This window comes from Vibrio sp. F13, from assembly GCF_020806305.2.
GTDB lineage: Bacteria > Pseudomonadota > Gammaproteobacteria > Enterobacterales > Vibrionaceae > Vibrio > Vibrio crassostreae_C.
In genome coordinates, this window is sequence record NZ_CP170175.1 from 344,535 (window position 1) to 805,907 (window position 461,373).

A 461,373-nucleotide genomic window follows, 5' to 3' on the forward strand; every position below is an offset into this window, starting at 1 on the left:
ACCTTGTGTTGAACTGCTCTGGTTATAGAGACGCTGTCGGTTACCTAAAAACTGCAGTTACCTAGCAACAAATATAAGCTAGCAACAAATATAAGCTAAAAACAACTGTACGATTGAGGAACGCGTTTTTCTTCATCCCAGCCTAATAGCTCAATATTGATCAATGACTTGCGCTTCTCATTACACAGTGAAGCGATATTGATGATAGGCAGTTGGCTACGAAACTGCGCTGTAAGGATGACCTTTTTACTTTCGTTAAGGCTGCTTCTGCATTGCGACAAAATCGCTTCAGTATCTAGTTGGTGTGCGTTCTCGATAATTTGGATATCAGCATTCTCTTGATAGCAATCTATCAACCAAGATACAGCAGGCTCTTCTATGCTGGTGAGCACGATGACATCTTTTGTTGTGACCAATTCTTTGAGTTCAGATAGTTTGAGTTCAGTTTCCATAGTTACCCTCATTCAGCAGCAAATACATTAAAGTCGATTGCCCAGTTTAGCCTGTGCTAAGTGGTAGCCTCTGTCGATCATCTCTTGTGAGCGATCAAACTCTAGGGTGCCACAAGCATTGCGTGGGATCTCAAGCGTGATATCGGCGGGGTAAGCGGCCAACTTTTGGCGAGCAATGGTCGATTGCATCGCATCAAATGCTTGGTTGGCAATATCGTAAAAAGCAAAGTTGAAGCTCATTTTGCTTTTTACACTGCTACCGAGGTTATCGATAAAATGCACAACCTTCTCATGCAGGTTGCTCTCTTTTGTTGGCAGGGAAACCGGTATCACTTCCTGTTTAACCATTTCAGGTTCACCACCTAAATTCACAGCCAGTGTAAAGTCTGTATTATCACCAAAGGTAGGCGCAATCGGTACGGGATTAAGAACGCCGCCATCAATCAGCACTTCTCCATTGATAACGTGAGGGGTCAAGAACAGTGGCAAAGAGATAGAGGCGCGAATGGCATCAAACAGAGAACCTGATTGCAGCCAAACCTCTTTTTCATCGGCGACGTTAGCGGCAACTGCGGTATAAGGGATGGGCAGATCTTCAATTGAAATCTCGCCGATCAGTCCACGCAGAGTGTCGATGATCTTGTCCCCTTTGAACATACCACTCGACTGCCATGAAAAGTCCAACAACATCGCCATATCACCTTGATCGATACTGGTGACCCACTCTTCAAATTCATCCAACTTGCCCGCAGCGTAGACACCACCGATAAGTGCGCCAATTGAACAGCCAGAAATGGATTTTATCTGATAGCCATGCTCAATTAACCAGCGGATGACTCCAACGTGAACCAAGCCTCTTGCGCCACCACTGCCAAGTACCAATGAGATCGTTTTTGCCATCATATTAATCCTTTAGTTTTAAATTCTAGGTGGGCTAACTCGCCGATTTACCAATTCGCCGATCTCAACTCACTGAATCACTCTCAGTTCATTCGGGTAATGAAGGTTTGCTCGTCATCCACAAAAGCCACATAGTCGCCGTGATAGATAAACACCCGACCACGCCCTTCCACTATACACGCAAGCTGTGGGTTCAAGTCTTCTTCAAGATTTTCACTTTGATACGTGCCGGTGTCGGTAATCACACCGCGGAGTTTAGGCAAAAACCCATAGCTGCGCTTGGCTTGATCAATCAGGCTCAACTCACTGGTGGTAGAGAAGTAAGCTGGGATAGGACCAGCATCTTCGATAAACATCGGTTTCAGTTCTTCAAAAGCTGTAATCACCAGCCAGTCGATGCCGTTTACGTGATGGATAAACATTGTTTATAAATACCTAGTTTCTCGATAGTTCTGATGCGGAGATTCTAACACTATCAGGGGCTAAACGTAGGAGAAATTGAGCTACTAGAGGCAATCCCTACCCCTGCTTATTACCCAATATATCCAACATAAAACTGGACCAGATGTCACTATCAAATCACACCACAACGCAACCAAGCATGCAGCCAAACGTAAGTCGTTGGACTTTTTTCTGGGTCTTTAGAGTCGAACCATTTGTTGTTGAAAGTGGCTTTGTTATTCCTGAAATTAAGAGCCTACCAATAAACAGACACATACTATCTACAGGGTCTAATACTAGTCGTCCGACTCTACGACTAATGTCTAACCGACTGAGTCTATTTGTTTTTTTGGGTTTGGTATAAGGTACTAACAACTAAATGTTAATGAATGTTTAATTATAAGTTGACGCATTGTTTACACTTCATGCCGTGAGTCAACAACGTTTGTTGGAATAACACACCTCAGAGTGTGAACGAAAGGAATCAAAATGAGCACTACTTTAGAGTCCGCACATATACAAACAGAGAAGCCTCAAGCCAATGAGGATGAACTCACCTATGAACAACAACATAAACCAAGATCGGAATTTGATTCCCGAGAACAGTATCTAGAACACGAATTGCAAATCATGTCGCCTAAGCGCTGGCGTCCAAATTTGCCGTTTAAAGATTATCGATTTGAGATAGAAGACACCATCCCAGCGATGGCGGCGACCATTGGTAAAGTGGTTATGGTGGGCGCTATTGCAGCCACCTTTGCTGGGGCTCTCGGATTAAATGAAGACTTCATTCTAGAAAACGTTCGTTATGAACTCCTCATCGCCTCAGTTTTCATCATCCTTTTCTCTGGCTTCTTACTACCAACGGCTAACCTCGCAGGGACCCACGGCCCACTTATCCCTTTGATTCCGATTGTGGTTGCAGCAGGTGGACACCCGATGGCGTTTGGCCTGTTGATTGGCGCTTTTGGCCTCATCTTAGCCATCAGTAAAGGTGGCAGCATGTTGGCCAACCTCACCAGTAAAGGCGTGTGTGGCGGCTTATTGCTCTACCTCGGCTTTGTTGGAACCGCCTCTCAAGTGAAAAAGCTTTTCGCTTGGGCTGAAGGAATCGGTATGAGCCACATCGCGTTTGTGGTGATCTTTTGCACCATTATCTTGTACGCGCTACTGGAACACTTCCGCAAACGTTGGTTAGCAGTACCTCTTAGCTGCTTGTTGGGTGGTACGATTGCATTTGCCATGGGCGCCCCATTTGCTTTCCACACTGAGCCAGGCTTGCCCAACATGAACCCTATGTATTGGTGGGGAGAAAATACAGGTTGGATGCTAGGCCTACCGACGATTGAACACTTCATGGTGGTATTGCCGTTTGCGATTCTAGCCGTAGCGATGTGGTCACCGGATTTCTTAGGGCATCAAGTATTCCAAAAGATCAGCTACCCAGAACGTACCGAAAAAGTACACATGAACATCGACGACACCATGACCACGGCCTCAATTCGTCAAACGTTCGGTTCTCTGCTTGGCGGTACTAACTTTACGTCTTCATGGGGGACTTATATCGTACCGGCTGCGATTGCTAAACGCCCTATTCCTGCCGGCGCGCTGCTCACAGCTCTGTTCTGTATCATCGCCGCAGTTTGGGGTTACCCGATGGATTTAGCTATCTGGCAACCTGTACTGTGTGTGGCGCTGATTGTTGGGGTATTTGTTCCATTGCTAGAAGCTGGAATGGAAATGACGCGTGAAGGAAAAACCACACAGTCGGCAGCGATTGTTGTATTTTCTTCAGCGCTCGTTAACCCAGCATTTGGTTGGGCTCTCACCATGCTGTTGGATAACTTAGGCTTAGTCGGTTGTAAAGAACGTAGTAGTGAACTGAGTAAAATGAGCCGCTGGGTGTTGCCTGGCACTATGTTTATTGTGCTAAGTGGCGTAATGGCGTTGGTTGGCCTTCTACCGGGGATTCCAGCGATTATCCCGAGCTTTCGCTAGGCTCGATTAATATTGAGTTTCAGTCGGACCACAAAAAGGCCTCGCAATCGCGAGGCCTTGTTTTATCTATCAAACCAGTGAGATAAATGAGTGTCGCTATTGTTTCTGTAGCTTATCGAATCCATTAATTCGCAGATGAAGCTGCGTTCCCATAGTCAACGAAACCAACAGACTAATCAAAGCAATCACTGCTCCAGAAACAAACACCCATTGATAACCAGACATCCAGATGATTCCCAACAGAAATGGTAGGAACACCGCTGCAATATGGTTGATGGTGAATGACAAACTCGCCGTTGAAGCCACTTCATCTTCCCGAATTGTCTTTTTAAAGTAGGTGTTCAAAGCGATCGCAAAACTAAAAATGATACTGTCGACAACATACAACCCCGCTGCCGCATAATGATCATCCACAAATGCGTAAGATAGGAACACCAACACTAACGCGGCATACTCAATGATCAAAGCTAGCCTCTCTCCGACTCGGTCGATAAATCTCCCAACATAAGGTAGAGCAAGAGTTGCTGCTAAGCTGGATACCATAAATAAAGCGGCCATCATCGCAATCGTATAGTGGAACTTGGTCACCATCAGTAAGCCAGCAAATGCCACAAAGATCTGTCTTCTTGCTCCACTCAAAAAGGTAAGAATGTAATAGGTCGTGTATTCACGTCGGACAATGAGTTTAGTGTGTTGTTTAACCTCTGTATGAGTATTTTTAAACGTGACCAAGTACACCGCTAGCCAGAAACATATTGCTCCACAAGTAAAGAAAATAGCCTTATCTGAAACGTCAAAAAGATAGCTCGCGACCATAATGCATAGAAAAGTCACCATCGAGAAGAAAGAGGCAGCAGATCGAATTTTCCCCATTGATTCACTGAAGTTCTTAGTCGCTAACAACTGTGTTGAGAGTGATTTGTTCACCGCTTCTAAATAATGGAAACCAATAGACATGATCGTCGTGCTGAAATAGAAGCCATAAATCGAAGGCAAATACCCCGTCACGGCAACGCCTAGCCCTAATATTGCAACCGACAGTACAGCGACTCTTTGTTCTGAAGCGATGAACAACAGAAACAAAACGGTAAATGAGAGCAAGCCTGGGATTTCCCTGACACTCTGCAATACACCCACATCAGCCCCGGTCATACCAACAGTGTCGACAGCGAAGTTATTCATCACGACTCGCCATCCAGTATTCGCTATCACTGACGCGATAGCGATGATAACCAACATCGCGAATGAGCTCCGCGATGTTAAAAGCCTAAGCCAGAGAGTCATTTAAACCGCCGATTCTAAAAGAAAATCATGAATATGATCGCGCATGAATAAAGCCATCGAAGAGAGGTCTTCCCATGTTTCTTTATTCGTGTGGGTAATGCACTCAACAAAAACTTTGCTTAAGTGTGGCTCAGCATGTAACCAACGACTGACATATTTCCCGGTGTAACACACATGCTGCATTTCATCTTCTAAGATTTTTTGAATCGTTGGACGCATTTGTTTCATGTAATCATCGTCAGACTCATCGATGATCGCCAAATGCAGTAACAGTAAACGCCATGAACGTATTTCAATAGAGTGAACCCTAAACAGGAATGTCTTAAGCTCATCGTCAAAGTTCATGACTTTATCTAACTCATATTGAACTTCATGTTCATGCGTTTCTGTCTCGTACCCAGTAAAAGGGATAAGGCTGGCAAACAACGTAGAATGATTCATCTCATCGTTATAATGACGCAACATAAGCGGCCTTAATTCATCATCTGCATACCGCTCTGCGATCATTCGTAACCTTGCCGCACCTTTAGCCTCATCGATTGCATTGTGTAAAAGGTAGTAAGCCATCATCTTTTTATTTTGAAAAATAGTTCGAGCCAAACCATTCATCATCTCAGAAGTGAAAGACAAATCAGATACTAAATATTTCTCAATGCAATCCTTGTATTCTTTTGAAAGACTCACACCTTGGGTGTCAAATAAACTATAGAGACTGTTTTGTATATTATTCATAAACCATTCCTTTCCTCAGCACACATCTTCAATAAGACACTCTCTCGAGTGCCTTATTAAGAGGGAGCAAGCTAATTAGCGAGACTCTTTTTTGTGGTGTTCTGACGGGGCTGGATTCGGTTCAAAAGCAGCATTTGAGCGTACCAGTCTTGGAGGTTGGCTAGAGATATCTTGCTTCTTAAGTTTTAACGATAAAGCCGCTATTAGTTTTCCGTTCATATTCAGATCCTCAAAAATAATGGTATGTTCTGAGCTTGGTAACGATATGCAACTAAGACAAAGAACACAGAGACAATACAACTCGTTAACAAATTGTTACACGATCATTTTTATAATGTTATTTTTTGGGATTGATAAGTATTCAGGGAGCTTTTACTTCTTTGATAAATTCATTGGAGATTATTATTTGTCGCTGACGATGATGTACAAATCAGGTCTGTGCCAGTTGGATTGAATAATAAGTAAAACAAAGTCACAGACTTGTCGCAGTTAATGAAATTCCGTGGAACGGTTCAATTAAACCCAAACCTCCCCCCTCTAGCTCCCCCTCAAATGGAGTTCACCGATCTCATTAGATATACGTCCGAGGGGGAGAACATTCTTTGGCGCTGCACATGTAGCGATCTGTATTCAGTTCCTCCCCTTTCCCGCTACCAACAAGAAATTGGAGATGTAAACCAAGGGGAGGTTAGGAGGGGATTATAGGTCAAGTCTCATATGCATCTGATTCACAAGCAATAACGCAACTTGTTACAATACCCATAATTAAAAGATGGTCTTATTTCGCTATACTCCGCGCCTAATTCCAGAAACAGACCTAATACCAATGAATATCTTTAAAGCCTTAGCTCTTTCTATAACGCTATTTTTAGTTGGCTGTGCATCTGGTTCAGCAATATTAGTCGGTGAAGCCAGAGACCCAATTACACCTCAAGAGGTTACGCTTTATCTTGAAGCGCCTGAGAACTATGAAAAAATAGCTTTGGTTGATGCATCTAGTGATGCAGGTGTAACGAAACAAGGCTCTATCGACTATGCAATCGAAGAGTTAAAAAATCAGGCGGCTAAATTAGGAGCTAATGGGGTCTTACTTCAAGCGACAGGAAGCAACAACTCTGTAGTTTTGGGAGGTGTTGGCACAGACTACCAGTACTTAATCCCTGTTTCAGAACAGACGGTGAATGGAATAGCGATCTACACAGAGTAGTTAATATTGTCCAAGTCAGTTGCTTCGACAGTTCAAACAAAAAGGCCTCGCACACGCAAGGCCTTGTTTTATCTGCGTTCCAACGAACGATCACCGAAGCAATTTACGATGGTAAAACCACATCAACTCGAGAGCCATTCATCCAATACTTTGATGAATTTAGGATTAATGAGATAACCGATAGAAGCATGGGGATTGCTTTTTCCGTTGCGAATATTGAGGTTATAAACTGGGTGAATATCTTTCATTCCACCGGGTATCAGATCCAGCTTGAGCATATCTTTAAAGTCATTTCTAATTTTGCTGTCATGAGAGATAAAATCATCTTCTGCCGAAATGTTTATCCATTGCTGAATGTTTAACGGGTACTTCTTCTCATCTTTCAAGCGGCTCCCTTTTAGCCTATCTTTTACGTTTTCATCGCCTAACGGGGACCCGAGCGTCAGCAATAAGTTGACCTTCTTGTCTGCACCATAGTCGTGTCTATACTCTCCGTAATGAGACAACTTCCACAGCACGTCATAACTGATCATCGACCCAAGGCTGTGCGCTACAATCATCACATCATCCTGATTATCAAGCGCTTCCTTCAGTTCAACCATTAGCCTATGCCTAACATCACTGCCAAAATAGGTATCTTCATTCCAATAGTGCGCCATGTCCGGCGCGACCTTAGTTATGAATGTCTCGGCCACACCCAGCTTTCCAAATAGCGATGAAAAAGTATCTGCTAACGCCTCTTTCAGAAAACCAATTTTAGATACCTTGTTATACGTTGTTTTATTGAACTGGCTTGTCTTGTACTTTTTGAGTTCAGACAACGCTTGCTGACGACTTGCAGGGTCTTCCGTTGGTTTGTCTAACAATGTATTTGATAGCTCACCGTAATAGACAAACCGTTTATCGACATCTTTAAAAGCTTGTAACGAACTTGAGTCTCCACAACCTCGCTGCAAGCCATGTTCTATAGCCTCGTACCAAAGTGCTTGAAGGTGAGCTTTATCGGGCTTTTGAGCGCGACCATGAATGAATATTATTTTCTTAGCCATAGCAGGACGTCCTAAACACATAGTTAAAGTGATTATCAGTAGAAAGCACCACTAGATTCGGTCAGCCCTTGCTAATAACAGTGCTGCTAATTACGTATCTAGGAGTGGTTGATAGAGCATTTATATAACTATGAGGCCGTCTTTTAAGGACCATAAACGAGTGAAAGACGCGGGTATGACTCGCAAATTGAAATGAATGTAGCTAGCAAAAGCTCCAACTAACAAAAAGGCCTCGCACACGCCAGGCCTTGGTTTTTTCTCTGAACGATTAACCACTATCCTTTAACAACGACAGCGCCCTACTTCACTGACTTAACCACTTTCATCAACGTTGTGTGAATGGTTCTAGTAGACCAAAGCCTCCCCCTCTAGCTCCCCCTCAAATGAAGTTCACCGATCTCTTTAGATTAACGTTCGAGTGAGAGAGCATTCTTTGCCATTGAACATATGGCTATAGTTGTAACGATCGATATTCAGTTACTCCCCCTCTCCCATTAGCTTTTACCTATACTAGCTAGAGATTAGAGATGTAAATGACCAATCTGACACTTACAAAAAATGTAAGTTGTCATCAAATCTTAAACATTAGAGCAAAAACTCAGCTTAGATAGTTCAAGTTTAAATGTTAGCGTAATGTTACATATGCAAACCAACAGTACGAGATATGCAGCACGTAAAACTCTTAAACCGCAACACCTTCGCTGGGCTCGCAGCAACATTAGTTGGGAACGGGATTGGTCGCTTTGCCTACATAGCATTAATGCCTGTGCTCATTCAAAGTGGGTGGTTCTCAAGCGAAGATGCCTCCATACTCGGCGCAGCAACACTGATTGGCTATATATTCGGAGCTCCTGCATCGAGCTTTTTACAAAGATATTATTCAACAGGCACACTCATACGTGCCTCTTTGTTGTTAAGTAGCTTTAGCTATCTTGGTTGTGCCTTAAAATCTGCGCCCTTTGAATGGTTTTTAACGCTTAGAACCATTGCGGGTATATCAGGTGCCGTACTCATGGTACTCGCACCACCCGTGATCACCAGCCTTCACCCTCAAGAGATGAAAGCAAGAATCAGTGGCGTCGTATTTTCAGGCATTGGCCTCGGCGCCATGATTTCAGGAACAATCATACCTTTGCTTATCTACCAAAGTGTTGAAAGTGCATGGTTAGGTATGGGAGCGATCGCTTTTCTCGCAACTGTCCTGACGTGGAAAACATGGGCTCTTGAAGCTAAACCAAACCATTGTGATAAAAGCCCATCGACGTTTGATGCCTTATCTAAGAATAAGCGCATTAGTATTAGCTGCGTACTTTTAGCCTACACCTTTAGCGCCATTGGTTATTTACCTCATACTCTTTTTTGGGTCGACTATATTGTTCGAGAGCTAAAAATGAGTTTTGCGAGCGGTGGTTTTTATTGGGCTGTGTTTGGAATAGGAGCAGCGATTGGGCCAATAGTAACTGGTATATTAGGGGATAAATTTGGACTTAAAAAAGCACTATTAGCGGCGTTTATTTGTAAAGCTGCTGGGGTTGCTCTTCCACTATTAAGCACCAGTGAAACAGCACTTTTTGCTTCATCTTTGTTGGTCGGTATGTTTACGCCTGGCACCGTAACACTGGTATCAACCTACACCTTAGAAATCGTCGGGACTCAGCTCCATACGAAATCTTGGGGAGCAATGACAATGGCTTTTGCTATATCGCAAGGAATAGTCGGCTTCGTTATGGCTCACTACGCCCCTCAACTCACCAGTTATAACCTCTTATTTATGATCAGCGCGAGTGCACTGATTCTGTCGATACTCTGCATCGCATTTACATCAACCAAACAGCAGACATTAAACACTGCTCAAATAAGTTCTTAGCAAAGGAATCGCTCATGAAACTGTATTTAAACGACACATCTCCATTCTCCAGAGCAGTGCTGGCAACGGCCTATTTGTGTGATGCTCCAATGGTTCTTGAATGGGTCGACCCGTGGCAAACACCCAGCACATTGGTCGCAGTTAATCCATTTAGTACCATTCCGGTTCTAGAAACCAGTGATGGGGTTGCACTGACCGAGAGTTTAACGATCTGTGAGTTCCTCATGCAAGCATACCCAACAGAAAAACTAACAGTGACCAAGGCTAGCGACACTCAACGTATGTCGTTATTGGGAGTGAGTAAAACGTTGATGGAAGTGGCCTTTCGGTGTGCTGCACTGAGCCGCTTCGAAGCTGAGCAAAACGAGCTAACGATTAGGGGAAAGGAAGGTATTAAAAGAAGCGTTAAAGCACTTATCGGGCAGTTGAATAACAATGACGATTTGCTTGAACCTGACTTCTCAACATTGTACCTGCACGTCGCATTAGATTACGTCTTATTCAGGCATGCTAATTTGCTTTCAGCAGAAGAGCGCGACATCCTCACTACTGCCTTACATAATTCGCCGTTTAAAGACACATTGGCAAAACTTAGCCTAGAGTCGCTTTCAAAAAAGCTTAACTATTGCGAATACAAAAATTCTTAATCACTTTGAACAGTGTTGTGTTGAACGAGTCTAACAAGGCCTCGCACACGAGAGGCCTTGTTTTATCTGCGTTCCAACGAACGAGTAGCTATAAATTTACGATGGTAAAACCAAATCAACTCGAGAGCCATTCATCCAATACTTTGATGAATTTAGGATTAATGAGATAACCGATAGAAGCATGGGGATTGCTTTTTCCATTGCGAATATTGAGGTTATAGACTGGGTGGATGTCTTTCATTCCGCCGGGTATCAGATCCAGTTTGAGCATATCTTTAAAGTCATTTCTAATTTTGCTGTCATGAGAGATAAAATCATCTTCTGCCGATATGTTTATCCATTGCTGAATGTTTAAAGGGTACTTCTTCTCATCTTTCAAGCGACTCCCTTTTAGCCTATCTTTTACGTTTTCATCTCCTAACGGTGACCCAAGCGTCAGCAATAAGTTGACCTTCTTGTCCGCGCCATAGTCGTGTCTATACTCTCCGTAATGAGACAACTTCCATAACACGTCATAACTGATCATCGACCCAAGACTGTGCGATACAATCATCACATCATCCTGATTATCAAGCGCTTCCTTCAGTACAACCATTAGCCTATGCCTGACATCGCTACCAAAATAGGTATCTTCATACCAATAATGCGCCATGTCCGGCGCGACCTTCGTTATGAGAGTCTCGGCCACACCCAGCTTTCCAAATAGCGATGAAAAAGTATCTGCTAACGCCTCTTTTAGAAAACCAATTTTGGATACCTTGTTATACGTTGTTTTATTGAACTGGCTTGTCTTGTACTTTTTGAGTTCAGACAGCGCTTGCTGTCGACTTGCAGGGTCTTCTGTTGGTTTCTCTAACAATGTGTTTGATAGTTCACCGTAATAGACAAACCGTTTATCGACATCTTTAAAAGCTTGTAATGAGCTTGAGTCTCCACAATCTCGCTGCAAACCATGTTCTATAGCCTCGTACCAGAGTGCTTGAAGGGGAGCTTCATCGGGCTTTTGAGCGCGACCATGAATGAATATGATTTTCTTAGCCATAGCAGGACGTCCTAAACACATAGTTAAAATTATTATCAATAAAAAGCACCACTAGATTCGGTCAGCCCTTGCCAAGAACAGCGGTGCTAATTACGTATCTAGAGGTGGTTGATAGAGCATTTATATAACTATGAGGTACTCGTTTAAGGACCATAAACGAGTGAGCGATGCGGGTATGACTCGCAAATTGAAATGAATGTAGCTAACAAAATCTCCAACGAACGAAAAGCCCCGCAATCGCGAAGCCTTAGTTTTTTCTCTGAACGATTAACCACTATCCTTTAACAACTACAGCGCCCTTCTCAATCAATATAGCCACTATAAAGTGTGAAGTTGTAGACAGGTCAAGGGTGATTTTGAAGAGAAGTAGGGTTGATATTGAAAAAAATAAACTAAACAGGTGTATTGAAGTAATACTAAACAAATCACATAAAAAATAGAGCGACTATGAATATAGAAGCTCTATTTATAAATAACAATTTATTACTCAGAAGGAAGTATAACGCTTACCATGTCTCTGACCAGCGATTGATAACACCTTATGCAGATTTCTAGCTAATGGTTGCTCTTCGATATTAGATAGTGGAAGAAGATAGTCATTCACAAAACTTTTACTACATGTATTCCCCAATAAGTTATCTCCAAATCTATTCATATGATTGTCTTTACTTAACCTTGACATCAGATAAGAAATTGAATCTTCTGAAAAATCATCGGTAGATAATCCATCGAATTTATTCAATATTAAATCAGACAATAACCCTCTATATTTCGAATCTCGCGAATTAAACTCTTCAACAAATAACTTTATTTTATCTTGGGTCAAGCAATTTCCTAACAAATCAGAGAAAAGATACGCGTACCAATATGTATCAGAATCTTGATTATAATCGCGAAACATTTCGAGCCATATACCTAGCTCTTCAATTGGAAGCTCCCCTAAACTATCATTTCTTGTCTGATCAAGGACAGTCATTGAAAGTTCTCTGTTCCCACGGGCTAAAACTTGTAACAGTTCACTTTCATAACCTTTCCAATCAACATCTATACCCTTTAATAAGTATAGAGATTCGTTAGACAACTCTTCACTTGTTTTTTTGCTCAGTTCTTTAATTTTTTCAATTATTTGCCGAGAGTCATTGGAGACTACTGATTCGAGCGCTATCTTAATCAGCGGATTCTCGAATTTCTCGATTTTTTCCCTGACCAAAACCTTAAATTCACTATTATATTTACATATTACCTTAATGGTATTAATTGACCAGGAATCCGGTACAAGTGCATGATTGATTAGCTGATCAAGATGTTCACCTTTAATGACATCCAAATTTATTTTATCTTTATCAGCGCGAGAACAAATAAAGTATATAGGTACTACAGCCTTAGGAGTATACTTTAGTAACTCTAAAGCAAAATCTAGATTTTCATTACTACTTTTTTCATATAACAGCCTTGACAAAATCAAGCCATTTAACTTGGGGAGTTTATCTTTCTTAGAAGTAAACAAAGCTTCCTTTACTTCCGATAAATTAATTGAACTTAATAAATTAGCAATACCCGTCAAAAAACCTTCTAAATCATTCTCGATAATTTCGCTGCCTTCATAGACTCCAACTCTACCAATTAATTCTTCTATTCTATCAAGATCTTTATTGGTTATATATTCCTTTAATACAACCGACACTCCATTTGCTATAAAGTTATAATCATTTCGGTCAGTAAAAATCAATTCAAAATAATAGTCTTTAAATTGCTCACCCTTTATTGTGTCTAACAACATAATTGCATCAGCTCCAAGAGAATTTTTGAAGCTAACGATTTTTTCTAATAATTCATAATGTGATTCATCGACAACTAAGCTATTTCTAATAGCAAATCCAATTCTAAAATCGTCAATTTCAATTCCATTATTTTGATATAGGATGGCAACTTTTTCCAAAAGCTTACTTACTATTTCCGTTCTGCCTATTTCGATATATTTTGACGCAGTAATTGCAAGCTGGAGGTCAACATCCATAACATGGTTCAGGAAATTTTCAGATTCCTCAACAGATAATAAAGGAAGAGTGAAAAACAAAGCTTGATCCCAACGAGTATGACTCAAAACATTTCTCAGTACTTCAGGGTTGTTTTTATATTTACATGACAATTCTGTAGCTGCTAAATACTCCGTTATAGATTGATGAAAGAATGCAACTTTATTATTTACGTAAGGGATAATTAAGTCTCTTGAAACCAACCAGTTGGCAACTTCTGACTCATTAACTACCTTTATTCCTTGATTATTTAATTGGCTTTTAATAATCTGAAGCACTATCTGAAGTGGTTGTGCCTCCGTTCCATTATTCAGAGCCTCATACGCAATTTTTGAAAGGCACAATCGTAAATCTAAACGGATACCGTAACTTTCAGTGAAGGCGATCTCAATATTTTTAAAGTAGGAATCGTATAAATCTATTGGGTTGAATTTATCAGGCAAATTAACTTTACCACTGATAAACAAGTTGAAGAAAAATGGTTTCCGAAGCATTGAGATAATTTCATTTTCAAATCGAATATCAAAAGATAAACCCATTTTATCAACTTCATTAGCAACGTAAGAGTAGTCAATATGTTCCAAATGATAAGTTGGTAAATTTAATTTTGCTAGCCCATCATTTGTTCTAGAGCCAATAATCACATCACTATTTTGAAGGCTATCTATAAATTTATATATATCTTTTTCATATTCTCCATTTTCGATAAAATTACGAGGTATTTCATTAAATGAATCTAAGAATATCCTAACTCTGAATTTAGTATCCAACTCATAGACATCTAAAGATGATGCCAATGATTTTGATATTAGATTTATAATATCGCCATCATAAAGCTTTAAATCTACATATATTGGAACTACTACATTTTCCGGACAAAAATCTTCAGATAAACATAAATCGTTTAGTTTAAAAGCCATAGCCGAAGCTGATTTCTTCATTGAGTAGGATTTTCCTGCGCCAGGTAGACCGGTAACGATTGCCTTTTTGGGCCCATTCTCTCCTAAAATCTTTTCAATGGAATGTTCTTTATACTCTACATACCTATTTCGTATATTTGGCCTGCCACTTTCAACTCCAGAACATGTAAGCTTGGCTTTTATTTTTAACTCAGGTGAAACTTGTGTGAAAGCTAACAGCCGCCCTGCATGTCTAGCTAACGAAAGAACGTTTTGTGGGGTAACCACCTGAATTTCATTCGATTCTGGTAAATTAGCTCCTGAGCATTCTTGCAATTGACCTAACAGCGTTAGTAGATTGTCATGTTTCTTATATCCATTCTCATCTTCATATGTGTCATAGTTGACTAGATGAATCCCGTAATTATTTCTCCAGTAACTAACTTCATTGGCCGTCACATCTGCCATTATTGCATAGTGATCTCTTACACCACCTTTATAGGTGTTTGCCAATAAATCTCTTAAATAAAGAAAATCAGGGTCTCTCAATCCAAAACCAATGTACACTAATGGACGACTAGCAAGTAATAGTTTAACTGTTTCTAATGCTGCATGTCTTTCTCCTCCTGGGAGAAGCATTCTATATTGTTCCCTTGTTAGAATTATACTTTCTGTATCCCCTGCATCACCATGAGGTTTGAATATGAAGTCATGAGATCGAGCATGCGCAATGCTCGCAGTCTCGGTAAGGTGTCGGTTAGTAACCGGTGGGCGAAAAAACTTGTCAGGTAACCATTTTCTAACGCTTTCTTCAATCAGGTTATCGTAATTTGTAGTTACGAAGCTTGTAGGCCCTAAAGAAACAATTTTCTCGTGAATACTCGATGGTTTAGCAACGCCATACTTACAGCTTGTTCTAATGAAGTCGCCAATTTGTAAGTTAGTTAGTTGATCAAAACCATAACTTGCAGCCTGTAAAAGGTCCCCATTTTCAGCCTCCGACCGTATTAAATTCGCGCACGCACCGTTTTTTTCAACAAAATCGCACAGCTGAGAAATCATATTTCCCCAAGAGGGCAAACCCGACCACATTGATACTCCAGAACCTATAAACAGAACGGTATCATCTTGTTTTAGGATATCCTTCAATACATCCATAAATTTTTACTCAATACTAGAAGTTCGAAATTTAATCTTTAATTTTTCAAAACAATAACAGGGAGTTATATGAAAGTACATGATGTGACTGCATGGATAGGCTTTAAGTCACGATACCCGGTTTCACGAATTAATATACAATCGTTATTCATCACAAAACAAAAAGGCCTCGCAATGCGAGGCCTTTATTTTTTTCTATCTATCAGAAGAGATTAGTCGCGAAGTGCTGCGCCGAATTTCTCTGAGATTGAAGCTACGATAGCATCTACTGAACCAGCGATGTCTGCATCTTCAAGTGTGCGCTCTACAGACTGTAGGCTAAGTGCGATTGCTAGGCTCTTCTTACCTTCTTCAACGCCTTGACCAACGTATACGTCGAACAGTTTAGCGCCTGTTAGGAATTCGCCACCAGCAGCGATACACGCTTCTACGATGTCGCCAGAAGCTACTGCTTCGTCAACAACTACTGCGATATCACGACGGTTTGCAGGGAACTTAGATACGGCTACTGCTTCTGGAAGCACGCGAGTGTTGATAGCTGCCCATTCGATTTCGAATACGATAGTACGGCCGTTTAGACCAAACTTACGCTCTAGTTCTGGGTGAACCGTACCAATGATACCCACTTCTTTGCCGTCTACTACGATAGCCGCAGTTTGACCTGGGTGAAGTGCTGGGTGCTTCGCTGCTTTGAAGCTGTATGCGATTTCGTTTGCAGAAAGCTCAAGAACGGCTTCTAGGTCACCTTTAAGATCGAAGAAATCTACAGTGTTAGTTGCAATGTCCCAGTGCTCTTCGCCACGAGTACCAGAGATAACGCCCGCAAGCATCATTTCTTGGCGCATGCCGTTTTCAGCCGTTGCTTCAGGGATGAAACGTAGGCCTGATTCGAATAGACGAACGCGAGACTGTTGACGCTTCTGGTTGTGAACAACTGTGTTTAGTAGACCTTGGATTAGGCCAAGACGCATTGCTGACATATCCGCAGAGATTGGGAATGGCAGGATTAGCGGCTCAACACCAGGTACAACAAGCTTTTGCTGCTCTGGTTCTACGAAGCTGTATGTGATTGCTTCGTGGTAGCCACGGTCTACAAGAAGGTCACGAACGCGCTTAAGCGGTTGGTTAGCTTCTTTGTGGTCATTCATTTTAAGTGCCGCTTTAGGCGCTTGGTTTGGAATGTTATCGTAACCGTAGATACGACCTACTTCTTCAATTAGGTCTTGCTCGATTGCGATATCAAAACGCCAAGATGGAGACGTTGCCGTCCAGCCAGCGTCTGTCGTTTCAACGTTACAACCTAGGCGAGTAAGAATTTCCACTACGTCTGTAGATGGGATTTCGTGACCTAGTAGGCTATCTAGCTTAGCGCGACGTAGAGCAACTACGTTTGCTTTAGGAAGATCAGCTTCAGATTCGCTGCCGTTTACTGGCGCAACTTCACCACCACAGATTTCAACTAGAAGCTGTGTTGCACGCTCCATTGCTGCTGCTTGAAGTGTTGAATCAACACCACGTTCGAAACGTAGAGAAGAATCAGTGTGAAGGCCGTAAGCACGTGCGCGACCACGGATGTGATCCGGTGCGAAGAATGCAGCTTCAAGAAGTACGTCTGTTGTTTCAGTAGTAACACCTGAATCTTGACCGCCAAAGATACCAGCGATTGCTAGTGCTTTGTTTTGGTCAGCGATAACAAGTGTGTTGCTGTTTAGTTCAGCTTCGTTGCCATCTAGAAGTGTTAGCTTTTCGCCCTGCTCTGCTAGACGAACCACGATACCGCCTTCGATCTTAGCGAGATCAAATGCGTGCATTGGTTGGCCTTGCTCTAGCATCACGTAGTTTGTGATGTCTACAACTGGGTCGATTGAACGGATACCACAACGACGCAGTTTTTCTTGCATCCAGATTGGAGATTCCGCTTTCACGTTTACGTTCTTAACCACACGGCCAAGGTAACGTGGACAAGCATCAGTTGCTTTGATTTCAACAGATACTGTGTCTTCAATGCTTGTTGCAACAGCTTCAACTGTTGGCTCTGTAACGTCTGCGCGGTTTAGCACGCCAACTTCACGAGCAAGGCCACGGATGCTGAAGCAGTCTGCGCGGTTTGCTGTTAGGTCTACGTCGATAGTTACGTCGTTAAGCTCAAGAAGCTCACGTACGTCCAACCCTAGCGTTGTGCCTTCTGGCAGCTCAAGGATGCCGTCAGACTCTACGTCGATACCTAGCTCAGAGAAAGAACAAAGCATGCCGTGCGATGGAACGCCACGTAGTTTTGCTTTCTTGATTTTGAAGTCACCAGGAAGTACTGCGCCAACTGTTGCTACTGCTACAGTTAGGCCAAGACGACAGTTAGATGCACCACAAACGATGTCTAAAAGTTCTTCTTCGCCGATATCAATTTTTGTAACTTGTAGTTTGTCTGCGTCTGGGTGCTGACCGCACTCAACCACTTTACCTACTTTAACGCCGGTGAAAACACCAGCAACAGGTTCTACATCGTCAACTTCCAAACCAGCCATAGTGATTTGGTGAGCTAGCTCTTCGCTGTTAATTGCAGGTTTAACCCACTCGCGTAGCCAAGATTCACTGAATTTCATAGTTTCGACTGCCCCGGATTACTTGAATTGTTTAAGGAAACGAAGGTCGTTCTCGAAGAACGCACGAAGGTCATTTACGCCGTAACGAAGCATCGTTAGACGCTCTACACCCATACCGAATGCAAAACCAGAGTATTTCTCAGGGTCGATGCCAACAGAGCGAAGTACGTTAGGGTGAACCATGCCACAGCCTAAAACTTCTAGCCATTTGCCATCTTTACGTTTCACGTCAACTTCAGCTGAAGGCTCTGTGAACGGGAAGAATGAAGGACGGAAACGCACTTCAACTTCTTCTTCAAAGAAGTTACAAAGGAAATCGTTAAGAATGCCTTTAAGTTGTGCGAAGTTTACGTTCTCATCAACTAACATACCTTCCACTTGGTGGAACATTGGCGTGTGAGTTTGATCGTAGTCGTTACGGTAAACACGACCCGGAGCAATGAAGCGGAATGGCGGTTTGCCGTTTTCCATCGTACGGATTTGAACACCAGAAGTGTGCGTACGTAGCATTAGATCAGGGTTGAAGAAGAAAGTATCGTGATCAGTACGAGCTGGGTGATCGTCTGCGATGTTTAGTGCATCAAAGTTGTGGAATGCATCTTCGATCTCAGGGCCAGACTCAGTGCTAAAGCCAAGCTCACCAAAGAACTGTTCGATACGCTCAACAGTGCGAGTAACTGGGTGAAGACCACCGTTCTCAATGCGACGACCTGGTAGGCTCACATCGATAGTTTCTTCAGCTAGTTTCGCTTCAAGCTCTGCACGTTGTAGTGCGTCTTTGCGAGCTGCGATCGCTTGTTGAACAGCACCTTTCGCTTTGTTGATCTCTTGACCAGCAGTGCGACGCTCTTCAGGTGGAAGTTTACCTAGGCTTTGTAGTTGAAGAGTGAGTTCACCCTTCTTACCTAAATACTGAACTCGCACTTCATCAAGTGCGACTAACGAATCTGCTGTATCAATAGCAGTCGTTGCATTAGCAATGATCTCTTCTAGATGTTGCATCATTTCCTCATCTACCAGTTGGTAGTGTCCGTATCGGATGATTAGTTTTTTTAGATAGCTACACATAGTAATCAAACACGCAACCAATGCCAAATTGAATCGCTAAAAGAACAAGTTATTGCTTAAAAACACGGCAAATTTAACAGGATATTAATGAGGAGTAGGAAGAAGTGGAACAATTACAGGTTCCACTTCTTAATTTGGAAATGACCTGAAGGCTAGATCTGAATAGAACAAACGCTGTTCTTCCCTGCGTTTTTTGCTAAATAGACGGACTCATCCGCCGCTTTAATCAATTCGTTCATGGTTTCGAATTCTTGGGTCATTTCAGCGACACCGACACTAATACTGCCAATCCAAACTTGATGACTGGTTTCAACCTCTAATTCAGACACTTTCTGTCGAGCGGTTTCCGCGATGTACATCCCACCTTTAAGGTCGGTGTTTGGGCAAATAACCAAGAACTCATCGCCACCTAACCGGCAAACAATATCATCATTACGGAACGTGTTTTTCAGTTCACGCGAGAGGGTTTGTAGCACCAAGTCGCCTGCATCATGGCCGCTGGTGTCATTAATGCGCTTGAAGTGGTCGGCATCAATCATAATACACACTAAAGGCATGCCCAGTTCTTTGGAGTCTTGCCAATGCAGCGCTAACTGTTTAAAAGCACTACGACGGTTATGCAAATTAGTAAGAGAGTCGGTTAATGACAGTTCTTCAAGTCTCTTATTCGCTCGTTTTAATTCTGCCGTACGTTCCTCAACTTTATCTTCGAGTAACTGGTTGAAGCGTAACAACTGTTTGTTTCGTTCAGAGACTTGTTCAAACAGGCCGTTAAGCGCAGCCAACAGCGGGACAGTCGCAGAATCTTGCTGCTTTTCTTCCGCTTCAAAGGCTTGCAGAGGTGTCGCGCCCTCTTCTATCGCGGTCATTTGTCGCGCCATGTTTTGGTCGATGCCGAGGATGTGGTAAGCAAGCCAATGGATGAGGAAGTCCAATAACTGCCGTGCTGACACCTGATCTTCTTCTAAGATGAAAGCTTGCATACCGTAGATATCTTGCTTAAATACACGATGCACTTTGATGTGTTCTTCAATGTGTAACTCATGTACACCGCAATCTCTCATCAAAGATTCTTCTTCTTTAAAGTGAAATTCTGCATAGCGCGCGAGTTCGAGTAAAGCGATGTTAATGTCGTCTATAGAGATAGTATTCTCTGACAACAGATTTCCGTAGTGATTGATAAAACCAACAAGGTATTGATGTTGTTCATCTACAACACCAATGCCTGTTTCAAAGTTTTTATCCCAATTAAATAAATTCATAAATCCCTTAGGGCCGATACCACCAGCACGATTTACATGCATATTCGGAGGTTATAGATACTCGAAAAATACAACCATTTTACCTTTGGGACTATTCGATTATTTGCTCTATTTTATAAAAAGATGACATTAAACATTCTAAATATGGCTCATCTTAAATTTGAGACGTCCCCCCCAACAGGAACGCCCCACGAAGCTAACATTAGAAATAATATTCCAACGCCATCTCAACAAAGTCATCCTTGCGTGCGAAGAACAACAAGTCCTCTGGGGTTTCGTTCTCAAACAACCAAGCATTCAGTCGCCACTTGAGATTGTTGTTAATACGGCTCGATGCCTCTAGCTTGGCACTGTAGACATCACTGTTATCTAAGTCTTGAGTGATACCAGTAAGCACTTCGGTGCCGTCTTCATCGTTCAAAGCGAAACGGGCGCCAAGGAACACATCATTTTGGCCGATGGTTTGGGCATTGTTGCCTCGACTGTCATACAGGTATTCAGCGATGAAGCCGATGTCCCAGTACGATTCAAGCGCCCCTACCCAAGTGTATTCAAAGCCTGTCGCCACGCCGGTATGGTTGTCGTAGCTGTCGCGATAAATGCTTTCCAGCTTCCATAACCAGTCACCGATAATGCCTTGAACATCCAATCCGAAGTGTTGCATTTGGGCGTAGTATGGCTTGAGTTGATTGCCTTCCACACGGTAATAAGGGTCGCGGTTTGTGCCGCCTAAGTAGCTTAAACCGACATCCCAATCACCGTACATTTGGCTGTAACGCAATGCCACATCAACGTGTTTTTCTTCTCGTGAAGATTCGTAAAGCGCATCGTCCGACACTGGCACGGTTGGCCTTAATCGACCGTCTTCGCCTGCGAAGGTACGCTCACGAAAATACGGCAGTAACATGGCGTCTATGGTGCCCCACTCTTTTATCGAGGTGAAGTGCACCATAGGCTGACCTAACTTGGATTCGCCATCGACCGATTCAATGGCATCGGTCTGGTTTACCACATCCACTAAATGCGCCGATTCGGTTACGCCCCAAAATACCTTTCCAACACCCGCTCGCAGTTCGTAATCATCCCAATAGGTTAAATACAAGGCTTCGCGAATATCACCATGAGTTCGTTCATCGTCTTCACTGTCTAGGCGATAAAACGGGGTGAAGGTAATGCTGCCGTTGCCCTCTTGTTGCTCCCAGTAAAACTCTGGCTGCAACACCAGTGAGCTTTGTCCTTTGTCTTGCCCTTGTAAGCCGTCGCTAAAGAACTGCCTATGTTCAAGGTTAACCTGCCCTGCGATATCAGGACTAAAGCCTGCCGCCACACAAGGCAACGACACCTGCATAAGCCCGACGGTCGCCGCCAAGGTTAAGGATAATTGGGTTCCTGTTGCCACAATCCTTTTCATATTCCTGCCTTATTTCGCACGTTTTAGTGTGTTCTTTTGGAAATCCTTGTCTTTAAGACCGGTCTGGAACACTAAATCTGTCGTGGTTAATACGGTGCTTTTGCCTGTTTGATGGTTTTGCATCGCCATGGTGTGTGCGCGCCAGTATTGGTTTAGGTACTGTTTGTAATCTTGGAACGATAGAGTTTTAAGCAGTGCGCCTTTGCGGTCGTAAAACTCGACTTTCATTGGGCGGTAGTGCTGTTGGTCTAGCCATACCTTTTGCATGGTGTAGCCTGAGTTTTTATCGGTCGGTACTTGCTCTAAAACAAAGGTGTCTACGCCTTCCAGTTTCGCGTCTTCAATGTAGTTGAAGGTGTATTTTTCCAGCTCAAACGAGCTTAAGTCCTCATACGCAAATTCACTGCCCATAAACGGGCCAGATTTGTTGCGTGAAGAGATGCGTTTTACACGCTTGAGTGCAGGAAGATACAACCACTGGTCATCGGATTTGGTGATGTGCGAATGGTTTAGGAAAGCCGTGCCTTTTACGTCGCGTGGTTCATCAAAAATGGTTAAGCCTTTGTCGCCATCGTTATCGACTTCTAATGATTTCAATCGCATCAGACGTGTACTGCTTTCGCCCTGTTTGTTGCGAAGTAGCATCTCCATGGTCGCGACAGAATCGCCCCACCCCATATCGACGGCTTTGCGTTGTTCGGCAATTTCTAAGCCTTTCGCTGGGTCTGCTAATGCTGGGAAAGCGGCGAATGTGCTCAGTGCCAACGAGCTAACAGTAAGTAATGTAGTAGCGAATGTTTGTTTAACGCTTTTCATAAATATCTCCTTGAGTCAGCCCACCGCAGCAGGCCGACGTTTCCTTATTTGGTCGAAGTAGTCAGTTCGGCTGTCGATCTAGGCTGCGACTTGGTATCTGGCTTTGATTCGTGCTGAGTTTTAGCTGAATAGTGGGTCTGTTTGTCGAAGATCATCAGTAAGCTTGGTAGCAAGATGAAATCGACCACCAGCGCAATGAAAATCACAATCGCGCTGAGTAAGCCCATGTCGGAGTTGAGTCTGAAGCTCGACATCGCCAGTACAGAGAAACCGGCCACTAGCACAACAGTGGTGATCCACAAAGCGCGACCTACGGTGTGGAAAGCGTATCGAACCGCTTCTTCTGCTGATTTCCCTTCGATTCTTGCGCGCTGGTATTTACTCAAGAAGTGCACCGCATCATCAACCACGATACCCAACGTGAGCGTGACCACGACTGACAAACCGAGGTTGATTTCACCTGAGATAAGCGCCCATAAACCAAAGCCAATGATCGCAGGCGCAATGTTGGGCACTAGGCTGATGATGCCTAAGCGAACCGAGCGCAATGCAAAGATCATCAAGCCAGAGATAAGCACTAGGGTGATAGGCAAAGTTGATAGCATGCTCGCCATGTTGGTTTCGCCAATATGAGCAAACATCAGTGACGGGCTCGAAGCCACCACTTCATATTGCGGTGCATTGGCTGCAAACCATGAGTAAATGCGCTCTTCGAGTTCGACTAGCTCAACGCTGCCAAGGTTATCGACGGTGAGTACCATTTTGATCGATGATTTATCGACGTTGATCTGGTTGTTCAAGTCCAAGCCGTACGGCAGAGACATTTCGTAAAGCAGCAGATATTGCGCGGCAAGTTCACGGTTCAGCGGTAGCTTGTAGTAGCTGTCGTCGTCGGCATGCATATTCTTGTTCAAACGCATATAAACATCAGAAAGCGTTGCCACATGGTCAGTTTCTGGTTGAACGCGTAGCCACTTAGTAAAGTCACCAATTGCTTGCAAGAACACTGGATCAGCAATCGCTTGAGACTCGTTAGTTTTCACTGCGATACTGAGGGTTGTCATGCCGCTTACGGTCTCTTCCATGAAGTCAGCCGCTTGTCTGAATTCACTTGAGGTATCGAAATACTTCACCGATTCATCGTTGACTTTGTTGAGCGGAATTAACGCGGCAGCGCCAACAATCACTAGCGTAGAAATCGGCAGCAGTGCTTTACGGTTAGTTACGACAAAATCGCCCAGCTTATCCATGAAGGTGACTTTGTCTGCCGCCTTAGGGTTGGCAGGTAGACGTTTGACTGGCAGCAGTTTTAGCAACGCTGGCAACATAGTCACAGACAAGAAGCACGCAATAAGTACACCCAGTGCCGATAAGTTACCGAAATCACGCAGCACTGGTGAGTCCGACATGTTCATCATCAGGAAACCAATCGCAGTGGTCACCGAGGTGATCAGAATCGGCATCGCATTGAGCTTGATGCTGTATTGAATGGCTTGTGCTTTCTCCATACCGCGCTGCATCGCTTGTCTCATGGTCACAATCACGTGAACACAATCAGCCACCGCCAAAGTTAAAACCAAGGTTGGCACATTCACGGTTGCGGTACTCAAGAACATCCCTGCCCAACCAGACAATCCCATGGTGGCAACAATCGAAGAGATGATCACAATGAGCGTCGCCACCACACTAAAGAACGAGCGCAGCATAAAGGTCAGGAACACCAGTACCACCAACAGCATTAAGGGAACGAGCGTTGAGCTGTCTTCTTGAGCCGAAGTCATAAACGCGTTGTTCATGGCTATGATGCCCGCTTTATGGAATTCGACATTAGGATACTGAGCTTGGTACTTGCCGAACATGGTATTGATTGCCGCAATCACCTCTTGCACTTCTGCGGTTTTGTCCACTTCTGGCAGTTGCACGGTGACGTTCACAATCGTCACATCGCCAGAGGCCGACACCAAGGCATTCTTAAGCAACGGCTCGTTAAGGGCGATCTGTTTTACTTTGGCGATGCGTTCTGGTGTGTGTTCGTACTCTTCATACAGCAAGTCTTCTACCAAAAGATCATCTTCAATGGCTTCGGTGTGCTGATAATTAGCAAGGGAATCGACACGGCTTGAATACGGGATCTGCCACGCATCAACCGTGAGATTTTGAATCAGGGTGAGAGTTTCAGGGGTGAAGACATTGCCATCTTCAGGTGCGACAACAATCGCAAGGTTGTCGGTTTTTGCAAAGGTGGTTTGGATTTCATCGAACGCCATCAACTGCTTGTTGGTGCCTTCGAAGAAGATGTTGTAGTCCCCTCTAAAGTAGAGGTTCTTAGCCCCTAATGCAGAGAGAATGATGATTGAAAACACCACCAGCAGAACGATAAACGAACGCTTGGTAGGTATTGAGTGCCAACTGTTTAGATCTGTGTTTGCGCTATCAGCATTAGGGTTATCTCGGTTTTGCTGATCGAACGTGGGCTTCTGGCTGTCATGTTTCATCACAGTCTCCATTTGTGACGATTCGTCATATTTGTGTCATAAAAAGCCAGCCGAAGCTGACAAAAGACACAATGCTTAGTCAAACACTCAAGAAAACAGCAACCACAGTCGGTCAGTCTCAAGTTTGTGACGAATCGTCAAAAATGGTTATTAATAAACCCACATTGTGGGCTTAACGGAAGCTATCGACCTACAGACTCTAAGTAAGCGATCTCTTCACTGAACAGTTCTTGTTCTACACGACGCCAAGTTTTGCGGTAATCCCAGTCACTAGAAAGGGGCTGCCAATTTAGGCCGTCTAGAATCATGTTCGCGTTGTGTAATACTGAATACGGGTCTTGTAACCGCTTAATACAATGACTGTTTGATGCGTTCTGTGACAAGGCATTTGAACCAAATGCGATTGACCAGTTAGCAAAAACGATGGCATCTGAGCCAACGCCAGAAGAGAACTTTAGGTCACCCGCTTCTACCGCTTGGTTAACCATAGAGTCGCATTGTTCAATCACCAACTCTTCCAGTTCATTCATCTCGGCGACGCGTGCACTAGACGCTTTCTCTAGTACCCACGGGCTTTTAGCCATGATCGCACAGGTTGATAGTACCGGTTCCATGCGAGCATAGATTCGGTAAGCAACGTGCAATGCGACGATCTTTTCACGTGTGTTGCCTTCAAACTCTCCAGAGCGAGCAAACATCATTGCTTCTGTCTTGAGAGAGTGAATACATAACGCTAAAACGACGTCTTCTTTGCTGCAAAAGTGATTGTATATCGTACCTTTAGAATAAGAGCTCGCTGCCGTTAGCTTGTCCATCGTGAGGTTTCCGAACCCTTGTTCTCGAACCAGATCTTTTGCTAACAACATCAACTCTACTTCTCGGTCTGCAATAGACTGCTGCTTTTTAGACAACACGCCTTTACAACCAAAGATACCTTGTTTATCGCCTTTACAACCAAAGCCAAACATAATTTTTTAGTCCGTATATGAGCTTAGCCGTTATCTAAGCTTCGCCAGTATTTAAAACACTCCTATCCAATATATTAACACGAATAGTAAATTCATGTAGTTAACCATTTTGTGACGCTTCGTCATTTCTGACTTATCGTTATAATAGCGCAAGTATTGATCATATCAAGGGGTTTTATAAATTAAATACATTTTGTGAATGGAAAGAGAATAAATGGGATATAGCTAAGAAAATCATCAATAGTTGACCTAAAGAGAAGACTTTAAAAGAAGACCTGTATTGTGACCAACAGAATGTGGATGCGAATTGGGCATTCTTAACCTAACAAAGAATGTAGGCACTTTAAGCTGCTATGCGTATTCATGCCCAATGATTCCTAGCTTAAACCACAAGAATGAATGACTGTAGGCTTACTTTATGGGGCAGACGTCTCCTTATGGTCAATATTTGGCTTACTAATGCCGTTTTCTGTTAAGTTGCTATAAATTCGGTAAGGGGTGACTTACAATAGTGACAACGACTTACCTTTTTTGAGAACACGATATTGAGCGCCAAATATTCTTATTTAGCTTGGCAAGTGAATACTTCTAGCCCTGCAGAAAAGCTGGTTTTATTGATGCTTGCAGACGGTGCTGACGAATTCGGCTACACCAATGTGTGCCTACAAACAGCAGGTCAACTTTGTGCTCTCTCTACGTTTGGTTTAGCCGACTGTCTTAAGTGTTTAGTCGACCAAGGTTTTCTCGATAAGGTAAAAGTAGATTATCGGGATAAAAAAGAGATTCACGTTTTCAAAATGCTCATTGAGCAAGAGCAAACTGCGGCGCACGTTGAGGTTCAACCGACCAATAGTATTCCGGTCTACTCTACGGCACCTGCACCTGCACCTGCACCTGCACCTGCACCTGCACCTAAGTTTCAGCCTGCTCCGGCACCAATGCAACACATGCAGCAGGCCCCTCGCCCACAAGGTCGAGGCTCAATGAACAGCAACACCGTCTCTACTCATGATCTCAACGAAGAAGAGATACCATCATGGGCAGAACGTGCGTTTAAATTCTCCGGTTTGACCGGTGACCATAGTTTAGTATGGAAGAAATTTGTCCTCTGGTATAAAGCCAAAGCCAATGAATTAATGCCATTATCTCGGATTGAATCCAAGCTGCAGTACTGGCTAGTTAACGAGAAGCAAAATGAAAGACAACAACAGCAGAAGACCTCTCAATATTCAGGAAATGCAGGACAAGCTCAAGGAAATGGGTATAGACAAAAGCTTAGCCCATCTGAACGCTTCAGGCAGCAGCTCATTCAAAAAGGCAAAAAGCCAACCTTCTGAGCCAGCTCAACCTGTTGTACCTGACGCTACAGGTCCATTAGTACCTGAAGTGATTGAAGCGCAAAGTACCGAAGTGAAAGTAGCGGCTGCACAAGCTGCGGATTCTGGTGCGTCTCAAAAAGTGCCTGTTGTCGATCAAGATCCGGCAGAGTTAGAGCTGACTGATTGGTGTATCCATGTATTTGGTTCTTTCTTAAGCGTGTACGAAACACAATGGGAATACCAATACGGGAGCGAGCCGAGCGGTAAGTTTATTGAATTTGCTAACTCAGTCGATTCAGACGGCCTTAACCGCGTGCTAATGCACTGTCATGAACGTATTCAACTTGGCAACAGTTGGCCGCCGCAAATGGGTGAGCTTTGGATCCTGAAAGATTCTTTGACTGAAGAGGAGTTGTTGGATAGCCGTATTCGAGTGTTGTCACGCTCTGCAGATAATAAGATTGAAAAATGGCTGATTCAGAACAAACTGTATGACTTGAAGCGTACGGCTGAAAACAAGCTGGATGGTCTGTTTAAGAAGTACTACTTGGAAGCAAAACGTTTAGATGAGAAAGGCATGCTGGAAACGGAGTTGCCGCAATTCCTGCTTGCCGCTAACTCAGTGAAAAACCTAAACGATTTAAAACGTGAAGAGTACGAAAGCCAGCACGGCAAAGCGATTAACCCAAGAATTCAGCGTATTCTGAACAGTAAAAAATAACCATCCGCTTGCTATCTGTTATAAGAAAACAGAGTAGCGATTACACGGTTAACAGATACAAAAATGCCAGCTATCAAGCTGGCATTTTTTACGAATTCTTACGAACTCTACAAATATCCGTGACCAACGGTACGTCTGTCACTGACTGCAAGTAATTACAGTAGGTGGATAGTTGCGTTTAGCGTGAATACGCCAGAGTCGTCATCTTTCATTTTGAAGTTTTGGTAGCTAGCGCCTACAGATAGTGGACCAAAGATGAAGTATTCAGCGCCTACACCGTACATGATATCAACATCGTCTTGCTTGAAGCCATCAGCTTTAAGCTCGTAAGAGTGAAGACCACCCTTCGCGTATACGTGAAGAGGACCAAAATCGATGCTTGGTTTAATCGCTAGGTAAGCAGTGCTTGCGTCTAAATTCTTAAGATCGCGGTTGCCGTAATTAACGCTGCCGAAAGAACCTAGATCCCAGTAACCCGCTTCAACACCGATTAGTGGAAGGATACCTGTACCTACGTGGATGCCCACCGCGTTTTCATCTTCACCAGCGAATGAGTTTTGACCACCCATTACACCGCCGTACAACCAAGAATCAGCCATTGCTGTTGAAGATGCACCTAGTAGTGCTAGTGCCAATAACGTTTTTTTCATATTCGACCTTTTTCGTCCTAGTGGCAGGCCTTGAGTGGTAATAAATTGCCACCAAGTCGCCCTGTATGTAATAACTACTCAATTAGTAATGCAATAAGCAAGATTTATACCCAAACCTTGCCATTGCGTCTAGCTTTATTCCTTTAGCAAGCATCAATCGCGTTTTTAACACGCTTATCTGATACTGGGTAAGGCGTACCGAGCTGCTGTGCGAAGAAGCTTACACGAAGCTCTTCTATCATCCAACGCACCTCTTTTACATTTTCTGGAACCGCGATCCCTTTTGGAATTTTATTCAGCAGTTCTTTGTAATCATTCATTACTGACTCAACTTTGATCATGTGAAGACGATCTTTGTTCGGGTCAATTGGCAGTTTTTCCATGCGGCGTTCAATCGCTCTCATATAGCGTAGAATATCCGGCAAGCGTTTCCACCCACATTCTGTGGCAAAACCCTTAAAAATCAAACCTTCTACTTGAGCTTTTATGTCAGAAAGTGCGAATGCCATAGAAAGATCCACGCGTCCTTTCAGCTTTTTACTGATGCTGAATGCCGTGGTTAGGATGGTTTCAACCTGTTGAGCAATCTCTACTACGGCATCACCCAACTCTGCACGTACGTGTTCTTTCAGAGCTTCAAACTGCTCTGGTTCCCAAACCAAACCGCCCTTCTCTTCAATCAGCTTATCAATACCACAAGCGATACAGTCATCGATAAGATCGAGTACCTGTCCGTATGGGTTGAAGTACAAGCCAAGTTTCGATTTGTTCGGCAGGTTCGAGTGCAAGTATTTGATCGGTGATGGCACGTTCAACAAGATTAAACGACGCTGACCCGATTTCATTGCCGAGATTTGCTCTTGCTCGGTTTCGAACAGTTTGATCTCTACGCTGTCTTTGGTATCCACCAGCGCAGGGAAGGCTTTAACATCGTAGCCACCACGTTTCTGTTGGTAGACTTTTGGTAATTCACCAAAGCTCCACGTGTGCAGGTTCTGCTGCTCGATATCGTCGTCTGCCACTTTAGAAAGCGTTTCTTGAACCTTGTCTTTCAGGCTCTCTTTCAACTCATGCAGATCTTTCTGTTCTTTCAGCTTACGCTTGCGATGATCTACAGCGCGGAATGTTACCTTTAAGTGCTCTGGAATCTGGTCTAACTTCCAGTCATCACGTACCACTTCCACACCCGTCATGCGGCGTAGCTCTTTCTCAAGAGAATCCAGTAACGGTGCTTCAAGCGGTGTCACACGTGCCAAGAATGCATCTGCGTAGTTTGGCGCAGGTACAAAGTTACGGCGTAGCGTTTTAGGTAGTGACTTAATTAGGCTAATCACCAGTTCCTGACGCAGGCCTGGGATCTGCCAATCAAAACCGTTTTGGTCAATTTGGTTCAAGATAGGCAGCGGAATGTGTACCGTTACACCATCGTTGTCGTCACCTGGTTCAAATTGGTAGCTCAGTTTCAACTTAATACCGTTTTGGTGCCAGAAGTTCGGATAATCCAAATCAGTAACGTGGCTAGCATCGCCTCGGAACAGCATCGACTTTTCAAAGTTAAGCAGCTCAGGAGTTTTCTGACTGGTCTTCTTCCACCACGTATCAAAGTGACGGCCAGAAACCGCCTCTTCACCAACACGCTGGTCATAGAAATCGAACAGTTCATCATCGTCGATCAAGATGTCACGACGACGCGATTTATGCTCTAGCTCTTCGACTTCTTGTAGAAGCTTACGGTTCTGCTTGAAGAAAGCGTGTTTGGTTTCCCACTCACCTTCTACTAATGCACTACGTACAAACAACTCACGGCTGACGGTGGCATCAATCGCGCCGTAGTTCACAAGGCGCTTAGGTACGATTGGGATTCCGTAAAGCATCACTTTTTCGTGTGCCATTACCGCTGCTTGTTTCTTCGACCAATGTGGTTCGCTGTAACTGCGTTTAATCAGGTGTTTCGCTAGCGGTTCAATCCATTCAGGTTGAATCTTCGCGATAACACGGCCCCAAAGTTTTGAGGTTTCTACCAGCTCCGCAGACATGATCCACTTAGGCTGTTTCTTAAATAGGCCAGACGCAGGGAAGATGTGGAAGCGTGCATTACGTGCACCTTGATACTCATTCTTCTCTTGGTCTTTCATACCAATGTGCGAAAGCAAACCTGATAGCAGTGACATGTGAATGCCATCGTAGCTGCCCGGTTCTGTATTCAACTTAGTATCTAGCTCACGCATTGCTTGGTGAATTTGGAAGTACACATCTTGCCATTCACGGATACGTAAATAGTTGAGGTAATCTTGCTTACACTGTTTGCGGAACTGGTTACTCGACAATGCTTTTTGCTGCTGCTTGATGTAATCCCATAAGTTCACAAACGTGATGAAGTCAGACTCTTTATCGAAGAAACGCTTGTGCTTGTCATCAGACGATTGTTGCTTATCTGATGGACGCTCACGCGGATCTTGAATCGACAACGCAGACGCGATCACCATCACTTCGTGTAGGCATCGGTTACGTGGCGCTTCAATTACCATACGCGCTAAACGTGGATCGATAGGCAGTTTTGCCAGCTTACGACCAATCGCGGTTAGCTTCTTCTTGTCGTCGCCGTGGTTCTTGTTTTTGTTCGCTGACGGTTCAACGGTGGCGATCGCACCAAGCTCTTCAAGCAGCCTTACACCGTCTTGAATGTTGCGCTTATCGGGCGCTTCAACAAATGGGAACGCTTGAATATCGCCTAGACCTAGCGCTGTCATCTGAAGGATAACCGATGCTAGGTTAGTACGAAGAATCTCTGGGTCAGTAAACTCTGGGCGTGACTCGAAATCTTCCTCAGAGTACAAACGAATACAGATACCTTCTGCAACACGACCACAACGACCTTTACGCTGGTTTGCACTCGCTTGAGACACTGGCTCAATCGGTAGACGTTGTACTTTAGTACGATAGCTGTAGCGGCTAATACGCGCCGTACCCGGGTCGATAACATACTTGATGCCCGGAACGGTTAACGAGGTTTCTGCCACGTTGGTTGCCAGAACGATGCGTCGACCAGTATGAGACTGGAAGATACGGTTCTGCTCACCCGCCGATAGACGCGCGTAAAGCGGGACAATTTCGGTATCACGAAGGTTGCGTTTACTTAATGCATCTGCGGTATCACGAATTTCTCGCTCACCGTTCATGAAGATCAAGATATCGCCAAGGCCTTCATCACACAGCTCATCAACGGCTTCAAAGATGCCTTCGATTTGGTCGCGGTCTGAATCACTTTCATCACCACCTAATGGGCGGTAACGCGTATCAACTGGGTAAGTACGACCAGACACTTCAATGATCGGTGCATTGTTAAAGTGCTTAGAGAAACGCTCTGGATCGATGGTTGCCGACGTGATGATCACTTTCAGATCAGGACGCTTTGGCAGTAACTCTTTCAGGTAACCCATGATGAAATCGATGTTCAGGCTACGTTCGTGCGCTTCATCGATGATGATGGTGTCGTACTGATTTAAGAAACGGTCGTGTTGAATCTCCGCCAGTAGAATACCGTCGGTCATCAGTTTGATTTGGGTATTGTCAGAAATCTGGTCGTTGAATCGAACCTTATAACCAACGAACTCACCCAGCTGTGTTTCCATCTCTTCAGCAATACGGTTCGCAACCGAACGCGCCGCAAGACGACGAGGCTGAGTGTGACCAATTAAGCCAAAGCGGCCGCGGCCAAGCTCAGAACAGATTTTTGGTAGCTGAGTGGTTTTACCCGAACCCGTTTCACCCGCCACGATAACCACTTGGTTTTCAGCGATGGCTTTCGCGATGTCTTCGCGCTTTTGGCTAACCGGGAGAATTTCTGGGTATTCAATCGTTGGTTTCTGTGCCGCACGCTGAGTTGCCGTCATCATCGACTTAGCAATGTCTAACGCAATCTCATCAAAGACAGCGTGCTTAGCTTGTTCGTTCTTAATTTTGCTCGCACCAGCAATTCGCTTACTCAAACGGAAGCGATCGCGTATCATACATTCGTTGAGCGCTTTACGAAGAGAGGCTGGGCTATTCTGAGATGATTTGTTGTTTTTCGCTGATTGTTCAGCAGATTTTTTCGATGCAGCTTGGTTTGGTTTCGCTTTGCTCTGTGAAGAACTTGGCTGTGCTGCATTCTTGTTGTTATCTGCTTTTTCCGGAGACGAAGTCAAAGCGTGTCCTATTCTTGTACTTATTAAACTCGCGCGATTATATCACAAGTCTCAAACAAAAAAGCCTGACAGCAAAGGGAAAACCTTTAGCTATCAGGCTGATTAATCTCGCTAACACTCGCAGGAGCTATGAAAGCGCGGTCAAATGTAATTCGTACTTAGTCAACTCTGGTTTAAAGCTAACGTTAAAAACTGCGCTTAAAACTCATATTGGAAGTAAACCGTGTTGTAGTTACTGCCGCCTTTGATACGACCATACTGAGAGGATTTTTCAAAGATTGCAGAACGGTGATGCAATGAATAACCGAACCATAAGTTGTTCAAGTCATTCTTACCAATCAAGTCGCCAACGTTGACATCGAATGAGAAGTCTAAGTAGTTCAATAGATGGCTTGCGGTGTAACCTTTACGGTCCATCTCAGAGCCTTCGATGTAGGTAATCGAATCGATGTAAGACATACCTTCTGCCACACCAACACGCCACTGAGTTGGCCAATCAAAGGTGTAATACGCTTTGATTGCGATGATGTATTCGGTGCTGCTCGATTGAACGTCTGAACTCCAGTGGTGCGCAATACCTGGGGTTAAATAGATATCCAGTGGCAAACCGAAGATCTCATCAGTTAATGGGTGTCCATAGAAGAACGAGGTCAACTGGTTGTTGTATTCGTCTTTTTCTCTATTGAACTTCATGATGTCGCCAATATTGGATGGCGTTCCCCAGCCGTGTGCGACACGTAAGTACGGCGCATTGCTCAGTTTAGGTTTTGGCGCTTTCTCTTTGTCGTTAAAGAAACCAAAGCCAAGGTACAATTCCCCCTGATAACGGTCTTCAACAATCGAAGAATCGTAAGCGTTATCGTCCAATCGAGTCACACTGGTTGAACCCAATAAGTACAAGTTAGAAACCACATGGTAACGCGTTTCAACACCAACATTTAAGTCAACACCAGCACCAATGGTTTCATTAGATGCGGAGTAATACTCACTGTTGAAATCAGCACTTTTATAACGCAGCGTCGCGCTCGGGTAAAACTCCCAATCTCCAGTTTCATACTTGGCTTTAGCTCGTAAGTTACCGTGGAAGTTGTATTCACTGTCGCTCATTAACTCCGTCTCGACAGACCAAGAATCATCAAGTTGGTAGGTCAGTTGAGCACCAAAGTCCGCCGTATCGCCTTCAATCGCGTTCTGCTCAGATGCAGGAATATCAATAAAGCGCATGCGAGAGATAGCATTGAAAGACCACTTCTCATCGTCAGTTTGATAGAGGTATGCCCCCATCTCAGTACCGTCAATAAACACATAATCGTTCTTGAAAAACAGCATCGGTACGAATGAGCTAACCGATTGGTCGCCACCAGACGTGTCATAAGGGATGCTTGCTGTACGGAACATTGCAGCGATGCCCCACTCTTGCTCTTCAGCGGCCCACGCATTAGCACTTACGAAAATGCCACTTAGGAAAGCGCTACCTAGTAAAACCAATCCAGATGAAGGAAGAGTCGGTAAATATTTGAGCTTCATTCTTGTGTAATTACTCTTTGAAAAAAATATTGTTTTACTGATTAGACATTTATTAACCATGACGGCTAACTATTTTTAGGTTTGCTCGGCATTGACCGTTACAATGTAGAATATTCTCGGTTAAATGAAAGTATTGTGAAAGTCTCCGAATTACAAAACATTATAGATCACTTACCCAAAGATTCCGATCCAGATATTGTTATGGGTGAGGCGTGGTTGCCTGAGCGTTTGGTGGATACCAACCTAGACGGTGACATGCTATTTCTTGAATTCGATAATGCCCCTGAAGACAATCAAGGGGATGAAGAAGGCCGTGGCTTTGTTGAGCACGAGATTGCTATGATTCGAGAAAAGCTCGAACTGTTATTAGACGAGCCTTCCGATACCAAGACCAAAGCCGATGCCCTATTGGCAATATTTCTAATGGGCCATGAACTTTCTAGCTCAGAAGTTATCGAAGTTCTTGAATCAACAGAATCTGAAACGACAGAGCCTGAGATTGCAGAGCATAATCAACAGAATCTGACTCAGTAGAATTTGAAGCATCAACGCTTGGAACCACAAAGCCAGACACGAACAAGCTCGAAACAAAAGAACACCACGACGACTAGCCACCAACGATTTTAGGTACCGTATTGAAACCCTCTACGACATCATCTCTTCCCCTGTTACTCGCCGGACCCATTTTAAGAAAAACCACCGCGACTGAAGTAGTACTTTGGTTAGCCACCAGCTCGCCTCTTACAGGCAGAGCCGAGCTTCATACTCAAGAAATAGACGATTCTGAAGCAGCACAAGACCAGCCGTTTTATACCTCATCGCTTGAAGAACATGATTCGATTCAAATCGGTACACATGCGTGGATAACGCTAATTCGCTTACAAGGTGAGTTTCCGACTAATACGCGGCTTGAATATGATATTCACACTGAGTCAGGTTCACTAAAAGAGCTCGCCCCTCACCTTGTTTACAACGGTAAATCTCGCGTTGAGTTTAAGATATCGACCTCAGCTGATTACATTCTTCATGGCTCTTGCCGCAACCCGCATCATCCAAGCAAAGACAGCCTAGTTGCAGCCGATAACAAGATGGCCGATCAAACCGTCGCTGAAAGACCCGACATGCTGATGATGAGCGGCGATCAGATCTACGCCGACCATGTGGCAGGCCCAACACTTGATGCTATTCAACAAGTGATTCACCTGCTTGGCCTTGTAGGCGAAAGCTTACCGACTGACTCGCAAATTAAACAAATCAACAACAGTGACGCTCTGTATAACAGTGAATACCACTTATACCAGCGTCATCACTATTTGCCGCACCACACAGCTTCAGAATCCATGCTCGATAAGTTATTCCCGAACCGTGGCGTGCCGATTTTTAGCTCTACCGATTGTGAAAACCACTTGGTCACGCTGTCTGAGTTTATCGCGATGTACTTATTGGTTTGGTCTCCGACACTGTGGCAATGCGTCAATCGAGAGCGTTTAATTGAGAATAACTTCACTCAAGGTGGACGCCAATTAACACCGACTGAGCAGCAACAATGGCGTGATGAAAGCGTCATCATGGATGATTTCATTGCTGGCTTACCGCAAGTGCAACGTCTGTTCGCGCATATTCCAACGTACATGATCTTCGATGATCACGATGTGACGGATGATTGGAACCTTACCGTGGGTTGGGAGCATGCCGTCGACCAAAACCAGTTCGCGACCCAAGTCATTGGTAACGGCCTTGCGGCTTACTGGATGTGTCAAGGTTGGGGTAACAAACCGGAGAGCTTCGATGAAACGTTTATCGAGCAAGCAAAACAGCTTTTTGTCGCTCAACCGCTCATTACTAAACAACCGCGCATTAGTAAACAAACTCATAATGAAGCCGGCAATGCAGCGACTACTCACTCTATTGGCAACATCGAGCCAGACAAGCATCAAGCCTTTATTGAGATGCTGAGTCGCTTTGAAGAGTGGCATTACACAATAGATACCTCACCCAAAGTCATTGTGTTGGATACTCGTACGCGTCGTTGGCGTTCAGAGTCACGCATGAACAAGCCTTCAGGTTTAATGGACTGGGAAGCCTTGATTGAGTTTCAACATCAGTTAATGAATCAAGATAAAGTGGTGATCGTTTCTGCTGCACCGATGTTTGGCGTGAAGTTTATTGAAACACTGCAAAAGATGGCGACCACAATCGGCAAGCCATTAGTGATTGACGCTGAAAACTGGATGGCACATCCGGGCAGTGCTAATACGCTGATTAGCATCTTTACCCATACCAAAACACCGACCAACTTCGTGGTACTTTCTGGCGATGTTCACTACTCCTTCGCTTATGACATCAAGCTTAGGTATCGTCGCAACAGCCCGAACATCTATCAAATCACCTGCAGTGGTATTAAAAATCAGTTCCCTGCTCCGCTGCTTAAATTCTGCGATGTATGGGACCGCCTGTTATACAGCCCTCGCTCAGTTTTGAACTACTTCACTAAGCGTAAACGCTTGAAGATCGAAAAGCGAAGCCCTGACAATCAGACCTTCTATCGCCTTTCAAACCGCAGTGCGATTGGAGAATTGAGGCTAGACACTGATGGGAAACCGCAATCGATCACGACACTCAGTGGCGACGGTAAAATTACCCGTTTCCCAGAGCCCGATTGATAAAATGCTCCTTATCGCTCGCGTATCCGTAATGTCAGTTTTTAGTAAAGACGCTTGCGATCACACTCTGTAGACCCAATAGTTATGCTTATGGTTATAGTTGATAGCTATCAGCGTTACGGAACTCGATACAAATTTTAACTGGAGCTCGTTATGTTCAATTCTCTCACATCAATGTTTAAACAATTGATTGAAGGCCAGGACCTAAGCAAAAACCAAGGCACATCACCTAATATCGCCATCGCGAGTTTGTTGTGTGAAGTCGCGGGTGCCGACCATCAGATCAATGAATCAGAAAGAGTCGCTAAGCTACAGCTTCTGCAGCGTTTGCTGGATTTAGATGAAGAACAAGCAAAGGTACTGCTCGCGCAAGCAGAGCCGAAAGTAGAGCAATCAGTATCGCTGTATGACTTTACATCGCAACTCAGAGACCTATCTCAGCCAGTGCGAATCGACTTAATCAAAGCGATGTGGGAAGTAGCGCATGCCGACGGGGAAATTGACCCTATCGAAGATTCTGTGATCCGTAAAACAGCAGAACTGCTCTACGTCGACCACTGTGACTTCATCAAGAGTAAGTTAAGTGTTTTAGGCGAAAATTAGTGCCTGAAATAATGAATTGGAAACTGAAATAAATAAAAGCGACGGGTTAAGAAACCGGTCGCTTTTTTGAATCGGTAAACTGAAAGCTGACTAAACAGGGCTGAGAGGAGCTAAAAATTTAGCTACAACATAGTTAATGTGAGTTTCGCAAGATTGTAAGCATCGACATAACCCGAGTGCTGACGACCTTCCCACTCAATATTTTTGGCTTCTTGAGCAGCGCGGTGACCAATGCGTTTGTCTTTCAAGCGATTCTGAACTCGATAAAGCGTGGCGATATTCAAGAACTCGCTGAACGGAGGTTCAATGCCTTTCTCAATACACTCTTTGTGTAAGATAAGATCGTCGCGTCCCCACGCTGCGTAGATTTTCTTTGGGCCACCGAAGTTCTTAATCATCGACTTGATAACAGACTCTAATGGGCGACCCTGCTTTTCGATTTTACGAGGGGTAATGCCCGTTAACTCGGCGCAAAATAGAGAGACTTCGTCTTTTTCGGGCTTAACGTAATATTGCGCGCGCTTCACGATGGTTCCAGATACAAGATCGATCTCAGCAAGACCAATTTCAATGATCTCCCCTGTTGTTCCTACACCGTCTTCGCTCCAACAGCACATTTCCAAATCGAAACACACCACTCGATTGTGATTCATACGTCGCCTAATTCTCTCGTCAAAAATTTCGTGAAATTGTACATGAGCCTAATAAAGAACTCGACCCCAGTTGCATCAAGTGCTCATTTAGCCTGCAATTGTGACTCGATTTCGGCCATTTGACTTACTTAGGTATAACATGCTGTCAGTTTTTTGAAGGAGCGCTTCAATGTCTTCATTAGTGCGGATGGTAGCCCCGATGCTTAGAGTGCAACTCAATAGCTGGCCAGAATGCTCGCAATGAGACTCACTCACCGTATCTAAAATACATTCTAAATAGCGAGACAATGAGTCATGTTCAGTGATGCTCGAAATGATACCGAACTCATCCCCTCCCATCCGGAATAGGTTATCTCCAGACTTCAAGCTCACTGAGATAACCTTAATCACATGGATAAGTAACGCATCACCGGCTGGGTGCCCAAACTTATCATTGATCTCTTTAAACTTATCAACATCAAACACTATTAAGCTAAACGGCTTATCGCTTTGTATCGATTGACCAAGCATCTTATTAAAAGCTCGGCGATTATAAATTTCCGTTAAACTGTCATGATTGGCAAGAAAGCGAAGTTCTTCTGTTCTTTCATCAATCATTCGATATAAGCGCTCTTTCTCTCGAATTTGCAGGTTCACAATATAAGCAAGCAGTAATGAGATAGTGGTACCAACTATGCCGATTCCCGCCAACACTAAGTAACCATTAAATGAAATACATGCATCTATCTTGAAGTCGATAATCCATTCACGGTTAGTTAATGTAATCGTCTTTGTAATGTGCTGCCCAGTTACCGCTTCATAACCATTGGTTTCGAACATTATCGGGGCATCTTCAGCTTCAAAACCGCTATCGGTAACACGCACATAAACGTCCATATCGCCGACAGTAGATGCCAGAAGTTTCTCAAAATAGTATGTGGTACGAACAACACCAATCACAACCCCTAACAAATTGTCCGTTTGACCATCAAACACAGGGTGGTAGACCAACATTCCGCTCTTAGGTGTGTTGCTGTCTAAACCATCTTGCAATAGACGAACTTTGTCTGAAATATTCGCTTCACGTGTTTTTTTAATGTTCTCAATGACCAGATTAAACCGCTCACGAGAAGAGTAAAAACCCAAAACACCGTTGTTCACTGGATCATTCGGATAAATATCTGTCGCGATAAATACGGGCTCGCCATCCAAGACATAACCATAAGTTTTTGGCCCATGTTTAGGGATAGTAAACATTCTATAGGATGGGTATTGAGCTTTCATTTTGGCGGTGTGCTCGGCGATATCTTCTACCGCTACTTTTTGCATCCACTGCAATCCGATCAGGCTTTTCGAGCCGTTAATCGTTTGCTGAGCAAAACGATCAAATCGGTCCCGACTATCGACATCATTAGAATAGAAAAAATTCGCACCGGAACCGATATAAGCGACATCGTTATCAATAAACGCTTTTAAACTGAGCGTTTGATGCTGAGCAAAGCTATCCAGATTCTCATTCAAAGACCTATTTTGATTCGCCGCAACCAAAACAAAACACAACACCGTCATCAAAAATGTGGCAAAAAAGACAACTAACGGCAAAGTTCGTTTCTTCAACCCTGTTATAGGGTCGGTAGTGTGGGGCATACAGCTTCCCATATGATGTTATTTTGAGTCGAAAGTATACACTGCCGGAATGCTAGGCTCTATTTATCTTTGACTCTCACAATGGGATAAAACTAACACTATTTACAACCCATGGACATTTACGGCTAATAAACCAACAAATCTCGATTAACTTTTAAGCTAACTCACCAAAAAGCCAGTTTATTGAAAACATTAAATAAAGCCCTTAAGCCTTGAATATGCTAGTATCCACCCATATTTATAGCTTGAAAGTGACCATTTCGGCCTTATGCCACTGAGTTTCTTTCCAACCTGTATATTCCTTTAAACCGACGAATATACCGTTAAATCAATTTTAAAGAGAAATCACTATGATCGTTGATTTGAACCTAATCCCACAAACGTTTGATATGCTTCACGCAGGCCTAACTGCATCAAGCGTTTTACTACTGTTAATTGCCGTTTCTCGTAAAACCAAAGTGGTTGAGAAAGTCGTAGAAAAACCAGTAGAAAAGGTCGTTGAAGTTGAAAAGCCAGTTGAGAAAATTGTCGAAGTAGAGAAAGTAGTAGAAGTTGAACGTGTGATCGAAAAAGTAGTAGAAGTTGAATCTAAGCTTGCTACAGCACCAACAGACTCTGCAATGCAGCTACTGTCTATCATGCAGCAAGAAGCGCGCCTTATCGACTTCTTAAAAGAAGACCTAACGTCATTCTCTGATGAAGAAGTTGGCGCAGCAGCTCGTGTTATTCACACTGGCGGTCAAAAAGTATTGGCTGATTACGTAACGCTATCTCACATCCGCACTGAAGATGAAGAAACACGTATCACTATCGCTGAAGGTTTCAACCCTCAAGAAATTCGCCTAACTGGCAACGTAACGGGCAATGCACCATTCAACGGCACACTAGTTCACAAAGGTTGGAAAGCAACTGACATGAACCTGCCTAAGCTTGCTGAAAACTACGATGCATCTGTAATTGCACCGGCAGAGGTGGAGCTATAATGGAACACCAAAGTCATTCAGCTCAAGAGCCATCTTCTCAAGAGCAAAACCAGGTACCCAAGTTCAGTGTTGGTATCGATTTAGGTACTACACATTGCGTTTTGTCTTACATAGACACAAGCAATGAAGACGCTCGCGTTGAGGTGATGCAAATCCCTCAACTGACGGCGCCAGGTACAGTAGAAACTCGCAGCCAACTTGGCTCGTTCCTATACCAACCGCACGAACATGAAATGAATGCGGGCTCTCGCGTTCTTCCTTGGTCTTCAGAGCCAAAAGCGCTAGTGGGTGCAATTGCTCGTAACCTTGGTTCTAAAACCCCTATCCGTTTGGTAGCAAGTGCAAAATCTTGGTTATGCCACGGTGGTGTTAACCGTCGCGATGCTTTCCTTCCTGCAGGCAGCCCTGAAGAAGTTGAAAAAGTATCTCCGCTTAAGACAACTGAATTGTACCTTGAGCATCTTAAAGACGCATGGAACCACGCAAACCCAGAACACAAACTGGCAGACCAAGATGTAACGATCACGGTTCCAGCTTCGTTTGATCCTGCGGCTCGTGACCTAACAGCAGAAGCTGCACGTAATGTTGGTTTCGCTCACCTAACGCTTCTTGAAGAGCCACAAGCGGCTCTGTACAGCTGGATTGATAACAGCAACGACACATGGCGTGATGAAGTAAACGTTGGTGACATCGTTCTTGTTGTCGATATCGGTGGTGGTACAACCGACCTTTCGTTAGTTGAAGTAACACAAGATGACGGCAACCTAAGCCTGAACCGTATCGCAGTAGGTGAACACATCCTACTGGGCGGCGACAACATGGACTTAGCTCTGGCTTACCGTCTGAAGATGAAACTGGCTCAAGAAGGTAAAGAACTGGCTCCTTGGCAGGTTCAAGCAATGACTCACGCGTGTCGTGATGCGAAAGAAGCACTGCTTAACGATGCTGAGCTTCAATCTGTGCCAATCGTTGTTCCAAGCCGTGGTTCTAAACTACTGGGCGCAACACTGAAAACAGATCTAACTCAGCAAGAAGTACAACAAACATTGGTTGATGGCTTCTTCCCGAAAGTAGCGGTGACTGAGCACCCAGTACAAAAGACGCGTGGCGCACTGACTCAAATGGGTCTGCCTTACGCTCAAGACGCAGGTATTACTCGTCACATTGCTGCATTCCTTTCTAAGCAAGCGAACGCGCTTTCTGGAAATAGTGAAACCGCTCAGCAAGATTTCAACCCGTTTGCAAACATGCCCGGTATGCCCGGTACAGAAGCGCAAGGGTCAGAAGCGCCAGCGGCAGACTTCATCAAACCAACAGCGGTACTGTTCAATGGTGGTGTTCTAAAATCTAACCTACTTGCTGATCGTCTTTCAGACACGATCAATGAATGGCTAATTAATGCAGATGCTGAATTTGCTAAACAACTTTCAGGTTTAGACTTAGACCTAGCGGTTGCAAGTGGCGCTTCTTACTACGGCGCAGTTCGTCGTGGCCAAGGCGTTCGTATCCGTGGTGGTATCGCATCTTCTTACTACGTAGGAATTGAAAGCGCGATGCCAGCTATCCCAGGTATGGCTCCTCCGATGGAAGCTTTGTGTGTTGCACCATTTGGTATGGAAGAAGGTTCAAGCGTACAAGTACCTAGCCAAGAATTCGGTCTAGTGATTGGTCAGCCAGTACACTTCCAGTTCTTCGGTTCAACCATTCGTCGTGAAGATGAAGCGGGTACGCACCTTGATCACTGGGCGCCTGAAGAGCTTGATGAGCTTCCTGAAATCCAAGTGACATTGCCGGTTTCTGAAGGCCGTCGCGAAGGTGAAGTGGTTCCAGTGACTTTGGCTTCTCGCGTTACTGAGCTAGGCACCTTACACCTAGAAGCGATTGCTACTGACAACGGTCAGAAGTGGCACGTTGAGTTCGATGTTCGTGAAGACTCGAATAACGACTCAAACGAACAAGCATAATGAATCAACGGCACCTTAGCGGGTGCCGTTACTTTATCAATGCATTTCTCAATCTAGTCCTGCCTGTTTCTCAGGAATGACGTTTACGAATAACAACAATAAGACCAAAGCTATCAAAAAACTGGTCATCACTCTGGAAGAATAAGGTTTTGTATGGCAACTCCTCGTTTTTTAGTCGGCATTGACTTAGGTACAACCAATACGGTTGTCGCTTACTGTGAAATCAACGACGACCTACAACATGCTCCCGTTTCTCTTTTCGATATTGACCAACTCATCGGCCTCGGTGAAGTGGTTCGCAAGCCCTTACTCCCATCCTTTCGTTACCACCCAGCACAAGGTCAAATATCCCCTTCTGACCTGACAATGCCGTGGGAACCAAGCCCCGTTGAAGGCGATATTAAGAACGTTATCGTCGGTGAATGGGCACGTGAATTAGGCGCTAAGGTTGAAGGCCGCCAAGTATCGAGTGCTAAGAGTTGGCTGTCACACCAAGCGGTGGATCGTAACTCCGACATTCTGCCTTGGGCTGGCGCAGCTGATGTCGATAAAGTCTCGCCAGTTGTGGCGAGTGCAAGCTACCTCAACCACATTCGCCAAGCATGGAACTACCGTAACCCGAGCAACAAGCTGGAAGACCAAGATGTTGTGGTTACCGTTCCTGCTTCCTTCGATGAGACAGCACGTAAGCTAACACTCGAAGCCGCAGAACTGGCGGGCTTAGGTAAGATTCTATTACTCGAAGAGCCGCAAGCCGTTTGTTATGACTGGTATGCCCGTCACCAACAAACCGCAGCAGATGAACTTCAACAAATCCCACTGATTCTAGTGTGTGATGTTGGAGGTGGTACCACCGATTTAAGCTTAATTGAAGCCAAATTCGATGCGAACAGCGACGGTAATAACGAGCTCGCACTCGACCGTATTGGTGTTGGTGAACACTTGATGCTCGGTGGTGACAACCTCGATTTAGCGCTTGCTCACCTCGCTGAGCAACGCTTCAATCAAAACAAAAAGCTCAATGCCTCTAGCCTAACCAAACTGATTCAACAGACTCGCGCCGCAAAAGAGAGCCTGCTTTCTGCCAATGCGCCCGATGATGTAAAGATCACCATGCTGGGCAGCGGTTCAAAACTGCTTGGCGGTACTAAGAGTATTGGTTTAACTAAACAAGAAGTCCATCAAATCGCATTGGAAGGTTTCTTCCCGCTTTCTGAGTTTACTGAAACACCCGACAAACGCCGCAGTGCTGTGGTTGAGTTTGGTCTGCCTTACGTGGCTGACCCTGCGGTGAGTAAGCACGTTGCAGAATTCCTAGCAACGCACCAACAAGTGTCTAAAGCCGCATTGGAAAACTCAGACTCTATTGAGTTCGATGACACCAAACCTGCAATTCCAGTTGGCGTGCTGCTCAATGGTGGTGTGTTTAACAGTGAACTGGTAACAGAGCGAATTACTCAGCTACTGGGCAACTGGAACGGTTCTCCTATCACAGTGCTTGATAACCCTCATCCAGATTGGTCTGTTGCCCTTGGCGCGGTTGCCTTTGGTAAAGCACGCCGCGGTGCACAGCTGAAAATCGGTGGCGGTGCTGCCCGTTCTTACTTCTTGCATCTGCAAGAGAAAAACAAGATGGGTAAAGCGCTTTGTCTGCTTGCCAAAGGAACCGAAGAAGGCCAAGAGATACGCTTGAACAGCCGTCGTTTCTCGCTGACTTTAGGTGAGCCAGTACGATTTAATCTTCTGACTTCAACACACGATCAAATTGCTCATGACACCGCCATTCAAAACGGTGTGATGGTCAATGTGGATGCCGACTTGTTCTCCCCTCTCCCACCGTATATTTCTACGCTGGAAGGCTCAGGTACTGCAGAACTTCAAGCCAACCAAAAAGAGCGTGTTGAAGTACTGCTCGCGTGTCAATTAACCGAAGTCGGCACATTGAAAATGGAGTGTGTGAGTATAGAAGATGACTCTAAGCGTTGGTTGCTCGAGTTTGAAGTAAGAAACAAGCAAGGCGATGAATCTGATACCTCCGCGCTTCACCCAAGATTAGAAGAGTGTAAGGAGTTGATTTCTCGTCTGTACAGCGGCAACAAGAAGAGTGCTGAATCGAAAGAGATCAAAACACTATCGAAAGATCTTGAGAAGCGACTAGGTAAACGCGATGAATGGGACTTCACGACCCTTCGTCATCTATTTGATACCTTCTCATTAGGTCGTAAACGTCGTCGCCGCTCAGAAGCACACGAGAAGAACTGGCTACGTTTGGCGGGATACTCGCTACGTCCTGGCTTTGGCGATCCGACTGACTCATGGCGTATCGAACAGATTTGGGGCCTTTACCAACAGAACATTCAGTTCAAGAACCACCAAGGCTGGACAGACTGGTGGGTATTCTGGCGTCGTGTCGCTGGTGGGCTAAACCAAGAGCAGCAAGAGAGTATCTTGGCGGACATCGCTAAATACCTTCACCCAGGTGCAATGAAGAACCCTAAGACAGCCAAAGATGCGCAAGATAATGGTTATGAAGCCATGGTCCGTTTAGCGGCGTCACTTGAGCAACTTGAGGTTGAAGACAAAGTGCTGCTGGCAAGTTGGTTCTTAAGCAAAGCGATCAACCATAACCAATTTGAACAAGCGCACTGGTGGGCTCTGGGTCGATTGGCTTCAAGAACACCTTTGTATGGTAGCCAACACAGCGTGATTCCTAGAGAACAAGCTGAACAATGGTTACCGAAACTGCTTGAGCAGAACTGGCAGAAAGAGCAGATGATAGCCTTTGCAGCGGTGATGATTTGTCGAAAAACTGGTGACCGTCAGTTTGATATCTCTGATGACTATCGCAATCAAGTGATTGAGAAGCTTAAGCAAAGCAAGGTACCTGATTCATGGTTAACACTAGTGAGTGAAGTGACTGAGCTTTCTGAGAGCGAATCTAAGCGTGTGTTTGGTGACGCATTACCAAGCGGATTAAGCCTGATTAATAATTAGGTTTAAAAACGATTAGCTTTCGTTACTAATGGTAAAGAAGCTAGCAAGAAAAGAAAAAGCCACTTTCGATTCGTTGAAAGTGGCTTTTTTATTGGTGGCTTAAGGCTGGTATGTGTAATCGACTTATAGCTTTTTGGTTAAGAGCCTTAGCCGTGTTGCAGTTCATCATTGTTAATGTTTGGTTCCAGTTGGGTTGATAGGAAAATCCGTATTTTCATAAATGTCAGATAGTTTTTTCGGTTTATTCTCTTTTGCTCCTTTGTTCGATTGATTATGAGTTTCGCTTAAAAGCCATTCCTCATGCATTTTTGCTGAATCCAAAAACTCTGGATCCTCCATTGCTTCCTTGCGAAGTTTATTTACACGTTCGAGAGTATCCCAAATCATAATACTTCACCTCCACTAAGGCAGTAATATAAAGATAGCTCAACCCCATAAAACTTCAACTAACCCAATGAGATAGCGATCTCAATTTCGTAATTTACCCACTTTGAACGAGTGAAAATGGTCACCTTTGTCAGCACTCAAATAGTGGGCACTTCTCCATGATCTTCGAAGATCATTAGGCACAAAAAAAGCGAGCTCAATGCTCGCTTTTTGTTTATCTATCTGTTGCTCGGATTACCAGCACTAGCTCGATTAAATCACACCGAGGTTAAGCACGGTTACCAATTTTCACCTTGCCATTGGTAGCAAACCAAAGGGCTTCTGAACGACGACGACCGATTAGAATCGGGCCATCATCGTAGAACAAGAAGTTCTTCCAATGCTTCTTGAAAATCGCCCATTTGGTTTCAAGAACATTGTACTTTTCGTAACAAAAATAAACAGTTACGTCATCTTGCCAATCAATAAAGTTAAGAATCTCTTCTGGCATTTCAGGCTCATCCGCTTCCCAATGCGCCATCCAACTGATCTCTTCATTCCAGTTCGATGCTTTGCTTGGCCAGTCTTGCGAGCTCAGTCGTTCTGCGTCTGGGCTTTGAGGGCTCACGTTCTCTTTCCAGAACTGAGATGCTCTCGCCTGTGTCATTGGCTTAATCTTTTCCAAGTCCTCTGCCGGAAGCGGCATTGACTGGTGTGTGAAAATCCATTTTCTTTGGTATTCGTCCAAAGTTGTGTATGACATCAAAATTCCTCAAATATCTGCTCAGGCTGATGGATTTACCATGCCTATCTGTTCTTTTTGATGCAGCGGCGATTAGCAAAGCTTGATATACGCTGCGTCTAAATTTTGTTTACGTTTAAAAGCTATTTGCCTTTAACTAGTACTACGTCTTAGCAATATTGCCGCTAAATAACGCGTCTATCTTCCCAATTTGGGTTAACTAATGCTGTCAGTATATGGTCTTCCCATTTACCGTTAATCTGTAGGTAGTCTTTAGCAAAACCTTCTCGGACAAAACCAAGATGTTCTAATACGCCAGCACTGCGTTCGTTGTGAGGCATGTAGCCCGCCATTAAGCGGTGCATGTTCTGCACATCAAACATGTAGTCTTTGGCCATGTTCAAACCTCTGCGCATGTAACCGTGGCCCTGTGCACTTTGCGCCAATGAGTAACCGACATTACAAGCGTAGAACGGGAAACGAGACAAATTACTGAACGATATGGTGCCTAACATTTCATTAGAGTCAGCGTTAATCAGTAAACAGTAATAGCCTAGCCCCATTTTATGAAGCTCGTTTAACTTGATCAGTCGCTGCGCCCAACTCGCTCTATCAAAGAACGCGTCTTCGCGAATCGGTTCCCAAGGTTTCAGATACTCTCTGTTAACCTGAAAGTACTCGCTGATCATGCCAGCATCATCGATTTCAGCCGTGCGTAGAATCAGATTACCATCATGCTTATAAATGCGCTCTGGTGTACTCAAATCTTCCATAATCTTGTTCTTATTCGATCAGTTCTTTCTGATACCGTAATCACGAAGCTTATTCGCAATTGAGGTATGAGAAACATTCAAACGTTTTGCTAGCTTACGGCTTGATGGGAAAGACTGATAAAGCTTCTCTAGAATCTGAGATTCATAGTCTTTCATGATCTCATCGAGCGAGCCGTCTAAGCTCAGGTTCGCCATTCCTGCCGTCAATGTTTCAAGCTGTGGCAAGTGGAATTGCTCAACCGTTAGCGTGTCTGAATCCAACTCTGTTAGTGCGCGTAGAACCATGTTGTCTAACTGACGAATGTTGCCCGGCCATTGGTAATTACCAAGCTGGTCGACTAACTCTTGAGTCAGTTTTGGTTTTAACATACCTAACTGCTGCGCGTACTTTGCAACGAACAGTTCCAACAGTGGCGCTACGTCGTTTGAGCGTTCACGCAATGCTGGAATAGACAGAGTCAGTACATTCAAGCGGTAGAACAAATCTTCACGGAACGAACCCGAGTCGGCTAATTCAGAAAGACGGTGGCGCGTTGATGCAATAATACGAACATCCGCGTGCATCTCTTCTTCTTCACCAACACGACGGAATGAACCATCTTGTAGGAAACGCAGCAGCTTGATTTGAAGATGCGGGCTCATCTCGCCAATTTCATCTAAAAATACGGTACCGCCATTCGCTTGTTCGAAAATACCTTTATGACCTTGCTCATGGTTGAATGAACCCGGCGCATGACCAAACAATTCCGTTTCCGCTACGTCATCAGGCATCGATGCACAGCTTAGAATCAAGAATGGGAAAGACGATCGATTTGAACGGTTATGACACGCTTTTGCCAACATCTCTTTGCCTGTCCCTGTATCGCCTTCAATTAATAGAGGCTGATCCAGCATAGCCAATTTCTTAGCTTGGCTGATCAAGGCTTTATGGCGATTAGAGACACCAACAAAGTGTTCGAAACCTAGGTTGTTCTGTTCTGGGATTGAATCTGGCGAGTTCATCTCTTGATTACAAGAGCGAATCGTCATTACTGCGCTTGCCAGTACCGCTTCGTTGACATCACCACCAAGGTAAATCGGCAGGATCTCAATAGAGAAATCTAAACCATCTAACACGACAACTTCACGATGACGCGTTACATCGCCTTCGATCCAGCGAGCAAAGTTAAAGCTAGGAACAAACGTCGCTAGCGGTTCACCGATGACTGCGTCTTCTTGCTTATTAAAAAGGTTCAATGCAGCGTGGTTAGCCATATCGACTGAGCCTTTAAGGTCAATCGCAATAACAGGATCAGGTAGGTTTGCCAGCAGAGCAATCAGCTCTGTGTTATGCCTTTCGCTTGGCATAAATTGGATTTTACGTACATCCTTCACACCTGAAATTCGGCGAATTTCAGCCATAAGTTCACTAAAAGCATCAAAATCAATATCAGGGCAGTTTAGATAAATAATACCTTTAACATCAATTTCGATTCCTCTTAAATCAATGCTTTTTGAGGCCAAGATATCGAGCAACTCACGCGTTAAGCCGAGTCTGTCTTCACACAATACTTCGAGACGCACAAATAGTCCTATTATAGGTGTCAGGATAAGTTGACAGTAGTGTGGATTAAGCTCTGAGTTCAGTCAAGAAGAAGAGTAAACATATGTTTACTCTTCTTCTCAAACTATTGAGCTTCAAATGCTTTATTTAAGAGTGATACGCTTTATTTCAGAAAGGACGGCTTTGCGGAGGTCTGCCAGTTTTACTTTTCGTTCGTTATGCCAAGGCATAGGACGCAGCAATGTCATGGCTTTTAAGCCCAGTCTTGCAGTAAGGATACCGACACCTAGCCCCTGCCCTGCTCGAGCTGAGACTTTGCCTGCAAGATCCATCGAGACGAGATCCATACTTGCATCAATCGCGAGCTCACTTGCTCCTGCAGCGGCCATGTTGATTAACACCAGTTTAAATAGCTTAATGCGAGACCAGTAGCCAAGCTCAATGCCATACACATCAGCAAGCTTGTCTATCATGGTGAAATTTCGCCAAGCCACCAACAACATATCAGCCGCCGCCAATGGACTCACCGCGACCAAAGCCGCCGATTCGGTCGAAAACTTAGTGACGATTTGAGTCGCTACTTTGTCTTGTTGACTCACGACTAACGCATCGTACATATCCAACACTTCTGCATCACTGTGTGCAGGGTTAATGCTGTTTCGCCACTTATCGTACGAAGGAGACTCAGCGATAATGCCGCCTTGCTTGGCGATGTTTTCACAGAACGCTTTGCCCTTGCCGACACTTTGACTTTGGAGTAGCTCTTCACTCTGCTCTTGCACACTAAAGTGATCTTTAAGTGAACGCAGTTTCCACAGCTCTTTGCCTATTGCGCCTAAACCCAATGAAGCAATGGCAGCAATAAAGCCTGCCCAACCTAACGCAAGCCAATCAGCAGTTTGAATTGCGGTAATGACCGATTCAATTGCTTGCCATCCAACTAGGCCAGAAAAAGCGACCAATAAAACCGTTCCAAACCACTTCGTCTTTTTGCTCGGTCGAATCACTTGTTCCAATTGCTGCTCAGCTTCACCATCAAGTTCGGCTTCCACTTGCGGTGCGACAGGGACAAATTTCTCTTGCTCTGTGAACAGTTGTTGAGCACCTAAATCCGGGCCAACGTCGGTCTTGTCTTGCTCATCAAAAGAGGTCTTCAACGGTTCATTAAAGACCTGCTTTGTTTTTAATTCACTCATTTTGATTGCCTCAATTACTTCAACTTGTCGCCAATGAGATACTCTAAAACCTTGTCGACTCTTAGATGTTGGCAAGGCTCATCGGAATGTTGCTCCATCGGTCTAAAGCTCGTGAAATCAAACTGGTTGGTTTCCCAATACTGTTTGTTGGGCAACTTACGCGGCACCTCTCCCGGATACATGGTTTGAGGGACATTATCCAAAGTCACACCTTGCAACGCCGGAACATTGTCTGAGCCAGACGAGATATAACCCGCGCTGGTCGCTTGAATAGACGCGATACTCATACAACTCATGTCGATGTGTTCAAACGCCGCCTGCTGCCAAGCCGGATGTACCATCTGTTGTAACAGTGACACCAAGTTCGGATGTTGATCCGGTGTCACGTGGTCAGCCTTGGTGGCTGCAAACAAGATCTTGTCGATCTTCGGCGCGAATAAACGTCTTAAGATATTGCTTCGACCGTACTTAAAGCTCTTAAGTAACTGTTCTAACGCGCCACGCATGTCCATGAAAGAGTCATAGCCCGCATTAAGTGGCTGTAAGCAATCCACTAGCACGATTTGTCTGTCGAACGTCGCGAAGTGATTCTTGTAGAACGCTTTGACGACCTTCTGTTGATACTCTTCATAACGCGCTTTCAGTACCGCATAGTTACTTGTTTTTGAGAACTTACCCTCAGGTGCGATGCACGGGAAGAATTGCAACACAGGCGCGCCTTCAAGCTCACCGGGTAATACGAATCGACCCGGTTGTACCCAATGCAGCCCGTTACTTTTACAAGTATGAAGGTACTGAGTGTAGCTATCGGCAATCGCGACCAGTTTCTTTTCGTCCGCTTCTGCTAGCAAATCGATATCACCACGCATGGCGTTCCACTGTTGCGAGTAAGTTTCTCTGTCGCCTTTCAATGCGGCAAACTGAGATTGGCTCCAGGTATCGAAGTCCATATCCAGTAACGGCAAATCAAGCAGCCATTCACCTGGATAATCGACAATATCGAGATAAAGGGTGCTGTTTTTACTCAGTAGCTTTTTCGCGCCCTTCGCAGGCTTATATTTGATTGCTAGACGAATCTCACTGACATCACGCGTTGGCACTGGCCATTCTGGTGGCTGTGCATTCAACGACTCCATCGCTTCATCATAAGAGAAGCGTGGAATCATCATGTTGTGTTGCGGGATACGCTTTGCGCCAATAATTCTTCCATCTCTCGCCGATGCAAGCAGTGGCAAGTTTTTGTGGGTAGACGTATGAAGAAGCTGATTAACCAGCGAAGTAATGAATGCTGTCTTACCCGCACGAGAGAGCCCCGTGACCGCTACTCGAATATGAGAATCCGTTCCTCTGCTTATAAAGTCACTCATTTCTTGAGTTAGGTGTTTCATTAGAACGACTCCGTGATAGTTAGGCTAGCTGGTTATGATAATAGAAAGGCAAGCCTATGTTCTTTCCCCGTTGGGATAGTTTGTATGCTTTTGCTTATGTTGATGAGTATGCAATACACATTCTTAATGCTAGATGAATAAAAGCCCCTGACTACATTCATAATCAGGGGCTTTAGAATTTTTGCACGATATCCGACGTCTAATCGTCTTCAATCAACTTGTAGATAACAAACAGTGCAATCTCTGCAATTAGCCAAAGCGCACATGTAATCGTCACGTATTTATTATCAAAGATACTGATCCCTTTCAAGATCAGGTCGTAGCCAACAAAAGCACCAATCACCACTGCCAAGATAATCTGTAGGATCTGAATAAAACGAGGCATTCCTCTCTCCTATGTTCTTATATCAAACTATGTGTTTATCACTATATCATTGATAATAAGACAAAAGTGCAGATAATGCTGCACTTTTGTCTTTAACTTTCTGTCAAAAATTGCAATTCAAACGCTGAAGTTAGCGACAATTACGATTTTTTGGCGTCGATTAATTACGCTTTCTCAGCTTCAGCAATCTTCACTTTCCACGTGTCAGGGCCGATCTGGTGTGCGTTCACGCCGTTAGAGTCAACCGCTACCGTTACAGGCATATCTTCAACTTCAAACTCGTAAATCGCTTCCATACCGAGATCTTCAAACGCAACAACGCGTGCTTTTTTAATTGCTTTTGCGACTAAATAAGCTGCACCACCAACCGCCATTAGGTAAACCGCTTTGTGCTCTTTGATTGATTCAACCGTTGCAGGGCCACGTTCCGCTTTACCGATCATGCCCATAATGCCAGTTTCGTTCAGCATCATGTCAGTGAACTTATCCATACGTGTTGAAGTTGTTGGGCCCGCAGGACCTACCGCTTCATCACCTACAGCATCAACAGGACCCACGTAGTAAATGAACTTACCTTTGAAATCAACGCCAGCTGGTAAGCCTTCGCCGCTTTCTAGCATGCCTTGAATACGTTTATGAGCAGCATCACGACCGGTTAAGATCTTACCTGACAGAAGAACCGTTTCGCCGGTCTTCCACTCTTGTACGTCTTCTTTAGTCACTTCATCAAGGTTAACACGACGTGTATTTGCGCCCGCTTCCCAAGTGATGTCTGGCCACTCTTCTAACTTAGGTGGCGTTAGCTCTGCTGGGCCGCTGCCATCTAGTGTGAAGTGAACGTGACGCGTTGCTGCACAGTTCGGGATCAAACATACAGGCTTAGAAGCAGCATGAGTTGGTGCTGTTTTGATTTTTACATCAACCACAGTAGTGAGACCGCCAAGACCTTGTGCACCAATGCCAAGCTTGTTTACACGGTTGAAGATGTCTAAACGAAGCTCTTCTTCTGCGTTCTCAGGACCTTTCTCGATAAGCTCTTGGATATCGATGTGTTCCATCAAAGATTCTTTCGCTAGCACAGCTGCTTTCTCAGCCGTACCGCCGATGCCTATACCTAGCATACCCGGTGGACACCAGCCTGCACCCATTGTTGGCAGCGTCTTCTCTACCCATTCTGCAATATCATCAGAAGGGTTCAGCATAACCATCTTGGTTTTGTTCTCAGAACCGCCGCCCTTAGCCGCGATTTGAATTTCAACTTTGTTGCCTGGAACCATATTAATGTGGACAACCGCTGGTGTGTTGTCTTTGGTATTAATACGCTTACCTGCAGGGTCCATTAGGACAGATGCACGCAATGGGTTATCTGGGTTGTTGTAAGCTTGACGAACGCCTTCATCAACCATCTGTTGTACTGTTTGATCCGTTTCCCACCTAACATCCATACCGATGTTCACGAAACAAGTAACAATACCCGTATCCTGACAAATTGGACGATGGCCTTCCGCAGACATGCGCGAGTTGATAAGAATCTGAGCGATCGCATCTTTAGCTGCTTGGCTCTCTTCTTTCTCGTACGCTTTTTCTAGGGCTTGGACAAAGTCTAAAGGGTGATAATAAGAAATGTACTGAAGTGCGTCAGCGACACTGCTGATCACATCTTGCTTACGAATAACCGTCATTGCATGCCTCTTTATTGTTCTGGTTCCATGTGGGTTCACAGTTTGACTATATGTGCCAAATCGAATTAGGTGGTTTAGCTTTTTATTGTGTTGAGCTGTATTTAGTTGCTTTAGCAATCGCTTGCATAGCTTTAAACTAAACCACTTGGATTACTCCGTTCTAATCAAGAACCCATTTTATTTTCAATTTATGATACTCTTGCTTCCTCTCACACGCCATGCAGTGATCGAACTCTTTGTCACAAATTAAACAAATGAATAACAACGAATTTCGCTCTATCCAAATCAAGCCGCTTGAATATCAATCAACTTTAGCTAAACAGCTGTTTTCCCATATTGAAAACCTGCCGTGGGCAATGCTATTACGCTCCGCTTCAGAAAGCCACGTTGATAGTCGATACGATATTTTAGTTGCTCAACCCATCGCCACCTTCGAGACAATCGGTGCAGAAACGACCGTTAATGTTAATGAGACGTGCGAGGTTTCAGACTCTGATCCTTTCGAACTACTCGACCAATATCAGCAACAATTATTGCCTGCGACTAAAGAGCACACTCAGTTGCCATTCGTTGGCGGCGCTTTAGGCTATTTTAGCTATGATTTAGGGCGCAGAGTCGAGACACTTCCATCACTCGCAAAGCGTGATATTGAAGCACCTGACATGGCAGTTGGCTTGTATGAATGGGCTGTTATCGTTGACCACCAATTGAAAACGGCGTGTATTGTCGGTAGCAATATCGATGAACATCATGATTGGCTAATGCAGCAGATGGCTCAATCACACCTATCACATGCGCCCTTTGGGTTAACCACACCGTGGCAATCCAATATGAGCGAAGAGAGCTACGCCACTAAGTTCGATAGTGTTCAAGAGTACCTGTTATCCGGGGACTGCTATCAGATTAACTTAGCTCAGCGCTTCAATGCCCAATACCAAGGTAGTGAATGGCTGGCTTATGACAAGTTAGAACAGTACAACTCAGCGCCCTTTTCGGGTTTTATCCGTTTGGCCGACTGCGCAATCATCAGTGTTTCGCCAGAGCGTTTCTTAGAACTCAAAGACAACGTCATTGAAACCAAGCCAATCAAAGGCACACGACCTCGTTCTGAGGACCCGATGATTGATAATGCCAACGCGCAAGACCTAGCAAGCGCCGATAAAGATGAGGCGGAAAACTTGATGATCGTCGACCTACTTCGTAATGACATTGGCCGAGTAGCAAAACCGGGCACAGTGCATGTACCAAAGCTCTTCGATATTGAAAGCTTCCCTGCCGTGCACCACTTAGTGAGCACGATACGAGCGGACCTTGATGACCAATACTCTGCAACTGACCTTCTGAGAGCCTGTTTCCCTGGAGGATCGATTACTGGCGCACCAAAAGTTCGCGCGATGCAGATCATTGAAGAGTTAGAACCGCATCGACGTTCAGCGTACTGCGGCAGTATTGGCTACATCAGCCGAAATGGCAGAATGGATACCAGTATTACCATTCGTACATTAGTCGCCGAGAACAACACGCTTTATGCTTGGGCTGGCGGTGGTGTGGTATTTGATAGTGATTGTGCTTCTGAATACCAAGAAACACTGGATAAGCTGAGTCGAATTCTACCGGTACTTGAAGATTGCTAAACCTAGTGTCATTAACTGCGAGTTCCGCGACTTAATGACGAGTTCCGTAGCTTAACGGCTAGCAAAAGTTCGATATAAAAAGAAACCGAAGGATCGTAAGATCACTTCGGTTTTTTAGTCTGTAAGTTAGAGTACATAACTCACAACGCTTTATTCGCGTGTTTAAGCGACCTTCACCGCAGAGACACCCCACTTCTTAAGCATCTCTTTCAGATCGTTGGCGGTGTAAGGTTTACTCAAAATGTCATCCATCCCACACTGAATACAACGTTCGCGTTCTTCAAGTGTCGTTCCGGCGGTCAGAGCCACAATAGATTTAACGTAACCCTTCTCTCTTAGCTTCTCTGTTGCTTCAAACCCGTCCATAACAGGCATTCTGCAATCCATGAATACAATATCGTATTCATTGTCTGACGCGAGTTCAAACCCTTCGACACCATTGCTTGCGATAGCAGGTTCAATCTCATGTTTACGAAGCATTTGCTGGATGATGATCTGGTTCATCTTGATATCATCAACCACCAGCACTTTAAGTAGTGACAATTCCGCTTCAGACTCAAAGCCCTTGGCGACACTATCACTCTCTGCCGGAACATCGACAACTTGAAGAGGAATCGAGATGGTAAAGGTCGTGCCTGAGCCAACAACACTGGTCACCCCAATATCGCCATTCATCAAAGCCACCAGTTTGCGACAAATCGCTAAGCCAAGCCCGGTGCCCTCATAGTTTCGGCTACTTGAGCTATCTGCCTGTGTAAAAGGTTCAAATAGCGTCTTATGTGCTGATTCAGCAATTCCGACTCCGGTATCTTCTACAGAGAAAACAAATTGGTTTTTGTCCCACTCAATATCAACATTCACATGCCCTTCTTCTGTAAATTTAATCGCATTACCTATTAAGTTCACAAACAGTTGTGTGATGCGCTCTAAATCGCCTTGGAAATGGGAGGGAACGTTTGACGTAACACTGATATTGAATTCGAGCTGCTTCTCAATTGCTCGATTGACGAAGATGCTTTCAATCGTGTTTCTCAAATCACGTAGGGCAAATTTCTTTGGAATAAGCTCCAACATCCCTGCATTGATTTTGCTGTAATCCAATAGATCATTAATGATGGTTCGGAGAAACTCTCCAGATTGGCTCAGGTTGTTCACTATCTCACGCTGAGAGCTATTCAGTTCGGTATCACTGATCAACTCGGCACTGCCTAGTAAGCCATTAAGTGGAGTTCTTAACTCATGATTAATCATGGCCACAAAGTCACGCGTTGCCCTTTCGGACTCTTCCGCTCGTTTACGTGATTCAATATTTCGGTTGATTGCTAGTTGATGGGTTAAGGCACTGCAGATAAGGTCCGTGACCAACAACAGTTGGCTTTGGATAAACTCGTAGTCTTGGTCTAACAACCTGACTCTGACGATTAACGCACCAACTATGACTTTTTCAACCTCTAAGGGCACGGTCAGTAGGTTGTCTTGCCAATGAGGTTCTTGAATGTCTTGCTCTAACACCTCGACAGTCTCATCGCCATAATCATAGGTCTGTAACTGAGGGATGAGCTTGGGAGGTAGAATCAAACGACTGGCTTCGATTAAGTAACTGTTAGTCACGTTGGTCGTTAGTTCAGATAGCATGACATCATCGAGATCATTTCTTAGAAACGCGCGCCCAAAATCAATCAACAGGTTGTCGATTTGTTCTTGGAATTCAATGCGGCGTATATTCGCGTTGGAGCGCTTTTCTAACTGACGCAAAGCAAGCTCAAGCTGTTGGTTAGCCTCGAACAGTTCGAGGCTCTTCTGTTCCAACAATCCTTCAGCCGCTTTCCTTGCCGCGATTTGACGCTTAAGCTTCTTCTCTAGGGCAGATGCCAGATCCATATTACTTTTCTACTTTGAGATTAAACCTAACCACGCTTTGGTCATCATTTTGTGGCGTCATCTCCACCGCGATAGATTCACCGTGGTATTCAGCACATCCTTCAATAAGCCCTAAGCAAACATGAGACATACACCTTGCGCTTTTGTAGTCAAAAACAAGTTGTGCTTCGGTCGTGGTGATAAAACTGAATTCAGGTGGCTCAGCATCCGGATAGAGCTTCTTCACTTCAACATGAATGTAACGCTCTACGTGCTGAATAAATTGAAAGGTGGTATTGCTGTGAGCAAGGCTCGCTTTATTCGGTAATGAGGCCAGTAAGTTCTTAAATACAGACTGCCCAAACACGCGTTGCAAGCTTGCCGCATCAATATCGGTTTTCTTACTCAAGTTGATAATCAACCTGACAAGGTCTTTGTGGTCGTAACTGCCGACCGACGTATAGATCCCTTCATCTTCTGACATTTCTAGAACTTCTTCCAAAAGCTCTAGCCCAAACTTGTCTTCAACAAGCTCTAAAAATTCGGTGAATATGATTCCTTTCATCTCATACCTTTTCTTCTATTTCTTTTTAGAATGGTCCACTAAGTTATTGTTATCAAATTCTTAAACAAAAAATCTACGTTTCGTCACCCAATTTTATGACATCGATAACGCTTACTCGCCTGTATGCACATATTGAATATAGCAAAAATCGTCATTTTGAGGAGATTCATCGGTAAACAGCCCCTCATGACGCCCAATTAATAACTAAAAGAGGGAAAGTGAATGAAGAAAAACTCAATATTGGTAATCAACCCACGGTTATGTCTATAATTAAAATCATAATAATCAATATATTGGCTTGATATGAATAAAGAAAACTTCCTTCAGCAATTCCAACTTAACCCTACCGTTGGCTATCACCCAGAGTCAGTAGAGCGTGTTTCGCACATCAGTGGCGAGCAATTACGTAAAGCGGCAGTGGTGGTAGGTTTAGTTGAAAGAGAAGATGGTTTACATGTCATTTTTACTAAAAGAGCGGCTCATTTAAAGCATCACCCCGGCCAAGTCAGCTTTCCTGGTGGTAAACACGAACTTTCTGACCCTTCTATGCAATTCACTGCACTCAGAGAGCTCCATGAGGAGGTGGGAATTCGATCGGATCAAGTTAAAATTGTTGGGCAATTACCTGCATTGAGTACTATTAGTAAATTTTCTGTGACGCCGATTGTTGCCATGGTCGATCCTGACTATAAAGCCATCATCGATGAGAACGAAGTTGCCTCAATTTTTGAGGTGCCCGCTACCTATGTTTTAGACCAAGCCAAGTTACACAGCCACACTGTTAACTTTAAACAAATCAAGCATCGAGTTTTTGCTATGCCCTTCCAAGAGCACCTAATTTGGGGCGTTACGGCGCAAATCATCCATTCACTGCAGCAACATGTAGTGCAACAAATTACATAGCAACTACGTTTTGTTTAATCTCTGTTAACAAAATCCAGACTTTCTATGGAACAGATTTATTAATGCAATTTTACGCAAACGTTTCCCTGGTATAAATCTATACAACCCCGCCTTTCGCATAAATAAAAGTAATACCAAGCATAAACATAAATCACCTGTGGCACGCTATTTTCGTGATCAAAAATCCGTTTTTCGCATATCATGTGACACGCCGTTTCATTACATGATTTAGATCTATTTTTTGCAGAAGAAAATTCTGCAGAATTAGCCCCGACTTATTTCCTGTTCCCAAAAAATGAGTAATTTAACATGAACACAACAACTTCTTCGGCAAATGCCGTTAAAGATTCAAGCAAGTTTAACTATAAAGATTTTACCTGGTGTTTATCACTATTCGGTACAGCAGTTGGTGCTGGCGTACTATTCCTTCCAATCAAAGCTGGTGCGGGTGGTTTTTGGCCATTAGTTATCCTAGCTCTAATCGCGGCACCAATGACTTGGTTCGCACACAAATCTCTAGCTCGTTTCGTACTGTCTGCTAAAAACCCTGAAGCTGATATTACAGACACAGTTGAAGAGCACTTCGGTAAGACTGGCGCAAACATTATTACTTTTGCTTACTTCTTCGCTATCTACCCGATCGTTCTTATCTACGGTGTTGGTATCACAAACACAGTTGATTCTTTCCTAGTAAACCAAATGGGTATGGAATCTATTCCACGTCCTCTTCTTTCTGGTGCACTTATCCTTGCTATGACAGCAGGTGTTGTATTCGGTAAAGAGCTGATGCTTAAAGCAACTTCAGCAATGGTTTACCCACTAGTATTCATCCTACTAGCGCTATCTTTTTACCTAGTTCCTGATTGGAACACTTCAATGATGGACGTAAGCCCAGAATGGTCAACAATGCCTTCTATTATCTGGCTTGCTATTCCAATCATCGTGTTCTCTTTCAACCACAGCCCAATCATTTCACAGTTCTCTAAAGAGCAACGTCGTGTATACGGTGAAGACGCAGTTAAGAAAACTGACGCGATCACTGGCGGCGCAGCAATGATGCTGATGGGTTTTGTAATGTTCTTCGTATTCTCTGTAGTGCTTTCTCTATCTCCAGAGCAACTAGCAACAGCACAAGCACAAAACATCTCTGTTCTTTCTTACCTAGCTAATGTTCACGAGTCTCCACTTATCTCTTACATGGGTCCTCTTGTAGCGTTTGCAGCGATTACTTCTAGCTACTTCGGTCACTTCCTAGGTGCTCACGAAGGTCTTGTTGGTCTAATCAAGTCTCGCTCTGGTTCTTCAGTAAGCACTATCGAAAAAGCATCTCTAGCGTTCATCGTTGTTACTACTTGGATTGTTGCGGTAGTTAACCCAAGTATCCTAGGTATGATTGAAACAATGGGTGCTCCAATGATTGCAGCTATCCTGTTCCTAATGCCTGTATTCGCGATGCAAAAAGTACCAGCAATGGCTAAGTACAAAACTTCAGCACCTGTACAAATCTTTACAGCTTTATGTGGTCTAGCGGCTATTAGTTCTGTAATCTACGGCGCTCTTTAATCTCAAGCCCTTTTTATAAGATGGCATCCATCTTATATCACGAGATTAGACAAAAAATATAATGATAATAAATGAGCCTCCCTACTCCCCTTGGGAGGCTCTCTTTTTGAGGTAATCGCTATGATTAGTGTATTTGATATCTATAAAATCGGTGTTGGTCCATCGAGCTCACACACAGTTGGACCAATGAAAGCGGGTAAAGAATTTATTGATGACCTACGTTCAATGGGAAAATTGCGCGACATCACTAAAATCACCGTGGACGTATATGGATCACTATCACTGACAGGGAAAGGTCACCACACAGATATCGCAATCATCATGGGTCTTGCTGGCAATACTCCTGAGCGTGTTGATATCGATTCTATTGCTGGCTTCATTGCTCGCGTAGAAGAAACTGAGCGCCTTCCTGTTGGCATGCACTGTCATACAGTATCGTTCCCACGCGATGGCGGTATGAACTTCCACACTAGCAACCTTTCTCTACACGAGAACGGCATGAGCATTCATGCATGGGTTGGTGATGAAGTTGCATACTCAAAAACGTACTACTCAATTGGTGGCGGTTTCATCGTTGACGAAGAGAACTTCGGCAAAGAAGAAGAAAACCCAATCAAAGCACCTTACGAATTCACAACAGCTGAAGAGCTGGTTAATCAGTGCAAAGAAAGCGGTCTTTCTATCAGTACACTGGTTATGAAAAACCAAGCAGCGTTCCACTCAGACGAAGAGTCTCGCACTTACTTCGCTAACATCTGGAAAACTATGCGTGAGTGTATGGATCGCGGTATGAATACTGAAGGTATCCTGCCTGGTCCACTACGTGTTCCTCGCCGTGCAGCAGCACTTCGCCAACAGCTAATGACTTCAGAAAAAACAACCAATGATCCAATGTCGGTTGTTGACTGGGTAAACATGTTTGCTTTCGCAGTAAACGAAGAAAATGCAGCTGGCGGCCGTGTAGTAACGGCACCAACAAACGGCGCATGTGGCATCATCCCTGCTGTATTGGCTTACTACGATAAGTTCATCCAAACAGTGACAGAGAAAGATTACATCCGTTACTTCGCAGCTTCTGGCGCGATCGGTGGTCTTTACAAGCGTAACGCTTCAATCTCTGGTGCTGAAGTTGGCTGTCAGGGTGAAGTTGGTGTGGCATGCTCTATGGCTGCTGCTGGTCTTGCTGAGCTTATGGGTGGTAGCCCTGAGCAAGTATGTATGGCTGCAGAAATCGGCATGGAGCACAACCTAGGTCTAACATGTGACCCAGTTGCTGGCCAAGTACAAGTACCATGTATCGAGCGTAACGGTATTGCTGCAGTTAAAGCAATCAACTCGACTCGTATGGCGCTTCGTCGCTCTTCTGCTCCTACTGTTTCTCTAGATAAAGTTATCGAAACAATGCTAGAAACAGGTAAAGACATGAACGCTAAATACCGTGAGACATCTCAAGGTGGTTTGGCTGTTAAGGTTGTTTGTTAATCATTCTGAATTAATAAACCGATAATAAAAAAGGAACGCCGCGGCGTTCCTTTTTTTGTATCTGAAGCTTTTGGAGCTAAAGCTTGGTGACTGATTGATTCAACCGACCAAATTTTTTTGTTAAATCACTTGCGAGATAAGCAGGAAACAACCAAACAGCAGTGAGAACAACATCATTGCGCTGCCACCTTCTGCTCGGTATCGGTCATCAGCAACTTTCATGAAGCGCTGCTTGTGAACCATAACCAGAGGAACAAACACCGCTAGGAACACCAAGATGATGCCTGCGTAATTCAGCACTTGTAGGAACTTGTCTGCAGCAAGCAATGAACCCGCCAACGGCAAGATAAAGCTAATGCAGTACGTTACCGCTGTATTTTGGTTGAACATGTCTTTGTTCTGGTTGAACAACGCCATTGCTACGCCAAAGAAAGAAGTCAACAACGCCAAGCCAGTGAAGGTAGACAAGACGTTACCCACCCAAGGAGACTGAGCCTCAAACGCCGCCATCAAATCTGATACGTTCTCAAAGCTTCTGAATTGCTCTTCACTCAAGTTGCCCACTACCGCAAACAACCAACACAAGTAACACACTAATGGGATCAGAGAACCGATGATCACCATGTTACGCAGCTGTTTGTCTGTCGCTTCGTGGTTGTAAGAAACCAAGGTTGGAATCACCACCATAAAGCCAAAGCTCGTAAACAGGATGGCACTGGTTTTGATTAGGTCAACGTGGTCATGGCTGGTTACCTGCATCAAGTTTTCTTGAGTCATGCTCGGCGCTAAGAAGGCCATGGTTGCAAACAAACTAGCAAGCATCACGAAGAACAATGCTCGATTGAGCTTATCAATCACACCAGTACCACTTGCGACTACTGCGCCAGCAAGCAAGGTAAACACGGTTTGGCTGGTAGTCGCGGTAATTTCGACGCCAAAGTTAGACAGTAACTTACTCAGCAAGTCACCTGCGCCCAGAATGTAAGCCATTAATAGGCAAATCAACAACGCGTATAGCAAGCCGTTGGTAAGCAACTGACCTTGTTTACCCAAGGTTTTTCGGGCAATAGAGTTTAATCCTAGACCGCCACCCGCTTTGATGGTCGCTTCTAGAAGTAGTAATGCTGCGTAAGTCGTACCGAAGCAGATCAGTACCATAAGCAGTGTGCCGTAAAGCAATCCGAATTGAGCTAATACCATTGGGATCGCAAGCATACCAGCACCGAGAGCGGTACCAGCGATAATTAGGGAGCTACCCATCATTTTAATATTCATTGTTTTTAACTTATTTGTTTAGTTTTTATAGATGTGAGTCTTCGTTCATCGAGCGGATGACAAAGGAGTTCAGATAGAAATAAAGTTATAAAACGAATAACAATAGGAGCGATAAGCGGTAAAGAAGCGTGCAGAGACGTTGTCGAACAGGGCGTTCAAAGGGGAGCTTGTCTTAAAAGAGGTAAAACGAGAAGCGTGAGTAAGCATTAACTGATGTGGTGAACCTTCCGTAGGTTCAATAATCGGTGATGTAATCTTGAATTTCATGTATGTGTCCAATAAGTCACATTCCATAGTATTTGAAGCAGCGTATCCGTTGCTGCCCTACCTCTATCATAGAGGTCTTTTCATCTTATCGAATGAGCCTCGAAACACAACGCTATAACCACAATTTTTGCTATTAAATTGAACAAAACAACCATTTAGATATAAATTGACCACTAAGTCGTCTAAAACAATAGTCTTTATTGATAAAAGACAAGCGGACAAATACATCGAGCTAATTAACAACCTAGGCTTTTCTAATTATCAGCACAATCAAAACTCGATGCTGCACTTCAATTTTCCCAAAACAACAGTCTGTTTTAAGAACAGCGAGGAGCTTGAAGCGCGTTCCATTTCAACATCAGACACGACACAAACTCGCTACATCACAGAAACATAACCACAACCGGAGTGTGGTCACACAATTCGTTATACCCCATAGGTGGTAGGAATTCTTACTAGTACAGTATTTGCGTCATTATAATTAATAAAAACAAACACCTTATGCGCTCAACAATCACCTTTAAAATCCTAGTGGCCCTCGCCATCGTGTTCACCTTTTTGCTGGCAATATCGACCTATTTCCAATATTCGCAACAAAAGCAACTTGTAAACTCAGTGTTAAGTGAGCAGCTTCACGACAAAGCAAGTAACTACTTCGATAGCCTCAATATGATGATGCTCACCGGCACCATGGCACAAAAAGAGACCCTTCGTCAGAAAGCACTGGCTCAAGAAGGCATTGAAGACGTTCGTGTTTTACGCGCCGACGCTGTCAGCAAGTTATATGGCCCAGGTAATGACAACCAAACACCGGTTGACGATATTGATAAACGAGCGCTAGCGGGCGAAACCGTTATCGAACCTTTTTCTGCTGATTGGGGCAAAGGCTTGGTTATTGCTCTGCCAATGAAGTCGAGTGAAGATTACCGAGGAACCAATTGTGTCGCCTGTCATATGGCACCAGAAGGTGAAGTCTTGGGTGCGATTCGTCTCGAATATAACCTTAACCATGTTAACTCGCTGATTAACACTCAAACCATGGCTGCTATTGGCATTATGGCAGTGATCTCGTTTGCCGGATTTGTCCTTACGATGGGATTAATTCGTAAGATTATCGTGCGCCCGCTGCAACAGACTTCTCGCTTTATGACCCAAGTCAGCAACGATAAAAACCTATCCACTCGCCTGCCGGAACAAAGCAAGGATGAGATTGGCACGCTGGCTAACTCCATCAACTCGTTCATGGGAACCGTATCTGACAGCTTAGAAAAGGTACAAAGCACCTCGCACAAGTTAAATGCGTCTGCCAACCAACTGACTAGTGTCGCGCAAATTACCGAGCAAGCCGCCAGCGACCAGCAAAGCGAAACCGCAGAAGTGCAACACAATGTCGAAGGAATACAGGCACAGCAAGTCAATGTAGAACAAGCGACTTTAACAGCTTCAGAGCTTATCAATCACACCGCTGATGTGGCGTGTAAGAGTGCCAACCAAGCACACGAAGCAAGCAGTGAGATAAAAAACCTCGTTAGCAGCATAGAAGAAGTGAAACACAAAATACTGACACTCAATGAGCAAACCGGAGAGGTCTCTTCAATATTGAGTGTGATTCGTGGCATTGCTGACCAAACCAATCTTCTGGCCTTGAATGCAGCAATTGAAGCGGCACGTGCGGGAGAACAAGGTCGTGGGTTTGCGGTGGTGGCTGATGAAGTTCGCCATCTTGCATCACGAACCGCTGAAGCAACAGGCAGTATTGAGTCAATCATTCATCAGTTCCGGCAAGGCAGCGAAGAGTCGCTGACTTCTGCCGATCGCGTTTGCGAACAAGCCCATCAAAGCTCAACCGATATCGACGCACTTTCAATTGAAATGAATGGTGTGGTCGAAGAGATGAAACAGGTGCTGGCTCACGCACAGAATATTCAGCAGCAAACGCAATCCACCACACAAGCGACTCAAGATGTTCAACAAAAGGTTGAAACCATCACCTCTCACGCCAACAACACATCGCAATCCGCGGCTGAAACTCGCAACATCAGCAATGACTTAGAAGAGCTATCTGATCATCTTGAATCGCTGATTAATCAGTTTACTTTGTCGAGTACAAAGAAGAAGTCATAGATCGCCAACAAAAAAGCGCTCAACAATGAGCGCTTTATCTTCATAGCAACGTCTAATTCAGGCTTTAAAAGAACCGTAAACCAAGATTAGTGCGTAATGGAAACCGCGGTTAAGTCTTTATGCTTGTGATACATCGCGTGTTTGACTATCAGGTTCGCACTCACGCTATCCATTCCTGACACTTCAACGTAAGCCCCTTTTTTACGGAACTTGAACACAACCTTATCAAGCGCCTCGACCGAGGTATTATCTAAGAATGACGCATCCGATATATCGATGGTCACTAAAGAGGTCGCGTTGTCATAATCAAATAAGTCGACAAACGCATCTGACGAAGCAAAGAAGACATGGCCTTTTACTCGGTGAATGGTGTGCATTTCGTTTGTCACGACTTCATCGGATATAAACACCATGGATTTGCTGGCATGTGCATAAAACAGAGCCGACAGCACCACGCCAACCGCAACACCTATTGCTAAATTATGAGTAAACACCACCACCGCCACGGTTGCTAGCATGGTTACATTGGTTGGCAGTGTGTGATCTTTAAGCTCAACAATGGAACGCCATGAGAATGTGCCGATAGAAACCATGATCATCACAGACACTAAAGCGGCCATCGGTATCAGCTTCAACCAATCAGAAACAAACACCACCATTAGCAACAAAACCACCCCAGCGATCATGCTGGACAATCGGGTTAAGCCACCTGATTTGATGTTAATGATCGACTGACCGATCATTGCGCAGCCCGCCATTCCACCAAAAAGGGAAGCCACGATGTTCGCAACGCCCTGCCCTTTACACTCATTGTTTTTATTGCTTTCAGTATCAGTCAGGTCATCGACTATGGTCGCTGTCATCAAGGATTCCAACAAGCCAACCAGAGACAGAGCAATCGAATATGGCAGGATGGTTGCAAGCGTCTCAAACGTGAATGGAATATTAGGAATCAAGAACACAGGCAGTGAATCGGGAAGCTTGCCCATATCGCCAATCGTTCTCACATCTAAGCCGAAGAGCAAACTAATGATTGTCAGAGCAACAATCGCGACCAGTGGGGAAGGTATTGCACGACCAAACTTGGGAAAATAAGGAAGCAGATAAATGATCGCCAAACCCAAAGCGACTAACACGTAAACGCTTGACGGGAAGTTGATTAATTCAGGAAGTTGAGCCATGAAAATTAGAATGGCGAGCGCGTTAACAAATCCAGTAATCACCGATTTGGAAACGAAATTCATCAGGTTACCAAGCTTGAGATACCCAGCTGCGATCTGAATGACGCCAGCTAGAAATGAAGCGGCGAGTAGATATTCTAGTCCGTGCTCTCTCACTAAAGTGACCATTAGTAGCGCCATAGCGCCTGTTGCACCGGAAATCATTCCCGGACGACTGCCAACCAAAGCAGTGACGACACAAATACAGAACGAGGCATAGAGCCCTACTTTAGGGTCAACGCCTGCAATAATTGAAAATGCGATGGCTTCAGGGATCAATGCGAGTGCAACCACAATCCCAGATAATGAATCTCCTTTAACGTTTGATAACCAATGTTTTTTTAAATAATTAAGCATGTAATTCTCTTTTACTTGTACAGCCAGTCCTGCCTTGTTGAGACATAATTTGATCGACTGTTTTTCTTGAATGAGCGAGCGCTCGAAAAGTGCGGGTGTAGAGAGAATGCAGGGGTTAAGGCGGCGTAATTAACACGTAGATATTAAACTCCTCTTGTACTTTAGTGGGAAATTAAGAAGGTGATCAAGTCCAAAATGACTGAATCCGCGCCAATATAGAGTGAGTCTCAACACAATCACACTCCCATTATTGAAAACAAAGGTTTCGATTACGCCATGCTCGTTCAGCAGCTCACATAGGGTGAAAGGTAAGGCTGACGCTAAGATCGAACAAAAAACACACCCTCAAACCTATTTATCGTCAGTAGACACAATATTTCTTTCACCAAGCAAGAATAAAGGTTGAAGCTGTCGGTATGACAGGTAATATGTTCAATCGATTTAAAAAGTTTATACAACTTAATGTTTCGGCTAATTATTGTGCAAATGTATATTTATTTGCAGCAATGCCAGAGACTTTGAGTTGAATTTGTCCCTCAATGGAGAATGAAATCAACATGACTTACGCGCCTGTAACAGACGTACTTGGCGGCAAGCTAGCGGTAGACAGTGAAGTAACTGTTCGCGGCTGGATCCGTTCACGTCGTGATTCCAAAGCTGGAATCTCTTTCCTTGCCATTTATGACGGCTCTTGTTTCGACCCGATTCAGGCCGTGGTTCCTAATAATCTTAATAATTACGAAAACGAAGTATTAAAGCTAACAACTGGCTGCTCTGTTGAAGTAACGGGTAAGATTGTTGAGTCTCCTGCGAAAGGTCAAGACTTCGAACTAGCAGCAACTGACGTTAAAGTTGTAGGCTGGGTTGAAGACGCTGACACTTACCCAATGGCTAAGACGCGTCACTCTATCGAGTACCTTCGTGAAGTTGCTCACCTACGTCCACGTACAAACGTGATTGGCGCAGTAGCACGTGTACGTAACTGTCTATCTCAAGCGATTCACCGTTTCTACCACGAGCAAGGTTTCTTCTGGACTTCTGCTCCGCTTATTACTGCATCTGATGCAGAAGGCGCTGGTGAAATGTTCCGTGTTTCTACGCTAGACATGGAAAACCTACCACGCACTGAAAAAGGCGACGTAGACTTCAACGAAGATTTTTTCGGTAAAGAGACGTTCCTAACAGTATCTGGCCAACTTAATGCTGAAGCTTATGCTTGTGCACTAAGCAAGGTTTACACGTTCGGTCCTACGTTCCGTGCTGAAAACTCAAACACAAGCCGCCACCTAGCTGAGTTCTGGATGGTTGAGCCTGAAGTTGCGTTTGCAGACCTTAACGATGTAGCGAAACTGGCTGAAGACATGCTTAAGTACGTTTTCGCTGCTGTTCTTGAAGAGCGCCGCGACGACCTTGAATTCTTCGCTTCTCGCATCGACAAGCAAGCAATTACTCGTCTAGAGCAATTCGTTGACGCTGACTTCGCACAAGTTGACTACACTGACGCAATCCAAATCCTACTAGACTCTGGTAAGAAATTTGAGTTTGACGTTGAGTGGGGCATCGACATGTCTTCTGAGCATGAGCGTTACCTAGCTGAAGAGCACTTCAAAGCACCTGTTATCGTTAAGAACTACCCGAAAGACATCAAAGCTTTCTACATGCGCTTAAACGACGACGGCAAAACAGTTGCAGCAATGGACGTACTTGCACCAGGCATCGGTGAAATCATCGGTGGTGCACAACGTGAAGAGCGTCTAGACATTCTAGACGAGCGTATGATTGCTATGGGTATCGACCCTGAGCACATGAGCTGGTACCGCGACCTACGTAAATACGGTACAGTGCCACACGCTGGTTTCGGTCTTGGTTTCGAGCGTCTAGTATCTTACGTAACAGGTATGGGTAACGTTCGTGACGTGATTCCATTCCCACGTACACCACGCTCTGCAAACTTCTAATTCGAAACCTATTCGATATTAAAAGTTAAGAACAAACAAAAACCTCCGCACTTGCGGAGGTTTTTTTATGTTCGGAATAAAACGAGTCCAGATGCTTCTGCGTGCCACTATCTGAGACTCATTATTTCAAAAGCTAATCCACATCTTGGTCGATAGCGTATTTTATTGCAAGACCGCAAATTGCCATCATAACGAATGGGATCGCGGCAGTGGTGTATTCCGCCCACGCCATATCAGCGAATGCTTTTGCCAGCAGTACGTGGCCGAGAATAAGCAGAAGCGCACACACAATAGCGACAATAATCAGCTTAACTTCATTTCCCATAGTCATTTTCAACATAACGGTATCTCCAATATTTGGTCTACCGTTATTGAATCACAACTCTTTGGTCAATTAGGCGTACAGTTACCCCACAAACAACCCGTACAGTTGGAATGATTGTCTTTTTTATGAGGGACTTAAGGTTTTACGAGTGCGTAAGTTGATGTGCCAGTTTGCCAAGCCAGATGAGCGCCTGTTCTTTCTCTTCTGTCAGTTCATAAGAGAAGTTCAATCGTATCGCGTTATCCACTCTGCCATGCTCACTAAACAGATCGCCAGATGCAACGCTAATACCTTGTTCGATAGCCAGTTGATGAAACTGTTGGCTGTCGAATTTTTCAGAAAAGCGAATCCATATCAAGTAACCACCAGCCGGCTCTTCAATCTCTATTGAATGCGGAAAGTACTGCTTAATGACATCGATAAATCGCTCTTTCCTGACGACAAGGTTTTTACGCAGTTTACGAAGGTGATTGTCGTAGCTTTCATGCGTTAAGAAATGAGCGACACCAAGTTGAACAGGAGCGCTACTCGATAACGTAGAAAGAAGCTGTAACTTTTGAATCGCGTCGTTAAAACGCGTGTTCACAACCCACCCTACTCGATAACCAGGACACAAACTTTTTGAATACGACCCACAAAGCAAGACGGAATCGGTCTTATCGAAGGCCTTTAGTGGCTTCGGCTTATGCCCTTCGTAATAAAGATCGCCATACACGTCATCTTCAATAATGTAGGTTCCATGCTGTTCTGCAATCTCTACCACACGGCGCTTTGCCTGTTCCGACAAACTGGTTCCCGTTGGGTTTTGAAAAGTCGTCATCAGCCAACACGCTTTAACATCTTGGTTTTGTAGCGCGTTTTCAAACTGCTCTATATTCAACCCATTGATTGGGCAAACGTCCACTTCGATAGGGTTAAGCCCGAGCCTCTCGACAGCCTGCAGAGCACCATAGAAGGCGGGAGACTCAATCACGACGTTATCACCCGACTTGGTGACCGTTTGCAGGCTCAAGTTGAGCGCTTCCATAGCACCCGACGTAATCACGATGTCTTGATGATTAACCGTAATCCCTTGCTGCAGATAACGCTGTGCGATTTGCCTTCTCAAGGACTCACTGCCCGGTGGTAAATTATTTATCACACTCGCGCCAGTCATCTTCCTACCCGCGCTGGCAAGGTTTCGAGTCAAGGTAGGTAACGGGAAAAGGTCGGGATCTGGGAATGCAGAGCCGAAAGGAATCACACCTTCGGCTGAACTCGACTTCAAGAAATCAAATAAGCGGTCATTAATGGCTTTCTTTTCACTAACGAGTGGCTGTGCGTAGTCAACGCCGTCCAGCCTTGGCGCTACAAAGTAGCCCGACTGAGGTTTAGCGATGATCCACCCTTCGCTTTCTAGCAACTGGTAGGCTTGTAAGACAGTACTATTGCTGACGTTGTAATTTCGACAACTCATGCGTACCGAAGGGATCTTCTCTCCGGATCGCCACGTATTGTTGGCTATCTGAGTTCGAATATCCTTTGCAAGCTCTTCATAACGCGCCATCTAATTGTACTACCTAGAGAAATTCTGTGAGCCGGTGATTTTATCACTTACGCCAACAACTATTGCTGCTATCCATATGATCGCACCTAATTTCCACAATAGTGTGAATTGGTTCACAGATAACTTTGTAAGCTTTGCTAAGTTTGTACCCAAGGTAGGAGCTAAGTTGGCTTTCTACCTCAATAATTTGATGTAACCCAAAAACATGCGAGATAACAATGAAAAAAATAGAAGCAGACCAATTAAGTTATAAAGGAGAGTCAAACGGTGTTCACAGTTGGACAACACCGAGCGGTCAGCCATATTACTGGCACCCAGATTGGCTCCATATTGCTGAAGATGCGACAGGCTCACATCCAAAGCAAAAGATCGATGTCGAACAAGACCAAGCACCAACGGAAAAACACGCGGTGTCTGCTATTCTGAAACACATCAACCAATGGGCTGCAGACAAACTAGCGTCTCACCCTGAGATTGAAACCGGCTCAATCGAAGCTGAAATCAATCTCAAAAAGTAACGGGGTAAAGTAGATAGCAAACTCAATCACTCGCGATTCTAACCAGTACACAGACTGAATAGCCTCGAACCTCGACCGAGGCTATTCAAGTATCTTCATAAAAATGCTGCAATAACCCCCACCTAGCTAACAAATCTCTAACACAAACCAGTTTCTTGTATCAATCCACGAAAGCTATCGATAGAATTTCCGGTCTTATTCACGTCAGTTATGCTAATTATTCGCAATTCTAAAGTCGTGAATCAATGAATGCGTAAATCTAATAAGAATGAGAACAAAGGCTTACCGATGGATACTTCAAATTACAATCAATCGCTAACGACTAAGTTATACGTCATTGCTGGCGTGCTGTTTGGCACCTATGGCAGTCGGGTGTGCCCTATGCTCGATAGCTTAACGACGTTAGAGATTTTCACACAAGTCAGTATTGTGTTTATCTTATTATGGCTCGCACGTCGTTACCCATTGGCGCAACATACCTTGGTCAAGCAAGGCCGATTCGCGCAACTCGATACCCTGCTATTTTTTGCTGCAAGTGTGCCTTTCGCGCTCTACTACAACTTAAGCTATGAATTCACCATAGATAGTAATTTGAAGGTGCTGTTTGGCATGAGTCTATTCGGCTTCTTTACCGGAACCATTCTTCAATTGAATGCCAAGCTCAGCCAAATGGATAAAATGGAGACGATTGGACAATTCGACTTCCAACTGGTTGGTGAAAGAAGTTCACTGGTCAAGCAGATGATAGGCTTGGTTATCGTGCTTCTGGTAACACTGACGACTATGTTGACGATGATTGCTGTCAAAGACATCTTCTGGCTAGAACACAACCCTGACCGCTTATTGGATGGCACCGGCAAGATCAGCGTGATCAAAGAGTTTATTTATTTGGCTGTGGTACTGGGTGGCTACGCGATAACCATCATGACGCTTTGGAGCAAGCTAATTAAGCGTATTCTCCTAAGCCAAGAGCACGCATTAAACAAAGTCACCAATGGCGAGCAAGGCGTTCGCTTACCTATTTTCGGCTACAACGAGCTTGGATCAATGGCATCTATGACCAATACCATGCTTGATAGCCTTGAAACCGCGCAAAACGAAGTGAAAACCACACGTGACGTGGCCATTGTGAGCTTATCGGCATTGGCTGAATCTCGAGACAATGAAACGGGCGCACATATCCTAAGAACTCAAGAGTACGTCAAGGTGCTCGCACAAGAGCTCAGCAAATCAGAAACCCACTCAAGCTTGTTAACTCCAAACTACATCGAGTTGCTCTACAAATCTGCGCCTTTGCACGACGTGGGCAAAGTAGGTGTTCCTGATAGTGTGTTATTGAAGCCGGGCAAATTGACGGACGAAGAGTTTGAGATAATGAAAGGTCACCCCGCGATTGGGGCTGAAGCGTTATCTATTGCAGAAAAGCAGTTGGGAAGTAGCTCTTTCTTAAGAGTCGCAAAGGAGATATCTCTCACTCACCACGAGAAATGGAATGGCAGTGGTTATCCTAATCAGTTGTCTGGTGAAGATATCCCGTTATCTGGCCGTTTGATGGCGTTGGCCGATGTTTATGATGCGCTAATATCGAAACGCGTTTACAAGCCAGCCTTTACTCATGAACAAGCCAAACAGATCATCTTAGAGGGCAATGGGACGCATTTTGATCCGCAAGTTATCCAAGCTTTTCTAGCAGTTGAACAAGCGTTTGTTTCAATTGCCGCGACCTACAAAGATGGCAAAAATGTAGCCAGTGAACTCGAGCGCGAAAGCTTTATTGCTCAACCAGCGTAATCTATTCAAAAACCACTAACTTCTTGCACTCTATAGGTTAATCCGTAGGGTGTTTTGTTATCAAATACCCTCTTTAGTCAATAAATCTGATTGAAATGGATTTTTTTTAGCCTTTCTGTTCACTTCGTATTGTCTTAAAAATTCCATACAGGTATAACTACCCATAGATACTATCCCCTCTCAATTGACATGGATGAAGATTATGTTTGAAAAAGTGTTAGCTGCTCCCGCCGATCCTATCCTCGGCCTTACTGAAGAGTTTAAAAAAGACTCTCGTGCAGAGAAAATCAACCTTGGTGTTGGCATCTACAAAAATGAAGATGGTCAAACGCCTGTACTTAAAACAGTAAAGAAAGCAGAAGCTGCACTTCTTGAAAACGAAAAAACCAAATCTTACCTAACGATTGAAGGTACGGCTGAATACGGTCTAGCGGTTCAGAAACTTCTTTTCGGTTCAGACGCAGAGATCGTTGCATCTCAACGCGCTAAAACAGCACAAGCTCCAGGTGGTACAGGTGCACTTCGCGTAGCGGGTGAATTCATCAAGCGCCAACTGGGCGATGTAAAAATCTGGATCAGTAACCCAACTTGGGCAAACCACAACGGCGTTTTCGCTGCTGCGGGTATCGAGACAGCTCAATACAGCTACTACAACGCTGAAACAAAAGACAAAGACTTCGCAGGCATGGTTGCTGACCTAGAGAAAGCTTCTGAAGGCGATATCGTTCTTCTTCACGGCTGCTGTCACAACCCAACAGGTATCGACCCAACAACTGAAGAGTGGGAAGTTCTTGCTAAGCTGGTTGCTGAGAAAAAACTGCTGCCTCTATTCGATTTTGCTTACCAAGGTTTTGCAAAAGGCGTTGAAGAAGATGCTGCTGGCCTACGTATTTTTGCTCAATACAACAAAGAGATCCTTGTTGCTAGCTCGTTCTCTAAGAACTTCGGCTTGTACAACGAGCGTGTTGGTGCATTCACTCTGGTTGCAGAATCTGCAGACGTAGCAACAACAGCGTTCTCTCAAGTTAAGAGCATTATTCGCTCTATCTACTCTAACCCACCAGCGCACGGCAGTGCTGTCGTTACTCACATCCTTGGTGATGCTGATCTACGTGCTGAATGGGAAGCAGAAGTAGCAGAAATGCGTGACCGTATCCAAGAGATGCGTGAGCTATTCGTAACAACACTGAAATCTGAAGGTGTTGATGCAGACTTCACATTCATCGAACGTCAAAACGGCATGTTCTCTTTCTCAGGTCTAAGCAAAGAGCAAGTAACTCGCCTAAAAGACGAATTCGCAATCTACATTGTTGGCTCTGGCCGTATCAGTGTTGCTGGTATGACTAAGTCGAACATGGGTCCTCTATGTAAAGGTATCGCTGCGGTTCTTTAATCGTAAAGTGAAACCTGTATTTACAGACCAGAAACCTGCTCTTGCAGACCGATAGATATGCAAAAGCCAGCAATTAAGCTGGCTTTTTTGTGTCTCGACTTTCAGGTTTAGATACTTTGTAAGTTAATACTCTAAGAAAAACTCTACACCCAACTCATTGGTTCGTTCGCTACGAATTTTACCTTCACCATCTCGATGTTGGTATGACCCACCAATCGCAAACTTGTTGGTCACTAGATAACGTAAACCTAAGTGATAGATCTCTTCATCAAACAGGTCACTTCGGTTCACTTGCACACTGCCATTGGCAATCCAACGTTTCGCAAAGCCATAGTTAAGCTCAGCTTTTACCCCTTGGATGAACTCAGTGTCTGAAGATTCAGTTTGGTTGGTGTCATTATTTTCAACCTTACCCTTAGTGATACCAAGCAGGTAGTAAGCCACTATATCTAAATCTTTCTTAATGCTGTAACGGTAACCAACACCTGGCATCAGCGTATCAATTCGAGTTGTGGTGTCATCAGGGTGAATAAAGCGTGCGCTGTAGTCTCCCAGCAACAACCAATCATCCGTCATCGCGTAACTGACGCCTAATCCATACGACGAGGCATTGTTATTACTGCCTGCATCTTCATTTAAACTGCCCGAATGCGCCGTGGCATAAATATGGTCGTAATCCAAAATATCCACCGCGTTAGTGTCCGCCCACAAACTTGGAGAAAACATAAAAACCGCAGATACAAAACTAAGCTTCCACTTCGACATTCCTATCATCCTTAAACTGTCACTCCATTAATTGAAAGGTTAGTCTATCCATAAGACTTTAAAAAGGTTTTAGCTCACAGATTGATTTGTGACGGCAAAATATTATCAAATGTTGTACCATGAAATCATACAAACCAATGGATGATCATTATGGATGCTGAGTTATTAGAGATTCAAAACTTTCTGGCACAATACCCCCCTTTCACAGAACTCCCTGAGGAGATGTTGGCGAAAGTGACCAGTAGCGTGGAAATTTCTTATTACCGCCAAGATACCCCTATCATTCACTTTGGTGATCAAATTCATGACTTATACATCGTTCGAAGTGGCGAAGTCGAAGTCTACCGTCGTAAAGGCGAACTCTATAACCGCCTGGATGAAGGTCACCTGTTCGGTCAAATGGGCCTACTGACCAACAACAAGGTGCGTTTCCCAGTTAAAGCGACTGAAGACACCCTACTCTACTGTATTCCTGAGCCTATCTTCCAAGAGCTCTACGACAACTACGACTCTTTTGCCGATTTCGTAGAAGTAGAAGATAACGCACGACTGCGCCAAGCCAACTCAGACAGCAACGACGCTAACGACCTAACAACATCCAAGGTTAAAACGCTACTGACCAGCGAAGCGCCAATGATCGAAAAAACGCGCACGATTCAGCAAGCTGCGACCATGATGGCACAAGATAATGTTTCCTCTTTGCTGATCATCGACCCAGATATCGTTGAAGATGATGAAGATGACTCAACACCCGTGATTGGCATCATCACCGACCGAGATTTGTGTACGCGAGTCCTCGCCGAAGGTCTCGATCCATCGGATGAAGTATCCAGCGTAATGACACCAGAGGTTATCTCACTCGACCATAATGCTTACGTATACGAAGCTATGATGACCATGCTTCGCTATAACGTGCATCATTTACCAGTACTCAAAGATAAGAAGCCGATTGGTATTATCGAAGCGACCGATATTGTTCGTTACGAATCTCAAAACTCGCTGTTATTGGTAAGCAGCATCTTCCAACAACAAAGCATTGAAGATCTAAAGGTGCTTTCCGAGCAAGTGAAAGACAGCTTTGTGCGCTTAGTTAACGAAGATGCCAACGCCCACATGGTGGGTACTGCAATGTCGGTAATTGGTCGTAGCTTTAAGCAGCGAATTATCGAACTGGGTGAAGAGAAATTGGGCAAGGCGCCTATTCCTTACTGTTTCCTCGCACTCGGCTCTATGGGGCGTGATGAGCAGTTGCTGGTTACAGACCAAGATAACGCAATCATTCTTGATGATACCTACGACGAGAAAAAGCACGGTAAGTACTTTGAAGAGCTATCGACCTTCATTTGTGATGGCTTAGACCAATGTGGCTATGTGTACTGTACTGGTGACATCATGGCAACTAACCCAACGTGGCGTATGACTCGTCGCCAATGGGAAGAGTGCTTTGCCGATTGGATTGATGATCCAAACCCGAAAGCCCTGTTGAATGCTTCAATCTTCTTTGACTTAGATGGCGTTTATGGTCGTCTAAAATGGGCCGAGCAATTGAACAGCTTTATTGTTCGACGCGCACGTAAGAACAATCGCTTCTTGGCGTGTCTTGCACGTAACGCACTCAACCGTACACCGCCGCTCGGTTTCTTCAAAGATTTCGTGATGGAGAAAGATGGCCGTCACAACAACTCTATCAACCTTAAGCGTCGTGGTACTGCGCCACTGGCCGATTTGATTCGTGTTCACTCGCTCGCGGTAGCGTCTCGCTCTAAGAACTCGTTCGAACGCTTAGATGACATTATCGACGCTGGTATTCTGCCAAAAGGCCGAGCTCAAGATTTGAAAGATGCGATGGAGTTTATCTCTCTGGTTCGTATTCGTCACCAAGCACACGATGTCGACAACAACATCGAGCCTGATAACAACATCGAGCCAGAGAACCTGTCTGACTTCGAACGACGTAACCTAAAGGATGCATTCCAAATATTAAGTAATGCGCAAAACTTCCTTAAGTTCCGTTATCAAGCCAGCAACAAGTTTAAGTAGGGCCTATGAACAAACTATTCAGATCACCTGCGGTCGATTGGCCATTTAAGTTTGCTCAGAAGCTTGAACGAGCGAGAGACGAGCGCTTAAAGCACTTTTATAGCCAGCCTATTCCTGCGCCTGATACGCCACTTTCAGAAGTGATGTTTTTGGCTGTCGACTTTGAGACAACGGGGTTAAACCCAAACAAAGACGGCATCATTACCATTGGTTTAGTGCCATTTACGCTCAATCGCATCTACTTGCGACAAGCCAAACACTGGACTCTAAGACCAAAACAGAAACTTGAAGAAGAGTCTGTCGTGATTCATGGCATCACTCACAATGACATCATTGATGCGCCAGACCTTAGCGAAGTGTTGGGCGAGATCTTAGAATCAATGGCGGGACATATCCCTGTGGTTCACTATCGTCGTATCGAACGTGACTTTTTGGACAATGCATTGAAAGTGCGACTCGGTGAAGGCATTGAGTTCCCAGTCCTCGACACGCTGGAGATTGAATCTCAGATCCAAAATAAACTGGCTGGCGGCTTGTGGAACAAGCTGAAAGGTAAGAAGCCAGCTTCAGTGAGACTGGGTCAGAGTCGTCGTCGATACCATCTGCCCGACTACACGCCGCATCATGCATTAACTGACGCTATTGCGACCGCTGAGCTACTCCAAGCGCAAATTGCTCATCACTTTGACTCTGAGATGCCTCTGAAGAGTTTCTGGCTCTAGCTGAGTTACGTAAGCTAAATACAAACACAAAGCCCATCAACTTCCATTGGTGGGCTTTTTCATTTTTATCGTCTGTGTTTAAGCAACGGTTGGCCCGACTAAGCGCATTTCCCATAAGCGTTTAAACATATTATAACGTCACACCGCAGCAGTTCCGCTCTAATGGGCGTCGAAAATCGTGATCGCTATTTGTCAGCGTGATTGGCATTATTACTTCCCAACCACAGACAACGTTTGGTAATAAAGACGCTTTTGCTGATACATATTCTCATCAGCGACTGAGAACAATTGCTCAACGTCTGTTGAATCACTAGAGGCTGCACCAATCGAGAATCTGACAGGAATAGAGATACCCGCTTTAGTCTCGATTGCCTGTTGCTCCTGAGCAATGTACAACTGCTCAGTCATCTTTGCGACATTGAGCGAACTCGACTCACCAGACGTTAAGGTAAGCACCGCAAATTCATCTCCACCCAAACGGTATAGATTACTGGCAGGTGTCAATTCGTGGCTGATTACGTCTACGCAGCGCTGTATCAGCTCATCCCCGATCTCATGCCCATGAACATCATTGGTCGTTTTCAAGCCATTGATATCAATAATGATCAAAGAAATCTGATTTTGATTGTCGTTAATGCTGCGTTTACTGAATTCGAGATCTTCATTAAAAGCTTTACGATTCAAACAGCCAGTCGGCATGTTAATCCGTGTAATATTTTCGAGCTCTAGCCAACCAGCTAACTGTTTTTGGTACATGTCAAAAATCAGAAGATCTTCTTCACTGAGGACATCAAATGAACTTGAACAAAAATACCCGATCGCCGTCCCCTGTGAGTCACAGAGTATCAGGTCAGCCTCGCCAGTCCGGTTAAAATGAAACTGAATCGAATGTTGAACAAGTAATGTCTTTAACTCTTGATCGACCATTTGAGGAATCAACCGATATTCAGCCGCGTGTCTTGATGATGCAAACTGAACGATCTTCAAAATACGATGCTTCTGGGATTCTTCACGCGCGAGCGAATTAGTTAACTTGCTGGTTTTCTCTTCGACTAAGTCCTCTAGCTGAACATTAAATCTTTCGAGTTTATCGTTACTTTCGGTAAGCTCACGGACTTGATATTGTATGCGACCCCACAAGGTTTCCAATAAACGACTCAGCGTGACGAACTCTGTAAAACGATGTTCATCCACACTATGAGTCGGTGACTGGTTATGCGAATACGACGTAACAGATTCAGCCAACAAGTTTAACTGCCCTGAGAACCAGCGGCTTAGGAACAGAGCAAACACAATCGAGATGGCAAGCGTCGCCACCAATATTCTGACAAAGACCACCTGAGCTTGTTGCATCTCTAATAAACGCTCACTGTCGGAAATATGATGTTTGACGTTCAGTACCAATTTGTCGGTAAAGAATGTGCTGTCGATAGAGATAATGTTCGCACTTTGTTCAGAAGATTGAGCATCCGTTGAATCAATATAGTTAAACTCAACCGACTCATTTTGATAAAGGAAAGGCGTCACTTTAGTCTTAAGTCTGTCATACCCCATAAGAACCACAAGATAACCCTGCGGCGTGTATGTAGAACCTTCTATCAAACGATAAGGTAAAATCGGCGCGACAAAAGCGATACCTGCAGCGGCATTATCCGCCACTTCAGTTTCGGTAAACTCGGTGTGGAACAATTTCCCTTGCCCATAAACCGATTGAGGACGCTTCAAGCTTTCTAATAACTGGCTCTGCTCAAAATGGTACAAGCTGCCTTTGCTGTCATAAATGGGCTTCCAGTTTTGGTCCAGAATATAAGTCGCGGACACACTCTCCGCTAGCGCATTGAAGCTATCCATCTTGTCCCAAACAACACTCGAGAAAAAGATATTACCACCCGCTTTAATCAATGATCGGTCATGCGAATACCATTGAGTTAGGCTCGCCGTCAGCTTAATTTGCTCTTGTACGGTTTGACGAATACCGGTCGTAGAGTTGTCCAGCTTGGTTTCTTTTTGCTCTAAAGAACTTTGGTTTTGTTTATTGAGAATCAACTGTCCCGCTAGGTAAACAGGAAGCATTGAGCAAGCCAGCAACACCAAGCCCATGGTGTATTTTAATGATAGCTTCAATCTCTTACCCTCATATTCGCCGAGTAATATTGAACAAAATCATTGTAAAACTTATGCAGTTCACTCTTTGGCATCCCTGACTTGTAACGCTGATACGCCCGAGCCGATGCCTCCCAAACGATCGCCATCTTGTAGTCACTCGACATCATTTGCGATGCTTGAAACTCATCGTACATATTTGAAAGTGTCTGGTTACCTTCCTCAACACGGCGTTGATTAACCTCATAAAACGGCGAAACCATGGCACTCGAGTGAGCTAAATAGGTGAAACTGTTTGATTGCAGGTATTGAACGACTTCTTTCAAAGCCAATTTCTTATCTGGGTTTTGCATGCCTTTTTCCGTGACAGCAAAAACCTTTGCGCCACTAAATGAAGACATACTTTCACCACGATAGGTCGGCAACGAATTGATGTACAAATCTCGACCAAAGGCGGCATCGAGTTCGCTGAACGCCCAATCACCGTCAATCAAAAACTCGACTTCCCCATTGATGAACCTCTGCCTCGCGCAAATATCGCTGCACGATGATTCGATGACTTTTTTCTGCTGCAACATGTCGATGAAATCAAAGATAGCAACTAACCCTTCACCATTAACATTCTTAGACGATAATAAGTCTTCAGAAAAAAGCTGATAGAAAGCTAGATAGAAGTACATGTTTGGATTGGGAAAAAGCACGCTCACTTGATCGGACTGAGCAGAGCGTTCAATTAGGCTCTCCCATGTCACGACTTGCGCTTGAGGCTTGCTCGAATACAGAACGACTTGGTTTCCAATACCAACCGGTAACGCCTTAAGCTCACCGTTGATGACCACTGCATCGAGCGCTTTTTTCTCATAGCGTTGGGTATCGACCCAAGCATCAGGAAGCGTCGCTAAATCGATATATTCAGTTAGACCTAAGAAGTCAGAAGGAACCCAGATGGCGTCGGGAAAGGTATTGTCTCTAGGATCAGCAACAAGCAGTTCAGAACGAATACTGTTGACGTCAAACGAACGAATTTCTACACGATGATCAGTCATCGCTTCGATATGTTCTTTTACATAATCGGCCGTTTCATAATTAATACCAGCCCATATTTCAAGTGTGGACGAACAAGCAACGGCCGGAAATAGCATCGCAAATAGACTCAATAACCTCACACTTGGTTCCTTGTGGTAAAAATTAGACGTTGGATTTTAATCGCCCATCAATAAACCGGGCGATGCGGCTTATCGCTCACTGCTCATGATTAGAGACCTAGCTTTGGGCGACACGTTATATAGTAAAAAGTGCCTAAATAACAGTTGATACTCTCGCTTTAAGAGAAAGGTCTGCTCATTCTGATACATCCGTCATATCTCTGGATGACTGTTCTTACAATAAATCAACATACCATACCCTTTATTATTAACGACAAAAAAAATGCCGCAAAAGCGGCATCTATCTCATTCGGTGCATTCGACACAATAAAAATCAAATAAGCAATTTATCAGTCAAAGCCCTATCATCGATTAAGCGTATTTCTCTTCGAAATCTTTCATGAAGCTAACCAGCGCTTGAACGCCTTCCAGAGACATTGCGTTGTAAAGTGAAGCTCTCATTCCACCTACTGCTCTATGCCCTTTCAGTGATTTCAGACCTGCAGCATCAGCCAATTCTAGGAACTTGCCATCTAACTCAGGTTTCGCCAGTTGGAACGGCACGTTCATTCTAGAACGGTTTGCAGTGTGAACATCGTTTTTGTAGAAAGCTGAGCTATCGATTGCATCGTAAAGCAGCGCTGCTTTCTCTTTGTTCACCAACTCCATCGCTTCAACGCCACCTTGAGCTTTCAGCCACTTGAACACAAGGCCTGATAGGTACCAAGCGTACGTTGGTGGTGTGTTGAACATTGAGTCTTTTTCAGCAAGTACTTTGTAGTTCAGAATACTCGGCAACACGTCGTTTGCGAGTTCGAGTAGATCATCACGTACGATTGCAATGCAGATACCCGCAGGGCCGATATTCTTTTGCGCGCCCGCGTAGATAACACCGTACTGAGACACATCAATCTTACGAGACAGAATGTTAGATGACATATCCGCTACGATTGGCTTATCCGTTTGAGGAAGCTCGCTGATTTCAATACCATCGATGGTTTCATTCGGACAGAAATGTACATACGCAGCTTCCGGGTCAATTTTCCAATCTTTAGCTGGAACAACCGCTGCTTTACCATCAATTGACGTCTTCGCGTTGAATACATCGATTTCGCAATATTTGCTCGCTTCAGTCACTGCACTTTCTGCCCAGTAACCCGCATCAATGTAAGTCGCTTTCGTCGCATCACCTAAAAGGTTTAGAGGAACAGCAGCGAATTGAGCACGAGCGCCCCCCTGACAGAAAAGAACTTTGTAGTTGTCTGGGATGTTCAGAAGATCACGTAGGTCCTGTTCGGACTCGTCAGCAACTTGAATAAATTCCTTGCTGCGATGGCTGATTTCCATCACGGAAGTCCCTAAACCATTCCAATCAATAAAGTCCGCTTGCGCTTGTTTCATTACCGGTTTAGGCAGTGCAGCTGGGCCAGCACTGAAGTTGAATACGTTATCTAATGTAAGTTCCATGGGGATGATTGCTCCTGCTAAATAATAACTATGCAAGTAATACCATGTTTTACCCAACATAAAAACAACAAAAGAGGTCTTAAGACCTCTTTTGTTTTGTACCGTATAAAATGTTTAAGCTTAACCTGCTAAATCACCCTATCAGTATTCACGCCTGCTCTGTTTATTGAACAAAAACCGGCATAAGTAGAGCGATTAATGGAATTTCTTGTCCATTTTCGAACACTAGGTTTCCATTTTCTAAGTCAGCGCTGATTTCATAACCACTGTCTGTTTCCTTGATCATTTCCATCACAAGCAATTCATCGATACCTTCACGGATGAATGGATACTCTTCAACAAGTTCATTTGAGAAGCTAGAGTGAACGTTGCCCGTTAATGCAGGCATGATCATCGAAGGGTTGCTGCTGATGTTTTCGGTCCCTTCCGGCACGCTCACCAACCACTTAGATTCGAACTGTCCCTTACCTAACTCTAACGACATGTTGTTCATTGAAAGGTCGAAACCTTTAGCAAACAGGATATCGATAAATGGAATGATCTCTGCAACATCATCTTGAGTCAGAACCGGATTTGATTGGTAGATTTCAAAGATCTTCTCAAACGATTCACTGTCCAGTTTCGCCATTTCGAAATCGACGTTTAAGTTATTCACTTGACCTTCGTTGGTCTCGATATTGGCGATATCCAACTTGAGATTACTGCGCAGACGTTTAGTCGCTTCATCAAGGTGAGATTCAAAATCGTACTTTGAATTTTCGATAGTCATGAATGGCTGCATAGCCGAATCCGAAACTAGGAAGCTATCGATAGTAAAATTCTGTGAGCCTAACCAATAGCCTTTTGCTTGCTGGCCAGAACCAACACCCGTCAGGTTCGACAGTGTCACTTCTTCACCGGTTTCAAAATCAATTTGCACAGAAGGAACCGTAAGCTTGTAATCGACTTGCCCTAATACAGTGGCATGGCCAGACAGGTTCGATTTCGTGATAGAGACTGAGGTACCATTATCATCAGAACCTTGATAATTAAACTGACTCAACTCGAAATTAAAATCAGTGTTGCCGTTTAACTCGGTACTGGTAGTAAGAGTCAGAGGAAGAATATCTGCATTTTCAAATGTCGACAGCGCACCTAGGCTGACTAGACCATGGCTAACCGCGCTGTTGATAACAAACTCACTCGGAATCCCATCAAGCGCGAGTTGCTCTTTGAGATTTTCATCCGTCACCGTTAAACGTGTTTTAACATTAGAAGATAAATAACCTCTATCGTATTCCACGATCTCAGCTTGAATGCTTGAATTGTTAAGCTTTGCAACGCCATCAGTAATCGCGTTTTGTCCAATTTGCCCAACCGCTAGTGGCCAACAAAGTGCCAATGAGATTGCTCCGCCGATTGCGCCAATTTTTCTTAACTGTTCCATGAGTTCTCTTTCTACACGTGTCTGTTTTTTTTAGTCTAACCCATCAGTAGCAAACAAGAAACATTGAGTTAAATCAGTCTATTGCTCGATACTTCGATTGCCTCAATAAATTAACGGTTAGCTCTCATCCTTATTCGTCGGTTCTTGCTAGGCTAGAAGCGTCGCTACTATTAAGGTTGAGCTGTGAATCAATACGCTGTTATCTGTTTGGACAATAATCCGGTTAGCATTGAAAGAATACATTTGGAGCTGGCTCCGTTGGCTTCTGTATTCGATATTTATACTGCCGAGAACATAGAAGACGCACATCACGCATTAGAAGATATTCATGATCACAACCAAACCGTTGCCTTGGTGATCACTCATCATCATTCTGAATTTAATGGCGTGCAATTCCTGATTGAACTTCAACAGCTGCCCCATAGTAATACCGCAAGAACGATATTAGTCAGCGCTTCGTCAGACATTCAATCCATTTTAACCGCTGTGAATGAAGGTAGGCTCAACCACTGTTTAACCAAACCGGTTCAAGATCAGGTTCTGTTCAAATCAGCGCAAAAAGAGCTGACCTCTTTTGTTATCCAATACGACTCAGAAAACCTGCTCTCTTACAGCGATGCATTGGATCAACAACGCTTACTCAGAGCGCACATTGAGCAAAAGATTCACTCTTTCCAATCGGGTTTCATTCACGACTACCACCAGCTTTCTGATAATGCCCTTGCAGAACGTGTCGTCAGTGCCTTACAAGATGTGTTTTCAAAAGATGACAAAACTAAGGCCATTCGTGACTATTCCCCCGAGCATCTACTCACTGTGGAAGGCGAAGACAATCGCTTTTTATGGCTGATCATTGAGGGTGAAGCAGCTCTTTATAAGAAAGATGAACTTGGGCAACAGCGGGAAGTGGTACGTCACTCCAAAGGGAACATTGTTGGCGGGATGTCATTTGTAACAGGCGAGCCTTCGTTTTCTACGGCGATCACCCTAACGCAGACTCGCGTTATCAAACTGGATAAAGATAGCTTTGCTCAGGTGATGCATTCAAACAATACCCTGCTGCCTTTATTTACCAATCTACTGCTCCGTCATTTTAATCGACGTTTGCAACGCAGCATCACCAATAAGATCAAACTGCAGCAGACACTAGAATCATTAGAGTCTGCACATCAACAACTGATCGAGAAAGAGAAAATGGCGATGCTCGGGCAGCTAGTCGCGGGAGTCGCACATGAGCTGAATAACCCGATTGCTGCCATATTAAGAAGCATCGAAACTCTGTCAGACCATCTCGACCAAATATTGGCAAACCTATCCGTTCCAGAGTCCAATAAAGGGACTGACGTACTGGCACATTCAAAGTTAGCTAAGCCACTATCAACAGCCCAAGAAAGACAGCTCGTAAAGCATCTTACGTCGACGATTAATGACCGTGCTTTAGCAAAAAAAGCCGTGAGACTAAACCTAAGCCAAGACTCTACGGTTCTAAACACATTAAAGGCGTCCCCTGTCGCAGGCAAAGAGCTGCTCAATGACTTAGAGCATTACCATTATGTTGGAAACTCTATCCGCTCAATTCAAGTGTGCAGCAAGCGTATTGCCGATATGGTCAAAAGCTTAAAAAGCTATGCTAGAGAAGATGAAGAAGTTCGCCACTACACAGATATCCACGAAGGGCTTGAAGATACCTTAGTGATCTTCGAAAACAGGCTTAAACACCACCAACTCGAAAAGCATTACGATACCGACTTACCGCCTTTATTGTGCCAGTCGCTCTCGCTGCAACAAGTGTGGACCAACCTTATCTCCAATGCGCTCGATGCCCTATCTGAACGAGGAAAAGTGACCATCACCACTTCTCAACAGACAAAAGGCGACGACGCGTTTCTTGTGGTGCAAATCTCCGATACTGGCCACGGCATTGCCAAAGAAGACATCAACACCATTTTCAACCCAAATTTCACGACTAAAAAAGAAGGCAACTTTGGTTTAGGGATTGGGTTATCCATTTCTCAACAAATCGTTTCGGCTCATCAAGGGTTTATTTTGGTGGAGTCAGAGGTAGGCAGCCATACAAACATGCAAGTGTGGCTTCCATTCAAACAAGAAGGAGCACCTCATGAATAAGTACCTAATTTTATGTGTCGATGATGAACCTGAAGTTCTCAATAGTGTCCTTCAGGACTTGGCGATATTTGAAGAGAACTTTCTGGTTGAAGGTGCAGAGTCGGTCGATGAAGCCAAGCAAGTAATCAAAGAAACGGGACAAGATGGTATTAAGCTCGCGTTAATCTTATGCGACCACATCATGCCAGAAGAAACCGGCATTGATTTTCTGATCGAACTCAACCAACACGACGCTACTAAACCAACGCGTAAGCTGTTGCTCACCGGGCAAGCTGGGCTAGAAGATACCGTCACAGCCATTAACAACGCAGCACTTGATTTCTATATTTCAAAACCTTGGCAAGGCGACCAACTGAGAGACACGATTACTCAACAATTGACTGACTATGTCATTGCCAACGACAAGCAATTGCTAAACTGGACTTCCATCTTAGATACCGAGCGCATACTGACTTCAATGGCGGATAAACGCACCAGTTTTGGTGAATAGCACTGATTGGTTAATGGATACTGAGAAAAGCGGCATCCGATATAAGAACCGTCCGAATGCATACAAATTTTGGATAATTCGCTCGTCTATTTTTCTCATTCGCCCTAAACATGAGATCTCCGTTACATACTGATCCTTAATTTGCTTGTTTTTTAACTAAATGAGTAAGGTTTTACATTTTAAAGGATTACTTTTCCGTGAGTTAGATTAAACTGTCTCAATGTTTATGGTTTGCCGATTTGTCTCAAACCAAAGGAATTAACACTAATATAGGTTTACGGTCGTTATGCGCAAAATTCTACTTACTACCGCTATGCTATTGGCTTCTGGTCAAGCACTAGCTGTTGATGAACAACCACAGGTAATGAGCAACTTTAACTATGATTACTTTGAAGCACGTATCGGTGCTAGCCCAGTAACATTTGGTGGTGCGTTCAGTAAGTCCATTCACCCGAACGCTCACGCTATAGCACGTATCGATTCAGAATTTGAAAGCGATTACGACTCAGCTGTAGGTCTTGGTTTCCACGCTCCATTAAACAACTGGGCAGACCTAACAGGTGAAATGCTAGCTCGTATCGTTCAACCTGAGAACTCAAGCTCTACTGATATCGGTATGGAAATCAACATTGGTGTTCGCCAATGGCTTGGTCCACAACTAGAAGTTGGTGGTAAAGGTGGTTACGTTTCTATCGATGACAACGATGATTGGACAGGTTCTGTTTACGCGCGTTTCCACTCTACAGAGCTTTTCTCTTTAGGTGCTGAAGCTCGTATTAACGACTTCTACGGTGACCAACTTATGTTCACGGCTCGCTTCAAGTACTAATACTTAAAGCTCAAGCCCTAGCAAATAAGCTCTCTATGAGCACTTAGCCTTTTGATACTTAGTCTTTTGATACTTAGTCTTTTAAGAAATCCGGCTAAGACAGAAACAAAAAAACCGAGGACATTCCTCGGTTTTTATTTATTAACAGTAATCTTAAGCATATAAGGTAAACTTCTTTAGTGGCAGCTCTTTAGTAATTGCTGCTTGCGTGGCTCTTGTAATAGTTTCCAGTGAATACCATCAATTGCACCCGCAAATTTCCAAAGTAGTTTTAGGTCAACATCGTTTCCGTACGCTTCGCGAACCTTATTAAACACTTCAGGTGCGCCCAACTGCATAAACATTGAAACATCATCCACACCCGCCTTTTTAACCATGCGCTCTAACGTAAGCTGCATGTTTGGTAGATCTCTTAATCTACGGCTAGCTGATGACTTCTTGAAGCTACGCTGCTGAATTGAATTATCGATTGAAGTACGAATAATACTATCCAATTCAGGATGTTCACAGGTAAACAGATCCGTAATGTCGTAATAGTTTACGGTTGCTGTTGTCTGCTTCTTTACATGACGATACTTTTCACAATCAAGATCGGTCAGTTTTTTATCTAATGATTTTCCACCTCTAATGAATAAACAACCTTCACTCAATAAAGCGAACATAGCGTCATTTTGAAAGAGGCCAATACCTCCGAACATAGAACGTTTTTGATGCTCACCAAATTGATTCACGTAATTAATAAATGCTGTCTCGGTCATATCCGTTGATCCTTAATCAAATTACCCCGATTAGGTTGATCACCAGACAAGCAGCTTGTTATGCGAAAAATTTTAAATCTATTTTTTTATTCTATAGGTGAATATTATGGTTTCGTTTTCCACCTTTAAATAAATGATACTTCGAAAAGAAAAATAAGTCTGGACTTAGTTCACATCAATCAATTGAGTATTCCGGTTTTTCATGATTGACTTCACAGTAAACTATCAAACCATGCTTGAATTTGGACACCTAGTGATACACCGGTTCAAATTATTAAAGGTTATGTAGACGGGTGAGTATTGCCTCGCAGCATCGTGGCTTGTAAAATGGCAGGACAGACCTGTTTTTACTTTTTATATGAATCATTTATCGTTTTTCTGGCTACCTCAAAATAAGACTCTTCTCTTAAAGGGTCTAGAATCAGAGTTTGCCCAACTTGTTGGACATTCTATCTCAGCGGGAAAAATAACACTTCCTCCTATCCCTAACGTTGTACTGAAGATTCAATCGCTTTGTACCCTTGAATCAACTGGGATTGCTGACGTTGCCGAGTGCTTACTCGAAGACCCAGGCCTCGCTGCTATTGTCATTCGTGTGGCTAACTCTGTCGTCTTTAACCGACGTAATATTACTTGTGTTGATATTATGACGGCGGTGTCGCGCCTTGGCATATTAAGAGTACGTGACATCGTGACGGCTCAGGCTATTGAGCAACTCAAACACTCAGTCAACCTCAGTAAAGAATGTAATAAGGTATTGGTTCAGAGCGCTTCTGTATCAAAAGAGCTGGGCGCTACTATGGTGCTTGTTACCAACAGCTTCAAAGAGCTCTCCCCTACTGAATACCGTTACCTTGAGCATGAAAAATCGCTGCTTGTTGGATTACTGGCTGATATTGGTTTGTTCTGTTTGGTTAGCGAATACCACCTCTACCTCGAAAATGGCAATTACCTAGATCACGACATCGCTCTACAAATCTTCCAAGGCCAATGTTCTGCTACCAGTAAATTGGTGCTTAACCGTTGGGGCTTCGACAGCGACTTTATTGATGTGTGCAGCAATACCATCAATAACCACGAACAGCGTGAAGTCTCTTACTTAGATATCGCTCGAATCGCTAACCACCTGCTGATGTTCAGAAACAAGGATGAGAACATCGATGATCACGAAGTTGAACTTAACGTGACAGGTGCAGAGGTGCTTTATAAATTAAGCAACTTGAGCAAGCATGATTTTAATGCAAAGCTAAGCGACGTGATCAATACTAGCGGCTTCTAAGTCACTGTTAAATTACAAGTAAGTGTAATATGAAGTAAATGCAATGGGGAAAGCATGTTTACAGGGATGATCTTTATATTTGCGCCACTCGTCGTGGGGTATCTTTTTGCAATTTCGAACGCTCAGACATTAGAATTTATCAACCGCTCAACATCGCGGTTGATCTACGTGATTCTGGCGTTAATGGGACTAAGCTTAGCCGCCCTCGATAACCTAGGCAGTAACCTGCAGACAATCCTTCTATATACCGTCACTTTCTTTGTCTGCTTAAGCGTATGTAACCTAATGGCACTGCCCGCTATTGATAAGTTATTGCCACTCAAAACCGACAGTAGCAAGAAGAAGCTTCCCCTCTCTTCTATGGCGATGGAATCTGCAAAACTCATCTTAGTGGTAGGTTCAGGGCTAATCGCTGGCTTAGCGCTGCCTATTGGCCTTGATTGGGTTGATACCGCAAGCGAATGGATTCTGTTTGTTCTTCTATTCTTTATCGGCATTCAGCTGCGTAATAGCGGACTCACACTTCGTCAGATCTTACTCAACAAGCACGGTATGGTTATCGCAATCACCATTATCATCACCTCAATGTTAGGTGGTGTAATCGCGGCTTACATCCTAGATATCCCTCTGTTCAAAGCCTTGGCAATGTCTTCTGGATTTGGTTGGTACTCTCTGGCTGGTATCTTAATGGGTGACGCCTTTGGTCCTGTCTATGGTGGCGCTTCTTTCATGCTTGAGCTGTTAAGAGAGTTAGTTGCCTTGGTACTGATTCCAGTGCTAATTCGCAGCTACCCATGCACTTCCATTGGTTATGCTGGTGCGACTGCGATGGACTTCACCTTACCGGTCATTCAAACAACAGGCGGCGTTAGATGTGTGCCTATCGCTATCGTCAGTGGCTTTATCCTCAGCTTGCTTGTTCCGATATTGATGTTGTTCTTTGTATCTCTTGCTAACTAGATCGCAGGAATAGCGTTTGTTTTAGATTAGAATGCAACTCGAATACCAATGCCCAAGACACCGATACAGTTACCGAAATAAAAAGACACTAAGTGTCATTGCTCAACAAATAACGATCACGGTAACCTGTAACGACAAAGTTATAAAAAGAATAAACTTACAAAAGGAACCACTATGAAACGCCTTTGCGTCGCATTACTGCTAGCTTCAACTTCTACTTTCTCTTTTGCAGCAGATTCAATGTCTGAGACAAACCAGTGCCAAGCAAAAAAATATGATGCGTACATCGACGCTTCTTTGAATTGGTATGCCGACCTTGCTGCATTAACCTCTGAGCAATATCCAGAGCTAACAGAAGTGAGTGAGTGGTTCCTAGAAGGTCGTAAGCACCACTTTGAGCTTAACCGTGCTGCGGTTCACTACTACTTAGTAAACGACTCAAGCAAAGTGGCAACAGAGCAACCTGTAGAAGGTTGGTTGCAACTTGAGCAACACGACATTAAAACGCTATCAACACGTGATGATGAGCTTGGTAAAATCGCGAAAACAACATTCGATGACCGCCAATCAACGCCTCACGCTCAAAACTACGAACTACGTTCTGCCTTTGCAGAGCTGCTTAGTCACCCTAAGCAAATCGACTCAGCGCTGCAGCGTTACAACCAGTCGATCAGTAAACTTGAAGCGATTAAGTGTAAATAACCCCGCATTTAATATGCTTTTTTGAGAAGTTGGATTTCATAATTAAGACGGGACATTGTTCCCGTTTTCGTTTAGATTGTCCCGCTCGCGTCAATATTAGAAAAATAACTCGCTTGCTATGGTTACGGAACAAAAAACAGCAGATGTTAGCTTCGACAGTCTTCTACGTATCTTCACGGTACCTGAAGGCCCAGATTCAACACTCACTCAAATTGAAGACAAACTTTCACGAAACCTGAATCAATTCTTACGTGAACATATTGTGGCTGAAGAAAAGCCGCTGCGTGAAATTGAGAAAGATTTTTCAAATGCTCATATCCCAGAGCAGCCTGAGTTTGTTTCTGAACATACTGAGCATCTCCTCGATTCTCTTGTGTCTCATTCGGTTCACACGTCTTCGCCAAGTTTTATTGGCCACATGACCTCTGCGTTGCCGTACTTCCTGATGCCGCTTTCAAAAATCATGATTGCGTTGAATCAGAATCTAGTAAAAATCGAGACCTCAAAAGCGTTCACTCCCCTAGAACGTCAAGTTCTGGGCATGTTACATCGCCTGATTTATCAAGATAGTGACCAGTTTTATTCTCGTTGGATGCACAGCGCAAACCACTCTTTAGGTGCGTTTTGTTCTGGCGGTACCATCGCGAACATTACAGCGCTCTGGGTTGCACGTAACAACGCACTAAAAGCGCAAGGTTCGTTCAAAGGTGTAGAAAAAGAAGGCCTGTTTAAAGCCATGAAGCACTACGACTACGAAGGCCTTGCCATCTTAGTCTCTGAACGTGGCCACTACTCTCTGAAAAAAGCCGCGGATGTCCTTGGTATTGGTCAAGAAGGTCTAGTGTCTGTTAAAACAGATAACGACAACCGTATTTGTACTGATGATCTAAGACTCAAGATTGAGCAACTCAAGCAGAACAAGATCAAACCTTTCGCCGTCATTGGTGTGGCTGGTACAACCGAAACCGGTAATATCGACCCGCTAAGAGACATTGCTGAGGTGTGTGCCGAATCCGATTGTCATTTCCACGTTGATGCTGCTTGGGGCGGTGCGACTCTAATGTCTAACAATCATCGTCATCTGCTTGATGGTATTGAACTCGCGGATTCAGTCACGATTGATGCGCATAAACAGCTTTATATCCCTATGGGTGCGGGCATGGTTCTGTTTAAGAAGCCAGATGCGATGACTGCGATTGAACATCATGCTCAATACATTCTTCGTAAGGGCTCAAAAGATTTAGGCAGCCATACGTTAGAAGGTTCTCGTTCAGGCATGGCAATGCTGGTTTACGCCGCAATGCACATCATTAGCCGCCCAGGTTATGAACTGCTGATAGACCAAAGCATTAACAAAGCACGCTACTTTGCCGACCTAATTAAAGATCAGAGCGACTTCGAACTGGTTTCAGAACCTGAGCTTTGCCTACTGACTTATCGCTACGTACCTGAATCAGTCAAAGCTGCACTGCTTAAAGCTGAGCCTGAACATCGTATCGAACTGAATGAGTTGCTCAATGAGCTGACTAAGTTTATCCAGAAGAAGCAGCGTGAAACAGGTAAGTCTTTCGTGTCACGTACACGCTTAAACCCTGAAGCATGGGTACATCAGCCAATCATCGTTTTCCGCGTGGTATTAGCAAACCCACTAACAGGCAATGATATTCTTTCGTCAGTGCTTGAAGAACAGCGTGAGATCTCTAAACTAGCACCAAACTTGATGGGCAAAATCAACAAACTGGTTACGCAAATCAACGCATAGTCATTCAATTTTAGTTGCATCAAATTGAAAATTTCTTTCTTTTTGATGTAACTAAGCTGTCAGTTCATACTCATTTTGCATTCTTTTTGCTCAAACTCTCTTCCAATTCTGTAGTTTTCTAAAATTTTGTTGAGGTTTGTCATATTCTTAAGCATTCATGCCCTGTTTTTGTATTAGTAAATAGTATGTTGGGTTTATACTGACTCTATGGTGCTAGTTAGCTTGATATCTATTTGACGCAGCAGTATTTACGAAACCGAATATACATCGGCTTTGTGTTTACTGATATTTGCTTCAGCCATACCCCCTGGTAAAAGATATTAACTAGCAAGTTGTTCTCTATACCCTTGTGAACACTATGAATACATTAGAAAAAATACAAAAAAACCTGGAAAATTTCAGCAAGTCTGAGCGCAAGGTAGCCGAAGTAATTATGGCTTCCCCTCAAACTGCAATTCATTCTAGCATTGCTACCTTAGCTAAAATGGCTGACGTGAGTGAGCCTACAGTTAACCGCTTCTGTCGTCGATTAGACACAAAGGGCTTCCCTGACTTCAAACTTCACCTAGCTCAAAGCTTGGCAAACGGTACACCTTACGTGAACCGTAATGTTGAAGAAGATGATGGTCCAGATGCTTATACGCATAAGATTTTCGAATCAACTATGGCTTGTCTAGACGTTGCTAAAAACAGTCTAGACGCGATGCAAGTAAACCGTGCTGTTGACTTGCTGACTCAAGCAAAACGCATTTCGTTCTTCGGACTGGGTGCCTCTTCTGCTGTCGCCAAAGATGCTCAAAACAAGTTTATTCGTTTTAATATCCCAATCACATGTTTCGAAGACATCGTGATGCAACGAATGAGCTGCATTAACTGCAGTGATAACGACGTTATTGTTCTTATCTCTCATACTGGCCGCACTAAAAGCCAAGTTGAGATTGCAAACTTAGCGCGTGAAAACGGTGCGACAGTTATTGCTATCACAGCAAAAGATTCTCCACTGGATAAAGCGAGCTCGTTGTCTATTTCTCTGGATGTTCCAGAAGACACTGACGTTTACATGCCAATGGCAAGTCGCGTTGTTCAGATGACGGTTATCGATGTGCTAGCGACAGGCTTTACGCTACGTCGTGGTTCTGGTTTCAGAGAGAACCTAAAGCGCGTCAAAGAGTCACTTCGTGATTCACGTTACGAGAAGTACTCTCAGTTCTAATCTGCTTAGTCATGAACTGAAAACAGATGACCAGAGAACAAGTTGAATTAAAAAAACGGAGCCTAGAGCTCCGTTTTTATTTGTCTGTATAAAATGACTTATACAACGAACAAGTTTAAGACCGTTAGATAGTCCAACTATTGCCCTTCTCAACCACGCTGTTTTCGGACGCATAAGAATTGATAATGGTAAAGCTCGACTCGACAGCTGGCTCTTGCCCAATTTGATTCATTGAAGCTCCCTCATGATGCCCTTCTCTACAACTGCACTTCTCGCATACTTGCTTCAAAATATGCACGAGCCTCTCTTGGTTAAGCGGCAAAGGGTTTCCTTTAATCGCCACTGATTTGAGCGCGTCGGCAGACACCTCATCAAACTGGGCTTCACAGACACCAAATTCCAACAAGTTGGGTAACTTAAGCGTATCAAGCACTTCCGATAACCAAGAAATTGCCTCCTCTTCTATTGCTTCTACGTTACCTGTTACTATCTGAGCGATTCGCTGATAACGCGCTAGGATGTCGCTTCTTTGCTGCTCTTTTGCAACGGCTATGTTCTCCAACATCACAAACGGCGCTAAACGCGCGGTAATCACACTATGAGGCGCAGAAATCTTACCTCCTAGTGCGGAGGCTAAACCATGGGCTGCGCCAAGCTTGGCATTAGTTATCGCCATACCACCGAGCATAGAAGCGAAAGCAAGATCAGAACGCGCTTGAGGCTCATCATAAACACACGCTTTAACCACAGAACCACTCAACTTACGCAGCCCTTCTTCACAAATCATATCGGTTAACGGATTCGGTTCACCACACACGTAGGCTTCCATTAGATGAGTAAAGGCATCCATCGCACCTCGCCCAGATAGATATAGATTGGTTCCATGAGTTAGGGTTGGGTCGACAATCGCAACGTCGGCCAGCATGTCTGGGCTTCTCAGGCTGATTTTTACTTGGTCTTGGCCTGATTTCAGCACCGCGTTTTTAGTGACCTCGGCGCCGGTACTCGCTGTGGTTGGAATTGCGATAAACGGAAGTGGTTTGGTTTTAAGAGGAACATTACGCCCGACCACTTCAACATAGTCATATAAATTGCCTTGATTAGGTAAAACCGCAGCCAACGCTTTGCCCATATCGATGGCGCTACCGCCCCCCATGGCGACAACCATATCTGGCTTAAATCGACGAGCAGAAATAGCCGCCTCTTCAACCATTTTGATATTAGGTTCACCGGAAACGGCAATGTGCTGATAACGCATACTCTGCGCATCAAGATAGTCAGTAACAATTGAAGTGCGCTCTAATGTATTGCCTGTAACCAATAGCACGCTGTAGCCATATTGATTAAAGAGAGACAATGAAGCGGAAAGTGCTCCATCACCAAAGATGATCTTTGTAGATGTCATAAATTGAAACATGGTGCCTCCTGCGCCTATGACCGAACAAAACTGCGAACTCTTGGTTATTGGAATTTAGCCTTTATATAGTGCATCAGTATTAAGATGCCTCGTTCTGTATGCGCTTTTTTTGACGAGGTGCAACTTGTCGCATTAAAGATGGATTAATGTCGTATTCTTAGGGGTAATTCACACTCTTAAATTAAGGGTAATCAATCTGAATACCCATCAGAAATCAGCATGGATCCTTTTTGTGACCATTATTTGCTCTGATAGACAAAACCTATTGTATTAAGAGGTAATTCCATCTTTATTTCCCCATGGCATTGAGGCATAGTTGGTTTTATGAAATTTTGAGTGGCATTCACTAAAGAATAGTTAACATAATCGAGTTAACGAGCCTCATCCCGTATTTAGGAGAAATTAAATGTTTGTAGTTATTTTTGGTCGCCCTGCTTGCCCATTCTGTGTTCGTGCAAAAGAGCATGCTGAAACTCTTAAAGCTAAACGCGATGACTTCAACTACCGTTACGTTGACATCCACGCTGAAGGTATCAGCAAAGCTGATCTAGAGAAGACTGTTGGTAAACCTGTCGATACAGTTCCACAAATCTTCATCGACCAAGACCACATCGGCGGCTGCACAGAATTTGAAGCATACGCAAAAGAAAACCTAGGTCTTTTCGACTAAGCTAGGATTTCTCAAACGAGAATCAAGACTAAAGCCTTAAACAGGTGACCCATTTAGGCGTTAGACTGTACGATTTATAGAAAGCCCGCTCACTGTAGCGGGCTTTTTTATGACCAGTTTTCATACGGAATAAGAATAAGGTCAAAATCAAGTAAATTAACAAAATATTGCTTATAATTTATTTATATTTAGATACAATTCACCTCTCAAACTTACCCTGTGTTCCACGCCAATTATTGAGCGACCACCGTGAATATCGACGTTGTTTTTCTGTTAGAACAAAACCCCATTCTCCTCATCTTTGTTGTTTTATCGATTGGATTAGCCATTGGTAAAATTCGTTTCGGTAGCCTCCAACTTGGTAATTCAATCGGTGTTTTGATTACTTCCCTTATCATGGGACATCTTGGCTTTTCTTTTAACGCAGATGCGCTCACCATTGGTTTCATGCTGTTCATCTACTGTGTTGGCATTGAAGCTGGACCAAACTTCTTCGGTATCTTCTTCAGAGACGGTAAGCACTACCTCATTCTGAGCCTTGTGGTACTTTCTACCGCAATTGCCCTAACCTATTTCAGTAGTCATTACCTTGGCCTAGGCTTTGGTTTATCTGCAGGCATGATGGCAGGTGCCTTAACAGCAACGCCGATATTGGTAGGTGCTCAAGATGCTCTGAATTCTGGGCTTGCAGAATTACCAAGAAACATGGACTTGAGCCTGATTATCGAAAACCTTTCAGTCGGTTACGCGATGGCTTACTTGGTTGGCTTAATCAGTATGATTATGTTTGCTCGCTTGATTCCAAAACTTCAAAAAGTGAACCTACACGACTCGGCAGAGCAAATCGCCCAAGAACGTGGGTTAGGCGCTTCAGGTCAGCGTAAGGTTTATCTACCCATTATTCGTGCTTATCGAGTGGGACCAGAGCTCATCTCTTGGACTGACGGTAAGAATCTGCGTGAACTGGGCATCTATCGCCAAACAGGCTGTTACATCGAGCGTATTCGACGTAATGGTATTCTTGCCCATCCAGATGGTGATGCAATTCTGCAAGAAGGCGATGAGATCGCATTGGTTGGTTTCCCAGATAGCCACGCTCGTCTAGACCCAAGCTTCCGTAACGGTAAAGAAGTTTTCGACCGTAACCTTCTCGATCTGCGTATCGTGGAAGAAGAGATCGTCGTTAAGAGTGACAGTATCGCAGGTAAGCGCCTATCAGACTTAAACCTGTCTGAATACGGCTGTTTCCTTAACCGCGTTGTACGTGCTCAGATTGAAATGCCGATGGACTTAAACATCGTCCTTTCTAAAGGTGACGTCCTACAGGTGAGTGGTGAAAAGAGTCGAGTGCACGGCCTAGCTGAGAAAATTGGTTTCATCTCAATCCACAGCCAAATGGCGGATTTGATGGCCTTCTGTAGCTTCTTCATTTTGGGTATTTTGTTTGGTTTGATCACCATGACATTCGGTCAGGTATCGTTTGGGCTAGGTAACGCGGTTGGCCTGCTTCTATCGGGCATCATGCTTGGTTTCCTACGAGCGAACCACCCTACTTTCGGTTATGTGCCTCAAGGTGCTCTGAACATGGTCAAAGACCTCGGTTTGATGTTCTTTATGGTCGGTATCGGCTTGAGCGCCGGTGGTAAGATATTTGAGCACTTAACCCAAGTTGGCCCACAGGTAATAGGTATTGCCCTAGTAGTGAGTGTGCTGCCAGTATTCTTCGCTTACTTGGTTGGCGCTTACGTATTGAAGATGAACCGAGCTTTGTTGTTCGGTGCAATCATTGGCGCGCGAACTTGCGCTCCAGCGATGGACATCGTAAATGACCACGCTCGCTCAACGATTCCGGCTCTGGGTTATGCGGGTACTTATGCGATAGCCAATATATTGATGACCTTAGCAGGTACTTTCATCATCATAATTAGCTAGCATCTGCTGCATTAAAAGCAGCCAAGCTTAGATATTTCGAATGCACTAATTCACTTTGGGTTAGTGCATTTTTTATAACCTGTTTTAAGCGGTTCAAGCCTTCTTCCTCACTCCTGCTCTTAACTCTCTTCATCCCTTATTTCTACTCTTGTCCCCCTTCGAATCGCGGTAGCCGTATCCGCTCTTAAATCTCTTCGCATCCCTCCACTCGAATCCCATATCTGCTCTTAATCTCTTGAACCAAATAGCAGACAAAAAAATAGGCGCTCAATGAGCGCCTATTTCGTTTAGATTCGATAACTTGAATTAGATGTCAGCTACATCAAATTCAACAGCTGGGTTAACGTCAGCTTCGTAATCAACACCTTCAACACCGAAACCAAATAGCTTCAAGAACTCTTCTTTGTACTCTACGTAGTCAGTCAGTTCTTTTAGGTTCTCAGTTGTGATTTGAGGCCATAGGTTACGACAGTGATCTTGAATGTCTTCGCGAAGCTCAAGGTCATCTAGACGTAGACGGTTCACTTCATCCACTTCTGGCGCGCTGCCGTCTTCTTTGTATAGACGTTGGCTGAACATACGGAAGATCTGTTCCATACAACCTTCGTGAATACCTTCTTCACGCATCTTCTTGAACACCATAGCGATGTAAAGAGGCATTACAGGGATTGCAGAACTTGCTTGAGTCACTACAGACTTAAGAACAGCAACGTTTGCAGTACCGCCAGTTTGGCCTAGCTTCTCGTTCAGCGCTGTCGCTGCACGGTCTAGATCCATCTTAGCTTTACCTAGTGCGCCATCCCAGTAGATTGGCCACGTTAGTTCAGTACCGATGTAGCTGTAAGCAACCGTCTTACAACCGTCCGCTAGAACACCAGCTTCAGAAAGAGCATTGATCCAAAGTTCCCAATCTTCACCGCCCATTACAGTAACAGTGTCTTTGATCTCTTCTTCAGTTGCAGGCTCTACGCTTGCTTCGATGATTGTGTCTTTGTTCGTATCAACCGCAGTTGACGTGTACGTTTCGCCGATAGGCTTTAGAGATGAACGAATTACTTCGCCAGTCTCTGGAATTTTACGCACTGGAGACGCCAGTGAGTATACAACCATATCGATTTGGCCTAGATCTTCTTTGATCAGGTCAATTGTTTTCTGTTTCGCCTCGTTAGAGAAAGCATCGCCGTTCAGGCTTTTTGAATATAGGCCTTCTTCTTTAGCAAACTTGTCGAACGCTGCTGAGTTATAGAAACCAGCTGTGCCAGGCTTTTTCTCAGTACCGGCTTTCTCAAAGAAAACACCGATAGTTGAAGCGCCGCCACCAAATGCAGCCGCAATACGTGAAGACAAGCCGTAGCCACTTGAAGAGCCAACAACTAGTACACGTTTAGGTGCGTTTGCGATTGGGCCTTGAGCTTTTGTGTAAGCAATTTGTTCTTTTACATTAGCTTCACAACCGACTGGATGTGTTGTAGTACAGATGAATCCGCGAATTCGAGGTTTGATGATCATATTCAACTTCCTTAAAAAATCAGGTTAAGGATAAAAGTTTCGTACGCAAATGGCATCTAATTTCTGTAAAAATGTGGCGAAAATGCAAGTGGTTGGAGCACTCAGTGAATATTTGCTGACTAAGTCACCATTTGTTAACGCCTCTATTGCAACTTCTACGACAAAAACAAAAAAAGGCACCTAATAAGGTGCCTTTTGTCATTTCTTTATCTAAGCAACGCTATTTAGCTTAGGTTTTAACTCTTTTCGCGTCAAAGTTTCACTGTAATCATGACTGAAGTGGTCAACTTGAATCGCTGCGTAGCGAAGTTTGTCTGCTGCAATGATTTGGTCAACTTCGTCTTGAGTAAGAACATCTGCCGCCAGTGCTTGAGCAAGTTTATCTTGCAATAGACCTTTACGAGCCACTTTGCCCTCTTTCACTGCTTTGAAGATCTTACGTTCGAGAGGCTTGATGCTGTACATCGCATTGAACGCATTCTCCATTAGGCCAACACTATCCTCTTCTTCTTTGCCTATGTAGCAAAGGTGAGTTAGACGTTCACGGTGTGCACCCGGAGTCATCAAGCTTTCTGCCAGTTGTACCGTTAGATTATCACTTGGTTTTTCAAAGTGGTTACCGACAGGGAAAACTAGACCTTTAAGTACTTTACCTACCATCTTGTTCGGGAAGTTTCTGTACGCTTCTTGTAGCGATTTAGCCGCGTTATGGAAACAGTGTTGAACCGCGTAGTGTACGTAGTCTAGGTCAGCTTGTTGACGACCTTCATCTTCATACTTCTTAAGCGCTGCAGACGCCATGTATAGGTAACTTAGACCATCACCTAGACGTGCAGAGATAAGCTCTTTACGTTTCAGTTCGCCACCTAGTGTAAGCATTGCGAAATCCGCACTCACTGCAAGCGCACGGCTCAAGCGAGTTAAGTCTTGGTAGTAAGGCTTCGTTGGACCGCTCATATCCGCTTTAATGAACTTAGAGCCTGTCAATGCCGCACCGAACGCACCAAACGTGTTCTTAGTTGCGTGAGAGATATGCTTGAACAACAAGTTATCGAAATCCTTCGCACCTTGCTTCTCATCTGGGTTTGCTGCCGCTTCCATTTCGCTTAGCACGTATGGGTGACAACGTGTCGCACCTTGACCGAAGATCATCAGGTTGCGAGTTAAGATGTTCGCACCTTCTACTGTGATAGCAACTGGAATACCTAGGTAAGGCGCAGCTAAGTAGTTCATTGGACCATCTTGAATTGCACGACCAGAGTGGATATCCATTGAATCATTCAGGATAGTACGCGCCATTTCTGTCATGTGATATTTCGCGATAGCCGTAACGATACCCGGCTTCTCTTTCATATCGAGTGAAGTAGTTGTTAGTGTACGAGTCGCTTCTAGTAGATACGTTAAGCCACCAATACGACCTAAACTCTCTGCAACTCCTTCAAACTTACCAATCGACATACCGAACTGCTTACGAACATAAGCGTATGCGCCGGTCGTTTTCGCCGTTAGGTGGCCCATCGCCGTGCCAAGTGCGGGTAATGAGATACCACGACCTGCAGACAGACATTCCACCAGCATACGCCAGCCTTTACCTGCGTAATCGGCACCACCGATTAACCATTCCATAGGAATAAATACATCGTGACCGCGTGTTGGACCATTCATAAACGCAAGACCAAGTGGGTCATGACGCTCACCAATCACAACACCTTCGTGGTCAGCCGGGATTAGCGCACAAGTGATGCCAATGTCTTCTTTGTCACCCAGTAGCTTTTCTGGATCGTGAAGTTTGAAAGCCAGACCAAGTACCGTCGCCACTGGTGCTAGTGTAATGTAGCGTTTGTTCCAGTTAAGCTTGATACCTAGCGTCTCTTTACCTTCGTGCATGCCCATGCACACAGTACCGACATCAGGGATACCACCCGCATCAGAACCCGCTTCTGGGCCTGTTAGTGCGAAACATGGGATATCTGTACCGTCAGCAAGACGAGGTAGCCAGTAGTCTTTTTGGTCTTGAGTGCCGTAGTGAGACAGCAGCTCACCAGGACCAAGAGAGTTTGGAACCATTACTGAAACCGCAGTACTGATACTGCGAGTCGCAATCTTAGTTACGATAGTTGAGTTAGCGTGTGCTGAGAATTCACGACCGCCATACTCTTTCGCAATAATTAGCGAAAAGAAACGCTCTTTGCGTAAGAAGTTCCACACCTCTTCAGGAAGGTCTCGATCTTCTTTTACAATTTGGTGGTCATCAAGCATAGCGAGCAAGGTTTCAAGCTCATTATCCATGAACGATTGCTCTTCTGCTGTCAGCTGAGGTTTTGGGTATTGATGCAGCTTAGTGAAATCTGGTTTACCAGAAAACAGCTCTCCGTCCCACCACACGCTACCCGCTTCCATCGCTTCTTTCTCGGTGCTAGATAGTGGTGGTAGTACTTTTTTAAAGAGTTTAAAAGCTGGGTCACTTACCCATTTTTGTCTTAGAGAGCTCATAGTTCAGATCCTTTTGTTCACTATATTGGTTGTGAATGTTTCGCTTTTTATTGTTTTATTCTTCTGCTGACATGCCTGCGGCTAAATATGGAATAAGAATATCGACCACTGCCTTAGCATCTATCTTTCTGTCATAGTCATTCTCTGCAATTTCTACCAGAGCCTGACTTGATGCCATGGTGAATACACAAGTCCCTAGGGTGAAGTGTAATCGCCAAAATAACTGTTCTTGAGTGAGGTTCGGATTCGCCTTCATTACAGATGTCGTAAACAAAGAAAGTACTTCGCTGTAGCGAGTAGTAATGAACCAACGCAAGTGTCCTTGCACATCCGTATAGCCTCTGCCGATAAGTAACATGAATCGGCTTGTACCATTTGGCCTAACATCATTAAGTGCTCTTAGTGGCTGTCTCAACGACTCAAACACGTCACTCATAGAATACGTTTCGTTCAAGTTTAAGTTCACTAATGCATCTTGCAGTGCTGGCATAAATGCTTCTAAGTAACGATTGAGTACCGCACGAACCAGAGTCTTCTTATCGCCAAAGTGATAGTTCACTGAAGCTAAGTTGACATTCGCTTTACTCGTAATCGTACGTAAAGAGGTGTCATTAAAACCGTGCTCAGCAAATAAGCCTTCAGCCACATCTAAGATTTTGTCTTTGGTTGTACTTCTAGGTGCCATTTCAATCACTCGTATTAAACAACTGTTTGAAATATACGCTCAGTACATTTATTTAACAAGCAAGCAACATCACATTTTCACAAATTGGTCGTACCAGTTAATAAAACTCAGCACTAAACGATTGAATCGCTGTGTGTTTATAAAAAAAGAAAAAAATAATGAATTTTCTTGGAACTGAAATGGAAATGGAGAGTCCTAAATTAGGTAGAAAACAGCGTATTTAGAAGTTTAACAGGCCGTCAAACTTGTTCTTCTCACTGCTTTCTTAATTACTGCATTTTCCTTATTAACTCCTATACTTGTATCCGCCCAAACCACGTTGGTTTGGGCTTTTTTTTGTTTGTTGTTTAGGGTGAAACCTTACTTACCCTTCTTCACAGCTACAACTACAAACTAAACAGCGCGATCGATTCTTTTTATATTGTCATTTTTTACTAAAAATCGAACTACCACGCTTGGCACATTGCTATCACTGAGATACGTATTTCAAACAACCTCCTAACCAACGTTTACCAATCTCTGCCCAAGCCGAATTCTAGCCTTGCATTTATTTTCAACACATCTACTCGAAGCTTGCCACCTGTCACAACTGGTAAATTAATCAATAGCGATAGAGACTTACATTCGAAATAAAGCCAACAAACTTAGCAATTTCTAGCAGATGTCCTAAGCTTCGTTTAATACCCTTCTCAATTAAGTAGTTAAACGCTAGTTGGGAGGAGGCGGGAGCTTTTAAAAGTAGAAGGAGACCTACTTTGAGACTGTTTAAATTACCCATCATCTGTTGCTTAGCTATTGCAACCCCACTCTCTGCTCAGACTTTAGAACAGGCTGTTGCCATTACCTTGGCTACCAATCCTGAGATAAAAAGTATTTTTAATGAGTTTGTGAGTGTACAAAAACGAAACGATGCCGCAGGTGGTGCTTATAGGCCGAGTATCGATCTTGATGCTGGTATTGGCTATGAAGGCATAAACCCTGCGCCAAACAACGGTCCTGATACCGATCTCACACGAAAGGAAGCCACCATATCCCTCACTCAGTTGTTGTGGGATGGTTCGTCGACTCTCAATGATATTGATCGTACTGCCGCAGAAGCAGAATCGGTTCGTTTGCAATTGCTCGCGGATGCCGAAGACAAAGCGCTAGAGGTCACACAGATCTACTTAGACGCAGTCAAAGCAACTGAAGTTTTAGCCCTTTCGGAAAGTAACCTCGCTATCCACAAGAAAATCTATAAAGACATCAAAAAGCGTGCAGTCTCAGGCATAGGCTCAACCGCAGATGTATCTCAGGTAGAAGCAAGGATTGCAAAAGCTCACGGCAACTTATTAGCCGCACAGAACAACCTAATTGATACCCACACCCAATTTAGAAGAATAGTGGGTCAAGAACCGCTTGGCTTAGTCTACCCAAGAGCCGATATTTCTATGATTCCTCTGTCATTATCAGACGCGCTTGTTGATGCTCTGGACCAACACCCAGTCATCAAAGTCGCGACTGCAGATGTCGATTCAGCGCACTTCCAGTACAAACAATCAAAAGGGGTTAACTACCCGACGTTCTCTATCGAGGCATCTCAATCATGGCGAGATGATGCTGGAGGCGATGAAGGTTCGAGCCAAGAGACTTTGGCAATGTTGAGAATGCGATACAACCTCTACAACGGTGGTACCGATAGTGCTAATTCAGAAGCTGCAGCTTACCAACTCAATAAAGCAAAAGATCTAAGAGATCGTGCTTATCGACAAGTTGAAGAAGGCCTTCGCCTCTCTTGGAGTGCATTGGATCTGACGTTACAACAAAAGAACTTCTTGTCTGATCACGTGGATTCGGCATCAGAAACCGTTATCGCTTATGAGAAACAATATCGAATCGGTAAGCGTACGCTCCTTGATCTGCTTAACACTGAAAACGAATTGTTTGAAGCCCGTAAAGATTACTTAGATGCGCATTACTCTGAACAGTACGCTAAATACCGTGTAATGAACGCGACAGGCTCTCTATTGAACGCTCTACTGGTCGATATTCCAGACGAGTGGACAACGGCCGTGGAGTATTAATGATGAAGAGACCTTATTTATTACTTTCTGCATTAACGATAACGCTATGTGCATGCTCTAGCCAAAATGAAGAGCCCTACATAGAAACGCCAGAAGCGGAGCAAATTTCTGACCTGCAGGATGATGATAACGATGGTGTGGTCAATGCACGAGACACCTGCCCTGGCACACCAGAGTCGTCTCTGGTAGACAACGAAGGCTGTGGAGAGACGGTTAGCTCGCAAGAAGTCAGACAGCTGAACATCCTTTTTGCCAATGACTCCTATGAAGTTAACCCTATCTTCTCAGATCAAATCACTACCATGGCTGAGTTCTTAGAAACCTACCAAAGTGCATCGATAGAGATTCAAGGTTACGCCAGTAAAGTCGGCGCGAGTGAATACAACTTAGAGCTATCAAAGAAACGTGCTCACCACGTTGAAGATGAACTGTTGTCGAATGGTATCGACCCGAGCCGAGTAAGAGTTGTTGGTTACGGTGAAAACCGCTTAGAGAGCGATGGCAACGATGCTACGTCTCATGCACTGAACCGCCGAGTAACAGCCACAGTTGTCGGACTAAGCGAGCAGATCGTCGAGGAGTGGACCATATTCACCACGCTTGAAAAGTAGCGTGACATTGTCACTGTAGATGTAGAGCAAGAGCGAGTGTTCGAACAGCAGCTTAGCGATAAGATCAAGAAAGCCGTGATAGGGTTGCCCATCACGGCTTTTTGTTCTTTGTCGTCACATGAGCCGAGGGATGACTCATTGACTCTTCTTGCTACTCAGAAATTGACTTGTTAATCAGTGAATAGGCTCGCCGTTAAACGAGCCTACCGCTGATTATAGTTTTACTTCTTGTTGCTTTGCTGTTTTCGGTAAAGAAACGCTTAGCAGGAAGTAACCTAGAATTGCAGCTGTTGTAGATCCCATCAGGATGCCTAGTCGAGCTAGTGTGTCAAACTCTACATTCGTTGGGCCAAATGCTAGTGATGAAATAAAGATAGACATTGTAAAACCAATACCACACAGGACAGATACTGCGAAGATGTTCATAAAGTTCACACCTTCAGGGAGCTTAGCAACACCCAATTTCACCGCACCCCAGCTGAATGCAAAGATACCAAGAGGCTTACCAATCAATAGACCCATAGCGATACCAAGCGGTAGCATACCTGTTAGGCTTGAGATTGAGATACCTTCCAATGAAATACCTGCGTTTGCAAAAGCAAAGACTGGCAAGATTGCAAAAGCGACGTATGGGTGCAGAGCATGTTCTAGATGCTTCAGCGGAGAATGTTCACCTTTATTGCCTTTCAGTGGGATAGCAAAACCAATCACTACACCAGCCAGCGTTGCATGAACACCAGACTTCAATACTGCAAACCACAGAATTGCACCAACAATGAGATACACACTCAGCTTAGTTACATGCTTGTTGTTTAGCATGAACAGCACACCAGTTGCGATGAAACCAACCGTTAACGCAAGCGTTGATAGGTCGCCTGAGTAGAACAGTGCAATGATAACAACAACGCCAAGGTCATCGATAATTGCTAAAGCCAATAGGAACACCTTCAAGCTAACCGGTACACGGTTACCAAGAAGCGCCATGATACCTAATGCGAATGCAATATCAGTTGCCGCTGGGATAGCCCAACCTTGAAGCGCTTCTGGGTTACTTGAGTTAAATAGCACGTAAATAAGTGCCGGAGCTAGCATACCGCCAACGGCTGCGATAGCTGGGAAGATTGCTGTCTCTTTAGACTTTAATGCGCCTTCTAAAAGTTCGCGCTTAACTTCTAAGCCGATTAGAAGGAAGAAGACAGCCATTAAGCCATCGTTAATCCAGTGAGACACAGACATACCAAGAACGTAACTATGCAATACGCTTTGGTACATTTCGTTCAGTGGTGAGTTTGCTACAAACATTGCGATCGCCGCAGCGATGACTAGTATGATGCCGCCAGCAGATTCCATTTTAAAGAAGTCACGGATGACGTCGGTCATGATTTCGCCCTTATATTTATTATTTAAATAAACGAATAACAAAGAATAACCATGAGTTTATATCCAAGCGTAATCGATAGATAATCACTTCTTCGGATGTTTAACTTCGGTTTTTCCTACAAATACTAAACAATACGTCGTATATTCCATAATGTTGTTATGCACCATGAATTAAGTATAGATGAGATCATCGAACCTGTATGCACAATTCATTGGGGGACGCTAAAAGGCGCAGGCATAAAAAAAGGCTATCAAATTATAGCCTTAGGTGTTTTTTAGTAGCCAGTTAACTGCATAAAGCCTGTCGCTTCATGGCTCCCGCTCGCCTTAATCGGCCCTTCCCAATATGGTATGACAAATGGAAGCCACATATCCCTGCGTATAATACGCGTTGTGAGGTTGATATCATGCTTAGGGACGTTAATGATCCACTGCAAAGGCATCCGTCTTCCATTCATCAACGTTGTATTTTGCAATGGTTGAATGGAAATGTCGGATTCCGTTAATTGGTAAACTTTGCCTGAGCGCGTTGCTAATGTCCCGAATATGTAAGGCAACTGTTGGTTATGACGATAGCGGTTAATGCTCAGCGCTGTGCCGTCATCGAGGTTAAATACAAACCAATCCCAACCTTGTTGGCCCACTCCAAGTAAGCCACTGCCCCACTCTTTATGTACCCACGCAGTTCCTTCCACTTCCTTGGTAACGCCGTCTAGGTTCAACACACCGCTCAACGATAAAAATGGAGCGCTGAAGTTATAAGACGCGACAGGTAATAAGTCGTGCTTTTTCTGATAACCGTTATCGCCGTTGAGCACATAGGGCCCTTTTGCAATGGTGTCGAGTTCTAGTCCAAACGTATCAGTTTGCACTTGAAGGCGCCCGGGGAATGGGGTGTTGCCGAGTGCACGCCAGTTCCAGTTATCAATCCAAAGTCTGAATGGACGATTAGTCATTCCCGCTTGGCCAATACCGCCACGAGCCATGCGCTGTTCTTTCCATACTTTGGACTTAGAAGAGACCACCACATTTGAGATATAGACTTGAGGGCTTTGCCACCCCGGTGTTTCACGTTCGTCCGTTGCGATACGAAAAAAACTCCACTGAACCGAATAGTCTTTACCATCATCACCTTTCAAAGACGCGAAGTAATGCCACCACTCGTGCTGAAATTCTGGGTGGAACTTAAAATCTTGTGGTAGCGAAACATTACGGTCTGGCAAAACAGGTTCGAACACATTGAAGTGTTCATTAACCAATATTGAGTTAACTTCATTCACGCCCTTTTCACCAGGATCGATGAAATAGGAGTAATAACCCCAAACACTTAAAAAGATGCCGAAGAAACTGATTAATAGCAGAGAAGACAGGATTCGTTGTCTTAACTTATTTGAGGTATTCCGTAAAAACATACTAAAGCGCATCCCTCAGTGATTTCATCGGAGTGTTCCGAATCATTCTCATCACTGGTAAAGCACCAGCTAGCATCAATGCTGCCATGGCCCATGCAAATGTCTGCAAATAGTCCCAAGGAATCACTTGTAACTCAAGTGACCACCCAAAAGACTGCTTTATCACGATATCAACAATTAGGCTCGCTAGCGCTAATCCGAGCGGAATCGCAATTAAGGAGGAAATAAGCCCAAACACAAACAACTGCAAACTACCTGTCAGGATCAGTTCTTTCGCCGAGACACCCAAACAGCGCTGCAAGGAAATATGCCTTTGGCGAGACACTTCTCCCGCAACCGTCGCAAAGAAAATACCGAAGACGGCGATAACCAAGGTGATGTTACCTAATGTATCTGCAATCGCGAACGTCCTATCGAACACCCGCATCGCTTGACTGTGGATGTTGTTGTTATCGAAAACGCGCTCGGAACCAAGCCTGAATACGCTTTCTAATCGGCTGCGAAGCCCTAATGAATTCACATCGTCTTTGAGTATTACCCCAAGGCCGACATTACCCCGCCCTGCAAAGCCATACAGCCAGTTTCGATGCGACATCATGACTTGATGGTAAGGATTACCGTAATCGTAATAAACACCGACAACCTGCCAACCAGAGCCGAGACTATCATAGAGGTCAATGTAGTCGCCAGGGCGAATCCCCAGCTTGAGAGACATCGATTCACTGATCAACACACCTTTAGAGTGATGTAAGTGAAACCAGTAATTCGGAATACCTAATTTGATCGTCAGCGCTTCTAGCTCACCTTCAGAAGGCCCCGTACTGACCACCTGAATACTACCGACTGGAGACGCCACATCTTTCTCCCAACGCCACCAAACCGAATCCACTTCAGGTTGGTCAGATAACCAATTACTCATACGAGCAGCGGCATTGTTGGTTGGGTAGATATACAGATCGGCAGCCAAACGCTGTGTTAGCCATTTATCAGTGGTATCTCTAAAGCTACCGACCATGGTTTCTACACCAATATTGGCTGTTAAGGCTAACATAAACGCCATCGTCGCCACGCCACGGTAGCTCATACTGGAAGCTGCATCAGCAAAGAACCAGCGAGCACGAACCCAGCGCAACGAATAAGAGAGGCTGTTAAATAACTTCCACATCAAAAACGGGGTAAATAGCGCCACACTGATCAGCATTAGCGCGATAATCGCAAAACCCGTTTCTTGAGTCTGAGGGGCTTGATACACAGCAACAGCAGCAACCAAGAAGCCACAGCCAATCAACGCTTGCCAAGTGAACTCGGTACCCGCAAAACGCATCAAAGACAAACGAGAAGACAGACGAATCGGTTGAGACTTAAGTAAACGAACCAGTGGCCACGCACACGCTAAGAAAGCACCAATCAATGCCATCAGTAAGCTGTAACCACTCCAACGCCAATTCCAGTCGATCGTTAAGCCGACGTTAGCGTCGTATAAATCGCCCAAGCTTGAAGATACGGCAGGTAACAATTGGTTTGCTAGCATCACGCCAAATACATTGCCGCAGATCCAGCTCAGTAAAACCAATAGCAGTAACTCTAAACAGAGCGCTTTAGTCAGTTGCCAACCAGACACACCCGTTTGTCTTAAAATCCCGACTAACGGTTGACGCTGAATAAAAGAAAGCGACATCGCCTGATAGAAAATAAATAAACCAACCACAAACGACAGCATACCCATCGCTTTTAGGTTTAAGTGGAACGCACTGGTCAGCGACTCAAGCTCTGCCTTAGAGCTACGAGAGATCGTCAAACCATTGGGTAACATGTTTTTAAGACGTTCAAACTTCTCGGTGGGCATGTCTGAACAAGCAATCACTGAAAGCCCAGCACTGCGTTTAAGCATTCGGAGCAAGGAGATATCCGCAATCAACCTTGTACCATTAATCATATTATTTTGATCAACAACCACAGGACCAAGTTCAGAACCATCCATCAAAGGGATGTAATCACCGTTGTGCCATTCCATGTGTTCAGCAAGATCATCACTGACAAGGATTGGATATGGTGGCTTCATGAGGTTCAAAGCGGTGAGGTCTTTTAACGCTATATCAGGTTGTAGCTGAAGCATAGAAACAGGATCTATACCGACAACCATGAAGTTTGCGCCATTTTCATCAGTGATACGATGGTGATCAAGAGGAGAACACTGTTGAAAGCCTTCACGGCGAAGCTGGATATAAAAGCCTTGCGGGATTTTATTGGCGTTGTGTTTTGGTCGAATACGGTAAGGAAGAGGATTCGAAAAGAGTTTTTCACCATGCGCATAGCTTTGCTTGGCGTGTTGGTTGATAGCAGTAACACCAACCAAAAGTGATACGCCGAGGGTTAAACCAAGCCATACCAAAATAATTTGCAGTGGATAACGTCGATAGTGACCGAGTAGTGCCTTAACTACGGGCCATAACATGCAGTTGCCCTCCTTGTAGACGGATCCTACCATCCATGTGCAGAGCTACTTTTTCACTGTGTGTTACCAACAGCAACGTACATTCTAATTGACGAGCCAAAGAGGTCAGCAAACGCATTACCGCTTCTGCATTACGCTCATCTAAACTACCGGTCGGCTCATCGGCCAGCAATATTTTTGGTTCCATATACAGCGCACGCGCAATGGCCGCACGTTGTTGTTGGCCACCAGACGCTTCTTCAGGGTAACGGCCCAGTAAAGGCATAAGGTCTAAAGCAGAAAGAATTTGTCTCCAGAGTCCTTTATCTTCTGGTAAACCCTTTAATTGACGGCAAAAGCGAATGTTATCGGCAATATTAAGCGTTGGCAGTAAGTTGAATTGCTGGAAGATATGGCCAATATTATTTCGGCGATAAGCAGTACGATCACGTTCAGTGGAGGCGTGCATGTTGAAATGAGGAAAAGCAATTTCACCTGAGTCTGCTAGGTCTAAACCCGCGATAAGATTCAATAATGTACTTTTCCCTGAACCGCTTTCTCCCATTAATGCGAGTTGATCGCCTTGGTTTAATGTTAACTCAGCACCTTGCAAAACAGGGTGGAACTCCCCCCCGTCGACATAGCCTTTACATAGGTCTGACAGCTTTAACATTAAACAGCTCGCATTAGTTAGAATTTGGAAGGAGAATCTACACTAATTCCCTGTTAGGAGGAAGTATTTTGAAAGATAGATCACACGCCAACGATAAAGTGATGCGATTGGTGCGCCCTACTTCAACTTCCTATCAAGTTTTTAATCCATTTTCTTGTTTTCATGCGATAGAGCGACCCGCCCCACTTGAGGACTTCTTCCGTTAGGAAAAGCAGATATACCCACTCAGGTGGAAACTTAAAATAGATAGCCGCGATGGCTGCCAATGGGATACCGATCACCCACTGAGCAATCAAATCTTGATAGAGGCAGAACTTCACATCACCACCCGCTCTCAACACCCCAACGATCACAGTCAATGGCACCGAGCGAATGACAATACCCACACAGAGGATCAGAATGAACTTCTCTGAGAGGGCTCTGGTTTCTTCCGTCAGTGCGCTAAAGGCATTAAGTATTGGCGTTTGAACGAAATAGAGAAAAACGGCTACAACAATACTAGTTAAGAAACACAAAATTGTTAAGCCAAGCGCTTGATAGTAAACCGCTTCATTGTTTTTCGCACCAAGTTGATTACCCACCAAAACAGCTGCCGCATTCGAAAGGCCAATCAATAAACTCAATGAGATAGATTCAACCGGCGTCATGACCGATAGCGCAGCCAGACCTTGAACGCCCGATTGCCCCATGATCGCGTGGCAAACAAACAAACCACCCGCCCATGCTAAGAAGTTAAACGTGGTCGGCAGAGACAGCTTCAAGAAGCGAACCACCTTATCAATCGAAGCTGCCGCTTTAATATCGCAAAACTTAAATGCTAATAAATGCTTAGAGAAATAGAGATAACCAAACAAAGTCGCGACTTCAATCGCGCCACTCAGTACCGTCGCAATCGCCGCACCTTTGATTCCAAGCGCAGGAAAGCCTAAGTTACCGAAGATCAGCACCCAGTTTAAGAACACGTTAGACAGGATGCCGATACCGCTGAAAAATGTACTTAGCCCGGGTTTGTGCATCGCTCTCAAACCCACAGCCATACTGCTGACACACGATACCGCTAGCATGCTAAATGACGTAATTACGATGTATTCAACGCCTAAGTTGATGACCTCTTGAGAGTCGGTCGTCACGCCCATGATTTGTGCAGGAAATGAAACGAAAAACGCGATAGTCAGTAAAGCAAACAGTGTCGACACCAGCCACGTCAGCGCAGTGCTTTCTCTCACACCTTGTCTGTTACCCGCGCCCCAATATTGAGCAGTAAGAAGAGCACCGCCCGTGGTAACACCCACCAGCATAATGGTCGTCACGAACATCGCTCGGCTCGCCACCCCCACAGCTGCGATGTCTGCTTCGCCAAGTTGGCCCAACATCAATACATCCACCAAGCCTCGGCTTGAAAACATAATGCTCTGCAAGGTGATGGGCAGTGCAATCGCAATAAGCCTGCGAACAAAATCACCTCGTGTGTGATGAATAATTGAAGAGAGCAACATAGAGAGATACCTAAACGGAACGTATTGATGAATAAAGATAAATATCGCGCTATTATATCAATGTTCGGTTTTTAACCACAGATATAAATGGAGTAACAATGAAGAAAGTACTGGTTTTAGGCGCTTCTGGATATGTTGGTTCGCAACTCCTCCCTCTCCTGCTTGAGCAAGGCTATCAAGTCACGGCAGCAGCAAGGCATATCGACTATTTAAAGGCACGGACCGAGCCTCACGAAAGCTTATCGCTTGAGTATCTTGATCTGGCCGATCAAGCTGCGACACAAGCCTTAGTCCCCGACTTTGATCTTATCTTCTTTCTCGTCCATGGCATGGCGGAAGGCCACGACTTTATCGATTATGAGCTGAACTTAGCCCGTAACTTTGTTTCTGCTCTTGGGCCAAAGAATCAACACGTCATCTACCTGAGTTCTTTACAGCCTCAGACTGGTGATTCAGAGCACCTTCAAGCGAGAAAGAAAACCGGCGAATTGCTTCGTAAAGGGCCTGTACCCGTTACCGAACTTCAAGCTGGCGTGATCATTGGCCCAGGATCTGCGGCATTCGAGATCATGCGAGATTTCGTGTACAACTTGCCGATTATGATTGCGCCAAAATGGGTTGACTCTAAAGCCAACCCGATTGCTTTGCAGAACCTGAACCACTATTTACTAAAACTCGCACAAGACACGCCTAGCGAAAGCCAAACCTTTGAGGTTGGCGGGCCGGATATTGTCTCTTACCGAAACCAATTTGCTCATATTGCTAAAACCGCCGATCGTCCACTCAAACTATGGGCGACATCGCTACTGACACCAAAGATTGCTTCATATTGGTTAGGTGTGGTGACTTCTGTACCGTCTAACATAGGTAGAGCACTACTTGCAGGCTTAAAGCACGACTTCATCGCCAGTTCGACCATCATTAGAGAAAAGTACCCTCAGAAGCTTATCTCGTTCGAAAATATGGTTGAACAAGCCATTCACGCTGAAGGAAACTTTGTCAAAAGCAATGTATGGGGCTTTGATAAAACCGCATTCAAACGCTGGCAAGCTGGGTATGGCTATTACCCGAAGAAAACAGGCGCAAGTATCACCTCAAGCGCTTCATTGGAATCGCTTTGGCATGTTGCTAAGCAAATCGGAAGCCCGAAGCAAGGTTACTTCTTTGCTAACACTTTATGGCGCACACGCGAATGGTTGGATGTTCTTTTCGGTGGCGGTGTACCGGTTCGACAAATGCCAGAAGGGCCCAACCTAAAAGTCGGTGACAAAATCGATTCATGGAAGGTCATTCGCTGTGAAGAGAATCAGTTTTTATCTCTGCTTTTCGGTATGAAAGGCCCCGGTTTAGGGCGACTCGAGATTACTGTCTCTGACCACGGTGACTCTCGCGAGCTGAATATCTCGGCTTGGTGGCATCCAAAGGGGTTTCTAGGGTTACTGTATTGGTTTGCTATGATGCCAGCCCACCTGTTTATTTTTAAAGGCATGGTGAAGGCAATTGAGAAGCAGGCTAAAGAACAGGATTAAAAGCAGATGCGAGATTCGGGTAACGGGATGCGAAAAGACTTAACAGCAAATTAGCGACACGCGCTATGAGAGACAAAAAAGAGCGGATAATTCCGCTCTTCGTATCTCTCATCTCGAATCCGCTATTAGCCGATAACGCTAATTGGGATCTCAGCCAGTTGGTTGCCTTGGTTAGCAGGGTAAACGATGTATTCACCGTGATACTTCACCGCAGACTTATAGTCCGTTACTTTGTGAAGCATGAAGCCCGCTTCCATCGCCGCTTGGATGAACTCAGCATGGTTGCCACGAACAAACCAGTTCATTGGCTTAACCATCAACTCCCCGTCGAAAGAGTCGTCACACTGTTTACCGCATAAAGCAAAAGAGTGCTCGCCATCGGTGAAGAATTGAATCTTGCCGCCAGTCGTTAGCTCGTCTTCACTCGATACGCTCCAACCCATCTCGTACATTTTATCCATGAACGCTTCAACATCACTGTCTTTTAGCGTTTTAGGCTCTTCGCCTTCAGGGAAAAAACGTCCGTAAAACGCAGAAATACGTTTAAAGGTAAAAGTTAAATCAGAGTTGTTGCCTTTTGAGCGACCCTGTTTCTGCCAGCGAACTAAGTCAGGCACAATCACGCGATCATAAGCTTGAGATTTAATCGCTTTTGTTACCCAACGAACAAGATAAAGGTTGTTCGCGATAGGTGCGTCGATCGCTTTACCAGACTTATGCAGAGCATACAGCTCGCCCAGCGCATCGTTCACTAACTTCTGAATTTCAATATAGTATTTTGACATTATGCCTTCTTTCCTAATGTCCAATATAGTAATGCTGACAGTATTGCACATGCTGCCATCATCATAGCCATTGGCCCTGCAGTGTCACTTGGTAGCATAGCAACAATTGCCCCCACTACAGAACCAGTACCAAATCTTAATGTGCCTGCAAGCGAAGAAGCTGTGCCGGCCATATTCGGGTATCCGCTTAAAAGCAGTGCCATTGAGTTACTACCAATGGTAGACAGTGTGCCGATAAACAGCATCACGAATGGCACAATACCCCACAAACCGATATCTAACATCCAACCGACTAACAGACCTAAGCCCGCAAACAGTTGAATGGTTAAACCGACTCTGAGCATAGCGTGAGAGCCCACTTTCTTAACGATTCGACCGTTGATGCTCGTCATCAAGATCATAGCAACAATATTCAAGCCGAACAGGTAGCCAAACAGATCAGGGCGAACGCCATAGATATCGATGTAAACGAATGAACCTGCCGTTAAGAACGCAAACATCCCTGAAAATGAGAATGCACCAGAGAAAATCAGGCCCATCGCCGTTGGGTTCTTACACAGTCGAGCATAGTTACGAATCGTTGTTTTAAAGCGCAATGGTTGTCGGTTTTCTGCAGGAAGCGTTTCTGGGATCTTCATCGATACCGCCAGAATCACGATCACCGCAAAAATAGCCAGAACCCAGAAAATTGAACGCCAACCGAACCACAACGCTAAGTAACCGCCAATCATCGGAGCAACCAATGGCGCAACTGTCATCACCAAAGTAACGAAAGACATGGTTCTTGCGAAATCTTCACGATCGAACATATCTCTTACCACCGCTTGGATGATAACGGCCGCCGCAGCACCAGCAAAACCTTGAGCGGTACGGATGTAAGTCAGCGCTTCAATGCCATGAGTTGTCGCACTCACCATAGAAGCGATAGCAAACAAGAACACACCAATAAGCAGTACAGGCTTGCGACCATAGCTATCCGCCAACGGGCCATGCAGCAACTGCCCCAGCGCGAAACCTGCGGTATAGGCTGTTAGCGTGATTTGTACCTCACCCGCCGTCACACCAAGATCTTTAGCAATGGTCGGCATCGCTGGCAGATACATATCAATGGCTAGCGGAGTAAGTGCACCAATCGCACCTAGAATCAAAAACAGCACTAAGCCTAATTGAGGTGTTTCTAGTTGGGAGCTTTGGCTCTGTGAGGTCGATGTTTGCATGGTTCTCCGAATGTTCAACTGATAGAGCTAGGGACTAGCGTGAGTACGCGAGTCAAAGATTGGCTGAGACTTTCCTAGTACCAGTCAACATCATCAGCCGACGCTATCCATGGTCGGCTTTACAACGAAAGGGCTATTTCCAGCAAAAGTGGTCTCTTGTTAAGAACAATTTCTTGTTAAGAGCAACTTCTAGCTAAGGACTACTTCCAGATTGAATCGACTTCTTCTTGCGTTAGGTAACGGTATTCACCTAACTCTAAAGATTCGTCCATCTCAATTTCGCCAATACGTTCACGGTGTAGTGCTTCTACCTTGTTACCAAGAGCAGCAAACATACGTTTAACTTGGTGGTATTTGCCTTCGTGAATCGTTAGCAGCACTTCACGCTCTGCACGAACTTCTAGGTGTGCAGGAAGTGTTAGGCCATCTTCGCTCTTAAGCTGGATGCCCTCTTTGAATTTTTCAACGTAATCGTCTTCAACAGGTTCAACCAACCACACACGGTACGTCTTCTCGCACTTGTGCTTTGGCGAAGTGATACGGTGAGACCACTTACCATCGTCGGTAATCAATACAAGACCTGTTGTATCAATATCTAGACGACCAGCAAAGTGCAGCTTGTCCATTTTGATTTCATCAAGTAATTCAAACGCGATACGATTTGCGCCATCTTCATGCGAACAAACAAAGCCTTCTGGCTTATAAAGCATGATGTAACGTGGGCCGTGAACATTCAGTTCATTGCCTTGCCATTCCACAACGCACTCTTCAGTTACCTTGAGTGAGCCGCTTTTTTGAATGACATCATTTACTGTCACTGCCTTGGATTTTAATAAGTGTGTTGCTTCTCTTCGAGTGACGCCTAATGCATCGCACAGAAATTTATCTAAACGCATGAATACCTCAACTAATCTAAGTCGGGTATTATAGTCACCTTTGCTCAATTAGTTGAGCTATTTCACACTATTTGTTTTCCTTCTTACAAGACGCGATATGTATACACTCCGCCCGTACCAAGCTGATTCTGTAAAATCAGTGATTCATTACTTCAGAAAACACCAAACTCCGGCAGTGCTCGTGCTTCCGACAGGTGCAGGAAAAAGCCTTGTGATTGCAGAGTTAGCAAGGCTTGCGAAAGGTCGAGTGTTGGTGCTTGCTCACGTAAAAGAGTTGGTTGAACAGAACCATGAAAAGTATGAAGGTTACGGGCTGAAAGGCTCGATTTTCTCTGCGGGTTTAGGACGCAAAGAGACCGACCAACAAGTCGTGTTTGCTTCGGTGCAATCTGTGGTGCGAAATCTCGATTCATTCTCTAACCAATTTTCGCTGTTGGTTATCGACGAATGCCACCGTGTTCCCGATGAAAAGACCAGTAGTTATCAGAAAGTCATCACTCACTTACGCGAGAATAATTCGGGCATCAAGGTGCTTGGATTAACAGCGACCCCATATCGTCTTGGGATGGGTTGGATTTATCAATACCACACTCGCGGTCAAGTGCGTTCAGATGAGCCACGTTTCTTCCGCGACTGTATCTTTGAGCTGCCGATTCGTTACCTGCTCGATGAAGGTTTCTTAACTCCTGCACGCATGATTGATGCACCCGTGTTGAGCTATGACTTTTCGCAGTTAAAGCCCGCGAGCACTGGTCGCTACAAAGAAGCAGAACTCGACATGGTGATCGAGCAATCGAAACGAGCGACCCCACAGATTGTCGATCAGATTATTCACCTAGCCCAAGATAAACTAGGCATCATGGTATTCGCTGCGACCGTTCGACACGCGCAAGAGATCCTCGGCTTATTACCAGAAGGTGAAGCTTCAATTGTGATTGGCGATACGCCGACGCTCGAGCGTGACCAAATTATCAGCGACTTCAAAGAACGTAAAATCAAGTTTTTGGTTAACGTATCGGTATTAACCACAGGTTTTGATGCGCCACACGTCGATTTAATCGCGATTTTGCGCCCGACAGAATCCATCAGTTTGTATCAACAAATCGTTGGCCGTGGCTTACGCCTATCTCCGGGTAAAAAAGAGTGTTTGGTGCTCGACTATGCGGGCAACAGTTACGACCTCTACCAACCTGAGGTTGGCGACCCTAAACCCGATTCAGACAGTGAAATCATCACCATCCCTTGCCCTGCGTGCGGCTTCAATAATAACTTTTGGGGCAAGCTAGACAGCAATGGCTTCTTGCTTGAGCACTTTGGGCGCAAATGCCAAGGCTACTTTACCGATGAAGACACGGGCGAGCGCGAGCACTGTAATTATCGCTTCCGAGCGAAATATTGCGGTGAATGTGGTGCTGATAATGACATTGCTGCGCGCATTTGTCATGAGTGCGATGCAACCTTAGTCGACCCAGACAAAAAGCTAAAAGAAGCACTGAACCTAAAAGATGCCTTGGTATTTGAATGCTTGGAAATGGACCTCAACGTGCTTAAAGACGAGAAAGGTAAATCACAACTTAAGGTCACCTATCGCGGAGAAAACCAAGCGCAAGTGCATGAGTTTTGGTCATTAACCAGCAAAAAGCAGAAGCAGAACTTCAAAGACCAGTTTGTTCGCCCTCACCTTGCAGACAGACATCGCCCTTTCGAAGAAGCCTCACCGACGAAAGTGGTTGCTCACCAACATAGATTCCGCCCACCTCAATTCGTGATTGCCCGTAAAGTCGGACGCTTTTGGAAAATGAGAGACAAGATATTCGAAGACGAACTACAGCAGCGTTAAGGTTAAGAATAAAAGTAAGTCTTACGTTCTTAACACTCGGCAATTAATCTTATGTATTAAAGCCTGCGCCATTTAAGCGTTAAGTTTTTCGGTATCAAATTCTCATTATTAATCAGGTTCACTTTCTGTTCAGAATTACTTTTTTATACTGAACGCTATCAACCTTCTCTAGGATTCGCTATGTTTAGTAAAGCTATGATTTCTTTGTTTTCTATAAGCTTAGGCTTATTTGTTTCTGCTGGCGCATGGGCTGACTCACATCATAATGGTCATGAATTAGTGCAGGACGTTCATAAAGCAGGAACCAGCATCGAATTTGAAGAAGATCAAGACGAAGTCTATGAAGCCGTACGAGAAGGCTACATTCGCCCTTTCTCAGAAATGTATGCGGCGGTTGAAAACGATCTTCATGGCAGAATCATTAAAGTAGAACTAGAAGAAGATGACGACATTTGGGTGTATGAACTAAAAATCAATTACCAAAACAACATCATCAAAGTCGAATACAACGCTGAGACGTTAGAAATGCTTATGATCAAAGGCCGCAACTTTAAAGACGCAATTAAACACGGCGACTAGTTACGTACGACGAAGAGCTAAGCACGACGAACAGTCATTAGAAGAAATTAGAAGAACAATTATGAAAATTTTAGTCGTTGAAGATGAGCCTCGTTTGGGCCAACAAATTATTGAAACACTTGAGGGGGCCGACTGGGTTCCAGAGCTCTCTCAAGATGGTATCGACGCACTCTACCGTGCAACGTCAGAAGAATGGGACGCGATTGTCCTCGATTTAGGTTTACCTAAGCTTGACGGCCTAACGGTATTAAAAGGCATTCGAGACGAAAACATCAACACGCCAGTGATTATCTTAAGTGCTCGTGACACGCTAACTCAACGTGTTGAGGGCTTGAACGCCGGTGCTGATGACTACCTAACTAAGCCATTTGAGATGGTCGAGCTGATTGCCCGTATCCGAGCTCAACTGCGCCGAGCATCAGGCAGTGCTGCTCCGATACTTCAAATCGGTGATCTAAGCCTAGACACACGCAGTTCTAAAGTGTTGTGGCAAGGTCAAGCAATTAGCCTCACGGCGCTGGAATATAAAGTTGTCGCGTACTTCATGCATAACCAAAACAAGGTTATCTCGCGCACTGAGTTGGTTGAGCATATCTACAAGCAAGACTTCGACCGAGACTCAAACACGGTTGAAGTGTTCATCGGTCGTATTCGTAAGAAAATCGCACCAAAGATCATCAAAACCGTTCGTGGCCTTGGCTACCAACTGAATGCTGAATAGCTCAGTCGTCAATCACGCCAAGAGCAACCATTAATTAAGTGGACAGCCTGTTCTGATCATCGCAATACGATAAGTTACGATGAGCAAAGGCAGGTTGGAAATGCATGAATCTAAAGAAACGAACACTTAAAAACATCAGTTTAAAAAGCCGCTTGCTCCTTGCTGCGGCTTTTTGGCTAGGTGCGATGATATTAGCGGCTGGTGTCGGGATTCCGAAACTGGTTAACGACTACCTCGTCGATGACATGAAGCAGCAGCTTGGCTTAACCATGGATGAGTTAACCGCCAATATCGAAACCAATGACAGTGGTAACCTGATCATGGCAGAGCGTCTGTCTGATCCTAGGTTCAACCAGCCCTACAGTGGTATTTATTGGCGCGCCGCTACCCAAGAGCAGATCATTCGATCTCGCTCGCTATGGGATAAAGACCTCACCATCAAGCGTTCACCGATTCACACATCAGTCAAAGGGCCAGAGAAAGAAAAGCTGATTTACATCGAGCAAGATATCTACCTGCCTGAACTGAGCGACCCTGTCACGATCACCATTGGTATTGATGAAGATCCATTAGAATCCACACTGACAGAGCTTACTGGTCAAGTCTGGTTGATCCTAATGTTGCTGTTTGTTGGCGTGCTGATGTTGATCGGTATTCAAGTCAGTTGGTCGTTATTACCGCTCAGCAAGATGCAACGCGAACTGGTAATGCTAAGAAACGGCGAGCAACAAGGGTTAAGCGATAACTACCCGAAAGAGGTTTCTCCATTAGTCTCTGACCTCAATGCCCTGCTCTTTCACTATCAAGAGTTATTAGAACGAGCTCGTAACCACGCGGGTAACTTATCTCATGCGTTGAAAACACCGCTTTCAGTTCTAAAAAATGAGATAGAGCGACTTCCAGAGGATGACAAGGCACTGCTGCAACAGCCCATTCATCAGATTCAAAGCCAAATTGATTATCACCTTGGCCGCGCTCGTATGGCAGGTGCAATGAACATTCTTTCGGTGAAGTCTTCACCTTGTGAGCGTGTCGAAGCTATCTCAATGGCGTTTGATAAAGTCTACGCTGCCAATGAAGTCACCATGATTAACGAGCTAGACTCTGAGATTGAAGTGGCAGTAGAAAAAACCGACCTTGATGAAATGGTCGGCAACCTACTCGAGAACAGTTACAAGTGGGCGGGCAGCATTATTCGCGTCCATGCAAATGAACTCGACGATGGCAACATAGAGTTGGTGATTGAAGATGATGGCCAAGGCATTCCTGAAGAGAAGCTTGAGCAAGTGACCAAACGTGGCGTCCGACTTGATGAAACCACACCAGGAACAGGCTTAGGGCTTAATATCGTAAATGAAATGGCACACAGTTACCGAGGCAGCCTAACGCTCAGCAAGAGCTCAATGGGCGGCTTAAAAGCTTCTCTGGTGCTTAAAGTAAGTAAAGGCTGAACAAGCTAAGTAAAAGTGAAACCAATAAGCCCTAGCGTAATGTTAGGGCTTAGTTTTATCTCGGTTCAACGAAACACTGCTCACTTCAACATAATTAGCCCATCGAATGTAGCCCAATCATATTGCCTTCTGTATCGCTAACTACACTAATAAAACCATGCTCACCAATGTCCATTTTTGGCACTTGTAACGTGCCGCCATTGGCCGCAGCCAAACTTGCTTCTGTCGCACAGTCTTCACAAGAGAAATAAACCATGGTGCTGTTGCCTCCCGCTTTTACATCGGACATCTTACATAAAGCACCTGTGGCACCGTAACTCTCCATTTCGCAAGGGAATACCCACATCTCAACATCGATTCCCGTTTCATTGTTCAACTTTTCCAGCGTCACTTTAAATACTGACTCGTAGAAAGTTTTTGCTCTCGACATATCATCAACATAAATTTCAAACCAACCAATCGGATTCATTTGCATAACGTTGTCCTTAGTTTTCGCCGCTTACTCGCCCTTAATGAGCATAGTCAAAGTAGAACAAGTTATAGCCGAGGCATTGCTTGAGAGAAGGTGATGTTTGGATAAACATGGCAAGCAGATAGTGCAAAGCCTTGTTTGATTGAGGGTTCAAACAAGGCTCGAGTTTGTTGATATCTAAGAAAAACCAGAGCACTACGAAGAAAGACTTCGTTGAGTCGACCTTATATATCATTCTGAATATCGTTCACCGCGACATTTAAAGTTTGTGAACTATTACTCAGGTTCGTTGCTCCAATCATTAATACCCGACCATCCGTGTAATAGTCATGCTCCTCATTGATCACTTCCACCGTTGCCAATGGGTACTTGTCTAGCTCGATGTCTGGTAGTGACGCTCGTATCTGATTAGCGAGCCTATCTCGCTCTTCATCAACATTAGGGTCAATGTTATGAAGTACGGTCACAATGCCAGAATAAGGGGTGACTTTAAGGCCATCATCATAGCTAATTGCGCCTAACCACTGAGGCTGGTTAGTTTTAATATCAACACCTGCGCGCCACCAGCGAATATGGCTGCGCTTCATCAAATTACCCGGCAATTGAAACGCCATATCTTGCGGCTTGTCTCGCCAATACAAATCAGATACAGGTGGCGTTTTGTCTCTAAGCAATGCGAGATAGCCAGCCCATTCAATCTCATTTCGAGAGAAGGTTTGATTCTCTATCCAGCCTAATTGTTTCATTAAGTCTCTTGGGGTTACTCCAACATAAATGACGTTGATCGCTTGCGCCGAGTAGAATGACGATTTCCCTGGGAATGCTTTATAGGTAACCGAGTTCCAGTCTACTTTGTTTATTTGATCCGTCTCTTGTTGATTCTGAAAATCATCCGCTTTCCAAAAAAAGTGGGCGTAGTTCGCAAACAATACCCACGCTAACATCAGCGCACTCGACTTAAGAACCAAGCGTCGCCACTTCATTCGGTAACCGATAATGGTGAAGACCAATACCGCGAATACCCCGACGATCAAACTATTGTGCTCAGAGATAAATATCTTAAGGCTATTAAGCCACGGAAAGTTTTCAACGCCGTGCGCCAACAACATGCCCCAAGCAATGAACTGCCCTCCACCAAGGGCCAAGCCGATAAACGCCAACACACTGAAATTGCGCCACGGTACACGATGCGAACCCGCTATAAATGGCACTACCCAAGCGATAGGCCCTAATAAGCGAGCAAAAAGAATGATGTATATACCTTTACGAGCAACCAGATAGCGGCAGCGCGCGATTAACCTTTTGGTTTTGGGACGAAACTTAATAAGCCTTCGTTGCGCCTTAGCACCATATTTATAACCAATGAAATAACTGATTTGGTCACCAAGCAAACCACCTAGCATTACCAAAACCAACGCCATCCATGCACCTGAATACAGTTGAAAGCCCGCTGCGATAAAGAACGGCTCTCCCGGTACAAATAGGTTTGGGCCAATGAGAGCATCACCCAATGCTCCCAGAAACAACCCTAGTCCATCAAACATAACAACCTCAACGCTTACTGTTCTTTGTAGTGACCAAACTTGTAGTTCATCTCGTTATTACGCATTTCTCCTTTAAAGAAGCGTCTTACATTGGCTTTAAGATAAGTAGAGCCTGTCTTCACAACGCCATCTTGGTCTAAGCGACGTGGGTCAAAACCAAAAGTCATATTTAGGAATCTAAATCGCCATGTTTTGCTCGCACGTTTTACGTAGTCACAATCTTCACACAGGACGATCTCTTCATCAAAACCGCCGATCTCATCATGCGCCCGTTTAGTCGAGAAAATACATGCGCCAATCGCCGTCGGGAAAAAGAACTGAGTAGTAAACAAGCCTGCGTTAAATAGCCCGTAACCAAACTTGTGTACAAGCGGCAAACCTTTCGAGCTCATGTACACACCCGCCACTTCAAGCTTCTTCTCTTCTAGTTCATAAAGCGCTTTCGCAAGGAAGTTTCGAGGCAAGCTCACGTCAGCATCTAAGAAAAGGATTCGGTTGTATTGCGCCAATGAAGCACCCGTGTTTCGGCCAAAGCTCACACCACGGTTTTCCATGTGATGCACCGTTAATTTTGGCAACGCGTTTTCATAAGCTTGCGCCACTTCTCTGGTGTTATCTTCACTGTTCGAGTCGACAACAATCACTTCAAACTCTTGGTGGGTTTGCACGCTCAACTCTTCCATTAAGCGGCTAATGCGTTTCTCTTCGTTTAGCGTAATTACGACAATGCTTACCGGTTTCATATTTTCACCTATTCATTCTGCTGTTTAATTAACACTAAGATTAACGAACTAAGACTTAACCAAGTCTTAGGCAAACATTCATTTTCCGTTCATTAACTTGATGATTTAGCAGTGATATAAATAGATAAGGATTGCGATGTAAAAGGGAGTAAAATGCGCTAAACAAGCGTTAGCGAACGTTTTATCTCCAAACGAACCCATTATCGAAGGAAATTCACTTTGAGATGGGCTTCTGACTTGCTCATATTGGAATGTGATGTTAGTATCCGCGCTCGCTTAAGCATGAACTTTTATGTTTAAGCATTACCACACACTCAAGGTCGCATTGAGGTGTGAAGTTAATTTTTACTAATTTGAGAGTAAAACTATGAAATTTGAAGCAGTAGTACGTACTGAACTAGGTAAAGGTGCGAGCCGCCGCCTACGTCACGCTGGTAAATTCCCAGCTGTAATCTACGGTGGCGAAGCTGAAGCTGTAGCTATCGAACTTGTTCACGCTGACGTGATCAACCAAATGGACAAGCCTGAATTCTACGAAGCAATCACTCTACTGATTGACGGCGCAGAAGTTAAGGTTAAGCCACAAGACGTTCAACGTCACGCGTTCAAGCCAAAAGTTGAGCACATGGACTTCATCCGCATCTAATTCCCTACCAAGGAATAAGATTGGATTAATCCAGCCTTCTGCATAGAAAAGATAATCGATCTTACCAGTCGAGAAATCTAGAAATTCGAAACCCCGATGCTACCAACATCGGGGTTTCACCGTTTTTGAGCCCTCAAAAAACGTCCAAAACATCTTATCGAATCCAAACTAAAGATACCTACCCACGCGCTCTACTTCTTTCAAAGCAATACCATCGGCTGCTATACCAACAGGAGCTGAACCTAGTGAATACCACTTAACATCATCAGTCTCTTGAGCGGTGATATCTCCTTTCCAGTCACTCACGATAAAATAATGAATCAACTGAAATTCCTTCGTAGGATGGTAAAGCGAACACAAGTATTGGTAATCAATCGGAACAACATTAAGCTCTTCATCAAGTTCACGAAACAGCGCCTGAACCTGGTTTTCACCGTGTTCAATATGGCCGCCAGGTATAGTGATTAAACCGGGATCGGTCTCCCTAGACTCACTACGCTTTTCTAGTAATACCTGCGATTCCTTCAGCATGATAAAAGAAACACACTCGTGGACATCCATCTAATTTTCCTAAAGCCGTTACAAAGGTAGTTAAGTTTGTTGTTCTAGCTTGTGTTAATGCTTAATTTACAACAAGCTTTTTACTCAGCCTTTCATACAATTCAAAAGCTTCTGTTTTAGATATCAAATTTCCGAGAGCGTATTGATGAGCTAGCTCAATATCGTCGCTTTGATTGGAGTAATAGCGCTTGGCGACTGCAGCGCACTGGCTCAGATTGGTGTACCAACTGCCGTCTTGCTCAGCCACAAAATAATACGCCGCTCGCACTAACTTTTTACCAATTACCTTAACGATATCCGCATCAGTCATTGTTTTGAAACTCGAGGGCATTTGCTCAAGAAAAGTAGACAAGTCACCATTGAGAGCTTGAGCGATTTCAATGCTTGGTTTGTATAGTGGGAACTCATTAGATAAATCATTCCCCCAAACACAACAGCAGCAATGCTTGAGCCAAAACTGCCAATGGAATTCTTCGTTGGGCTGCAGAACCTCTGAGAGATACCCTGGATCAATATCAAGCTTAGTCACTTGAGGATAGGTTTGGGGCATGGTGTCGGAAAGTAGGTTAAAGACTTCCTTTTCTCTCTGACCAACAGGCGTAGCGAGTACGATAGAAACATCCAAATCAGAGCGACCAACAATGGCCGTTCCTCTAGGCACGCTTCCATACAAGTAGATACCATCAACTTGACCTGGAAGCTCTCTTAGCAGCGAATCAACGACTGCTGACACCACGTCTTGAAATTCAGGCGCAATGTTCTTTGGCGAATAAAGATTTTGAATGAACCCTTCTCTATCGAGCCCTCTATCTAGCTTCTGCATACCACTTTCCATCACTAAGCCTTTCCCCAATCAGATCGAACAACCGCCAATACAACTGTATCCCACCATTGACCTTTGAAGAGTCGATGTTCTTTAAAACACGCTTCTTGTTTCATTCCCAGTGACTTACATAATTTAATGGCAGCCAAGTTCTTGCTGATGGTTTCAGCGTAGATCCGGTGTATGCCTAACTCTGAGAAACCAAAATCAGCGAGGGCTTCAGAAGCTTCTATAGAAAGCCCTTTTCCCTGAATTTCCCTTGAGAAAGCACAGCCCATCGAAGCTTGTTTATCGCCCTCAAGGCGCAAACAAACGGTTCCAATAAACTTCCCCGAGTCTTTGCTTTCAACCGCTAGCTGAAAAGACTGGCGTGGCACTTCCAAAGCCTGCGCAACAAACAACTGAGTTAGCTCTCGATATTTGTTAGGTTCGCAATCACTTTCATCATAGAAACGCTGATACTTAGCGTCTTGAGACATCGCAACAAAGGCACACTCGTCTTCAAGACTCATATCTCGAAGAATCAACCTGTCAGTTTCCAGCTTAAACATCAAAATTCCTTTTTATTTTATAGCCATGAAGGGAAAAGCCTCGGAGGTGTTTACTCGTATACTTTCCCGTTATGCTTCAACCAACCATGAGTGTGATGATTACGAGGGGCTTTGTGCGTCCAGTGCATTACGCCACCTTTCTTGTTCCATTCATATTCACCATAAAATTCAACTCGATCGCCCTTTGCCAGTCCCTGAACACGAGGCGCTAAATCAATATTATGTGCGACTAACAAGGTTTGTCCGCTATCGAGTTGCAAAATGAATTTCTGATGTCGAGAGCCTTTATTATCATCAGGAAGTACTCGATACACCGTACCCGATCCGCGCACCTGAACGTCGCTTTGGTGATTTTCGTAAGCTTGCTTAAGTCGCGTATCATTCGCTTGAACATGACTGATGCCGAAGCTAAGCAGCACCAAAAGTAGAGCGCAAAATTGTTTCATTCCTTTCATTTCCCATATCTGTGTGTTGATTTGGGATACTGGCTGGGCATCCCCTCTTTTAACGATGCTTGTACTGAGTCGGACAATAACCTCTCGAAACGTCCGAACTGCGCAGTTTTACATGCTTGGTCGAGCGCCCAGAAACACGTGAGCGCCACAGCTTAAAACTGCCAAGCTTGAGATGGCTACGCATAAAACGAATCACTTGCGATTCATTCAAACCAAATTGCTGTTCTATTGCTTCAAACGGCGTTCTGTCTTCCCACGCCATTTCAATAATTCTTGATTCATTCTCTTTGGATAACATCATACATACTCTTCCTTAATAAACTGGGAGAAATACGCTCGTTCCAAATTTAAAGATCACAGGACAAACACTTTGAATTGAACGCGTTATAACGTTCGATAAAACAACAGGCTACCAACTAGGCAATCATGGGATTAAATAAGCTTGTGCGAACTCTCTAAGCACTCTCGCATTATTGTGGTATTTGCTATCCCCGCACTTTGTGCCATCTACTCTGATGTCCGGGCTGGAATATGCAGGTATAACATCTCGCTCATAAGACATCACTGTGCCTCTGTCAGCACAAATTGTACCGAAGGAATATTGAGGAGCTCTTGGATACGTTCCAGAAATGTAACTTTCTATACTATCAAAATCTTTCAATAACGTTTTATAGTCATGATTAGCACCACTTAAATGGCCAATTTCATGCTCCATTAAGTAATCAGGGCAGTTTATCGCTAAAGAAAAAAAGTAGGATACCGAAGAAGACATACCACAATAATCAGACTCAAAGCTAAAATTATAATTAGAAAATACTATCCCAGTAAAAATGGGGACGCCGTCTTCTGTTGTTTCTGGAATCGGTTCTTCCATCGAGAGTTTTAATAACCTCTCTGCTGCGCCCAAATCTTGAAACCAAAGGCTGTCAATTTCAGACGTATAAGTCACCTTAGTGACTTTTCTCGTCATAGGGACGCAGGAGTTTTTTAACACCAGATTCGAATAGCTTTCCCATGTCGCTATTTTAGAGGCTATAAATGCTTTGGAATATTCATCTAACACCGATTCATCAACATAAAGGTGGATTTCTGTATTCAAAACCTCGCTCTGTACACAAGTAGGAAACTCGATGCTTTGAGCATTGGAGAGTCGACTATTGCTCAACACTATAATCAAAACACAACCAACTAACTGGATGAGCCTTTTAAAAGAACTCTCACTGACTCGTGTATTCATTTCCACCCTCTCCCTATATTCAAAACCACAAAGAGCATCAAAAACGCCGTGACTTAAGATTCATATCAACCCCCATTACACATATAAGCATTGGCCTCTCAAAGTAACCTGCACTACCTGTGTTTTTCAGAAAATAAAAAGCTCGCCATACAATGACGAGCCTTGTTGATTATGGGAGCTTAACGCTTATAAGACCTTAACCTTAACCGATCTAGCCACTAAGACAGCTGATCGCGTAAAGCCAATTCAACGTTTTTCAATACTTTGAACTCTTCTCGAGTACAACCGCGCGCCACGGAAACCCAATGGTCGCCAGTTTCATCGGCCCCTTTAAACTCTGCACGCAACTCATATCGTCGCCATGTAACAAACGCCAAAATAAAGGTCAGTGCAAGCATTGGTAAACCGAACTGAGGAACAAATGCCCAAGTCGCCGCCGAGAGGACTAAAGCCAACGAAACGATATTGATTGCGTTTTCTTTAAGACCCAATTGACGAATTTCTAACTGTTTGATTTTACGTAAGCTATACACATCTTTTTTAACTCGGAGTTCATCAGAACCCACCAGAAAGTCTGATGCTTTGTATGACCTACGAAGTCGCACTAAATTCGCTAACCTGTTGCGTGTTTGGTTCTTATTCATCGCCTTTCTCCATGTTATTTAAAGGTTAGTAAAAACTAATATAATCATGAAGTTAATGAACGAATGCTTGTTTTATAAATCAAACCAATATTAAAATCAAGCCTATGCAATTAATAACAATTATAACAACACCACTTAGCATATAAAATTCAAATAAAAAGAAGGCTTATTGAGGAGTCTACTCATCGTAAATCGATGTACTTTAGTTAAGTGAGATATAGGCCGATAATATTTCCAATAACCGACCAAACATACCAAACGGCGGGCATAATTCCTCCTGCTTTGTAACCACTTATTTCAACGCGATTTTTGCGACAAACTTCGTGTTCAAGGAATGCTGAACAGTGGTCACATAACGCTCCACTTGTCATAGGTCGCATAACTCCCTTGCCCACTATCCATCCGGCTTTTAAATACCTGAATCACTCAATTGAACATATCAATATAGCTTATCGATTAAGCAATTGATCTCATAATGTAGAGTCTGTACGCTTACACTATGCACACGGTTACCTAATGAAGATCACGATGAACGAACTACTGACATGCGGTATGGAACAGAAACAACGAACAACGGTGACGAGTTTATTCGCAAGAAATGGATTTAAGATCGCAACGACTGACTTTGATGATGTGACTTTCGAACGTGAAAATGTGTTGGTCAACGTTCGATTTGATTCCTCTTCTAACGTTGAATCGATTTCAACTCTAAACAACTAACGAGCTCACAAGCAGGTCGCTAAAATAATTGAATGGCCAACATTCGAGTCATTTTAGCGTATCTTGCAACCTGCCCTTTTCTACTTCATCCCCATCCTCTTCTCTTCCAAAAGCCACCGAGTGACAATTAAATCAATGACTCGCAATTCCATGAACTTGGCTTATATTTATTAATACCCTTTGTACAAAAATTCGAAATGATGCCTGTGTTCCTAACTCGGTTAATTTATGTCAGTACGCTCTGTGAAAGTTGCGATTCTCAGGCTTTGAACGACATTCTTCAGATTTCACACGACCGCAATAAGCAAAGCCATTTAACAGGCCTTCTAAGCCACAATGATAAGTATTTCCTGCAATGTATTGAAGGTTCGAGAACCGCAGTGAACCATACTTACAATCATATCTTGAATGACACGCGACACAAAAACGTCATGATTTTATATTTCAAAGAGATCGATTGTAGGCAGTTTGGTGATTGGTCTATGGGTGATATTCCACAATCTAGCCTAACTGAACTGGTTAATTTACAGTTTTCAACATCTGATCAATTTAACCCGTACGAAATGTCTGGCGAAAGTGCTTACCGAATGCTTTTAGAGTTAAAGAAAAATTTGCCATCTGAATAGATATTCGACCCGACTTAATCCCTAGAGCGAGCAACAAAAAGCCCCAACGTAGGGGCTTTTTGCGTTTTATAGAGGCATCTATTTGTTATTCTTCAGTAATTTCTACTCACTCTCGCTGCTCGACGCCTCTTGTTCACTGCCAGAAAGAGCTTGCTGTTCGGCGGTAATATCAGACTCTTTGAACACAATGAACGCGCGGCGGTTTAATGCATCGGCTTTTTCAGAGCGTTCATTAATCGCAGGCTGCAACTTACCAAATGACTTCACTTCCCAGTTGAACAGCTTAGGGTCAAGTTTGGTTTTGAGGTATTCAACCACCGTTTCTGCGCGGCGCTCTGCCAACTTTTCATTGTAAGAAAGTGAACCCGCTTGGTCGGTGTGCCCTGCCACCATTATGCTACCTTGCAGGCCGCTCAACTTCGTTGTGAAGTCATCTAACTGAGTTAGGTCTTCTTGCTTGAGTACTGACTTATCGAAATCGAAGTGCGGCGTCATTGCCATATAAACTTTACGTTCTGGTTTTGGCGGCTCACAGAAAGGCATCTCTTCGTACTTCTGAGCTTCTTCAAACACGATAAATGCACGGCGGTTCTCCGCTCGGTCTTTATCTGTCTTACCAAACAGAAGAGGTTGAGTCTCACCAAGATGTTTCACTTCCCAGTCATATTGCGTTGGGTCTAGTTGCCCTTTCAAATAATCTGCGACCGATTTAGCACGGCGCTGTGAAAGGCGCTCATTATATTCGAGAGAACCCTTGAAATCAGTATGGCCGACAATCGTGATGCGCCCTTTTAAGCCTCTGATCTCTTTAACAAAGGTATCTAAGTTGATCTTGTCGAGGTCGCGTAATTGATATCTATCAAACGCAAAATGCTCTGCGATGGCGATATGCACCTCACGCTCTGGCGCCAAACACTCGCTGATTAAAAACTTAGACACATCGATACCAGCAAACTTGTCTCGGTTCTCCTGGCTCACATAGGTGTCGGTTGCACAGCCGGACAGCAGCAAAGTACTCATCACTGCGCTTATTAGGAAAATAATTGTTTTCATCTTACTCTTAACTGTCACTTTGAATTCTCAACTCTTAACTTTCGACCCACTTGGGCAGGCTTAGATCTTACCGACTAAGTTAATGAACACACCAGATGCGTCGTAGTCGTCATCATTGGTTAAGTCACTATCAAACGCAGAGAAGTTATAACCAATCCCCATTTTAAAGTTCTCGCCAATGTGCTTGTTCACCGAAACTAGCGCACCGTGTTCTAGCTCATCGTTGAGTGTGTCTGTTTTCCAGTGGTATTCACCCGTCACATCCCACTCTTTCATCACGCGATAAGAAGCGCTAAGTCCATATAGGTCGATGTCACTTTTAACCATCTCATTCGCACCAGATGCTCGTTCAAAAGCTTGCTGTTTGTCTTTATGGGCGTACTTAGTACCGACGTCCCAATGTTGGTCAATCGAATAGATCGCTTCAACTTCAATGATCTGACTGGTTTCGTCTTGATAATCCACATCGCGATCCAGTTGATCGAAATCTGCAATATACGTGTAGCGGCTCAGTAAATTGAGTCGATCGTTGTAGATCGGACGATACGCGAGGCCGCCAGTGGCTTCGGTAAATTGCGCCATGGTTTCGCCCGTTGTTTCACTTTCGGTGATGGAGTAGTTGTACTTGCCGAACAATGTGTACTCTTCCGTTAAGTGATGCGTGTAACGGTTGGTCGTCACGATTTGTTGCAGCTCTCGCTGAGCGATGTCAGGGTCGTCTTCACTCTTATCCACTCGATATTCAAATTTGTGGCTTAGGGTGATGTCATCTAGGTCAATTGAAGCATTGAAGCTGATGGACTCACGCTCTGTGGTGATGCTCTGGTCATCTTTAATTTCCCCAAGCTGATAACCGATCCCCATCTCGACATCTTCCGTCACATCGTAGCCAAAGCCGTACGAGTCGATACGGCCATGACCATCGTTTTCATCAACAAACTGGTTCTCTTGGTAAAAATCGACACTGCTGGTGAGGTCTGCACGCTGACCAACAATCACGTTGTTTTGACCTTCGTAGTTATCATCTACATAAGTTACGTAGGTTGAGTGGTCATCGGTTACATCGTAAGTCACAGTCGCTTCTGCTACTTGGCCTCGGTCGCCATCGGTGTATTCGCCGCCAAGAGACAAGTCTTCCAACACTTGGAATTCAGCGCCAATCGACGCGCTGTCGTTTTCATCATAGTCATCCGACTGATCGACGGTCTTTTGCCCTTTAACGTAAACGCTGTTCTCGCTGTCCCACATGTATTCCAAACGCACGCCCGCTAAGGTCGCATCGCTGTGCTCGTCGTTTTGGTTAAGCTCTTCAGTTTGTTGCCCTGCCGCCGAAACTTTGATGTGCTCGGTGATTTTGACTTGAGTCTCGATCTCAATCGTTTCAGTATCTGTTTCTAGATTACCATCGACATCGCGCTCTTCATTGGTCGAGAAGCGAGAGAGAACCGCCAAGCGATCAGTAGCTTGTAAACGAACTTCAGCACCGTATGCCTCTTGCTCTAGATCATCGCTGCTGCTCGCGTAGCTGTATCCCGCGTCTTTGTCTCGATACCAAAGTTTCAGGTCATTACCAACAGCACCAAAAATGGTTGGAGCAAGATCATAAAGGCTGGTGACAGCTGTGATTTGGACACTGTCGCCCTCGCGGTCTTCCAATGTGTCGCCAATTGGCGTAAAGGTTAAGCCGCCATCAACAGAGACAAAATTCGACTCAGTTTGAGTACCTTCACTGTGTGCAAACTCAGCCTTAATGTAGGTACCTTCTGTTGCACGCAACGTTAAGTCCGTACCGTAAGACTCGTAGTCTTGGTTGTCCTTTTCTTGAGTTGCATACGTCACGCCAACACCAACGTAATCGTTGATCCAACCTTTAGCACGACCACCGTAAGACATCGCGTCTAATGAATCTGAACCTTGTGGAACATACTCATAATCGACAACCAGAAAGTTTTCGTAATCATCGCCGTTTTCAATCACGCTACCAAAGCTATCGGATAGGATGTTGTCGAGTGGCTTGGTCAAAATAATTCGACCTTGGTACGGGTCAAAGTCATAGTCGACGCCCGGCTCAAGTGGAATTTCATTCTGCACTAGGCCAGATTCATCTTTTACTTTTACGTAAACTTTGTCACTTCCCGGTACCGCTTCACCATGACGAAGGAAGTACAGAGAGCCGCCTGTACCCAAGAACTCATCGTGTGCATACAAGGAATCAGCTTCTGCGGTAAAACCGACCACGTTCAAACGATCTTCACCGTATTGTGTAGTATCGCGAGTACGATAATCAGCTTTGAAACCATAGAGGCTGCGGTTGTAATCGTTGTTTTCGGTGCCTGTTAAACCCGTGTTGTAGTTACCCCACAAGTATTGAGACTTATCGTATTCAACATTGAGGTAAACCTTGCCCTTGGTGTTGACCACTTTTTCGATATTTGAGCTATCGCCATAGTTGCCGTAATAAAGCTCATCGTCGTCTTCGAGGATATCGAACACATCCGAATCGTCGGAGGCGAACGGATGTTTGAACATGTCTTTGATTTCACTTTCTCGCGTATCAAAGTGAGTCGTTACACGAAGTTTGTCGCCAAATTTACCCTGACCAAAGTACGCTAAGCGACCTTGGTTGTAGATGTCATCTTGGTACTGGTCATCGACACTTAATGCATCGCTATTACCAGACACATTATTCTTACCAACATAAAGATCAGCCAAGCCAGTTTGTGCGTAGTACGTATCTGGAATACGAACGTAAAGCTTGTAACGACGTTCATCACCGTTATCAAACACAACCTTGGTTGGGAAAATGTAGGAATCTGTTGGTAAGTACTGCTCTGCGTATAAGTTGCCATCTTCGACATCAAATTCATCTTCACCGATGATGACTTTATCAACGCCTTTCAAACCGGTGCCAATGAACTTGGCTAAGCCCGCATTGGTCGGGATGTTGTGACGCATCAGCTTTGCCTGTCCGTAACTTTTACCTTTGCTCTCTTCATCGTCGTTATCGTTTCGGTCGATATCGACTTCAGAGTCCGGCTTAACTAAGTCAGTCACACCAACGGTGGTCACATCCATGTTGCCATCTTTGTCCCACGCTTTTAGGCGGAACATCAGCTGCTCACCGACCTCAAACTGATAATCAACATCAGTTTGACCATCCCAATTGATGTCAGAGTCGTTCGCCAGTTTATCGCCACCAAGTACAGCGATGGGTTCAGACAAACCAAAGTCACCCACACGGTACACTTCCAATTGGTACTTTTTGATGTAGTAACCGTAGTTGGTGGTAATGGTGAAACCGACGCTGTCACGCAGTGTGCCTTGTTCGACTTCTAATTCATCGCTGACACTGACATCTAATACTGGGTCAAAGCGAGTGATGTCACGGCTTGCCCAAATAGCGCCTTGCTCTAGGTAAATACGCGAACTGTCTTGGTCTTGGTTCGGCTTAGTGATTTCAATGTCAGTCGTCTCAGAACCGAGTTTTTCAAGCTTACCTGTGTCTTTCGCTACCGCCATTACGGGGATGGCAGTCAACACACACGTCACTAAACGAGACTTACTAAATACTTTCATACAATTTCCAGATACGGTTCCAATGGCTTACTTCTGTTCACTTTGTTGGTTTTTGCGATGAACGCTAAAGTTGAACTTGGTGAGCTTGTTCGGGGTAATTCGCAACACTTTCGGGTTTTCGCTTACCACTTCCATGGAGGTGGAGAGCGAATCAGTGTCCAACTTCACTAGGAAGTTCTTACCTTTCTTATTGAGTACCCATTGGTCGGGCACGTGGTAACGACCGTACTGGTCTGTGTAAATAACGATTCCCTCAACCGTCATCAACTTAACGCCCGGAATACCATCTTCGTAAATACCTTTGTTCTCGATAACGATTTCCCACAGGTAATCCTCACCATCGCGATATAGGTTTCTGGTTACGTTGAGATTTTCTGCGCTCAGTCCCTTTTTCTTGTCCGATTCATGCTTAAACTGAATCTGACCTTGTGCGTCGAACTCGATGCGAGAGCCCGCATCGGTTGTGACGTAGAAATCAAAGCTTTGCTGTGTGCGAGTTTTAAATTGAATCACCACTTTGCTGGTTTCTGGCAGTGTTCGGTTCACTGAATGTCCCCAAAGGTCACCAAGCTCCAAACCTTGTTCAAGTGCAGTGGTTATCGCACCATCTTGAATAGCAACATCTTGACCATCACGAATGATGTGCGTCGAATCAGCGATGTAGCCTTGTGTTGCTAAGTTCGCAGTTAGCTCAACATCAAACGCGGTTGCATCAGCTTGGAATCCATCTTTGTTATGATCTTCAAAAACTTTACCGATGATCGATGAGGTATCGAACACCTTGTCCGGCTCAATGGTCACTTTGGCGGTGTCTTCATTAGAAACAGCCGAGCCATCAACCTTCGCTACTGCGGTGTTGATGTAATCACCAAAAGTGGCACCTACCGAGACACGCAATAAGTAACGAATACGCAGCTTCTCGCCCGGATCAAAGTTCAACGATGTGAACATTAACTTGCCCGTATCTGATGGATCTTGAGAGATAACCTGATCGTCTTCCGTACCGAACTCACCATCAATGCCGCTTAGCACAACTTCTGATGTATCCACGATGTATTTCAGACCACCTGGGTAACGGTCTTCCACAGTCACGTTCTTAAAGTAAGATTCATTGTTGTTCTCAACGATGATCTCGTACTCAACCGCATCACCCACTTGCGCGGTATCTTGCAACGCAGACTTGGTCAGCTCCAACTCTCCAGAATTATCAGGAATCTTCTTGATATGAGTAGTTACACTGTCGCTGGTTTCGGTACCGTCAGATTCGGTCGCCGTAAAGGTATTGGTAATGTCGTCATCCAAGCCCTTACCTAGCGTACCCACGACCTCAAACGCGTAAGCATTTCGTTTGTTGGATTTCAGGTTAACGGTAGTGTCTAAGTCTTTATTCGACGGGAAAGAATGACGCTGAATAACCGCGCCCGAGTCGTCGACTTCCACACCTTCAATTGTCCAATCGATAAAGACTTTATTACCTGTGCTGTTTTGTAGTCCACTGATCTCATCGGTTAGACGAACATTAGCCGCGTTACCTTGACCGTTGTTGGTCACGGCTAAGTAATAAGTGACACTGTCGTCATCTTCGGTGTATTCAGGCTTATCAGAACGTTTTTCAACAACCAGATCAGCACCCACTGGCGGCAAATCCAAAGCAGATACTTGATCTGCCACTGCCTGCATCGAGGTTTCAGAGGCCAACATGCCTTTAGAACGAGCGCGCATCGCTGGGCTACCAGTTAAGTCGAGGTAGTATCCAAGCACATCGATATTAGTCAGCATGTCTTCGTTGACCGTCAATGTGAACGTGTAATCAATCTTGCCGCCCGGCGATATGTCGACCAAGGTGAACAGGTCTTTGTCGTCATCAAAGGTGCCAGGTTGAGTTTCAGCCCCTTCTGATGTTGCCGTTAGTGTCCATTCATCAAACGCATTACTAAAATTACCATCAATATGATCACCCATGGATTCAGAGAACTGGGTGTAAAGCGCGACATCTTTGGCTATACCTCGGCCTATGTTTTGCACCACTAAGTGATACTCAACCTGCTCTCCCGGCACGTAATACGGGGCATCGGTAAACAGCTCAGCTTGAACCACAGCCGCAACTGTTTGAACTGGAGGACTGATAACATCGCCGCCATCTACTTGCGCAGTATTAATGATGTGTCCGGTCGCGGTATCGACTACGGTGCCTTTTGAGCGGAACACAACTGTGCCGTGCGGTGCAATATCCACACTGTACTCAATCGGGCTAATTTGCTCCGTCGTCGTTCCTACCGTGGTTGACTCAACAACCAAAGAAGTGGTTCCAGCAACAAAAGCAGGCCCAGTGGTACCATCGTAATAGCCCACCTCTATCGTGCTCATGTCATCGACAACACTTAAATCGCTGATGTAGTTGTTAGAGGTGTTTTCAATGGTAATCAAGAATTCCAGCTCACCACCCGGCTCATACTCGGTTTGTACGTTAGTTTTCGTCGCAACAAACTCAGAGTCTTTCGGTGTCATGACTACCGTTGAGTCTTGTGGTGTTCCGTTATAAGTGATGGTTGCCGTGTTACTGATATCGCCAATCGCCGTCGTACGAATCAACGCCTTAACATGGAATGTCACGGTACTTTGTGGCGCCACATCCATACTCACATCGATATCTTCACTCAAGTCGAACGTCTTGGGAGTGACAACAGAGCGATCATCCGAGGCGTCAAAGCTCACTTCCCATAGTAGGAATGCCGACTCTTGTTTATCCGCGGTCGTGTCGACTTGAATGTCACTGATGATGTCTTGAAGTTGAACACCAGATGCAAACGCATCAGAGCTGTTGGTTACGGTGATGTCGTAGTTAATCAGCTTGGTTACTTCATACGATGGCGTATCAACCGTCTTCTTGACCGAAACCGTCGCCAACACTGGTGTACTGGTAGCACTGTCATCAAATGTTGTGCCGTCAAAGGTCGCTGATGCGATGTTAGTAATATCGCCTGTCGCCAACGGATTAGTCGCAACTTGAATAGTGAAAACAATACTGTCTTGAGGCGCAATATCGAGCGTCTCATGAAGGTCTTCACCACGGGTTGCATCCGGTACTGGGGTTTCACCGGTTGTCGATACCGCAGATATTTGAATTGAAGCAGGGTCAAAAGCTTGCTCAGTCGTACCACCTGCAATCGTGGTTTCAACCGACTTCAGCGCATCTTCAATAGCAACATCTTCAGCCCAACCTAAGCCGTTATTCTTAACAGTCACGGTGTACTGAAGTGTTTCTCCCGGAAGGTACTCTGCTTTATCGACATCTTTAGTGATCTCAACTTGCGCATCTTCTGGAATGTAGGTCGCGTCTGCAGAGTGCTCACCGTCGGCGCTATCAACTTTAACGACGTTAGTGATCTCGCCTTTGGCCTTATCATTAACAGTGTTGGTCACGACAAATGAATAACTGTCACCCGGGTGAATGCTGTAAGTCGCACTATAACCCTGCGTGTTATTAACCACATCTTTGCGAGCGTTCAGTGCTGGATCGCCACTGCCATCAAGCTGTTCGTCACTAATGACCCAATTACCTGTCAACGCTTGTTCTTGATCTGGGCTGTTAGCCACCTCTGTCATGATAGTGTCGATACGATCGGTTAGAACTTGATCGACAAGGTAACCTTCACCCGTGTTAGCCACAGTGACCTTGTATGAGATTGGTTGACCCGGTTGGTATTTGGCATCAGGTTCTGCAATTGGCGTCGTTTCTTTGGTTAGAACCAATTGACCCGACTTCGGAGTGATAAAGCCTTCTCGTAAGCGAGCAATCTTTGAATCGTCCAAACCATGTCGTAGATAAGCCGTATTAGTAAAGCGCCCAATCGCGTCATCTCGTACCTTGCCTTGGACGTGAATACGGACAACTGTGTACTTATCACCGCCACCCGTACCGGCATCGTCACGCCCTGCCATCTTGATCGATTCAACAGGTAAATCGATGTCAGGACTGTTTTGACCAACTAGCTTATCTAACTCTGAGAAATCATTAGCGTCAGGGTCTGACGGCGCCGAGTTATAAAGCACATCGTAATCAACCGTCCATTCTGTCAATGCCGTTTTCATTGAGCCGTCGACGGTTTCGACTTCAAAGCCGCTGATGATGTCACGAATCGAAAACAGGCCAGAATCCACATCGTCATTGGTGATGTCGATGTAGTAATTCACTGTTCCACCCGGCACGTACTCAGGCGTATCCGTCCATTTATCAATCAGGATATTCGAGCGGCCCGGATCAAGTACGATGTCGTTGGTGTTATCACCGTTCACTTGCGCCGTGTTGGTAATAGTGCCTGTCGCTGAAGTCGACACGGTGCCTTTCACGTCAAACACAATACGCTCACCAGGACGAAGATCGACAGTTGCATTCAATGGTACGCTACCGTTGTAGTTACCTTGCACGTCATAAGTGCCAACAGGTTCAACCGCAATAGCCGTTGTCCAGCTAGAGAACGCATCATCGCCATCTTCGGTTTTAATGGTGTGAATCGCATCAATAACGCTCACGTCATTTGCGATGCTATCGCCTGTGTTATCTAACGTAACTTGATACTCAACATCACCACGTGGTGCGTAAGTACAACCGCTGCCATCGTTTGAAGGAACAGAACACCCTGCCGATTCACCATCGGTATACACCAAGGTTTTGAAGTAATCGAGTTCAGCATCTTTAGGTGGTATCACTTGCGACGTTGCAGAGTCACTTCCTGCGGTCACTTGGTTCGCATCAATCGTGCCCAAAGCGTCGTCACGAACGACACCGGTTAAGTTAAAGGTCAGCACTTCTCCCGCTGCAATATCGGTTTCAATATCAAGGTTGCCACTGGTGTTGTAGCTTGGTACATAGGTATCAATATTGGCATCAATACCATTGCTGACTTCATGGGTCATATCGCCAGAAACAAAAGCGGATTCCGTTTTACCGCCAATCACTTCGACTTGAATGTCTGTGATTGTGTCTTTGACCTGAATATCATTCGCCCAACCGTTTTCAGGGTTTGTGACTACAAATTCATACTCAACTTCGTCACCCGGAAGATAGGTATCACCATCACTGAACGGGTTGCCGTTGATCGACACCACACGTTTTTCAACACTGGTATTATTTTCAAGCGGCATTAAATTCGCTGTTCGAGCACTACCGTCGTACGTCGCTTTATTTTGAATGTCACCCAATGCATCTTCACGAATTTGAGCATGAATAGTGAACGTTAGGCTTTCTTGAGGCGCGATAACAATGTCGTTATCAATATCGATGTTATTGCCCGGTACAAAGTCAATCGCGTCGGTAATAGAGCCTGTCGCAACCGTTTTATCTAGGCTAACTTCCCAGCCAGCCAGGAACGGTTGTCCAACAGGATCACCACCTGTTGTGGTGCTGTCTTCTGCAATACGAGTTTGAATTTCCGAAATCGCATCTTCTAGGCGAGAACCATATTCAATACCATCACCCGCATTCTTAATCTCAACGCGGTAATAAACCTCACTCTCACCAGAAGCTTGAGAATATTCAGTTTTTTGCGAAGAGAAGCCTGCATCATAAAACGCTTTTTTAGAGAACGTGACTTCAGGATCTGCCATCGTTGATGGTGGCGATACCGCGATCAACTCATTGCCATTGTCTTCGTCGATGAAAGCTTTGTTGGTAAAAGAACCAACCGCTTTCGGACTGATCTTGGCTTTTATGACATAGCGGACAAACGCTGACGATGCAGCTCGGCCAAAGTTGTCTGCCGAGATATCGAAGTGAGTATCAATCGGCTTATTGTCTTGGATTGAGTTATCAACATCTGGGTTGGAAATACCTGAGCTATCAGTGAATGTTTCAATCGTCCAGCTATCAAATGCAGGGCCACGCGTTCCATCAAAGTATTGAGTGTTAATTTGGTCGATGTCATCACGCAAGCTCATATCATCAACGTGGGCGCTCGCAATGTTCTCAATTAAAATTTCATATTCAACATAACCACCTGGCATGTAGTTAGTTGCGCCAACCAGTTCGTTTTCATCCGTGTCGTAATACGCCAGAATGTTCTTTTCAAAATCAACTTTACGAGCTTCTTGCTGAATATCATGAGAAATGGTGTCGCCATCAACGGTTAGAACGTTAACAACATCGCCATTGGCTTTGTCATTGATGGTCGCGACAACTTGGTACTCAAGCTTAGCGCCCATCGGAATATCGGCTTCAACATTTAAGTTACTGTTGGTTGATGTGTAAACATTGCCAGCACCTGCGCCCGCATCCACATACTCAGAATCAGTTCCAGTTGCGATCGATGTGATGGTCCAATCTGAATACGCTGGTCCTGTATTACCATCCACTAAGCTGACCGTAATATCTTCGAGGTTATCGACGATTGGAATATCGTGAGCGTTACCTTTGCCGTCATTCTCAATCACTAAGTGATAGGTCACGGTTTGAGCGGGCTCGTACACCGCTTCATCAGTCGTTTTATCAAAATCTAAATGGTAGTCATCGGGAATCACGACGGTATCTCGATAATGAATATCACCGACCGCATCCGGTCTTACGGTACCTGTTACTGTGTAAGTCACGTCTTCGCCAGCATCGATATCAATCGAGGTTACGATGTCAGTGTCGTTCGCAACATCACCGTCTTTGGTACCATCTGTTGTACCCGCGTTCGCAGGATCGCTCTTAGCAACCGCCACCGTAAACTTGTTTGAACCTACCGAATCATCGAAAAATGGATTACCTGAATTGCCATCTTGTAGCTCCACTGATATGTCATTAATCAGTTCGTTAACGTCTACGTTGTTTCGATAACCATGTCCATCTTGAGAGTTGTACCTAATGGTATAAGTCAACTCATCTCCCGGAGAGTAGCGGTTAATGTTAGTAGTGCGAACAACGCCGCCGTTATTATGTACCTGATGGTTTTCAGCCACGGCACGTTTGGCATACTCACAATCGTCAGTACAACCGGCATTATCATCATGAATCAGCACGGCTTCGTTGCGGATTATGCCGCCGTCTCTGTCCGCTACACCGTTAGATACCGCATTGTCTTTGACATGCGCCTTAATACGCACCGTGACAAAGTCTTTGGCCGGAATTGAAACTGGGAACTCCACATCTTCAGTCGTTTGAGGGCCGAAACCAGAGCCAGTATCAACAGACCAATAGTCAAACGGGTTTTGATTAAGAACATCTTCTACTTCACCATCTTTATCATTCGCTAGCGTAGTAGTGATCTCACTCAGGCGATCCATGAAGATAAGATCGGTCTCATCAGTGTCGCTGTTATTGCCAATAACGATGGTGTAGGTGAGATCTTCACCCGGCGTGTAGCGGACAACATCGGTCGTTTTGGCTAATGAAACATTGATGTCATAGGTACTGTGTGAGTTATCTATTTGAGCGGAAGAGCTGTGGTCACGGTCTGTAATAGGATCGTAAACATCAACACGGTTCGATACTTGTTCTTCTTCATAGTCAGACTTAACAATGCCGCTCACCTCATAGTGAACCCACCCTCCGGGAGTGATATCAACGTCGGTATCGATGTCAGTGTCGTTAGCAATGTCACCGTAACGAGAACCCGGTTTATCTGTGTTGGTCGAACCTACAATTGTCCAACTATTAAAGAAGTTAAGCGCTGAAATACTATCTTGTACCGTTGCGTCATTTGCATAGCCAACACCGCGGTTATAGATATAAATATCGAACGTAGCGCGCTCACCTACAACAAAGTCGGTATTTTGAGCGGTCTTAGCGACTACAAGATTCGGCTCGCTAGGATAGGTACGTACCGTATCCGATAGATTAGTATCTGGTCCCGTCACTGTTGCGGTATTGGTGAATGCTCCCCAAAGAATCTCACTGTCGACACTGCGATCGAGTGTCCCAACAATGGTATAAGTAATCGTCGCACCTGGCGGGAGCTGAGCGGTGGCATCCAGATCATTGTTATCCGAGAACGATCCAGGGTCAGTCACGGCTTTCACCCACGGGGAGTCTGCCTCTCTTTCTGCACTGATCGTCCACGAAGAGAACACGGGCTTGGTTTCACCCGGCTCGTGAAGTAACTCTGCTTCTATGGTACTGATTTCATCTTTAACATTGATGTTAGAGGCGAAACCGTTCCCTGCTGGGTTGGTAATGCTGATCGTATAAGTGACAGTATTGGTGGTGTCGGTATACGCGTTTTGTTCGTTATGGCCATCAACACGCTTATCCAATACTAAGTAGTAATCTCGTGGGTATGAGCCTCTGTCGGAATAAAGCACGCTGTCGACTGTCACTTCATTACGGATTTCATCATCGGCAATGGGGTTTACGATCGCCGCAATGCTATAAACGATCTTATCGTGTGGGGCCAACTTAGCCTTCTCGTCCAAGATAAGTTTATTGCTTTGATTACCTTCAATTTGACCAGTAAAGCCGGGATCACTGTTTGTCGAAATTGAGCCGTCAGAGGCATAGGATTTCGCAGTAATAACCCAGCTCAAATATGCTTTAGTCGGTGTATCGTTAATAGACTGAGTCATGACAGAGACTAAATCATCATAAACCGGTACATCAATCGCGTAGCCGTCACCGTTATTCTCTACCGTGATGTCGTAGTTCAGGGTACCGCCAGCTGAGTAGTAACGAGAATCCACTTCCTTTTGGACTTTTAATTTCGAGTTTGGCATTTGGACGCCAGAACCCGACTCGCCTAAGTTATCCCCTAAGCACAAGCCGGCATCGGTACCATCATCAACAATCTGCCCCACACTGGTATCTGCCACTTTTGCGGTCAGCTTATAATGAACGAAGCCCTCAGGTGCGAGGTCGACTTTCAAATTGATGTCGTTTGTTGTCCAAGTATTGTAATTAAATGAACCATAATTCGATCCTTCACCACTTCTATCAGCGACTTCAAGCTTCCACTCGGAAAATGCTGAAGCATTAGAGCCATCCGCTTGCTCTGTCACGATACAAGCAAATTTATCGACAACTTCGATATCGTTGGCGAAGAACTCTGTGTCCTTGTTAGAAATAACAATGTCATAGACCACTTCGTTATCACCGACTATCCCCGGAACATAAGTCGTATCTGTGGTGTTCTTATTACGTGTAATTTGACTTGATGACGTCGTCAGAACGTCTTTCGAATCGAGAATATTGGCCAAAGCATCGCCAGAATCTGCGTGGCCATCAGCATCAACCACTCGGGCTGCAACTTGGGGAATTTGACCAATAGACACAGGGCTAACGTCCACCACAACGGAATAAACAATCTGCTCACCGGGATAGATAGACACTTTGTCTTCTAGTGACTTGTTGGACTCCTTTCCAGATGCATTGAGTTCAGAAAGGCTATTAGAACCGATCGAGGTCACTTCATTGGTCCAAAAATCGTAAGGGTTACCAACCGTGTCAGTTGCGTTCTTTTCGTTGCTGACATCGTTACCTAGATCGGTTTCAAGATCCGCAAGAAACTGCTGAACCGAATAATAGTACGCGATACCAGTGTTTGCTTGATTAGCAACCGTGACCGTATAGGAAAACTCATCGTCGACTAGGTAGTTATCCGATTGGTTCAAGGTATGTGTCAGGGTGATACTAGGCTCAGTGGGTGGAGTGATAACCTCATCAACTGTAACCAAGTCATCGCGTGTTTCAGCAGTTATGTCGTCATTAACAATGTCGCCGACTAAATTGTCGGCAACAGTTGCTTGAATTTCGTAAGTCACAGACCCGCCAATATCAATCGACGCACCACTTACTGATAAGTCCCCTGATTCGGCGAAGGTGCCTGGTTCGCTCTTGCTACCTTCAACCTTGCTGACTGAGTTAACGTTGTCAGTAAAGGCTTGTTGTAAAGCCCCTTCAATATTGAGTGCCTTTATGTCTGAAAGGACATCTTGAACGTCGAGCGTCTGAATAAAGGTATCGCCAGTATTCGAAACCTTAATCTTATAGGTGAGTTTGTTATTGAGTTGATAGTTCGTCTTATCGACCGAAACAACAACATCATGTTGGTACACACCGCGCTGAATGGATTCTGTATTTGATTCAATAGCATCCAACAGTCCAGTGCTCGCACTTGCGACGTTATCAATCGTACCAGCTGCGTCAGCAGAAACGGTGGCGACCATGGTGTAGGTTACCGATCCACCAGCCGCAATACGTACACCTGATGCATCTAAATTCCCGAAGCGACTGTAATCACCCGGAGATGAAAGGAAGGAGGATTGCGCTTGAGTTGAGACTTGCGAGAACGCGTTGACATTATTCCCTTGATCATCTGTCGTTAAGATATTTAACAGCTCATCTTTAACGTCCAACTCAGCGATAGCTTTATCCGACTCATTCGTTAAAACAAGCGTATAAGCCACCTCTTGGTCGTTGTCGTAAGACGCGCTGTCAACAGACAGATCCATAACAAGACCCGTTGTGTCCGCATAGGAGGCAAATGGAAACAATAGAATGGATAAGAAAAAGGCAAGATTGTATCTGAACATTAACGCGCACTTCACAGTAGATTGACAAGTGTCTAGGCAAAAAGCCATAGATTTGACGTCACTAATTTGGCACTTAGCCTGTTAGGGACATGCGCAACATACAGTTCAAATAATCCGAACAATTAACATCCGTAAAAAACAAATTACTGAAGATGTTAAATAGAGAATCCGATGTCTAAACTAGAATCAAGACATTGAGTTAATTATCAGAAGGTTAATGTTTTAATGAGTGAGTTTTCACAGTTGTTACGTAACTTCAGAAAGGAACTTCAATTTACACAAACAGAGTTTGCAACCTACTTAAATCAGCTGGACGATGAGTTTAATGCGGTTGACGTCGTAACGATAAATCGTTGGGAAAACAGTAAGGTAAAGCCTAGTACATACAAAGCACTCAAGATCTTACAGCACCTTGGCGGAGATTTGTTTGAGACAATAAAGAGCTTTAAGTCCGAACAAAAAGACACACTAATCGAACTGTTTTTAAACGAATCCTATGGCTCATTTCAAAGTAGAATTTCAGCTCTATCAGGCCTGAATCAACAACAAGGCGAACGCAACTTTAAGTCACTGCCTTTAATGTCAGAGCCATGTGACACTGGCGTTATCGACAGAATCAAACTACTTTCTAAATTCACAAAAGTAGATATATCGCCACTGGACCAAATTGATTTATATCTCTATTACTGTGAGAAAAAAGCACATGGTCACAAACTGATCAATGTAGATGGCGACATTGTGAGTCACAACGTAGGCTTTTTCTTTGAAGACCATCAATTTGAGACATTAAAAACTCAAGAGCTAGATCTAAGAATGGCCTGCTCTTTAAATTCAAGCAAAAGCATAAATTATTTTAATATAAGCTCACACTCAGAGACAAAAGAATCATGTTATTGAGCATATAGTTTCAGATATACAGTTACTTTCTCAGAACAAAAACATTAAAAAATATTCTGTTTTAGTAAAAGACCCCAACATGATGAAACTCTTGAAGGGCGTGGGGTTTGAAGTATTTAAATTTTCAGAACCTTCTGCTAAAAAATGTAATATTACATTCAAAAATAAATATTATAGCTACTGTATATTAACGATTGATAAAATAGACTATCTGACGAATCGGAACGTAATGTCACTAATCAAAGATGAATATTCTACCATGATGAAATTTCCGCAATTACTGCGCGAAGCGCGCAAGAAATTGAAGTTAACGCAAAAGGATTTTGCGGTATACATTAATCACTTAGATGATGAATTCAGCTCTGTAGATGTCGTAACGATAAATCGATGGGAAAATAGCAAAGTAAAGCCAAGTAATTACAAAGCCCTAAAGCTACTGGACTGCCTTGGTCTGGACTTGTATACAACGTTGAAATCCTTTGATTCAGAAGATAACGAAGACAGTGCATTACTTGAAGACTTCCTTCGTGAGAGGTTCTTTTCGTTTCAAAGCCGAATATCGTCTATCACTAAAGGGGAAATAGAAGAAGGCTGCGACTGTCAGATCATGCCACTAATGACAGATCAGAATGACAAATCAGTAATAGATAGAATAAAGCTGATTTCACAATATACAAAGGTGGATCCTTCAGCTCTTGATACTATCGACCTGTTTCTCTATTGCAGTGAAAAAAAGGCGCATGGCAGAAAAATGGTCGATGTTAATGGCGATATTGTTAGTCATAGCCTAGGTTTTTTCTTCAACGAAGAGGTATTCGAGCAATACCAAAATAAACATCTACATATTAAGCAAGCCTGCTCTTTAGATTCTAATCATAACTTAAATTACATTGTGGTTAGCGGTCACTCTGAGAAGCGTGAACAATCTATTGCGAACCTGATTTCCGATATGAAGCTTCTTGCAAGAAATACTAAGATTAAAAAGTATTCCATGATCATAAAGAACCCAAGTGCATTGGAACTTATGAAGAACATCGGATTTGAAATATGGAAGTTTTCAGAACCAACAGAACAAAAGTCGAACATCACCTTCAAAAACAAAAACTACCGCTATTGCGTACTGACTATCGACAAGATCGAATTACTGAGTAATAAACATGTTATTTCTTTTATTAGTAAATATGGTTAAGCACCGGATTTTACCAACGATAGAAAGCTTATACTAAATTCTGCTTAAGCTTTTCTTCCAACGCTTGGATACACAGCTTGATGGCGATAGGCGTATTTGAAGCAAATGGGTTTAGCGCATAAACCGTGTTGGTGGGTAATTCAAAGCTTGGCAGCACGTCGACAACATCACCAAATAACTGAGGAATGCAGAAATCTGGAATCACACCGATACCAACACCTGATTTAATCAGTGCAAGGCAACTATGGAATGAATTAGTGGTACAACTGGCTTGTTGTTGGTAGACGAAGTCTTGCTCACCTTGAGAGCTAAAATGATGAGTCACCTGTTTTCCCTGCCATGAGTTAGCAATATAAGGAATTGATTCAAGTTCACGCTCTCGCATGCTTTCTACGCCGCACAACACGTCTTTAAACTCGCCTAACCGTTTCTGCTTAAGATTACTGTCGCGCGAGCTACCCACTCGTACCGCGAGATCAATATCGTGATCCATGAAATCCAAGTGTTGATCATCACTGATCAGCTCAGGCTTTAGTTTCGGGTATTGCTTCATTAAATCCGCAATAACAGGCGCTACCAATAAATCCATCAAGGCATTCGGAGCTGTGATACGAATCCGGCCTTGTGGCTCTTCTAGCTCGGCTTTTGCCATATCCCAAGCCGATTCAGCGATCACATTGATGTCTTTGCAACTCAAATAAAAGCGCTCACCCATGCTTGTCAAAGTTTGTCTTCGTGTTGTGCGTTTAAGGAGAGAGGCGCCTAACTCTTGTTCTAGAATTTTGAGATGTTGACTGACGACAGATTTAGACAACTCTAACTTTTCAGCCGCAGCCGAGACTGAACCCTGATCTACGATATGAGCGAAAATCGACATCTGCTTTAGCTTACTCATCTTATTGTTCTCTTTTTACAAACAGTATTTTCCATTATCTCTGTTTTTAAAATCAATTTCCAAGACTAAACTCAATTCAACTTATCGAAATACCAAATAAAAAAGACAGTGCTCGAAACAAGACTGTTATGGAGAAAGACAATGTTAGACAACCAAATTTTAGAAGCATGTAAGCAAGGCATTAACGCGTGGCAAAAGGCTTTCAACAACCAAGATGCGAAAGGTTGTGCCAATCAATATACTAAAAGCTGTGTAATGGAAGCGCGTCCATTTGGTACTTTTGAAGGTCATGAAGCGATTCAAGCATTTTGGCAAAACATCATCGACCAAGGTTTCAAAGACGTTGATTACACCGATGTAAAATGGGAAGAGCACCCAGACGGCGGTTACATTCTTACCGCGAGTTGGACAATGAACAAAGCGTTTGGCGTTGTACATCATGAACACTGGGCACTTGAAGCCGATGGCTGCGCTCGCTTAGTCAGCGACAACTTCGAAGTTCAAGGCGAACGCTAGAGCTGTAATTAACAGCTAGAAGCTCAAAAATAGAAACAGAAAACAAAAAGCCAGCAATCCAAATGGACTGCTGGCTTTATAATGTTCACTCTTGTCGCCCTTTCACTTGGTTTGAAGGTGATTGAGTGACTCTACACAATCACTCAACACGCTCATCATTTCAAATCAAAGTGTCTGGTAAGACAGAACAAATACAAGTCAAAGTTACAGTGCTGCTTTCTTCGCTTCTGTAATCCAACCATCGAACGTGCTTTGGTTCGCTTTGATCCAACCGTTTACGTGCGCTTCGATATCCGCAGAGCTGTTCTTACCTTTACTCATCATCATGTTCTGAGCGCTTACATCATTGATGTTAAGTTTGATGATTTCAAAAAGCTTCGCTGCTGATGGGTTGTTCTTAGCAAACTCTTTATTCGCAATAATGCGCATTGAGTTCATTTCGAAGCCGTAGTTTTTGCCGTTAGATAGCGTCGTATCCACGTTCGAACGCTCGCCAGGAAGTGCTGAGAAAGGAACTTCTAACCAAACTACATCTTCGTTAGGCACCAATACGCCACTTACCCAGTAAGGTGTCCACGTGTAGTAAAGGATTGATTCACCCTTTTGGTAACGAGAAATTGTATCTGCAATGATTGCAGCGTAGTTACCTTGGTTGTGAGTTACCGTATCGTCCAGTTTGAACGCTGAAAGTTGGTGTTCAATCACCATCTCACAACCCCAACCTGGGTTACAGCCTGTTAGGTCTGCTTTGCCATCACCGTCCGCATCAAACAGCTTCGCGATTTTTGGATCAGTTAATTGACCAATGTTGGTGATGTTGTACTTTTCAGCCGTTTTCTTATCAATTAGGTAACCTTGAGCAGCGCCGCTTACATATTGGCCTTCACGGTAGAATTTCTCATCACCACCTGCCATTGTGTATTTATCAGCATGAAGCGGGAACCAACCTACCGTTAGGAACGTTGCGTCACCCTTTGCAATCGAGGTGTAGCCTACGTTGTAGTCCACTTCTTGAGTTGATTTCACGTCATAACCCAGTTCTTCTAGAGCACGGTTAACGATCAATGTTTGGAATGTCTCTTCCGCTACAGACGATTGAACAGGCTGAACTGATACGCCATCACCCGGTAGGCTTGCTGCCCACACGTTAGTCGATACCGCTAATGTAGAAACGATGCTTACTGCGAGTTTACTCTTCCATGAATTATTCATTGTTGTTTTTCCTTAATTGAAGTTCTGATTTGTTACCGCGATTAAGTACATTCAGTACAAGGGAAACAGGTCCCATGCGATACCAGCGTAATTTTGTATTACCAGCATTGACACCCAGTACTTGGGTGATTCTGTCTAATAAGATGGCTAAGATAACGATGCCTAAACCACCAACAGCGGCCAGTCCCATATCTAAACGGCCAATACCTCTCAGTACCATTTGACCTAAACCACCTACCGCAATCATTGATGCGATAACCACCATCGATAACGACAACATCAGTGTTTGGTTCACGCCCGCCATGATAGTTGGTAATGCAAGTGGCAGTTGAATTCGGTAAAGCATCTGCTTTTTGCTTGCACCGAATGAGTGACCCGCTTCGATCAATTCTTCCGGAACTTGCTGAATACCCAAGATGGTCAAACGAACAACAGGAGGAAGTGCGAATATGATGGTCACCACGACACCCGGAACGTTACCGATACCAAACAACATGACGATCGGTACTAAATAAACGAAGGCTGGTGTGGTTTGCATAGCATCCAAAATTGGGCGCACGAATTTAGCCGCCGTGTTACTTCGAGCGAGCCATATCCCCATGGGTAAGCCAATCAATAGGCAGAAGAATACGGATGTCATGACCAGTGACAATGTGGTCATTGCTTCAGACCAAGCGCCAATCAAGCCAATGAAAGTCAAAGATACGGCCGTTGCAACGCCAAGCTTCAAGTTTGAAAACTGCCATGCCACTAGAAACAAGATGATCAACATGAATGGTGCTGGCGTAGACACCAACGCCGTTTCAAATGAACTTAGGATAAAATCGATAGGCACACGGATTGCCTGGAATAATGGGCGTCCGTGCTCAACTAACCAATTCAGTCCAGACTCAACCCAAGTGTCAACAGGCAGCACAGCCTCTGCAAAAGGGTTAAGTGGATCAAAAGGTGTCGTTTCAACGGTTTCGCTGCTTAACCAATCCGCTGACGGTGAGGTATCAGCGGATTGACCCCAAGGATCACTTGCAGGTTGAGCTGCAGGAGCCGATTGAGACCATGGGTCATTATTTGTTTGTTCAGACGACATGATCTACCCCTTATCCAATGTTTGTAACAGTCGTGACTTAGTCACCACGCCAAAGTAATTACCTTGCTCATCCACAACAGGCACTGAGTAAGGCACACCACCAACTAGGCCAAGCACATCATTGATTGGTAAATCAGGGTTCAGCGTTAATCCATCATCGAGCTGCGCGCTGACGAGTGATTTGTTCTCTTTGTGAGCTTTACGAAGCGAGTCAATAGAGACAATGCCGGAGTAACGGCTGCTCTTCTCAACTACGATGCCGTATTCGCGGTCGTTATCCATTAAAATTTGCAGAGCGGACGCCGGGCCATCGTGTTCTGATTTTTTAAATACCGCGGCTGGCTTCTTACGCGCAATGTCTTTCACAGTAAGCACGCTTGCCACGTTCACACCGCGGAAGAAAGCTTCGACATAATCGTTGGCTGGGTTATTAAGAATATCGTCTGGAGTACCTACTTGAACCACTTCGCCATTTTGCATAATCGCAATTCGGTCACCGATACGCATCGCTTCATCCAAATCATGTGAGATAAAAACAATGGTTCGTTTATCGTCATTTTGAAGGCGAATAAGCTCATCTTGCATTTCTGTACGAATCAAAGGATCGAGTGCCGAGAACGCTTCATCCATTAACAAGATATCTGGGTCACATGCTAGTGCACGAGCCAAACCCACACGCTGCTTCATACCACCAGATAGTTCATCTGGGTAAGACTCTGAATATGCGCCAAGGCCAACACGTTCAAGCGCTTCAAGTGCTGACTGCTTTCGTTGTTCAACTTCAACACCCGCAAGCTCTAGACCAAATGCGGCATTCTCGATGACCGTCATATGCGGCATCAAAGCGAAATTTTGAAAAACCATCGAGATGTTGTTGCGGCGAACTTCGCGGAGTTCATCTTCTGAGATGTGGGCAATGTCTTTGCCTCGAAGAAGCACATTGCCTTTGGTAGGTTCGATCAAGCGGTTAAGAAGGCGTACTAGGGTTGATTTGCCAGATCCTGACAGTCCCATTATGACGAAAATCTCGCCTTCTTGAATACTAAGAGAAACATCGTTAACGCCGATCGTTAGCCCTGTTTCTTCGAAAACTTTATCTTTATTTGCGCCTTCATTAATCATTGTAAAAGCACGGTCGGTGTCTTCACCAAACACCTTGTACAGTCCCTTAACTTCCAGTATGGGATCCATGTAATCTAATCCTTTCTCAGTTATTTAAACTTAAAAATGGTTATTTAAACCCGAAAAACAATTAGCACTCTAAGTAATTAGCACATGTAAATCAAGGAGCTTCGTTCGGTAAAACAAGGTAACAGACCGAAACCAGACCAGTGAAAGCAAGACCAAAAAACAAGCAAAAATATAACAAACCACTGATAATTAAAGGGATAAATTAGACGGATGCACTACCAATATTATGTATTACTTAGTCGTAGATTATTGAATATTAATTTTACATTAGAGTAATTAATAGGCTGAATGAACCAACAAAAGCCACAATTAGTTCGTGCACAAATAATTCGAATACGAACTATTTATTAAGCTTTCATGATGTTTCCGAGTCGAAAGTTAGCTCGGTAGGAAAGATAAGATCAACTCTCAATCTCTACCTAAAAACCAAAGGTCAACCGGCTAAAGTCAGCGAGTTGAAATCAACCTTTTCAACCAAGAATTTTAATACGTCACACCAACTGTGATACTTGCTGCAAACTGCCAATTGGTGATTATCTAAGCTGAACTTCAACTTGTAGAGTGCTCATTGCTGAGCCATTCTTTATAAAAGAAATAAGCATTTTCCCGTGACGAAATAGAGAAAAAGACAAGGAATTCGAATGATAAAAATGTTGGTGTGTGACTTTGACGGTACGCTTGATGGAGGCTCATCTCACGGTGTTAACCAGCTATTTGATTACCTCACAGAACAACCTGATATTCGCTTTATCATCGCGACAGGAAGAACATTACCTTCGATTCGAATGGGTTTAGAATCGGATAACTACCCGAAGCCACACAGTATTATTAGCGATGTGGGCACCAAAATTCATCATGTTCATTCCCAAAAACCAGACCATGTTTGGCATAACCAACTGGAAGCTTCTTGGAACAAATCAAGGGTAGAGACGGCTCTCGCCCCCTTTGATTTTATGGGTGATCGCATAGAAAACCATCAAGGCGATTACAAGATCACCTTTGAAGGAAAGCTTTCAGAGCCTCAACACGAACTGATTGAATCTAGCTTGGAGATGCACGGATTAGATGTTCACCTGACTTACTCTCATGATTGGTACTTAGATATCACACCAAAAGGCGTTAACAAGGCGACTGCGATTCACCACCTACTCGAACAACACGATTTGAGCGTTGCAGAAGTGTGCGTCGCAGGTGACTCAGCTAACGACACCTCAATGCTCACCATTGAAGGCGTAAACTCGATACTGGTTGCTAACCATTACCCAGAGGTTGCTCACCTATCGGATAGAGACAACGTATACACGAGTAGAGCAACACATGCTGAGGGTGTCTTAGAAGGCCTTAAATACTGGCAAGGACGTGCGTCGAGTATCCGATAAACGCCAGTTCGCCATTAACAACAGATTAGAATCAAACAGGCTTCTAGCCCTACTTCCAGCCTGGGAGCCAATTTTGATTATCAGTAAGCTCTCGCCAATTGATGTTTTCTTCTCGTTTAGTCATTACTGCCTCTATCATGCAGCGCACTACTTCCCCTTCATCAAATTCAACTTCTGTGACCATAAAGTGCTTTTCTTTCTTCAAAGGGCTAACGGCCGTCCATTTACTGCGAAGTAGTTTCTTTGGATTGATTCGATTCATTGGTTCTGTCCTGTCTTAGTTTTTTATACTTTATCTATAATCCTCAAAGAGTTAAAAAGATCACTTCAAGTTTAAAAAGCCCACGATTCAAACCCAGGTAAGTCATAACTAAAATCAATAAAACAAATCGTAAACTCGATACAATAGTTGTCACCAGAACAGAAACCTACTTCCCATGAGCCAAACAGAATTCCAGCAAAAAATAGCGAGTTTCACCGCCATCGAACAAGCGCTTGATTACTTCGAAATTGGCTTTGATAGCAAGTTTATCGACCAAAATAGAATAGAGCTTGTGAAGCGCTTTAATGGTTATCTGATCCTATCGAAACCCGATGATTGGTTTTCGGGAAGAAGAGCACTGAAAAGCGCGTACTGTAAGGTTCAACGCAGTAAACTGGATCGCTACACACGATCAGCCTGTCGTGGGTGTACAACTTGTCAGCGTCGATAGATAGGAAGTACTGCTCAAAGTAGAGAACTAAAAAGTAGATAGTTGAAATAACATCTCATTACGATTTAGTTAGTGGTTTGCTCGAAAAAAAGTGTGCTAGTCTTACGGCAACTCAACTACGAGATAAAAACTACAATGAAAATTTTCAGCAATTTCGAAAGCGGCAACATTCACGTCGTTTCTGCAGATTCACCACAAAACATTCAACTGACGATCCCAGCAGACAACCAGACTGAAATCTCTCAGTGGTTTCATTTCCGTTTAGAAAGTGAAGCTCAACAAGCTCACCACTTTGAAATCGGCCAATTGGCAACATCTGCTTACCCTGATGGGTGGAAAGATTATGATGTTGTAGCATCTTATGACCGTGAAGAGTGGTTTCGTATTCCATCTCAGTTCGATGGCGATACATTAAGCTTTGATATCATCCCTGAACACGATTCAATGTACTTCGCCTACTTTGCGCCGTACTCATACGATCGTCACCAAGATCTTCTGCACAGTGCTCAAACGCACCCGGCTTGTAAGCTTGAAACTCTAGGTCGCACGCTAGACAACAACGACATCACCTTGCTAACCATTGGTGAGCCAAGTGAAGAGAAGAAAAACATCTGGGTTATTGGTCGCCAACACCCTGGCGAGACGATGGCTGAATGGCTGATCGAAGGCCTGCTACAACGCCTACTTGATGAAACAGATACGGTTGGTCGCTCTCTTCTAGACAGCGTTGTGTTCAGAGTTGTACCAAACATGAACCCAGATGGCAGCATCCGCGGTCACCTGCGTACTAACGCGATTGGCGTAAACCTGAACCGCGAATGGCAATCACCTTCTATGGAACGCAGCCCAGAGGTATTCCTTGTTCGCGAGCGTATGCTGGAAACGGGCGTTGACCTGTGTCTAGATATTCACGGCGACGAAGCGATTCCATATAACTTTGTAGCAGGTAGCGAAGGCACACCTTCTTACAACGAGCGCATCGCGAAGCTAGAGAGCCACTTCAAGCAAGCACTGCTCACTATCACGCCAGAGTTCCAAGATGAATTTGGTTACGATAAAGACGAACCAGGCAAAGCAAACATGACAGTTGGCACAAACTGGATTGGTGAGCAATTCAAGTGTTTGGCTTACACCGTCGAGATGCCATTTAAAGATCACATCAGTCACGCTGACGAACTTTACGGCTGGTCTCCAGAACGAAGTGTCGCGTTTGGTCACGATATGCTAGCCGCAGTTTGGGCTACAGTAGACGAGCTATAAGGCGAACTAAGCTCATTAGCTTTACCTGTATCGCCTTTGGTTTATAAGAATCTGGGCTATAGATAGAACAAAGCCCAGCACTTGTGAAAGTGCTGGGCTTTTTAATATCGGCTTGGATGAGTGAATCTAACTTTAAAAGCTTTCTATGCCACTCTGAGGCTAGCAAAAAACACTGGGTATCTTTGCCTAATGTGGCGTTGTTCAGACACCATATCTTTGAAGCTCGGACCTTGTGATAACTGAACGATCACTTCGTCACCTTCTTGTCGCAATACAGCACCGCTAATATCGATACTGTTGTTGTCATGCAACCTCAAGATGCCGGCCATTGAAAAGCCACGATAAACCGGAATGATGTTACGCATCATCAGGCGTACACCCTTTTCAGAAACTTCGCTGACATGAAAAAGCTCATCCTTAATTCGCATCACCGGACGAGCCTTTTGAGGGTACTTTAAGCGGTAATATTTGCGTTTCTGGGTGAATGAATCTTCACGCATTGGTGACTCCCTGTCTCTGTTATTTCGGTCAAGCAATAGGCTGTAGCTTCAATTGGTCTCAAATAAACACATTCACCAAATTGATAGCTAATAATTATATCGACTTCCCGAGCTAATGCTTTAGAGATTTATACAGAGAAACACTGATTGCTTAGCATTCAGTAAAAAATGAGAACTGAATCGGAAATGAAAACTAAGATGGAAACGAGAACTAAGCCGGAAATGAACTGAACCAATAGCTAAAAACCCAATTCTTCGCATCGCACCCTAAAGCTGAAACAATGCCAACTGAATGCTGAAGCCCACGAATAGAATCCCACACACAATGTTCATCATTTGCGAGGTGCGCTTTTGAACTAACAAGCGCTTAAAGGTATCCGCCATTAAGATCACAACTAAGAACCACATCGACACCACTGACGCTTGAATTGCACCAAGTATCAAACTGTCTGTCACAATCGCATCTGTTGAAACAAATTGAGGGAATATAGAAAGATAAAACAGGACAATTTTAGGATTCAGTAGATTAGTGAGAAGCCCTTTGAAAAATTGCTTATAAAGCTTACTTCCCGATGCACTGACCACAGAGAGCACGCCCTCTTGAGCGCGCAGCGCCGCACGAAAATGGTTATACCCAAGCCAGACAAGATACAAAACCCCAGCCCACTTTAGCCCTTCAAAGGCCATGGGAGTGTTCGACAGTAATAAGCTTATGCCGTTAGCCGAGATAAAGGCATGAAAAAAGAAACCACATGACACGCCCAACACGTTCACAAATGCGAACAGCTTCCTTTGAGTTAAGGCTGTGCTTAATACCAACAGCGCATTTGGGCCCGGGATAATGGCAATAAAAAACACGATAACGATAAACAGCCAGATACTGTCCCAACTCATTTCGATCTCATTTCATGAACATTTTTAGGGCGGACATTGTACGTCCATTCAGTGCCATTACAATATGATAAACGCTTAATTATCGCGTATAGCTAACAGACATAATTCGCGCGTATAATGAATGTGTTTATCGTCTAACATACAAAACTGATTCTCTAACATTTGTAGCCCTGATAGACTCCACCTCCTTTTTGATACTTGGTTCATTTATGTCATTTGATAGCCTAACCCTTAACGCAAAAACCGTCTCCGCGCTCTCATCTCAATTCAATAAGCCGACAGAGATACAGCAAGCGGTAATTCCTACCATTATTGCGGGGAAAGACGTACTCGCATTGGCTCAAACGGGCAGCGGTAAAACATTGGCGTTCGGCTTACCTTTACTGAATAACATCAACCAAGATGTGAATGAACTGCAAGCACTGATCATTGTTCCAACCCGTGAACTTGCATCTCAAGTGACCAAATCTTTAGAACCGATCGCGACAACGCTCAATATCAAATTGGTAACGCTAACGGGCGGCGTAAATACTGATGATCAACAGCAACAATTATCGACTAAACCACAATTAGCCATCGCCACACCGGGCCGCTTACTTGCTTTAATCAAAAGTGATGAACTGGATGTCGCTCAGTGTTCATCATTGGTTCTTGATGAAGCCGACCGCCTGATAGACATGGGCTTTTGGCCAGATGTTCAAGCGATTACTTCAGCACTACCGAGCAAACGTCAGTCACTGTTGTTCTCTGCGACACTTCCGCCCGAATTAGTAGGTCAGGCTGAAGAGCTTCTTTCAAATCCAGTTAAGGTCACGACACATCAAGAAAACAGCGTGGTCGCGGCTATTGAAGAAACCCTGTATTTAGTGAACAAAGGCAGTAAAGCTCAAGCGCTCATCGCACTACTCAATCAACACACATGGCCGCAAGTATTGGTATTTATTGGCGCAAAAGACAATGCCGATGCATTAACCAAACGATTGAATAAAGCCAAAATCAGTGTGAGTGCGTTACATGGAAATAAGAGCCAAGAAGAACGAGAGCAAGCATTAGAAAGTTTCAAAAATGGCGAGACTCGTGTGCTTATCGCGACAGACGTGATGGCTAGAGGCATTCATATTGATCAGTTACCTGTCGTAATTAACTTCGAATTACCTTCTCACTCAGCAACTTACGTACACCGCGTTGGTCGTACAGCAAGAGCAGGAAGTACTGGCTGCGCGGTCTCTCTGGTTAGCCACAGCGAAACTGACTACCTCAATGCGATTCGCACCTTGACCAATAAGCCGTTAGTGCTGCAACCATTAGAGGGTTTCCCGGTTACCGACAAACCTGCATCTGAAACGACCGCTCGCAAGCGTCCACCTAAAGATAAAATGGCCAATCGAAGAACAGCTAAAAAGAAAAGCATTAAGCAATTTAAAAGCAAACCAAATAGCTCTAAGTAACCAGAAATAACTCTAAGTAACCAGAAATAGAATGGTCAGCTCAGTTTGTACTGGGCTTTTTATATGCAATCAAATGTAAAATCACAACCTATCGACTCAGACAAAATGCCAATTTAAATGACACTTTTGTGAATTATGATGCCAAGGTATTGATTCTTGGTTGCTCAAAAAAAATACTTTCTGATCACGTTGACGCCCCTATATCTGGCAACTAGATTTTTCTATTAGTGTCTAAAAACCGGGAGGTCATTGAAATGAAACGTGCAAGCTCTACATATCGATTACAACTGATTAAGGAAGTGGCTACTCGCCGAGATCGTCAGAGTTCCAATGACCCAATGGCAAACTACATACAAAACCTAATCGACAACAAAGACGACTGTGATACCTCGGTGGAACGCAACCAGAGGTTCAGTGGTAGTCATTTTGATGAGCATATTGGTGGTTGGGTTAGCGACCACTGGGGTAGCAAGTAGTCCGATATCTCCAGTCACTCGTGTCATAAATAAAGCAGCGTAACCGCTGTAGAATTTATCTCCGCATTAACCTATCATCTGCAACAAATCCCTATCATTGAGTAAGCAGAAAGTGTCTGAGTTAAAAAGAGAAAAAGAAGTGATGGTTGCCTTCCAAGTGATCCCTCGCGTTAAAGAAGGCAACAACTTCGAAGTAGTTGATAAAGCCATTGAAGTTGTGAAAGCAGCCGATGTCCCTTTCCAAGTTGGTGCGATGGAAACCACAATGAAAGGTGAACTCAATCAATTACTCGATATCGTTAAAAAAGCAGAACAAGCTTGCTACGATGCAGGGGCGGTAGAAGTGATCACAAACATTAAGATTCACAGTAAAACCACCGAGGCCGATGATACATTTTGCACGTACCATCGTGGTGTAACGAAAGCGAATCACATGTTTGTTTAATCACATTTTTGTTTCTGAAAACTGAGCTTTAAGAAAGGCTCTGAAGAACCAGTGGTGTTATTGGAAAGGCATGTCTGAGAGGTGAGAAAGGATTTCCATTCGTTCTTCTTCTGACATCGAATGCCAATCACGCGGAGTCTCTTCAGGGTCATCTTTTGCCCCGATCGGTTTTCGGTCAAGTGCTTTGACTGGCTCTTTTTTGATTTTTACGTTCTTTTTATTCATACCGACACCACTCCTTCTGGTACAAAGGTACCTACTTTAATATTACACCCCAACCATTATGTAAAGTAATAGTTACTTCGGAGTTAAATAAAATCTAAATACTTCCTCTTTAGCCAAAAAGATCTCTTTGGGGACTGGTATTTCCCTCTTCATCGACCTGCTTACCAATCAAGTTTTTTTGATTCATTATTTTTCTTCTATAGCGCTGACGACACAGCTTTATCACGTGCAATTGTTCTGACGGTGTCATCGACATCCAATTAAAGCGCTCTTCTCTCTTGCGCATACAACCGTTGCAATAGCCTTTGTCATCGCTTGAACAAACCCCAACGCAAGGGCTTGGAACTTGGAAAAACTCTAACTGCTCCACCATGCCTCCTTACACATTCAAAATTACACTTACTCTCTCAAAAATAAGCGATTAATTTGTCGCCTGGCTCATGAAATCCATACTAAACTATGACCTTATACTGACACATATAGTGTTTTGTAAACTATACTTTGAACCCATCAAGTTACACTTATCCGGTAACTTCGTTCTTTCCTTTGGAGCCTTATAATATGAAGTTTAGTTCAAAAAAATTACTAGCAGTAGCCGCTTTACCTATGATGCTAGCAGCATGCACAACAACAGGTGACAACGCGATGCAAGTAACACCAACCGATCTACAGCACCATAATTGGGAACTTGCGCAAATTGATGGCAAGGACATTGTGAAAAGCGAAGACCAAGCAGCTCCTCGTCTAGAGATCGGCGAAAAGATGACTGCAAACGGCATGGCTGGTTGTAACAACTTCTTCGGTCAAGGCGAGCTGAAAGACGGTCAATTCCGTATCAAGCAAATGGGCATGACAATGAAAATGTGTCACGGCTCTGCGATGGAAATCGAACAATCGGTTTCTGCTACTCTAAGCGAGTGGAGCGACGTAACGCTAACAAACGATACGCTAGTACTGAAAAACGATGTACACACGCTAACGTACACAATTCGTGACTGGGTAAACTAATCCGTCATCGAAACCAAATACTGATTAAAGGAGCCTGATGGCTCCTTTTTTATTGTCAGCTTGCCCTCACTACTTCTTCAAAATTGACACTCATCGCCGACTTTTCGTACCAGCCTCCAATAAACCTCAAAAATCTCTCATTTAGATGCAATAAATTCAACGGTTCAGCGGTCTGTTGCTAGGATGGCAAAAGCCTAGAGTCTGTCGAGTTTTCGAGGTGATTACAGATCGAACAAAACTCAACCGAGAACTCCCTGCTTGTTCTCAAGTAATTGATTGAATTTACTGTTGAATTAGAATTTATTTCAGAAACAGATAGAATAACTATTAGGGCATGTTGATCTTTCGTTAACCACGAAGGGTCAACACGCCCTAGGGAGTTTGAAAATACAATGCTCTTGCCCGTTCACTACCAAATGGAAAAGTTTATGAACAATATAGTAAGTACGTTAGGAATCATGGCAACCGTTGCATACAGCGCAACCATTTATGCTGATGAAGCAACATCCATCGACAGCTGGAACCAAATAGAACAGCAGGCAGAGGGAGAAACTGTCTACTTTCACGCTTGGGGCGGAAGCCAAGAGATCAATCGTTACCTACAGTGGGCAGGCAAGAAATTACAAAGTGACTACGGTGTCACGTTAAAGCATGTGAAAGTGACCGATATTGCGGAAACCACCACTCGACTGCTTGCTGAAAAAGCGGCAGGAAAGAACAGTGAAGGCAGCGTCGATATCGTCTGGATTAATGGCGAGAACTTCCGTTCGATGAAAGACAACGCGCTATTGTTTGGGCCATTTACGGAATCACTTCCAAATTGGCAGTATGTCGATAAGTCTCTGCCAATTGATGTCGATTTCTCAGAGCCGACAGAAGGCTTAGAAGCACCGTGGGGCGTGGGACAACTGGTGTTCATTCATGACCAAGAAACACTTCACAACCCGCCACAATCATTCTCTGAGATGTTAAGCTACGCTCAGGCTTTCCCGAACCGCTTAAGCTACCCTCGCCCACCAGAGTTTCATGGCACGAGCTTCATTAAGTCACTACTGATTGAACTAACAAACAATAACCCTGCGCTGGCTCAGCCGGTTTCAGAAGACAACTTCCAAGAAGTAACGGCACCACTGTGGGCTTACTTAGATAAATTCCATAAAGTGGCGTGGCGCGGTGGAAAGCAGTTCCCAGCAGGCACATCGGAAAGCATCCAACTTCTGGATGACGGACAGATCGATCTCGCGATTACGTTTAATCCAAACTCTGTTTATTCAGCACAAGCCAGTGGTCGCTTAGCCGAAACCACTAAGGCTTATGCTCTAGAAAGCGGCGCTCTATCTAACATTCACTTCCTTGCGATTCCTTGGAACGCCAATGCAACCGCGGGTGCTCAAGTGACCATTAACTTCTTACTGAGCCCTGAAGCACAGTCTCGCAAGGGGGACCTCAATGTTTGGGGCGATCCTTCGGTTCTGAGCAGCAAGTACCTCACTGGCAGCGCTAAAAACACCCAGCAATTTAAATCGGTTGATGAACCACACCCTAGCTGGCAAAACGCGCTCGAGAAAGAGTGGCTTAAGCGATACGGTAACTAGTCTTCATGCTACGCGCTCTATATTTTGTTGTTATAGCTGTATGCATTATCCCGACCATTCCTGGTGTAGCGGGAGTCGTGGCTTCGTCACTGAGTTTCATCCCGCCCCTTGGTTTAGAGGAGCCGACACTCAACGGTTTTAGCCAAGTCTTTCAATGGGAAGGGGCTTGGCACTCTATTGGCTTAAGCCTAGGTTCAGCAATTGCAAGCAGCTATATAGCCTGCTTCCTGACCTTTTGTATTCTTCAAGCCTCTTGGGGAAACAAGTTTTGGAGAAAGATTGAGTTTACGCTATCGCCAATGCTTGCCATTCCACATGTAGCTTTCGCTATCGGCTTTGCTTTTCTGTTTAGTCCAACGGGGCTTGGCGCAAGAGCGGTACATCACTTGCTCGGCGAATCGGCTACCAGCTCTGAATTGGCGTTATTGGTGAAAGACCCATACGCGTTCGGCTTAATTATTATGCTCGCACTCAAAGAAGTCCCCTTCTTATTGCTGATGAGCATTTCGATACTTCAGCAAATTGATGTAGAGCGTATCACCAAGGTCAGTGCATCGCTCGGTTACAGCCGCGCTCAGATCTGGTGGAAATGTATTTTCCCACAATGGTTTACTAAGCTTCGTTTCCCAATACTGGCGGTACTCGCTTACAGTGTCTCGGTTGTCGATATTGCTTTGATCATAGGCCCAACCAACCCGCCGACCTTTGCCGTTTTGGTATGGCAATGGTTCAACGATCCGGATCTTAACCTACTTCCGCGAGCTGCTGCTGGTGCCATCGTTTTGTTTGGTTTAGCTTCGTTGATCATCGCCTTGGCGCGTTTAGTTGAATGGGCGGTTCTTAAGTACTTTCGAACTTGGCAGTATTCCGGAAGAACAGGGGCAAACCTTCCGGGGAAAACGGTATTCACTGTCCTTGCTAGCCTTTCACTGCTGATCATTCCTTTAATGGTAATTTGGAGCGTTGCTCAGCGTTGGCGCTTCCCTGATTTACTGCCGAGCCGCTACAGCACGCGCTTCTGGGAGTTCGAGTGGGAAGGCATCATGAGCACCGTTGGTCAAAGCTTATGGATTGGTCTGATTGCTGCTTCAATCGCTTTGTTGCTTGCGCTGGTTGCTCACGAATACAGAATCAAATACAAGTGGCAAGTTCCGGGCTTCATTATCGCGATTCCAATGCTAATACCACAGCTTTCAGTGTTGTTTGGTATGCAAGTCACGACCCTCTACATCGGCAGTAGTGCCTATGAGTTCTGGGTGATTTGGGCGCATGTTTTCTTTGCTTTCCCGTTTGTGTACCTGTCTTTGGATGGCCCGTGGAAAAGCTTCAATGATGGGTTGATTAAAGCCTCGCTGAGCCTAGGTAAATCGCCATTTCAGAGTTGGTATTCGATCAAACTACCAATCTTGCTTCCTGCGATTGCCTTTGCTTGGGCGGTCGGGATCAGCGTGAGTTTGGCCCAATACCTTCCAACATTAATGCTCGGCGCGGGCCGTATTAGCACGATCACCACAGAAGCCGTTGCACTTACCAGTGGTTTCGACCGCAGGGTGACAGCAATCTATGCCATTTGGCAGGCCCTATTGCCTCTGTTCTTTTTCTCTTTAGCGATATTAGTCAGCCGACTTCAACTCAGATATCGCCGTCTTACTTTTAAAGGTTTCCTAAGTAATGAGTCTGTACCTCAACGACCTCGCCATCCGTAAAACCGATGGAGATTCGCTGTTCTCAGCGCTAAACGTCACATTAGAATCTGGCCAAATACTGGCTTTGATGGGGCCGAGTGGCTGCGGAAAGTCGACCTTACTGGATGCGATTGCTGGTCACTTAAGTGAAGAGTTTTCGTACTCTGGCACCGTTGTGTTGAACAATATTCAGCTCGACGAGCTTCCATCACATCAGCGTGAAGTCGGTATTTTGTTTCAAGATGACTTGTTGTTTCCGCACCTCAAAGTATGGGAAAACTTGGCCTTTTCGTTACCGAACTCTGTTAAAGGTTCCGCTCGCCAAAAACAAGCAATGGCTGCACTAAAAGACATAGAGCTAACTCACTTAGCTGAATCTTTCCCGGATCAAATATCCGGCGGTCAACGCGCAAGAATAAGCTTGACTCGTATGTTGTTAGCCAAGCCTAAACTCGCCCTGCTTGACGAACCGTTCAGTAAGTTAGACCAAGAGCTCAGAGCACAATTTCGCGATTGGGTCTTCGAACAGCTGACCAAAGCGAATATCCCTACATTAATGGTCACGCACGACGAAGCCGATGTACCTCAAGGGGCAGAAGTACTGTCTTGGCCATGGAGAAGTAACCATGCTGGATAAGTACTCCATTAAGGTCATTAAGTGGCCATTAAATCAGTCTGCTAAATTACTAAACCAATTGGGTATCACGGCCAATCAAACCACGTTATTCGGATTTCTGATTGGGTGTTTAGCGTTTCCAGCGTTGGCATTTCAACAATATGAGTGGGCGTTAGGCTTCATTGTGTTTAATAGAGTATGTGATGGGCTTGATGGAGCCTTGGCTCGAATCCAAGGCATTAGTGATGCGGGCGGTTTCCTCGATATCAGCCTAGATTTCCTATTCTACTCGCTGATCCCTTTTGGATTTGTCATTGCCAACCCAGAACACAACGCCATTGCCGGTGCGTTTTTGATCTTCTCTTTTATCGGCACAGGCAGCAGCTTTTTAGCGTTTGCGGTTATGGCAGGCAAGCGAGGCATCGAAAACCCAGTCTATAAGCATAAGTCTCTGTACTACATGTCAGGGCTAACCGAAGGCACTGAAACCATCGCTTGTTTCATCGCGTTCTGTATTTGGCCTCAACATTTTGCGGTTATCGCTTACACCTTTGGTGCGGCATGTTGGCTAACCACGTTCATGCGTATTTATTTTGGGTTCCAGACTCTCAAAATAAATTAGGACACCAAAAAAGGATACAATCGATAATTGTATCCTTTATTTTGTTGAATCTAATTTACCATCACATCGACACGTCGGTTATTCGCTCTTCCCTGACTTGTGGAGTTAGTGTCTACAGGTGCTAATTCGCCACTCGATAAAATGCTAATTCCTTCAACCCCTTTTGATTGAAGATAAAACGCTACTGAATTCGCACGCTGTTCTCCAAGTGCTAGATTGTAATCAGAACTTCCTACGCTGTCAGTATGACCTTCGAGCAAAAACTTACTACTAGACAACGATGCTAACTTTACAATTTTATCCAGAATATAGAGAGAAGAGTCTGTTAACTGAGACCGGTCGAAAGAAAAGTAAACTTTTGCCAAAGGATCGTCTTGCCTTCCATTTTCTAACTGACCGTTAAGGATTAGAAACTCGCTACAACCTTCGCTGACGCCGACCTCACCAATCAAAAACTGACGCAAATCTTTATTAAGTTCGTGTTTACTCGTCGTTTCAAGCATGCTGAAAGGTCCAGCATTTGGGATAATAGAGATAGGTTCTCCCACTCTAACAGAGCGCTCAATGTCCATCCCTTCTTTTGCACAATACTCGTTAAACATGACTTCTTTCTCTTTGGCTATACTCCCCGCGCTATACACGAAGAAGAAAAGAGCGATAAATAAATACTTTAGTGGATTCATGAACTTTCCTACTACTTAATATGTCCAATTTCTTCTGAAATTAGGTTTAGAATAATTTCCAACAGTTCTTCTGGGTTGGAGGCATCGTAAACATTACTTTCACCAACACAGTCAGCTAAAGCTCTATTGTCATTAACATCATAAGTGAAGCCAATTAAAGCGAGCTGTGCCGTCACTGGCCGCCCAGAAACAGTTCTATCAGAGCTCAGCCCGTCGATAATTTCAGTACACATCCCTTCCTCCACCAAAGCGCTAGCCATATCCGAATCACTGTCGTCTCCATCAGAAAGTATAACGATCAACCGCCGTGGGTTTGGTTTATTTGTCGCTTTTAAGATTTGCGCTGCTCGCATAATACCTTGATAAGAAGCTGTACCTCCATCAGGTGAAAAACTTTTAATATCATCGTCAATACTGTCTAAATCAGACGTCAGTGGGGTGGTATAATAATCATAATTAGCAACATAATCACAACGCTCATCGGATTCTTTTACTTGCCATAAATCTTCAACTGTATTTTTCGCACTCTGTTTATCGCTCCACCCGAACACGATTTGGTTTGAATAATATATTTTTCTTTTACTCCTACTACCATTACACCGACGACCAACCCCATCGACCGAATATGCGGCAAAAGGAACTAAGGCAACCTTATTAAGCTCATCGGGTGAGGCGCTTTCTTGGTTAAATTTATCCAACTCAACGAGCACGTTCGAAATAATATCTTGTACCTCTTGATATTTTCTCTTTGTACCCCACCAATAATCCATTGAACCTGAAAAGTCTGTCACGAATGCAATATCAATGGAGTCACCTTGATATTTTCTCGCTGTACCAGCATGACTTACAGAATACTTTTCATCTAAGCCGACAAAGTTTTCGTTACCGGGAAACCAAGATTCATGCGTGGTAGTTATAGAAATATCATACTGACTATACCTCGCACCGCCTTCGCATTGAGTTTGATCCGTCAACTGACACTCCGTCCTAACGATATTCATAGGCACATTTGTTTCTTTATCTCGTATATAGGCATCTACATATAAACGAGCTAGTGCAGTATTATGCTGTGAACTTGTGCTATTTTGCGCAGAAAGTGCGAGTGCAGCTACTTCAGCAGCATCTCCCAGACGAGCACGATTTTGTATAGCTCTGGCACCATCGATTCCTAATGCAAACAAACCGTAAAAGCCGGGGATGAGTAAAGCAAATAGTATCGCAGCATGTCCTTTCTGTTTGTTTAACGACTGACGCATACTACCTACCCATCATGACAGAAGAAGATTGAACCGTTGTGAAGTCGGTCTCGAATAACTCACCAGCCCAATTATCTGTTTTATAACAGAGAGTTACTCGATACAACGTAGCTCTTCTTCCCCATGACGTCATCATAGATAATGCTTGAAGACCCTGAATGGTTTCTGTCAAGGTACAGCCTCCACCGCGCTTGACCGTCGTAGTATTTGAGTTGCCATTTAAGTCAAAACTTAGCATTTCGAATGTACCTGACAAATTAGCTTGGCTGTAATTTCCGGTAGTACGTTCCAAAGAGTTTCTCGCTACCTTATATAGTGCTTTGGCATCATCCGTTGTTAAAGTGTTATCATTCTTACCATACAATTGAGTTCTTTCTTTTAGCACATTCACAAGAGAATAAGACAAACGGTCCAACTTCCCTTGTATTGATAGCTTTATAATGACGTCTCCCGTCAATATTAAGAGTGTTGCAAAAACAACACCTAGTAATGCAAATTCAACAGAGAACGTTCCTGTCTGTCTATATCTTAAATTGATCACGCTCGTACTCCTGAATCACGATAACTTCACGTGAGAATAAAGTCTCTGTGTCAATTAAAAACGACAACATAGGTTTAAAGTCATAATCAATTCGATATACAGCCATGACACTATTCACAGGCTCCCCACATTCCAACTCATATAAACTGTCATCTTCAATTTCACACTCTCCTTTATATGATGACAAAGCCTGAATATCATCCAAATATTGAATGGAAAGCCTGAATTTATTAGGGTCAATCATCTCTCCCCAAAGAGATCCCTGTGCTTGAATCGAATTTTTAAATGACTGCATAAAATCAGTAGTAGAGCCTGATTCACCTCTAGTGCTAGAATCTTGAATAACAACTTTTGCATCTCTTACTGACTCGGAGATTGCATAGTCACTTACCGAGGACACATAAGACATGTAGCCCATCTCAGCCCAAGTAATACACATCAACCAAAACGCCATAAATGACAAAGCAAACTCGATAGATGCAATGCCCAAGTGCTTTTTTCTATTGTTCGTTTTTCGCATAAAACCACCTATATTATGGGCGAATTTACAGACTGGCTACTTTTGATATCATTTATGATCTGAAATGACTCTTTTTCTGAATAACGACTAGCTAGGATTTTTTTCGCTGAATCTATTTGATTAATTTTCACTAAAGAGAAGACAAGATTAGTCTCGATTTTCTCATTACTTGCCCCTTTAATATAGATAGGCAGAAGCAGAGAAGCTGCATGTTCAAAATCCCCCTCAAGCATAGAAACCATCGCTAAGTTATTCTTGATTTTCACATCATCAACAAAGTGCTCTCTAGATTGTTCAAAATAGTACTTCGACTTTTTTATATAACCTAAATACGCATAGGTTATGCCTAATTGATTCTCAATTTCAGGGTTGTTTTTATCTAATTCATTTGCCCTCAGAAGGCACAATTCAGCCTTTCTAATATTACCGATCTCAAACAATGCGTTGCACTCAACAACGATTGCTTTTACATTCGACTCTTTTTCTCTGACACGAGTTATCACAAATAAGCTAGATTCATAATCACCATTATTCGCGTATGCTTCTGCTAGCTTTATCCTAGTTGAATCACTTTCTTTAATTTTCAATTTACCTTTATAATAAGCTATTAATTTGGGATAGTTATTCGTTTCGATTAATATTGATTCTTTGGATTCGGACAATTTACTATCCAAACTACTGTTAGCACACCCAAAAACAAAATAAGATAAAATTATCACTATTACTATTTTATACATTGGCCATAACTCTCATTATCCCCGGAGCCGTAATCAGAATAACGATCGGCATCATAATAAATAGGATTAGTGGAATAGACATTTTTGCTGCTAGTTTACCGATTTTCTCTTCGACTCCTAACATGTTAACTTCTCTTATATCTGAAGCGAGAGTCGTAAGCACATCAAAGATTGAAGACCCATACTTTAGGCTTTGTTTTAGAGTCATAATAAAGCTTCTTACCTCAGGAGTGGGTATCCGATTATAAAACTCATCTAGCGCTATATCCAAAGTTACTATTTTAGTACGTTCATTGATTTTATTTAGTTGATAGGATAAATCCTTGTCAAACCCTTCCATCTCATGCGACAAATAACTCATAGCTGACTCCAAAGTCATTCCTGTTTGGATACAAATAGCCATCAGATCCAGAAGATATGGTAATTGATTCGATATTTTTCGTCTTAATGCTTTTTGCCTTACCGCTAAGTAACTGTCAGGTGCAATGACACACAAAACAAACCAAATGGCCAGCATTGCAATAATTTGGTTAAGTATAAATTCAAACCTAGATAGCAATATGTAAATAATAACGCATCCTAAAAAGGCCACAACATACTTGGTTAGCATGTAATACTGCGAGATATTAGAATTATAAATCCCCGCGTCATCTAACTTTTTATCAATATCATCTTTTGACGATGTTAAAGTCGATGACAGGTTATCAAACAGATTATCTAAACCTTCTCCTTTCCTCACCTCGGCTTTAGGTTCATCGAAAAGTGAAAATTTATTAAGCATTCTTCGCCGACCTATCTCGGTGTATACCTTAAAAAATAGATAGGATAAACACGCGAATAGCAGAACAAGAAAGACAAAAATTAACGTTTGCGTTTGCATTACTTTTCTACACTTTTCATTAGGGACCAAACAATGAGCAAACCAATAAACTCACTAGCCAGAACATAATAAAGAATCGGCTTGCCCGCAGGGTCATTCATTACAAAGTCAAAATTTTGCGGGCTGATAAATTGCATGAAAAACATAAAGCCTATAGGTATAGCCGAAACAATTTTCGCAGACATTCGAGCTTCTGAAGTCATCGCCATCTTTTTCTTTTCAATAAATCTAGAATCAAACATTAAGCGATTCAACCTATTAATAACTTGTTTTAACTGTCCACCCCTCTGCATATTTGCTCTAAGAGTAATAACAAAAAAGTAAAAAGCAGGATAAGGGAAGCGTTGAATCGACTTTCTAAATACAGAGTCTACCGATTCTCCTACCTGTAAGCGCTCCCCCATTTTCTTAAATTCTTTCCCCACTTCACCTTCTAGGGTTTTACCTACGTAAATAATCGCATGAGTAATACTCTCTCCGGAGCTTACTGCACTTGCCAGCATACTCAAAGCATCGGGGAATGCTTCTTCAAAACGTCTTTGTTCGCGATTCTGCAACCATTGATAACCTATGAATAGACCAATAATAACCAATGAAAGTGTTACTATTTGACCATCCACTTTAATCATTTTCTGATTAAGTACACTGCTAAAAACAATAAGAAAACCTAAGTACCCTAATAGTTTTATCATGGCGTATTGACCAAGCTGACGAACTACATTATCAAACTTACTTTTGCATTTTTGAACCAAAGTTTGACTTGATAGAGCATTCAAATTTACAGCTTGCTGAGATTCGTCAATAGATTCTATATAGAGCGTTTTATTAGCTTCCAGTAAATACTGGTGACGTTCTTTTTTTGTGGATGGCCAAAACGCTATAAGCATTACAGCTCCGCCAAATATCAAAGCTAACCAATAAATCACGCTGGCTCTCCAACCCTAAATGCACTATTAAGCTGCTCTTCTAAACCAAAAAATTTTGCCTTCTCGACCAGAACGGAACGTTGCATCATACCGGCGGTAACATACCGACCAGAGACCTTGCCTGATTCACTTTGAATCATCGGCTGAAATTTAAATATTTCCTCTAGCACTACATTCGAACCTTCAATACCAACCACTTCCGTAATGCTAATCACTTTCCGGCTACCGTCGTGGAGGCGGCTAATCTGTATGACAAGATCGACTGCGCTTACAATAGTTCTGCGTATTGCTTCCAATGGAAGGCTACTTGTAGCCATCATGATCATAGCCTCTACTCTAGCAATCGCGTCTCTAGGTGTATTCGCGTGTAAAGTAGACATGGAACCATCGTGGCCGGTATTCATAGCTTGAAGCATTTCAAATGCTTCTCCACCACGACACTCACCCATGATTATTCGGTCCGGCCTCATACGAAGTGAGTTAATAACGAGATCTCGTTGTGTAATTGCACCGGTACCTTCAATACCTGCTGTTCGAGTTTCCAATCGAACGACATGGGGTTGAAGAAGCCTCAGTTCAGCTGCATCTTCTATGGTAACAATCCGCTCCTTCTCAGAAATATATTGAGACAACGCGTTTAGCATCGTCGTCTTACCCGAGCCTGTACCGCCTGAAATTAATATATTCAACCTACAACGAGAAGCAATCATAAGCACTTTGGCCATCTCAGGACTTATCGCCCCAAAATCCACTAACTGCCCTAGGTCTATACTCTGTTTTTTGAACTTACGGATAGAGACGGATGTACCATCAATCGCGATGGGAGGTGTAACAATATTAACACGGCTACCATCTGGTAAGCGTGCATCGCAAGTCGGTGATGAATCATCGACACGGCGACCAATTCGACTAGCAATGCGCTTTGCTATTTGTAGAAGCTGAGCCTCGTCAATAAAACTTACAGGTGCTTTTTCAACAATGCCGTTTCTTTCGATAAACACATTGTTGTAGCCATTAATCATGATGTCACTAATAGAGTCATCATCCATCAGCTTTTGCAGTGGGCCTAGACCGTGTAATTCATCAACCAGACTTCGAACATATTCATTCTTGACAACAGTCGCAACAGAGAAGCTGTGAGTCTCAATTAGCATTTCAACCGCGTTAGTCAACTGCTTGCTGAGAGCCTCCCTCGACAACGAGTGGACTGCTTCAGCGTCTAGAGCTTCAAATATTTGGTTACGGATAGCTATGTAGTTAGATTTAGCTTGATCCATTATTTAAACCTCTTAAAGAGCTTTTTCAGCAGCGAGGTATCAGTATTACTAGCGTTCTCGCCTAGAAGCATTGACGTTAATCGATTTAAGCTTTGACTAATAGGAAGACCCAGCTGATAGATATGTTTACCTTCTAAAACCATCTTGCCAACTTGAATCTCGTTGGGACAAACCACATCAACATTTCGACCTAAGAACTGTTTGATTTCATCTAAGGAAATTGTTGCCGATTTTTCCACCATCGTATAATTAACAACAACGATACATCGAGCTCTTGAGTTTAGGTATTCCAATGAAGCTAATACACGCTTTGTTTCGCGGACACTTGATATAGTCGGTTCTAAAACCAATGTAATAATGTCATTATTTTCAGCGATATACTTTAGGTCAGTTTTAGTATTAGAAGAACGCGATAAATCCTCTAAAATAAAGTTATATTGCCCAGCCAATTGTTTGGACATAGCACGAGCATATTCTTTGAGCTCAAGTTCATTTAAGTCTTCTGACTCAACAGCTAAAATAGCTAGCATGCTATTAACTTTTTTAAGCATGCTACTAGCATAACTCACGTCTAAATCAGTAGTGAGCGCGCCTGGAGCGACAGACTTTTTCTGAAACTGCTTTTCACCAAGGAAAATATCAAGGTTTCCACCTCGGAAGTCATGATCCACAATAAGGCAGGTACTTTTCTTTTTCGCACTGAGTTCATAAGCTATTTCAGCCGTTAACATTGTGGCTCCTACACCACCCTTTGTTCCCCAAACCGCAACTTTTTTTGCAGTCCTGTCCTTACCTAAACCGCTATTCTTCTTTCTATTATTATCAACATTTCGAACAAAATCGATTAATTCAGTCTTAGAGATAGGCCAAAATACGTAATAAAATCCCATCTCTTTTAGGTTACGTATAGTCGAAATGGCATCTTCACTACCAACGACAATAACTGACGCACTATTCGGTAATAAATGACTGATTCGCTTCATATCTTCAGTGACGCTTTCAGTCACATTCAACTCTACGATAGCAATTTCGACATTAACTTCACGTACGTGTTGTTTGATGTTTTCATCTGAATTATTAAGCATTGACGGAGGAACAATTCCTTCAAAACGAAAAGCTTCTTCAACAAGATCAATACATTCTTGTGTTTGGTGGAACAATACAGACGTTATCTGTTCTTGCACCACGACTTTTTCTTCTACTTTTGTTTTTAAAATATCTACAAGATCAAACATGTCATCACCGTCTATCGCACACTATTTAGCATTTTTTCAGGGTTAACCATGGACTGCCATCTTGCATTATCAGCATAGCACCCGGTTTCTCCATACCCAAAGCGACCTATCGATTCATAGGTACAAACCTTCGTTACAGTTTTGTATTGGGTGTAGCGTAATGTTAAATCAAATAGGCGTTCGTTAGGCGTATCAGTTCCTTCTAAGGAAATCAGCTTACTGTTGACTCCTTTACTTCTCATATACTCAGCCGCAAGGTCTGCTAGTTGCTTTCCTTGCTGTGTGCGCCAGACTAATTGGCTACCTTTCTCAATCAGTACATCAAGATTTTCATCAATAATTTCAAATACTTCTACTTTTGTTTGACCTGTTTTCTTTATGATAAACGAGTATGTATGTTCAACGGGTATGACTTCAATCGACTGACCGCGCCTTTCTTGGACCTTTTCCGCACATCCACTCGAAACGACAACAAGTACACCGACAAATAGAGCCTTTAAATGCATTTTAATAATCATTTTTGGAATCCTCCTGAAGCCAACACTTCCTGAGTCCAAATCGAGCTCACTTGCTCATATTGATTTTCGATAACGAAAAAACGCTCCAAAGTTGTTGTCTTTCTCATCGTAGGCAGTTGTATTTGGTTAGGTTCGATTGGCTTCACTAAATTCACAGTTGCGACGATTACCAATTCTGTTTTACTTCGCTCAGTTCCCGTATTTCTAAATAAGGCTCCCAACACAGGGATTTCGCTTACGAATGGGACCTTGCTCAATGACTCTTTGTCTTCGGTACTCAGTAGGCCACCTAAAACGAAGCTTTTCCCATCACCAAGTTGTACTGTTGTTCTAGCTCGACGTGTTTTTAGTGCTGGCAGGTCGTACGTTTCATTACTGTATTGAGTGTCCAATGAACTGACTTCCGGCATTAGGGCCAACGTGATTTTATCGTCATCGTGAACTTTGGCTGCCAACTCTAAACGAATACCAAATTCTTTGTATTCAACATTGGTTGTGCCATCGACAACAGTAACAACGGGAAGCTCACCACCAACTAAAAAGCTCGCAGTTTCACCAGAAATAACCGAAAGGTTTGGTTCAGCTAGGATTTGACCTACCGTATCGTTACCAATCGCAGTGATTACAGAGACAATGTCAGAAGCACTAAAGCTCGTCAGCTTGTCGACAAAAACACCAGCCCCGGCACCTTCACTTCCATAACTCACACCAAATTCTTCAAGAAATGAATGTGATACCTCTGCAATTGACAGCTTCACATTTACTTGTTTTACCGTCGAAACTTCGATGTTGTTTACAACCCCTTCGAAATAGTTGCGTTTCATAAATAGTATTTCTTGAGTTTCGTCATCACCGAGGTCCCACTCTAGCTTGTACTCTTCTTTTGATTTTTCCAAAAGAGTACCAACTAACTCATTAATTTTGTCGCGCTCGTTTTCGGTTGCAACAACTCCGGATAAAACAACTTGTTCCCCAATATTTGCTGCGATGACTTGCGCATTTGGGTGCAATATTTGTATTTGTTGTTGAATATGGTCGAGACTCGGGTTAACCCAGATCTTCCGAGAAGCCAATGTTTTACCCTCTTCACCATAAATAGCTAACGATGCTCGCCCAAGTTTTTTTCCGAAGACAACCACTTTACGTTCATCTATTACTTGATAATCCGCAATTTCAGGGTCAGAAATAAAAACTGATTGGATATCAGCTAGAACCGTAATAGTTTGCATCCCACCTTTAGATAAATTTGTGATGGATTGAGCAAATCCTGAGCATGATAGAGTGCTGGCAAACATACAAAGTAGCCATTTAAAATATGTTAAACGCATAGTAACCTAAGCTTTAATTTACAACGATTTGATTTGCTCTAAACTCAACAATCGATTTAAAGCCCGGTAAAACATCCCCTGCATCTGCCTGCAAGTCTGATTTTTGGTATTCACCAATCGATTTATGAACTTCCAATGACGAAATATGTTTGGCAATTGTTAATTTGGCGACTTGGTTGCGAGTCAGTTCAACAATCAATCGGATGTCAGTCGATTCAGGTAAGGTTCTGCTTGCTTCAATAAGCTGCTTATTGACTTGAAGGACTTTAACTCCCATAACTATAGGAGTCACAGACACCGAGTTCTTACGGTTACTTGATGTTTCCACTAATAAAGTATCTGGCGTCGAAATAGAGAGTATATCGACCAAAGTGCCTTGCATTATGATTCCACCAACTACTGATTCGACTTCCGTTTTAATTGCATATGGAACGCGATTTGGTGCAATAACCAATTCTACGTAACCATCTTGCTCAGGATTAATTATTAGTTCAGGGAATACCACTGAATTTTCGATAATATTTTGTCGATAAACAGAGCCCGGAACAAAATCTAAATCAATGTCGCTTACGACACCTTTTGTGTTTGCTTCGTTTTCAGGAATACGTTGTAGCTTTAGTTGGCTACGCTCAACATGTTGACCTTTTGTTACATTTTCTAAAAGTGTCCATACCTGGACAGTCACTTCTTCTTTTTCTTTGATTGTTGTCGACTCATGATCTTGTTTCGATAAGCTACCAGCCAAACCATATAAGCCAAATAATATAGCGATGACTGCCATACCAAGAATGATGTTTTTTTTCACTTTGTTGACCTTATAACGAGGCTAGCACACCTAAATAACTGCCAATACAAATAGGAACGCCATAAGGAACTCCTCTTTGCTTTGTTTCTTCTATATTGGTTAATCGCCCATATACGTAATACACCACTGATAATAAGCCACCGATACATACTATTAAGAACAATATCGGCCATAAATAATCAGGTCTGATGGCGAATGAGTAAACTGCTAATAACTTTGTATCACCAGCACCAAGGATAGACAATTGGTTGAGAACCACACCAATAACAACAATGCTTAAAGCGTAAAGTAATGAGATGGATTCCCCATACAACAAAAAAAAAGGGAAGACCACTATCAATACAAGAATACATTCCAGGTTTGAAATCGTTCTATTTTTAACGTCTTTATACATTATAATTAGAGAAATGGTGGCTAAGATAATTAACCACCAGGATTCAATTCCTCGCAAATCGATTAAGGAGTTGGAGTTGGAGTTGCAGTTGCAGTTGTTAATGTCGTTGTAATAGATTCAAAAACAAGTTTTAGCTGTGCACCAAGTGGCGTGACAGCAGCACCAACAACGATTGCAATAGCCGCAGCAATTAGACCATATTCAATAGCTGTCACACCTTGTTCGTTATTTTTGTAGTTTTCTAGCACGATTTTGGTGTTAACGAATAGTTTTGTAAGCATAGTTAATTTTCCATGTAGTTTGATTGTTTTCATACGGAATTTCACCCCGTAAAGAAAGTTAGCAAGATATTACTCATTTATATGATTACAGACAAATTATTAACCGTTTATAATTGCCGAAAAATAAGTATTTAAAATGAACCAATATCAAATAAAACCCTTAAATTAATAACACTTGAATCAATAGGGGTTAATTTATAATCAGGGAAAGTTTAAAATGCGCACAATAAGTTACCAAGCACACATAAACCTGGTGTATATGACTAAGGTTTGACCAAGTTTTAATTGTTACTGATATGAGACATCCCTCACAAAAAAACAACACGTGAGCTCTAAAATAAAATTAAGTAGGGTGATAACTCTAAACTTTTGCTTCGAAGAAAAATAAGCCCCACCCTAAATTTAGGGTGGGGCTTATTTTTCACTATCGAATCAAGATATATCAATTAAGTTTTTGAAATCTCAGAACCTTTAGGCTTGAATCAAGGTCGACATCGACAAACTCAGGCGGGTTGTCCAGACGCTCAATGAACTCAACGCTTGGTGCTTCTTCTGCCATCGTCTCAATCAGGAAGTTTGGTGAGACTGCTGGTGAGTTCACACACGCAATCACTTCACCGCCTTCAGTTAGAAGTTCAGGCAAACGACGTAAGATTTTTTTGTAATCTTTGGTTAGAGCAAAGCTGCCTTTTTGGAACGAAGGTGGATCGATGATCACTAGCTCGTAAGGGCCGCCCTTCTTGATTTTTCCCCACGACTTAAAAATATCGTAGCCAAGGAAGTTAACCGAGCGCATATCGTGATCATTCAGACGGTGGTTATCGCGGCCTTTGTTTAGCGAGCCACGTGACATGTCCACGTTCATGCATTGACGAGCGCCACCAGCGATAGCCGCGACAGAGAAACCACAAGTGTATGCGAACAGGTTAAGAACATTCTTATCCTTAGCATTATCTTGTACCCACTGGCGACCATTACGCATGTCTAGGAACAAACCAAAGTTCTGATTACGGCCAATGTCTAATTGGTACTTCAGACCATGCTCAACCACAACCGGAGAGTCATTCAACTCACCCCATAGAACCTCTGAAGGCGCACCATCGGCATAACGGTGTTGCAGAACAATGCTTGTGCCCTGCTTTGATTGCCAGATATCTCTGTTAGTGAGTTCAACCAATCCAGCTTTGAGAGATGACAAGAATTCGTCGTCTACTTCTTTGAACACGTTAACCAGTAGCTGTCCATCAACCCAATCACATGTCAGTTGCTCTAGACCAGGCCAAAACTTACCGCGCCCGTGGAAAATACGGCGTAGTTCGTTTGGTACTTCATTAAGTTGCTGTTCAATATGACTAAAAAACAGAGGTAAAGCTGATGCTTCCATTATTTCACTCACTTAGTGTTTAGCTTTGGCCAAGTTAATGACCAAGGTTCAAGCCAACTGTCCAAACCGTTCGACACGGTTTCTTGATGCCACTTCTCACCCAAGGAGTTTAGGCTTCTTGGATCGCAGACATATTCGTAGGCTTGTGATTGATAGGCAAATCGAATCGCGAAGGCATGCAGATAACCTCTGTCAGCCTCACTCGATGGATTATAAATAGGGTCACCAACAATGGCTGAGCCGATCGACTTCATCGCGACACGGATCTGGTGAGTTCGCCCCGTATAGGGTTTGCATAACAGCAGACGCTCACCGGGTTCAGCCGTTGCTGATAAAAACTGAGTAATCGCAGGGTTCTCTTTGGATGTCAGAAGTTTCCAACTTGAGCGTCGTGAGCGCTCCATGTCTCCTGAGATCAAACCTTGCTTTTTCTTTGGCTTCTTAGAACCGATCGCAAGGTAGTATTTCTCTACTTCACGCTTTGCAAATAGCTGTGAAAGCTCGCTCGCCGCCGACGCATTTTTTGCCAGCAGCAGAATGCCCGAAGTCATTTTATCTAGTCGATGAACGAGATACAGCTTAGGCTCATTAATTGCCTTAGCAACTTCTTGAAGCAACATGGTATCGCCATCGTCTTTGTGGACGCTGACTCCAGGGTGCTTATTGATAAGTAAAAAATCAGAGTGGTTCAGAAGAATATCGAACATTAAAGGCTAGCTCCATTGTAGAACGTGGAGTATACCGCGTCTGAACCCAGATTCCAGCTACGAAAAAGCCCAACTCACTCAATAAATATTGAATCGTTGGGCTTCTTTTCAGCAACTAGCGATCAGTGCGTGGTCTTTACTCGATTACCAATAGGTAAATAGAACCAAGCTACCGCTTTACGCCAGTTTAAACTTACCAACTAATGCTTCTAGCTCAGCAACCTTAGCGTTCAAGCCTGATGTATTTTCGGAGCTACGAGTTGCTAGCTGCAGAGATTGCTCAGAGATATCGCTAATCGCGGTAATGTCCGCTGCAATTTCTTTGGTCACAGCCGTCTGTTCTTCTGCCGCAGTCGCAATAGAGTTAACCATGCTTTGTACATTGCCCGCACCGCTCACAATCGCTTCTAGAGCCGAAACAGCACCTGAGCTTTGCTCAACACCAATCTCAACTAAACGACAGTTATCTTGAGTGTAAGTCACCGCTTCTTGAGTGCCCGATTGAATCGATTGAATGATGCCCGAGACTTCTCGTGTCGCTTTGGTTGTTCTTTCTGCTAGCGCTCGCACTTCATCGGCTACCACAGCAAAACCACGACCAAACTCGCCTGCACGTGCCGCTTCAATTGCAGCGTTAAGAGCTAACAGGTTAGTTTGCTCAGCAATGTCTTCGATTACCTTGATAACGCTACCAATCTGCTCACCGTGAGAACCTAGAGTATTCATTTGCAACGACATATCGCTCATTTGAGTCGACACTTGTTGAATACTCGCCACCATCTCAACAATCACGTTGCGGCCATCTTCTGCAGAGGTTTCTGAGCGACGTGCTTCTTCATAAGTTGAAGTACCTTGCTGCGCCACTTCAGAAATGGTCAAGCTTAGCTCTTCAGCAGCCGTTGCAATCAAGTTAGCTTTGTCTGCTTGAGCTGATGCACCAGTAACGATGTCTTGGCTAATAGAAGAGAGCTCCCCTGTCACCGATTGGACTTGGTGAGTCACAGACGAGATTGAACCTAATAGGTCTACTAGTGATTTCTGCATCTGGTTAATCGACTTAGCCAGTTCAGCCAATTCATCACTAGAATCATCAATAATGTCGCCTGCCGTTAGGTCACCATTTGCTACACGTCGTGCTACTTGTTCTACACGAGTAAGACGATTGGTAATAGAGCTAGACAATAGATACGCAATCACACAACCAAAGACAATCGCAATAGCAGACAACACCATGATAGTGCGCTCGATGGTAGTAAACGTGTCGGTTAGTGTCAGTAGTGACTGTTCTGTATCTGCACGCTCACTTGCTGACGCTTGATCCAGTAAGTTCTCAATAGGGATAAGATTGCTCTCATACAAAGATCGTAGCTGTTGAATATTGGCTAGTAGCGCAGCTTCATCATTGATCTTCGGCACAAGCTTTGATTCAAACTCTTGAGTGAAACGCCCCATCAGGTCTTCAATTCGCTGAATACGGCGGTGGTCTTCCGAACCTCTACTCTCCAAACGCTTAGCCTGCTCGATAGCTTGAGCAAATTCGTTCTTGCTGGTTCGATAATCATTGAGTGCGTTATCAACCAGTGTAATTGCACCAAGCGCATCTCGGTATACATCACCCGCTTCATCAATCAGTACCAGGTAGGTAACAGTACCCGGAACATCGTCCATTCTAATTTCATCTGCGCTCTGGTGCGCGCCGATAACTTCTATCCATACAATACTGACTAACGTAACAAGCACCGCCAATATAGAGCCAAAACCGGCATACAGTTTCTTTCTCACTGACAATTTCACACAACACCTACCTAAATTAAATACCGATCAAAAATTCTTGATATTCAATATATCGGCTAGGTGACGGATAACTTTAGTGAATGTAATGTTTTATTTTTTGATAAGAATTAAGTATTTGAATAAAAAAACGGGAGCCATTGGCTCCCGTTTCTTAACTTACTTTAGCTCGCGATTGTAGCTTCTTAAAACTATAGCTTCTTAGAGATAAGCGTAGAGCCAGCAATAATACCAATACCTAGTAGCATGATTGCACCTTTACCGCTGTCGAAGCCAGAAGAGATACCCATGAATGCAACGATTGCGATAGCTACTGGGATGATGTACTTAACTAGCGTGTACCATAGACCGAATAGTGGGAAAGATACTTCACCATCGTTAGTGATTTCTTTCTCTAGGTCAGCACGGTTTAGTCTCCAACCAGCGAAGATACATACCAACATACCGCCAACCGCTAGGAAAATCTTATCCGTTAGTAGGTCGAAAATGTCGAACGCGCCAGTATCAAACAGTGTTGGACCGAAGCCGCCAAGTGATAGAGAAGCGAAGATACATAGAATCGCCATTACAACACTTGCAGACAGTACCGCTGTTACACGCTTCATGCCTTTCTCATCGATTAGGTAAGAAACCACAACTTCAAGTAGAGATACTGAAGATGTTAGTGCCGCAACACTCAAACCAACGAAGAACATAAGAGCAAATAGAAGACCAACTACGCCGCCCATTTCAGCGAATAGCTGAGGAACAACAACGAATACTAAACCAGGGCCCGCTGCAGGTTCCATACCGAACGCGAACATTGCAGGGAACATTGCAACACCAGCTAGAATAGCAACACCAGTATCCATTGCGGTTACCATTGCTGTTGTCTGAACTAGGTTCTCTTTCTTCTTAAGGTAAGAACCGTATGTCATCATACAACCCATACCAAGACTTAGAGAGAAGAATGCTTGACCTAGAGCGGCTAGGATTACATTGCTGTCTACTTTAGAGAAGTCAGGACTGAATAGGAACTCAAGACCAGCCATCGCGCCCGGAAGCATAATGCCTTTGATTGATACTACAATAAGGATAATGAAAAGAAGCGGCATCAGGATCTTACCTGCTTTCTCAATACCACCAGAGATACCTTTCATAACGATAACAACGTTAAGTAGTAGGTATAAGCCCATCCACATTAGTGGTTGAACTGGGTTTGAGATAAAGCCACCAAAGCTATCACCAATTGCTTCTGGTGCGTCTAGAAGACCACCTGCAATTTTACCGATGTATGCGATTGACCAACCGCCTACTACTGGGTAGAAACCCATGATAAGTAGACCACTGAATACGCCGATAACGCCAGCGAACGTCCAACGACGGTCAGTTGTTTTAAATGCACCTACTGCTGATTTTTGCGTATGACGGCCAATCGCAAATTCAGTCAGCATGACACTGAAACCAATAAAAATTACAAAAAACAGGTAAATGGCAACGAATGCACCACCGCCACTTTCGCCTGCTGTGTATGGGAATTTCCAAATGTTACCTAAGCCAACAGCAGAACCTGCTGCAGCCATTACGAATCCTAACTTCGAACCCCAGGTATCGCGGGGTGTTGTGGTTGTATTACTAGTAGCCACGTGTACTCCAAACTTTTGTGTTATGTGATGTTGTGTTTTGCTTTGGGTGGCGTCTTTAAAAGGAAGGTGTATAAATAAATTTACACACCTAAAAGATTTGATTGACGCTCGTTGTCTAGCAAGTAAACCAGTTTAAGAATAAAATTGGAAGAGCATACCGTACAAATTTCGTTAAAGATGTAAATTTTTATGGTTAAATGCCGACTTTTCATACAAAACAATCGTTTTCTTCTTAAGTTGACCAAAACTTAACAACTTTAACCTATTTACATCTTTTGCTCTATTTTGTAAATAGTTGAATCCTTAAATTCCCATATCCGTTAAATAGCATTACTATCTAAGTGTCTCTTTTTTCGAGTATTCAATGTGGATAAGCTTTATCATTTTTTAACTTTGGCCTCTGTTGTTTTGTACTGGGTTCTCGTAGCCGGTGTGACGTTTCGTGTTGTACTAAAACGACGCTCTGTCAGCGTTTCTCTTGCTTGGCTAATGGTTATCTACATTATCCCGATTGTTGGTGTAGCTTGTTACTTCCTTTTTGGTGAGCTAAACCTAGGCAGAAAAAGGGCTGAACGCGCTCATCGTATGTTTACCCCTTTCGGCGACTGGTTCCGTCAATTGAATGATTGCCAACTTCACCAACCAGGTAAAGTCGGCTCCCCTATCCATAAGATTGACGAGCTTTGTAACAATCGAATGGGCATCCCTGCACTCAGTGGAAACACTCTATCGCTGCAATCTTCACCAAACGAGATCCTACACGCAATTATCGAAGATATAGAAAATGCACAAACCAGTATCAAGATGGTTTTCTATATTTGGCATCCAGGTGGCCTGACCGATTCGGTTGCCTCTGCGCTGATTCGCGCTGCAAAACGTGGCGTAGATGTTAAAGTTTTGCTCGATTCAGCCGGTAGCCCTCGCTTTTTCAAAAGCCACTGGCAGTCAATGATGAAGGACGCAGGCGTTCAAGTCGTACAAGCACTAGAAGTGAGCCCATGGCGTATTTTCTTACGTCGCCTAGATTTAAGACAACACCGCAAAATCATTGTGATTGACGAGACTATCGCCTATACGGGTTCAATGAACATGGTCGATCCTGTTCACTTCAAACAAAGTTCCGGCGTTGGTCAGTGGATTGATGTAATGGTCAGAGTGACTGGGCCAACCGTTAATGTGTTATCCGCTATTCATGGCTGGGATTGGGAAGTTGAGACTGGTGAACGCATTCTCCCTGATATACCTGAATGCCCAGTTGAAGAAATCATGACACATCATCCGGTTCAAGTAGTGCCGTCTGGCCCTGGCATGCCGGAATATTTGATCTTACAAGTACTGACCATCGCCATCAATCAAGCGAATCATTCTGTACGTATTACTACACCTTATTTTGTGCCAAGTGCTGACTTACTCGAAACACTTAAGATGACAGCTCAACGCGGCGTAACTGTAGAACTGATCATTCCACACAATAACGATTCACTAATGGTTAAATGGGCTTCTCGTGCGTTTTATACCGAGTTGCTTGAAGCTGGCGTGAAGATCTATGAATTTTACGGTGGCCTTCTTCATACCAAATCGGTAGTGATCGATGAAGAGTTTTGCTTGATCGGAACCGTCAATATCGACATGCGCAGTTTGTGGCTCAACTTTGAAGTGACTCTGGCTGTGGATGATGTGCATTTCACGCAAAAACTGTCTGAGCTGCAGAAATCTTATATCGCTTCATCCCACTCTGTAGAGTTAGAACAGTGGGAGCAAAGAAACCTTAGTAATCGCTTCTTTGAGAGGCTGTTCTACTTGTTCAACCCACTCCTATAATTCCAGCAATGGTTCGATTATGGCTCGTTGTTTCCCCATCGATCATTTTTAACCTTTCACTGTTAACTGAGTGAAAGGTTAAAAATCGTAAGAAAAGCGCAAAAATCCCCGCTCCGCTCTTGCTTTGAACACTCTTGGCATGTTTTAAATAGGACATAACCGATTGATAAGGAATTCACAGCATGTCCGAGAACAAAACCACTAAACTTATCACTGCCGGTCGTGATAAGAAGTGGACCAATGGTGTTGTTAACCCACCAGTACAACGCGCTTCAACTGTCGTATTTAACTCAGTAGAAGAGAAGCGTAAAGCTACGATTAACCGCGCTAACAAGACCCTTTTTTACGGACGTCGTGGAACCAACACTCATTTTGCCTTCCAAGATGCGATGGTTGAAGTAGAAGGCGGCGCGGGTTGTGCACTGTACCCGTGTGGTACAGCAGCAATTTCGAATGCCATTCTCTCTTTTGTAGAAACAGGTGATCATATTTTAATGGTTGACACCTGCTACGAACCTACTCGTGATTTCTGTGACACCATCATGAAAAAGATGGGGGTAGAGACAACTTACTACGAGCCAACGATTGGTGAAGGTATCCAAGACCTTATCAAGCCAAACACTAAGGTGCTGTTTACTGAGTCTCCAGGCTCTGTCACCATGGAAGTGCAGGATATTCCAACACTAGCGCGTATCGCTCATGAACATGACATCATCGTTATGCTAGACAATACTTGGGCGGCTGGCGTGAACTTCTCACCGTTTGATTTTGGTGTTGATATCTCGATTCAAGCAGCGACCAAATACATCGTGGGTCACTCTGATGTGATGCTAGGTACGGCAGTCGCCAATGAGAAATGCTGGGATCAACTAAGAGAGCAAAGTTACTTGATGGGGCAATGTGTCTCACCTGATGATGCTTATTTAGGGCTTCGCGGCATTCGTACTCTTGATGTGCGTCTACGCCAACACGCAGAAAGCAGCTTGAAGGTCGCAAAATGGTTAGAGACTCGTCCTGAAGTTAACCACGTTCGTCACCCTGCTCTTGAGTCTTGCCCAGGCCATGAATTCTTCAAACGAGATTTTACTGGCGGTAATGGCTTGTTCTCTTTTGTACTAAACAACTCTAATATCAAAGCGACGACAGCGTTACTTGATGGAATGACACATTTTAGTATGGGTTACTCTTGGGGTGGATTTGAAAGTTTGATTCTAGCTAACGAACCAAGCAGTTTTGACAGCTTGAGAACTGTTGCCAATCCTAATTTCGAAGGTACCTTGATACGTGTTCATATTGGGTTAGAAGATGTTGATGACCTGATTGCTGATCTAGAGGCGGGATTAGAACGTTATAGCGCTCTGATTTAATCTGAGACGATAGGTCTAATATGCAAAAAAGGCAGGATATTCCTGCCTTTTTCTGTTTAAAGCATAACTCAAAATACTCATATTCAGATACTTCAGCTCATAATACAAACCGCTCATAGTCCAGAAGCTTTCAAAGCCAATATTGAACCTTAAAGCACATCCACTTAAAGATCTCAGAGCGATGAAAAAATGGCTATGAATTTTTCAATTTCTAAGTGATTGTTCCGCTGAAATAAATAACACTTTATTTGTGTGGGCAACCGACTAAATGATCATTGACCATACCTGTTGCTTGCATAAACGCGTAACAGATTGTCTCACCAACAAATTTAAACCCTCTCTTCTTTAAAAACTTACTCATCGCTTTAGATTGCTCTGTAGAGGCGGGAACTTGAGACATCTCGGTCCATTGATTTTCAATCACCTTATTATCGACAAACTGCCATAAAGCATTGGATAGGGATCCAAACTCTTTCTGAAGCTCAAGGGTTGCTCGTGCATTGTTGTATACCGAAGCAATCTTGCCCTTATGCTTAACCACATCGAAGTGTTCGATAATATTCGGCACGTTGTCTTCATTCAGCTCAGCTAGCTTGTTTAGATCGTAATTATCGAACGCGGCACGATAGCCTTCACGCTTTTTAAGGATCGTAATCCAACTCAGACCTGCTTGAGCACCTTCTAAAGTAATGAACTCAAACAGAACTTGGTCATCATAAACAGGCACGCCCCACTCTGCATCGTGGTACTCCCTTTCAAGCTCATGTTTAAGCGCCCATGCACACGTTCTATCCACTGTATTAGCTTCCATTTCGATGGTCTCTTTTAGTAATCATACATAAAAATAATGCCCCAATTAGGGGCATTATTTCAAAGGTCAGTTGACGTTAAGCCACTTCAATTTTATGGAACAAACGATACAGCACAGGCACTACGATTAGCGTGAGTACAGTCGCAAAGCCTAAACCAAACATGATGGTTACTGCCATTGGTTTGAAGAAGATATCCGGTAGTAGAGGGATCATACCTAGAATGGTGGTAATCGCCGCCATACATACCGGGCGAACACGACTCAGAGCCGCATCAACAACCGCTACATACGGATCTTTACCAGATTTCATCTCAATCTCAATTTGATCAAGTAGTACGATACCGTTCTTCAGAAGCATCCCAGATAGACTCAAGAAGCCCAACAGCGCCATAAAGCCGAATGGTGTATTCAAGGCTAGCAAGCCTGTCGTCACCCCTATCAACGCCAATGGAACCGTTAACCAAACGATCAGAGGCTCTTTCACCGAGTTAAACAAGAACACAGTGATTAAGAACATGAACAAGTAACCCAGAGGCATGGTTGTGAACAGTGACGCCTGTGCATCTGCTGACGACTCATATTCACCCCCCCATTCCAATGAGTAACCCGGAGGCATCTCAATCGCTTCAATCTGTGGTTGTAAGCGTTTCTGTAGAGTTGAGGCCGTCTCTTCACCCAATAGATCAGGATCCGCCATTACCGTTAGCATACGCTTACGGTTCTTACGGATGATCAGTGGATCTTCCCATTCTAGCTCGTAACCTAACGTTACTTGTTGAAGTGGGATGTACTCACTTAATGCTGGGCTCCAGATCTTCATGCCTTCGATGTTACGAATATCGACACGCTCGTCTTCAGGCAAACGAGCCACAATCGGCATTAACGTTGTACCATCACGATACACACCAATCGACTTACCAGAGAAAGACATTGCTAGGAAATCATCAACGTCAGATTTAGTAATACCATAACGACGCGCTTGGCTTTCATTGAACTGAGGCTCTAATACCTTAGTTCTTTCACGCCAATCGTGACGAACGTTAAATGCGCCTTCATCAGCACGCATGATGTCCATCACTTGTGCAGCGATTGAACGTAAAACCGTTGGATCAGAACCCACAATTCGCGCTTCAATTTTCGCACCGCCACCAGGACCTAATTCGATCTGTTTAAGCTTGTAGTCAATCTCTGGGAACTGACCATTTACATGTTCACGGAAGCGTTTCATTAGCCCTTCAAGTACTTCATAACTTTTCACACGAACCGTTATCTCGCCGTAAGCGCTATAACTTTTCTCTGGCGCATAAGTCAGCATGAAACGTTGCAGGCCTTTACCCGCGGTTGTCGTGATATGTTCAACTTCGTCCTGCTCAGCTAGCCAACTCTCAAGCACTTTAAGCTTGGTATTGGTCGCTCGAATATCGGTACCTTCTGGCATCCACACATCCACTTGGAACATAGGTGTGGTTGAAGACGGGAAGAAGGCTTGCTTAACGAAACCAAAACCGTACACACTCGCGCCTAAACCAATAATCAGAACAAACATGGTTAACCAAGCACGCTTCATACAGAACTCAAGGAAGTTTTTGTAGATAACAAAAACCATCCCGTTGTATGGGTCCTTACCTTCGTTATCTGGATCGACCTTCTGACCTTTAAAGAACATGTCGGCAAAGAACGGCGTGAGCGAGATGGCAGTAAACCAACTCAGCATCAAGGAGATCAGTAGCACCGTGAACAAGGTGCCACAGTATTCGCCTGTTGAGTCTTCAGATAAACCAATTGGAGCAAACGCAGTCACCGCAATAACCGTCGCACCAAGCAGCGGCCATTTGGTTTGGGTTACGATATCGGTGGCGGCCTGCATCCGGGTTCGCCCCTTCTGCGTGCCGATCAATATCCCTTCCACCACCACAATGGCATTATCCACCAGCATCCCCAAGGCGATAACCAACGCGCCCAGTGAAATACGTTGTAGGTCGATCTTGAAGTACTGCATGAAAATGAATGTACCGAATACGGTCAATAGCAGTATCAAACCAATCAATAGGCCCGATCTTAGTCCCATGAAGAACAGTAACACCACGATTACGATCGCAACCGCCTGCCCTAAACTCACCACAAATCCGCTTACCGACTTGTTCACCTCTTTAGGTTGGTTATAAACCTCGGAGATGTCGATACCGACGGGTTGTTGATATTTAAGCTCGGCGAGTCTTCGATCAAAGTCTTCACCCACTGCGACCACGTTCACGCCTTGCGCAAAAGAGACACCCAGGTTAAGCGCGAGTTCGCCGTTATAACCAATGATGTTACTCGGTACCTCAACGTAACCACGGGTTACATTCGCCACATCTTTTAGATAGATAAGCCCTTGAGCGCCACCTTCTGTCAGAATTAAATCGCCAAGCTGCTCAACATTCTGGAACTCACCCGTTGGATGGATTCGAATATATTCATCACCAATCCTTACCGCTCCTGCACTTGATACAATATTTTGAGTCGATAAAAGGTTAAATACCGTGCTTGGAGACAGACCCAGAGAGCTTATCCGTTTCATCGATATCTCAATGAACACTTGCTCTTGTTGTTGGCCGGAAACGGAGACTTTACTGACCCCATCAACCAACTCTAGCTCTCGCCTTAGGTAATCAATGTAATCCAGCAGCTCTTTGTAGCTATAGCCATCCCCCGTCACCGCCAGCAAAATACCGTAAACGTCACCGAAATCATCGATGACTTGAGGATCATTGACGCCGGGTGGCAGTTCAACCTTGAGATCATTCACTTTTCGGCGAAGTTCATCCCATATTTGCGGAAGATCATCTGGGCCGTAGTTGTTCTTCATCGTCACCGTTACCTGTGATAGGCCGCGGCTAGAGATAGAGTTCACTTCGTCCACATAGGTAAGTTGTTGAATCGCTTTTTCTAGTGGGTAAGTAACTTCTTCTTCAACTTGTTGAGGTGTGGCCCCTGGGTAAGAGGTCACAACCATCGCATCTTTGATGGTAAAGGCAGGATCTTCTAAACGACCCAAGCCGAAAAAGGCAGAGACACCACCAATAAGAAAGATCAGAGATAGCATCCAGCTAATGACTTTGTTACGTATAAAGTAAGAAGCAACACCTGTGATCTGATCATCACCCTGTTGATCGTCATTTTGGGGCTTGTTATTTACTTCACTCATTGTTCGTCTCCTGAGACAATACTTCCACTGTCATCCCATCTCGCAATCGCGATACGCCTGCAACAACGACATGCTGCCCCATTTCTAATCCTTTCATGATCTGCAATGTTTTCTGATTGGCTTTTCCTATTACGACTTGCTGTTTTGAGACGGTACTGTCGTCATTAAGCACCCATACAGAAGAGTTCTGGCGCGTTAAATCATCGCCATCCGCATTAAACACAGCTTCGATTGGGATAAGTACCCCAGCTTTTAACTCCAAGCCGATATCTCGCCCATTTGACGTCACCTCAACGGCCATACCATCCAGAATCAAATCATCTTCCGGCATAGGTAGAGCAAGCGTCACCGTGAACGTGCCCGTGCTTGGGTCAGGTTCAGTGGTAAACTCCTTAATAGCCGCCGTGTATTCATTGCCACTGGGGACTCTTACCACAGCCTCAACATTCGATAACAGCTGTTCGCTAGGCTGATTCACGTAAATCTGGTCAGGCAGTTGGATAACAACCTCAACATCCTCGACACTGTGAATGTTCACGACCTGCTGGCCTACCTGAATATTTTCATATTGATCGACACTGACACGAGAAATGATCCCATCAACAGGAGCACGAAGCTTAGTGAACGACAAGCGCAGTTTTGCGAGTTCCAGCTCGGCATAAGCGATCTGGCGTTGAGCAGCAATTTCATCAAACTGTGACTTCGCCAATAAGCCTTTCTTCACTAGCGGACTTGAACGTCTGTATTGGCTGTTAATTACCGTGTAACGCGCCTGAGCATTGTCGACATCCAGTTGATAATCGGTAGGGTCAAGCTCTGCAATGATGTCTCCTTGTGAAACACGCTCACCTTCTTTCACATCAAGCTTATTGATTTCACCAGCGACTCGAAAGCTGAGATGAGCCTTCTCGGCAGCGTTTGCAACCGCTGGGAAATAGAGTTTGTCGCTAAAGTCGATGACTGAAATCTCGATAGCTTTAACCAAGGGCGTGTTATTCACTTCTACAACTTGTTTATCTTCACAAGCCGTAAGTAAAGCCAAACACGACAGTCCAGCGGCCACTTTAAGTGTTTTCATGTTATAGCCCCCTTTCCTTGATCCACTCTCGAACTTTAACGCCCGGTTCAAGACCATTAACACCAGAAGTTACGATGCGATCACCATCGTTCAACCCTGAAACAATATGGCGCTTTTCATCGATGATGATTGCGACATTTTCAACAATACCGTCGCTATTCACGCGCCACACAGAGACATCATCGCCATCAGTCATCATTGCTGATGTGGGAATTTTTGTGGCGGCTGCTAACGCTGAAACTAAATGAACTGTGCCTGACATACCCGGCAAAATACCAACATCGGTGGGTCTTTCCATTACCATGGTGACTTTGTACGACCCGGTTTTGGGATCCGCTTCAGTATCAACTTCTTGGAATGCTAAAGCGTAGGAGCTACCAGGGAAAGCATCAAAAACCATGGTTGCATCCGTCTCAAACCCTGAAGAAAAGCGCGTGATAAGTTGGTCGGGTAATAAGAATACGACTTTGAGGATTTGATTGGTTTGAATATTCATCACGCCTTGTTTAGCCGCAATGTATTCATGGTTTTCAGCAGGAATGATGGAGATAGTACCATCGTAAGGCGCAACCAAAGTGGTATAACGTAGGTTGGCTTTTGCTTGGTTAAGCACCGCTTTAGCAGAATTATGATTAGCTTTCGCTTGGTCGAAGTCTTGCTCAGATACGACGCGATCTTTGCGCAACTTAATGGAACGTTGGTATTGAACATCGGCAAGCTTAAAGTTGGCTCTCGCTTGCTTCTCTAACAACTGATATTCGTCAGGATTAAGCGTTGCAAGCCCATCACCTTTGGTAACCTGTTGACCAGATGTGACATCGATAGTCTGAAGTAGCCCTGGAACACGAAATGCCAGTACTGCTTTGTCACCAGCTTCTGTGGTGGCTGGAAAGCTACGTTCAAAAGCATTACTACCGACGGAGACAGTGAAGAGTTTGGCGGGTCTAGAATCAGGTTCAGGTACGGGAGGAAGCTCCTTACCACACCCAGACAACCCAGCTAAGGCTGTCAATAGGACAACGGAGGCTCTATACATTAGTGATCATCCATAACTATAAATATTTTTATAACATAGATTAATTACATGTAACTTACCAGTTATCGTAAGATTTATTTAGACAAAATTATTAAAAAAAATAACGGCTTGGAATAAATTTTCCTAAACCGTTATCTAATGTTTTTCAGGTTTACCACTACATGTTCTTAAATGCGCGGTCGACTTTGAAAGTATCCGAAGTCACATAAGCTTCCATATTGCGGACACTGGTCTCTAATTTCTGGAAATCACCCTCTAAAGTGCCCAGTAACGACTCTGCGGTTTGCCCTTTTTCCCAAGGTTTTTGCTTGAGCGTGTGCTCTTGTTTGGCCTTCATCTGATCGACATACTGAGGTGGTTGTTTTTCAAGCATAAATGTCAAAGCTACATACGCTAATAACACCAAAAAGCTACCACCAAGCAGTGCCGCCGAGATAACCAAGATGCGAACCAACCACACTTCAAGGCCAAAGTAGTTCGCTAACCCTGCACACACTCCAGACAACTTACCGTTAATAGGATCGCGATACAGTTCTCTACTCATAGTTTCGTCTCCAGTTAGGTGACTCCGCATCCAGTATTTTTTCTAGCGTTTTCACTCGATCTTGCATCGATTCAGCTTGAGCAGAAAGCTTGTGCAAACGCTGAAGATCCGTTTCTGAAAGACCATTACTGGATTTCTTCTTGCTGCGGTAATGTAAGAACAACCATAGCGGTGCCACGAAGATTAAAAAGACAATCAGTGGGCCTGCAATTAGAAATGTTGACATAGACAACTCCTAAAATTATTTATCGCGGTTTTCAACTTGTTGCTTCAGTTTCGCCAGCTCTTTTTCAATTTCATCTTGAGCTTGTAGATCTGCAAATTCTTGGTCTAACGATTTTGCGTTACCTGTTTTGGCGTAAACATCTGCTTCAGCTTCTAATTCATCCACTTTACGCGAGAATTGCTCAAACTTCGCCATTGCTTCGTGGGTTTTGCTTGAATGCAGATGCTTTTGAACATCACGACGATTGCTTGCCGCATTATTACGAATCATTAATGCTTGCTGCTTCGCACGTGTTTCTGCGATTTTGGTTTCAAGCTTGCCAATCTCACTGGTCAGCTTTTCGATGGTTTCGTGAACCAAGGTTTGCTCTGTGTGAAGGCTTTTGATTATATCTTCAAGTTTTTGCTTTTCTATTAGCGCCGCTCTAGCTAAGTCTTCACGTTGTTTAGTTAGTGCTAGTGTCGCTTTATTTTGCCAATCTAGAATCTGAGTTTCGATAGCTTCAACTTTACGCGCTAACTCTTTTTTATCTGCGATAGCTTTAGCGGAGTTAGTGCGAACCTCAACCAGCGTATCTTCCATTTCTTGGATAATCAGGCGAATCATCTTTTCAGGATCTTCAGCCTTGTCTAAAAGTGCACTGATGTTCGAATTTACAATGTCTGCAAAGCGAGAAAAAATACCCATGAGGAACTCCTTAATTACAATGATGGCAAATGTGCTTTAAAGCGTTATTCGATTTCTCAATCCACTTGCTCAAAAATTTACGTTTGTTGTTAAACCTACCATAAGTAATCCAAGTAACGTGCCAACTTTTAAGCCATTTATTATCAGATACTTACAATAAAATGGTGATTAACCCGAACCATGCTATGATGAATTTAGCCAAGTATTGGTATTTTTCACCACTACGACTCTTATACTTAAGCTATTTACATGATGTGATTTAAATAAAGCCCTCTAAATCACATCCATCGGCGCTCAAATCACACAAGGACCCGCTATGCAGCAGAACCTCATTGGTGAATCACCCAGTTTTCTCTCCGTTTTAGATAAAGTGTCCCAACTCGCACCAATCGAAAGACCGATTCTGATCATTGGAGAGCGTGGTACGGGTAAAGAGTTGATCGCACAAAGACTGCATTACCTTTCAAGACGTTGGGATCAACCTTTGATCTCATTGAACTGCTCAACCCTCAGTGAAGGTTTGATTGATTCTGAGTTGTTTGGTCATGAATCGGGGTCCTTTACGGGTTCGAAAGGTCGTCATCAGGGTCGATTTGAAAGAGCGGAAGGTGGAACACTGTTTCTTGATGAGCTCGCGACCACGCCCCTAGCCGTTCAAGAGAAGCTATTGCGCGTTATTGAATACGGGCAGTATGAACGTGTCGGCGGACAAAAAGCTTTAAGTGCCAACGTCAGACTGGTGTGTGCGACCAACGCTGACTTGCCAGACATGGCATTAAGGGGCGAATTCAGAGCCGACTTATTGGACAGGCTCGCGTTTGACGTGATTACTATACCCCCTCTTCGAGAGCGAAAAGAAGACATCACGCTGCTGGCAGAATACTACGCCATTAAGATGTGCCGTGAATTAGAATTGGAGTTGTTTGTTGGCTTTGCTCCGTCTGCCGTTGAGGCGCTGCTGGATTATTCATGGCCGGGGAATGTGCGAGAACTCAAGAACGTTATTGAGCGCGCAGTCTACCAGCACGGTAAAGACCCATATCCTATTGAATCTTTGGTGTTTAACCCATTCAAACCCGCATGGAAAATAGATCAAGATTCCACGCATGAAATTGGCAATGCGCCGTCCAACAGCCATACTTCATCAGAGAGCTTGTTTTCTTTGCCGCTTGATTACAAAGCATGGCAAGAACAACAAGACATCAAGCTGCTCAATCAAGCCCTAAAGCAGAGCAAGTACAACCAGAAACAAGCAGCAGAATTACTTGGATTAACCTACAACCAATTACGTGGAATGGTGAGGAAGTACGCGATTGTCGGACAAGCTAACGATAAATAGCTGTCCACGCTTGATTATTATTTGGAGCCGAATAAATAAAATGTTAAATTGTCCGGATCTTGAGGCTCCTCTAACGCCTCGTTTCGAAAAGTATTTCTTTTTATGAAAGCACTAATAAGACTATCACTGAGCATCTGTACGCTGAGCTTTCTCGCTGGATGTGGTGAGAGTGTGAATCACGAGCAAATCCGTGAAAAAGGCTTCATTTATTGCGGCCAAGGTAATCCTAGTACCTTCAACCCACAGCTGGTTGATAGTGGCATTACCGCAGAATCGCTGAGTCCTCAAATTTTCGATACACTGCTCACTCTTGATCCGATGACGTACCGACCAAAACAGAACTTGGCGACAAGTTGGTCTGTTGATAAATCAGGTACAGAGTACACGTTCAAACTGCGCCCAAATGTTGCGTTCCAAACCACAGACTGGTTCACCCCAACTCGTAGCATGAATGCACAAGATGTGGTGTTTAGCTTTGAACGTGTCATTGATAGTTCAAACCCATTTCATTATGTGGGTGGCGGCCTATACCCATGGTTTGCCGGAATCGACTTCAAAAACCTGATCGTCGATATCACCGCAGTTGATGACCTAACGGTGAAATTCCAATTAAGTCGCCCAGACAATTCGTTTCTCAACAATATCGCCACCAGCTATGCAGTCATTCACTCTAAGGAGTATGCCAATCAGCTCATTGCAGCGGATGAGAAAAATCGAATCGATTCCAATCCAGTCGGCACTGGCCCTTTCTACTTAGATGAATACCAAGTCAACGACCTAGTGCGCTTGAAAAAGAACAAGCACTACTGGAAAGGTGAAGTACAAATGGACCAAGTTGTGTTCGATACTTCGCAACGTGGAACAGGCACACTTGCCAAGCTTCTGCGTAGTGAGTGTGACGTGCTCAACTCACCAATTTCTAGCCAAATCCCTATTATTCAGGCTCATGAAGAGTTGAAGATTTCTGCTACTCCGGCGGTTAATGTCTCTTTCATCGCGCTGAATACTGAGCACCCTGCACTGCGTGACTCTCGAGTTCGTAAAGCGCTCAACTTAGCCATCAATCGTCAGAACATTCTTGATTCTGTGTATTACGGTACAGGAACCAAAGCCTACACCTTGCTTCCTCCGACTTCTTGGGCTCACCAAAAAGACAGCGTTCAAGTTCGCTACGACCGAAACTATGCGGTTGCGCTTCTCAAAGAAGCTGGCGTTGAACCTGGGTTAGAGCTTTCAATGTGGGTACCACTAGAGCCACGCGCATACAATCCAAGTCCAAGAAAAACGGCAGAACTTATCCAAGCAAACTTAGCCGATATTGGTATTGAATTGAAACTCTATACCGACGACCGATTTGACCGCACACAGTTGTCCTCTATTTCCTCAACAGACTTGTTGCTTACAGGCTGGATAGGCAATACCGGTGACCCGGACAACTTCTTACGTCCGCTGCTCTCATGCAGCTCTGAGCGTGCAGGGTTAAACGTCTCGATGTGGTGTAATTCAGACTTTGATTTCCTTCTCGACTTAGCATTAGAGATCAATCAACAAAGGCACCGTGTGAACTTGTACCGACAAGCCCAAAACATTCTCAATGAAGAAGTTCCTGTGATTCCTTTAGCTCATGGCGTGCAATTTCGCGTGCACGATCGTTCGCTAACAGGCTTTAAAGCAAGTCCTTTCAATGCCCAACCTTTTGATCAAGTCAGAAGAGAGGTGCAGTAATGTTTTGGTATACATTAAGACGTGTAAACTTATTCGTTATTACGCTAGGAATTCTGACCTTGGTAGGTTTTTCCCTGCTTCGATTAGACCAAACCTCACCTTGGGCAATTCAAGATTTTTGGCCCGGTTGGATTAGCTATATCACTGAATTATCGACGCTAAACTTTGGCCTAAGCAAACACGGTGTGCCTATCATCGATGAGTTGGTCCTGGTGTTCCCTGCAACGCTAGAGCTGTGCTTCTTTGCCTTTGTGTTGGCACTCATCATCGGTATCCCTTTCGGCACCATTGCTGGTATGAGACAAGGTAAATTTGTTGATACCACCATATCGTTCACCTCAATGGCCGGTTACTCTGCGCCTATATTTTGGGTCGCGTTGCTGATGATCATGGTGTTTTCACTGCACTTTGAAATGTTCCCAGTTGGTGGCCGATACGACCTACTTTACGAGATTGAACACGTGACTGGATTCGCGATGATTGACGCCTTTTTTGCCGAGGGTCGCTACCGTGCGCACGCACTACAAAGTGTTATCGAGCACATGGCGTTGCCTTGTCTTGTTTTAGCACTGGCGCCAACGACTCAGGTCATCCGATTGATGAGAGCGTCAGTGGCTGAAGTAATGACGCAAAACTACATCCGCGCTGCGCGAATTAAAGGTCTTTCCACTAGAGAGATCATCACGCAGCACGTGCTAAGAAACGCGATACCTCCGATTATTCCTAAGGTCGGTGTTCAGCTATCGAGTATGTTAACGCTTGCTATTGTTACCGAGTCTATCTTTAACTGGCCGGGCATTGGCCGCTGGTTATTGGATGCCTTATCGAATCAAGATTACGTTTCAATTCAAGCTGGTGTAATTGTGGTGGCTACCTTAGTTTTGACCGCTAATATTCTGTCCGATCTACTGGGCGCGATGATCAATCCACTGGTAAGGAAGGAATGGTATGCTAACAAATAACGTCTACCAAGAAGAACAGATTCCAACCCAGTTCGAACGTTTCTGGCGCAGCTTCCGCAGCAATAATCTAGCTATGTTTGGCTTGTGGTGTTTGGTGCTTATCATTCTGGTCACCGTCACTTCACCGTGGCTAGCCCCGCATGATGCACAAGAACAAACCGGTCACCTATTAACGCCGCCCTCTTGGGATCCTGCGGGAACGGTAGAATACTTTTTGGGTACGGATGACTTAGGCAGAGATATTCTCTCTCGCCTAATAATTGGCTCTCAGTTAACCTTCGGCGCCGCGGTGGTGATTACCTTTATCGCAGCCGTCATTGGTTGTCTGATTGGCGTACTTGCTGGTATGACGCGCGGTTTACTATCAAGCACGCTAAACCACCTGCTTGATACTGTTATGTCGATTCCATCTCTTCTGCTGGCGATTATCTTCGTGGCATTCCTTGGCTTTGGGGAGTTTAATATCTTGCTCGCCTTGTGCTTGGCACTGATCCCGCGCTTTATACGCTCGGTGTACATTGCCGTGCATGCTGAAGTAGAAAAAGACTATATTCTGGCTTCTCGCCTTGATGGTGCGAACGATTTTTACCTGCTATGGAACTCAATCCTTCCGAACATCCTTACCGTGATCGCTCTTGAAGTTACGCTGGCACTGTCAGTCGCAATTCTTGATATCACGGCTTTAGGTTTCCTAGGGCTTGGCGCTCAAGCACCGAGTACCGAATGGGGCTCCATCTTGGGTGATTCGGTCGAGTTGATTTACCTTGCGCCATGGACAGTTACCCTACCTGGCTTAGCTATTATGTTTACAGTTATCGTGATTAACCTCGTCGGTGAAGGTGTTCGCCAAGCGCTAAATGCAGGAATCGAATAATGCCGTTACTTGATATTCGACATCTAACCATCGAGATTGAGACCCCTCAAGGGATGGTTAAAGCCGTAGATCGAATGAGTATTACCCTCAATGAAGGGGAAATTCGTGGCTTAGTAGGTGAATCAGGCTCAGGTAAGAGTTTGGTTGCAAAAGCGATCGTTGGGGTTTGTAAAGAAAACTGGAAAGTATCTGCCGACCGAATGCGCCTTGGCAATATCGACCTCCTGCAACTGACACCCAAAGAACGACGCCGAGTTATTGCTCGTGATATCGCGATGATCTTTCAAGAGCCATCCTCTTGTCTTGATCCATCTGAAAAAGTGGGCCATCAACTTATTGAAGCGATTCCTTCCTATTCGTTTGAAGGTCGGTGGTGGCAGAGATTCAAATGGCGTAAGAAGCAGGCCATCGCTCTACTGCACAAAGTCGGTATTAAAGATCACTCTCGTCTTATGGACAGTTACTCTTATGAGCTGACAGATGGTGAGTGTCAAAAAGTCATGATCGCAATGGCGATCGCTGCCAAGCCAAAAGTCTTGATTGCTGACGAGCCAACCAACGATTTAGACCCAATTACACAGTCTCAAATATTGCGTCTTTTGAGTCGTATGAACCAGATCAATAACACCACCATCGTGTTGATCGGCCATGACTTAACCACCATTACCCAATGGGCGACTCGCATTACCGTGATGTACTGTGGTCAATCGGTAGAATCCGCTGATACACCGAAGCTGTTGGATGCACCAAAGCACCCGTACACCGTTGCTTTGTTAAAAGCGATGCCAGACTTTAACGACTGGATTCCCCACAAGGAGAAGCTCCAGTCTTTGCCGGGGTCAATTCCACCGCTGCAACATCTTCCTATTGGTTGTCGATTAGGGCCTCGCTGCCCATACGCACAAAGGCAGTGTGTCGAGATCCCACATACGAAACGTATCAAGAACCATAAGTTCAACTGTCACTTCCCTCTGAATATGGAGAAGAAAAAGAAATCATGAGTGCATTATTAGAAGTCAGTGATTTGTCTAAAGACTTTACGACTCGCTCTGGTCTTTTCCGTAAAAAGATTCATCAGGCGGTGAAGCCAGTTAGCTTTTCTCTTGAAGCAGGCCAGACAATTGGTTTTATCGGCCAGAATGGTTCTGGCAAATCAACATTAGCCAGAATGCTCGCAGGCATGGTGGAGCCAACCGCAGGCGAGATCCGCGTGAATGGCGAAAAGCTAGAGCACAAAGACTACTCGACTCGTTGTAAGCTGATTCGAATGATCTTCCAAGATCCGAATACGTCACTTAACCCGCGCATTCAGATCGGTCGAATTCTTGAAGGTCCATTAAAGCGAAACACCAACATGCCTCCAGAAGCTCGTATGCGTCGTGTGAAAGACACACTACTGCGCGTAGGCCTTCTACCGGAACATGCGTATTTCTACCCTCAGATGCTTGCTGCAGGCCAGAAACAAAGGGTTTGTTTGGCTCGTGCCTTAATACTTCAGCCATCCATCATTGTTGCTGATGAAGCTTTAAATGGTTTGGACATGGCAATGCGCTCGCAAATCATCAATCTGTTCTTAGAGTTACAAGAAGAGATGGGCGTATCGTTCGTTTATGTATCTCAACACCTCGGTATTGTTAAGCACATTACCGACAAGATTATTGTCATGCATGAAGGCAATGTGGTTGAGAGTGGGGAAACAGATCAAGTGCTAACCAATCCAACTCACCAAATCACCCAAAGATTGGTTGAGAGCCATTTCTCCAAAGCGCCGAACCACTAACCTGGAATCACGCTACATTTAGCAGAGGGGAAAAGTATGTATCGAACAGCTTCAATGCTTCCCCTCTTGTTGGTGCTGTTGTCCTTTAACGCGACAAGCACACCGCTCACATGGCTAGATAGAAGCTTCGTCGAAACTGCCTTTTATAACGTCGCGCTTCAACACGAATACTCCCAAGGCAACAAACCGCTCGCCAAGTGGAAACAACCGATCAAGATTTGGATCGATCATCGAGTGGGCGATGAGGAACTGCATCAAGAGATCACAGAGCTTCATATCAAACACTTATCTGAAGTCACCCAACATCCAATAACAATCGTCAGTAAAGAGTCCGAAGCGAACGTTAAATGGATATACACAAGGCAGAGCCAGTGGGTATCTGAGGCGAAATCGGTGCTCAAGCTCAAATCAACTCAACATTTAAATAGCGCCATCTGCACGGCGGGCTATAGAACCAATTCTAAAGGCGAGATTGTATACGCTGGGATTGTAATCCCGGTTGATCAGGCAAGATCGCGAGGTAAGCTGGTCGCCTGTATCGTGGAAGAGATCACACAAGTTCTAGGCCTGCCGAATGATTCAGATAAAGCCTACCCTTCTATTTTCAACGACCACACGCCAGAAGACTTATTATCGCCGTTAGACGTAGTGCTACTGCAATTGCTGTATGAACCAGAATTGAAAGCTGGAATGACAAAATCTGAAGTAAAACCTATCGTTCGAAAGATACTCAAGAGATACAGCAAAACAGGTGTGCTTCAGCAAGCTTCTAAAGCCGCACAGCAAGCGCCTTTGTATCAGTTGATTGGGTATTGACGAATATACGTTGGAAGTAACTTAGATGGGATAATTGAATGATAGCGCTGCCTAAGAAAGGCAACGCTGACTTACGATGTTACTGTATTACGAAAGAACTAGCGCTTAGCTGCCTGCTTTTTCAATTCGAAGTCGAACTCATCCGGGAACAAGATAACGCCTTCTTCTTGCTCGTTCGGGAATACTACAACAGCAAGTTCGTCGTCTTCTAGACCGTTCGTCCAGCGACTGTGCCATTTGTTCAACGAAATAGACTCAGCTTTACACTCAGACCAATCACCCGTTGCCCATGATTCTGCGAACTCTTGGTTTGGCCATACTGGAACACAATCTTCATCTTCTGTGTTCAGCATTACACAACCGTGTTCATCGGTTAAGATCCATACTTCACGGTTTGCTACGATTTCTTTCACACAGTATTTCAGGCGTTGCTCGCCCGTATACTTGTTGATTTCAGCGATTTTTTTATCGTCTAGCTGTGTAGTCATCTTAATTTCCTACTTTAGTCAGTAACTTTGCTCTTAAAGCTATTTTATGCCGAGTGTTGTTAACTTCAAACATTATCGATGAAGAAGAAAGTCTACTTCAAAGAAAAACGCCTGCTAAATAAGCAGGCGTTTAATATTAAGCGACTTGATTAAACAAGCTCACCTTGTAGCCAAGGCCAGCCTTGCTTCTTACGGCTTAGTGTATTTTCCATCATTAATACGCCGCCTTTCTCGTGCTTAACCAATTTCTCAGCCCACTCACCTTTGTATAGAAGACGAGTTTGAGCAGTAGTGATATCTGTTAGCATTACCGCAGCGAACGCTAGACCGTCTTTCTCACAACGCTCTTCAAGATCAGCTTCTAGCGCTTCGATCATGCCGTCTACTTGCTCAAGAGTCGCAAGTTCAACTTGACCAACAACAACATCACGACCGTTGAATGGGTAGCCTTTAAGGTCTTTTTCTACTAGCTGTGCAGCAGATAGGCCTTCGATGTTTGTTTTTGCGATTAGAAGCGCTTTGATGAATGCATCAACGTCAGTTACGCCAGCAATTTTAGCAAGCTCAGCAACCGCGTCTTTGTCTTTTTGAGTACATGTTGGAGAAGCGAAACCAACTGTGTCTGAAAGAATTGCAGACATCATTAGTTTAGCGATTTGTTGAGAGATTGCGTGACCTTCAATCTTGAACATGTTGAAAAGTACAGTGTTTGTACAACCAACAGGCCAGATCCAAGCTTCCATTGGGTTTACTGTCATCACGTCGCCTAGACGGTGGTGATCAACAATACCTACGATCTCTGCATCAGCAACATCATCTGGTGCTTGTGCTAGATCTGAGTAGTCTACTAGCCAGATTTTCTCACCAGCAACAGAAGTACGAAGCTCTGGCTTTTCAGCACCAGCGACTTCTAGAATGTGTTGAGTTTCGCGGTTGATCTCGCCTTGGCGAATTGGTGTCGCTTCCTCGCCACGAGCCTTAAGAAGCTCAGTTGCAACTAACGCACTACAAATACTGTCACTATCAGGGTTTTTGTGACCAACAACTAAAATCATGTTTCTTCCTATTACACTAACAATTATGACTCTACCTTTAGAGCCTCTCTTTATTAGCCATACTTTACCTCATTTTTTTAGATTGGTCATGTTTCGTGGGTTTAGCCAATAGTAACAATAGATAAAAAAACAACGAATGCAATTGATAATTATTATCATTCGTATATATTTATCTTAAGCCACTAAATTTTGAGTAACACCTATGGATCGACTAATCTCTTTTTTGCCAAGCAGTAGTGCTGCGAAAACAACTCAGTTTTCACTGTCCTTTAAGCGCCTGCTTTTACCTATCTCACTTGCAGCTTTAGTTATGGCGCCTGCCACGCGAGAATTGACGGTCACTACCTTGTCAGACGCCTTTTGGGCAGTGTCTTGTTATGTTGCTTTGACCTTAGCGATTTACCACGGGTTAAGCCTGTATATCAACAAAGATAACGTCTTCAACAAGCTCGTCCATCAATCCCGTTCAAACCAAGTTGTATTCGCTGCACTTATGGGGGCGCTACCCGGCTGTGGCGGTGCGATCGTGGTTACCACACAATTTATCTCGGGCAAACTCGGATTCGGCGCAGTTGTTGCTGTGCTCGTCTCAACCATGGGTGATGCGGCCTTCCTGCTCATTGCAAGCGAGCCCAAGACTGGTTTAGCCATGATAGCGATGGGCGTGATTGTCGGAACTGCGTCAGGTCGAATCATTAACTTGTTTCACGCAGACGACTTCTTACGCCCAAAAAAAGCAGAGAAAAATGAAGCGGTGAGCAGCTGTGCTTCTCAATCTCAAGACAAAGAAGCAGTATCGAAAAAAGCGATCAACCTACAAGGCTATCTATGGTCTGTACTCATTATTCCAGGTGCTGCGGTTGCCCTACTTGGCTCTTTTCAAGTGGATGTGAATGAGTTACTCGCGTTGCCTGAAATGTCGATGGAATGGGCGGGAACAATTTTATTGATTAGCTCGATGTTTCTATGGGGCCTCACTCGGGAAATTGAAGATTACAAATCAGCAGTAAGTGAAGATGAAAAATGTTTAGGCTCACATCCACTGCAAAAAACCGCTCAAGACACCAACTTTGTGACAGCGTGGGTTGTGGTTGCCTTTCTTTTCTTCGAATTTGGTTCTGTGCTAGCAAATGTGGATTTTGCGACGCTATTCTCAAGTTGGGGGATCATGCTCCCCCTGGCTGGCGTGTTGATGGGTTTGCTACCGGGCTGTGGACCGCAATTATTGGTCACTAGCTTATACCTTTCAGGCGCCCTGCCACTTTCGGCTCAGGTAGGTAACGCAATTTCAAATGATGGTGACGCGCTATTCCCTGCGATTGCGATGGCTCCCAAAGCGGCACTGGTCGCGACCTTATACTCTAGTGTGCCCGCACTAATCTGTGCTTATAGCTACTGGTTTATATTTGAGATCTAACTTGAGTAGAGTTAACTCCATAGGCTTCTGTAAGGTCGGTACTTTGTATCGGCCTTTTTGTTTCCGCCTGCTTAAGTCTTTCCACAGGTTCTTTTTACATTCCCTTCCTGCTTCACTGCTTATACCACCTCTCTCAAACAGCGCGTTACAGCCTGTCTCAAAAACGCCCTCAATTAGCCCTGTATAATGCTTATTTAGAAACACCAACACTGATATCAAAAATACAAAAAGCCCCTGTAAGAGTGCTTACAGGGGCTTTAATTCAAGCTTTAATCTTGGTTCTTAAGACAAGACTTAAGAAACTTCGATTGGACCACCGAATGAAGTTACTGGAGGCAGTTTGCCTTGGAACTTCTCGAAATCAACCAAACATGTGTTTGCTGACGTTGCTTGAGCAAGTTCAGACGTACCGATATCTTGAGTCAGTGTGTTTGGATCGCCGTATGTATCTAGCGCGCCCACTTTCTCGTTGATCGGACCGTACCAAGCACCTTCTTCGATACGAACAACACCAGGAGCGTAGCTATCCATTAGAACAGCACCTGCTAGTAGTTGACCACGGTCGTTAAACACACGTACTACATCGCCATCTTTGATGCCTTTCTTCTTAGCATCTACTGGGTTGATGTAGATTGGCTCACGGCCTTGTACCGCGTAAGTCGCACGCCACTCTTCAGATTCACACATCTGAGAGTGAAGACGCTTGTCTGGGTGACAAGATTGTAGCCAGTACGGGTGCTTGTCAGAGCCTGGACCACCGTGTGAACGTTCAGATTTCTCGAACCACATTGGGTGTTCTTGACAGTGCTCGTAACCCATGTTGCCAACAGTACGGCTTGTGATTTCGATGAAACCAGAAGGCGTGCCTAGTGCGTTGATCTCTGGATCTTCACGGAATGAAGCGTGACGAGTCCATGGCTTACCTTTGCCGAAGTCTAGGAAACCTTTCTCCCAGAACTCAGCAAACTCAGGCATTTCGAAGCTACCTTCGTTTGATGCGCGACATTCGTCGTACAGAGATTTAACCCACTGCATTTCGTCCATACCACGCGTGTAATCGTCGTAACGACCCCAACGCTTAGTTAGGCTAGACATGATCTCGAAGTCAGTCTTAGACTGGAACAGAGGATCCACTAGCTTGTGCATTGCGATCAAACCACGGCCAGAGTACGCGCCGTAACCATCGATATCGTTACGTTCCCACTGAGTACAAGCTGGAAGAACAATATCAGAGTGACGACAAGTTGCAGTCCAAGCGAAATCAACAGCCACTACAGTTTGTAGGCTCTTGAATGCTTTACGCATCTTGTTGCGATCTTGGTGGTGGTGCCACGGGTTGTTACCACTGAATACCATCATCTTGATGTCAGGCAGTGTCACTGTTGCGCCGTTTGCTTTGATCTTCTTACCTGGCTCTAACAGGCTATCTACCCAACGAGCAACAGGGATTACGCGGCTGTAACCGTTGTAATCAGTGTTAGTGTGCTTAGGCGATTGACCTTTGTCGATGTTCAGCGGGAATGAACCCGGAGCAGCGAAGCCAGTTGAAGATACACCGATACCAGAGTAGTGGTGACCGTAAGAGATACCACCGCCCGGAAGACCAATTTGGCCAACCATTGCTGCGATAACTGCACACATCCAGTAAGGCTGTTCACCGTGCTCTTGACGTTGGATACTCCAACCAACAAGAATCTGTGTACGACCGTTAACCAGCATCTTAGCGAAGTCACGAATAGAGTCCGCGCTTGCGCCACAGATAGCAGAAGCCCATTCTGGCGTCTTCTCAACTCTGTCTTTCGTTTCACCTTGAACGTACTTGATGAAATCTTCAAAACCTAGACAGTAAGTTTCGATGAACTTCTTGTCGTATAGGCCTTCGTTGTAAAGAACGTGAGCAACACCAAGCATGAACGCCACATCAGTTTGTGGGTTGATGTACATTTGCTCGTTTTCTAGGTAACGACCTGTTTTGTTTTTAACAGGGTCAACAGAAACAACGTTGATCTCTTTCTTAGCAACTTTTTCTTTCAGCTGTTCTAGGTATGCGAACGACTCGTGAGTCTCACATGTCCAACCTACTTGAAGGTTTTTAACTGGATCGTTACCCCAAAGAACAATGTTGTCACTGTTTTCTAGGATAAGTTCCCAAGATGTACCTTGTGCGTAAACTTCAGTAGAACCTAACACGTAAGGCATGATCGTTTGACCAGCACCTGTTGAGTAGTCACCGATTTTCTTCACAGAGTAACCGTGAAGTGCCATTGCACGTTGCATGTGGTTAGTACAGCTGTGGAACTGACCCGTTTGTCTCCAACCAGTTTGACCTGTGTGAAGCGCCCATGGACCGTAATCTTTCTGTACGCGCTCTAGCTCGCGGTAAACAAGGTCTAGTGCCTCATCCCAAGTCACACGAATAAAACGGTTGTTACCACGCGTGTCTGCGCTGTATTTATGCTTCTTCAACCAATCTAGGCGAACCATTGGGTAACGCACACGTGATGGGCTGTAGATAATACCTTTAATACCTTTCAACATCTCAGTTGGGTGTTGATCGATTTCTAGAGGTTTAATTTCTTGTACTTTACCCGCATAAACACGAGCTCGGAATGCACCCCAGTGAGAACCAGAGACTTTCCACGCACCGTCTGTTTCTGCTGCAGACGCTGATGCCGACGCCAATAAGCTTGGACCGATAACCGATGCCGCACTTGTAGTAGCGACACCTTTCAGAAAACTTCTTCTTGTAATTGCCATTGTGTTACTCCAATTGACGTCTTATTAGTGATGGCCTTCAGAAAAATCTGATGAGTGCTTCTGTAGATACTTAAGAACCAGTGCTTCTGTATCTGTATCGAAGTTAACGAATGCAATCATACCATCTAGCATGCCTACCCAACCGTTAGCGCTGAAGTGAGCTTCATCTGGCTGTGAGTGACACGTTGAACAGTTAGATTGGTACGCTTGACCCGCTGCGTTCCAGATTGGATCGAAGTTATCAACCATAGACTCTTTCTTCATCCAAAGTGCTAGGTTAACTTCTTCCCAAGGAAGGCCAGTAAGCTCATCTTCTTTCTTCTCACCAACAGTGATAACGTCACTTTGAGATACTTCTTTCGTCAAGATTGCAGTTGAGATGTTCATACCGAAGTCTTCTTGGATTACACGTCCGAAGCCTTTCGCTTTACGCCAACCGTCGATTTGAATCTTGATCATGTCGCCTTTTTCGTCGATAACCGCAACTTTACTTGCAGGGCTTAATAGACCCGCTTCAACTTCAGCTGTTTCATCTGTGTACATTGGTAGGTGACGAATAGAGATCACGTCTGAACCATTTGCGTAAGATGTGCTGCTTGCTACGTTTTCTAGCTCGCCAACAATACCGCTCGCTGATGCCATATCTAATGGAAGGTTGTGAGCAATACCTTTGTGACAGTCAACACAGCTTTGATCACGCTCTGCCGCGTTCTTCATCTGGATACGCGCTGTTGGGCGCATGTTTTCGAAATCCATTGAATCGTAGTTGTGGCAGTTTTTACACTCTAGAGATTTGTTCGAAGAGAAGCGATCCCATTCGTGTTTAGCCAGTTCGATACGACGAGCTTCGAATTTCTCAGGCGTATCTAGGTCACCAAATACTTGAGCGAATACTTCTTTAGAAGCTTGCATCTTACGAGCGATTTTTGCTGTCCATTCATGTGGAACGTGACAGTCAGGACAAGTAGCACGTACACCAGAAGTGTTTTTCCAGTGAACCGTTTCTTGTAGTTCTACGTATACGTTGTCACGCATGGTGTGACAGCTTACACAGAATTCTTCTGTATTTGTGTGCTCTAGAGCTGTGTTAAAACCGCCCCAGAAAATAACACCGGCGATAAAGCCACCCATAGTTAGTACACCAAGACTGATGTGTACTGCTGGGCGAGTCATTGTGCGCCATAATTTAACTAAAAATGATTTCATGTTTAGCTCTCTTAAATATTGATTTTAAAAAATGTTGTTACTTAGAGGGCATTACATGCCGCCGTGAGCACCTGGAGGTCCGAATACAAACACTTGCAGTGCCCAAACTAGGAAGCCGTAACCGCCTACAAAAGCCACACTTAATATTGGGAAGAGAACCACCGCGATGAAGAGGAAAGACTTCCACTCCAGCGAATGTTTTTCGCTAGTTTCAATTTTATTAACATCACTCATACATTTTGCCTATTTTGTATTTAGTAATTTCGAGTAACCCATTCTATGGGGCTAAAGTTCTTAAGTATCTAACGACAAATTTTAGACCATACTTAAAGTAGGGTTCAATCAAATCTCCCGTTATAACCCTTGCTAATCAATACTTTTTTGAGCTCATCCAAAGTTGTTTTTAGTTAAACAAAGTTATTAAAAAGTATTAACAAATGTGAAGAATTAAGTATATTTCACAAATGTTAAATTCCAACACCTGCGCAACCGTATTGTAACCAATTTTAACGTTTTACCTACTAAGTAGTAGCCAAAAATGCCTCAAAAAACCAATATTTTGTGGTTTGATTGTTAAATTATTGATCGTTTTTCGAATCGATGACTTTGCAGTTGAAATGCATCATTTGGCACTTTCATATATGATAGAAGCCTTATTAAAAGGAAGCATTATGCAAGACGTTATTGATATATCTTGGTGGCAATTATTGTTTTTCAGTTCACTTCTCTTGCTGCCAATTGTAATCAACTACAAGCTAAAACTTGGCCTTGGCAAAGAGGCTTCTATCAGCATCATTCGCATGACTGTTCAGCTATTTCTGGTTGGCCTCTACCTAGAATACCTGTTCACTTTGAATAGCTTGTGGGTCAATTTACTGTGGTTATTTACGATGATTATCGTTGGGGCAAGCTCGATTGTTGAAAAGTCCAAGTTACCCCGAAACCTCTTGTTAGTCCCAGTCGCTGTGAGCCTAGCGGTAACCTGTGTACCCATTGTCTTGTTTATCTGCTTATTCATCATTAAACCAACACCGGTTTTTAACGCACAGTACTTAATCCCTATTGCAGGGATGCTGTTAGGTAATAGCTTAAGCAGTAACATCGTGGCATTGCAGAACTTGTTCGGTGCTTTTGAAACGCAGAAATCAGAGTACGAAGCGGCTATCGCTTTAGGTGCCTCTCCTTCCTATGCTGCAGCGCCTTTTGTGCGTAATGCTATACAGAAAGCGATGTCTCCTATTATGGCCTCAATGGCAACCACAGGCTTGGTAACGCTACCAGGAATGATGACAGGACAAATCTTAGGGGGTGCTTCACCAATGATCGCGATTAAGTATCAACTGATGATCATGTTGGCTATTTTCGTGATGATGAGCTGCTCCTTAGCGCTTGCACTTCACCTATCGTTAAAGACTTCTCTGACCAAAGAAGGGCGAGTTCTCGCTCAAATACAGCCTTCAAAATAACCTCCCGACTCATCTTAGATCTGGTTACTCACTGAATTTGATACAGGTTATCCACAGAAATTGTGGATAACCAAATCAATATAGATCCTTTTTTGTCCATTTCGGCTCGCGCAAAGATCATTGCCATTGATCCTTGGGTGATTTCAAAGACATATACACACGTGCAGAACTGCGTTGTTAAGCGTTCAAATGATAATTTAAGAATTCAACGAGTAAGTTTTCCACAAATAAAAAACGGCCTGCAATGCAGGCCGTCTTGTAAATGTCATAAGTCAGTTCAATGTTTCCACTCTGAGCTTTAACTAATCTTGTCACTGAGCTAGTCACACAAGCTTTGTTGATCCGCCATCTTTATTAATCGCGTAAATAAATCAACCAATACCACATGCCAACAAAGATACCGCCGCCGATGATGTTACCGATAGTAACGGGCAGCAAGTTGTTCATCAGAAAGTCCATCATGTTTAGGTCAACATAGTCTGCTGGATTAGCCCCTGTCATTGTCCAGAATTCAGTTGGAGCAAATGTTTTGATACCGATAGCTAAAGGCACTTGGAACATATTCGCAATACAGTGCTCAAAGCCCGATGATACAAACATCGCGACAGGTAAAATCAGTACTGCAATTTTGTCAGTCAGTGTTCGTCCACTAAACGTCATCCATACCGCGATACAAACCAATACGTTACACATGATGCCAAGCGCGATAGCTTGGATAAAACCATGGTGCATTTTGTGCTGAGAGATGGCCATGGCATTCAAACCCACTTGCCCATGGTCGAACATGTACTGTTTAGTCAGAAGCATGCATGCCACTAGCAATAAAGCACCAATAAGGTTACCGATATAAACGGTCGCCCAGTTCTTTACTAGGGTTCCCCAGCTAATCTTGCCACTTGCACGAGCAACAAGAGTGAGCACCGAACTGGTAAATAGTTCACCGCCAGTAACAACAACGAGGATTAGGCCCAAGCTAAATGCAAGGCCACCTAGGACGCGAGTAATACCCCAAGGTAAATCACCAGCGCCAGTGGTTACAATTGTGTAGAACACAAACGCAATACCGATATGTATGCCAGCTGAAATCGCTAGGAGAAAAGATTTGGTTGGATCTTTGGTTGCTTTACCTACGCCAATATCTGCAGCGCGCTCAGCCATTTGTGGCGGTAATAATGAGTCAAATTGGTTTAGATTCATGATGATTTACATTTTGAAACATGTTGTCGGGAGCGCGATAATCCTCTCTTTCATTTCTGAATTCAAGAGCTATTTGGGACTCAAAATACCTCCCACAACCTTGTGGAAAGGAAATAGCCCAAGTTATTCAAAATTCATACGACTTTAGTAGTAAAAAGAAAACTATGCTGAATGATTAGTTATCAGCATAGAAAATAACACATCTATAAATATCAACAAGTTACGTTAAAAATAAAAGAATAACGTACACTAAAATGGCTCACAGAGCGCTTTTATTTCTAGATTTTGACATAGATCAACAGAACGTAAAAAAGCGCCCTAAGGCGCTTTTAACTCAATCACAAATAAAGAAATTAGTGATGCTAAACCGAAGGTTCAATCACTTCTTCTGATGATTGTTCTAGGGTTGAATCCTCTAGAGTAGATTCAACAGCTGAGGACATCACATCAGAGTCACTTTCGTTGGCCACTTTGCCACCTAAGCTTTTCAAACTATCCACTAACTCTTCTAAGCTTTTAATGTGAGCATCACTCTTGGTAATCTGCTCACCGAGCAACTCACTGTGCTTGGTCGCTTCAACCAATTTCTGTGTTTGTTTCTGATTCTCACTTTCTAACTTAGCGAGTCGTTCAGTCAAAGTTTTAATCTCTGACTTTAATGACGCCGTCATGTCTGAGCCTTTCAGCGCTTTAACACTCGCTACAATTTTTTGAGACTGAAGGCGCAATACAACATCACGGTGATCTTCATCATTAACCACTCGTGAAATGCTCAATAACTGGTTCTCTGCATTCAAAACCGACTGTTCGAACTGGTCGCCTTTTACGCTCGCCAGCACTTTGACTTCATGAGCAACACTGCGTACGTGGTTTAATTCGAACTCCGCAGCGTGAACTGCGTCTTCAATGATAGACTTTTCACGGGGACTGGCTTTCACTTGGCTTTCTGCCAAAGCAATTTGAGATGCCGCTTTAGCAAACGTCAGTGGAACAACGTCATCGAAATCTTCATCTTCCAAGAACTCTAATTCGTTCTTCAAAGGTTCGATGTATTTCTTATGCGCCACTTTAACTTCTAGTAAGCGAGCATTGTTAAGAAATTCCACCTGCGCTTCTTGAGCGTCTTCAAGCTCATCGACCAGCACATACTCGAACAACTCGCTGTATTCTGAATACAAACGTTTGTAGCTCGAGGTAAACATGGTATCTGCGCCAAGAAACTTCAGGTAATCCATTTGGACAATCGAATCCGCGAGTACTCGATCAGCCTTCTTCTTTAACACTAAGATCGAGTCATAGTTTGATTTGATCAAAGCGATTTTTTCATCGAAGGCTTCAGCGTAAGTTAGGCTCGAAAAAATGGAGTAACTCTTGGTTATCCGAGTTTCGTCTTTAAGTAAGTCCGCATAAATGCTTTCAGCATCATCCCATGCGTCTAATAGTTCATTGTAATTCTCTGGTGCATAGAGAGACAATTGAGCATGGTCTTCAAGCTTAACTTCCCATTCGGAGTAAACGCTTTGGACAGACTGAAATGAACGGACCTCTATTGTCGATTCATTATTGTTGTTTGTGGTTTGGTTCGCGTCTGTCTGCTCTGAGGGTGTACTTTGACAACCTGAGATAGCAAATAGCATACTGATCGTTAATGCTACTTTGTTCGCTCTCACTTATGCATATCCTTTTTATACAATATTCGCTCAATGCAAATTATTTCTAGTCACAATATATTACAACCACTTAGCAATAAACATCACTGATGATTTAAGTGGGTGCAAATCACCCAATATAACCAAAATAAACTCATCACTCGATGATTAATCAATCAATTTGGTATCACTTATCAATTCTCTTTATTTGCTATTGCCTGAGCCGAGAATGCGCACTAAGGTGAAGGTAGAGAACGTTATGAATATATAGGTCAATTATGAAGTACAACGCTGAACATATTGCTGATTTAAACCTCCTTCTTCAATTTGATGTAAGTAGTGCAGCTACTGGAATTAAAGTCCATCAAGAGGCAGCTCAAGAAACTCAAGACGCTGTTAAGCGCCTATTCGAAAAAAACCTTTGTACTCAGCCAGACGGCGGTTACCTAACAGATGAAGGTATCGAGATGGCAGAGCGCGCAGACAAGCTTCTTCGCGTACTAAACTAAAGCTCCATTGTTCTAGTAAAAACTCCACTTGCTTCGGCCGTGGAGTTTTTTCATTTTTGGGCAAAGCTTTGTTAGGCTTATTGTAAATTCGTCATTTGCAGTTGTGAGGAACACATGGCTTCTATATTTATTGTCGGTGCAGGATGGGTAGGTGCACCTTTATCTGAACATTTAGAAAAACATGGTAACCGAGTAGTGGTCACGAAAACGACCCAAGCGGGAGCAGATGCCATTGGTAGCGAACAAATTCCATGTGAAGTGTTTAGCTTTGATTCATCCGATCCACAACAGACTATCGGGCGACTCTATTCATTGTTACTCGAAAACAACACTGAAATTGTGATTGGCAGCTTCCCTCCTGGCTTTAGAAAAGGAGCAGGACAAGAGTATGCCGACTACTGGCAGCAACTCACCAATGCATGCCAAAAGGCCAACATTAAAAAGCTCATTATGGTTAGTTCAACTACGGTATACCCAACTAAGCCGGGTGTGCTGAACGAGCTGGATGCATCACTCCCTCTTTCGACCTCAGATAACGAGCACGCGTCTTTATTTTCCGATAACGCACGAATCATGCTGCAAGCTGAACAGTCAGTGATTGATTCCGGTATCGACTACACCATTCTTCGCTTTAGTGGCTTAATCGGCCCAAGCCGTCACCCATCACGCTTCGCAAGCAAGTTAAAACAAGTCAGCACTCAAGCTCCAGCCAACATGCTGCACCTTGATGATGCAATTGGTGCTGTCGATTTCGCTATCAGTCAACTGCACAATGAAATAGTTAACGTGACCACACCAAATACAGTCAGTAAGGCGGAGTTTTATGCCGCGGCACTGAAAAGCGCCAACAGCAGTGAGCCTCTGCCCGCTGTTGTTGATACCCCAGACAAGTTAATCTCTTCGAAGAAGATTCTCGACTTAGGTTATTCATTTAAATTCGAATCCACACTGGACGCACTTCATGACTGAACAATCTATTGCTAACAAAAATCCCAACATAAAACTGCATCGCTCAGTCGACACCCTTTGGAACTTTATGTCGATGGGTCACAAGGTTACGCCTTCCGACTGTATCTTTGTATTGTGTAGCAACGATACTCGCGTAGCTGAATATGCAGCCGAGCTTTATCACCAACAGATCGCGCCTTACATCGTTTTTTCTGGCGGTGTGGGACGCTTTACCGAAAGAAGCTTTGAACGCTCAGAAGCAGAAACATTCGCTTCTATCGCACGAGATTGTGGCGTGCCTGACTCTGACATTATCATAGAGAAACACGCAACAAATACTGGGGAAAATGTACGATTCACTCATGAGTTGCTGACAGAAAAAGGGTTATCGCCGAAGAGGCTAACCTTAGTTCAGAAGCCCTTCATGGAGAAACGTACCTACGCAACCTTCAGTAAACAATGGCCTGACGAAACTTCCGAGATTACCGTGACGTCGCGATGGCAAACTTGGGATGATTACTTTAACGAAGAGTTGCCGTTAGATATGGTGTTAGGCGCATTAATTGCTGATTACGAGCGAATCAAATCCTACCCAGAGAAAGGCTTTCAGATTGAGATGCCGATCCCCGACGACGTTGACCACGCCTATCAAGCATTGAAGAAGCTCGGTTTCGAATAAGCAAAAGTTAGACTTTGAACAAAGTAAAAGCTCGGCAGGAAATAAAACAAAAGCTCGGCTTGGAAGAAAGCAAAACACAGGCCCAATAAACAAAAACGGTGACACTTGGTCACCGTTTTTCGTTCTTTCGCGTTAGCAAATAGAGCTGCTTATTTACCTAACGCTTCTTTGTAGTGCAGACGGCAAACAGAAACGTATTTGTCGTTACCGCCAATAGCCACTTGGTCGCCCTCAGCAATCGCCACACCGTGCTCGTCGGTACGAATTACCATGTTCGCTTTACGGCCACAGTGACAAATTGTTTTAAGCTCAACAAGTTTATCTGCCCAAGACAGTAAGTAACGGCTACCTTCAAACAGTTCACCCAGGAAATCGGTACGTAGGCCGTAACAAAGTACAGGGATGTGCAGCTTATCAACCACTTCTGTTAATTGGTACACCTGCTCCTTCGATAAAAATTGGCACTCATCGATCAAAACACAATGACGCTTTTCTTCCTCATTGAGCTTTTTGATCGCATCAAACATGTTGGTGTCATTTTTAAACAGCTGAGCTTCAGATTGCAGACCAATTCGTGAGCTCACTTTACCGATACCATAGCGATCGTCCAAAGCTGCCGTAAAGATCACTGGCGTCATGCCACGTTCTTGGTAGTTGAATGAAGATTGAAGAAGCGTTGTTGATTTACCCGCATTCATTGCCGAGTAATAAAAATACATCTGAGCCACAGAAATATTCCTGTTAATTAAAAGTTGAAGATAGAAAAGGTGAAAATAGAGAATTCGTGCTAGAAAAAAGGGCTGAAAATCAGCCCTTTTTATAAGATTTACTTACGACGCCAAGTCGTACCTTCTGGGCCATCTTCCAGAACAATACCCAACTCGTTTAGCTTATCACGTGCAAGGTCGGCATTTGCCCAATCCTTTGAAGCACGAGAGTCGTTACGCAGTTTGATCAACGCTTCGATTTCAGCCACTTCGTCGTCGTTACCTGCCGCATCACCTTGTAGGAAGGCTTCTGGCTCTTGGTGAAGAATACCGATGATGTCTGCTAGTTCACGCATCAATGCACCCAGTCCGCTTGCTTTTTCAATGCTTTCAGGCTTGATACGGTTGATTTCACGAGCCATTTCAAACAGTACTGAATAAGCTTCAGGTGTGTTGAAATCATCGTTCATCGCTGTAGAGAATCGAGTCACGTACTCTTCGCCACCGGCAGGAGCGGCTGTAAGGTCTAGGCCACGAAGTGACGTGTATAGACGCTCTAGTGATGCGCGAGCTTGGTTTAGGTTATCTTCGCTGTAGTTTAGCTGGCTACGGTAGTGACCAGACATTAGGAAGTAACGTACCGTTTCAGCATCGTAATGTGCTAGCACGTCACGGATAGTGAAGAAGTTACCCAGTGATTTAGACATCTTCTCTTTGTCTACCATCACCATACCACTGTGCATCCAAGTATTTACATACTGAGTGCCGTGCGCGCAGCAAGACTGTGCGATTTCGTTTTCGTGGTGAGGGAACTGCAGATCTGAACCACCACCGTGGATATCGAAGTGGTTACCAAGAATAGACGAGTTCATTGCTGAACATTCGATGTGCCAACCTGGACGACCCGGGCCCCATGGCGATTCCCATGTAGGTTCACCTGGCTTAGACATCTTCCAAAGAACGAAGTCTAGTGGGCTGCGTTTTGCAGATTCAACATCAACGCGAGCACCCGCTTGAAGCTGATCAAGGTCTTGCTTTGAAAGCTTACCGTATTCGTCGAATTTCTTTACTTCAAACATCACGTCGCCGTTGCTTGCAACGTATGCGAAACCACGTTCAATCAGCTTTTCAACAAGCTCGATGATTTCAGTGATGTATTCTGTCGCACGAGGCTCAACATCTGGGCGTTTCATGTTCAATGCATCGAAGTCCGCGTGCATTTCACCGATCAGACGCTCAGTCAGAGAGTCACAAGACTCGCCGTTTTCATTAGCGCGCTTGATGATTTTGTCATCGATATCAGTGATATTACGAACGAAATTCAAATCGTAACCAAGGTAACGCAGGTAACGAGTTACCACGTCAAATGAAACGAACGTACGGCCATGACCAATATGACAGAGATCGTATATGGTTACCCCACAGACATACATACCGACTTTGCCAGCTGTAATTGGTTTGAATTCCTCTTTCTGTCTTGTGAGCGTGTTATATATCTTCAGCATGATCTCTATCTATTTTATGGATTAATCAAAATAAGCTCGCAGTATAACAAGTCATACCTTAATAGGTAATCCCTAAAAGCAGGAATTATACCAATCACGGTAAGTAGATGGTCATAAATAGCGCAGAAAAAATGCTTGAGAACAAGGAAGCTCTTTTCGACAAAAAGTTTCGATAAGTAGTTATTCTACATTCAAAATTTCTAACGACGTTATCAAGTGTTTTAACAAGCTAGGATGGCCAGTTATTTACTACGATTGGTATTACCTCAAACATCCGAGTTAAGTTAATGATTTGGTGATTTGAAAGTCTGCCAACATGCGCTAGAATTCGAACTTCATATTAAAAAGACAGTAAGGTAACAATCATGATCATCCTTCACACAAATTTTGGTGATATCAAAGTTCAACTTAACGAAGAAAAAGCACCAGAAACAAGCGCAAACTTTCTACAGTATTGCCGTGACGGTTTCTACGACAACACACTATTCCACCGTGTTATCGATGGTTTCATGATTCAAGGCGGCGGCATGACTTCTGGCCTTAAAGAAAAGGCAACTCGTGCAACGATCAAGAACGAAGCAAACAACGGTCTAGCGAACAAAGTTGGTACGCTAGCAATGGCTCGTACTATGGAACCGCATTCAGCCAGCTCTCAGTTCTTCATCAACGTTAACGACAACTCTTTCCTAAACTTCCGTAGCGAAAGCCTAGACGGTTGGGGCTACTGTGTATTCGCAGAAGTTGTTGAAGGCATGGAAATCGTAAACAAGATTAAAGGTGTTAGCACTGGTTCTATGGGTATGCACCAAGATGTACCTCTAGAAGAAGTGATCATCACTGGTACTACAATCGAAGCTTAATTCATCGCTTTCGGTTAGTATTGATGAGCCGATAAAATCAGGATATAGGGAGCGAATCGCTCCCTTTTTTTAGACCTATGAAAACATATTTTATATCAGATCTGCACCTTTCTCCGTCACGAGAAGACATCACAGACTGCTTCTTAACCTTTATGAAGAAAGAAGCCGTAGAAGCGGATGCACTTTACGTATTAGGTGACCTTTTCGAATTCTGGATTGGTGACGATGATAAGAGTGAATTCGCGACTTCTATCCGCCAAGCGTTTATCGACTTAGTGAAAACAGGCGTGCCTTGTTACTTTACTCAAGGGAACCGCGACTTCTTAGTCGGCAAAAAATTTGCTAAGCAAACGGGCGTACAACTTCTCGACGAAGTTTCTACGATCGATATCTACGGGCAAAAAGCGGTAGTATTGCATGGAGACACTCTATGTACTGAAGATGTAAAGTACCTCGCCTTTCGCGAAAAAGTGCATCAGCCATGGTTACAATGGGTCTTCAACCGAATTCCATTTTTCATCAAGAAGAAAATTGTTTCAAAGGTTCAATCAGATATCAAAGATGACAAGCAGACCAAGTCTCTCGACATCATGGATGTGACACAGCAAGAAGTCGAAGATGTGATGGAACGAAACAATGTCGATCTGATGATCCACGGCCATACTCACCGCCCAGACATCCATACATTTAATGCTAACAATTGCACTAAAACCCGTATCGTACTTGGCGATTGGTATACGCAAGGCTCAGTGCTGGTGTTCACGCCGCAAAGTTTTGAACTACAGAATCGAGCGTTTAGCAATAGCTTTTAACATCACGCTTAAACTTTCACTTTGATTATTATTGTCGGTCAGACTTTCTTAGAAAGTGTATGGTAATTTCTAGTGAATTAGCTATTATCTCTCTACCAGAAATAAACCGAACACAGTACCAAGTTGAAATATTCATACGTAGCGCGTCAACCAATACTCGACACAGGCAAGAAAACCATAGGTTACGAGTTGCTATTCAGGGATGGTCCTAAGAACACTTTCCCTGAAGTAGAGCCGGAGCTCGCTACTAGCCGTTTGCTTTCCGATCACTTCTTATCGACCCACTATAATACGTTGGGTGATAAGCTTGGGTTCGTGAACTTCCCATATGCAAGCCTAATCAACTTAGTCCCTACTCTGTTCCCCAAAGAAAGCCTCGTTGTTGAGGTTCTTGAAGACTGCGAACCAACAGACGAATTACTTGAAGCAATCAAAACCATCTTTGACGCGGGTTATACCATTGCGCTAGACGACTTTGTGCCAAGTAAAGCTTGGAAGCGCTTCTTACCCTACGTTTCAATTATCAAGTTCGATATCCGTTTGACGCCAATTGCCAAAGCAGCGATGTTTATGAACTCTCTCAAAGGGCTAGATATCAAGTTCCTTGCTGAGAAAGTAGAAACGTACGAAGAATACCAAGAAGCGAAAAAAGCAGGCTTCACCTACTTTCAAGGTTATTTCTTTAGCAAGCCAGAGATGATCCAAACGCGTGCGCTCAACCCGGCATTCCTGACGACCGTTCAGCTGTTAAAAGAGATTGCGCACGACCCTATCGACTTTGGTGAAGTAGAGCGTTTGATTACGCTCGATGTGACCATGTCGTATAAGCTACTTACCTACGTAAACTCCGCTGGCGGTTCACCAACAACGATTCGTTCATTCCGCCAAGCGCTTATTTACCTTGGTGAACAGAAACTGCGTAAGTTCGTTTCACTGGTGGCTATCGCATCCGCGAAAGAAGATAAGCCGGACTCACTTTATGGCTTAGCGGTAATACGCGCACGTCAGTGTGAACTCTTGGTTGAGAAGATGAATGTTAAGGTTGAGCCTGGACAAGCCTTTTTGACCGGTATGTTCTCTCTGTTGGACTCACTCTTTGACCAACCATTGAAACAAGTACTCGATTCAGTGCCGATCGACATCGAGATCAAACAAGCCTTGATTCAACGTAAAGGTGTGTTAGGTGCTGTATTGGCGATGGTGGTTGCGTATGAGCAAGCTCGTTGGGAAGAAGCGACTCGTATTCGCCAGCTTCTCAAACTGAGTGAAGCTCAACTTGGTCAAGCTTATGACGAAGCGACGACTTGGGCTCAAGAGCTATTGTCTCCAGCCTTGAAATAGTAAACTTCGCGCTAACACTTTGATAATTTCAATAACTTCAACAGAAACTAAACTTTGGTGAGCGATCGTTTCTTGGTAAACTCCCACGCATTCACTTATGGCCTCTTAATAGAGGCCATTTTTACAGGATCTGACTATGTCTTTATGCCCATGCGGTAGCAAAAATACTTACCAACAGTGCTGTGAATCAGCGCACCTTCACCACAGTGCTGTTGAAACGCCTGAACAGTTGATGCGCTCTCGTTATTCAGCGCACGTGTTGGGTTTAGTTGACTATGTTGTTGCGACTTACCACCCTAGCTGCAACGCAGAAGCGCAAAGAGAAGGTATTGCCGAATCTATCAACAGTGATTGGGCAGGACTAGAAGTCATCGATACTGCGGTAGGCTCGCACCAAGACGAAGGCTTTGTTGAGTTTAAAGCTTACTTCAATGAAGAAGGCGCACAATACTGCATGCAAGAACGCTCTCGCTTTATACGTGAAGACGGTCTTTGGTACTACATTGATGGTACCTTCCCAGAGCAGGAACAAACTACACAACCAGAAATTGACCCACGCTTAAATCAAACCGTTGAGAGCTTTAAAATCGGCCGTAATGATCCGTGTATTTGTGGCAGTGGTAAGAAATACAAGAAGTGCTGCGGGTAACTCGTTCGACTAAGAAGTCAGATTAAGAGAAGAGATTCCTGATGTCGCTTAGGCTCCTCGGAATGACGCAAAGTCAGAGGTTAGAAAAGTGACGTAGGGCTTAGAAATCTTGAAATCTTGAAATCTTGAAATCTTGAAATCTTGAAATCTTGAAAATTAAAAAACTAAAAAGCCCCGTAAACATGTTTGTTTGCGGGGCTTTTGTCTGTCTTTTACGCGGTTCTATTAATCTAAAGAGAGCTTACTTATGACGCTCTTTCAGCTTGTTTACCACATCATCCATCGATAAGCCTTGGTCTTGAAGAAGAACCATTAGGTGGTAAATCAAATCTGCTGATTCACACACTAACTCCGCCTTATCGCCCGACGTCGCCGCAAGCGCGACTTCAACGCCTTCTTCGCCCACTTTTTGCGAAATACGCTTGGTGCCACGGGCATATAGACTGGCAGTATAAGAAGATTCAGGATCGGCGTCCTTGCGGGCAGCCAATAGCTGCTCAAGCTGATGAAGCCACACCATCTGAGACTCTTCTTGCTTGTCTCCATCCCAACACGTTGTTGTACCTGTGTGGCACGTTGGACCAATGGGATTAACTTTAACCAGTAAGGTGTCGCTGTCACAGTCCAAGGCGATGTTTTGCAGTTGCAATACATTGCCCGACGTTTCACCTTTCGTCCAAAGACGCTCTTTTGTGCGAGAGAAAAACGTCACATTGCCAGTTTCACCCGTTTTCTCAAGTGCGGCTGGGTTCATGTATCCCATCATTAGCACTTGGCTTGACTGGTAATCTTGAACAATCGCTGGCACTAAGCCATCTACTTTTTCCCAGTTAATACGCTCTGACAATGCGCCTACTTCTGTTTTTGATAAGCTTACGGGTTCAAAACTCATAGTCGCACCTCTACATCTTGTTGTTTTAAATACTGTTTAAGTTCACCAATATTGATGACTTGTTTGTGGAATACCGAAGCCGCAAGTGCTCCATCCACGTTGGTCTTTTTATAAGCTTCAGCAAAGTGCTCCATTGCACCAGCGCCACCAGAGGCAATCAATGGCACATTACACACTTCACGCACCATGTTTAACTGATCGATATCATAGCCGTTACGAACGCCATCTTGGTTCATCATGTTTAACACAATCTCACCTGCGCCACGCTTCTGTACTTCCTGCACCCAATCTTTGGTTTCCCATTTGGTTGCTTTAGTACGCGCTTCATCGCCTGTAAATTGGTAAACCTGATATTTACCGGTTTCTTTGTCGAAGTATGAATCGATACCGACAACGATACACTGAACGCCAAACTTATCAGCAAGGTCAGTAATCAGCTGTGGATTAGCCAATGCCGGTGAGTTGATTGACACTTTATCCGCACCAAACTCAAGGATGCGCGCTGCATCTTCTGCTGATTTAATACCACCAGCGACACAGAAAGGGATATCGATCACTTCAGCTACGCGTTTCACCCAGCTTTTATCGACCACACGGCCATCACTTGATGCGGTGATGTCATAAAATACCAATTCATCGGCGCCCTCTTCTGCATAGCGTTGTGCTAGCGGAACGATGTCACCAATAATTTCGTGGTTACGGAACTGAACGCCCTTAACCACTTGTCCGTCACGGACATCCAAACAAGGGATTATGCGCTTTGCCAACATGCAAATGCCTCCTCTGCGGTAAACTTGCCATCAAGTAGTGCACGACCCACAATCACACCCGCAACACCGCTGCCTTTTAGCGCTTCGATATCAGCTAGGCTGCCAATGCCGCCCGATGATTGGAATTGCACTTGTGGGTACTGCTTACAAAGATCAACATAGAGCTCTACGTTTGATCCTTCTAGCGTGCCATCGCGTGAAATATCGGTACACAGCACGTGTTTAAGGCCAACCGTGAGGTAGTCTTCAATCAGCGCTTCAATGGTCACACCTGAATCTTCTTGCCAACCTGAAATCGCCACTTTACGTATGCCGCTTTCGTCAATATTGATGTCCAGAGCCAGCACGATTTTTTCCGCGCCGTACTTCTCCATCCAACCTTTCACCAACTCAGGTTGCTTAACGGCTGTAGAACCAACCACAACGCGCTGTGCGCCAGCTTCTAGCAGATCAACGACATCTTGTTCGTTACGCACGCCACCACCAATCTGGATGTTCGCAGGCGTGCTAGCAAGGAGCTTAGCAATCAAGTCTAACTGACGAGCCGTTGTGTCTTTTGCGCCCGTTAAGTCAACAAGGTGCAGCCAGCCAGCGCCAGCTTGGTGGTACAGATTAAACTGCTCTGCTGGGTCTACTTTGTATTCTGTTACTTGCCCGTAGTCTCCTTGGAATAAGCGAACTACTTGGCCTTCAATTAAATCTAACGCGGGAATAATCATTTACATTCCTTATATGGCAACGTTAGCCGCTGCCTAATCCTTATTACAATTCCAAGAAGTTCTGAATCAGCTTAGAGCCAGCTTTCGAAGATCGCTCTGGGTGGAACTGAACACCATAATAATTGCCACTTTGAACCGCCGCAGTGAACGGATTACCGTAATCACATTGTGCGATTGTGTAGTCGCCCACTGGCATTGCGAAGCTATGAACAAAGTAGAAGTATTCGCCTTCTTCAATGTCTTTAAATAGAGGATGATTAGGTGTTGCCGTTACGGTGTTCCAACCCATGTGTGGTAATGGCAAGTCGCCCGTTTCAAGTAAACGAACTTCACCATCACACAAACCTAGGCATTCAACTAACTCATCAGCCTTTTGACCTTTCTCTTGAGACAGTTTGCCTAACAGCTGCATACCTAGACAGATACCCAGCAGAGGCTTCTCAACTTGCTTGACAAGGGTAACAAGGTCACGCTCTTGCAGGTTCTTCATTGCCTCACTTGCTGTACCTACACCGGGTAGGAATAGCTTGTCGGCAGCAAGAACCACTTCTGGTTCTTTTGAAATTTCAACTGCGTAGCCCAAACGTTCAATCGCAAACTTCACCGATGAAACGTTGGCACAACCAGTATCAATAATAACGACTTTTTGCTCTTTCATACCGAACCCTTACAGAACGCCTTTGCTGCTTGGTAACTCGTTACCTTCAACTTTGATTGCTTGGCGAAGAGTACGGCCAAACGCTTTGAACAGGCTCTCAATGATGTGGTGATCATTATTGCCATCAGAAGAAAGGTGTAGCGTACAAGCCAATGTATCAGTTAGAGAACGGAAGAAGTGAACCACCATCTCGGTTGAAAGATCACCCACTTGCTCACGGCTGAATTTAGCATCGAACTTCAGGTATGGGCGACCAGAAAGGTCTAACGCACACTGAGCCAAACACTCATCCATTGGTAGGCTGAAACCAAAACGGCCAATACCACGTTTGTCGCCTAGTGCATCTTTCAATGCTTGGCCTAAAGCCAGAGCGGTATCTTCGACTGTGTGGTGATCATCAATGTGCAGGTCGCCCTTCACAGTCAGGTTCATTTGGAAACCACCGTGTGTCGCGATTTGATCAAGCATGTGGTCGAAGAAACCCATGCCGGTATCGATCTTGTTGCCACCGGTTTCATCAAGGTTTACTGCAACCTTGATATCGGTTTCTTTAGTAGTACGAACTACTTCAGCAATACGCGCATTAACCGTCAGATCTTTAACGATTTGTGGCCAGTTAAGCGTGCCTTCAGTTTCCGCATCCGGGCCATATTGAATACCGCGGATAGCCATGTTCTCTGCCAGTTGAAGATCCGTCATTCGGTCGCCAATCACAACAGAGTGTTGGAAATCGACTTTACCGCCTTGTAGGTACTCTTTAACCATACCCAGTTTAGGCTTACGGCAAGAGCAGTTGTCTTCGTCAAAGTGAGGGCAAATAAGCACGTCGTCAAACTTAACGCCTTGAGATTCGAAGAACTCCATCATCATATTGTGTGGTGCATCGAAATCTTCTTGTGGGTAGCTATCGGTACCTAAACCATCTTGGTTAGTGACCATTACTAAGCGGTAACCAGCATCTTGCAAAGCAAGCAGGCTAGGAATTACTCGCGGTTCGAATTTTAGCTTGTCTAAACGGTCTACTTGAAAGTCAACTGGCGGCTCAACAATTAAGGTGCCGTCACGGTCTATAAAAAGTATTTTCTGTTGTTTACTCACTTGAACTTCCTTTTAATTTTAAATCTGGTGGCCTAGCTAAAATCAAACGCTAACCCAAAATATTGGTTTCACTTGCCAGCCCAATTAATCAACTCAAACTGGCAAATGTTATTACTGGTAAGCCTTTCATTACTGATAAAAGTTACGAATGAATCCAAGTGTCTTTTCGCACTCTTCGCGGTTACCAATACTAATACGAACACAGTCTTCAATAGGTGAATTACGCAAAATAATGCCCGTATCCCAAGCCGCTTTAAATAACTCATCGCCGTTCGGGAATTTCACCAGTAAGTAGTTACCCCAGCCATCAAAAACCATCACTTGAGGCATACCTAATAGACCCGCCTGCAAATACGCTCGGTTAGCACTTAAATCTAGAACTTGGAACTTAGCTCGCGCTAGTCCTTGCTCTGAGAGAGCTTGAACGGCAATGTCAGCAACAGGGATTGGCACAGGATAAGGAGCGATCACTTTCAACAGTACATCGATAAGCTCTTTATTCGCTAGCGTAAAGCCACAACGTAAGCCCGCCAAAGCAAAGGCCTTCGACAAGGTGCGCAGAATCGCTAGGTTTGGATATTGCTCAAGCAAATCAACGGTTGACGCTTCTGGACAAAAATCGATATACGCTTCATCCATCACCACAATCGCTTTGTCTTGTGTCATTTCAAGCAGCTTGATGATGTCTTTACGATCAACTAAATTACCGGTTGGGTTATTTGGGCTACAAACAAACACCACTTTTACGTTGTCGAGCTGAGCTTCGATAGCTGGAAGATCCAATTGCCATTCAGAAGTAAGAGGCACAACTTTACGCTCAACACCAATCGTCTCTGCACTGATTGCGTACATACCGTAAGTAGGTGGGCAGTAAAGAATAGCGTCTTCGTTCGGCTCACAGAAAGCACGAATCAATAACTCAATGCCTTCGTCAGCACCACGAGTCGTCAGTGTTTGCTCTGATTTCACGCCTGCGTATTGAGCGTAAGCATCAATCAGCTCTTTTGGCTGACATTCGCTGTAACGGTTAAGACGAGACAAGTTCAGGTTGTACTCGTTATCAAACGGAGATTCGTTGGCGTTTAGCCATACATCACCAGTACCGCCTATGCGTCTTGCAGACAAGTAAGGTGTTAGAGCCTGAACTTGTTTTCTTGCTAACTTTTCCATGCCCTACCCTTATTTCGCTTTATTTAACTTTTCAACTCGGATAGTCACAGCGCGTTTGTGTGCATCCAAACCTTCGGCTTCCGCCATTGTTACTACTGTTGGCGCTAGGCCTTTCAACCCATCGGCTGTTAGCTCCTGCACCGTCATTCGCTTAGAGAAATCAGCCAAACCTAGGCTTGAATACGTCTTGGTATAACCGTAAGTCGGAAGAACGTGGTTTGTGCCGGATGCGTAGTCACCTGCAGATTCTGGAGACCAGTCACCAAGGAAAATTGAGCCTGCATTATCTAGCAATGGCAGCAATTCACGTGGGTTCTTGGTTTGAACGATCAAGTGCTCAGGACCGTAGAAATTCGAAATCGCAATCGCTTGAGTGATCGATTCAGCAATGATGATTAAGCTTGAAGCCAATGCTTGCTGAGCGATGTTCGCACGAGACAGTTCTTTCAGTTGCTTTTGAACCGCTTCTGTTACTTGGTCTGCAACCACTGGAGATGGAGTTACCAATACTACTTGAGAGTCAGGCCCGTGTTCCGCTTGGCTCAACAAATCCGCTGCAATGAAGTCTGCATCAGCCGTTTCATCAGCAATCACTAACACTTCAGATGGGCCAGCTGGCATATCAATAGCTGCTCCGCGGAAGTCATTACTCACTTGGCGCTTTGCTTCCGTAACGTAGGCATTACCTGGGCCGAAGATCTTATCGACTTTAGCCACACTCTCGGTACCGTAAGCCATTGCTGCAACCGCTTGACCACCACCAACGTTGTAAACTTCGTCGATCTTACAAAGCTTAGCGACATACAAGATTTCATCAGCGATTGGCGGAGGTGAACAAAGCACAACCTTACGACAACCTGCGATTTGAGCAGGAACACCTAACATAAGAACCGTTGACGGTAGTGGCGCACTGCCACCGGGAATATAAAGGCCAACAGTATTAATCGCGCGCGTCACTTGCTCACACACAACACCAGGCTGTGTCTCAACCTTAATTGGCTGCGGCTTTTGAGCTTCGTGAAACTTAGCAATGTTGCTATAAGCTTGCTCTAACGCTTGCTTCATCTCTGGTGTTAGACGAGCACACGCCTCTTCAATCTCACCCGAACTGACTCGGATAGATTCTGGAGTTACACCATCAAACTTTGCAGTCAGCTTTTTAAGCGCGGCATCGCCTTCATTTCGTACTTTTGCAATAACATCAGAAACAGTCGCTGTGATGTTTGCACCTTCAGTAATAGCTGGACGCTCTAATACCGAGTCTTGCTGTGATTCACTTAAAGATTGCCAAACAACGGTTCTCATCGTCACTACCCCATCATTTTTTCGATTGGTAATACTAGAATCGAGCTTGCACCCAACTCTTTCAGCTGTTCCATTGTTTCCCAGAACAAGTTCTCTGTACTTACTAGGTGCACGGCAACTTTGTCTTTGTCTGTAGATAGAGGAAGAACCGTTGGATCTTCAGCACCAGGCAGTAGTGCTTTGATTTGCTCTAGTTGAGAGGTTGGCGCGTGAAGCATGATGTACTTCGACTCTTTCGCTTGTTGAACACCCTGCATACGAGTCAGTAGTTTTTCAATCAGTGCGGTCTTGTCTGCGTCGAAGTCGCCAACACGTTGAATCAGTGTTGCTTTCGATTGGAAGATAGCTTCTGCTTCTTTTAGGCCGTTCGCTTCAAGCGTTGCACCTGTAGAAACTAAATCAGCGATAGCGTCTGCAAGGCCAGCGCGAGGCGCGACTTCAACCGAACCTGTTAGCATACAAGTGCTGAACTCAACACCCTGCTCGTCCATGTAGGCTTTAAGTAGTTGTGGGTAGGTTGTCGCAATACGTTTGCCCGCTAAGTCTTGTGGGCCGTTGTATTCTTCGTCTTTATTAATAGCGATTGAAAGGCGGCAACCACCGAAGTCTAAACGACGTAGTGTGCGGAACTCTGAAGGCTCTTTAAGAGCAACACGATCTAGACGAACTTCTTCTAGTTCATTTTCACCGATGAAACCAAGGTCAACTACACCATCCATGATAAGACCTGGGATGTCGTCATCACGAACGAGTAACAAGTCGATTGGCATATTTAGTGAGTGAACCACTAGGCGCTCACCCATGATATTAAATTTAACACCACATTTTTTAAGTAGGTCTTGGCACTCTTTACTTAAGCGACCTTTCTTTTGAATTGCGATTCTTAGGCGTTGTGTCTGCATTGCTGTATCCCTGTGCAAATATTTGAATTTATTGATTATTTAAAAGCGCTAAAACTAAAAAACCCTCGGGGACTTTGTCATCCCGAGGGTTTAAATCTAAATTCTTTTGACTTAACCTCCGGGAGTAATCTTGCTCCCGGGTATACGTAAATCTCCCCGAAAGACTAGATAGGGTGATGATGGTGATGAATGTTCATTACTAATTTACGCATACTTATCAGCTCTTAGGTTGTTTGCTGTCTTGTCTCCACACTAACTAAGCTGACATCCTTTTTCAACCATTTATTCGAACTTTTTTCACGAAACTTAAAATTAAATTAACAGGCACAAAAAAGGGAGGCAAACGCCTCCCTGATAGTTTACTGATTAACTTTCAATTTTAGCTTTTGCACGTCGCCATTTTGCAGCGAGAGAAGTAAGCCAATGCAAAACATACAGCAACAAACGTTAGAGACGCTGCGCCAAATGCGATGCCAATTGAAGATGTCATACCTAGAGTGATGAAACCAATGCACGATACGAACGCTACAGACAACGCGTATGGAAGCTGAGTCGAGACGTGGTCGATGTGGTTACAACGAGCACCAGTAGAAGACAGAATCGTCGTATCTGAGATTGGAGAACAGTGGTCACCAAATACTGCACCCGCTAGAACCGCACTTAGCATTGGAAGAATCAGTGCGATATCCGATGCTGCAGCCATGTCACCTGCGATAGGTAGCATGATACCGAACGTACCCCATGAAGTACCTGTAGAGAACGCCATAACGCCCGCTAGAAGGAACAAGATAACTGGTAGCCAGTGGTAATCGATGCTGCCCGTTACTAGAGATGATAGGTACGAACCTGTTTTCATGTCGCCGATTACAGAACCGATAGTCCATGCGAATACAAGGATTAGGATTGCGCCAAACATAGAGCTTGCACCAATCCACATTGTTCTTGCGATATCGGCCATAGATAGCTTTTGCTTGAATACTGTCGCTAGTGCTACTAGTAAGCCGATAACACCACCGTAAACAAGAGATTTACCAACATCTGTATTTTCGAATGCACCAAGTAGGTTAAACGCTTGACCATCAGCAGCTAACGCTTGACCGCCTGTGTAAAGCATCGCAGCTACAGTCGCTACGATCAATGAAACGATCGGCATGATTAGGTCAGAAACAGAACCGTTCTCGCTCTCTTCGATGTCTAGCTCTTCGTTTAGATCGTGAGCTTGCTGGCTATCGTTGTCGCCTTCAAAGCCACGACCTTGAGACGCTTCGATCTCGTGATCGCGCATCTTACCAACATCTAGACCGAACCACGCCACTGCGAACACCATCAATAGTGCAAATACCGCGTAGAAGTTCATTGGAATAAGACGAACATAAGCACCTAGAGCAGAATACTCTGTCACACCATGTGTTACTAAGATGCCACCAATAATAGTAATGATGTAAGCACCCCAACTAGAAGCTGGCATGATCACACACATAGGAGCCGCAGTAGAATCAAGAATATAAGCTAGCTTAGCGCGAGATACGTAGAAACGGTCTGTAACAGGACGAGAGATTGCACCCACTGCCAAGCTGTTGAAGTAATCATCAACAAAGATGAATACACCTAAAAATGCAGCAAGCAGTTTTGAACCACGCTTGCTCTTAACTCGAGACTGAGCCCACTCAGCGAATGCACGAGTACCACCAGAAAGCGTTAATAGCGCTGTTGTCATTCCAAGAATAATTAGGAAAGCAATGATGCTCATGTTCCAAGTATTGATACCACCATCTTCGATGAAAACACCAGATGCTTTAGTAAATACGTAGCTAGCGGCATTACCTACTGAATAGTCAGCCAGTAAGATGGCACCCATAACGATACCGACACCCAAAGAAACCAATACACGGCGGGTAACAATAGCAAGGCTCAAAGCCACAAGGGGCGGAAGCAAAGATAAAGGTGATGTTGCAAAATCTATTAAATTCATGATCTTCAAAAACCAGTTTTTTATTTGGCTAGAGATCTACTGCAGACAAACTTGATACGGCTGACCAAGCTCATGTTGAACTAAGCGAAAGGGAAGTGAACACTTCACCCAACCCTACAGTAGCGCTCCATAGTTTAAAATTAAGACTATGGCAGTGTTGTACCTATTGAGCACAACCCCAGCAAATTGCTTAGATATACAATTTACTTCGGCAATTACACCTTTCATTCCCGTTCATTGGCATCACCCCAACGGAAGTTACTTTTTATAATTGCACCTCTACGTGCGATAACATTATTAACCGTGTAAACCAGAGTTTAACAACAAATTAACCAACACCTCGCATCAGGTAGCCGCAATTGTACTCATCAAGAGCAACAATGCAACATATCATTCCGAGAAAAATAGCTTTTTGTTAATGAACTAATCAATAGAAGAATAGTCTACATAAGTTGACTACTCCACCTGTCACATATCATTTTTTAAGATATTCTTAATAATTATTATAAATTCAATAGAAATACTGCTCTGAATTTTCAACTATTCATCTCACTTTTATATTTAAATATGTAATAGAAGAAATACTATTTGTTTTATTCCTAGGCTCTGTTTATTATTAGGAAGATTATTTAGTTTACCTTGATGGAAAATATCATGTCTGAATTAACAAAAACTCTATTAAATATCCGCAGCCTTCGTGCGTTCTCACGTGAATTAACTCTTGAGCAACTTGAAGAAGCGCTAGACAAGCTGACTATTGTTGTACAAGAGCGTCAAGAGTCTGAAGCTGAAGAGCGTGCTGCTAAAGCAGAGCAAGAAGCTAAGCTTTCTGCTATTGCTGAACAAATTGCAAAAGACGGAATTGATGTTGCCAATCTTATTGCTGCACTTTCTGGTGAAGCAAAATCTAAAACAACAAAAGCTAAACGCGCTCCTCGCCCAGCGAAATACAAATACGTAGACGCAAACGGCGACGAGAAGACTTGGACAGGTCAAGGCCGTACGCCTTCAGCTATCCAAGAACAGCTAGATGCTGGTAAATCTCTAGAAGAGTTTGCTATCTAAACATTTAGTTTACTTAGTGAGTAATCAATTACACGCTAAGCGATAGAATTAATATTTAAGTCGACCCAAGTATTATTTACGACTTCAATATATTCAGAAACAAAAAAGGCTCCTTTCGGAGCCTTTTTTATATTTGTACTATCAGTATTAGAAACCAACTGATACTGATAGTACTACTGATTAAAGAAAGTAACTTATCTTTCCCAGTACGCTTCTTCTAGGCTATCTTCTCTTTCAGGAAGGCCACGAGATAAACGTGGAGAGTGTTGAACCAACACTTCATAGCTAGCACGGTTAGAATATTTACAAACTTGTGAGAACGAAGAGTACGTCAAGAATGAATGTTGGTGTTTACTTGAGTTTGGCACGTTTTCTTTGTGGTACTTATTAGCAGCCATATCATGTAATAAAGCTGATAACGCAGCATCACCTGCACCATTGGTATTTTTGATCTTTTCTGGTCCACCCATGTATGGCGCAATGTGCGAATACACTTTAGTTGGGTTTTCACATAAATCTTTATGCGCAGGACGGCTAAATTCAAAACGGTTGAATTCCGCAATTGAACCTGGAAGTAAAGGCAGTGACGTTTCACGCTTAGCTGCATCTTCTGTATAACCAGCCATAAATAGGCCAACAGGTCCCGCAGTACATAGAACAAGGTCTACCCAGTCTAGCGCTTTATCTGATGCAGCCAGTGGATCGCTTTCACCCGTTAACGCTTCAGCTTCGTCTTCATTCATTGCAACAACCGTTACGTGTTGCTCAAGGAAATCTTTCCAGAATTCTGGATCATCTTGAATAACGAACTTAGTACCTAGTGTAAGAACGACTGGCACATCGTATTTCTTCGCGTATTCGATCGCTTTCATTGTTGCTTCAGGCATCGGGTCGCCTGGCTTACAGCGAACTAAATAAGCCGTTAAAACTAAAGCAGAAGCACTTTTGAAGATTTTTTCAGGAATGCTTTCTGGTTTTAATTGGTTCATTTGTCCTTCGCTAATTGCGAAAGTACGTTCACCGTCTTCTGTAATTAATGCAAAGCAGCGACCAATTGCGCCATCTACCCCTTGTAAATGGTTCAGATCCATTCTGCTTGATGTATTACATAAATAGCGATAACCGTAACTACCAATCTTAATATCTTGGCTCATTACACCTAACAGTGTAGAACGGTCATCCGCTAGCACTGAATAGTTGTGTAATGTGTTACCAATTGTGCCACCAGCGTATTCATTGGTAATCAGGCACTGCTCTTTTAATTCTTGATACAAAGATTCAGCGGCTGCGTCGCCAATAACCAGTGAATGTCCCTTGCTCAAACCATACTTCTCAATAAGTTCAGAACTCACCTTTGCTTCAATATCCACCAATGTTTGGTCAATACCGATAATATGAGTGCGTGACATTCTTTTACTGCTTTGAGCTTGGCTCACTAGAGGATCACGAGCGTGAACCGGAAAGTAGTGCTTTGATTTACGTTGTCCAGGGAATTTCATAGGGCTAGTCTAAGTCAAGGGGAAATAGGTGGCGGATTCTACCGCGCTATATTTAACGCGGCAATCTTTCAAACTATAGCAAACGTTTGCTGAAGGTTTTTTTTATTCGCCTTCCATAAAGCTTAAATCAGGCAGCATGCCCAAATGCTCTGCGTAACGTTTTTGATTAAACTCCGCGCCGTTTTTCATAACGTCAAATACTTCAATTGCCAGTGCACATGCCATAGCCGCAATTGCTTCTTCACGTGGAGTGCCTGTCATCATTAAACGCATCAACGTCTCTTTCACTTTCACTGGTTCGCCATCTTCAAGCTGGTTCTCGATGATCTCAATCAGCTCTTCTTCTTGCATAAATTCATTTTGTTCAGACATTTTTTTATCTCAGGTCTTGGATTTCGAGCGACTATGCCACATATACTTCTGACATCCTAGCGACTCACCTCGCTCTCATGCGATTCTCTAACAAAGTCAGCGCACTATTTGTGCAAATGAAACTGTGATTCCGGTCTCGGATCTGTCACGGCGTTTCTCTTTCTGTTAGAATCTGCGACCAAGTAATAGTAACGGTGTTTAGACATGTCAGATATCAGCTCTGGAAACAGCGAAAAGAAAGTAATTGTCGGTATGTCCGGCGGTGTAGATTCGTCAGTATCGGCGTATCTTCTTCAGCAACAAGGCTATCAGGTAGAAGGCCTTTTCATGAAAAACTGGGAAGAAGACGATAACGAAGAATACTGCACGGCAGCTGAAGATCTTGCTGATGCTCAAGCGGTATGTGACAAACTAGGTATCCACCTTCACACTATCAACTTTGCTGCAGAATACTGGGACAACGTATTCGAATACTTCCTTGAAGAGTACAAAGCAGGTCGTACACCTAACCCAGATATTCTTTGTAACAAAGAAATCAAATTTAAAGCATTCTTAGAGTTTGCGGATGAAGTGCTAGACGCAGACTACATTGCGATGGGTCACTACGTTCGTCGTACTTTCCCAACTCAAGAAGAGCTTGATGCTGGCGTAAAACCAGAAATGCTACGCGGTCTAGACAGCAACAAAGACCAAAGTTATTTCCTATACACGCTAAGCTCAGATCAAGTGGCACGCAGCCTATTCCCTGTCGGTGAATTAGAGAAGCCAGAAGTGCGACGTATTGCTGAAGAGCAAGACTTGATCACAGCTAAGAAGAAAGATTCAACAGGCATCTGCTTTATCGGTGAGCGCAAGTTCACTGAGTTCCTAGGCAAATACCTACCAGCACAACCGGGTAACATCGAAACACCTGAAGGCCAAGTGATTGGTCAACACCAAGGTTTGATGTACCACACGCTAGGTCAGCGTAAAGGCCTTCATATTGGCGGCACTAAAGGTGGTGGCGGTAACGAAGAACCATGGTTTGTTGGTGAAAAAGACCTTAAGCGTAATGTACTTATCGCAGTACAAGGTAAAGACCACCCTCTTCTGAAATCAGAAGGCTTGATCGCATCTCAACTTCATTGGGTAAATCGCACACCAATTACTGAAGTTATGACATGCACGGTAAAAACACGTTACCGTCAAACAGATATTCCTTGTACAATCATCCCAATTGATGATGAGAACATTAAGGTTATTTTTGATGAGCCACAAATCGCAGTGACCCCAGGTCAATCTGCAGTGTTCTACCAAGGCGAAGTATGTCTTGGTGGTGGTATCATCGAAAAGCGCATCTAATCAATCAAACGACAAACGATAGAAGACAACTAGGAGTTACTACGTGGCTAATACACTTTATGACCGTACTATTGCTTTCGCCGGAATTTGCCAAGCTGTGGCTTTGGTTCAACAAGTAGCGAAAGACGGCCATTGTGATAAAGATGCCTTTGAAGCTTCACTCAGTGCCATTTTAAATACCAACCCATCGAATACCGTGGGCGTATTTGGACGTGAAGCGAACCTAAAGCTTGGCCTTGAGTGCTTAGTAAAAGGTATCGATAGTACTCCAGCAGGTAGCGATATCACGCGTTACATCATCAGCTTGATGGCGCTTGAGCGTAAGCTGTCTTCTCGCAACGACTCTATGTCTCAGCTTGGTGACCGCATTCAAACTGCAGAGCGCCAAACTGAACACTTTGATCTGTTTGACGAGCAAATGATCAGCAACCTTGCAAGTATCTACCTTGATGTCGTCAGCCCTATCGGCCCTCGCATTCAGGTTTCTGGTACTCCGTCTGTACTTCAGCAGACATCGAGCCAACATAAGGTTCGCGCACTGCTTCTATCAGGGATTCGAAGCGCTGTGTTATGGCGTCAAGTTGGCGGTAAACGTCGCCACCTTATCTTCGGTCGTAAGAAGATGATCGAGCAGGCTCAAATCCTACTAGCTCGAATGTAGTTTATTAGCTCGCGCCTCGTCGCGAGCTTGTTTTTTGTATCAACACAACTCTCACGCAAACGATTGCGCAATGTGCGTGACAATTGAGATTGTTACTGGTATAAACCTCTCAAAATTTAGAAAACTCAATTCAGGAGAACACCATGGAACTGTCAGCATTGACTGCTGTTTCACCAGTAGACGGCCGTTACGGAAGTAAGACTATTGCATTACGCAGCATCTTTAGTGAGTTTGGACTACTAAAGTACCGCTCTATCGTTGAAATTCGTTGGTTACAAAAGCTTGCAGCAACTGATGCAATCAAAGAAGTACCAGCGTTCAGTGCAGAAGCTAACCAGTTTCTTGATGAACTAGCCGCTAACTTCAGCGAAGAAGATGCTCTACGTATCAAAGAGATCGAGCGCACGACTAACCACGACGTTAAAGCGGTTGAGTACTTCTTGAAAGAGAAAGTTGCTGGCGTTCCTGAACTTCACGCTGTAAACGAATTTATTCACTTTGCATGTACTTCTGAAGACATCAACAACACCTCTCACGCGCTTATGCTTAAAGAAGCTCGTGACACAGTGATTCTTCCAGAAATCCGTAACGTAATTGATGCTATCAAAGCACTTGCGAACGAGTACCGTGATATTCCATTACTGTCTCGTACACACGGTCAGCCAGCTTCTCCTTCTACTATGGGTAAAGAGATGGCTAACGTTGCGTACCGTATGGAACGTCAATACAAGCAAATCGAAAACGTTGAGATCCTAGCGAAAATCAACGGTGCTGTAGGTAACTACAACGCACACCTTTCTGCATACCCAGAAGTTGAATGGCACCAGTTTAGCGAAGAGTTCATCACTGAATCTCTTGGCGTAACTTGGAACCCGTACACAACTCAAATCGAACCTCACGATTACATCGCTGAGCTATTCGATGCAATTGCTCGTTTCAACACTATCCTTCTAGACTTCGACCGTGACGTTTGGGGCTACATCGCTCTTGGTCACTTCAAGCAGAAGACTATTGCTGGCGAAATCGGTTCTTCGACAATGCCGCATAAAGTTAACCCAATTGACTTCGAAAACTCTGAAGGCAACCTTGGTCTAGCGAACGCAGTATTCAGCCACCTTGCACAAAAACTTCCAGTTTCTCGCTGGCAGCGTGACCTTACTGACTCTACGGTTCTTCGTAACCTAGGTGTGGGTGTTGGCTACGCAATCATTGCATACACTTCGACTCTGAAAGGTATTAGCAAGCTTGAAGTTAACCGCGCTGCGCTACTTGCTGAACTAGACAAGAACTGGGAAGTATTGGCTGAACCAGTACAAACAGTAATGCGTCGTTACGGCATCGAAAAACCATACGAGAAGCTAAAAGAGCTAACTCGTGGTAAACGTGTAGATGGCGAAGGCATGCGTGCATTCATCGATGGTCTAGAGATTCCTGCAGACGAGAAAGTTCGTCTGAAAGAGATGACTCCAGCGAACTACATCGGCCAAGCAATCGAGCTAACTGACAAACTGTAAGGTTCGAATTTCGAATCACAGAATAGACTAAGGCTTCCCATGTGGAAGCCTTTTTGTTGAGCGGAACAAAGTGTATTGAGCACAAGAGACGTCAGCAAAATAATACAAAGCAACCCAGTATCATTACCCTACTCATCTCAATCCGTGCGATATCAACCAATCAATATCGTAATGCTTCATCACCAGTAACCCTCTATCGCCAGACACCTATTCCTCGAATACTTACTGTCTTAGATGCCAAGATCAAAAAAGACCTCCCGAAGGAAGCCTTTCAAATGTATCTTGTCGATTAGCGACTGAAGAATACGTAGCGATTACATGTTACGTAGAGAAGCAATACGCTTGTCTAGCGGCGGGTGGCTCATTAGAAGCTCTGTTAGAGACTTCTTACCGTTGATACCAAATGCCATCATAGAACCTTCTAGTTGTGGCTCATGGCTCACCTTTAGGCGCTCTAGCGCTGCAATCATCTTCTCTTTACCTACTAGGTTCGCTGCACCTGCATCGGCATGGAATTCACGATGACGGCTGTACCACATCGTAATGAAGCTTGCTAAGAAACCAAATACCAATTCCAACACCATAGACACACCGAAGTACACCATCATGTTGCTGCCACCCTCTTCTTCGTTGTCATTCGACGCAACAATGTTGGCGATGAAACGAGATAGGAAGATAACGAACGTGTTCACTACACCTTGCATTAACGTCATGGTCACCATATCACCGTTCGCGATGTGGCTCACTTCATGCGCTAATACTGCTTCAGCTTCATCACGCGTCATGTTGTGCAGCAGGCCTGTTGATACTGCTACCAATGAATCGTCACGCTTAGCACCTGTCGCGAATGCGTTGATGTCTGGCGAGTCGTAGATCGCCACTGTTGGCATACCAATACCAACTTGTTGAGATTGACGGCTTACCGTCTCCATCAACCAATGTTCTGTTTCGTTACGTGGGCTTTCAATGACCATGCCGCCTACCGAGCGTAGCGCCATTTTCTTCGACATCATTAATGAAATGAATGAGCCGCCAAAACCAAATACCGCAGCCATCACCAATAAACCTGAGAGGCTACCGGGTTGCATACCTGTAACTGCGTATACAACATTAAGAACAACACTTAGTACCAATACAACCGCTAGGTTAGTTGCAAGGAACAACATTACTCGCTTCATTACTTATCTCCGCATGAAAGCTGTTTTTATAAAACTTATTGTTATAGACAAGGCATACAGCAATAGATTCCAACCTTGAAGACTTATACTTACTTATACATATAGTCTTAGATTAAGAAAACAAGGTTAAGCATTAAATTGCAACATTTGATTACGAGACCGTATCCGAATTAAATCCACTCTATTAGACCTAAGTCGTATGGTGTCGATATAACAATCCGTTTACAGTGACTTCAGATGATTTATTGGCTAGTCCATGTACAAAAAGGAAAGGATCATGGTTGAAGGTACTAACACTCAAATGGCTATCGATTTACTGTGCTGTCACCTAGGGATTACTGAAGAAGAAGCGAAAAAGCAGGTTGGAATCCTAACACCGCAAACGGCACAGACAAAAATCACAGAAACTCAGCAAGCTTTAATGGGACTGACTAAAGAACATTAGTTCTAAGCTTGTTTATTAAAAGACCGGTTGTTTATCAACTCAAGGTCTAAAGGCTTAAAATAGCAAAAGGGCTGCAATCGCAGCCCTTTTCTTATTTAGTACATAACGTGGTAATTAAAGCGCAAGCAAAGGCTGCACATCAATGTACTTACCAATGTTTTTAGACTTCGCTTTTGGGACGTAAGGGATTTCACCTAACTTAGGTGCACCTAACTTATCTTCAAGCATCGCAATAATATCTGCGTAGTGCTCAGTACCTGGATTGATACGGTTTGCGACCCAACCTACTAGGTTTAGGCCATCAGCACGAATCGCTTCTGCCGTTAATAGAGCGTGGCTCAAACAACCAAGTTTAATACCCACAGTCAGTACCACTGGCAGTTGCTCTTTTTTAACCCAGCTAGAAAGATATTCATCGTCTGAAACCGGGACTCGCCAACCACCAGCACCTTCAACTAACACGATGTCAGAGTTTTTCTTATGCTCTTCTAGCTTCGCTGATAATACCGCCTCATCAATTACAACACCATCATGCTTAGCAGCGATGTGAGGCGATGATGGTAGCAACAACGCGTATGGATTGACGTCTTCGTAAGCAATATCTTGCGTCGCCGCTTCTTGAAGATGCAGTGCATCACTATTACGTAGTCCTTCAGGGGATTTTTCACTCCCTGCAGCAACTGGCTTGTAACCAATTGTTGATAAATCTTGTGCGGCCAAAGCTTGAAGAATCGCTTTTGAAACCACAGTTTTTCCCACTTCGGTATCCGTACCTGCAATGAATAATACATCAATCATAATTGAATAACCCCTAAACAAACTTGATATGTTGCTGGTAAGAAACCTTGATGGTTCTTAAACTCTCGATATTCCCGATCAACAAGCTGCAACATGCGACGACTTGTTAAACCTTGTGAGCGACCACTTACGTGATTAGCGCCGATACCTTTAAGGTCGCGCATCAGTTCAAACGCAGTGTCGTACCAAACGGTGATGGTGGGCAAGTCTAGTTGATGAACGGTACAGCTAGATTGCGCTAACGCAATTTTTACCTTATTGATTGTAATAAAATGGTTAACGTGTTGATGTGCGTCAATTTTGGACCACGACTTTTTCAGTTCAAACAGCGACCCATCAAGCAAAGTTGAGAAAATAACACGCCCACCAGCCGCTGTAACACGCTTCATCTCTCTCAAAGGCGACGACAAATCGTCACACCATTGCAACGCAAGGCTAGAGAAAACGATGTCAAAGCACCCATCTTCAAACGGCAATTGTTCGGCATCGGCTTGTTGATATAAAGATACAGATGCACCACACCGCTTCTCTGCTGTTGCTAGCATTCCAACAGAAAGATCAGCGCAAACCACTTCGGCGCCTCGTTTTACAAGTTGCTCGGAGAAATAGCCAGTACCACAACCTAGATCCAGCACCTTAAAGCCTGACAGATCGCTGGGTAATTTATCCAGTAATCGGTGGCCAACATCGCGTTGAAATTCAGCGTGTTTGTCATAGGTTGTTGCCGCTTTACCAAAGGCTTCGGCAATCGCACTCTTATCTTGGCCAACGTAATTATGCACTACTGCTTCTTGTGACATTTACTGAGCCTCTTTATTTGATTCAAAGCTTGGATGGATACCCGGTTCAGTGCTTAAGTCGATGTTTCGTTCAATGGCTTGATGCAACGACCTGGTTAACTGGAGAATCTGTTTTGGGCTATGGTTAGCTGTTAACGTGATTCGTAATCGAGCAGTTCCAGCAGGTATGGCTGGCGGCCTTATTGCGGTCACCCAAACTTGGTTTTGCTTTAACTCTTCAGCTATTGATAATGCCGCTTGTGCTTCACCTATCACAAATGGCTTAATCGGAGTCTGAGTATCCACAAAGCCTTTCAAGCCGCTCACCTGCTCTGCATAGAGAGACCCTAACTCAGTCAGCTTTTCTCGGCGCCACTCTTGAGTTTGAGTCATCTTACAGGCATGAGATAAAGCCACCGCTTGTGAAGGTGGCATCGCCGTCGAGTACACATGATGACGAGCAAACTGAGTTAAGTAATCACCCACTTCTGACGAACAAAGAATCGCAGCACCAGAAACGCCAAATGCTTTGCCAAAGGTCACCACCAAAATATCGGGGGAGATTTGTGCTGCACTGCAACTCCCAGCTCCTTTATCACCTAATACGCCGATACCGTGGGCATCATCAACCGCCAACCAACTGTCGTATTGATGAGTCAGGTTAGATATCTGGCTGAGAGGCGCTTGATCGCCGTCCATGCTGAATACGCCCTCAGTGACGACCAAGGATTGTAGAGATCGGCTTAATAGAGACTCTAGATGCTGCGTGTCGTTGTGTTTAAAGCGTTTCATGGTTGCATGAGAAAGCATCCCCGCTTCCATCAAAGAGGCGTGATTAAGCTTGTCTTGCAGCAGAGAGTCGTCTTTTTCGAGCAGAGAAAACAACAAGGCTTGGTTCGCACTGAAACCAGAACTAAAGAGAATCGCACGTTCAAAGCCCAACCATTCACACAGCTGAGCTTCTAAATTTCTATGAGCAGGACTAAAACCCGTGACCAATGGCGATGCCGCACTGCCAGCACCATAAAGGGAAAGCCCAGCTTGCCACGCCTCCACCAATTCAGGGTCGTTCGCCAAGCCTAGGTAATCATTACTCGAAAAATTAATAAAGCGAGAACCTTCGCAATTAAGCAAAGGACCATTACTGTTTTCGAGCACTTTAAGTTGACGAGTTAGCCCCTGCTCACGGCGTTGAACAAGGGCATCTTTGATACGGGATTTAAACAGTGGCATCGTAGAACATGTCATCTTTCGTTGGACGAGCAGCAACGCGCTCCACTACTTGATCTAACAGTTCGTTTTCTTGAATTTCATCAGGCTTCTGAGCCACTTGTTGGCTGTTGATGCCTAACTTCTTAAACAGCTGCATGTCCGTGTCTTCATCTGGGTTTGGCGTAGTCAGTAGCTTACAACCGTAGAAGATAGAGTTCGCGCCAGCCATGAAGCACATCGCCTGCATCTGTTCATTCATATTCTCGCGACCTGCAGATAGACGAACCGCTGACATTGGCATCATGATACGAGCAATCGCAATCAACTTAATGAAGTCAAAAGATTCAACATCATCGACGTTTTCCATCGGTGTGCCTTTCACTTTCACGAGCATGTTGATTGGCACACTCTCAGGGTGTACCGGAAGGTTCGCTAGCTCTACCAGCAGGCCTGCACGGTCATTGGTACTTTCGCCCATACCAATAATGCCACCAGAACAGATCTTCATACCGGCATCACGTACGTGAGATAGCGTATCTAAACGATCTTGGTAAGTACGAGTGGTGATGATGCTGCCGTAAAACTCGGGAGACGTATCAAGGTTATGGTTGTAGTAATCCAAGCCTGCATCCGCTAACTCGCCAGCTTGATCAGGGGTTAACATGCCTAGTGTCATACAGGTTTCTAGACCCATACCTTTCACACCTTTGATCATATCAGTCAAGTGAGGCATATCGCGTTCTTTCGGGTTTTTCCACGCCGCGCCCATACAGAAACGAGTCGAGCCCGCGTTCTTGGCTTTTTGCGCCGCATCCAAAACACGCTCTACTTCCATTAGGCGTTCTTTGTCGACATCCGTTCGGTAGTGAGCACTTTGAGGACAATACTTACAGTCTTCAGGACAAGCACCAGTCTTAATCGATAGAAGCGTACTCACCTGCACGTGGTTGTGCTCTTGGTACTGTCTATGAACCACTTGAGCTTCAAACATTAAATCCATAAACGGTTTTTCAAGCAGTGCTGTTACTTCAGCAACTGTCCAGTCATGACGAACTTCCACGTGTCGATCCTTTTTTATTATTTGATGTTTCATCTCTATCAATAGAGATTGCATTTATGCTTGGCTAGTCTACCGACAAGCTTTAGACTGTCAACACATTGATAATATCAAAAGTTTACATCTGGTTATTTTTTAATCACACCAAGAATGGAAGTTACTATGGATCTCGCCTTTGATCGCCAGCATATCTGGCATCCCTACACATCAACGTTAACACCTCTGACCTGCTACCCAGTCACCAACGCAGACGGTGTTTACCTAGAATTAGAAGGCGGAAAACGAATTATTGATGGTATGTCATCTTGGTGGTCAACCATCCACGGCTACAATCATCCAGAGCTAAACGCTGCAGCTCATAGTCAAATCGATAAGGTTTCACACGTTATGTTTGGTGGCATCACCCACCAGCCCGCTATCGATCTATGTAAGAAGCTTTTGAATCTCGCGCCAAGTAATCTTGAGCATGTATTTTTGGCCGATTCAGGTTCAGTTGCCGTAGAGGTTAGCCTCAAGATGGCATTGCAATATTGGCACGCTAAAGGACAACCTCGTTCAAAGTTCCTCACACTAAGAGGTGGCTACCACGGTGATACCTTTGCGGCGATGTCAGTGACCGACCCTGACAATTCGATGCACAGCCTCTACAAAGGCTTTTTGCCGGAACATATTTTCGCTGATTCGCCAAAAACAGGCTTTTGGGATGAGTGGAACTCAAGTGACATCGATAGTTTTCGAGAAAAGCTGGCAGCACACCATCAAGAAGTCGCAGCGGTGATCTTAGAGCCTATCGTTCAAGGGGCTGGCGGCATGCGCATCTACCACCCTGAGTTCCTAAAACAAGTTCGCTTGCTGTGTGATGAATTCAACGTATTGCTGATCTTGGATGAGATTGCGACCGGATTTGGCCGCACAGGGGAACTGTTCGCTTGTGAGCATGCCGATGTTCAACCGGACATATTATGCGTAGGCAAAGCTTTAACTGGTGGCTATATGACATTGTCAGCGACGCTTGCGAGTAAGGAAGTTGCTGACACGGTATGTGGCGGTGAAGCAGGCTGCTTTATGCATGGGCCAACCTTTATGGGCAACCCATTGGCTTGCGCAGTCGGTGCGGCAAGTTTATCCATCATCGAGCAAGGCCATTGGAAAAATCAGACTCAACAGATTGAACAGCTCTTTTCTGAGTTGTTACCACCGTTGCGAGAACATGAACTGGTTAAAGACGTGCGTTGGTTAGGCGCTATTGGCGTCGTTGAAACTCACACACCCGTCGATATGGAAGCCATTCAAGCTCACTTTGTAGAGCAAGGCGTTTGGATCCGTCCGTTTGGTAAGCTAATTTATATGATGCCTCCGTTTATTATCAAACCACAACATATTGAGCAATTGGTCGCTGCTATCGACACTGCATTACAAAATACTCATTGCTTTAAATAAGGCGTTTATTGCTCTAAACAAGAGCGACGATTATTTCTATATATCTTCATTAATAAATCATTTAATTAAACTAAAAGGCCTTACATAAAAGTAAGGCCTTAACTGCTTGAAGGTAACCGTCAGTTTAACGTAATTGGCTATCTTTACTTGCTCGACGGTTAAACAATGAATGTCGATGTGCGTCATGCTCTAATATTGACTGACATTCTATACACAAACGAACGCCTTTGATCGCGCGTCGTCTTTGTTCCGGAATCTCATCACCACACTCATCACAATAACGCAAACCCTCACCACCTCGAAGGTTTCCTCTTACACGAGAGATCTCATCATCAATGGTATTTTGTATTTGCTGGCTGACACTATCGTCACCAGCCCATCCTACGGCCATAAGCCCTCCTCAGTATTTGAACGAGAAAATCTATACCTACCGCGGTAAGAGCATATTATAGCCACATTTAAGGATTGTAATAATTATCAAAATCAATAAAACACTATTACACATAGGTAACAAAAATTATTTATTTCTCGCCACTGCACTATTCTATAGGCAATAAAAAACCCAGCCTGTTGGCTGGGTTTTATAAGTAACCTAATGCTTAATCAATCTAATTAACCGATGTGCGTTACGCCGCCCATGTATGGTTGAAGTACTTCTGGGATAGCAATACGGCCATCTGCTTCTTGGTTGTTCTCAAGGATAGCAACCATAGTACGACCAACAGCAAGACCAGAACCGTTTAGTGTGTGTACAAGTTCAGGTTTTTTCTCGCCTTTACGACGGAAACGAGCTTGCATACGACGCGCTTGGAAATCCCACATGTTTGAACAAGAAGAAATCTCACGGTAAGTCTCTTGTGCTGGAACCCATACTTCTAAGTCGTAAGTTTTCGCAGAACCGAAGCCCATGTCACCTGTACATAGAATCACTTTACGGTAAGGAAGCTCTAGAAGTTGAAGTACTTTCTCAGCGTGGCCAGTTAGCTCTTCAAGCGCTGCCATTGAGTCTTCTGGCTTAGTGATTTGTACTAATTCAACTTTATCGAATTGGTGCATACGGATAAGACCACGAGTGTCACGACCGTAAGAACCCGCTTCAGAACGGAAACACGGCGTGTGAGCTGTCATCTTAAGTGGCAGTTCAGCTTCATCAGTGATCGTGTCACGAACCATGTTCGTTACCGGTACTTCCGCAGTAGGGATAAGCGATAGAGTCTTAAGAGGTACGTCACTTACTTGCTCAGTTAGCGGGCTTGTGTGGAACAAGTCTTCGCCGAACTTAGGAAGTTGACCAGTACCGTAAAGGCTATCGTGGTTCACTAGATAGGGTACGTACATTTCTGTGTAGCCGTGCTCATCAGTGTGAAGGTCCAGCATGAACTGAGCAATAGCACGGTGTAGACGTGCAAATTTGCCTTTCATCACGATGAAACGAGAACCCGAGATTTTAACTGCGCTAGCAAAATCAAGACCGCCAGACATTTCGCCAAGATCGACGTGATCTTTCACTTCAAAGTCGTAAGTCTTAGGTTGACCCCAACGAGAAACTTCTACGTTATCGTCTTCATCTTTACCATCTGGCACTTCTGCATCAGGTAGGTTAGGAATAGACATTGTGATCGTTTCTAGCTCAGATTGAAGATCAGCCAATGCTACTTTAGCTTGGTCTAGTTCTGCGCCTAAGTTGCCTACTTCTGCAAGGATACGCTCAGCTTCTTCATGGTCGCCTTTTGCTTTCGCTTGACCAATGGACTTCGATCGAGAGTTACGTAACGCTTGTAGCTCTTCAGTTTTCATCTGAAGGGACTTACGTTTTTCTTCAAGTTCACGAATTGTCTCTACATCAAGGGTGAAGCCTCGACGTGCTAATTTTGCCGCTGTTTCATCCAGCTCAGCTCGAAGTAATTTAGAATCCAGCATTGCTAATCCTATGCTTTAGTTATTTGAATATTCAGTAGCTTGCTACTGAATCACTGCTAAACCCCTAAAACTGGTGTTATTTCGACCAATTTATAACGATTTAATTGAAATTTTATGACTAGGTAACGATATCCAAAAAAGACTACTTTTCATAGCGTTTTTGTGGGCTTTTTGCGTCCAAATCCGCCAGATAATCTAGCTTCTCGCCAATTTTGGTCTCTAAGCCTCGTTTTGTTGGGAAATAGTATTGCTTCTCTCCCATTTCAGGAGGCAGATACTTTTCACCAGCGGCGTAGGCTCCTGGTTCGTCATGAGCATAACGGTATTCTTGCCCGTAGCCCATGTCCTTCATCAAAGTTGTCGGTGCATTTCGCAAATGATGCGGCACTTCATATTCAGGAAGATTGTGAGCATCTGTTAACGCTTGCTTCCACGCGGTGTAAACGGCGTTACTCTTTGGTGCACATGCGAGATAAACAACCGCCTGCGCAATCGCACGCTCCCCTTCAGCAGGGCCAATGCGCGTGAAGCAATCCCAAGCCGACATCGCTACCTGCATGGCGCGAGGATCAGCGTTACCGATATCTTCAGAAGCAATCGCCAGCAAGCGTCTAACGATATACAAAGGATCACAACCCGCAGCAATCATTCGTGCTGACCAGTACAAGGCCGCATCAGGGTTTGAGCCACGAATTGACTTATGAACCGCGGAGATTAGGTCGTACCAAATATCACCCTTGTTATCGAAACGAGCGACTTTCTCACCAGCCACTTCAGCCAACAACTGCAAGGTTATCGCTTTCTCGCCTTTATCGTTGTCTTCTGCCATGTCATACAGCAGTTCAAGGTAGTTAAGCGACATACGCGCGTCGCCGTTAACCAGTTCTGCAAGGCGATCTAAAACATTATCAGCAAAATCAACAGGCACATCACCTAACCCACGTTGCTTATCTTCAATCGCTTGGCGAATGACAAGAGAAATATCATCTGTGTTCAGGGACGTCAGTTTGTAGACACGCGCACGTGACAACAAAGCGTTGTTCAGTTCAAAAGATGGGTTTTCTGTCGTCGCACCAATAAAGGTCACGGTGCCATCTTCGATATGAGGCAGAAAAGCATCTTGCTGACTTTTGTTAAAGCGATGGACTTCGTCCACAAACAGGATGGTTCTGCGCCCTGCTTGCTTGTTCTCGCGCGCTTTTTCAATTGCAATACGAATGTCTTTTACGCCCGAGGTTACCGCCGATACGCGTTCCACTTCAGCATTCGCATAGTTTGCTGCAACTTCGGCTAACGTCGTTTTACCGGTGCCCGGAGGCCCCCACAAAATCATCGAGTGGATATGGCCCGCTTCCAACGCTCTGCGAAGTGGTTTACCTGGGCCTAATATATGCTGCTGACCGATGTACTGTTCGACAGTTTCCGGTCTCATACGAGCAGCAAGGGGACGAAAATCTTCGTCCCCCGCAAAATCTAAGCTGTAATTACTCAATTGCAATCTCTTGATTCGTTGATGGCATTAATGCCTATCGACGTACTACCAAACGATCTGCTTGTTTAGATCAGTTTCTTTGGTCGTCGACCTCGACACCTTCCGGTGCCACAAAAGTAAAGCGGTCTGCTGCAGGTTTACCCAAATCAACATTGCTAAAGGTAAACTCACCTTTTTGACCGTCTTGTTCAATCACATTAAAGCCCTGAACAATGCCCTTTTCGGTGATATTAATCTGGAAGTCGCCCTGATTAGAATCGACAGCAGTTGGCGTTAGCGTGAATTGGTTACCCGTTTGCGCCACATTATAGTTATCCCAATCACTTTCTTGGTTACGTGTAAGCAGGACAAAAGGTGTCTGTGATGTCGCTTGCTCTTGCCAATAAATGCTCACTTGCTCAATGAACGGGCTGTAGTACCACAAGCTTTGGCCATCAGATACCAACAAGTTTTCATCAGGGAACGTGGTCTCCCAGCGGAACAGGCTTGGGCGTGCAATCTCTACCGTGCCCTCACCTTCCATAACAACATCACCATCAGGGCTGGTCACGACTTGTTTAAAGTCAGCGCTGAAGCCTGCGTTTAATGCCAAGCGGCTACTCAACACTTCTTTCGGAGAAGCAAACACTGAGAAGCTCATAAATAAAAGTGCGAATACTTTTTTCATCAATAATCCTGTTAGAACATAAGTCGGTCATATTTTCGATTTGACCGACTGAATAGTTATGAGTTCCTACCGGAACTAATCTTTTGGTGGCGCTGGTGCTAAGACTTCTCGGTTACCGTTATGACCTGGAGCACTTACGATACCTTGAGCTTCAAGTTGCTCGACAATACGTGCAGCACGGTTGTAGCCAATCTTGAATCGACGCTGTACACCTGAAACTGAGCCACGACGTGAATGAACAACGTGTTCTACCACCTGATCAAACAGAGGATCGACCTCTTCATCACCTTCCATCTTCTCACCCGGAAGCAAGGTTTCTGGAGTTTGTTCGCCGTTGGTGATTTCATCAATATAGTTTGGCTTACCACGCGCTTTCCAGTTATTCACGACTGCGTGTACATCGTCATCAGATGCAAAGGCACCGTGAACACGAGTTGTATGGCTAGAACCAGGAGGCAAGTAAAGCATATCACCCATGCCCAATAGTGATTCCGCACCACCTTGGTCAAGGATAGTTCGTGAATCCGTTTTAGTTGATACCGTAAAGGCCACACGGGTTGGAATGTTCGCTTTAATAAGACCAGTAATAACATCCACTGATGGACGTTGCGTCGCTAGGATCAAGTGAACACCTGCCGCACGTGCTTTTTGTGCCAAACGTGCAATCAGTTCTTCAACCTTCTTACCAACCACCATGATTAGGTCGGCAAATTCATCAACGATAACCACAATGTAAGGCAGTTTCTCAAGCAATGGCGCTTCTGGGTCCATGCTGTCGCCCGGCTTCCACAGTGGATCGTGAATTGGGTGACCCGCTTCCGCTGCCATCTTAAGCTTATCGTTGTAACCTTTAATGTTACGAACGCCTAATGCTGACATCAACTTATAACGTCGTTCCATCTCGCCAACACACCAACGAAGGGCGTTCGACGCATCTTTCATGTCGGTTACCACTTCAGACAATAGATGAGGAATACCCTCATAAACCGATAGCTCAAGCATTTTCGGGTCGATCATGATGAAGCGAACATCTTCCGGTGATGCTTTGTAAAGCATACTCAGAATCATTACGTTCACACCTACCGACTTACCAGAACCGGTTGTACCTGCAACCAGAACGTGAGGCATTTTCGATAGATCAGCAATAACGGCTTCACCAGCGATGTCTTGTCCTAGAACCACTGTCGTTGGCGATTTCGCTTCTTGGAACTGAGGGCTAGCAACCACGTCTGAGAAGAATACCGTTTGGCGACTCATATTCGGCAGTTCTAAGCCAACATAAGGTTTACCCGGAATCACTTCTACGACACGTACTGCCAATGCAGAGAGCGAACGCGCTAAGTCCATAGAAAGGCCAGAAATACGGCTTACTTTCACACCTGGAGCCAGATCAAGTTCGAATCGAGTGATTACTGGACCTGGGAAAATGTCGACAACGTCTGCTTTGATCTTGTAGTCCGCTAGCTTAGATTCAACAAGACGAGCAATTGCCTCTAGCGCATCACGGTCAATAAAGGTTTCACGCTTTTCAGGGTGGAATAACAATTCAAGCGTGGGTAATGGCTCAGCAGGCTTAGGTAAATTAACATCTTGTTGAACCAAGAACGGATTCTGCGCCGCTGCCATATTCGCTTGGGCTTCAGAAACAATGCTTTGGAATGCGGCGACATCTTGATCTTGATGCGCAGGTTCTTCTTCCGTTACTTCTTCCCAAGGAAGATCAACAGTTGGCTCTAGGTTTTGTGCTGTTGGCTGTTCAGGTTCTGAATGTTCTTCTTGGTAAGAGAAAGATTCAAACTGTTCTTCGGTTAATGCTGCGCCAGCTAACTCAGCTTCAGCCTGCTCAGGTTCAAGACCTGAACCCTGTTGGTAGCTTTGCTCTTCCGTCACATCAAACGGTGAAGGTTGTGCAGAGAAATCGTCTTCCACTGTTGCTTCTGGCTCGCCCATAGGTGAAGCGTATAAAGATTCAGGTTGGACATCTTCAGCACCAAATTCGCCATTTACTTGTGGTGAGCTATCTAATTCTGATTCAGCACTTTCAAGGTCAGCATGAGCAGGGCCAACTTCTGGTTGTTCGTTCTGCATGTATTGTTGGTAAGCAACCTGAGAATCATGCGCGTCGACCTGATCTTGTTCTGCTAGGTCATCTTCATACATGGCCGCATTTTCTAGCTGCTCTATCGTTGCATTCAACTGTTTAGAGCGCTCAATACCTTCTTCTAGCGGTTCTTCTGGCGCTTGGTAAACAGCTGCTGCAGGGATCGGTTGCTCTGACTCAATTACCGCTTGAGGCTGAACCTGAGGTTCTTCATGAACAGGAGCTTCTTGTTTCGCAGGAGCATCGACAGGCATATGAATATTGTAATGACGCTTCGGCGATGCAGCATTGTCTCGCGCATTTGTCGCCACGTCTGACGAATCATTGGCCGCAGAAAAACTCATCGCAGGATCTAGCGGATCATGCTCTGTTGATTCTTTGTTGCTTTCTATAGCAGGAACATCGCGGTAAGTTGGCGCTTGATGCTGCTGATGACGTTCTTCGATTAAATCGCGGTCTGCTGATTCTCTTAATTGAGGCTCAAGCAGCTCTTGGTCTTGTCCACGAGCCTTATTAACAGCAGACGTGAAGAATTTGATGGCACATTCACCCAACCATTCCACAATACTTAACCAAGAAATACCGGTTAATAGAGTAAAGCCAGCCCCCCATAAGAAAAGAAGAACCAGCGTACTACCAAGAACATTCAACGTTGGAAGAGCAAGGCTTGTTAAGACGTCGCCCACTACGCCACCGGATGAAAAGTACCAGATGTCGTCAAAGTTGATATCCGCTAAACCACAACTCGTAAGAATTAGGATAGTCAGGCCAAGCAAGCGAGTGCCCCACAGCATGAAGTCGATCTGCTCGTCTTCATTACGTTTGCGGAATAATACCCACGCAGCAACCGTCACTAAGATAGGCAAAGGGTAAGCCAAAGAACCAAATACGAAGAAAAGCGTATCCGCCAACCAAGCACCTAGGTAGCCACCCGCATTTTGAATGTCACCACCCCACGCCGTTTGCGACCATGATGGGTCTGCAGGACTAAAAGTTAATAACGCAACGGCAAGTAGAATAGAGAAGAGAACACCGAGAATCAGACTGCACTCTTTGAGACGTTGAGAACCACTCAAACGAGGAGACTGAGGCTCTTCACTCGTTTTAATGATTGTTTCTACTTTATTACTGCTCTGCTTGAACATAAACCAACTTAATAATTAAACGGGATAAAAACATCTCGAGCGGCCAAAGCCGCTCGTTTCAATGAAACTACTGTTGATTTAACCATATCAAACAGAAAAACCCAATTCCAGAAAGCAAGAAAGCGGAACAAATGTCCGCTTTCTTTCATTTCACCAATTGTGACTAACGAGTTTTAATCACAAGTTGATTGGTTTGTTTCACTTCTTCCATTACTACGTAAGTTCGAGTGTCGTTTACGCCCGGTAGACGAAGTAACGTATCACCCAGTAGCTTACGGTAAGCACCCATATCAGATACACGTGTTTTTAGAAGATAGTCAAAATCACCCGACACTAAATGACACTCTTGGATGTCATCCAGTTTCTGCACAGCGGTGTTGAATTGTTCGAACACATCTGGCGCACCACGGTTCAACGTAATTTCAACAAACACTAAAAGTGAAGCATCAAGGTACTGTGGGTTCAGCAACGCTGTGTACCCAGTAATGTAACCTTGACGTTCTAAACGACGAACACGTTCAAGACATGGAGTTGGAGAAAGTCCTACTCGTTTTGAGAGTTCAACGTTTGAGATACGACCGTCTTTTTGCAACTCATTAAGAATGTTGCGGTCAATACGATCTAGTTCCTTGGACGGCTTCTTATAATTGTCTGCCATTTTTTATTCCACCTTATTACTTCCTTGCAAAAAAATATACTACAACTTTTTAATATTCAGTATCAAATTTTATCTAAACCTATCTATACTAGATATTAATTCGACAGAATTACCCTACACATAGATAAAACAACCAAAATAAAATGAGGAGTCAGGATGATCATTGGCGTACCTAAGGAAATCAAGAACCACGAATACCGCGTTGGTATGACCCCAGCTAGCGTGAGAGAACTAATCTCACACGGCCACCAAGTTTTTGTAGAAACCAATGCCGGTACTGGTATCGGTTTTTCAGACGATGATTACATCGCTGTAGGCGCATCCATTCTTCCTACTGCTGCTGACGTTTTCGCGAAAGCAGAGATGATTGTAAAGGTTAAAGAACCTCAAGCTGTCGAGCGAGCTATGCTTCGCGAAGGGCAAATATTATTTACCTATTTACACCTTGCACCAGATTTTCCACAAACTGAAGAGCTTATCAAGAGCAAAGCTGTCTGCGTAGCCTATGAGACTGTAACAGATAATATGGGTCGCTTGCCACTATTAGCACCAATGTCTGAAGTAGCTGGTCGTATGTCTATTCAAGCAGGTGCACAAACATTAGAAAAATCTAACGGTGGTTGTGGTCTTCTTCTTGGTGGCGTTCCAGGTGTTGAACCAGCAAAAGTTGTTGTTGTTGGTGGCGGTGTTGTAGGTGCTAACGCAGCACGTATGGCTGTAGGCCTTCGCGCTGATGTTACAATTCTTGACCGTAACGTAGATACACTGCGTCGACTTGATGAAGAATTCCAAGGTCGCGCAAAAGTGGTTTATTCTACTGAAGACGCCATTGAGAAGCATGTTCTAGAAGCAGACCTAGTAATTGGTGCAGTACTAATTCCTGGCGCAGCAGCTCCAAAATTGGTTACAAAAGAGCACATCGCTAAGATGAAGTCAGGTTCAGCAGTTGTTGATGTTGCAATCGACCAAGGCGGTTGTTTCGAGACTTCTCACGCAACCACTCACGCAGACCCAACTTACATTGTTGATGACGTAGTTCACTACTGTGTTGCAAACATGCCTGGCGCTGTTGCTCGTACTTCAACTTACGCACTAAACAATGCAACACTTCCTTACATTGTTAAGCTAGCGAACAAAGGCTACCGCGAAGCACTTCTATCTGATGAAGGCTTCCTAGAAGGTCTAAACGTTATTCACGGTAAAGTAACTTGTAAAGAAGTTGCAGAAAGCTTTGACCTTGAATACGTAGACCCAGCAGAAGCAATCGCAATGTTTAACTAATGATGTAATGACTAACTGAACGCAATAATCTTCTCGTTGAAGCGTTCAGTTAACTCATACACATTAAACAAAAAGCCAGTACGACATTATGTCGCGCTGGCTTTTTTGCATTAATGGATTTAGTTCGTAAAAACACGTAACAGTACGGTTTACCACTAGCGCTCGATTTTAACCCCATGAATCAATAGATTTCTTGGCGTAATACTGCGTTCACAGAACTCTTCAATCGTAGCTTCATAACCTTGCTCTTGCAGATAGATAGCGCGATCTAAAGCCAGCCATATCTCTAATGGTCGTCTAAAGACTTGTTGAACCAAACTCAGCTTTTCCATTTCCCAGAAAAGCGCTTCGCCTTGAATCAAATAAGAGTCAAAATCAATATCTGAGCCCAGCGATAGCTCTTTCACTTCAGATGCCCAACGGCAGAAAGATTCAAAACCCTCAGCTAACTCTGATTTTTTGATGCTCGGTACAGGAATGTATTCGTCAATGTTAAGTTCAGCCTTAAGCAACTGGCTGAAGCCTAGACGATAGCTCATCTCTAGTTGACGATGTCTTTTTACTCTTTCACCACCAGTAACGGTTTCTTGAAGCGGGATTCTCAAGTCGCTCTTACTTAACGTTAATGCTGAGCTTTTCGCGATAGAAGACATCGCTTGATAGTTTTCGTCTCGAATAAGATGATAACAACAAGGAGAAATAGTGACCGCTGGTAGCCCATGTGACACTGACTTTTTAACTAGCTCAACATGAAGATCACCACAAGCATGAAGGGCCACGGCATGTTGGTACGAATTAAACACGTCATCGGCCTTGTCTGAAAACGCATCTCCTTGAACAAAATCCATCGCTAACTTCTGGTCATCCGCAATCTTTTGTCCGCTTTCGCATAACGATTGCTGCCATTCAAAGCTAGTGACTTTTTGATCCGATTTCTGAGATAGGATTCGACCAAGAAAGCCTTTACCAGAACACCACTCGAGCCACTCTTTGCCATGGTGATGGCATAATGCAGCCTCGCCCATTGCGACAATTTGATGTAGCTTTCGGCCAGGAATACCATCAGCAGTACCACGTGGGAGGTCTAAACCAACCAAAGCTGTGTTTTTGAACTGGATGTTTTGGGTAGCAGTATCTAATTCAGGTAGGAAACGAGTCAGTTCTTCGACCAAAAGCTGAGGCTGCTCTTTTAAGGTTTGAATACTCTCATTATCTAAGCTTTCTAACCAATCAACGAGTGGACGATTGACCTCTTTCCACGGCTGCTGTTGAGTTTGACATAGGTGAAAAGGCTCTGAACGCCAGTAAATCTGGTGCTCTAGCAAAAATGAATCGAGTATTTTAAATCGTGAATGCATGCTTCCCCCTATTATGCGTGGATTGTAGGGGTAAGAGGTCGAAATGGAAAGGCCCGATAAAGAAAACGAAAACTAAAAGCCCAAAAGAAAAACGGCCTGCAAATACAGGCCGAATAAGAATCAAAATTTACACGATGAGATTAACGAACTGGCAGTTCGATATCTTTAAACATCTCTTCGATCTCTTCGTTCGATTTCAAAGAAATAGCTTGCTCAACCACAGGGCGAGTTAAGTGCGGTGCAAAACGCTCCATGAAATCAAACATGTAAGAACGCAAGAAGGTGCCTTTTCTAAAACCAATGCTGGTTGTGCTCGCACCAAATAGATGGCTCGCATCAATCGCAACCAAATCAGTATCTTGCTCGTGGTCAATAGCCATACTTGCAATTACACCAACACCAATGCCCATACGAACGTAGGTTTTGATTACGTCTGCATCGGTCGCAGTAAACACAACACGCGGTGTTAAACCTACTTTGTTAAACGCGGTATCAAGCTCAGAACGGCCAGTGAAACCAAATACATAAGTCACGAGAGAGTAAGCCGCAAGATCTTCGATCGTGATATTACGCTTCTGTGCCAGGGGATGATCTTTGGTCACGACGATCGAACGGTTCCAGTGGTAACAAGGCAGCATAATCGCATCTTGGTAAAGGTGTAGCGCTTCCGTTGCAATCGCAAAATTCGCTGTACCTTTAGCGACGGCTTCTGACATTTGGCTTGGCGTACCTTGGTGCATGTGAAGCGATACTTTTGGATAGCGCGCCGTGAAACCTTTAATCACATCAGGCAGTGCATAACGAGCTTGAGTATGAGTCGTTGAAATATTCAATGTACCCATCTCTGGATGTGTGTGTTCACCCGCTACCGCTTTAATGCTTTCAACGCGCGCCAAAATCTCTTGAGAGATACGAATGATATCCTCACCCGCTTGGGTAACCTGCGTTAGATGCTTGCCGCTACGCTCAAAAATCTGAATGCCTAGTTCGTCTTCAAGTAATCTAACTTGCTTACTAATGCCAGGCTGAGATGTGTACAAACTCTCTGCTGTAGCTGAAACATTTAGGTTATGGTTTACAACCTCAACAATGTACTTCAGTTGCTGTAACTTCATATCTAACCTCGTAATCCTTTACTCATTTCTGTGCTAACTTATTTGCAAAGAGAGCGTTATAGTCGCGTGTAATATAATTAATAGTTATAACGCTTCGAACACAAAAATGACAGGAAAATTGAGTTTTTCTAGCTTAACAAACAAAAACATCACTAACGCTTTGCAACCCAACCCTCATTCTCATACATTAGTTGGTAAGTTTTGATTGCCGATTTCGCTCAACAAGAGATAATCAGAAATTGCAATTTACGAGTGCCGATACACAATGGAATCGTGTATCCTCTCCAGTTAGCTATAGAAAATAATAAGCAGACTCAAATATATGAATATTGGTTTAATAATCGTCTTAGTAGCCGTTCTTTTGGTGTTAGTTTTAGGCTACAACATCATGCTTCAATATAAAGTTAAGGTAGAAACAGCGAAGAAACAGGAAGCTTCTCGTTATCTAACCATTATTGACGGTACAGAAGAACTGATTGGCAACGCTCATCACATGCCGTTTAGCCAAGATCTTCTTGTATGCTTAAACAATCGAATTCTTGATGCATTAGAAAACATGTATCAACTCGATCCAAAAAATAAGCAGCTTACCCAACGCATTGAAAGCGTAAAACAACAAATCACTCAGCTAAAAGAGAACTACAAAGGTGGCGAGAGTACCGCTTTCCGCGTACCAAGTAGTGACAAGCAAGCGATCATGATGCTTAAGTTAGTTAAACGCCTGCGTGATACGGTGCGCAACGAGCACAATAAAGGCCGTTTCGAGACTCAAGCTTATGTGGTTGAAAATGCTCGCCTAGAAACAATTCAAATCCGTATTAACATTGAAAATGTTATCAAACGTGCAAACGATTCGATTTCTCGCGGACAACCGGGAACAGCGATTCAGCTATTACGCAAAGGTATTGATGCTTTGGCGACTAAGAACGACTCGTACTCTAATCAAGCCAAAGAAAAGCTTCAACAGATGCTTAACGAGCTTGACCAGAAACGCCAAGACAAAAACGCTCAAGATTTGCAGCAGATGGAATCTAAAGAACGAGAAGACGATATGGATGCCCTCTTCGGTCAGAAGAAGAAATGGTAACAGTCTAACTCAACACTTAAAGGCCGCCTTATTTACATTAAATAGGCGGCCTTTTTTGTAGCTGTTGAATTTCCTTTCTCTGTATAGGGAGATCTCTTGAGCTGTGATAAAATCCCCGCATTATCAACAAACTTTCCCTGACCATGTATCAAGAATTACTCGCTCCAATCCACTCTTTTCTTAAAGCCGAAACGCCAGATTCATGGATAGATGAAGCCAAAAAGCCAGAAAATCTTCACATCATTCTACGCGATCACATGCTGTGTGAACTTAAGGCGGCACAGAGTGCTTTATTCCTTATTCGCAAGTACGCCGTCGATAAAGAAAGCGCGAAGCAACTGAATGAATGGATTTTGCCATACGAGCAATTTGCTTACCGTCGTATCGGAGACTTAGAGTCTCTGCGTGGTAAAAGCAACGTATCCAAGCAAATCACAGCGAAAGAAGGCTGTAATTACGGTGCTGACCTAATCGATAAGATGGTTTTACTGATCAAAGAAGAGCTGCATCATTTCTACCAAGTCATGGAGTTGATGGAGAAGAAAGGCGTGACTTACCAGCCAATCGAGGCGGGTCGTTACGCTAAGGGCTTGATCAAACAAGTTAAGACTTACGAGCCTGATGCTCTGGTTGATAAGCTTATCATCGGTGCGTTTATTGAAGCTCGCTCTTGTGAGCGCTTCGCTAAATTGGCTCCTTTCTTGGAAGAAGACATGGAGAAGTTTTACGTGTCTCTACTTCGTTCAGAAGCTCGCCACTACCAAGATTACCTTGAGCTAGCAGAACAGATCGCAGGGAAAGATATTTCAGAGCGTATTTCGCATTTTGCTCAAGTAGAAGCTGATCTTATCACTTCAGAAGACAGCGACTTCAAATTCCATAGTGGTGCTCCGGTTTAGGCTCCACACAGAACATTCAGTCCAGTTTAGACTAATCCAGACTAAAAAATTAAGGCCAGCAATTTGCTGGCCTTCTTTATTTATATCTCAATCCAAATATAGACTTAAGCAAGCGTACCGTTGATCTCTGCAAGTACAGCAGCAGGGTCTATCGCTTGCGTAATCGGACGACCAATAACAAGGTAGTCTGAACCTGATTCAATCGCTTTAGAAGGCGTCATGATGCGCTTCTGGTCACCAACATCTGCGCCGACAGGACGAATACCTGGAGTAACTAGCTTGAACTCTTGACCAAGTGCACCTTTAAGCAAAGAAGCCTCTTGTGCAGAACATACAACACCGTCTAAGCCAGAGTTTTTCGTTAGAGAAGCCAAGCGCATCACGTGTTGTTGTGGTTCAAGATCCAGACCGATACCCGCTAAGTCAGATTGCTCCATACTGGTGAGTACCGTTACACCGATTAACAGTGGACGATCTTTGCCATAAGGTTCTAAGATTTCGCGAGAAGCCGTCATCATACGCTCACCGCCACTTGCGTGTACGTTCACCATCCAAACACCCAGTTCAGCGGCAGCACGGACTGCTTTTGAACATGTGTTCGGGATGTCGTGGAATTTAAGGTCTAAAAATACTGAGAAACCACGCTTATGTAATTCACGAACAAATTCAGGGCCAAACAGGGTAAACATCTCTTTGCCCACTTTTAGGCGGCAAGATGCTGAGTCAATTCGATCGACAAAGGCTAACGCATCCGCTTGATTATCATAATCCAAGGCTACAATGATTTTTTGGTCGTTCATTTCATCTCCTAACGCAGTTAACTTTCTAAAAATTTCTAATCACCTAAGCAGGTGATAAATAACAGTCATAAAAATGCAGCCCGAAAGCTGCAATTAATAATTTGGTCTTAAAGTGACCACAAATCTATTCACCATCAAGCCCACGAATAGGCTTGATCGTCCCCCACCCTTTACATGAAGGGCAGTGCCAATACAAAGAGTGTGTCGAGAAACCACACTGACGACAACGGTAATGAGGCTTAACCTTAAGCTGTTCACCAACCATAGATTGAAGTGTGGTTAAGCTGTCTTTTGCTCGGCCTTCTTCTGCTTCCGCTAGGTGGTAATCGATTAATCGATAAAAACCTTTCATGGTTGGATTTTTAACAAGCTGCTTTGTCAGTAACTCTTGAGCAGAGCCTACATCTTCATGGTGAGCAACCAATTGCGCCAGCATCAGTTCGGCAGATACACCGGCTTTCTTCTGAATACACGCTTTGAGGAACTCGACCAATTGAGCTTCTTGTCCAAGCTTGTGGTAACACTCAGCAAGGGTTGGCAACACCTCACTGATAAAATCGATATCTTGTTCAAGTACCGATTCAAGACAATCAATTGTCTTTTGGTAATCTTCGTTCGCTAAGTGGAACTTCCCTAGTGCGATACTTGCGCGAACACATTTAGGGTCTTCAGAAAGCGCCTTCTTAAAATGCTGAAGCGCTTTAGAACGATTACCATCGGCTTGTTCTTGCATTGCAAGCTCACACCAGAAATGCGCGACTGTGGCACGCATCTTCATTTTTTTCTTACCGAGCTTAACTAAGATATTTCCGTAATGGATAGCCTTGTTCCACTCACGGGTCTGCTGATAAATAGCCACCAACTGCTGTAAAGCGCCCTCTTTATGGTCAGGTTCTTCTACAAGTTGTTCAAAGATTTTTTCAGCGCGATCAAGGAAGCCAGAGACCATGTAGTCTTTAGCTAATTGTTGCAGTGCGAGATTTTTCTGATCGAGGGTAAGCCCCGAACGAGAGATGAGATTTTGGTGAATACGAATAGCGCGGTCGACTTCGCCTCTTGAGCGGAACAAGTTGCCCAAAGCCAAGTGAGTATCGATGGTTTCATTGTCTACTTGAAGCAGTTCAATAAAGTGATCAACCGCTTTGTCAGATTGATCTGACAGTAATAGGTTCAAACCCGTCACGTATTGACGGGAGATCTGGTGTGATTGCTTTTGTTTTTCTTGCTGAGCGTTACGATTACCCATATACCAGCCATAAGCGGCTGCGATGGGCAAAAGTAAGAACAGTAACTCTAACATCAAATATAGCCTTTAAGCTTTAGTATCAGCAGGGACCTGCTTTGATTGCTTATTGAGTTGCTTCTTCAAGCGATGAATTTTTAGCTGAGACCGCATGTGCATATTACCAAAGACTAACCAAGCAAGGGCGAAGCCTGAAACGAATACAACACCTAATAAACTTGATAGGTGGAAGTCACCTTGCGCTAGCAGATAGTTGAAATTCACAGTTGTTTGGTTTTGAGAGCCTAAAGCCAGTGCAATTAGGAAAAGTGCGATAACGGCGACTATTTTTATAATTTTCATAGTTCATCACTCATTGGTTGGTTAGCTGTACGATTATGCAGGAAAATTACTAATCAGACCACCATATTATGGTCATAAAAAAGCGGCATACATTATAGTATGCCGCTTTTCTTAATTCCGATAAGTAGGCTACATTCCTGAGTTTACTCGTTCACGCAGCTCTTTACCTGGTTTGAAGTGAGGAACGTATTTACCTTCTAACTCAACCTTGTCACCAGTCTTTGGGTTACGTCCAACACGAGGCTCACGATAATGCAGAGAAAAGCTGCCAAAACCGCGAATTTCGATTCGATCACCACTTTCTAGTGTTGAAGCCATATGCTCTAAAATGTCTTTTACAGCGTCTTCAATTTCTTTTGCAGAAAGATGCGTTTGCTCAGCGCACAGTCTCTCAATCAATTCAGACTTAGTCATAGTTACCCTCGTTGGTTTTCTTTTTAGAAATTATAGACCTATCGGAAAAATAAGCAAAAAAAAAGGAGCCTTACGGCTCCTTTCTTGGCTAGATAGCTATAATTCTCTTAATGAGAAGCTATTATTCGCCTTTAGCAGCTTTGAATGCGTCTGCCATTGCGTTACCGAACGCGCCTTCTTCAGACTTGTTCAGTGAAGCCATTGCTTCTTGCTCATCAGCTTCATCTTTAGCTTTGATAGATAGGTTGATTACGCGGTTCTTACGGTCTACACCAGTGAACTTCGCTTCAACGCTGTCGCCAACGCTTAGGATTAGAGATGCATCTTCGATACGGTCGCGAGAAACTTCAGAAGCGCGGATGTAACCTTCAACGCCTTCGATTAGCTCGATAGTAGCGCCTTTCGCGTCAACTGCAGTAACAGTACCGTTTACAAGAACACCTTTCTTGTTGTCAGCAACGTATGCGTTGAACGGGTCGTTTTCCATTTGCTTAACGCCAAGAGAAATACGCTCACGCTCTGCATCTACTGCTAGAACAACAGCAGAGATTTCGTCGCCTTTCTTGTATTCACGTACAGCTTCTTCGCCGGCAGCGTTCCAAGAAATGTCAGATAGGTGTACAAGACCGTCGATACCGCCTTCTAGACCGATGAAGATACCAAAGTCAGTGATAGACTTGATCTTACCAGTAACTTTGTCGCCCTTAGCTTGCATTTCTGCAAATGACTGCCATGGGTTAGCTTTACACTGTTTCAGACCTAGAGAGATACGACGACGTTCTTCGTCGATATCAAGAACCATAACCTCAACTTCGTCGCCAACATTAACAACTTTAGAAGGGTGGATGTTCTTGTTAGTCCAATCCATTTCAGAAACGTGTACTAGACCTTCAACGCCTTCTTCGATTTCAACGAAGCAGCCGTAGTCAGTTAGGTTTGTAACACGACCAGAAAGCTTGTGACCTTCTGGGTAACGCTTAGCGATTGCTACCCATGGATCTTCGCCTAGTTGCTTAAGACCTAGTGAAACACGAGTGCGCTCACGATCGAACTTAAGAACTTTAACTAGGATTTCGTCACCAACGTTAACGATCTCTGATGGGTGCTTAACGCGCTTCCAAGCCATATCTGTGATATGTAGAAGACCGTCAACACCGCCAAGGTCAACGAATGCACCGTAGTCAGTAAGGTTCTTAACGATACCTTTAACTTCAGTACCTTCTTGTAGAGTTTCAAGAAGTTCGTCACGCTCAACACTGTTTTCAGATTCGATAACAGCACGACGAGAAACAACAACGTTGTTACGCTTCTGGTCTAGCTTGATTACTTTGAACTCTAGCTCTTTGTTTTCTAGGTGAGCAGTGTCACGGATAGGACGTACGTCTACTAGAGAACCTGGAAGGAAAGCACGGATACCGTTAAGTTCAACAGTGAAACCGCCTTTAACTTTACCGTTGATGATACCAACAACAGTTTCAGCTTCTTCGCAAGCTTTCTCAAGTACGATCCAAGCTTCGTGACGCTTAGCTTTCTCACGAGAAAGTTGAGTTTCACCGAAACCATCTTCAACAGCGTCTAGAGCTACGTCTACTTCAGCACCAACTTCAACTTCAAGTTCGCCAGCAGCGTTCTTGAATTGTTCAGCAGGGATAGCAGATTCAGACTTAAGACCAGCATCTACAAGAACGAAACCGTTCTCGATAGCTACTACAGTACCTTTAACGATGCTGCCTTGTTGGAATTCAGTTTCAGATAGAAACTCTTCAAAGAGTTGAGCAAAAGATTCAGTCATTATTTAATCTTCAATAATTAAACGTCCATGGGTATCCTACCGCATGGGGTTGATAAATTCGCCGGTCATCATCCTTGCGACCAACGTTCTTACTAGCTCGGCGAAATTACCCAGCCAGTTTCGATTCAATATAGTGTAGTGCTTTTTCTACTACCTGCTCAATATTCATTGAGGTGGAATCAAGCACTAGAGCATCCTCTGCAGGGCGAAGTGGCGCCACTGGGCGATTACGATCTCGGTCGTCTCGCTCTTGGATCTCGCTCAAAAGGTCGTCAAATTTAACATCTAACCCCTTCTGTTGCAACTGTTTAAGGCGGCGACTCGCACGCTCTTCAGCACTTGCATCTAAAAATATTTTCGCTTCAGCTTCAGGGAACACAACCGTTCCCATGTCACGGCCATCAGCTACCAAACCAGGTGCCGCGCTGAATGCGCGTTGACGACGAAGCAGAGCTTCACGAACGCGAGGTAAAGCGGCCACTTTTGAAGCTGCCATGCCGGTTTCTTCTTTGCGAAGTTCACCAGACACATCTTCACCTTCTAGGATAACCTTAACTAAGTCGCCTTCAGCAATAAACTGCACGTCTAAGTGTGTCGCAAGCGGTACTAAAGCATCTTCTGATTCAGTATCCACACCATGGTGAATTGCCGCTAAAGCCAATACGCGATAGATCGCGCCTGAGTCTAGAAGATGAAAGCCTAGCTTATCTGCTAGCAACATACACAGGGTACCTTTACCTGCACCACTTGGTCCATCAACCGTAATCACTGGGCTTTGAGAAGGCATCTTTTACTCCACGTTTTGTCGTAAGTTTTATTCTGTACTAGCGATTCGCCACTACTTTATAGGCGGCATATTATAGAGAAAAATTGGAAGTCGAGCGAGGTAAATCTCAGATAATTCCGAGTTGATGATGCATAAACCAATGCAACTATCCCAATATCCGTTTGCTTAGGTCAATAAGACACACACGCGCTTTTCGATAGCGCACTTTTCGATAGATAGAAAAAAGCCTCGCAATAGGCAAGGCTCATGATTTTTCATTTTGTAGAGCAAACAAGAATTCGCTCAAAGAAGCTTAACCAATAATAGCTCGAACCGCTTCTAGGTCTTCAGGCGTATCAACACCAGCCGCAGGTGCTTCCGCCGCAACGTCTACGTGGATTTTTTCACCGTACCAAAGTACTCGTAATTGCTCTAGGCACTCAATACGTTCAAGAGTGCTTGGTTCCCAGTTAATGTAGGTATTGATAAAACCCGCTCGGTAAGCATAGATACCAATATGACGAAGCAAAGGAGATTCCGCTGCAGTACCGTTGTTCGCGTAAGCATCGCGATCCCAAGGGATGGTTGCTCGGCTAAAATACAAGGCGTAACCGTCTTTATCGGTTACAACTTTAACGGCATTAGGGTTAAACACTTCATCAGCATGAGTGATTTCCACACCTAACGTTGCCATCGGAGCTGTACTGTTAGCAAGATTGTTGGCAACCTGATTAATGATCGAAGGTGGGATAAGTGGCTCATCACCTTGAACATTCACGATAATATGATCATCAGGAATATTCATAACTTCAATCACTTCAGCTAGGCGTTCAGTGCCCGATTCGTGATTCGGTGATGTCATACAAACGGTCGCGCCAAATGCTTTAGCCGCTTTTTCAACTCGAGCGTCGTCGGTAGCGATAATAACGTTATCGGCACCCGCTTTCATTGACTGTTCGTATACCCATTGAATCATCGGCTTTCCACCAATGTCAGCAAGTGGCTTCCCTGGTAAACGGCTCGATTGGTATCTTGCAGGTATAACAACCGTATAAGACATTACTTACCCTCATCCATAGAAACGGTGCGAGCTTCAGGTTCTAAAAGAACAGGAATACCCTCTTTAATTGGGTAAGCAAGGCGATCAATTTTACAAACAAGCTCTTGCTTATCCTTGTCAAAAGTTAGTTTACCTTTACATACAGGGCAAGCAACGATCTCAAGTAGACGGTGATCCATAGTATTCCATAACCTCTTTTATTCTTTTTAAAATTTGCTGTTGCGAATCTTCATCGAACTGCGCAGAAACTGGAAGATACCACCAGTTATCTTGAGCATATTCTTCGCATTTTACAGCGTCTTTTTCTGTCATAATCAGATTCATACCTTTCTTAGCTAAGGCATGAAGTTCATCTTTATCAAAATCTTGATGATCGGCGAAACCCTGTGTGAATACCACATCACCATCAAGATCTTCCAATGTTTTAAAAAAGCGCGGTGGGTGGCCAATACCGGCAAAAGCAACCAGCTTCTGTAATTCAGCCACAGACCTTTTCTGACCAGTCTTTAGGTTAACCGCTTGGCTTGGAAGCAAAGACATCGAGAACTCTCGCCCATGCGCTTTACCGCCATTGTTAACCAAAAAGTCGACTTCATCTAAACGAGATACAGGCTCTCTTAACGGGCCTAAAGGAATTAGGCATTCGCTACCAAAGCGTCTTGCGCCGTCGATAACTGCAAATTCAATGTCGCGTTCAAGCGCGTAATGCTGAAGGCCATCGTCAGTGATAATCACATCAACACCTTTGCTCAGCAATGCTTTCACTGCGTTAGCTCGCACAGGGTCGACTGCGACTGGCGCACCAGTTCGCTTACGAATCAAGCGAGGTTCATCACCCGAATGCTCTGCTGGCGTATTTTCATTCAACACTAACGGATAGCTTGGTGCTTTTGCACCGTAACCACGAGACACGACTCCGGGTTTAAAGCCGTGAACCTGAAGCATTTCTACTAACCAAATCACAACCGGGGTTTTACCATTTCCACCAGCGGTAATATTGCCCACAACAATAACAGGTAAAGGCGGGCGGTAGGTCTCTTTCTTCCCAGAGAGGTAAGCATCACGACGTTGACCACTAATCAATTTGAACAGCAGACTCAGTGGCCACAATAGCGGCCACAATAGCGGCCAGAGAAGATATTTCAACGGGTGATTGTTAAACCAAATCTTTTCGATCACAACAAAACCTAATTTATCCGCTGAACTGAATTCGGTGTAATTGTGCATAAGCACCATCATGCGCGATTAGCTCAGCATGTGCGCCCCTTTCTACAATATGACCATCATCAACCACTAGAATCTCATCAGCTTGCTCGATGGTAGAGAGTCTGTGTGCGATAACTAATACTGTTTTGTCTTTCTGCAGTTCTTCTAGTGCAGATTGAATCGCTCTCTCTGACTCAGTATCCAGTGCAGACGTCGCCTCATCAAGAATCAGCACAGGCGCATCTCTTAATAAAGCACGTGCAATCGCAATACGTTGTCTTTGACCACCAGAAAGGCTTGCGCCATTTTCACCAACAACGGTATCGATGCCATTTTCCATGCCTTCGATAAACTCACTTGCATGAGCAAGCTTAGCCGCGTATTCGATCTGTTCACGTGAATACTGTTCTTCTGCTGCGTAAGCGATGTTGTTAGCCACCGTATCGTTAAACAGATGTACATTTTGAGAAACGAGCGCAAAGTGCTCACGCAGATTTCTCAATTCGTAATCACGAATGTCGTGGCCATCAAGCTCAATTGAACCAGAGTCTACGTCATAAAAACGAGTGAATAGGTTAGCAATGGTACTCTTACCCGAGCCAGATCGCCCAACAAGCGCAACCGTTTTACCTTTCGGTATATTGAAGCTGATCTTATCAAGTGCTGGTTTCTCTGCACCGTCATAAGTAAACGTGACATCTTTAACAGCCACTTCACCCATTACAGTTTCAGGTTTCAACGTCCCTTTGTTTTGCTCGGTATCTAGATCCATCAAGCCAAATAGAGTCGTACTCGCAGCCATACCACGTTGGAATTCAGACGTTACGTTAGTTAACGCCTTTAGCGGACGTAATAGACCAAACATTGCAGAGAACACAACGGTAAACGTACCAGCAGTAAGCTCGGCTTTAATAGAATCGACACTAGCAAGGAATAGAACAACAACAATCGCAACTGATGCGATCATTTGAATAATCGGGTTAGCGGCCGCTTGAGCAGTGATTAACTTCATGCTTTGTTGGCGCATTTGGTTACTAACTTTATCAAAGCGGTGTTTTTCTAGATCTTGACCACCGTAAGTTAGAACCACTTTATGCCCTTTCAGCATTTGTTCAGCTGAAGAAGCAACGTGACCCATGCTAGTTTGCATGTTCTTAGAGATCTTTCTGAATCGCTTCGATACGATACTGATCGCCCACGCAACCAAAGGCGCTACAGCGAATAACACCAAAGACAACTGCCAACTGTTCCAGAACATCAGCGTCAGTAAGCCAATAATACTTGCACCTTCACGGACAATACTGACTAACGCTTTACTGGTTGCTGCAGACACTTGCTCTGAATCGTAAGTAATTCGGGATAGCAGAGCACCAGTCTGTTCTTTATCGAAGAAAGACACAGGCATGTGCATGAAATGGCTGAATATTTTACGACGAATTTCCATAACCACATTGCCAGAGACCCAACTCAAGCAATAGGTTGAAACAAAGCCACTGACGCCACGAACGAACATCATGGCAAAGATAATAAGTGGAAGTGTACGTAAAAAGTCAGATTCAGCATTACCAAAGCCTTCATCAAGTAACGGCTTTAGTAAGGAAATCATATAGGTATCAGAAACGGCATTTATAATAAGCGCAATTACCGCAACACCTAGGCCGGCCTTATATAATCGAATATAAGTCCAAAGTCTTTTAAATGTGACCCAGGTAGTTTCATCTGTTTGTGTTGACATAGAATCGCTTAATTTTCTCACAATAATCTATCTATTCTACTCCCTTACGGAGCATCTGCCTATACCACTGCCCGCCTTGTTGTTCTCTAATCGCATGATATTGCCAACCTTCTTTGCTAAGAGTGATGGTTATTTGTCCGCTTTCTCCAGTATCTAGCCAAGTACTCCCCGCTTCCTGATAACGTTCAATAACAAACTCACTCGGCATTCCCCACTGGTTGCCTTTGGCAAGAGAAGCTATCGCCAGCTGAGGAGACACCGCCTCAATAAACGACTTAATCGATGACGAATCGCTGCCATGATGCGGAACCAACATAACATCACTCCTTAGCTGTTCTCCTTCACGAGCAAGTAACCACTCACTTACCAGTTCAATATCACCAGTGAGCAACATTGAGAAATCAGCACTATGATCTGAGATCTTGACCACACACGAATGTGGGTTATACGCCCTCTTTACTTGCTTAGGCGGCCACAACACCTCAAAAACAACATCTTGCCAGTTCCAAACCTCTCCAATAGTACATGTTTGAATATTAGACGGGGCTTGAGTGATAGATTGGCGTTCTTGAATAATGTTCTGACTGGTTCTTATCCACTTTGGCGTATAGTTCTCAAGTAATGCCGGATAACCACCAGCATGGTCAGAATCGAAATGACTCACAATCACGCCTTCTAATTCATAAATCCCCCGCTGATTCAAAGTAGGAATCAACAAAGACTCAACAACCGAGCCTCCTGGCCACGCATTGCCAAGATCATAAACAACAATCTGATTGTTCTTTTCCAAGACCAAAGACAACCCATGCCCAACATCCAAGATATCAATAGTTAGTTTGTCTTGCTGGGGTTTGCTGAACTCCCACCACAGCACAAACACTGCAGTTACCAATATCGATAATGTTCGCTTGAAATACCGACTAACAAAGCTCAAAAACAAGATAAGGAATACTGATAATGCAATCGTCTGATTATCGACTTGGATCCAAAATCGCTCAGAGAAAGGAAGACTAAATACGAGAGGCTCAAGCGATAAGTCGACTAACTTCCACAGCTGACTGACCAAATCATTGTCTAGCGCTGTTATACCAACCACGCCAGACACTGACTCCGATATTAAGCTTAGAAACATTGCCAGAAACAACAGCGGGATCGTCACCATCGATACCCAAGGCAAAAGGAACAAGTTGTAGAAAACAGAGACTAAACTGACTCCTTTGAAAAACAACATCGAGGAAGGCGCGATAAGGAATGTCAGCATCAGTTGAAGCTTAATAAGTTGGAGTGCGTAGTCGATAAATGTAAAGCTTGAAGCTGAGCGCTGAGTATTACAGGCGATATAGAAAACAGCGCCCAATGCACCAAAGGACAACCAAAAACTGCTCGACAAAGCTGAAAACGGCCAAATCAGCAGAACCACGCACACACTTAAAGTAACATACCGAAGCAAACTGATATTTTGCCCACGCCACAAGAAATAACTCGCGATAACGCACATCACCAAAGCTCTCAAAGTTGGCAGCGTGAATCCAGCAAACCAACTATAGAAATACGCCAAGCCGAGCCCGAATATTGTAGGTAACCAAAGAAATGAAGGGGAAAGTAACCTTAATATCTTGCCAATCTGATAGCCGATACCAAAGGCAATCCCAATATGCAGCCCCGAAATAGCCATCAAGTGAATCAGGCCACTGCTTTTAAGCATATCCCACCGCTGAGGCGGAATAAGGTCTCGATATCCAAAACTCAAAGCGATAATGAGATCTTGATTTGCCAGCAGACTTAACCTTTCAAGGCTGGCTTCAAACCATTGGGCGCGTAAGTTGGTGCTAGAATGAATTCGGTACTTGGTATCTGCTCTGTAAGTTGCATTGGCAACCACGCCAGCACTAAACAAGTACTTTTCTCGGTCAAAGCCGGCTTCGTTGAGTTTGCCCCATATCGGCTTTATTGAGGCCGATAAATAGACATCATCTCCAAGCGTTAGCTTGAAAGGAGTAAACAAACGCAATTTTATCAATTGAGGAAAGATTAATTTTTCGCCGCCAATTGATCTGACTACTATTACGCTTTCAAAACCGTGGCTATTTTCACTAAAAAGACTAACAACCGACGCATTTATGGTAGTATTCTGCCCTGATTGGAATAAGCGACTCGTTTGTATTTCAATCGCATTCCCTAGGCAGATAACTAGTATCAATGCTGTTACTGGACCTCTTGCACTCCGGAAAACGCTATACTTTGTTGGTGCTAGCAGTAACAACAGCATCAATGGTGCCCAAACCCAATGTGGCATCACAGGCCAGAAGCTGGCAGACACAACTGTCGCAGCAAATGAAATCAAGAACCAAGTGTTAAACAAGAGAGTAGCTTCCTCCTATGCCAAGAAAGTTTATCAAACGATTTATGCCTGACCATGATCTAATCAAGCGTCAGAAAGCATTGAAAGTTTTTGGCAATGTTTTGTACAACCCCAACTTATGGTGCCTTAATCGTCGCTCTGCGGCTGGCGCGTTTGCTGTTGGGTTATTCATGGCGTTTGTCCCTCTACCAAGTCAAATGATTATGTCTGCAGGCCTTGCTGTCGCATGTGGCGTTAACCTGCCTTTAGCTGTCGCACTTGTTTGGATCAGTAACCCGGTTACCATGCCTGTTCTCTTCTACTTTGCTTATAAAGTCGGGGCGTTTGTTATGCATGTGCCACCGCAAGCCTTCCATTTCGAATTGTCTTGGGACTTCATCTTGGCGCAAATGAGCACTATAGGGCCTCCGTTCTTATTGGGTTGTCTGATTTGTGGCGTGGTTTCAGCAATGATTGGCTACTTTGGTATTCGCGGTTTATGGCGCTACTCAGTAGTAAGAAGTTGGAAGAAGCGACAAGCAAGGCACTGAACGCCATTTCTTGTTATTCAATCTAACCTTGTATGCGCTTCACTTAAAACGTACACAAGTTAAAATCGGATGAGCTACTTACCTCTGCAAGATTGGCATGTAACGAAAGTCGTAAAGAACACGAATTGAATTCAATAAAAAAGGATCCCACTGGGATCCTTTTTTGTATCGACTGAAAACTGACGGCCTGCTATTTAGGCGAATGCTATTTAGAACTCAGCACTGAGGCTGGATTCAACTTCGCCGCGCGTGATGCTGGGTACCATGTCGCCAGTAAACTCAGCACAATCGCAGTGCCGGAAACCACAACAACATCCGTCATATCAAGTTGTGATGGCAAGAAGTCGACAAAATAGATATCACCGGACAAGAACTGGTGATCGACCAACTTTTCAAGTCCTTTGATTAGTGTCGTGAGATTAAGAGCGACTAGCACACCTATTGCACTGCCCACTAAACTGCCTAACACGCCTGAGAATACGCCCTGCCAAACAAAGATGCGCTTCACAAGGCCGTCTGATGCACCCATGGTTCTTAAAATCGCGATCTCTGATGCTCTGTCTTTTACTGCCATCATTAGCGTCGAGACAATATTGAAACAAGCCACACCAATAACCAGTACCATCACCAGATACATGATGGTACGAACGAGTTGGATATCTCGATACAAGAAACCAAACTTCTGCTGCCAGCTTCGTAGATACACATACACATCAAGCTGATTGCCCACTTCACGCACAATAGAGTTCGCGTTCAGCACATCGGTCACTTTCAAAGAAACCCCAGTTACCGCCTCACCTAAGTTTGCGTAGACCTGAGCATCACCAATCGGGATTAGCGCCAAACTGTGATCTATCTGACCATTAAGCGTCAGCAAGCCAACCACTTTCACTCGAACACGTTTTGGTGCCTGAACCTTCACAGAACCGTTTACCGTCGGAATCATCAAAGTCAGATAATCACCGACTTTCGCACCCAGCACATTCGCTACACCAGAACCCAAAATGATCTGTTGTTGCCCTGCCTTAAACTCGCTCCAAGCTTGCTTATCGATAAAACTCGATAGGCTTGATACCTGTTGTTCTAGCTGCGGATCAACGCCGCGAACTTCAATTGCTTTGAGTTCTTTGCCCTTTTCAGCAAGCGCAGTAATTTTCACATAAGGCGCAGCAGCAACGACTTTATCGTGCTTAACCGACTCCTCAATCACGTGCTCCCAACGAGTCACAGGCTCATTCACGCCTTCAAATTCACCATGAGGAATGACAGAAAGTACTCGTGATTGAAGCTCTCGCTCAAAGCCATTCATCGCAGATAAGCCGATAATGATCACCGCGACACCAACCGCAATACCAATCGTCGAAGACAATGAGATGAACGACACCATCTTGTCTCGTTGTTTCGCACGGCTAAATCGGCCGCCTATCAATAGAGATAAAGAGGAAAACACTTAGCTCTCCTCTTTTTCTACGTTGACCAGTAAACCATCTTGCATGTGAAGTTGGCGATCCATCTTACCGGCAAGTTCACCATCGTGAGTCACGACCAAAAAGGCAGTATCGTATTCACGGTTCAGTTCACGCATTAAGTCGTAAATAGACAGTGCGGTGTTATGGTCAAGGTTACCGGTTGGTTCATCCGCCAACACTAGCGCAGGCTTATTCACCAATGCACGAGCAATCGCCACACGTTGCCTCTCGCCACCAGAAAGCTCTGAAGGTCGGTGGTCCACGCGGTGACTCAATCCAACTTTGTCCAACAAACGTTGTGCTTCTTGCTTTGCTTTAGCGGGCTTTTCGCCGCCAATCAATAACGGCATCGCCACGTTTTCTAAAGCTGAAAAGTCAGATAGAAGATGATGGAACTGATACACAAAGCCAAGATGCTGGTTGCGAAGCTTCGCCTGCTTATTCGAACTCAAAGATGCTAAATCTTGACCAAGAAAACTCACACTGCCCGCAGAAGCATCGTCTAATGCGCCTAAGATATGCAGTAAGGTACTTTTGCCCGAGCCAGAGGTACCGATGATTGCTACTAGCTCACCCTTTTCGATGTCAAAGCTGACTCCCTTGAGCACCTCAGTATCTAACGAGCCTTCACGGTACGTTTTACGGATATCATTACATTGAAGAAAATTACTCATAACGAAGGGCCTCAGCAGGTTTCACAGACGATGCACGATAAGAAGGGAATACAGTGGCAATCAGGCTAAGTGCAATAGCCAGAACCACAACAACAGCGATTTGAATTGGGTTAATCAAAATTGGTAACTGACCACCAAACGAGAATAGAGCAACACCCATCGCTTCTAAAATCGGGTTAAGGTTCATTGCCAGAACAACACCTAGTGCGCCGCCGGATAGTGCGCCAATCACGCCACTACTCGCGCCCTGAACCATAAAGATGCCCATCACTTGGCCGTCAGTCATGCCCTGAGTTTTAAGTATCGCGACCTCAGATTGTTTCTCCATCACCACCATAATCAGCGCAGAGATAATATTAAATGCAGCAACCCCGATGATCAGACCAAGCATTAGGCCCATCATGTTTTTCTCCATACGAACCGCTTGGAACAGCTCGCCACGTTGGTCACGCCAATCGCTCCACAACCATCCATCAGGTAAGGGTTGGTTCGATAGTTCCGCGACTTCAAATGGGTCTTCAAAAAACAGTCGCCAACCTGAAATGGTGTCTGACTTATAACGCATCAAACGCCCAGCATCTTGGATATCCGTCACCATAAGTTGGGCATCAATATCCGAGCCCGTATTAAAGATACCAGCTACGGTGAAATTACGTTGGCTAGGAATACGCCCCAATGGTGTGTATTGACTCGCGCTGGTCACCATTAGACGAACTTTGTCGCCCATCGATACTTTTAGGTTTCTCGCCAGAGTATGACCAAGAAACAGCTGATATTGCCCAGCTTGAAGTGAAGACAAGCGACCCGCGATTAAGTGGTCTTGAAGTGGATCATCAGAATTGGGTTGGATGCCAATCAAAAGGCCAGCAGAAAGCTGAGCAGGGCTCTGAATCACTGCCTCACTGCGAACAATCGGTTCAACATGACCATTAAGCGACATTTGCTCCGCAAAGCTAGGCGCTTGAGCAGAAAGTGACGTTGTGCCTCCTTGCTCGTATACAACGGCTTGAGGAAGTACACCAAGAATTCGGTCTTTTAACTGCGCTTCGAATCCATTCATTACCGATAAAACAGTAATCAAAGACAGCACACCAATGGTGATACCTGCCGTCGACATGTAAGAAACAAAACGGCTAAAGCGATCACCTGAACGGCCTTTCAAATAACGCAGGCCAACAAACATTGAAATAGGATGAAACATACTTTGAACCATCAAAAAGGGATGCGGGTTAATGTAACGGGTATTGCTGTTACTGTGTAGGGGGTAATTGAAAATATAGAGTGAATTAACTCAATTAGTTAGGCCTGAAAAACAGAACCCTGTCAAAACACCAAATTTCAAACAACTATTTGATAGTTTCAATTAACTGACCTTGATTACTGCGGCCACATAGCGATAATCAATAGATCACTTCAAGGAACTAACGCATGACAGAACAAGAGTTTTTCACCGTTCACCATAGCCTTACCGCTAATATTGAACCAATGGACAGCGGCTTCACTTTACCTTCTCAAATTCAATTCGAATCTGAGATCCCAGCACCATTTGTGGTGGCAAGTGAATTTAGCCAATTGGATCTGTTAGCTGACAGCGCTCGAGCGGAACTGAAAAACAGCGACTTGAAGAATGTCACCAGTTTATTGGATGCACAAAACTCAAAATTAAACCTCTTGTTGAGCTTTATGTTATCGCAGCAAGATGATGAGAAATTTCGCACTCACACCTATTCATTTGGTGCGAGTCAGTTTTCCTGCTTTTCAAAAGCAGACATCGAACCGGGTCGCTTAGTAAAAGCCAAACTTTTTCTAGAGCACCCAGCTGCAGCCATTTATTGCTACGCAGAAGTATTTGCTAGCGAGGCGAAAGACTCAGGTTTCGAAATCAAATTTAAATACGCTCATCTTCGCGATACCGACCAAGACCTGCTAATTAAAGCGGCACTTTATCAACAACAGAAACTCTTGCGTCAACGCTCTCTAGACCGAGATAACAAGTAAATTAACATGACCAAAAAATCCATATTTACACTACCTAAACTTAAAGGTGCCGGTGACAAAAAGCACATCGGTAACCTAGTCGGTTCGTCTCTCGCTCTTGCCATTGCCAAACTCGCAGAGCAACACAACAGCCATACCGTCTTGGCTGTACCCGACCCACAAGTGGCGCTTAAGCTTCAATCTGAAATTGAACAGTTTACGGCACATGAAGTCGCATTATTCCCTGACTGGGAAACGCTGCCATACGATAGCTTCTCGCCGCACCAAGAGATCATCTCAGATCGTATCGCACGCCTTTACGCACTGCCAACATTAAAAGATGGCATCACGATCGTTCCGATCAGCACGTTATTGCAACGCCAGTCACCGCGAGACTTTTTGCTACAACACACGTTAATGGTGAAAACGGGCGATCTCTACTCTTTAGAGAAACTGCGTCTACAGCTTGAAAAGTCAGGCTATCGTTACGTTGACCAAGTGTTTGGCCCCGGTGAATACGCAAGCCGTGGCTCTATTCTCGATCTGTTCCCAATGGGCAGTAAAGACCCGTATCGTATCGATTTCTTCGATGATGAGATCGATACCATTCGTACCTTCGATCCTGAAAACCAACGTTCTATTGAAGACATCTCTGAGATCCGCCTGCTGCCTGCTCACGAATTCCCAACCTCGGAAACGGCAATTGAAGATTTCCGTATTCGTTGGCGCCAACAGTTTGATGCCCGCCGCGAACCAGAATCGGTTTATATGCAGGTATCTAAAGGCACATGGCCTGCTGGTATTGAGTATTGGCAACCACTGTTCTTCGATCACACAGAAACCTTGTTTGATTACGTTGCCGATGAAGCGCAACTGCTGATTCTAGGTGATGTCGAGACTGCAGTAGACTCATTCCTAACGGACGTTGCTCATCGATACGAACAGCGCGGTGTTGACCCATTACGGCCACTTCTCACGCCTGAACAACTGTGGCTGAAGAAAGACGAGCTGTTCGCACACTTCAAACAGAAGCCACAAGTCAATCTGAGCTTAGATTCAATTGAAGAGAAAGCTGGACGTACCAACCTTCCGGTTGTGTCTCTTCCTGATCTCAGTGTTCAGCATCAGAATAAAGAGCCACTCGCAAACCTAAGAAAGTTCACTGAAGCCTTCGAAGGAAAAGTGGTCTTTTCAGTTGAGTCTGAAGGTCGTCGTGAAGCTCTGAGTGAATTACTGCGAGGCATTAAAGTTCGTCCAAGCGAAGTTGAAAACCTCGATGCGGCGATTAAAGGTATAGATAAGTTCAGCCTGATCTTAGGGTCAGCGGAACATGGCTTTATCCACGAAGAGCAAAACATCGCCCTTATCTGTGAAAGCGACCTGTTGGGTGATCGCGTTGTTCAGCGCCGTAAGAAAGACAAAAAAAGTGTTAACAGCGACACTGTCATTCGTCACTTAGCCGAACTTAAACCAGGTCAGCCTGTTGTACACATTGACCATGGTATAGGTCGCTACATCGGCCTACAGACTCTCGAAGCCGGTGGTATGAAAACCGAATACGTAACCCTTGAGTATCAAAACGATGCCAAGCTCTACGTACCTGTTGCTTCTCTGAACTTAATCGGACGTTACTCGGGTGGCGCTGAAGATTCAGCACCACTACATAAACTCGGTGGCGAAGCGTGGCAAAAAGCTCGTAAACGCGCCGCGGAGAAAGTCCGTGACGTTGCAGCAGAGCTACTTGATGTTTACGCCAAGCGAGAGCTAAAACCTGGCTACAAATTTGTGCTCGACCGTGGCCAATACGCGACTTTCAAATCTGGCTTCCCGTTTGAAGAAACCGATGACCAAGCGATGGCCATCAATGCTGTTATGTCTGATATGTGCCAAGCCAAAGCCATGGACCGTTTGGTGTGTGGTGATGTTGGCTTTGGTAAAACCGAAGTCGCGATGCGTGCAGCATTCGTTTGTACCGACAACAGCAAACAAGTAGCGGTTTTAGTTCCTACTACTCTACTTGCTCAGCAACACTTCGAAAACTTCCGTGACCGTTTCGCCAACTTGCCGATTCGTGTTGAGGTTCTATCCCGATTCAAATCAGCTAAAGAGCAAAAACTAATCATGCAAGATGTCGCCGACGGTAAAGTGGATATCCTAGTCGGGACTCACAAGCTGCTTTCGAGCGATATTAAGTTTAAAGACCTAGGCCTGCTGGTTGTCGATGAAGAACACAGATTTGGTGTACGTCAGAAAGAGAAAGTGAAAGCGATGCGTGCGGATGTCGATATTCTAACGCTTACTGCGACACCGATCCCGCGAACGCTGAACATGGCAATGAGTGGCATGCGTGACCTTTCGATCATCGCTACACCACCCGCACGACGCTTGGCAATTAAAACCTTCGTTCGCGAGAGTGATGATGCCATCGTCAGAGAAGCGGTGCTGCGTGAAATCATGCGTGGTGGCCAGGTTTACTTCCTACACAACCAAGTCGACACGATTGAGAAAACAGCAGAGTCATTGCAAAAGCTGATTCCAGAGGCGCGCGTGACTGTAGCTCATGGCCAGATGCGAGAGCGCGAACTGGAACGCATCATGAATGACTTCTACCACCAGCGCTTCAACTTACTGGTGTGTACAACCATCATTGAAACCGGTATCGACGTACCAACGGCAAATACCATCTTGATGGACAGAGCCGATAACCTTGGTTTAGCACAGCTGCACCAATTACGTGGTCGTGTAGGTCGTTCGCACCACCAAGCTTATGCTTACTTGTTAACGCCACACCCTAAAGCAATGACCAAAGATGCGATCAAGCGATTGGATGCGATTGCTTCGCTCGAAGACTTGGGCGCAGGCTTTACCTTAGCAACTCACGATTTAGAGATTCGTGGTGCGGGTGAGCTGTTAGGTGATGAACAGAGTGGTCAAATCCAGTCAGTTGGTTTCACCTTGTACATGGAGATGCTTGAACAAGCGGTTGAAGCATTGAAGGAAGGTCGAGAGCCATCGCTTGATGACCTACTGCGTGAACAAACTGAAATTGAGATGCGTTTGCCAGCACTATTACCAGATGACTACATCCCAGACATCAATACACGTTTGTCTACCTATAAGCGTATTGCGAGTGTGAGTGACTCCGACGAATTGGCAGAGTTGAAAGTCGAGCTGATTGATCGCTTCGGCCTTCTGCCTGATGCAACCAAGAACTTGTTATCAGTTTCTGAGCTAAAATTAGCCGCAGCGTCTATCAAAGCGAAGAAAATTGAAGCCCACGATAAGGGTGGATTCTTAGAATTCTACCCGGATGCTGACATAAACCCGACCTACCTTGTTAAACTGTTGCAATCTCAACCGCAAAAGTTTTCAATGGAAGGACCAACAAAGTTCAAGTTTACGATACCATTGGTCGACAGACGGAAACGAATTCAATTTGTTAGTGATTTATTGGGCGAATTCAGACAAAACTTGCTGCCTTCAGCATAAGACCCAATCCACTTGCACATATAAATTATCCAGCCGGTAGTTCGGCTGGAAGACGGAGTAAAAATGAAAAGACTGATCCCACTGCTACTATTGTTCGTCTCACTGCCAAGTTTGGCGCAGAGACAATTTGATATAGAAGTGATCATTTTTAAGCGCGCTGTTGATGCAGAGAAGGTGAACGAATCTTGGCCAAATACACAGCCTAAGATTTCACTTGAGCGCGTTGGTTCATTTCAAGATACCCAATACCGAGCAAAGAAAGGCGTTCAAATGCTACCTTACTCGGAATACAAGTTAACGCCTCAGAAAGACAAGCTACGTAAACACGCTGGCTTTGAAGTTCTGATGCATACCGCTTGGCGTCAAGGCGACCAAGGTAAGAGCTCGGCACCTGTTTTCCATATTCAAGCAGGTAAAGATTTCTCTAAACAGTTTAATGCTGATGGCTCTGAAAAAGGCGCAATCACTGCAGGCAGCGCTGATGGGTTCCAAGAAGAGACAATTGATAAGCCACTCTACGAATTAGACGGCAAGCTGCAAATCTACGTTCAGCACTACCTATACGCTGAAACGACATTAGATTTAAAAGCGCCAAGCGTTCGTGAAGTGACTCTACAAGAGCAACAAATCGAGCTAGATTCACCAGTAAGTGGCGCAGAAAGCAACGTCCAAGTGGGCAACCTAACTGAGATTTCTCCGACGGTTGAAGTCCAAGAGTTCCTTAAGAGCTACCGCATGGACCAAAAACGTCGTATGCGCAGTACAGAAACTCACTACCTTGACCACCCACTTCTTGGAATGGTGATTCAAGTTAGACGTGTAGCGCAGTAAATTACTTGCCGATTCGGCTATAATTATATAAATAATTCAATCCGCCCTCCTAGTGAGGGCGTTTTATTAAGTGCTATCTATCTTTATTCTGTACTGACTTTCTTTGCTCAGTACTTACACGTTACTTGGTACGCTCTATGAGCCCTGAATTTCAGATCAACACACAAAATCTTAGCCTTAAAATCATTGAGGCCTCAGATGCTCAAGAATTTTCTCAGCTGGTTAAGTCCTCCCCTAGCTTGCTGCCATGGGTCGACTGGTGTCATAAAGAGTTTTCTATCGTCGAGGCCGAGAAATTTATTCTGGCAACTCGCCTGAACTGGGTGAAAGCCGATGCGTTTGGCTTTGGCATCTTTGAACGAAAAAGCGATAAGTTAGTCGGTATGGTTGCCATTAATGAGCTTTACCACACCTTTAATATGGCGAGTTTAGGTTATTGGGTCGGTGATGACTTTCAAAGGAGAGGGATCGCCAAAGAAGCGATGTTCGCCCTATTTGAATTTTGTTTCGCGCAACTCAAGTTAACGCGTTTGGAGATTGTCTGCGATACCGAGAACCTACCCAGCCAAAAGTTGATCGAGAAGTGTGGCGCTGAGCGAGAAACCATTGCCCAGAATCGATTTCTGTTTAACGGTAAGCCGAAAGATGGCGTGGTTTATTCTGTGCTACCTCCAACGTCTTATACCAATTAAAGTAAAAATGTGATCTAATTAAGATTGATGAATTATTGTGAAATTTAGCCATGGATAGCCTTAATAACACTGACTTCAAAAAGCTTGCGAGCCAGCAAAAAACCATTCAGATGAAGATGCGTTTACTTGCGCTAGCACACTTTAAAGACGGCCTCTCTCGTACACAAATTGCAAAATCTCTCAAAGTCAGTCGAACCAGTGTCAATAAATGGGTTCGGATTTTTTTTGAAGAAGGCCTAGAAGGACTTCAAGAAAAACCTCGGACTGGTAGGCCTGCATACCTCACCGATGAGCAGCGGGCTCAACTCAGTGCCTTCATAAAAAAAGAAGCTGAATCACCTTCTGGTGGCCGCCTTGTTGGAAGCGATATACATGACTACATCGTTAAACACTTTGACAAGCACTACCACCCTAATTCCATCTATTATCTCCTCGACCACATGGGTTTTTCTTGGATAACTTCTCGTTCCAAACACCCTAAACAATCACAGCAAATACAGGACGATTTTAAAAAAATTCCAAATCGAAACGATCCTTAAGATCCCCGGCCATATTGGGCTAGAGAGTGTTGATGTCTGGTTTCAAGACGAAGCTAGGTTTGGTCAGCAGAACACAACAACACGTCTTTGGGCTACTCGTGGAACGAGACCTCGCGTAGTAAAACAGCAGCAATTTGAATACGCTTATTTGTTTGGCTCAGTGTGCCCATCGAGAGGGATTGGTGAGGCAATGGTCGTCCCTTGGGTTAACAAAGACATCATGATAAACCATCTAGAGCAGATATCTAAAGTCACAGAAAAAGACCGTCATTCAGTGGTAATAATGGATGGCGCAGGATGGCATACCGATGATATTGCTAACCCATTTGATAATGTCAGTATTATCAAATTGCCGCCATACTCACCAGAGCTTAACCCTATAGAGCAAGTGTGGAGTTGGTTAAGGCAACACTATCTAGCAAACCAAAACTTCATTGATTATAACGATATTGTTTCGAAGGTCTGTAGCGCTTGGAATGGATTTCTTGAGTGCAAAGATCGCGTCACAAAAATGTGTACAAGAGATTGGATTGACCTGATCAGTTAGTTTTCCGGATTGGTATTAACAGCAGAAATCAGTTCAACACCTGCGATAATCCATAATCGACACGATCAAAAAAGAGCTCCGAAGAGCTCTTTTTTATTATCAGCGTAATGCTCTGAGAAGGCTTACCTGATTAGTGAAGCTTTAGGTTTGGACGAAGTACACGGTTAATACGACCAACCAGCATCATCAGTGATGTTTTGATTAAGCCGTGAAGCGCCATCTGGTGCATGCGGTACAAAGAGATGTAAACCACACGAGCAATACGACCTTCGACCATCATCGAGCCTTTCGTCAGGTTACCCATCAAGCTACCTACCGTAGAGAAACGGCTAAGTGAAACTAGCGAGCCTTTGTCTTTGTAGATGTAGTCTTTCAGGTCACGACCGTTCAACTTAGCAATGATGTTGCTGAATGCACAGCTTGCCATTTGGTGAGCCGCTTGTGCACGTGGCGGAACGAATGAACCGTCTGCTTGTGTACATTGCGCCAAGTCACCGATTGCAAAGATGTTGTCATCCAGTGTTGTTTGCAGCGTGTTCTTCACAACCAACTGGTTGATACGGTTGGTTTCAAGACCACCGATATCTTTCATGAAATCTGGTGCTTTGATACCTGCTGCCCATACCATGATTTGAGCTGGGATCTTGTCACCATCTTTGGTTGTTAGGCCGTCAGAATCCGCCTGAGTCACCATCGTATTCGTACGAACGTTCACACCAAGCTTGGTTAGCTCAGAGTGTGCTGCACTTGAAATACGAGGAGGTAGAGCTGGAAGAATACGCTCACCCGCTTCAACTAGGTTTACGTTCAGCTTGCTTGAATCTAGGTCGCCGAAGCCGTAAGTACGAAGTTCTTTAACGGCGTTGTGTAGCTCTGCAGAAAGCTCTACACCAGTTGCACCAGCACCAACAATCGCGATGTCTACCGTGCCTTGACCGTTCTTAGCGTGAAGCTTTAAGAACTGATTGTTCATTTCTGTACGGAAACGGTGTGCTTGCTCTGGGCTATCAAGGAAAATACAGTTGTCACGAACGCCTGGAGTGTTGAAGTCGTTTGACGTTGAGCCTAGCGCCATCACTAGAATATCGTATTCAAGTTCACGGCTTGGCATCAGCAGTTCACCGTGCTCGTCTGTAAGCTCGCTTAGTGCAATCACTTTACGCTCACGATCGATGTCGTTCAGGCTGCCCATTTGGAAATCGAAGTAATGGTTTTTTGCGTGCGCACGGTAGCTTAATGCATCAACACCTTCATCCAGTGAGCCCGTTGCTACTTCATGAAGTAATGGTTTCCATAGGTGGCTTGCTTTACGGTCTACCAGAGTAATCTGGGCACGTTTCTTACGACCTAAAGTGCGGCCTAGCTTAGTGGCTAGTTCTAAACCACCAGCACCGCCGCCTACTACGATAATTTTTGTCACAATGACAATCCTCTACAAAATGAATAAATGGGGTTCGGCTCGATTACTCCAACCGATAAATTCTATGTATCTACTCGGCCTTGAATGCGAAGGCTGTTACAAATTGGGTTACCGCGAAAAAGAATAACGACAGCTCACCGAGTAGTTAGAGGGGTTACAAACAACAAATAATGGTTTGTTGCTTTGCTCACGTGGATATAAAAGGTTACTACCTGAGAGGCAGAACACAAATTATGGGCAAGTTTTTTCACTCGCTCTCAATTTTTTTTGATATTTGTCAAAATATTTTGCTTGGGAACATTATATATAGCAAAAAGATGACCGCAACAAAAAAATCCTTACCCTCAATGAGGATTCGCGACTAATTAGTTAACGTTTGCGCAAACTGATCTATAAATGCACAAACCGACCGATAAAACATATACAACTACTTTATCAATACCAGTCTCTAAGATTCAGATGTGAAAAAGCAGCACTCATTGAGCACTGCTTTTATAAAACATCTGGATTGATTAAGCGTTTTTGAACGCTTTCATTGCTTGAAGATGTTGAGAGATCTTTTTGAATTTATGACTCTCTTTCTCATCCCAGATTACATCATAGTAATCTTCTAGCGCGGCAGCTGTTTTGGTATTGTCGTGAATTTCATCTTCACGAGAAAGCACCACTAAACAGCGTCCTTTGTTTTTCATACGGTACTGAGCAACACATTTAGTTGCGATGTCTTCGTACTCTTCTGGACGGTCAATTCGACCTACCATGTTGTTCTCAGGGTGCAGATTAGGGTTGAACACCACCTGCTTAATCCCACATAAGAAACCAATACGCTCAGACCAAAAACCACCTAAACCTACACCACAAATAATGGGATGCGGATCATCGGATTGCTCTATCACCTTATGCACTTCTTTTAGCAGATGCTGCATATCGTGTTTTGGATGCAAAGTACTGTAGTTGATGAAACGAACGTCATCATCAATGAATTGCAACTGCAGTATTTTTTCGTGATTGCCCGGGCTTGTTGAGTCGAAGCCATGTAGATAGATAATCATTGTACCTCCCCCGTTGAATATTGGTACGTTTTGATCAATCTAACACGAAAAACAAGGTTTTAAAGGTAACAGCTGAGAAATTATATTTTTCACTTCCTAAACGTGATCCTAGCTACATAAAGTGTGACTCAGAGCCTCCGCTTCACGCAGATAACTTTCATCGCCCCAAAGCTGATGAGCAAGTAAATACCATAGCATCGCCATCATCTGGCTTCTTGGTAACCATGCTTCTACACCATCAAGCCAAGGCTGAACATCATGGATTCCTCGCAGCTGACAGTACTTCTCAACCGCTTCTGTGACTGGCGCGCCAGCAACCGCAATGGTTAATGTCAAATCGAGCCTAGGGTCTGCGAGCGCAGCGTATTCCCAATCAATAATCTTAATGCAGTCACTGTTTCTCACTAGGTTATAACCACCTAAGTCAAAATGGCACAAAGACAGGTCAACATTGGTAATACTCGGAGCCACGCGCCACTCTTGATAAATCTTAGTGCAGGCTTCGGTCTTATGAATCGCATCAAGCTGCAGCCAGTAATGGTCGACTCGCGCCGTGAAACTGAATGGTTGCAGTGATAATCGCGCAGTATTAACCAGATGAACAGAGATCAGCGTTTTCAACAGGTCATCGAGTTCTAGATCTTCGTAAAGTGTCTCACCCGCAATCCACTCAACCAGTAACCCCTGCTCATTCACTACCATTGGGCTTGGCCCGATACCGAGTCGCTCAATGGCAGACAGCACTTGGTACTCTTCATGGCGAGAAATGAAGAACGCTTTGGTGATAGGTGTGGTTGGCCGCCAAACATACGCAGTACCATCGGCATCGACCAACTTCCAACATCGATTGGTCAAACCGCCTGTTAATGTCTGTGCTCTAACTGGAGGCTCAGAAAAGTAACCGTCAAGCGAACTCAAACTGGTATCAAGAAGCTTAGCCTCAGACCAAGAAAAAATTGCCATATTTACTCCCTATAAACGTCTTAACTGCCCTATAAACGTCTTCATTCCCTACAAAAAAGACACTGACCAAAAGCCAGTGTCTCTTCATAAACAGCACATCATGCACTGCATTGGCGTGTGACCAAGCTATACGCTGTCAAGATTAAGCGCTGCCAATACTAGACATTGTCAAATCCGGCTGCGCATAGTTGGCAAGTAAGCGAAATTAAAGGCCTAGTAGGCTCTTAGATTGTTGCTTACGGATTTCAGTCTCGTCAGCCCATTCAATCAAGCCAGACTCAAGATCCATTAGACGCATCGTCATTTTGTAGTATACGTCTTCATCGCTACCCGCTTTCTTAACGATGCTTGATAGGTTGCCGTACAGCATGTACTGAGCACCAACCATTTTACCGAATTGAATCGCTGAACTTTGGTTTACAAGCTCATCGTTGTTTTGGAAGTTCAATTGGTCACGAACAGACTCTACACGGTCCATATCAACGAAACGGAACTTACCAGAGTTCAGCATCTTAGTACTGATAGTGTCAGTGATTGACTCAGTATCGATGTGCTCACTTGTTTTGTTCTTGATTCGCTCTACAAACACGATTGGACGCTGTTCACGAGTAATGTAAGACACAGAACCAGACGCCATCATGCTATCGACCATTTCACCCGCAATCGTTTGAAGGTCAGTTGAACCGAAATCGATTGTCGTGGTTTCTACTGCTTGTGCATCACCGTAGCTTACCTTGTTTGAACAACCGCCTAAAATAACCGCTAAACCTAGTAGCGCAATGACACTCTTTTTCATTTTGTTTCCTCAACTTATCACTGAGCGGGGTTACCCACACTCTTAAATTCTTGTATTTACGAATCATGAGACCCGTTTAATCTAACTTACTGCTCTCGGAACTGGACTCTGAACTGAGTCGCTTTCGGGTTTACCGACACTTCCGACAACGAAATACTTTCAAAACCACGAACAATCGCTTGCTTCCAAGGACCTTGTTTAAGGTTGACCTCAAGCCCGGCATCGTCGTACCAGTAAAAACGATAAAGAATATGTTGATCGCCTTTATAGTTACTGTTTAAACGAACGATTCCTCGCGTATGACCGTCGACCAGATCGGTGCGAATATCTTCAACCTGTAAACGGCTGCCCAATACCTTGTCACCAAAGAAAACGTTCTGAGTCAGACTATCGACCCTTACGCCAGCTGTATTATCAGCACAACCAGCCAGAGCCATAACCGCTGCTAAGCTCACTAACCACTTTTTCATTACAGCCTCCCTAGCTGTTTATGCCACATTGTTGCATTGTTTCCTTGTCGAGAAATCCACACCAAGGTGGTCTGCCCTTCTCGAATATCAAAGTCGTACGTTTTAGCGCCCGCTTCCAACGTATATTGACCGCTATTTGCTACAAACGTACTGCTCTTAATCTCTGCAGGTAATGATTGCCAACTGCGAGTGTCTGGTTGCTCTGTCAGTGTGTTCCACACGTTGAACAGAATATTACCGACATCATCGCCTTTGGTTGCTTCTTTTCGAATGCGATCTTTCGCGACTACACGTAGCGCTTGGCGAATAACAATGCTTGTCATACGTTCCGATAGATCGTTCTGCGCCATCGCGTTTACATCAGTGATCAAATGTTCTTGTAGCGGCTGTCCGCTGATTCGCAAGGCAGAAAAACGCTCTACGTTTTGACTTGGGTAATATGGCAGCGCAAGAGAGTATATTGCCCCCTGATCGCGACTGTCATAAACAGGCAAATCCAGTCGCCAACTGTCCATAGCTTGCACAGCGCTCTGCTCTTGAAGAACAATCACTCGCCCTTCACCTGCACTAAGTTTAGAAGATTGCTTATAGCGTTTTTCTAATGTTGCTAAATCTTGTCGCATCCCTAAACGAGCGGCTGTTGCCATGGTTCTATCGATGATTTCTTGGTTATCTGGCATCACAGCCAAAGCACGACGATAGTCAACGTAGGCGCTGTTTAAATCATTTGACGCTTCATAAAGCAGACCAGACAAGAACATCAGATACGCATTCTGTACTGACTGCAGTTTCTTACCCGCATCAGGGTAATTGGCAAGGATGCTACCCACATTGGCAGACAAGCCTTGCTTCTTCGCATCGCTGGCTGCTTTGTCTAACTCAGCCTCGCGTTGCTTCTTCGCTTGTTCTTGAACTTGGTTGGCGCGACGCATTTCAATCACCGCACCTTCTAAATCGTTTTTCTTGAGGTAATTTAAACCGAGATACAGATGAAGAAAGCCCAACTCATAATCGGCTGGCACATACTCGGTAATATTGTCATTCACAGCCAACGCACCCACACTGGTTGCACTGTCTGAGATTGAGATCACGGCTTTGCGTTGCTGCTCAGTAACCGCCTGATCAGCCACTTCAAACGAAGCCTTACTCTCAGGGTATTTTTGATCCAGCAGATTAATTCTGCCTCTTTCAAAGTTATCAAGGATGTCGCCTGCCGCGTAATCTGGTAGCTCTTGCTGAGCCTCTGAATAATCTCCAGATTTAACGGCTTGGTAGATCGCTTTGTTCTGTGCGCTGTAATGGCTGAACAGGCTTCCTGCAGACATACTCGCACAACCTACGGTCAACGCCGATAACAGGGCAATGGAAGCGAATCTAAACTGTTGCTTCACTTATCGTCTCCGTGCATGTTTAAAATGCCTACTTTATTAGGGTCTGCTGACCTTTAATGGTCTCATTATCAAAACGAAACGTGTTGTAAAAAGGATCTCAAGCCAGTTGAAATCCTACTGATATAGCCTCTGCCTAAGCGATGCCGACATTCAGACAACAGATAGAACTTAAAGTTGGCATACAAACTACAAATTTTCCAACTAACTACTTGTGTTAACCCACTAATGAGCGCGTTTAAACTAGCTCATTAGCTTTCATTAACTCGTTAGCTTTTCATTAGCTCATTAATAGGGGGCCAAGTGGACGACCACCAACCAAGTGCATGTGAATATGATAAACCTCTTGGCCACCGTGAGAGTTACAGTTCACGATAAGACGATAGCCATCTTCTGCGATGCCTTCTTCTTTTGCTAACTTACGAGCAACAGTAAACATGCGCCCCATCATCGCTTCATCTTGGACTTCAACATCGTTGGTTGTCGGAATCAGCTTGTTTGGGATGATTAGGATATGGCTTGGCGCACGAGGGTTAATATCGCGGAATGCGGTTACTAAATCGTCTTGGTATAGTAGATCTGCTGGGATTTCTTTGTTGATGATCTTAGTAAAAATGGTTTCTTCAGCCATGTTTCTCTCCGATAAAACATTTATTTTTTAATGCTTTGAGTATGCGCTATGCCGCATCAAACCACAATAAATCTGCTTTAAAGCATAATAAAAAACACCGTTCAAATCAAAGAAAACGAGCCTTAGCTCTCAAGAATGGCATGTTGGTTATAACTGAGCGTTATTTTTGACGTATGCGTCATAAAACGCGTAAGCCGAGCTCAATAGAATGCTGACAATTTTGTTAGTTTTACTTTGACCTGACATTAGGTCTGCATTTTTATTTAGGGAGAAAGCCATGAAGGGATCTGTGATCAAGCGTATGTACGCTGGTTTCGCACTGATCATCATCATGTTCGCAGTCACGATAACCATCATGATGAACAGCATGAATCAGATACACAGCAATTTTGAGAGTGTCTCAGAAACCTCATTGCCACTTGTTGCGCTTTCAAATCAAACAAGTGTTCAATTGCTTTCTGCTGATAAGTCATTCAAAGATTTCTTAACCACACAAAACGCTGAACGCATGTCTGCAATGCGTACAGAATTTGCTGCATCACAAAACTCGTTTTCAGAAGTTCTCGGTAGTTTAGAAGCGGCAAGCCAAAACAATGCTTCACTTATTGAACGTATCGCGCAATTAAGAGCAATGGAAGAACGCTACTTCGCCGAAGCTGACGAAGCGATGAACAACTACGTTGCGATGTTCGAAGCGCAAGAACAAGTGCAAAAAGCCTCTCGTGACTTCCAACGTTTACATTCAGAATTAACCGTTGGCATGAAAGAGTACGTCGCCGACCAAAAAAGCATCTCTGTAAAAGTGATGGCAAAGAGCTACTTCATTAAACTGCAAGATGCAGAAGTCATCACCTCTGATGCACTTGCGAGCTCTGATGTTGCCTTCGTTCAGAAAGCCGTTAACCAAAACAAAAAGGCCGTTACTCATCTTAACTACGCTTATCGCGGCCTATCAACACAACTACCAGCACTTAAGAATGTCTTCGATGAGTCAGTTCAGAAGTTCACCAAAGACGTTGGTCAGAAAGGTGGCGTACTAGACAAACACAACAACTACCTACAAGCCAAGCAAGCGCTGTACGTGAACATCGCCAACCTAGCCGTAGAAGTTGACCAAGCAATGGCTGTTTTGGACTCGTTCAACGTGACTGCTGAAGAGCAACTCAACTCATCACTAGCAGACGCAAGCAGCATCTACGACAAAGGCCTATTCAACGCGATTGCCATTGGCATTGTTGTGACCGTGTTCGCAGCTGCAATTGGTTACCACATTGCACATAGCGTAAGAGAGCCATTAACTCGCATCCTAGGTACATTAGAAGGTCTAACCGAAGGTGATATGACTCAGCGTATCGATATTCGCTACGACAACGAGTTCAGCCGTGTGAGCCGTCACATCAATACCTTGGCGGACAACCTACACAACATCCTTGTGAAGCTGAATGACGCTTCAGATGACCTAACCAAGACAGCAAGCGTCAACCAAAAAACCTCTACAGAAACACAGGCTCAACTGAACAGCCAACGTGAGCAAACCGCTACCGTTGCGACCGCAATGACAGAGATGTCTCATTCTGTACAAGAAGTAGCGAACAGCGCGCAAAGCTCACTAAGCATGGTTCAACAAGTAGAATCGGCTTCTGAATCTGGTCGTCAGATCATGAACACCAACATCAGCACCATTAATCAGCTTGAGGTTCGCCTTACTGAATCAGTGGGCGCTGTAGGCGAACTGCAACAGATGAGTAGCCAGATTGGTTCAATCCTTGACGTTATTCGTGGTATTGCAGAACAAACCAACCTACTTGCACTTAACGCGGCAATCGAAGCAGCGCGTGCTGGTGAACAAGGCCGTGGGTTTGCAGTCGTTGCCGATGAAGTACGAGTGCTAGCACAGAAGACCACTCAATCAACCTCTGAAATCGAGACCATGATCAGTAACCTGCAATCAAGCTCGAAAACAGCAAGCAACGTTATTGAAAGCTGTATGAGCGATATGGACATGTCGGTTCAACAAGCTTCAAGTGCAAACAGTGCGATGGAAGAGATCCAAGCCTTGATTCTAGAGATCAGCCACATGAGTACACACATCTCTCAAGCAGCCGCTGAGCAGAGTGAAACGTCTGGTGATATTGCACGCAACATCGAAGACATCAACCATATCGCAGATAAGAGTTACCAAGCGATGTCTTCAATTGCAGAAGCCAGCCAAAACCTAACAATTTTGGCGAATCAGCAAGGTGATTTAGTACATCAATTCAAACTATAGATAAATGAAGAATCGATAGATATTTAGTGAGATTGTTGAGACTTCTTACCCAATAGTGGTAACTAATTGAGCTAGGGCAACTTTTATCAAGGGTTGCCCTTGTTTTTTATGAGCTTTGTCATTATATGATTATTAAGGCTTGCTGCTTCCCGTTTTTTCTTTCACCTTTATGAGCGAGCCGCTATTAAGGAATTTATATGGCTGTTCATGTTGGCATTATCGATCAAGACCCCATTCGCTTGCTCACCCCATTACTTGATAACCGAACGGTCAGCACCCACATCGTGTTTATCGGCGACAAGAATCAAGTCAGTATGTACAAACGTTTAGACAGCGTTTTGCATAAGCGCGACATTACGAGTGAGTTTTTCGAAATTCCGACCATCGTAAATACGTCCGTCATTAAAGAATCTATCCAAACCCTTGCCGAAGACCTCAAAGCACGCGGTCAAGAAGTGAAGCTCAACGCAAGTTGTGGCCTTCGTCACCGCCTACTTTCTGTGTACGAAGTATTCCGTACTTACCACTGGCCAATCTTCGTAGTTGAACCAAACAGTGACAAGCTGTGTTGGTTGTACCCAAATGGTAAAGAAGATGCACAAGTTCAAGACCGCATCACCATCGACGACTACCTGACTGTGTTCGGTGCTCGCGGTGAATTCAGCGATGTTCAGCTGTCTCCGCAACTGGATCAGAAACTTTATGAACTGGGTGAACGTTGGGCTAGTAACGCACTCGAACTAGGCCCTGGCCTTGCGACATTGAACTACCTAGCAACGACCTGCCGTAAAGAACAAAAACTTGATGTAGGGCTATCTGAGAAGCAACAAGGCTATCGAGAGCTCAACATGCTGCTGAGCGATTTGGTTGAAGCTAAAATTGCGACTTACGACAATGGTATTTTGACCTTTGCCAACGAAGACGCGCGCCGCTTCTCAAACGGTGAATGGCTTGAAACATTGGTTCACAGCACAGTTAAGCAGATCCAAGATGACATGCCGACCATTCAAGACCGTTCTTTGAATGTTCAGGTATACCGTCAACTGGGTGAACGTGAGGTTCGTAACGAGCTTGATGTTGCCTCTGTGGTGAACAATAAGCTGCACATCATCGAATGTAAGACCAAAGGCATGCGTGATGATGGTGATGACACCTTGTACAAACTGGAATCGCTTAGAGACCTGCTAGGTGGCCTACAAGCACGTGCAATGTTAGTGAGCTTCCGCCCTCTTCGCCATAACGACATCACACGAGCTGAAGATCTTGGCCTTGCATTGATTGGCCCTGACGAATTGAAAGATCTTAAAACACACCTAACGGCATGGTTTACAGCTGCGGGTGGCAGTGAAGATCTAGAGTACTAAAAACCAATAAGCTCATGAGAGCTCAATGCTCTTAAGCAGATTGTTAAAAAGGCGAATGACGATTAAGTCACTCGCCTTTTTTGTTGTCTGTTTTCTCTATTGATTACTTTCAGACGGCACAAAAAAATGGCCGCATCATACGATGCGGCCATTTTCAAAATTTAATGTCACTTGAAGACTTAATGCTCTCTAAAACTCAGAGCACTTTAAGACTTAAAGCATTTTACGAGCGGCTTCTACAACCACTTTGATTGAACGTGCTTCTGTTACTTTTAGAGTGTCGTGATCAGGCGTCTCTTTTTGAGTACGGTTGATGATTACACCAGCAACACAACCTGCTTTCAGACCAGAACTTGCACACATAGTTAGCAGTGTTGCAGATTCCATCTCGAAGTTTAGAACGCCCATGTCTTGCCATTCTTGCATAGAGCCTTGGAAGCGCTTAACAACGCGACCAGAGAACGTGTCGTAACGCTCTTGACCTGGGTAGAACGTATCGCTTGATGCCGTTACGCCCATGTGAACTGTTGCACCTGATTCATCAACTGCCGCTTTCATTGCTGTTGCAACTTCAAAGTCAGCCACTGCTGGGAACTCCATAGGAGCAAAGTGTAGGCTAGCGCCGTCTAGACGAACAGAACCTGTAGAAACAATCATGTCACCCACGTTTACGTGAGGTTGGATAGCACCAGTCGTACCAACACGTAGGAAAGTGCGAACACCAAGTTGAGCAAGCTCTTCAACTGCGATAGAAGTCGATGGACCACCAATACCTGTTGAACATACAACAACTGGTTTGCCGTCTAGCTCTGCGCGGTAAAGCGTGTATTCACGGTGACTAGCAAGGAATACTGGGTTCTCCATCTCTTCTGCAATTTTTTGCACACGAGCAGGATCACCAGGGATGATCGCAAGAGTAGCACCGTTAAGATCTGCTTCAGTAACACCTAAGTGGAAAACAGCTTGAGACATAGTTCGCTCCTTTTGGCTTATTGGGCTTTTTACCCTTATTTAAGCTCATAGTAAATTCGTGGGGTACGAACACACTCTAACCAAGCTCATTACAAAATGAAGTGACACATGTCACATGAATGATCGCAACAATAATTCAAGTTTCACAAAAAACCGATTGGCATCACAAAAATAAGCAATCCGCACGCCTATGTTGCATACTAATGAGACAAAAAGCGCCTTTAACGTATTACCGCTAAAGGCGCTTTTATATTAAGAATGCTCTATGTCGGTGAGCTCGATTTAGTCCGCTTTAGATTTAAATCGAAGCAGACGCAATGCGTTCAATGTCACCAATGCAGTTGCACCACTATCCGCTAAAACTGCCACCCACAAACCGGTAATACCTAACAAGCTTGTCACCAAGAATACGACCTTCAAACCAAGCGCAAGGGCTACGTTTTGACGGATGTTGTTCATGGTCGCTTGCGACAGTTCAATCATCGCTGGCAGCTCAGTTAAACGGTTATGAGTCAGTGCTGAATCCGCCGTTTCCAAAGCGACATCCGTACCACCACCCATTGCGATGCCGACATTCGCCGTTTTCATTGCTGGTGCATCATTAATGCCATCACCGACCATCGCCACGTGCGACTGTTGAGATAACTCCTCAACGTAAGATACCTTGTCGCTTGGCAATAGGCTTGCCTTGTACTGCATACCAATCTTGCTACTGATCGCTGCTGCACTGCGCGGATTATCGCCGGTCAACATGATAGATTGAATACCTAATTCATTAAGTCGTTCAATCGCAAGCTTAGCGTCACTGCGTAACGTATCTTGCCAAGCAATCAGACCAATCACCGTCGTAGCTTGCTCTGTTGATTCTTCTTGATCTTTAACCTCAAGAGCAACCACAACCGTCTTGCCCTCACCTTCTAATGCTTCTACCTGAGAAACCACATCGGCACCAAGTTCGAACGTGACTTTAGACGGTGACAGAACCTGATACTTAACACCATCAACATCCCCTTCAACACCACTACCAATCAACGCTTTCTTGTTGTGTGATTCAGGAATCTCAATATTCAGGTCTTTTACTTTAGCGACAAGTGACTGCGCCAACGGGTGAGTAGAGCCAACTTCAATCGCCCCAACCACACGCAGCATCGCGTCTTGTTGCCACCCCGATAGAGGTTGAATATCCGTAACCTGAGGCTTACCTTCGGTCAGTGTGCCTGTCTTATCGAAGGCGATGGTTTGGATTTTACCAAGCTGCTCTAGCGCTGCGCCGCCTTTAATGAGCGCGCCACGTTTCGCTGCTGCTGCTAAGCCAGAGGTAATCGCTGCAGGAGTCGAGATAACCAAGGCACACGGACAAGCAATCAACAATAGCGCTAGGCCACGGTAAACCCATGTTTCCCATGGCTGCGCAAACAACAATGGTGGTGTGATGATGACCAACAGAGCCACTACCATCATTAACGGTGTGTACCAACGGCTGAACTTATCGAGGAATCGCTCTAGTGGTGCTTTACGAGACTCTGCTTCTTCAATCAGATGAAGAATGCGATCGATCGCGTTCTCACCCTGTTTTGAAGTGATGGTGATACGAACCACTTTATCGACCACCACAGCGCCAGCCATGATGCTATTGCCTTCGATGTGTTCAACAGGAACAGATTCACCGGTTAACGCACTTTCATCAAAGCTTGCCGCGTCTGTAATCAATTGGCCGTCAGCAGGTAAACGAGAGCCCGCGGCCACTTCAATCACATCACCTGGAACCAGTTCACTGACTGCTACTTCTACACGCTCGCCGTTGATGATCTTAGTCGCGTTTTCTGGTACCAATGCCATTAGCGCTTGAACGCCACTTCTTGCTCTTGATGAAGCAAACGCTTCTAAGCGCTCACCAATCAAGAACAACAATAGAACCATCGCTGCTTCCGCAGTTTCGCCAAGGTACAAAGCACCCAGCGCGGCAACACTCATTAAGGTTTCAATAGCAAACGGTGTACCTGAACGCGCCAGCTGAACCGCTTTCTTCGCTACCGGATATAAACCAAGCAGACAAGTTACCGTAAACAAGCCTTCACTTAATTGAGGTGAGGTGATTTTTACAAGCGCCGCAAACAGCATTGCCGCTGCAATCGCGATAATCTGTAAATTAGGTTGGATATAAGCTTGCCAAAAAGTCTCAGGTTGTTGTTTTTCTTTCTTTGAACCGACTTCCGTAAGAGGGAAACCCGTTTTGATAGAGACCTGTTCAATGGTGTCAGCAAGGCTTTCATTATCGAATTTCACAACCAGCTTTTCGGTAGCAAAGAGAACCTTCGCTTGAATAACACCGTCAATATTGCTGATCGCGTTTTCTATTTTTCTTGCACAAGCTGGGCAGTCCATTCCGGCAACCAGCCAACTTTTCGAAAATTTGGCATCGAGAGATAAAGTTGAGGACTGACTGTCTTCTTCTCCACTATCCGACGAACTACAACAATCATCTCCAGACGATGACGAAGCAGCAGAAGAGCTACAACAACCAGATGAAGTACCTGCTGCTGTGATGCTTGAAATTTTAGGGCTAGAGCAACTTGCTCCTGCCGCTTGAGGTTGAACGTCCACTTTTGCTGAGCGGCACGCTGCATGTTTTGCGCACATAATGTATCTCCTTAATACTCAAAAGCCTTGAGGTTGTTGCTAACTTACGAGCAACAGAACGTTAAGTTCATCAAAAGTATAAACCTTGGAGGCTACTCCAAGGTCAAGAAGAAGTTTTCAAGAAAACAAAAATATTATGCCAGCGCCGATGGCTTACTGAGATTTAAGCTCCGCACACTCTTCACGGTTAGCGGATACATCATCAATAAGAACCGCATCGTGTGAACAGAATGGCTGAGTGTTCAAGCTGACAATCGACACATCATCTTCCACTGGATCAACTTGAGATCCTTGCATCAGTTCAGCGATATGATGTCGAAGCACCAAGATACCTAAAATTCCGAACAAAACATTACCCAAAGCTTGACCATAGAGAACACCCAAAGCGCCATACCATTGCGAACCTAGATATACGAACGGCAGAGTACCTAACGTCGCTTTACCCAAATTCAATGCTGTCGAGTAAAGCGGTTTACCTAGGTTGTTGAAAGACGTGTTGGCAACAAATAGTGCACCGTTAAAGGTGAAGGTTAACGCCACATAGGTACAGAAAGCCGCCACAATGATTGCTGCATCACCTTGTAAGCTAAAGCCTTGAATGACATAACCTTGAACGAAGTACAACAGAATACAAACAGCGATGGTGTATGCCGTAGTAACCAGCAATGAGTTATTGAGTGTTTCTTTTACTCGGTCCATGCGTTCAGCACCAAAGTTCTGACCAATGATTGGCCCCACAGCGCCAGACAAGGCAAAGATAACCGCAAAACAAACTGGCGTCAGACGACCTATCACGGCAAAGCCCGCGACAAAATCCTCACCATATTGTGCGATACCCGTTGTTACAATCGCATTACCGATAGGCGTTGCGGTATTGGTGATAATCGCAGGCAGCGCAATCGCCAATATTGGTCGAATATTAATGCGCCATTGCACAAAAGAAGGCGGAGCTACCAGCTGATGGCTGCGAATAAGAGGATAAAGCGAAAAGAATAGCACCGAGAAACGAGCGACAACCGAAGCGATAGCCGCCCCTTCGATGTTCCAACCAAAACCAAAAATAAACAGAGGATCGAGAATCGCATTAACAATGCCGCCAGACAAAGTTGCCCACATCGAACGCTTAGCATCACCTGCCGCTCTTAAGCCCGCACCCGCTGCCATCGCTAACGCCAAAAATGGACCACTAGGTAGCAAAATCTGTAGGTAAGCTTGAGCGCGTTCGGCTGCAATGCCTTTGGCGCCTATCGCGGCTAGCAGCTCTGGAATATAAGCGAACATGATTGCAGTTATGGTTGAACTGATAACAAACGCAGTCAGCATGATACTGGTGCTTAGGTTTCGAGCGTGCTCTTGATTCTTGGAGCCGATGGCTTTGGACACTAATGCGCCCATGGCAATGGAAGTACCGATAGAAACGGAGGTAGAAAAGAAAGTCAGCGTACCTGCAAAGCCTACCGCAGCAGCCAGTTCAACCTGTCCGAGCATACTGATAAACAGTATGTCGAGCAGATCGACCACAAATAACGCCATCAAACCGACAGAGCCAGCCCCCGACATCACCAATATGTGGCGCATCGTTGAACCTTCAACAAACTTTGCCGTTTGATTTGACATGAAACCTCCAAAAGTTGGAATACCCAAGAGCTAAAGCCTAATCAGCTGTTCAACTGTTCAACTGGCTAGGGATCCAAAAAGAAAGGATCGACCAAGAAAAGCGCTATACAGAAAAAAGGCGCTAGTGCGCCTTTTTTCAATTGAGAGTATTGAGAAAAATAATCGTTCTTAACACGCTACTATACCTGATGTTTGAAGCATTCTTCCAAGTTCTTGCCAATTGCTCTCAAAACATCAGTTCTGGTGATAATACCCACCAGTTTTCGATTATCGATCACAGGGTATGCTTTAGGTTTTCCAACCTGCATCATGTCCGCCAATTCAATAATGGATAAGTCAGGTGACACCGACAGCACTTCTTGGTACATACAGTCCCCCACAAGGTGTGTGTCTTGGCAGAAGTAACTGACCTTCACAAGTTTCTCGAGTAAATCCTGCTCTGAAAGGAAGCCAATCACTTGTTCGTTATCATCGATTACGGGCCCACCCATATGGTGGCTACGCATCACTTTGTCTAACGCTAGACTTAACGGCATATCAGGAGTAAATGTCACAACCTGCTGCGTCATGTAATCTTTCACTTTAATAGAATGCATTGCGTTCTCCCTAAATACTTTGCGTCATATATTTTCTATCTTGTTAAGTTAATTGTTGTCTAAAATCTTGATTTTACTAAATGGATTTCAACAATTTTATTGATAGGCAAAACCTAACAAGACAAAAAAGTGAGACAAACAAAGGGTTGAGCACGTTTTCGAACGCCAGAAAAAAGAAAAAAAAGAGCCCTTACAAAGCCTTACTTTCCCTTGCTTAACCTTACTTAGCCGAGCTAGCCTGCGTAAATAAACCCTGTAATCTTCACCTCACTAATAATTAGAAATCCCGTTTTAGGAAGTTCATGCAACACGACAACAACATGTACGCGTATATTTACGCAGGTAACGACGGCACAGAAAACACACTCATCGCCACTATCGATAATCAAGAAAAACCGCTGATATCAAGCTGCGTTGATGAGATAAAACGCATGTCATGCTTAGCCATTGATTTAGCAGCAAAACACGACCTAAAAGTGAAGCTGGTGAAATATCAAAGAGAACAAGAGATCGACTTCGGCCTATTCGTTAAATAGTGAATCCGACACTGATTTGGTTAATCTCTAACTGGCAGCCATAGTAGCATTAGCAAGCGCAATAGCCGTGAATGGCTGCCGAATTCGACCTGACAAGCCTAACGGGTAAAGGCTATAATGATCAGACGGCGCCCTTGCCGATTTTCATTGTCCAAATACGGTTTACTATGTCTTCCCAAACCCCACCTAAAACGTATCTAACGAATTCCTTATCTAAGTTAAAAAGCTACTTTAGTGAGTTATTGGATTTCCAATCACGCATTTGGGTGGTTCATATCTTTGAAGACTCTATTACCGATCAGTCGTTTGTGATTAATGAAGATGGCTTTAAAGAACCGCTAGAGTGGATGAAAAAACGTGATTACCAAGCGAGAATGCTTGATCGTGTTGATAAGATGAAAATCTCACAGGTGATTGAGATTCAGTTCGAAGACAAAATGCATCGCTTGATGCGAGTGAAGTAGCTCTATTGTTTGGGCATTCACGAAAGGCCCTTGCTAGAAATTAAGCATAAAAAAGGCCAGCGCTCGCTGACCTTCTCTCATTGGTTAAACCATCATCTAACGCGCACAATACTCATGCCACAGACGCACCGCTTTCTGGTATGCCTCAGTTTTATCGTGCGTTTCTGCGAATAAAATCGCAGTCATACTGTCCACAACACTGTTCGCCATCAGCTCCATCTCATCTTCCGGTGTACCCAGTACACATTCAGAAGGCATAGGCAGTTCAACATTCATCGTGCCTTCCCAGTAGAAAGATTCCACCTTCTCAGGAGAACTCATCCAGACCGTTTGACTCACTTTAGGGTTGTATTCTGATTCGCCATTCATGCCTTTAAATGAAATCACCGAGTGGGATTTATTACCAATGACATGCTCAACTTCCGCATGAAGTTGTGGAAAGCCAGGATGGAAACTGCCACGCAGACCTAAACGGCCACCACCAGGATTCAATGCTCGAACTACCGTGTTAATTGGTGTTCTCAAACCGTAGCGGTGTTTCCAACCAATCATGGTTTGTGCTTCGGGCGCAAAGTTAGCTAGCGGTAAATAAGCAATGCCGTCTTGTTCAAGAATCGACTTAGCATGTTCAGGGCTCTCAGCACTTTGCACACCGACATCTTGCAAATGGCTTTCAACGTGCGTCCTACCGCTCGGCTTATCCATATAGCCATGCATTAACACTTTATAGCCATTGTCAGCTAAGATTTTTGCCGCCAACAAGTTCCAAGGCTTGCCACTGGCGTTATCGTTACGCTTACCTGCATAACACGGCCAATCAATATCAGCGCCTAAATCTGGCACTCGAGATTGAAACGCTTTTACAAAGCCAGCGATCTCTTCATTGGTTTCATTCTGCACACGAATCAACATCAGTAGCATAGCCATTTGGTCGTCACCGACTTCTCCGCTTAAATACTCATCCATGATGCGGTAGGCTTGTTCGAACGATAAAGGCTTACGCCCTCTTTCTCCTCGTCCAACTGTACGAATACACTCTAAAATACTACTCATTGATTGTTTATTCTCTTCCGTTGATATCAATAAAATTCGAATACACTTTCGATTCTATGATACCCACCGTGCATTGCAAAGCGATTCAGTTGCTCTCGACCGAATTACCAATACGCGGATTGGTGTTCTAAAAGTAAACTTACTGGTGTAAAATTAGCGTATGTAATGCTAACCGCGACATATTGAGTAGTATCCCGATGACTGTAAAAAAAACGCTGAGCCAAAGAAAACGTGAATCGATCGTTGCCGCTGCTATCGCAGAGTTTACTGAGCATGGCTACAAGGCCACCAGCATGGATAAAATATCGAGTCGCGCAGAAGTATCAAAGCGCACCGTATACAATCACTTTGCCAGCAAAGAACTGCTTTTAGATGAGATTCTAGACAGCATTTGGAGCAAAACTCTGGCCGCAACGCATTTCCCATATCAAGCAGAACTGCCACTTGAAGAACAGCTTTCCTCGATAGCCAATCAAGAGCTTGAGTTACTTGAGTCTGAAGGCTTCATCGACCTGTCACGCGTTTTGTTCTCAGAGTATTTCCATAACGCAGAACTGGCGCATCAAGCGATGGAAAAATATTCCCAAGCAGAAAGTGGACTTACAACCTGGATTAAAGCCGCGTTGGCAGACGGTCGTTTAGTAGAACTAGACCCACAATTCGCCTCCACGCAGTTCATTGGTCTGCTTAAGTCTTTTGCGTTTTGGCCGCAAATCATTGGTCATGTGCCGTCACCGGATGCTGCACACAAGCAAGTGCTCATTACTTCAAGTGTCGAGATGTTCCTTAAACAATATCAGGCGTGATTTTGGTGGTTGACGAGAATTCAACCACAATAAAACCATCACTGGTATCCGCTGTTATTTTCCCTATACTGCAACCCACTTTCGTCATTACGACTCAGTAAAACTTCAACTTTAGGTAGCCCTATGATTACTTTCACCACCAACTTTGGCGATATCGAGATTGAACTGAACCTTGAAAAAGCGCCAGTAACGTCGAAAAACTTCCTTAAATACTGCCAAGACGGTTTCTACGAAGGCACGACATTTCACCGTGTTATTGAAGGTTTCATGATTCAAGGTGGTGGTAACACTATCGACATGACAGAAAAACCAACTCGCGCCCCAATCGTCAACGAAGCAAACCGTGGTTTGAAGAATGTGATTGGTTCTGTGGCAATGGCTCGGACTGATGCACCACATTCTGCAACGGCGCAGTTCTTCATCAACCTTGATGACAACGATTTCCTAGATCACACCTCAACAACCAATGCTGGCTGGGGTTACGCGGTATTCGGTAAGGTTTCAGCAGGTATGGATGTGGTAAACAAAATTGCGAAAGCACCAACAACCATTCGCTGGGGACACGAAGATGTGCCTTGCGAAGATATTGTGATTACAAAAGTCACTATTCGCGACTAATTCATTCACGTCCTTTCCCGCCCCTAGTGCATTCGAATTGATGGCATAAAGAAAAGAAGGCTGTGCGATAGGACTATGGTGGTAAGGGTTCGACTTTACCACCTGTATTTAAAGCTCGTTGTTAGAATAGTTACCAGCGAGAACGATAAGTACGGTGACACCCTTTGCACGTCTTATTCGCAGAATTTAACCCTTGCTCTGCACTCGACAAGTCTTGTTCAACACTCGCCTGATAAGGCTCAGAAAAGCACTTGAAGAACAACTCGTTCCTATCCCCGTTCGTTTAAACAAAGAGTTGATGAACGAGTTAGATGCTGAAGAGCAACAACAAATGCTCAAGCTACTTCAGAAAGTAGTCGCGGCAATCTGATCTTACCGCGTTCACTGCTTAGCAAGCTTAGTGCTTAGAAATTATTACACTCTGAACGTGTATTGAAAAACAACCCACACTCGGCCTTGCGCCGAGTGTTTTATTTTCGTCTCGACCATTTGATATAGCAAAATAGTGAAGCAATGATCACCGCCCCACCGAGCAGCTTCTGCATCTCTACACTTTCGCCAAGCACACTCACACTTAACAGCAGCGTCCACACAGGCTCAAGAATCATGATCAATGCCGCCACTTCCATGTTCACGGAGTGCTGACCGACCGTTTGTAGCAAGTAACGAATAGACGTTGCGATCACCGCAGAGACAATAAACCAGAAGACTAAGGTTTTGGTGATTTCGAACTCCGGCTGAGCTGTCATAGAAGCAAAGGCTAAACCACTCACACCCACCACAAACAGTTGCACACAGATTGATGCGATAGGCTTGATATTGGTAATCACACGCTTGTTCATCACAAAGTGAACAGACAACAACATCGATGCTAGTAAGAAATAAATCTGACTCTGCTCAACATGCCAGCCGTTACCCAAAGTCAGCAACAGCATGCCAATAATCGCGATCGGGAAAGACATCCAAAACGCGCGATTAGGCTTAACTCGAAACAAAATCCAAGACACAAACGGTGCAATGATCATGGCTAAGCTCATGATGAATGCCCCTTCCGACAAGCTTTCAGTCACCGAAACTGCAAACACCCATACCTGCAATGAGGCAGACAACAACAAACCCACGCAGCAAAGAGACAGAATCTGCTTAAACGAAAGCTTACGAATATGGTGAATACAAAATGGCAGAAGAATAAGACTCGCGACGAGGAATCGCACACCAATGAACACTGGCCCAGGCATTTCTAATACCACCAGCTTAGATGCAATCCATCCCACCCCAGCTAGCAGGGTGGCAAATAGAAGGTAAAGCTCTCCGCGCATCGCTTTCACGTTCATCATTTTACTTAGTCCAATAACAAAAAAAGCAACCCGACTCTGCAAGGTTGCTTTTTATAAACATTCAACAGGATCGAGATACTATCTCAATACTCTGCTTCAGGCAGCTGTTTTTAGCCTGCGTATTCTGGGTAATCCGTTAAACCTTTTTCAGCACCACCGAACAATGTGTTTGGATCGTGCGCTGCAAGTGGGTAACCATTTTGAATACGAGCTGGTAAATCTGGGTTCGCAACGAATGGACGACCAAAACCAACCATGTCAGTTACGCCTTCAGCAACGGCTTTTTCGCCACGCTCGCTATCGTATTTACCCGCATAAATAAGGACACCCTCGTAGGCTTCACGAACTGCTGCTTTAAATGCTTTTGGCGTTTCAGGTGCATCGTCCCAATCAACTTCTGCAATGTGTAGGTAAACAATTTTGTATAGGTTAAGTAGTGCTGCCGCCGCTGTGTAAGTCTCTACTGGTGTAGCGTCAACCGTACCATTCAACGATGTGAACGGAGCAAGGCGTACACCAACACGGTCAGCACCAATCGCTTCAACCATAGCTTCAACCACTTCGCCTAGGAAACGTAAACGGTTTTCAATTGAACCACCGTATTCGTCAGTGCGGTTGTTTGCTTCAGAATCGATGAATTGGTTGATTAAGTAACCATTCGCTGCGTGAAGTTCGATACCATCAAAGCCTGCTTCAACCGCATTCAAAGCCGCTTGGCGATACTGTTCAACCACCTCTTTGATGTCTTGTTTCGTCATTTCACGAGGTTCAACCACATCAACAAAGCCCGGTTCATCAGTACCGTTATCGATGAATACCTTTACGTTTTGTGCTTTAAGTGCAGAAGACGAGATTGGCTGTTCACCACCAATGTTGTCTGGGTGTGTTACACGGCCTACATGCCAAAGTTGAGCGAAGATAACGCCCTCTTTTTCATGTACGGCATCAGTCACTTTTTTCCAACCAGCGATCTGCTCATCAGAATAGATACCCGGAGTCCAAGCATAGCCTTGACCCATAGGTGAAATTTGTGTGCCTTCAGCAATAATCAAACCTGCAGAAGCACGCTGAGCGTAGTAAGCCGCCATCATATCGTTTGCTGAATTACCAGGTTGCGTTGCGCGAGAACGCGTCATCGGTGGCATAACAATACGGTTTTTAAGCTCGATATTACCAAGTTGAATTGGTTGAAATAGTGCGTTTGTCATTGTTATATCCTCGATTAACCTAGTTGAATCAGTTCGATTTGGTAGCCGTCTGGGTCAGTAATAAAAGCGATATGAGTTGAGCCGCCTTTCACTGGACCCGCTTCGCGAGTGACGTTGCCACCTAGCGATTTGATTTTGTCACATGCTGCGTAAATATCTTCTACACCCAATGCCAGATGACCAAACGCGCTGCCCATCTCGTACTCATTCGTATCCCAGTTGTACGTTAGCTCGATAGTCGTGCCGCCTTGCTCATAGCCAACAAAAACCAATGTGTAGCGGTACTCTTTGTTTTCGTGGCGTTCAAGTTCCTTCATTCCCAATACCTTGGTGTAGAACTCGATAGACTTGTCTAAATCAGTAACTCGGATCATTGTGTGTAGGAATTTCATATTTCGCCCTTTTTAGCCCAGCAACCTGAGCCGATATAATCGTGAGTGGAGGTTACCCACTCCTTTGTTAGGGTTAATATACGAGCTGACAGCAAATAAATGAAATTATCATAAATTCTCATTGTGATAATTTTCTATTATAACTCACTTAATACAAGTGATTTGTTAAGAAGATATTTGGCAAACAAAAGATAGGGCGACGATCAGAAAGCGGAGCGCCAACTGTTTAGTGATTTAGACATGTCATTAGTCGTATTGATGATCTGCTCTCTGAACCACTTATGTGCCGGATCGGTGTTCTGTTTTTTCAACCAAATGAGGTAATGAGAGATAGGCTGATAATCGAAAGGCGGTTTGAACAACTGTAACCCAAGACGTTCCTGATACTGGATCGCCATAGAAAGCGGCACAACAGTGATGTAATCAGTCTGGCTACACAGCATTAGGTTACTGGCCATAGAGCTGCCGTGAATTACAATTTTACGCGAGGATAAGTCTAACGAAGTGTAGTGAGTCAAACTTCTTACTTGGCGACGTGTTCTGGCTAAAACTGCATGTTGCTCACTGAGATATTGCGCCTCGGTGATCTCACCTTTGATCCTAGGGTGCCCATTTCGGCAAACAATCACAAACTCACTGTCGTAGAGCTTTTCGCTCATCATGCTTGAATGCTCAGGCAACACAATGTCGATCATCAAATCAAACTTCTGAGTTAATAGATCCTCATGGACTTGATCATCACTATCTGGTTGGTCATACACCTCAAGAGATAAGCCTTGGTTAGATAACTGAGAAAATCGATCGAGCAACATCCACTTTAAATGTTCGGGAACCGAAGCCACAAACCTGCGCTCTGTACTCGCTTCATCAAACCCAGCCATACCTTGAAACACGCCGTTGAGCTCGTGTATTGGCGCTTTGATTTGCTCATACAAGCTTTGCGAGTAAGCAGTAGGCACAACCCCTCGCCCACTGCGCACAAACAACTCTTGGCCAATTTCATTTTTCAGTCGGCCGAGCGCAGTGCTGATCGTCGATTGATTGGTATTCAAATGATCGGCAGCCTTACTCAAACTGCCCTGCTCCATCACCGCTGAAAACACAGCCAATAAGTTAAAATTCGGAATGTCATTACTCATGATTCAGTGCTCATTTGGCGATAGATTTAATTATCTTATCGTAAAAGCGATAGAATGAAACAACGGATGCTCATTGAGAAAACAAAACTGAGAAGGAAGCATCATATGGTAAAGAGCAAAAATGTCAGAACAACTCACTCTTTCGAATAGCTGCCACATTCGCCAGATTGGAATCTAAATCTCTTCGCTGTGCCAGTAACGCTTAATCCACCCAAACTCACCCTAGACTGGTCGGAGTATTCAATATTTCCGTCCTGCCTTATTGATACTTTTATAGCCACTTCTATGATCCAGGCTAATTAAATAGACATATTTTATAAGCCGAGTTTGAGCCTGTTCAAATAAACCCACCTCACGTTTAAGCAACCACTCAATTCATCGTAATTACGATAATTCAATATCGCAATAATGCGTAGATAGCACCAGTTACACTTCCTATTATTTCGCCAACAAATCAATTCTTAACCTAAACAGAAAACCTAAAAATGTGTAGATGATGGTGTTGCACACATCACGGAAGACGGCCTTAAAACCCAATGCAGCAAACGAACCTATCAATGGTAGACGTTACTTAAGAATGATTTCGCCAGGTGTTTTTAACACTCTATTCGCGAGAATGCGTTGTCTACGTGGTCAAAGCGATTTTTAATTGTCATCTAGTACTTTTGACTCAGTAGGTCTATACGGTTACGTGAGTTCAACACCTCTTTCAGATGTCTTCTAAAAGTCTTGTACCAAGGCTGCACTTTCTCTCTCCTTATTTAGGTTGAGATATGAACTTTATAAAAATCGTTTTCCAGAAAATCTGGGCCGTTGTGATGGTCTTGATTAAATTCTGCCTGTTTATGGCAGTGATGTTTGCGGGAGCTTGGGCTCTAGCACCATTAGGCACAATCCATTCTAAAGACATCGACATGTCTCAATTCAACAATCATCCCAATGAAATGATGATGAACTTCTTCCAGATGGAGTCCTTCTCTGGTTACTTGTTCTCAGTGACCATTGCTGTGGTATTAGCCGGTGTTTACGGCATGTGGCAGTTGCATGAACTGGGTGTGCATAAAGCAAAAGAGCACAAAAGCGCTCACGTTCAGATCGTGTTTGCACTGTCACTTTGCGGACTCTTCATCAGTAAAACATTCTGGGTTATCGCCTTGGTTATCGCATTGGCGAACTGGAAACATATTGGTCAATCACTGAGTGATGTGATTCGCCGTGGTGTTCAGCCTAAACAAGATGCGACTAATGCAGCGACAGCCGCTGTCCACGTATCACCTGAACAATCGGTAACAGAGCCGTCTCAAACAAATCAGGTTCCAACAAAACCATCCCCTACAGAAAAAGAGGTCGCATAATGAAAGAGATGATGATTCCATACATCCTAATTGTATGGTCACTGTTTGCGACAGGTGCACTGAAGAAGAACTTCAAAAACTACACGTGGGCTGCCATTGGCGGCGTAACAATCCTTGCCGTATTAGCGGTTATCTCTCGCTTATGGGCACCGGTTGATTTAACCAACTCAACCACAGTGAAAGCACCACACGCGGTAATGTCACCTATCTTTGGTCAGCAGATCGACAAAGTGCTTGTTGAGCACAACCAAATGGTTAAAGAAGGCGACGTAATTTACACACTCGTCGACATCGATTCTGCCGCAGACAAAGCAAAGATCGAATCTTCAATTGCTCAGAAAGAAGAAGAAATCAAGCAAATGACTCGCGACTTAGAGCGCGCTGAAACGTCACCTGAAATCTTCAATATGCGTGACGTAGAAAAGTACGACTCAGACCTTCGAGTGCTGCACGCTCAACTTGTGTCGTTAAAAGCCGATCTACAAAAAGTAAATTGGGCGCAAGAGAAGAAAACCATTAGAGCTGAATTTGATGGTCAGGTATCGATAGTGAATATTGCTGAAGGTTCTGTCATGGGTAACATGCACCTCTACAACACCAGCAAAAAGTTTCTTGAGATGCGTATTTCAGACCAAACTTACGGCTATGTTCAAGTAGGAGACTTCGCAGAGTTCTTCGTTGATGCCTACCCAGGGCATGTGTTCCGAGCAAAAGTACACAGCTTTAATGCAGGTACAGGGGAGTCAAGTATTTCTCCACTTCAGCGGCCACAAAGCGTCGGTCAACACGTGGTAAGAAACGGTAACGGTTTAGGTCGTACCATCGTACTTGAGATCATCGAACCAGAAGGTTTCAATATCCCAATTGGTTCAGCTGGCGCAGCTTGGATTTCTGCTGAGAAGCCACATCCATTCTGGGGCTTTATTGATGTAATCGGTGCGGCAACGGTTCGCCTACAATCTTACAAGTCTTACTTAGGTGCTTGGTAAGTACTGAGGTTCTCGGTAAACACTTATATAACAGCCATTAATTCCAAATTAAATGCCCTGAATGTCAGGGCATTTTTGTATCTGTCACAAGCTCATCTGGCTAATTGATTTAGATCAAATAAAAATCGTTAATACAATCATTAATAAAATAAAACATCGTAATAACGATAGGTTGAAATCCTATTAGCGCGTAGATAGCGCCCCCTCTCCTGTCTATTATTTGGCTCAAGAAATCCAATTCCTGTATCCAAATATAAGGTCACTATCATGACTAACACATTCAAAAAAATGGCACTTCCAGTTGCAATCGCAAGTGCACTATTTGCTTCTGGTTTTGCATCTGCAACGCCAACTGTAGAAGCGACATCGAAAGTCGGCCAAGAACTTCAGACGGCAAATGCTGCGCAATACCAAAACATTGATCTTGATGCTCGCTACAAGAGCGAGGTTCTATTCGAACACAAATCAAACATGTTCTGGGGAAAAGGCGAACGTATTCAAGTTGTTTCTAAAACAGGCGATTCTCTAGCTTACACTGCTGAGTCTGACCATGTTCACCCAATCCTCACCAAGCATGGTCGTAAAATGGACGAAGCAATCATCAAAGTAGATGACAACGTATATCTTGGTTACGGTTTCGGTCTAGATACACCCGTCATGATTGAAGGTACGGACGGCATCATCATTGTTGATCCAGGCGAGTCGGTAGAAATGGCTCAATCGGTTAAAGAGCAATTCCGTCAAATCACCGACAAGCCGGTTAAAGCAATCATTTATTCTCACAACCACATCGACCACATCTCTGGTGTGCGTGCGTGGGTGACTGACGAAGAAGTGGCATCAGGTGAAGTAAAAATCATCGCTGAAGAAGGCCTAACCGCTGCAGTGGCTAACTGGTCTTCAAACCTAGGTACTCTATTTGGTCACCGTACTTCTTACACAGGTGCTAAGCACGTAGAAGAAGGCGAGCACGGCACAGTAAACGACGGCCTTGGTCCACGCTTCATGCAAGGTGCTATCTCGTTCATCGAACCAAACCTGCTTGTACCAAGCCAAAGCCACATCGAAATCGAAATTTCTGGCGTGAAAATGCACATCGAGAACGTGCCATCTGAAACTAAAGATGAGTTAGTGGTTTACTTCCCAGACCAGAAAATCCTGCACGCGGCTGAAGTACTTCAAGGTGAGAACTTCCCTAACCTTCACACCATCCGTGGTACTAAATTCCGTGACCCATCAATGTGGTTCAAGGGCATCGACGTAATGCGTAAGTTCGACACTGAGATCATGATTAACTCTCACGGTCGTCCTGTTGAAGGTAAAGAAGCAGTAGCTGACGTACTAACGGCTTACCGTGATGCGATTCAATACACTCATGATCAAACTATCCGTTACATGAACAAAGGTATGACGCCAGACGAGCTAGTTGAAGTAGTTAAACTTCCTAAGCACCTTGCAGAACACCCTTGGTTAGGTGAACACTACGGTACTGTTGCACACGCCGTGCGTCAGATTTACGTAGGTTACAACGGTTTCTTCGAAGCGGATCCATGGCAGCTAGAGCCAATGGCTTACGAGCAACGCGCTAAAGCATTCGTAGAGATCATGGGCGGTCGTGACAACATCCTTACGACTGCACAAGCAGCAATTAAGGCTGAGAACTACACATTTGCAGCAGAAATTCTTTCTTACCCAATCACGGTAAACAAGCAAGATATGGAAGCTCGTGAGATGAAAGCACAAGCTTACAAAGCATGGGCTGCAGACCAAGTGAACATCAACTGGCGTAACTGGGCGCTCAACGCGGCGGCTGAACTAGAGAACAAACGTGACTTCTCTAACATGATCAGCTTCGCTTCTGTTGACGTTCTTACTGCACTACCAAGCAAGCAGATCTTCGACATGATGACTTCAACGCTTATCGCAGAAAACTCGTTAGACGTGAACATGATGCTAACGTACAACTTCTCTGATACGAACGAAGCATTCACTATCGAAATCCGTAACGGTATTGCTCAGTTACACGAAGAAGCAGTGAAAGGCGCACACGTTCAAATCGACACCACTCGTGCAGTATTGAACCAAATCTTGATTGCAGGTCCAAACGCTCAACAAGTGATTGGTACCAACCTACAGTCTGGTGCATTCACGTTCTCGAATGGCGACATCAAAGGCTTCGGTCAATTCATGAGCTACTTCGATAAGGCAATGACTCCAGAAGAGATCATGCTCATCGTTCGCTAATAGCGAGCTCGAACGGTCGCTCTTTGGCGATAGATCTTCGACGATGGCTCTTTGACGAAAGCTACTTAGCAAACAATCTCGCTAAATAGCTATCAATCGATTCGCTGACCGTTACATGGACGACAAACAAATACAGGGACCCTTTGTGGTCCCTTTTTTATCGTCAGGTTCGGCTGCTGCCGTCAGATTCTTAATCCTTTTACAGGTCTCGATAACCATTATGTTAAAACGATTTGCTCTGATTCTTTCGCTTACCTCTTCACTCACGTTTGCCTGTGGTCTTCACCAAGATACCGGATTTAGTTTGGTGACAGAGCCCGGTTCACTCGAGGTATTTGGTAACGTCATTACAGCCAGACAAGACGATGAATTCAACAACCTCAATAAGCCAGATCACTTTCGACTCTTTGCCATCAAGGCTGCGCTTGCGAAACCCCACCCAAGCAAAATTGAGTTCAACTTGTTCGAAGCAATCAAAGGTCATTACAGCCAAGTGAAACTTGAGAAGGGTGTCGATGTGTCAGGTAGAGACACTTTGCCTACTGAAGAAGATCTACTGTTAATTACTGAATTAGATGTGTTCGATGCGCTAGCAACTGGCACTATATCTTGGGATCACGCGACACTAAACGGCTTAGTGATCATCAATGGCCCACAAGATAAACGAGAGCAGCTTGAAGATTGGCTTAGTGATATTTTTGAAGGGTAATAGCTTAAAGCGGGACAGATAAAAAGTCGTCAAACCCTCGGACTTCAGAACATTGAGGGTTCAACGACAAACTTAAATCAAAAAAGCGTAGGCAACGGAATCAACTCCAGCCCCAGTACACCACTGATGCTCATCACCACCAGCAGAGAGACCTTGAAGACCGTCTTTGACCACTGGATGTAGTTAAGGCAATCGACTTTGCGGAATGTCACTTTGGTCCACATAAAACAGACTGCTGCCGACACCGCGAGGTATTCATAACCGGCTTCCCCGAGTAGGAACAGCGCCAATGATACTGCGCCAAACGCCACCACATAGGCTTTCATGTGCTGATGTGCTTTGTCGACGCCCTCTTTCACCGGTAACACGGGAATGCCTGCATCTCGATAATCTTGTATCCGGAACATCGCGATCGCGTACGAGTGTGGCATTTGCCATAAACAGAACATCACAAACAACAATACCGCTTCAAGGCTGATGTAATTAGTCACCGCCAAGTAACCCACCAATGGCGGAACTGCGCCCGAAATACTGCCGACTAAAGTGCCGTACACCGATGTACGCTTGTACCACATGGTGTAGAAAAAGACGTAAAACACATAGCCAAGCAACACCATGACCGCAGAGATCGGATTAGCGAACTGAAACAGAAGCGCTGTGCCTGAGAGCAGTAAAACCAAGGCATAAACGAACGCGACGTCCGTATTGATGTTGCCCTGAACCAATTCTCGATTTTGTGTGCGCTTCATCTTTTGGTCGATGTCTCGATCAAATATGTTATTCACCACACAACCTGATGCAATCACAAGTCCCACACCCGCTAATGTTGTCAGTAACAACATCGCATTGGCTGGTTCTGTTTTTGCGGCGAGGAAGAACCCCGCCGCAACAGAAATCAGGTTGCCGAAAATGATGCCCGGTTTGGTGATAGACAGATATCTTTTCAGCATACCTAGCCTACAACTTCATGTTGACGTTCATGTTGTAGATGATCCATACCGAGCCAGCGATAAGAATCAATACAACAATGGCGGTAAACATCAATGACACCAAGTTCCAACGCCCATCGGGAGATTTCGCTTCCATGTGCAAGAAGTACTTAAAGTGGACAAAGATTTGCACCAGCGCACAGCCGAACAAGATCACGTAAGTTTCCGTACTTGGTAGCGCATGTGCCCACACAATGTAGAACGGAATAATGGTGAGAATTAGTGAAGCAATAAAGCCTTTCACGTAATCCGTTGCACCGCTGTCTAGATGCTGTTCCATTACATCACCCCCATTAAGTACACGATGGTAAATACACAAATCCAAACGATATCAAGGAAATGCCAGAACAAACTTAAGCACTGGAAACGCATCGACATGTTGTCGTTCAAGCCTTTGGTTGAAAGTTGGTGATACGCCACCGCCATCCAGATAAGACCGAACGTTACGTGCAAACCGTGTGTACCAACCAAGGTAAAGAACGCAGAAAGGAACGCACTCTCTTGAGGACCATAGCCTTCTGCAATCAAGTGGTGGAACTCATACACTTCCATACAGATAAAGGCTAAGCCCAATACGAAAGTCACTTTGATCCATCGCTTGAGTCCTAGAACGTCTTTGCGCTTCATCGCAATCATGCCAAAGCCGAAGGTGATACTACTGAACAGCAGCATCATGGTTTCGACAAACACGAACGGCAGTTCAAAGATGTCTTTACCTGTCGGCCCAGCGATTGAGCCACTCTCAAGCACGGCATACGTCGCGAAAAGCGTGGCAAACAGGACACAGTCACTCATCAAGTAAACCCAGAAACCAAACAACTTGTTGCCCGCGGCTTCGTGGTGATGATCATGCGAGTGTGCAAGATCATAAGTGTGTGACGGAGTATTAGCTTGCATACGTCGTCTCCAAGTCATCTTTTTTGTCGTTGTTATCAGTGTCAGCGCTGTTACCACGACCAGAATGGTCGCCTTTCACTGACTGTTTCTTCGCTTCTGCAAGCTGTGCACGTCGAGCCGCTTCAATCGCTTTGATCTCTTCAACTTCCACGTAGTAGTCCACATCGTCGTTGTAGCTGTGTTGAATACACGTCACCACGATGCCTACTAAGCTTGCAGCCGCTAGCCACCAGATGTACCAGATCATTGCGAAGCCAAATGCCAACGCCCATGCAGACACATAAATGCCTGTCGGTGTGTTCTTCGGCATGTGAATACGTTCGTATTCTTCTTCCTGAGTTGGATCAAACTCACCACTTTGCTTTTGATACCAGAACGAATCGATCTCATCGCCCTTAGGCAATTTTGCAAAGTTATAGAACGGTGGTGGTGACGATGTCGCCCATTCGAATGTACGTCCGCCCCAAGGGTCACCGGTTAGATCTCGGTTTTGGTCGCGGTCACGAACACTTACGTAAATCTGAACGAACTGACACACCACACCCATCGCAATTACGCCTGTACCTGCAGCTGCAACCGCCAGTAAAGGGAAGAACTCAGGGTTGATGTCTTGGCTCAAACGACGTGTCATGCCCATAAAGCCCAGAGCGTAAAGCGGCAAGAACGCCATCAAGAAACCGATGATCCAGCAGTAGAATGCGCGTTTGCCCCAAAGCTCGTTCAGAGTGAAACCGGTCGCTTTCGGGAACCAGTAACCAATCGCAGCAAAACAACCGAAGACAACACCACCGATGATTACGTTGTGGAAGTGAGCAATCAGGAATACCGAGTTATGCAGAATGAAATCTGCCCCCGGAACTGCCATCAATACGCCCGTCATACCACCCACGGTAAAGGTGATTAGGAAGCCCACTGTCCACATCATTGGTGTGGTGAAGCGGATACGACCTTTGTACATGGTAAATAGCCAGTTGAAGATCTTAACCCCGGTTGGGATAGAGATAATCATGGTCGCGATGCCAAAGAAGGCATTCACATTGGCGCCAGAACCCATGGTGAAGAAGTGATGCAGCCAAACCACAAACGCTAAAATAGTGATCGCCACTGTTGCCCATACCAGTGAGGTATAACCAAACAGTTTTTTGCGAGAGAAGGTTGCAGTCACTTCAGAGAACACACCGAAGATAGGCAAAATTAGGATGTACACCTCAGGGTGTCCCCATGCCCAAATCAGGTTCACATACATCATCACGTTGCCACCAAGGTCATTGGTGAAAAAGTGCGTGCCGATGTATCTATCCAAAGTCAGTAACGCGATGGTTACCGTTAGGATTGGGAAAGAGATGATGATCAGGATGTTGGCACACAGAGACGCCCACGTGAATACTGGCATCTTCATCATTGGCATAGACGGAGTACGCATGCGCAAAATGGTCGCAAAGAAGTTCACACCCGTTAGCGTAGTACCCACTCCGGATATTTGCAGCGCCCATATCCAATAATCGACCCCGACTCCCGGGCTCGCCTCAATACCAGACAGCGGCGGATACGCCAACCAACCCGTACGGCCAAACTCACCTAAGCCAAGCGACATGTTGGTTAGGATAATACCCACCACAAATAGCCAGAAGCTCAAGTTATTCAGATAAGGGAATGCAACATCACGAGCACCGATTTGCAACGGCACGATGATGTTCATCAAACCGATAACCAAAGGCATCGCTACGAAGAAAATCATGATCACGCCGTGAGCCGTGAAGATCTGGTCGTAGTGATGTGGCGGCAAATAGCCCGTTTCACCGGCTGCAGAAAGCAATTGCTGGCTACGCATCATGACCGCATCAGCAAAGCCACGAACTAACATCACCATCGCAACAGCAATGTACATGAAGCCCAATTTTTTGTGGTCTACAGACGTAAACCATTCATTCCAAAGGTATTGCCACTTACCGGCTTTGGTTACCGCGTACACCACTAAGCTGCCCACTAAAGCGATCATGGTTAACGTGACCAAAATAATGGGTTCGTGGTAGGGAATTGAGTCTAGAGTTAATCTTCCAAACATGACGATTATCCTTGGGTTTCCGGCAAACAGTTCATTGAACCAGGGTGCTGGGTCACGACATCGGTGAATAAAAATGGTGGGATACTGGAGAACAGAGTGACGGGTTCAGCCACACTTGGCGCAGCCAATGAACGGAACTGCTCCCAATCTTCAATGCGATCAGGGCTTGCTTTCACTTTTTCCACCCAGTTTAGAAATGCCACTTGATCAGGCATGGCTGATGCAGTGAATTTCATCTGTGAGAAACCTTTGCCACTGTAGTTCGATGCAAAGCCTTTGAAGTCACCTTCGTGGTTTGCAATCAAATTCAGCTTGGTCACCATTCCCGGCATCGCGTAGATCTGCGAACCAAGACGCGGGATAAAGAACGCGTTCATGATGTTGTCTGAAGTTAGCTTAAACGTCACCGGTACATCTTTCGGGAACGCAACATAGTTAACCGTCGCAATGTTTTGCTCCGGATAGATGAACAGCCACTTCCAGTCCAGAGAGACCACTTCGATCACCATAGGTTGCACATCACTTTCCAGAGGCTTTGATGGCTCTAATTCGTGTGTTGTTCGCCAAGTGATGGTGGCTAGAATCGCGATGATGATGATTGGAATCGTCCATACCACCACTTCAATCTTGGTTGAGTGTGCCCAGTCAGGTGCATACTCTTCCGTGGTATTGCTCTCGCGGTATCGGTAAGCAAAGTAGATGGTCATCAGAATCACTGGGATGACGACAATCAACATCAGCAACAGAGCCGTGATAATCAGCTCTTTTTCCTGAACGCCAACGCTACCTTTTGGGTCGAGCAATGCGGAGTTACATCCTTCGAGCATCAGAACGGTTCCCAGCAAACCAATCTTCGACAAATTTGTCCTCGATAAAATGCGTTTATATCTTGAAGCTTCCATTAACTTTCTCGATGGTTATCCAGCCTCAGAACGAACGTCTGAGTACTGGTTGTCATGATCATTAGAATATTTATGTGTTGAGCATGTGAAACGCCGCATCTCAAAAAGCAATGCAATAAGGTTCGTTACTGCCGGGTTAAAACCACACAGAAAACATGACTTAATTGTTACACTTTGAAATACATTGTTACATTCGGCGCATTATGAAGAGTTGAAATTGAAAGCTCACCAAACAAACTTGGAAACTAACCTTCCATTTATGAAGACGAAAACTAAGAAGCAGTAAGCGATTAAGACACACATCAATAGCGTGCTACACAGATGGAGCCAGTACTGACAAGGGATTTAGAAAAAGTAGATAAACACTCGCTCACCACCAAAGCTCGGGGCAAGTTCAAGGTACATTAGAAAGAGCGAATAAATAGAAGTGTGACGCCCGTCAAAATTGTGAATTCACATACCATTTACAAGGTATTCACTGGTTAGATTATTCAAAACACCCACTCATTCACCAACAAGATAATCAAGCATTCATCTATGCACTAATGTGACGAATTGAAAGAATATAATGACTAACAGAAAGGATAATTTGACTAATTGAGGGCGTAATAGCGGTGAAAAGCACAACAAAAAGGTAGGAATTGGGATGAATTTATCGAGAATAACCACACCATAATCGAGCCAGATACGGCTCGATTATGGGCAATTAAAGAGTAGCCAAATTGAAGAGACGTTAAATTGAAAAACAGTTATGCCGCTTGAGTAGTCATGGATTTTCGCTGATTTCGAGTCATCAAATGATAAACCACAGGTACAAAGTAGAACGAGATAAGCGTGGTTAATACCGTTCCGCCAACAATCGCGACCGCGAACGGAGGCCAGAAACCACCGCCAGCGATGATCAATGGCATAAAGCCGCCAACAGTCGTTATCGTGGTTGAGCTGATATGGCGAGTACACGACATCACAGCTTCAACGACTGCATCTACATTCCCGGAGGAAGCCTCTTTATCGAGTTTCAATTCGGTCAAAATCACAATGGCCGCGTTAATCGCTAAGCCCGCAATCCCAAGCATCGCGATAATCACCGTAAAGCCGAACGGATAACCGAAGATCCATACCGACAACAGCCCTAGTCCACCAGCCAACCCTGCTACCATGAAGATGATGCTGCTCATTCGGAACGAGTTGAATGACATCACCACCACCAGCACCATCAATACCACCACGACTGCGACATTCGAGATGAGGCTGTTGACTGAATTGTCTCGCTCCGCTGATTCGCCACCAAAACCAATGGTGTAACCCGATGGCATCTCATAGCTTGCTAAGCGTTTTTGGAATTCATTAAGTACGGTTTGAGGTAAGACACCCGCTTCAATGTAACCCTCGATGGTATTCACACGCTGCCCGTTACGACGAGTAATCGCACCGCGACTGGTCGTCAATTCCAGTTCTGCCAGCGTCGAAACATTGATCCCTGTTGAGTAGACATCAGAACTGATTGGCAGACGAATATTGCTTAAGTGAACCAAGTTTTCACGCGCCTCATCTGCCACACGAACACGGATTGGTACCGACTCACTGCCTTCAATCACAGAGCCACTTTCACGACCTGTCAGAGTAGTTTGCAGCATACCTGCGAACTGGTTCAATGAAATACCATTCAGCTTTGCGGTGTCTTCATCAACCTTCAACCACACCTTCGGAGTACCTGGTTGCAGGGTTTCCCTTGTGTGCGTCACATGAGGAACACCCGCCAAAATCAATCGCACATCCTCACCAATCGCTTTCAACGTATCGAGGTTTTCACCATACACTCGCAGTTCAACGGGCGCGGTAAATGGAGGCCCTTGGTTAAGCTTACGTACCAAGATTTGTGCTTCCGGCACATCTTCATCCAACACCTTTTGCAACTGTGGAATTAGCGTATTGGCTTGGTCAAAGTTCTCTGTTTTCACCATGGCTTGCGAGAAGTATGGCGCATTATTTTGCCTTGCTTGCAGGTTGTAATAGAAGGATGGGAAGTTTGCACCCACGAGCCAATCGATACGCTCCACTTCAGGGTAACGATGAATGATATCGTCGATTTTTTCAGAGGTGTTTTTAGTGGCATAAATGCTCGCTTGCGGCGGCATGTACACCTGGATCTCAAACATGTCTCGGTCTGATGGCGGGAAGAATTGCTCAGTCAGCTGAGACATACTCCAGTAACCGGTAAACGGAACCAACAACACCAAAGCAATCGTGATAATTGGATGCGTGACACCAAAGCGGACAGAAGACGAGAACCAGCGCGTCAAAGCCGGGATTCTTAAGCCGGTCATGTACCAATGGTGCTGTCCTTTCTTGTCGACATCACTGAGTTGTTTCGGCAGTAGCTTAGTCGCTAAGCCTGCGATTAAGGTGTGCGAGATGATGTAAGAGCCGATCAATGAGAAAGAAACGGTAATCGCAATACCACCGACGAACTCACCCGATGCACCCGGCATCAAGATAATCGGGGCAAACGCCAACACGGTAGTTAAAGTTGAGCCTAATAACGGCACCCATAAATGCTTCAATGCATTCATGGTCGCTTCTGCTCGTTGTTGCCCTTTCAAACGATAAGCTTGAATGGTATCGACCATCACCACCGCGTTATCAACCATGATCCCGAGCGCCACAATTAGGCCTGTCACCGACATTTGGTTAATCGGCACACCGGTCATTTTCATGATCGACAAGGTCAATAATGAGGTTAACGGCAGAGAAATGGCGACTAAGATCGCGGCACGCACGCCTAAAGTGACAAACAGCACAATCAAAATCAGACCGAAACCGATCATCAAGCTTTTGCCTAAATCGTCTAAGCGAGTCTCGGTATAACCTTGCTGATTAAAGAGCACGGTCACCTTAACGTTACTTGGTAACTCTTGCTCAAATTTACCAATCAGAGCATTAGCTCGCGACGTCCAGTTATCAACTCGCAGATCAGGGTGCATTCTTGCCGCGACAATCACACCCGGCTCACCATCAACAATAGCAATCTGGTCTTGTGGGGTTTTCTCACCACGTTTCACCGAAGCAATGTCTTCCATACGGATGATGTGACCTTTGCTATCAGTGGCTATTGGCACTTGCTTAATGCGTTCAATGGAATCAAGTTCAGATTTAATTTCTAAGCCAAAGCGAGAATAAGCACTGACCAGTTCACCCGCCGAGTTCTTGGCGTCTGCCCCTTCGAGCGATTCAGCGATATTGGCGCTTGAACGCCCTAGAGCAGCGGCATCGGCCGTACGTAAACTGATTTGAATCTCTTCTTGCGGCATCCCGTATTCATCAACGAATTCAGTACCCGACAAAGTTCTTAGTCGCTTGGCGAGCTCTTTGGCATAACGGCCCAGCGTTAACCTATCAGGCTCGCCTGCACCAGACCAAGTTAGAGATGCGATGGTCGTGAAAGCATAGGTATGGTCGCTATCGAGATCAGGCGATTGAGCACCCGCAGGCAAAATGGATTCGATATCAGATAACTTGTCGCGAGCTTGGGACCAAACTGGCTCAGGCTCGGTGATGGTGTCATTCAATTCTAAGGTGACAATAGACACGCCCGGTCTTGAGGTTGAGCTCACGAGTTTAACTTCACTCAGCTCGCGCAGCTTGTTCTCGATAACTTCTGTTACCAAGGTTTCAACACGCTCGGCACTGGCTCCGGGGAAACTGGTAGTAATGTTCGCGTAACGGTTGATGATTACTGGGTCTTCTGCACGTGGCAACGTCATGAACGCAGAAATACCACTCACCATCAGCAGTGCGGTCATCAAGATAAGCAGTCGAGTGTTGGAAATAGTCTCTATTATTTTCATACTATTACCTACTCAGCCGCACTGACTGGTTTCACGATTTGGCCCGGAACTAAGCGATGTAAACCACTGGCGATGACCTGTTCACCGTCTTCAATCGCCCCACTCACATACGCTTGTTGATTGTTGGCAAACAACACCTGAACACTTCTACGTTCAACCTTATTGTCTTCACCAATCACAAAGATGTTCCACACACCGCGCAATCCATCAATCAAACCCGTTAATGGCACCCAGTAACCTGAGTCATCAATCTGCTCATCAAATTTAAGGTAGGCAAGTTGCCCTTCCAATACCGATGATTGTTCAGGGAATAGGTAACGCAAACCAACACTGCGAGATTGGGTGTCGACCATTGCGCCGGGATTCAATAGCTCCACGGCATAATCTGTTCTCCCAACTCGGATGTTAGGCGAAGAAAGTGAGGTGACTTTTTGCATTTGGTGAGCAGGAATACCGATGAAGGCCTCTTTGCCCTCAGAAGCGAGCAGTGTAAGAGTTGGATTACCCACATTCACCACATCTCCGAGCGAAACAAAGCGCGTCGCGATGGTTCCAGAATAAGGCGCAAGCACTGTCGACTTCACCAATTTCAGTTCATTGCCTTTTACCGATGCATCGATGCGCAACAAGTTCGCCTGCAATACGCGTTGCTCACTGGTGAGAGAATCAATCTCCGCTTCGGCACTGAAGCCTTTTGCTTTCAATGAGCGCTGACGCTTTAAGTTCGCGGCCACAAGACTCAGTTGAGCTTTCACTTCTTCGGCTTGTGCTTTCAATTGGCTAGATTCAGTCTGCAGCAATTGAGTATCTAACCGGATTAACGGTTGACCTTCGGTTACTGTGTCACCGACATCCACTAAAATCGCATTTACTTTTCCGGCCAACTCGAAACCTAAATTGGCCTGCTGACCCGCCTTAACCACACCCACATATTCACGCTGCACTGCATAAGAGGAAGACAGCGCCAAGGCCATCGTTTCTACAGTTAAAATGGTTTGGACGCTCGAAGCCGTTTCAGCGGTTGAATCAACCGACTCTTGGGCTTGTTCCTTTTCGCCACATCCAACAAAAAAAGCCGACAACGCCACTGCCACTGCGCTTCCCTTCATCAATTTATACATACGTACTGTTCCTATGCGGTACTCAATTATGTTCTTTTTTTAGACTAACCAAATCAAACTAGACTGTCTAGTTTGATTATGTTAAAAATAAGTTTCATGGTTAGTGTTTGATAAAACCATCACAAAAAGCATAATGCTTAGCGCCAAATGAGACACCTATAGCGGAGTATCAATAGGCACTAAGCAAAGAGACAAGCTAGGTAACGACCCAACACCAAGTAACGAGAAGCAAGCACGTGACAAAAATCATCAAGAGTGAACAGAAGAGATCGCAGATCTTAACCGCAGCCAGCCAACTTTTCTCTGAACATGGCTTCAAGATCAATATGGATCAAATAGCCAAAGCAGCGAACGTTTCCAAGCAAACGGTCTACTCTCACTTTAAAAACAAAGACGAGCTTTTCGAAACCTGCATGCAAACCAAGTGTGCCGAGCGCGAACTCAGCCCTTCTGCTTTTGATATGAATGCCACTTTGGAAGACGAATTGGTGAAGTTTGGTGTGAAGTTTCAAGATTTGTTACTTGATGAGCAGTCCAGACAGACCTTTCAAAATGCTGTGAGCCAATCCAACACGCACCCAGAGATCGCCTCTATCTATTTAGAAACTGGGCCTCAGAAAACCACCAAATTACTTGCTGATTATTTGCGGTCGAAAATAGACTCTGGTGATCTCACACTGTCGACATCAAGCTCACCAGTCATTGCAGCACGCCAACTGTTGCTGATGTTTCACGGCAAATCGGCGTATTGGTCATTCTTCGGTCACGATAGCGGAGAATCCGAAGAAGAAAGGCTTCACTACACTCGCGAATGTGTCGCGCTATTCTTGAACGGCAACCAGCCTCGTTAATCTTAGAATATTTAACCGTTAGCTCGCATTAGAAACTGACTCAAGAAGTAACTCATAGAAACGTTTAGCAGCAGGGCCTGTCTTGGCTCCTTTTGGTAAAGTCAGGTGCAGCGGAACGTGATACCCACTGCCATTTTCGACATTCAACACAGTGAGCTTGTCACTTCCTCGACTTTCAACAATGTGCTTTGGTAGTCGACAATACCCGACTCCCTGCTCTACCGCGCCAAACGCATGGTCGAAATTATCCACCGTAATACGCTGACTCGACTTCAACCAACCCACATCCTGTTTGTTCCCTTGCTTTTTGCTGCCTTGACTAGTTTGAGCACCTAAATCTCGCACCACAATTTGCGGCAAAGACGACAGTTGATTCAACGACACTGAAACGGCACTTGCTAACGGATGTGAGCTAGCAACTACTGGCTCCATCATCGTAAAACCAAAGGCTTCGGCTGAGTAATTAGTAATAGGCAAGTTGATGATAGCCACATCAGCCAGTTCTTGAGTCACCATTTCCGTTGTTTTAGACAGTGACGTTTCTATCACTTGTATCGATGTGGTGTTGTTCTCCGCCAAAAATGCAGCCATCGGTTGATAAAGCCGTTCAAGGCAGCACAAGTGATCAACAGCAACCACAATTTCAGACTCAACACCTTTCGCTAGCTGTTCACTGATCAACTCTAGCTCGCGAGCTTGTTCCAACATACTGCTTGCACGGCGCAACAGTGATTTCCCATCCTCCGACAATACCGCCCTACGACCTTCAACCTGCACTAAAGTCACGCCTAATTGGTCCTCCAATTTTCTCAGCGCATAAATCAGCGTGGTGTGGCTCTTGTTCAATTGCACTGCCGCCGCCTGAATGCTGCCTGCGCGGTCAATCTCGTAAAGGGTTTGCCATTGGTCGAGGGTGGTTTTCAATCTCATCGGTCTAAAATCCTGACAGTTAATAACTATATTATGAACTTTTCTGTCTGTTTTTTACAGGTAATATCTATTCCAACAGGCAATCAAGCCCCCTACGTTTTGCGAAATGACCATGAGTCTCAGCGCAATACCAAGTAACTGTTTGGAGAAATAACCATGAAATTATTACAAGTCGATTTTGAATTTAGCGGCCCATTTGGTGAAGAGATGTCAAACGCACTCGTTGACCTAGCAAAGTCTATTAACAACGAACCGGGCATGATCTGGAAAATCTGGACAGAGAACGAAGCTGAAACACTGGGCGGTGGTGTCTACCTTTTTGAAGACCAACTCAGTGCAGAGACTTACCTAGCGATGCATAGCGCTCGCTTAAAAGAGATGGGTGTCGACGAAGTACGTGGGGTGATTTTTGACGTCAATCAGCCATTAACTACCATTAATAAAGGCCCAATCAACGCTTAATGCATCGCTCACTCAAGTATTGAGCAAAGAGAGAGATTAGCGATATCACCAAGTTGAAAAAGAGATCGACACAATGAACAACAAAACATTCTTGAGCCTACACGGCATCATTTACGCAGGGTTTGCCTTGGCGCTGTTTTTCCTACCCACCGTTATGTGGCCAATGTACGGCGTAGAGATCAATGATAAGTACGCGTACTTTCTCTCTCAACACACCAGTATATTTTTGGGTGGTATCGCAGCGATAAGCTGGTTGCTAAGAGACATTGAACCCGGCGTATCCGCCAAAAAGCTCATCCAAGGTTTGGTGGTTACGAATATGCTCGGCGCCATCATCACATTGTATGCGGCGTTTACAGGAATATTTGTTGGCTTTGGCTGGAGTGATCCTGCGTTCTTCCTGTTTCTATCAATACTGAGCGTGTTGCAGGTTCGCAAGCAAGCTTAACCAATGAGTTCAGATAGCACAAACAAAAAAACACTCGGTATATGCCGAGTGTTTTCGTATTAAATCGTTAACTTTAACGTCAGGCTATGAGCGACCAAGCATACGACTTAGCGTGCCATCTTTATCGACAAACTGATGCTTCAATGCGCCTAATACATGCAGAGCAAGTGCCACCATAATCAGGTTCACTGAATTGACATGAACAAAAGAAGCCGCAGACTGTAACCATTCGGTTTTTTCACCAGCAGCGATAAGCTCGAAACCGAACACGTCTAATGCACGCCCACCAGCAACACTCATCACAGCACCAGAAATTGGCATCGCCAACGTCACCAACAATAAGAAGTGGTGAACACTTTTCGCTGCGATTTCTTGTGCTCTCGTCAATACGGCAACACTCTCAATTGCGCCCTCTTTAAAACGCAATACCAAGCGTGAAAGTGCGACAACTAAAACAATCAAACCCAACGATTTGTGTAGCCCCATCAACTCACCTTTTTCGGGGCCTCGCGGCATACCTTCAAATTGAAGTCCAATCACAAACACGACAAGGAACAAAATACCGGTAAGCCAATGGAAAACAACAGTCTTTTTCGATAACGAATTACTCATAATGACCACTTTATGTCTCTAAACTTGATGCTATTTTCGCCTAATATCATTACGTTTTATAGGGTAAATACGTAAAGTTAGGTAAAGACAAATAGAAGCCAGAAATCGTTATTTTGTGTGCTCTACAAAAATCAACTTGTCAGTGTTGAAGCCACGCTCTTTAGACATGCTTTTGAACTTCTCCATCACCTCTGGCGCAACTTCTGGTGTTCTTGAAAGCAGCCATAAGTAATCGGTGTCAGGGCCAGAAACAAACGCGTACTGGTATCCCTCTTTGTCCAATTCAAACACCACATAAGCACCGTAGAAAGGGCCAAAGAAAGACACTTTCAAATAGCCTTGTTCAGAGCCTTCAACGAAGTACGCTTTTCCTTCCGCTTCGTTCCACTCACCCTCTTCGGCAGAGTATCCACGGTTAATCACCTTCACGCCGCCATCATCACGAAGGCTGTATTCAGCGCTGATGTTGTCTAAGCCACGCTCAAACGAGTGATCCAAACGAGCCACTTCGTACCATTTCCCTAGGTATCGTTCCAACTCAAACTGTTGAACAGGCTTTACCGTTTCGGGCATGCCAACACAACCACCCAATAAGATCACGCTAAGCAGCAATAATATTTTTTTCATCCTAACCTCGACTTGTTTTTATTAGTAATGCGAGTAAGTCTCTTGAAAACATAAACTTACATCCTTGGTAATACGTTAAATCCATTTTTATAGCTCACTTAACTGTAATTTATTCAGAACCTTATGTGAATTGTTTAGTCTGCGAATGGATTCGCAATCCTTTATTGACGAGCTGTATTCCCACAACCACCTCAAAAGGCACTGGAATTACATTCAAACAAGAGAGCAACCAAGGACACTTTATTATTAAAAATTCACGATATGATTCTCGCCACTCGCTTTCTATACTTACTAAACCGTGGAACATGGAAGACATAATAATGAATAACAAGCTCACTCTGCCACGTACTGCATGGATAGCATTACTCACAAGCTTATCGGCCGTAGCGCCGGTGCTTGCACAAGCCAACACTATTGTTCAAACACAAACACCAGTTCAAGCGCAAACATCTGTTCATAACCAAAGTGCTGACCAGATCTTTATCAATGCTGATATATACGGGCATCGTGAGTCGGACTCGATCGTTACCCACAAAGGCAAGATCATCTTCATTGGTAACCAATCACAGGCGCAAACTTTTCAAGGGCAAAGCACTGATGTCATTGATTTAGACAATGCCTTTGTCCTTCCGGGATTTATTGATAACCATAACCATGTGTTTGAAGCCGCCTCAGAGCTGGGTGGCAATTGTGAACTCGACTCTGAAGCAACGGTAGAAGAGCAAATCCCCTACTTAGAAGCGTGTAAGATCAATGCTGATACCGATGGCAGAGGTTGGCTAATGGGTTATGGTTTTTCTTTAGAAGCAACGCTCGATAGCGACTCTGACTACACGCCACTAGAGATCATCGACAGTGTCTTCCCTAATCGCCCCGTGGTGCTTATGGAGCAGACTTCACACTCGATGTGGGTCAACTCAAAAGCACTAAAAATCGCTCGAATCAGCCAACAATCTCCAGACCCACAAGGCGGTGTTTATTTAAAAGACCAAGACAGCAGCAAGCTCAATGGCATCTTGCTAGACAATGCTGGCGATCAAGTGATGGAGATGGCTTGGAATAGCCAAAGTGAACTGTTTGAGCAAAGCTACCAAGGCTTAATGTTCGGACTTGAGGAAGCGGCAGCCCACGGCATCACCACCATTGGTGACGGTCGCATGTATTGGAAACGAGGTTGGTATGACGTTTGGCTAGAGGCCGAGCAAAATCAAGACTTAACGGCGCGTGTATCGCTGCGCCCTTGGGTGTATCCATCGATGGCAATGCCTTCTCAATTAGAAGTCTTTGAGAAGATGTATTCCGACGATAAAAGCCGTCTGTTACTTGTCGATCAGGTGAAAATGTACAGCGATGGCATCTTCATCAACGGCACCGCCAAAACACTCGCGCCCTACTTAGATACTTATCTGCCCCAGTCTCCTAATGGCTTGAACTATATTCCACCAGAACAAATGAAGGAGTGGCTAACTGCGCTCGAGAAAATCGGCTTTAGCGCCCACATTCATGCCATTGGTGATGGAGCGGTTCGTGAATCTCTTGATGCGATAGAAAGTATTCGCAAACAAGGTTCAACCAAACCCTACACCCTAACCCATGTCGAATTAATCAATGATGAAGATGTGCCACGCTTTCGCCAATTAGACGTGACCGCAGATTTCCAAGTCGGCTCTGATTACGTTGCAAGGCATCAACACCAATGGGCCGAAGCTTTTCTTGGTGCTCGCCGTGCCAAAGCCATGATGAACCTCGACGCGATACTCAAGACCGACGCGAATATCACCTTAAGCAGTGATTGGAATGTACACGACATCAACCCTTTGGTCGGCATCGCGAACAGCTTAATCATGGGCAAAACCGGCCTAACTGATATTTATACCGCGATTGATGCTTACACACTCAATGCCGCCAAAAGTCTTGGAATTGAAGACGTAACAGGTTCTATTGAGGTGGGGAAATCCGCTGACTTCGCCATTCTCGAACGCGACATCACCACAGTGTCAGCAAGACAAATCGCTAAGACTCAGGTGTTGATGACGGTGTTACGCGGGGATGTGGTTTACGAAAAATAAAGCCAATTAGCGTATCGAATTGGTTATCGCAACTCAAACGAAAACGAGCCAGCTTATTCAGCTGGCTCGTCTGTTATTCACATAGGTATTTTATGTTGTGTTACGCGTTGGTCTCTTTAAGCGCTTTCACATTTGAATCTTGTTTGTCATCCAGAGCAAAGTAGATCTTCGATACAATCACTTCAGCAACCAGAATCGTAAATACCACCGCGAAGAACGCGACAACACCGCCCCAAGGGCCTGTAAAACTCACCTTATCTCCGAACAGAAGGTTAATCGCTTCTAGCATCACGAATTTTGAGCCCACCAAGATGATATAAGTGGTGATTGCTCGGTAAACCTTAGGCGCGGTGCCCGGCTTGCTTTTGAAGTGCTCGGCAATCTTGTGCTCTAAACCAATAGAGAGCTTCAACAACAACGCCGCAATCAAAGAGATAGTGAAAGACTCAATGTTGACGAAGTCCCAGTACTCATCGAAGAAGTTAAGTACGACCAAGTCCACCAGCACGGCTAACGTGTAACCTACGAATAGACGTTGTGGTGTGTTGAACCCGTAAACTTTGTCTGATTTAATCATTCTGTCTCTCTCTAATTTGATAAGTAGCCTTGATTTGAAATACATCTTAGCGTTCGAATCGAAGCAAAACTTACCATTTCATGACACTACTCAAAATCATTCACAACACAAATGAATCGTCATAGTGTCTTCGCCCCTCCACCTTCAATAATCCTGATCGCCCACGTATCACTGTAAAGTAAAATGGCACTCTCGAGTGATCTGCTACTACCAAGTAACCTGCCACTACCAACTAAAGAAAGAATAGCGACGCTAAATGGATGACCTTTATTTAAGCAATGAGTGTGTTAATTGAAATCTTGCGTCCAATAAGACATCTTCGATGCATCTGACTTACTGGCTTTGTATCCAATCCCCATCTTTGTGTGTCGGCTATTCATCACGTTTTGGCAGTGACCTTCGTGACCAGCCCAACTATTAAGACCGGCATTGTTAATTTGCCCATCACTTCGTGGACTGGTGTAACCGAAAATAGGAATCACAACCGAATTGGATGAGAGGACAAACGCATTCTGACCAGAACTGTTCACAACAAAGTGACCTTGAGCATCTCTTCGGTACTGCTCATCTGAGTTCAACTGGGCATTACTCGCCGTATTATTGTCCCAAGCGATAGGAGCTGCTGGTGGGTAGTTACCACTCGAAAACGATGAACCAAAGGCATCACAATAACGTTGTGTCGACCTCGCACAATTTGTCGAGATAACAGATTGGTACTTGATACTGTTCTGACTTAGATCTTCTGGAATATTCACAATTCGGCACCATTTTTCATCGGCAACGCCTTGACCGGGCATCCCCCAAATCGCACCATTCAATAATTGATTTGTATCTAGTGAAGCGAAATCGATGAGAGTGTCGCTATTAAGCTGACCTAGATCCAAATCGATCTTTCCAGATGAAGTGTTCAACTCAAAGATCGAGGCCCCAACCTCCTTAGCTGCTGCGTTAATTTTGTCGCGCTGTAATAATTCCCACGAATCACCAAACCGCTCTTTTGACTGCTCTCCATAAGCTTGAGCGATAAAATCGTAAGTAGGTAAATTAGACTCTGTGCCGCTCCCATCTTTGGAAACTACGCTGCCAACGGTTTTAAATTCCAACGAACTGTCGAACACCGCATCGTTAAACACATACGATCCCAAGAGCTCACTAGAACAAGAGTTACTTTGCATATCGTATCGATATTCAGAAATTGTACCGTCCACAAGTAACTGATGATCCTTCCTTTGCGCGCTTAATCCTGTGGTTTCGTAACAGTGCCAATCGTTAACAAAGTTGCTGCCATTATCGATAACGATTGTTGGTACAGCGATAGTCACATCAACCTCCTGAGTATCTCCACTCTTGAACGCAGGCAGCTCATTTTTGACGGTAATAGATGAGAAATTTCTGATTGGATCCGTTTCTTCGATAAAACCTTCGATCGCAAAAATCATATTGTTGCTAAGAGCTTTAATGTCAGGCTGCTGAGAGGTAGATGATGAGCCGGTATTACTTGGATTACTTGGATTACTTGGAACATTAGCGTTATTAGACGTTGTGCTGTCACCTCCTGATGAACTCTCTCCACCACAACCCGTAATAATCAGTGCTAGAAGGGCGACTGCCGAGATATTTTGTTTTTTCATGAGTTAATCCTTAAGCATATATTTTTCTTGATGTAAGGATGTTGCCTCATAGAACGAACTTAAATTTCAGACCAATGTCAGAGCCCCTAAATACTGACACCGATTTAACATTTTATAAGATATTGTCAATTTAACGTTCGACCTATAAGTGGATGAACTCATTCAGTATTTTCATTAAGCCTTCCGTTTTAGATCCAGTTACAGTTCGGTAAATTGACTCTCAACACAAGGTGACGACGATTTGAAATACACCTTAACGTTCGAGTAGGAAAAACTTAGAAATATTGAAAAGCACCAAAAGATAAGTCTCGTCATTGCTTGTCACCAAATGGCCATTCTTCAAATGCTGCGCCCCATATGATGACCCCATCAGCGACACACACTCATTTCCAAAAGGTGCAGACTATGAAAAAGCTAATCACTAACGCGAACGTATTTAACGGTGTTGATAACAACCTAATCGAGAACGTATCACTTCTTATTGAAGACAACTTGATTACTCAAATTGGCGAGGTTGATGCAACGTTAGCGGATGAAATCATTGATGCTCAAGGTGGCACAGTCATGCCAGGCCTGATTGATGCGCACGTTCATATCACGCTCTCTGCCTCTTTTAATGTCATTGATACGATGACTCGTGAAGAAGTGGCGATTCGCTCAGCAAAGATTTCAGAAGAGATGTTAATGCGCGGCTTTACTACCATTCGCGACGTGGCGGGCAATACGCTTGGCCTTAAAAACAGTATCGACAAGGGCTATGCGACTGGCCCACGCATTCTTCCTTCAATGGCGGCTATCTCACAAACCTGTGGTCACTCCGATTACCGTCAAAACCAAGCACAAGAGCGTTTAGCAAACGGCCATGAAGACTCACCAATGATGAAGCAAGGCTCAATGAAAGTGGCCGATGGGCGTTCAGAAGTATTGAAAGCGGTGCGTGAACAGCTATTCATGGGCGCATCACAAATCAAGATCATGGCTGGCGGTGGCGCATCTTCAACCTTCGACCCGCTAGACACATTGCAATTTACATCAGACGAGATGAAAGCCGCAGTTGAGGCCGCTTCAGATTACGGCACTTATGTCGCTGCGCACATCCACACCTCTGATGCGATGCGCCGAGCAGCTGAAGCGGGCGTGATGTCTTTCGAACACGCGACCATCATGGACGACGACATTGCCGAAATCATTAAAGAGAAAGGCATTTGGGTGATTCCTTCTTACTTTACCTCTTCATTGATTGCAGAGCGTAAGATCCCGCTGCCAAATGAAGAGACATACCGCAAGACAGAACGCGTAGGCAAAGCGATGTTCAAGTCAGCAGAACTGATTAAGAAATACGACATCCAGAACATCGCTTTTGGCACTGACTGTGTAGGTGAAACCAACGTTCACGCGACACAATTGAATGAACTTGGTGCGATTGAGCAAGTATTCGATACCATCACCGCGCTTCGCATGGCGACATCAAACTGTGGTCGCTTGTTCGAAATGTCGACCTACCAACACCCATACCAAGAAGGCAAGTTAGGTCAGATCGTTGAAGGCGCGTATGCCGACCTATTGATCATCGATGGCAACCCACTGGAAAGTGTTGCATGTGTGGCGAACACAGAGACACAAAAACTGATCATGAAAGACGGCAAGGTGTACAAAAACACGCTTTAACCTCGAAAAGCGCTCGTCCATTCACCATAAAAGCAACAAATCTAAAGCAAATAACCGAGATGACTAACTTGGTTGTTTGCTTTTCTTTGAATCGCCTAAAACTGATCTCGCTTTCGACCAACAAACTCTGACAACAACTCGATTCTATTTTAGATCAGCATAAATTGTGGTTGGAAAACCAAGGCGGCGAACGAGCACAATTAGGTAATACCGATCTAAGTAATCTAGCGCTTCAAGATGTTGACCTTCGTTGCGCCAACCTGATACGTACTGATTTTAGTGGCGCCGATTTATCGGGTGCGAACATGAATGAGGCTGACATCACCTATGCCAATTTCAGCCACGCGAACCTCAACAATACGAGCTTCCGCGATGCTGACCTACGTAACGCCAACATGAGTTACGCCCAAATGCTCAACGTCGATTTACTGCGTGCCGACTTGTTTCGCACTGACTTCAGCAATGCTCAAGTTAATGACTCTGCTTTCAAACGAAAAGACACAGGCAATACCATTATTGAGCTGCGAGATCCTACCCGACAGTGTCTCTCTGCCAAGTAGGTTCAAGCAGCGATGATCTCCAATGCGCTGATATTGTTGCATATTCATTCGATTATTCGATAAATACCGAATTGGACTGGGCACTCACCTACTGAGCTCAGGTCGTAATAGCAGATCTCGCCCCCATATCACTAAGCATCGAACGACATTGTTCTTACTTGGTTTTTGTTCTTACATATTTTCGATTCTCATGTATTATGTGCGCCCATAATTGTATGACAAATATGTAGTGCTGTTTCTGTATGACCAAAGCCACCAACCACGCGATTTTGCTCTTAGTATTCGCCAACCTGCTCGCCTCCTTTTCAGACGTTTCACTAAAAGTACTGAATGGCGAAGTGCCCACGTTCCAATATGTGTTTATCCGCCAGCTATTGAGCGTGATGTTGCTGCTTCCTTTTTGGCTAAAGCTACCCAGAGAGACGCGCATGCAAGGTGGCTGTCGCATCAACTTCTTACGGGCTCAATTCATCCTAGTAGGTAGTGGCTGCGCAATGATTGCCATCACACACCTCACCTTGGCGACCGCAAATGCGATGTTCTATGTTGGGCCCATTCTTATGCTCCCGCTTTCTATTGTTTTACTGAAAGAGAAGCCGACATCATCAAAAGTGGTCGCGACACTGATTGGCTTCGTGGGTGTGTTAATCGTGTTGCGTCCAGAGCAATTTCACTGGGCCGCTATTGCGGGCTTAGGCAGTGCGCTCGCGATGGGTGTCGGCAATATTTTGATTAAACGTCTTCACGCAGAACAACACATTATCTCGACACTATTTTGGACCAGTGTGATGACTCTACCGCTGGCGTTGGCTCTTGCTCTGCCTGCATGGGCGGCGATTGAATGGCGTCATGTTGGGTGGATTATGGCAATCAACCTATTCGTTCTGGGGTACCATGCCCTTGTGGTGGTCGCTTATAAAAAAGCGCCAGCAAACCAAATTGCTCTCGCAGAATATTCGGGGTTGGTGTTTGTGACCCTATTTGGCGTGATGTGGTTTGACGAGATTCCAGACATGTTGACCCTTGTCGGTATTAGCCTGATCGTCATTCCTATGATGCCAATAAAATGGAAGAAGTATTTCAGTAGGCCAAACCAGACGGCCCTTGATATAGAAGCTAATCAGCCTAAGCCTTAATCGTCGGCAGCATCATTACTGCGCATCGAGCTAACCCACTTTCGACCTATTCAAATGAGAAAAGGGACCGGTATTTCTACCCGTCCCTTTTTATTTTCGTTTGTGTAAGGTATTACTTAAGCTTGAACACCAACACTTTGTTGTATGCCGTTACCATCAGTAAATCTTGCTGTTTCCCGCCAATTTCTAGATTGCTGATATGGCCCGCATCGATAGCAATGAAGTCTATTTGCTTACCGTCTTTATCGAACACACCCACGCCACCATGCGCTGCAACAAAGAGGTTGTCATCGGCATCAACAGCAACGCCATCAACCATAGGTTCAGAGCCAGACTCCGCCTTCACCTGGGCAAACTGCGTCTTATTGCTGAGTGACTGTCCATCAACATCAAATCGGTATACCCAGCCATCAGATGTGTCGGCAACGTATAACGAAGATTCATCAGAAGAAAATGCGATGCCGTTTGGTAGCTTGAACTCTCCAGTGATCAACTTTAGATCACCATCTAGGTAACGATAAACGCCGTTAACCGGTTGCTCTGGTTCTGCCTTTGCTGGGCCGTAACCTTGAATACCAAACGGAGGATCGGTAAACCACACACTGCCATCACTATTAACAGTTAAATCGTTAGGGCTATTAAGCAGCTTGCCGTTATACGTTGCAGCGACAATCACTTTCTCTCCGTTGCCTTCACGGTACGACAACTTTCTATCATGGCGGGCAGCCCACAGGTTGCCTTTGGCATCAATATCGAGGCCATTAGCATAGCCAGAATTGTCATCAAACACGCTCAACTTGCCGTTAAGGTCGTAAGAATAGGTTGTGTTATTTGGAATGTCGCTAAACAAGAAACGTTGATGTTTCACATCCCATGTTGGGCCTTCAACAAAGCCGAATGAGTCTCCAACCAATGTTGGGTTGCTTTCTACAACAGAGGCAGCTGAAACATTCATAGAAGCAGCCATTGCAGCGGTAATAAGTAGTAACTTGTTCATTGTTCTTCTCCTTTCTGTTTACGTTTTGAATCTTAGTTTCTTGAATGAGTGAGAGAAACAGTACAAAATGACTTCACTGTTTACTAAATGGTGTTAATGATGAATTTGATTTATATGCAGACCTTCTTGACTGTCGCCGAAGAGCAAAGCTTCACCAAGGCCGCTGAAGTATTGGATGTGTCAAAAGGTTTGGTGTCTCGGCATGTACAACGGCTCGAAGAAACATTGAATTCTAAACTGTTTCACAGAACGACTCGTTCTATCAGCCTCACGGAAGTGGGCGAAGAGTTGTATTCGAAAGCGAAGCAAATTCAACTATTAGCAACCGAAGCGGAAATGCGTGTCTTAGACATGACGCAGGAAGTGGCAGGCGATTTGAAAATTACCGCGCCGATAGAGTTTGGGCGTGCGCTTTGTCGTCATATCATCCCTACTTTCAAGCAAGAGTACCCAAAAGTGGATTTGATTCTCGACTTTGGGCCGATGAAAAAGAAGATAGAGTCTGGCGACTTTGACATTGCTTTCCGAGCTTACGATGAACTGCCTAATGATGTGATTGCCAACGATCTTGGGCATATCCGCAATGTTCTCGTTTGCAGTGCGGATTACGCATCAACTTACCCACTCGCCACCACCAAAGACATCCATAAATGCAGCTTCATTCTTAACAGTCAAAATGAACGTTGGAATCAGCTGGAGTTGATCAATGGCGAACAAACCTACCATGTTGAAGTAACCGGAAGTGTTAGCTCTAATACCTACAGTTCAATTTTGGAGTTAGCAATGCAAGGGATAGGTGTCGCCAGCTTGCCGTTCTATCAAGTTGAAGAGCTGCTCAAACAAGATGAGCTTATTCACGTGTTCCCAGAATGGTCGATAAAAGCCCAAAAGCTAAGCCTTATCTACGCTCAAAGAAGGGTCACACCGCAGAAGTTGGTCACTTTTAACCGAGCGGTAAAAGCGTGGTTGGAATCGAATAACGCTTATACGTTGTGAGTTTTAGAACGCTGAATCTTTCAATTGGAATGCATGTGCGTTCCATTCATATCAGGCGCAATCACAATACTTTTCAATAGATGATAGGCTGCCGTGTGTTCGTCGATTTTGAAACACCCTCCCCCTCTAACTCCCCCTCAAGTTGAGTTCATCACCCCCTCTAGATTGACGACCGAGGGGGAGAACCTTCTTTATCGCTGAACGTGTAAATGCACATGCCGCCATCGGTATTCAGATCCTCCCCTTTCCACCATCTGGTCTTTCTTTGTATTTTCTTGACCAACTTAAACAACCACTAATCATTATTGCTAACCATATGGTTTTAATGAACTTACTTAATGATGATATCCTAGGTATAGTGGATAAATTACGGTATGGGTGCTCTAACAATCATGAAACAAGCATTAACAGATGTGATATCAGAAAGGTTGAAAAATGCATTTCTAGCAAACTTTATACTTTCTTGGTGTATTGTTAACCATTTAGTCATTTTTCATCTCTTACTCAGTGAAGATAGTCCAAACAAAAAACTGGAGTACATTCAAGATCTAACATTCTCCTTTACAACCGATTTACTCTATCCACTAATTCTTGTTTTTATATACACCTATTTACTTCCACTCATTAATCTAGGTTTATTGAAAGCAAAATTAAGGTTTATAGAGCCTCTTTTAACTAATTACAAAAATGACGAACAAAGCTTTCATTACTCCTCGAAAATCCAAATTGAGGACAAAAGATTAGATTTGTCTTTTCGTGAAAAAGAGCGTGAATTGGAGCTAGAAGAAAGACGCACAGAAAAACAATTATTAAGGACTAAAGCAGCCGAAAGCGAAGCTCGTTCTTATGAAGAAAAGTTGAGGTTCGAAGAAAAGGCTTTGGCTTTTGAACGCGATAAACGTTCAGAGTTAGAAAAAGTAGTTACTCTTGAAAACATCGCTGAAAAAGAGTCTTTGTTAAAAAAACGCGAAGCGTTGCTTGAACACGAAAAGAATCGTTTGGAAAATATACAACTAAAATATACTTTGTTAAAAAATCACGCAGTTTGGGTACCCTCTAACAAAGAGATATCGCCCCAGGACCGAGTAGTTATTAGTTTTGTTGGTTCAATCAACGGTCTTGAGTTCGAAGGTGGAAAAGCTGATCACTTCATTTTGGAAATGGGTGAAGGGCACATGACTCCAGGATTTGAAGAGGCTTTAATTGGAAGACATGCTGGTGAGAATTTGAGAATCCCGATTGAATTTCCTGACGACTATCATACGCATGATCTAAGAGGAAAGTCAGCCAAGTTCTCCATCACCATTAATAAAGTGGAATCTAAAATGATTCCCTATGAAAACCTTTAATATTGGCTTCTTGGGGATACTAAAAAGCCGAACTTAATAAGTCACGCATATTTCTCCTTGATATGTTCAAAAAGAATGATGAGGCATCTACACAAGACGTGTCTTCACTCTAACCAAAGTCACCTTATCAATAAAAATCACTTCATGTGAATCGAGGTAACTAAACTTTGAGTTGGCTAGCTCATTTATATCCAAATCCAATTCAGTACACCCAAAAACAAAAAGGGATTGGTATCTCTACCAATCCCTCTCATTCCCTGCCAATAAAGTAACGGCTCTTACTCTCTACAAGCTCTCAATTGCCTTTTGAACTGCAGGGCCAATCTGACACTTGCGAGAAGTGACGCCTTCTAGGGTCAGCATGTCGCTTGTTGGTTCAGCGTTGAAAGCTGATTTGATAACTTGGTAGTCGCTTTCATCCACCCAAAGTAAGTTTGCTTCTTTGTTCTTAGTGTCTGTGATGGAGAAGAACAGATGGTCTAGCCCGTTCTCTTCTTTGTAAGTCTTCATTGCTGTTAGAAGGTCGTCATAGAGCGAGAATAGGGTCAGATAGAGTTTGAAAGTAGGTAGTGGTTAGGGGGGGAGTTGGTGATCTTAATTACACATCCCTGTGTAACGTATTCTGAATGTCAGCTGGCTTTAAAGCGCTTCATAAATTGACTAAAGCGTGGAATCAGGTTTTGCACAGTCGGCGCATCTGGAATCTCATTTACAAAAATCATAAAGCGCTGTGCTTTACTTTTATCACCTTGAGCAGTCCCTGCTAGTATTGCTTGAGCCAAAATTACATGCTCAGCGGTAACGTCCTTATTCGAAAATTCGTGAATCAACATAGAAAATCCTAATAAGTATAAATACGGATATAATAATACAATACATTGATGTTTATATCGATAGCTTATGGCATTCATCAATGTCATATTTGTGTAAAAACAATACTGGACAGTGAGCTTAGTGACTTTCCATACTTATGCTAATTCGTGATTTGCTAATACTTGGTTCTTCGAAACTCATTTATGTCCAGAAGCTTCGTAGGATGAATTTTTACCTTTGATACTTCCTATCTCGAAAGTGCCCCAAACGTTTCATTAGGTATGGCACGAGTAATACAACTAGCTAATGTGAAAAACAGGCACATTGTTCACCAAACATCTATAAACAAAAATTCGTTTCCAAATTTTGAAATAGACCCAGTAAAGCGCAGTGTTATTTTTTGTTATAGGGGATCTACATGCCCAGAACAAGTATAGGACTGACCATCAACACCACGAATAGCGATCTGGTAGTTCAGCGCCAATCCATTACCAACGATGTCTGACAGGCCCTCAGTTTCTGGATTGTTCATGCGATCGTGGTACATCTGACAAACGTGTTCTTCACCATGCCATTTTGATTGCACCTCTTCGATTCCATCAGCCTCGATGTCTACGCGAGCAACTCCATTTGTGCGCTTTGCTGCTTTGGTCGTGATGATCGTCGTCGTCATTGATGTATAACGGATACCATCGATTTTCGAACTGGCTTCGGTAAGTTGGTCGTGGTCTGCGTGTGTGATAATTGGGTCAGACACGAAGGCGTTCGCAGCCTTTACCTTTAAGCTGGTACAGCCAGTAATTGTCATAAGTGCAAGTGCGATAGCTGTTAAACCAATGGTTTTGATTGAGGTCATTTCATTGTCCTGTTAGTCATTCTGTCTGGGGTTTACTATAAACAATAAAACACTGTATTATTAGTTCAAACTATGAATACTAACTTACCGATAATAGAAAGCCGCGACTAGGATTGGTTACTTGTTTAAGGCTGCTCTAAGTCTAACTCTTCACGTGGTTGGTCGTGAATGTCCTTTGGGATTCGTATCATAAGGGCTATGTTAGATCCGGGTTATCCATAAGCTTTGTTAAATTAGAAAAAGCGCAACTCAATTTTATCCAAATCCAATTCAACACACCCAAAACAAAAAGGGATTGGTATCTCTACCAATCCCTTCACTACTTGTTTATAAAGTAACGGTTCTTATTCTCTACAAGCTCTCTATTGCCTTTTGTACCGCAGGGCCAATCTGACGCTTACGCGAAGTGACGCCTTCTAATGTCAGCATGTCGCTTGTTGGTTCAGCGTTGAAAGCCGATTTGATGACTTGATAGTCGCTTTCATCTACCCAAAGTAAGTTTGCTTCTTTGTTCTTAGTGTCTGTGATAGAGAAGAACAGATGGTCCAAGCCGTTCTCTTCTTTGTAGGCTTTCATAGCCGCCAAAAGCTCATCTTTACGGTCAATCAGTTGTTGAGCCGTTAGCGTTTCAGCGACACCGATACCCACCTGTTTGCCACCGTATTTAAAGTTTTTGTAATCCAGCGTCAGAATGGTTTCAGAAGAAAGGTGACTGAGATCCGACTTAGCAATCAGCATCTGTTGACCGAAATCTTCGATATCTGAAATACCTGCAACTTTTGCCAGCTTTTCAGCATACTCACGATCATGCTCAGTAGTGGTTGATGATTGGAATACCACAGTGTCAGAAAGGATTGCGCCTAAGCCTACACAAGCAAGGTGCTTAGGTAGTGACACATCCAGCTTTTCAGCGTTGTCAGCCAGAATAGTTGCAGCCGATCCCCAACCTCGAATATCCATTTCGACAATTTGTGGTGTATTAATCGGTGAGCCACCAATTGCGTGATGATCAACCACAGCAACAATCGATGCTTGGTCGATAGTTGGTGCTAGTTGAGTGACTTGATTGAAATCCACCAGCCCCACTCGATATGAAGAGTAATCTGTCTCTACGCGGGGAGATTCAGCATTACAGTAGTTCAAGATGAAGGTGGATTCTGGATTGATAGGCTCTGGTACTGTCGCTGTACCGCCATAGATATGAGCCGCGAGCATCGCAGACATTACCGTGTCGCTGTCTGGGCTTAGGTGCCCTGTCCATACGAGATCTTCACTGTTTTCATTGGCAGATTGTTGAAGACTGAAAGCATAGCTTGCTGAGCTAAAAGACATAATTAGGGCTGCAACGACAGGGGTTAGCTTCACGGGTATTTCCTTATTTGAATGCGATATAGAAGCCCATAAGCTAAACACCAAAAATTTCAGAACCGTGTCACTAATATTTCAGATTTACTTCAGTGAGTAAGGAAATGTAATTTTCCTCTCTTTGAGAGTCTTCTTCTCCCATCAATTGTACCTCCCCCTTTCTATTACACGCCCGCCACAACCAATTTTGGATTAGTTCAGCTTTTCATTATTTCACAATGAATTTCAATGAACCCTAATAATAAGAAAACTAAGACACTGATTTATTGACCACATAACATCATCAACCCACATATTAGAAATAAGATAATCTTATTAAAAATGGATTATCGAAAGGCACAAAAAAGGCTACAAAGCAGCCTTATTGAGTCAGCATAAATAAGCTATTGATTCACCGATATCGAGGTTCTGTTCCTCCCCTTTCCCACTACTGGTAAGGGGTCGTAGATGTAAACCAAGGGGAGGTTAGGAGGGGATTCTAGTGTTTGTATCGAAAGGTATTACTATCATCAACAATCTCGATTTTAACAGGCACTGTGCCTTGTTTAACGTTGCCGATTTTTGCAAATGCCTTGTGCGACAGATCGATCACTCGGCCTTTTACATAAGGGCCTCGATCATTAATTTTCACATCAACAGACTTGTTATTGTTTGTATTGGTCACTCTCACGATAGTCCCGAATGGCAAGGTTTTATGAGCCGCAGTAGTCGCATTCATATTATACGTCTCACCACTTGCTGTGAGCCTTCCATGGAATTTATCGCCATACCAAGAAGCTTTACCAGCAAGAGCATGTGACTTGGCATATTCCTTTGTTTTAGAACTGCCGACAGCCGACGTTGAGGTGCATCCGGCTAATATCATAAGGATAAGAGCGGTAAAGATAATATGTAATTTTTTCATGTGGTTTGTGTGCGCTAATCTCTGCATGTTTCTCTATTTTCGTTGTTGTTGGTTAGCAATATAATGCTGAGTATAGTCACTGCTCAGCCAAGGCTACCATTCGGTATGATGACGGAATGTTTTCATGAACGACACTTTCTTCCGTCATATTCATGAAAGGTTTTATCGTCAAAACGTCAACTTTAACAACGTCTTAAATCTGTATATTTCTTAATCGCTTCATGTAGATAAGTCACTCAGCCAAACATCCAAATACAAAAGCGGATTGGTATCTCTACCAATCCTCTTTAGGGGTAATTCGTTTTTCTGCCTTAAGCGCAATTGTCCGTAATCAGTCACCTACGCTTCTTCTCGGCTGTATAAGTTACGCTTTACTGGTTTGTACCGAATTCGTCATCGATTTGGCTTTAGTTTCAGGCACCAAAGACATCAACCCGGTAATCACAAGCGCGGCAATACCAGACATGGTTACAGGTGAGCCAAATATGCTTTGCACTAGCTTGGGCGCTTCTTTCAATAAATCCGGCACTAGCATCACCCCAAGCCCTAAGCCTAGTGAGATGGCAATCGTCATAATTCTGCGGCGATCCAGTTTTTCATTGGCGATGATTTTGATGCCCGCCGCAGCAACCGTACCGAACATCACTAATGTCGCCCCGCCCAATACTGGCTTTGGAATCGTCATTAAAACCGCACCTAAGATGGGAAATAACCCTAACAGAAAAAGAATCGCGGCAATGAAGTAGCCGATGTAGCGACTCGCGATCCCCGTAAAATGGATCACACCGTTGTTCTGGCTGAAAGTCGTGTTCGGAAAAGTATTGAATACCGCTGCGATGAGCGAGTTCACACCGTCACCTAGCACGCCCGCCTTGAGTCGATTGATGTATTTTGGACCCTTAACTGGTTGGCCTGAGAACATGCTATTGGCGGTAAGGTCACCCGTCGTTTCAATAACAGTAATCAAGTAGATAAAAGCGATAGGCAGGAAGGCTTGCCAATCAAAAGCGAAGCCATATTTAAATGGGACTGGGATACTCAATAGCGGTTGAGATGCAAAAGAAACCATTGGCGCTTTGCCCATCAGAATAGCAACGCCCCACCCTACAACCAATCCGACTAAAATCGACGACAGCCTTACCATGGTGTTGTTGCTTAGGTTAAGTGCCACTATGGTTCCGAGCACAATCGCACCCAACATCAAATTGCTTCCAGAACCAAAATCTTCTGCGCCAACACCACCAGCGATATCAGTGACGCCGACTTTAATCAAAGAGACACCAATCGTCGTGATAACGATGCCAGTAACAACGGGCGTGATCACTACTTTGAGTTTTTCGATAAAGCGCGATAGGACGATTTCGACAAATGCACCAAAGAAGCAGACACCAAAAATGGTGGCGAGCATTTCATCCGGCCCACCTCCATTTGATTTAACAAGAAAACCCGCACCTAACACAGAACCTAAGAACGCAAAGCTGGTCCCTTGGACACAGATCATCCCTGCGCCAACTGGCCCTATTTTCCTAGCTTGTATAAAAGTGCCGACCCCAGACACCATCAGTGCCATGCTGATCAAATAAGGGATGTGTTCACCCAACCCTAAAACACCGCCAATAATGAGCGTTGGTGTGATAATGCCAACAAAGCTGGCTAATACATGCTGCAGCGCCGCGTAACTGGCTGCTTTAACTGATGGTCGATCGTCTAATCCGTAGATCAATTCACTGTTCTGTTCCATGTGACTTCCTTTATGTATTTTTTATTGTATACAATCTACATAAAGGTAATAAGGCAACATGTATGCCAATTATTTACATCTTAATTATCAACTATTTAAATTTAATCTTCCTAACGTGTTGCACTACGGAACAACATCATCGGCTTGTATTGGTGCAATAAATGAACAAAAAATGGTCACCTTATCTGGTTTACTCTATGAGTCCAAATACAAAAAAGGATTGGTATCTCTACCAATCCTCTTTAGGGGGTGTTTCGTTTTTCTGCCTTATAACAGGCAGGTAACGCGATTACTCGTAATCAGTCGCGTACGTGTCTTCGTATGTGTGCGAGTAGAATTCGAATAGGTTGCCAAACGGGTCTTCTAGGTAAACCATTTGCGCTTGTTTTAGTTCGTCTTCTGGGTGGTAACGCATGATGTCCATACGAACCTTACCGCCAAACTCTTCAACGCGCTTAATCGCTGAATGAAACTGCTCTTTTGGAAGCTGTAGACAGAAGTGGAAAATGCCTACGCGAGAGAAGTCTACTTCGTGACGCTCTTGACGATCTTTCATTTCGAACAGCTCAACACCGATACCATCAGATGTTACTAGGTGTGCAATGTTGAAGCCTTTGAAGCCTTCGCCAAATACTGCGATACACATACGTCCGATTGCTGATTCACGCTCTTCCATCACTTTGGTGTTGTTCATTACGATTCTTAGACCTAGAGCTTTCGTGTAAAACTCGACTGCTTGGTCCATGTCACCCACCATGATGCCTACGTGATTCATTTTCATAACTTGCTCCAAATTCGTTTTAAATTCTGTGCTTTTCGAAGTCTAGCTTCGGTGTTTCGTTTCGATGGAGAGAGTATAGGTACATGCGTTAATTAACTGAAATTATCATAATTTATATTAATGATAATTTTTTGTTATTTACAGTTTAATATAACAACTCAACTCACGCAAAGAAACCATACCGAACCCTACCTACATAGACACATAGATACATAGATACATAGATACATAGATACACACACCAATAGAGATAAGCCCAATGTAGAGAACAACCTAAAGAGCATAGCTACTTAAATTGGGAGTTGTTGATGTTTGATGGCTTTTGTTAATTGTTTTTGTTGATAGCTTTTACCGATAGCCTTTTCCTTTCGAAGATAGGATTCGCCTATTGAATCTATAGAAATGTCCGATTTCACTAATTTTCGGTGGCAATGCAATATATCTACATCGACGCGGGATAGCGTTAAACACTATAAATTAGAAAGAGAGTCAAATCATGATCAACACAGAAATCAAACCATTCAACGCAACAGCATTCAAAAACGGCGAATTCGTAGAAATCACTGAGCAAGACGTTAAAGGCAAGTGGGCTGTATTCTTCTTCTACCCAGCAGACTTCACGTTTGTATGTCCAACTGAGCTAGTTGACCTACAAGACAAATACGCAGAGCTTCAATCTCGCGGCGTAGAAGTTTACTCAGTATCAACTGACACTCACTTCTCTCACAAAGCATGGCACGATACTTCTGACAAAATCGGCACTATCGAATACTTCATGGTAGGCGACCAAACTGGCAACATCACAAATAACTTCAACGTTATGCGTGAAGGTCAAGGCCTTGCAGACCGTGCAACGTTCCTAATCGACCCTGAAGGCGTTATCCAAGCAATGGAAATCACAGCTGAAGGCATCGGCCGTGACGCAGAAGACCTACTACGCAAGGTTAAAGCAGCACAATACGTAGCCGCTAACCCAGGTGAAGTTTGCCCAGCTAAATGGAAAGAAGGCGAAGAGACTCTAGCTCCATCTCTAGACCTAGTAGGCAAGATTTAATCTAAGCCTAGCTAACAAGAATAGCTAAACGGTTCTACAGGCGCGCTTCGGCCCCCCTCCTAAAGGGCAGTCGCGCGCCACCCTTTCAAAACATCAACACCACAATATTTGCCGACTTGCGCCCCCTTTTTATTTTCCTTTTTCAGCAAGAAGGTATTGGTCAATACCAAGACACAGAATTTAAGAGCAGGCACGATTATGTTAGATCAAGCAATGAAGCAGCAGCTAAAAGCATACCTAGAAAACCTAAAAACCAATGTTCAGTTAGTGCTTAGCCTGGATGGCAGCGACACCGCGAACAAACTTCAAGATCTGGCGAATGACATCTCGTCTTTAACCGATAAAATTGAAGTGACTCGCGATGACAGCGCAAGCACTCGCAGCCCTATCATGCAGGTCGTGAACCAAGAGAAAGGCACCGCGATCGGTTTTGCCGGTTTGCCAATGGGTCACGAATTTACGTCACTGGTTCTAGCACTGCTTCATAGTGGTGGTCACCCTATCAAGCTTGAAGCGGACGTAATCGAGCAAATTAAAGAACTCGATCAAGAGCTTAATGTAGAGATTTTTATCTCGCTCTCATGCCAAAACTGTCCAGAAGTGGTTCAAGCCTTCAATATGATGTCGGCGATTAATCCTCTGGTTAAGACAACGATGATCGACGGCGCAGCATTCCAAGATGAAGTGAAGTCTCGCGACATCATGGCAGTACCAAGTGTATTCGTTAATGGTGAGCTATTTGGTCAAGGCCGTATGTCACTGGCTGAAATCCTTAACAAGGTTGATTCAGGCGCAGCGGAAAAGAAAGCAGCAAACCTAAACCAACAAGCACCGTTTGATGTATTGGTTGTCGGCGGCGGCCCTGCAGGTTCTTCAGCGGCAATTTATGCTGCACGTAAAGGCATTCGTACTGGTGTGGTTGCTGACCGATTCGGCGGCCAAGTGATGGACACCATGGCGATTGAGAACTTTATCTCAGTAAAAGCGACAACTGGCCCTAAATTAGTGGCAAGCCTTGAAGAGCACGTAAAAGAGTACGGTGTTGAAGTGATGACTGAGCAGCGCGCTGCAAACATCATTGCAGCAGAAGACACTGAAGACGGCTACATCCACGTTGAGCTAGAGAGCGGCGCAACACTACGAACTCGCACGGTTATCACAAGTACCGGTGCTCGCTGGCGTGAAATGAACGTTCCGGGTGAGCAAGAGTACCGCAATAAAGGCGTCGCTTACTGCCCACACTGTGACGGTCCTTTATTCAAAGGTAAGAAAACAGCGGTTATTGGTGGTGGTAACTCAGGCATCGAAGCGGCAATTGATTTAGCGGGTATCGTTGAACACGTAACCGTACTTGAATTTGCAGACACATTGCGTGCCGACCAAGTGCTTATCGACAAAGCGAACGCAACACCAAACATAGAAATCATCAAGATGGCACAAACAACGCAAGTGATTGGTGATGGCAACCGTGTAACCGGTCTGGAATACAAAGACCGCAACACCGATGAACTTAAACAGATTGAACTCGCAGGTATCTTTGTTCAAATCGGCCTGATGCCAAACAGCGAATGGTTGAAGGGTTCGAAAGTTGAGCTCTCACCACGCGGTGAAATTGAAATTAACGCTCATGGCGCAACATCAATGAAAGGTGTGTTCGCAGCGGGTGACGTAACAACCGTACCTTACAAACAGATCATCATTGCGATGGGTGAAGGTGCGAAAGCAAGCTTAGGTGCATTTGACCACCTAATCCGTAACTCAGCTCCAGTTAAAGAGGCTGAAACCGCTTAACCTTTACACTGAAAAGCTTAAAGCTTTTAACTCAAGTTCCTTAAATATTTGTTAACTTAATTCTTTACTGTTAACGACTTAGTCGACATTTAGACGCCACTCTTATGGATTTAGGAGTGGTTTTTTTCTTTGTGATTTACGCCGGTTGATAAAGCATAAAGGCAACCACCATCGCTAAGCTTCCGCCCAAGCAACGGTTCACAAACATCATCTGTTTTGGTGATTGCAGTAGCTTTTTAAGCATGGTGCCGCAATACGCCCACACCAACATGCACGGTACACCGGTAATCACCATACCCGCGATAATGGTCACGACTTGAATCAAGTAATCTGCATTCGGAGTGATGAACTGCGAAAACACGGTTAATGACGCTATCCAACCTTTAGGATTTAACACCTGCACCAACACACCCGACACAAAGCCTGAACGATTGTCAGTGGTGCTTTCTTCGATTTGCATATTCGCAATCGACCACGCCATGAACAGCAAATAAGCCGCACCCGCGTATTTCAAAATGTTGTATAGCTCTGGGTAAAGGGTAAATAGGCTAACCAAACCGACACTAGAACCCGCCAGTACGATGATGATGCCAACAGCGTTCCCAGAGATAAAAGGTAAAGTCGCAGCAAATCCATAACGACTTGAAATCCCAAGTAATGCGATATTGCCTGCCCCAGGGGTAATTGCTATTGATGTTGAAAATAGCAAGAACGCCAGCATTAATTGAGAGCTCATTTCCTCTCACTCCTAATAAGTAAAGTATTTATAGGGGGAGAGTTTACAGATTCGACTAGGAATTAAATTGCTATATAGGCTAATATTAATCCAAATTTGAGCAAGACTTTTCTAAAATAGCCATGAAACAGAAAGAATCCACCAAAGAAGTGTTAGATGACACAGATATCGCCATCTTAGAGCATATCCAGCAAGACGGACGCATGAGCAACAGCAAGCTCGCAGAGAAGGTCAACCTCAGCGAAACCCCATGCTGGCGTCGTTGGAAACGCATGGAGGAAACTGGCTATATCGATGGTTACGCCGCTAAGCTGAATCGTAAGAAATTAGGCTTTCATGTGGCTGGTTTTACTCTTGTGACCTTGGGTAACCATGAAGTTGAAAACACAGAACCATTCGAAGAATTTGTCGCGGTAACCGATTGGATTCCTATGTGTCACTGCATTGCAGGCGGCGCCGATTACATGGTGCAAGTGTTGGCCAAAGATTTGGAAGAGTACTTTGAGCGTATTAGCTCGATCAGACGAGTCAAAGGCGTGAGTGCGATTCAGTCGAACATCTCAGTAAAAGAGTTGAAAAACAGCTATCGATTACCGCTTTCAGATTAGCTCCCTAAAACACATAAAACAAAAAGCCCAGCCGCGATAGATTTCTAAAGTCTAAGGCTCTGGGCTTAACGTTATTATTTACTGGGTTAACTGGCTTAGCTATTCACAAGGATGAGCTAAATGGATCAAGGCTAAACCACCGAGTGATGTTTCACGATATTTCTTGTTCATGTCTTTACCGGTTTGGTACATGGTTGCGATGACCTTATCGAGTGAGATCAAAGACTTGCAGTTTCGCTTCAATGCCATGCGAGATGCATTAATTGCCTTCATCGCACCCATCGCATTTCGCTCGATACACGGCACTTGAACCAAGCCGCCAATTGGGTCACAAGTCATACCCAATGAGTGTTCCATCGCGATTTCCGCCGCAATACAGATCTGCTCATTGCTGCCACCGCGTAGTGCCGTTAATCCCGCAGCCGCCATAGAGGATGATACGCCTACCTCACCTTGGCATCCCACTTCCGCACCAGAGATCGAAGCGTTAGTTTTGTACAGAATACCAATCGCGCCCGATACCGCTAAGAAATCTTTTAACTGCTTAGTATCCAACTCTTTAATGAAGCGATGGTAGTACATCAACACAGCAGGAATAACGCCCGCCGCACCATTGGTTGGTGATGTTACCACTTGGCCACCAGCCGCATTTTCTTCGCTAACCGCAAACGCAAACAAGTTAATCCAATCCATGATTTCCATTGGGTCGTTTTCAACCGCCGCATTCGCTTCTAACTTTTTCAGTAGGTTAGGCGCACGACGAGTTACGTTCAAACCACCATCAAGAATGCCTTCGGTTTCAAAGCCACGCTCCATACAACGACTCATCACTCGCCAGATTTGATCCGCTTTCTCTGAAATAATGTCAGCGCCTTCGAACTCCGCTTCATTTTTTAGAATCATACCACCGAGGCTCATCCCACTATTGTCAGCTTGTTGAAGCATTTCATCGGCGTTTTTGAACGGGAAAGGAACTTCTACCGCTTGGGTTTGAGTACCATTTTGCAGTTCATCAGCAGTTGCGATAAAACCGCCGCCAATCGAATAATAAGTTTCATCGACAATCACGTTGCCACTCTGGTCAAACGCAGTAATCATCATGCCATTTTCATGCAGAGGCAGATTGTCTTTGTGGAACAACATGTCGGTTTCGTAGTTGAAGGCAATGTGCTTGGTGCCCGCTAAATCCATCTCACCACTGTCTACGGCATGACGCATTGCTTGGTTTGCGCTGGTGATTTTGATGGTGTCTGGTTTATTGCCTAGTAGCCCCAATATTGTAGCTCTGTCGGTGTGGTGACCTATGCCAGTCAATGACAAAGAACCGTATAAATCCACCTGAATACGCGTCACTTCTGCGATTTTATCAGCGATTAATTGTGTGAAATGGAAACCCGCAATCATTGGGCCGTTGGTGTGAGAGCTCGATGGCCCAACACCAATTTTGTAGATATCAAAGATCGATAACATAGATATACCAGTAAAAAATCGGTCAATTAAGAAAGAGCGGCATAAAGCCAATCAGGGATAACAGTACAAGCAGCAATCGTCACAACAGCGAACACCAACAAGCCATAATGACTCGCGGTAGGCTTTGCAAACAAATGCTTTTGCTTTTCTATAAATTCATTTTGTTGCTCGGTTACCTCTCCCCAGAAGCGGCTCACAACAACACCTAACACTAAGAAAACCACAGTGCCAATCAAGGCAAACCAAGGCCAAGCTATTCCGCTGTATTTGGCGATGAATACGACGGCCACACTGCCAATACTGCCCGCAATTACGCCTTTCTCGTTTGCTTGTTTGAAGAACAAACCCAAGATGAAAGAGCCAAGGCGAATACCAACAAAAATAGAGGTTAAGCTCGCAATCGTTTTAAGCACTGATTCATTAGAAACAGCCAGTAACGCAGGCACAACAACCGACGCTGCAGCAACCAGGCTCATTTTTCTAGCCACTGATTCATAGTGCGCGTCAGAGGCTTGCTTACGGAAGAAGCGCTTATAGAAATCGAACGTTGCGACCGTCGCCATTGAGTTATAGGTGGAATCCAATGTCGACATTGCCGCAGCCGAAAGTGCTGAGATCACCAAACCAACAATGATTGGGTTGGTATGGTTAAACACAAAATCGAGAATCACTTCGTTGCTGTTTTCAAAACTGCTGTCTTGATAAAAGACACTTAACAGCACCCCCATCACAGCAAAGAACAGATAAACAAAAAATGCGCCGTAGCCACAAAGCAACATCGATTTTTGCGCTGTTTTAACACACTTAGTCGCCAATGTTCTTTGAATAATCAGTTGGTTAGTGCCATACACACTCAGGTGCAAGAAGCTCACAGCCACTACGCCGGCCCACAATGTGGTATCGACGCCTAAGTCAAAATCGAGATTGATGATATTCAAATGTTCAGGAGACAACATCTCGCCCGCATCGATTTTCATCAGCAATAAAACAAAGATCGCAATGCTGCCGATAATCAACACTGCTGACTGAAGCATGTCAGTCCAGATTACAGTCGAGATACCACCCGCATAGGTATACAACGCAGTAAATACGCTGATGTAGATGATCGCCTCAGAGATACTCACTGGCAGCACTTGCACTAAGATCAGGGCTACCGCATACAGAATAACCCCTGCCGAAATACACTGAACCACAATGAACACGATGGAATTGATCGTGCGAGCAACAACGCCAAAGCGGTGCTCTAGGTATTCGTAAATCGAGGTTAGGCCGAGCTTGTAAAACACCGGAACAAAGAAAAGCACAGTGAAAAAGATCACTATTGGATAGTTCAAATGTACGCTCATCGCTTCCATGCCTGAGCTATAAACCCAGCCCGGCATGCCAACGAACGTCATTGCGCTGATGTAGGTTGCAAGAATCGACACACCTGCCGTAAACCAACCAAACTGTTTTCCACCAGTCGAAAAGTCGCCACCGACGCTATAGCGCCTATTAACTAAGTAGCTGATAAACAAAGTAGTTAGCACATAAAGAGCAATAACCACAAAACTTGAGTACGTAACCATTTTTAGATTCCGTTTATTGTATGTCGCAATTAATTCGCTGCCAATAGTACTCAAAAATGGATGTTTTCCCTCAAAAACCCACAATAAGTGTGACTATTATCACTAAGATAGACGATTAAACACTCAAATCGCCCCACAAAGCACAAAAACCCAGTTAAATGAGATCAAGATCACTAAAATGCACAAAATGGGTACGCACTCATTTTAAAATTGACTTTGATCACGGATCTAATAACCACAAAAATTCTATTATCTCTCCCGAAATGAAGACGGTGTGATGAAGCTAAATAATCAACACACAATAATTAAAACCAAAACCACCCTATATAAAATAAAGGTTTATCGGTCATGACCATTAAAAAACACATGAGCGAAGTTCCTATGATTCAAAGGGTAGCCGCATATCTAGCAATTCTAGTAGGTTACTTTTTTTATTGTTATAACTTTGTAATTATTGACTACGTACGCCCATACATTGTGGAAGAATATGCTGGTATTAGCCTTTCTGATACCGCTCAGTTCTACACTTGGCAGTCTGTTGGTGCTCTGATTGGTGCACTGAGCTGTGCATGGTTCGCAACCAAGTTCGGCAAAAAGTCCACGCTAGTAGCAATTACGGCATTAAACGGTGGTGCAACCATCATCAACATGATGTTTACCGACTACGCCACTTGGGCCGCAATGCGTTTCATCATTGGACTGTCTTTAGGCGGTTACTTCACTGTAGCTGTATCTTTGATGATTGGCCTATTTACACCAACGGTTCGCGGTAAGTTGACTGCTTTTGCTTCTTCAATGTTCTCTGTTGCTTTAGTGGCAATGGGCGCTTACGCAGCCTTCATTACAAGTGTTGATGCACCTTGGCAGAGCCTAATGTGGGTAGGTGGTATTCCACCGCTTGTAGCAGCAGCGTTAATGATCTTTGTATTACCAAGCGACAAAACAGTGATCGCCTACGGTGAAGAAGATCAACAAACCACAACCAATGCAGCTGGTGAAGTAACCGAAGCTAAAAAAGGTTCTTGGGGTGAGATGTTAAGCAAGCCTTACCGCAAAATTACGATTACTTGTTTACTTCTTTCTGGTCTTAACTTCTACGGATTCCAATTCTTCGGTGGCTTTGTAACTACCTACCTGAAAGATGTTCGTATGTTTGATGGTGCAACCATCGGTTTGATCTTCTCTATCTCAGCATTTGGTTCACTCTTCGGTGCTTGGTTCTGGGGATGGGCAGCAGATAAGTACGGTCGTAAGATCAACGCGTTCGGCTTCATCCTCGCAGGTATCATGGTTTCTATCTTCTTTGTCGCACCTGGTGACATGATGATTGGCGGCCTAAACATGCTGGCTCTTCTAGGTCTTATCTACAACTTCGGCCTGTCTGCTTCTGCAGTATGGGGCGGTTACTTCTCTGAATTGTTCCCAGCACGCTTGCGTAGCTATGGTGCAGCTTTATTCCATGGCGGTCGTATTATCGGCATGTGGGCACCAATGGTTCTTATCTTCATCCAAGAGCGTACCGACCTACAAACAGCAATGTGGGGCTCACCAATCGTATGGATTATCGCCGGCCTACTATGGCTAACACTGCCTGAAACTCTAAAAGGTGGCGTCTTCGATAAGAGCAAAAAAGCTGAAGCAGCAAAAGCTTAATTCGACACTCATACGCTGAAGTTCAAATACGAAAAGTTTAAAGCCGGCTGATAAGTCAGCCGGTAACAAAATCAAATCGAGTCCTGTTCCGAATGTTGACTCGACAACACAAAGAGAAATTATTATGTCTAAATATCAAGAAGCGAAACGCATTGTTCGTGAATACTTCGATGCAATGGAAAACGCAACTCACGAGAACGTTGCTGAAGTTTTAAAAGCACACACTTCTGAAGATTACTTGTGGCGCGGTGTTTACCCATTCCGAGAGCAAGAAGGCGCACAAGCAGCAGCTGACGTATTCTGGGCACCAATGATGAAGTCAATGACTCGCATGCAGCGTCGTCAAGACATCTTCATCGGTGGTAACAACGAAGTTAACCCAGATGAGATTTGGGTAATGAGCATGGGTCACTTCATGGGTCTATTCGACGCTGAATACCTAGGTATGCGCCCAACTGGCAAGATCATGAACGTTCGCTACGCAGAATTTAACTGTGTTGTTGATGGCAAAATCACTAAGACAGGCCTGTTTCTAGACCTACTAGGCATGATGGATCAAGCGGGTTGCTACCCACTTCCACCATCAACTGGTAAGCACTTCGTATACCCTGGCCCACGTAACCACGACGGTCTGCTATTCGAAGACGCGGCTCCAGAAGAAGGTGTTGCGACACTTGCTCTAGTAAACAAAATGGTTGATGACCTGTCTGCTCTTAACGACAGCGGCGCGATGGGTTGCCCACCAGAAGTACTAGCGAAGAGCTGGTCAAAAGACATGATTTGGTACGGCCCATGTGGTATCGGCGCGTCTTACACAATTCCTCGCTACCAACAACAGCACCAACTTCCTTTCCGTAACAACCTGAAAGACAAGAAGTTCAACGGCCACGTTTGTCGTTTCGCTGAAGGTAACTTCTCTTGTTTCTTCGGTTGGCCAAACCTATCAAACACACCAACAGGTGGCTTCCTAGGTATGACTGGCGGTGAAGTACGTGCAAACATGCAAGTAGTTGACGTTTACTACCGTGATGGTGACAAGCTGTCTGAGAACTGGGTTCTTATCGACCTTCCTTACTGGCTACAACAGCAAGGTCTAGATGTGTTCGAACGCACTTCAAGCATCATGAACCCAACGCTGTAATCGATACGCTTTAATCCAAAAGATTGAAACGAAATAGTGGCAACCTAAATAGACATCTGATTTAGGTTGCCACGCTTACTGGGGGACCCTTCTCGCTCCTAGTAAGTGCTCCAACCAATTCATTATTGCTCCACTAATAACTGAATCTACTAGTGCCTCATGGATGGGGTACACCCTGCCAAACCATTACCAATATAACGGGCTTGAAAGCACGGTGGCTTTCTACGGCCTGAATAAAGAGAATTACAATGAAAAAGTCGATTCTTTCAGCAGTGATCCTGACAGCACTTACCTCAGGTTCTGCTTTTGCTGCACACACTTTTACCAATGACGCGGGCGATAGCCTTACTTTAGACGGTCGTTTCGACGTTCGTTACCAAGATAAGGGCGGCGACCACAACGGTGAGTGGAACAGCGGTAGCTCTCGTTTCGGCCTTAAAGGTCAAATGGGACTCGATAACGGCTGGACTGGCTTTGGCCATGCTGAATGGGGTTACAACTCAGGTGCTAACGGCGACAATATTTACGACCGACTTCTATACGCAGGCGTAGAGCACGACAAATACGGCAAGATCGCAGCAGGTACTAAGCAGTGGTCTACTTTTTATGACGTCGCATGGTACACCGACTTAGGTCGTGTCTTCGGTACTCGCGGCTCAGGTGTTTACAACCTTTCTGACTGGGGTATTGCATCTGGTACAGGTCGAGCAGAAAACTCCATTACTTACCGTAACTCAATCAACGACCAAGTAAGCTACGGCTTCACTTACCAAACGACACGTGAAGAAGTGGCACTAGCGAGTAATGCGACAGCTTCATTGAAAAACGGAATGGGTGCGTCAATCACTTACAAACCGGTTGATGGCGTAACACTAGGTGCAGCTTACCACCAAAATGAAATTGCAGACCTAGACTCAGGTGTGGTTGGCGTAGAAAATGGCGACAACATGCGCATCATGCTATTGGGTGCGAACTACAGCAACGGCGGCTTCTACGCAGGTGCCACTTTCCATGTTGGCGAAAACTGGGAAGCTGTAAGCCAAGGCGGTACGGATGTAATGTTCGATACCCTAGGTGGTGAAATCTACACGTACTACCACTTCGACAATGGCCTACGCCCTACGTTGAACTACAACTACATGGAAGATCGTGATGACCAAACAGATGGCTATGAGCGTAACCTGCTTATCCCTGGTGTTGAATACCACTTCCAGAAGAACAAATTCCTAGTTTGGACTGAATACCAATTCGACCTAGGTAAAGATCAGCTCGTTGGCAATAAATTCGAAAACAGAGATGACCAATTCGCTGCAGGTATTCGTTACTACTTCTAACGCCCAGTTAGTCGATTCATAAATTCTTTAAACAAAGCTCTGCTCTTACGCAGAGCTTTTTTGGGTCATACCCAGAATAATATTCAACACTCTCTATTAACCCTTATTTTCCATCCAATCATGGCATATTGTATTTTTGAGTACGTACCTAATTATGTTACTCTATGCACAATCAATTTGGTTCAAAAGTATGGTCTATGAGCTCTCCAAAACACTCCACGGCGTCAAAGCCAACCGTCACCTCTAAAGATGTCGCTAAACTTGCTGGCGTTTCTCAATCAACTGTATCTCGTGTATTTGTCCCGGGCAGTTCAGTGTCTGAAAAGACCAAGCAAAAAGTGTTCGATGCAGCAAAATCGTTGAACTATCGTCCCAATGCCTTTGCCCGCAGTCTGACGACAAATGAGTCCAAATTGATTGGCTTAGTTTTCCCAGATGCCGACTACCCTATCCACATGAAAACTCTGCAACTTATCTCTACTGAGCTACAAAAACAAGGTTACTCTGCGGTATTGATTCCTTGGCAAGTTGATGGAAACGACAACCACTCGATTCCTAATATCTTCCAATACCGAGTTGATGGCGTAATTGCTGCTTCGGCGACCTTTAACAAGTCGCTTTATGAAGAGTGTGAAGAATTCGACATTCCTATCGTTCAGTTCGCACGTGTTGTTGAAGGGACTAAGAGTAGCCATGTGGTGAGCGACAACTACGCCGCTGGCCAAGTTGCCGCTCAGCATTTGCATAGCGTAGGGACAAAGTCGGCGGTTTACCTGACAGGTAATGTTCCAACCTACACTAACGGCGAACGTGAAGCAGGGTTCTGCTCAGAATTTGAAGAACTTACCGGTGAACAAGCTCGTGTTATTGAAGCTGACTATGACTACCTTGATGCTCTAGATACCATTCGGACTCTGTTTTCAGAACCCACACATCCTCAAGCGATTTTCTGTGCGACAGATAACCTCGCGATGGCAGTAATGGATGTGGCGCGCTTAGAATTTAACCTGCGTATTCCAGAAGATCTTCAAGTGATTGGTTTTGACGATATCCCACAGACTCAATGGTTGAACTACCAACTCACTACCTTCAAGCAAGATTTCAGACGCCTTGCACGTGAATCAGTGAAAATTGTCGTTAGCCAGATTCAAGAGCAAGACACAAGCTTGGTTAAGCTGATGGTGCCAGTGAAGTTCATTGAACGAAACACGACGCTAAAACAGAACCAACGTTAAGACGCTTTCAAACAAAAATCCCGCTCAGTGTGAGCGGGATTTTTTATGATATTTAACTAGTTACCTACACCACCGGTCTTCTCTGCCGGAGAGTCAGGCGTCACTGGAGGCCACTCTTGGAAGGTTGCTAGATGTTGTTGGACAGCCGCTTGTGCCGGGGCCAAATGCCCACATTTTTTGTCCCATCCATTTTAGGTACATGCCCGACTCTTCCGCCGCTCGCTCGTATGGGTCACGACGTAAGTTAAACAGCAATGGTGCGTTTAGCTCTTCTTTAGGGCCACTCCAACCGTGGTTTTGCACGATGAAATGCGCCTTCCAATCACCAACACGAACCGCTTGCAGCTTGTCTCGTTCGTAGTAGTAGATCTCTTTACGGTTTGACTCGCCTTTCTCGGTCAGCATATCCACTTGGTTGTAACCATCAAGGTGCGCTTTAAAGCCATCGTGACCTTTCAGCAGTTTTTCTTTTAGATCCGTTGGACCACCAGCCGCAGCGACCAGAGTGGGTAACCAGTCCATACCATCAAAGATGCCATTGCCTACAGTACCCGCTGGGATTTTACCCGGCCAGCTAACCAATGCAGGGGCTCTTACGCCACCTTCCCAAGTTGTGCCTTTCTCACCGTGATAAGGTGTCATACCGCCATCTGGCCAAGTCATGATCTCTGGGCCGTTATCGGCAGTGAAAATGATGATGGTGTTGTCAGCAATACCGAGTTCTTCCATCTTCGCCATCATCTCACCGACGTGATCATCAAGATCTTTCATGACCACTTCTTGAAGTCCCCAACCGTTTTGACCGAGCATCGCTTCGTATTCAGGTGACAGGTGCGTCCAAACGTGACCGCGTGATGGACAGTACCAAATAGGTGTGAGATGGATAACGCAGATCAATAAGGATTGGAAGTTTCACGCAACCATTGATGCAGGGCTTGGTAGTGACACCAACTTTACCTCATCTCTGTTAACTGGCGTGCGATACCAGATAAACAGTTGGTCTGACTTAAATGTTGCCTACAAATCGACCTGGGTTGATCACGAAAACAAGGGGACCTTTGAATACGATACCGCATCGCAAGGGTTCCTGATTGGTTGGGCTGCTCATTTCTAGTCAAACAATAAGAGGTAAGCCTGATATCGTTAGGCTTACCTGACAATGTCAATCTTTCAAGAGTTAATGCCGGTTTTAACTAACGAACAAGCAAAACTACCCATCAACGACCTAGTTATTCACAGTGTTTGGAACTACGCACTCTTTCTTCATGATAGTTAAGCCGGCCTCGAGAGTTTCTGTCCAAGCTTGTTCGACGCTTTCATCGTAGTGAGGGTCATATTTTTTAACTGTATTGAGTAACGAATTGAACCACTCGTTGAGTTCTTGCTCAGAGATATCCATTCCTAAATCTTTATGTCGCTTCCCAAGCTTTTTTACCGAATTTCGTACGCTCGGCAGACCCGCAGAGTTATAGATAAGAATGATCGAGGCTTTAAGCATCTTGGTTTGTTGCTCTAACCCTATATTTTCAAAACGTTCTGAAAACCTTGGGTTATGCTCGCAAAAATCAGCCAAAAACGTTTCGAGAAATTCTTGGTCAATCCGGCAGCGCTCAAAACTTTCATAAAACAGTTCGTTCGGTTTCATCTAGCCAGTCCTTTGCAAAATTTTGAGTTATCGGGAAGCTAACAAGTCCAGAGCCGCAACTTAGCCAACTCCGAACCATCAATATGATCTAAGTATACGCCACTGTGGCATAAAATGAACGATGGCATAACGTAAACTACGGCATAAAGTGCGTTGCACAAATCTTGTTTCCATCAGGATCTCGCAAATAAGCCATGTACAAACGACGCTCGTCAGAACCTCTCGCTCCGGGGCCATTTTCAATGCTGGTACCGCCATTTTCGACGCCAACTCGATGCCACTCATCTACAACTTCAGGAGAAGACGCAAGAAAACCCACCGTCATACCGTTGCCGTGAGTCGCAGGCTGACCATCAATCGGCTTCGTTAAGCCCAACACACCCGTTTGGCTAACGTAAACACAGCGCCCTTTGGGATCAACAGAGCCTTCGCTATAACCAAGCACTTTCATGATTGGGTCATAAAAAGCCTTCGCGCGTTCAATATCATCGGTACCGAGAAAAACATGGCTGAACATAACTAACCTCTTCTTTTATTGAAAGAACCATCTAAACTAGACCTATAATTCGTGTTTGTCTAGGCACGCTATTCGGTCACAACTGTTGCTTAACCCATTGAGCAAACACCTGAAACTTAGTTCGCTGTTCCATGCCTTTCGGGAACTCAGTTAGTCTGTTCAACAATTCGTTGTGCGCCCTGCCCTTGGTCATGCAAGATATCATCAGGATTTAGCAAGTTGCACTTTTGCATACTCAAGCATCCGCAACCGATACAGCCGGTTAAGTTCTCTTGTAGCGATTTAATCTGCGCCATTTTACTGTCGAGTTGCCCCTGCCACTTCTTAGCAACGCGCTCCCAATCTCGCTTAGTCGCGGTATGGTTCATCGGCAGTGTCGATAATTCTTCGGTGATCTCTTCCAGCGTGAAGCCTATCGACTGCGCGACTTGGATCAACGCAATTCGTCTCAACATCGCCGACTGATAACGGCGCTGATTTCCGTTAGTACGAATCGAAGCAATCAACCCCTTGGTTTCGTAAAAACGTAACGCCGAAGGAGCCACGCCACTGCGCTCAGCCAACTGGCCTATGGTGAGGTATACGATGTTTCTCATTACGACACTATCCTTGAGATCATAAATATTTAAAGCTTACTTTAACTTTAGAGTAGCGACCTATTGTTACCTTAACCAATTAATGTCCTTAAACTTTGACAACGGGCGCAATGAAAAGCAATCGTGAACATGGCTGCTTTGTTTTATTGTGGTGTTCTCGCTCTCTAAATCTGACTCATGATCGATTTCAGGCTCTCGGCCATTTCGGCATTGATGATCTCACCCGTTTCTACATTAAAGTTGTCGTAGAAACTTGGCACCGACATCGACCCCTTCACATCTGCATCAAAGTAAGGTGCCGAATTTACCGCAGACGACAACACAGAGTTTGCGCCGCCTGGGCCTGGTGATGTGGAGAGCATCACAACAGGTTTGCCTTGGTACACTTTCATGTCGATTCGTGATGTCCAATCAAACACATTCTTAAAGGCTACGGTGTATGAGCCGTTATACTCTGCAAAAGAGATGACCACAGCATCTGCTTCGCCAATCTTGCTAAAAAAGCGTTGAGCGTGTTGATGAACACCTGAATCTTGCTCTCTTTTCTCGCTGTAAATTGGCATCTCGAAATCATTAAGGTCGAGCACCTCGACTTGCGCGCCTTCGACTAAACCTGCGGTGTACGCTGCAAGTTGTTGATTAATTGATGTTGTACTGTTGGTCGCGCCAATCGCTAATACTTTCATTGTTGATCCTTGTTCATTTTTCTCACCTTTTTGCACTCATGACTTCAATTACGGAGCTCAAAATTCATAACTGAAGATTCGTAACGTCTGTTTGATAACATCAAAACCTGCACTAGGCGACAAGGTGATAGATTGTGTTTTTAGATTGGGGATGATGATAAAACCTCAAGTTAACTTGAGGTAAAGCGATATTTTCAAAATATAGGAAATAGTTTAAAAACACTTATAAAGCAGTTGATTATGAAAGGTTTAACATAGGTTGGCATTACACAGGAAAAAGCCAGCACACCCAAAATACATTGAGTGTGCTTTATCGAAGTATTATTTACTTAAAGTGATTTAATGGACAGACACCAGAGTAAGCGACACCGGATAGCTCGGCCATTTCGCGATTCCATGTTGCCAAATCATGAGGGTTAAATTGATTCAAATGATCATGCCCACATGCCCTCGCCATCACTTGCATTAATTCTGTCGAGGCTTCAAAGAAGTTCTTAAGCTGGTTCGATGCTTTCTCGACATTCAAACGCTGACGTAAATCGGCTTTTTGAGTTGCAATACCAGCAGGGCAATTATTGGTGTTACACATTCTCGCCGCCACACAACCTATCGACTGCATGGCACTGTTTGAGATAGCGACACCATCAGCACCAAGCGCCATCGCTTTTACGAAATCCATCGGCACGCGCAAGCCGCCCGTGATGATCAATGTGACTCTGTCACTGACCCCTTGTTTATCGAGATACGCTCTAGCGCGAGCGAGTGCTGGAATAGTGGGAACACTGATATGGTCACGGAACATTTCTGGCGCCGCCCCTGTACCGCCACCACGCCCATCTAAGATGATGTAATCGGCACTGGCATCAAGCGCGAACTGAATGTCTTCTTCGATGTGATTGGCACTTAACTTAAAGCCAATCGGGATACCGCCTGTCACCTCTCGAACACGGTCGGCGAACTTTTTAAAATCCTCGACCGTGTTAAGGTCGACAAAGGTGGGTGGAGAAATCGCTGCCGTGCCCGCTTCAATGCCACGCACCTCCGCGATCTTGCCTATGTTCTTCGCGCCCGGTAAGTGCCCGCCCGTTCCGGTTTTGGCACCCTGCCCGCCTTTAAAGTGGAAGGCTTGAACGTTTTTGAGCTTAGCTTCATCGTAACCAAACTGAGCACTGGCTAATTCATAAAAGTAGCGAGAGTTCGCCGCTTGCTCTTCGGGTAACATACCGCCCTCACCGGAGCAGATACCCGTCCCTGCGAGTTCGGCACCTTTCGCCAATGAGACTTTTGCTTCTTCAGATAGCGAGCCAAAACTCATATCAGACACAAACAAAGAGATGTCCAATTTGAGTGGCTTCTTCGCTTTGGGGCCAATAATCAGTTCAGTTCCAACGGGCACATTCTCCAGCAAAGGCTTGGTGGCCATTTGCGCGACCATCACTTGAATATCGTCCCAGTGAGGCAATAGATGTCTTGGAACGCCCATGGAGGTCATTGGCCCATGATGTCCAACCTTGGATAAACCATCACGCGCCAGTTGATGAATAAACTCGACGGTAGGTTCTTCTTTGGTTGCGCTCGCAGCTGGCGACAAATCTGGCGCAGCCGCTTGAATGTGAACCTCCGGGCCTTCTTGCCCAACTTGTTCCGCTGTGAACTGTTTATGAGTGCCATCGCAGAAAGGAAGGTTGTTGGAATACTTACAGCGACAAAGGTAGGCGTCTCCGCTCTCTTCGGCGACAAAGCTTTTCGGTTTGAACCCCGTACCAGCATGAGAACCGTCACAAAACGGTTGGTTTTTCGACTTCCCACAGGTACAGAAGTAATACTTCTCTCCCTTCGTCAGCTCTACTTTAACGGGTTTGTTATCCGCAATTACTGGACTCTTCATAGTTCGCTCACCTTTTCTTTCTTATGATTTGATGACTGAAGCGATGACTTGCTCACAAGAGTAAAGTAAAGGTGAGATACCCAGCGAATTCAATAAATGAGACTGATAGACAAGGTGAGTAAACCGACTAAAAACAGTCATGACCGACTGAGCTCAAACAAAAATGGCTACCTAGTAGGCAGCCATTATGGGTGAGAGCTTAGTCAAAACTAATGCACTGAGGGTTAATCAAACAATTCGATAACCAATTTATTGTCTTTAATCACTAGATTGGGTTCCGATGACTTAATCAACGACTCTTGAACCTTGTTGCTGTCGAGTTTGTAAACCGGAGACTGGGACAAAGCAAAACCTATCATCGATACAGCTGGTTTGAGTAGTGTCTCTATTTCAGGCGAAAGCTGTTTGCCTTTTTCTTCAAAGCGCTCTAGTCGCAGCGACTTTAGATACACCTCGCCACTCTCCTTGTCGTATTCGGGAATCGCGCTGAACTCTAAGTCTAAATCCAACCCCATATTAGGCATATTGAACACTTGAACTTTTGCATTGGTATTCGCCAACACGGACACGCGTTGTGCATCGGCTCGACCAATTTGCACTTCTAGATCATCCACAGCCACTTGTGCGTACATCACACTTTGTACACCAACCTCTTGTTCTAGCATCACTGAATCTTCAAGGTACTTCGTCATTTCTTGCTCGGTAATACTGTAGCTAACACAACCACTGAGCATCAGGGCTGTCACAGCTATAATCAAACGGTTCATTAACTTTGTTGTCATTGGAGATAGGCTCTTATTTTTTAAATGCATGAAACGGATGTTACCTCGAGATGATACTGTAAATTGGTTGTCACAATAACAGTGTCGGATAACTGGGCAGAATGATCCACCTAAATGGTGATGTCGTATCAATGAGAATTGACGAAAATAGTAAGGAAAACAATGACTGCATTAACGATATTTTACGATGGAACCTGTCCACTTTGTGCAAAAGAGATGGCAGCACTGACTAAGTCTGATTCCAAAGATCAGATCCAGACCGTCGATATCTACAGTGAAGCGTTTTCAAACTACCCGCAAATAGATGCCGAGGCAGCCAATACAATCTTGCATGCACTGGACGAAAACGGAAAGCTGCTGCTCGGTTTAGACGTGACTTACCAAGCGTGGAAGCTAGTAGGAAAGGGTTGGCTGTATGCCCCGTTACGTTGGGCGATTTTTAAGCCAATGGCAGATTGGTGTTATCTACGGTTTGCCAAAAATCGATATAAGATTTCGTTTTGGCTAACCGGAAAATCACGTTGCAACGGTAACAGCTGCACAAAATAGTGTTGAGTTAAGACATGCCGCTGGCGACTTTGTAGTAAACGATGCCAAATAGAGCTGCGAACACCAATACCGTAACGGCCACTTTCAACCAAATAAATTTCATGCTTTGTCCTTTTAATTCTGTTTACTGTTCCACGCGACAAGTTAGCACAACAAAACATACGGTTGTGTAATGATTGATAGAACTTTGTAGTCGTACCAATCACAGTAGGTAAGTGTCAAGAAATAGCGCAGGAAAAAAGCTTGAGAACAAGGCGGCTCTTTTCGACAAGAAGTTTAGATAAGTAGTTATTCTACAATCAAAAAATCTAACGACTTTATCGAGATTTTTAACAAGCTAGGGTGAACAGTTATTTACTACGATTGGTATCAACCCTGATTCCCAGAGAGAACCTTTATGTCGGCAAAAGAGAGAAACCTTCCCACACATCGAATTTCTAGATTCAGTAAGTTCGCTTCGTTGGCGACAAGAGTCGCGGGTAACGTGCTAACGGAAGGCACCAAACAAATTGCACAAGGCAACAGGCCCAAAGCAAAAGACTTACTGTTAACGCCACAAAACATTGCTCGCCTGACCGATCAACTCGCACACCTGCGCGGTGCGGCTATGAAGTTAGGACAGATGCTATCAATGGATGCGGGTGATGTCTTAGAACCAGAGTTAGCCGACATTCTCTCTCGCCTGCGCTCCGATGCCGATCCACTGCCAACAAAACAGCTCAATCAAGTGTTAGAAAGCTCGCTCGGGAACCATTGGAAAACCGAATTCCTGTCCTTCAATTTTAAACCGATCGCCAGTGCATCTATCGGACAAGTTCACCAAGCCTATAGTGATGCTGGGGACAAACTCGCAGTCAAAGTCCAATACCCCGGCATTAGAAAAAGTATCGACAGTGATGTAGATAACGTGGGCACGCTGCTCAATATTGTTGGCTTGATACCAAAGTCGGTCGACTACAAAGGCTTGTTAGAAGAGGCAAAGAAACAGCTCCACGATGAAGCAGACTATGCTCGCGAAGCTGATTACGCAACTCGTTACCATGATGCATTGAAAGAATACTCTCACTTCGTCGTACCTAAGATTCATCCGCAAGTCTCTTCAGAATCGGTGCTCGCCATGGACTTCATCGAAGGCGTCTCGATAGAGCAAATCGAAAGTTACGACCAAAGCACACGTGACTTTGTAATGCACAGCTTACTGGAGCTTCTGTTCAGAGAGTTGTTCGATTTTAAGATGGTGCAAACCAATCCCAATTTCGCCAACTACCTTTATGTTGAAAACACCCGACAAATTGGCTTATTAGATTTCGGAGCAACCCGTGAGTACAGTGACCGCTTCAGCGAGGGTTATCGCTTGGCCTTTTCCTCTGTCATTAACAACGATGAGCAAGTGCTCAACCGAGCTTTAGAGCAAATAGGATTCTTTAGCGAGACAATTCTTCCCGAACAACGCCAAGCGATTCTAAATCTAGTGAAGATGGCCTGTGAGCCGATGTTAGTTGACGAAGAGTACGACTTCAAAGCCAGTGGATTGGCACAAAGGCTTCGTGAAGCAGGCACCATTTTGAGCATGGAACAAGAGTATTGGCATACGCCGCCCGCCGATGCGCTGTTCCTGCACCGAAAAATTGGTGGCATGTATCTATTAGCGGCTCGCCTTGGTGCAAAAGTGAATATCAGTCGCTTGGTCGCTCCATATCTTATCTCAGAGAGCAAAAGCACAACTAAAAGCGCGAGTTAATGAGACAGTAAATAATACGCAAAGTGATCATTTCATCGTGCTCAAGAGTAATAACCATTACGCCAACTAAAATGAGCCAACCCTATGAAATGTTCACTACTTTGCTCAACCGCACTGATTACAAGCCTCACGAGTTCCATCGCCTTTGCAGCGAGCTGTCCCGAAATACTTAATGGCAAACAGCGCTTGTTAAACTCAACCGAAGAAATCGCCTTGTGCGATGAGTTTCAAGGCAAAACTCTATTGGTGGTAAATACAGCGAGCCAATGTGGCTTCACTCCGCAGTTTGAGCAACTCGAGCAACTTCATCAAACCTACAAAGACCAAGGCTTCACGGTTATCGGTTTCCCAAGTAATGATTTTCGCCAAGACAAGGGAAGCGAAGAGAAGACGGCAAAGGTTTGTTACCTAGACTATGGCGTGACCTTCCCAATGATGGCGCGAGCTTCACTGTCTGGTAGCAACGCCAACCCCGTGTTTACAGAGATACAACAGCAAGCGGGCGTAACGCCTAAATGGAACTTTTACAAATTCTTGATCAGTAAAGAAGGTAAAGTCGTCGCCACCTTCCCTAGCTCCACATCTCCAGTGAGTGCCACACTCAAAAACGCGATTGAGCAGCAGTTATGAAGGCGGATTACATGGCAACAACTCAAACCCGTAACACCATGGCCAAACTGGGGTACATGGGGTTAATTCCGTTTTTATTCGGTCTTCTCCTTTCGCTCACCGACAGCCAATTTATGGGGATAAGCGGTGAAACGCTGTTCATCACCTACAGCGTGGCAATTTTGAGTTTTCTTTCAGGGATCTTGTGGGCAAATGGCATCGAAAACTTTGAAAGCCAATCAAGTAACAAAGCACTGCGAATAAGCAACGCGATTGTGCTCATCGCTTGGCTGGCAGTATTGCTTGGCGAACAAAAAGAGCTAGTGACAACTCTGATTCTCATCTTTGGTTATATTGCGGTTTGGCGAGCTGAAAGGACGATGAGAGAAGAGAACCAGAGCCAAGGTCCTGATGGCTACTTTGATATGAGGACTCGGCTGACCTCTAGTGTCGTGTTAATGCACGGTATCGTGATGCTAACCTAGAGCTACGAGATTGTCTTTGAAGTGTGAGCCTTTGATTTAGTTAAGCGCCTTTGTTAAAAACCGTTAGCAACAATCTAGATGATGAGCTTCATCACTAACCTCGGCTCATCATCACCAAAGTAGTTGTCTTCTTGCTTGATGGTAACGAACCCCATCGATGCGTAAAGCGCACGAGCCGATGTGTTATTTGGGTCTACAGTGAGCAAAAGCCTAGCATCTCGAGGCAACTGCTCAACCGCCTGTTGCATCAGTTTCCGGCCAACTCCCATGCCACGATAATTCTGGTCTACAGCCAATGATAGGACCCAAAACTCATTCTGCTTGTCTGTGGTTGTCGTTAAGGCATAGCCAGCAATCTTTGAGTCTTGCTTAGCAACCAATAAACCTTTTCCCCAGCAATCAAAGGCCTGACGAAAGAAAAACAGCGGATAGGCGTGAGCGCCAAACAAAGCATGTTCAAGCTGGTAGATATCAGCCAGTTCTTGTTTTTCCGCACAAACAACATTCATAGATAGACCTCATTTAAACCGAACCTCAAGTTTAAACATGCAAACTCAAAGGTGCTATTAATAATATATCAACAGCCTAAAGGCTTACGAACTACCTTAACGAAGATGCCACTTAACTAACGCCTGAGGAGTAGATTAGGTTACTTATGTTTTACTGTCGAATAACCAACAAATTTGCGCCAGATAACGCAAGAAAAACCGAGCACGCTTTGTTGAAACGTTTTGCCATTTGTGGCTTAGAGAACCAGTTTCTGAGGTATAAGCCAAATACCGCGTAGATCGATATCGCGAGCATTTCTAACACTAGAAAGGTGCTACCTAAAACAAAGAATTGAGTATTTACGTTCGCTGAAACATCGACAAATTGAGGAAGGAATGCAGTGAAAATGAGTATCGCTTTTGGATTGCCAGCAGCGAGTGCAAATTCTTGTTTAAACAGACCAAACCAATTCTTATTTCGTTCGATATCCACGACCGGACTGGCGTGTGAGCGCCATAGGTTGAACGCGATCCACAACAGATACATCGCGCCAAATAGTTTGATCAGGAAAAACAGCGTTTCAGAAGTATAAAGCACAACCGCTAAGCCAGATGCAGCCAAAGCAATCATGCCAGAAAAAGCGAGGATTCTTCCTAGGCCTGCGACAAAGGCGGCCTGAAATCCGTAACAACGGGCGTTGTTCATTGATAACAAATTGTTTGGGCCCGGAGTCATGTTGAGCGCAAAACAAGCGGGGATAAACAGCAGTAACTTCCAGATTTCCATTGGTGCTTCCTAATTGCCAAATGCCGTGATTATAAAATCCTTAAACAAGGTCTTATCGTTTATAACAGCATTTCATATCTTTTGTAACTGCATAAAAAATAAGCACCAAATCTATACAGTAAATTTTCAATCAGTTCTCAAAAAACTGTTCGTACTCGGGTGTCGCTAGATTTTCGGCGACACCAATCTCACCGACGAAATAGATAGCGCTCGCAATTGTATCTATCGTTGGGTTTGATTCTCGCTCTGGGAAGTCGCCAACAGCAGGAACAGATTTTGGCGCAGACACCGAACTACAAACAAGGCTATTACATACCCTGTTTTGATTTTCTAAGGAGATAGCTTCAGGAACGTCAAAGTGCTGAGTGAGTACGTCGTGGTTAGACAATTCAGACGAAGCGTACGATAAGGTTGAGAATAGAGCTGAGAGCACAATCCACTTGTTCATGTATCTTTCCATTGATGGCATTCATTGAATTTATAAATACTATCGAATCTCACACATTATGAACAGTGTTTTATTTTAATTTGCGTGAGACTGCTTACCCAGCATCAACTTGTCGAGCAGAGCTTGCGGGACAACGATCACTGAGTATTTAACAAAGGCCACCAGCGCGATTACACCAACAGCCGATCCAAGAATAAAGTCATGGACATCAACCAACACCAATCCCAGAAGTTGATCACTCGCTATCGCTACTAATGCGATGCTAACTGCGGTTACCCACTTGCTGTGTTCATAAGGTAATTGTTCCATCGCTTGGCTTACAACATACAGAAGCATGAGCCGCACAACATAAGTTGCACAAAGAACCGCGACAACACCCCACACGCCATAAATAGGCGTCACTGTGAAATAACCAATGGCCGCCAAGACCGCACACCCGCCTTGTATCCACATTTGCGATTGGCTTGAGTGACCGCTGAAACAGCCAAGGTTAAGGTAATCCCCAGCGTTCTTAATCACACCAATCGCCAAGAGTGCCACGACAATCGTGCCTGCATATTGATAACTGCTTGGCAAAATCAAAGTAATAAAACCAGGTACAGTAAGGATCATCAAACAACCGAATACAATGGCCAGATTAACACCGACTAACGCCCTATCGGCACACATCTTACTGCCACCCGGCTGTTGAAGCATCGCCACACGGTTTGGAAACCACCAAAGCGCGTAAGGCTGCAACAACAGACCAAGAATCAACGCGAACTTTCCGCTAACCGCATAAATCGCGAGTTCTTCGACACCGACGAAGCTTGCCATTACCCAGCGGTCGAGCCCCATGATCATATACATTGATGCACCGCCAACCAGAACGGGCAGTCCGAATTTTAAGATCTTCGCCGAGTATTTGAAGCAACCAAAAGATCCCATCTCTTGCCATTGATAACGCACTAAACAAACCATTAGCAACACACTGGATACCGCAGCTGAAATCAACACGCCATCTATACCGTATCCAGCCTCAAGTAAAACAAAAGTCATGATGGCTTGAACACCGGCTTTCAACACATTGAGCATGCAAAAACGTTTCGCCATCGCGTTCATACGCATCAGCGTTAGCGGGATAGAAATCGCCCCATCGAGCATGGTAGGAATAAGCAGAAGCAGTATCTGGTAAGGCTGGAATTCAACTGGCAACATTAAGATTAACAACGGCATACTGAGGGCAATCAAGGCGCCCCCAAGCACGCACACCAGCACGCTCAATGTGAAGCAGTTCGAGACGAGCTTTTGCTTTTCATCACCTTCGGCGACACCCACATAACGATACATGGCATCGACAATACCGAAGCTGAACAATATCGTCCCAATGTCTGCCAGCAAGACAATGGCTTCTAAGGAACCATACTCTGCCAACGTCATATTGTGCGTAATGTACGGGATCATCACCAATGAAATCCCTTTCATCATTAATATACCGATGGCGTAGTAAGCCGACTGCTTTAAAGAACCCATAGTCGTCACCTTTTCCTTACAAAGCTGGCTTTAGGAAACTTTTACAGTCTCCAATTAGGTGTCGCAATGTGCGTTTTTGAGGTGACATGACCAAAGAACGGAAACTGTAGGCAATAGCCTGTCTATTCTGTTGTAAACCTCGATAATAGTCAGCATAACCTTCCAGTATTCTCGCCTTTGCGATTTTGAAGCTAGAAGTGGGTAGATTCCATCGTTGACTGTCATTTTGGTAATGTTGAAGAATAGTCTCTATAGACTGCAAATTTCTCAATTTAAGACTTTCAGTTTGGGTAACAGAGCTCGCTCTCATCAAGTAGCCAACCTGCACCGAGTTCAACACACCGATCTGATGGTTTTCACTCATTCGAAGCCACAGTTCCCAATCTTCCCCATACTTGATGTCAGCATTGAAACTGTCTGTTTGAGAAAACACATCCGCTTTCACCATGACCGTTGATGTTCCAATCACGTTATTTTCTATGATGAACTCCAACGGGTTCTCGATATTGATGAACAGCTCATCTTGATCTTGAAACTGCGACCAGTAACTAAAGCAGTCGACTATTACTTGGTAATCTTCAGTAAGATGCTCGTAGTTAGTAAAGCTCATCGCGAGATCAGGGTAACGTTGATGAAATTCGAGTTGGCGCTCAATTTTTTCAGGAAACCAGAAATCGTCTGCGTCTAAAAAAGCGATGTATTCACCGGTCGCCTTTTCAATCCCTAGGTTTCTCGCTTGAGGCGCACCAACACCCAATGTGGACAACGTAATAATGCGTTCATCGTCTATAGAAGCAAGATACGTCGACGTTCCATCGTTACTGTTATCGTCAATGACAATCAGCTCAACATCTTGATGAGTCTGCTTTAGTACACTGCCAATCGCTTTCGGCAGGTAATCCAAACAATTGTAGGTAGGAATAACAACACTTACTTTAGCCATAATGACGCCCTCAGATTTATACGTTATATGGCTGACGTTGCATGTTCTATGCCGAGAGTGTCTTGCTATGAAATCACCTCTATATCAGTCACCTACGCGTCCATTCTCAAAATGACGACCAAACACAGATGTTCAAAAAAACTGCAACTCCAATTTGATTATCAATTTGAGAAAACGAGCTACCTCTTAAGGGGTAACCTTCGAAAAGCAATCAGAAAGCCCTCCAAAGCTACGATTCGATCTTGGTTCGTATCTTGCTTTATTGGTTATTACCTTGGCTTGATAGCTTTAGTCATATGGATTTGAGGAGTAAGGAATGAAGAAAGTAGCATTTGTGGCGCCAACCTACCCAGTACTCAGTGAGACCTTCATTCAAACAGAAGTCGACTCTGTGAAAGCGTGTGGGCACGATGTTTGTGTAATGACGTTCAAAATTGAAAACAGTGAAAAACAGTTCGACTACGACATTGTCGAAATAGGTAAAAATGTTCGGAAGGGTAAAGTCGCCAGCATTAACTGGATAGGTTTCATCAAGGCTGTCTCATTTATTTCTAAGCAAACCAGCATGCCGAAAAAGTCACTGTTCGCTTATGGGTTTAAATTAGCGCTGCAACTCGCGGAAAACGACGTCGAACACGTACATGCGCATTTCTGTCAGCACACCACAGCTCACGCCATCGTCGCGGCAAAGCTGCTGAATATCACCTGTTCGTTCGTTGCTCATGGTCATGATGTTTACGAGTTCGCTTATGACATTGAACATAAAATCTCATCGAGTGATTTTGTGGTTGCAGTGTGTAAAGACATGCTTGCTGACTTCAATACCATGGCGAAAGGAAACATTAAACTCTTGCATTGCGGAGTTAATACCAAACAGTTCCAACTCAACCCAAAAACCGAAACGAAGCAACTTCGCTTTATTTTCCTTGGCCGATTAGTGGAGCAAAAAGGTATCCACCATCTTATTGATGCATTGGCGCCGATTGCCGAACCTCTCGACATTCATCTCGATATCATCGGTACTGGCGATTTAGAGCAACAATTAAAGTTACAGGTCAAAGAGCAAGGGCTCACTCGAAACGTGACCTTTCTTGGCGCTAAGCCTCATGAATGGGTGAAAGAGAAACTATCGAATTATGACAGCCTAATCGCGCCCTTCTGTTTTTCCGAAACCGGGTGTGTGGATACAGGACCACTGGTTTTAAAAGAAGCGATGGCCGTAGGAACGCCAGTTATTACCACCAACATCATGGGATGCAAAGAGATCGTCTCACAAGAGACAGGTTTTGTGGTTGGCGAAAAGAATGTGGAAGAATTAAGAGAAGCGATTGAGCGTTTCGCGCAACTAAGCAGCAACGATAAAGCATCGATGGGGTTAAAGGCACGTGAGAGAGTGAAAGACAGTTTTAATTCGATCAAACAAGCTCAGCAATTATCTCGTTGGATAGAGAACCCTGCTCAATAAGGATGAACTCAGGCAATAAGCATCGCAAGGGCTGCTGCGTCTCACAAGAACGACTATGCACCATAAGAAAACGGAGCACCACAAAAACAAAAGAGCGCTACATCAATTTGAAATGTAACGCTCAACTTAGCACTGCCCAATGATCGCGACTTATGCTTTCAGTAGCTTTTCATTAAGAAGCCTAACTAGCCTGCTCGCAGTGCCAAAATAGACTCAATATCGTCGATGTCACGATATTGAGCGAGTTGTTGCTCTTTCGATGAAATAGCCACAATCGACATTCTATCGGCCAATTCGTTACCTTCAATACCAACGTGTCCGTTCACATGGTAGATGGTAATTTTTGAAGCCAGCTCTTGGTAGAGCGCATACGCCGGCTTAATAATATCGAGGTTTTTGATCTCGCCGCCCGACTTAGTCCAGCCCTTTTTCTCCCAACCCGTTGCCCACTTAGTAATACAATCTATCGAGTACTTAGAGTCACAATAGATCGCTACAGACAGACCCGCGTTTAGCTTCTCTTTTGCGAGCAAAAACGCCTGTTTAAGGCCATGCAACTCAGCGGTATTATTGGTACCAACAGGTTGATACAAGCCATACCACAATTCGGTTAATTGGTTGTTTTGGTATACCGCTAACCCCGTCCCTGCTTCACCAGGGTTTGGTTCACACGCACCATCGGTAAAGATCTTGATATCAAAAGGCATATCTGTGATTTGCTGCTCCGAAAGAGGCGGCACCTTAGCTTTCGTCGACTTACCCGCAGAGCTTGGCTTTGTCGCTGTAGAACCTGACGCAGACGACGTTTTACCACCGAAAGCAGACTCAGCCTCGCCTAGTGTTGGAAACGATTTATATCTCGCACCAGCAAAGCCATCGACTTGCGCTTTACACTCGTTCCAAGTGGTAAAAATACCCGGTGTGCGACCTTTCCAAACCACATAATATTTCTTAGCCAAACTAACTCCTTACCAAAACCTAAATACACAAACAGTGAATCAGTACATTAGATGCCACCACGCTATACGTTGCAAGGTCAATCAGTTAAAAAGGTAATCAACCGCGACAAGGTTATAGAACAAAAACACCGCCATGCTGACGCCGATCGTTAGTAGCACATTGCCTGTTTTCCAAATCAATAAGCCAGTCACCACCGCGCCTATCAAGTATGGGTTTTCGAGGCTTGGCCAAAATGTTTGTTCAGGAGCAAATACAATTGGCCCCCAAATCGCAGTCAGCACCGCGGGGCTTGAATAGCGTAATAGGCGCCTTGCGGTTTGATTGAGTCGAAGCGGGATTGCAGGCTCAAGAAACAGATACCGACTAAAGAAAACAATCGCAGTCATGAGTAATATCGTTAACCAAATCATCTCTATTTCCCCTCCACGATTGTCTTGTTACCGTTGTTTCGCTCTTGGAACGATTCACTGAAAAAGCCCGCTAACATACCGGCGATCGCTGCAATCATTAGCCCGCCCTCAATATTGTTAACCGACATGGCAACCGAAGTGACCAGTGAAACCATCACACACACCACGACGGGTAGAGTTCGGATTAATGGGAAAACCAAAGCGATAAAGGTTGCTGCGACCGCGAAGTCGAGCCCAATCTCGTTAAGTGATGGAATTTGGCTTCCCGCGACAATGCCAACAAAGCTCGCGATATTCCAAACAAGGTAAAAACCTCCACCTACACCCGCGGCATACCAACGATTAAACTCTTGCTGAGACTGCCCACTACAAATCGCAAACAGCTCGTCGGTGAGCCAAAATCCGAGTAATAGGCGCCAACGCGCAGGAAGATGACTGATTTTGTCTCGCATCGATACGCTATACAGAAAGTGCCTTGAGGTGATGAACAGTGTGGTCAACAACATGGTCCCTAAACCAATACCCGCTTTGAACATACCCGCTGCGACAAGTTGCGCTGAGCCAGCAAATAAAATAGCCGACATCGCTTGCGCTTGAAGTTGATTCAATCCGGCATCTATCGCATATGAACCGGCTAGAATTCCCCAAGGGATTACCGCAATACTCAAAGGCATTCCCGCTAAAACGCCTTTCCATAACTGTGTTCGTCTATCCATTGTTTCACTGTCCATATCATTCTTTTCTCTCTTTACATTCGCTATTCAATGTAAGAAGAGTGGAGTCGGTTCGATTGCACAAACTTGCTCGATTTCGCGAACGAATTAAGGTGTCCGATTTAGAGCATTTTAATGTATTGCCCCGGCGTGTAGCCATTGGCCTTTTTGAAGTGTCGATGAAAATGGCTTTGGTCGTGAAAGCCACACTCTTGCGCGGTATCTGAAATGGTATGCCCTTGCTTCAATAGCTTACGAGAAAGCCTTAGCCGAGATTGGATCTGATACGCATGTGGCGGAAGACCAAACTCTTTTTGAAAAGAACGTACTAAGTGAAACGGACTCAATGCCGCTAACTTAGATAGCTCTTCTAGGGACACATCGGCTTGTGGAAAGTCATCTAAGAACTCTTTCACTAAGACAAGTTGGCGCTGAGTTTTCCCATCGAGTTGGGGGTTAAGCGGCGATTTTCCATGTCGGCTAATCAGCTTAACCAACATCCCGTACATCAAGGTCTCTCTTAACAAGCGATTGTCAGATTCATCAATCGTGTTAAAGACTAATCTCAATTGATTGGCGAGTTCAGGATCTTCAACAACCGCTCTTGGGAAGTAAGGCGCCCCGTAATTGGGTAGGTTTAGCTCTTGAGTGATCTTGGCAAGTTGATCTGGGAGTGGATACATGGCTCGATACGCCCAACCGCCTTCAGTGGCAGAGTGACCGCTATGAACTTCGTCGGCATTGACCAGAATAATCGCATTTTGTGGCGCAATATGATGCCCGCCCGTTCGATAGAAACGCTGAGCGCCCTGCTCGATGACTCCCAGCGTGTAGCCCTCGTGGCTGTGGCGCGAGAAGTTCTGCTTTTCGTATTCAGCATTAAGAATTTCAAGGCCGCCGAGCTCTTCGGTTATCTTATATTCGGCCTTCTCTTTAGAGCGTTTCTTGTTCTCCATAACAATTCCCAAGCCTGTTGATTATCGAGCGACTTATCAGTCTACTCTATAGTCTCTTTCAGCTTTTGTACAAAATTGCGCTTTTGTTTGTTAATACCGTTTTTGTCGTTGGCTTAATAACGTTTTCTAACTGGGAGGAAAGTCTTGGTCTATAACTAGTTGGCAAAAAATTGACAATAATCTAATCATACACGCCAATACTGTCTTCAAATCATCGGCAATAGACCTGATACACCATGAAAAATACGCTAATCCTTTTCTTTTTCCTGAGCCTAACAGGATGTACTCATAACCAATCAAAAGCACTGAGCATGAACTCCTCGTCGGTTAACACATACCCACAATCGATGTCGAACCTGCAACTGTGCGACACCTTGTATTACGGGCGCTCAAGTAACCAGACACTCGCAGCAATTGGCAGTGAATTCAATCGAAGAGGGTTATCCAAGAGTTGGTGTGACACCGAAACCAACAAGCTTTATCTAACAAAGACAATTGATTGGGTTGCTGACCAAGTAGAAGACAAAGAAGATTCAGAGGAAGATGCGTCGGCAGTGGTGTTGCCTGCGAATTAAGAAAGATGAAACGTTCTTGAACAAGAAAAAGGCAAACTGCAGATAGCAAAAAGCCGCTCATAAAGAGCGGCTTTTTTAAGGGGTGGGAACCCAGCCACATCCCGGCACACAAGTCACTCGCTGCGGCTGCTCCCTTCCAGGCCTGACCGAGTTCACGAGCTATTGTTGCGGGAGGACCAGGCCCCCATAGATTCGTTTTCTAAGAGGCTTGCCTCAAAGAGTGATTGGATTATTAAGCATCACAGCAACCATTGCAAGCCCTTCCACCCTATTTTTGAACAATTGCGGTCTAAGTGCTTATCCTTTATTCAAACCATTAGAAAATCGCAGGTAAATTCACCATTTACCTGCATTTGGAAGGTTTGGATTGCTGGAGTACTAGATATCGATGTCTTCGTTATCTTCTGTGCGAATGATGTAGTCTGTCATCCACGCGGTACCTAATAGACACAACCACACCACAAAGACTGGGCTCGGTACTTCGATGCTTGGAGTAATCACCAGAGCCGCAAAACCGACCGTTGGCAGTGTCCAACACAGTAGTTTATTCCAGCGGAAGGTTTTCAAGCGCGTCAGCGTTTCCATCGATGCCATGATGCCCGTTACACACAAGGCAACCAAAGCGGCATAAGGTAAATCGGCTATCCATAATGGAAGTATTAAGCCTAATGACCACCAGCTGTGTCGGCTGGCAGGCTTAAGATGATTTGCCGCCCACCAAATCACGATGATTGATAAGGTTTGAAGTGTGGTAACCCACGGGACACCTTCAAGCTTGCCTGCTGATTGTGTCACCATGATCCCGACCTGCAAAGTAGTCACAATCAAGCCGGAAATAATCACGACCGACAAACTACTGCGTCTTGAGAAGACCACCATCAATAACGGGAATAGTACCCACGCACTGACAGACAGCGTGATAGGCTGCAAAGGAAGGGTTAGACCATAAGTGGTCATGGAAACAAGCAAAGCTAATCCTGCTATGCCCCCCTGCGGTAAAATCCATAAAGCAGGAATTACCATTGCAAGCACCGGGATATCTCCCTCACTTAAACTGATTGCTCTCGCGCAAACAACCGCTAATAATGTGGTGATCAAGAACTGAAACGTTGTAAATACCATAGCCCTCTCCTTCTACCGATCCGTGGTACCATACCAATCGTAGTAATTAACTGGTCACCCTAGCTTGTTAAAAAACTCGATAACCTCGTTAGATTCTTTGATTGTAGAATAACTACTTATCAAAACTTCTTATCAAAAAGAGCGGCCTTGCTCTCAAGCTTTTTCCCTGCGCTATTTTTGAACACTTACTTACTGTGATTGGTATTTATGAACTAGGAACATTTAGTATGGACCAATTTTTGAGCCAAATCTTTGCTGTGATTCACCAAATTCCATATGGAAAAGTAACAACTTATGGAGACATAGCACGTTTTTCAGGATTTCCGGGCTATGCGCGCCATGTTGGTAAAGCGCTGGGTAACCTGCCAGAAGGTAGCAAACTGCCTTGGTATCGAGTGATAAACAGCAAGGGTGAAATCTCTTTAAAGGGTGATTCGTTCGACCGACAAAAGCAGCATTTGGTTAAAGAAGGGATTGAGGTGAGTGATGCAGGAAAGATCAAACTCAGAATATACAAATGGCAGCCCTAGAGCTGCCACTAATCGCTGATTCAACTGGCTAAGTTAAGCCAATCAAGATGCCTTAACAGTGGCATCGACTTCTGATTAACGAACACCAACCAAGCGTAGGTCTGCTTGCTGTGTATTTTCTACATCAGTAATTACTGACTTAATCGTGTCCGTTATGAAACGCAGTTTGCCGTCAACATGAATCGATGCGCGCATGTTGTAACGGTGGTTAGCTTTAATTTTGTCGTTGTCGTAGCTCAGCTCGAATGCGAACGGTACTTGCTTACCGTCTGTGGTGAACTCTTGAGTTGCGATAACCGTCGATGGTGCATCAGCCAGTGAGATATCTTCTAGCGTAACGGTAACCACTGCATTCTCTGGCAATGCAATTCTTTCACGGTAGCTTACTGTTCCTGAAATCACTTGAGTGTTCTCTGCAACCACTTCCTGAGAAGCGCTCGTTTCTGATGTTGCTTGGCAACCAACAAGTAGGCCAAACGATACTAAAGACGTAATAAGAATTAGAGCCTTTTTCATATTCAATTTCTCTCAACATGTTTGCCGGACTCGGCAAATCTACTCACCAATTATAAGAGAGCTTTCATATTCTGTCTTGAAACCCTATGATTTATTGACAGATATCTGACTAAGCTAAATGATTAACACCATAATCTGACACCCATTTTACGAAGAGGAATGCTGGCGATGAGTCAACCTTTACAAGAATTACTAAGTTTACTTCAGCTAGAAAAACTGGAAGAAGGTTTATTCCGTGGGCAAAGTGAGAACCTAGGCCTACCACAGGTATACGGCGGTCAGGTATTGGGACAAGCGCTTTCTGCTGCTCGTTATACCGTTCAAGACGACCGTAGTGTTCACTCGTTCCACAGTTATTTTCTGTTTCCCGGCGATCCTGAAAAGCCAATCATTTACGATGTTGAGAACCTACGAGATGGACGCAGCTTTAGCACACGCCGTGTAAAAGCGATTCAAAATGGCCGCCCTATTTTCTATCTCACTGCTTCTTATCATGGCGATGCGCCAGGGTTTGAGCACCAGATTTCAATGCCTGATATTCCGGGACCAGAGAACTTTGCCTCAGAAACTGAATTAGCGAGCCACATTGCGGAATTCTTACCAGAGAAACTGCGCAAAACCTTCTGTGGCGAAAAGCCGATTGAGATGCGTCCGGTGACGGTGGTAAACCCACTGAAACCTAAGAAGACGGAAGCGAAACAATACCTTTGGGTAAGAGCGAATGGCGCGATGCCAGACAACCACTTGATCCACCAATACCTGCTTGCCTACGCATCGGATTGGGGATTCTTAGTGACGGCGCTTCACCCACATGAAGTCTCTATCATGACGCCAAATTTTCAAGTGGCGACGATTGACCACTCAATCTGGTTCCACCGCCCATTCAAAATGGACGAATGGCTGCTTTATGCGATTGAAAGCCCAACGGCAGCGAACACTCGCGGCCTAGTGCGCGGCGAGATCTTCAACCAGAAAGGTGAGCTGGTAGCGACAGCAGTACAAGAAGGTGTGATGCGTTTTACTAAATAGCACTCAAATAAATAGCGGATAAACGCTTCTTACAAACCCCAAATACGCACAAACAAAAAGAGGCTAGGTTTAATACCTAGCCTCTTTCTTTAATGACGCTTAAGAAAACTCGTCACGCAAAAATCAATAAAACCTACTCAACTTCTAACGTTGGCTCAAACTCGCCTTGAACTCGCGTTTTAATGCCATCACCTGCGTCTCGTAGAAGGTTAAATGGCGATAACACTACGCCTTTCACCGCGCCCTCAGCGGCTCCCTGAGCGAGTTCCTTACTCTTATCAGCTAACAAATTAGCTTGTGCCAAAATACCTGGGACTTCCGCTCGTAGCATTTCAGATTCCGTGACGATGACAGGAATAGTCTGTTCGCGGTAAGACTTACTTTCAGCGAGCATTGGTGGCATTACGTCTACGCGGTATCTCTTTAATTCAGTTAATGTTGGTGGAATAACATCGATTCTTACCTGCTCGACTTCCGTTCGAACATTTTTCACTTCATCTAATATCGCAGGGATTTTGTTGTCGACCGAGGCTACGGTTTGATTCACATCATCGATCGTCTTTCTGACCTCTTCGACTGTGTTCAAAACTTGAGGAGCAAGATCGCTGACATGTTCTGCAAGCGCTAATAGCTCTTCTACTTTGAGCCCTTTGGTGAGGCCCGATATGTCTTCGATAACTTGCGGGTAAGTATCAACGATTTCACCGACTTTATTAGTCAATGAGTAGATGGTGTAACCCAAGTAAAAAATGGCGACCGCCAGTACCAGCTGGATAGCGGTAGATACTTTTGCAAACATGAATAATCCTTTTCTTTATCGCAGAGGCGATATCTAAACTGAGACGATAGTTAAGCTCAGACGATTGTTAATGCGTAACTAGGCGTAGCTTAAAGCGGCAATGCTGTCGTGTACTTCAATGGTTCCATCGCAAATGTCGAGGTCACATTAGAGATACCATCAATGCTATTCACCAAGCGCTTGTAGAAATCATCAAAGCACTTCATGTCTTTAACCTGAACCTTCATCATATAATCATATTCGCCAGCCATGCGATAGAACTCCATCACTTCTGGAAATTCCGACACAGTATTCACAAAACGACCATACCACTCATGAGAATGATCACTGGTTTTCACCAATACGAACGCAGTAAAGGAAAGATCCAGTTTTTCCGGGTTCAATAACGCGACCCTTTTCTCAATAATGCCGTTCTCTTCGAGGCGCTTAAGCCTTTTCCAACAAGGCGTTGTAGTGAGATTGACTGCTTCAGAAATATCGTTCAATGACAGGGTGCTGTCTTCTTGCAGTAACCCTAATATTTTTTTATCTACGGCATCTATCACACTTTCACCAAATCGCATTTAAAGAGAATAATTTTCTACAATTTAAGCAAAACAAAGCAAATATGGCAAAGTTTTTCTCTCCGATTATAGATAAATTAGAACCATACCAATTACAAAGAATTCCTACACTCGATCAGGAGAACGTTTATGTGCACTGACCATCAATGGATTAACAACGCGATTCGTAAAATTGAAGCGGACTACCAACGCTCAGCGGATACGCACCTTATCAAGCTCGATCTACCAAGTATCGAAGGCATTGATGTTTACCTTAAAGATGAAAGCACACACCCTACAGGCTCTTTAAAGCACCGTTTAGCGCGTTCTCTCTTCTTATACGCTATCTGTAACGGTTGGGTTGGCCCAGAAACCACGATCATTGAATCTTCATCGGGCAGTACTGCGGTGTCTGAAGCTTACTTCGCTCGCCTACTTGGCCTTCCATTTATCGCGGTAATGCCAAAATGCACAGCGAAGAAAAAGATCGAGCAAATTGAATTCTACGGCGGCCAAGCGCATCTTGTGGACCGCTCAGATGAAATTTACGATGAGTCTCGCCGTTTAGCAGAAGAATTGAATGGTCACTACATGGATCAATTTACTTACGCTGAGCGCGCAACCGACTGGCGTGGTAACAACAACATCGCGAACTCGATTTTCAATCAAATGCAGATGGAAGATCACCCAGTTCCGGCTTGGGTAGTAATGAGCCCAGGTACTGGCGGTACTTCAGCGACGATTGGCCGTTTCATTCGCTACCAACAACATGAAACTAAGCTTTGTGTTGTGGACCCTGAGAACTCTGTATTCCACGAATACTTCCAAACAGGCAATGCGAACGTGAAATGTAGTACATTCAGCAAGATTGAAGGCATTGGTCGCCCACGAGCAGAACCAAGCTTCATTCCTGGTGTGGTTGACGAAATGCGTAAAATCCCAGACGCAGCAAGTATCGCAACGACACATTGGTTATCTGACATTCTTGGTCGCAAGGTCGGCGCATCAACCGGGACTAACATGTACGGTGTGCTTCAATTAGCCAGTGAAATGAAAGCACGTGGAGAAAAAGGTTCTATCGTGACTTTACTGTGTGACAGTGGTGAGCGTTACCTAGACACTTACTTCAATGACGAGTGGGTAAATCTGAATATCGGTGACCTACAACCTTATGCAGCGAAGTTAGAAGCTTTCTCGCAAACGGGTGAGTTGGCTTAAGTTCAAAACCGATAGTTCGAAATAGAAAAGAGCCCTTGATGGGCTCTTTTTGTTTATTCATTCTATTAGTCAGCCACTAACGAGAACAAATTACTCTGGCTTCTGCTTCGCTTCAAATGCCGCGAGTTGTTCAGGCGTCGCTTTTGGTTGATGGTTTTGTTTCCACTCATCGTAAGTCATGCCGTATACACGCTCACGAGCGTCATCGATATCCAAGTCTAAGCCTTGTTGCTCTGCTTCCGCTTTGTACCATTTACTGAAACAGTTTCGGCAGAAGCCAGCCAAGATCATCAGATCGATGTTCTGCACATCTTTATTGTTATCTAGGTGTGCTAGCAGGCGACGAAAGGTTGCTGCATCCAGCTTATCTTGTTCTTCTTGAGAAAGATCTTTGTATTTAAATTCAGCCACTTTACTTTCCTTTATTCGATTTATTGTATTAATTCGTTGAGCTCTGTTTGTTATACAAAAAAAGCCTGCAATTCGCTAGGAGCAAACGCAGGCTTTTCAATATTGTTACACTATTCCGTGTTCATTAATCGTGCGTGTTCATTAACCGTGACTGGTTCTTCCCAAGTTTTCATGGCTAAGCTCTTTATTAAGTTCCGCTTCCACGTGACCCGGAGAGCGTGTTGATCCTGAAATCAGTCGGTACATCGCAGGAATTACGAACAGAGTAACCAATGTCGCGAAGCCCATACCGAAGAAGATAACCGTACCCACAGCCACTCGGCTTTCATAGCCTGCGCCCGTTGAAGTAATCAATGGAATTGCACCAGCCAGCGTCGTGAATGCCGTCATCATGATTGGACGTAAGCGTCGAGCAGAAGCATCAATGATCGCCTTTTCAAACTCAATACCACGGTCACGAAGTTGGTTAGCAAACTCTACGATCAAGATACCGTTTTTGGTTACCATACCGATCAACATGATCATACCAATCTGGCTGTAGACGTTGAGCCCTTGACTCATCAGCACCAAGCCTAAGAAGCCACCGAAGATACCCATAGGTACGGTGAACATCACCACCAGCGGGTTAATGAAGCTTTCAAACTGCGCGGCCAGTACCAAGTATGCGACCAGCATCGCTAGCGCAAACACCACTAGGATACTTGATTGGTTCTCTTTAAAGTCTTTTGACTCGCCAGAGTAGCTCACTGAAATATCACCCGGTAGCTGTTCAATCGCTTGTTCATCAAGGAAATCGAGCGCGTCACCCAGCGTGTAACCTTCCATTAGGTTCGCTTTAATGGTCACCGATTTCTGCTTGTTGTAGTGCGACAAACGAATCGATGAAGCCACTTCTTCAATGTGCGTCAGCGTATCAAGTGTAACCAGCTCACCAGACTGAGTTCGCATGTAGATTTGGCTTAGATCGTTCGCGTTGTTGAAGCTGTTTTCATCACCACGCAGATACACGTCGTACTCTTCACCACGGTCAACGAAGGTCGTTTCACTGCGGCCGCCAAGCATGATTTCTAACGTATCTGAAATGTCTGAAACGCTAACACCTAGCTCTGCTGCACGCTGCTTATCTACGGTTACCAATAGCTCTGGTGTTTTCTCAGAGTAATCGATGTCCGCGCCTTCCATCATTGGAGAATCTTCAGCCGCTTGCTTTAAGAGCTCTGCCCACTTCTGAAGTTCAGAGTAATCAGAACCGCCAAGTACGAATTGAACAGGCTCACTTGAACCACCTTTGAAGCCCGGCATGAACGGGAATACACGCACATCTGGAATGCCGTTCAACGATTTACGAACTTCGTTCAACGCTTCTTGTGCGGTAACGTCACGCTCATCCCAGTCTTCTAGGATCATGATTACGAAGCCCGTTTGGTCACCCGCATTACCACCAAACGCTGGTGATTGAATACTGAATGACTTCAAGAAGCCCTGACCAAGCAATGGCATTAAGCGTTCTTCAACGATGTCCATGTTGGCAGACATACGGTTGTAACTGGTTGCATCGGCACCACGAACAAACGCAAATATAACACCACGGTCTTCTTGTGGCGTCAGTTGCGACGGCACTTGTTGCATCAAGCCATAACTACCGCCCATACACGCGATAATGATGATTGGAGCGGCCCAACGCCAGTTAAGAGCACGGCGCAATACCGCGCGGTATCCAGACTCAAGCTTGCCAAATACGCGCTCGACAAACAAATTGAAACGGTTTGGTTTAACGTTCGCTTTAAGGATCTTACTGCCTAGCACTGGCGTTAGCGTTAATGCGACTAGCGACGAGAAGATCACCGACATCGCAAGCAATACAGAAAACTCGGTAAACAATAGGCCAACCATGCCGTCCATGAACGAGATTGGTAGGAATACCATTACCAATACAAGCGTTGTTGCGATTACCGCGAAGCCTACTTCACGAGTACCTTTATAGGCAGCAAGCAGCGGTGACTCACCACGTTCGATATGGTGGAAAATGTTCTCAACCACCACGATCGCATCATCGACCACCAAACCAATCGACAGGATAAGTGCCATCAGGGTAATCAGGTTGATGGAGAAACCGAAGTAGTACGCGGCAATAAACGACGAGATCAGAGATACAGGTACGGTTACCGCTGGAATAAGTGTTGCACGTGCTTGACCAATAAAGATGTAAAGCACAAGGATAACCAAGCCACCCGTGATAAAGAGTGTGCTGTATACCTCTGAGATTGAACGGTCAATAAAGACTGTTGAGTCATAATCGACAGCTAAACGAGTACCGTCTGGCAAGAACTTTTGAATTGCTTCGACTTCTTTATGGACTAAGTCAGCCACCTCAAGTGGGTTCGCATCTGACTGAGGCACGATACCCATACTTACGTTAACAACGCCGTCACTCTTAAAGGTCGAGTTCTCGTTTTCTGCGCCAATGTAAACATCCGCTACGTCTTTCAAGTAGATAGGTGTGTTATCAGAGGCACGTTTAACGACTAGGTATTCGAAATCTTCAGCTTCAGTGTAAGAACGAGCAGTACGAACCGACATCACAATCGCATCGTTACGTACTTCACCACCCGGGCTTTCAATGTTCTCACTGTTCAACGCAGAAGTGATGTCCGAGGTAGTAACGCCACGACCCGCCATCTGCGCAGGTTTCAGCTTCACGTACATTACTTTGTACAAGCCACCTGAGATATCCACCGAGCTCACGCCAGAAATCAAACTAAAGCGGTCAATCAACACACGTTCGGTGTAGTCGGTTAACTGCGTTCGGTCCATCTCTGTCGAACTTAAGTTGATGTAGACCGAAGCTTCACCACTACCATTGTTCTTATAAACAATTGGGTCGTCGGCTTCATCGGGCAATGAACGCTGCGCACGAGCTACAGCATCACGAACATCACTCACACCGGTATTGAGGTCGTAACCAAGCTCAAAAGTAATCGTGATACGCGACATACCGTTACGCGTTGTGGATTCGATCTCATCGATACCACTGATGCCGGATAACTGGTCTTCAAGGTTGGAGGTTATTTGGCTTTCAATGATGGTGGCAGACGCACCCTCATAACGAGTACTGATCGATACTACCGGGCTTTCAATATCTGGCATCTCACGAACCGCGAGCTTATTGAAAGAGACAATACCAAACACAACCAATAGTAGGCTCAATACGACGGCCGCTACTGGTCTCTTTACAGAAACATCAGATAACAACATTAGTTAGCGCCTTCTTGTGCTTTTTTATCACTTGCTGCATCAGCTGGGCGATTAACGGCAAGCTCTTGAACCAAGACGCCGTCACGCATGTTCACGATACCTTGCACCACGATCTTCTGGCCAATTTCGATGCCTTTGTCGATCACGACTTCGTTATCGATACGTGCCCCAAGGAAAACTTCTGTACGAGTTGCTTTATTATCTTCGTCGATAACATAAACGAAACGCTTCGTACCTGAATACTCAAGCGCTTGAACTGGAATGATTGGCGCTTCCACTGGTGGGAAGTCCATATCCGCCGCCACTAACATACCTGGCTTTAGATAATCATTATTGTTGTCGAAGTGGATTCGAACTCGAAGGTTCAAGGTTTCAGCGTTAATACGAGAATCAATGCCTACTACAGTACCAGTGAACTGAGTGTCGCCCCATGCGCTAGTGCGAGCCGTTACTTTCATACCTTTAGACAGTTTAGAAAGGTAGCGCTCCGGGATCTGCAGATCTAATTGCATTACCGATAGGTCATCTAAGGTCACGAGTTCAGTACCTGCTGTCACCATTTTACCGCGGCTAAAGTCGATAAAACCAACAGTGCCCGAGAATGGCGCGCTGATGTGAAGATCTTTCAGATTGGCATTTGCAGCAGCTAAACGAGCGTTGGCAATCTCTACGTTCGTTTTCTGAGCGTCAATTTCAGTTTGCGTGATCGCGTTACGTTTCACTAGGCGTTGAAATTCCGCTAGCTTACGTTGCTCGTCTTTTAGATAAGCTTGCGCTTCTGCAACTGCCGCTTTTGCTTTGTCATCGTCGAGTTGAACCAACATCTGCCCTTTAGTGACATCTTGATTGGCTTTAATGTTGATAGAGTCCACTCTGCCAGCCACTTCAGAAGTGATCATTACCGATTGCTCGGCTTCTAGCTTACCGACCAACGAAAGAGATTGGCTAACTTGGTGAATATCAACCTGCTCAGTAACAACAGTGACAGTGCTTGGGCCCATACGTTTAGCGAGTACGGCTGGAGACGCCATAAGAATAGACAAGCTAAGCAGGGTTAAAACAGATTTACGCTTCATAATAATGGTCTGCAAGTAAGTTTATACCAATCACAGTGAGTAAGTGGTCAGAAATAGCGTAGGGAAAAGGCTTGAGAACAAGGCAGCTCTTTTCAACAGATAGTTTCGATAAGTAGTTATTCTACAATCAAAATATCTGACGCTGTTCTCGAGCATTTTAGCAAGCTAGAATGACAAGTTACTTACTACGATAGGTATTATTATCTATAAATGAAATTAACCGTATTCTATCAACTGATGAATGCTGTAACGTCAAGAAGTGTAAATCTAGATTAAATTCCATTTACGTTTCTTGGCGAATTGCACAAACCAAACACAATGTAGAAAGCGAGTTACCTCAAGGTGTTACCTATCACTACGTAAACCTTAGTACAGATGTTCACTTCCCGAGCAATATGCGTACTTTTCGCCATCTTTGCCCAAAAAGGCAGCATTCAACACAAAACCATAAGAAAAACTCTTTACAGGTTTAACGTGTTTGCTATGATGCGCTCCGCACTTGAGAGATGCGTTGGGAAAAACATCTCTTTAGCCTATCCATTATGAGTTAGGAAAACACCCTGGAGGGGTTCCCGAGTGGCCAAAGGGAGCAGACTGTAAATCTGCCGGCTCCGCCTTCGATGGTTCGAATCCGTCTCCCTCCACCATATTCTTCTTACCTCTTTTAAGAGTTAAGAGAGCAACCTGATTGATGGGCTTATGGGAAAACATCAATTTAGGCTTACTTTGTGAAGAGTAAGACACACCCTGGAGGGGTTCCCGAGTGGCCAAAGGGAGCAGACTGTAAATCTGCCGGCACTGCCTTCGATGGTTCGAATCCGTCTCCCTCCACCATATTCTTCTTACCTCTTTTAAGAGTTAAGAGAACAACCTAGTTGATGGGCTTATGGGAAAACATCAATTTAGGCTTACTTTGTGAAGAGTAAGACACACCCTGGAGGGGTTCCCGAGTGGCCAAAGGGAGCAGACTGTAAATCTGCCGGCACTGCCTTCGATGGTTCGAATCCGTCTCCCTCCACCATATTCTTCTTACTTCTTTCGAGAGTTAAGAGAACAACCTAGTTGATGGGCTTATGGGAAAACATCAATTTAGGCTTACTTTGTGAAAAGTAAGACACACCCTGGAGGGGTTCCCGAGTGGCCAAAGGGAGCAGACTGTAAATCTGCCGGCACTGCCTTCGATGGTTCGAATCCGTCTCCCTCCACCATATTCTTCTTACCTCTTTCGAGAGTTAAGAGAACAACCTAGTTGATGGGCTTATGGGAAAACATCAATTTAGGCTTACTTTGTGAAGAGTAAGACACACCCTGGAGGGGTTCCCGAGTGGCCAAAGGGAGCAGACTGTAAATCTGCCGGCACTGCCTTCGATGGTTCGAATCCGTCTCCCTCCACCATATTCTTCTTACCTCTTTCGAGAGTTAAGAGAACAACCTGATTGATGGGCTTATGGGAAAACATCAATTTAGGCTTACTTTGTGAAAAGTAAGACACACCCTGGAGGGGTTCCCGAGTGGCCAAAGGGAGCAGACTGTAAATCTGCCGGCACTGCCTTCGATGGTTCGAATCCGTCTCCCTCCACCATATTCTTCTTACCTCTTTCGAGAGTTAAGAGAACAACCTGATTGATGGGCTTATGGGAAAACATCAATTTAGGCTTACTTTGTGAAGAGTAAGACACACCCTGGAGGGGTTCCCGAGTGGCCAAAGGGAGCAGACTGTAAATCTGCCGGCACTGCCTTCGATGGTTCGAATCCGTCTCCCTCCACCATATTCTCCTTAATTGGAAAATCGAAAAGCCAACTCATTGAGTTGGCTTTTTTCGTTTCTGAGCTTTATCTCTTACTAAACGTGTCTTCTAAAACAACCCTCAACTTCCTAAACACTAACCCGCTACTACAAATAACTAATCGAGCTAAATCATTCAAACATCAGTGATCCCATACTTCAGCATGACGCTCACAAGCCAGATAAGCAGCGCAGCCTAAACAATGGGTCGATATATGTTCTTCGCATTCGTTCGCAATTATCTGTTTCTGCTGCAAAGTAACCTCAGGCTCCAATACGGGTTCAAAGAACTTTGTCATTACTCATTACATCCAAATAAAATCAGTTAGTTAGTCTCAGGTTAATCCAATCTTTAACTAAGATACATATCATTAGACGCAAAAAAGCCCCTGCTGATTTCTCAGCAGGGGCTTTCTATTATTTGGTGTCATTCCGAATAACTACATCCTATTGATGTTGAGTTAAATCCTGGAATTAACCTTGAATACCAACAATTAACCAAGGTGCATTGTTAGTTGTTAGGTCACGCTCTAGGTGCCAGATATCAGTGATATCTTCTTCAACGCCATCCGCTGTGTCACGGTAACGACCGCTAAACTGAAGGCTTAGCTGTGCTTTGCTACCATCGTGGTCTGCGCGAACGATTTCAGCATCAACGTACATTACGTCTGTGTGCTGATCACCGTCTAGCTTATTACGCTCAGCTTTTAGGTCTTCAAATAGGCTTGGAGATACGTATTCTTCAATCGTGTTTAGCTCATTGTGGTTCCATGCACCTTGCAGTGTACGGTAGTGCTCACGAGAACCGTTGATGAATGCCGCTTGATCAAAGCCCGGTGGGTAGTTATGTGGAACATCGCTTTGTGCACCAAAACCGAAACCACCAGCAGTGCCTTGTGATTGAGGTTGTGCTTGCTCGAAGTTATGAACATTTGGTTGTTGCTTAGGTTGTTCAAACTTGTTCTGACCCATGCCGCCGAATGCTGGCTGTTGGCCACGTGCATTCTGCTGATTCATTGAGCCCTGCTTCGCGCCCAACATTCCACGTAGGAATTTAAACGCTAGGAAAGCAATCAGACCCATGATCAGAATATCCATGAACTGGATACCTTCAAATGCGCCACCAAAGAATGCAGCTAAAAGACCACCAGCAAGTAAACCACCTAGCAGACCGCCCATAAGGCCTTTCTTGCTAGAGTTAGCTGCTGTGTTCTTACCTGTTTGATCTTGACGGATCGAATTCGTGTTTTGTTGTTTTGGTGCTGGAGCCGTTTTAAAGCTTTTGCCAAATGACTTACCACCACCAAACTTTTTCGCTTCCGCGATTGGCGTCACCGCGACTGTTACCAACAGGATCGCGACTAGTGAGAAAAATCGTTTCATTATTATCCTTTATAGGTTTTTTATCTTTCGACACCTTAATCATACTCGTTAACAAAGAACAATGAAATATTCACCGTGTTTACACATGTATCATAATATTGCGGCTATTAATTGATTACTAAACTAGCGAAGGGATTGACGGCACTCAGGGGCAGCATTAAAATATTGAACGATGTTCATTTAATAGAAAGTACCCATGGCAAGACGAAACGATCATACTCGCGAACAATTAGTGCAATTAACCTTAAAAACGGTAACCGACTTCTTAGAAGAGCACTCTTATCACGAGCTAAGTCTACGTAAAATCGCCAATATGATTGGTTACGTTCCAAGTACCTTAGTAAATGTATTTGGTAACTACAACCTACTGCTTTTGCATGTGGTCGCTCAAACATTAGATGAACTGGCGTCAGAATCCGCTGCAGCTGTTGAAAAATCGAGCAACCCTCAACAAACTCTATTCAACCTAGCCTACTGCTACCACGATTTTGCACAGAGACACCCTCACCGTTGGCAACTTATCTTTGAGCACAACATGAACGGTGAAAACCTTCCTGAATGGCAATCGAACCGCATCGATAGAATGACAGGCATGCTAGAGCAGTTGCTAGTAGCGATTGCTCCTGAACATACGAAAAGCGAAGTCGTTAAAGCCAGCCGTGTATTATGGTCTGGAGTACACGGAATTACTCTACTTAGCGTTGATGATAAATTTTTCGCCTCTGAGCCTATTGATGGTAAAGAGCTGATCAATAACCTAGTCTCAAACTACTTAACCAACTGGTAATCATCCAAGGAAAGACAATGAACAACAGCAGCCAATCTTCGCTGTTAACGCAAAAAAGGTTCCTACCCTACTTTATTACCCAATTTCTAGGAGCCTTTAACGACAACATATTCAAAAATGTCCTGTTACTGTTTGTTGCTTTCGCAAGCGTAGACACGCTGCCTATTTCCAGCAATCTATTCATTAATTTGGCCGCAGGCCTTTTTATTCTGCCCTTCTTCCTATTTTCAGCTTTAGCAGGTGTACTGGCCGACAAATACGAAAAATCGTGGTTTATCCGTAAAGTTAAGCTCCTCGAAGTAGTGATCATGTCACTGGGTGCGATCGGATTCATCTACGAAAGCTACGGGATATTACTTCTGCTCCTGTTCCTTATGGGAACGCAGAGTGCTTTCTTTGGTCCGGTGAAATACGCCCTGCTTCCACAGCAGTTAGAAACAAAAGAACTGGTATCTGGTAACGCTCTCGTCGAGACAGGTACATTCTTAGCGATCCTGATTGGTACTCTAGGCGCAGGCATCATTGCATCTGAAGAAGGCGCGAAGCTCATTGCTGCGGTGTGTATTGTTTCGTTCGCCGTGCTTGGCTATGCATCAAGCTGCTTTATCCCACATGCGCCAAGTAATGCACCAGATCTTAAAGTAAAGTGGCAACCTGTAAAACTGACCTGCGCGACACTTGCGATTGCCAAAAAAGATCGCCCGACCTTTCAAGCTCTGATGTCTATCAGCTGGTTCTGGTTCCTTGGTGCGGCTTACCTAACTCAGTTTCCCAACTTCACTAAACTGCATCTAAACGGCACTGAAAGCTCCGTCGCCTTTTTACTGGCACTATTCTCGGTAGGCATTGCAATCGGCTCTTTAGCTTGTGATAAGTTATCTAATCACCGAATTGAAATCGGCATCGTGCCAATGGGCAGCTTAGGTATCTCGATCTTCGGTCTTCTGATGGCGATATCCATCCCGGAGTCTTTGCCTGACTTTAGTTCTTTCCATCAATTCGTAACCTACTCAGAGCTGTGGCCACTGTTTGCTTACCTTCTGCTTCTGGGTATCTCTGGCGGTGTCTTTATTGTTCCTCTGTATTCACTGATGCAGTTACGTGCCAAGCCCGACGAGCGTGCCCAAGTGATTGCCGGGCTCAATATCTACAACTCACTGTTCATGGTGGGAAGTGCGGTATTAGGTATTGTTTGCCTTAGTGTTCTAGATCTTTCAATTCCGCAGCTGTTTATCTTGCTCGCAGTGGGCAACACTTTGGTGATGCTGTACCTGTTTTATCAGGTGCCTATCTACGCTTTCCGCTTCTTTACGTGGGTGGTCACTCACACCATGTACAGAGTTAAACATAAGAACTTACATCACCTGCCAGAAAAGGGCGGTGCGTTGATTGTCTGCAACCATGTGAGTTATATGGATGCACTGCTGCTGAGTGCGGTTTGCCCTCGCTTGATCCGTTTTGTGATGGAAGAGGATTACACCAAGTTGCCGCCAATTCGACGCTTCTTGAAAAGAGCTGGGGTGATTCCAATCTCCGCGACCAACCGCAACTCGATTCGAAACGCTTTCAAAGAAGTAGAGCGTGCCCTGCATGAAGATCACATCGTGTGTATTTTCCCAGAAGGAAAGCTCACCTCTGATGGCGAAATGGCTGAGTTCATGCGTGGTATGGAGCTGATCATCAAACGTTCCCCTGTCCCAGTGATTCCTATGGCTCTTAAAGGATTATGGGGTAGCTACTTTAGTCGTTACAAAGGCCGTGCCTGCAAAGGGTTACCCACTCGCTTCTGGACTAAGCTAGAGATAGAAGCTGGCGAGCCGATTTCACCTAAACAAGCCTCTTGTGAAACGCTTCGACAGTCAGTCTCTGACCTTCGCGGATCATTACGCTAGTTAACCAGCCCTTTATTCATATCAGTTGAACAAGCGTTAAGTTTTCCTTAACGTTTGTTCAATTCATTTAGACTTACTTATCATTTTATTGAACGTATAGTGGTCTCATCACAATAACGCCACAACAAAACAAGACTCTAAATACAATGAACCTAAAAAAGTCCGTTCCATTTTATCTTGCTGCACTGTTTTGCTTAACGCCTTGGGTTAGCTCACCGACAGCCCTGGTTATCGGTTTCCTGCTTGCTAGTTTAGGATTAGTCCCTGAACACTTGGAAGTCGGCAAACTTACCAAAAAGCTACTGGCCTACTCTATTGTTGGCTTGGGTTTTGGTATTCAGTTTGAAAAAGCATTAGCAGTAACAGGCGATGGTATTGGGCTCATTGTAACGACGATTATCGGTACATTAGTCATTGGTTGGTTCTTGGCGAAACAAATGGGGCTAGACCGCACTACGGGCTATCTTATATCTTCTGGTACCGCGATTTGTGGTGGTAGCGCGATAGCAGCAGTGGCACCCGCGATCAAAGCAGACGATGAACAGATTGGCTTGGCGTTAGCTACGGTATTTGTGTTGAACTCGGTAGCTCTATTCTTATTCCCGATGATTGGCCACGCGCTTGAGTTAAGCCAACAAACATTTGGTACTTGGGCCGCCATTGCGATTCACGATACATCTTCTGTGGTAGGTGCAGCTTCGGCTTATGGTGAAGAAGCACTGACGACAGCGACCACATTGAAGCTCGCTCGCGCACTTTGGATCATCCCAATCGCTTTAGTCAGCGCAATGATCTTCAAGAACGATCAAAAGAAGATTACGGTTCCCTACTTCATTTTCTTCTACTGCGCCGCCATTGCTATCAGTGACTTACTGCCACAATTTGAGATGGTCTACCAAGGGATCTTTGATGTGTCCAAACGCGCGTTGGTTGTGTGTCTGTTCTTAATTGGCTGTGGTATTTCCGTAGAGAAGTTAAAAGCAGCAGGGCCGAAGCCATTGATGTTTGGTATTACGATGTGGACGATGATTTCGACGGGTTCTTTGGCGTGGTTAACCCTTGCTTAGTTCGCAAAGAAACGCTTTAGCTGGTTGTTCGGTTACCTAGACATTCAGATTAGCGAGCAACAAAACAAAAAGGCAAAGCTCAAATGGGCTTTGCCTTTATTGTTTGTGGTAAGGGTATTCTTTGTTGTAACAATCACGAATCAAACAGGGGCTTATCACTCTTCTTGCTCTCTCTTTTCATTAAAACAAGTACCACAACCAACACAAATGCGGTGAGCTCAGCCAACGAACGAGTCAACCCCGATGAGATGATCGCTTGGCCTATCTGCAGTAAAACCGCAATGATGAGGGCAATTTTCATAATAAGACCTTATTCTATAATCCGTTATTTATATGGCTTATTATGATGGATGGTTATAAAGATAATAAATTCTGTTTTGAACTATCTAATTGCTAAATTAACTAACCGCCTGACAACTTAGTCACCTAACAACTTCGCAAATAACGTCGAGGTAAGCGCTTACCTTTAACTCCTATGCTGAGACAACCAAGAGGCCAATCCAGCGCGTGAGACCTTAATACCCTGCTGTTCTTGCTCAGGCATTCGATAATACTCAACAGGAAATTTGAACCGCTCAAGACGTCCATTCAATTGCTCAGCAAACCACTCTTTGGTTGGCAAATCAGCACAATCCACAATAGCGACAGGTCGAAACCCGAACTCATCGTCTTCAATAGGAACAATAAACGCCTGATTAACCTCAGACAACTGATTGAGTGCTCGCTCAATTTCTTCGCAATGAATGTTCTCACCACCAGAAATAAACTGGTTGTCGGCACGGCCAATAATCGACACTTGTTCGCCAAGCCACTCACCAAGATCTTTGCTATCAAACCAACCGCTCTTATCAACTAATGGCGTTAAGTTACCTTGATAGTAATACCCGGACGCGAGCGTCTCGCCACCAATAAAGATACGTTGTTCTTCAATTTTTAGCTGGCGATGGTTAAGGACAAAACCGGCGGTGCTGCCGGCATCAACGAGCTTCGCGGTCACGGTTGAAGCCGCTTCAGTCATGCCGTATCCAAGCCATGTTTCGATGCCCATTTGTTGAGCTTCGAGCCCAAGTGCTTCTGGTATATGACTACCACCCAAAAGTACATGCGTTAAAGTAAGTGCTTGCTTACTCTTTAACAATCGATGTAGTTGAGTAGCGACCAATGAAGCATGACTGCATTCTTCTATATCGGTTTCAAGCTGACCTGTGCCTATTTTGATGCAACCACCAGCCGCCAACCAACGATGAACTATCGCCAGCCCCGACACATGGTACATAGGTAAACTCAGTAACCACGTGTCACCTTGTTGATAACGAAACACCTCAAGCAGCCCTGACGCAGAGCATAGGTGCTGCTCAAGTGTATGAGCGACCGCTTTTGGGTTTCCGGTAGAACCTGAAGTGAATACGATGCTCGCTAGGTTTTGCGGATTGAAATTGGATTCTTGAGGTGTCGTTATCTGCTCATCATCACCATCAAACTTCAGTTCACTTAGGCAAGGCAAGGTCACCAACTGAGTATTCAAACCGGCAGTCTCTGATTGCTCTATTCCGCTATTGCCCAAGAGCCAAAGGTAGCTCTGTTGATCTGCTTGATATAAGGAATCGAGCTTTTGCTTCAGGCGTAAACTAGGCTGAGGCATCGTAAACGCACAAACCACACCCAAATTGAGTGCGGCAAGATAAACAGGGATCACTTCAGCTTGATTCTTACCAACAATCGTCAGTACATCACCTTCAGATAGGCCTTGATGAGATAGCTGTTGTTGGTACTCACTAACCAACACAAACACTTGCTGCCAAGTATAAGTGCGGTGAGTGGTCACTAACGCTGGTTGAAGTGGGTTTTGCTGCGCCCACTTTACCCAGAGCGGGGGATGATTAGATTGTGGGCGCATCATATGATAACCAAAAATAGATTAAGAACTTGTTAAGCTAACTAAATAGCCATTCAAATAGCTCGGTCTAAGAAGACCAAATCAATTGTTGCTTTTCAAGCGTAGAGACAGGCAACTGACAGCCCGGCCAAGAAACCTCTAGCTGCTGCTTGAACAAGCCAATCGTATCCAACCCCGGCACTTCATTTGGCAAATATTGCTGCGCCAGACGAGCAATCTGAGTCAGACCTAGGCTCGACTCAATGCTTGAGCTCAATACAGGTTTCATTCCAAGCTTCTGTGCTCGCTCAATGATTGCCACGCAACGCTCGACAGAACCAATAAGAGTTGGCTTGATCACGACTGCTTTAACACCAGTAAGGTCGCTAAGATCAAATTCCGGGCTGCGCACCGCTTCTTGCAGTGTCTCGTCCCACGCAATCGCCACACCATGGTCAATGGCAAAGGCCAAACTGTCTTCTGGCTTTTGGCAAGGCTCTTCGATAAAGCTTATACGCTGGCGCATTGACGGCGAAATGTATTTAATGAATTGCTTCGCTTTCTCTGGCTTCCACGCACGGTTGGCATCAAGTCTTAGAGTCAAATCAGGGATCGACTCAAGGAATAAGCTAACCAACATGCCATCGCGAATCGCTTCGTAGAGGCCGACTTTCACTTTCGCGACCTTCTCGCCTACCATCTCATTCAATACAGGAATCAGTTCATCTGGATCGCCTGTACACAAAGGCGCCGCTTGGTAGTTACCTTGAGCGTTAAGATCGCCTCGCAATTCCATCATCGCCATTGAAAAGCCAAACGCGACAGAAGGATACAGCTCGTCGAAAGGCGTTTGAGGCTTATTGTGGCTCCAAAGCTCTAATTCGTGTTGAAGCTGAATGCCAGCTTGTTCGGCATCTTCTTGGCTAAAACCGGGCAAAGGCGCAACTTCGCCAAAACCAGTTTTACCATCACACTCAAGTTGGATGATATAGCCAACACGTTCGTTCAACTTATTGTCACGAAGAACCACACCACTATCCATAGGTAATTGATAACGGTAAAGTTTAGCGTGACGCTGAGAATTCACTGAGTTCATAAAGTTTCCTAAAAAACGGGGAACATCAAAACAAAACGAGCCGCTATTAGCGACTCATTTTGAAGAGGAGAAAGACTATGGATTACGCGGGAACTTGTCGAAGTCCGGTCGACGTTTCTCGTTGAATGCGTTGCGGCCTTCTTGGCCTTCCTCTGTCATGTAGAACATCATGGTTGCGTTACCAGCCAACTCTTGTAAGCCTGCTTGACCATCACAGTCAGCGTTCAGTGCCGCTTTCAAGCAACGCAGTGCCATTGGGCTGTGTTGAAGCACTTCACGACACCAACGAACTGTCTCTTTTTCTAGGTCAGCAACAGGAACAACGGTGTTTACAAGGCCCATGTCCAGTGCTTCTTGTGCATCGTAGAAACGGCACAAGAACCAGATTTCACGTGCTTTCTTTTGACCAACGATACGAGCCATGTAAGAAGCACCCCAACCGCCATCGAAAGAACCCACTTTAGGACCCGTCTGACCGAACTGCGCGTTTTCAGCTGCAATAGTAAGGTCTGCCATCATGTGAAGTACATGACCGCCACCGACTGCCCAACCCGATACCGCTGCGATAACTGGTTTTGGACAAGTACGAATTTGACGTTGGAAATCAAGTACATTCAAGTGGTGCGTACCTGAGTCATCTTGGTAACCGCCGTAGTCACCACGGATACTTTGGTCACCACCAGAACAGAACGCCTTCTCACCAAGACCAGTCAAAATGATTACGCCAACTTTCTCGTCATAACGAGCATCAGCCAGTGCATTGATCATCTCTTTTACGGTTTGTGGACGGAACGCATTGTGCACTTGAGGGCGAGCAATCGTGATTTTCGCAATACCGTCATCAGACTTGTGGTATTGAATATCTTCATATTGACTGCTTTCATCGCGCCAGTTAACGGCTGCGTAAAGTTCTTCTTCTGTGATGCCTACTGTTTTAGCCATGATGATTCCCATTGTTCTATTAGAGAGCGCGACTAGCGTAGAGTCGCGACGGTGTTGCTCTGCTTTCTATAGCGCTTGATACGAGAGGTTCGCTCAGTCAGTTCATCAACGACTGGCGATACATTGGATGATCAGATTTGAAAACATCTCTGGTTGCTCAAAATGAACATTATGACCCGCGTAATCCACCTGACTATATTCAAAGCCACTATTCTCAGCTAGCTCCATGAATTTACGATCTTTTTCTCCACATACATAATGCAATAAATGCTCATGAGATTTCAATGTGGCACGTAAATCCGGTTGCTTAGCTAACGAAGTAGATAACAACATATTTGCTACGGATACTCCAAGGTTACCACTACGCTTTATGACCAAAGTTTGTCTTTGCTCATGATTTAGTGAAGAAAAGACGCTTTGTTGATACCAATCGTCTAAAACATCTTCAATCGACTGCTGTGCAAAGCGAACAGCCCATTGCGTATCGTGTACTAACCTTTGTGCTCTTTCTTCATCACATTCCAAGCCAAAGTTGCCACCTTCAATGATGACTTTCTCTAAGTTAAGAGTTTCGAAGCAAGGGCTTGTTACCCCATACATGGCAAGCCTTCCCCCCATAGAATACCCAATCACCACGATAGGATAATCGACAGGAAGATCGTTGAGAGCCAGCTGAGATGTGATGCACTGAACTATCTTGGTACAGCAATGATCAAAGCCTACAGGGTCGATAAACCGGCTTTGTCCGTGTCCGGGCAAATCTATGCAAAGACGAGGAAAGTCTTCGAGGAAGGGGTGGCATGCACTCCAATCATCCCCGCTTCCGAGTAAACCATGTAAAAAAACAAGCAAAGGTTTGTCAGAAGATTCTTGTACTGCTGGGTAATAATTGGAGTAAAGCATGTAAAGTCCTTAGGCTAATGCCTCGGTGAGCATTGAGCTGAATTGCTTCAGCAAAGTAGACGCTTGTTCGGGAGGCGTCTTAACTTCTACGAGCAAGGTACCCTGACCTTGTTCAAAATGTTGTTCGATGAGCGTTTGATAGCAATTCAAGGTTTCTGGCGCCGCATAACCAAGATGGAATTGCGCAGCAGCATGTTCAAAATTGAAACCATGAGGCATTTGATATAGAGACTGTTTTTGTTGCTCAGGAACCGGCAAAAAATCAAAGATTGCCCCACCATCGTTATTGGTAACCACAATAACCATTGGTGTTGTGCTGTGAGTAAGTAGCGCCAGCGAATTTAGGTCGTACAACAAAGAGGTGTCACCAATCAGCATCATCAAAGGATTCTGGTTGGCTTTTATCACTCCCGCAGCCGTCGCCACCAAGCCATCAATGCCCGATGCACCGCGGTTGCTGTAGACTTGAGTCGCAGAGATTGATGACAGCATATCCACCAGCCTTACCATCAAGCTATTTCCCACAAAAAGCTCTCTGCCCTTAAGTCTAGACGACAAGTCAACGGCAACGCTCAACTCTGTCAGTTGGTCGTTATTAGAGATTTGCGCCAACGCTAACTGCTGAACCGTATTCGCGACTTTCGCCAAAGATGCCGCCCAGCCAGCATGTTCTCCCAACAGCGTTGGTAGATGTTGCTCTGATAACCAATGTTCGATATCAGCGACAATATGAGTTTGAGGCAGATGATCTTGATTAATACGATGTGCATCTGGTGAAACAACGATGTACTGCGATGAACAAAATGTGGCAGCTTGTTCTTTTACCCATTGGTTAAGACGCTTAGATACGATGCGCTCACCAAACTGGATAATAAAATCACACTGACTAAGCTGTGCTTTGGCTGCGTCACTTTGCATCCATAAATCATAGTGTTTCCAGTCACTACTGACACCCGATTGAGGGTCACAGAATACTGGCCAGCCCAAAGCTGTCGCAAACTGCTTGGCTTTAATTGCGGCTTCATTCTCGATAGAACCAATAATCACTGCGCCTTTACGAGCGACATAATCACTTGCTGAGACAGGCTGAGCGATTAAATGACTGGGCAAATAAGTGTTCGAGTAAAGGCAGGTTGAAGCTCTCCAAGCTGCCACGCTCTTTGTATAATCCGCATACATCTCGGCGCTATTAGCGGAATAAAGCGGTTCTGGGAACGGACAGTTGATATGAATAGCCCCACCGACGCTGCGCTGTTTCGCCAGTGCGTTATCAACCGACGTCAAAAGCCAATTCAAAGAAACTTGTGTCGTTGGACTTGGAAGGTTTAGTGCCGTTTCAACGTGAGACGAAAAGATACCCTGCTGCTGAATCGCTTGATTGGCACCACAGTCGACTAAATCAATCGGTCGATCGGAGGTCAACAAGATTAGCTTTTCTCGCGTTAATCCAGATTCAGCGGTCGCTGGTAGAAGGTTAGCTACGGCAGTTCCAGAAGTAACAACCACCGCAACGGGTTTGTTGCTCGCTTTAGCTAAACCTAAAGCCAAGAAGCCAAGCCCGCGCTCATCAAAGTGCGTATGTAAGGTTAGCTTAGAGTTAGCTTCGGCTTCGAGTGTTAATGGTGTTGAACGAGAGCCTGGCGCGATGCAAACATGTTCAACGCCATTGCGTGCAAGCTCTTCAAGTAATGTGTTACACCAAACTCTGTTTAATACAGCTTGGTCGTGATTCATGACGCGACACCCAATGGAGGGTGATCTGAAATTAAGCTAAGCAGAGTAGACATCTTCTTGTTCAGCTCTTGCCATTCATGTTCGGCAACCGATCCCGGCACGATCCCCGCGCCAGCAAACAGTTGTACTTGATCGTTTACAATCAAGGCGCTTCGAATCGCCACGCAGAATTCCGCTCGCTGATGACTGATATAGCCTACAGAGCCTGCATACCAACCTCGTGCAAACGGTTCGTGTTCAAGAATGAAATCCATCGCCTCTTTACGAGGTAAACCCGCCACCGCAGCAGTTGGCTGTAAGGCAGCAAGCAACTGCACACCATTAACGCCATTGTTGAGCTGAGCATGGATATTGCGCTTCAAATGCTGCACCTTACGCAAGCGCACTAGACGCGCATCCTTTTCAACATGGACCGTTTGAGAATGAGGAGTGAGACGCTCAATGATGTCGTCGACCACATACTGGTTCTCATTGAGGTTTTTGCTGTCTTGAGAAAGCCAGTTGGCCAGTTCCATATCCTCAGTAGCGTTCTCTCCGCGACCAATGGTTCCAGCAAGCGCCTCGGTATCAAGCTCCGTACCATGTCGGCTATATAAGCGCTCTGGTGTCGAGCCAATGAAACTGTGTTTAGAATCCAGCACCAACATAAAGTGGAAACTGTGGTGATTTTGCAGATAGCTGGCTTTAAGTAATTGAGCTGCGCAGATAGGCGCATCGAGTTGCAGTGTGGTTTTACGTGCTAAAACGACTTTTTTGTACTCTTCATCGCTAATGCCTTGCAGCACTTTATCGACAAGGTTGCCCCACTGCTCTCTTTCTGGAACGTGATTGATCTGTTCAATATGGGCAGACAAAGGCGCCAATATCGCGGCTTCTACAGAAAGCTTATTCAAAGCATTAATAGAAGAAACGCGATCAGGGGACAAATTAACCGCCAGCGACCAAGTATTGTCAAAGCGGATCAATTCAACCTGAGGAAGGAAGAAAAACGACTCCATGCAGCGACGGTTCTTTGCGGTGTGCCCATCAAACGAGCGTCCACCCCAGATTCGTTGGTCTTCACCAAGAATAGCGTACGCGGGTGCAGGATCTGAAAACGTATGTAACTGTCCGAGCGCAACAACCTCTTCACGAGTGTCGCGTGACTGCCAGTAGAACTTAGGAAAGAGCGGTTGAGCATGAAGCCATTCTATAAATGCAAACGATGGTTTTTGCGTTAGAACTTCAACACAACGAACTTCGCTTGCTTGGGCATTTTGTACTCGCTCAATCAAAGCGGAGATAGTTTGCTGGAAATGTGACAAATCGACCTCGTTCACATCTAAATTATTATTATATTAGTTTGATACTTTATGGGCAGTACCCACTTAGATCAAGAATGTACTATATCTTTTCAACATTCCTGTGATTTTAAGCGATCCCGCCCCTTTATTCATCTTAGCCAATAACCAAGAAAGCGATTAATTAAAATTTAGAAAAGAGTGACAACAAAAAGGCTAAACGTGACACTGAAATGCGACATTCATCAGATTTTTATTCTATCAAACGCCATTTTGCGGTACTTTAATAAAGTATTTAAATTAATTTCAGGAAATCGGCAATGCAAAATATCGGGATGTCGTCAAAACTCAACAGCGTATGCTACGAAATCAGGGGGCCTGTACTCAAACATGCTAAGCGCATGGAAGAAGAAGGGCATAAAATACTGAAGCTTAATATTGGTAACCCCGCCCCATTTGGTTTTGACGCCCCTGATGAAATCCTTGTTGACGTAATCCGTAACCTACCGACATCTCAAGGTTACTGCGACTCAAAAGGCATCTATTCAGCCCGCAAAGCGGTTGTTCAGCACTACCAGAAAAAAGGCCTACGTAACCTTGATGTAGAAGACGTTTACATTGGTAACGGCGCATCAGAGCTTATCGTTATGTCTATGCAAGCGCTACTGGATAATGGTGATGAAATCTTAGTTCCCGCTCCGGATTACCCACTATGGACAGCGTCTGTTGCGCTTTCTGGTGGTACACCGGTTCACTACATGTGTGATGAAGATGCTGATTGGTATCCAGATTTAGACGACATGCGCGCGAAGATCTCACCAAAGACGCGCGGCATCGTTCTTATCAACCCGAACAACCCAACAGGCGCGGTATACAGCCGTGATTTCCTATTACAAGTGGTTGAGATTGCTCGTGAGCACGGTTTGATCATCTTCGCCGATGAAATCTACGACAAAGTACTTTACGACGGTGCGGTACACACTTCAGTGGCAACGCTTGCTGAAGACGTATTAATGGTCACGTTCAACGGCCTATCTAAAGCTTACCGTGTATGTGGTTTCCGTGGTGGTTGGATGTTCTTAACAGGCCCTAAACACCTAGCGAAAGGCTACGTTGAAGGACTAGAAATGCTGGCCTCAATGCGTTTGTGTGCCAACGTTCCGATGCAACACGCTATCCAAACCGCACTCGGTGGCTATCAGAGTATCAATGAGCTGATTCTTCCAGGCGGTCGACTGCTTGAACAGCGTGACCGTGCATGGGAACTGATCAACAAGATCCCTGGCGTTTCTTGTGTGAAACCGAAAGGTGCAATGTACCTGTTCCCTAAAATCGACACCAACATGTACAACATCAAAGACGATCAGAAGTTTGTACTCGACTTCCTTAAGCAAGAGAAGGTGCTATTGGTTCAAGGTACGGGCTTCAATTGGCCGAAACCGGATCACTTCCGTATCGTGACTCTGCCGCACATCGAAGATCTAGAAATCGCAATTGGTCGTTTAGAGCGCTTCTTACAGACTTACAGCCAAGACGACCTCATCGAAGGTTAATGAGCACAAAGAAAGATGGCTACAATTTGCTGTTTTAAAAGACTTTAACTTGTATTCATTCACTTCTATGCTTAAAAGGCTCCTGTTTAGGAGCCTTTTTTGTATCCGCTGTCTCGTATCCCTGTGCAAACACAAGATACGAGTGGAGTATTGTTTATACCAATCACAGTAAGTAAGTGTTCAGAAATAGCGTAGGGAAAAAGCTTGAGGACAAGGCAGCTATTTTCGACAAGCAGCTTCGATAAGTAGTTATTCTACAATCAAAAATTCTAACATAGTTATCGAGTTTTTTAACAAGCTAGGATGACCAGTTATTTACTACGATTGGTACTATAAGGACATTTATGAAACAGAGCCATTTCTTTGCCCATCTCGCACGCATGAAGCTAATTCAACGCTGGCCCCTGATGCGTTCGGTATCAAGCGAGAACATTTCAGAACATAGCCTACAGGTTGCTTTCGTGGCACACGCCTTGGCACTGATCAAAAACAAGAAGTTTGATGGTCAGCTTAACCCCGAGCACATTGCTCTGCTTGGCATGTACCACGACACCAGTGAGGTACTGACGGGTGATTTGCCAACGCCTGTTAAATACTACAACCCGGATATTGCACAAGAGTATAAGAAGATAGAAGCCGCTGCAGAACAAAGACTGCTTTCGATGTTGCCAGAAGAGTTCAGAGACGACTTCGCCCCCTTCTTAATATCTGGTACTGCGAGTAAAGAAGAGCAAAGCATCGTCAAGCAGGCAGATACTATCTGTGCGTACCTGAAATGCTTGGAAGAGCTCAGTGCGGGCAATCATGAATACGAGCAAGCCAAGCGCCGATTGGAAGAGACACTCGAACAACGCAAAAGCCCAGAAATGGACTACTTTCTCACCACATTCGCACCGAGCTTTGAATTATCACTAGACGAGATAAGCTAGCTGGGTATAAGTTGTTTTTAATTAGCTAAATAAAATCAATTTGATAGGTGCTATTTTGAATTCTCAACTCGAACCACCCTTTGTACTCGAACAAGAATGGCAGCATCGAAATGACGATGAACATAAAATAAGACGGGATGACCACCGCAGCCCGTATCAGCGTGACCGTGCGCGCGTGCTTCACTCTGCTGCTTTCCGTCGCTTACAAGCGAAAACCCAGATCCATGGCACCACGGTCAACGACTTTCACCGAACGCGCCTTACTCACTCTCTTGAGGCCGCTCAGCTTGGCACCGGTATCGTCGCTCAACTGAAGAAAAAGCAGCCCGAATTTCGAGACCTATTACCCTCAGACAGTTTGATTGATTCACTGTGTTTGGCTCACGACATCGGTCATCCACCCTATGGACATGGCGGCGAAGTCGCACTCAACTACATGATGCGCGACCACGGCGGCTTTGAGGGCAACGCTCAAACGTTTCGCATAGTCACACAGCTAGAACCTTACACTGAACATCACGGGATGAACCTATCTCGACGCACTTTGTTAGGTCTAATTAAGTACCCTTCTCTGCTGAGTGAGGTTCAAGCTAAATTGCAGTCTGAACCCGTTAAGCATCAACGACAACTCCGAGCTAAAGATTGGATGCCAGCAAAAGGCATCTACGATCATGATGAAGAGTTGTTTAACTGGGTGCTTGAACCGCTTTCAAGCAGCGACCAACAGCTCCTAAAACAGAAAAGAAAAACGCATACCGAGCCACTTGAGCACAACAAGACCAAATATAAGTCACTGGATTGTTCGATCATGGAACTTGCTGACGACATCGCGTATGGCGTGCACGATTTAGAAGATGCGATTGTGCTTGGCTCTGTGACCAAAGCTCAGTGGGTCGAATCGGCTTACCCTCAACTGAAAGAGATGGCCGACCCATGGATTTGTGAACACCTAGATTCAATTACAGAGATGCTTTTCTCTGGTGAACAGTATCGTCGAAAGGATGCGATTGGTGGGATAGTCAACGCACTGTTGACCAGTATCTCGATTAAGCGAGTGGAGGCTAACTTTGAGAATGTACTGTTGGCTTACAATGCGGTGCTCGAGCCGAGCATGGACGGCACACTCGATAAGCTGAAACACTTTGTCAGCGAGTTCGTTATTCAAGTGCCACAGGTTCAGGTCATCGAATACAAAGGTCAACAGATCATCATGGATATGTTTGAAGCATTCAGCGCAGATCCTGAACGCTTGCTGCCACTGCCCATCAAGAAGCAATGGCTACAACATCAAGATGAGTCTCGAAAAATGCGCGTGATAGCCGATTACATTTCATCGATGACTGATGATCTTGCGCAGAAAATGCATCAGCAACTGTTCTCAGCTCATACCGAGTTTTAATTCCTGACTCACTTTACTAAAACGGCTTAATCTAAGTAGTTTTTCTCAAACACGCCCGGCGGCATTTGATTGATTTGAAACTGAATCATTTGGTCAAATGCCGTTAGCAAAGGGCTAAAGTCGCCATCACGCTCTAACAAGCTAAGTAAATGATAGCCAGCTTCAACGGTTGAAAGGCTATTTTCACTGGGTGCTTTGCGAATTCGGTAATTACCCTTGAGATCTTTCGGTAAATGAACCGTGTTCAACGCATGCAAGTTACTCGATACTTGCCACATCTTGAATGCTTTCTTCCACGTGCCATCCAATAAAATCACACGCAGCTTCTTATTGGGAGATGTCGCCGACTCAACTGAAACAGAGTTTTCGCTTGGGTATAAAATCACATGTTGATACTGTTCATCGCACAACAATGCGTTGAGTTGTTCGTTGTCTGAAAAGTCTTCGCCAACAAACGTCACGCTGTTATTAAGAGATAACGAGAGAATACGCGCTGTTCCCATCGGACGATGCTCTTCTGATGGGTGCTGAAGAATGATAAGCTCAACATTCGATTCGAGTGGTGTAACCCACTGACAAATACAAGCTTTCAAAGCCTTGCTGCATTGGGGGCAATAACGAGACATGGATTTAATGTGTACCCTGTTTTAATTTTCATTTCACTTTTATGCGTCTTATTCCAATTTGAGCCAATACAAGCTTGGGTCGTTTGGGATAGCAATGCGATTGCCGATGGGCAATGGTGGCGAATCCTAACAGGAAACTTTTCACATACCAACTACTCGCATCTTCTGATGAATCTAGCAGGCTTGTGGATCATCAGCTACCTGTTTCAACCGAGTAAAAAACAGCTTGTTGTTGCTTTGCTTGTGATCAGTTTAGTGACTGGCGTCGCTCTGTTGTTTTCAAGTATTCAGATCTACGTTGGCCTATCGGGCACTTTGCATGGGTTGTTTGGCTTATTCGCGCTCAGAGAGGCTTTAAACGGCAGGAAGTCTAGTTGGCTGTTAGTATTCGGATTAGTCGCTAAAATCGCTTGGGAGCAGCTTATTGGCCCTTCTAGCACGACTGGTGAACTGATTAATGCTCGTATCGCGATTGAAGCCCACCTAGCAGGTGCATTGGCCGGAGGCTTCATATCTATCGCTTCATTTCTAACAAGTAGAAAAACGGGTCAAAGTTGAATTCTTTCGCGGTTCTTTTCAACCGTCGCTTCACCTATCCCTTTGACACTCACCAAATCATCAGCAGTAGTAAATGCCCCGTTCTGATCTCTGTAATCGACGATTTCTTTGGCTTTCTTGTCACCCACGCCAACCAATAGTGCTGAAAGTTCTTCTGCCGTCGCGGTATTGATGTTGACCGTAATCTCAATGCCTTCGTAAAGCTCAGCCTTGGTTGGGCTGTCTGCAAACACGGCAGGGCTTAAGAGCATCAGAAATGAAAGAATTAGTGTTGAATATATCGTGCGCATAAATAGTTCCTTTGTTCAAAAAACGTAACTTATGCATTTGCCGCGCTAGATAACACAATCACCAGATAAAAATAAAGCGGATCACCTAAGTGACCCGCTTCGTTATACATCTTATTTTCATCAGCTTGTTTGTTGGCTCACAAATCTGAATTAAAGCCTAACAATCACGTGTTGATTTCAGTAGTAAGCTCTAACTTGAGCTTGCTACTGAGGTAATCAAACGCTTACTGACCTTGACCCACTACGTAGTATTCAACGTCTGCGTTTTTACGAAGTACGTTTAATACGTTAGTCAGGTCTTGCTGGTTACCAACTCGCTCCAACTGTGCACCAATTTGAGTGCTGTAGGCTGGGTTGATCTCAGCCGTTACTTTAGAAAGCTCAACAACAACGATATTACCGTCTTGGTCTTTAGATTGACCGAACACAGCTTGACCTGCTTCTGGTTTCGCTAGAGCGAATACAGATGCCGCTAATGGCGAGTTACGGTCAATCGTTTCAAGTTCAGTGAACTCAAGGTTGTTGTCCGCTAGTACTGCTTCATTGCCTTGCTCAAGTTCGTTCACTAGAGAAACACCTAGCTCAACCGCTTGCTGCTCTGCTTGTACAGCAGACAGTGCAGCGACAACTTGATCTTTCACTTCAGCTAGAGGAAGAACTGTCTCATCACGAGTCTCTTCTACACGAACAACAATTACGTGCTCAGGTGCAACTTCGATAACTTCCGAGTTTAGACCGTCTTCTTTCACTTCAGGGCTCAAGATAGCTTGCATAACTGCAGGCGTCATCAGAACTTCTGGAGCGTCAACTTGAGAGATGAAATCTGTCGTTGTGATCTTCGCGTTGATAGCTTCTGCAGAATCATCTAGAGAATCTGGGAATTCAAACGCTACTTTTTCTAGCTCAGTTTGTTGCTCGTAGAACTGATCAACTGCGTGTTGGTCTAGAAGCTCTGTCTTAATCTCTGCCGCTACTTCAGTGTAAGGCTGAGCTTGAGACGCTTTTAGTTCGTCTAGCTTGATGATGTGGTAGCCGAAATCAGATTTAACTAGGCCAGTCGTATCACCAATATTCTCAAGAGCGAAAGCCGCATCTTCGAATGCTGGGTCCATAACGTCGCGTTCAATCCAACCTAAATCACCACCAACATCTGCACTACCGAAGTCGTCAGATTTCTCTTCCGCTAGCGTAGCAAAATCAGCGCCTGCATTTAGCTCGTCTAGGATTGCCTGAGCTTTCGCTTCGTCATCGCCTTGAACTAGGATGTGGCTAACTTTACGTTGCTCTTCCGTTGAGTACTTGTCTAGGTGCTCTTGGTAGTATTTCTGTGCTTCTTCATCGCTTACTTCAAGCTGAGACTTAAGCGCTTCAGCAGAAAGCTCAATGTAAGATACCTTAGCTTGCTCTGGACGAGTGTAAGCTGCTGGGTTCTCTTGGTAGTACTGTTCGATTTGCTCGTCAGTTAACTCGATGTCTTTTGCAAGGTCAGCAACAGACAGTGTCACTGTGCGAATGTCACGAGTTTGTGCGATAAGCTTGCTCTGAGTATCGATTTCGCCCTGAAGAACGAATTCACTGCCTTGAAGTGCAGTCACAAGCTGGTTGCGCATTAGGTCACGACGCATGTATTCAGCGAAGCTCTCTGCGCTGAAACCTGCACGACGTAGTGCCGATTGGTAAACTTCTTGGTCGAATTGACCCGCCGTTTGGAACTGAGGCATTTCTAGAATCATGGTGCGGATTTGAGAATCACTGATTCGTAGGCCTAGAGACTCAGCTTGCTGCTCAAGCAGTACGTCATTGATCATGCGATCAAGTACTGATTTACGGAAAGACTCTACGTAAGCAGGGTCTGCAAGCATTTGCGCGAAGTAATCGCCAAGTTGAGACTGCATACGATTACGTTCGTTTTGGTAAGCCTGTTCGAACTCACCACGAGCAATTTCTGTGTTGCCAACTTTAGCTGCTGCGTTGTTACCGCCACCGGTGATGTAGCTGCCTACACCTGCGAATACGAATGACAGGATAATCAACCCAAGGATAATTTTTACCGCGATGCTATTCACGCCTTCGCGTAATCGATCCATCATAATTTAAGTGCTCTCCGGATATGAAGCATTGGCTTCAAAATAAAAATCTATTCACGCGATATTATCAGAAAAAGAAATGCGCATCAGTAGGATGCGCATAATTTAAATAAGTTCAATGTGCTTTGTACACATACTGTTTAAGAATGAAACATCATTTTTCAAACAGTAAACGCATTTTACTGCCTTCCCCTCTTAAATGGAGGTTTCAGCAGTGAAAATTAGTTACATGCGTCTTTAAGTGCTTTACCCGCTTTGAAGCCAGGTACTTTAGCTTCTGCGATTTGGATCTCTTCACCAGTTTTTGGGTTACGACCTGTACGAGCAGCACGAGTACGAACACTGAAAGTACCAAAGCCAACAAGTGCAACTTGGTCACCAGATTGTAGCGTTGTGCCAACTGCTTCGATGAATGCGTCTAGAGCGCGGCCAGCTGAAGCTTTAGAGATGTCTGCGTTTTCTGCGATTGATTCTACTAGTTGTGTTTTATTCACTGTTTTTCCCCTATGTGTCATCTGTGACTACTTCTGATGACTGTACGTTCCATTTTGGTTTTAATTTAGCCGCAAGCCTTATTGCAAAAGGGCTGCCGCTTTGTTCAATAACTTAGCGTCCAAAAAAAACGCTGACAAGCCTTTTCGGGCCTATCAGCGTAATTCTTTACTTATTTTTGCTATGCATCACTATTTTTTCACGTCAAACTCGACCCCTGACGGATCTCGTTCTAGCGCGACTTTGAGTACTTCTTCAATCCACTGAACCGGGATCACCTTCAAGTCAGCGATTACGTTGTCTGGAATCTCTTCCAAATCACGCTCATTGTCTTTAGGGATCAGTACAGTTTTGATGCCGCCACGGTGTGCAGCAAGCAGTTTTTCTTTCAAGCCACCGATAGGTAAAACTTCACCACGAAGGGTAATTTCACCTGTCATACCGACCTCTGCTTTAACCGGGTTACCCGTCAAGCTAGAGACAAGTGCAGTACACATTGCGATACCCGCACTCGGGCCATCTTTCGGTGTAGCACCTTCTGGTACGTGAACGTGAATGTCACGTTTTTCGTAGAAATCTGAGTTGATACCCAGTTTTTCAGCACGAGAACGAACCACTGTCATTGCCGCTTGAATCGACTCTTTCATCACGTCGCCAAGTGAGCCAGTTTGCGTTAGCTTACCTTTGCCCGGCATTGCTTCGGTCTCGATAGTCAGTAGATCACCACCCACTTGAGTCCACGCTAGGCCTGTTACTTGACCGATACGGTTGCTTTCATCCGCTTTACCGAAGTCGTGGCGTTGAACACCTAAGTACTCTTTCAGGTTATCAATGTTAACCGTTACAGACTTAAGATCGCTGTCTAGCAAGATGTTCTTCACTGCTTTACGACAGATCTTTGAGATTTCACGCTCTAGGCTACGTACACCCGCTTCACGCGTGTAGTAACGAATGATGCCGATGATTGCAGAGTCTTCAATCTCAATTTCATGAGGCTTAAGACCGTTGCGTTGAACTTGCTTGTCCAGTAAATGGCTCTTAGCAATGTTCAGCTTCTCATCTTCTGTGTAACCAGATAGACGAATCACTTCCATACGGTCCAGTAGAGGCCCAGGAATGTCCATCGAGTTCGATGTTGCCACGAACATAACATCTGACAGATCGTAATCTACTTCTAGGTAGTGATCGTTAAATGCGTTGTTTTGTTCTGGATCTAGAACTTCTAGAAGTGCTGAAGATGGGTCGCCACGCATATCAGAAGACATCTTATCGATCTCATCTAATAGGAACAGTGGGTTCTTAACACCAACTTTAGACATCTTCTGGATCAGTTTACCCGGAAGTGAACCGATGTACGTACGACGGTGACCACGAATCTCAGCTTCATCACGAACGCCACCAAGTGCCATACGCGTGTACTTACGACCCGTTGCCGCAGCAATCGAACGACCTAGCGAGGTTTTACCTACACCAGGAGGACCAACAAGACAAAGGATTGGGCCTTTTAGCTTGTTGATACGGTTTTGTACTGCCAAGTATTCAAGAATACGTTCTTTAACACGCTCTAAGCCGTAGTGGTCTTCGTTTAAGATCTCTTCCGCTTTCGCTAGATTCTTTTTCACTTTTGAACGCTTAGCCCAAGGAACGCCCACCATCCAATCAATGTAGCTACGTACTACTGTTGCTTCAGCAGACATTGGCGACATCATTTTCAGTTTTTGCAGTTCTTGCTCGGTTTTTTCACGAGCTTCTTGAGGCATCTTAGAGTCTTCGATCTTCTTCTTCAGAGTCTCGAATTCATCAGGAGCGTCGTCCATCTCGCCAAGTTCTTTCTGAATCGCTTTCATTTGCTCATTCAGGTAGTACTCACGCTGAGATTTTTCCATTTGCTTCTTAACGCGGCCACGAATGCGTTTTTCAACTTGCAAGATGTCAATTTCTGACTCCATTTGGCCCATCAAGAATTCCAGACGTTCAGTCACATCTAAGATTTCTAGAACGTGCTGCTTGTCTACCAGTTTAAGTGGCATGTGTGCAGCAATCGTATCAGCAAGGCGAGCTGCCTCATCAATACCGTTCAGAGATGTTAGAACTTCTGGTGGAATCTTTTTGTTCAGCTTAATAAAGCCTTCGAATTGATTGATCGCGCTGCGAACAACCACTTCTTGTTCTTTTTCGTCAAGTTCTGAGGTTACAACGTATTCTGCGTCCGCTAAGAAAAACTCACTTTCTTTGAATTGGTGAATTTTTGCACGCTGCTGACCTTCGACAAGCACTTTAACAGTACCATCAGGGAGCTTTAGTAACTGAAGAATGGTAGCGACAGTTCCTACTTTAAATAGGTCGTCAATTGAAGGCTCATCAGTGTCCGCTTCTTTCTGCGCTACAAGTAGTACTTGTTTGTTAGCTTCCATTGCCGATTCAAGGCAAGTAATCGATTTTTCACGACCAACAAACAATGGAATAACCATGTGTGGGTAAACCACTACATCACGTAGAGGTAGCACGGGGATTTCGATACGCTCGGAACGTTCCAAGTTCATATATTTCTCTCTTCCGCTTTAACTTATAAAGCAGTATATGGGGCTTAAACGACTGGATTCAATGGAAGAATAAAAAAAAGGAGGTAATTGCTTACCTCCTTTTTCAATTTGAGTGACTTGTCTAAAAAAGACCTACTCTGCAACAGCTGCTTGGTTATCTGAGTTGCTGTAAATTAATAGTGGTTCTGACTCACCATTAATTACCGACTCATCAATCACAACCTTGCTTACATCAGTTGAAGATGGCAGTTCGTACATAGTTTCTAGTAGAACACCCTCCAAGATAGAACGTAGACCGCGAGCACCTGTTTTACGGTTCATTGCTTTCTTAGCAATGGCACGTAAAGCATCTTCACGGAATTCTAACTCTGTATCCTCAAGCTCAAATAATGCTGCGTACTGTTTTGTAAGTGCATTCTTTGGCTCACATAGGATTTGGATTAGCGCTTCTTCATCAAGCTCTGTCAGTGTTGTTGTCACAGGTAGACGACCAATGAATTCTGGAATCAGACCATATTTCACTAGATCTTCAGGTTCTACTTGAGTGAACAATTCACCGATAGTTTTGGTTTCATCTTTTGAACGCACTTCTGCGCCAAAGCCGATACCTGAACCTGTTTCTACACGCTGTTCAATCACTTTATCTAGGCCTGCAAACGCACCACCACAGATAAATAAGATCTTAGACGTGTCCACTTGCAAGAACTCTTGCTGTGGATGCTTACGACCACCTTGAGGTGGAACTGAAGCTACTGTACCTTCAACAAGTTTTAGTAGAGCTTGCTGTACACCTTCACCAGACACGTCACGCGTGATTGATGGGTTTTCAGCTTTACGAGAAATCTTGTCGATTTCATCGATGTAAACAATGCCGCGTTCCGCTTTCGCTACGTCGTAATCACATTTCTGAAGCAACTTCTGGATGATGTTTTCAACATCTTCGCCCACGTAACCCGCTTCGGTTAGTGTTGTTGCGTCTGCCATTGTGAAAGGAACGTCTAGGAAACGAGCCAATGTTTCAGCCAGTAGTGTTTTACCACTACCAGTAGGACCGATAAGAAGAATGTTACTCTTACCTAGCTCTACGCCTTCAGCTGTCGTATCACCATTACGTAAACGCTTGTAGTGGTTATAAACTGCAACTGCTAGCACTTTCTTCGCGTATTCTTGACCGATTACATAGTCGTCAAGATGCTCACGAATCTCACGCGGCGTTGGCAGCGATTCCGATTCTTTCTTAGGAAGAACATCTTTAATTTCTTCACGAATAATGTCGTTACAAAGATCGACACATTCATCACAAATGTAAACAGAAGGACCTGCGATTAACTTGCGAACTTCGTGTTGGCTTTTGCCACAGAAAGAGCAGTAAAGCAGTTTACCGCTACCACCCTCTTTGCTTTTATCTGTCATTCGCTAACCTCTTAGCCTTAACTCTCTATGCTTGAGTGTATATCAATTTGAATCACTTTGCGTTAAACAATTGCCCTGCAATTATTGACCGCGGTGATTAAGAACTGAATCCACCAAGCCGTATTCTACTGCTTGATCAGCAGACATGAAGTTATCACGATCTGTATCGCGCTCAACAACTTCTAGAGGCTGACCTGTGTGCTCTGCCAATAGTTTGTTTAGCTTTTGTTTGATCGTTAGGATCTCTTGCGCGTGAATTTGAATATCAGACGCTTGGCCTTGGAAACCGCCAAGTGGCTGGTGAATCATTACACGTGAGTTTGGAAGCACGTGACGCTTACCAGGAGTACCACCCGCTAGTAAGAATGCACCCATAGAGCAAGCTTGACCCATACATACTGTGCTCACGTTTGGCTTGATGAACTGCATTGTGTCGTAGATAGACATGCCTGCTGTTACGCTACCGCCAGGTGAGTTGATGTAAAGATAGATATCTTTGTCTGGGTTTTCTGATTCCAAGAAAAGCAGTTGAGCCACGACAAGATTTGCCATGTGGTCTTCCACTTGACCTGTTAAGAAAATGATACGTTCTTTTAATAGACGAGAATAAATATCGTAAGAACGTTCACCACGGGAAGTCTGTTCAACCACCATAGGAACTAGTGCGTCCATAATCGATGGCATTGTATTTTTTTCTTGGTAGCTCATATTCTTATGTCCCTAAAATAAATGGCCCGAATGATTAAATCATACGGACCATTGTTAGCAGAATTGTTGACCGTACGTCAACCTTCTACGTCAGATATTACTATATTAAGCAGGTTGCTGATTCATTAGCTCGTTGAAGCTAACTTCTTTATCAGAAACTTGAGCTTTAGCGATGATTGCATCAATAGCTTGCTCTTCTAGAGCAACGTTGCGCATGTTGTTCATCATTTGCTCGTTTTGCTCGTAGTAAGCAATAACTTCTGTTGGATCTTCGTATGCTGTAGCCATCTCTTCGATGATAGCTTTAACTTTCTCGTCGTCAGCTTTTAGCTCTTCAGTCTTGATTACTTCACCAAGTAGAAGACCTACAACTACGCGACGTTTAGCTTGCTCTTCGAACAGCTCACGTGGAAGTTGGTCAGCAGCTTCAGTGTTGCCACCGAAACGTTGAGCAGCTTGTTGACGTAGAACACCAATCTCTTGATCGATTAGAGCAGAAGGTACGTCGATGTTGTTTTCGTTAACTAGACCGTCGATAGCTTGCTCTTTGATGCGGTTCTTAACAGCTTGCTTAAGCTCACGCTCCATGTTCTTACGAACTTCAGCTTTAAGACCTTCAACGCCGTCAGTTGCGCCGAACTTAGCAACGAATTCTTCGTTTAGTTCTGGAAGTTCACGAGCTTCAACTTTGTTTACTTTGATTGCAAACTTAGCTGCTTTACCTTTTAGGTTTTCAGCGTGGTAATCTTCTGGGAAGTTTACGTCGATTTCGAATTCCATACCTGCTGTTTTACCAACGATACCGTCTTCAAAACCAGGGATCATGCGACCAGCGCCCATCTCTAGTGGGAAGTTCTCAGCTTTGCCGCCTTCAAACTCTTCACCGTCGATAGAACCAACGAAGTCGATAGTTGCACGAGAACCAGCGTCAGCAGCAGCTTCAACTTCAGTCCAAGTTGCTTGTTGCTTACGTAGAGTTTCGATCATCTCTTCAACGTCAGCTTCTTTAACTTCTACTGCTGGTTTCTCAACAGTGATGTTTTCTAGACCTTTCAGCTCAACTTCTGGGTAAACTTCAAAAGTTGCGTTGAATACTAGGTCAGCGCCTTCGTTGTTTTCAACTGGTGCGAAAGTAGGTGCGCCAGCTGGGTTGATTTTCTCTTTAACGATCGCTTCGATGAAGTGACGTTGCATTACTTCGCCCATCACGTCTTGACGTACTGCTTTGCCGTACATTTTAGCAACCATCTTCATTGGCACTTTGCCTTTACGGAAACCATCGAAACGACGGTTTTTCGCGATGTTGCGTAGTTCAGCTGTAACTGCATCTTCGATGTTAGCAGCAGGAACAGTAATATTAAGACGGCGCTCTAGGCCTTCTAGCGTTTCAACAGTAACTTGCATTATATAAACCTCAAAACTGGCTCAGTAATCTGAGCATATGAGCCGTAACTTAGCTTTAATTCAAAAGCAGACGTTGTTGGCTGCATCCTTGTGTAGTGCTCTATCCGAACACCTAATTTAAAATCGAGCATTGATGTCTGAATTGATTATTCAACCAAACACCAGACTAATCAGCGATATCTTCGTTCTTCACACGTCGATTAAAACGCAATAAAGCTTGTTTTCAGAAACAAGAAAGGTATCTCCGATTAGCCTCAGGACAGAAATTTTAGACGCGACATTCTAGCGATCTGTTTAATCTCTGTCGAGCCGTTCACCTCTGCATGATGATGAATGCTCTAAATTCGTCCAACTAAGTGATACAAAAACGATCAAATCATCACTTAGCACAACAGAAATGGGGACAATAGCGACTTTTTCAAGGGAATCGAGGGCTTTTTTTGCTAAAAACCTTAAAAAGAGATCTTGCTCTTGTTTTACCCCTCAGAGTCGATAACTTTTTCAACAATCCCCGTTACAAACCCTTAACCTACATCCATCTGTTCACTCTCTGCTTTCAGCAAAAACTACCGCTATTTGCTACCATAAACGAGAGAAGACAGGCTTGATTGTTTACCAAAGAAATCAGCGGAGAGCCTTCATGTTTCAAGCTTTTAAAATCCCAATACTGTTAATGGTCACATACAGTTTACTGATGGTGTTTGGCGGTCATTGGGTGTGGAGCACGAGCCATGAAAGTTTGTTAAATGATCATCAATCTAAGCTGGACCGCTTTTCTGTTCATATTTCAAGCCAATTGGATAAGTTCGCGCACATTCCCGAGCTGCTTTCAAAAGACAAAGAGCTGGTCGATGCCCTGCACTCTCCAAGTAACTCTGCGCAAATCGAACTCACTAATCGTTATCTAGAGCACGTAAACTCGGTGATTCAAGCATCCGACACCTACCTACTAGACAGTATCGGCACCACCATTGCAGCCAGTAACTGGAATCAACCGCGTTCTTTTATTCGTCGTAACTTTGCTTTCCGCCCCTACTTTCAAGAAGCGATTATTGGCAATGAAAATCAATATTTTGCGCTAGGTTCAACCTCTGGAAAGCGAGGCTATTATTATTCTTACCCCGTCTCCTATGCCGCCGAGATTATTGGCGTCATTGTCGTAAAGATGGATTTATCGCTGATTGAAGCAAGTTGGAAAGGCAAACAGAGTTTTTTTGTTGCTGACGATAAAGATCAAATTGTATTTATGTCGAGTAACCCTGAGTGGCTGTTCAAAAGCCTTCAGCCGCTAAGCGAAGTACAACACACTCGAATTCAAGAAAGCAGGCAGTATCTCGATACAAAAATAGAAAGCCTGCACTTCTCCGGCGATTTAGACAGTGCCACCAGTCGTATTGAGTCGCCACACAAACTCGTCCAAGAGCAGTTCTTTAGTTCTTCGCGTTTCCTAGCCGAACCAAGACTCACCATACGGGTATTTTCTCCAACCCACTTAGTTTGGTGGGACTTGGTTGCTTACCTTGTTGTTTTGAGCCTAATCTTTGCGATTATTTATCTAACAATGCAGCTCAACCACCATAGACAACAAAGACGAGCACAGATAGACAGGCTGCAATCCGAAGCCAAGCAAAAACTCGAATTTCAAGTGCTTGAACGTACATCGGAGTTACATGTTGAGATCAAACACCGTATCGAAACCGAGCATGTTCTGAGGCAAACCCAAGACGAGCTCATCCAAGCCGCCAAACTAGCAGTGCTAGGGCAGATGTCAGCGAGCATCAGTCACGAACTGAATAACCCGCTTGCCGCGATTCGCAGTTATGCCGACAACGGCCGATTGTTTCTTGCCAAAGAAAAAACCGATCGTGTCGATGACAATCTATCGCGAATCTCGGCACTCACTGATCGCATGGCGAAAATCAGCCACCAGCTTCGCTCGTTCGCCAAAAAATCTACTGCGGAAGAACTGCACACCTTGCAAATACTCCCTATCTTACATTCATCGAAAGAGCTGATGAAGCCACAGCTCAAGAGTGAACGAGTTAAGGTCAACGAACTCCCTGAAATCTTTGATGCTTGCGTGCTCGCCAACGCTATTCAACTGGAACAGGTGATCATTAACCTGCTGACTAATGCGATTCAGGCGATGGAACAACAAGATGATAAACAATTAGCTATTCTGTTAGAGATTAGGGAGTCCGACCATCAACAAGCCCAGACCTTGCTGATTCATGTCGATGATAATGGTCCCGGCTTCACCTCCCCTTCGAACGGACACTTTTTTGAACCCTTCCATACCACCAAGAAAAACGGACTTGGACTTGGGCTATCGATTTCTCAACAAATAATCAGCGGAATAAATGGCAAGCTCGTTACCGGTAGTAGCCCTCAAGGCGGTGCTCGATTCAGCATAGAGCTGCCCCTTGTTGAACAAGAACAGCAAGCAAAAACTCAGCAATAACCAGAATACAAAGAAGTAAAGGAATCACTATGTGTCACGTCTATTTCATTGATGATGAATCCGACCTAAGAATGGCGATAGAACAGAGCTTCGAGCTCGCCAACATTGATGCCGAATTCTTTCCCGACGCGGAGTCTGCTCTGCTCGCGATTCAAGAAAACGGCTTACCTCACGTGATCATCACTGATATCTGTTTACCGGGTCTATCCGGGCATGATCTGCTCAACACCGTAATGCACAAAGACAAAGAGATCCCTGTGATCATGATTACTGGTCACGGCGATATTTCAATGGCCGTTCAAGCCATCCAATACGGCGCCTATGACTTCATTGAAAAACCTTTCGCTAATGAACGCCTAGTCGAAACCACTAAGCGAGCGATAGAAAAACGTCAGCTCACCCTCGAGAACCTTGAGTTAAAACGTTCACTTAAAGCCAGCCAAGCACTTGGTCCAAGGATCATTGGTGACACGCAATCAATGACGGAGCTGCGGTCTATCATCACTCACGTTGCCGATACCAATGCCGACATATTGCTATTTGGCGAAACAGGCACTGGCAAAGAATTAGTTGCACGCTCTCTGCATGAACAAAGCAGCAGGCGAGAACAAAACTTCGTCGCAGTCAACTGCGGCGCAGTACCTGAAAATCTGATTGAGAGTGAACTGTATGGCCATGAGAAAGGGGCATTCACTGGCGCAGAAAGCAAACGTGTCGGTAAATTTGAATTTGCTCAGGGCGGAACTCTATTCTTAGATGAAATTGAGTCCATGCCAATGCAGGCACAAATTCGCCTGTTGCGCGTCTTGCAAGAACGCGTCATCGAAAGAGTTGGGTCTAATGGTTTAGTCCCTCTAGACATTCGAGTGATTGCGGCAACTAAAGTCGACCTAAAGAAAGCCGCTGAAGAAGGCACTTTCCGCCAAGACCTCTATTATCGACTCAATGTTGTGACCTTAGATTTACCGCCGTTAAGAAGCCGACAAGAAGATATCCCAGCACTCTTCCACCACTTCCTACTGGTCGCTGCGGCGCGTTATGGCAAGACTGCCCCTGCCCTTCCACAAAAGGAGCTGCACGCACTTTTGGCTCATGATTGGCCGGGAAATGTTCGAGAATTACGTAATACTGCAGAGCGTTTTGTACTTTTAGGTAAGCTTTCTCACTTATCAGACAGCGCCACTGAAACTACTCAAGAACTGTCTTTGGCAGAATTGGTATCTGACTTTGAAAAAAATACGTTGAAGCAGGCACTTATTGAATGCAATGGCAGTATAAAAGAGACCATGGAGAGGCTGCAATTACCGAGGAAAACCCTCTACGATAAGATGCAAAAGCACCAGCTAACGAAAGAATCTTATAAGGTAGAACCAAACTAAATTAGATTTGGGAGCAAGATCACCTATACTTATTTCGACAACAGGATGTTATGCAATAAATATAATAAGGAAGTGGTTATGGGTGAGAAAACAAAAGTGCCATCGATTACCGATACTTTCGAGATAGATGGTATTTTTTATGCTGACAATCATGTCGATCTACACACGCCAGAATTAGAGGCAAAACGCGCTTTGTATGAGCAGATAAAGCCTCATTCAAATCGTGGCAGAAATATAGATGAGGAGGTCTAGCGACCTCCTCATTTTTTATGGATTAAATTCCATGTCAGTGAATGACTCAAATAGCTACTTGGTTATGATCTCTGGTCCCATCAAGGTGGTTGGTAACCATGTTGATACCCAAGGTACGTAAGTGACGATAATCAGGAATAAGAACATCACCCCAACCCACGGCAATGCGGCTTTTACCACGTTCATCATCGACATCTTCGCGACACCTGCGGTCACAAACAAATTGAGCCCGACAGGCGGCGTTATCATCCCTATCTCCATGTTCACCACCATCATGATACCTAGGTGAATTGGGTCGATACCGAGCGCAATTGCAATTGGGAATACCAAAGGAGCAACAATGATCAGCAAGCCTGATGGCTCCATGAACTGCCCACCAATCAAGAGTAAAACGTTTACTACAATCAAAAAGGTGATCGGACCCAAGCCCGCAGATAGCATAGACTCAGTGATCATTTGAGGAATGCGTTCTTCGGTCAGTACATGCTTAAGAATCAGAGCATTGGCAATGATAAACAGCAGCATGATCGTCAGCTTGCCTGCATCGTAAAGTGTGTCTTTGGTGTCTTTATGGAAAAACGTTTGGAACACCTTAACCAAAGCAGGCTTTGTATTGTTCTTGTCAGCGAAAGGCCCCATATCTTTATAGATAAAGTTGGCAATGAAGAAGGCATACACCGCAGCCACTGCCGCCGCTTCTGTCGGAGTAAAGATGCCGCCGTAGATACCACCTAGAATGATGACAATCAGCAGCAAGCCCCAGCTCGCATCTTTCGCAGCTGCGAACATCTCGCCCCAGCCCACAAATGGCTGTGCCGGAATCTTCTTAATACGTGCTGCGATGTAGATAGCAATCATCAACATCACACCCGCCAGCAAACCAGGAATAACGCCACCTAAGAACATACGACCTACCGATACATCGGTCGCCGCCGCGTATACCACCATCACGATGGACGGCGGAATCAAGATCCCCAACGTACCTGCGTTACAGATAACCCCTGCCGCGAACTCTTTTGAGTAGCCGTTTTTGATCATACCTGCGATAACGATACTACCGATCGCCACTACCGTTGCAGGAGATGAACCAGAAAGGGCTGCGAACATCATACATGCCACAACCGACGCCATCGCCAAGCCGCCGCGGAACCAACCCACCATCGCGATAGCAAAACGGATAATACGTTTCGCCACGCCACCAGTAGACATAAAGCTAGAGGCCAAGATAAAGAAAGGAATCGCTAAGAGTGTGTAGTGGCCTGCAAATGCATTAAACAGCGTTTGTGCGACTGAAGCTAATGACGCATCTGAGTGCATCAATAAGAATATTACGCTCGATAAACCGAGGGAAATTGCAATTGGTACACCGACCAACATGAAAGCAATTACCATTAAAAATAGAAATAACATTGCCATGATTAGTCTTCCTTACCGTTAGATTTTGTACCCGACTCGTTCGCCTTGTTTTGCTTAGTCGAATCCAATACCGCTGTCGCGTCTTCATCAGAACCCGCTAACACATCAGCTTTCAATGCATCCAGCTCTTCTTCGGCTTCATGGCCTGCAATCATGCGGTCAAGCTTTCCCGTCGCCACTTGATAAGCGATTTGGATAAATCGGAACGTCAGCATTGCCATACCAATCGGCAGCGCCATATAAGGAATAAAACGTGGCAGTTTCTCGTATCGCTCGCCTTCATTCAGCCAGTCAGCAAGAAACTGAAGCATCTCTGGCATTGGAATATCGTCGGTCTCGTACCATGCGCGATCGGTCGCGAATGGGTACCAATAATTCCAAGAACCGATAAGAAGTAAGATTGAAAATGCTAGGCAGCTTGTCACGGCGATGAGCGCATACACTTTGCGTAGCTTTTCTGGGGCAAGGTTGATGATCACATCAACACCAATGTGGAAGTGTTTTTTAACGCCATAAGATGCGCCCACTAACACCATCCAAGCAAACATGAACACGGTCAGTTCCAGTGCCCATAAGATGTTGTCATTGAATGCGTATCGAAATACCACGTTGGCAAAAGTAAGTAGCGTCATTGCGCCAAGGAAAAATGCGATTAGTGACTCTTCAATCACATCCGTAACTCTTCCGACTTTGGAAAAAAGAGAGGTTTCCAGTGCTGATTCGCTAGAATTTGGTTGTTCCATTTGAGGCTTTTCCATAATTGACTCCGCTTATAATTGTTTTAATAAGGAGTGACGAATACTCGCCACTCCCTTAGCGGTGTTATTGGTTTGAAGCTAACGCTGCATCGATAAGGTCTGAACCGATGTCTTTTTCAAACTTCTTCCATACTGGTTGAAGCGCAGTTACCCATGCTTCACGCTGTTCAGGCGTAAGCGTACGAACCTCACCACCCGCTTCGATGATGTTATTTTTGTTCGCTAGGTTAACTTTTGAAGATTCTGCGTTACGAGTCTCAGACACTTCTTGAACGATTGTGCCAAGTTGCGTACGTACATCTTCAGGTAGGTCTTTCCAGAAGTCGTTCGACGTTACTACCAGGTAATCAAGGATACCGTGGTTAGTTTCTGTCACGCCGTCTTGTACTTCAAAGAACTTCTTACCGTAGATGTTTGACCATGTGTTCTCTTGGCCATCGATAACCTTAGTTTGTAGGCCACCGTATACTTCTTTGAAAGACATCTTCTGTGGGTTAGCACCCAGTTGTTCAAACTGAGCCACCAATACATCCGATGCTTGAACACGGAATTTCAAACCTTTTGCATCTTCAGGGCTGATAAGAGGTTTGTTCGCCGACATCTGTTTCATGCCATTGTGCCAAAACGCAAGACCTTGCAGGCCACGACGCTTCATCGCGTTCTTCAGCTTTTCACCAGATTCTGAGTTTTGGAAACGGTCAACGGCTTCTACGTCTTCAAATAGGAAAGGAAGGTCAAAAATGCGGTATTTCTTAGTGAACTTCTCAAATTTTGACAGCGATGGCGCCGCCATTTGAACATCACCATTTAACAGGGCTTCCAGTACCTTATTATCATCGTAAAGTGTTGAGTTAGGGAAAACTTGCATACAAGCTTTTCCATTCATTTCTGTGTTTACTCGCTCTTCCAGTAAAGAAGCGGCGATGCCTTTCGGGTGCTTATCGGTATTGGTTACATGACTGAATTTAATCACGATTTCACCAGGGTCACAGTTTGCAGCAGCATTAAAACTTGTGAGCGCCAGAGCAGATACAGACAGCAGGGTAAGAGGCTTAAACATTATTATTCTCCTTAGTAAACAAAGCAGCCCTTCAATGGGAACTGCGTGCTTTCACTAAGGCAATTAGCGCGCCATATTGACACAATTCATTAACAAGCCTTTAACCGCAAGGCTTCATCAGATCTGCCTGCAGTTGTCGCTAACTCGCTACAAAAATTAATGGGTGGAAAATGACACATAGAATATTTGTAAATGGGTGGGAGTTGACCAAAGCATCAGTGATAAATGAGGTCTGACCAAAAGCCCCTTTCACGATGATGCCTTGAAGTAATTTCAACCTATCCTGTAGAGTGCTGCACAACTTAGTCAGATTTACTGATCCACTACTTACCAAGAGTTGCTACCCATGAGTCAGATCTACCATCACCCAGTACAGATTTACTACGAAGATACCGATCACTCAGGTGTGGTTTATCACCCTAACTTTCTTAAATACTTTGAGCGTGCGCGCGAGCATGTGTTGGGCAGCGATAAACTGGCAGAGTTGTGGAATGAACATGGACTGGGGTTTGCGGTGTATAAAGCCAATATGACCTTTCAAGACGGCGTTGAGTTCGCAGAGATCTGCGATATCCGAACCTCTTTTGAGCTCGATGGCAAATACAAAACCTTATGGCGACAAGAGGTATGGCGTAAAGATGCAACCAAACCTGCCGTGATTGGTGATATCGAGATGGTTTGCCTAGATAAAGACAAACAACTTCAGCCTGTACCCGCAGAAGTATTAAAAGCGATGCTTGGCGAAACGAGTTAGCCAATATTACGAATGGCTGAGAGCGAGCCGTGTTCAAGATTAGAAGCTAAAGGTTCTAGTGTAACGAACGTAAACTCAGCCAAGTAGCTTCGATTTGGGGAAGCACTTAATCTCTAATTGCATAGGAAGCGTTGCACCACCAAGCGTCACGGCAAATCGAAACTGGTTATCCAGCCTTCCTAAACTGCATTGCCAATCTGTTGAAGTATTGTCATTTTCAGCAGCATCCAACCCTACACCGTTATGGACAATGATTCCTCCATGTAACTCTGGTCGTAAACCCGACGAATGAACTGGCAGCGTTTGTTGAGTTAGATTGGAAAAATCGAACGAAAAACTTTTCAATGATGTGGCCAACCCCTTACCTGTCGCTTTGATGTACGACTCTTTCAGTGCCCACAAATCAAAAAAACGTTCTCTTTGAGATACCTCATCCAGCTCGAGTAAATCGTTAATCTCAAATTCCGAAAAGTAATGCTTCATGATCGCCGCGATGTTGGTCGAGCTTCTTGCATGTTCTATATCCACCCCAAGCTGTAGTGGTTGCCCTTTCGTTCGGCAGACAGCAATCAGTAAATGATCTTGACTGTGGCTAATATTGAAATTCAGTCCGGTTTTGTGTTGCTGCTCTGCAATCAAGCTTGGTTTGCCTTTTTCACCATACTCAAATCGCCACTCTTCAGCCGTCAAATCAGAGTAGATCGACAGAACCTCTCGTAAGTAGTTACGAACATAGAGCGCTTGGATCTGAGATGAAGGCATTCGATAACGCTCAACCTTAGCGACTTCATCGTCGGTCAGTTTCTGTTTAAGGCACGACACATGATCAGTACCTTCATCCAAATTGCTTAGAGAACAAAGCCACAAATCAACGACTGGTGTTTCCATCTTTTGAGTACTCACTTCTTAAAAATCACTATTCATAAAGCCATCAATAAAACATCAAAACGAACAAATTTAACTCACCTATGTTTTGAGAGAAACATAGAGAATTTGGGCAGGAAACACCCTTCATATGCGGACTTAAAACTAATTTTTCAAATAATAACAAATTAAAACACAGATCACACTTAGCCTTACGGAACAGTCATCTATTAAATGTTACTTACAAAAATCTGACATAGATCTCACCAAGTCAAAAAATAGAGTATAAACACTAAAAAACTACTCATATCCATTAATTATCAATAAGTTAATTGCATTAAAAATACAAAAAACAAAAGTTCAGTAAAATCATCTGGTCTGAACAGATCATAGTGGCCTCTGGGAGCATTGTATCGGCCACTCACCTCGGGTAGCCTGCTCAACCATTAAACAAATTCACACGTTTTTATTGCGGATACCTGCTTTGCATAAAGCAGTACTTTGGACAGGATTTAAATGGACATTAACCTCACATTCGAATACCCCCTTCACGCATGAAACACGTTCTCAACGTCTGCAAGTCAATGAACTTCGCACCCCCTATTTCAGTCAGGTGGCCAACTTTCGGCAGCCTTACTCTTCAGCTGCGTTTGCCCAAATCTGTTTCAGATTTATTTTCGATTCAATTAAAAGCGCAGCCTCAAAACACGACATCGCCCTCAGTGATTTCAAGTGGAGACTCATAATGAGCCAACCCGAAAAAAATACACCGGAATCAGTCGACGACACTCGACTTAATAAACGTCTTAAAGACATGCCTATTGCTATCGTTGGTATGGCAAGCATGTTTGCGAACTCTCGCTACCTAAACAAATTCTGGGATTTGATCAGCGAAAAGATCGATGCAATTACCGAAGTGCCTGATACACACTGGCGCCCAGAAGATTACTACGATTCAGATCGTACTACGCCAGACAAATCTTACTGTAAGCGCGGTGGCTTCATCCCAGAAGTTGACTTCAACCCTATGGAATTCGGCCTTCCGCCAAATATCCTAGAACTGACTGATACGTCACAGCTGCTATCTCTGATCGTGGCAAAAGAAGTACTTGAAGATGCGAAACTTCCTGAAGGTTACGATCGCGATAAGATCGGTATTACACTCGGTGTAGGCGGTGGTCAGAAGATCGCTCAAAGCTTGAATGCTCGTCTTCAATACCCTGTTTTGAAAAAAGTCTTCAAGAGCAGTGGCATCAACGACGAAGACAGCGAAATGCTGATCAAAAAATTCCAAGACCAATACATCCACTGGGAAGAGAACTCATTCCCTGGTTCATTAGGTAACGTAATTTCAGGTCGTATTGCTAACCGCTTTGACCTTGGTGGCATCAACTGTGTAGTAGATGCTGCGTGTGCAGGTTCTCTAGCCGCAATGCGCATGGCACTGAGCGAGCTGGTTGAAGGCCGCAGTGAAATGATGATCACTGGTGGTGTGTGTACTGATAACTCACCAACCATGTACATGAGCTTCTCTAAAACCCCAGCATTCACTACAAACGAAACCATTCAACCTTTCGACATCGATTCAAAAGGCATGATGATTGGTGAAGGCATCGGCATGGTTGCTCTTAAGCGCCTTGAAGATGCTGAACGTGACGGCGACAGAATCTACTCAGTGATTAAAGGTGTCGGTTCTTCTTCGGATGGTAAGTTCAAGAGTATTTACGCGCCTCGCCCTGAAGGACAAGCAAAAGCACTCAAACGTGCTTATGATGATGCAGGTTTCGCACCGCACACGCTTGGCCTACTAGAAGCGCACGGCACAGGTACTGCAGCAGGCGATGTTGCTGAATTTGGTGGCTTAAACTCGGTATTCAGTGAGAACAATGAAGAGAAGCAACACATTGCGTTAGGCTCTGTGAAATCTCAAATTGGTCACACTAAATCAACCGCGGGTACTGCAGGTTTAATCAAAGCTGCCTTAGCACTGCACCACAAAGTACTGCCGCCAACGATTAACGTATCGGCTCCGAATCCTAAACTGGATATCGAAAACTCGCCGTTCTACCTAAACACACAAACGCGCCCTTGGATGAAACGTGTCGACGGCACACCACGCCGTGCAGGTATCAGCTCATTCGGTTTTGGTGGCACTAACTTCCACGTGGTATTGGAAGAGTACACACCAGAGCACACTCGCGGTGACAAATACCGTCAACGCCAAGTGCCGCAAACTCTGTTATTCAGCGCAGAATCTCGTCAAGCACTGATCAATGAACTTAAACAGGTTTCAACTCAAACTGCAGATGCAGCGTTCAAACTGGAAGCGCTTGCTGAGCAACACGCTCTACGCGAAGTTGACGCTAAGCATGCTCGTCTTGGTTTAGTTGTAACTGACCAAGCAGACCTTCAAGCGCAACTGACTCAAGCGATTCCTATGCTTGAGAGCCAAACCAAAGCACATTGGCAGATGCCAAACGGTACTAGCTACCGTGAGTCAGCACTGATTGCTGAAAACGGCACTAGTAAAGTAGCAGCGCTATTTGCAGGTCAAGGTTCGCAATATCTCAACATGGGTCGCGAGCTTGCTTGTCATTACCCAGAGATGCGCCAACAGCTTACTCAAGCGGACCAAGTATTTGGTCAGCACAAGAAGACGGCTCTGTCCCAAATTCTATTCCCCATTCCAACCTTCACACCAGAAGCAACCAAAGCTCAAGAAGCGGTGTTAACCAACACGGCCAATGCGCAAAGTGCGATTGGTACTGTGTCTATGGGTCAGTTCGACATCATGACTCAAGCTGGCTTCAAAGCAGACATGGTCGCAGGCCACAGCTTTGGTGAGCTAAGCGCACTATGTGCATCAGGTGTTATCTCGCAAGACGATTACTACCAGCTAGCTTTCGCTCGTGGCGATGCGATGGCGGCGACACCAGAACAAGGCGACAGCGGTACTATGTTTGCGGTCATCCTAGACGCAGACAAGCTTCCAGCCGTTGAAAGCTGCATCAGCCAATTCGAAGGCGTGAGCATTGCCAACTACAACGCTCCGACTCAATTGGTTATTGCAGGTCCAACAGCGACGGTTCAACAAGCAGCTCAAGCGCTAACAGAACAAGGCTTCAAAGCGATTGCTCTGCCTGTTTCCGGCGCTTTCCACACTCCACTTGTTGCTCACGCTCAAAAACCGTTTGCTGCTGCAATTGATAAAGCTTCATTCAGCGCTCCAACGCTGCCGCTTTACTCAAACGCAACGGGCAAACTGCACAGCAAAGACGCTAAAGCGATCAAGAAAGCATTCAAACAGCACATGCTGCAATCGGTTCGTTTCAGCGAGCAAATTGAAGCGATGTATGAAGCCGGCGCGCGCGTATTCGTTGAGTTCGGTCCTAAAAACATTCTTCAAAAGCTGGTTGAGAAAACATTGGCTGATAAGAACGAAGAGCTTTACGCAATCAGCATCAACCCAAGCCCTAAAGGCGACAGTGACCAACAGCTTCGCTTAGCTGCGGTTCAACTGTGCGTGGCTGGTGTTTCATTAGACAACATTGACCCTTACCAAGCTGACATTGCTGAACCTGCGAAGGCATCACCAATGAACATCAAGCTGAATGCAACCAACTACATCAGCCCTGCTACTCGTAAGAAAATGGATCAATCATTGGCTTCGGGCAACGTCACCGAAAAGACTGAGATTGTTGAAGTGAAAGTTGAAGTCGAGAAAATCGTGGAAAAAGAAGTGATTAAAACAGAAATCGTTGAAGTACCTGTGGCTGCTCCTCAAGCTTCAAATGTACAACCGTCAGTTGCTCCAGCACCAAGTGTGCAAGTAGCAACAGCAGCTCAGCAGCCTCAAATGGCGCAACCTGCACCAGCGACTATTAAGCCAGCAGCTCAAGTAACGGTTGATGAGTCTTCACTGCAATCGTTCTTCAATGCTCAACAACAAGCAGCAGAAGTACATCAGCAGTTCCTTGCGATTCCTCAACAATACGGTGACACGTTCAATACCCTAATGTCTGAGCAAGCGAAAATGGCAACAGCAGGCGTAACAATTCCAGAGAACCTGCAACGTTCTATGGAAATGTTCCACCAGCACCAAGCTGAAACGCTAAAAGCTCACGCTCATTACCTAGAGATGCAAGCACACAGCAACAACTCAGCACTTAATATGCTGACGCAAGGTTCAGTACAAACGACACAACCAACCTTCATTGCTTCTGTAAATGCTCAGCCAGCGATTCAAGCTCCAGCTACTCCAACAGCTATCGTCCAACAGCCTGTAGCTCAAGTACAAGCAGCACCTGTTCAAAATGTGGTAGCTCAGAAAGCTCCAGTACAGAAAGCCGTTCCTGCACCACAAGTAGTCGCTCAAGCAGCAGCACCTGTTGCAGCTCAGCCTGTGCCAGTAAAAGCACAACCAGCTCCTGTGGCTGCACCAGTAGCAGTACAAACAGCCGATGCTGAAAAAGTGATGCTAGAAGTGGTCGCTGAGAAAACGGGTTACCCAACGGAAATGCTTGATCTAGAAATGGACATGGAAGCAGACCTTGGTATCGACTCAATCAAGCGTGTAGAGATCCTTGGTACCGTTCAAGACGAAATGCCGAACCTACCTGAGCTGAACCCTGAAGATCTAGCTGAGTGTCGTACTCTTGGTGAAATCGTCGAGTACATGAACAGTAAAAGCATGAACAGCAAGATGCCAGCATCAGCGCCTGTGGCAGCACAACCAAGCGCAACCGCTCCTGTTCAAGCCGCTAACGGTCTTGATGCGAAAGTCGTTCAACAAACCACGCTAGAAGTGGTTGCTGAGAAGACAGGTTACCCAACGGAAATGCTTGATCTAGAAATGGATATGGAAGCTGACCTTGGTATCGATTCAATCAAGCGTGTTGAGATTCTTGGTACGGTTCAAGATGAACTGCCTACTCTTCCAGAGCTAAACCCTGAAGACTTGGCTGAGTGTCGTACTCTTGGCGAAATCGTTGACTACATGAACAGCAAGCTTCCAGCTTCTGCTCCAGTGTCTTCACAAGTACCAGTAGTTACTCCGGCAACAGCTAGCAATGGTTTAGATGCGGCTGTCGTTCAAAAAACCATGTTAGAAGTAGTCGCAGAGAAAACGGGCTACCCGACTGAAATGCTAGACCTAGCAATGGACATGGAAGCTGACCTTGGTATCGACTCAATCAAGCGTGTTGAAATCCTAGGTACGGTACAAGACGAACTACCGACTCTTCCAGAGCTAAAACCTGAAGACTTAGCTGAATGTCGCACTCTAGGCGAAATTGTTGACTACATGAACAGTAAGCTTCCAGCTTCTGCTCCAGTAGCAGCTCAAGCATCTGCACCAGCGCAAGCAGTATCAAACGGTTTAAACGCAGAACAAGTTCAAAGCACAATGCTGAGCGTAGTAGCGGATAAAACTGGCTACCCAACAGAAATGCTCGACCTAGCAATGGACATGGAAGCAGACCTTGGCATCGACTCAATCAAACGTGTTGAGATCCTTGGAACAGTTCAAGATCAACTACCAACATTGCCAGAGCTAAACCCTGAAGACCTAGCTGAGTGTCGTACTCTGGGTGAAATTGTAGACTACATGAACAGCAAGCTAGCTCCGAATTCGGAAGCAGCGACAGTAGCTCCTGCTCCAGAAGCCGCTGTAGAAAGCACGAGCAACGACCTAAACCCTGCTCACGTTCAATCAACTATGATGGAAGTGGTTGCCGACAAAACAGGCTACCCAGCAGAAATGCTCGACCTAGCGATGGACATGGAAGCTGACCTTGGTATCGATTCGATTAAACGCGTTGAGATCTTGGGTACGGTTCAAGACCAGCTACCAACGCTGCCAGAGCTAAACCCTGAAGACTTAGCTGAGTGTCGTACTCTTGGTGAAATCGTTACCTACATGCAAAGCAAGCTATCCGTTGCTGCACCTGTAGCGACTGCTAAAGCTGAATCAGTAACGCCTATCGCAGAAACAGCGACAGCGGAACTTCCTCCACACAATGAGGTAGCGCTAAAAAAGCTACCAGCGGCAGATAAACTCGTCGATTGTTTCTCAAAAGACGCTTGTGTCGTGATCACAGATGATGGTCACAACGCCGGTGTTCTAGCAGAAAAGTTGACCGCTAACGGCATTCAAGTTGCTGTAGTGCGTAGTGCTCTTTCTGCCGCGTCACCTTTAAACAGTGAAATCGCAAGCTACACACTCAACAGCGTCGATGATGCTGGTGTGACTGCAGTTATTAACGACATCGAAGCAGACCTTAAAACCTCGAACAAAGTGATTGCTGGCTTCATTCACCTACAAGCTATCGTTGATGCTAAACAAAGCAACGAGCAAGCGGTTAACTTGAATGCAGACTCAAGAGCTTCACTGACGACAGCGTTCTTATTCGCCAAGCACCTAAATGGCCAACTGAATGCCGTTTCTGGTCGTAGCGTGTTCTTCACACTAAGCCGTATCGATGGTGGCTTTGGTTACCTAGATACTAAGCAATTAGCGAATGCAGAACTTAACCAAGCGGCTCTATCTGGTCTAACTAAGACACTGAGCCATGAATGGTCAAACGTATTCTGCCGTGCATTGGATGCTGACGCTTCTATTGATGCTCGTCACCTAGCTGAAGCTATCACAGGTGAACTGTTCGATATCGATACCAACACGGTTGAAATCGGCCTTAGCCATACGGAAAACGGTGAATCTGGTCGTGCAACACTGATTGCGACAACACCAGGCGCTGCACAAACTAAAAACACAGGCGCTCAACTCACCAAGAGCGACAAAGTTCTCGTGACGGGTGGCGCTAAAGGCGTGACGTTTGAATGTGCACTGACGCTTGCTAAGCAATGTAAATCTCATTTCGTTCTTGCAGGTCGTAGTAAGCATATTACTTCAGTTGAGCTACCTCAGTGGGCACAAGGTAAGCAAGAGAAAGAGCTAAAACCAGCGGCTATCGCTCACCTACAAGCAACAGGTGACAAACCAACGCCGAAGAAAGTAGATGCCTTGCTAAAACCTGTATTGAGCAGCCTTGAAATCAACGCAGCACTTGCCGCTTTCAATGAGATCGGCGCGAGCGCTGAATACCTAAGCCTAGATGTATCGAACCATGAGTCAGTAGCAAAAACACTGGCAAACTTCGAAGGCATCACAGGTCTTATCCACGGTGCAGGTGTACTGGCTGACAAGCATATTCAAGACAAAACGCTTGATGAACTGAACATGGTTTACGGCACCAAAGTGGGCGGGCTAGAAGCGGTTCTTGGTGGTCTTGATAGCAGCAAGCTAAAACTGATTGCGATGTTCTCTTCGGCGGCGGGTTTCTACGGAAACACAGGCCAAAGCGATTACTCAATGTCCAACGAGATCCTGAACAAAGCGGCTCTACAGCTGTCTGCTCGTAACCCTCAAGCGAAAGTGATGAGCTTCAACTGGGGACCGTGGGACGGTGGCATGGTCAACGCAGCACTGAAACGTATGTTTACAGAGCGCGGTGTGTACGTAATTCCTCTTCAGGCGGGTGCAGAGCTATTTAGTTCTCAACTACTGAACGAAACTGGCATTCAATTGCTGGTTGGCACGAGCATGCAAGGTTCTGACAACAAGGAAGCTGCTGTAAAAAAGCTTAATGCGGAGTCTGTGCATCTTGCAAAGAGTCCGCTGAATACAAGCATCACTGTGACACGTCATCTTGATCCGAAGGCATTACCTTTCATTCAAGATCACTGCATTGCAGGTAACCCAGTGTTACCGACAGTGTGTGCCATCCAATGGATGCGTGAAGTCGCAGAGCAACTGTTAGGGGTGAACGTTAGCGTTCACAACTACAAACTGCTTAAGGGTGTGATTTTTGATACTGATGAAGTGCTAGAGCTAACGCTTGTCTTGTCTGCAGACACTAAAAAGCCGTCTTCTGATGCTAAATCAAAAGATCAGCTAAAAGCGGTGATCAGTTGCCAAGGGCGACCACAGTATCAAGCTCAGTTGCAAGTTGCCTCTGTGCAAGTATCTGAAGATGTTCAACAAGCGTCAGTAGAACGCTTTGAGGCCAACACTTCAGCACCTGTAACAACGGCACAAGCTCTATACAGTGACGGCACTCTGTTTCATGGACCAAGATTGCAAGGTATTACTTCAGTCGAACGCTTTGACGACTTAGGCTTATTGGCTCAGTGCCAACTACCTCAGATTGAAAACAGCGACTGCGGATCATTTATTCCGAAGCAAGGTTTTGGTGATAGCCAGCCATTCGCGGAAGATTATTTACTACAAGCCATGCTGGTATGGGCTCGATTGAAATACGGCGCGGCAAGCCTACCGTCTGCAATCGGTGAGTTTGTTTGTTACGCACCGATGCACAATGGCGACCAAGGTTGGCTAGAGCTGAGCGTGATAAAAAGCACGGCTCGTTCGCTGCAAGCTGATATCTCGCTTTACCACCAAGATGGTCGTTTAAGCGCGGTAATGAAAGGTGCAAAAGTCACCATCAGCAAGAGCTTAAATGACGCATTTTTGCCGAAATCTAGCTCAGCAGTATCGAAGAAAGAGGCGACTAAGAACGCAGAAAAGGAGCAATTGTCATAGTGACTGTTCCTTCTAATAAAGCGATGCCATTGCGCATCGCTCTTTTAGCTCAGCCAGCAAACGCGGCTGAGCTTTCTGCCGACTTATTCCTCTCGTTCCCAGACATGATAACTGTTGTGGTTGATGGCAATTTTAATCAAGCACTTAGCCGTGCGATTGAGACTGTAAATCTAGGCACTGCTGTTAAACTCTGTTTGGGTTCTCACTCACCATCATTGTTGATGTTAAGTGCGCTGAATGCTGCTCAGAATAAGATTCACCCACACGCGAATTTAGCGGGCTTTGCCGAAACTCTCGATCTAGATAATGGAGATAGCGTTCAGCTTGCTCTAGAGATGTCACGCCGCCCCGCTTCAGATTTAAGCCATCAACAACAATACTCAACCCTATCTGCTTCGCAGCAGTTTAATGAGTTGTTGAATATGATTGAGGCGATATCGAGCCGTTCATTGCCGAGCTATTCATTACCCAGCCACTATTGGTTCACTGAGCCGAACAAAGCACGTGTTGCTGCGTTAACTTTCAGTGACGATAGCCAAAAAGCCACCAGCCTGATATTGACTCAAGCGACCGGTTTGCAAGAACCAAAGCCACTGCTATCGAGCGAGCGTTTGATGTTTGTGGTTTCTGGCTACGACCAAGCCGAATTGGTTTCTCAGTTAACCTCGTTAAGAGTGGAGCTTCAATGCGTTAACGAAGCGGCAGACAGCGAACTTGCTATCGCCACCCTGATGCATTCAAACCTAAGTCACTTCCAAAGCATTCAACACAATGCTGGCCTTAGCGCGAACATAGTGATTCAAGCGGCTTCAATTGATGCTGCATTGCAAGAAATCACAGCGCTAGAAAATGCGCTGCCAAAAGTAATGGCTGACAATAGCCAATACAAAACTCCGGCAGGCAGTTGTTTCTCTCCAAAGCCTCAAAGCAAAGGTGGTGTTGCATTTGTTTACCCTGGTGTTGGCACGGTTTATCCCGGTATGTTGCGCGATTTTCACCACCATTTCCCACAGTTATTTGCTCGTTTAGAACGTGAGGGTAACTTGAAAGAGATGCTGCAGGCAGAGAAAACCTACGCTGAAGATTCGCAAGAAATGTCGCTTAGTGAATTGGCAATTGCCGGTGTAGGCAGTAGTTACCTGTTAACACAACTGCTATGTGATGAATTCAAAGTGCAGCCAGATTTCGCTTTGGGTTACTCCAAGGGTGAGGCTTCCATGTGGGCCAGCTTAAATGTTTGGAAAAACCCACATGCGCTGATTGAGATGACTCAAACTAGCCCTATTTTCACCACGGCAATTTCTGGCGAACTCACTGCAGTGCGTCAAGATTGGCAGCTGAACGGCGACGAAAGCATCCAATGGAACAGCTTTGTGGTTCGCAGTGATGCGCAAGCGATTGAGGCTCTGTTACCAGAGTTTCCACGCGCTTATCTCGCTATCATCCAAGGTGACACTTGCGTACTGGCAGGTTGTGAAAGCACATGTCGTGCATTGCTCAAAAAACTGGGTAAACGTGGCATTGCCGCGAATCGTGTTACCGCAATGCACACCACACCAGCATTGAGCCAACATAGCCAAGTGCGTAAGTTTTACACGCAACCACTGTTCGACGAATTGCCAAAGCATATCCGCTTTATCAGCGCAGCAGGTCTAACGACGGGCGCACCAATCAATATCGACAGCGACAGCATCGCCCTTTCAATTGCCGATACTTTCTGTTCGACGCTGGATTTCACCGCGTTGATCCAGAGTGTGCGTCAGCAAGGTGCTCGTCTGTTTGTCGAAGTAGGTGCCGATCGTCAAACCAGCACATTGATCGACAAGATCAATCGTAGCGACAACGTAGCCGACCAGTACTGCACAATCGCTTCCAATGCCAAGGGTGGTGACGATATTGTCACGCTCATCAAGTGTATTGGCCAGCTCATTACTCATCAAATTCCACTGTCTGTCGAGCCACTTATTCAAGGGCTAGAACAACAGATCACCGCAGCTAAGCAATTAAGCGGTGTGCCTCAAGGCAGCGCAGTGAATCATCAAGGAGAGCTAGTATGAGTTCTCAATCGAACCAGTATCAGGCTCAAACTAAGAATAAGCAGCAAGTGAAGTGCAATAAGATCGCGATTGTTGGTATTGCTAACCAGTATCCAGAAGCGGATACGCCAAAAGACTTTTGGCAAAACTTGCTAGATAAAAAAGATTCTCGCACCACATTAAGCGCTGAAAAGTTAGGTGCTAAACCTGAAAGCTATCAGGGCGTGCAAGGTGAGTCAGACCGCTTTTACTGTGATAAAGGCGGCTACATCGAAAACTTCAATTTCGACAGCAATGGCTACCGCTTGACAGCAGAATCATTCAACGGTGTTGACCAAAGTTTCCTATGGGCTTTGGATACCAGTCGTAAGGCGTTAGTTGACGCCGGCATTGATTTAAATGCCGATGTTTTAGAGCGTACAGGCGTGATCATGGGTGCCCTTTCGTTCCCAACCACACGCTCGAACGACCTGTTTCTGCCGATGTATCACTCGGTCGTCGAAAAGGCACTACAAGCTAAATTGGCTAATGACCAGTTTTCACTGCTACCAACCAATGAAACCGCGCAAGACCTTAATCCGATCAATGGTGCTGCAGCACACAACGCCTCGAAGTTAGTGGCTGATGCGCTAGGTTTAGGCAACGTGCAACTTAGCCTAGATGCGGCATGTGCAAGCTCAGTGTATTCATTGAAGTTAGCGTGTGATTACTTGAACACGGGCAAAGCCGACATGATGTTGGCAGGCGCGGTATCCGGTGCTGACCCATTCTTTATCAACATGGGTTTCTCCATCTTCCACGCTTACCCTGACCACGGTGTTTCGGTTCCGTTTGATAGCAATAGTAAAGGTCTATTTGCTGGCGAAGGTGCCGGTGTTTTAGTCCTAAAACGTTTGGCTGATGCAGAGCGTGATGGCGACAACATCTACGCAGTCGTCAGTGGAATCGGCTTGTCGAACGATGGCCGTGGTCAGTTCGTATTAAGCCCAAATAGCAAAGGACAAGTCCAAGCCTTTGAACGCGCTTACGAAGCTTCTAACCTAACACCAGACAGCATCGAAGTAATTGAGTGTCACGCAACCGGCACACCGTTAGGTGACAAGGTTGAGCTAACCTCAATGGAACGTTTCTTTGCTGACAAACTGAATGGTTCTAACCCGCCATTGATTGGCTCTGCGAAGTCCAACCTCGGTCACTTACTGACTGCGGCGGGTATGCCGGGGATCATGAAGATGATTTTTGCGATGAAAGAAGGTGTTCTTCCGCCAAGTATTAATTTGGACAAGCCGCTATCGTCGCCAGAAGGTTTATTTGGCTCACAGACGCTACCAACGCAAGTTCAACCTTGGCCAAGTAAAGCGGGCAACTCAGAGCGCTGTTCGGGTGTTTCTGTATTTGGTTTCGGTGGTTGTAACGCACACTTACTGCTTGAAGCGTACTCAGATAAGAGTCATGTAAACCAGACTCTAGAGTCGGCATCTCCAAGCCTACAGCCGTCTAATTTAAGCATTACTGGCCTAGCGTCTCACTTCGGTTCTCTGCAAAGCATCAACGCGCTGAGCACTGCGATTGAAACCAACAACGATGCTTTCATTGCTTTGCCTAAGAAGCGCTGGAAAGGTTTAGACCAACATCCAGAACTGCTGAATCAGTTTGGTTTACACGGCATTCCAAACGGGGCTTACATCGATCAATTCGACCTCGATTTCCTACGCTTCAAAGTACCGCCGAATGAAGATGACCGTTTGATCTCTCAGCAGTTGCTACTGATGAAAGTTGCAGACGAAGCGATCAAAGATGCCAAGCTTGTGGCAGGCCAAAAGGTTGCAGTACTGGTAGCGATGGAAACTGAGCTTGAGATGCACCAATTCCGTGGACGCGTAAACCTGCATAGCCAATTGGCTGACAGCTTTGCCAACATGGGTATTGAGCTAACACAAGACGAATACCAATCGCTAGAAACCATCGCGATGGACAGTGTGATGGACGCAGCCAAACTGAACCAATACACCAGTTTCATCGGCAATATAATGGCTTCGCGCATCTCTTCATTATGGGACTTTAATGGCCCTGCCTTTACGATTTCAGCCGCTGAACAGTCAGTTGCTCGTTGTGTCGATGTCGCGCAAAACCTGATGTCGCAAGAATCCATGGATGCAGTCGTGATTGCAGCCGTCGACCTAAGCGGCAGTGCGGAACATGTGATTCTGAAGAACAGCGTGAGCCCAGTGTCGCTTGATCCAAAATTCGGACAACCGCAAGACGGCAGTTGGAATGTGGGCGAAGGCGCAGGTGCAATTGTTCTTGTGGAAGAAGGTCGAGTAGCGAGCAACCAAGACACAGCTTACGGCAGCATTAACGCCTTGGCCTTTGGCTCAAGCGAGCGTAACAACGCCGTTGTTGATGAGTTACTGACTCAAGTCGGTATGAGCTCAAACGATGTTTCTCTGCTTGAGCTTAACCATGCACCTGAGTCTTTGTCACACGAGCTTGTATCTCTCAACTTGGAAGTTACCAAGACCACTCAAGCGAGCCAACGTGTTGGTCACTGCTCTGCAGCTTCTGGCATGGCAAGCCTGCTACACGGTCTCCTCAACCTGAACCTTGAGTCTCTGAATCCAAATATCAGCTCTAAGAGCGCGATTGTTGCCAACATCAGCGAAGGACAATGTTCACAGCTGCTACTAAGCCAGTCGAGTGTTGAATCTCAGTCACTTTCCGTTCGTTTAAGCAATGAACTGGCGAGCGATGCTAAACGTCAATTGGTTAAGCAAGTGACTCTTGGTGGTCGCGATATCTATCAACATATTGCCCAAACCCCAGTGACTAACTTGGCAACGATTCAGCAGAAAGCTTCTGGCAAACAAGCAGCAAAAGTGGCGTCGATTCCAACGACAGCAAACATCAAAGCAGCCCTTGCGCAAAAAGAGTTAGAGAAGAAGGCATTAGCGCAGAACGCGGTAGAGCCAGTCATCGAAACTCCTACATCAGTATCCCCTACTCTGGCGCCAACTCGCCACAGTCAGCTAACAGGTAACCACAGCAATATGACTCATGTCCTATCCGCTAAAAATGGCGTATCAAATATCGACGCTAATACGGATGCAGCATCACAGCCGTCTGTAACACCACACAACCAAGCTTTTGCTCAAAATCAGCAAGCAGCTCAACAGGTACACAAAGCATTCCTGCACACTCGTGCCCAAGGCATGCAGATGGCTGATGCGCTATTAAAAGCACAGTTAAACGCAATTACGTCTGGTTTAGATAGCTCAGCCGAAACATCAACTCAGCCTGTGCAAGCTCAACCAGCTCAGGTTCAGTCAGCGCCAGTAAACGCACTTGCGACACCAGCACCAGTAAAACCTATCCGTAAACCATGTATCTGGGATTACGATGATCTGGTTGAATACGCTGAAGGCGACATCGCCAATGTATTTGGCCCTGACTACGCGATCATCGATAGCTACTCGCGCCGCGTTCGCCTACCAACCACAGACTACCTATTGGTATCTCGTGTAACCAAGCTCAACGCGACAGTGAACGAATACAAGCCAAGCACCATGACCACAGAGTACGACATCCCAGTTGATGCGCCGTATCTTGTTGATGGTCAAATCCCTTGGGCTGTAGCGGTAGAATCTGGTCAGTGTGACCTAATGCTGATCAGCTACTTAGGCATTGATTTCGAAAACAAAGGCGAGCGTGTTTATCGCCTGCTTGATTGTACACTGACCTTCCTTGGCGACTTGCCTCGTGGTGGCGATACGCTGCGTTACGACATCTCAATCAACAGCTTTGCTCGCAATGGCGACACGCTACTGTTCTTCTTCTCGTACGAATGTTTCGTTGGCGACAAGATGATCCTGAAAATGGATAACGGCTGTGCGGGCTTCTTCACTGATGAAGAGCTAGCCGATGGCAAGGGCGTGATTCACACTGAAGATGAAATCAAGGCTCGTAAGCTTGCAACTAAGCAACGCTTCGACCCTATGTTGCACTGCCCTAAAACCCAGTTTAACCACCAAGAATTACGTCATCTACTGACTGCTAACATTGCAGAGTGTTTTGGCCCAACTCACCAATCTAATCGCCACCAGCCTTCTTTGTGCTTCAGCTCAGAGAAGTTCATGATGATCGAAAAGGTTAGCCGTGTTGAACCGCAAGGCGGCACGTGGGGACTTGGTCTGATTGAAGGTCACAAGCAGCTAGAGCCTGAGCACTGGTACTTCCCTTGTCACTTCAAAGATGACTCAGTAATGGCTGGTTCTTTGATGGCAGAAGGTTGTGGTCAACTGCTTCAGTTCTTCATGATGCACCTTGGCATGCACACGCTTGTTCAAAATGGGCGTTTCCAACCGCTTGAAAATGCCCCTCAACAAGTACGCTGTCGTGGTCAAGTTCTACCACAATCGGCAGAACTGACTTACCGCATGGAAGTGACTGAGATTGGTCTAAGCCCTCGTCCATACGCGAAAGCCAACATCGATATCTTGCTCAACGGCAAAGTGATTGTTGATTTCCAAAACTTAGGTGTGATGATCAAAGAAGACGACGAATGTACTCGTTACCTGCCCTCTTTAGAAACAGCTGTCGCGACCCCTGTTATCGAAAACTTGGACAATGAAAGCTTGGGCCATACGCCAGCAGTGAACCAACAAGCTTCAGCCAATGCGCCATTGATGGCTCAAATTGAAGACCTAGAAACTGCACCAAACAAAGGTGTGATTCCACTTCAACACGTTGAAGCGCCGGTTACGCCAGATTACCCAAATCGCACACCCGATACGGTTCCGTTCACGCCTTACCACATGTTCGAATTCGCAACGGGCGATATCGAGAAATGTTTCGGCCCTGACTTCTCAATCTACCGTGGAATGATCCCACCACGTACTCCGTGTGGCGATCTACAGCTAACCACTCGTGTCGTAGAGATTGATGGCAAGCGTGGCGACTTCAAGAAGCCTTCATCGTGTATCGCAGAATACGAAGTGCCAGAAAATGCATGGTACTTTGATGAGAACAGCCACCACACATTGATGCCTTATTCGGTATTGATGGAGATTTCACTGCAGCCAAACGGCTTCATCTCTGGCTACATGGGCACCACTCTGGGCTTCCCAGGTGAAGAACTGTTTTTCCGTAACCTAGACGGCAGCGGCAAAATGCTGCGTAACGTCGACTTGCGTGGCAAAACGATCACCAACGATTCTCGCCTGCTTTCAACCGTAATGATGGGTACAAACATCGTACAGAGCTTTAGCTTCGAACTGAGCACTGACGGCGTGCCATTCTACGAAGGTACAGCGGTATTTGGTTACTTCAAAGGCGCAGCACTGAAAGACCAACTGGGTTTGGACAACGGTAAGGTGACTCATCCTTGGCACGTTGATAACAACCGCACGCCGGATGTAAACATCAACCTGCTAGACAAAACGACGCGTTACTTCAATGCACCTGTCTCGTCTACTGGTGAAGTACAAGAGCACTACAAATTGGCCGGCGGTCGTTTGAACTTTATAGATACCGTGCAGATCACTAGCGATGGTGGTAAAGACGGTCTTGGTTACCTATACGCTGAGCGTACGATTGACCCAAGTGATTGGTTCTTCCAATTCCACTTCCATCAAGATCCTGTAATGCCAGGTTCTCTAGGTGTCGAAGCGATCATCGAGCTGATGCAAACCTATGCGCTAAACAAAGATCTTGGCGCTGACTTCCGCAATCCAAAGTTCGGTCAAATCCAATCTGAAGTGAAATGGAAATACCGTGGTCAGATTAACCCTCTGAACAAACAGATGTCTCTCGATGTACATATCACAGCGGTTAAAGACGAAGACGGCAAACGCATCATCGTTGGTGACGCAAACCTGAGCAAAGATGGTCTGCGTATTTACGAAGTGAAAGACATCGCGATTTGTATCGAAGAAGCCCCTGCTATCGATAAAGCATAAGCCGCCATTAGAGACAAAGAATTAGGAAAGAATTTAGTATGACAACTCAAACTACAATTAATAACGAAAAGCTATCTCCGTGGCCTTGGCAGATTGAAGGGAGCACTACCCATTTCGATAACGCAGCAATGTCGACAATTTTGAAAGATTTAAGCCTTGCTTGTTACGTAGTGAACCACCCAGAAAAAGGCTTAGGCGTAAGCCAACAAGCTGAGATTGCATCAGGCGATTCAGCAAGCTCGGCGAACAGCCAACCGGTTAGCGCCTTTGCTCCAGCTCTTGGTACACAAAGCCTAGGCGACGAAGATTTTCGTCGCTGTCATGGCGTGAAATACGCTTACTATGCTGGCGCAATGGCAAATGGCATTTCATCTGAAGAGTTGGTGATTGCTCTTGGTCAAGCTGGCATTCTTTGTTCATTTGGCGCGGCGGGCTTAATCCCGTCTCGCGTTGAGCAAGCGATCAACCGCATTCAAGCTGCACTACCAAACGGTCCTTACGCGTTTAACTTGATTCACAGCCCAAGTGAACCAGCACTAGAACGCGGCAGTGTAGAGCTGTTTTTGAAGCACAAAGTGAAAACGGTTGAGGCTTCTGCCTTCTTAGGTTTAACACCGCAAATTGTTCACTATCGTGCTGCTGGCCTTAGCCGTGATGCACAAGGTGAAATCCAGATCGGCAACAAAGTCATCGCAAAAGTGAGCCGTACTGAAGTCGCAAGCAAGTTCATGCAACCTGCTCCTGTGAAAATGCTGCAAGCTTTGGTTGATGAAGGTCGAATCACAGCAGAACAAATGGAGCTAGCACAGCTGGTTCCTATGGCTGATGACATTACTGCAGAAGCCGATTCTGGTGGTCACACCGACAATCGTCCACTGGTTACCCTACTACCAACGATTCTTGCACTGAAAGAGCAAATCCAAGCACAGTACCAGTTCAAAACACCGCTGCGTGTTGGCTGTGGTGGTGGCGTAGGCACGCCTGACGCTGCTCTAGCGACGTTTAACATGGGCGCGGCATACATTGTTACTGGTTCTATTAACCAAGCCTGTGTTGAAGCTGGCGCGAGCGAACACACACGTAAGCTGCTTTCGACAACTGAAATGGCTGACGTGACTATGGCTCCGGCAGCAGACATGTTCGAAATGGGCGTGAAGCTGCAAGTGGTTAAGCGCGGTACCTTGTTCCCAATGCGTGCAAACAAGCTTTACGAGATCTACACACGCTACGACTCCATTGAAGCGATTCCAGTTGAAGAACGTCAAAAGCTAGAGAAGCAGGTATTCCGTTCAACATTGGATGACATCTGGGCAGGTACTGTTGCTCACTTTAACGAGCGCGACCCTAAACAGATCGAACGCGCTGAAGGCAACCCGAAGCGTAAAATGGCGTTGATTTTCCGCTGGTACTTGGGGCTTTCTAGCCGCTGGTCAAACACGGGCGAACAAGGTCGTGAAATGGATTATCAAGTATGGGCTGGCCCTGCACTTGGCGCATTCAACGCGTGGGCAAAAGACAGCTACCTAGATGATTACCAGCAGCGTAATGCGGTCGACCTTGCTAAGCACCTGATGCACGGTGCGGCTTACTTAGCACGTGTTAACCTGCTGACTTCGCAAGGCATCAAGCTTGATCCAGAACTAGCACGATGGAAGCCAACTCAAAGAATGGCGTAAATGACCTAAATGGACTGGTTGACGAGTAACTAATTACTCAGCGACAGGAAACAAAAAAGCGACCTTATCGGGTCGCTTTTCTTTTGGTTGTTCTTGCCAGGCTCGCTACAAAATTAAGACTTCTGCATACGCTTTTTCAAGCGCGCTAAATCAATTGCACTTGAGCGTACAGTAAGCTTGATGCATTCGTAGTCGTATTCTTCCTTCACCACACTCATGTTTGAGCGAATCTCACCGATGATGCCTTGTCCAGAATAAGGAATCGTGATCTCTTCTTCGATCATGCCTTGTTCAGCAACACCTACAATGTACTTGTGCAGCTTGGTGATATCTAACGGGTCACGAGTTGACGTTAGCATCGCATCTGGGAATTCTTCGATCAGCTCTAACTGTTCCTCTTCGCTCAATCTATCGCACTTGTTCAGTACTAATAGCTTTTCGCTGCCTTCAACGCCCACTTGCGCTAGTACTTCATGTACCACCTCAAGCTGTGCGCGGAATGAAACGTCAGAAGCATCAACCACATAAAGCAGCAATGAAGCATCATGCGCTTCTGCTAGCGTTGAGTGGAATGAGGCAACAAGATCGTGTGGCAGTTTCTTAATGAAACCCACTGTATCCGAAACCAGAATACGCGGCTGAGTAATTGGTTGAAGCGCACGCACCGTGGTATCTAAGGTCGCGAATAGCTTGTCTTCACCACTCACTTCTGTTGCGGTCATTGCACGCATCATCGAAGATTTACCCGCGTTGGTGTAACCAACTAGAGCAACAGTGAAAAGCTCCGAACGCTGAGTGCGTCGGTTCTTCATTTCGTCTTGTACGCTAACCAGCTCACGCTTAAGTGCAGCAATTTGGTCACGTACTTTACGGCGGTCTAGCTCTAGTGAAGTTTCACCTGCACCCTGACCCATTTGACGCTCTTTATCACCGTCGGCCGTCTCACGCAGTCGAGGCACTAGGTAGTTTAGTCGAGCGATTTCAACTTGCAGACGTGCGGTACGAGTACGAGCATGACGGCTGAAGATCTCAATGATGATACCAGTACGGTCAAACACCTCGACACCCAAGTGAGCTTCTACATTACGCAGTTGAGATGGGCTCAAATCACAGTCGAATACCACTACGTCAGCAGTACCAAACTCCACGTCTTCAGATGGAAGATCATCAAAATCTAACTCATCGATACCAGCACGAAAATCAAAAGACTCATCGATAAAATCTTCATCTTCGGCTTCTTCAATCGAACCTTGGTAACCGGTTAAGTGTGCAATTTCTGCAAGCTTACCTGCGCCCAACACGTTTTGTCGTTGTGTTGAACTGTGGTGCTGTGATTGTGTACCGACCACTTTAAACCCTAGGGTTGTTACTAAGCGAGCAAGTTCGGCAAGAGACTCTTTTGCTTCGTCACCTTTGAAGTCCGGTGTCGTAATAGAAATAAGTAAAGCGTTACTAGCTGAGGGTTTTGCTGTTAGTTTCATGTATTCTTCTGTTTATGCACTAATGTGCAACCTAATATTTGGTCTAAAGTAGCGCGATCCTACGCTGTTCTCGGTCAGCTTTATAGAGCTAACGGAGGCTAATTAGCGATATTATTGCAGTTAATCCATTTATCTCGTTTATCCCTCTGTTTTCGTGAGGAAATAAAACAGGCTAAAACACAAAAAAGACAGCATCACGTTACTTATTAGTAATTAGTGATACTGCCTTTGCTTAAGCTTAGACTCTCATTGAGCTACTGTCTCAAAAACTAAAAATCAATTCTCGCTTCAGTCTGAGCATCAAAGAATACCGCCTTTGATAAGTCAAAATGCAGCGGCGCCATTTGCCCAACTGACACTTCAAATTCTGGCGACAAGCGACATGCCACTTCTTGGTCGTTCACTTTCACCATCGCAATCGTATCTGGCCCTGTTGGTTCTAGCACTTCTAACTGCAAGTCTAGCTTGGTCGTTGCCGACACATCTTCACTTTCCTGCTCGGTAATATGTTCAGGGCGCAGGCCAATCACCACTTCTTTGCCATCTTGCTCACGCATGCTTTGTGGTAATCGAATGTGGTGCTCTTGCTCAGCTGTACCCGTTACTTTGATGATCGGATTCTGCTCATCATCCAAATCCACCATGGTCTTAATGAAGTTCATAGATGGTGAACCCATAAAGCCCGCCACGAACATGTTATTTGGCTTGGTGTAGATCTCTTGCGGCGTACCGAGTTGCTGCAGTTCACCATCTTTCATCACCGCAATACGGTCAGCCAAGGTCATCGCCTCGATTTGGTCATGGGTCACGTAGACAATGGTGGTGTTCAGCTTTTGGTGCAGACGTTTGATCTGGTGTCGCATCTCGACACGTAGCTTGGCATCCAAGTTAGAAAGCGGCTCATCGAACAGATACAGCTTAGGACGACGCGCCAAAGCGCGCCCCATAGCGACACGTTGACGCTGACCACCAGATAGCTGCGATGGTTTACGATCAAGCAGTTGTTCGATTTGTAGCATTTCAGCGACGCGATTCACTTCTGCGTCGATTTCGTCTTGTGGCATCTTGCGGATCTTCAAGCCGAAGGCGATATTGCCGCGTACCGTCATGTTTGGGTAAAGTGCGTACGACTGGAATACCATCGCGATGTCGCGGTCTTTAGGTTCAACCTGGGCCACGTCAACACCATCAATCACGATTTCACCCGAGCTAATATTTTCTAGCCCAGCAATGGTGTTCATTAGGGTGGATTTTCCACACCCCGAAGGGCCGACAAGTATCAAGAACTCCCCCGAATCGATACTGATGTCGATGCCCTTTAACGTTTCGTTGTCCGCGTTGCGATAGGTTTTACGGATCTGTTTTAAATCTAATGTTGCCATGGGTAATTATCCTTTTACTGATCCTGCCGTTAGGCCACGAACAAAATATTTTCCTGCGAAGACATACACCAACAGCGTTGGCAGCGCGGCGATGATCGCGGCAGCCATATCAACGTTGTATTCTTTAACGCCCGTGCTGGTGTTGACTAAGTTATTTAATGCTACGGTGATTGGCTGAGTCTCTGAGCCGGAATACACCACCCCGAACAAGAAATCGTTCCAGATTGCGGTGAACTGCCAGATCACCGTCACCATGATGATAGGCGTAGAGATCGGTAATAAGATCTTGAAGAAAATGGTAAAGAAGCCTGCACCATCCAGTTTTGCTGCTTTGATCAATTCATCCGGAATCGAGATGTAGAAGTTACGGAAAAACAGAGTTGTAAACGCCATGCCGTAGATAACGTGCACAATCACCAAGCCGATGGTTGTGTTCGCTAGCCCCATCTTGCCGAGCATGGTTGCCATTGGTAGTAGCACCACTTGGAACGGAATGAAGCAACCAAACAACAGTAAGCTGAAGAACAGATTCGAGCCTCGGAATTGCCATTTCGTCACTACATAACCATTGAATGCACCGAGCAATGTTGAAATCGCAACCGCAGGAATCACCATTTGGAACGAGTTCCAGAAGTAGCCTTTGATGCCTTCACATTTCACGCCCGTACAGGCGGTGTCCCACGCTTTATACCAAGCATCAAACACCCACTCTTTCGGTAAGCTCATCAAGTTACCTGCCTTGATGTCTGGCAGAGCTTTGAATGAGGTCAGCGCCATGACAAACAATGGCATTAGATACACCAAGCAGAAGAAAAGCAGTGCTGAATAAATAAAGATTCGAGCAAAATTGATGTTATTCATCATGACTTTTTCTCCCTAAGTTCAGAGTAAAGATAAGGCACGAGAATCGCTAAGATACCAGCAAGCATCATCATGGCACTGGCAGCACCAAGGCCGATTTGTCCACGCGTAAATGAGTGTGCGTACATGAATAGCGCAGGAAGATCCGATGAATAACCTGGGCCACCCGCTGTCATCGCGGTCACAAGGTCGAAACTCTTAATCGCAATGTGTGAGGTGATGATCACCGCGCTGAAAACCACAGGGCGCAAGCAAGGTAGAATGATTTTCAGATAAATAGTGGGTAAGCTCGCCCCATCAATTTGAGCGGCTTTGATGATTGAAGAATCAATGCCACGAAGGCCGGCTAAGAACATCGCCATCACGAAGCCTGACGACTGCCAAAGTGCTGCGATAACCAAGGTATAGACCGACATTTCAGAGTCGACTAACCAATCGAATTTGAAGTCGGTAAAGCCCCAATCTTGCATCAGTTTTTCAATGCCAAGACCCGGATTGAGAATCCATTTCCAAGCGGTACCCGTCACGATGAATGACAAGGCCATTGGGTATAAATAAATGGTACGAATCGCGCCTTCTTGACGGATGTTCTGGTCAAGCAATACCGCCAAACCCACACCCAACAAGATAGCAATCGCCATGAACAGAAAACCAAACACACCGAGGTTGGTGATTGAGGTGATCCAGCGATCGTTGTCCATCAGCTTTTCATATTGAGCTAAACCAACAAAGTTGAAGCTCGGTAAAAATCGAGAATTCGTAAACGACAGCGCCGCCGTCCAGAATATATAGCCGTAGATACACACCACGGTCACTAACGCGGTCGGCACCAGTACAATCTTGGGTAACCAATGTTGCAACCTGTCAGCAAAGCTAGGCTTGGGCGCAGGCTGGCTCCTTGTGGGTTTTGGAGTCGACTCAGTCAAAACATGCTCCATAACTTATCCTTGTTGCACAATCGAGCCAATGGCTTACCTTTCGGCACCACATCAGCATCACGCATATCAGAATTGGGAGTGAAGAGTAGATAGGCTCCCTACGAGCCTACCCACCCTGGGGGTTTGGTAAAGCAACACAACCCGTCACTCACGTGCGTTGTGTGTCGCTTATCAAGTTATATTAGATAGCCGCTTTCACAGCTTTCGCTAACTTAGCCGCCGCTTGTTTTGGATCGGCATCTTTTTCGTTGAAGAAGTTGGTTACCACGTCGTAAATCGCGCCTTGAGCGTAGCTTGTTGTCGCTAGGCCGTGAGCCATACTCGGAACAAGATCGCCAGATTTCGCACTCGCTTTGAAGGTTGCCATTGAATCCAACGCACATTGGTCGAACTTAGACATGTCCATATCTAGACGTACAGGGATAGAACCCTTGTTAAGGTTGAAGACTTCTTGGAAATCTTTGGTAAGAATGGTTTTCGCTAGGTCTTGCTGCGCTTTTTGGTTCTCTTTGTCACTCAGCTCAAAGAACGCAAAGCTATCGATGTTGAAAGTGAATTGGCCATCAGTGCCCGGTGCTGGTGCACAGATGTAATCTTTACCCGGTACTTTGCCTGCCGCAGTAAATTCACCTTTCGCCCAGTCACCCATGATCTGCATTGCCGCTTCGCCATTGATAACCATCGAAGTTGCTACGTTCCAATCACGACCCGGAGAGTTGCTGTCGATGTAATCACGCATCTTTTTGAACTTGGTGAACACTTCCACCATTTTGTCGCCAGATAACACGTCCATATCCAGATCAACGAACGCTTTGTTGTAATCTTCACTGCCTAGTACATCAAGTGCTACAGCTTCGAATACCGTAGCGTCTTGCCAAGGTTGACCACCGTGAGCCAGTGGAATGAAGCCAGCCGCTTTAATCTTGTCTGCGGCAACAAAGAACTCATCTAACGTAGTTGGAACCGTCACGCCTGATTTTTCTAAAACAACAGGGTTCGCCCAAAGCCAGTTAACACGGTGAACGTTGACAGGAACTGCGACATATTCGCCATCCCACTTCATCACTTTAGTGACCACTTCTGGCAGTAGCTCATCCCATTTTTCTTGTTTCGCAGTTGCATCGAGAGACGTTAGAAAACCTAAACCACCCCACTCTTGAATATCATGACCTTTAATCTGCGCCGCAGATGGAGGATTGCCCGACACTGCTCGAGTTTTCAAAACAGTCATCGCACTTTCACCGCCGCCACCAGCAACAGCGAAATCTTTCCAAGTATGGCCTTGTTCTTCAATCATCTCTTTCAGTACAGCTGCGGATTTCGCTTCGCCACCGGCAGTCCACCAGTGAAGCACTTCCACTTCACCAGCTTGAGAAAATGTTGAGGCAGCAAGAAGAGATAGAGTAAGTAGGGTTTTATTGATTTTCATTATTATCTTCCATGTTTTAGCGGACTCGACGTCCGGTTCAATACAGAGTCTACTTATTCTGATTTGTAAGATTGAAACAAAAGGTAAGCTCAATGTAACACAATTGTTACATTAAACTTCTAGGCCGCGTGGAATATAGACTTTAGCTTCTAAGCCGCCTTGAGGGGAGTTACGAATAATGAGATCTCCGCCGTGTCCGTGTAGGATGTTTCGACAGATTCCAAGCCCTAAACCGTGTCCTTGGTCGTCAGTGGCGAGCCTGAAGTAAGGTTCAAACACCAACTCTAACTTGTCTTCAGGAATACCTTTTCCGTGATCTTGAATAGTCACGATAACCCACACCGAATCACTGTTAATATCGACTTCAGCTGATGTCCCATATTTCACAGCGTTGTCGATAAGATTGGTCAGCACACGTTTAATGGCTAATGGTTTGGCGACTAACGGGTCAACCACAATGGGCTCAAACTCAACCAAGGTTTGATGTTGGTTGTGCAGTTCAATCACGGAGAGCATCATCTCATTGAGGTCGATAATGGCGTTGTTTTCGTGAAGGTCGGTATCTCTTACCGCTTGTAAAGCGCCCTTAACCATCATCTCAAGCTCATCCAAATCCTTATTGAACTTGTCTTTCTTTACTTCGCTTTCCAATAGCTCGGCTCGTAGTCTAAGCCGTGTTATTGGTGTCTTTAAATCATGTGAGATTGCAGAGAAAAGGTGCTCACGGTCGGCAACATAGCGACGAATCCGTTGCTGCATTCGATTAAACGCTCGGGTCGCCGTCACCAGCTCAGTAGCCCCCTCTTCGTTAAGTGGCGGCTGCTGAATATCCATACTCATCTCATTGGCCGCTCTTGCTAATTTTTTAAGAGGGCGTACTTGCCGACGAATCATCAAGTAAGTCAAAACCAAAAGAATGAGGGTCGAGGAAACTAAGAAGATCACCTGTTCTCTGCCGAGAATCGTATCGTCGAGTTTGACGTAAGGCGCAGGCAACAACGCGGCGATATACACCCATTCATGACTGGCTAATTCTATCTGAACAACCAGAATAGGAGGGTTAAGAGGTTCTAAGGTTAAAGTATGATGTGCCCACGATCGTGGGAGATCGCTCAAATAGATGTCATTTTTAAGCAAACGAAGATGTTCAGGGCGAGAGAAATCAACCCGCACTGATTCGACTTTATTGAGCTTGCTACTCAAAACACTTTCTATCGCTTCAATCGAGGCGGTTTTTAAACGGGTGTCAGGGATCGGTTCGACAATCAACGCCTCTTTATTGAAAGAAACGAAGAAGCGCGTACCGCCCATATTGCGGATTTGATCCAACACGATATGGCGATATTTAACGGGCAGAGACTGGAAGAAAGTCACCGTCGAGGCAAACATATTGGCCATGCTTGAAGAGGCAGAACGAATCCCCTCCAGTTCTTTGTGTTTGGATTCGCTATACCAAATAGACGTTGCGATACCTTGAGCTATCACCACAGCTAACAAGGTCAGTAACAATGTTCTGGCAACCAAAGAGTTTGGCTTTAACCGACTCAACCCGTTCATAGGAAATACTTCATTGCCGAGGTGCTCATTAACATCACTTGATTATCAGTGTTCATACTGAACAGGCACAGCGAGGATATAGCCATTACCGCGCATGGTTTTGATGTAGTGAGGATACTTGCCACTGTCGCCCAATCGGCTTCTCAGACGACTAAGCTGCACATCAATGCCTCGCTCAAAAGGCAACGCTTCACGGCCTCTGGTCGCGAATGAGATAGTGTCACGGTCGAGAACTTCGTTAGGGCGAGTTAAGAACAACATCAACAGAGAAAAATCACTGCCCGACAAATCCATCTCTTCCGAGTTTTCATTGTGGGAAATTCGATGCGCTAACGTATCAAGCGTCCAATCACCAAAAACAATCTGTTTTGGCAATGCATCACTTGTCTTGTCATCCACCACTAGAACGCGGCGCAACAACGCTTTGATACGCGCCATTAACTGACGAGGGCTAAACGGCTTGGCAATGTAATCATCAGCACCAATTTCTAAGCCGATAATTTGGTCGGTTTCATCCGATACGGCAGTCAGCATGATGATAGGCACATTCGATTGCTTACGGACGCGTTGACACAAGGTAAAACCATCGTCACCGGGTAGCATCACATCAAGCAGAATCAGATCTGGATAACCTTGGTTTTGCAGATGAGCTTCTAGTTCAACACCATCTCCCACAGAAGAAACATCGAAACCAGATTTTGTGAGGTACTCTTCCAGCAGCTCGCGGATTTCTTGATCATCATCCACCACGAGAATTCGAGTATTTGTTGGCATCGCCCAAACCTATTAAATTTACAACTTATTCACATAGTGTATAGGCTGGCCGATTGTTTGATTATTGACATGTTTGTAAAGTTAGAAGAACAAACAGATAAAGATCACAACTTAGTGACCTCTATCTGAATCTTTAGGGCTTAATCCGCTATTGGTTGGTTATGAAGAGCAGCTGATCTCCATGGCTTTACCCCACTCAGGAGGTAGAGCCGCAAGGTATTCATAATCCGGGTGTTCCGCATAAGGGTCTGCCAGTACCACCATCAAAGCGTCAATATCGCTGCTATCACCGCGCTCTGCTTTGTCTATCGCTAGCTGAGCTAGGTAGTTTCTGAGGATGTATTTCGGGTTTACCTGTCTCATATTTTCGCAGCGCTCGACCACTGAGCTATCTTCCAATTCGCAGCGTTGTAAGTAGTTATCTACCCACAGTTTTGCTGCCTCTCGATCAATTATCAGATCAATCACTTCTTGTGGCGACAAGGTGTCTAGGTTCGATAGCGTTCTAAAGAACCTTGGGTAGTCGACTTTGTTTTGCGACATCAGCTCGAACATAGATTCAAACAAACGACTGTCGCCTTCTTGTTTCGAAAGTAGCCCCAACTTACGACGCATCATCTGACTAAAGTAACCGTTCATTTGCGGTTCGTACTGCTCTAAAGCCGCCTCTAAGTCGGCCTTATCCACCAGCGGAGAAAGTGAGTGAGCCAGTGCCGACAGGTTCCAAAGCCCTATTCTTGGCTGCTGGTTAAAAGCATAACGACCTTGGTAATCCGAGTGATTACAGATCAATCTTGGGTCATATTCATCAAGAAACGCGAACGGACCATAATCGAAAGTTTGCCCGATGATCGACATGTTATCGGTGTTCATCACGCCATGAGCAAAACCATTCGCTTGCCACAACGCAATCATCTCCGCGGTACGGTCAACAATCTGATTAAACATAGCAGCGTAGGGTTTCTCTTCATCGAGACACTCAGGGAAGTGCCATTCAATGACTTTATCGGCCAGCAACTTATGCTCAGCCAACTGATTGGTATAAAACAGATGTTCAAAGTGACCGAAACGGATGTGTGATTCGGCAGCACGCACCAACAATGCGCCCCACTCTTGCTTCTCTCGATATACCGGTGTGTCGCTGGTCATCATAGCCAACGCGCGAGTGGTTGGGATATTGAGCCCTGCCATCGCTTCGCTACATAAGTACTCACGAACGGTTGATCGAATAACAGCGCGTCCATCGCCCATACGTGAATAGGGCGTTTTACCGGCACCTTTAAGGTGTAAATCGAACGTTTCGCCACTTTTCGCGACAATTTGAGCTAATAACAGCCCTCTTCCATCACCTAAATCCGGGTTATAAGAACCAAACTGGTGGCCTGCGTATTTCATTGCTACAGGCGAAAACTGCTCAGGTTCAACATTGCCAGATAACGTTTCAAGCAATTCCTCGGAAGCATCATCAAATGACAAAAAACCGAGTTCATCCGCAAGCTTATGATTCCATGCGAGCCATTGGACATTGCTTAACGGAGTTGGTTGGATTGGGGTATAGAACAGTCGAGGTAATGCAGTAAATCGATTGTTAAATGAAATAGAATCCCAGACAGACATGAGAGATACACTGTAGATAAAAGATAACTTAAGATTATCACAGTTTCGTAACAACTTCAGAAGTGCGATGGCGCTTGTTTATAGAGGTAAGGTGATAAACCATTCCACAGGAAGAAAGTGTTGACTAGGAGTAAATTACTGGGGGATGCTTGCTAGAAGAAGATGACTAAGAAAAATTTAAGTGGCTAGCCTGATGAGAAAAGCCACATTTATAAGAGAAAGAGTTCTGACTTTGAAGACTTTTTAACAAGTGATTTCATAATAAAAACTAAAACTATAGAGCCATGAAGCTGACTACATTAGAGCAAGAATACCCACTAGAGAAAGGGTAGAGAAAATCCAAGTACGACTGATTACGCCAAAGTTACTGTGTTGAATCATTTCTTGATGCTGCATATGTCTCTCCTTGAGAACGTGATGGTGTAACTACAATATATCGGCTTTTCACTAAAAGCGGCAAGCACATTAATATTAACCTTTTATGACAGCATTAAGAATTTTCTGTAACTATTCAGTCCTCTGATAAATCAAAAATTTATGCTCGGCTTGTTGTCGAAAGCAGCGCACCAGCACCAATAAACACGCCCCCTGTAACACGATTGAAAACCTTAGCTCTGCCTTTCGCGAATAGCCAGTTTGACGACTTCGCACCTAAATACGCGTACACCAATAGCCAAGACAACTCCATCACAGCAAAGGTTAAAGCAAACACCGCAAACTGGGGAAGTAGAGCGAGTGACGGGTCGATAAACTGAGGGAAAAGTGCGGTAAAAAATAGAATCGCTTTCGGGTTACTCGCGCCAACAATAAAACCACTTAAGTAGTGTTGCACCGCGCTTTCTTTAACAGGTTGAGAATCGGTTTGTTGACTGGATAGATTGTCGTAATCTTGCTGGTTAGAACGTAAAGACTTCCAACCGAGGAAGATCAGATAAGCTGCACCAGTCCATTTTATGACATTAAATACCACTTCAGACGAAGCAATAATTACCCCTAGCCCGGTAAACGATAAAGTTAAAATACCAGTAATCGCAGTTAAGCTCCCCAAGGCAGTAAATATCGATAATTTAAAGCCAGATTGCACACCTTTGGTCATGCACAATAAAGAACTTGGTCCTGGTGATGCCGTTAAAATTAGCACCGCTAATAAATAATAAATCCATGTATCAAAGCTCATCGTGAATCCTCCTTAACTCACTAAAACGACTAAATATTAAACACCAATATGTAATAAGCCCTCATATTAATCAACTAAATATTGCGCTTAACGTCTTCGATATAAATGCAAACATCTTTAATCTAGGCAATAAAAAACGCCATGCATTGCTGCATGGCGTTTAAATAAAAACGTTTCAAATCGAACGTCTTACTAGATGTCAGGTTCTAAGCTTACAGCCCTAAGATAGGGGCACTAACCTAATAATTGAAACCTAGTCTTTGTAGATAGAGAACTCATCAGCGCAAGCAACAAGCTGCTCACGAGTGATCATGAATACGCCATGACCACCGTTAGAGAATTCAATCCAAGTGAATGGAATCTCTGGGTACTGATCCATCATATGAACCATTGAGTTACCAACTTCACAGATAAGAATACCGTCGTCAGTTAGGTAGTCTGGTGCATTAGCTAAGATGCGACGAACCAATTTCAGACCGTCTGTACCCGCTGCTAGGCCAAGTTCTGGCTCGTGAGTAAACTCATCTGGCAGGCTGTTCATATCTTCTTCGTCCACGTAAGGTGGGTTAGATACGATCAGGTTGTATTTCTCTTTTGGCAAATCACGGAAAAGATCTGAACGGATTGGGAACACTTGCTGCTCCATGCCGTGATCTTGAACGTTCTGCTCTGCAACTTGCAATGCGTCAGTAGAGATATCAATCGCATCTACTTCAGCGTCTGGGAATGCGTGAGCACAAGCAATAGCGATACAACCACTACCCGTACACATATCCATGATGCGAGTTGGCTCTTCAGTTAACCAAGGTTGGAATTGAGCTTCGATCAGCTCACCAATTGGAGAACGAGGCACAAGAACGCGCTCATCAACGAAGAACTCAAGACCACAGAACCAAGCTTTGTTGGTTAGGTAAGCCGTTGGTGTACGATCATTAATACGCTTGATTACGCGCTCAACAATACGTAGACGTTCGCTGCTCGTTAGACGAGAGTTCATCACATGCGAAGGAACATCAATCGGCAGATAAAGAGTAGGTAAGATAAGTTGTACTGCCTCATCCCACGCGTTATCAGTGCCGTGACCATAAAATAGGCCCGCTGCGTTAAAGCGGCTAACAGTCCAACGAATCACATCTTGAAGCGTGTGTAGTTCTGATACCGCTTCTTCTACAAAAATCTTATCCAAAATTGTCTCCGAAAAGCGCTACAATACTGCTAATTACGTTTCTAATTAGAATTCATAACCTGATGAGCAAAAAAGACACCGACTTCGATGACGATTTCGCCCTGTTCAACGATGCAGTAAAGGGCGTTAAAAAGTTGCAACAGGATACCATAGTCCAGCAGCCAAAAAGAAATGCCAAGCAAAAAGAAATTACTCGAACGGCAAGACAAGCCAGTGATAGCGAGTTTTATTTCTCGGATGAGTTCATTCCGCATCTTAGCGAAGACGGTCCGACGCGTTATGCGCGTGATGATGTCTCTAAATATGAGGTCAAGCGCCTCCGTCGTGGTGTCTACGTGCCTGACGTGTATCTCGATATGCATGGTATGACTCAACAAGAAGCCAAACGTGAGCTTGGCGCGATGATTGCGCACTGCGTGAAAGAGAGCGTGGCGTGTGCCTGTGTTCAACACGGTATCGGTAAACACATCCTTAAACAGAAGGTGCCTTTGTGGTTAGCACAGCACCCAGACGTGATGGCTTTCCACCAAGCGCCGTTAGAGTTTGGCGGCAATGGCGCGCTGTTAGTCTTGCTTTCGGTTCCTGAGAAGTAATTCTGGTTAACAAACTCTCTCTCACCAAAAAACAACAAAGGGCATCCCAATCATATTGAGATGCCCTTTCTAATTGTCTGCAACTTTGTCATCAAACAGAGCTCAACGAGCTTATGGATTGATGTTCCAAAGCAACTCACCTTTTTGTGTCTCAAGGTTGAAGTCGATACACGCTAGGCCCGAAGTGGGAAACATAGGCGGCGCCATGCCTGTTGCAAACTCTGCAGTTAGGTAGCCAACTAGGGGTAAATGAGAAACAAATAAAATGGTCTCTAGTTTTTCTACTTCAGCCATTGCTAAGGTCAAATCAAACACATCGTCGGACATTCCATAAGGCGTAATATCATCACAGGTTTCTACTTTCTTTCCAGAAAACGCCTGAGAGATCTCTAACCACGTTTCTTGTGCCCTTAAATATGGGCTCACCAGCACTTTATCGAATTGACTAATCCCCTGCTCATTTGCAGCTTGTGCCACTGCAAGAGAAGCCATTTTCCCGCGCTTGGTCAACGCTCGTTCTGCATCCGAATCCGCAAAATGCTCTGCTTCACCGTGGCGCATAATGAATATTTTCATGTTCAATCCTGTCTTCGTAACATGTCGAAAGTCGATATATCCCATATATCAGCGAAACGCTACTTAGGTTTGGCTCTCAATCCAGAGAAACCGCAGTCAATATAAATAATTATATCAAGTCACTTGCCAAAGAGTTCGACTTTCTTAACAATCTTGTTAAAAGAAAATAAATTACTGATAAAAATCGATAAAAGTGATTTAGAAATCGCCAAAAAGCACTTCATATCCCAAAATATGATCACAAGGTTTGCACGCCGAATCATCGGGTACATAATTTAAAAACCACCTTCTCTGGAGATGCTCCTGTGCACTTAAGCCCAAATGATGAACATCAATACCGCTACATAACCTTAAATAACGGGTTACGTGTACTGTTAGTTCAGGATCAAAATGCTCAAAAAGCAGCAGCCGCATTAGCCGTCAATGTGGGGCATTTTGATGACCCTACAGACCGAGAGGGTTTAGCTCACTACTTAGAGCATATGCTATTTTTGGGAACTGAAAAGTATCCAAAGGTCGGAGAGTTCCAAAGTTTTATCAGCCAGCATGGCGGTAGCAACAACGCTTGGACAGGAACAGAGCACACCTGCTTCTTTTTTGATGTTGAATTGAATGCCTTTGAAACCGCACTCGATCGCTTCAGCCAATTTTTTACCGCTCCCCTTTTCAACGAAGAAGCGTTAGACAAAGAACGCCAAGCCGTTGACTCCGAATACAAGATGAAACTCAACGACGACTCACGACGCTTGTACCAAGTTACCAAAGAACTGGTGAATCACAATCACCCATTCTCGAAGTTTTCTGTCGGTAATATCGATACGTTGGGCGACAGAAACGGCGAGACGATTCGACAAGAGATCTTGGCTTTCCACCAGCAACAATACTCTGCTGACTTGATGACACTGACACTGTCTGGCAATCAGTCGTTAGATGAGATGCAAAGCTGGGTTGAGGATCGCTTTAGCTCAATCACCAATCACAACCTACAAGGCAAAAAGGTTGAAGTTCCGATTGTCGGCGAGTTAAGTACGGGTGTACAAGTCCGCGTTGAGCCGATTAAAGAAGTGCGCAAACTGATCTTAACCTTCCCGATGCCAAGCATGGACGAACACTACGGCGTTAAGCCTTTGTCGTTCTTTGCCCACCTTTTAGGTTACGAAGGTGAAGGCAGTTTGATGATGCAACTCAAAGAGAAAGGCTGGATAACATCTCTCTCTGCAGGTGGTGGCGCGAGTGGCAGTAACTACCGTGATTTCACAGTCAGTTGCTCATTGACCATAGAAGGTTTAACCAAAACCGATAACATCATCCAAGCGATATTTCAGTACATCAAGTTAGTCGAACAACAAGGCATAGAAGAGTGGCGCTACCTAGAAAAACGCGCCGTTTTAGAGTCTGCTTTCCGCTTTCAAGAGCCAGCAAGACCGCTTGATGTGGTCAGCCACCTTGTTATCAACATGCAGCACTACCAAGAGCAAGATGTGGTGTATGGCGATTACAAAATGTCGCATTTCGATGACGAATTACAGCGTGCTTTGCTGCCTTACTTAACCGTCGACAACATGCGGGCAACCATTGTTGCTCAGGGATTCGAGTATGACAGGGAAGCGAAGTGGTACTTTACGCCCTACTCGGTCACACCTTTTAGCGCTGAACAAGTTCAATGCTTTACGTGCATTAACCCCGGTTGGCAGTTTGAACTCCCAAGCAAAAACCCGTTTATTTGCTACGATCTAGACCCGACTGAACTCGAAGGTGACGCTAAGTTCCCACAACTGTTAGAAGAGCTCGATGGTTTTAAGCTATGGCATCTGCAAGACCATCAATTCCGGGTGCCAAAAGGTGTGGTGTATGTTGCTATCGATAGCCCGCACTCAGTCGCTAGCCCAAGAAATATCGTTAAAACACGCTTGTGTGTAGAAATGTTCTTAGACTCACTCGAAAAAGATACGTATCAGGCTGAAATCGCCGGAATGGGCTACAACATGTACACCCATCAGGGCGGTGTAACGCTCACTCTGTCCGGGTTTAGCGAGAAACAGCCACAACTGCTCAATATGATTCTTGAACGTTTCCAAGCACGCGACTTTAGTCCAACACGCTTCGAAACCATCAAGCATCAATTGCTCAGAAACTGGAACAACGCGTCGCAAGATCGCCCTATTTCGCAGTTGTTTAATGCAATGACTGGGATACTTCAACCAAATAACCCGCCCTATTCCGTGTTAATTGAAGCCCTAGAAACGATAGAGGTCGATGAGCTCTCCTCTTTTGTTCAAGCAATCTTGGCGGAACTTCATGTTGAGATGTTTGTGTATGGCGACTGGAAAAAAGCCGATGCACACAAGATGGCTGAAACGCTAAAAGATGCACTGCGTGTTCAAGATCAGGCTTACGAAGAATCACTGCGTCCGCTCATCATGCTCGGTGAAAACGGCAGCTTCCAACGTGAAGTGGTGTGTAACCAAGATGATTCAGCAATTGTGGTTTATTACCAATGCCCTGATATTTCACCTAAAAATATCGCGCTGTATTCATTGGCAAACCATTTGATGTCGGCCACTTTCTTCCATGAGATACGAACCAAGCAGCAGCTAGGTTACATGGTCGGTACTGGCAATATGCCGCTCAACCGACACCCTGGTATTGTGTTGTATGTGCAATCACCGAATGCCGCCCCTGCTGACTTGTTAGCTTCAATAGATGAGTTCCTCAATGCCTTTTACATGGTGCTGTTGGAGCTTAACGACTATCAATGGCACAGCAGTAAGCGCGGTCTCTGGAATCAGATTTCGGCACCAGATACGACTTTGCGAGGGCGAGCTCAGCGCTTATGGGTTGCGATAGGCAATAAGGATGTTGAGTTCAACCAGAGAGAGCGCGTATTGGAAGACCTTAAGGGGTTAACTCGCTCAGACATGATGCGTTTTGTGGTTAGCCAGCTAAAACCACGCACGGCAAATCGCCTGATTATGCATGCTCACGGTAATGCTCATAATGAGGAAGAGAAGCTGTCAGCAGGTGTTGAAATTGGCTCTATTGATGAGTTTCAGTTACGCCCGAAAGATACTGAGCTAGGCTGATAAAGCTGGAATGAAAATCATAAGGTTGATGTGAAAGCATCAACCTTTTTTATTGGATGCAGTCCAAAAGCAGATCTCCTATTACGCTCCTTCGTCGCTTTAGGAGATGACGGTAGTTTTGATTGACGTGTGTTTGACCACCTTTCTAATCAACGCAATAACTTACTTTTTATCTCTCAATCATCATTCCCGAGAAGGAGGAACGACTGAGTCGGGAATCTCATTCCTTTCACACTCGTTCATAAAACAGAAAAGCCCGCATCAATTGCTTGATACGGGCTTCTTAATCAATGAGTTAGAGAGTTACTTGTAGAAAGACTCACCCAATCCAGCACGTGTCAGTAGGCCATCACATGGCGCGAAACGATCACCGTACTTCTTAGCGAAATCGTTCATCATCTCAACCAGTGACTTAATGCCGATTTGATCCATATAACGGAACGGACCACCTAGGAATGGCGGGAAACCGATACCGAAAATCGCACCGATATCACCATCACGAGGGCTGCGGATAATGCCGTCGTCTAGACAACGAACCGCTTCGTTTAGCATAGGTAACACACAGCGCATCGCGATATCGTTATCGCTCAACTTAGGATCTGGTTGCAGCTTAAGCAGCTTGTAAACTGACTTATCCACTTCCTTCTTCTTGCCTTTGTAAGTGTAGAAACCTTTACCACTCTTGCGGCCTTTACGATTGTCATTCAAAAGAATATCGAACACATCAGGACCTTGGAAACGATCGCCAAGCTCATTCACTAAAATCGGAATGATCTTCGCACCGATATCAACACCCACCTCATCTAATAAAGTGATAGGACCAACCGGGAAACCGAAGTCCAATAACGTGCTGTCGAGCTTTTCAATCGGCTCGTTCGCTAGCAGTAAATGCGCTGCTTCGTTCATGTACGGAGCAAGAATACGGTTCACATAAAAACCAGCCGTGTCTTTCACAACAATCGGCGTTTTACCTTGCTTCTTCGCTAATGCAACAACCGTAGAAATCGTCTCTTCTGACGTAGTTTCATGAGGGATAACTTCTACTAGCGGCATTTTTTCGGCTGGGCTGAAGTAGTGAAGACCGACCACGTTTTCTGGTCGCTGCGCCTTCTCCGCAATCTTATGGATCGGCAATGAAGACGTATTCGTCGCGAAAATAGTCTCTGGCTTGGCATTGGCTTCGATGTCCGCAACCATTGACTGCTTAAGGTCGAGGTCTTCAAATACCGCTTCAATCACCACATCGGTGTGATTAAAGCTCGTAAAGTCGATACCACCAGACAGTTGAAGCATCTTACTTTCAAGGCCCGCTCGGCTCAGAATGCGACGCTTACGCTGCTTATCGAACAACTTGAAGTTGTAGTTAAGCGCGTTCAGTACACCTTCATTTGATACGTCTTTAATGCGTACAGGCACTTTCGCCTTAGCAACACTGACATGGCTGATGCCTGCGCCCATAAGACCACCGCCTAGCACACCAACACGCTTAACCGCTTTGGGTTCTGCGTCTGCGCCGTGTTCTTTTTTCATTTCCGTGGTTGCAAAGAAAATCGAACGAAGGGCTTTAGACTCTGAAGTCATAACCAGTTCTGAGAAACGCTTCGCTTCATACTGAAGACCTTTATCAAAGCCGTTCTCAAGGCCATAACGAATCACGTCTAAAATCGCATCCGCTGCTGGGTAATTGCCGCGTGTTTTCTGATTGGTCTTCTTAGAAGCTTGTTCAAAAATCACTTTACGACCAAGGCCGTTACGTGAAATCAGCTTTTCTTTGGTCGACGCTTGGCTTTTCGACGCAAGGCGCTTACCTTTTTTACTGCCCGTATTCTTTTCAACAAAGCTTTTAGCGACTTCAAGCAGGATAGTTTCAGGCACACAAGCATCGACAACACCGAGCGATTTCGCTTTCTTAGCGCGCAGTTGCTTACCCGTAAGGATTAGGTCAAGAGATGGCAACAAACCAATAAGGCGAGGTAGACGCTGTGTACCGCCAGAGCCTGGTAACAGACCTAACTGTACTTCTGGCAGACCAACGCGAGTCTTATCTGAATCGGTACATACACGGTAATCACACGCCAGTGCAAGCTCTAAACCACCACCTAAACATGGGCCGTGAATCGCTGCGACTACTGGGTACGGTAGTTCAGAAAGCGTTTGGAACATCTCCTGCCCTTGGCGAGCCAGAGACTGTGCTTCGTCAGCCGTTTTACACGCATCAAGCATTCTTACATCAGCACCAGCGATAAAGTTATCTGGCTTAAGAGAATGAACGATTAGGCCCTTAACTCGGCTTTGCTTTTCTTTGAGTTGCTCGAAGATGGCTTTCATTTCTTCAGCAAAAGCCGCTTGCAGCGTGTTCATTTTCTCGTTTGGTACATCAATCGCTAACCAAGCAATATCTTGCTCATCGATATTGAGAGTAAATGCTGTCGCTTTCTTTTTGGTTGATTCAGTCGCAGAGGTTGAATCTGGTTGAGCGACTGTTTCTTTTTCTGTTGTTGCATCAAGAGTCGTAGACATTATTCTACCTCCAAGATCATTGCTGCACCTAAACCACCAGCCGCACACGCTGTGTTCAATGCCAAGCCGCCACCGCGACGTTTCAGTTCACGTAATGTTTGAGTCATCATGCGCGCGCCAGTCGCTGCAAACGGATGTCCGTAAGCAATCGAGCTACCCAGCACGTTGAACTTCTCCATATCAATCTCACCGATCGCTTTGTCGCGGCCAAGATTCTTCTGTGCAAACTCATCGCTCGCGAACATTTTAACGTTAGCCAAAACTTGGGCAGCGAATGCTTCATGCATCTCGATCAGTATAAGGTCTGACAACTCTAAACCGGTGTTCTTTAATACTTGTGAGGTCGCGTAAGTCGGGCCCATCAACATATCTGTTTCAACACCAATCGCTGAGAACGCATAACCACGAATATAACCAAGCACTTCTAAGCCTAGTTCTTTCGCTTTACCTTCGCGCATCAACATCACTGCTGCACCGCCATCAGTCAGTGGCGTAGCATTGGCTGCCGTTACACTGCCGTACTTTCTATCAAAAGCAGGACGTAGCTTGGCGTATCCTTCAACCGTTGAGTCGTGGCGAATGTTGTTGTCTTCCGCTAGATACTTTTTGTAAGGTGCCGGGAATGCCGTCATCACTTCGTCTTTAATCTTGCCTTCTTTCCATGCCTGAGAAGCCAAAGAGTGAGAACGGTGAGCAAGTGCGTCTTGAGCTTCGCGAGTAATACCATGCGTCTTAGCCATTTGCTCAGCCGTTTGTCCCATGGATAAACCGGTCGAGTACTCTGCAACTGCAGGTGGTACTGGCATCAAATCTTTTACGGAAAGCGTTTTAAGAATCTTCAGCTTTTGACCCATAGTTTTCGTTTTACTCAGCGCTAATAGATTTGCCGCTAACTTTTTCGAAACACCGATAGGCAATACAGAAGAAGAGTCCGCACCGCCCGCAATACCGACATCAATCGTGCCAGCCATAATGCTTTCGGTCACGTTAACTGCCGCTTGGAAGCTGGTCGCACATGCTCGTGTGACACTGTAGGCATCGGTATTGATGTTCATGCCTGTGCCCAACACGATTTCACGCGCAATGTTCGGCGCTTCTGGCATTTGCACTACTTGGCCGAACACAACTTGTTCGATAAGCGCAGGATCGACATCCGTTCTTGCAAGCATTTCGCTCACAACCATTTTGCCTAGGTCAACCGCAGGCACTTGGCTAAATTCTGTGCTCTGACGAGCAAATGGGGTTCGTAATCCAGCGACAACGGCAACACGTTCTCCAGAACGCGTTTTGACTTCCTGTTTGCCCATGGTTTCTCCTTAAAGTTAAGAGGTCTGACCTGAAGTATTGTAAAGAAGTTGTTAATTAAATCAAACGAGCGTTTAAATAAACGTGATACGAGTATCTCACTGTTTGAAAATATAACTGCGCATTCAGGCGAACCTTTTTGGGGGAAAGGTTGTCGTAAGAGACTAAACTATTGTAAGCAAAGACTGTTATCGCTGTGTAGGGAATGGTTTTCTTGAGGCAAAAAAAAACCACACAAAGCTGTGTGGTCGGAATGTATATAAAGCAATTAACTTAGCGCCAATTGAAATAATCAGTTTCCTGATTAGGAGAAAGTAAAGTCAGCCTTCAAAAGGAAGTGTCGTCTTGCTCAACATGCTAGCCACGAATGACTAACTAGACGACAAGGTGTACTATAACGAGTTCGAGGCCTTAGATTTTGAAGTAGATCAATTTTAATGTGATTTTACGATTTCCTGCCGATCGTTAGCTCTAAAAATATAAAAACGAAGCACAACGTATAGAGGACAGCTATACGCAGAGCAATTATGGAGGCTCGTGTGTCAATAATAAAAATGTTTGGAAAGAAAACAGCCAAGCGTCCGGTCAACTCTGATATGGACAAACAAAGAAAATACGAAGCACTTGTGCGCGCCTATCATCGTGACCTCTTTCGCTACGCCTATTGGTTATGCAAAGACAAAAGCATTGCCGAAGACTTAGTTCAAGAAACTTGCCTTCGTGCATGGAAGTCACTCGATAGCCTTCAAGATGAAAAAGCCGCCAAATCTTGGCTGATTACCATCTTGAGACGCGAGAACGCTCGACGTTTTGAACGCAAACAGTTTGATCTGGTTGATATCGACGATCACGGTAACGATGCTAGTGTCAGTGATGACCCGCACCATCAGCATCAGTGGTTGCAAGCCCAGATCATGAAACTTGAAATTGATTACCGTGAACCTCTCTTCTTGCAAGTGATTGGTGGTTTTAGTGGTGATGAGATTGCCGATATTCTCGATCTCAACAAAAACACGGTGATGACACGTTTATTCAGAGCTCGAAATCAGTTGAAAGAGCTGTTGGATACAGAAGAGGCAGAGAGGGGGCAACATAATGGATGATTTGGAATTTCGTCGTCGTGTATTGTCGGAACCTAAACAACGTACACAAGATATTGTTGATGCGACCGCGAATAGCGAAGCCAATAGTAACTTCTTAGACGATGTACTAGCGCTTGATAAACAGATCCACTCTGCGATGAATGTGGATGTGCCAGACGATCTTGCTGATCGTATTCTGTTCAATCAGACCTCAAGCGAAGAAAGCAAAGTAGTAAGGCCAACGTTTGCGAGACGAGCAATGGCAATGGCCGCCTCAGTAGCATTCGTTGCAGGTTTATTAGTTGGCCAAGTGAATTGGGGAAATGCATTCGTTTCACCTGCGCAAGCTAGTTTAGTTGATACAGCGATGAAGCATGTTGTTGATGAGAAGAGCTTTGTTAGTAGCATCGATGAACAGGTTACATCGCAGCAGATCAACGCAAAAATGAACCCATTTGCTTTTCAGTTTGATGACGCTTTCCCTTACCATGTTTATTACCTAAACCACTGTGGCTTTGGTAAATCCAACGCAGTACATATGGTCTTCCAAGGCGCAAAAGGCAAAGTAACACTGTTTTTAACCGGTATTCCAACAGACAAACCTATCGATTTTGATGAAAAAGGCATGTCCGGCTCGGTAACACCCGTAGATGGCAGCAGCTTAATCCTTGTGGGTGAAAATGGTGAGGATGTTTCCAAAATCGCCGAAAAGCTGACAAAAATGATCAAACCAATGAGCTGATTCGCTCTTAAAGCCCCGTCACAAAAGGCCCAGCAATTATATTACTGATATTGCTGGGCTTTATTTATAAATAAACCACAAAACCATTCACACCACCAATATCTCTAGAGTTAAAACTCTAAAAAACAGCATTTCACACCATTTTCGTGCCAGATAGGCGTCATTTCCATAATTTTCCACTCAAAATTCCCAATGGTCGGATTTGTATATCGTATACTTGCGAATAGGATCAGCCACCATTGAGCAATTGCTCAAATTAATCGCCCTGTAGAGGCGGATATATAAAGGAATAAATGAATGACTACCAACAACACGCGTCTGTTTAAAAAGTCTCTTTTAGCAGTAACAATTACACTGGCGTCTTCGCAAGCGATGGCAGCAGGTTTCCAACTTAACGCACAATCAGCTACCGGTATCGGCCGTGCTTTCGCTGGTGATGCAGTAATCGCAGATAACGCGTCAGTAATGGCACGTAACCCTGCAGCAATGGCACTATTTGACAAAACTGAGCTTTCGCTTGGTTTTGAAAGCATTACTTCAATGATTGAAGTAAACGATGCTGAATACAATATTAATGGCAGTCCAATTCCGGTTGCCGACACGGATGATGTTGGTGATACATCTATCGCGCCAAATATCCACCTTATCGTTCCAGTAAATGATAAATTCGCTTGGGGTGTTAATGCGTACTCAAACTTCGGTACTAAGACAGAGTTTGATGATAGTTATACTGCAGCTGAATACGGCGGCTTAACAGATGTTCAGAGCATTAACTTTGGCCTTGCTGGTTCATACCGACTGAATAAACAATGGAGCTTTGGTGCAGGTTTAGACCTTATTTACGGTCAAGGCACCATGAAAAGAGAAACTAGTGCAGCTCTAGGTGTAGCTAGTGGCGGTTTAGTTCCTGCCGGAACAACATTAGTCGATGTTGATGAGGCTGATGGTTGGGCTGTG

Annotated in this window: 386 protein-coding genes, 7 tRNA genes, 1 other RNA gene, 6 pseudogenes, 1 riboswitch and 1 other annotated feature (1 of these 402 cut by a window edge); of the genes and pseudogenes, 154 read left to right on the forward strand and 246 right to left on the reverse strand. The window is 44.7% G+C overall.

What is annotated here, in order from left to right; translation table 11 throughout:
* Positions 1 to 95: 95 nt before the first annotated feature.
* The 3 genes from LMH68_RS01615 to LMH68_RS01625 form a co-directional block, all read right to left on the reverse strand.
* Positions 96 to 464 (reverse strand): hypothetical protein, encoded by a 369-nt coding sequence (locus LMH68_RS01615; RefSeq protein ID WP_032545629.1) that lies wholly within the window; start codon positions 462 to 464, stop codon positions 96 to 98.
* Positions 465 to 479: 15 nt separating this feature from the next.
* Positions 480 to 1,352 carry a patatin-like phospholipase family protein gene (locus LMH68_RS01620; protein ID WP_017070388.1) on the reverse strand — a complete coding sequence of 291 codons (873 nt, stop codon included), beginning with the start codon at positions 1,350 to 1,352 and terminating at the stop codon, positions 480 to 482.
* A gap of 83 nt (positions 1,353 to 1,435) precedes the next feature.
* Positions 1,436 to 1,774: a hypothetical protein gene (locus LMH68_RS01625; protein ID WP_017074550.1), complete on the reverse strand. Its 339-nt coding sequence runs from the start codon at positions 1,772 to 1,774 to the stop codon at positions 1,436 to 1,438.
* Between the two features lie 508 nt (positions 1,775 to 2,282).
* Between LMH68_RS01625 and LMH68_RS01630 the strand changes: the two genes are divergently transcribed.
* Positions 2,283 to 3,791 (forward strand): DUF3360 domain-containing protein, encoded by a 1,509-nt coding sequence (locus LMH68_RS01630; RefSeq protein ID WP_229647239.1) that lies wholly within the window; start codon positions 2,283 to 2,285, stop codon positions 3,789 to 3,791.
* A 96-nt stretch (positions 3,792 to 3,887) separates the two neighbouring features.
* Here the strand turns inward: LMH68_RS01630 and LMH68_RS01635 are convergent, their stop codons facing one another.
* From LMH68_RS01635 to LMH68_RS01645, 3 genes are all read right to left on the reverse strand, one after another.
* Positions 3,888 to 5,030, reverse strand: coding sequence for an MFS transporter (locus LMH68_RS01635; RefSeq protein ID WP_229647238.1), 1,143 nt, complete (start codon positions 5,028 to 5,030; stop codon positions 3,888 to 3,890).
* A 45-nt stretch (positions 5,031 to 5,075) separates the two neighbouring features.
* Complete coding sequence (locus LMH68_RS01640) at positions 5,076 to 5,807, reverse strand: GTPase (RefSeq protein WP_065583531.1); 732 nt, start codon at positions 5,805 to 5,807, stop codon at positions 5,076 to 5,078.
* Between the two features lie 75 nt (positions 5,808 to 5,882).
* Entirely contained in the window at positions 5,883 to 6,026 is a 144-nt protein-coding gene (locus LMH68_RS01645; protein WP_157938615.1) for a hypothetical protein, read from the reverse strand.
* A 607-nt stretch (positions 6,027 to 6,633) separates the two neighbouring features.
* Here LMH68_RS01645 and LMH68_RS01650 point away from each other — a divergent pair.
* Positions 6,634 to 7,014: a hypothetical protein gene (locus tag LMH68_RS01650; protein ID WP_171732117.1), complete on the forward strand. Its 381-nt coding sequence runs from the start codon at positions 6,634 to 6,636 to the stop codon at positions 7,012 to 7,014.
* 122 nt (positions 7,015 to 7,136) lie between these two features.
* Here LMH68_RS01650 and LMH68_RS01655 read toward each other — a convergent pair whose 3' ends face one another.
* A complete protein-coding gene (locus tag LMH68_RS01655; RefSeq protein ID WP_229647237.1) occupies positions 7,137 to 8,063 on the reverse strand; it encodes a hypothetical protein in 927 nt (308 codons plus the stop codon).
* 664 nt (positions 8,064 to 8,727) lie between these two features.
* Here LMH68_RS01655 and LMH68_RS01660 point away from each other — a divergent pair.
* Both LMH68_RS01660 and LMH68_RS01665 read left to right on the forward strand, forming a co-directional pair.
* Positions 8,728 to 9,930 (forward strand): YbfB/YjiJ family MFS transporter, encoded by a 1,203-nt coding sequence (locus tag LMH68_RS01660; RefSeq protein WP_016790585.1) that lies wholly within the window; start codon positions 8,728 to 8,730, stop codon positions 9,928 to 9,930.
* 14 nt (positions 9,931 to 9,944) lie between these two features.
* On the forward strand, positions 9,945 to 10,577 hold the full coding sequence (locus LMH68_RS01665; RefSeq protein WP_017068008.1) for a glutathione S-transferase family protein: 633 nt from the start codon (positions 9,945 to 9,947) through the stop codon (positions 10,575 to 10,577).
* A 115-nt stretch (positions 10,578 to 10,692) separates the two neighbouring features.
* Here LMH68_RS01665 and LMH68_RS01670 read toward each other — a convergent pair whose 3' ends face one another.
* The 9 genes from LMH68_RS01670 to LMH68_RS01710 form a co-directional block, all read right to left on the reverse strand.
* Positions 10,693 to 11,619 carry a hypothetical protein gene (locus LMH68_RS01670; RefSeq protein ID WP_229647236.1) on the reverse strand — a complete coding sequence of 309 codons (927 nt, stop codon included), beginning with the start codon at positions 11,617 to 11,619 and terminating at the stop codon, positions 10,693 to 10,695.
* 487 nt (positions 11,620 to 12,106) lie between these two features.
* The gene (locus tag LMH68_RS01675; RefSeq protein WP_413755413.1) at positions 12,107 to 15,712 is read right to left on the reverse strand and encodes an SIR2 family protein; all 3,606 of its coding nucleotides are present in this window, start codon (positions 15,710 to 15,712) and stop codon (positions 12,107 to 12,109) included.
* A gap of 212 nt (positions 15,713 to 15,924) precedes the next feature.
* Positions 15,925 to 18,312, reverse strand: coding sequence for a phenylalanine--tRNA ligase subunit beta (gene pheT, locus LMH68_RS01680; protein ID WP_229647234.1), 2,388 nt, complete (start codon positions 18,310 to 18,312; stop codon positions 15,925 to 15,927).
* A gap of 18 nt (positions 18,313 to 18,330) precedes the next feature.
* Positions 18,331 to 19,314, reverse strand: coding sequence for a phenylalanine--tRNA ligase subunit alpha (gene pheS, locus LMH68_RS01685; RefSeq protein ID WP_004734764.1), 984 nt, complete (start codon positions 19,312 to 19,314; stop codon positions 18,331 to 18,333).
* A 218-nt stretch (positions 19,315 to 19,532) separates the two neighbouring features.
* Positions 19,533 to 20,684 carry a GGDEF domain-containing protein gene (locus tag LMH68_RS01690; protein WP_372102238.1) on the reverse strand — a complete coding sequence of 384 codons (1,152 nt, stop codon included), beginning with the start codon at positions 20,682 to 20,684 and terminating at the stop codon, positions 19,533 to 19,535.
* 160 nt (positions 20,685 to 20,844) lie between these two features.
* A complete protein-coding gene (locus LMH68_RS01695; RefSeq protein WP_017060449.1) occupies positions 20,845 to 22,053 on the reverse strand; it encodes a hypothetical protein in 1,209 nt (402 codons plus the stop codon).
* A gap of 9 nt (positions 22,054 to 22,062) precedes the next feature.
* On the reverse strand, positions 22,063 to 22,869 hold the full coding sequence (locus LMH68_RS01700; RefSeq protein ID WP_102333212.1) for an outer membrane lipoprotein-sorting protein: 807 nt from the start codon (positions 22,867 to 22,869) through the stop codon (positions 22,063 to 22,065).
* A gap of 44 nt (positions 22,870 to 22,913) precedes the next feature.
* Positions 22,914 to 25,376 carry an efflux RND transporter permease subunit gene (locus tag LMH68_RS01705; protein WP_229647233.1) on the reverse strand — a complete coding sequence of 821 codons (2,463 nt, stop codon included), beginning with the start codon at positions 25,374 to 25,376 and terminating at the stop codon, positions 22,914 to 22,916.
* A gap of 170 nt (positions 25,377 to 25,546) precedes the next feature.
* Positions 25,547 to 26,332: a TetR/AcrR family transcriptional regulator gene (locus tag LMH68_RS01710; RefSeq protein ID WP_004741595.1), complete on the reverse strand. Its 786-nt coding sequence runs from the start codon at positions 26,330 to 26,332 to the stop codon at positions 25,547 to 25,549.
* Positions 26,333 to 26,877: 545 nt separating this feature from the next.
* On the opposite strand from LMH68_RS01710, the gene LMH68_RS01715 reads away from it, so the two are divergent.
* Both LMH68_RS01715 and LMH68_RS01720 read left to right on the forward strand, forming a co-directional pair.
* Positions 26,878 to 27,669: a hypothetical protein gene (locus LMH68_RS01715; RefSeq protein WP_102321034.1), complete on the forward strand. Its 792-nt coding sequence runs from the start codon at positions 26,878 to 26,880 to the stop codon at positions 27,667 to 27,669.
* Positions 27,590 to 28,372: a hypothetical protein gene (locus tag LMH68_RS01720; RefSeq protein ID WP_229647312.1), complete on the forward strand. Its 783-nt coding sequence runs from the start codon at positions 27,590 to 27,592 to the stop codon at positions 28,370 to 28,372. Before LMH68_RS01715 ends, LMH68_RS01720 begins: the two co-directional genes overlap by 80 nt.
* 155 nt (positions 28,373 to 28,527) lie before the next feature.
* Here LMH68_RS01720 and LMH68_RS01725 read toward each other — a convergent pair whose 3' ends face one another.
* The 3 genes from LMH68_RS01725 to LMH68_RS01735 form a co-directional block, all read right to left on the reverse strand.
* Positions 28,528 to 29,022: an outer membrane beta-barrel protein gene (locus tag LMH68_RS01725; protein WP_017065440.1), complete on the reverse strand. Its 495-nt coding sequence runs from the start codon at positions 29,020 to 29,022 to the stop codon at positions 28,528 to 28,530.
* Between the two features lie 143 nt (positions 29,023 to 29,165).
* Positions 29,166 to 33,209: an ATP-dependent RNA helicase HrpA gene (gene hrpA, locus LMH68_RS01730; RefSeq protein WP_229647232.1), complete on the reverse strand. Its 4,044-nt coding sequence runs from the start codon at positions 33,207 to 33,209 to the stop codon at positions 29,166 to 29,168.
* A 198-nt stretch (positions 33,210 to 33,407) separates the two neighbouring features.
* Positions 33,408 to 34,736 carry a MipA/OmpV family protein gene (locus LMH68_RS01735; protein WP_017070881.1) on the reverse strand — a complete coding sequence of 443 codons (1,329 nt, stop codon included), beginning with the start codon at positions 34,734 to 34,736 and terminating at the stop codon, positions 33,408 to 33,410.
* An 81-nt stretch (positions 34,737 to 34,817) separates the two neighbouring features.
* Here LMH68_RS01735 and LMH68_RS01740 point away from each other — a divergent pair, with 81 nt between their 5' ends.
* From LMH68_RS01740 to LMH68_RS01750, 3 genes are all read left to right on the forward strand, one after another.
* Positions 34,818 to 35,270, forward strand: coding sequence for a hypothetical protein (locus tag LMH68_RS01740; RefSeq protein ID WP_102428589.1), 453 nt, complete (start codon positions 34,818 to 34,820; stop codon positions 35,268 to 35,270).
* 101 nt (positions 35,271 to 35,371) lie between these two features.
* A complete protein-coding gene (locus LMH68_RS01745; protein ID WP_017065437.1) occupies positions 35,372 to 37,399 on the forward strand; it encodes a hypothetical protein in 2,028 nt (675 codons plus the stop codon).
* 153 nt (positions 37,400 to 37,552) lie between these two features.
* The gene (locus LMH68_RS01750; protein WP_017060439.1) at positions 37,553 to 38,002 is read left to right on the forward strand and encodes a TerB family tellurite resistance protein; all 450 of its coding nucleotides are present in this window, start codon (positions 37,553 to 37,555) and stop codon (positions 38,000 to 38,002) included.
* A 122-nt stretch (positions 38,003 to 38,124) separates the two neighbouring features.
* Here LMH68_RS01750 and LMH68_RS01755 read toward each other — a convergent pair whose 3' ends face one another.
* Together LMH68_RS01755 and LMH68_RS01760 are read right to left on the reverse strand one after the other, a co-directional pair.
* Complete coding sequence (locus LMH68_RS01755; protein ID WP_017060438.1) at positions 38,125 to 38,655, reverse strand: 3'-5' exonuclease; 531 nt, start codon at positions 38,653 to 38,655, stop codon at positions 38,125 to 38,127.
* An 87-nt stretch (positions 38,656 to 38,742) separates the two neighbouring features.
* Positions 38,743 to 40,281 carry a sensor domain-containing diguanylate cyclase gene (locus tag LMH68_RS01760; protein ID WP_102428586.1) on the reverse strand — a complete coding sequence of 513 codons (1,539 nt, stop codon included), beginning with the start codon at positions 40,279 to 40,281 and terminating at the stop codon, positions 38,743 to 38,745.
* A 350-nt stretch (positions 40,282 to 40,631) separates the two neighbouring features.
* Here LMH68_RS01760 and LMH68_RS01765 point away from each other — a divergent pair, with 350 nt between their 5' ends.
* The 3 genes from LMH68_RS01765 (at position 40,632) to LMH68_RS01775 (ending at position 46,222) form a co-directional block, all read left to right on the forward strand.
* Entirely contained in the window at positions 40,632 to 41,264 is a 633-nt protein-coding gene (locus tag LMH68_RS01765; RefSeq protein WP_017060436.1) for a DUF2760 domain-containing protein, read from the forward strand.
* A complete protein-coding gene (locus LMH68_RS01770) occupies positions 41,264 to 43,228 on the forward strand; it encodes an Hsp70 family protein (protein ID WP_229647231.1) in 1,965 nt (654 codons plus the stop codon). Before LMH68_RS01765 ends, LMH68_RS01770 begins: the two co-directional genes overlap by 1 nt.
* 153 nt (positions 43,229 to 43,381) lie before the next feature.
* Positions 43,382 to 46,222 carry an Hsp70 family protein gene (locus LMH68_RS01775; protein WP_229647230.1) on the forward strand — a complete coding sequence of 947 codons (2,841 nt, stop codon included), beginning with the start codon at positions 43,382 to 43,384 and terminating at the stop codon, positions 46,220 to 46,222.
* A 171-nt stretch (positions 46,223 to 46,393) separates the two neighbouring features.
* Here the strand turns inward: LMH68_RS01775 and LMH68_RS01780 are convergent, their stop codons facing one another.
* The 8 genes from LMH68_RS01780 to LMH68_RS01815 form a co-directional block, all read right to left on the reverse strand.
* On the reverse strand, positions 46,394 to 46,609 hold the full coding sequence (locus tag LMH68_RS01780) for a hypothetical protein (RefSeq protein WP_017065431.1): 216 nt from the start codon (positions 46,607 to 46,609) through the stop codon (positions 46,394 to 46,396).
* A gap of 268 nt (positions 46,610 to 46,877) precedes the next feature.
* Positions 46,878 to 47,351, reverse strand: coding sequence for a DUF2947 domain-containing protein (locus LMH68_RS01785; protein WP_017060433.1), 474 nt, complete (start codon positions 47,349 to 47,351; stop codon positions 46,878 to 46,880).
* A 164-nt stretch (positions 47,352 to 47,515) separates the two neighbouring features.
* Positions 47,516 to 48,103: a ribosomal protein S5-alanine N-acetyltransferase gene (rimJ, locus tag LMH68_RS01790; protein ID WP_017065430.1), complete on the reverse strand. Its 588-nt coding sequence runs from the start codon at positions 48,101 to 48,103 to the stop codon at positions 47,516 to 47,518.
* Between the two features lie 18 nt (positions 48,104 to 48,121).
* Positions 48,122 to 49,666, reverse strand: coding sequence for a transcriptional regulator TyrR (gene tyrR, locus LMH68_RS01795; RefSeq protein WP_229647229.1), 1,545 nt, complete (start codon positions 49,664 to 49,666; stop codon positions 48,122 to 48,124).
* Positions 49,667 to 49,789: 123 nt separating this feature from the next.
* Positions 49,790 to 50,842, reverse strand: a complete 1,053-nt coding sequence (locus LMH68_RS01800; protein ID WP_229647228.1) for a YcjF family protein — start codon at positions 50,840 to 50,842, stop codon at positions 49,790 to 49,792.
* Between the two features lie 14 nt (positions 50,843 to 50,856).
* Positions 50,857 to 52,230, reverse strand: coding sequence for a YcjX family protein (locus tag LMH68_RS01805; protein ID WP_017067718.1), 1,374 nt, complete (start codon positions 52,228 to 52,230; stop codon positions 50,857 to 50,859).
* Between the two features lie 199 nt (positions 52,231 to 52,429).
* Complete coding sequence (locus LMH68_RS01810) at positions 52,430 to 52,615, reverse strand: hypothetical protein (RefSeq protein WP_004734731.1); 186 nt, start codon at positions 52,613 to 52,615, stop codon at positions 52,430 to 52,432.
* A gap of 164 nt (positions 52,616 to 52,779) precedes the next feature.
* Positions 52,780 to 54,297, reverse strand: a complete 1,518-nt coding sequence (locus tag LMH68_RS01815; RefSeq protein ID WP_017068776.1) for a fumarate hydratase — start codon at positions 54,295 to 54,297, stop codon at positions 52,780 to 52,782.
* Between the two features lie 254 nt (positions 54,298 to 54,551).
* Between LMH68_RS01815 and pabB the strand changes: the two genes are divergently transcribed.
* Positions 54,552 to 55,931: an aminodeoxychorismate synthase component I gene (gene pabB, locus LMH68_RS01820; RefSeq protein ID WP_102428580.1), complete on the forward strand. Its 1,380-nt coding sequence runs from the start codon at positions 54,552 to 54,554 to the stop codon at positions 55,929 to 55,931.
* 162 nt (positions 55,932 to 56,093) lie between these two features.
* On the opposite strand, the gene LMH68_RS01825 is transcribed toward pabB, so the two are convergent.
* Positions 56,094 to 57,812, reverse strand: a complete 1,719-nt coding sequence (locus LMH68_RS01825) for an ATP-binding protein (RefSeq protein WP_229647227.1) — start codon at positions 57,810 to 57,812, stop codon at positions 56,094 to 56,096.
* A 1-nt stretch (position 57,813) separates the two neighbouring features.
* Positions 57,814 to 58,356: a heme NO-binding domain-containing protein gene (locus LMH68_RS01830; RefSeq protein WP_017060423.1), complete on the reverse strand. Its 543-nt coding sequence runs from the start codon at positions 58,354 to 58,356 to the stop codon at positions 57,814 to 57,816.
* A gap of 303 nt (positions 58,357 to 58,659) precedes the next feature.
* On the opposite strand from LMH68_RS01830, the gene LMH68_RS01835 reads away from it, so the two are divergent.
* The 3 genes from LMH68_RS01835 to LMH68_RS01845 all read left to right on the forward strand — a co-directional run bounded on the left by LMH68_RS01835 (position 58,660) and on the right by LMH68_RS01845 (position 62,304).
* On the forward strand, positions 58,660 to 59,259 hold the full coding sequence (locus LMH68_RS01835) for a CoA pyrophosphatase (protein WP_102333204.1): 600 nt from the start codon (positions 58,660 to 58,662) through the stop codon (positions 59,257 to 59,259).
* A 309-nt stretch (positions 59,260 to 59,568) separates the two neighbouring features.
* A complete protein-coding gene (locus LMH68_RS01840) occupies positions 59,569 to 60,822 on the forward strand; it encodes an aromatic amino acid transport family protein (protein ID WP_229647226.1) in 1,254 nt (417 codons plus the stop codon).
* A 120-nt stretch (positions 60,823 to 60,942) separates the two neighbouring features.
* Positions 60,943 to 62,304: an L-serine ammonia-lyase gene (locus LMH68_RS01845; RefSeq protein WP_017060420.1), complete on the forward strand. Its 1,362-nt coding sequence runs from the start codon at positions 60,943 to 60,945 to the stop codon at positions 62,302 to 62,304.
* 120 nt (positions 62,305 to 62,424) lie between these two features.
* On the opposite strand, the gene LMH68_RS01850 is transcribed toward LMH68_RS01845, so the two are convergent.
* Together LMH68_RS01850 and LMH68_RS01855 are read right to left on the reverse strand one after the other, a co-directional pair.
* Entirely contained in the window at positions 62,425 to 63,567 is a 1,143-nt protein-coding gene (locus tag LMH68_RS01850) for an amino acid permease (RefSeq protein ID WP_017060419.1), read from the reverse strand.
* A gap of 81 nt (positions 63,568 to 63,648) precedes the next feature.
* Positions 63,649 to 63,846 carry a hypothetical protein gene (locus LMH68_RS01855; RefSeq protein WP_048611631.1) on the reverse strand — a complete coding sequence of 66 codons (198 nt, stop codon included), beginning with the start codon at positions 63,844 to 63,846 and terminating at the stop codon, positions 63,649 to 63,651.
* A gap of 501 nt (positions 63,847 to 64,347) precedes the next feature.
* Here LMH68_RS01855 and LMH68_RS01860 point away from each other — a divergent pair.
* Positions 64,348 to 65,970, forward strand: coding sequence for a methyl-accepting chemotaxis protein (locus tag LMH68_RS01860; RefSeq protein WP_229647225.1), 1,623 nt, complete (start codon positions 64,348 to 64,350; stop codon positions 65,968 to 65,970).
* Positions 65,971 to 66,056: 86 nt separating this feature from the next.
* Here LMH68_RS01860 and LMH68_RS01865 read toward each other — a convergent pair whose 3' ends face one another.
* Positions 66,057 to 67,547 carry a SulP family inorganic anion transporter gene (locus LMH68_RS01865; RefSeq protein WP_229647224.1) on the reverse strand — a complete coding sequence of 497 codons (1,491 nt, stop codon included), beginning with the start codon at positions 67,545 to 67,547 and terminating at the stop codon, positions 66,057 to 66,059.
* A 557-nt stretch (positions 67,548 to 68,104) separates the two neighbouring features.
* Between LMH68_RS01865 and asnS the strand changes: the two genes are divergently transcribed.
* Positions 68,105 to 69,505 (forward strand): asparagine--tRNA ligase, encoded by a 1,401-nt coding sequence (gene asnS / locus LMH68_RS01870; protein ID WP_017060416.1) that lies wholly within the window; start codon positions 68,105 to 68,107, stop codon positions 69,503 to 69,505.
* Positions 69,506 to 69,638: 133 nt separating this feature from the next.
* Here asnS and LMH68_RS01875 read toward each other — a convergent pair whose 3' ends face one another.
* On the reverse strand, positions 69,639 to 69,845 hold the full coding sequence (locus LMH68_RS01875) for a hypothetical protein (RefSeq protein WP_004734707.1): 207 nt from the start codon (positions 69,843 to 69,845) through the stop codon (positions 69,639 to 69,641).
* A 127-nt stretch (positions 69,846 to 69,972) separates the two neighbouring features.
* Entirely contained in the window at positions 69,973 to 71,376 is a 1,404-nt protein-coding gene (locus LMH68_RS01880; RefSeq protein ID WP_017065418.1) for a PLP-dependent aminotransferase family protein, read from the reverse strand.
* 218 nt (positions 71,377 to 71,594) lie between these two features.
* On the opposite strand from LMH68_RS01880, the gene LMH68_RS01885 reads away from it, so the two are divergent.
* The 3 genes from LMH68_RS01885 to LMH68_RS01895 all read left to right on the forward strand — a co-directional run bounded on the left by LMH68_RS01885 (position 71,595) and on the right by LMH68_RS01895 (position 75,078).
* Positions 71,595 to 71,894, forward strand: coding sequence for a hypothetical protein (locus LMH68_RS01885; protein ID WP_017060414.1), 300 nt, complete (start codon positions 71,595 to 71,597; stop codon positions 71,892 to 71,894).
* 249 nt (positions 71,895 to 72,143) lie between these two features.
* Complete coding sequence (locus tag LMH68_RS01890) at positions 72,144 to 73,685, forward strand: HD-GYP domain-containing protein (protein WP_229647223.1); 1,542 nt, start codon at positions 72,144 to 72,146, stop codon at positions 73,683 to 73,685.
* 202 nt (positions 73,686 to 73,887) lie between these two features.
* A complete protein-coding gene (locus LMH68_RS01895) occupies positions 73,888 to 75,078 on the forward strand; it encodes an amino acid aminotransferase (RefSeq protein ID WP_019822582.1) in 1,191 nt (396 codons plus the stop codon).
* Positions 75,079 to 75,201: 123 nt separating this feature from the next.
* Here the strand turns inward: LMH68_RS01895 and LMH68_RS01900 are convergent, their stop codons facing one another.
* A complete protein-coding gene (locus LMH68_RS01900; RefSeq protein ID WP_052878179.1) occupies positions 75,202 to 75,843 on the reverse strand; it encodes an outer membrane beta-barrel protein in 642 nt (213 codons plus the stop codon).
* Positions 75,844 to 75,993: 150 nt separating this feature from the next.
* Between LMH68_RS01900 and LMH68_RS01905 the strand changes: the two genes are divergently transcribed.
* Together LMH68_RS01905 and LMH68_RS01910 are read left to right on the forward strand one after the other, a co-directional pair.
* Positions 75,994 to 77,883, forward strand: coding sequence for a DUF294 nucleotidyltransferase-like domain-containing protein (locus LMH68_RS01905; protein WP_048609207.1), 1,890 nt, complete (start codon positions 75,994 to 75,996; stop codon positions 77,881 to 77,883).
* A gap of 5 nt (positions 77,884 to 77,888) precedes the next feature.
* Positions 77,889 to 78,605, forward strand: coding sequence for a 3'-5' exonuclease (locus tag LMH68_RS01910; RefSeq protein ID WP_229647222.1), 717 nt, complete (start codon positions 77,889 to 77,891; stop codon positions 78,603 to 78,605).
* 210 nt (positions 78,606 to 78,815) lie between these two features.
* On the opposite strand, the gene LMH68_RS01915 is transcribed toward LMH68_RS01910, so the two are convergent.
* The 4 genes from LMH68_RS01915 to LMH68_RS01930 form a co-directional block, all read right to left on the reverse strand.
* Positions 78,816 to 80,705 (reverse strand): GGDEF domain-containing protein, encoded by a 1,890-nt coding sequence (locus LMH68_RS01915; protein WP_229647311.1) that lies wholly within the window; start codon positions 80,703 to 80,705, stop codon positions 78,816 to 78,818.
* Between the two features lie 20 nt (positions 80,706 to 80,725).
* Positions 80,726 to 81,874, reverse strand: a complete 1,149-nt coding sequence (locus LMH68_RS01920) for an extracellular solute-binding protein (protein WP_029235305.1) — start codon at positions 81,872 to 81,874, stop codon at positions 80,726 to 80,728.
* A gap of 351 nt (positions 81,875 to 82,225) precedes the next feature.
* A complete protein-coding gene (gene serC, locus LMH68_RS01925; protein ID WP_017065411.1) occupies positions 82,226 to 83,320 on the reverse strand; it encodes a 3-phosphoserine/phosphohydroxythreonine transaminase in 1,095 nt (364 codons plus the stop codon).
* A 163-nt stretch (positions 83,321 to 83,483) separates the two neighbouring features.
* Positions 83,484 to 84,746: a DUF945 family protein gene (locus tag LMH68_RS01930; protein ID WP_229647221.1), complete on the reverse strand. Its 1,263-nt coding sequence runs from the start codon at positions 84,744 to 84,746 to the stop codon at positions 83,484 to 83,486.
* A gap of 183 nt (positions 84,747 to 84,929) precedes the next feature.
* On the opposite strand from LMH68_RS01930, the gene LMH68_RS01935 reads away from it, so the two are divergent.
* From LMH68_RS01935 to LMH68_RS01945, 3 genes are all read left to right on the forward strand, one after another.
* A complete protein-coding gene (locus LMH68_RS01935; RefSeq protein ID WP_229647220.1) occupies positions 84,930 to 86,873 on the forward strand; it encodes an ATP-binding protein in 1,944 nt (647 codons plus the stop codon).
* Positions 86,866 to 87,363, forward strand: coding sequence for a response regulator (locus LMH68_RS01940; protein WP_229647219.1), 498 nt, complete (start codon positions 86,866 to 86,868; stop codon positions 87,361 to 87,363). Before LMH68_RS01935 ends, LMH68_RS01940 begins: the two co-directional genes overlap by 8 nt.
* 286 nt (positions 87,364 to 87,649) lie before the next feature.
* Entirely contained in the window at positions 87,650 to 88,192 is a 543-nt protein-coding gene (locus LMH68_RS01945; protein WP_017065409.1) for a hypothetical protein, read from the forward strand.
* Positions 88,193 to 88,368: 176 nt separating this feature from the next.
* Here LMH68_RS01945 and LMH68_RS01950 read toward each other — a convergent pair whose 3' ends face one another.
* Positions 88,369 to 88,950 (reverse strand): TfoX/Sxy family DNA transformation protein, encoded by a 582-nt coding sequence (locus tag LMH68_RS01950; protein ID WP_017060401.1) that lies wholly within the window; start codon positions 88,948 to 88,950, stop codon positions 88,369 to 88,371.
* Between the two features lie 358 nt (positions 88,951 to 89,308).
* Here LMH68_RS01950 and LMH68_RS01955 point away from each other — a divergent pair, with 358 nt between their 5' ends.
* From LMH68_RS01955 to LMH68_RS01975, 5 genes are all read left to right on the forward strand, one after another.
* Positions 89,309 to 90,229, forward strand: a complete 921-nt coding sequence (locus LMH68_RS01955; protein WP_017066065.1) for an HDOD domain-containing protein — start codon at positions 89,309 to 89,311, stop codon at positions 90,227 to 90,229.
* Between the two features lie 54 nt (positions 90,230 to 90,283).
* Positions 90,284 to 91,189, forward strand: a complete 906-nt coding sequence (locus LMH68_RS01960; protein WP_229647218.1) for a lysine exporter LysO family protein — start codon at positions 90,284 to 90,286, stop codon at positions 91,187 to 91,189.
* A 174-nt stretch (positions 91,190 to 91,363) separates the two neighbouring features.
* Complete coding sequence (locus tag LMH68_RS01965; RefSeq protein ID WP_017066066.1) at positions 91,364 to 91,891, forward strand: hypothetical protein; 528 nt, start codon at positions 91,364 to 91,366, stop codon at positions 91,889 to 91,891.
* 118 nt (positions 91,892 to 92,009) lie between these two features.
* On the forward strand, positions 92,010 to 93,653 hold the full coding sequence (panP, locus tag LMH68_RS01970; RefSeq protein WP_136982100.1) for a pyridoxal-dependent aspartate 1-decarboxylase PanP: 1,644 nt from the start codon (positions 92,010 to 92,012) through the stop codon (positions 93,651 to 93,653).
* Between the two features lie 358 nt (positions 93,654 to 94,011).
* A complete protein-coding gene (locus tag LMH68_RS01975) occupies positions 94,012 to 94,866 on the forward strand; it encodes a MurR/RpiR family transcriptional regulator (protein WP_004734686.1) in 855 nt (284 codons plus the stop codon).
* A gap of 124 nt (positions 94,867 to 94,990) precedes the next feature.
* On the opposite strand, the gene LMH68_RS01980 is transcribed toward LMH68_RS01975, so the two are convergent.
* On the reverse strand, positions 94,991 to 96,283 hold the full coding sequence (locus tag LMH68_RS01980; protein WP_017060396.1) for an iron-containing alcohol dehydrogenase: 1,293 nt from the start codon (positions 96,281 to 96,283) through the stop codon (positions 94,991 to 94,993).
* A 406-nt stretch (positions 96,284 to 96,689) separates the two neighbouring features.
* Between LMH68_RS01980 and LMH68_RS01985 the strand changes: the two genes are divergently transcribed.
* Together LMH68_RS01985 and LMH68_RS01990 are read left to right on the forward strand one after the other, a co-directional pair.
* Entirely contained in the window at positions 96,690 to 96,953 is a 264-nt protein-coding gene (locus LMH68_RS01985) for a GrxA family glutaredoxin (RefSeq protein WP_009847069.1), read from the forward strand.
* A 249-nt stretch (positions 96,954 to 97,202) separates the two neighbouring features.
* Positions 97,203 to 98,885, forward strand: coding sequence for an aspartate:alanine antiporter (locus tag LMH68_RS01990; RefSeq protein ID WP_017060395.1), 1,683 nt, complete (start codon positions 97,203 to 97,205; stop codon positions 98,883 to 98,885).
* Positions 98,886 to 99,191: 306 nt separating this feature from the next.
* Here the strand turns inward: LMH68_RS01990 and fabV are convergent, their stop codons facing one another.
* From fabV to LMH68_RS02005, 3 genes are all read right to left on the reverse strand, one after another.
* Entirely contained in the window at positions 99,192 to 100,394 is a 1,203-nt protein-coding gene (gene fabV, locus LMH68_RS01995; protein ID WP_229647217.1) for an enoyl-ACP reductase FabV, read from the reverse strand.
* A gap of 210 nt (positions 100,395 to 100,604) precedes the next feature.
* Entirely contained in the window at positions 100,605 to 102,887 is a 2,283-nt protein-coding gene (locus tag LMH68_RS02000; RefSeq protein ID WP_017071963.1) for an acyl-CoA dehydrogenase, read from the reverse strand.
* Positions 102,888 to 102,942: 55 nt separating this feature from the next.
* Positions 102,943 to 103,572 carry a TetR/AcrR family transcriptional regulator gene (locus LMH68_RS02005; protein WP_017065403.1) on the reverse strand — a complete coding sequence of 210 codons (630 nt, stop codon included), beginning with the start codon at positions 103,570 to 103,572 and terminating at the stop codon, positions 102,943 to 102,945.
* Between the two features lie 755 nt (positions 103,573 to 104,327).
* Between LMH68_RS02005 and LMH68_RS02010 the strand changes: the two genes are divergently transcribed.
* Positions 104,328 to 105,635, forward strand: coding sequence for a TolC family outer membrane protein (locus tag LMH68_RS02010; RefSeq protein WP_102333196.1), 1,308 nt, complete (start codon positions 104,328 to 104,330; stop codon positions 105,633 to 105,635).
* Positions 105,635 to 106,246 (forward strand): OmpA family protein, encoded by a 612-nt coding sequence (locus LMH68_RS02015; protein ID WP_229647216.1) that lies wholly within the window; start codon positions 105,635 to 105,637, stop codon positions 106,244 to 106,246. Before LMH68_RS02010 ends, LMH68_RS02015 begins: the two co-directional genes overlap by 1 nt.
* A 213-nt stretch (positions 106,247 to 106,459) precedes the next feature.
* Here LMH68_RS02015 and nhaA read toward each other — a convergent pair whose 3' ends face one another.
* The 5 genes from nhaA to LMH68_RS02040 form a co-directional block, all read right to left on the reverse strand.
* Positions 106,460 to 107,626: a Na+/H+ antiporter NhaA gene (gene nhaA / locus LMH68_RS02020; protein ID WP_229647215.1), complete on the reverse strand. Its 1,167-nt coding sequence runs from the start codon at positions 107,624 to 107,626 to the stop codon at positions 106,460 to 106,462.
* 275 nt (positions 107,627 to 107,901) lie between these two features.
* Complete coding sequence (locus LMH68_RS02025) at positions 107,902 to 109,050, reverse strand: lipocalin-like domain-containing protein (protein ID WP_017070605.1); 1,149 nt, start codon at positions 109,048 to 109,050, stop codon at positions 107,902 to 107,904.
* Positions 109,040 to 111,493: an ABC transporter permease gene (locus tag LMH68_RS02030; protein ID WP_229647214.1), complete on the reverse strand. Its 2,454-nt coding sequence runs from the start codon at positions 111,491 to 111,493 to the stop codon at positions 109,040 to 109,042. The genes LMH68_RS02025 and LMH68_RS02030 overlap by 11 nt, the downstream gene beginning before the upstream one ends.
* The gene (locus tag LMH68_RS02035; RefSeq protein ID WP_010441489.1) at positions 111,474 to 112,145 is read right to left on the reverse strand and encodes an ABC transporter ATP-binding protein; all 672 of its coding nucleotides are present in this window, start codon (positions 112,143 to 112,145) and stop codon (positions 111,474 to 111,476) included. The genes LMH68_RS02030 and LMH68_RS02035 overlap by 20 nt, the downstream gene beginning before the upstream one ends.
* Positions 112,146 to 112,267: 122 nt before the next feature.
* Positions 112,268 to 113,641, reverse strand: coding sequence for an MATE family efflux transporter (locus tag LMH68_RS02040; RefSeq protein ID WP_229647213.1), 1,374 nt, complete (start codon positions 113,639 to 113,641; stop codon positions 112,268 to 112,270).
* 98 nt (positions 113,642 to 113,739) lie between these two features.
* Between LMH68_RS02040 and LMH68_RS02045 the strand changes: the two genes are divergently transcribed.
* Positions 113,740 to 115,170, forward strand: coding sequence for a DUF2867 domain-containing protein (locus tag LMH68_RS02045; RefSeq protein ID WP_229647212.1), 1,431 nt, complete (start codon positions 113,740 to 113,742; stop codon positions 115,168 to 115,170).
* A gap of 125 nt (positions 115,171 to 115,295) precedes the next feature.
* On the opposite strand, the gene LMH68_RS02050 is transcribed toward LMH68_RS02045, so the two are convergent.
* The 3 genes from LMH68_RS02050 to rsuA form a co-directional block, all read right to left on the reverse strand.
* On the reverse strand, positions 115,296 to 115,955 hold the full coding sequence (locus LMH68_RS02050) for a DUF2913 family protein (protein WP_017060382.1): 660 nt from the start codon (positions 115,953 to 115,955) through the stop codon (positions 115,296 to 115,298).
* Positions 115,955 to 117,172, reverse strand: coding sequence for a Bcr/CflA family multidrug efflux MFS transporter (locus LMH68_RS02055; protein ID WP_017060381.1), 1,218 nt, complete (start codon positions 117,170 to 117,172; stop codon positions 115,955 to 115,957). The genes LMH68_RS02050 and LMH68_RS02055 overlap by 1 nt, the downstream gene beginning before the upstream one ends.
* A 200-nt stretch (positions 117,173 to 117,372) precedes the next feature.
* On the reverse strand, positions 117,373 to 118,068 hold the full coding sequence (rsuA, locus tag LMH68_RS02060; protein WP_017060380.1) for a 16S rRNA pseudouridine(516) synthase RsuA: 696 nt from the start codon (positions 118,066 to 118,068) through the stop codon (positions 117,373 to 117,375).
* Between the two features lie 97 nt (positions 118,069 to 118,165).
* Here rsuA and LMH68_RS02065 point away from each other — a divergent pair, with 97 nt between their 5' ends.
* From LMH68_RS02065 to LMH68_RS02080, 4 genes are all read left to right on the forward strand, one after another.
* Positions 118,166 to 119,908: a DEAD/DEAH box helicase gene (locus tag LMH68_RS02065; RefSeq protein WP_017066075.1), complete on the forward strand. Its 1,743-nt coding sequence runs from the start codon at positions 118,166 to 118,168 to the stop codon at positions 119,906 to 119,908.
* Positions 119,909 to 120,088: 180 nt separating this feature from the next.
* Positions 120,089 to 120,487: a PepSY domain-containing protein gene (locus LMH68_RS02070; protein ID WP_017066076.1), complete on the forward strand. Its 399-nt coding sequence runs from the start codon at positions 120,089 to 120,091 to the stop codon at positions 120,485 to 120,487.
* Positions 120,488 to 120,548: 61 nt separating this feature from the next.
* On the forward strand, positions 120,549 to 121,208 hold the full coding sequence (locus tag LMH68_RS02075; RefSeq protein WP_229647211.1) for a response regulator transcription factor: 660 nt from the start codon (positions 120,549 to 120,551) through the stop codon (positions 121,206 to 121,208).
* Positions 121,209 to 121,312: 104 nt separating this feature from the next.
* Positions 121,313 to 122,659: an ATP-binding protein gene (locus LMH68_RS02080; protein ID WP_017068035.1), complete on the forward strand. Its 1,347-nt coding sequence runs from the start codon at positions 121,313 to 121,315 to the stop codon at positions 122,657 to 122,659.
* A gap of 94 nt (positions 122,660 to 122,753) precedes the next feature.
* Here LMH68_RS02080 and LMH68_RS02085 read toward each other — a convergent pair whose 3' ends face one another.
* The 3 genes from LMH68_RS02085 to LMH68_RS02095 all read right to left on the reverse strand — a co-directional run bounded on the left by LMH68_RS02085 (position 122,754) and on the right by LMH68_RS02095 (position 125,418).
* Positions 122,754 to 123,134, reverse strand: a complete 381-nt coding sequence (locus LMH68_RS02085; protein ID WP_229647210.1) for a VOC family protein — start codon at positions 123,132 to 123,134, stop codon at positions 122,754 to 122,756.
* A 221-nt stretch (positions 123,135 to 123,355) separates the two neighbouring features.
* Complete coding sequence (locus LMH68_RS02090; protein ID WP_229647209.1) at positions 123,356 to 124,675, reverse strand: LssY C-terminal domain-containing protein; 1,320 nt, start codon at positions 124,673 to 124,675, stop codon at positions 123,356 to 123,358.
* Between the two features lie 14 nt (positions 124,676 to 124,689).
* Positions 124,690 to 125,418, reverse strand: coding sequence for a glycosyltransferase family 2 protein (locus tag LMH68_RS02095; protein ID WP_229647208.1), 729 nt, complete (start codon positions 125,416 to 125,418; stop codon positions 124,690 to 124,692).
* A 367-nt stretch (positions 125,419 to 125,785) separates the two neighbouring features.
* Here LMH68_RS02095 and rplY point away from each other — a divergent pair, with 367 nt between their 5' ends.
* Positions 125,786 to 126,064 carry a 50S ribosomal protein L25 gene (gene rplY / locus LMH68_RS02100; protein ID WP_017060373.1) on the forward strand — a complete coding sequence of 93 codons (279 nt, stop codon included), beginning with the start codon at positions 125,786 to 125,788 and terminating at the stop codon, positions 126,062 to 126,064.
* Positions 126,065 to 126,232: 168 nt separating this feature from the next.
* On the opposite strand, the gene LMH68_RS02105 is transcribed toward rplY, so the two are convergent.
* The 7 genes from LMH68_RS02105 to LMH68_RS02135 all read right to left on the reverse strand — a co-directional run bounded on the left by LMH68_RS02105 (position 126,233) and on the right by LMH68_RS02135 (position 130,335).
* Positions 126,233 to 126,625: an NUDIX hydrolase gene (locus tag LMH68_RS02105; RefSeq protein ID WP_229647207.1), complete on the reverse strand. Its 393-nt coding sequence runs from the start codon at positions 126,623 to 126,625 to the stop codon at positions 126,233 to 126,235.
* 61 nt (positions 126,626 to 126,686) lie between these two features.
* Positions 126,687 to 127,448, reverse strand: coding sequence for a nucleotidyltransferase domain-containing protein (locus LMH68_RS02110; RefSeq protein WP_229647206.1), 762 nt, complete (start codon positions 127,446 to 127,448; stop codon positions 126,687 to 126,689).
* 14 nt (positions 127,449 to 127,462) lie between these two features.
* Entirely contained in the window at positions 127,463 to 127,999 is a 537-nt protein-coding gene (locus LMH68_RS02115; RefSeq protein WP_229647205.1) for a GNAT family N-acetyltransferase, read from the reverse strand.
* Between the two features lie 50 nt (positions 128,000 to 128,049).
* Positions 128,050 to 128,445, reverse strand: coding sequence for a DUF3465 domain-containing protein (locus LMH68_RS02120; protein WP_229647204.1), 396 nt, complete (start codon positions 128,443 to 128,445; stop codon positions 128,050 to 128,052).
* 58 nt (positions 128,446 to 128,503) lie between these two features.
* On the reverse strand, positions 128,504 to 128,755 hold the full coding sequence (locus LMH68_RS02125) for a TIGR03643 family protein (RefSeq protein WP_065583896.1): 252 nt from the start codon (positions 128,753 to 128,755) through the stop codon (positions 128,504 to 128,506).
* A 123-nt stretch (positions 128,756 to 128,878) separates the two neighbouring features.
* On the reverse strand, positions 128,879 to 129,691 hold the full coding sequence (locus LMH68_RS02130) for a zinc-dependent metalloprotease (protein WP_229647203.1): 813 nt from the start codon (positions 129,689 to 129,691) through the stop codon (positions 128,879 to 128,881).
* Positions 129,692 to 129,909: 218 nt separating this feature from the next.
* Positions 129,910 to 130,335, reverse strand: a complete 426-nt coding sequence (locus LMH68_RS02135) for a hypothetical protein (protein ID WP_017065381.1) — start codon at positions 130,333 to 130,335, stop codon at positions 129,910 to 129,912.
* Positions 130,336 to 130,863: 528 nt separating this feature from the next.
* Between LMH68_RS02135 and LMH68_RS02140 the strand changes: the two genes are divergently transcribed.
* Both LMH68_RS02140 and LMH68_RS02145 read left to right on the forward strand, forming a co-directional pair.
* Positions 130,864 to 131,055, forward strand: coding sequence for a hypothetical protein (locus tag LMH68_RS02140; protein WP_017065380.1), 192 nt, complete (start codon positions 130,864 to 130,866; stop codon positions 131,053 to 131,055).
* Positions 131,056 to 131,261: 206 nt separating this feature from the next.
* Positions 131,262 to 131,681, forward strand: coding sequence for a BLUF domain-containing protein (locus LMH68_RS02145; RefSeq protein WP_229647310.1), 420 nt, complete (start codon positions 131,262 to 131,264; stop codon positions 131,679 to 131,681).
* 102 nt (positions 131,682 to 131,783) lie between these two features.
* Here LMH68_RS02145 and LMH68_RS02150 read toward each other — a convergent pair whose 3' ends face one another.
* Genes LMH68_RS02150 through LMH68_RS02160 form a run of 3 tightly spaced genes read right to left on the reverse strand, consistent with a single transcriptional unit; the run spans position 131,784 to position 146,732 of the window.
* Positions 131,784 to 132,734 carry an OmpA family protein gene (locus LMH68_RS02150; RefSeq protein ID WP_229647202.1) on the reverse strand — a complete coding sequence of 317 codons (951 nt, stop codon included), beginning with the start codon at positions 132,732 to 132,734 and terminating at the stop codon, positions 131,784 to 131,786.
* Positions 132,735 to 132,794: 60 nt separating this feature from the next.
* The gene (locus tag LMH68_RS02155; RefSeq protein ID WP_229647201.1) at positions 132,795 to 136,310 is read right to left on the reverse strand and encodes a hypothetical protein; all 3,516 of its coding nucleotides are present in this window, start codon (positions 136,308 to 136,310) and stop codon (positions 132,795 to 132,797) included.
* A 27-nt stretch (positions 136,311 to 136,337) separates the two neighbouring features.
* On the reverse strand, positions 136,338 to 146,732 hold the full coding sequence (locus LMH68_RS02160; RefSeq protein ID WP_229647200.1) for a DUF11 domain-containing protein: 10,395 nt from the start codon (positions 146,730 to 146,732) through the stop codon (positions 136,338 to 136,340).
* Between the two features lie 306 nt (positions 146,733 to 147,038).
* Between LMH68_RS02160 and LMH68_RS02165 the strand changes: the two genes are divergently transcribed.
* Both LMH68_RS02165 and LMH68_RS02170 read left to right on the forward strand, forming a co-directional pair.
* On the forward strand, positions 147,039 to 147,710 hold the full coding sequence (locus LMH68_RS02165; RefSeq protein ID WP_413755437.1) for a helix-turn-helix transcriptional regulator: 672 nt from the start codon (positions 147,039 to 147,041) through the stop codon (positions 147,708 to 147,710).
* Between the two features lie 79 nt (positions 147,711 to 147,789).
* Positions 147,790 to 148,899, forward strand: coding sequence for a helix-turn-helix domain-containing protein (locus tag LMH68_RS02170; protein ID WP_413755439.1), 1,110 nt, complete (start codon positions 147,790 to 147,792; stop codon positions 148,897 to 148,899).
* 28 nt (positions 148,900 to 148,927) lie between these two features.
* On the opposite strand, the gene LMH68_RS02175 is transcribed toward LMH68_RS02170, so the two are convergent.
* On the reverse strand, positions 148,928 to 149,794 hold the full coding sequence (locus tag LMH68_RS02175) for a LysR family transcriptional regulator (protein ID WP_229647198.1): 867 nt from the start codon (positions 149,792 to 149,794) through the stop codon (positions 148,928 to 148,930).
* Positions 149,795 to 149,935: 141 nt separating this feature from the next.
* Between LMH68_RS02175 and LMH68_RS02180 the strand changes: the two genes are divergently transcribed.
* A complete protein-coding gene (locus LMH68_RS02180) occupies positions 149,936 to 150,310 on the forward strand; it encodes a YybH family protein (RefSeq protein WP_413755441.1) in 375 nt (124 codons plus the stop codon).
* A gap of 204 nt (positions 150,311 to 150,514) precedes the next feature.
* Here LMH68_RS02180 and proX read toward each other — a convergent pair whose 3' ends face one another.
* From proX to proV, 3 genes are read right to left on the reverse strand one after another with little or no spacing between them, the layout of a single operon-like run.
* Positions 150,515 to 151,522, reverse strand: a complete 1,008-nt coding sequence (gene proX / locus LMH68_RS02185; RefSeq protein WP_017065955.1) for a glycine betaine/L-proline ABC transporter substrate-binding protein ProX — start codon at positions 151,520 to 151,522, stop codon at positions 150,515 to 150,517.
* On the reverse strand, positions 151,515 to 152,609 hold the full coding sequence (proW, locus tag LMH68_RS02190; RefSeq protein ID WP_229647197.1) for a glycine betaine/L-proline ABC transporter permease ProW: 1,095 nt from the start codon (positions 152,607 to 152,609) through the stop codon (positions 151,515 to 151,517). Before proW ends, proX begins: the two co-directional genes overlap by 8 nt.
* A gap of 3 nt (positions 152,610 to 152,612) precedes the next feature.
* On the reverse strand, positions 152,613 to 153,800 hold the full coding sequence (gene proV, locus LMH68_RS02195) for a glycine betaine/L-proline ABC transporter ATP-binding protein ProV (protein WP_048614446.1): 1,188 nt from the start codon (positions 153,798 to 153,800) through the stop codon (positions 152,613 to 152,615).
* Positions 153,801 to 154,441: 641 nt separating this feature from the next.
* Between proV and LMH68_RS02200 the strand changes: the two genes are divergently transcribed.
* Positions 154,442 to 155,179, forward strand: a complete 738-nt coding sequence (locus LMH68_RS02200; RefSeq protein WP_229647196.1) for an HAD-IIB family hydrolase — start codon at positions 154,442 to 154,444, stop codon at positions 155,177 to 155,179.
* Positions 155,180 to 155,228: 49 nt separating this feature from the next.
* On the opposite strand, the gene LMH68_RS02205 is transcribed toward LMH68_RS02200, so the two are convergent.
* Positions 155,229 to 155,441, reverse strand: a complete 213-nt coding sequence (locus LMH68_RS02205) for a TIGR02450 family Trp-rich protein (RefSeq protein WP_017065368.1) — start codon at positions 155,439 to 155,441, stop codon at positions 155,229 to 155,231.
* A gap of 175 nt (positions 155,442 to 155,616) precedes the next feature.
* Between LMH68_RS02205 and LMH68_RS02210 the strand changes: the two genes are divergently transcribed.
* Entirely contained in the window at positions 155,617 to 155,892 is a 276-nt protein-coding gene (locus LMH68_RS02210; protein WP_229647195.1) for a nitrogenase-stabilizing/protective protein NifW, read from the forward strand.
* A 135-nt stretch (positions 155,893 to 156,027) separates the two neighbouring features.
* Positions 156,028 to 157,152 carry a M14-type cytosolic carboxypeptidase gene (locus tag LMH68_RS02215; protein WP_229647194.1) on the forward strand — a complete coding sequence of 375 codons (1,125 nt, stop codon included), beginning with the start codon at positions 156,028 to 156,030 and terminating at the stop codon, positions 157,150 to 157,152.
* Positions 157,153 to 157,295: 143 nt separating this feature from the next.
* Here the strand turns inward: LMH68_RS02215 and LMH68_RS02220 are convergent, their stop codons facing one another.
* Positions 157,296 to 157,652, reverse strand: a complete 357-nt coding sequence (locus LMH68_RS02220) for a PilZ domain-containing protein (RefSeq protein ID WP_229647193.1) — start codon at positions 157,650 to 157,652, stop codon at positions 157,296 to 157,298.
* 267 nt (positions 157,653 to 157,919) lie between these two features.
* A complete protein-coding gene (locus tag LMH68_RS02225; protein WP_017060328.1) occupies positions 157,920 to 158,546 on the reverse strand; it encodes a LysE family translocator in 627 nt (208 codons plus the stop codon).
* Positions 158,547 to 158,755: 209 nt separating this feature from the next.
* On the opposite strand from LMH68_RS02225, the gene LMH68_RS02230 reads away from it, so the two are divergent.
* The 3 genes from LMH68_RS02230 (at position 158,756) to LMH68_RS02240 (ending at position 160,915) form a co-directional block, all read left to right on the forward strand.
* Positions 158,756 to 159,994 carry a DEAD/DEAH box helicase gene (locus LMH68_RS02230; RefSeq protein ID WP_229647192.1) on the forward strand — a complete coding sequence of 413 codons (1,239 nt, stop codon included), beginning with the start codon at positions 158,756 to 158,758 and terminating at the stop codon, positions 159,992 to 159,994.
* Positions 159,995 to 160,248: 254 nt separating this feature from the next.
* The gene (locus LMH68_RS02235; protein ID WP_004734659.1) at positions 160,249 to 160,470 is read left to right on the forward strand and encodes a hypothetical protein; all 222 of its coding nucleotides are present in this window, start codon (positions 160,249 to 160,251) and stop codon (positions 160,468 to 160,470) included.
* A 142-nt stretch (positions 160,471 to 160,612) separates the two neighbouring features.
* Entirely contained in the window at positions 160,613 to 160,915 is a 303-nt protein-coding gene (locus LMH68_RS02240; protein ID WP_017065764.1) for an MTH1187 family thiamine-binding protein, read from the forward strand.
* Between the two features lie 57 nt (positions 160,916 to 160,972).
* On the opposite strand, the gene LMH68_RS02245 is transcribed toward LMH68_RS02240, so the two are convergent.
* Positions 160,973 to 161,140: a hypothetical protein gene (locus LMH68_RS02245; protein WP_017060325.1), complete on the reverse strand. Its 168-nt coding sequence runs from the start codon at positions 161,138 to 161,140 to the stop codon at positions 160,973 to 160,975.
* A 109-nt stretch (positions 161,141 to 161,249) separates the two neighbouring features.
* Positions 161,250 to 161,513 carry a DUF1289 domain-containing protein gene (locus tag LMH68_RS02250; protein WP_017060324.1) on the reverse strand — a complete coding sequence of 88 codons (264 nt, stop codon included), beginning with the start codon at positions 161,511 to 161,513 and terminating at the stop codon, positions 161,250 to 161,252.
* A gap of 188 nt (positions 161,514 to 161,701) precedes the next feature.
* On the opposite strand from LMH68_RS02250, the gene LMH68_RS02255 reads away from it, so the two are divergent.
* The 5 genes from LMH68_RS02255 to LMH68_RS02275 all read left to right on the forward strand — a co-directional run bounded on the left by LMH68_RS02255 (position 161,702) and on the right by LMH68_RS02275 (position 166,666).
* Complete coding sequence (locus LMH68_RS02255; RefSeq protein ID WP_004734625.1) at positions 161,702 to 162,148, forward strand: META domain-containing protein; 447 nt, start codon at positions 161,702 to 161,704, stop codon at positions 162,146 to 162,148.
* Positions 162,149 to 162,576: 428 nt separating this feature from the next.
* Positions 162,577 to 163,743, forward strand: coding sequence for an ABC transporter substrate-binding protein (locus LMH68_RS02260; RefSeq protein ID WP_017068055.1), 1,167 nt, complete (start codon positions 162,577 to 162,579; stop codon positions 163,741 to 163,743).
* Positions 163,744 to 163,748: 5 nt separating this feature from the next.
* Positions 163,749 to 165,449 carry an ABC transporter permease gene (locus LMH68_RS02265; RefSeq protein WP_229647191.1) on the forward strand — a complete coding sequence of 567 codons (1,701 nt, stop codon included), beginning with the start codon at positions 163,749 to 163,751 and terminating at the stop codon, positions 165,447 to 165,449.
* The gene (locus LMH68_RS02270) at positions 165,415 to 166,065 is read left to right on the forward strand and encodes an ATP-binding cassette domain-containing protein (RefSeq protein WP_017065359.1); all 651 of its coding nucleotides are present in this window, start codon (positions 165,415 to 165,417) and stop codon (positions 166,063 to 166,065) included. The genes LMH68_RS02265 and LMH68_RS02270 overlap by 35 nt, the downstream gene beginning before the upstream one ends.
* Positions 166,055 to 166,666 carry a CDP-alcohol phosphatidyltransferase family protein gene (locus tag LMH68_RS02275; RefSeq protein WP_017065358.1) on the forward strand — a complete coding sequence of 204 codons (612 nt, stop codon included), beginning with the start codon at positions 166,055 to 166,057 and terminating at the stop codon, positions 166,664 to 166,666. Before LMH68_RS02270 ends, LMH68_RS02275 begins: the two co-directional genes overlap by 11 nt.
* A 50-nt stretch (positions 166,667 to 166,716) precedes the next feature.
* On the opposite strand, the gene LMH68_RS02280 is transcribed toward LMH68_RS02275, so the two are convergent.
* From LMH68_RS02280 to LMH68_RS02365, 18 genes are all read right to left on the reverse strand, one after another.
* Entirely contained in the window at positions 166,717 to 167,349 is a 633-nt protein-coding gene (locus LMH68_RS02280) for an OmpA family protein (RefSeq protein ID WP_017065357.1), read from the reverse strand.
* Positions 167,350 to 167,360: 11 nt separating this feature from the next.
* Positions 167,361 to 168,605 carry a TadE/TadG family type IV pilus assembly protein gene (locus LMH68_RS02285; protein WP_102333169.1) on the reverse strand — a complete coding sequence of 415 codons (1,245 nt, stop codon included), beginning with the start codon at positions 168,603 to 168,605 and terminating at the stop codon, positions 167,361 to 167,363.
* Between the two features lies 1 nt (position 168,606).
* Positions 168,607 to 169,146: a tight adherence pilus pseudopilin TadF gene (tadF, locus tag LMH68_RS02290; RefSeq protein ID WP_102333168.1), complete on the reverse strand. Its 540-nt coding sequence runs from the start codon at positions 169,144 to 169,146 to the stop codon at positions 168,607 to 168,609.
* Positions 169,127 to 169,666, reverse strand: a complete 540-nt coding sequence (locus LMH68_RS02295; RefSeq protein ID WP_017065354.1) for a TadE family protein — start codon at positions 169,664 to 169,666, stop codon at positions 169,127 to 169,129. Before LMH68_RS02295 ends, tadF begins: the two co-directional genes overlap by 20 nt.
* A gap of 8 nt (positions 169,667 to 169,674) precedes the next feature.
* Complete coding sequence (locus LMH68_RS02300) at positions 169,675 to 170,328, reverse strand: tetratricopeptide repeat protein (protein ID WP_413755451.1); 654 nt, start codon at positions 170,326 to 170,328, stop codon at positions 169,675 to 169,677.
* Positions 170,329 to 170,395: 67 nt separating this feature from the next.
* On the reverse strand, positions 170,396 to 171,283 hold the full coding sequence (locus LMH68_RS02305) for a type II secretion system F family protein (protein ID WP_017065757.1): 888 nt from the start codon (positions 171,281 to 171,283) through the stop codon (positions 170,396 to 170,398).
* On the reverse strand, positions 171,283 to 172,209 hold the full coding sequence (locus tag LMH68_RS02310) for a type II secretion system F family protein (protein WP_413755453.1): 927 nt from the start codon (positions 172,207 to 172,209) through the stop codon (positions 171,283 to 171,285). Before LMH68_RS02310 ends, LMH68_RS02305 begins: the two co-directional genes overlap by 1 nt.
* Positions 172,206 to 173,486, reverse strand: a complete 1,281-nt coding sequence (locus LMH68_RS02315; RefSeq protein WP_229647188.1) for a CpaF family protein — start codon at positions 173,484 to 173,486, stop codon at positions 172,206 to 172,208. The genes LMH68_RS02310 and LMH68_RS02315 overlap by 4 nt, the downstream gene beginning before the upstream one ends.
* Positions 173,486 to 174,721 carry an AAA family ATPase gene (locus LMH68_RS02320; protein ID WP_229647187.1) on the reverse strand — a complete coding sequence of 412 codons (1,236 nt, stop codon included), beginning with the start codon at positions 174,719 to 174,721 and terminating at the stop codon, positions 173,486 to 173,488. Before LMH68_RS02320 ends, LMH68_RS02315 begins: the two co-directional genes overlap by 1 nt.
* An 11-nt stretch (positions 174,722 to 174,732) precedes the next feature.
* A complete protein-coding gene (locus LMH68_RS02325) occupies positions 174,733 to 175,239 on the reverse strand; it encodes a hypothetical protein (RefSeq protein WP_017065348.1) in 507 nt (168 codons plus the stop codon).
* The gene (locus LMH68_RS02330; RefSeq protein WP_229647186.1) at positions 175,236 to 176,534 is read right to left on the reverse strand and encodes a type II and III secretion system protein family protein; all 1,299 of its coding nucleotides are present in this window, start codon (positions 176,532 to 176,534) and stop codon (positions 175,236 to 175,238) included. The genes LMH68_RS02325 and LMH68_RS02330 overlap by 4 nt, the downstream gene beginning before the upstream one ends.
* 46 nt (positions 176,535 to 176,580) lie before the next feature.
* Complete coding sequence (cpaB, locus tag LMH68_RS02335; protein ID WP_229647185.1) at positions 176,581 to 177,372, reverse strand: Flp pilus assembly protein CpaB; 792 nt, start codon at positions 177,370 to 177,372, stop codon at positions 176,581 to 176,583.
* A 10-nt stretch (positions 177,373 to 177,382) separates the two neighbouring features.
* Positions 177,383 to 177,823: a prepilin peptidase gene (locus tag LMH68_RS02340; RefSeq protein WP_267868947.1), complete on the reverse strand. Its 441-nt coding sequence runs from the start codon at positions 177,821 to 177,823 to the stop codon at positions 177,383 to 177,385.
* 5 nt (positions 177,824 to 177,828) lie between these two features.
* Positions 177,829 to 178,080 carry a Flp family type IVb pilin gene (locus tag LMH68_RS02345; protein WP_372127570.1) on the reverse strand — a complete coding sequence of 84 codons (252 nt, stop codon included), beginning with the start codon at positions 178,078 to 178,080 and terminating at the stop codon, positions 177,829 to 177,831.
* 409 nt (positions 178,081 to 178,489) lie between these two features.
* Positions 178,490 to 179,431, reverse strand: a complete 942-nt coding sequence (locus LMH68_RS02350; RefSeq protein ID WP_102333161.1) for a class I SAM-dependent methyltransferase — start codon at positions 179,429 to 179,431, stop codon at positions 178,490 to 178,492.
* An 8-nt stretch (positions 179,432 to 179,439) separates the two neighbouring features.
* Positions 179,440 to 180,138, reverse strand: a complete 699-nt coding sequence (locus LMH68_RS02355) for a TIGR01621 family pseudouridine synthase (protein WP_017060318.1) — start codon at positions 180,136 to 180,138, stop codon at positions 179,440 to 179,442.
* Between the two features lie 177 nt (positions 180,139 to 180,315).
* Complete coding sequence (locus LMH68_RS02360; protein WP_229647184.1) at positions 180,316 to 181,932, reverse strand: methyl-accepting chemotaxis protein; 1,617 nt, start codon at positions 181,930 to 181,932, stop codon at positions 180,316 to 180,318.
* Between the two features lie 188 nt (positions 181,933 to 182,120).
* A complete protein-coding gene (locus LMH68_RS02365) occupies positions 182,121 to 183,554 on the reverse strand; it encodes a sodium-dependent transporter (protein ID WP_229647183.1) in 1,434 nt (477 codons plus the stop codon).
* 366 nt (positions 183,555 to 183,920) lie between these two features.
* Here LMH68_RS02365 and cls point away from each other — a divergent pair, with 366 nt between their 5' ends.
* Together cls and LMH68_RS02375 are read left to right on the forward strand one after the other, a co-directional pair.
* Positions 183,921 to 185,375 carry a cardiolipin synthase gene (gene cls, locus LMH68_RS02370; RefSeq protein ID WP_102429174.1) on the forward strand — a complete coding sequence of 485 codons (1,455 nt, stop codon included), beginning with the start codon at positions 183,921 to 183,923 and terminating at the stop codon, positions 185,373 to 185,375.
* A gap of 182 nt (positions 185,376 to 185,557) precedes the next feature.
* Positions 185,558 to 186,742, forward strand: a complete 1,185-nt coding sequence (locus tag LMH68_RS02375) for a cystathionine beta-lyase (protein ID WP_017065338.1) — start codon at positions 185,558 to 185,560, stop codon at positions 186,740 to 186,742.
* Between the two features lie 244 nt (positions 186,743 to 186,986).
* Here LMH68_RS02375 and LMH68_RS02380 read toward each other — a convergent pair whose 3' ends face one another.
* The 7 genes from LMH68_RS02380 to pspA form a co-directional block, all read right to left on the reverse strand.
* A complete protein-coding gene (locus LMH68_RS02380) occupies positions 186,987 to 187,553 on the reverse strand; it encodes a DNA-3-methyladenine glycosylase I (protein ID WP_102429173.1) in 567 nt (188 codons plus the stop codon).
* Between the two features lie 76 nt (positions 187,554 to 187,629).
* Entirely contained in the window at positions 187,630 to 190,740 is a 3,111-nt protein-coding gene (locus tag LMH68_RS02385) for an efflux RND transporter permease subunit (RefSeq protein WP_017060313.1), read from the reverse strand.
* Positions 190,733 to 191,818, reverse strand: coding sequence for an efflux RND transporter periplasmic adaptor subunit (locus tag LMH68_RS02390; protein ID WP_102332937.1), 1,086 nt, complete (start codon positions 191,816 to 191,818; stop codon positions 190,733 to 190,735). The genes LMH68_RS02385 and LMH68_RS02390 overlap by 8 nt, the downstream gene beginning before the upstream one ends.
* A 1-nt stretch (position 191,819) precedes the next feature.
* Entirely contained in the window at positions 191,820 to 192,854 is a 1,035-nt protein-coding gene (locus LMH68_RS02395) for an efflux RND transporter periplasmic adaptor subunit (protein WP_017086192.1), read from the reverse strand.
* A gap of 157 nt (positions 192,855 to 193,011) precedes the next feature.
* A complete protein-coding gene (pspC, locus tag LMH68_RS02400; protein ID WP_029222097.1) occupies positions 193,012 to 193,398 on the reverse strand; it encodes an envelope stress response membrane protein PspC in 387 nt (128 codons plus the stop codon).
* Entirely contained in the window at positions 193,391 to 193,624 is a 234-nt protein-coding gene (gene pspB / locus LMH68_RS02405) for an envelope stress response membrane protein PspB (RefSeq protein WP_004734605.1), read from the reverse strand. Before pspB ends, pspC begins: the two co-directional genes overlap by 8 nt.
* A 15-nt stretch (positions 193,625 to 193,639) precedes the next feature.
* Entirely contained in the window at positions 193,640 to 194,311 is a 672-nt protein-coding gene (pspA, locus tag LMH68_RS02410) for a phage shock protein PspA (RefSeq protein WP_004734604.1), read from the reverse strand.
* A gap of 316 nt (positions 194,312 to 194,627) precedes the next feature.
* Here pspA and pspF point away from each other — a divergent pair, with 316 nt between their 5' ends.
* The 7 genes from pspF to LMH68_RS02445 all read left to right on the forward strand — a co-directional run bounded on the left by pspF (position 194,628) and on the right by LMH68_RS02445 (position 201,807).
* Entirely contained in the window at positions 194,628 to 195,650 is a 1,023-nt protein-coding gene (gene pspF / locus LMH68_RS02415) for a phage shock protein operon transcriptional activator (protein WP_065583878.1), read from the forward strand.
* Between the two features lie 102 nt (positions 195,651 to 195,752).
* Complete coding sequence (sapA, locus tag LMH68_RS02420) at positions 195,753 to 197,375, forward strand: ABC transporter substrate-binding protein SapA (RefSeq protein WP_108185272.1); 1,623 nt, start codon at positions 195,753 to 195,755, stop codon at positions 197,373 to 197,375.
* On the forward strand, positions 197,375 to 198,337 hold the full coding sequence (locus LMH68_RS02425; RefSeq protein WP_017060307.1) for an ABC transporter permease: 963 nt from the start codon (positions 197,375 to 197,377) through the stop codon (positions 198,335 to 198,337). The genes sapA and LMH68_RS02425 overlap by 1 nt, the downstream gene beginning before the upstream one ends.
* Positions 198,324 to 199,211 carry a putrescine export ABC transporter permease SapC gene (gene sapC / locus LMH68_RS02430; protein WP_017065331.1) on the forward strand — a complete coding sequence of 296 codons (888 nt, stop codon included), beginning with the start codon at positions 198,324 to 198,326 and terminating at the stop codon, positions 199,209 to 199,211. The genes LMH68_RS02425 and sapC overlap by 14 nt, the downstream gene beginning before the upstream one ends.
* Positions 199,211 to 200,212 carry an oligopeptide/dipeptide ABC transporter ATP-binding protein gene (locus tag LMH68_RS02435; protein ID WP_229647182.1) on the forward strand — a complete coding sequence of 334 codons (1,002 nt, stop codon included), beginning with the start codon at positions 199,211 to 199,213 and terminating at the stop codon, positions 200,210 to 200,212. The genes sapC and LMH68_RS02435 overlap by 1 nt, the downstream gene beginning before the upstream one ends.
* A complete protein-coding gene (locus LMH68_RS02440) occupies positions 200,209 to 200,991 on the forward strand; it encodes an ATP-binding cassette domain-containing protein (protein ID WP_017060304.1) in 783 nt (260 codons plus the stop codon). Before LMH68_RS02435 ends, LMH68_RS02440 begins: the two co-directional genes overlap by 4 nt.
* A 36-nt stretch (positions 200,992 to 201,027) precedes the next feature.
* Complete coding sequence (locus LMH68_RS02445) at positions 201,028 to 201,807, forward strand: DUF2927 domain-containing protein (protein WP_029235328.1); 780 nt, start codon at positions 201,028 to 201,030, stop codon at positions 201,805 to 201,807.
* Positions 201,808 to 201,905: 98 nt separating this feature from the next.
* Here the strand turns inward: LMH68_RS02445 and LMH68_RS02450 are convergent, their stop codons facing one another.
* Together LMH68_RS02450 and LMH68_RS02455 are read right to left on the reverse strand one after the other, a co-directional pair.
* The gene (locus tag LMH68_RS02450) at positions 201,906 to 202,295 is read right to left on the reverse strand and encodes a DUF2750 domain-containing protein (RefSeq protein ID WP_004734596.1); all 390 of its coding nucleotides are present in this window, start codon (positions 202,293 to 202,295) and stop codon (positions 201,906 to 201,908) included.
* A 149-nt stretch (positions 202,296 to 202,444) separates the two neighbouring features.
* Positions 202,445 to 203,350: a manganese-dependent inorganic pyrophosphatase gene (locus LMH68_RS02455; RefSeq protein WP_229647181.1), complete on the reverse strand. Its 906-nt coding sequence runs from the start codon at positions 203,348 to 203,350 to the stop codon at positions 202,445 to 202,447.
* A gap of 202 nt (positions 203,351 to 203,552) precedes the next feature.
* On the opposite strand from LMH68_RS02455, the gene LMH68_RS02460 reads away from it, so the two are divergent.
* Positions 203,553 to 204,767 (forward strand): putative manganese transporter, encoded by a 1,215-nt coding sequence (locus LMH68_RS02460; protein ID WP_229647180.1) that lies wholly within the window; start codon positions 203,553 to 203,555, stop codon positions 204,765 to 204,767.
* Positions 204,768 to 205,061: 294 nt separating this feature from the next.
* On the opposite strand, the gene torA is transcribed toward LMH68_RS02460, so the two are convergent.
* The 3 genes from torA to torE are packed head-to-tail and all read right to left on the reverse strand — an operon-like array spanning position 205,062 to position 208,964.
* The gene (gene torA / locus LMH68_RS02465; protein WP_017067667.1) at positions 205,062 to 207,524 is read right to left on the reverse strand and encodes a trimethylamine-N-oxide reductase TorA; all 2,463 of its coding nucleotides are present in this window, start codon (positions 207,522 to 207,524) and stop codon (positions 205,062 to 205,064) included.
* Between the two features lie 24 nt (positions 207,525 to 207,548).
* Positions 207,549 to 208,730 (reverse strand): pentaheme c-type cytochrome TorC, encoded by a 1,182-nt coding sequence (torC, locus tag LMH68_RS02470; protein ID WP_017060299.1) that lies wholly within the window; start codon positions 208,728 to 208,730, stop codon positions 207,549 to 207,551.
* 51 nt (positions 208,731 to 208,781) lie between these two features.
* Complete coding sequence (gene torE, locus LMH68_RS02475) at positions 208,782 to 208,964, reverse strand: trimethylamine N-oxide reductase system protein TorE (RefSeq protein ID WP_017060298.1); 183 nt, start codon at positions 208,962 to 208,964, stop codon at positions 208,782 to 208,784.
* A 437-nt stretch (positions 208,965 to 209,401) separates the two neighbouring features.
* On the opposite strand from torE, the gene LMH68_RS02480 reads away from it, so the two are divergent.
* The gene (locus LMH68_RS02480) at positions 209,402 to 210,196 is read left to right on the forward strand and encodes an ABC transporter permease (RefSeq protein ID WP_102332942.1); all 795 of its coding nucleotides are present in this window, start codon (positions 209,402 to 209,404) and stop codon (positions 210,194 to 210,196) included.
* A 354-nt stretch (positions 210,197 to 210,550) separates the two neighbouring features.
* Here LMH68_RS02480 and focA read toward each other — a convergent pair whose 3' ends face one another.
* On the reverse strand, positions 210,551 to 211,393 hold the full coding sequence (focA, locus tag LMH68_RS02485; RefSeq protein ID WP_065583873.1) for a formate transporter FocA: 843 nt from the start codon (positions 211,391 to 211,393) through the stop codon (positions 210,551 to 210,553).
* A gap of 362 nt (positions 211,394 to 211,755) precedes the next feature.
* Entirely contained in the window at positions 211,756 to 213,063 is a 1,308-nt protein-coding gene (locus LMH68_RS02490; protein WP_229647179.1) for an ATPase, read from the reverse strand.
* Between the two features lie 257 nt (positions 213,064 to 213,320).
* On the opposite strand from LMH68_RS02490, the gene LMH68_RS02495 reads away from it, so the two are divergent.
* The 3 genes from LMH68_RS02495 to LMH68_RS02505 all read left to right on the forward strand — a co-directional run bounded on the left by LMH68_RS02495 (position 213,321) and on the right by LMH68_RS02505 (position 215,178).
* Positions 213,321 to 213,551 (forward strand): TIGR02647 family protein, encoded by a 231-nt coding sequence (locus LMH68_RS02495; protein WP_017060280.1) that lies wholly within the window; start codon positions 213,321 to 213,323, stop codon positions 213,549 to 213,551.
* Positions 213,552 to 213,665: 114 nt separating this feature from the next.
* Positions 213,666 to 214,520, forward strand: coding sequence for an NAD(P)H-binding protein (locus tag LMH68_RS02500; RefSeq protein WP_017060279.1), 855 nt, complete (start codon positions 213,666 to 213,668; stop codon positions 214,518 to 214,520).
* The gene (locus tag LMH68_RS02505) at positions 214,513 to 215,178 is read left to right on the forward strand and encodes a YdcF family protein (RefSeq protein ID WP_032545711.1); all 666 of its coding nucleotides are present in this window, start codon (positions 214,513 to 214,515) and stop codon (positions 215,176 to 215,178) included. Before LMH68_RS02500 ends, LMH68_RS02505 begins: the two co-directional genes overlap by 8 nt.
* Positions 215,179 to 215,327: 149 nt before the next feature.
* On the opposite strand, the gene LMH68_RS02510 is transcribed toward LMH68_RS02505, so the two are convergent.
* On the reverse strand, positions 215,328 to 215,906 hold the full coding sequence (locus LMH68_RS02510) for a thymidine kinase (protein ID WP_017060277.1): 579 nt from the start codon (positions 215,904 to 215,906) through the stop codon (positions 215,328 to 215,330).
* A 98-nt stretch (positions 215,907 to 216,004) separates the two neighbouring features.
* Positions 216,005 to 217,390, reverse strand: a complete 1,386-nt coding sequence (gene cysS / locus LMH68_RS02515; RefSeq protein ID WP_017060276.1) for a cysteine--tRNA ligase — start codon at positions 217,388 to 217,390, stop codon at positions 216,005 to 216,007.
* Between the two features lie 365 nt (positions 217,391 to 217,755).
* On the opposite strand from cysS, the gene LMH68_RS02520 reads away from it, so the two are divergent.
* The 4 genes from LMH68_RS02520 to LMH68_RS02535 all read left to right on the forward strand — a co-directional run bounded on the left by LMH68_RS02520 (position 217,756) and on the right by LMH68_RS02535 (position 221,052).
* Entirely contained in the window at positions 217,756 to 218,250 is a 495-nt protein-coding gene (locus LMH68_RS02520) for a peptidylprolyl isomerase (protein WP_048614502.1), read from the forward strand.
* Between the two features lie 77 nt (positions 218,251 to 218,327).
* A complete protein-coding gene (gene lpxH, locus LMH68_RS02525) occupies positions 218,328 to 219,062 on the forward strand; it encodes a UDP-2,3-diacylglucosamine diphosphatase (RefSeq protein ID WP_017060274.1) in 735 nt (244 codons plus the stop codon).
* Between the two features lie 123 nt (positions 219,063 to 219,185).
* Positions 219,186 to 220,403 carry an EAL and HDOD domain-containing protein gene (locus LMH68_RS02530; RefSeq protein WP_029235542.1) on the forward strand — a complete coding sequence of 406 codons (1,218 nt, stop codon included), beginning with the start codon at positions 219,186 to 219,188 and terminating at the stop codon, positions 220,401 to 220,403.
* Positions 220,404 to 220,539: 136 nt separating this feature from the next.
* Complete coding sequence (locus LMH68_RS02535) at positions 220,540 to 221,052, forward strand: YchJ family protein (protein WP_017060272.1); 513 nt, start codon at positions 220,540 to 220,542, stop codon at positions 221,050 to 221,052.
* A 241-nt stretch (positions 221,053 to 221,293) separates the two neighbouring features.
* Here the strand turns inward: LMH68_RS02535 and hisIE are convergent, their stop codons facing one another.
* The 9 genes from hisIE to LMH68_RS02580 form a co-directional block, all read right to left on the reverse strand.
* On the reverse strand, positions 221,294 to 221,944 hold the full coding sequence (gene hisIE / locus LMH68_RS02540; protein ID WP_017060271.1) for a bifunctional phosphoribosyl-AMP cyclohydrolase/phosphoribosyl-ATP diphosphatase HisIE: 651 nt from the start codon (positions 221,942 to 221,944) through the stop codon (positions 221,294 to 221,296).
* Positions 221,941 to 222,714 (reverse strand): imidazole glycerol phosphate synthase subunit HisF, encoded by a 774-nt coding sequence (gene hisF, locus LMH68_RS02545; RefSeq protein WP_017060270.1) that lies wholly within the window; start codon positions 222,712 to 222,714, stop codon positions 221,941 to 221,943. The genes hisIE and hisF overlap by 4 nt, the downstream gene beginning before the upstream one ends.
* Entirely contained in the window at positions 222,696 to 223,433 is a 738-nt protein-coding gene (gene hisA / locus LMH68_RS02550) for a 1-(5-phosphoribosyl)-5-[(5-phosphoribosylamino)methylideneamino]imidazole-4-carboxamide isomerase (protein WP_017067391.1), read from the reverse strand. The genes hisF and hisA overlap by 19 nt, the downstream gene beginning before the upstream one ends.
* Positions 223,434 to 223,476: 43 nt before the next feature.
* Positions 223,477 to 224,091 (reverse strand): imidazole glycerol phosphate synthase subunit HisH, encoded by a 615-nt coding sequence (gene hisH, locus LMH68_RS02555; protein WP_017060268.1) that lies wholly within the window; start codon positions 224,089 to 224,091, stop codon positions 223,477 to 223,479.
* Positions 224,092 to 224,100: 9 nt separating this feature from the next.
* Positions 224,101 to 225,189: a bifunctional histidinol-phosphatase/imidazoleglycerol-phosphate dehydratase HisB gene (hisB, locus tag LMH68_RS02560; RefSeq protein ID WP_017060267.1), complete on the reverse strand. Its 1,089-nt coding sequence runs from the start codon at positions 225,187 to 225,189 to the stop codon at positions 224,101 to 224,103.
* 129 nt (positions 225,190 to 225,318) lie between these two features.
* On the reverse strand, positions 225,319 to 226,359 hold the full coding sequence (gene hisC, locus LMH68_RS02565; protein WP_229647178.1) for a histidinol-phosphate transaminase: 1,041 nt from the start codon (positions 226,357 to 226,359) through the stop codon (positions 225,319 to 225,321).
* 9 nt (positions 226,360 to 226,368) lie between these two features.
* Positions 226,369 to 227,670, reverse strand: coding sequence for a histidinol dehydrogenase (gene hisD, locus LMH68_RS02570; RefSeq protein WP_017065318.1), 1,302 nt, complete (start codon positions 227,668 to 227,670; stop codon positions 226,369 to 226,371).
* The gene (gene hisG / locus LMH68_RS02575; RefSeq protein ID WP_017060264.1) at positions 227,670 to 228,566 is read right to left on the reverse strand and encodes an ATP phosphoribosyltransferase; all 897 of its coding nucleotides are present in this window, start codon (positions 228,564 to 228,566) and stop codon (positions 227,670 to 227,672) included. The genes hisD and hisG overlap by 1 nt, the downstream gene beginning before the upstream one ends.
* Before the next feature lie 53 nt (positions 228,567 to 228,619).
* Positions 228,620 to 228,755, reverse strand: a sequence feature (His leader region).
* 190 nt (positions 228,756 to 228,945) lie between these two features.
* Positions 228,946 to 230,538: a Na+/H+ antiporter NhaC family protein gene (locus tag LMH68_RS02580; RefSeq protein WP_102332948.1), complete on the reverse strand. Its 1,593-nt coding sequence runs from the start codon at positions 230,536 to 230,538 to the stop codon at positions 228,946 to 228,948.
* 112 nt (positions 230,539 to 230,650) lie between these two features.
* Positions 230,651 to 230,828, reverse strand: a riboswitch (Lysine riboswitch).
* 364 nt (positions 230,829 to 231,192) lie between these two features.
* On the opposite strand from LMH68_RS02580, the gene LMH68_RS02585 reads away from it, so the two are divergent.
* Complete coding sequence (locus LMH68_RS02585) at positions 231,193 to 231,603, forward strand: H-NS family nucleoid-associated regulatory protein (RefSeq protein WP_413755467.1); 411 nt, start codon at positions 231,193 to 231,195, stop codon at positions 231,601 to 231,603.
* Between the two features lie 194 nt (positions 231,604 to 231,797).
* Here LMH68_RS02585 and LMH68_RS02590 read toward each other — a convergent pair whose 3' ends face one another.
* Together LMH68_RS02590 and LMH68_RS02595 are read right to left on the reverse strand one after the other, a co-directional pair.
* A complete protein-coding gene (locus LMH68_RS02590; RefSeq protein WP_017060261.1) occupies positions 231,798 to 233,102 on the reverse strand; it encodes an inosine/guanosine kinase in 1,305 nt (434 codons plus the stop codon).
* 102 nt (positions 233,103 to 233,204) lie between these two features.
* A complete protein-coding gene (locus tag LMH68_RS02595) occupies positions 233,205 to 233,474 on the reverse strand; it encodes a hypothetical protein (RefSeq protein WP_010439986.1) in 270 nt (89 codons plus the stop codon).
* Between the two features lie 204 nt (positions 233,475 to 233,678).
* On the opposite strand from LMH68_RS02595, the gene mnmA reads away from it, so the two are divergent.
* The 3 genes from mnmA (at position 233,679) to purB (ending at position 236,990) form a co-directional block, all read left to right on the forward strand.
* Complete coding sequence (gene mnmA / locus LMH68_RS02600; protein WP_017060260.1) at positions 233,679 to 234,815, forward strand: tRNA 2-thiouridine(34) synthase MnmA; 1,137 nt, start codon at positions 233,679 to 233,681, stop codon at positions 234,813 to 234,815.
* A 43-nt stretch (positions 234,816 to 234,858) separates the two neighbouring features.
* On the forward strand, positions 234,859 to 235,476 hold the full coding sequence (gene hflD / locus LMH68_RS02605) for a high frequency lysogenization protein HflD (RefSeq protein ID WP_017060259.1): 618 nt from the start codon (positions 234,859 to 234,861) through the stop codon (positions 235,474 to 235,476).
* 143 nt (positions 235,477 to 235,619) lie between these two features.
* Entirely contained in the window at positions 235,620 to 236,990 is a 1,371-nt protein-coding gene (gene purB, locus LMH68_RS02610; protein ID WP_017065316.1) for an adenylosuccinate lyase, read from the forward strand.
* A 314-nt stretch (positions 236,991 to 237,304) separates the two neighbouring features.
* On the opposite strand, the gene htpX is transcribed toward purB, so the two are convergent.
* Positions 237,305 to 238,168, reverse strand: coding sequence for a protease HtpX (htpX, locus tag LMH68_RS02615; protein ID WP_029235495.1), 864 nt, complete (start codon positions 238,166 to 238,168; stop codon positions 237,305 to 237,307).
* Between the two features lie 277 nt (positions 238,169 to 238,445).
* On the opposite strand from htpX, the gene LMH68_RS02620 reads away from it, so the two are divergent.
* Positions 238,446 to 238,613, forward strand: coding sequence for a hypothetical protein (locus LMH68_RS02620; protein WP_017060256.1), 168 nt, complete (start codon positions 238,446 to 238,448; stop codon positions 238,611 to 238,613).
* 114 nt (positions 238,614 to 238,727) lie between these two features.
* Here LMH68_RS02620 and bioD read toward each other — a convergent pair whose 3' ends face one another.
* Genes bioD through bioB form a run of 4 tightly spaced genes read right to left on the reverse strand, consistent with a single transcriptional unit; the run spans position 238,728 to position 242,462 of the window.
* Positions 238,728 to 239,411 (reverse strand): dethiobiotin synthase, encoded by a 684-nt coding sequence (gene bioD / locus LMH68_RS02625; RefSeq protein ID WP_229647177.1) that lies wholly within the window; start codon positions 239,409 to 239,411, stop codon positions 238,728 to 238,730.
* Positions 239,408 to 240,211: a malonyl-ACP O-methyltransferase BioC gene (gene bioC, locus LMH68_RS02630; protein WP_017060254.1), complete on the reverse strand. Its 804-nt coding sequence runs from the start codon at positions 240,209 to 240,211 to the stop codon at positions 239,408 to 239,410. The genes bioD and bioC overlap by 4 nt, the downstream gene beginning before the upstream one ends.
* Positions 240,212 to 241,423 (reverse strand): 8-amino-7-oxononanoate synthase, encoded by a 1,212-nt coding sequence (gene bioF / locus LMH68_RS02635; protein WP_017060253.1) that lies wholly within the window; start codon positions 241,421 to 241,423, stop codon positions 240,212 to 240,214.
* Entirely contained in the window at positions 241,410 to 242,462 is a 1,053-nt protein-coding gene (bioB, locus tag LMH68_RS02640; protein ID WP_016792500.1) for a biotin synthase BioB, read from the reverse strand. Before bioB ends, bioF begins: the two co-directional genes overlap by 14 nt.
* Positions 242,463 to 242,621: 159 nt before the next feature.
* Here bioB and bioA point away from each other — a divergent pair, with 159 nt between their 5' ends.
* Positions 242,622 to 243,899 carry an adenosylmethionine--8-amino-7-oxononanoate transaminase gene (gene bioA / locus LMH68_RS02645; protein WP_229647176.1) on the forward strand — a complete coding sequence of 426 codons (1,278 nt, stop codon included), beginning with the start codon at positions 242,622 to 242,624 and terminating at the stop codon, positions 243,897 to 243,899.
* 124 nt (positions 243,900 to 244,023) lie between these two features.
* On the opposite strand, the gene LMH68_RS02650 is transcribed toward bioA, so the two are convergent.
* From LMH68_RS02650 to lrp, 6 genes are all read right to left on the reverse strand, one after another.
* Positions 244,024 to 244,290: a DksA/TraR family C4-type zinc finger protein gene (locus LMH68_RS02650; protein ID WP_017060251.1), complete on the reverse strand. Its 267-nt coding sequence runs from the start codon at positions 244,288 to 244,290 to the stop codon at positions 244,024 to 244,026.
* A 221-nt stretch (positions 244,291 to 244,511) separates the two neighbouring features.
* Positions 244,512 to 245,819, reverse strand: a complete 1,308-nt coding sequence (serS, locus tag LMH68_RS02655; protein ID WP_017060250.1) for a serine--tRNA ligase — start codon at positions 245,817 to 245,819, stop codon at positions 244,512 to 244,514.
* Between the two features lie 142 nt (positions 245,820 to 245,961).
* On the reverse strand, positions 245,962 to 247,317 hold the full coding sequence (locus tag LMH68_RS02660; RefSeq protein ID WP_017060249.1) for a replication-associated recombination protein A: 1,356 nt from the start codon (positions 247,315 to 247,317) through the stop codon (positions 245,962 to 245,964).
* Positions 247,318 to 247,381: 64 nt separating this feature from the next.
* Positions 247,382 to 247,978 (reverse strand): outer membrane lipoprotein chaperone LolA, encoded by a 597-nt coding sequence (lolA, locus tag LMH68_RS02665; RefSeq protein WP_229647175.1) that lies wholly within the window; start codon positions 247,976 to 247,978, stop codon positions 247,382 to 247,384.
* Positions 247,979 to 248,053: 75 nt separating this feature from the next.
* Positions 248,054 to 251,224, reverse strand: a complete 3,171-nt coding sequence (locus LMH68_RS02670) for a DNA translocase FtsK 4TM domain-containing protein (RefSeq protein ID WP_229647174.1) — start codon at positions 251,222 to 251,224, stop codon at positions 248,054 to 248,056.
* A 163-nt stretch (positions 251,225 to 251,387) separates the two neighbouring features.
* Entirely contained in the window at positions 251,388 to 251,882 is a 495-nt protein-coding gene (lrp, locus tag LMH68_RS02675; protein ID WP_004734558.1) for a leucine-responsive transcriptional regulator Lrp, read from the reverse strand.
* Positions 251,883 to 252,038: 156 nt separating this feature from the next.
* On the opposite strand from lrp, the gene ald reads away from it, so the two are divergent.
* The gene (gene ald, locus LMH68_RS02680; RefSeq protein WP_102332952.1) at positions 252,039 to 253,163 is read left to right on the forward strand and encodes an alanine dehydrogenase; all 1,125 of its coding nucleotides are present in this window, start codon (positions 252,039 to 252,041) and stop codon (positions 253,161 to 253,163) included.
* Between the two features lie 155 nt (positions 253,164 to 253,318).
* On the opposite strand, the gene LMH68_RS02685 is transcribed toward ald, so the two are convergent.
* Together LMH68_RS02685 and cysB are read right to left on the reverse strand one after the other, a co-directional pair.
* Positions 253,319 to 254,521: a methyltransferase gene (locus LMH68_RS02685; protein ID WP_229647173.1), complete on the reverse strand. Its 1,203-nt coding sequence runs from the start codon at positions 254,519 to 254,521 to the stop codon at positions 253,319 to 253,321.
* A 140-nt stretch (positions 254,522 to 254,661) separates the two neighbouring features.
* Positions 254,662 to 255,636: an HTH-type transcriptional regulator CysB gene (gene cysB / locus LMH68_RS02690; RefSeq protein WP_017060244.1), complete on the reverse strand. Its 975-nt coding sequence runs from the start codon at positions 255,634 to 255,636 to the stop codon at positions 254,662 to 254,664.
* A 322-nt stretch (positions 255,637 to 255,958) separates the two neighbouring features.
* Here cysB and LMH68_RS02695 point away from each other — a divergent pair, with 322 nt between their 5' ends.
* Positions 255,959 to 256,723, forward strand: a complete 765-nt coding sequence (locus LMH68_RS02695) for a DNA repair protein (RefSeq protein WP_229647172.1) — start codon at positions 255,959 to 255,961, stop codon at positions 256,721 to 256,723.
* Positions 256,724 to 256,866: 143 nt separating this feature from the next.
* Positions 256,867 to 257,622 carry a tRNA isopentenyl-2-thiomethyl-A-37 hydroxylase MiaE gene (gene miaE, locus LMH68_RS02700; protein ID WP_017060242.1) on the forward strand — a complete coding sequence of 252 codons (756 nt, stop codon included), beginning with the start codon at positions 256,867 to 256,869 and terminating at the stop codon, positions 257,620 to 257,622.
* A gap of 104 nt (positions 257,623 to 257,726) precedes the next feature.
* On the opposite strand, the gene pyrF is transcribed toward miaE, so the two are convergent.
* The 11 genes from pyrF to LMH68_RS02755 all read right to left on the reverse strand — a co-directional run bounded on the left by pyrF (position 257,727) and on the right by LMH68_RS02755 (position 269,342).
* Positions 257,727 to 258,422 (reverse strand): orotidine-5'-phosphate decarboxylase, encoded by a 696-nt coding sequence (gene pyrF, locus LMH68_RS02705; RefSeq protein WP_229647171.1) that lies wholly within the window; start codon positions 258,420 to 258,422, stop codon positions 257,727 to 257,729.
* A gap of 124 nt (positions 258,423 to 258,546) precedes the next feature.
* Positions 258,547 to 259,722 carry a lipopolysaccharide assembly protein LapB gene (gene lapB, locus LMH68_RS02710; RefSeq protein ID WP_017060240.1) on the reverse strand — a complete coding sequence of 392 codons (1,176 nt, stop codon included), beginning with the start codon at positions 259,720 to 259,722 and terminating at the stop codon, positions 258,547 to 258,549.
* A 12-nt stretch (positions 259,723 to 259,734) separates the two neighbouring features.
* The gene (locus tag LMH68_RS02715) at positions 259,735 to 260,007 is read right to left on the reverse strand and encodes a LapA family protein (protein ID WP_017060239.1); all 273 of its coding nucleotides are present in this window, start codon (positions 260,005 to 260,007) and stop codon (positions 259,735 to 259,737) included.
* 129 nt (positions 260,008 to 260,136) lie between these two features.
* Positions 260,137 to 260,421: an integration host factor subunit beta gene (gene ihfB / locus LMH68_RS02720; protein ID WP_017060238.1), complete on the reverse strand. Its 285-nt coding sequence runs from the start codon at positions 260,419 to 260,421 to the stop codon at positions 260,137 to 260,139.
* Positions 260,422 to 260,542: 121 nt separating this feature from the next.
* Positions 260,543 to 262,213: a 30S ribosomal protein S1 gene (gene rpsA / locus LMH68_RS02725; RefSeq protein ID WP_010439921.1), complete on the reverse strand. Its 1,671-nt coding sequence runs from the start codon at positions 262,211 to 262,213 to the stop codon at positions 260,543 to 260,545.
* Positions 262,214 to 262,319: 106 nt separating this feature from the next.
* Positions 262,320 to 263,000 carry a (d)CMP kinase gene (gene cmk / locus LMH68_RS02730; protein ID WP_017060237.1) on the reverse strand — a complete coding sequence of 227 codons (681 nt, stop codon included), beginning with the start codon at positions 262,998 to 263,000 and terminating at the stop codon, positions 262,320 to 262,322.
* Between the two features lie 292 nt (positions 263,001 to 263,292).
* Positions 263,293 to 264,039, reverse strand: a complete 747-nt coding sequence (kdsB, locus tag LMH68_RS02735; RefSeq protein WP_017060236.1) for a 3-deoxy-manno-octulosonate cytidylyltransferase — start codon at positions 264,037 to 264,039, stop codon at positions 263,293 to 263,295.
* Positions 264,039 to 264,218 (reverse strand): Trm112 family protein, encoded by a 180-nt coding sequence (locus LMH68_RS02740; RefSeq protein ID WP_004736429.1) that lies wholly within the window; start codon positions 264,216 to 264,218, stop codon positions 264,039 to 264,041. Before LMH68_RS02740 ends, kdsB begins: the two co-directional genes overlap by 1 nt.
* Positions 264,199 to 265,218 (reverse strand): tetraacyldisaccharide 4'-kinase, encoded by a 1,020-nt coding sequence (gene lpxK / locus LMH68_RS02745; protein ID WP_229647308.1) that lies wholly within the window; start codon positions 265,216 to 265,218, stop codon positions 264,199 to 264,201. The genes LMH68_RS02740 and lpxK overlap by 20 nt, the downstream gene beginning before the upstream one ends.
* A 13-nt stretch (positions 265,219 to 265,231) precedes the next feature.
* Positions 265,232 to 266,980 carry a lipid A ABC transporter ATP-binding protein/permease MsbA gene (gene msbA, locus LMH68_RS02750; protein ID WP_017060234.1) on the reverse strand — a complete coding sequence of 583 codons (1,749 nt, stop codon included), beginning with the start codon at positions 266,978 to 266,980 and terminating at the stop codon, positions 265,232 to 265,234.
* A gap of 31 nt (positions 266,981 to 267,011) precedes the next feature.
* Complete coding sequence (locus tag LMH68_RS02755) at positions 267,012 to 269,342, reverse strand: DNA internalization-related competence protein ComEC/Rec2 (protein WP_017060233.1); 2,331 nt, start codon at positions 269,340 to 269,342, stop codon at positions 267,012 to 267,014.
* Between the two features lie 17 nt (positions 269,343 to 269,359).
* On the opposite strand from LMH68_RS02755, the gene LMH68_RS02760 reads away from it, so the two are divergent.
* Entirely contained in the window at positions 269,360 to 269,872 is a 513-nt protein-coding gene (locus LMH68_RS02760) for a DUF2062 domain-containing protein (protein WP_017060232.1), read from the forward strand.
* Between the two features lie 205 nt (positions 269,873 to 270,077).
* Here the strand turns inward: LMH68_RS02760 and lolE are convergent, their stop codons facing one another.
* From lolE to lolC, 3 genes are read right to left on the reverse strand one after another with little or no spacing between them, the layout of a single operon-like run.
* A complete protein-coding gene (gene lolE / locus LMH68_RS02765; protein WP_017072111.1) occupies positions 270,078 to 271,322 on the reverse strand; it encodes a lipoprotein-releasing ABC transporter permease subunit LolE in 1,245 nt (414 codons plus the stop codon).
* Positions 271,323 to 272,015 carry a lipoprotein-releasing ABC transporter ATP-binding protein LolD gene (lolD, locus tag LMH68_RS02770; RefSeq protein WP_017060230.1) on the reverse strand — a complete coding sequence of 231 codons (693 nt, stop codon included), beginning with the start codon at positions 272,013 to 272,015 and terminating at the stop codon, positions 271,323 to 271,325.
* Entirely contained in the window at positions 272,008 to 273,216 is a 1,209-nt protein-coding gene (gene lolC / locus LMH68_RS02775; protein WP_229647170.1) for a lipoprotein-releasing ABC transporter permease subunit LolC, read from the reverse strand. Before lolC ends, lolD begins: the two co-directional genes overlap by 8 nt.
* 227 nt (positions 273,217 to 273,443) lie before the next feature.
* Between lolC and LMH68_RS02780 the strand changes: the two genes are divergently transcribed.
* From LMH68_RS02780 to LMH68_RS02800, 5 genes are all read left to right on the forward strand, one after another.
* The gene (locus tag LMH68_RS02780) at positions 273,444 to 274,013 is read left to right on the forward strand and encodes a hypothetical protein (protein ID WP_017065300.1); all 570 of its coding nucleotides are present in this window, start codon (positions 273,444 to 273,446) and stop codon (positions 274,011 to 274,013) included.
* Between the two features lie 6 nt (positions 274,014 to 274,019).
* The gene (gene mfd, locus LMH68_RS02785) at positions 274,020 to 277,481 is read left to right on the forward strand and encodes a transcription-repair coupling factor (protein ID WP_229647169.1); all 3,462 of its coding nucleotides are present in this window, start codon (positions 274,020 to 274,022) and stop codon (positions 277,479 to 277,481) included.
* A gap of 63 nt (positions 277,482 to 277,544) precedes the next feature.
* Positions 277,545 to 278,312: a peptidoglycan binding protein CsiV gene (locus LMH68_RS02790; protein WP_017065298.1), complete on the forward strand. Its 768-nt coding sequence runs from the start codon at positions 277,545 to 277,547 to the stop codon at positions 278,310 to 278,312.
* Positions 278,313 to 278,449: 137 nt separating this feature from the next.
* Positions 278,450 to 279,004, forward strand: coding sequence for a GNAT family N-acetyltransferase (locus tag LMH68_RS02795; RefSeq protein ID WP_229647168.1), 555 nt, complete (start codon positions 278,450 to 278,452; stop codon positions 279,002 to 279,004).
* 50 nt (positions 279,005 to 279,054) lie between these two features.
* Positions 279,055 to 280,090 (forward strand): IS630 family transposase gene (locus LMH68_RS02800; RefSeq protein WP_102394396.1). Its coding sequence is split into 2 segments (ribosomal slippage): positions 279,055 to 279,513 and positions 279,515 to 280,090, totalling 1,035 coding nucleotides; the frame shifts between segments, so codons are not numbered across the junction.
* A 130-nt stretch (positions 280,091 to 280,220) separates the two neighbouring features.
* On the opposite strand, the gene LMH68_RS02805 is transcribed toward LMH68_RS02800, so the two are convergent.
* The 7 genes from LMH68_RS02805 to hinT form a co-directional block, all read right to left on the reverse strand.
* Positions 280,221 to 281,510: an NAD(P)/FAD-dependent oxidoreductase gene (locus LMH68_RS02805; protein ID WP_009847154.1), complete on the reverse strand. Its 1,290-nt coding sequence runs from the start codon at positions 281,508 to 281,510 to the stop codon at positions 280,221 to 280,223.
* Between the two features lie 512 nt (positions 281,511 to 282,022).
* Positions 282,023 to 282,562, reverse strand: coding sequence for an alpha/beta hydrolase YcfP (gene ycfP / locus LMH68_RS02810; RefSeq protein ID WP_009847155.1), 540 nt, complete (start codon positions 282,560 to 282,562; stop codon positions 282,023 to 282,025).
* A gap of 108 nt (positions 282,563 to 282,670) precedes the next feature.
* The gene (locus tag LMH68_RS02815) at positions 282,671 to 283,525 is read right to left on the reverse strand and encodes a phosphotransferase (protein ID WP_229648074.1); all 855 of its coding nucleotides are present in this window, start codon (positions 283,523 to 283,525) and stop codon (positions 282,671 to 282,673) included.
* Between the two features lie 205 nt (positions 283,526 to 283,730).
* Complete coding sequence (gene lpoB / locus LMH68_RS02820; protein WP_017060223.1) at positions 283,731 to 284,321, reverse strand: penicillin-binding protein activator LpoB; 591 nt, start codon at positions 284,319 to 284,321, stop codon at positions 283,731 to 283,733.
* Between the two features lie 86 nt (positions 284,322 to 284,407).
* Positions 284,408 to 284,791, reverse strand: coding sequence for a YcfL family protein (locus tag LMH68_RS02825; protein WP_017060222.1), 384 nt, complete (start codon positions 284,789 to 284,791; stop codon positions 284,408 to 284,410).
* Positions 284,791 to 286,182, reverse strand: coding sequence for a COG3014 family protein (locus LMH68_RS02830; protein ID WP_017065296.1), 1,392 nt, complete (start codon positions 286,180 to 286,182; stop codon positions 284,791 to 284,793). Before LMH68_RS02830 ends, LMH68_RS02825 begins: the two co-directional genes overlap by 1 nt.
* Before the next feature lie 277 nt (positions 286,183 to 286,459).
* A complete protein-coding gene (hinT, locus tag LMH68_RS02835; protein ID WP_017060220.1) occupies positions 286,460 to 286,810 on the reverse strand; it encodes a purine nucleoside phosphoramidase in 351 nt (116 codons plus the stop codon).
* A gap of 277 nt (positions 286,811 to 287,087) precedes the next feature.
* On the opposite strand from hinT, the gene LMH68_RS02840 reads away from it, so the two are divergent.
* Positions 287,088 to 289,079, forward strand: coding sequence for a methyl-accepting chemotaxis protein (locus tag LMH68_RS02840; RefSeq protein WP_229648073.1), 1,992 nt, complete (start codon positions 287,088 to 287,090; stop codon positions 289,077 to 289,079).
* Between the two features lie 197 nt (positions 289,080 to 289,276).
* Positions 289,277 to 290,443 (forward strand): DUF1887 family protein, encoded by a 1,167-nt coding sequence (locus tag LMH68_RS02845; protein WP_017065293.1) that lies wholly within the window; start codon positions 289,277 to 289,279, stop codon positions 290,441 to 290,443.
* A gap of 213 nt (positions 290,444 to 290,656) precedes the next feature.
* On the opposite strand, the gene udp is transcribed toward LMH68_RS02845, so the two are convergent.
* The 4 genes from udp to LMH68_RS02865 form a co-directional block, all read right to left on the reverse strand.
* On the reverse strand, positions 290,657 to 291,415 hold the full coding sequence (gene udp / locus LMH68_RS02850; RefSeq protein WP_017065292.1) for a uridine phosphorylase: 759 nt from the start codon (positions 291,413 to 291,415) through the stop codon (positions 290,657 to 290,659).
* Between the two features lie 282 nt (positions 291,416 to 291,697).
* Complete coding sequence (locus tag LMH68_RS02855) at positions 291,698 to 294,055, reverse strand: zinc/cadmium/mercury/lead-transporting ATPase (RefSeq protein WP_102332962.1); 2,358 nt, start codon at positions 294,053 to 294,055, stop codon at positions 291,698 to 291,700.
* A 153-nt stretch (positions 294,056 to 294,208) separates the two neighbouring features.
* Positions 294,209 to 295,672 (reverse strand): MATE family efflux transporter, encoded by a 1,464-nt coding sequence (locus LMH68_RS02860; protein ID WP_229648072.1) that lies wholly within the window; start codon positions 295,670 to 295,672, stop codon positions 294,209 to 294,211.
* Between the two features lie 179 nt (positions 295,673 to 295,851).
* Positions 295,852 to 296,268, reverse strand: coding sequence for a CBS domain-containing protein (locus LMH68_RS02865; protein ID WP_017060213.1), 417 nt, complete (start codon positions 296,266 to 296,268; stop codon positions 295,852 to 295,854).
* A 302-nt stretch (positions 296,269 to 296,570) separates the two neighbouring features.
* Between LMH68_RS02865 and LMH68_RS02870 the strand changes: the two genes are divergently transcribed.
* Positions 296,571 to 296,804 carry a hypothetical protein gene (locus tag LMH68_RS02870; protein ID WP_017060212.1) on the forward strand — a complete coding sequence of 78 codons (234 nt, stop codon included), beginning with the start codon at positions 296,571 to 296,573 and terminating at the stop codon, positions 296,802 to 296,804.
* A gap of 167 nt (positions 296,805 to 296,971) precedes the next feature.
* Entirely contained in the window at positions 296,972 to 297,268 is a 297-nt protein-coding gene (locus LMH68_RS02875) for a hypothetical protein (protein WP_029235295.1), read from the forward strand.
* Positions 297,269 to 297,364: 96 nt separating this feature from the next.
* On the opposite strand, the gene LMH68_RS02880 is transcribed toward LMH68_RS02875, so the two are convergent.
* Entirely contained in the window at positions 297,365 to 298,351 is a 987-nt protein-coding gene (locus LMH68_RS02880) for a glycosyl transferase family protein (protein ID WP_102332963.1), read from the reverse strand.
* Positions 298,352 to 298,518: 167 nt separating this feature from the next.
* Between LMH68_RS02880 and LMH68_RS02885 the strand changes: the two genes are divergently transcribed.
* Together LMH68_RS02885 and LMH68_RS02890 are read left to right on the forward strand one after the other, a co-directional pair.
* The gene (locus LMH68_RS02885) at positions 298,519 to 299,127 is read left to right on the forward strand and encodes a TetR/AcrR family transcriptional regulator (RefSeq protein WP_017066785.1); all 609 of its coding nucleotides are present in this window, start codon (positions 298,519 to 298,521) and stop codon (positions 299,125 to 299,127) included.
* A 123-nt stretch (positions 299,128 to 299,250) separates the two neighbouring features.
* Positions 299,251 to 299,745, forward strand: coding sequence for a peptidylprolyl isomerase (locus LMH68_RS02890; protein ID WP_229648070.1), 495 nt, complete (start codon positions 299,251 to 299,253; stop codon positions 299,743 to 299,745).
* Positions 299,746 to 299,875: 130 nt separating this feature from the next.
* Here the strand turns inward: LMH68_RS02890 and LMH68_RS02895 are convergent.
* Positions 299,876 to 299,992 (reverse strand): annotated as a pseudogene (locus LMH68_RS02895) (cytochrome c); the annotation flags it as partial.
* Here LMH68_RS02895 and LMH68_RS02900 point away from each other — a divergent pair.
* A pseudogene (locus LMH68_RS02900) lies at positions 299,990 to 300,115 on the forward strand (MarR family transcriptional regulator); the annotation flags it as partial. The pseudogenes LMH68_RS02895 and LMH68_RS02900 overlap by 3 nt on opposite strands.
* 100 nt (positions 300,116 to 300,215) lie before the next feature.
* Here LMH68_RS02900 and LMH68_RS02905 read toward each other — a convergent pair.
* The 4 genes from LMH68_RS02905 to LMH68_RS02920 form a co-directional block, all read right to left on the reverse strand.
* Positions 300,216 to 301,082, reverse strand: a complete 867-nt coding sequence (locus tag LMH68_RS02905; protein WP_229648069.1) for a DMT family transporter — start codon at positions 301,080 to 301,082, stop codon at positions 300,216 to 300,218.
* A 110-nt stretch (positions 301,083 to 301,192) separates the two neighbouring features.
* Positions 301,193 to 302,290 carry an alkene reductase gene (locus tag LMH68_RS02910; RefSeq protein WP_017065285.1) on the reverse strand — a complete coding sequence of 366 codons (1,098 nt, stop codon included), beginning with the start codon at positions 302,288 to 302,290 and terminating at the stop codon, positions 301,193 to 301,195.
* A 14-nt stretch (positions 302,291 to 302,304) separates the two neighbouring features.
* Positions 302,305 to 302,682 (reverse strand): lactoylglutathione lyase, encoded by a 378-nt coding sequence (gloA, locus tag LMH68_RS02915; RefSeq protein WP_017066787.1) that lies wholly within the window; start codon positions 302,680 to 302,682, stop codon positions 302,305 to 302,307.
* A 203-nt stretch (positions 302,683 to 302,885) separates the two neighbouring features.
* Complete coding sequence (locus LMH68_RS02920; RefSeq protein ID WP_229648068.1) at positions 302,886 to 303,821, reverse strand: LysR family transcriptional regulator; 936 nt, start codon at positions 303,819 to 303,821, stop codon at positions 302,886 to 302,888.
* A 773-nt stretch (positions 303,822 to 304,594) separates the two neighbouring features.
* Here LMH68_RS02920 and LMH68_RS02925 point away from each other — a divergent pair.
* From LMH68_RS02925 to LMH68_RS02940, 4 genes are all read left to right on the forward strand, one after another.
* Positions 304,595 to 305,176, forward strand: a complete 582-nt coding sequence (locus LMH68_RS02925) for a magnesium transporter (RefSeq protein ID WP_102429144.1) — start codon at positions 304,595 to 304,597, stop codon at positions 305,174 to 305,176.
* Entirely contained in the window at positions 305,176 to 306,165 is a 990-nt protein-coding gene (locus tag LMH68_RS02930) for an efflux RND transporter periplasmic adaptor subunit (protein WP_229648067.1), read from the forward strand. The genes LMH68_RS02925 and LMH68_RS02930 overlap by 1 nt, the downstream gene beginning before the upstream one ends.
* A gap of 267 nt (positions 306,166 to 306,432) precedes the next feature.
* Complete coding sequence (locus LMH68_RS02935) at positions 306,433 to 308,409, forward strand: alkyl sulfatase dimerization domain-containing protein (protein WP_102429143.1); 1,977 nt, start codon at positions 306,433 to 306,435, stop codon at positions 308,407 to 308,409.
* A gap of 220 nt (positions 308,410 to 308,629) precedes the next feature.
* Positions 308,630 to 309,118 (forward strand): hypothetical protein, encoded by a 489-nt coding sequence (locus LMH68_RS02940; protein ID WP_012604429.1) that lies wholly within the window; start codon positions 308,630 to 308,632, stop codon positions 309,116 to 309,118.
* 77 nt (positions 309,119 to 309,195) lie between these two features.
* On the opposite strand, the gene cyoE is transcribed toward LMH68_RS02940, so the two are convergent.
* From cyoE to LMH68_RS02975, 7 genes are all read right to left on the reverse strand, one after another.
* Positions 309,196 to 310,068, reverse strand: a complete 873-nt coding sequence (gene cyoE / locus LMH68_RS02945) for a heme o synthase (RefSeq protein ID WP_229648066.1) — start codon at positions 310,066 to 310,068, stop codon at positions 309,196 to 309,198.
* Positions 310,069 to 310,075: 7 nt separating this feature from the next.
* Positions 310,076 to 310,387 (reverse strand): cytochrome o ubiquinol oxidase subunit IV, encoded by a 312-nt coding sequence (cyoD, locus tag LMH68_RS02950; RefSeq protein ID WP_017066633.1) that lies wholly within the window; start codon positions 310,385 to 310,387, stop codon positions 310,076 to 310,078.
* Positions 310,387 to 311,022: a cytochrome o ubiquinol oxidase subunit III gene (gene cyoC, locus LMH68_RS02955; protein WP_136982245.1), complete on the reverse strand. Its 636-nt coding sequence runs from the start codon at positions 311,020 to 311,022 to the stop codon at positions 310,387 to 310,389. The genes cyoD and cyoC overlap by 1 nt, the downstream gene beginning before the upstream one ends.
* On the reverse strand, positions 310,994 to 313,069 hold the full coding sequence (cyoB, locus tag LMH68_RS02960; RefSeq protein WP_229648065.1) for a cytochrome o ubiquinol oxidase subunit I: 2,076 nt from the start codon (positions 313,067 to 313,069) through the stop codon (positions 310,994 to 310,996). Before cyoB ends, cyoC begins: the two co-directional genes overlap by 29 nt.
* 5 nt (positions 313,070 to 313,074) lie before the next feature.
* The gene (cyoA, locus tag LMH68_RS02965) at positions 313,075 to 313,971 is read right to left on the reverse strand and encodes a ubiquinol oxidase subunit II (protein WP_081326284.1); all 897 of its coding nucleotides are present in this window, start codon (positions 313,969 to 313,971) and stop codon (positions 313,075 to 313,077) included.
* 749 nt (positions 313,972 to 314,720) lie between these two features.
* Positions 314,721 to 317,819: an efflux RND transporter permease subunit gene (locus LMH68_RS02970; RefSeq protein ID WP_229648064.1), complete on the reverse strand. Its 3,099-nt coding sequence runs from the start codon at positions 317,817 to 317,819 to the stop codon at positions 314,721 to 314,723.
* An 8-nt stretch (positions 317,820 to 317,827) separates the two neighbouring features.
* On the reverse strand, positions 317,828 to 318,940 hold the full coding sequence (locus LMH68_RS02975) for an efflux RND transporter periplasmic adaptor subunit (protein WP_229648063.1): 1,113 nt from the start codon (positions 318,938 to 318,940) through the stop codon (positions 317,828 to 317,830).
* Between the two features lie 236 nt (positions 318,941 to 319,176).
* Between LMH68_RS02975 and LMH68_RS02980 the strand changes: the two genes are divergently transcribed.
* Entirely contained in the window at positions 319,177 to 319,791 is a 615-nt protein-coding gene (locus LMH68_RS02980; protein ID WP_229648062.1) for a TetR/AcrR family transcriptional regulator, read from the forward strand.
* Between the two features lie 18 nt (positions 319,792 to 319,809).
* On the opposite strand, the gene LMH68_RS02985 is transcribed toward LMH68_RS02980, so the two are convergent.
* Positions 319,810 to 320,721, reverse strand: a complete 912-nt coding sequence (locus LMH68_RS02985; RefSeq protein ID WP_229648061.1) for a LysR family transcriptional regulator — start codon at positions 320,719 to 320,721, stop codon at positions 319,810 to 319,812.
* A 156-nt stretch (positions 320,722 to 320,877) separates the two neighbouring features.
* Between LMH68_RS02985 and LMH68_RS02990 the strand changes: the two genes are divergently transcribed.
* Both LMH68_RS02990 and LMH68_RS02995 read left to right on the forward strand, forming a co-directional pair.
* Entirely contained in the window at positions 320,878 to 321,183 is a 306-nt protein-coding gene (locus tag LMH68_RS02990) for a monooxygenase (RefSeq protein ID WP_229648060.1), read from the forward strand.
* Positions 321,184 to 321,256: 73 nt separating this feature from the next.
* Complete coding sequence (locus LMH68_RS02995; protein WP_229648059.1) at positions 321,257 to 321,631, forward strand: hypothetical protein; 375 nt, start codon at positions 321,257 to 321,259, stop codon at positions 321,629 to 321,631.
* Between the two features lie 84 nt (positions 321,632 to 321,715).
* Here the strand turns inward: LMH68_RS02995 and LMH68_RS03000 are convergent, their stop codons facing one another.
* Together LMH68_RS03000 and LMH68_RS03005 are read right to left on the reverse strand one after the other, a co-directional pair.
* The gene (locus LMH68_RS03000; protein WP_102429134.1) at positions 321,716 to 322,243 is read right to left on the reverse strand and encodes a cytochrome b; all 528 of its coding nucleotides are present in this window, start codon (positions 322,241 to 322,243) and stop codon (positions 321,716 to 321,718) included.
* Between the two features lie 108 nt (positions 322,244 to 322,351).
* The gene (locus LMH68_RS03005; RefSeq protein WP_229648058.1) at positions 322,352 to 322,870 is read right to left on the reverse strand and encodes a lipocalin family protein; all 519 of its coding nucleotides are present in this window, start codon (positions 322,868 to 322,870) and stop codon (positions 322,352 to 322,354) included.
* A gap of 320 nt (positions 322,871 to 323,190) precedes the next feature.
* Here LMH68_RS03005 and LMH68_RS03010 point away from each other — a divergent pair, with 320 nt between their 5' ends.
* Entirely contained in the window at positions 323,191 to 324,939 is a 1,749-nt protein-coding gene (locus tag LMH68_RS03010; RefSeq protein WP_229648057.1) for an amidohydrolase, read from the forward strand.
* A 100-nt stretch (positions 324,940 to 325,039) separates the two neighbouring features.
* On the opposite strand, the gene LMH68_RS03015 is transcribed toward LMH68_RS03010, so the two are convergent.
* Positions 325,040 to 325,516, reverse strand: coding sequence for a hypothetical protein (locus tag LMH68_RS03015; protein WP_065584369.1), 477 nt, complete (start codon positions 325,514 to 325,516; stop codon positions 325,040 to 325,042).
* Positions 325,517 to 325,803: 287 nt separating this feature from the next.
* The gene (locus tag LMH68_RS03020) at positions 325,804 to 327,147 is read right to left on the reverse strand and encodes a CAP domain-containing protein (RefSeq protein ID WP_229648056.1); all 1,344 of its coding nucleotides are present in this window, start codon (positions 327,145 to 327,147) and stop codon (positions 325,804 to 325,806) included.
* 405 nt (positions 327,148 to 327,552) lie between these two features.
* Here LMH68_RS03020 and LMH68_RS03025 point away from each other — a divergent pair, with 405 nt between their 5' ends.
* The 3 genes from LMH68_RS03025 (at position 327,553) to LMH68_RS03035 (ending at position 330,511) form a co-directional block, all read left to right on the forward strand.
* Positions 327,553 to 328,815 (forward strand): metal-dependent hydrolase family protein, encoded by a 1,263-nt coding sequence (locus tag LMH68_RS03025; protein WP_102429130.1) that lies wholly within the window; start codon positions 327,553 to 327,555, stop codon positions 328,813 to 328,815.
* A 164-nt stretch (positions 328,816 to 328,979) separates the two neighbouring features.
* Positions 328,980 to 329,375: a pentapeptide repeat-containing protein gene (locus LMH68_RS03030; RefSeq protein WP_017060189.1), complete on the forward strand. Its 396-nt coding sequence runs from the start codon at positions 328,980 to 328,982 to the stop codon at positions 329,373 to 329,375.
* 242 nt (positions 329,376 to 329,617) lie between these two features.
* Entirely contained in the window at positions 329,618 to 330,511 is an 894-nt protein-coding gene (locus LMH68_RS03035; protein WP_102332974.1) for a DMT family transporter, read from the forward strand.
* 112 nt (positions 330,512 to 330,623) lie between these two features.
* Here LMH68_RS03035 and LMH68_RS03040 read toward each other — a convergent pair whose 3' ends face one another.
* On the reverse strand, positions 330,624 to 331,508 hold the full coding sequence (locus LMH68_RS03040) for an SMP-30/gluconolactonase/LRE family protein (RefSeq protein WP_102446102.1): 885 nt from the start codon (positions 331,506 to 331,508) through the stop codon (positions 330,624 to 330,626).
* Positions 331,509 to 331,607: 99 nt separating this feature from the next.
* On the opposite strand from LMH68_RS03040, the gene LMH68_RS03045 reads away from it, so the two are divergent.
* Together LMH68_RS03045 and LMH68_RS03050 are read left to right on the forward strand one after the other, a co-directional pair.
* Positions 331,608 to 332,504 (forward strand): LysR family transcriptional regulator, encoded by an 897-nt coding sequence (locus tag LMH68_RS03045; RefSeq protein ID WP_324295271.1) that lies wholly within the window; start codon positions 331,608 to 331,610, stop codon positions 332,502 to 332,504.
* A 392-nt stretch (positions 332,505 to 332,896) separates the two neighbouring features.
* Entirely contained in the window at positions 332,897 to 333,853 is a 957-nt protein-coding gene (locus tag LMH68_RS03050; protein WP_229648054.1) for an FKBP-type peptidyl-prolyl cis-trans isomerase, read from the forward strand.
* A 285-nt stretch (positions 333,854 to 334,138) separates the two neighbouring features.
* Here LMH68_RS03050 and LMH68_RS03055 read toward each other — a convergent pair.
* The 7 genes and pseudogenes from LMH68_RS03055 to LMH68_RS03085 all read right to left on the reverse strand — a co-directional run.
* A pseudogene (locus LMH68_RS03055) lies at positions 334,139 to 334,381 on the reverse strand (DHHA2 domain-containing protein); the annotation flags it as partial.
* 101 nt (positions 334,382 to 334,482) lie between these two features.
* Entirely contained in the window at positions 334,483 to 334,686 is a 204-nt protein-coding gene (locus LMH68_RS03060; protein ID WP_004736343.1) for a hypothetical protein, read from the reverse strand.
* Between the two features lie 383 nt (positions 334,687 to 335,069).
* Complete coding sequence (locus LMH68_RS03065) at positions 335,070 to 335,522, reverse strand: hypothetical protein (protein ID WP_229648053.1); 453 nt, start codon at positions 335,520 to 335,522, stop codon at positions 335,070 to 335,072.
* 351 nt (positions 335,523 to 335,873) lie between these two features.
* Positions 335,874 to 336,887 carry a manganese-dependent inorganic pyrophosphatase gene (locus LMH68_RS03070; protein WP_102449337.1) on the reverse strand — a complete coding sequence of 338 codons (1,014 nt, stop codon included), beginning with the start codon at positions 336,885 to 336,887 and terminating at the stop codon, positions 335,874 to 335,876.
* A gap of 478 nt (positions 336,888 to 337,365) precedes the next feature.
* Positions 337,366 to 337,818: a septal ring lytic transglycosylase RlpA family protein gene (locus LMH68_RS03075; protein ID WP_102320537.1), complete on the reverse strand. Its 453-nt coding sequence runs from the start codon at positions 337,816 to 337,818 to the stop codon at positions 337,366 to 337,368.
* A 337-nt stretch (positions 337,819 to 338,155) separates the two neighbouring features.
* On the reverse strand, positions 338,156 to 339,532 hold the full coding sequence (locus tag LMH68_RS03080; protein ID WP_229648052.1) for a uracil-xanthine permease family protein: 1,377 nt from the start codon (positions 339,530 to 339,532) through the stop codon (positions 338,156 to 338,158).
* Between the two features lie 289 nt (positions 339,533 to 339,821).
* Positions 339,822 to 340,313: a VOC family protein gene (locus LMH68_RS03085; protein ID WP_229648051.1), complete on the reverse strand. Its 492-nt coding sequence runs from the start codon at positions 340,311 to 340,313 to the stop codon at positions 339,822 to 339,824.
* A 496-nt stretch (positions 340,314 to 340,809) separates the two neighbouring features.
* On the opposite strand from LMH68_RS03085, the gene ahpC reads away from it, so the two are divergent.
* Positions 340,810 to 341,367: an alkyl hydroperoxide reductase subunit C gene (gene ahpC, locus LMH68_RS03090; RefSeq protein WP_016798107.1), complete on the forward strand. Its 558-nt coding sequence runs from the start codon at positions 340,810 to 340,812 to the stop codon at positions 341,365 to 341,367.
* Positions 341,368 to 341,565: 198 nt separating this feature from the next.
* Complete coding sequence (ahpF, locus tag LMH68_RS03095) at positions 341,566 to 343,158, forward strand: alkyl hydroperoxide reductase subunit F (RefSeq protein ID WP_229648050.1); 1,593 nt, start codon at positions 341,566 to 341,568, stop codon at positions 343,156 to 343,158.
* Positions 343,159 to 343,294: 136 nt separating this feature from the next.
* Here ahpF and LMH68_RS03100 read toward each other — a convergent pair whose 3' ends face one another.
* A complete protein-coding gene (locus LMH68_RS03100) occupies positions 343,295 to 343,894 on the reverse strand; it encodes a LysE family translocator (protein WP_229648049.1) in 600 nt (199 codons plus the stop codon).
* A 122-nt stretch (positions 343,895 to 344,016) separates the two neighbouring features.
* On the opposite strand from LMH68_RS03100, the gene LMH68_RS03105 reads away from it, so the two are divergent.
* Complete coding sequence (locus LMH68_RS03105; protein ID WP_017065258.1) at positions 344,017 to 344,502, forward strand: Lrp/AsnC family transcriptional regulator; 486 nt, start codon at positions 344,017 to 344,019, stop codon at positions 344,500 to 344,502.
* A 99-nt stretch (positions 344,503 to 344,601) separates the two neighbouring features.
* Here LMH68_RS03105 and LMH68_RS03110 read toward each other — a convergent pair whose 3' ends face one another.
* Both LMH68_RS03110 and LMH68_RS03115 read right to left on the reverse strand, forming a co-directional pair.
* Positions 344,602 to 345,972: an L-serine ammonia-lyase gene (locus tag LMH68_RS03110; protein ID WP_136979737.1), complete on the reverse strand. Its 1,371-nt coding sequence runs from the start codon at positions 345,970 to 345,972 to the stop codon at positions 344,602 to 344,604.
* A 26-nt stretch (positions 345,973 to 345,998) separates the two neighbouring features.
* Positions 345,999 to 347,540, reverse strand: a complete 1,542-nt coding sequence (locus tag LMH68_RS03115; RefSeq protein ID WP_017065256.1) for a sodium:solute symporter family transporter — start codon at positions 347,538 to 347,540, stop codon at positions 345,999 to 346,001.
* A gap of 348 nt (positions 347,541 to 347,888) precedes the next feature.
* On the opposite strand from LMH68_RS03115, the gene LMH68_RS03120 reads away from it, so the two are divergent.
* The 4 genes from LMH68_RS03120 (at position 347,889) to LMH68_RS03135 (ending at position 352,903) form a co-directional block, all read left to right on the forward strand.
* Entirely contained in the window at positions 347,889 to 349,193 is a 1,305-nt protein-coding gene (locus LMH68_RS03120; protein WP_017104144.1) for an MFS transporter, read from the forward strand.
* A gap of 124 nt (positions 349,194 to 349,317) precedes the next feature.
* Positions 349,318 to 350,334: a nuclear transport factor 2 family protein gene (locus tag LMH68_RS03125; RefSeq protein WP_017065254.1), complete on the forward strand. Its 1,017-nt coding sequence runs from the start codon at positions 349,318 to 349,320 to the stop codon at positions 350,332 to 350,334.
* A gap of 248 nt (positions 350,335 to 350,582) precedes the next feature.
* Entirely contained in the window at positions 350,583 to 351,668 is a 1,086-nt protein-coding gene (locus LMH68_RS03130) for a porin (protein ID WP_017065839.1), read from the forward strand.
* Between the two features lie 197 nt (positions 351,669 to 351,865).
* Positions 351,866 to 352,903: a LacI family DNA-binding transcriptional regulator gene (locus tag LMH68_RS03135; RefSeq protein WP_229648048.1), complete on the forward strand. Its 1,038-nt coding sequence runs from the start codon at positions 351,866 to 351,868 to the stop codon at positions 352,901 to 352,903.
* 56 nt (positions 352,904 to 352,959) lie between these two features.
* Here LMH68_RS03135 and LMH68_RS03140 read toward each other — a convergent pair.
* A pseudogene (locus LMH68_RS03140) lies at positions 352,960 to 353,770 on the reverse strand (sulfatase-like hydrolase/transferase); the annotation flags it as partial.
* On the opposite strand from LMH68_RS03140, the pseudogene LMH68_RS03145 reads away from it, so the two are divergent.
* Positions 353,766 to 354,017 (forward strand): annotated as a pseudogene (locus LMH68_RS03145) (DUF481 domain-containing protein); the annotation flags it as partial. The pseudogenes LMH68_RS03140 and LMH68_RS03145 sit on opposite strands and share 5 nt — an antisense overlap.
* A 111-nt stretch (positions 354,018 to 354,128) precedes the next feature.
* Here the strand turns inward: LMH68_RS03145 and LMH68_RS03150 are convergent.
* The 6 genes from LMH68_RS03150 to LMH68_RS03175 all read right to left on the reverse strand — a co-directional run bounded on the left by LMH68_RS03150 (position 354,129) and on the right by LMH68_RS03175 (position 359,017).
* A complete protein-coding gene (locus tag LMH68_RS03150; RefSeq protein WP_017065249.1) occupies positions 354,129 to 354,548 on the reverse strand; it encodes a globin in 420 nt (139 codons plus the stop codon).
* Positions 354,549 to 354,684: 136 nt separating this feature from the next.
* Positions 354,685 to 355,065 (reverse strand): VOC family protein, encoded by a 381-nt coding sequence (locus tag LMH68_RS03155; RefSeq protein ID WP_017062185.1) that lies wholly within the window; start codon positions 355,063 to 355,065, stop codon positions 354,685 to 354,687.
* Positions 355,066 to 355,211: 146 nt separating this feature from the next.
* Complete coding sequence (gene soxR, locus LMH68_RS03160; RefSeq protein ID WP_017062186.1) at positions 355,212 to 355,661, reverse strand: redox-sensitive transcriptional activator SoxR; 450 nt, start codon at positions 355,659 to 355,661, stop codon at positions 355,212 to 355,214.
* A 164-nt stretch (positions 355,662 to 355,825) separates the two neighbouring features.
* Positions 355,826 to 356,347, reverse strand: a complete 522-nt coding sequence (locus LMH68_RS03165) for an NADPH-dependent FMN reductase (protein ID WP_229648047.1) — start codon at positions 356,345 to 356,347, stop codon at positions 355,826 to 355,828.
* Between the two features lie 325 nt (positions 356,348 to 356,672).
* Entirely contained in the window at positions 356,673 to 358,235 is a 1,563-nt protein-coding gene (locus LMH68_RS03170) for a glutamate synthase-related protein (RefSeq protein WP_229648046.1), read from the reverse strand.
* A 224-nt stretch (positions 358,236 to 358,459) separates the two neighbouring features.
* Complete coding sequence (locus LMH68_RS03175; protein ID WP_017065247.1) at positions 358,460 to 359,017, reverse strand: DUF1439 domain-containing protein; 558 nt, start codon at positions 359,015 to 359,017, stop codon at positions 358,460 to 358,462.
* A 162-nt stretch (positions 359,018 to 359,179) separates the two neighbouring features.
* Between LMH68_RS03175 and LMH68_RS03180 the strand changes: the two genes are divergently transcribed.
* From LMH68_RS03180 to LMH68_RS03195, 4 genes are all read left to right on the forward strand, one after another.
* A complete protein-coding gene (locus tag LMH68_RS03180) occupies positions 359,180 to 359,566 on the forward strand; it encodes a thiol-disulfide oxidoreductase DCC family protein (protein ID WP_017062190.1) in 387 nt (128 codons plus the stop codon).
* 397 nt (positions 359,567 to 359,963) lie between these two features.
* Positions 359,964 to 361,307, forward strand: coding sequence for an ABC1 kinase family protein (locus tag LMH68_RS03185; protein ID WP_413755502.1), 1,344 nt, complete (start codon positions 359,964 to 359,966; stop codon positions 361,305 to 361,307).
* Between the two features lie 84 nt (positions 361,308 to 361,391).
* Positions 361,392 to 361,937, forward strand: a complete 546-nt coding sequence (locus tag LMH68_RS03190) for a glutathione peroxidase (protein ID WP_017062212.1) — start codon at positions 361,392 to 361,394, stop codon at positions 361,935 to 361,937.
* On the forward strand, positions 361,934 to 362,401 hold the full coding sequence (locus tag LMH68_RS03195) for a DUF3429 domain-containing protein (protein ID WP_229648045.1): 468 nt from the start codon (positions 361,934 to 361,936) through the stop codon (positions 362,399 to 362,401). Before LMH68_RS03190 ends, LMH68_RS03195 begins: the two co-directional genes overlap by 4 nt.
* A 74-nt stretch (positions 362,402 to 362,475) precedes the next feature.
* Here LMH68_RS03195 and LMH68_RS03200 read toward each other — a convergent pair whose 3' ends face one another.
* From LMH68_RS03200 to LMH68_RS03220, 5 genes are all read right to left on the reverse strand, one after another.
* On the reverse strand, positions 362,476 to 362,910 hold the full coding sequence (locus LMH68_RS03200; RefSeq protein ID WP_017062214.1) for a GNAT family N-acetyltransferase: 435 nt from the start codon (positions 362,908 to 362,910) through the stop codon (positions 362,476 to 362,478).
* Positions 362,911 to 363,061: 151 nt separating this feature from the next.
* A complete protein-coding gene (locus LMH68_RS03205; RefSeq protein ID WP_229648044.1) occupies positions 363,062 to 363,676 on the reverse strand; it encodes a LysE family translocator in 615 nt (204 codons plus the stop codon).
* A gap of 130 nt (positions 363,677 to 363,806) precedes the next feature.
* Complete coding sequence (locus LMH68_RS03210; protein WP_017070274.1) at positions 363,807 to 364,124, reverse strand: hypothetical protein; 318 nt, start codon at positions 364,122 to 364,124, stop codon at positions 363,807 to 363,809.
* 75 nt (positions 364,125 to 364,199) lie between these two features.
* Positions 364,200 to 365,636, reverse strand: a complete 1,437-nt coding sequence (locus LMH68_RS03215) for a lipopolysaccharide biosynthesis protein (RefSeq protein ID WP_229648043.1) — start codon at positions 365,634 to 365,636, stop codon at positions 364,200 to 364,202.
* Between the two features lie 16 nt (positions 365,637 to 365,652).
* Positions 365,653 to 366,579, reverse strand: coding sequence for a glycosyltransferase family 2 protein (locus tag LMH68_RS03220; protein WP_229648042.1), 927 nt, complete (start codon positions 366,577 to 366,579; stop codon positions 365,653 to 365,655).
* A gap of 316 nt (positions 366,580 to 366,895) precedes the next feature.
* Here LMH68_RS03220 and LMH68_RS03225 point away from each other — a divergent pair, with 316 nt between their 5' ends.
* The gene (locus LMH68_RS03225) at positions 366,896 to 368,044 is read left to right on the forward strand and encodes a glycosyltransferase family 4 protein (RefSeq protein ID WP_229648041.1); all 1,149 of its coding nucleotides are present in this window, start codon (positions 366,896 to 366,898) and stop codon (positions 368,042 to 368,044) included.
* A gap of 185 nt (positions 368,045 to 368,229) precedes the next feature.
* Here LMH68_RS03225 and LMH68_RS03230 read toward each other — a convergent pair whose 3' ends face one another.
* From LMH68_RS03230 to LMH68_RS03245, 4 genes are all read right to left on the reverse strand, one after another.
* Positions 368,230 to 369,003, reverse strand: coding sequence for a viroplasmin family protein (locus LMH68_RS03230; protein WP_229648040.1), 774 nt, complete (start codon positions 369,001 to 369,003; stop codon positions 368,230 to 368,232).
* Positions 369,004 to 369,084: 81 nt separating this feature from the next.
* The gene (locus LMH68_RS03235) at positions 369,085 to 369,414 is read right to left on the reverse strand and encodes an AzlD domain-containing protein (RefSeq protein WP_061018870.1); all 330 of its coding nucleotides are present in this window, start codon (positions 369,412 to 369,414) and stop codon (positions 369,085 to 369,087) included.
* Positions 369,415 to 369,416: 2 nt separating this feature from the next.
* Positions 369,417 to 370,145, reverse strand: coding sequence for an AzlC family ABC transporter permease (locus LMH68_RS03240; RefSeq protein ID WP_229648039.1), 729 nt, complete (start codon positions 370,143 to 370,145; stop codon positions 369,417 to 369,419).
* A gap of 104 nt (positions 370,146 to 370,249) precedes the next feature.
* On the reverse strand, positions 370,250 to 371,083 hold the full coding sequence (locus LMH68_RS03245; protein ID WP_050634771.1) for an AraC family transcriptional regulator: 834 nt from the start codon (positions 371,081 to 371,083) through the stop codon (positions 370,250 to 370,252).
* A gap of 236 nt (positions 371,084 to 371,319) precedes the next feature.
* Between LMH68_RS03245 and LMH68_RS03250 the strand changes: the two genes are divergently transcribed.
* Positions 371,320 to 371,658 carry a hypothetical protein gene (locus tag LMH68_RS03250; protein WP_086775055.1) on the forward strand — a complete coding sequence of 113 codons (339 nt, stop codon included), beginning with the start codon at positions 371,320 to 371,322 and terminating at the stop codon, positions 371,656 to 371,658.
* A gap of 85 nt (positions 371,659 to 371,743) precedes the next feature.
* Here the strand turns inward: LMH68_RS03250 and ffs are convergent.
* An RNA gene (gene ffs / locus LMH68_RS03255) (signal recognition particle sRNA small type) lies at positions 371,744 to 371,840 on the reverse strand.
* A 196-nt stretch (positions 371,841 to 372,036) separates the two neighbouring features.
* Positions 372,037 to 372,780: a hypothetical protein gene (locus tag LMH68_RS03260; protein ID WP_017064066.1), complete on the reverse strand. Its 744-nt coding sequence runs from the start codon at positions 372,778 to 372,780 to the stop codon at positions 372,037 to 372,039.
* A 227-nt stretch (positions 372,781 to 373,007) separates the two neighbouring features.
* Here LMH68_RS03260 and LMH68_RS03265 point away from each other — a divergent pair, with 227 nt between their 5' ends.
* Positions 373,008 to 373,310: an MGMT family protein gene (locus LMH68_RS03265; RefSeq protein ID WP_048609271.1), complete on the forward strand. Its 303-nt coding sequence runs from the start codon at positions 373,008 to 373,010 to the stop codon at positions 373,308 to 373,310.
* A 75-nt stretch (positions 373,311 to 373,385) separates the two neighbouring features.
* Here LMH68_RS03265 and LMH68_RS03270 read toward each other — a convergent pair whose 3' ends face one another.
* Entirely contained in the window at positions 373,386 to 373,826 is a 441-nt protein-coding gene (locus LMH68_RS03270; RefSeq protein WP_017058951.1) for a YbaY family lipoprotein, read from the reverse strand.
* Positions 373,827 to 373,994: 168 nt separating this feature from the next.
* On the opposite strand from LMH68_RS03270, the gene tesB reads away from it, so the two are divergent.
* Positions 373,995 to 374,855 (forward strand): acyl-CoA thioesterase II, encoded by an 861-nt coding sequence (gene tesB / locus LMH68_RS03275; RefSeq protein WP_029235187.1) that lies wholly within the window; start codon positions 373,995 to 373,997, stop codon positions 374,853 to 374,855.
* Positions 374,856 to 374,988: 133 nt separating this feature from the next.
* Here the strand turns inward: tesB and LMH68_RS03280 are convergent, their stop codons facing one another.
* Complete coding sequence (locus LMH68_RS03280; protein WP_102429113.1) at positions 374,989 to 375,654, reverse strand: hypothetical protein; 666 nt, start codon at positions 375,652 to 375,654, stop codon at positions 374,989 to 374,991.
* 89 nt (positions 375,655 to 375,743) lie between these two features.
* On the reverse strand, positions 375,744 to 376,217 hold the full coding sequence (locus LMH68_RS03285; RefSeq protein ID WP_017062025.1) for an Lrp/AsnC family transcriptional regulator: 474 nt from the start codon (positions 376,215 to 376,217) through the stop codon (positions 375,744 to 375,746).
* A gap of 129 nt (positions 376,218 to 376,346) precedes the next feature.
* Here LMH68_RS03285 and LMH68_RS03290 point away from each other — a divergent pair, with 129 nt between their 5' ends.
* Entirely contained in the window at positions 376,347 to 377,414 is a 1,068-nt protein-coding gene (locus tag LMH68_RS03290) for a PLP-dependent cysteine synthase family protein (protein WP_136978152.1), read from the forward strand.
* Between the two features lie 90 nt (positions 377,415 to 377,504).
* Here LMH68_RS03290 and LMH68_RS03295 read toward each other — a convergent pair whose 3' ends face one another.
* The 3 genes from LMH68_RS03295 to LMH68_RS03305 all read right to left on the reverse strand — a co-directional run bounded on the left by LMH68_RS03295 (position 377,505) and on the right by LMH68_RS03305 (position 382,156).
* Positions 377,505 to 377,825 carry a DUF1244 domain-containing protein gene (locus LMH68_RS03295; RefSeq protein WP_004736423.1) on the reverse strand — a complete coding sequence of 107 codons (321 nt, stop codon included), beginning with the start codon at positions 377,823 to 377,825 and terminating at the stop codon, positions 377,505 to 377,507.
* A gap of 141 nt (positions 377,826 to 377,966) precedes the next feature.
* Entirely contained in the window at positions 377,967 to 381,080 is a 3,114-nt protein-coding gene (vexH, locus tag LMH68_RS03300; RefSeq protein ID WP_229648038.1) for a vibriobactin export RND transporter permease subunit VexH, read from the reverse strand.
* Complete coding sequence (locus LMH68_RS03305) at positions 381,080 to 382,156, reverse strand: efflux RND transporter periplasmic adaptor subunit (RefSeq protein ID WP_102393841.1); 1,077 nt, start codon at positions 382,154 to 382,156, stop codon at positions 381,080 to 381,082. Before LMH68_RS03305 ends, vexH begins: the two co-directional genes overlap by 1 nt.
* A 562-nt stretch (positions 382,157 to 382,718) precedes the next feature.
* On the opposite strand from LMH68_RS03305, the gene LMH68_RS03310 reads away from it, so the two are divergent.
* From LMH68_RS03310 to LMH68_RS03340, 7 genes are all read left to right on the forward strand, one after another.
* Positions 382,719 to 382,803, forward strand: a tRNA-Tyr gene (locus LMH68_RS03310).
* A 102-nt stretch (positions 382,804 to 382,905) separates the two neighbouring features.
* Positions 382,906 to 382,990: transfer RNA gene (locus LMH68_RS03315), tRNA-Tyr, on the forward strand.
* A gap of 102 nt (positions 382,991 to 383,092) precedes the next feature.
* A tRNA-Tyr gene (locus LMH68_RS03320) sits at positions 383,093 to 383,177 on the forward strand.
* Positions 383,178 to 383,279: 102 nt separating this feature from the next.
* Positions 383,280 to 383,364, forward strand: a tRNA-Tyr gene (locus tag LMH68_RS03325).
* A 102-nt stretch (positions 383,365 to 383,466) separates the two neighbouring features.
* Positions 383,467 to 383,551, forward strand: a tRNA-Tyr gene (locus tag LMH68_RS03330).
* A 102-nt stretch (positions 383,552 to 383,653) separates the two neighbouring features.
* A tRNA-Tyr gene (locus tag LMH68_RS03335) sits at positions 383,654 to 383,738 on the forward strand.
* A 102-nt stretch (positions 383,739 to 383,840) separates the two neighbouring features.
* Positions 383,841 to 383,925, forward strand: a tRNA-Tyr gene (locus LMH68_RS03340).
* 491 nt (positions 383,926 to 384,416) lie between these two features.
* Here LMH68_RS03340 and LMH68_RS03345 read toward each other — a convergent pair.
* Positions 384,417 to 385,325 (reverse strand): Tim44 domain-containing protein, encoded by a 909-nt coding sequence (locus tag LMH68_RS03345; RefSeq protein ID WP_017060179.1) that lies wholly within the window; start codon positions 385,323 to 385,325, stop codon positions 384,417 to 384,419.
* Between the two features lie 196 nt (positions 385,326 to 385,521).
* Here LMH68_RS03345 and LMH68_RS03350 point away from each other — a divergent pair, with 196 nt between their 5' ends.
* From LMH68_RS03350 to LMH68_RS03360, 3 genes are all read left to right on the forward strand, one after another.
* Positions 385,522 to 386,112, forward strand: coding sequence for a TetR/AcrR family transcriptional regulator (locus LMH68_RS03350; RefSeq protein ID WP_065583689.1), 591 nt, complete (start codon positions 385,522 to 385,524; stop codon positions 386,110 to 386,112).
* 17 nt (positions 386,113 to 386,129) lie between these two features.
* On the forward strand, positions 386,130 to 388,004 hold the full coding sequence (locus LMH68_RS03355; protein WP_229647714.1) for an MFS transporter: 1,875 nt from the start codon (positions 386,130 to 386,132) through the stop codon (positions 388,002 to 388,004).
* 146 nt (positions 388,005 to 388,150) lie between these two features.
* Positions 388,151 to 389,071 carry a YeiH family protein gene (locus LMH68_RS03360; protein ID WP_229647713.1) on the forward strand — a complete coding sequence of 307 codons (921 nt, stop codon included), beginning with the start codon at positions 388,151 to 388,153 and terminating at the stop codon, positions 389,069 to 389,071.
* 133 nt (positions 389,072 to 389,204) lie between these two features.
* On the opposite strand, the gene LMH68_RS03365 is transcribed toward LMH68_RS03360, so the two are convergent.
* From LMH68_RS03365 to LMH68_RS03395, 7 genes are all read right to left on the reverse strand, one after another.
* Complete coding sequence (locus tag LMH68_RS03365; protein WP_017068947.1) at positions 389,205 to 389,372, reverse strand: hypothetical protein; 168 nt, start codon at positions 389,370 to 389,372, stop codon at positions 389,205 to 389,207.
* A gap of 165 nt (positions 389,373 to 389,537) precedes the next feature.
* A complete protein-coding gene (gene menE / locus LMH68_RS03370) occupies positions 389,538 to 390,971 on the reverse strand; it encodes an o-succinylbenzoate--CoA ligase (RefSeq protein ID WP_229647712.1) in 1,434 nt (477 codons plus the stop codon).
* A 64-nt stretch (positions 390,972 to 391,035) separates the two neighbouring features.
* The gene (gene menC / locus LMH68_RS03375) at positions 391,036 to 392,043 is read right to left on the reverse strand and encodes an o-succinylbenzoate synthase (RefSeq protein WP_017060171.1); all 1,008 of its coding nucleotides are present in this window, start codon (positions 392,041 to 392,043) and stop codon (positions 391,036 to 391,038) included.
* 75 nt (positions 392,044 to 392,118) lie between these two features.
* On the reverse strand, positions 392,119 to 392,985 hold the full coding sequence (menB, locus tag LMH68_RS03380; RefSeq protein ID WP_017064079.1) for a 1,4-dihydroxy-2-naphthoyl-CoA synthase: 867 nt from the start codon (positions 392,983 to 392,985) through the stop codon (positions 392,119 to 392,121).
* A 105-nt stretch (positions 392,986 to 393,090) separates the two neighbouring features.
* The gene (gene menH / locus LMH68_RS03385) at positions 393,091 to 393,888 is read right to left on the reverse strand and encodes a 2-succinyl-6-hydroxy-2,4-cyclohexadiene-1-carboxylate synthase (protein WP_017065885.1); all 798 of its coding nucleotides are present in this window, start codon (positions 393,886 to 393,888) and stop codon (positions 393,091 to 393,093) included.
* Positions 393,889 to 393,897: 9 nt separating this feature from the next.
* Positions 393,898 to 395,622, reverse strand: a complete 1,725-nt coding sequence (gene menD / locus LMH68_RS03390) for a 2-succinyl-5-enolpyruvyl-6-hydroxy-3-cyclohexene-1-carboxylic-acid synthase (RefSeq protein WP_229647711.1) — start codon at positions 395,620 to 395,622, stop codon at positions 393,898 to 393,900.
* Complete coding sequence (locus LMH68_RS03395) at positions 395,619 to 396,926, reverse strand: isochorismate synthase MenF (RefSeq protein WP_065583685.1); 1,308 nt, start codon at positions 396,924 to 396,926, stop codon at positions 395,619 to 395,621. The genes menD and LMH68_RS03395 overlap by 4 nt, the downstream gene beginning before the upstream one ends.
* Positions 396,927 to 397,222: 296 nt before the next feature.
* On the opposite strand from LMH68_RS03395, the gene LMH68_RS03400 reads away from it, so the two are divergent.
* The 3 genes from LMH68_RS03400 to LMH68_RS03410 all read left to right on the forward strand — a co-directional run bounded on the left by LMH68_RS03400 (position 397,223) and on the right by LMH68_RS03410 (position 400,783).
* On the forward strand, positions 397,223 to 398,455 hold the full coding sequence (locus LMH68_RS03400; protein ID WP_017060166.1) for a pyridoxal phosphate-dependent aminotransferase: 1,233 nt from the start codon (positions 397,223 to 397,225) through the stop codon (positions 398,453 to 398,455).
* A 344-nt stretch (positions 398,456 to 398,799) separates the two neighbouring features.
* Positions 398,800 to 399,384 (forward strand): 5'-deoxynucleotidase, encoded by a 585-nt coding sequence (gene yfbR, locus LMH68_RS03405; protein ID WP_017060613.1) that lies wholly within the window; start codon positions 398,800 to 398,802, stop codon positions 399,382 to 399,384.
* Between the two features lie 55 nt (positions 399,385 to 399,439).
* A complete protein-coding gene (locus LMH68_RS03410) occupies positions 399,440 to 400,783 on the forward strand; it encodes an anti-phage deoxyguanosine triphosphatase (protein WP_017060614.1) in 1,344 nt (447 codons plus the stop codon).
* 26 nt (positions 400,784 to 400,809) lie between these two features.
* On the opposite strand, the gene LMH68_RS03415 is transcribed toward LMH68_RS03410, so the two are convergent.
* On the reverse strand, positions 400,810 to 401,409 hold the full coding sequence (locus tag LMH68_RS03415) for a tRNA-uridine aminocarboxypropyltransferase (RefSeq protein ID WP_017060615.1): 600 nt from the start codon (positions 401,407 to 401,409) through the stop codon (positions 400,810 to 400,812).
* A gap of 9 nt (positions 401,410 to 401,418) precedes the next feature.
* Here LMH68_RS03415 and rrtA point away from each other — a divergent pair, with 9 nt between their 5' ends.
* Entirely contained in the window at positions 401,419 to 401,967 is a 549-nt protein-coding gene (gene rrtA / locus LMH68_RS03420) for a rhombosortase (protein ID WP_017060616.1), read from the forward strand.
* On the opposite strand, the gene LMH68_RS03425 is transcribed toward rrtA, so the two are convergent.
* The 8 genes and pseudogenes from LMH68_RS03425 to LMH68_RS03460 form a co-directional block, all read right to left on the reverse strand.
* Positions 401,958 to 402,257: a ComEA family DNA-binding protein gene (locus tag LMH68_RS03425; RefSeq protein ID WP_017060617.1), complete on the reverse strand. Its 300-nt coding sequence runs from the start codon at positions 402,255 to 402,257 to the stop codon at positions 401,958 to 401,960. The two genes, rrtA and LMH68_RS03425, sit on opposite strands and share 10 nt — an antisense overlap.
* Before the next feature lie 224 nt (positions 402,258 to 402,481).
* Positions 402,482 to 404,347 carry a peptidylprolyl isomerase gene (gene ppiD / locus LMH68_RS03430; RefSeq protein ID WP_017060618.1) on the reverse strand — a complete coding sequence of 622 codons (1,866 nt, stop codon included), beginning with the start codon at positions 404,345 to 404,347 and terminating at the stop codon, positions 402,482 to 402,484.
* Between the two features lie 218 nt (positions 404,348 to 404,565).
* On the reverse strand, positions 404,566 to 404,859 hold the full coding sequence (locus LMH68_RS03435; protein WP_012604504.1) for an HU family DNA-binding protein: 294 nt from the start codon (positions 404,857 to 404,859) through the stop codon (positions 404,566 to 404,568).
* A gap of 168 nt (positions 404,860 to 405,027) precedes the next feature.
* The gene (gene lon, locus LMH68_RS03440; RefSeq protein WP_229647710.1) at positions 405,028 to 407,379 is read right to left on the reverse strand and encodes an endopeptidase La; all 2,352 of its coding nucleotides are present in this window, start codon (positions 407,377 to 407,379) and stop codon (positions 405,028 to 405,030) included.
* Between the two features lie 132 nt (positions 407,380 to 407,511).
* On the reverse strand, positions 407,512 to 408,792 hold the full coding sequence (gene clpX / locus LMH68_RS03445) for an ATP-dependent protease ATP-binding subunit ClpX (RefSeq protein ID WP_009847283.1): 1,281 nt from the start codon (positions 408,790 to 408,792) through the stop codon (positions 407,512 to 407,514).
* Between the two features lie 81 nt (positions 408,793 to 408,873).
* Positions 408,874 to 409,500 (reverse strand): ATP-dependent Clp endopeptidase proteolytic subunit ClpP, encoded by a 627-nt coding sequence (gene clpP, locus LMH68_RS03450; RefSeq protein WP_004736080.1) that lies wholly within the window; start codon positions 409,498 to 409,500, stop codon positions 408,874 to 408,876.
* A 105-nt stretch (positions 409,501 to 409,605) separates the two neighbouring features.
* Positions 409,606 to 410,904, reverse strand: a complete 1,299-nt coding sequence (gene tig / locus LMH68_RS03455) for a trigger factor (RefSeq protein WP_017060621.1) — start codon at positions 410,902 to 410,904, stop codon at positions 409,606 to 409,608.
* Between the two features lie 294 nt (positions 410,905 to 411,198).
* Positions 411,199 to 411,381: pseudogene (locus LMH68_RS03460) on the reverse strand (hypothetical protein); the annotation flags it as partial.
* Positions 411,382 to 411,544: 163 nt separating this feature from the next.
* Here LMH68_RS03460 and LMH68_RS03465 point away from each other — a divergent pair.
* The 3 genes from LMH68_RS03465 (at position 411,545) to LMH68_RS03475 (ending at position 414,996) form a co-directional block, all read left to right on the forward strand.
* Positions 411,545 to 413,365, forward strand: coding sequence for a sensor histidine kinase (locus tag LMH68_RS03465; protein WP_229647709.1), 1,821 nt, complete (start codon positions 411,545 to 411,547; stop codon positions 413,363 to 413,365).
* A gap of 29 nt (positions 413,366 to 413,394) precedes the next feature.
* A complete protein-coding gene (locus LMH68_RS03470) occupies positions 413,395 to 414,744 on the forward strand; it encodes a sigma-54-dependent transcriptional regulator (RefSeq protein ID WP_102429104.1) in 1,350 nt (449 codons plus the stop codon).
* A 78-nt stretch (positions 414,745 to 414,822) separates the two neighbouring features.
* Complete coding sequence (locus LMH68_RS03475) at positions 414,823 to 414,996, forward strand: hypothetical protein (protein WP_017060624.1); 174 nt, start codon at positions 414,823 to 414,825, stop codon at positions 414,994 to 414,996.
* A 54-nt stretch (positions 414,997 to 415,050) separates the two neighbouring features.
* On the opposite strand, the gene LMH68_RS03480 is transcribed toward LMH68_RS03475, so the two are convergent.
* The 3 genes from LMH68_RS03480 to LMH68_RS03490 all read right to left on the reverse strand — a co-directional run bounded on the left by LMH68_RS03480 (position 415,051) and on the right by LMH68_RS03490 (position 418,230).
* Positions 415,051 to 416,412: a TRAP transporter large permease gene (locus tag LMH68_RS03480; RefSeq protein ID WP_017060625.1), complete on the reverse strand. Its 1,362-nt coding sequence runs from the start codon at positions 416,410 to 416,412 to the stop codon at positions 415,051 to 415,053.
* A gap of 2 nt (positions 416,413 to 416,414) precedes the next feature.
* Positions 416,415 to 417,170: a TRAP transporter small permease gene (locus LMH68_RS03485; RefSeq protein ID WP_108180561.1), complete on the reverse strand. Its 756-nt coding sequence runs from the start codon at positions 417,168 to 417,170 to the stop codon at positions 416,415 to 416,417.
* Positions 417,171 to 417,234: 64 nt separating this feature from the next.
* Positions 417,235 to 418,230 carry a TRAP transporter substrate-binding protein gene (locus LMH68_RS03490; protein WP_017071719.1) on the reverse strand — a complete coding sequence of 332 codons (996 nt, stop codon included), beginning with the start codon at positions 418,228 to 418,230 and terminating at the stop codon, positions 417,235 to 417,237.
* Between the two features lie 346 nt (positions 418,231 to 418,576).
* On the opposite strand from LMH68_RS03490, the gene LMH68_RS03495 reads away from it, so the two are divergent.
* Positions 418,577 to 418,984, forward strand: coding sequence for a thioesterase family protein (locus LMH68_RS03495; protein WP_004736070.1), 408 nt, complete (start codon positions 418,577 to 418,579; stop codon positions 418,982 to 418,984).
* 75 nt (positions 418,985 to 419,059) lie between these two features.
* Here LMH68_RS03495 and LMH68_RS03500 read toward each other — a convergent pair whose 3' ends face one another.
* Positions 419,060 to 419,872, reverse strand: a complete 813-nt coding sequence (locus LMH68_RS03500; RefSeq protein ID WP_017060627.1) for a 4'-phosphopantetheinyl transferase family protein — start codon at positions 419,870 to 419,872, stop codon at positions 419,060 to 419,062.
* A 721-nt stretch (positions 419,873 to 420,593) separates the two neighbouring features.
* On the opposite strand from LMH68_RS03500, the gene LMH68_RS03505 reads away from it, so the two are divergent.
* From LMH68_RS03505 to pfaD, 4 genes are read left to right on the forward strand one after another with little or no spacing between them, the layout of a single operon-like run.
* On the forward strand, positions 420,594 to 428,447 hold the full coding sequence (locus LMH68_RS03505) for a type I polyketide synthase (protein WP_229647708.1): 7,854 nt from the start codon (positions 420,594 to 420,596) through the stop codon (positions 428,445 to 428,447).
* Positions 428,447 to 430,504 (forward strand): PfaB family protein, encoded by a 2,058-nt coding sequence (locus LMH68_RS03510; protein WP_229647707.1) that lies wholly within the window; start codon positions 428,447 to 428,449, stop codon positions 430,502 to 430,504. Before LMH68_RS03505 ends, LMH68_RS03510 begins: the two co-directional genes overlap by 1 nt.
* Positions 430,501 to 436,437, forward strand: coding sequence for a beta-ketoacyl synthase N-terminal-like domain-containing protein (locus tag LMH68_RS03515; RefSeq protein ID WP_229647706.1), 5,937 nt, complete (start codon positions 430,501 to 430,503; stop codon positions 436,435 to 436,437). Before LMH68_RS03510 ends, LMH68_RS03515 begins: the two co-directional genes overlap by 4 nt.
* Before the next feature lie 38 nt (positions 436,438 to 436,475).
* On the forward strand, positions 436,476 to 438,113 hold the full coding sequence (pfaD, locus tag LMH68_RS03520) for an eicosapentaenoate synthase subunit PfaD (RefSeq protein ID WP_229647705.1): 1,638 nt from the start codon (positions 436,476 to 436,478) through the stop codon (positions 438,111 to 438,113).
* Between the two features lie 113 nt (positions 438,114 to 438,226).
* Here pfaD and hflX read toward each other — a convergent pair whose 3' ends face one another.
* The 10 genes from hflX to prmB form a co-directional block, all read right to left on the reverse strand.
* Positions 438,227 to 439,594, reverse strand: coding sequence for a GTPase HflX (gene hflX, locus LMH68_RS03525; RefSeq protein ID WP_229647704.1), 1,368 nt, complete (start codon positions 439,592 to 439,594; stop codon positions 438,227 to 438,229).
* A 269-nt stretch (positions 439,595 to 439,863) separates the two neighbouring features.
* Positions 439,864 to 440,976, reverse strand: coding sequence for an ABC transporter ATP-binding protein (locus LMH68_RS03530; protein ID WP_017066148.1), 1,113 nt, complete (start codon positions 440,974 to 440,976; stop codon positions 439,864 to 439,866).
* Positions 440,977 to 440,982: 6 nt separating this feature from the next.
* Positions 440,983 to 441,840, reverse strand: a complete 858-nt coding sequence (locus LMH68_RS03535) for a carbohydrate ABC transporter permease (RefSeq protein ID WP_229647703.1) — start codon at positions 441,838 to 441,840, stop codon at positions 440,983 to 440,985.
* Positions 441,837 to 442,775, reverse strand: a complete 939-nt coding sequence (locus tag LMH68_RS03540; RefSeq protein WP_229647702.1) for a carbohydrate ABC transporter permease — start codon at positions 442,773 to 442,775, stop codon at positions 441,837 to 441,839. Before LMH68_RS03540 ends, LMH68_RS03535 begins: the two co-directional genes overlap by 4 nt.
* 181 nt (positions 442,776 to 442,956) lie before the next feature.
* Complete coding sequence (locus LMH68_RS03545; protein WP_017066147.1) at positions 442,957 to 444,204, reverse strand: ABC transporter substrate-binding protein; 1,248 nt, start codon at positions 444,202 to 444,204, stop codon at positions 442,957 to 442,959.
* Positions 444,205 to 444,315: 111 nt separating this feature from the next.
* Entirely contained in the window at positions 444,316 to 445,761 is a 1,446-nt protein-coding gene (locus LMH68_RS03550; RefSeq protein ID WP_017064094.1) for an ATP-binding protein, read from the reverse strand.
* A 45-nt stretch (positions 445,762 to 445,806) separates the two neighbouring features.
* Entirely contained in the window at positions 445,807 to 446,535 is a 729-nt protein-coding gene (locus tag LMH68_RS03555) for a response regulator (protein WP_229647701.1), read from the reverse strand.
* Between the two features lie 159 nt (positions 446,536 to 446,694).
* Positions 446,695 to 448,152, reverse strand: a complete 1,458-nt coding sequence (locus tag LMH68_RS03560) for a protein adenylyltransferase SelO (RefSeq protein ID WP_065583674.1) — start codon at positions 448,150 to 448,152, stop codon at positions 446,695 to 446,697.
* A 535-nt stretch (positions 448,153 to 448,687) separates the two neighbouring features.
* Positions 448,688 to 449,329, reverse strand: coding sequence for a LysE family translocator (locus tag LMH68_RS03565; protein WP_229647700.1), 642 nt, complete (start codon positions 449,327 to 449,329; stop codon positions 448,688 to 448,690).
* Between the two features lie 253 nt (positions 449,330 to 449,582).
* Positions 449,583 to 450,515, reverse strand: a complete 933-nt coding sequence (gene prmB, locus LMH68_RS03570) for a 50S ribosomal protein L3 N(5)-glutamine methyltransferase (RefSeq protein ID WP_017060640.1) — start codon at positions 450,513 to 450,515, stop codon at positions 449,583 to 449,585.
* 62 nt (positions 450,516 to 450,577) lie between these two features.
* Here prmB and smrB point away from each other — a divergent pair, with 62 nt between their 5' ends.
* Entirely contained in the window at positions 450,578 to 451,108 is a 531-nt protein-coding gene (gene smrB, locus LMH68_RS03575) for an endonuclease SmrB (protein ID WP_017064096.1), read from the forward strand.
* A 111-nt stretch (positions 451,109 to 451,219) separates the two neighbouring features.
* Here smrB and sixA read toward each other — a convergent pair whose 3' ends face one another.
* Entirely contained in the window at positions 451,220 to 451,684 is a 465-nt protein-coding gene (gene sixA / locus LMH68_RS03580; protein WP_019824826.1) for a phosphohistidine phosphatase SixA, read from the reverse strand.
* Between the two features lie 305 nt (positions 451,685 to 451,989).
* Here sixA and LMH68_RS03585 point away from each other — a divergent pair, with 305 nt between their 5' ends.
* Complete coding sequence (locus tag LMH68_RS03585) at positions 451,990 to 454,767, forward strand: insulinase family protein (RefSeq protein ID WP_229647699.1); 2,778 nt, start codon at positions 451,990 to 451,992, stop codon at positions 454,765 to 454,767.
* Positions 454,768 to 455,070: 303 nt separating this feature from the next.
* On the opposite strand, the gene fadJ is transcribed toward LMH68_RS03585, so the two are convergent.
* Positions 455,071 to 457,287 (reverse strand): fatty acid oxidation complex subunit alpha FadJ, encoded by a 2,217-nt coding sequence (gene fadJ / locus LMH68_RS03590; RefSeq protein ID WP_102332825.1) that lies wholly within the window; start codon positions 457,285 to 457,287, stop codon positions 455,071 to 455,073.
* Positions 457,287 to 458,594, reverse strand: coding sequence for an acetyl-CoA C-acyltransferase FadI (fadI, locus tag LMH68_RS03595; RefSeq protein WP_229647698.1), 1,308 nt, complete (start codon positions 458,592 to 458,594; stop codon positions 457,287 to 457,289). Before fadI ends, fadJ begins: the two co-directional genes overlap by 1 nt.
* A gap of 552 nt (positions 458,595 to 459,146) precedes the next feature.
* Here fadI and LMH68_RS03600 point away from each other — a divergent pair.
* The 3 genes from LMH68_RS03600 to LMH68_RS03610 form a co-directional block, all read left to right on the forward strand.
* Entirely contained in the window at positions 459,147 to 459,695 is a 549-nt protein-coding gene (locus LMH68_RS03600) for a sigma-70 family RNA polymerase sigma factor (protein ID WP_017060646.1), read from the forward strand.
* On the forward strand, positions 459,688 to 460,416 hold the full coding sequence (locus tag LMH68_RS03605) for a DUF3379 domain-containing protein (RefSeq protein ID WP_017060647.1): 729 nt from the start codon (positions 459,688 to 459,690) through the stop codon (positions 460,414 to 460,416). The genes LMH68_RS03600 and LMH68_RS03605 overlap by 8 nt, the downstream gene beginning before the upstream one ends.
* Positions 460,417 to 460,713: 297 nt before the next feature.
* Positions 460,714 to 461,373 carry the 5' portion of an outer membrane protein transport protein gene (locus tag LMH68_RS03610; RefSeq protein ID WP_069597167.1) on the forward strand. It continues 609 nt past the right edge of the window, so only the first 660 of its 1,269 coding nucleotides appear in the window; it begins with the start codon at positions 460,714 to 460,716; its stop codon lies beyond the right edge, outside the window.

Bases quoted from the DNA above. Each gene is read 5' to 3' on its own strand.
- LMH68_RS01615 (WP_032545629.1), bottom strand. From the start codon at position 464: ATGAGGGTAACTATGGAAACTGAACTCAAACTATCTGAACTCAAAGAA.
- LMH68_RS01620 (WP_017070388.1), bottom strand. From the start codon at position 1,352: ATGGCAAAAACGATCTCATTGGTACTTGGCAGTGGTGGCGCAAGAGGC.
- LMH68_RS01625 (WP_017074550.1), bottom strand. From the start codon at position 1,774: ATGTTTATCCATCACGTAAACGGCATCGACTGGCTGGTGATTACAGCT.
- LMH68_RS01630 (WP_229647239.1), top strand. From the start codon at position 2,283: ATGAGCACTACTTTAGAGTCCGCACATATACAAACAGAGAAGCCTCAA.
- LMH68_RS01635 (WP_229647238.1), bottom strand. From the start codon at position 5,030: ATGTTGGTTATCATCGCTATCGCGTCAGTGATAGCGAATACTGGATGG.
- LMH68_RS01640 (WP_065583531.1), bottom strand. From the start codon at position 5,807: ATGAATAATATACAAAACAGTCTCTATAGTTTATTTGACACCCAAGGT.
- LMH68_RS01645 (WP_157938615.1), bottom strand. From the start codon at position 6,026: ATGAACGGAAAACTAATAGCGGCTTTATCGTTAAAACTTAAGAAGCAA.
- LMH68_RS01650 (WP_171732117.1), top strand. From the start codon at position 6,634: ATGAATATCTTTAAAGCCTTAGCTCTTTCTATAACGCTATTTTTAGTT.
- LMH68_RS01655 (WP_229647237.1), bottom strand. From the start codon at position 8,063: ATGGCTAAGAAAATAATATTCATTCATGGTCGCGCTCAAAAGCCCGAT.
- LMH68_RS01660 (WP_016790585.1), top strand. From the start codon at position 8,728: ATGCAGCACGTAAAACTCTTAAACCGCAACACCTTCGCTGGGCTCGCA.
- LMH68_RS01665 (WP_017068008.1), top strand. From the start codon at position 9,945: ATGAAACTGTATTTAAACGACACATCTCCATTCTCCAGAGCAGTGCTG.
- LMH68_RS01670 (WP_229647236.1), bottom strand. From the start codon at position 11,619: ATGGCTAAGAAAATCATATTCATTCATGGTCGCGCTCAAAAGCCCGAT.
- LMH68_RS01675 (WP_413755413.1), bottom strand. From the start codon at position 15,712: ATGGATGTATTGAAGGATATCCTAAAACAAGATGATACCGTTCTGTTT.
- pheT (WP_229647234.1), bottom strand. From the start codon at position 18,312: ATGAAATTCAGTGAATCTTGGCTACGCGAGTGGGTTAAACCTGCAATT.
- pheS (WP_004734764.1), bottom strand. From the start codon at position 19,314: ATGCAACATCTAGAAGAGATCATTGCTAATGCAACGACTGCTATTGAT.
- LMH68_RS01690 (WP_372102238.1), bottom strand. From the start codon at position 20,684: ATGCATGTAAATCGTGCTGGTGGTATCGGCCCTAAGGGATTTATGAAT.
- LMH68_RS01695 (WP_017060449.1), bottom strand. From the start codon at position 22,053: ATGAAAAGGATTGTGGCAACAGGAACCCAATTATCCTTAACCTTGGCG.
- LMH68_RS01700 (WP_102333212.1), bottom strand. From the start codon at position 22,869: ATGAAAAGCGTTAAACAAACATTCGCTACTACATTACTTACTGTTAGC.
- LMH68_RS01705 (WP_229647233.1), bottom strand. From the start codon at position 25,376: ATGGAGACTGTGATGAAACATGACAGCCAGAAGCCCACGTTCGATCAG.
- LMH68_RS01710 (WP_004741595.1), bottom strand. From the start codon at position 26,332: ATGTTTGGCTTTGGTTGTAAAGGCGATAAACAAGGTATCTTTGGTTGT.
- LMH68_RS01720 (WP_229647312.1), top strand. From the start codon at position 27,590: ATGGGTATAGACAAAAGCTTAGCCCATCTGAACGCTTCAGGCAGCAGC.
- LMH68_RS01725 (WP_017065440.1), bottom strand. From the start codon at position 29,022: ATGAAAAAAACGTTATTGGCACTAGCACTACTAGGTGCATCTTCAACA.
- LMH68_RS01735 (WP_017070881.1), bottom strand. From the start codon at position 34,736: ATGAAGCTCAAATATTTACCGACTCTTCCTTCATCTGGATTGGTTTTA.
- LMH68_RS01750 (WP_017060439.1), top strand. From the start codon at position 37,553: ATGTTCAATTCTCTCACATCAATGTTTAAACAATTGATTGAAGGCCAG.
- LMH68_RS01755 (WP_017060438.1), bottom strand. From the start codon at position 38,655: ATGAATCACAATCGAGTGGTGTGTTTCGATTTGGAAATGTGCTGTTGG.
- LMH68_RS01760 (WP_102428586.1), bottom strand. From the start codon at position 40,281: ATGCCCCACACTACCGACCCTATAACAGGGTTGAAGAAACGAACTTTG.
- LMH68_RS01765 (WP_017060436.1), top strand. From the start codon at position 40,632: ATGATCGTTGATTTGAACCTAATCCCACAAACGTTTGATATGCTTCAC.
- LMH68_RS01770 (WP_229647231.1), top strand. From the start codon at position 41,264: ATGGAACACCAAAGTCATTCAGCTCAAGAGCCATCTTCTCAAGAGCAA.
- LMH68_RS01775 (WP_229647230.1), top strand. From the start codon at position 43,382: ATGGCAACTCCTCGTTTTTTAGTCGGCATTGACTTAGGTACAACCAAT.
- LMH68_RS01780 (WP_017065431.1), bottom strand. From the start codon at position 46,609: ATGATTTGGGATACTCTCGAACGTGTAAATAAACTTCGCAAGGAAGCA.
- LMH68_RS01785 (WP_017060433.1), bottom strand. From the start codon at position 47,351: ATGTCATACACAACTTTGGACGAATACCAAAGAAAATGGATTTTCACA.
- rimJ (WP_017065430.1), bottom strand. From the start codon at position 48,103: ATGGAAGATTTGAGTACACCAGAGCGCATTTATAAGCATGATGGTAAT.
- LMH68_RS01800 (WP_229647228.1), bottom strand. From the start codon at position 50,842: ATGAGTGAATTAAAAACAAAGCAGGTCTTTAATGAACCGTTGAAGACC.
- LMH68_RS01805 (WP_017067718.1), bottom strand. From the start codon at position 52,230: ATGAAACACCTAACTCAAGAAATGAGTGACTTTATAAGCAGAGGAACG.
- LMH68_RS01810 (WP_004734731.1), bottom strand. From the start codon at position 52,615: ATGCCTCGTTTTATTCAGATCCTACAGATTATCTTGGCAGTGGTGATT.
- LMH68_RS01815 (WP_017068776.1), bottom strand. From the start codon at position 54,297: ATGACGGTTATTCGTAAGCAAGATGTGATCAGCAGTGTCGCTGACGCA.
- pabB (WP_102428580.1), top strand. From the start codon at position 54,552: ATGAATAACAACGAATTTCGCTCTATCCAAATCAAGCCGCTTGAATAT.
- LMH68_RS01825 (WP_229647227.1), bottom strand. From the start codon at position 57,812: ATGGATCTGGCATCTGCCCTAGAGAAGAAGCTTAAGCGTCAAATCGCG.
- LMH68_RS01830 (WP_017060423.1), bottom strand. From the start codon at position 58,356: ATGAAAGGAATCATATTCACCGAATTTTTAGAGCTTGTTGAAGACAAG.
- LMH68_RS01835 (WP_102333204.1), top strand. From the start codon at position 58,660: ATGAATAAAGAAAACTTCCTTCAGCAATTCCAACTTAACCCTACCGTT.
- LMH68_RS01840 (WP_229647226.1), top strand. From the start codon at position 59,569: ATGAACACAACAACTTCTTCGGCAAATGCCGTTAAAGATTCAAGCAAG.
- LMH68_RS01845 (WP_017060420.1), top strand. From the start codon at position 60,943: ATGATTAGTGTATTTGATATCTATAAAATCGGTGTTGGTCCATCGAGC.
- LMH68_RS01850 (WP_017060419.1), bottom strand. From the start codon at position 63,567: ATGATGGGTAGCTCCCTAATTATCGCTGGTACCGCTCTCGGTGCTGGT.
- LMH68_RS01855 (WP_048611631.1), bottom strand. From the start codon at position 63,846: ATGAAATTCAAGATTACATCACCGATTATTGAACCTACGGAAGGTTCA.
- LMH68_RS01860 (WP_229647225.1), top strand. From the start codon at position 64,348: ATGCGCTCAACAATCACCTTTAAAATCCTAGTGGCCCTCGCCATCGTG.
- LMH68_RS01865 (WP_229647224.1), bottom strand. From the start codon at position 67,547: ATGCTTAATTATTTAAAAAAACATTGGTTATCAAACGTTAAAGGAGAT.
- asnS (WP_017060416.1), top strand. From the start codon at position 68,105: ATGACTTACGCGCCTGTAACAGACGTACTTGGCGGCAAGCTAGCGGTA.
- LMH68_RS01875 (WP_004734707.1), bottom strand. From the start codon at position 69,845: ATGTTGAAAATGACTATGGGAAATGAAGTTAAGCTGATTATTGTCGCT.
- LMH68_RS01880 (WP_017065418.1), bottom strand. From the start codon at position 71,376: ATGGCGCGTTATGAAGAGCTTGCAAAGGATATTCGAACTCAGATAGCC.
- LMH68_RS01885 (WP_017060414.1), top strand. From the start codon at position 71,595: ATGAAAAAAATAGAAGCAGACCAATTAAGTTATAAAGGAGAGTCAAAC.
- LMH68_RS01890 (WP_229647223.1), top strand. From the start codon at position 72,144: ATGCGTAAATCTAATAAGAATGAGAACAAAGGCTTACCGATGGATACT.
- LMH68_RS01895 (WP_019822582.1), top strand. From the start codon at position 73,888: ATGTTTGAAAAAGTGTTAGCTGCTCCCGCCGATCCTATCCTCGGCCTT.
- LMH68_RS01900 (WP_052878179.1), bottom strand. From the start codon at position 75,843: ATGTCGAAGTGGAAGCTTAGTTTTGTATCTGCGGTTTTTATGTTTTCT.
- LMH68_RS01905 (WP_048609207.1), top strand. From the start codon at position 75,994: ATGGATGCTGAGTTATTAGAGATTCAAAACTTTCTGGCACAATACCCC.
- LMH68_RS01910 (WP_229647222.1), top strand. From the start codon at position 77,889: ATGAACAAACTATTCAGATCACCTGCGGTCGATTGGCCATTTAAGTTT.
- LMH68_RS01915 (WP_229647311.1), bottom strand. From the start codon at position 80,705: ATGGGCTTGGTGTTGCTGGCTTGCTCAATGCTTCCTGTTTACCTAGCG.
- serC (WP_017065411.1), bottom strand. From the start codon at position 83,320: ATGGAACTTACATTAGATAACGTATTCAACTTCAGTGCTGGCCCAGCT.
- LMH68_RS01930 (WP_229647221.1), bottom strand. From the start codon at position 84,746: ATGGAACAGTTAAGAAAAATTGGCGCAATCGGCGGAGCAATCTCATTG.
- LMH68_RS01940 (WP_229647219.1), top strand. From the start codon at position 86,866: ATGAATAAGTACCTAATTTTATGTGTCGATGATGAACCTGAAGTTCTC.
- LMH68_RS01945 (WP_017065409.1), top strand. From the start codon at position 87,650: ATGCGCAAAATTCTACTTACTACCGCTATGCTATTGGCTTCTGGTCAA.
- LMH68_RS01950 (WP_017060401.1), bottom strand. From the start codon at position 88,950: ATGACCGAGACAGCATTTATTAATTACGTGAATCAATTTGGTGAGCAT.
- LMH68_RS01955 (WP_017066065.1), top strand. From the start codon at position 89,309: ATGAATCATTTATCGTTTTTCTGGCTACCTCAAAATAAGACTCTTCTC.
- LMH68_RS01960 (WP_229647218.1), top strand. From the start codon at position 90,284: ATGTTTACAGGGATGATCTTTATATTTGCGCCACTCGTCGTGGGGTAT.
- LMH68_RS01965 (WP_017066066.1), top strand. From the start codon at position 91,364: ATGAAACGCCTTTGCGTCGCATTACTGCTAGCTTCAACTTCTACTTTC.
- panP (WP_136982100.1), top strand. From the start codon at position 92,010: ATGGTTACGGAACAAAAAACAGCAGATGTTAGCTTCGACAGTCTTCTA.
- LMH68_RS01975 (WP_004734686.1), top strand. From the start codon at position 94,012: ATGAATACATTAGAAAAAATACAAAAAAACCTGGAAAATTTCAGCAAG.
- LMH68_RS01980 (WP_017060396.1), bottom strand. From the start codon at position 96,283: ATGTTTCAATTTATGACATCTACAAAGATCATCTTTGGTGATGGAGCA.
- LMH68_RS01985 (WP_009847069.1), top strand. From the start codon at position 96,690: ATGTTTGTAGTTATTTTTGGTCGCCCTGCTTGCCCATTCTGTGTTCGT.
- fabV (WP_229647217.1), bottom strand. From the start codon at position 100,394: ATGATCATCAAACCTCGAATTCGCGGATTCATCTGTACTACAACACAT.
- LMH68_RS02000 (WP_017071963.1), bottom strand. From the start codon at position 102,887: ATGAGCTCTCTAAGACAAAAATGGGTAAGTGACCCAGCTTTTAAACTC.
- LMH68_RS02005 (WP_017065403.1), bottom strand. From the start codon at position 103,572: ATGGCACCTAGAAGTACAACCAAAGACAAAATCTTAGATGTGGCTGAA.
- LMH68_RS02015 (WP_229647216.1), top strand. From the start codon at position 105,635: ATGATGAAGAGACCTTATTTATTACTTTCTGCATTAACGATAACGCTA.
- nhaA (WP_229647215.1), bottom strand. From the start codon at position 107,626: ATGACCGACGTCATCCGTGACTTCTTTAAAATGGAATCTGCTGGCGGC.
- LMH68_RS02025 (WP_017070605.1), bottom strand. From the start codon at position 109,050: ATGCGCTTTAGTATGTTTTTACGGAATACCTCAAATAAGTTAAGACAA.
- LMH68_RS02030 (WP_229647214.1), bottom strand. From the start codon at position 111,493: ATGTTATGGCCCGTAGTTAAGGCACTACTCGGTCACTATCGACGTTAT.
- LMH68_RS02035 (WP_010441489.1), bottom strand. From the start codon at position 112,145: ATGTTAAAGCTGTCAGACCTATGTAAAGGCTATGTCGACGGGGGGGAG.
- LMH68_RS02040 (WP_229647213.1), bottom strand. From the start codon at position 113,641: ATGTTGCTCTCTTCAATTATTCATCACACACGAGGTGATTTTGTTCGC.
- LMH68_RS02045 (WP_229647212.1), top strand. From the start codon at position 113,740: ATGAAGAAAGTACTGGTTTTAGGCGCTTCTGGATATGTTGGTTCGCAA.
- LMH68_RS02050 (WP_017060382.1), bottom strand. From the start codon at position 115,955: ATGTCAAAATACTATATTGAAATTCAGAAGTTAGTGAACGATGCGCTG.
- LMH68_RS02055 (WP_017060381.1), bottom strand. From the start codon at position 117,172: ATGCAAACATCGACCTCACAGAGCCAAAGCTCCCAACTAGAAACACCT.
- rsuA (WP_017060380.1), bottom strand. From the start codon at position 118,068: ATGCGTTTAGATAAATTTCTGTGCGATGCATTAGGCGTCACTCGAAGA.
- LMH68_RS02065 (WP_017066075.1), top strand. From the start codon at position 118,166: ATGTATACACTCCGCCCGTACCAAGCTGATTCTGTAAAATCAGTGATT.
- LMH68_RS02070 (WP_017066076.1), top strand. From the start codon at position 120,089: ATGTTTAGTAAAGCTATGATTTCTTTGTTTTCTATAAGCTTAGGCTTA.
- LMH68_RS02075 (WP_229647211.1), top strand. From the start codon at position 120,549: ATGAAAATTTTAGTCGTTGAAGATGAGCCTCGTTTGGGCCAACAAATT.
- LMH68_RS02080 (WP_017068035.1), top strand. From the start codon at position 121,313: ATGAATCTAAAGAAACGAACACTTAAAAACATCAGTTTAAAAAGCCGC.
- LMH68_RS02085 (WP_229647210.1), bottom strand. From the start codon at position 123,134: ATGCAAATGAATCCGATTGGTTGGTTTGAAATTTATGTTGATGATATG.
- LMH68_RS02090 (WP_229647209.1), bottom strand. From the start codon at position 124,675: ATGTTTGATGGACTAGGGTTGTTTCTGGGAGCATTGGGTGATGCTCTC.
- LMH68_RS02095 (WP_229647208.1), bottom strand. From the start codon at position 125,418: ATGAAACCGGTAAGCATTGTCGTAATTACGCTAAACGAAGAGAAACGC.
- rplY (WP_017060373.1), top strand. From the start codon at position 125,786: ATGAAATTTGAAGCAGTAGTACGTACTGAACTAGGTAAAGGTGCGAGC.
- LMH68_RS02105 (WP_229647207.1), bottom strand. From the start codon at position 126,625: ATGGATGTCCACGAGTGTGTTTCTTTTATCATGCTGAAGGAATCGCAG.
- LMH68_RS02110 (WP_229647206.1), bottom strand. From the start codon at position 127,448: ATGCAGAAGCTAGATAGAGGGCTCGATAGAGAAGGGTTCATTCAAAAT.
- LMH68_RS02115 (WP_229647205.1), bottom strand. From the start codon at position 127,999: ATGTTTAAGCTGGAAACTGACAGGTTGATTCTTCGAGATATGAGTCTT.
- LMH68_RS02120 (WP_229647204.1), bottom strand. From the start codon at position 128,445: ATGAAACAATTTTGCGCTCTACTTTTGGTGCTGCTTAGCTTCGGCATC.
- LMH68_RS02125 (WP_065583896.1), bottom strand. From the start codon at position 128,755: ATGATGTTATCCAAAGAGAATGAATCAAGAATTATTGAAATGGCGTGG.
- LMH68_RS02130 (WP_229647203.1), bottom strand. From the start codon at position 129,691: ATGAATACACGAGTCAGTGAGAGTTCTTTTAAAAGGCTCATCCAGTTA.
- LMH68_RS02135 (WP_017065381.1), bottom strand. From the start codon at position 130,335: ATGAATAAGAACCAAACACGCAACAGGTTAGCGAATTTAGTGCGACTT.
- LMH68_RS02140 (WP_017065380.1), top strand. From the start codon at position 130,864: ATGAACGAACTACTGACATGCGGTATGGAACAGAAACAACGAACAACG.
- LMH68_RS02150 (WP_229647202.1), bottom strand. From the start codon at position 132,734: ATGAAAACAATTATTTTCCTAATAAGCGCAGTGATGAGTACTTTGCTG.
- LMH68_RS02155 (WP_229647201.1), bottom strand. From the start codon at position 136,310: ATGAAAGTATTTAGTAAGTCTCGTTTAGTGACGTGTGTGTTGACTGCC.
- LMH68_RS02160 (WP_229647200.1), bottom strand. From the start codon at position 146,732: ATGGATCTGTCTGTTGACAGCGCGTCTTACGACAACGACCAAGAGGTG.
- LMH68_RS02165 (WP_413755437.1), top strand. From the start codon at position 147,039: ATGAGTGAGTTTTCACAGTTGTTACGTAACTTCAGAAAGGAACTTCAA.
- LMH68_RS02170 (WP_413755439.1), top strand. From the start codon at position 147,790: ATGATGAAACTCTTGAAGGGCGTGGGGTTTGAAGTATTTAAATTTTCA.
- LMH68_RS02175 (WP_229647198.1), bottom strand. From the start codon at position 149,794: ATGAGTAAGCTAAAGCAGATGTCGATTTTCGCTCATATCGTAGATCAG.
- LMH68_RS02180 (WP_413755441.1), top strand. From the start codon at position 149,936: ATGTTAGACAACCAAATTTTAGAAGCATGTAAGCAAGGCATTAACGCG.
- proX (WP_017065955.1), bottom strand. From the start codon at position 151,522: ATGAATAATTCATGGAAGAGTAAACTCGCAGTAAGCATCGTTTCTACA.
- proW (WP_229647197.1), bottom strand. From the start codon at position 152,609: ATGTCGTCTGAACAAACAAATAATGACCCATGGTCTCAATCGGCTCCT.
- proV (WP_048614446.1), bottom strand. From the start codon at position 153,800: ATGGATCCCATACTGGAAGTTAAGGGACTGTACAAGGTGTTTGGTGAA.
- LMH68_RS02200 (WP_229647196.1), top strand. From the start codon at position 154,442: ATGATAAAAATGTTGGTGTGTGACTTTGACGGTACGCTTGATGGAGGC.
- LMH68_RS02205 (WP_017065368.1), bottom strand. From the start codon at position 155,441: ATGAATCGAATCAATCCAAAGAAACTACTTCGCAGTAAATGGACGGCC.
- LMH68_RS02210 (WP_229647195.1), top strand. From the start codon at position 155,617: ATGAGCCAAACAGAATTCCAGCAAAAAATAGCGAGTTTCACCGCCATC.
- LMH68_RS02215 (WP_229647194.1), top strand. From the start codon at position 156,028: ATGAAAATTTTCAGCAATTTCGAAAGCGGCAACATTCACGTCGTTTCT.
- LMH68_RS02220 (WP_229647193.1), bottom strand. From the start codon at position 157,652: ATGCGTGAAGATTCATTCACCCAGAAACGCAAATATTACCGCTTAAAG.
- LMH68_RS02225 (WP_017060328.1), bottom strand. From the start codon at position 158,546: ATGAGTTGGGACAGTATCTGGCTGTTTATCGTTATCGTGTTTTTTATT.
- LMH68_RS02230 (WP_229647192.1), top strand. From the start codon at position 158,756: ATGTCATTTGATAGCCTAACCCTTAACGCAAAAACCGTCTCCGCGCTC.
- LMH68_RS02235 (WP_004734659.1), top strand. From the start codon at position 160,249: ATGAAACGTGCAAGCTCTACATATCGATTACAACTGATTAAGGAAGTG.
- LMH68_RS02240 (WP_017065764.1), top strand. From the start codon at position 160,613: ATGGTTGCCTTCCAAGTGATCCCTCGCGTTAAAGAAGGCAACAACTTC.
- LMH68_RS02245 (WP_017060325.1), bottom strand. From the start codon at position 161,140: ATGAATAAAAAGAACGTAAAAATCAAAAAAGAGCCAGTCAAAGCACTT.
- LMH68_RS02250 (WP_017060324.1), bottom strand. From the start codon at position 161,513: ATGGTGGAGCAGTTAGAGTTTTTCCAAGTTCCAAGCCCTTGCGTTGGG.
- LMH68_RS02255 (WP_004734625.1), top strand. From the start codon at position 161,702: ATGAAGTTTAGTTCAAAAAAATTACTAGCAGTAGCCGCTTTACCTATG.
- LMH68_RS02260 (WP_017068055.1), top strand. From the start codon at position 162,577: ATGAACAATATAGTAAGTACGTTAGGAATCATGGCAACCGTTGCATAC.
- LMH68_RS02265 (WP_229647191.1), top strand. From the start codon at position 163,749: ATGCTACGCGCTCTATATTTTGTTGTTATAGCTGTATGCATTATCCCG.
- LMH68_RS02270 (WP_017065359.1), top strand. From the start codon at position 165,415: ATGAGTCTGTACCTCAACGACCTCGCCATCCGTAAAACCGATGGAGAT.
- LMH68_RS02275 (WP_017065358.1), top strand. From the start codon at position 166,055: ATGCTGGATAAGTACTCCATTAAGGTCATTAAGTGGCCATTAAATCAG.
- LMH68_RS02280 (WP_017065357.1), bottom strand. From the start codon at position 167,349: ATGAATCCACTAAAGTATTTATTTATCGCTCTTTTCTTCTTCGTGTAT.
- LMH68_RS02285 (WP_102333169.1), bottom strand. From the start codon at position 168,605: ATGCGTCAGTCGTTAAACAAACAGAAAGGACATGCTGCGATACTATTT.
- LMH68_RS02295 (WP_017065354.1), bottom strand. From the start codon at position 169,666: ATGCGAAAAACGAACAATAGAAAAAAGCACTTGGGCATTGCATCTATC.
- LMH68_RS02305 (WP_017065757.1), bottom strand. From the start codon at position 171,283: ATGCAAACGCAAACGTTAATTTTTGTCTTTCTTGTTCTGCTATTCGCG.
- LMH68_RS02315 (WP_229647188.1), bottom strand. From the start codon at position 173,486: ATGGATCAAGCTAAATCTAACTACATAGCTATCCGTAACCAAATATTT.
- LMH68_RS02320 (WP_229647187.1), bottom strand. From the start codon at position 174,721: ATGTTTGATCTTGTAGATATTTTAAAAACAAAAGTAGAAGAAAAAGTC.
- LMH68_RS02325 (WP_017065348.1), bottom strand. From the start codon at position 175,239: ATGATTATTAAAATGCATTTAAAGGCTCTATTTGTCGGTGTACTTGTT.
- LMH68_RS02330 (WP_229647186.1), bottom strand. From the start codon at position 176,534: ATGTTTGCCAGCACTCTATCATGCTCAGGATTTGCTCAATCCATCACA.
- LMH68_RS02345 (WP_372127570.1), bottom strand. From the start codon at position 178,080: ATGAAAACAATCAAACTACATGGAAAATTAACTATGCTTACAAAACTA.
- LMH68_RS02350 (WP_102333161.1), bottom strand. From the start codon at position 179,431: ATGGAAGCATCAGCTTTACCTCTGTTTTTTAGTCATATTGAACAGCAA.
- LMH68_RS02355 (WP_017060318.1), bottom strand. From the start codon at position 180,138: ATGTTCGATATTCTTCTGAACCACTCTGATTTTTTACTTATCAATAAG.
- LMH68_RS02375 (WP_017065338.1), top strand. From the start codon at position 185,558: ATGTCCGAGAACAAAACCACTAAACTTATCACTGCCGGTCGTGATAAG.
- LMH68_RS02380 (WP_102429173.1), bottom strand. From the start codon at position 187,553: ATGGAAGCTAATACAGTGGATAGAACGTGTGCATGGGCGCTTAAACAT.
- LMH68_RS02385 (WP_017060313.1), bottom strand. From the start codon at position 190,740: ATGAGTGAAGTAAATAACAAGCCCCAAAATGACGATCAACAGGGTGAT.
- LMH68_RS02390 (WP_102332937.1), bottom strand. From the start codon at position 191,818: ATGAAAACACTTAAAGTGGCCGCTGGACTGTCGTGTTTGGCTTTACTT.
- LMH68_RS02395 (WP_017086192.1), bottom strand. From the start codon at position 192,854: ATGTATAGAGCCTCCGTTGTCCTATTGACAGCCTTAGCTGGGTTGTCT.
- pspC (WP_029222097.1), bottom strand. From the start codon at position 193,398: ATGAGTAGAGAACTGTATCGCGATCCTATTAACGGTAAGTTGTCTGGA.
- pspB (WP_004734605.1), bottom strand. From the start codon at position 193,624: ATGTCAACATTTCTAATTGCAGGCCCACTGATTGTCTTTTTAATCTTC.
- pspA (WP_004734604.1), bottom strand. From the start codon at position 194,311: ATGGGTATTTTTTCTCGCTTTGCAGACATTGTAAATTCGAACATCAGT.
- pspF (WP_065583878.1), top strand. From the start codon at position 194,628: ATGCAGCAGAACCTCATTGGTGAATCACCCAGTTTTCTCTCCGTTTTA.
- sapA (WP_108185272.1), top strand. From the start codon at position 195,753: ATGAAAGCACTAATAAGACTATCACTGAGCATCTGTACGCTGAGCTTT.
- LMH68_RS02425 (WP_017060307.1), top strand. From the start codon at position 197,375: ATGTTTTGGTATACATTAAGACGTGTAAACTTATTCGTTATTACGCTA.
- sapC (WP_017065331.1), top strand. From the start codon at position 198,324: ATGCTAACAAATAACGTCTACCAAGAAGAACAGATTCCAACCCAGTTC.
- LMH68_RS02435 (WP_229647182.1), top strand. From the start codon at position 199,211: ATGCCGTTACTTGATATTCGACATCTAACCATCGAGATTGAGACCCCT.
- LMH68_RS02440 (WP_017060304.1), top strand. From the start codon at position 200,209: ATGAGTGCATTATTAGAAGTCAGTGATTTGTCTAAAGACTTTACGACT.
- LMH68_RS02445 (WP_029235328.1), top strand. From the start codon at position 201,028: ATGTATCGAACAGCTTCAATGCTTCCCCTCTTGTTGGTGCTGTTGTCC.
- LMH68_RS02450 (WP_004734596.1), bottom strand. From the start codon at position 202,295: ATGACTACACAGCTAGACGATAAAAAAATCGCTGAAATCAACAAGTAT.
- LMH68_RS02455 (WP_229647181.1), bottom strand. From the start codon at position 203,350: ATGATTTTAGTTGTTGGTCACAAAAACCCTGATAGTGACAGTATTTGT.
- LMH68_RS02460 (WP_229647180.1), top strand. From the start codon at position 203,553: ATGGATCGACTAATCTCTTTTTTGCCAAGCAGTAGTGCTGCGAAAACA.
- torA (WP_017067667.1), bottom strand. From the start codon at position 207,524: ATGGCAATTACAAGAAGAAGTTTTCTGAAAGGTGTCGCTACTACAAGT.
- torC (WP_017060299.1), bottom strand. From the start codon at position 208,730: ATGAAATCATTTTTAGTTAAATTATGGCGCACAATGACTCGCCCAGCA.
- torE (WP_017060298.1), bottom strand. From the start codon at position 208,964: ATGAGTGATGTTAATAAAATTGAAACTAGCGAAAAACATTCGCTGGAG.
- LMH68_RS02480 (WP_102332942.1), top strand. From the start codon at position 209,402: ATGCAAGACGTTATTGATATATCTTGGTGGCAATTATTGTTTTTCAGT.
- focA (WP_065583873.1), bottom strand. From the start codon at position 211,393: ATGAATCTAAACCAATTTGACTCATTATTACCGCCACAAATGGCTGAG.
- LMH68_RS02495 (WP_017060280.1), top strand. From the start codon at position 213,321: ATGAAGTACAACGCTGAACATATTGCTGATTTAAACCTCCTTCTTCAA.
- LMH68_RS02500 (WP_017060279.1), top strand. From the start codon at position 213,666: ATGGCTTCTATATTTATTGTCGGTGCAGGATGGGTAGGTGCACCTTTA.
- LMH68_RS02505 (WP_032545711.1), top strand. From the start codon at position 214,513: ATGACTGAACAATCTATTGCTAACAAAAATCCCAACATAAAACTGCAT.
- cysS (WP_017060276.1), bottom strand. From the start codon at position 217,390: ATGCTGAAGATATATAACACGCTCACAAGACAGAAAGAGGAATTCAAA.
- LMH68_RS02520 (WP_048614502.1), top strand. From the start codon at position 217,756: ATGATCATCCTTCACACAAATTTTGGTGATATCAAAGTTCAACTTAAC.
- lpxH (WP_017060274.1), top strand. From the start codon at position 218,328: ATGAAAACATATTTTATATCAGATCTGCACCTTTCTCCGTCACGAGAA.
- LMH68_RS02535 (WP_017060272.1), top strand. From the start codon at position 220,540: ATGTCTTTATGCCCATGCGGTAGCAAAAATACTTACCAACAGTGCTGT.
- hisIE (WP_017060271.1), bottom strand. From the start codon at position 221,944: ATGAGTTTTGAACCCGTAAGCTTATCAAAAACAGAAGTAGGCGCATTG.
- hisF (WP_017060270.1), bottom strand. From the start codon at position 222,714: ATGTTGGCAAAGCGCATAATCCCTTGTTTGGATGTCCGTGACGGACAA.
- hisA (WP_017067391.1), bottom strand. From the start codon at position 223,433: ATGATTATTCCCGCGTTAGATTTAATTGAAGGCCAAGTAGTTCGCTTA.
- hisH (WP_017060268.1), bottom strand. From the start codon at position 224,091: ATGAAAGAGCAAAAAGTCGTTATTATTGATACTGGTTGTGCCAACGTT.
- hisC (WP_229647178.1), bottom strand. From the start codon at position 226,359: ATGGAAAAGTTAGCAAGAAAACAAGTTCAGGCTCTAACACCTTACTTG.
- hisG (WP_017060264.1), bottom strand. From the start codon at position 228,566: ATGCAGACACAACGCCTAAGAATCGCAATTCAAAAGAAAGGTCGCTTA.
- LMH68_RS02580 (WP_102332948.1), bottom strand. From the start codon at position 230,538: ATGAATTTAATAGATTTTGCAACATCACCTTTATCTTTGCTTCCGCCC.
- LMH68_RS02585 (WP_413755467.1), top strand. From the start codon at position 231,193: ATGTCTGAATTAACAAAAACTCTATTAAATATCCGCAGCCTTCGTGCG.
- LMH68_RS02590 (WP_017060261.1), bottom strand. From the start codon at position 233,102: ATGAAATTCCCTGGACAACGTAAATCAAAGCACTACTTTCCGGTTCAC.
- LMH68_RS02595 (WP_010439986.1), bottom strand. From the start codon at position 233,474: ATGTCTGAACAAAATGAATTTATGCAAGAAGAAGAGCTGATTGAGATC.
- mnmA (WP_017060260.1), top strand. From the start codon at position 233,679: ATGTCAGATATCAGCTCTGGAAACAGCGAAAAGAAAGTAATTGTCGGT.
- purB (WP_017065316.1), top strand. From the start codon at position 235,620: ATGGAACTGTCAGCATTGACTGCTGTTTCACCAGTAGACGGCCGTTAC.
- htpX (WP_029235495.1), bottom strand. From the start codon at position 238,168: ATGAAGCGAGTAATGTTGTTCCTTGCAACTAACCTAGCGGTTGTATTG.
- LMH68_RS02620 (WP_017060256.1), top strand. From the start codon at position 238,446: ATGGTTGAAGGTACTAACACTCAAATGGCTATCGATTTACTGTGCTGT.
- bioD (WP_229647177.1), bottom strand. From the start codon at position 239,411: ATGATTGATGTATTATTCATTGCAGGTACGGATACCGAAGTGGGAAAA.
- bioC (WP_017060254.1), bottom strand. From the start codon at position 240,211: ATGTCACAAGAAGCAGTAGTGCATAATTACGTTGGCCAAGATAAGAGT.
- bioF (WP_017060253.1), bottom strand. From the start codon at position 241,423: ATGCCACTGTTTAAATCCCGTATCAAAGATGCCCTTGTTCAACGCCGT.
- bioA (WP_229647176.1), top strand. From the start codon at position 242,622: ATGGATCTCGCCTTTGATCGCCAGCATATCTGGCATCCCTACACATCA.
- LMH68_RS02650 (WP_017060251.1), bottom strand. From the start codon at position 244,290: ATGGCCGTAGGATGGGCTGGTGACGATAGTGTCAGCCAGCAAATACAA.
- serS (WP_017060250.1), bottom strand. From the start codon at position 245,819: ATGCTGGATTCTAAATTACTTCGAGCTGAGCTGGATGAAACAGCGGCA.
- lolA (WP_229647175.1), bottom strand. From the start codon at position 247,978: ATGAAAAAAGTATTCGCACTTTTATTTATGAGCTTCTCAGTGTTTGCT.
- LMH68_RS02670 (WP_229647174.1), bottom strand. From the start codon at position 251,224: ATGTTCAAGCAGAGCAGTAATAAAGTAGAAACAATCATTAAAACGAGT.
- lrp (WP_004734558.1), bottom strand. From the start codon at position 251,882: ATGGCAGACAATTATAAGAAGCCGTCCAAGGAACTAGATCGTATTGAC.
- ald (WP_102332952.1), top strand. From the start codon at position 252,039: ATGATCATTGGCGTACCTAAGGAAATCAAGAACCACGAATACCGCGTT.
- LMH68_RS02685 (WP_229647173.1), bottom strand. From the start codon at position 254,521: ATGCATTCACGATTTAAAATACTCGATTCATTTTTGCTAGAGCACCAG.
- cysB (WP_017060244.1), bottom strand. From the start codon at position 255,636: ATGAAGTTACAGCAACTGAAGTACATTGTTGAGGTTGTAAACCATAAC.
- LMH68_RS02695 (WP_229647172.1), top strand. From the start codon at position 255,959: ATGAATATTGGTTTAATAATCGTCTTAGTAGCCGTTCTTTTGGTGTTA.
- miaE (WP_017060242.1), top strand. From the start codon at position 256,867: ATGTATCAAGAATTACTCGCTCCAATCCACTCTTTTCTTAAAGCCGAA.
- pyrF (WP_229647171.1), bottom strand. From the start codon at position 258,422: ATGAACGACCAAAAAATCATTGTAGCCTTGGATTATGATAATCAAGCG.
- lapB (WP_017060240.1), bottom strand. From the start codon at position 259,722: ATGTTAGAGTTACTGTTCTTACTTTTGCCCATCGCAGCCGCTTATGGC.
- LMH68_RS02715 (WP_017060239.1), bottom strand. From the start codon at position 260,007: ATGAAAATTATAAAAATAGTCGCCGTTATCGCACTTTTCCTAATTGCA.
- ihfB (WP_017060238.1), bottom strand. From the start codon at position 260,421: ATGACTAAGTCTGAATTGATTGAGAGACTGTGCGCTGAGCAAACGCAT.
- rpsA (WP_010439921.1), bottom strand. From the start codon at position 262,213: ATGACTGAATCTTTTGCTCAACTCTTTGAAGAGTTTCTATCTGAAACT.
- cmk (WP_017060237.1), bottom strand. From the start codon at position 263,000: ATGCCTTCTCAAAGCCCAGTGATTACGGTTGATGGACCAAGTGGTGCA.
- kdsB (WP_017060236.1), bottom strand. From the start codon at position 264,039: ATGTCTTATACGGTTGTTATACCTGCAAGATACCAATCGAGCCGTTTA.
- LMH68_RS02740 (WP_004736429.1), bottom strand. From the start codon at position 264,218: ATGGATCACCGTCTACTTGAGATCGTTGCTTGCCCTGTATGTAAAGGT.
- msbA (WP_017060234.1), bottom strand. From the start codon at position 266,980: ATGTCAACACAAACAGATGAAACTACCTGGGTCACATTTAAAAGACTT.
- LMH68_RS02760 (WP_017060232.1), top strand. From the start codon at position 269,360: ATGCCAAGAAAGTTTATCAAACGATTTATGCCTGACCATGATCTAATC.
- lolD (WP_017060230.1), bottom strand. From the start codon at position 272,015: ATGAGTAATTTTCTTCAATGTAATGATATCCGTAAAACGTACCGTGAA.
- lolC (WP_229647170.1), bottom strand. From the start codon at position 273,216: ATGTTTCATCCTATTTCAATGTTTGTTGGCCTGCGTTATTTGAAAGGC.
- LMH68_RS02780 (WP_017065300.1), top strand. From the start codon at position 273,444: ATGACAGAACAAGAGTTTTTCACCGTTCACCATAGCCTTACCGCTAAT.
- mfd (WP_229647169.1), top strand. From the start codon at position 274,020: ATGACCAAAAAATCCATATTTACACTACCTAAACTTAAAGGTGCCGGT.
- LMH68_RS02790 (WP_017065298.1), top strand. From the start codon at position 277,545: ATGAAAAGACTGATCCCACTGCTACTATTGTTCGTCTCACTGCCAAGT.
- LMH68_RS02795 (WP_229647168.1), top strand. From the start codon at position 278,450: ATGAGCCCTGAATTTCAGATCAACACACAAAATCTTAGCCTTAAAATC.
- ycfP (WP_009847155.1), bottom strand. From the start codon at position 282,562: ATGATTATCTATCTACATGGCTTCGACTCAACAAGCCCGGGCAATCAC.
- LMH68_RS02815 (WP_229648074.1), bottom strand. From the start codon at position 283,525: ATGGCAATTTTTTCTTGGTCTGAGGCTAAGCTTCTTGATACCAGTTTG.
- lpoB (WP_017060223.1), bottom strand. From the start codon at position 284,321: ATGAAAAAGAGTGTCATTGCGCTACTAGGTTTAGCGGTTATTTTAGGC.
- LMH68_RS02825 (WP_017060222.1), bottom strand. From the start codon at position 284,791: ATGAAAAAGTGGTTAGTGAGCTTAGCAGCGGTTATGGCTCTGGCTGGT.
- hinT (WP_017060220.1), bottom strand. From the start codon at position 286,810: ATGGCTGAAGAAACCATTTTTACTAAGATCATCAACAAAGAAATCCCA.
- LMH68_RS02840 (WP_229648073.1), top strand. From the start codon at position 287,088: ATGAAGGGATCTGTGATCAAGCGTATGTACGCTGGTTTCGCACTGATC.
- LMH68_RS02845 (WP_017065293.1), top strand. From the start codon at position 289,277: ATGGCTGTTCATGTTGGCATTATCGATCAAGACCCCATTCGCTTGCTC.
- udp (WP_017065292.1), bottom strand. From the start codon at position 291,415: ATGTCTCAAGCTGTTTTCCACTTAGGTGTTACTGAAGCAGATCTTAAC.
- LMH68_RS02855 (WP_102332962.1), bottom strand. From the start codon at position 294,055: ATGTGCGCAAAACATGCAGCGTGCCGCTCAGCAAAAGTGGACGTTCAA.
- LMH68_RS02860 (WP_229648072.1), bottom strand. From the start codon at position 295,672: ATGTCAAATCAAACGGCAAAGTTTGTTGAAGGTTCAACGATGCGCCAC.
- LMH68_RS02865 (WP_017060213.1), bottom strand. From the start codon at position 296,268: ATGCATTCTATTAAAGTGAAAGATTACATGACGCAGCAGGTTGTGACA.
- LMH68_RS02870 (WP_017060212.1), top strand. From the start codon at position 296,571: ATGCAACACGACAACAACATGTACGCGTATATTTACGCAGGTAACGAC.
- LMH68_RS02875 (WP_029235295.1), top strand. From the start codon at position 296,972: ATGTCTTCCCAAACCCCACCTAAAACGTATCTAACGAATTCCTTATCT.
- LMH68_RS02885 (WP_017066785.1), top strand. From the start codon at position 298,519: ATGACTGTAAAAAAAACGCTGAGCCAAAGAAAACGTGAATCGATCGTT.
- LMH68_RS02890 (WP_229648070.1), top strand. From the start codon at position 299,251: ATGATTACTTTCACCACCAACTTTGGCGATATCGAGATTGAACTGAAC.
- LMH68_RS02905 (WP_229648069.1), bottom strand. From the start codon at position 301,082: ATGATGAACGTGAAAGCGATGCGCGGAGAGCTTTACCTTCTATTTGCC.
- LMH68_RS02910 (WP_017065285.1), bottom strand. From the start codon at position 302,290: ATGACAAACGCACTATTTCAACCAATTCAACTTGGTAATATCGAGCTT.
- gloA (WP_017066787.1), bottom strand. From the start codon at position 302,682: ATGAAATTCCTACACACAATGATCCGAGTTACTGATTTAGACAAGTCT.
- LMH68_RS02920 (WP_229648068.1), bottom strand. From the start codon at position 303,821: ATGAGTAATGACATTCCGAATTTTAACTTATTGGCTGTGTTTTCAGCG.
- LMH68_RS02925 (WP_102429144.1), top strand. From the start codon at position 304,595: ATGAACTTTATAAAAATCGTTTTCCAGAAAATCTGGGCCGTTGTGATG.
- LMH68_RS02930 (WP_229648067.1), top strand. From the start codon at position 305,176: ATGAAAGAGATGATGATTCCATACATCCTAATTGTATGGTCACTGTTT.
- LMH68_RS02935 (WP_102429143.1), top strand. From the start codon at position 306,433: ATGACTAACACATTCAAAAAAATGGCACTTCCAGTTGCAATCGCAAGT.
- LMH68_RS02940 (WP_012604429.1), top strand. From the start codon at position 308,630: ATGTTAAAACGATTTGCTCTGATTCTTTCGCTTACCTCTTCACTCACG.
- cyoE (WP_229648066.1), bottom strand. From the start codon at position 310,068: ATGCTGAAAAGATATCTGTCTATCACCAAACCGGGCATCATTTTCGGC.
- cyoD (WP_017066633.1), bottom strand. From the start codon at position 310,387: ATGGAACAGCATCTAGACAGCGGTGCAACGGATTACGTGAAAGGCTTT.
- cyoC (WP_136982245.1), bottom strand. From the start codon at position 311,022: ATGACTTGGAGACGACGTATGCAAGCTAATACTCCGTCACACACTTAT.
- cyoB (WP_229648065.1), bottom strand. From the start codon at position 313,069: ATGTTTGGAAGATTAACTCTAGACTCAATTCCCTACCACGAACCCATT.
- cyoA (WP_081326284.1), bottom strand. From the start codon at position 313,971: ATGGAAGCTTCAAGATATAAACGCATTTTATCGAGGACAAATTTGTCG.
- LMH68_RS02970 (WP_229648064.1), bottom strand. From the start codon at position 317,819: ATGAAAATAATAGAGACTATTTCCAACACTCGACTGCTTATCTTGATG.
- LMH68_RS02975 (WP_229648063.1), bottom strand. From the start codon at position 318,940: ATGTATAAATTGATGAAGGGAAGCGCAGTGGCAGTGGCGTTGTCGGCT.
- LMH68_RS02985 (WP_229648061.1), bottom strand. From the start codon at position 320,721: ATGAGATTGAAAACCACCCTCGACCAATGGCAAACCCTTTACGAGATT.
- LMH68_RS02990 (WP_229648060.1), top strand. From the start codon at position 320,878: ATGAAATTATTACAAGTCGATTTTGAATTTAGCGGCCCATTTGGTGAA.
- LMH68_RS02995 (WP_229648059.1), top strand. From the start codon at position 321,257: ATGAACAACAAAACATTCTTGAGCCTACACGGCATCATTTACGCAGGG.
- LMH68_RS03000 (WP_102429134.1), bottom strand. From the start codon at position 322,243: ATGAGTAATTCGTTATCGAAAAAGACTGTTGTTTTCCATTGGCTTACC.
- LMH68_RS03005 (WP_229648058.1), bottom strand. From the start codon at position 322,870: ATGAAAAAAATATTATTGCTGCTTAGCGTGATCTTATTGGGTGGTTGT.
- LMH68_RS03010 (WP_229648057.1), top strand. From the start codon at position 323,191: ATGAATAACAAGCTCACTCTGCCACGTACTGCATGGATAGCATTACTC.
- LMH68_RS03015 (WP_065584369.1), bottom strand. From the start codon at position 325,516: ATGATTAAATCAGACAAAGTTTACGGGTTCAACACACCACAACGTCTA.
- LMH68_RS03020 (WP_229648056.1), bottom strand. From the start codon at position 327,147: ATGAAAAAACAAAATATCTCGGCAGTCGCCCTTCTAGCACTGATTATT.
- LMH68_RS03025 (WP_102429130.1), top strand. From the start codon at position 327,553: ATGAAAAAGCTAATCACTAACGCGAACGTATTTAACGGTGTTGATAAC.
- LMH68_RS03035 (WP_102332974.1), top strand. From the start codon at position 329,618: ATGACCAAAGCCACCAACCACGCGATTTTGCTCTTAGTATTCGCCAAC.
- LMH68_RS03040 (WP_102446102.1), bottom strand. From the start codon at position 331,508: ATGAACAAGTTACTACTTATTACCGCTGCAATGGCTGCTTCTATGAAT.
- LMH68_RS03045 (WP_324295271.1), top strand. From the start codon at position 331,608: ATGAATTTGATTTATATGCAGACCTTCTTGACTGTCGCCGAAGAGCAA.
- LMH68_RS03050 (WP_229648054.1), top strand. From the start codon at position 332,897: ATGAAACAAGCATTAACAGATGTGATATCAGAAAGGTTGAAAAATGCA.
- LMH68_RS03060 (WP_004736343.1), bottom strand. From the start codon at position 334,686: ATGTTGATTCACGAATTTTCGAATAAGGACGTTACCGCTGAGCATGTA.
- LMH68_RS03065 (WP_229648053.1), bottom strand. From the start codon at position 335,522: ATGACCTCAATCAAAACCATTGGTTTAACAGCTATCGCACTTGCACTT.
- LMH68_RS03075 (WP_102320537.1), bottom strand. From the start codon at position 337,818: ATGCAGAGATTAGCGCACACAAACCACATGAAAAAATTACATATTATC.
- LMH68_RS03080 (WP_229648052.1), bottom strand. From the start codon at position 339,532: ATGGAACAGAACAGTGAATTGATCTACGGATTAGACGATCGACCATCA.
- LMH68_RS03085 (WP_229648051.1), bottom strand. From the start codon at position 340,313: ATGAAAATGAATCACGTAGGCATCATGGTGGGTGACATGGACCAAGCA.
- ahpC (WP_016798107.1), top strand. From the start codon at position 340,810: ATGATCAACACAGAAATCAAACCATTCAACGCAACAGCATTCAAAAAC.
- ahpF (WP_229648050.1), top strand. From the start codon at position 341,566: ATGTTAGATCAAGCAATGAAGCAGCAGCTAAAAGCATACCTAGAAAAC.
- LMH68_RS03100 (WP_229648049.1), bottom strand. From the start codon at position 343,894: ATGAGCTCTCAATTAATGCTGGCGTTCTTGCTATTTTCAACATCAATA.
- LMH68_RS03105 (WP_017065258.1), top strand. From the start codon at position 344,017: ATGAAACAGAAAGAATCCACCAAAGAAGTGTTAGATGACACAGATATC.
- LMH68_RS03110 (WP_136979737.1), bottom strand. From the start codon at position 345,972: ATGTTATCGATCTTTGATATCTACAAAATTGGTGTTGGGCCATCGAGC.
- LMH68_RS03115 (WP_017065256.1), bottom strand. From the start codon at position 347,540: ATGGTTACGTACTCAAGTTTTGTGGTTATTGCTCTTTATGTGCTAACT.
- LMH68_RS03120 (WP_017104144.1), top strand. From the start codon at position 347,889: ATGACCATTAAAAAACACATGAGCGAAGTTCCTATGATTCAAAGGGTA.
- LMH68_RS03125 (WP_017065254.1), top strand. From the start codon at position 349,318: ATGTCTAAATATCAAGAAGCGAAACGCATTGTTCGTGAATACTTCGAT.
- LMH68_RS03130 (WP_017065839.1), top strand. From the start codon at position 350,583: ATGAAAAAGTCGATTCTTTCAGCAGTGATCCTGACAGCACTTACCTCA.
- LMH68_RS03135 (WP_229648048.1), top strand. From the start codon at position 351,866: ATGAGCTCTCCAAAACACTCCACGGCGTCAAAGCCAACCGTCACCTCT.
- LMH68_RS03150 (WP_017065249.1), bottom strand. From the start codon at position 354,548: ATGAAACCGAACGAACTGTTTTATGAAAGTTTTGAGCGCTGCCGGATT.
- LMH68_RS03155 (WP_017062185.1), bottom strand. From the start codon at position 355,065: ATGTTCAGCCATGTTTTTCTCGGTACCGATGATATTGAACGCGCGAAG.
- soxR (WP_017062186.1), bottom strand. From the start codon at position 355,661: ATGAGAAACATCGTATACCTCACCATAGGCCAGTTGGCTGAGCGCAGT.
- LMH68_RS03165 (WP_229648047.1), bottom strand. From the start codon at position 356,347: ATGAAAGTATTAGCGATTGGCGCGACCAACAGTACAACATCAATTAAT.
- LMH68_RS03170 (WP_229648046.1), bottom strand. From the start codon at position 358,235: ATGAAGAGTCCAGTAATTGCGGATAACAAACCCGTTAAAGTAGAGCTG.
- LMH68_RS03175 (WP_017065247.1), bottom strand. From the start codon at position 359,017: ATGACAACAAAGTTAATGAACCGTTTGATTATAGCTGTGACAGCCCTG.
- LMH68_RS03180 (WP_017062190.1), top strand. From the start codon at position 359,180: ATGACTGCATTAACGATATTTTACGATGGAACCTGTCCACTTTGTGCA.
- LMH68_RS03185 (WP_413755502.1), top strand. From the start codon at position 359,964: ATGTCGGCAAAAGAGAGAAACCTTCCCACACATCGAATTTCTAGATTC.
- LMH68_RS03190 (WP_017062212.1), top strand. From the start codon at position 361,392: ATGAAATGTTCACTACTTTGCTCAACCGCACTGATTACAAGCCTCACG.
- LMH68_RS03195 (WP_229648045.1), top strand. From the start codon at position 361,934: ATGAAGGCGGATTACATGGCAACAACTCAAACCCGTAACACCATGGCC.
- LMH68_RS03200 (WP_017062214.1), bottom strand. From the start codon at position 362,910: ATGAATGTTGTTTGTGCGGAAAAACAAGAACTGGCTGATATCTACCAG.
- LMH68_RS03205 (WP_229648044.1), bottom strand. From the start codon at position 363,676: ATGGAAATCTGGAAGTTACTGCTGTTTATCCCCGCTTGTTTTGCGCTC.
- LMH68_RS03210 (WP_017070274.1), bottom strand. From the start codon at position 364,124: ATGAACAAGTGGATTGTGCTCTCAGCTCTATTCTCAACCTTATCGTAC.
- LMH68_RS03215 (WP_229648043.1), bottom strand. From the start codon at position 365,636: ATGGGTTCTTTAAAGCAGTCGGCTTACTACGCCATCGGTATATTAATG.
- LMH68_RS03220 (WP_229648042.1), bottom strand. From the start codon at position 366,579: ATGGCTAAAGTAAGTGTTGTTATTCCTACCTACAATTGTTTGGATTAC.
- LMH68_RS03225 (WP_229648041.1), top strand. From the start codon at position 366,896: ATGAAGAAAGTAGCATTTGTGGCGCCAACCTACCCAGTACTCAGTGAG.
- LMH68_RS03235 (WP_061018870.1), bottom strand. From the start codon at position 369,414: ATGATTTGGTTAACGATATTACTCATGACTGCGATTGTTTTCTTTAGT.
- LMH68_RS03240 (WP_229648039.1), bottom strand. From the start codon at position 370,145: ATGGACAGTGAAACAATGGATAGACGAACACAGTTATGGAAAGGCGTT.
- LMH68_RS03245 (WP_050634771.1), bottom strand. From the start codon at position 371,083: ATGGAGAACAAGAAACGCTCTAAAGAGAAGGCCGAATATAAGATAACC.
- LMH68_RS03250 (WP_086775055.1), top strand. From the start codon at position 371,320: ATGAAAAATACGCTAATCCTTTTCTTTTTCCTGAGCCTAACAGGATGT.
- LMH68_RS03260 (WP_017064066.1), bottom strand. From the start codon at position 372,780: ATGGTATTTACAACGTTTCAGTTCTTGATCACCACATTATTAGCGGTT.
- LMH68_RS03265 (WP_048609271.1), top strand. From the start codon at position 373,008: ATGGACCAATTTTTGAGCCAAATCTTTGCTGTGATTCACCAAATTCCA.
- LMH68_RS03270 (WP_017058951.1), bottom strand. From the start codon at position 373,826: ATGAAAAAGGCTCTAATTCTTATTACGTCTTTAGTATCGTTTGGCCTA.
- tesB (WP_029235187.1), top strand. From the start codon at position 373,995: ATGAGTCAACCTTTACAAGAATTACTAAGTTTACTTCAGCTAGAAAAA.
- LMH68_RS03280 (WP_102429113.1), bottom strand. From the start codon at position 375,654: ATGTTTGCAAAAGTATCTACCGCTATCCAGCTGGTACTGGCGGTCGCC.
- LMH68_RS03285 (WP_017062025.1), bottom strand. From the start codon at position 376,217: ATGCGATTTGGTGAAAGTGTGATAGATGCCGTAGATAAAAAAATATTA.
- LMH68_RS03290 (WP_136978152.1), top strand. From the start codon at position 376,347: ATGTGCACTGACCATCAATGGATTAACAACGCGATTCGTAAAATTGAA.
- vexH (WP_229648038.1), bottom strand. From the start codon at position 381,080: ATGTTGTTATCTGATGTTTCTGTAAAGAGACCAGTAGCGGCCGTCGTA.
- LMH68_RS03305 (WP_102393841.1), bottom strand. From the start codon at position 382,156: ATGAAGCGTAAATCTGTTTTAACCCTGCTTAGCTTGTCTATTCTTATG.
- LMH68_RS03345 (WP_017060179.1), bottom strand. From the start codon at position 385,325: ATGAAACGATTTTTCTCACTAGTCGCGATCCTGTTGGTAACAGTCGCG.
- LMH68_RS03350 (WP_065583689.1), top strand. From the start codon at position 385,522: ATGGCAAGACGAAACGATCATACTCGCGAACAATTAGTGCAATTAACC.
- LMH68_RS03355 (WP_229647714.1), top strand. From the start codon at position 386,130: ATGAACAACAGCAGCCAATCTTCGCTGTTAACGCAAAAAAGGTTCCTA.
- LMH68_RS03360 (WP_229647713.1), top strand. From the start codon at position 388,151: ATGAACCTAAAAAAGTCCGTTCCATTTTATCTTGCTGCACTGTTTTGC.
- LMH68_RS03365 (WP_017068947.1), bottom strand. From the start codon at position 389,372: ATGAAAATTGCCCTCATCATTGCGGTTTTACTGCAGATAGGCCAAGCG.
- menE (WP_229647712.1), bottom strand. From the start codon at position 390,971: ATGATGCGCCCACAATCTAATCATCCCCCGCTCTGGGTAAAGTGGGCG.
- menC (WP_017060171.1), bottom strand. From the start codon at position 392,043: ATGAACTCAGTGAATTCTCAGCGTCACGCTAAACTTTACCGTTATCAA.
- menB (WP_017064079.1), bottom strand. From the start codon at position 392,985: ATGGCTAAAACAGTAGGCATCACAGAAGAAGAACTTTACGCAGCCGTT.
- menH (WP_017065885.1), bottom strand. From the start codon at position 393,888: ATGCTTTACTCCAATTATTACCCAGCAGTACAAGAATCTTCTGACAAA.
- menD (WP_229647711.1), bottom strand. From the start codon at position 395,622: ATGAATCACGACCAAGCTGTATTAAACAGAGTTTGGTGTAACACATTA.
- LMH68_RS03400 (WP_017060166.1), top strand. From the start codon at position 397,223: ATGCAAAATATCGGGATGTCGTCAAAACTCAACAGCGTATGCTACGAA.
- yfbR (WP_017060613.1), top strand. From the start codon at position 398,800: ATGAAACAGAGCCATTTCTTTGCCCATCTCGCACGCATGAAGCTAATT.
- LMH68_RS03415 (WP_017060615.1), bottom strand. From the start codon at position 401,409: ATGTCTCGTTATTGCCCCCAATGCAGCAAGGCTTTGAAAGCTTGTATT.
- LMH68_RS03425 (WP_017060617.1), bottom strand. From the start codon at position 402,257: ATGCGCACGATATATTCAACACTAATTCTTTCATTTCTGATGCTCTTA.
- ppiD (WP_017060618.1), bottom strand. From the start codon at position 404,347: ATGATGGATCGATTACGCGAAGGCGTGAATAGCATCGCGGTAAAAATT.
- LMH68_RS03435 (WP_012604504.1), bottom strand. From the start codon at position 404,859: ATGACACATAGGGGAAAAACAGTGAATAAAACACAACTAGTAGAATCA.
- lon (WP_229647710.1), bottom strand. From the start codon at position 407,379: ATGAACTTGGAACGTTCCGAGCGTATCGAAATCCCCGTGCTACCTCTA.
- clpX (WP_009847283.1), bottom strand. From the start codon at position 408,792: ATGACAGATAAAAGCAAAGAGGGTGGTAGCGGTAAACTGCTTTACTGC.
- clpP (WP_004736080.1), bottom strand. From the start codon at position 409,500: ATGAGCTACCAAGAAAAAAATACAATGCCATCGATTATGGACGCACTA.
- tig (WP_017060621.1), bottom strand. From the start codon at position 410,904: ATGCAAGTTACTGTTGAAACGCTAGAAGGCCTAGAGCGCCGTCTTAAT.
- LMH68_RS03465 (WP_229647709.1), top strand. From the start codon at position 411,545: ATGTTTCAAGCTTTTAAAATCCCAATACTGTTAATGGTCACATACAGT.
- LMH68_RS03470 (WP_102429104.1), top strand. From the start codon at position 413,395: ATGTGTCACGTCTATTTCATTGATGATGAATCCGACCTAAGAATGGCG.
- LMH68_RS03475 (WP_017060624.1), top strand. From the start codon at position 414,823: ATGGGTGAGAAAACAAAAGTGCCATCGATTACCGATACTTTCGAGATA.
- LMH68_RS03480 (WP_017060625.1), bottom strand. From the start codon at position 416,412: ATGGCAATGTTATTTCTATTTTTAATGGTAATTGCTTTCATGTTGGTC.
- LMH68_RS03485 (WP_108180561.1), bottom strand. From the start codon at position 417,170: ATGGAAAAGCCTCAAATGGAACAACCAAATTCTAGCGAATCAGCACTG.
- LMH68_RS03490 (WP_017071719.1), bottom strand. From the start codon at position 418,230: ATGTTTAAGCCTCTTACCCTGCTGTCTGTATCTGCTCTGGCGCTCACA.
- LMH68_RS03495 (WP_004736070.1), top strand. From the start codon at position 418,577: ATGAGTCAGATCTACCATCACCCAGTACAGATTTACTACGAAGATACC.
- LMH68_RS03500 (WP_017060627.1), bottom strand. From the start codon at position 419,872: ATGGAAACACCAGTCGTTGATTTGTGGCTTTGTTCTCTAAGCAATTTG.
- LMH68_RS03505 (WP_229647708.1), top strand. From the start codon at position 420,594: ATGAGCCAACCCGAAAAAAATACACCGGAATCAGTCGACGACACTCGA.
- LMH68_RS03515 (WP_229647706.1), top strand. From the start codon at position 430,501: ATGAGTTCTCAATCGAACCAGTATCAGGCTCAAACTAAGAATAAGCAG.
- pfaD (WP_229647705.1), top strand. From the start codon at position 436,476: ATGACAACTCAAACTACAATTAATAACGAAAAGCTATCTCCGTGGCCT.
- hflX (WP_229647704.1), bottom strand. From the start codon at position 439,594: ATGAAACTAACAGCAAAACCCTCAGCTAGTAACGCTTTACTTATTTCT.
- LMH68_RS03530 (WP_017066148.1), bottom strand. From the start codon at position 440,976: ATGGCAACATTAGATTTAAAACAGATCCGTAAAACCTATCGCAACGCG.
- LMH68_RS03535 (WP_229647703.1), bottom strand. From the start codon at position 441,840: ATGATGAATAACATCAATTTTGCTCGAATCTTTATTTATTCAGCACTG.
- LMH68_RS03540 (WP_229647702.1), bottom strand. From the start codon at position 442,775: ATGGAGCATGTTTTGACTGAGTCGACTCCAAAACCCACAAGGAGCCAG.
- LMH68_RS03545 (WP_017066147.1), bottom strand. From the start codon at position 444,204: ATGAAAATCAATAAAACCCTACTTACTCTATCTCTTCTTGCTGCCTCA.
- LMH68_RS03550 (WP_017064094.1), bottom strand. From the start codon at position 445,761: ATGAACGGGTTGAGTCGGTTAAAGCCAAACTCTTTGGTTGCCAGAACA.
- LMH68_RS03555 (WP_229647701.1), bottom strand. From the start codon at position 446,535: ATGCCAACAAATACTCGAATTCTCGTGGTGGATGATGATCAAGAAATC.
- LMH68_RS03560 (WP_065583674.1), bottom strand. From the start codon at position 448,152: ATGTCTGTCTGGGATTCTATTTCATTTAACAATCGATTTACTGCATTA.
- LMH68_RS03565 (WP_229647700.1), bottom strand. From the start codon at position 449,329: ATGAGCTTTGATACATGGATTTATTATTTATTAGCGGTGCTAATTTTA.
- smrB (WP_017064096.1), top strand. From the start codon at position 450,578: ATGAGCAAAAAAGACACCGACTTCGATGACGATTTCGCCCTGTTCAAC.
- sixA (WP_019824826.1), bottom strand. From the start codon at position 451,684: ATGAAAATATTCATTATGCGCCACGGTGAAGCAGAGCATTTTGCGGAT.
- fadJ (WP_102332825.1), bottom strand. From the start codon at position 457,287: ATGTCTACGACTCTTGATGCAACAACAGAAAAAGAAACAGTCGCTCAA.
- fadI (WP_229647698.1), bottom strand. From the start codon at position 458,594: ATGGGCAAACAGGAAGTCAAAACGCGTTCTGGAGAACGTGTTGCCGTT.
- LMH68_RS03600 (WP_017060646.1), top strand. From the start codon at position 459,147: ATGTTTGGAAAGAAAACAGCCAAGCGTCCGGTCAACTCTGATATGGAC.
- LMH68_RS03605 (WP_017060647.1), top strand. From the start codon at position 459,688: ATGGATGATTTGGAATTTCGTCGTCGTGTATTGTCGGAACCTAAACAA.